The organism is Chryseobacterium sp. S90, from assembly GCF_047444895.1.
In the GTDB taxonomy this organism is placed as follows: Bacteria; Bacteroidota; Bacteroidia; order Flavobacteriales; family Weeksellaceae; genus Chryseobacterium.
The window spans coordinates 115,343-471,624 of the sequence record NZ_JBLGCX010000003.1; the positions used below are offsets into that span (position 1 = coordinate 115,343).

Below are 356,282 nucleotides of genomic sequence, written 5' to 3' on the forward strand. Positions count from 1 at the left end.
AGGAGAGGGTGACATCCTGAAGACTGATATAATCCGATTTAATCAGGTAAAGTGTTGAATTTCCGTTCTGGTTTGTAGCGGTGAGATCTACTCTCGGCAGCGCTGCAGTCGGGTTTTCAGGAGTCCATGTTTTATCCAGATCTGTTGAATAGTTAGACCCGTAGCTGTCAGAATGGAATAAACTTCTGTAAATATCATCATATCCATATCCTCCGAACTGGTACGCAAAATTCACTGCCAGATTGAATCTCTTATAGCTAAAATCTGTTCCGAATCCACCATACACCTTTGGAATCGCTGATTTGCCGGTGTTATAATCCGTAGCTTCCTTATAACTGTTGGTCACGGTTCTTTCCTCTTTCTGAGTGGCAGGATTGATGGTAGTGCGATACCATAAAGCATCCCCGTTTTCAGGATTTACTCCGGCAAACTCTTTCAGGAAATACGTATAGCGGTCTCCACCTTCAGTAAGGATAAACAATCCGGAAACCAGACCTGTATTCCTTTGCTCAGCCGGTAATTTTGTAATCTTATTCTTATAATGAGTAGCATTGGCGTAAAAGCTCCACTGGAATTCATCACCACGGAGAATATCCACACTTAGATTAGCCTGAACTCCTCTGTTGGTCATATCCCCGATATTTCCGTATTTCACATAAGAACCTGCATTGGAGGGAGGAAGAGGCAATGTATAGATCATATCCGATACCTTCCTTTCAAAATAATCTGCATTCAGGGTGATTCTGTTTTTCAAAAGTGAGAGTTCAAAACCGGCATTCAGGTTTTTGGAAGTCTCCCATTTTAAATCCTTATTTCCTTGTTTTTTAAGCGAAAGAACCGGTTTGTCATCCCCGAAATTATTAATTCCGTAGATATCCTGGTAAGCATAATAGTCTCTGTTGGAACCCCCTAAAAGAATGTTGTCATTTCCCTGCTGGCCATAAGAAGCTTTTAATTTTAAAGAATTGATCACGCTGTTGTCCTTAAGGAAATCTTCCTTAGCAATATTCCAGGCCAGTCCCAATCCATAGAAATTTCCCCATCTGCTTTCCGGAGAAAAGACAGAAGAACCATCTCTACGGATATTGGCATTGAAGAAATACTTCCCGTCATAATTATATAGTAACCTTGTGAAATATCCTTCTACAGCATATTCATATCCGCTTCCTGATAAATCAGTAATTTTCACAGCATTGTCAAAAGATTGAGAGTCGGGTAATAAAAGCTGTTGTTTTGATCCTGAAAAACCATCATCTTTTATCTTATTCAGTTCATGTCCTACAAGAAGATTAAAACTGTGATTTCCCAGTTTTTTCTGATAAGTAAGCAATTGCTGGTGGTTCAGGGTATATTTAAAATTTGAGCCTTGCGAAATAGTTCCCCCAACAGAAGATGAAGTTCCTCCTTCCGTATTTCCAAACTGAAGATTTCTTGTATTTTCAAGATAAGCACCGAAGTTATAGGTAAAATCCAATCCTTTGATAATTTCATAATTTAAACCAAGGTTGAGATTGGTGATATTACTTACGATCTGAGATTTATCTTTCTGAAGATTGCCTACAGGATTTTCAAAAACGGCATAAGATCTTGTGGCTCCGTTGGGTCCCTGTCCATCTCCATAGTCGTATAGAGCATTTCCATTGCTGTCATATAACCTCTGATAATTATTATCTCTTAAGAAAACAGGATAGAATGGAGCAATATTTCTGGCAAACTGGAAAGGGTTGGAAAAGCCTCCTGTTTCCCCAAAATCCTGCTTACTGTAGGTATAAGACAATGCACTGGTCAACTTCAGTTTTGATGTGATGGAATAATCTACATTCGATCTGATTCCGAACCTTTCAAAACCGGAAGATATTAAATACCCTTTATCATCCAGATAATTAAGGGAAGTATAAGATTTCACCTGATCCCCATTGGCATTGATTCCCACTGTGGCTTCTCTTCTCAAAGCAGGTCTGAAAAGCAATTTTTTCCAGTTATCCTGATACAATAACTGTGCATCCGGATTGAAAGACCCATCCTTTGAAATTAGCTGATTAAACGGAACATTATAAACATTATATCCTAATTTATTCAATGCTGAAAGTCCCACATCATGCGGACTGGCACCAGAAGGAACCGCTCCGGGTTGTTTCAGTCTTGCGATTTCACCAATTCTGGCTCTGTTATAATAAGCTGTATAATAATCCTGTGGAGAAGTGTAAACAGAATAGTCCTCAATAGATCTGAAATTGACACCGATTCTTACGTCGGCTTCAATACTTACTCCTTTACTTTTTCCTCTTTTTGTATTCACAATAATCACTCCATTGGCTCCTCTGGAACCGTATAAAGCATTGGAAGAAGCATCTTCAAGAAAAGAAATACTTTCAATATCCGATGCGGCAATACTGTTCAGATTTCCGCTGTAAGGGATACCATCCAGTACTATCAGTGGATCGCTGGAAGCATTAATTGAACCTATTCCTCTCATTCTGATGGTTGGCTGAGAACCAGGCTGGCCGGATGAGATCACCTGTACACCGGCTACTTTTCCTCCGATTCCCTGAAGAATATTTCCGTTCTGAAGATTAGACAGATCTTTTGCCTTCAATGACTGTACAGATCCTGTAATCTCCTCTTTTTTCTGCTTCCCGAAGGCTACCACAACCACTTCTTTTATTGAAGTTTCTTTGGAAAGACTGTCTTTAGTTTGGGCATAGCCATATTCCGCGAATAGGAGTAAAGCTAATACACCAAGTTTACATTGTTTCTTTTTCATTATATTAATCTAGGTTTAAAACTGAACTGTATATTACTGCTGATCTTCCGTAAAAATGTAGCTTTCCGCCTCCTTTTTCAGGGAGGTTTTCAATAGTGAAAGATTAAAGTTTACAGGAGATGTGCCCGGATGAAAGAAGCCTTGAATTTTTGGGCTTTAATTCCTACAGTAATGAATGTATCTCTTAGAAAGTTATGACATCATCATTGTGCACATCATATCAAAGCACATGTCTTGAGAAATACAGGTGTGCTGTGAAAGGCGGAACCCTGCAGAACACTGATGTTTTGAAGGAGCCCCGATAGTGCATAGGTAAGAATCAAAGTAGTTCTTATTCATGAGAATAAAGTTTTTGTTTTTTTTAACTGGGTCAAAATTATTTAATAATTGCTGAACACTGGTAAAAGGAGCGTATGAGATAAATCATATTAACCTACTAAATCAGTAGACTAATAGAAAAGTATATAATATTTTTGTTTTATCTGTTTGATATTTAATGATTTAATTAGTTTTTCAAAATGTTAAAAAATGATAAAAAAATAATATTTTAAGGTATGAATTAAAGTTAACACAATAAGTCTATTGTTTTTGTAGACTTTTTATTTATTTTATAACACACGCTCTATTTGATCTGGAAGATTGACGGGGAAAATTTTGTACAGGATTAGTTTTGGCTAAGGAGAAGATAGATCCGGTGAAATCTTATTTACATGCATTTCGGAATTTTACACCAACAAAAAATTAAAGAAATGAATATTGTTTTAACAGGTTCCATCGGGAACATCGGAAAGCCACTTACCAAAGGACTTGTACAAAAAGGACACTCGGTAACAGTGATTAGCAGTAATGAAGAAAGAATAGCTGCTATAGAAGCGTTGGGTGCAAAAGCTACTATAGGCAGTATGTTTGATGCAGACTTTCTCGCCAAAACATTTACAGGGGCAGACATTGTTTATTTAATGGAAACAATGGAAGCTGCAGGAGACATGTTTGATAAAAGCATAGATTTTATCGGAAAGATTATTGAAATCGGTCACCATTACAAAACCGCTGTGGAACGGTCTGGAGTGAAGAAAATTATCCATCTCAGCAGCGTTGGTGCCCATACAGATAAGGGGACAGGGATTATTGTCTTTCATCATCATGTGGAACAGATTCTAAAACAATTACCGGATGATATTGCGATTAAATTCATTCGTCCTGTTGGTATTTATTTCAATATGTTTTCGTTCATCCCTACGATAAAAAACAAAGGTGCAATTGTTTCCAATTGGGGAGGTGATAAGAAGGAGCCTTGGGTTTCTCCATTGGATATTGCAGATGCTGTAGCTGAAGAAATTGAAAAACCATTTGACGGGAGAACAACACGCTATGTAGCCAGTGATGAGGTTTCCCCTAATGAAATTGCAAAAGCTTTGGGAGAATCAATCGGTAAGGCAGATCTGGAATGGAAAGTGATTTCAGATGAAGAACTGTTGAATAACTGGCTTCACATCGGTTTCAATGAGAAGGTGGCCAAAGGTTTTGTAGAAACACAGGCGAGTCAGGGAAGCGGAATTCTGTATGAAGATTATTATCAGCATCAGCCTGTCCTGGGGAAAGTGAAACTGGCAGATTTTGCAAAGGAATTTGCTGTTGCTTACCACAATGAGGAAGTGTGAAATATTGAACCACAAAAGTCACAAAAGCTTTAAACACTTAAGTAACTTTAGAAAATATTCTTGCGTAGAGTGAGTATACATAAGTTTTAAAAACCTTCGATTTTTTATAGGTGTGCCACATTAAACGCAAACATCTGTGAAGATCTGTGAGATCTGCGGGTAAATAAACCACAAAAGTCAAACACTTAAGTAAAATTTAGAAGATATCCTTGCGCAGAAAAAGTATACATAATCTTTTTTAAATCTTCGATTTTTATAAGTGTACAATATTAACCGCAATATCCGTGAAAATCTGTGCCCTCTGTGGTTAAAAATAACTTGTAAACAATTTGTAAATTTATGGTATGGAAAGACGGGTTACAAAAAGAATAAAAACCATCACAGAATTTCACCGTTCAAGAGGATTACCGCCTCCTGAGCATCCGCTGATCAGTGTGATTGACTACAGCAATGTTAAACGTCCTGCGGATATCGGAGAAGTTAATTGGATGTTGGATTTTTACCAGATTTCTTTGAAAATAGGAATGAACGGAAAACTGAAATATGGCCAGCAGGAATATGATTTTGATGAAGGAACTTTGTTTTTCATTTCCCCAAATCAGGTTTTCAGAATTGAAGCAGATTCCGGTCTGAAGGAGAAACAATCCGGCTGGATGCTGTTGATTCATCCTGATTTTCTGTGGAACACTTCACTGGCAAAATCCATAAAGCAATATGATTTTTTCGACTATTCTGTGAATGAAGCTTTATTTCTTTCCAAAAAAGAGGAGCTTACCATCAATGGAATTATAGAAAATATTGAACAGGAATATCATGCGGTGATTGATAAATTCAGCCAGAATATTATCATCTCTCATATTGAAACATTGCTCAATTATTCCGAAAGATTTTATGAAAGGCAGTTTATCACCAGAAAAATAACCAATCATACCATCCTGAACCGTTTAGAAACTTTACTGGCTGATTATGTTAATGATAATGATCTGATATCAAAAGGTTTACCTACGGTACAGTTTACAGCAAAAGAGCTTGGAATTTCACCCAATTACCTTAGCCGGCTGTTAACCACTCTTACCGGGCAAAGTACCCAGCAGCTTATTCATGATAAGTTGATTGAAAAGGCAAAAGAAAAGCTTTCTACGACAGAGCTTTCAGTAAGTGAAATTGCTTATGAACTGGGGTTTGAGCATCCGCAGTCCTTTACAAAACTGTTTAAAAATAAAACCCGGCTTTCTCCGCTGGAGTTCAGAGCTTCTTTTCAGTAGAAAATAAAAAAATTCAGACAGCATTATTGTGATCAATGATGCTGTTTGGCTGTAATACCCGTTTTATTGTATTTGTTCCGGTATTCAATAGGAGATAAGCCCGTGATTCTTCGGAATATTTCCCGAAAGGCTTTCACATCAGAATATCCCGTTTCATACATCACTTCATTGATGGTTTTCCGGGAAACTTCCAGTTCTTTTTTCGCAGATTCTATCTTTACCCTTTGTTGATATTCAAGAGGCGTATTGCCGGTTGCTTTGATAAACCTGCGGTCAAAGCTTCGCCTACCGACCGTCAGTTTTCTGGATAACTCTTCCATGGATATTTTCTCAGAGAAATTCTTTTCAATATATTCCTGGGCCTGGATAATCATTTCATCACCATGCGATTTCTGTCCGTTAAAGATGATGAAATCCGACTGTGTTTCCCTGTCAATATCAATCTGAAATATCTTGGAACAATAAATAGCCGTTTGCCTGTCATAATATTTTTCAACCAGATAAAGAAGAAGGTTTAAGAAAGAATAGCCTCCGCCGTTCGTATAGATCCCATGTTCGTCCGTAATGATTTTTTCTGCCCTTACATTTACTTTGGGAAACAGCTTTTTGAAATTGGCCACCGTATTCCAGTGGATAGAACAGCTTTTTGAATCCAGAAGCCCTGTGGAAGCCAATATATAAGCTCCTGTGCACATGCTGGCTACATCTGCTCCGTTTTTATACTGGTCTGATATCCAATCGACAAGTGCTGTGTTTTGATCTTCTATTTTTATGAAGTTCGGGGCAATGGCAGGGATGACAATCAGATCGGTTTTCCGGATGGCTGCAATATTTTTTTGTGGGATTACGGTAAGCAAGCCATTTACAAAATCAGAATGCTCAGAAACTCCTGCCAGTTCGATGGTGAAAACCATATCTTTATTATTGTGGCTGTAATACCTGTTGGCTTCCGTAAAAATATGGTAAGTTCCTATAATGCAGGATAATGTATTGGGTGCTGTTTGTGCATCGGGAACTAATATGGTTAAATGTTTCATATCGCAAAATTTAAAGGTGAATAAATTGTGCCGGCTGTAACCTCATCTGTATCATACAAATATAAAAAAATAAGATGTCCGGATCAACCTCTTATAATGTCTATTTTACACCCCTTACAGGTCTTTCTATGTTCTTACCTTTGAATAAGTAAATAAGATAATACAATCTGAAAAAGATAGTAGAAAAGAAAAAATGAACACTAAAAAACAAAATAATATTATGAAATCACAGGATTTTACAACAAGTATTACCGTTGATGCTGCACCAAAACAGGTATTTGATGCCGTTAATAATGTCCGGGGCTGGTGGTCTGAAAATATTGAAGGATCTACCTCTGTGCTGAACAGCGAATTTGCCTATCATTATCGTGATGTTCACCGATGCAGGATAAAAATTACAGAAATGCAGCCCAATACCAGAGTGGTATGGCATGTTCTGGATAATGATTTTAATTTCATTGAAGATAAAACGGAATGGGTAAACACTCATATCATATTTGACATCCATGAAAAAGAGGGAAAAACAGAACTGACATTTACCCATCAGGGGCTGGTTCCTGAAGGTGAATGTTACGAGGTCTGCCATGACGCCTGGACGCATTATATCCAGGACAGTTTGAAATCCCTTATTACGACAGGACAGGGTAAAGCAACTCCCAAAGAAGATTTTACAGAATCCGATCATCAGAAAGAAAATACAGATACCAAAAGCATTTATCACAGATTGCTCATTACTGTCCCAGTGGAAAAAGTATATGAAGCCATTACTACCCGGGAAGGATTAGCCGGATGGTGGACCCCGGATACCGAGGCGAAAGCTGAGATAGGCAGTATCCTGAGATTTGGTTTTGGACCTGATTATTTTAAGAATATGGAAGTTGTCGATCTGAAACCTTATAGTCTGGTGAAATGGCGCTGTATCAAGGGGTTTGAGGACTGGGTAGGTACTACGCTTACTTTTGAGCTGGAACCGCATAAGAAAGGATGTATTTTATTATTCCACCATGACGGCTGGAAATCATACAATTCAGAATTTGCATCCTGCAGTTTTGACTGGGCTTTATTTTTCAGAAGCCTGAAATCTCTTTGCGAAACAGGGAAGGGCTTTCCCTATCCGGAATTTGATAAAATAAATTAATGTGGTACTTCACAACAATTCGATTCTGATATCTAAAAATAAATAACTCTTATAATTTTAATAAAAAAATAAAACAATAAGGCTGTTTCACAAAGAAGGCAGCCTTTTTCATGAGATTGTTTTTGTAACTCAGGGAATTGCATTTACAATTGACTTAGAAAAACTGTTTCTGAAATTAAAAAAATTGATATCTCTCATCATTCTTAATGGAATAGGTGTTCTTTTACAGGAAAATTAATTATATTTTTGATAATTATTTACCTGCACAATTCTTTATCCGGAGCGGTAAAGTATAACGATTGTAAAAAAACCACGACAATATTATGATGAAAAAATACCTTACCTATATAGCACTTTTGGGAGCACCTTTCTTTTGGGGACAAAATAAAGGGACCGAAGTATCTCCTTACCAGCAGAACTGGAAATCGGCAGAGAAGGAAAATCAGGACATGGCATTTGATGCTGATATAAAACTGTCTGATGCTGAAACTGCTTTGGATAAAAAGATCTTCCAAGCCCGTAAGCAGTTTTTGAGTGATACGGAATCCAAAAAAATATCTTTATACAACAGCTCTTTCTATGAAGTAAGACCATTAATAGAAGGCAGTAAGCTGTATGAAATATTACAGACCATGCCGAAAGGAGGTTTGCTGCACACCCACAGCGGAGGGATCACGGAGGTGGAATGGATCATTTCAGCTGCCAGAAAATACCAGGAATGCTATGTGTACGATCAGAAAGATAATGATCAGTTCATTTTCGGACAGCTGGCTTTTTTTGAGAAAGGAAAAGTGCCGGACGGATTTGTCAGCCTTGATAAAAAACTGAACTCAAACCCGGGTTTTGAAAAAGAACTGCAAGATCTTCTTACGCTGAAACGCAATAATTTATGTTCTTACACAGATTATTGGATTGAATTTGAAAAACGTTTCAAGCGTATCAATCTGCTGCTTCCTTATCGTCCTTTCTTTAAAGAATATTATTTGAAAGGATTCCAGGATTTGATTAAAGATCAGGTACAGCATGTAGAAATCAGATATATTTTTGATGAGCTTTATGATTTCAAGCACGGTAAATATCCTTTGAATACTTCCATCACAGATCTGCAGGACATTCTTAAAGAAATACATAAGACAAATCCGCAGTTTACTCTGAAGCTGATTTATTCAAGCTTTAAATTCCTGGATAATGAAAGTATTGGAAAACAGCTGGAAACGGCTTTTCAGATGAAGAAAGAATTTCCGGATATGATCTCAGGTTTTGATCTTGTAGCAGATGAAGCTGCAGGGCATAACATCAATTTTTTTGAGAAAAGCTGGACAAAGCTGAATGAGCTTAACAAAAAATATGGGGTGGAAATGCCTCTTTTCCTTCACGCCGGAGAAAGTAATTCCGCTCTCAATAAAAATGTTCTGGATGTGGCTTTATTAAACAACAAAAGAATTGGTCACGGACTGAATCTTATTTATTTTCCAAAAACAATGGAGCAGATCAGAAAACAGAATAAGCTGGTTGAGGTAAGCCCTATCAGCAATCAGGTTCTGGGGTATGTAAGTGACCTGAGAAATCACCCGGCCAGAGTATTATTAAGCAACGGAATACAGTGTTCCATCAGCAGTGATGATCCTTCCGTATACGGATATACAGGGCTTAGCTACGATTTCTGGGTAGCGCTGGTATATTGGGAACTGGATGTAAAAGCGTTGAAAAAACTGGTTTTTAATTCCATTAATTATTCTTCTTTGAATGACAGTGAGAAAAAGAAGTCAGTAGCTTATCTGACCCAGCAATGGAATGATTTTGTACAAAAAACAAATCAGAAATTAAACTAACCGAGGCGGGCTTTCCTGAAAAAATAAAATCGCATTATTGACTGAAATAATGCGATTTGTCTTTTAATTGATCATTAAAAGTTATTTTTTAAACTTTGATCTGGATAATTCCTTTTTGACCATAGCACCCAATTTTGGCGGACTTACTTTGGTCAGCACCAGCGATTCACAGCCATTAAAGACCGCAAAACGTTTTACGGTTTCTACAAAAGGTGTCAGCCAGACTTCAGGAGCTATAGTATGGTTTTCAATATGCAAATGGATAAGCTCAAACTTTTTTTCCTTTCTGTGCGCTTTACAATCTACTCTTCCGATAAACTGATCTTCAAATAGGATCGGCAGACAGAAGTAACCATACTGTCTTTTTTCTTTCGGGGTATAACATTCCAGCCGGAAATCAAAATCAAAAATCTGCTTGATACGGTCACGGTGAATAATAGAATTATCAAACGGTGACAGCAGCCATACATTGGAAGCGGTCAGGTCAAAACTTTTTTCCAGCAGATCATTCTGAACAAAAACAGAATTTCCTCCATCCACTTTGATTTTTGAGATTCTATCTTCTTCCAGCATATTCTGTAATGCTTCATTGACATTCTTTTTCAGGTCATTGCCGCTCCGAAGATGGGTAATCTGTTTTACCGTAGTAAATCCATAAGCACGCAGATTAGTTGTTACCAGATATTCTGCCAGCTCAAGTGGAGTAGGTTCTGTAGTATTAATGAAAGCGGGTAGAACCCTTTCAGCCAGATCATATGTTTTCTGCATGCCGGAACGTCCGCTGATCATCAGGTCTCCCTGCATGAAAAGTCTTTCAAGAGCTAGTTTGGCAGGTTTCCAATTCCACCAGGTTCCAGCTTTATGACTTTCGTTTTCAAAATCTCTTGCCCGCTTAGGCCCTTCGTTGCGAATGATGTCTGTGACATATTCCATCACTTTTGGATCTGCATTATAATAGCGGGATTCTCCCCGTTTGATCGTCAGCATTTGAGGTAAGACATACCGGAAATCCTTCATCGGAAGATATGAGGCAGCGTGAAACCAATATTCAAATACTTGACGTTCTTCTACCAATTCATCCAGATAATCTGCCTTAAAGTCCGGGATTCTCGTCCACAGTGTATGATGATGGGCACGTTCCACCATAGATAATGTATCAATCTGTATATAACCGAGATGTTCCAAAGCATGAAGAACGGCATCTTTTCCGGTCCCGAAAGGAGTATTTTGTGTTAATCCCTGACTATCTAATGTTGCAAGCTTTAGGTGCTCCAATGCCAACTTCTTTTCCATATCCGAAAAAAACAGGTTTGTGATGTTTTTTCAAATATAAGGATTTGACCGAAAAGCTTTGAGTAAGATATCATTTAAATATGCGGGTAACAGCTGGTAATATATGCTGATACTATAGAGGTAAAAAATCAGTTGTTCTGGCGGTTATCTCTTTTTAGTTCTCTTTCAATTTCATTTACATAGGGTAAAGGAAGATGAAAGCTTTCTTCAATATACTTTCTGATATTTTCATCAGTTTTGTTGTTTATCTTTCTGATAAAAAGCTGATTACCTGATTTTAAAGATTCAATATAAGTGAATGTACTCTGTGTGTTTTGAAAAATTGATTTCTCAAGTACAGCTCTCTTATCATCATTAATAATGATATCACTAAATGATGTGTTCATAAGAACAGTCTGAAAAAAAGATTCTGCAGGTAAAAAAGTATGAAGATAATAATCCTCAAAATTCATTACGGTTTTATTATTGGTCAAAAATACACAGGTTTCTCTTGTGAACATGAACCATTTTCCGCCAATAAAAGGGATTACTCCTTTCATAAATGCTCTTTTGTAGATAAAAGAGGAAATCACATAGGCAAATTCTGTAAAATAACTTTGTATTCTTTGCAGCGTATCTGGTCTGTAAAATTTCTGGTCGTAATAAAAAAGATAGTTTCTGTCTTTATGGGCAGAAAGAAACTGGCGGATGATATTTTGTGATTTCAAGGGATAGTCCTCTCCGCTCAGATTAATAAAATAATCCCATTCTTGGCTTACATTTAAGAGAAATTCCATAGCATTCAACTCAGCCTGAACCATATTGAAGCCTCCTGAAACAATATTCATGCTGTCCAGAATATAGACATTGGGAAATTGAACTACATATAGCTGTATTTCTTCAATGAAATCGGGCTTGGCTTTTCTGTCGATATGGATAAGATAAAACTGATCCCTTGTATAAATTTTCTTAAACATATCCTTAAATACTTCAGATTTATGATGTACCATAATAAAATAAGCAATTCTTACATGTGAGCCTGTAGGTGACTCTAGTGTTTTGGGATAAGGTTTCGTTATAGGATCAGAAGTCTGCATGATTTGGAGTTTAAAATCATCCGCGCCGGCAAACAATTTAATTAATTGCTAGAAGGTAAGAATAAATTTTTGATAATCAATTAATTAAATAAAATTGTGTTTGCTTTTTTTTATTGTAGGTTTGTAAAATATTTATAAAACAGGTCACTGCCTTTGCTATTCTGTCATAGTTTAAAATCACATTTTTTTCTTTCAGTTTTGCTTTTTCAGCTACCAGTTTATAGTCTTCATTCCCTGGCAGGAATCAGAGATTATAAAGTTCTATTGTAGAGAAGCGATACGTCATGGCTGGATAATCCCAAATATATTAAGGATATTATTGTAGCCAAAACAGGAAAAAGATGAGCAGAGAAAAACATTCTTTATTGTTTATCCTTACCATACACCAATTCAAATTCTGATCAACAGATTTGCTTACAAAATACCGGAAATCCGGAATTTATAATGAATTTTAAAAATTTAAATCTAATCAATCCAATTATCCGTGCAGTGACAGAAGCCGGATATTCCAGGCCTACTGAAATACAGTGCAAAGCAGTTCCGTCTATTTTAGCCGGAAGAGATGTTGTAGGATGTGCACAAACAGGTACAGGAAAAACAGCAGCATTTGTTATGCCTATTTTGCAGCTGCTGAAAAGACATACCCAGGAACATAAAGAAATACGAATTTTAATACTTACACCAACACGGGAGTTGGCTATGCAGCTGGAAGAAAATATTGGAACTTACAGTAAATATTTACCATTGTCTCAATTTTCCGTTTATGAAGGTATTCCCATTGGAAGCCAGCTTGCAGCACTCAGAAAAAGAGTGGATATTCTTGTGGCAACACCGGGAAGACTGCTTGCTTTAGAGAATCAGAGACATCTTGACCTTTCCAAAATTGAACTATTTGTTTTAGATAAAGCAGATAGGATGCTTGATATGGGATTCATGAATGAAGTGAAAAAAGTTTTAAAACTGCTTCCCCAGAAAAGACAAAACCTGTTTTTTTCTACAGCAATGCCCGGAAGCGTAAGACATTTTGCCGGAACAATTCTGAACAATCCTGTGGAGGTGATTGTCAGCCCGGTTTCTTCAGCAACAAAGATGGCTGAGCAGTCTGTTTGTTTTGTAGAAAAAGAAAAGAAAGAAGATTTGCAGACAGATACACTGCAGAAAAAAAATATAAAATCACTGGTTTTTGCACGCACTAAACATGTAGCCAATAAACTGGTCCGGCAGGGGTAGAATTTCCGGATATTCCTGAAACCTGTGTTCACAGGATCGGATGAACCGGAATAGAAAGAACTGCTATTTTTTTTAATAGAAGCTGTAGCGTTTACAGACTATAATACACAATTTTTAATAATAATTACAATGCAAGAAGGCACCGTAAAATTTTTCAATGAAGCAAAAGGCTTCGGTTTTATTACTCCAGCAGATGGAAGTAAAGATATATTTGTACATTCTTCAGGATTAACTACAAGAGCGATCCGTGAAAATGATAAAGTAGTTTTTGATGTACAAAAAAGTGATAAAGGCTTAAATGCTGTTAACGTGAAGTTGGCATAACTAAAGTCTTACTTTCAGGTATGTTACAATAACATGCCTTTCCATATTAAGTTTCATATTTTTTATATTTTTTACAGATTCAAAATCCATAGAGCTTAGTATCTGGATCTATTGTTTGAAAAAACTTGGATGTAATTTAGGTTACTTTTTATTTTCATTAGCCTCTTACTTTATGTGAGAGGTTTTCCGGGATTTGAAAATATAAGAATGATAATTGGATCAGATATTGATAGACTAAGATTGAATGTCTGAAAAATATAAAAATATGCAGACTTGGTATACAGTTATTGTAAAGTTGATGACAGCTGTAAATATTTTAATCCCTCAAAAGGTTCAGAAAATAATATGATTATTATTAATAATTTTAATGAATATAAGTCTCTTGAAGGACAGATGATAGGTGTTTCTGCTTGGCATACAATAGATCAGGATCAGATCAGCAGATTTGCAGATGCTACTTTAGACAATCAATGGATTCATACAGATAAAGAGAGGGCAGAAAAAGAAGGCCCTTTTAAATCAACCATTGCTCATGGTTATTTGACATTATCATTGATTCCTTATCTCTGGAAACAGATTGCAGATGTCCGGAATGTAAAAATGGAAATCAATTACGGAATAGAGAATCTTAAATTCGGAGATGCTGTTCCTGTAGATAGTGAGGTAAAGCTGCAGGCAACGGTAAAATCTGTAATCAATCTCAGGGGAACTGTAAAAGCAGTAGTTGAAGCCAAACTGCTCATTAAAGATCATATAAAACCTGCCTATACGGGCGATGTGGTTTTCCTTTATCATTTTAAAGATTGATTTCTTGTGAGTGTAAAAGTTGTTAATATTTAGTGTTTTATAAATAAAAAAGCACCATTGAGTTCAATGATACTTTTAAATTTTTGCTACCTGCTCAGTGTATTTATAAAACAGATGTCCATGTATTTTTTAATGGGTAGTTGTTATTTCATGACATTCAAACTATTGTGTAGATTTTACTGTTTGTCTTTGATTTCAGGAAGTTTAATTTCTTTGTTATAAAGGAGATTGACCACATTTTTTATGAAATCCTCCTTCTTAATCCGTTCTCCATTGGTATTATAAGCGATGGAGAGGTCTGCCTCCTTATTATAGATGAGAATGGCGTGTGATCCTAAGGTATCTCCGCCATGACCGTAAAATGTAATGCCGTCAAAATCCCAGATTGCCACTCCTCTTCCCCAGTTTTCTTTTCCCAATACAGGCTCCATCAGTTTCAGTGTTTCTTTTTTCAGAATGACATTATGGAATAAACTGTTGATGAAAATATTCAGATCATAAGGTGTTGAGGAGATATCACCCACGCCAATTACATTCAGAAAGTCTATTTCCTCTTTCAACATGCTCCAGGAATTGTTTTCATAACGATAAGGAAGAAATATATTTTTTTGATGGGCTTTGAAAGGCGTTAAATTTTTTAATTGGAGAGGTTTTATAATTTCTGATTGTACGATCCTGTAAAACGGTTTTTCATATTTTGTTTCGAGAATTTTCGTTAAAAGATAATAAGCAGAGTTAGAATAGGCTACCTTTTCACCCGGCTCAAAACTCTTCCCCTGTTTGATGATCAGATCCATGATCTCTTTGTCATTCACTTTTCCGGTAACCCATACTTCTCCATCTTTCACCACATAGCTTCCCAGCCCGCTGGTATGTTCTAATAGATTTTTAATGGTAATTTTATCAGAGTTGGGAACCTCCGGATAAAACTCTGAAAGCTGAGTATTGAGAGTCAGTTTATTTTCTTCAATTAATTTGAAAATTAAAACGGCAGTAATCATTTTGGTCACAGAGCCTACCTGATATTTAGTATCCTTATGATAAGTTAATTCCGGGATGTTTTTTTGTCCGAAATTTTTAGAATAAACCTCTTTGCCATTTTTAAAAATCGATAAACTGCCCACTCCCAGATTATTCTTTTCAATATAGCTGAAGTATTGATCTAATTTTTCCGGATTGATGGTCTGTGAAAAAAAATAACTGGAAATAAAAAGAAGTACTAATGTGATTTTAATGTTCATGATGAGTCTTTGTGGTTAGTCATTTTTAAAACAACCGGATGAGTAAGAATATTACATCGTATGGCGTTTCTATCCTCCAAAGCTCAATTAAGTTGTAGTTTTGCTTCAGCTTAAAGATCCTCAATTCGCCTACAAAGGTCTGCGATTAGACTACAATTTCAGGAGACAGGCTTTATAATTTTGTTTTATCAAAAAAACATTTTAAAATTATGATACAGCAAAATAGAATCTGGTTTATAACCGGAGCATCAAGAGGTTTCGGACGCATCTGGACTGAGGCAGCGTTGGAACGTGGTGACAAAGTGGTGGCCACCGCAAGAAAACTGGAAAGCATTGCCGATTTTAAGGAGAAATACGGTGATAACGTACTTACTTTAGCATTGGATGTTACCCAGCCTGAGCAGGTAAAAGAAGCCGTACATAAGGCTCACCAGCATTTCGGGAAGCTGGATATCGTACTGAATAACGCAGGATATTCGCTGGTAGGAACTATTGAAGAGGCAGGTGCAGATGAAATCCGTGCTTTATATGAAACCAATATTCTGGGTCCTGTAAGTGTCATTCAGGCGGTATTGCCAATCATGAGAGAACAGGGATACGGGCATATTCTGGGGACATCAAGCAATCTCGGACACGTTACATTGCCAGTGATTGGGTATTACAGTTCTTCCAAATGGGCTTTTGAAGCCATCCATGAGAGCCTTGCGGAAGAGATCAAACAATTCGGGATCAAAGTGACGATTATAGAACCGGGAGCGTATGCCACGGAATTTGGAAGTCAGGACTCACTGAAATTTTCTCAGAACATGGAGGTGTACAATGACTTTAAGACAGAATTTATAAAGACCATTCAGTCTTATGAGAAGGGAGATCCTAATGCGACGCCAGAAGCACTATTCAAAATGGTAGATGCTGAAAATCCGCCGTTGCGTTTTCATCTGGGAAGTCATAATCTTCCTTTGGTGAAGTCTGTATATGCAGACAGAATCAATCTCTGGGAAGCGTGGGACGAAGTTTCCAGCGCGGCGCAGGGATCATAATAAACAGTAACAGCCGGTTATAAAATTATAGCCGGTTTTTCGTACCTTTAAAATACCATTTATGAAAAAGACAGATCAAACTCCGTTCAAATTTGAATCGTTATCAGAGGCAAGCCGGTTTTTCGGACTGCCAACCCCCAAGCATCCTCTCATCAGCTTAATGAATGGGGCGCACAATCTGGTGGCAACAGATAAATTGTCTCAAAAACATGTGCTGAGTTTCTATAAAATATCCTATAAACCGAAACTGGACGGCAGAATAGAGTACGGACAAGGCTACTACGATTTTAATGAGGGCGGACTGCTCTTTGCAGCACCCGGCCAGGTGATAGGAGGGAACGGAAACAGTGATACCGTCTGTTCACAATATTCTCTGCTCATTCATCCTGACTTCTTTCTGGGATATCCCATCGCCAGGAAGATCAGACAATATGGTTTTTTCTCCTATTCTACGAAAGAAACCCTGCACCTTTCTGAGGAAGAGAAAAATACGGTACTTTCTATCTTTAATTTTATTGAGTCTGAACTCAACAGCCGTATTGACGACTTCAGCCATGATGTGATGATCTCTCAGATAGAGCTGCTTCTTAACTATGCCAACCGTTTTTATAAGCGCCAGTTTATTACGCGTAAAGCTACCAGCAGCAGCCTTCTGCAAAAATTTGAAGATTTGCTGGATGGATATTTTAAAGATGAAATGTCTCTTAATAAAGGAATACCTACGGTAAGTTATTTTGCAGAAAGCCTCCATCTTTCACCCAGCTATTTAAGTGATATGCTTCGTTCCTTAACGGGGCAGAGTACCCAGCAGCATATTCATGACAAACTGATCAGCCAGGCCAAAGAAATGCTTTCCACCACCAGCCTGTCTGTAAGTGAGGTGGCGTATGCACTGGGGTTTGAGCATTCCCAGTCGTTCAGTAATTTATTTAAAACAAAAACCAAGCTTTCTCCTTTGGAGTTCAGGAAGTCTTTCAATTAATCTTTGCGGTATATGGGCTGCATTAATGGTCAAGTCTGTAAATAAATTCCTCGATCTCCGTTTGTCTGGCATTGGCAAAGCCTTTATCTGTACCTACTTTTACAAAGCCACAGTTTTCCAGTACCTTCTGCGAACCCAGATTGTCAAAGGCTACCCGTCCGAAAATTGGCCTTGTGGTTTCAAGAGTGAGAAAATCTTTCAATGCTGTTGTGGCAACACCTTTTCCCCAGAAAGGCTTATCAATCCAATAGGTGATTTCCGCATCCCCTTCCATGATAAATTTGGCAATGCTTCCGGCGATCTCGTTACCTGCCATAATCGTCTGATTGTTGATGGTAGGATCAGCAAGCAATCTTGTAAATTTCGCCAGATAGGCTTCTTTATCGGTGGAATCTTTTGACATAAAGGCTGCCAGATGCCTGGCTTCAGGCTCAAGCTGAAATTCAAATAGAATATCCAGATCCGCTACTGTGGTTGGTCTGAGTTGTATTTCATAACTACTGTTTTTCATGTTAATGGATGTGTTGGTTGATCTTCAAATATAATTAAATATTGGAATCAAAAGCAATGGCCTAACGATGCAAAGTCTCATGACTTTGAGCTTATCGATAACAAGTTTCTAAACCAATTTATTATATTTTTAAAAAAATATATGAAGATTTTCTAATCTATCTATTTCTTTATTTAATTCATTAAGCAATTCAAATTGCTTGTTAATATACTCTTGGAAATTAATGGCTTTATCATCATGAAGTTTTTTATTTTCTAGATGAGCTTTTCTGATTTCTTTGTGTGTCATGGATTTTATAGTATTATTATTTTTTCAATAGAGCCATAGCTGCAATTAAATATGGTTGAAGTAAAAACAAGAATCCCAGCAATGCTGGGACTCTTGTTTATTTTGAATCTCCAGGCTTGTGCTTGTGAGGCTTTAACTCCGGATGCTTTGGTTTCGTTTCCGGTGTTACCCTTCTTCTTCTGTCTGGGGTTCCGTCAGATTTGTCAGGTTTTGGGCCTGGTTTAATTGCTTTTATTGTTTCCATAATAAATTTATTTAACAGATGAAATTTATCACGATTCAATGGTTTTACATTACGGTTTTCCGTTACGAATGTATAATTATCTCCTATATTTTTGTGCTAAAAAATTTTTATGTTACTAAATTTAATTACTATCTCATTTGGTGTTGGAGAGTTTTTTTCAACAGTATTCTTAATGTTAATTATTTTATCATTCTGTGCATATCTCTACAGAATTTCTAAAAAGTATCAGAAATCTAAATATGCAATTTCATCTTTTGCAATCATGTTGGCATTACATTTAGTCGTTTTCCCTTTCTTATATACTTTAATGCTTAAAAGTAACCCAAATAGTTTTGAATTTAAAACAGCTATTCATGATAATCGAAAACAGGTAGTGATGAATGAGTGGATTGATGATTCTAAAGATATTCCATCCCAAATAAAATATCTTGAAAATATCAAGTTGTCAAATTATACAATCTTAAACAAGTCGTTAAAAGAATTGGAGCAATTAACTTTTACAGAGGGCTATATATTACATTCAGATTTTGATTTTAATATTCCTGGAAAAGATTATATGGCAACAATTTATATATTTGATAAGAAGGGTGTTTTAAAAAAGAAATTTAGGAAGACTGGTGGTCAAAGCGAATTAGATTCTATGAAATTTGGAAGTGTAATCACTCATGATATTAATTATTTAAAAAATGAACTCCACTACTACAAAGTTAAAAAAGCCGAATTAGATAAAAACAATTTTTGGACTTATGCGACATTGCTTCCTTATAGTGCATCTTCTCTATTCACAGGAAATATGTCTCCATTGACACCAACAGCTAATATATTTTATACGATTCATTATATCATAATCTATTGTATTGGTATAGGTGTTTTTCTTCATTTTCTAATTAGAAATCTGGAATTGATTATTAGAAATCGAAAATCTTAACCTCAACTATAATGTTGAATAACTTTGCAGAAGGATAGCCACAAATAAGCTTTATCCCTTTACCCCCTTCGGAATCCCCTCGAGCCACTAATACAAGGGGCTAGACCCTCTTTGATAACGGTCTCTAGCCCCTTATGTAACACTCTTTACCCCCTTATACAACCCCCTATACCCTCTTACCCAAGGGGGTAGATCCCCTTACTTAAGAGGCTGGAGACACTTGCTCAAGGGGGTAGAGGCTGTTCAGAAGACCCTGGAGAGGGTATGATAAGTGGGTAGAGCTACTTAGATAACGGTCTGGAGGTAGTTTGTAGGTTTCAGGACACACTTATATCATTGTCGATATACACTTATCTAAGTGTCTGTAGACAGTTGTTTAAGTGGTAAGAGCGACCAGGGAAGAAGCTGAAGATATTTCTGTAAGTGGCTCCGGACACTTGGGTAAGTGTTGCAGATTATTTTTGAAGGGGGTGCAGACAGTTTGGAAAATACTTCCGGATACTTGTGGAAATGTCTGGAGGCTCTTTGAAAGTGCTTTCAGCCTTTGTGTTTGAATTCTATGTTTTTATGAAAGCACTGCAACCAGCGTGGTTAATAATATTCAAATACTCTTTCTGTTTTTTGTTGTATTGCTCCCTGATCATCTGCTAATTCTTCATAAATGGAGTTGGCTTGCGGATCGAGTTTTACATTTTTATAAATGAGCTTAGATTTTTTTTGCTTAATGGCATCTTCAAGAAGGGTTTTACTTCTCATTTCATTAATGTAGGTGTAAAAAATAGTGCTGTTAACCGGGGTTTCAAAGAAATTTCCGGTTTCTTCTGTTTTTATAAGACGGTTATTTTTGTCAAAATAAAACAGCTTGCTAAGGGATATATTGTGAGCAGAATCTTTTGAAACTCTTTTGTACAGAGAATCCGAAACTTTTTCAAAATAGCCTGTAGTTTCTATCTTCTTATTTCCAGGATTAAAGGCTTCAAAATAGCGTTTGGCTTTGTCCTTTGAATTATAAATGATGATCTTATTGATAGATCTTTCCTGAGAAGGTCCGCTTCCGATAGCATTGTAATATTCTACTTTTGTCAGAAAACCCTCTTTGTCATAATAGGAAATATTTTTATAGCTGTTTTCCGGTGAATAAGTGATGATCTCTGTGATGGTTTTGGGATGCCCGAAATAGTTAGAAAACTTAAGGTCATTAATGATAGATTTTTCCTGACCACTTACAAGAGCATATAACAGAATAAACAGATAGCTAAGTTTTGTTTTCATGTGGTAGTGTTCGGGTGTTCTATAATTTCGATAAGTCTCAAATATAGGCAACTCTCTTCAATTATAGATGCAACGGTGCAATTGATTATTTATAATGAAAAGGATTTTTAGATCATTTATTTTTTAGTATGTTATAATTTATAATACTACGGCTATATTAAAAAAAATCTTGCGGGATCGATGATTCGAAAAAAATTATCTAAAATTTTAAAACGGATTAGCAGATTTTTAGTTATTGCCATTTCAATTCTTAGTATATTTACGAACTTTTAATTAAGTAATTTATAAAATTTAATTTAAAAATGCACTTTTAAATTGTACGTTTGTAAATTCAATTACTATTCATTGATAAACCGTAATTGAAATATTGACTGTCTATCTCTGATAGACTTGCCTGCTGGGTTTATAAATTTTTATAAATCAAATCGGCAGGTGGTTTTGGAGTAATCCAAAACTGAATGTTAATGATGTTATTATTTTCGCTATATACTTTTAGCCTTATAGTCTCATTGACTTATATTTTTATTTAGATCCTTTTAGTTTTACATAAAGAAAGAATAAAAATTACGGTTTTCAATGAATTTAACTGATTGCAAAAAATGAAATTTAGTCAGGAACAAAAAAATGAAATTCGAACACTATTCTGTAAAATGAATAGTAAAAGTGATTTCCTTTCTTTATTAAATAAAGCAAAGATGTTTGAGTATGGAGATAAGGTAATTGATTTTGAAGAAAGACAACTTAATTATTATATTAATAAGGATTCTATATTTAAAACAGATGCTAACAGTACAATAAAATATATTGACAATCCATATTACAATTCTTTTTCAATAAAAAAGAAATCAGGTAAGGACAGAGTTATTTATTCTCCAATAGAAGGACTAAAAAATTTTCAGAAAGCCTTGAATATAATTTTGCAATGTGTTTTTGATCCTCATGAAGCTTCTACAGGATTTGTTATTGGTAAGTCTATTGTAGATAACGCTAAGGTACATGTAGGACAAACTTATGTCTATAATATTGATTTAAAAGATTTTTTTTCAAGTATTGACAAATCTAGAGTTTGGGGAAGATTGTTAGTACCTCCTTTTAATCTAAACACGACTCCAGAAAGAAGAAAAATTGCTAATATGATTGCAGGGTTATCTTGCACTTCGATTGAAGTTGAACGTTTTATCAACGGAGATTGGAAAAAGATATCAACGTCGGTATTACCACAAGGGTCACCAGTGTCACCTGTAATTAGTAATGCTATTTGTGAAAGATTAGATAGACAATTAACAGGTGTTTCTAAACGATTTGGACTAAATTACAGTCGATATGCTGATGATATTACTTTTAGTAGTAAACATAATCTTTATCAAAAAGGAGATGGTTCAATTGAGAGGATTTTTGCAGTAAATAGTACATTTGATTTAGAGGTTCGGCGTATTATTTCTAAAGAAAATTTTCATATTCAGGAAGATAAAATTCGTTTACAAAAAGAAGGTTATCGTCAAGAGGTAACGGGTTTGCTTGTAAATAATAAAATAAATGTTGCAAGAACATATATAAAACAATTGCGTCAATGGATTTATTATTTGGAAACCTATGGTTATGATAAATCATATTCACTTTTCTTGGATAAATATTTAAAAGAAAAATACTTATTGTCTTCACAGATGCCAAATATGTTGATGGTTATAAAAGGTAAATTATTATATCTTAAAATGGTGAAAGGTGATAATAATGAAACTTATTTGAAATTAAAGAATCGTTTTGACTCTATATTAATTTCTCATTCTCCCATTAATTTAATTCTCAATATTTGGGAAAATGAGGGAATTGAAAAAGCAATGGAAATTTATTATAGAAAAAGTTGAATAATAAATAAAAATTACCGGATCATATGTAGATCTTATTTAATTAATGACTTTAAAGATGGATAAGAAAATATCTTTTATAATAGAATTGTTAAATTCGAAAAAGATTAGCGTTTCTCAGAAGGAAAAAATTTTACTTCTATCAGTTAATGAGTTGAAGAGATTAAACATAAATGAAGATAAAATAATGAGTGAAATTCAGGCATTAAAATTACGAATAGATGCTATTGTAAACGCGAAAAAAAAATTATCATCACTCGATTCAGATTCTTTTCAAAATATAATTAAAGATGATTTAGGATTACAAAATCATACAATTAATTTAACGAAAAAGAAAAAACATTCTCCAAAAACTATGGTAAAGTTCCTGTATAATTTTAGTATAGGAGAAAAATTTAAATGGTTTACACATAATCCTGAAGGATTATCAGAGTTTGATTATGAATCATACGTTAATAGTGCAAATCAAGATTATAATTTGGTTACTGGATGGAATATTAATAATGTAACTTATCATAATGTGAAAAACTTCATTATTAATACAGGGGATAAACATAAAACTAATATTTATGGAAAAGGTAATATAAAATTGTCTTGGAGAGATGTTAAAAAATGGTGTAAAGAGCATCCAAATGAACATCCTTATAATGCAGAATTAGATGGAGATCTATTTAAAAAATATATTAATCAATTTAAACAAATAATTGAATTTAGGACTGATGAAGCAGATCTAACATTTAATATTAGAATAAAAAAACTAATAAGAAGTTTAGTAGGGGGTGATATTATAATTTCCTTTAGTGAATCTTTTAATGATATTGGGCAATCTGTTAAATTATTTTGTGATACTAATTTATTGTTTAATGCTATACAACAAATATCTGAATGGATTTTAGCAAATAAAGCAAAATCATCTGATGTAGAAGTAAATTTAAAAAACTGTGATGAGTTTTACATTCTTGAAATAATTCATAGAAATAGTTATTTGTCAATTCCTATTGATGATGTAAAATTACTAGGCTTGTCTGGCGATTTTGATAAGGTAAGAAAGATGCTTTTTAGCGTTGCAGATTGGGAAATAATTGCCCAATTAAAATATAATGAAAATATTCAGGCTTTAAAAATAATTTGTTTAGATGAGAATACTAAACTACAAGATAATTTGATGTCTTCAAATATTATAGAGACAAATAATGAGAATGTTAATTACGTAAAACATGTATTGAAACTTTATAAAACTCAAAATTTATGATTTACTTATTTGAAGATAGAGATGGAAGAATGAGATCTTATCTAAAAGAAAATCTTGATTCTTCTCTAATAGAAGTAGCAATTATTGACTGTCAGAAAAATGAGCTGGAAGATTATTTATCAACTAGATTTAAAAATTCTGAAGCTATCATTTTTCATTCATCTTATTCATTTAGTGATAATAAAATTACAAATGAAGATGTGAAAAAATATTTTATTAGCCAGGAAATACCTTTTGTTTATTTTAGTGGAGGGCTTAGTAATAATTTGGTGGTTGAAAATGCAATTATCAATGGCAACGTTAATAGTGGTGACATGTATAAAAATATAAGTTCTTTTTTAGAAGATTACAAAATAAACAAGAAGGTTAATATACCAATATTAGTATATGGAAAACAGTATTTGTTAAATTCGTTATTGGAGTTGCAGTATGTAATTGTATTATTTTTGTTTAATAAAGCAAATGATTATGAAATCACTACAAATGACCTTTATGAAATTACAGATTTAATTGATGCTAGATTAAAAGAAAGTGAACTGGAAGAGGCTAAAAGAAGCCTACGTGAATATCTAACCGCAGATCATTCAAAGCCCATATATAAACAAAATTTATTGTTGCAAATTCAAAAATTGATTGATAAATATTAAAATATGAATAGTATTTATTTTTTACCGTATTCTGGAGTTCAGAAAATTGATGAATTCAACGATAAGCTAAAAGAAAATTTATTAAATATTACTAATGTTGTACCAGTATATTTAAGAAAGCTTTCAGATTATTTTCCTGAAAATTGCATGATATGTCCAGATTTAGTTTTTATTCCATCAATTCTCGATAGTAGCAATCCAATGTCATATGATGGGATTGATTTGGCAATTCGTTGGTATATTCATGCTATTTCTTTAAATAAAACAAATTTTAGACTTGTAATCTTAGGAATAGAAGATAAGGCCTCTTTTTATCAACATTGTAATTATTCTAACTTGTTAAAATGTCCCAATGTTGATTATATTCAGAATAGTTTTGAGTATATTAAAAAAATAATTGATGAAAATATTTTAAAAGAATTTGATAGAAATGAAGCTTTAGAAAAAATAGATCTTATTGGTATTAAGCCTCCTACTAGTTACAAGTCTCATCATTCTATTTCAAATGAATGGTCAATTCTACGGTGGGCAAAAGCATTAAATATACAGGCAGAGTTTAATAATGAGCTTGAAAAAAACGAGAGTAATATTAATGCTTCTTTATTTTATAAATATTTAAGTATAAAGTATCCGATGTCTCCCATTGGACCACTTAATATAAAAGTACTTAAAAATAATGGTACTATTTTACTCATTGATGATGAAGTTGAAAAAGGATGGGGCTGTATTTTTCAAAGAATTTGCACAAATAAGAACTTCAGTTTTATAGGAGTAGATTTTAAAAAAATTAAAGAGCGTGATGAGATAGTTGAAAGAGCTTTTCAAAGTGCTATAGATGCCGAAGTAATAATTTTAGATTTACGATTACATGATGATGATTTTGATGAAAGAGATCCCAAAAAATTAACGGGCTATGCTTTGCTAAAAAAAATTAAAAACCATAATAAAGGTATTCAGGTTATTATTTTTTCTGCATCTAATAAGGTTTGGAATTTACAAGAACTTCAAGAAGTTGGTATTGATGGTTTTATTTTAAAAGAATCACCTGAAAATAGTATTGATCAAGAATTTACAAAACACTTAATTGAAAATATATATCAGACAATTGATAATTGTCTTGCTTATAGCTTTTTGAAAAAAAACTTTGAGAAATATAATTTTTTAAAGCAACAATTAGAACCAAGAAGAAATAGGAAAGAGTTGCCTAAAGCGTTTGTGAATGAATATTTAAAATGGTTAGAATTTGGAATATCTAATATTCTTAAATATAAATCTAACGAAGGAAATATTATGTCATTTTTGATTTTTTTTACTGTCTTAGAAAATATTGCAAATAGAGTAATTGATGTTGATAATCCAATAAATACCTCAGTTTATAATGAATATAAATATGAATACAGGCGTGATAATAAGTTTTTAAAATATTATACTTTAGTTCCTCATTCGGGGTTGTACATTGATTCTGGTAAGGATTTAATTGCTATTGGAAAAATAAATTGGACTCAAAAAGTGATAAATACACTAGCTGAATTATCATGCAATCTAACAGATATAACTTCTTTAATTAATAAAAGAAATGATATTATTCATTCAAACTCAACTACAGGTAATTCTATAAACATTTCTGAGGATGAATTAAAACATATCTTTGATATTATAACAAGTGATATTGAAAATATTCAATAATGTTGATTTATACAGATCCTTTGTAGAACTACTTTAATATATATTGCTTTGATATTAAAAAAATACATCTATTAATGCGTTGCAAATTGATAGTATTATTTAATTATTAGTAATTATTGATTTTGAAATCTTTACTGAAAATCTAGCTTTTCAAACGGTTAATAATTATAACGGTTATTAGTTCTCTATGTGTTGAGATTAAGAAATAAATCCCAACTCACGTCAGGATTTATTCATTATATTATTTTCGTAATCTATATTCCAACCATCTTAAAGAAGCTAGCCAGTGTTAAGTTCTTAGCATGGCAAATTCGCATGATTGTAAGAAGAGCAATTTGATAATTTTCATCATCTTTTATTCTTCGGACAGTCTTTTCATCGATATTATGATCTACTGCAAATTTGCTGTTATTGTTCAAAGGGATAACCCATTCATCCCTTATAAATTCAACAATCTTTCTATTTGCTTCTGTCATAGAAACAAATAAATTACTTATTCTTATAAAAATCTCGGACTCAAGTCCGAATGTTTGCAATTTTTTATTACATTTATAAAAAAATACAAACATGAAAAAGACAAGCACACATTTTGAACCTCAGCTTTGGAAAGGGGGTAAGAAGCGCTCCGGGTTACAGCTAATGGCGAATTTTTTCCAGTTCAATGATCTGGCAGCCTCTAAAGAGAAGTTAAACAGCATTATGAGTTACGCCGTAAAGCGAAATAGCTGGATCAATGAAGATCCGGCGGTAGTTTTTCAGTTTCATCAGGCGGTACGGTCGTTTGTGCGTGCGTGCTACCTCATCCATTTAGAAGGAAAGAAATGGGTTGCAGATCCTCCGCTGGAAAATCCTTCTCCATGGGTTCTCGGCTTGCTTTCGCAGAAAGAATACCAAAATCCAGTGTTGGTTTTTAAAAAAGCATTCAAAGAATACAGCGTCAAAGAGTTTGATTATTTTATGTCCGGGATTGTCTATTTCTCAATGGGTATGTATGAAAATCTGCCGGAAAGAAATATTGTCAATCCATACATTCATCTGATAAAAATGCTGGATGCGGGGCATCTTATGCTGGAAAGGAGAGGGAGGTAGGAGCTGGGAGTGGGAAGATGGAAGAAGGGAGGTTGTCTGAGCCGTAATGACGGGGGCTTGTAGAAACATCTGAATTTCAGTGCTGTCATTCTGAATGAAATGAAATGTAATGAAGAATCTCATATATTTTAAAGAGATTCTTCCTTCGTCAGAATGACAGTGCTGGGCTAAGGATTTAACGCAAAGGTTTACTACCATCATTATCTTATTATAAGGGAGCAAAGATAGAATCAATTGCATTGATTTTTCTAAGCGAACGCATAGCCATACAGCTTCATCCGCGACTTTATCACCCTCTTAGCTGCCTTAAATATAAAATGATTTGAACGTGATCTTTGTGTTTTAAAGAAATAAAAGGCTGGAAGATAGAAGTTATTTTAGACTGAATACAATGACGTTTTTTAACTGAAAAACAGAATACTCCTGAAGCAGAGCATACTATTGATAATATTCTTTGTATTTTTAGTACGGCAACAAAGGTGAAGAAAGTGTTGATCTTTCAATCCGAAATATTGTAAACAAATAGAAAAATGAACGGCAAAATAATACAATCCATCTTTGGTTTTTCTCTTACCATATTTCTTTTTTCCTATTCGGGAACAAAGCACGCTGTTGAGGTTGAAAAGGTGAAAAAGGATTCACTCTATACCGAAATTCAGCGGATCGGTTTGGAAGCAACCAGGAATAACAATGTTCCCGGGGTAGCCGTAGCCGTTATTCAGAATGGAAAGATAGTCTGGACACAATGTATAGGATTTGCTGATAAAGAAAGCCAAAAGCCGGTAACCACAGAAACCATTTTTAATGTGGGTTCTGTTTCAAAAATGGTATCTGCGTGGGGCTTCATGCAACTGACAGAAAAAGGACTTGTAAAACTGGATGACCCTGTAAATGAATACCTGACCCGCTGGAAATTACCTGCTTCCCAATATGATATTTCAAAAGTTACATTGAGACGTATTCTCAGCCATACGGCAGGACTTTCTGTACATGGTTACGGAGGTTCTGAACAGGGAACAAAACTGCTGAGTCTGGAAGAATCTCTTTCCGGAAAGACAAAAAGAAATGGAGAAAGTTTACGTTTAATCAATGAACCGGGAACACAATGGGAGTATTCAGGCGGTGGTTACACGCTGGCACAGCTGATGCTGGAAGAAAGAACAAAGGAAAAATTTGCAGATTATATGAAAAAGAATGTTTTCAACCCTTTAGGATTGAATCATACTACTTATGAATGGACGGAAGAAATGATGAAAAATTCTGCAACGGCTTATGATGCATCGGGCAAGCCTATCAAGAACAGAATATTTACAGAACAGGCTGCAGCAGGATTACAGACGACAGTGCTGGATCTGGCGCATTTCGCAGAACTGTCATTAACATATGAATCAAACAAGCTGCATAAAGTCTTGAAACCGGCAGCCATACAATTGATGGAAAAATCTGTTTCACCATTTTCCGATAAGGGAAAGAGTGGTCTTGGATATCGGTTCATGTATTATGAAGGGCTTGAAACGGTAGGGCATACCGGGGAGAATGAAGGCTGGAGCGCCGGCGTGTTTATGCATTTGCCCACAAAGAGCAGTATTGTAATTCTCTGCAATGGTTCCAACGGAGATCGTGTTTGGTATCCCATCTATCAGAGCTGGGCAAAAAGAATAAGAGCAAATTGAAATAGAATACCATAATAAAAAATCCAGAAAATTGTTTTCTGGATTTTTGTATGATGGCTTAGAAGATTTATTTCAGTACTTTGTCGTAGATCTCATTCAATAGGTTTTGTCTCATCTTAGAATTTCTTTGATTTAAAAGGATAATTATGCCCCATTTTTTTGCCCTGTTGTAGCAGATGATGGAAGATTGGCCCATAGAATCGCCGGACTTCAGATAAATGGTATTCTGATCATCTGTACTAATGGTAAGACCTAGTCCCATTTCTCTTTTTTCATTTTTATAGTAAAGCTTTTCTGTGAGCAGTGCGGCCTCAGATATTGGATTTCCGTTGGTAAGTACAGCTTTCAGATAGGTGATCATATCCGAGGCATTTGATTTTACCAATCCTGCCGATGCTGTAATGTTCCACTTGAAAAATTCCTGAACACCGCCATTGGGATTGTAGCCCGCTGTGATGTTTTTCACATTGAAATCTTTTGTCAATGTGTTAGTCATCTGCAGAGGAGTGATTATTTTTTCACGGATTATTTCATCGTAGCTTTTACCATACACTTTTTCCAGTATTTGTCCCAGCAGTGTATAGCCAATGGTAGAATAGCGGTATTTACCATAATCAATGAGTTCATTGCAGTTGTTGACAATGGAAGCCAGTGTTTTTTCTGTGACATTACTTACCGGCTGTTGCGGATTTAATTCTATCAGTTTGGCGAAATCTATATCCGGCAGACCAGACTGATGAGAGGCCAGATCTGAAATTCTGATTTTGTTTCTGAGGTTTTTCTGTAAAATATAACTTTTAGGCAGGTAATTGTCAATATAATCTTCCGGTTTTAGTTTATTTTCAATAACCGCCTGGGCAATTAAATTTGAAGTCAGAATTTTGGTAATAGATGCAATTTCAAATATGGAATTCTTGTTAATGTCAACAGAACTTTCTTTGCTAAGTTTTCCATAAGCAGTATAATATTCTTCATCATTACTGATCAACCCAACACTGATGGCAACATCCGGATTTTTCTGATAATTGTCTTTGATGATGGAATCTATTTTTTTGGAAATGTTCTGTCCAAAAGTAAAAGTACTGATCAATAATAGTACTGCTAAAAAGGTGAATGAAGTTTTCATTGTATCGTTATTTTAATAGTTAAAAATGATTTCGATACAAAGATGTGGAAGTACCTAGATCTACGCGACCGAATAAAAGTATTCGGCCTCATTAGTCTGAAAAAATACGTTCGGGTAATGTAAGATACGAGTACGAGTAATTACAAGGTGTTGTTTTGTAGCGAGTTGCGATACTCGGTGGGTGTGTTCCCTGTATGTTTTTTAAAAGCAGTATTGAAGGAAGATTTTGAATTGAAACCAACTTCATACAGGATTTCCAGGATGGTCACTTTATTTTTTGTGGTGTCTTTTAGAATATTCATTGCATGTTCAATACGATAGGTATTTACAAAATCGTAAAAATGCTGTCCCAATTGATGGTTGATAAGAACAGATAACTCACGAACGGGAATTTCGAGCTCTTTTGAAATATCCTGTATGGTTAAAGAAGGACTAAGAAACGGTTTTTCTTCTGTCATGAATTTCTTCAGTTTCAATAATTCTTTATTGTGTATATTTTCATTAACGGCTTCGGAATTATTATTTTTTTCCTCAGAAACAATATCGGAAACAAGCTTTAGTTTGGAATCAATATTTCTAAAAAGGCCTGGATTATTCAGTGCTTTATACAGATACCAGCACACAATAAAAAGCTGAAGGACCAATGCTCCTATTTTTATCCATTCTGAGATGTACGGATAATCCGAAAACTTGAAAATATTCTTCAATAAAGCAATGGAATATAAAATGGTAAGCACCACCGTAAACTGGAACAACCAGTTGTAGGAATTGACATGGGTGCCGGCATTATTTTCAAGGTAGAGCTTTTTAGCCTTTCTTAAAAGCAGGAATACAGCAGTAAAATAAACAATCACCTGAATATGGAACAGGATATGATTGAACTGAAGCTCTGCCATATGCTGACGATTGACAAGGAAGTCAACTTTAGAAGCGGTATCTACAGCGTAAAAACGGGGCAGCAAAACAGCATTCACAACTAAAAAGGGAAGAAGATGAATGAGGTATTTTGGTCTGAGTTTAAAATCAGAATAACAAACAGACAGCACATACAGATAGAAAACAGGAATCTGTAAAAACGCAAATGTATTTCTCAGCATTCCCAGGTTGGAAGGACCATCAGAAACTGAATTCAATAAAGGCTCACTCACATCTATGGCGGTGAGGATAAGGAAAAAAGCAAAAAGGCGATTACTGGTTTTGTGTTCTGTTTTGACAGTAAGTAAAAAAAATACAAGAAAGAATGAAACGAACAACGAGATGATTGTTACGATACTTAGTAAATTCATTTTATCCATTCATAATGCTTTATATTCTGTATTTAGACCCAGGTTTTACTTTCGTAAATATAATTATTTAAAAAACATAAGTAAGCAGGTTTCAAAAAAGGAACAGAATATTGTTTGTATTGATGCAATATAATGTGACGCAAAGATTTTATAATTCAAATATCAAACTCTAAGGGAGCAAAGATGGGATCAATTTCATTGATCTTTCTAAGCGAATGTATATCCATCTACCTTCATCTGCGACTATGTCACACTCTTAGCTCCCTTAAAGATAAACCGTTTTGAACGTGAAATGGAAGTGTAGAGGTTGGGAAGCTCAGAGAGGGAAGCTTGAAGTTTCTTTGAGGTGTATTGACGGATGATCTATGAGATTCTTCCTTCGTCATAATGACAATGCGCTGTCAGAAATCGGAATAGAAGATTGAACGTAACTAATGACAAAAATGAAAGTTATTATCCCTTAAAAAAGACAAACAGCTATTTTTATAACTATCATAACTCCCAGCCTCCAGCTTCCCGCTTCAAAACAAAAAAAGCCTCTCAAGATCATTGAAAGGCTTTTTTATTATTTTAAAATCTGCTGATCAAAAAGAAGATGGTCATCTTCATCAAAACTTATGATCTGTACTTTATATTGTTTGGCGCTGTCGTTATTGAAGAATTTAATTCTTGGCGGAACATAATCGCTGTCAAATAAATTCGGATTCCAGTAAAGGGTTTCTCTGGTATCGTTTTCAATTTTCTCCGGAGCGTCATCATCTATCATTTCAATAGGAAACTCTGAAGGCTTATCATATCCTTTGATGATGGCTGAGTTGTTCTTTGGGGCTTCTTTTTCATTAGTTTTAGATTTCATATTGCCTTTCATGGTGTAGATGGCTACGGCATCACCTATTAATCCTGATCCTTTGATAATTTTTACCATTGCGATATTATTTACAGGAAGGGATGAAATCATGGAGCCATCAGTAAGTACTTCATCTAAATACAGCTTCGCCTGCTGTCCCCGGATGTACGGTACATTTACTCCTGAATTATTTCTTTGAAGTGTTAAACCTGCTGCTTTTCCCTGCAGCCAGTCTAATATATTGCTTGATCCTGAGACATGCTGATCTTCATTCACAAAGTCAAATACAGTAGAATTTTCAGAACTGAACATTCCGCTGGAGAGCTGCTTATCTAATTCCTGTTTCGGATCTTTCTTTTTTCCTACTAATGCGACTTCCTGAATCTGGATATCATTACTCTCTTTCTTCTTAATGTTTTTTTGAGTATTGATGGCTCTGGCAATTGCAGGAGGAAGGGTCTTACTTTTAGCAGATTTTACCAATGTATATTTTGTAGTTGGGAAATTACCTTTAAATTCCGAAGGATTTACGAGCGGTTCCACGGTAACAAATAGATTATCAGTACTTGATTCTTTATTTTCTGAATTGACGAATAATGAAACATTCACAGGTTCATCATTGTTGAGATTATTTAAATAGACATACCCGTTTTGATCTGTTTTAAATTGATTAAAGGCAGGTTGATTTTTGCCTAACTGCAATACTAAATTTACAGTAGAGTTGATCAGCAGAGCGTTGTTTTTAATAGGTTTTACTCGGTAAGAAAGATATTGCTGAGATTGGGTTTTAATGATGGGAGAGGTTCCGCTGAGTACGGAATTCCAGTCGAATCTCTTCCAGTTTTCAGAAATAAGAAGTGCGTCCAGAGCTTCAGTATTGGCATTTTTAGAAAAATATTGTGCCGGGCTGTCTATTTTTGAAGTAAAATCCCCCGTTAACCAAAGCGCGCTCAGAATATTTTCTTCATCAGGAGTTTGGGTGCCGTCATCTTCACTTACCACAACAGTATAATTTTTGAAATAAGACTCCGGAGAAAGATCAATGCTGTTGAAAGATCTTGGAGTTTGTTTTAAACTCTGGCCTATAATTTCTGCTTTTTCAATCTTTAAATCGCCGGGTTTTATAAAGCAAAGTCTTTGGGCCACGGGATTGTCCTGCTCATCAAAAATTACCAGCTGTAAAACACCATTGGCTCCGTTGCTGATTTTTGTAGGAATAAGACTTGATGCTTCATTGGTTAAATGGTTGATGTTCGCTCTGTAAGCAAGGTGATTATTGATGAGTCCGACAATTTTATACCCTTGAAGCTGCTGTTTTAGGTTAACGCCTTTTAATGAATACTTAATTCCTTCCTTAGAACTGTGAACTTCTACATTCAGACCGCTGTCTGCAGCCTGTGGTAAATCTATTGTCTGGCTTTTTCCTGCATTATCCTGAATGACAGCCTGGTATTTTTTTCCTGATGCCGGAGTCATTGTAAAGGAAGCAACATTTTTATCAAAAGATTTAAATGTAGTGACGGGCGTTTTGGGATTTTGTATATCAATTACTTTTCCGGTCCAGTTTTCCGGTAAAGAAGAATTGCCGGATAATCTTACCGCAAATTTGGTAGGCATCCCGTTAATGAAAGTTCCGCCTTCCGGAAAGGCTTTTGCTGACCAATCGGAATTTTTAGAAATTACTAATGATTCTGTGGAATTTGGGTTGTAAACGGGAAGTGTTTTAACAATCTGAAAATCTTCATTAAAATTGGTCATATAAGGCGTATAAGCTCTTACAAAATATACCTGTTCAGGAAGGTCTTCTTTCAGCTGAAAATCTCCGCTGCCTTCGCCATTGGTAAGAAGTACCGTTTTCCAGTCTATTAATTTTTTATCAGAATTGTACAATTCTACAAATAGAGTCGTGGATAATGCAGAACGGTTATATCCGTCAAATACAAAGCTTTTGAACCAGATTTTATCACCGGCGGCATATTGTGATTTGTCGGTAAGCAGGTATACTTTCTCTTGTTCATAATTATCCTCAAGATTGGTAATTGCTTTTTCTAATTTGGTTTGTGCCAGCACAGGTGTTACCATTGAAATAAGCAAAACACAGAATATATTTTTCATAGAAATCTCAGCGCATTTTAATTCTGGGCTAATTTAGTCATTTAAAGACTTCGGAAAAGGTTAAAAACTTATAATTATCCAATTTAAAAAGCATTTCTTTCAGATTTTGATGTACAGTTTTTTAACAGCAATACTGGCGCAGTTTTCTCAGAAAAAGATTCCGTTAAAAGATTCTGATTTAAGAAAAGTATTCGTGAATAGTTCAGTATTTTACCAATAAAATAAGATGTGGTACATCAAAACCGTAAATAAATCCTATCTTTAATTAGATGAATTGGAGAAGCTTATAGATATTCGGAAAGTAATTCCGGTGTCGGCAAGATAGTTGTACTCAATGAACGACCAAAACAAAATGTAAACTATGAATGTACAGTTAAAACAGGATTGTCATTTTAAAGATGATGGTGCCGATAATTTCGGTTCGGACGTTTTAAAAGGCCTGTCCGCTCATCCGAAAAAATTATCTTCAAAATATTTTTATGACAAAACAGGCGACCGTCTTTTCCAGCAGATTATGGCTATGCCTGAATATTATCTTACCAATTGTGAGCTGGATATATTTCAGAATAAAACAGAGGAGCTTGCAAAAGCGATTTCCAATATCAATGAATCTTTTGATCTTATAGAATTAGGAGCAGGCGATGCGATGAAATCATCTTACCTTCTCAAAAATTTAGTAGAAAAAGGAACAGATTTTACCTATATGCCTATTGATATTTCAGGAAATATTCTTTCTGTTTTACAGGAAAATCTGAAGAAAAAACTGCCTGAACTTGAAATTTTACCGTTGGAAGGAGAGTATTTTGATATGCTTGACAAAGCCACAGGGATTTCAAAAAGGAAAAAAGTAGTCCTTTTCTTAGGTGGAAATATAGGAAATATGGAGAGTGAGGAAGCCAGACATTTCTGCAATGAAGTGAAAAGAAAACTGAATGCCGGAGATTTATTTCTCGTAGGTTTTGACCTGAAGAAAAACCCAAACACCATTCTTGCAGCTTATAATGATCCTGCGGGAATTACCGCTTCGTTCAATCTTAATCTTCTTACAAGAATCAACCGGGAACTGAAAGCTGATTTCAAGGTGGAAAATTTTCAGCATTATCAAAATTATGACCCTATTTCAGGAGCCTGCAGAAGTTTTCTGGTAAGTCTTTCTGATCAGGAAGTTTATGTGGGAAACCATTTGTTTCAATTTAAAAAAGATGAACTGATTGATATGGAGATTTCTCAGAAATTTTCTGAACAGGATATCAAAAAACTGGCTGGAGACTCAGGATTTCATATCCTTGTTGAGATTAAAGATACTAAAAACTGGTTCGTAGATTCTATCTGGATGGTATAATTTAAAAAGATTTTTTATGAAAAAAGATGCATTACTTGTAAAAGCAAAACCTCATAAAAACTGGACAAAAAAATACTCTGAAATCAGAAATCATTCCGTTGAGATTTGCAGTCCTCTGGAAATTGAAGACTATGTGGTTCAGCCTGTAGTGGATGTGAGTCCTCCGAAATGGCATCTGGGACACACCACCTGGTTCTTTGAAACCTTTATTTTACAGCCCAATTTTCCGGGTTATGAAGTTTTTGATCCTCAGTATAATTTTGTCTTCAACAGCTATTACGAAACCATCGGGGCCCGTGTTATCCGTACTGACAGAGGAAATTTGAGCCGTCCATCTGTTTCAGATGTTTTTAAATACCGGGAATATGTAGATCAGAAGATGGATGAATTTCTTCAGAACGGATATCTTACAGAATCGCTGGAATCTCTGCTGGAATTAGGCTTAAACCACGAACAGCAACACCAGGAATTATTATTGACAGATATCAAATACATTTTAGGTCATAATCCTTTATTTCCTCCTTACAAAAAGGAAAATATTTCAAAAAATGAAACTGTTGTAAACTCAGAAATGATAAGCTTTTCAGAAGGAATTTATGAAATAGGATTTAAAGGAGAAGGCTTTTGTTTTGATAATGAACTGGGAAGACACAAAGTATATCTGAATGATTTTAAAATTTGCAGTCAATTGGTGACCAATAAAGAATATTTAGAATTTGTTGAAGCAGGAGGCTATGAAGATTTCAGACACTGGCATGCCGAGGGTTGGGATTGGGTGAAGCAAAATAATGCAAAATCCCCCTTATACTGGCATTTCATTGATGGGAAATGGATGAATTATACTTTACATGGTTTAGAGGAAATCGACTTAGAAGAAGCCGTCTGCCATATCAGTTTTTTTGAAGCTTCCGCATTGGCTTCATGGAAAGGCAAACGCCTGCCCACCGAAGCTGAATGGGAAGCCGCATCAGAATATTTTGACTGGGGAAAACGCTGGGAATGGACCAATTCCGCTTATCTTCCTTATCCGGGATTTAAAAAAGAAGCAGGAGCTGTAGGAGAATATAACGGGAAATTTATGGTGAATCAAATGGTGCTTCGCGGTGCTTCAGTGGCCACTCCGCCCGGACATAGCAGAAATACTTACCGTAATTTTTTTCAGACTCATTTACAGTGGCAGTTTACAGGAATCAGACTTGCACAATAATTTTGCCTATGATTACAGTTGAATCGGTTTCAAAAAGTTTTAACGGGAAAAAAGCCGTGGATGCTATTTCTTTTCAGGCCAATGATAAAGAAATTCTGGTGCTTTTAGGAACAAGCGGCTGCGGAAAAACAACCATGCTGAAAATGATCAACCGCCTCATTGATATAGATTCCGGGACTATTTTGATTGACGGTAAAAATATTCAGTCACAAAAAGTGGAAGAGGTGCGTATGGGAATCGGATTTGTCATGCAGCATTCCGGATTATTTCCCCATTATACCATACAACAGAACATAGCAGTCATTCCTGAATTGCTGAAATGGGATAAAAAAAAGACAGTCAAAAGAACTCTTGAATTATTACATAAACTTCATCTTTCAGAAGAGATACTTACACGGTTTCCAAACGAATTAAGCGGCGGACAGCAGCAAAGAGTAGGAATTGCCAGGGCTCTGATTGCGGATTCACCTGTTTTGTTGATGGATGAACCGTTCGGAGCATTGGATAATATTACCAAAACCGATATTCATTCAGAATTTAAATCACTGGAAGAACTTAAAAATAAGACGATTATTCTGGTTACCCATGATGTTCAGGAAGCATTCGATTTAGGTCATAAAATCTGCCTGATGGATCAGGGGAAAATTATTCAGACAGGAACTCCGAAAGAAATGCTGTACCAGCCCAACAATGATTTCGTTAAAAATTTCTTTGCCAAAAACCGGCTTTTACTGGAATATAAAGTGGCCAGACTGAAAGATATGACTTCTCTGATTGAAGGAAGCCGCTTCTATGAAGAACTTCAGTTTTCAGAGAATTCAAGTGTATGGGATGTGTTGCAGCAGTTGAGCGCAGATACTTTGCTTTCCGAAGATTATGAAAATCTGGTGAAAGCTTTTAATGAATACCGAAAACTTCAGACTGTATGAGTGAGCAGAGTTTTTGGCAGTTTATCATAGAGGAGCATGAAAAACTGTTTACTCAGGTTGTGCAGCATCTGGGACTTACTTTTTTGTCTCTGTTTCTGGCGATCATGATTGGAGTGCCTTTAGGAATTCTCATTGCCCGAAAAACAAATTTGTCAGGTTCTGTTTTGGGAATTGCAGGAATTTTACAGACGATTCCCAGTATTGCTTTGCTCGGTTTTATGATTCCTGCTTTCGGGATTGGGGCAACTCCGGCCATTGTTGCATTGTTGATCTACGCGCTTTTACCTATCATCAGAAATACGTACACCGGAATTACGGAAGTAGATCCGGCAGTAACTGAAGCTGCAAAAGCAATGGGAATGAACAGAAGACAATTGCTTTTTAAAGTTCAGCTTCCTTTGGCAATGCCAGTCATTATTGCGGGAATCAGAACAGCGGCGGTTATTAATGTTGGAGTGGCAACTTTAGCTTCATTTGTGGCGGCAGGAGGTTTGGGTGAGTTTATTTTTGGCGGAATTTCCCTTAATAATACCAATATGATTCTGGCTGGTGCAATTCCGGCAGCGTTATTGGCTGTTCTTTTAGATCAGACGATCGCCGTTTTACAGAAATTAAGCTATCAGTCTGTAAAGAAATTAAAATATATTGTCCCGGTTGTATTGGTGATTATCGGGGCTATTTATCTTTTTGCTTCGGCTTCAAACCATAAGCTTAAGGCAGGCTTTACACCTGAATTTATGGGGCGGCAGGACGGTGATCTTGGACTTCGTTCGGTATATGGGCTTGATGCACAACCTCTGGTGGTAAGTGATGCTATTATGTACAAAGCAGCCTATGAAAAAGAATTGGACCTCATCAGTGGATATTCTACAGATGGCCGAATAAAAGCTTTTGACTTGTATGTTCTGGAGGATAATAAGAAGATTTTTCCGCCCTATTTTGCTGCTCCGGTGATCAAAACAAAAACCCTGGAAAAGTTTCCTGAACTGGAAAAAACTTTGAATCTTTTAGCAGGGAAATTCAATGATTCAATCATGACAGATTTGAATTATAAAGCCGATTACCTTAAACAGACTCCTGAAAAAATTGCTAAAGATTTTTTAGTAAGAACAAACTTGTATAAAGATCCACGCAAAGGAAATTCACAAACCATAAAAATCGGGTCAAAAATTTTTGGTGAACAGTATATTCTTGCCGAAATTTACAAAATGCTCATCGAAGGCTATACTGATTATAAAGTGGAAACAAAAACGGGGCTTGGCGGAACGAAAATCTGCTTTGATGCTCTGATGAATGATGCAATTGATTTGTATCCTGAATATACAGGAACCGGACTGCTTGTTTTATTGAAACCTTCGGCAAAAACGATAGAAGAAGTTTCTAAGAGTCCGGAAAAAACATTGGATTATGTCAATCTGGAATTTCAGAAACAGTATGGAATTGAATGGCTGAAACCACTCGGTTTTAATAATGCGTATGCTTTGATGATGCGAAGGAAACAGGCGAATGAGCTTAATATTAAAAATATTTCTGACCTGAAGAATTATCTGGATTCAAATTAATGATCTTACACATGAAGTACAATTTAGACGAAATCATAGAAAGAAGAGGAAGTCATTCTGTAAAATGGGACTGGGCAAAGGCAGATATCTTACCTATGTGGGTTGCTGATATGGATTTTAAAACCACTCCGGAAGTCATTCAGGCTATCTCTGAAAAGGTTTCTCATGGTGTTTTCGGATATGGAACTATTCCTGAGAATTTTCATCAGTCTGTCATTGATTGGTGGGAAACAAATCATCATTTTACGATAGAAAAAGAGTGGCTTTTGCCTGCAACAGGCGTTCTTCCGTCACTTTCGGCGATCATTCGTACTTTTGTGAAGCCTGATGAAAATATTATTTTGCAGACTCCTGTTTACAATCATTTTTTTACCATTTTAGAAAATTACGGCTGCCATGTTGTTTGTAATGATCTGAAATATGAAGCAGGAAATTACACCATCGATTTTGATGATCTTGAAAAGAAAGCTTCTGATCCGAAAACTAAACTTCTGTTGTTCTGTAATCCGCATAATCCGGTGGGGAAAGTCTGGACAAGAGAAGATCTGGAGAAAGTAGCTGACATTTGTTCACGGAACAACGTGATGGTGGTTTCTGATGAGATTCATTCTGATTTGATTTTTAATAACCGTCAACATATTCCTTTTGTTTCAATAGCTCAGGATTATGAGCTTCAGTCGGTCACGTGTGGTTCGCCGTGTAAGACTTTTAATTTTTCAGGGCTGCCGATATCGTATCTGATCTCCCGGAACAAAAATATATTGGAGCGGACCCGGAAAATGCTGGAACTTCAGGAAAACAGCTATCCTAATCCAATTGCTATGGAAGCTTTGATTGCAGCCTACACAAAAGGACATGAATGGATGGGTGAACTGAAAGACTATCTGTATCAGAATTTCATATTTCTGAAGAGTTTTTGCAGCGAACATCTGCCTGAAATCTATGTTGTCCCTTTGGAAGCAACTTATCTGGCCTGGCTGGATTGCCGTGTATTCGGTAAAACTTCTGATGAATTGTCGAAAATTCTTTTAATGGATGGTAAAGTCTGGCTTAATTCGGGGACGATGTACGGGCAAAATGGGGAAGGTTTTATGAGAATCAATATCGGTTGTCCAAGACAGCTCCTGATGGAAGGACTGGAACGATTGAAAAAAGCTTTGAAGGAATAATGCGGAAAGCCATGAAATGGTAACCGGAATTAATAATATTAAAAATAAGCGTCAATTTTCACGAATTGGCGCTTTATTGTATTTGGATCATCTTGTTATTTGTTTAATGGTGTAGAGCACGAGAATTGTGAGTTGCAGTAGATCATGAAGTGTTAAAAAATACATACAGTAAGTGTGAGTTAAATGAAAATGTGCTGTAAATTAAAATTTTAGACAGAAAAAAATAATCAATATTGAGTGAAAAAAGTGTGTTGAAAGAATATTTTTATTATTTTTATAAAATAAACTAATACATGTAAATAAATGAAAATTATTCACTTATAAATATTTATTTAAATATAATATCTTAAAAATACCCCTGTTTTGTTTTAATAATATAATAAATCTTATCCACTGTAAGATCGTCTTTCTATGCATTAAAGACAATGTATTATTAAAAATAGATACGGATAGAATTAAACTTTAACCATACACTTAAAACCAAATTATTCTCATGGAAAAACAACACAATCACACGCATGGCTGCACCCATTGCTCTTGCCACAATCCTGTTTTAGATGTTCTTAAAGAAGAACTTTTCAGTGCAGAAAATCTGACGAAGATCAATCCCGGTTCCGGAAAAGCGACCCACGAAAAACCACAAACACTGATGGTAAGTGGAGGTACTATTCTGCCAATGATTGGTGGATCCACCGGTACCATTGAAGCCATTGGATTTGCAGATGGAAAGGTCGTTGTAACAGGTACAGCAGCTCAGGTAGAATCTTATATGAATGAAAAGCATTCAGGATTTCAAAGAAAAGAATTAACCGGTACTCAAACCTTACTTCCCGGACTGATTGAGCCCCATGTTCATATGATTCCTACGGCAATGATGACCGGCTGGCTGGATTTGAGCCCTTTTGACGGGCAGAATTTAAAAGCGATATATGATTTGACTTCTGTTGGGGCTATCATCAACGGGCATATTCCTAAAATTCCGGGAGCGGTTATTTTAGGAAGAGGATTGGATCCGTCATTAATGCCTTTTAAGGAAACTGATGGGAAAAAGGAATTGATAACGATTGATAATGTCATCCTTGATACTATTAATCATGATACTCCTATGATGCTGTTAAGTGCCTCTATGCATACCCTTTATCTGAATACTAAAGCATTAGAGTATGTATTTGATCATAATCCGGATATAAAGAGCGAGTATAAAACTGTTGACAAGTATATCAGTGAAACGAAAGGCCAGCTGCAGGAAGGTTTGCAGATGACCCCGGCATTGAAGACTATAAAACTGCAGATCATTGCGATGAGCATAGAGATCAACCGTTATCTTACGGAACTTTTTCACACGGCCAATTCAAGAGGAGTTACTTTTATGTATGATGCCGGGCTGAATAAGGGTTCCGAAATACTTTTAACCAAATATTTTGAGACTCATCCTGAAGTGGTAAGAACGGGTGGGGCACATCTTTGCTCCAATCAGGAAGATGTAGATAAACTGGATCATTATAAAGAACCGGAACACTATAAACCTGTATATTATGGACATATTAAAGTGGTTTCGGATGGTTCAAATCAGGGATTAACGGGATATCAGAGTGTTCCATACCTGTGCAATCCTGCAGATAATACAGGAGTATTTAATTTTCCGCAGACAGGAATTCCGGCCCATACAATTCCGCCAAGTTATAATACACTGATCAATTCTGTGGTAGCGGTAAAAGGCTGGCCGTTGATGGTTCATGCCAATGGGGATCAGGCGGTAACATTTGCTATCAATGCGTATCAGCGTACTCTGGCTCAATATAAAGGTCCTGAACTTCGTAACCGTATAGAGCATTGTTCTCTTCTGACAGCGGATCAGATTACCAATATGCTCCAGATGGGAGTTTCACCAAGTTTCCTTATCGGCCACGTAGGGTATTGGGGATATGCTTTTAAGGAAGTGATATTCGGTGAAAAGGCACAAATGCTGGATCTTTGTGGTTCAACGCTTGCTGCCGGTATGAGAATTACCCTTCACAGTGATAATGAGGTGAGCCCGTTAGGTCCTTTGAGAATGATGGAACAATCGATTACCAGAATCATGGAAAAGAACCCAAAGGATATTGAAGTTTTAAACGGTGCGGAACGTATTACTCCCGAACAGGCCCTGATTGCCGTTACTTATGATGCTGCATGGCAATGCTACGCAGACAAATGGGTAGGATCGCTGGATAATGGGTACTTTGCTGATTTTGTTATATTGGAACAGAACCCTCTTTCCCTAAATACACCTTCATTGCAATATATGAAAATGCGGGATATTCCGGTATTGGAAACCTGGGTAGGCGGTGTTTGTGTATATACTTATGATGAGAATAGAAAGACAGTGACCGAAAAAGATATGATTTTTTCAGGCAAAGAAGAATAAGTTCTGAAAGAAATTAAATAGTTGCTAATCAAATATCAATCAGAGCAGATTATTTCTGCTCTGATTCCTTAACCCAATATAAATTTTATGCTTTGCTTTTAACTCTTTATAATATCTCTTAGCTAAGTATGGTGGCTTTGACTAGCAGCAGTTACAAAAAAATATATCAGGCAGTCAATTTCGGATAGAGATTTTTTACAGTAATGTTTTTAAGTAGATTAAGAGAGAATTTGCTAATTCTGTGTTCATTTTAGATGATATTATTTGTTGAAATTTTGGTTGTTCTTTTTGATACATTTCATATAAATTCTTATTATTTTGTATCAAACAAAACTCTACATTAGCTATTCTGTCAGCTAATTTTACAATGATACCAGCTTGATTGTGAATCAGTTTGTTATACATGCTGTTTTTTCTTTCTTCTCTATTTTTCCCCTCTCCATCGGTTAAAGAAAACACAATTTCAGTAATTTTCTTTCCAAATTTTTTCTCTAATTCTTCTATTGAAACTGTAGTATCTTCCAGTATATCATGAAGCCATGCGCTTATCAGGATATCAGTGTTTTCTTGATTTGTAGGAAGAATAGAAAATCTCATTAATATACTTACTACATTGCCTAAATGAATTTCATATGGGTATATTCCATAGTGCTGACCATTGTGTTTTTCTATTGCAAATTTTCTAGCATTATACAGCTGGTCTTTATAATTCATCTTACTTCTTTATCTATTATTTTCATGATCTCTTTTGCTCTGATTTCATCTACAAATTCTCCCGGTGTTGGATCCGGATAATAACTTAATGCCGCTTTTTCACTATGCCATTCTCCATTATAGTATTCTTCTCCCTGCAATCCTGTGTCTTTATACATTACCGCTCTTAGTAGTGAATAGTGTTCCTTATTATTGATCTTTTCTATTTCAAAGTGATAATATAAAATCTTATCTATTGTATCTTTTTTATTCATTTTCAAGTAAATTTATATTTTTTGGTGTTTTTATTTTTTTATATTCTGCAGCCTGTTTAGCGGTTTGTTTGAAATAAAACTCTCCGAAGTCGGGAGACTTCGGAGAGCTGGTTAGCTCATTTTTGAGCTAACCTTGATACAATTTATTGATAATATTAACAATAGAATAACTTGTTTGTACTACTATAATTAATCTATTTTTTGGGCATTACCCTTGATTATAACATTATTTTCTTTTTGATTTAGATACAAAACTTCCCTTATTACCCAACGTTTATTATCAAAGTTACTTTTCTGACTAAAATACACATTCAAAATTTGTGATATAAAAAAAGTATTCAGATAGCTCATTTTTTCTTTCATTCCAATTTTTGTGTCATTCAAAATATCTTCATAAGAAGGATATTCGGTAAGATTTTCAAATAATTCTAAGGCATAGTTTTCACCGGTTTGTTTATCATCTTCTATTAATTCATTCAACAATTCTTCATACTTGGGTTGCATTATTTTATTGAAAGTATCTAGCTCGATATTTATATCAAATTGATATATTTCTTTGTTTTCAATATATTTTTCATAGTAATGTTCATCATAGAATAAATGTTGAGAATTCGTTTCTTGATTATTAATGTATACTTGCATCTTATTTATCTTTAATTTAATTTAATATTTGTTTGGTTTCCATTTATATCTATTTTAAAAATATTTCCGTCTGGTTCAACTGTAATAGATCCTGATGGACCATATGCTTCACCTGCTTTTGCATCTTCTGCTGATCTGACACCAGATCTCTGAAAAAAATCTTCAGGAGTTGTAATTCTTTCAATACTTTTTGTTTCATTACCTGGAATTATTTTAGTCGTTTCCATTTTTAACCATCCTTCAATTTTTCCGGCATCAAAAATAGCATTATTTGATTTTATTATTTTTCCTGCTTGAGAGCTTGTCAATTGACCAAATCCAACATCTAAATCACTTGTTAGAGTATAATTACCTCTTATTCTACTACCACCAAATATAACAGAAGAGTTTCTAGAAAATGCCTGTTTTAAGATAAATGTTGCTTGATCTTTTGAGAGACCAGGTATTATTTGAGATAATTTATCTGATGCTTCAGTAATTATTTGTTCTGTTGTTTTAATTGAAGAGGGAATAGAAATATCTTCTTCCTCAATCTTGCTCTCTCTGGAATTTGTTTCCTTTTCTTTAGGTGATCTTGATTCATCTAAATTAGTATTTTTGACCGGTTTTTCACCTTTAATTTTTTCAGTTTCTTCTAGCAAACTTTTCACCTTTACAAGGTCATTATCTGCCATTGCTTTTTCAAGTTCAATAGCCAGCTTGTCATCTTTAGCTAAAGTTTTTGCCTTTTCAAAGGTATTTTTAACTACAAGCAATTGCTCAGGGGTTAATCCTGTATTACTTATGAGCTTGGTTAGCTTAAGTTCGGCTACAAAACTATCAAATGTAACAATTCCTTTCCGAATAGCAAATACTGCTCTGGCTAATAATTCGCCTGTTTGTGCCAAACCTGGTATTGTTGCATAAGTAAGTTGTTTTGCCTTTACAAAGCCAGACAGTATTTTTTGCTGTTGGGCTTGTATTTTAGCCTGTTTAATAATATTTTCCCTTATTTTTCTTTCAAGACCATCGATTTTAAGTAGATCACTTTCTAAAGTGGCTAATGCTTTTGTAGCATCGTCGGTATCATTAAATGCTTTGGCCGCTGCAGAAATAGGTTTAGCTGATCTCAGTATTTTTGCTAATGATCCTGCATCTAACGCAGCACCTGCAATGGCGAGTACCAGCCAAGCCAAACTTGGATCGTTACCTTGCAGCACCTGTCCGACTTGTATTGAGGCATCATATAGACTTTGGTTTAAGTTATAATCATGAATCTCCTGTTTTACATAATATGTACTAATCGCTAAAGTACCTCCGCTGGCTAAAATAGCTAATAAAAATGGAGTAGCTTGCCCTAAGGATACAATGGAAAGAATGATACCTCCGGCTATAAGAATAATATTTTTTATAAGTTCATATTTCGCTTCCTGCCGGACTTTATCCTGTATAATTTTTACAGCATTTTTATTGCTGGAAATACCCGCTTGTTGTATAGAAATAGGAATAAGTTCTCCTAAATCCCAAATGAAATCTATATCCTCATCTATTATATTTTCTTCAGCTTCATTTATTTTTTCCAACTGTGTTATAATACTGTTTTTTAAAGCAGTTATAATTTGTTCATCGGTTTTGAAATCAAAATTTTCCCAATCAGGAGCCCATTCTTGCTTTTCGGCTTTCAGTCCTTTATTGTTAAAATCATCACCTATTGATAAAATTGGAATAGCTCTGTAGATTTCATTTCTGGCAGAGTATTTTCTTTCAATTCCTGATGCTTTATTTATTTTTTGATCATGAATGTCTGTTGCATAAGGATCCCTGCCAACAGCATCGTAGGCTTCTTGATATAGCTTTTGCTGCTCTTTAAAACTAGGCAGACTAGCTTGTATGGCAGCCATTTGTTTTTTATAAGCTTCTATACCGGTTTTAAGTTCCTGTAATTTATTTTTATGTTCTCCATATGGCAACCAAATACCATGTCTCTCTGCTTCTGTTAGAATTAATTTCCTGTTAATTTGAAGCATATAAAGAGCCATTTCTTTTCCGAATTTTTCAAACTCCTCAATTAATATGTCTTGTGCTTCGCTATTTTTAGGAGTTTTCTCTAAAATCGCAGCTGCTTTTTTACCTTTTGGAGATAGTTCGGGTGCTTTTAATGATTTTAGTTTGTTTTTTAGTGCTATATATTCACTATCCTCTGTAATTTTACTGTATTCGTTGGTTAAAAATTTGTTGAGTTCTTCTCTGTTAATTTCCTTTTCATTTTTTTTATCTTTATTATTGTCTACAATTCCTAATAATTTCCGTTTTAAAGCTTCTCTGGCAGCTTCGTTTTTTGGTGCTTCAAAGAAAAGATTATCCAGATATTTCTCAAGAGGTACATTTACATTTGTTGGTGTTCCTGCTTTGATCTCTCCTGCAAAGTTTATTCTACCATCTTCGCCCCAGTGTTCAGCTACTTTTATCGCATTCTCTTTACTGCCACCATATACAGCCTGATAATAAATGGCGTATCCTTCAATTGTATTTCCTTTTGGGATTTTTGTAGTGGGAATGAAGCTGACAATTAAGCAATAATCATCTGCATGTTCAGGGTTACATTTTTTTAATTTTATAGGATCTTTGCCTGTTTGGAAAAATGATTGAAAAAGTTCTTGACTTTCAAGCTTAGATTCTAAACGAGATGCAGGTTCAGATATACCTTTATTTCTTTTGTCCGATTCTGTTTTTTTATTTGGTAATGCGGCTTTTCTGATAGTTTCCCCTTCCTCTGAATTTTTTGTTACCTCATTCATTTTCAACAAAGTTTCCTTATCAAAGATTCCAGAGCCTGTAATCCCATTCTGTTGTTGGAAATTGATGAGTGCAATCCTTGTTTTATCACCAAAATAGGTTTTGTTCTCGGATACTGTATGCCCTAATTTATCAAGTGCATTATTAAGTGCTGCTACATGCTGTCCTTTGTTAAACAATTGAATGACAGATCCGCTTTTTTCTACTTTACTGAATGCTCTGCTTCTGAAAGGGACGTATGTTATTTGGGTAACTTCTGTTTTTGCGAGAGATATTTTGCTGTCCTGATCGGTGATTTGCTCAGACTTTTCTTTATCCTCTTTATTATTGTTTTTTTGCTTATCGGACCTGCCGGACCTGGGCGCAAATGTTTTCTTAAGTCTGCTCATGGTATTGGTTATTAGATAAGTTCATTATAGTGTGCTAAGGGTTTATTCTGATTTTGGTACAAATGGGCTGAGACGGGATTGATTTTTTCCAAAAGCCTTTTCATTTTCTATCATTAGATAAGTGCTTATTAATGAATAGGTAATATAGGTTTCATTACGGTCATGTAATGCCATCGCTACATTTTTCATAATGTTTCGGATATTAGCACCGGTATAAGCGTACTCTTTGGTTAAATGTTGTAAAAGCTCCTCACTTTCAAAAGTTATATTTTGAGGTAAATAATGCTCCCAAAGGGCTTTTCTTGTAATTTCTGTCGGTCGTATTACATTGACAGAGATATCGATACGGCGCTTGAAAGCATCATCCATATTGTTTTCAAAATTGGAAGCAAGAATTGTTAATCCGTCAAATTTTTCAATTCGCTGCAATAAATACGAAACTTCCTGGTTGGCGTAGCGGTCATGAGCATCTTTTACATCAGAACGTTTTCCAAATAAAGCATCAGCTTCGTCAAAAAACAACATACAGTTTTTACCCTGCAGCCTGTTGAATAGCACTTCAAGATTTTTCTCAGTTTCACCAATATATTTGCTCACCACTTGTGAAAGATCTACGTGATACATATCAATCCCATATGCATTGGCAAGAATTCCGGCCAGCATTGTTTTTCCCGTTCCCGGTGTACCATAGAATAAAGCAATGAAACCTGGTTTAAAGCTATGTTCACTGGTTTTGAAAAAGCCGTTTTCCAATGCTTTTATATAATGTCCGATGGGCTTTATCTGTTCCCTCACATTATCTTCTAAAATAATATCATCCATGGTGAGATCAGATTTGTAAAGCCTGCCGGGAAAATAAGAACCATGATCTAGTTGTGGCTTTTGACCCGATAAAAAATAATTGAGATAAGCGGTATCCAATTCAATCTTCCCATGAATAAATTCTGTTGAAGAACGGTTGTAAATAATGTCATTTTTCAACAGGACACTGCCATTGATGAATTGTGCACCATATTCTGACCACAGTGATAGATCTTTACCTGCCAGCAAAAAAAGTGCGGTTTGAAAAGTGGGTTTAAAGCTGCGGCTAATTTTATCATACTCACCACCCGCTTCAATAGCAAATGCATTACTGCTTTCTTCTATCTGCACAAATGTTTTCAGGACGGACGGATAATGAGCCGAAGCAATCCCCAGTGCTAAGATTATTCTGTCTACAACGGTAAGCTGATGGATGTTTACTGTAACCGAATAAGGAGATTGATCGTCTGATTTTGGAGGTTCAGGTATTTCATAACCAATATTTAATTCTGTCTCATCTTCCAGAAATAATTCTTTGCATCGCTTTTCAATAAGGGATTGTAACCATTTCATTTCTTCATTTAAAGAATGATGATTTACAGTATTGGATTGAAATATTGGATTGACTATTTCTGCTTTTTCATTAATTTTTGTTTTTATTAATGATGGTTCTTCATGGTTAATAGGAGATTTCATAAGCTTATTTTGAATTAATAGGGTTGCAATGGGGGTATTGCTCATATAAAATCAGCAACTTTAGAGATTGGAAAGTTTCAGAATATTAGAAAATGTAACCTGTTATTACCAGTTTACAAATATGAATTTTTTATGCCACGGGAGCTTTACGAGACCAATTCCCCATGAGAGCTTTTCAAGAAGAATATCTTGTGTTTTTCGTTCTACAGTAAGCGTGTAATCAGCGTCAGTAATAACTAATTTCCCTGGCCGCTGGAAGAACTCGTTCTGTAATAATGCTGCAGATGATTTTTTCATGGGAGCCCAGTTATGCTGTACACTTTCTATAACATTTTTAGCCTGCGTTTTATGCTTACGTGAAAGCTTAATATGCCTGTTAATCGGTTGATGCATCGGAATATTACACAGGAATTTTTCAAAAATCATGTCGTATTCAGGAGCATTTGTTTTTCCGGTAGCGATATAATGCAATAGATGGGCACATAATTCAGGATCTGTGAGCTGCTGGGTTTTGGGATCAATAAGTTCACAATGTTCAAACAGGGTTCTGATAAATGGATGGATCAAAATAAGCCCTGCATTCTGAATATATTGTCCCTCATCCTGGATTACACTTTCCTGGATGGATTCTATTACAGTTTTCACATGTTCAGGTTGATCTGCTGTATTCGTTTTGAGACTTTCTGAAATTTCATTTTCTGAAATAAAAGGGAATATCTTAACTAGTGTTTTCCTGTTTTGATGATTGCTTTTTGTTGTTGATAAGCTAATCTGTTTTTTTGTTGAAATTTCTTGTAAAAGATACTCCCTGAGATGGTTATTAGATGTATTCAAACACTCCGATATTACATTGAATACCAAGCGCCATATTGCAATTCTATCCGTATGATTCAGTTTCGACAGATGACGTATTGTATCAGTCTCCAGGTTAATGTTCAACTCTTTGTTTTTCAAAATCGCCAGACACAACTGTGCAATGTGCTCATCGGAAAGCTGATTGATTATTCGATTTCGGACATTTTCTTTTGATAAAGCAGGCAAAATGCTTTTTTGAAAGCTTCCGGACGAAATAATGCGGTCAAAAACCGTTGATTCCAAAAAAGCCATGCTATTGCTCTGTGAATTCCACCAAGGCATAGTTCCTTTTTCTAAAAAATGGAGGAAAGCCTTGATGATCTTTTCCTGATCATCTATCAGATAGACTTTAGCATCATTTTCTGTTTCCTGAGAGGACGTTTCAAGGGGCTTGGTAATTTCTGCCAGTTCTTCTTTAAAAAGTTCAGCTATTTTATCTTTTAACTCAATATTTAATGCACTGCTTTTTACATCTACATTTAATTCTAAACGAGGAATCTGCAGGGTATGACCGGCTAATTTATATTCTAAAGCTTTGATATGATTTTCAATTTCCGGAAAAACATCAATAGACAAAAAGCTATTAATATCATCTTTTATACTCAATGCTTTTGCTTTGTTGTTTACGGTGATTTCAACAAAAATTTTCTGAATGATATGATCTTGCTTCACATTAAATAAGTTTACATTATAAAATATCGGGAATCGTCAAATGTTTTACTTTTGGTCGAATTCTCCACCCCAAAAACCTGCAGGGCAAAGACTAAATCTGGATCTCTGCTTAGCACTCAATCTGCATCCGCAGCCTCTGATAAATCCATCTTTTGGACCGTCTACAACTTCCAGTGTATCTGGATTAAGCCATTTCATCGCGTTGCAGTTGTTGCCGTTTTTTAAAGGACATGCATTACAGATTTCTTCTCTTAAAGAGAAAATAGCTTCTTCATTTTGATTGGCTGCACCCAGTTTTGAGCGTAGTTCGTTAAAATGGCCTTCAATGATTTCATTGCGCTTGCTGAAAAGATTTTTAATATTCATATGATTAAAGTTTTTAAAATTATTGGGTCAAAATTAGAAAGAAGAGATACTATTTTGCGAATGATAAGGCCGCTCTATTCTGTCTTTGCAGTAAAAGACAAAAATCATTTCCTGATGATGCAGGTTTGCAGTTTTTAGAAATTGCCAGTACAAAAAAACTTGGTACTTCTAATCAAAAAGCATATTGTTTTTTAGAGACTGATACTTTGGACAATCAATTTTAGTATTTGATTATTTACAATTCAGAAAATCTGGTATAACTAAAAATGGTCATTTAATGAATGGACAATTTTATGTTGAAATATGATAGTTTTTAAAAACAGAATGATACTCAATTGGCAGACGAAAATTAAGTCATAATTCGACAAGGGAAATCTAAGGACTAAAATTTAATTTTTCAATATTGTTTTTAATGTGCTTGTTTTCAGTTGTATATCTGTATTGTTTTTGATTTTTTTCTATAAGAATGAAAATCCTATTTACTGCAAAGACTGTATTGAGGCCTCAAAATATTTGTCTTTTGAGGGGGCGTGATTGTATGTTTGCACCATAATAATTAAGAACAGAAATTATGATTAATAAAGTATTAACAGTTTTAAAAAATCAGCTAAATGCTCCGGATGGTTTATGGGATCCTAACGTTCCTGGCGAAATCGAAATTGCTGTTGTTGATGACATCGCAAAACAGGATGAGAACGCTGAAGGAATTAATAACAAAGTAGTAATCAGTCTGCTCAATATTGAGGAAGAATCGACATTGAAAAACAGATCAAGGTATCAGCAGGTTGTGGTAGAAAACAATCCGGTCCGATACGATAAAGAAAGTACTCCGGCTTACTTAAACTTATATGTGATGATTGCCGCCAACAGAAGTACATACAGCAAATCTTTACTGAGTATTTCAAAAGTTATTGAGGTATTTCAGACAAAAAATGTTCTGGAATATGTGGATCTTAAACCGGAAAATAACTTCAGTTTCAGAATCGAACTGCACTCCATTCCCTTTGAACAGCTAAGTTACGTCTGGGGATTATTAGGCGGAAAAATAATGCCTTCTGCTTTATATAAAATCAGTGTGATAAAAATTGCGGCCAAGGATGTGGTTCCTGTTACATTAATTAATGATGTTAATATACAAAGTATTAAAGTTGATTAATCATAAAAGCAAAAACTAAAAACTAATAACCCTTTAAATTTTTAAACATGTTAAATCCAGCAACACCAGGTGTTTCTGTTGAAGAAATTACAAAACTTCCATACTCAGTTGCCTACATAGACACAGCTATGCCAGCGTTTATTGGGTATACTGAACTACTTCCTGCCGGGTATAATGAGCCCTTCAGAATCAGTTCTCTTTTAGAATATGAACAATATTTCGGAAAAGCAAAAAAGGAAAATATCCAGCTAAAAGATGTAGAAGGCCAGGGAGCAACTATTATAGCACCTCAGGTACAGTTTTTAATGTATTATTCACTGCAAATGTATTTTGCCAATGGCGGCGGACCGTGTTATATCATCTCCGTAGGGGATTATACCTCAGCAGAAGTACAATTATCCTCATTGGAAGCAGGACTCAATAAAATTGATCATAAAAATATTACAGAACCGATTCTTATTATTTTCCCTGATGCTATTTCGCTAACCAATGAATCTGAGTTTTATAACATTTATAATCAGGCCATTGATAAAGCAAAAGATGAGACGAAAAACAGATTTGTTATACTGGACACTTACTACGGTAATTCTGTCACCAAATCAAACAATCTTACCACTATTGAAGCTTTTAGAAATAATATAAGCACAACCAATCATGGAGCAGCTTACTTCCCTCACTTAAAAACTATTTTGAATTATACTTTTGATGAAACTCAAACTCCTATAATACATACTGGTTTACAAAAGCCAGGACAAGACAGTACTCTTTTTTATGCAGGTGAGACCGCTGCTTTAGATGAATTAAAAAGTCTGGCAAGTGCTGAAATCTCAACCGGATCTGCCGACGCTTACGTTCTTGCTGATTTATTAGATCAGGCTATTGCGATAGCAGAAGAAGTGAATGACAATGCTGATGCAGGTGACAAAAAGAATGCTTTAACAGTTGCCGTTTCTGAAGCAAAGATTGTGTTGGAAGCCATTTATGATGGAACAATAGATGATTTTATGATCCCTGATGATTCGGATGAAAATGCACCTGATTTCACTGGAGAGTTTACTGCATTAAAAACTGCAATTCTCGAAGTAAAAGATGAAAAAGGAGATGCAGACGGAATTACGCTTAAAAATTTGGAATTCTCTAATTCTGCATTATATAATCAGGTAAAAAAAGAAATACAGTCGTTAAAAGTTGTTTTACCGCCATCATCAGCTATAGCAGGGGCATACGGTAGAGTAGACAGTGTAAGAGGTGTGTGGAAAGCTCCGGCAAATGTGAATATCAGCAATGTGCTTGTTCCGACAGAAAAAATTTCCGATCAGGAACAGGCTGCTTTAAACATAGATCCATTCGGAAAATCAATCAATGCAATCAGAACTTTTACAGGAAAAGGAACTTTGATCTGGGGAGCCAGAACTCTTGAAGGGAAAGATAAAAATAGTGAAGGGAAAGATAATGAATGGAAGTATGTACATGTACGCCGCTATCATAATATGATCAGACAAGCGATAACAGAAGCACTCGACAGGTTTATTAATGAGCCTAATATTCCCCACACATGGCTACGTGCAAAAACAATGTTGGAAAACTTTCTTAATCAGCAATGGATGGAAGGTGCATTGGCAGGCAGCACTCCGAAAGAAGCTTACGAAGTAACAGTTAAGGGAGTAGAAGGCACTACTATTATGAATGTTGATCTTAAAATAGCATTAGTGCGTCCTGCAGAGTTTATTGTACTCAAGTTCTCACACAAATTGCAACAATTCTAAACCATACAATCAATAAATCAATCACGAATAAATACCCGAAGTTCTACTTCGAGGAATAATTAATATTAACGTAAAATTTTTTAAAAATGAATTACAAAACCCCTGGAGTTTACGTGGAGGAACAAGGAAAATTTCCGCCTTCCGTAGCGCAAGTTGAAACGGCTATCCCTGCTTTTATTGGATATACAGCGGATGGACCGAAAAATAAACCAACGAGAATTGCTTCGATGTTGGAGTATGAACAACTTTTTGGAAAAGCAAATCCGGAAATCTTCGCTGTAGCTTTCAAAGATGGTGCTGTCACAGCAATACAACCTAAAATAAGCGATTTTAAAATGTATTATGCTATGCAGATGTATTTTGCCAATGGTGGTGGGGCTTGCTATATTGTTTCGGTAGGAGGTTACAATGATCAGGTAACCGTTGGAACTTCTACAACAGAAGCCGGAACTTTATTATATGGTCTTGAATTACTAAAAAAAGAAGACGAACCTACTCTTATCGTTTTCCCGGATCTTCAAGGTTTGGTTGCCACTGCTGCTGAAGTTATTGCGGCAGACGATGCTTTTCAAGCTTCCATGGATAATAGGAATGTAGCTGTTGCTGCTGAAGCTGCTGCTAAAGCCGTTTCAAACGCTGTTGACGGTGCTAGTGTAGCTGCTGCTGTAGCTGCTGCGGTCGCTAAAGCTGCTGATTATGAAGTTACCAATCCTGGAAATCTTAGCGAAGTTGCTGCTGTTAAGGCTGCTCAGGATGTTGTAGCCGCTGCTAAAGCTGCTGCTGCTATTGCCAATGCTACTGTTGCTACTGTTAAAGCTGCTGCTAAAGTTGTTGCAGATGCTTATAATGAAGATCTTGCTACTATTAACATTATTTCTGGTTTTGCTTCTGAAAATGCTGATAATGTTTCTGATGCTAACATAGATTCTTTTATTACTGAGGCCTATTCTGCATACAATAGTGCTTTGAATCAGGCGGAATCTATGAAAGACAGATTCGTTATCATGGATGTTCTTGGAAATGATACTATTTTTAGAAAAGAAGTAAAAGCTAAGGGCTTAAATTATGGAGCAGCTTATTATCCAAAATTAAAAACGGTTTTGAGTTATGATTTTAATGAAGCTAATGTTTTAGTTACGGGCGCTGCTGGTATTAAAAATTTAGCAGAATTGAAATTAAAAAATTCAGAATTATATAATCAGGCTAAAACAGCAATTGAGTCTCAACAGGTAGTACTAGCTCCATCATCAGCAATGGCAGGAGTGTATGCCAAAGTAGACAGTACTTCCGGAGTATGGAAATCACCAGCTAATTTGGGACTTAGCCTGGTAGATGTACCGGCAGTAAAAATCTCCAATAAAGAACAGGAGCTTCTTAATGTAGATGCGGTAGCAGGAAAATCAATCAACGCGATCAGAACTTTTGCAGGAAAAGGAACATTAGTTTGGGGTGCAAGAACATTAGACGGAAACAGTAACGAATGGAGATATATATCTGTACGTCGTTTCTTCAACATGGTAGAAGAATCTGTGAAGAAAGCAACAGAACGTTTCGTTTTTGAACCGAATACTGCTAATACATGGACTCGTGTACAGGCAATGATCGAAAATTATCTTGACCAGCAGTGGAGAGACGGTGCATTAGCAGGGAGCAAGCCGGAAGAAGCTTATTATGTAAGCGTTGGTTTGCACAAAACAATGTCGGCTCAGGATATTTTAGAAGGAAGAATGAATATCGAGATCGGTATGGCTGCAGTACGTCCTGCTGAATTTATCGTACTCAATTTTTCACACAAATTACAGGAAGCATAAAATCAATTAAATAACAATAAAATTAAAATAAATTATGAGTACATATCCATTAGTAAAGTTTGCCTTTGAAGTAGATTGGGGCGGAACAAAAGTAGGTTTTCAGGAAGTCAGCGGATTAAATGTTGAAGCAGCTTTAATTGAGTACAGACACGGTGCAAGCCCTGATTTTAGTAAGATTAAAATGCCTGGAATGAAAAGTTTCAGTAACATCACTTTAAAAAGAGGAACTTTCAAAACAGATAATGAATATTTCGACTGGTTCCAGAGTATTCAGCTAAGTACAGTGGAGCGCAGATCTATTACCATCTCTCTTTTAGATGAAACAGGAGCGCCTGCAGTAACCTGGAAAGTGAAAAATGCATTCCCTCTTAAATTACAGTCAACAGATCTGAAAGCTGAAGGTAATGAGGTGGCTATCGAAACCTTAGAAATTGCACACGAAGGATTAACTATTGAAAATAACTAACATTAACTTTAAAATTTACAAAAAATGAATTACAAAACACCTGGAGTTTACGTAGAAGAAATTGCGAAATTCCCACCATCTGTAGCGCAAGTAGAAACAGCTATTCCTGCTTTTATCGGACATACAGATAAAGGACCAAGAAATGAACCGACAAGAATCTCTTCTATGTTGGAATACGAAACAATTTTCGGAGGAGCAAAAGATGAAAAAACAGCGTTCTCTGTTACGATTGAAGATACTGTTGTAACTGCAAAAGTAGACAACACCAAGCTAAGCCCTTATAAAATGCATTATGCTATGCAAATGTATTTTGCTAACGGTGGAGGACCTTGCTATATTGTGTCAGTAGATAACTATGAAAAGACTCCTGCCTTAGGAACAGAAACAGTTGCCGGCGGTTTATGGTTCGGATTAAAATCATTGGAAAAAGAAGATGAGCCAACACTTATTGTTTTCCCGGATGCGGAAGTTTTAGGAGCAGATGCTTACAAATTATACAATAAAGCTTTGGATCAGGCAGAAGATTTGAAAGACAGATTCGTTATTATGGATGTTTTTGCAGATGCTGCTGCTTTCAGAGCCGGAGTAGATGCTGCAGGATTAAAATATGGAGCTGCCTATTATCCAAAATTAGAAACAGTGTTAAGCTATAGCTTTGATGATAAAGATGTTAAAATCGAAAGCTATAAAGAATTAAATGCTGCGGGAGCGCTTGTAGATGTTACAATGCCTCAGAATGAAAACAACTTAGCATGGTTGAAATCAAAAAGTTCAGTGCTGTATAATCAAGCTAAAAAGGAGATTGAATCTAAAAGAGTAGTATTGACTCCATCATCATCTATTGCCGGAATTTATGCCAAAGTAGACAGCACTTCAGGAGTATGGAAAGCACCGGCTAACTTAGCAATCAGCAACGTACTGGCGCCTGTTGTAAAAATTTCCAATGAAGTGCAGGATGGTCTTAACGTAGATGCAGTAGCAGGAAAATCAATCAATGCGATCAGAACTTTTACAGGAAAAGGAACCTTAGTTTGGGGTGCAAGAACATTAGACGGAAACAGTAACGAATGGAGATATGTACCAGTACGTCGTTTCTTCAATATGGTAGAAGAATCTGTGAAGAAAGCAACAGAACGTTTCGTTTTTGAACCGAATACTGCCAATACATGGGTTCGTGTACAGGCCATGATCGAAAATTTCCTTGATCAGCAGTGGAGAGACGGTGCATTAGCAGGGAGCAAGCCGGAAGAAGCTTATTACGTAAGCGTTGGTTTACACAAAACAATGTCGGCTCAGGATATCTTAGAAGGAAGAATGATTATTGAAGTCGGTATGGCTGCAGTACGTCCTGCTGAATTTATCGTACTACGTTTTTCACACAAATTACAGGAAGCATAAGCTAAATTAAATAACAACTAAAAATAAATACATTATGAGTACATATCCATTAGTAAAGTTTGCCTTTGAAGTAGATTGGGGCGGAACAAAAGTAGGTTTTCAGGAAGTCAGCGGATTAAATGTTGAAGCAGCTTTAATTGAGTACAGACACGGTGCAAGCCCTGATTTTAGTAAGATTAAAATGCCTGGAATGAAAAGTTTCAGTAACATCACTTTAAAAAGAGGAACTTTCAAAACAGATAACGAATATTTCGACTGGTTCCAGAGTATTCAGCTAAGTACAGTAGAGCGCAGATCTATCACGATCTCCCTTTTAGATGAAACAGGAGCTCCTGCAGTAACCTGGAAAGTGAAAAATGCATTCCCTCTTAAATTACAGTCAACGGATCTGAAAGCTGAAGGTAATGAGGTGGCTATTGAAACGCTTGAAATTGCACACGAAGGATTAACTATTGAAAATAACTAATCATGGCAGTTTTATATCCTCCAACCAGTTTCTCTTTTATTGTTAACGGGATTTCAACAACAGAGGGTATTGACTCCAGATTTCAATCTATATCTGGTTTATCAACAGAAATTGGAACTGAAGAATATGCCGAAGGAGGCGAAAACAGGTTTACACACCAACTTCCTTTGAGGCCCAAATATCCTAATCTGGTTCTTAAACGTGGGTTAATCGTAAGTTCCGGATTGATAAGCTGGTGCAGAAATGCGATGGAAAACTTCCAGTTTGAACCCAGAGACCTGATCATTACTCTTTCAGGAGGAATTCAGTCTACAGCACCCTTAATGGTTTGGAATGTAGTTGGAGCATACCCCGTAAGATGGGAAGTATCAGAATTCAACGCAGAAGAAAGCAAACTTGCTATTGAAACAATAGAACTGAAATATAGATATTTCACAATACCCTCATCGTTAGCAAGCTTAGGCTTGTAATTTCTAAATCAAATCTAAGCACCTGAACGTGTGTTAGTTTAAAGATAAATTTTACCAAAATCTTTTTTCATAAAAAACAACAGATTGGTCTATAACAGAGACTGAACACACCCTTCATGTGCTTGGATTTTTAAAAATGAACATATTAAATCATTGGTTATTAGTGTTTTGAATATTAATGATCGATTAAAAAACAAACGAAATGCCAATAGAAATAAAAGAGCTTCACATTAAAATAAATGTGGACGAAAAAGCAGCAGCTGCAACGACTGCCGCATCGGTAGATGAGGCACTGCTTATGCGTGCAATCAGTGAAAGTGTAGAGCAGGCAGCAAAGATAGAACAACGTAAAAAAGAAAGATAATGAGAGGAGCAATTCAAAAACTGACTATCGGAACATACAAAGATTCTGATTATGAAAAAAGAATTCAGAATGGCGCTTTTAAAGCTTTTATTAATCCTACAGGGTATTCTGTAACCTATAAAACGGAACTTGAACCCGGTCAGGCACCAGGAACAGCTAAAACCGATTTAAAATATGTAGCGTCACCTTCAACTGATTTGCAATTAGAATTTCTATTTGATGGGACAGGAGTCACAGAAGCGAATTCCGGTATTAAGCTTATCAATAAAATTAAAGGTAAGGCTTTTAAAAAGACATCTGTAAAAGATCAGGTTGATGCTTTTTATAAGGCTACAGGCCAGGTTTCAGGTCCTATACATAAACCTTATAACGTTATTCTTAATTGGGGAGACTTTGAATTTAAAGGAGTACTGGCAGAATTTACTGTAGAATATAAGTTGTTTGACAATGAAGGACAGCCTTTAAGAGCTATAGGAAAAGCAAAATTCAGTGAATCAATAAGTCCCAAGTTAGAAGCAGCAGAAAAAAAACAGAGTTCTCCCGATCTTACCCATAAAAGAACAGTACAAGCAGGAGATACACTGACATTAATGACCGAAAGAATTTATGGAGACTCCAAATACTATCTGGAGGTAGCCAAAGTGAATAACCTTGTTAATTTCAGACAGCTAAAACCAGGACAGGAATTATTCTTTCCGCCATTAGAAAAAGTTTCATAATATGAATAATAGCGGATACATACAAACAGCAAAAAATCCAGATTTAGTCACCCATAAGGTGATGTCTGGAGGAACAGAACTGCCGGGGAAGTACGGGGTGAAAAGCATTGTCGTGGAAAAAGAAGTCAACAGAATTCCTTATGCCCGCATTGTTATTTTAGACGGAAGCGTACCGGAGCAGGATTTCAAGCTCAGTAATGAAGATCTGTTAATTCCCGGAAAAGAAATTGAGATTACCGCCGGATACCATTCCGAAGAGGAAACCATCTTTAAAGGAGTTGTGGTAAAGCACAACATAAAAATCAGAAACGGTTCTTCTTACCTCATCATAGAATGCAGAGATAAGGCTGTAAAAATGACCTTAGGAAGAAAAAGTAAGTACTTCTACGAAAGTACAGACAGTGATGTCATGGAAGAACTCATCAGTAATAACGGGCTTACTGCCGATGTGGAAGCTACTTCAAATTCACACAAGGAATTGGTGCAGTATCAGGCTTCTGATTGGGATTTTATGCTAACCAGAGCGCAGGCAAACGGTAAACTTTGTTTCGTTGAAGATGGAACTATTAAAATTACTAAACCTGATTTTAGTGGTGAAACTGTAGAAACAGTGGTTTATGGATCATCTGTACATGAATTTGATGGAGAAATTGATGCCAGAGACCAGTTCAGTAAAATTACTGCCAAAACATGGAGCTATACCGATCAGGAACTGACAGAAGTGGAAGCTAAAGATCCGGCGATTAACCTCAATGGAAACCTTTCATCAGGTGATTTGGCAGATGTCTTCGGAATTGAAGACCTGCAGCTTAAACATGGTGGAAATCTTACTCAAAGTGAGCTGCAGGAATGGAGTGATGCCAAAGCAACTTTCCAGCAACTGGCCAAAACAAGAGGAAGAGTACAATTTCAGGGAATCCCGGATGCCAAACCAGGAGTTTCGTTAACACTAGAAGGAGTAGGAAACCGATTCAACGGGAAAATATACGTAACCGGTGTCCGTCATGAAATCGCCGAAGGAAACTGGCTGGTGGATGCTCAATTCGGACTTTCTCCAACATGGTTCTCAGAAACCTATGATGTAAGCGAAAAGCCAGGCGCAGGAATTATGCCTGCCATAAGCGGATTGCATGTAGGAGTAGTATCACAACTGGAATCTGATCCTGACGGAGAAGACCGAATTCTGGTACAGATTCCTATCATTAATAGCGAGGAAGAAGGAATCTGGGCACGTATTGCTACCCTTGATGCCGGAGAAAACAGAGGATCATTCTTCAGACCGGAAATCGGAGATGAGGTGATCATCGGATTTATTAATGATGATCCTAATGATGCCGTTGTACTTGGAATGTTGAACAGCAGTGCAAAACCAGCTCCTATTGTAGCTTCAGATGATAATCACGAAAAAGGATTTGTTACCCGAAGCGAAATGAAAATGATTTTTAATGACGACAAAATTTCGTACACACTGGAAACACCAAAAGGTAAAAAAGTGATTGTAGACGAAGATGCCGATGTCATTACAATAAAAGATGAGCATTCTAATACTCTTACCCTTAATAAAGACGGTATCAGTATGGAAAGCGGAAAAGACATTAAAATCAAAGCAAAAGGAGACATTAATATGGAAGGAACCAATATCAATGTAAAAGCAAGTGCTCAATTCAAAGCAGAAGGCAGTTCCGGCTCAGAGCTTAAATCAGGAGCAGTAACAGTAGTAAAAGGATCTCAAGTTAAAATTAATTAATACTCATGAAACCGGCAGCAAGAATTACAGATATGCATACCTGTCCTATGGTAACGGGAAATGTTCCCCATGTAGGAGGGCCTATAATGCCGGCAGGAGAACCCACAGTGCTTATCGGCGGAATGCCTGCAGCAAGACAGGGAGACAAAGCAGTATGTACCGGGCCACCGGATACCATTGCGTCAGGATCTTCAAGTGTTTTGATAGGTGGGAAACCTGCCGCAAGAATGGGCGATTCTACCGCTCATGGAGGGGTGATAACCGCAGGGGAAGCTACTGTTTTAATAGGCGGATAATATTGAAGGCGGCTTTTAACACAATCATAAGCTCCCCTATAGATAAGCTCCGACTAAAAGTAAAAATGTAGAACATCAATAACAAAAACGGTTAGAATAACCAAAACTCTATGCTACAGATGCAGGATGTGAACATTCAATATAACAAATTAACGTATGAAAATAAATACAGATTTTTTAGGAACAGGCTGGAGTTTTCCGCCTGAGTTTAACGAAACTGAAGGAAAACTGGCCATGACCACAGATGTGGAAGACATCAATAACAGCCTTAAGATTTTATTGTCAACACGCCCTGGCGAACGTGTCATGTTCCCAAATTACGGGTGTGACTTGCAGGATATGCTCTTTAAACCTCTGGACTTAACGCTGATTACCCAAATGAAAGGAATCGTGGAGCGTGCTATTTTATATCATGAACCCAGAATCAATATTCTAAGTATCGAAATTGATACTCAGGAAGAGCTTCAGGGAGAAGTTTTGATACAGGTTGACTACGAAGTAAGAAATACTAATACAAGAAGCAATATGGTTTTCCCTTTTTACAAAGGAGAAGCTACCGAAATATAATGAATTACGGGATGTCTGTAGCCATTTTGAATACTACCAAACACTACAATAAGTATTGCATCTGACCATAGAAAGATAAATATAAACAAATGAAAAAAACAGATACATTTTCACATTATCGTGAAGGAAAATCACAAATGCAGCGCTTTTTAGCAGAATTAGATCCTGGGAATCTTGAGTTACACGATTTCGATTTGTTTGACTGGCTATTATTCGCAAACAATTTTGCAAGTCATGTAAACTATTTTGACAAAGATGATAATACGGCACCAAAAGGAAAATGGGGAAACTTCTTCCTGGGTGATGATGCCAACGCTATCCCACGTAGAGAAAGCGTTGAGTATAAAAGTATGAAAAAACAGGTTACAGATCTTATGTCCCAGTTTGAACAGGATAGCAGCCTTACCCCTCATCTGACATTATTTGTCTGCTTCTTAAAATTATTGGATTTCTCAAAAAAAGCTTTCAATAATCTGACGAAAAGACACCTGGATTTCTATTATAACGAAATTCTTCAAATTGAGAAAAATGATGCCAAATCAGACAAAGTCTATGTGATCTTTGAACTCGCCAAAAAAGCGATTCAGGAAAAAATTCCGGCCGGTACATTACTGGATGGGAATAAAGACACTGACGGAAAGAAACGAATCTACAAAACAGGTGATGAAATTATTGCCAATCAGGCAAAAGTAGTTGAGATCAAAAGTTTCTTAAATGATGCTGAAAAGAGAGAGCTGAAAATGGCTTCGGTGGCCAATTCTGCCGATGGTTTGGGAGATAAATTACCGGAAGACAGCAACTATTGGTGGCCGTTTGGATATAATTCTGATGAAACCGTTTCCAATAAATCGATTTATAAGGAACTTCCAAAAGCCAAACTAGGCTTTTCAATTGCTTCCTCATTATTTGATTTAAAAGAAGGAGAACGTACCATTACTCTTAAGATCGATTTTAATAAGAACTCAACTCAGAAATTACAGAGCCTTTCAAAAACAGAGATTAAAAATAATATCAAAGTGCTTTGCAGCGGGGAGAAAGAATGGTTATCAGGTGCTGATTTAATATGTATTAAAAACGAAGAAGAAAGATTAGAACTTTCTATTACATTACAAAAAGAGTTCCCGGCCGTTGTAAAATACAATAAAGAAGTGCTGGCAGAAACATTTCAAACCAGCTTTCCTGTGGTAAGATTGATGATTGAAGGAGAAAAATACTACGATATGTATGAAGCTCTTTCAGAAAAATTAATAAAGAACATAGAAATAGCAGTTGATGTAAAAGGAGTAAAATCTATTCAGCTAGAAAATGACAACGGGGCATTAAATTCAGAAAAGCCTTATTATCCTTTCACCGCACAACCTGTTAAAGGATCTAATTTTTATATCAGATGTCCTGAAATGTTTTCCAAAAAATGGCAGAATGCAGACATTACGATCAACTGGAAGAATGCTCCGGATTCTGTAAAAGATTTATACAGCGGATATGTTATTCAGCCAAATCAGAATATAAGTTTAACCGATTTTGAGGCCTTAAAAAGCTCCTCAATCGTAGGTTCTGACGCTTACTTTAAAGCAGATGTTGCCTTGCTGGATAAAGAAATCTGGTATGAAAAGGCTAATGATATTGATGTATTCAGTAAAGAAAAAGATGCGTATAAAATCCGGTTTTCTGTAAATAATGCAAGTAATAAAGCAGGAACAAGTGAGACGATCAGAGTAACACTGAACCAGTCGTCATTACAGGATGTATATCCTAAACTGTATACATTGGCATTATCAAGTAATCCGACCTTTAAAAAACTTATTCCCAATGAGCCATATATTCCTTTTGCGGAAGATATAGAGTTGAATTACAGCGCAAAAGAAAATGTATATTCTTATCTGGAAAAAGAATCTGCAGGAGAAGCTTCAAAAAATAAAGAAGTACAGCTGTACCACGAAGACGTATTCGGTCAATACGAAAAAGAAGTCGAAACCAACAGCATTGTACCGGTACACCAAAATGGAGGTGAACTGTACATCGGTCTGGAAGCAATGCCTCAGACCACAGTTTCACTATTAATTCAAATGCTGGAAGGAAGTGAAAACCCTCTGGTGGATACTTTCCTGGAAAAAGAATTTATAGAATGGCATATCCTTTCAAACAATTCATGGATGAGTTTGTCGGATTATATGCTGCAGAACGAGACCAGAAAATTCCTGGAATCAGGGATAATCAAGTTCAAAGTGCCTAAGGATGTTGATAAAAGCCACACAAGATTTACCGACGGATTAGTCTGGATCAGAGCCAAATCACAAAGAAGCTACGATGCAGTATGCAAAATCCAGGGAATTTATACTCAGGCTGTTTTAGCAACATTCCAGAATCAGGACAATGATCTGTCTCACCTCAATAACGGATTGGAGGCAAAAACCATTGCTAAGCTGATCTCCAGAGTTCCTCAGGTAAAATCTGTCAGCCAGCCTTATAACTCGTTTGACGGGAAATACAAAGAAACAGATACCGAGTTTTACAGACGTGTGAGTGAACGGTTAAGACACAAGCACAGAGCTATTACACAATGGGATTACGAACATCTGGTATTACAGGAATTTCCGGAAGTCTTTAAGGTAAAATGTTTAAATCATACTTCCGAAACGTCCTATATGGCTCCTGGTCATGTAACCCTGATGGTGGTTCCGAATATTAAAAATAAAAATGCTTTTGACATCTATCAGCCCAGAGTAAGCAGAGCCTCTTTGAATAAAATTCAAAACTATGTAAATGAATTAAATACAATGCATGTGACCGCTCAGGTGATTAATCCCAATTATAAAGAAGCAAAAGTAGAAACAAAGGTCAGGTTCTTTGAGCAGTATGACGAAACATTCTACATCAAACAGCTGGACGAAGATATTAAAAAATACATATCGCCATGGGCTTTTACAGACTCTGAAAATATTGATTTTAATGTAGAGTTAAATGTTAATCAATTGGTTAACTATCTGGAGCAGCTGCATTATGTAGATTACATTGATGATATTAAAATCCTGGTGAATAATATTCCGCAAAGGAAATCTTTAATCGAAGTAGATCCAAAATCAATTCTGGTATCTGCCAAGCAGCACAATGTCACTATTACAGAACAGGTATGTATTTAATAATAAATAAGAAGAAACATAATCATGTCAGAAAATAAACATATTAGTATATCAAAAAATATAGAAACCGGAGATCAGACAGATTTTCATTTTCTACGCAAAACAGGGATTGAATACATAGAAAAGTTAGGAGGAAAACTCTGGACCGATTATAACTCTCATGATCCCGGGATCACCACTTTGGAAGTTCTAAGCTATGCCATAACAGATCTTGGGATGAGGATGAACCTGAACATGGAAGATATCTTAGCATCTGATGATGTAAAAACAGACATTCATACTCAGTTTTTAAACGCTGCAGAAATTTTACCGTCAAGACCTTTAAACGAGCTGGATTACAGAAAGCTGTTCATAGATATCAACATGGCAGGAAGTCTTATAAGACCGATCCGTAACTGTTGGTTAGTTCCTAAAAATGAAAAACTATACGTTGATTGTAAAACCGGGGATTTAGACTTTAAACCTATCGGAGATAAAACAGAAAGCTTTACCGTAAAAGGATTGTATGACCTTTATGTAGATTATGCTGAAGATATTGATACAGATGGAATCGGGTGTGAAAAATCTAATGTTAATATCAAAATATTAGACAGTTACCACGCCAACAGAAGCCTTTGTGAAGATCTGGCAGAAATTAAAGAAGTTGAAATCCAGAAAGTGGCAGTATGTGCCCGCATTGGACTTGTCAGCAAAGCAGATGAAGAGCTGGTGCATGCCAAAGTAATCAGAGCTATCAATAATTATTTGTCTCCGGAAGTTCATTTTTATTCATTGAAGCAAATGCTTGATAAAGGTCTTACGACAGATCAGATCTTTGAAGGACCTCTTTTGGATAACGGATTTATTGATACCGAAGAGCTTAAAAACAGCCAGTTAAGAACAGAAGTTCGTCTTTCTGATATTATCAGTGAAATCATGAAGATTGAAGGGGTTAAAGAAATTCATGACGTTTCTATTGCAGGCTGTGATAATATCATCAAACAGAATAACGATTGGCTTATCTGTATTGAAAAGGGCAGAAAACCGGAACTGTGCGAGCTGAGTTCATTCAGTTACAGTAAAGGATCTCTTCCATTAAATATCAATGACAAAAAGGTTCAGGATTACTTAGAAACTCTTAAAAGAGAAGAAGAAGTACTTAGAGATGATGCAAGACAGAATAAAGAATTGGCTTTACCAAAGGGAACTTCATATGATATTGCGAACTATGCCACTATTCTGAATGAATTCCCGGATACCTATGGAGTAGGAGAATCAGGAATTATCGGAAATCAATCTCCGGAAAGAGAAGCCCTGGCCAAACAAATGAAAGGGTATTTACTGTTTTTTGATCAGATTCTTGCCGGATATTTCAAACACCTTGAAAAAATAAAAGAAGTATTGAGCATCAATGGTAAGTTAAAAAGAACCTTTTTTACACAGACTCTTAAAAATATTAAAGGCTTTGATGAACTGGTTTCTGACTATGATACAGAAAATGAAGATCAACTTACAGATTCATTGTATAAAGAGCTGGATAACAGTGTGGAACGCCGAAATGAAGTGTTGGACCATCTGATCTCCCGTTTTGCTGAAACATTCAGCGACTATACCTTCTTGATGAAATCACTGTATGGAAAATCTACCGATGAAATTGTTTTAGGCAATAAAGAAAACTTCTTAAAAGAGTATTCTTCATTAAGTAAGGACAGAGGATTAGGCTATAATTATACCCTAATCGGAGATTCAGATCTGTGGAATACCAGTAATATTTCCGGTGTTCAGAAAAGAATTGCCCGTTTGCTGGGAATTAAAGATTATACCCAGAGAAACTTATCCCAGTCGCCGGTATCCATCATTGAAACAATAGACAATGCAGGTAAAAAAACATATACCTGGAAAATAAAAGATATCGCTAACAATATTGTTTTATCCTCTGTAAACAGCTACACGACTGAGCATATTGCAATCAAAAATCTGAATGAAGCTATTTATCAAACCCTTCAGATTGATCAGGAAGATCTTGAAAATGCATTAGCCAGACTGGATGAGAAAAAGCCGGAAGAAACATTAGAAAAACTGAAAAATTGTGAAAAGGATTACTGTTTAATTGGGAATATAAAAATCCGTGTTTCATTAGGAGGTAACTATTATTTTGAGATTCTGGATGACCAGAAAAATGTTATTGCTGTTCACAAAAAAACCAATCCTTATTCAGAATTGAAAGACCTGAAAAAAGGAATTGAAGAGACGATCAATTATTTCAAATACGAATTTACAGAAGAAGGTATTTTCCTTGTTGAGCATTTATTATTAAAGCCAACTACTAAGGATTATAAACTTATGGGAGGTATTGGCTGTATGTCTGTTGGAGGTACTTTCAGAATCATGTATGATCTGGAAGAAGACAATCCGACAACAGATCCGATAGAATATTCGGAAGCCTTTATGTCTTCCTGTGAAGAAGGTTGTGAAACAGATGTGTTTGATCCTTATTCCTACAGAGTAAGTGTTGTCCTTCCCGGCTTTGCTTACCGTTTTCAGGATCCTGATTTCAGACGCTATGCAGAAACCGTTATCAGGCAGGAAATTCCGGCTCATATTTTAGCGAAAATCTGCTGGGTGGGAGATCGTTTGAGTGAAAAACAAACTGCTCAGAATGATTTGGCTGAATTTGAAGCAGCATTTAAAAAATACCTTTTAGATAAGTCAAGAAACAATATTCTGAATCTCGGAAACAGCATTACGGATTTATTGACCGCTCTTAGCCATTTGAATAATATCTATCGACCGGGAAGGCTTTTGGACTGCGATGCCAGTGATAGTGATATTCTGGACGGAAAAATCATATTAGGACAATCCAACTTATCAAAAAAAATTGAAAAATAATGAATACTAAATTAGACAATGTAACAACCCAATATAGAAAGTTCAACGACAATCAGGCGTTAACAGAAGGGCAATTAAACGAATTTATAGATTATTTTGAAGATCAGGACAGACTATCAAGAACCCGTCTGAGCGGCGTAGGAATTGTGTGTGGTTTTCAATCGAATTATGTGGAACTTGAAATCTCACCTACCTTAGCGGAAAAAACATCCAGACCCGGAGATAGAGATCTTGAGCTTCCCTTTGATACAATTGCAGTTACACAGGGAGCCGGTGTTACTACCGATGGAGACTTAATAACACTGCGCCAGGCAGGAAGCAAAAATTCAGAGGCTATCATTGACTTCAAGGCTAATAATTACAGATACTACAGAAATTATGTTGATGTTGTAGGATATGAGCATTTTCGTATCGGAGGCCAGCAAATTCCTCTTTTAGAATTATTTACAACACAAGAGTACAGAAAGCTGGTAGACGGAGGTGCTAATGCCGGAGATTTTAAGCCGGTACTGGATATAAGTCTTTCACTAAGTGATAAAGTTGTAATTCTGTATTTAGAAAGTTATTCCAATGATGAGAATCCATGTCAGGATGCTGATTGTGACAATAACGGAGCTGAGCAGGTTTCTAACCTTAAAGTGCTTCTTGCAGATACAGCATCTGTTTCAGAGCTTATTGCGAAAGGTGATGCAAAAGATACGATCTATAAACAACATAATTTTTATGAAAAGCTTTTTGACAGTTTACCGAACATAGAAGCTAAAAGAGTTATTCTGGATACACTTGTTAAAACAGCACCGCAGCTAAAAACAAAATTTCAGGGTGCCATCAGTACTGTTGCAGAATTAAGTGACGGCTTTACTTCCATTGCAGCAACTTTTAATGTAAACATGAATCTGGGAGGACAGACACTCTTTGACAAATTGAATCCTTTACTGTCAAACACTTCTCCAGGCTTAGAAGATTATCAGTACCGATATGATTTATTAAAGGATCTGATTGATACCTATAATGAAATAAAAGGATTGATTCTGCATCTCAATGCTGAATGCTGTCCGGATATTGCTTCATTCCCTAAACACCTTATGTTGGGAAATGTCGGAGCAAAGCAGGAATTAGGAGGATATACCCCTTTACGCCACGGTTTTTATAATTCACCGGTTACTACCAGTGATGACGAGAATTATGAAAGAGTGGTAATGCTTGCCAACCGTTTTGTGCAGAAAGTCAATGGATTTCAATCCTATATCGGACGCATTAAAATTACTCCTTCAAATCTCAATGTAAGATTGGGTAATAAAGCAATACCATACTACTATAATGTAGATAAAACCTTATTGACTCAATGGAACTTTGAAAAAACAAAAACAGATAGGGCAGCTTATAATTTAAGCTATCACACAGCCAATTTAGCAGGAGAAGACTTTATTCAGAATCCACTGAATTATAACATTGACAATAACGATTTTTATAGAATTGAAGGTCACCTGGGAATGCCTTATAAAACAGCATTGCAAAACATCAATGATCTTAAAACCCAATACGGATTAGCTTTTGATGTCATTGCATTGGTCCTGAATAAAGGTGAAAAACCTGGTGGGGAGCCGCCAATCAGAGAAAAAACAGTATCCATAGAAGAATTGAGAAAACAGTTGGTATCTATTTCCAGCGATGTCAGCAACAGAACACTCAATTCACAAAATACTTTACTGAACATCTCTAAACTGGATGAACAGCTAAGATTGCTGAACCAGGCTGAATTCTCAAAAGAAGGATCATCCGAAGGAATTACCGTTGTAAAACAAGATCCTAAAAAAGATGATGTTGTAAGTGAACTTTTAAGCGAGTTTTTAGAAAGGAAATCAGGTCTGGAACATATGGCAGGAGTAGAACCGGGCGGAACTTTTGCATTGATTTACTATTCGGAAGCTGAAAATCAGGTTCTTGCAGATTTTTCACTGCCTTACCTATGCTGTTCTAAAAAGGATCCTGCATTCTTATCATTACCGAAAAACAAACTGTGTCAGAAAGATGCTCCTATTGCAATGACCATTGTTCCGTTAGACGGACAGGTAAAAGCATTTGTGAATGGTACTCCAATTCCTGCAGTTACACAATCCGGAGGTCAAAGCTTCTTCGATCCTAGTCTGGTTAACGCAACTTATTTTGGACAAACGATTACGTTTACCGTGAATGATGATCCAGTGGAAGCACAGATGATCGTGTATGCGCAGCCAAACGTATCTGTTACTACAGGTACAGTGAGTTATGACGCTCCTACGATGGACGAAAATGCAAACAATCCGGATGCTACGGTTGAATTTAATGTTACCGGAGACTTTACAGGGGTTACATTTACCTGGAATTTTGATGATGGTACTCCAATCGTACATAATGAGGCTCCAACTAATAAAAAAGTTCATGTGTATAAGCTTGTTGCAGGACAGGAAAAAACTTTCAATCCAACACTTACAGTAACCAATGCTAATGGCTGTAGTAATGTGTACAGATTAGCTCCGCTAAAATTAAAAGGTCAGTCTACGATTGCATGTTTAAGTGGAATGAGAGTGGTTATTCAGTACAGAGACGATGTAGACCAGGGTCACGTTTGTAATGATGCTACCTTCAACTTAAAAGGAAATGATATTGTAATAGGAGGGGTCAATCCATACCCTGGCTTTATTGGAAATATCCATTTAAGTAATACAGGAGGTAATCAGGATAGAGGTAACCATAAACCAGGTACTCCTGCGCTGAGCAGATATAATGAAATTATCATTACTCAGGCTGAAGCTAAGCAAATGGCATCACAATCATTGGATGGTTTTGTAGAGTTTTCTCTTGAATGTGCTTTACCTGTTAATAACAGACCACCTACTGGTTGCCACCAGGATGTTGCTTATACAGAAATTTACTTAGCAAACGCTACAGTTCCTATTTATAAAGGATATCCAAACGGGAATTTCCTAAAAATAAACCCTTGTACAGGAGTGACAAAATAATAGTCAGATAATAACTTCATAGACAGTTTGAATTGTCTATGAAGTTTATTAAAAGACCTTAATAAATCATTAAAAATGAACAATAATGAATAATCAATTAAGTAATATAACCGTTCAATATCGAAAGTTCAGTAAAGGACAGTATCTGGAAGATCCTGATCAGTTCAATGAGTTTCTGGACTCTTTCGAAGATCAGGACCGTTTGTCCAGAGTATTGCTGCAAGGGGTAGGTGTTGTATGTGGGCTTAAGCCAAAACTTATTTATAAAAACAGACTTTTAGACAGCATAGAGCTTTCCCAGGGAGCCGCCATTACAACTGATGGAGATTTACTAACCCTGAGTAATACCAGCAAGACGAGTGAAGACTTGTACTTGAGTGATCTGAAGACAGTTGATCTGAAAAATAAAAACTTTACCCATTTTAAAGTATACGATAATTTTAAAGTAAAGTATCCGGCATTTTACGAAGGGAACGAGCAGATTGAACTATGGGAACTGGCAACAGCTCAGGAAGCAAAATCTGATTTTCAGCCTGTTAATAATCTTACAAATTTAGAAGACAAATACTTACTGCTGTATTTGGAGGATTATGAAAAAGAAGTGAAACCTTGTAGAGGCGTTGACTGTGATAACCATGGAATACAGCAGATTAGAAACCTTAAAGTATTAGTTACTACAGCAAGTGGTATCACTCACATTCTTGGAGAAGATGGTTTTTCTCTGCCTGATCCCGTAACAGGTGAGGTTAAGCCCAAAAGAAAAGATCACCTTCAGCCTCATCCTTTGTTTATAGAGGATATTTTGGAGCCTGTAAAGCAAAACCGGATTATTTTAGAGCGTTTTGTTTCAGAAAATAAGCTGAAAGTCTCTGATTTAAAAAATGTATATATCAAGGCGGTAGATAAAGCTGATTATGGGAAGAGTGTTTTTGAAAAAACAGCAGCAATCGCCAAAATTCTAGGTGTTTCAAGTGCTAGCTATGATGTGTTTAAAGCGTCAATAGACAGAGTTATTAATCAGGAAACAGGTTTTCAGTATACTTATGATGTGATAAAGGATTTGATGGATACCTATTCTGAAATTGTAGAATTGCTCCCTAAAGCATTTACTAAATGTTTCCCGGATTTTGCTTCTTTTCCTAAACATATCATGCTTGGAAAACTAATATCAGATATCCAATTGGACTCTTCAAGACATCAGTTTTATAATTCTCCTGCTTTAGATGATGAAAAAGCAACTCAAAAAGTTAAAACCTTAATTAATCGTTTTAATCAGCAAGTGGGAAGTTTTGATCCTGATACTATTATTAAAAATAAAGAACGGGTTAAAATTACCCCTTCGCAAAAATTAAATCCTCTGGGCAATAAGGCAGTTCCTTTTTACTATCATGTTACAGAAGAGTTTTTAAAAACATGGAATTTTGATAAAACAAACAATCGGTCATCCGGCAATAATCTGACATTTGATACGGATTGGGTGTTAATAGGAAATTCCGAACAAGTAAGTCCATTAAATCTCAATATAGATAACTATTCATTTTATAATATTGAAGGTCATCAGGGGATGGATTATCAAAAGGCTTTTGAACAGATAAAGGAAATCAAGGATAAGCAGCAGCTGGGATTTGATATCATGCTTTTGTCTTTAGAAGAAATAAAAGGAAATAAAGATCTGACAAAAGCTTATTTCAATGAATACGTAGAAAAGAACTCAGGATTAGAGCATAAACGAGGCGTTGAAAGAAAAGGTACTTTTATTATGGTGTATGATTCCATAAAAAATCCAAAAGTTATTGCAGACTTTTCACTTCCATACATCTGTTGTACTCCAAAAGCGATCATCAAATTAAGTTTGCCAACTTCTGTTATCTGTGCTGAATCCAGTCCTATACCTTTTACAGTATCCCCTATGAATGGAGTGATCAAAGCAAGTGTTGGTGATGGCGTGAAAATCATTAATGGGCAATATGTATTTGATCCAAAGGCCGTGGATGCTCAGTTCTATGGGCAGGAAATTACATTTACTGTCAATGGAAAAGCTACAGATTGCAGCATTAAAGTGATTTCAGAACCGGATATTAAAGTAGAAGTTGTAGAACCTGTCATTTATCCTGGAGGAGACTCAACAGCAACAATAGTAAACATTAAAGTTTCCGGAGCAAACTTTGCAGACTATACGTACAGCTGGGATTTCCTTGGAACTGACGTTTGGGTTCCGATAAAGCCGGATGCAAATGGATTTGTGAGTTACAAGTATTACAATCTGGATCTTAAAAATATTCCGGCAATAAGAGTAAAAGTAGATGGCAGCGGATGTACCCAGGACGTTACAATAAGAGACTGGCACGATGCTCCGGTTCGCTTAAGTTTAGCAACTGATATTATTTGTTCTGTATCAGATTCTATACCTTTTATTGATCTATTCCCTACGGATGGGATTGTGAAAGCCAGTGCTGGTGCTGAAGCTAGTGTTGTGTCCGGCAATGGTAGCTATTCCTTCAATCCAAATGCAGTGAATTCTGCTTTGTATGGTCAGTACATTACATTTACTGTAAACGATAAATCAACGAACTGCCGTATTAAAGTTATTCCGCCACCTAAAGTTAATATTAATTATACTGTTGATTATCCAGCTAACGGTTCAACAGAAACCACAATAAACATTGACGTTTCCGGACCCTACTTTACAGAATATATGTACGAATGGGATTTCCTGGGTAATGGACAGTTTACTCCTCCAAAACCTATAAATGGTAAGATAAGTTATAAATATTCTAATCTGGATCCGAAAAATATTCCGGTGATAGGGGTGAATGTGACTGGAGGAGGGTGCTCTCAATACACGACTATAAGAGGCTGGTATGATGCTCCGGTTCAATTAAGTTTGCCGGTGAGTTCTATTTGTTCTGAATCCGGGTCTATTCCTTTTAACGTAGTACCCGGTAATGGAGTTGTAGCAGCTAGTGCTGGTGCTGAAGCTAGTGTTGTATCCGGTGCCGGGGGGTATTCCTTCAATCCGAACCTGGTGAATCCTGCATTACATGGTCAGGTAATTACCTTTACTGTAAACGGAAAACAAACCAACTGCAGTATTAGGGTTATTTCAACACCGAAGGTTGGGATATCTGTTAAGTCTGTTGATTATCCGGCAGGTAATTCAAATGAAACAAAAGTAAATTTCGTTGTTTCAGGTCCAGGCTTTACAAACTATACTTACAGTGTAGATGGTAACCCGCTCTCTCAGCCGGATGCTAATGGAAATATGAGTTATACATTGATGAATGTAGATCCAAAAAATATCCCGGCGATCAATGTGAAGGTGAGTAACGGTGAATGTACTCAAACCATTACAATAAGAGATTGGTACGTTGCGATCAAAAAGATAGACTTATCAGATAGTGTAAACTGCTGTCCTGCCACTCTGCCGATTATTAAAGCTGATGCCGGAGCGAAAGACCTGAGGTTTTCTTTAGAGCTGGGGAGATTTGGACTAAAAGGATCTGGTGACGGAGCGCCGGTACTTCTATACTTCTGGAGCAAATTAGAAGGTCCGGATGTGAAGCTAATTACTGACCCTGCTAGCGGAGACCTGGTAGTTGAAGATTTAGTTGCCGGTAACTATAAGTTCCAGCTTCTGGTTAAAGATGCTAATAGTGATGCATTTAGTATTGATACAACAACTGTAACAGTGTATTGAGATTAAATCTAATCTAATATCATGGGGTGTTTTTTCTTTAAAATGATTTAAGCACCCCTTAGGTATTAATGAAAATATAATATTAACAATAAAAACATAATATAATGGCAGCAGCAAAATGTGATGTTTCATTCAAAATAGGATATGAATCTTCATTGCCACTAACAGCGGCGACTGTGACTTATTTAAATCCGCCGGGACCTACCCATGATATAAAGCAATTGGTTGCAACTGGTAATGCAATAAAGCTTAATGATATTCAAAATGATATTCAAACTCCAGGCACATACGAATTGGAAGTGAAACTGGCTGTAGGTGAAATTGTTACTAAGAGAGAGTTTTTCTTGAACGTTGGAAGATGCAACTCTTCTTCTACTTGCTATGTTCCTAAGATCTATGATATAAAAGTGCTGGATGATGGCCAGATCGTAATGAACTACTGGGTTGATGATACCACCAATCTTGCAACATTGGAATATCAGATAGCAAAAGACCCTGACTTTACAGACATTATTTATACAAAGGTGGGTTTCAGTGATACTGCGTATACCCAATTTGAAAATATTGATATGAAAAATGGAAAAATTCCTGATAATACTAAGTTATATATAAGAATAAGAAAGTATTGTAAACCAGAGGGAATTTCGGAATGGTCAGATGCTGTTCAGTTTGATTCTAAAGAATGGAGAGGTACAGTAGAAGCCTACTGCTTGTCTGGTATAGATGATCTGAATCCAGATCCTCTTTGCAACGGGACAGACCCCGCCTGGAAAACGAAAGTAATTTTGAAACCTTCTTTACCAGATATAGGAACATTGATTTACTTGACTAATGGTATGCTTGCAACACCTACAAACATAAAAGAATTTGAGCCAAATGCACCCGAAAGCTTCAAAAGAAGTGGGATCAGATGGATAAGATTTCTAAGTTCTAATTCAGGTTTTAACCCAAGGCTAATTTATAGGGTGGATCCTGAAAATGCTACAATAATAAGTATTGAAGACAAAGTGAGCTGTTAGAATATCTTATGGTGATGATCTGAAATGCCCCAATAAAATCCTCAAGAAATTGAGGATTTTATTCACTCAGGCAATTATCTTCTGTTGTTTTTACGTCTGGTACTTATAATATTGAACAGTTTCGCAACATCCTTCAGGTGGATCTCGAAATCTTCATAATATTCATTCAGAGAATGAAGAGTGATAAGGCCTTTCTCAACATCGTGGTTTACGATTCGTTTTACTAAAATTCCTTTCTCTTTGTGAACGATTACAAAATCCCACTTATCATAATGCAGTTTACTCATCCAGTAATCCTGTCTGATGTTTCTGCATAAGATAATGTCACCTTCCAGATAACTTTCATACGATCCGTTATCCATGCTGTCTCCTTTCACTTCAAAACACATGTATTCACCTCTGTGCTCTACATCATCCGTAAAAGGAATAGTCGGTAAGCTTTCTATATATTCTTCATCAGCAAAATTACTCAGATAACCGGCTTGTGCATATTGATTCGCCAATGGAACATGCATGATCTTTAAATCTGAAAAAACAACCGGAGACGCACTGTCATCATTGAGTTCCTGTTGCTTTAATAGTAAATTGGTTACAAAGTAAGCGGTTGTTTCCGGTATTTTTCGTTCGCCTTTTTCCCAATACTGCACGGCTCTGGTGCCTACTCCTATAGATTTTGCTATATCAGCCTGCTTCATGTTTAGTTTCTTTCTGATTTCTTTGAATTCTAAATAGTTCATTTTGATATGTTTATAGTTATTTGTAAAAAAAATGAATAAAATGTTCGTTTTTTATTTTGAAAAACGAACAATGTTCGTATATTTGTTTCATCGTTAAGATGGAACAGTACAAATGTACAAAATTATATTTAAAATTTAATATTTTTTTAATATTTTGAAATATTGTTTTTGTTTGTAATTACGTGTAATTAAGCAAGTTGAAAACTTATTTTATATATATTGTATTTAATAGATAGATATTTTTATTTTTTGCTTTATCCGGAGCAAGTTGGAATAAGGAAATTTTAAATAATCTATAAAGTGTAAAAATTGCGTTTTGAATATTGTTTTATTTGAATTTTGTTCGTTTTGTATTGTTTAATTAATGATAAAAATGCGTTTATTTTTTGATTGATATCTGAATAAAGCAATCATTTTGCTCTTTGTTTTTTCCTGAAAATAAAAAACAAGCCTAAAATGTAGAAAAACACTACTCTTCAACATATAAAATATCGATTAATTATAGTTGTCAGTAAAGTTGCTAATACATCCTGAGAAGGCAAATGAAATTTAAAATAAAGAAGTCAGGGTAAGATTTTTATTGGGAAATACCTGGTACCGGCTTCTAAAAAAAACAAAATTAATTGAATTAGACATCTTTTTAAGAGGCGGAATATTCGTCTTTAGGGATTCTTATGACTTTATGAAACGGTCAACAGGTAAGAGAAGGAAGCCTGTCTGATACAAAAAAAACTTTTAAACCAAAAAACTTTTAACCATAGAATATGAAACGTAGTAAAGAATTAGTCGAAAAAAGAAAAGATTTTGTCATTGATTATGTAAGACGTAATCAGGATAAACAGATGAAAGTGATTGTCAATGAGCTGATGGAAATGTTGTTTCTGTCTGAAAGAACAATATATAACATCATTCTTCAGCCATAACGTATGATCGCGGAAGAACGCTCAGTCCTTACCATTTAATGTTGTAATGTGAATATCAATAAGATAATGTTTGTAGATAGTGTGTATTCATAATTCATTTCTTGAAATTATTCATTCTAAAAAGATAAAAAAGGATTCAAAGTTATTGCTAGATCCTCAAGAGCCCATACATCAGATTAAAAGGCTGCTCTGATATCTTTCTCAAATTTAAATTACAGGTAAAATATTAAGGTGAAAAACGGTTTTTGCTTTTTAGTTCTGTTGTTTTAAATGAACCATGAATTGTAAAACGAAAACCGTTTAGCCTTAGTCGATTGGAAGAGAAATCAATTTTAAAAAAAAACTAAAAAATCATTCTAATAAATTCTAAAAGCCATGAAAAAAAAAGAAAAGAAAAAAAAGAAAAAGATAAGGAAAAATTGAAGAAACCAGGTAGAGATATCAGTGATATTATTGATGAACTGGCTTATGCGGATGAGAGTGAAAATATCCGGAAAATCAGAAAATTTTTAGATGATATGTACATCCTTTCTCAGGAATAAGTAAACACCTGGAAGTTGCTAAAAAATTAAAATTTTAATAAATAATATAATAGGAAAGAATGACTTTGGATAGTATAAAAGCCCTTTTGATCGGAACTGCAATAGCATTTTCAGGAGGATTGTTAAGGGTACTGGTCTCCATACAAAATAAAGAGAAAAAACAGCCGTGGGAGCATTTTATCACATTGGTGATAGTGGTGATAGTAGGTTTTACAATGAGCTATTTAATGAACAGAGCCGAGTTGCATGACAAATGGTATTCAACAGGGATATTATTTGTGCTTGGTTACGGTTATGATAAATTCTTGAAAATGATCACTACAAATCTCCCTAACTGGATTGATAAAGCAGTGAATCTTTTTATTGAAAACCGATATGGAGTGAAGACAGACAGACAGTCTGGTGAAGAAGAAGAAAAGAAAGGTGATATGAATTAAACTTATATCCATCAATGGACTTGTAGGTATGCTTAAATCATTGCAATAGAAAAGATGATAAAAAACTCTACCTGCCATTACAGAACTGATCACCCAAGAGAGTGATTGTAAGAACTTGAAAACCTGAAAATTCAAAAAACAAGAGAACAAACAAAGGAAATGGTTCAGTGTTGCCTGTTTCTCATCCATAAAGTCGAATGCCATTTCCATTTACTGACATTCTTAAAGAATCTACCCACACGGTACGATTTTTCAAACCCGGCAGGCACCCTATAAAGCATAACAGTTTGGTTGTGCTTTATAGGTCTTTTAAAATAATATGAAATAAAAAAACTAAGTCAATGAAAGCAGCAAAACCTGTAGAAATAGACAATAAAGCCCATAAAAACCAGAGCAAAAAGCAAAAGCCGAAAGATCGGGTGGTTGTACCTCTGTCTGAGGTGCAAGTGGCAAATGTACAGACACAAAAGGCCGGAGATTCATCCGTTAAAACTGGATCAGAAAGACCCAACGATAAATTGCTTAATCTCAATGGTACCGTTGCGGGTGTTCATGATTCACAAGATATTTATGGGCAGGGATCGGAAAAAAATTATGAAAAACTCCGGGAGAGTCTGGCAAAAACTGGTGATATCAATCATCCGGACACCAAGAAAATTGAAAAAGGCTATATGGCCACTTTGAATGTTAATCAGGTACAAGATTATCATAATATTAAATCGGGAAATAATGTACCAAAGACACCTGAGGAGCAGTCAGCAGTTCGTCAGATGGTTAAAAATCAGGAAACTTCTGCAAAAACGGCAAGAGAAGGCGAAAAAGGAGCATTAAAAAACATTAGCAGCAAATCTGAAGCGTTAAAACCAGTTATAGATCAGAAGCCAATTGGGAAAGCAGTTGAGATTAAAATACCTCCAGTTAAACCAATATCATCCGAAGTTAATAGCAATAGCTCAAAAAAGGTTGCGGATAAAAATGAAGTACCTCGTTCCGAAAGGGTTATGGATGACAAAAAATCTAATAATAGAAAATTAAATTCAAAAACTAAAGGAGAAAAAGAAACAAAAGTTGTCATTCCGGATGATATTCAATCCGTTGTTACACCGAGAATGGACAAGGCTGTTGATAGTGAGCAAGCCGAAATAGCTCCAGATGCACAAACGACAATCAACATAGTTGGGCTTGTTGTCGCTGCACAGGAGTTTAGGGACCAGGGAGTAGAAGCCAGAGATCAGGTGAAATCTCAAAACGAAGCAGCTAAAACACTCAAAAATAAGATTAAAGAAGTAGAAAAAGAAATTCAAAAATCAGACGCTGATTTAGAAAAATCAGAAGATAGTATAGAAACGAAAGAAGCTTTAATCAAAAAATTAGAAAAAGGACTTGAAACTTCAGTAAAAAGACAACAAAAGGTAGAGCAGGAAGTAGGAGTATATCAACAGGAATATAATAAAAATAAGACCAAAGCAAATGATTTCAATAACGAAGCAAAAAGTTTACTCGGAGGATCTCAAAAACATCAAGATCCAAAAAATGCTGATTCAGGAAACCTTACCAGAAAATTAAATGAATTAAGTACTAACGCCGGTACGATAAATCAAGCAGTATCTCAGGCAGGAAATACAACTCAAAAATTATCTCAGGAAGCTCAACAAGCTAAAGGTAAGAATGCAAAGATACAGAATGAAATAACGTCTTCCAGAGCGTCAATACGAAAATCAAAAGCTAAACTGGCCGCAGATACTAAAAAGAATATAGAAGCGAAAAAAGAGTTAGGAAAACTTACTCCAAAACTGAAACAGGTAGAATCGCAAAGTAAAAAATTGAACCAGGAAGCCGATGCTATGTTATTGGATTCTTACATTATCGAAAAAGAGGTTATCAAAACTCAACATGCTTACTATGCCAATATGGCAACAGTTGAGGGAAGAAATAGCTTACTACAAAAAGAAAAAGATAAAATCCAGCAAACCCCTAAAGAACTTAATGAGACAGAACGTTTGTTGGTAGATTTTGCACAATTAAAAGCAGAAGATGAGCAGATAGCTTTTCTAAGAAAATTAAGTCCGGATCAACAAAATTTATTAAAAGACAAATTAGAAGAAGTAAATGCTAATTATGATAGTGATCAGTCAGAACATCAAAGCTTAATTGACCAAAATGTTGAAAGCATCAGAAATTCTCAAATAGAAGTCTTTAATAACAAACGTAAAGATGCTTTACAAAAACCATTAAACTTAGTGACCAAAAATCTGAATAGAATTACTGGTTTAAAAAGATTATGGATGTCCATTTCTATTGCATTTTCAGACATTTGGAATGACGTTACATCCATTACCTGGACTGATGTAGGTAAATTTATTGAATCAATCTTTAGTCCTAAAGCATGGGTAGAGGCTATTTCAGGATCTATAAGTGGTATTTGGGACGATTTGACAAGTTGGAAAGGATTCTCAGAAGATCCGGTAGGAATGATTCTTCAAAAAGCCGCCGGGATAGCCAATAAAGTACTTATCATAGCCGGTGTCATTACAGGTATATTGGGTATATTAACACTAGCTGCCGCCGTAGGATCAATTTTCACTCTGGGTGGCCTGGCACCATTAGCTGCCTGGCTGGGAGGTGCTACCATAACAATGGGAACCATCACATTCTGGATTGGTGCGATAGCGTTAGGATTGAATATACTCAACGGAATTAAAAATATTTATGATGTACATACGGCAAAAACGGCTGATGTTTTATTTAAAAACTCTGGAGAGTTAAAAAGCGATATTGCCAATTCAGGCATGGCTATTTTGGCAATGATAGGGGGAAAAGCCTCGAAAAAAGGAGGAGCTTCAATAAAAGATCTGGCAAAAAGAAACCCAAAAACTTTTGGCAAGCGAATGTTCATTACCGCAAGAAATGGAATAAAAGCAAGTATTGTTTCTATCCCTAGAAAAATAACGTCTGTTTTCAAAAAAGATACATGGATTAAAGCGTCCCAACGTTTTAAAACAGCTTATAAAAAAGCACAGGAATGGGTTACTGAACCTTTCAAGAAAAAATCTACAACACCGCCAAGCCGAAACTTGAATCAACTTCCTTTTGAAGAGCAGACCGTTCCTGACAGAATGCATGAACAGCCTGTAAGAAATGAAAAAAGCACTGGGAAATCCAATGTTAAGAAAGAAGATGTGAAACCAGTTCAGGTGCAGGAAAATGTATATGAAGAAAGTATATTCAGACAAGATAACAGACCTTATTCTCCTGCAGGTTCAAAAGAAGGAAGGATAAAATCCCACATTAATGAAGAAGGAAATTTAACTCCCGCAGACAAAAACGGAAGTGCTACTGTTTCAGATCACGTAAGAGGAAGCGAGCCAATGAAAAGCAAAAGCCCTTATACTTCTTTCTCAGATGAAGGTCCTGGTATAGGTAAAACTTACGGAGACAATGTGATTGAAGTTGATATCAAAAGGCTCGAAGCTGATATTGCTGCAGGTAAAATAAGTGAGGTAGAGGTATTGAGACCTGAAAAGGTACAGGCGGAACTACAGGCTAAAATAGATCAGGCGATGAAAAGGCTTGAAGAAAGTCCAACGCCTAAAAATCAGAAAAGAGTAGATGATGCTGTAAGAGATCTTAACAACAGTGTCAGAGACAAAGAGATTTTAATTAAAGGCGAAATTCCTTCGGAGTATTTTAATGTGAAATCGACTAAAAATAAGATCCCTGAGGATATTTTACCTGAAAATAAGAGAAATGAAAAAGTTAGTGGTAAATCTAATATTAAGGAAGAGGATGTAAAACCAATTCAAACCGAGCATGGCAAATCCTATGGGCAGGCTAAAACTCATGAAGGGCATACGGTTACTATGACGGAAAAAGGGGAAATTTACGTATGTGCTTCTCCTTGTGAGCCTATTCGTGAAAAATATGTATTAGAATTAGAAGAAAATCCCGAAATTAGTCGTCAGATAAATGAGCTTGAGGCAGATGCCACACTTACCGATCAGGAAAAAGCAGATTGGATTGCGAAGGAAATAGAACCTAAACTTTCTAAAATAAAGAAAGAGAATAAGGTTAAAATAGGAGAAGATTTAGAGAATGCGTATAAATCAAAAAAATATGTAAAAGTTAAAAGGGGAGATATTAATGATTTGCTCGCAGGAAAGGATGTGACTGTAAATTCTATTTTGGAAGCTGATGCATTGTTAGAAAAAGCACTTCCTGATGCAATTAAAGCACCTGGAGCATCTCCTGACGGAGGAATACCAGATTGGACTAAATTTAAAGGGAAAAATGAAAATGGAATGTATCATAAAGACTACAATATTGATAATGAGACAGGAAGGATATATGGGCATGGACCGGAAAATAAGCATGCAAAGATGAAACATATAAATATAAAATTACCTAATGGAAAGAAAGTTACAATAAATATTATTCCTAATCAAAAGGCTAAAAGATTATTTAACATAAAATAAAGAAAATGAATAAAGAAAAATTTATATCCAAAATTCAATCTGGCCAGACATGCCACTATATTTACGATGAGAATGAACGAAATGAAAATACAGGCATAGTAAAGATATGGTTATATAATGATGAGATTATTTTAACTTGGGAAGAATGTCCCAAAGGCTTACAATATGATGAATCTTCATATTCAAAAGATGAAGTACATAATTTTAGTTCTTTTGAGGAGCTGGATAATTTTTTTAATGACAATAGTATTTTCTACATAAATTTCAAATCTTAATTTAAATTACTTTCACTTAATCAAAATGATTTTTTTATTTAATATGACCGTAATTAACAATTGTGATTTACAAACTAAAATATTTTATAGTAGTATCATAATTTGGCATTAATGGACTACAAATAATATTTTACATTAAATGATACTAAAATATTAAGTCGAATTTCTTGTATAGTAAACAAGTAACAAAAATTAATAAAATGAATAACCAAATAAACGAACTCCTTTATCACTATAATGAAGAAGGAAACGAAGGATATGATTTAAAAGAAGTACAGCTCCTTGAAAAAATAGATCCAGACAGAGTTGAACAATTAAAATTGCTTCTTCATAATGACAATCAATATATTGCTTATCAGGCCATGCTTATTTTATTGGCGTGGGCAATATCGGAAGGATTTGAACAACTTGATCGGTTCATTTCTGAAAAATGGGATGAAAAAGAAAGTTTTGAACCCCATAGACTCCATAGTGAAGATAATGTATATGATGTAATTACAAACGCCTTATATATTGCTACATTAAATGGAAAGACGGAACAAGAACTTTATCCATATATTACATACTTTTTGAATATTTATGGTGATAAATTTTTTGAATCCAATCTAAAAGATTTTCTTTTAAAGAAAAATTGCAGACCACTTTTAAAAGAAATAGAACAGGCAATACAGGCTGCCTTAGAAAATAAAAGATACTATCAGGCAAGCCAGCTGTTTCCGGTTATTGTGCATTATGACAAAGATTCTTTTAATAAATACAAAGATATTTTTAGTCCTTTAATAAGCGAAGATAGTAGAGTTGTATATAATATAGAAGAAGCCGAAAAAAGCATTTAATATACATACTACAATTTGATATAAATTTTAAAGAAAGTCTTCTTACTACCGCACGAATCCTTTCGTGCGGTTTTTATTTTCAATCATTTTTCTTTACAAGTTTTTATCTTTATAAAAGAATAATCAATACTTTTGAATACATCAAATCAACTAAAGTTAATAACTCATTAAAATATTGAATATGAAAAAAATATTATTCTTTTGTTCCCTTCTCTTCGGTCTTTCAGTAGGTGCCCAAACTATAGAATCAGGAAGTCACAGTACCACAGGATATATTAAAACTGACGGAACTATAGAAAACAGCAGCCACTCCACCGTGGGATACATTAAAAATGACGGGACTATCGAAAATAAAAGCCGAAGCACTATTGGTTACATCAAAAGTGACGGAACTATCGAAAACAAAAGCCATTCTACGGTAGGTTATGTAAAAAAAGACGGGACAGTAGAAAACAGCAGTCATTCCACTATTGGCTACATCAAAGACGATGGAACAGTTGAAAACAGCAGCCACGGTACTATTGGATATGCAAAAGGAGTCAAAAAAGAATGGGCTGCAGTAGTCTATTTCTTCTTTAAGCTGGATTGATCAGCAGTTCTGCAAAAAAGAAACTAACGGTAAACATATAAGTTAAAAAAAGGCTTGGATTTTATAATCTGAGCCTTTTTTATTATAGATATAGCCCAGGCTTTATTCAAAACAGACTTATTAATTATCCGGGAAAAAGGAGGTACTGCAACTACAGAATAGAGAGGCCGGAAAACTTTCACAGGAACAAAAAAAGTATCAATTTTGAGCATTGAAACTTAAGAAATCATCCATCTATTTCTTAAAACTAAATGGTACTGCAACTACACAGTAACAAGGTCAAAATCCTTTTCCAGGGATAAAAAAGTGAGCTCCGAATTTTAAAATATAACATAAAAAATCATTGAAACTAAAAAGTAATTGTGCTGACAAGCATAAATTGTAAATTATTATGGAAGAAAATAAATTAACCCCAAGAGAAGAATTAAAAACCTATTTTGAAACGGGCAAAGCTCCCACACAAAATCAGTTTTCTGATTTGATTGATTCTTTGAGACATAAAGAAGATGGTCTTACCAATAAGGAAATAATATATCTTGCCAATAGGTTGGAAGCTATTGATAACGGATCCATTGAATATGTCAATTTTAGTACTGAAGATGAACACTTTCCAATTGTGATAAGCTCACAGGATGAAGAAGATGAGGTAATTGATGTAGGTAAAGGTAATAACTTTGGAGCAAAGAGGTATTTTGTTGGTACTGCACCTTACACCATTAGTGCAAAAAAATTCTCAGCAGAAAATTTAAAGGGAACTGAATATTATGCTTTGCGTTACGAAGCAGATCCTACTTATACGTATAATAATATGATGGCGAGGCTGTTTGGGAATACGCTGCCTCCAATTCCTGATGGGTTTGACTTTGGACCTCTTAAAGGTAAAAGATTTTATTTTGAAATAAGCAAGCGTGATTATGGACAAATAATAAACATTGTAAACACCAATATTAAGTTTATTAATAAAACTGAAGCACTTATTGAGTATATGGTATATGGAGGAGGAGGAAGTCTTTGGGGACACGAATATACAAGTGGAGATATTGTTACTGATCATTATGATATAGGAGATTACTTGAACTTTTTTTATAGAGCAGACCTTAGAAAAATCAATAAGCCTATAGAATGCAGGGTCTATGATGGAGATACCGATCAGCTTTTAGCAACCAGTCACCTGACTGCCAACCAAAATAATATAAACATTCCAAGTAATGGGACGGCAGATAAAACCAGAAATGTTAGGATAGAATGTGATTATCAGAATCTTACCCTAGAGACAGAATAAAAAAAATCTCAAATCTGTTTTTTCAAAAGCGATAAATAAATTCTGTGAAAGTGGGGACAAATATTCATTACTGCAACTACGGAATAGAGAATCTAAAAACTTTCCCGGAAACATGAAAAAGATGAACTTCGGGCTTTGAACCAATTACTCATCCTCCGATTTTAAAAAAGATTATTACCATTACAGAATAGAGAAGCTCAAAAAAATTAAAGGAATAAGAAAAGTATAAGTCCCAAATTTTAAAAAACATAATATAAATAATCATTGAAACCCAAAGGTAATTATGCTAAGCATAAACCGTAAAAGAATAGTAGTACTATGGAAGAAAATAAACTAACCCCAAGAGATCAATTAAAAACCTATTTTGAAACAGGTAAACATCCTACACAAAACCAATTCTCGGATCTGATAGATTCTTTAAGACATAAAGAAGATGTACTAAACAAAAAAGAAATGTTAATCTTTGCTAATAGTTTGGCATCTATTGATAGTGCGTTTATTTACTATTTCGCAAATAACGTGGGAGATTTAGAAATCCAGATTTTTGTGATCTCACCGGATGAAGAAGATCAGGTGATCACAATAAGAGATTCTACCAAAGTAGGTGTAGTGAGACAATATTTATTTGGAAGTGCTCCTTATACCATTAAAATTAAAAAGATATCAGAAGGTAATTTAGCAGAAACCGAATACTATAGTTTTGGTTATCAATTAAGTGAGAGCTATTATATTCGTAGATTATTTGGAAACAATCTGCATACAATTCCTGATGGCTTTGACCTTGGAGAATTGAAGAACACCAGACTCCCCATCGAAATTACCAGGATAGATAATAATGTAAGAATAAATATTGTAAATACAAGTATTAAATTTCTTAACAAAACTGAAGTGCCTATCCAGTATAGAGCATATTCTCAATATTGGGGTAATGAATATGGAATAAAAGATACTGTTACAGATCATTATGATGCATGGGACCTTTTGTACATTTCTTATAATGCTGACCTTCAGGCTGTCAGCCAGAACATACAGTGCGATTTGTATGATGCTGATACTAATACTCTTGTAGCGACTGGGTATTTGTATGCCGGGCAAAGTCAAGAGAATTGGTGGGGAGGTCAGGTCAATGCAGTAAGAAATGTTAGGATCGAATGCAGCTATTCTGAAAATGTAAAATAAGGAAGCCTAAAAAATAAGTAACTGCAACTACAGGCAGGCAGGGACAAAAAACTTTTATAAGAACAATAAAGTGATTAATTTTGAACTGTCATCATAACATAAATAGTAATTGCTATTAGGTAACAAAAACAAGCCAGTATAAAAGATCTTGAGATCACAAGGCGGTAGAGAATTAATCCATTACATTCTCATTACTAAAAATACAACCACAATCGGGTAAGATACTCGGCGATGAAAGCTTTTCCATTGGAATTTCATCCGCAAAGCGAAACGATGGTTGTAAAATCTATTTTTTTGAACGCAACTCATAAATTCTGTGAAAACAGAAAGAGGAAATGTATTGCAGAAGATGAAGAAAAGTATAGGCTTAATGATTTGCTTATTAGTGATATATGAATTACTGCAACTACAGGATAGAGAGGTCGAAAAAGTTTTATAGGAACAAAAAAAGAATCAACTTTGAACCTTACATTACAACTGGTAATCAGCTCCGGAAAACAAGTATACTAAGAGCATAAAGCAAATAAAGAAAACTAAAATATCATGGAAGAAAATAATACATTAATCCCAAGAGAGGAGCTGAAAACCTACTTTGAAACCGGTAAATATCCTACAGAAAGCCAGTTTGGCAGATTCATAGATAATTATCTCCATTTAAATGAGCTTAATTTCGGGCTGGATGTAAAGGCATCAGCAGATTGGACTGCGAAATACTATCATTTCTATCGGGCTGGAAACATTGAAAAATCAGGACGTGGACATATTAACCTGGAAGCTGAATATGAAAGCGTACCGCCACAGATAGAAAATTATGTACATGCTTTCAGCAGAAATGTAAGTTATAAATATTTAAAGGTAAAATTATCAAACGACTTAGATATTGATAAATACAAACCCAAGATTATCATAAAACGTTACAAACAGAAAAAAAAGATCAAGGATGGATTCAAAGATGCAGGTTTTTATAAAGAACAGCTGCTCGATGCACAATCCTTAGGCAGAATGTCCGAATACCCTGTAACGTCTAAAGAAATGACCCTGGATATCAATCCTATTCATTATTTTAAACCAGGATCAGAGTTCAATGAATTCTATCCATCGGGGACACTTACAAGACCTGGCTCATTCAGACATACGGTTCATCACAGAAAACCATTTGCTCTTATTCAGATGCTTTTGGAAATTGAGATCAACGGAAGAAAATATACATCGCATCCCGTTAATATAAAAATTATTATGGGGCGGAACATGACTGATTTGGTTAATTACATTATTGATTAATCACAAACATACCTCAATCGGAGAGATTCTCATTGGCAGGACACCTCTTAGCGCCTGGAATCCCGGAATTTTCTGATGCACAAACATTAGAATCTCCTCCCGGAAGCAGAGTAATAGATCTTCGGATCTGCTGCACTCTTTCTGGCGTAGATGGAATCTTTAAAAAAGCAGGACTCCCATGATGGAGCAACTTTCCAAGGGCAGCTGCTTTGGCAGTTGTGGAGAGATACTCGAATGTGAGCAACTTTCCGGTTGAGATTTCTTTAAAAAAACTACCAAATACAATGTAACCATCCTTGAGATGTGTTGCATGTTATTTAAAAACATATAAAACATACCTTAATCGGAGAGATTCTCATTGGCAGGACACCTCTTAGCACCTGGAATCCCGGAATTTTCTGATGCACAAACATTAGAATCTCCTCCCGGAAGCAGGGCAATAGATTTTCGGATCCGTTGCACTCTTTCAGGCGTAGATGGAATCTTGAAAAAAGCAGGACTCCCATGATGGAGCAACTTTCCAAGGGCAGCTGCTGTAGCAGTTGTGGAGAGATACTCGAATGTGAGATACTTTCCGGTTGAGGTTTTTTGAAATAAATACAAGATAGGTGGAAGCATCTTAAAAGTAAAAAGAAGCAGTACACCAGATCCTAAAAAGCATAAAACCAATGGAGTCAGAACAATTACAAAAATTATTTACTCATTTAGAAAAGGTTATTACATGGCGTATAAACAATCCATCAGAGGATTTTAGTGTAGGAGCCCCTGAATTTAATACCAGTAACCATGAAAACTTTCAATTAGGAGATTATATTTCAGGGAAAGAGCTTGCCCATCAGGAAGTTGTGATTCTTTTAATGGCTTTATTACCACGATTGGATCCATCATTGCTGAAACGCATTTATTTGGATTTTCCGGGTAGTGCGCTGTTTGACTTCTGTTCAACCAATGATAACGGCAGGCTCTTTTATCCTACAATTCATGCTGCTCAATATATTTTAGGAGGAGAAAGTATTTCAGAACGATTGAAAGCACTGGATTATTTCGGTCCGAAGTCGATTTTGAGTAAAGAAGAACTCATTGTTTTTTCAGGCTCAGCTCATGAGCAGGCATCAATAAACGGTCAGATAAGTGTTCATGAAGAAGCCTTTAATAAGATCATTTTTGGCCTGGAATTATTACCGAAAATGAGCAATGATTTTCCGGCAGAACGAATACAAACCCATCGATCATGGACAGATTTAATACTTCCTCAAACTACACTGGATGAACTTAAGTGTATTGAGAACTGGTACAATAGCAGCCGGATTCTTATGGAAGACTGGGACATGCAGACAAAACTTAAACCAGGGTTCAGGGTATTGTTTCATGGAGAACCGGGAACGGGAAAAACTCTTGCCGCCAGTCTTTTAGGGAAATATACCCAACGCCCTGTTTTCAGAGTAGATGTTTCTATGCTGGTCTCAAAGTACATCGGAGAAACAGAAAAACAATTATCTAAACTGTTCGACAAAGCAGAAAATAAAAACTGGATTTTATTTTTTGATGAAGCAGATGCCATTTTCGGAAAACGAACTTCTGTAAAAGATGCTCATGACAAATACGCCAATCAGGAAGTTTCTTACTTACTGCAAAGGATAGAAACATTTTCAGGGCTTATTATTCTGGCATCCAACTTTAAAAATAATATGGATAAAGCCTTTACGCGACGCTTTCATAGCTGCATACAATTTAATAATCCAAAGCATGAAGAGCGTCTGCGTATCTGGCAGCAAAACTTACCCGAACAATTACAACTTGAAAATATTGATCTGGAACAAATTGCCCGACACTATGAATTAACCGGTTCTAATATTATGAATATCATACAGGATGTAAGTTTAAAAGCAATTGCATTAAAAGAACCTGGTTACAAAGTAAGTGTAGACATGTTATTAGACAGCATCAAAAAAGAATATGTAAAAGAAGATAAAATATTTATGTAAAAATTTGAATTTCAATCAGATTCATGGAGTTGAAATCAAAATTATAAACCTGTTCAATTTTTAAAAACTAAAACTAATGAAAGCAAAAATTCTGCTATTGATCATATTGAGCAGCTTTATATTGGGCTGCCGAACCAAACACAAAATTACAACCACCTATAAAGAGAATACAAAAGAAACAGAAAAAGTGAAAGTTGATTCTTCAAGCTTACACAACTTACAATCAACCGAAAGTAAATCAGCTGATGTAACCTTGAAGGAAGAGATAAATGAAATATCAGGAGATCTGTTGATTAAAGGAAAATCTGATGCATCTAATCCCTTTGTCTTTCATAATGTGATAGGACGTGATACCATTCAGAGTATTTCCATCATGGGAAATGCAGAATACTCCATCAATAACCATTATGCAAAGATCAACCATGAAAAAGCAGAGGTTAAAAAAGAAGAATCCATCCATGTTATTCAAGATTTGACCCGGAAAACCAGTTCAAAAGAAACCACCAGAGAAGTGGCTTCAAAAACCTCGGAAGAAACAAAAAATATTCAATCAAACGGATTTGAAATCGTAGCCTGGATTTTCATTATAATTCTTGGAATCACTTTAATACTCATCTTTTTCACCTATAAATATTTTAAGTTATGAAAACATCACAAAAAGGAATCAATCTGATTGTATCATTTGAAGGTTTTAGTTCAAAGCCTTATCTGGATTCTGCAGGAATTCCGACAATTGGTTACGGTAACACTTACTATACAGGAGGAAAGAAAGTAACCATGAAAGATCCTGCAATCAGCAAAGAAAAAGGGATAGAGTTATTTTCAGCTGTTTTACCGACTTATGAAAAAATCGTCAACAGTAAAATTAAAGTAATCCTTACTCAAAATCAATTTGATGCCCTGGTATCACATACTTACAATACCGGCGGATCAGATGGATTATTTTCTTTGATTAATAAAAAAGCAGAAGAGCAGGCAATCAGAAATTGGTTTACCACGAAATATATTACTGCTGCCGGAAAAACATTAAACGGACTTATCCGTAGAAGAAAGGCTGAAGCTGATCTGTTCTTTTCTAAATAAACAATTCCCACCTGTTAGTGGGATTTTAAGCCATATTATCATTGGAAATAAATCTCTAAATCAGATAAATGGTCTTTTCTCGTTTCCCTGTTTCGGCTTCTAACTGCTCATACAGCTTAAATTCACGAAGATTTTATAGACATCATTGTATTATTTTGAGATCGTAAAGGTGTAATCTGCTTCGTGGTTCCTCCAAGGGAATACATAACCATATCGTTTCACCAGCAACCATATTGCTTTCTTCGGCCCCTTTGACATGCCATGCCATGCAATAGAAATAACCTTTAGCCCTTCCCAAATTATCAATTTTATCAAAACTAATTATCAATTATCAAATGAGTACACCATTACATACAATTTTCAGTTGGTTTGAAACTGGAGATTTTCCAACAGAAACCCAGTTTAAAGACACGTTTTTATCTTTCTATCACAAAGATGACTTAATCCCTATGCAAGGTATTGAAGGGTTTGAAGAAATTTTTCAATTATTTGCCAGTGCGGAAGATTTTAAAAAACACTTAGCAGATCCAGCGGCTCATTCGGAATACCTGGCTTTACTGAATGCCGGTAATCTAACGCCAGCTCATGTTGACAGCTGGAAAAATAAGCTTGGAATTAAAAATGTTGCTACGGTTGATAGTTCTGAGCAGCTAGGGAATGTATATACTAAAATACAGATAGACGGCTTTGTTGATGAATTGAAAGATGCAGATAAAGACTTGGCATCCAATATAGAAAAGATTAAAAAGATATTGTTGTCTAACGACCTTTCTTTGGATGAACTTCAGGAAATAATCGATTTCATTAAAAAAAGTCGTGACGATATTGAAGCTTTAAAAGCTGTTTCAGGGCAGACAAGTGAAGATAAAGTAAAGCTGTTATTTGACTACAGCGGGGTAGGCAGCCCGAAAAATCAACAGGAATTTAATAAGCAGATCTATGATAAGGTTTTACTTATCTCGCAGACCCCTACAAGTGCAGTGGTGCAAGTCGCAGGAAATGCAGTATTTCCTAACACCCTTGAAACGGAAAATGTGATCATTCAGGCCCGGGATAGTGTCACGGGTAAAAAAATAAATGTTGACGATTATGCCACCAATCAAACCATAGAGGTTAAGATGATAGGCGTCCTCGTGAATCCTATTAATATTCTCATTTTAAAAGTTAAACCATAAAAAAATAAAAAAACTATGAATAATAACGCCGTAATAAGTAACAATGCAAATCAGGATAATTTTTTTGGTGAGCTGCAACGTACCCGATTTCATTACCATGATACATTACCTGATACGACTGGAGTTCCTGCAGGTTGGATAATCGATTATAAAGGGCAGCTGCATCAATGGAACGGAACCGGTTGGATTAACCTGGCCCAAAATTATGTACATCCGGATTATCCACTAACCAATAATCCATTTCAGACAGATCAGACAAGCGGGCTTTTATTGCTAAGTCAGATCCTGACCAATAGTTCAGGGCATGTTATTAAAGTAGCAGGCCGAAATCTTACCAATGCAGATATTGTCTCTATTTTCCTGAATGATGCTACTCAGTCAGGAACCTATACATGGTCATCCAATAAGATTAAAACATATATTGAAAACTTAGTAGGACAAAGTCTTACAGGAGCATTGATTTATCAGCCTGGAGGCTATATTCCTTCTACCGCTGAAGGCTCAATGACAACTCCATCACCTGTTACATCAGCTACCATTAAAACAGGGATGGTATGGGTGATTACAGCAAATGGCTGGGTGGGTAATGAGCCCGTTTCTGTCGGTGACCACCTTATTGCCAATACCGATGATGCCTCCAATGCGCCTAAAAATTATCAGATCATAGAAAAAGGGATTCCTGACATTGTAGATGCTACAGATGCGGTGAAAGGACTGATTCAGATTGCTACAGATGTTGAAGCTATTGCAGGAGTAGATCCTAATAAAGCAATGACTCCAAGATCCACGAAAGCAGTTCTGGATGCAAAAATTAAATCCAAAACATGGCAGATCGGAGATGGATCTTCCGTTACTTTCCCCATTACTCATGGCTGGAATACCCAGAATGTTGATTATATCTGTTATCGTAATACTGACAACAGAAAAATAAATGTAAGCTGTGTGACGACATCGCCAAATGAAGTACAAATAGATGTGCTGGCTCCCCTTACTCCGAATGAATATAGAATTACTTTAACTGCAAGACTAGACTAATGATTGCTCCTGAATATTTTAACAATCACATCGCTGTAGAAGGCGAAATAATTGTGAAAAGTGTTCCAAACGATGCAGGTTCTGTAATGGTTTGGAATTCTGTAACGAAAAAAATCAGCACAAGAACCCATGCGGAAATAGTTGCTGATTTAGATTTAATGACTTTAAGTACCAATCAATTTGTAAACGGTCAGAAATATTTTATAAGTTCTGGAATATCGGATGAATATTCCAATAGGCTTTGGGTAAGAAGTGATGATGGTGCAGAACCAGGGATCACATTCTCAAAAATTGGAGATATTTCATCTACACTTACTCTGAGAAATGATGGATTTCATTTTGGAGTAGCTTCTAAGAATCATTATGATTATGTAAAAGCAGAAGGATATAGGAAAAATGGTTCCTCTGATAACCACTTTTTAACAGGGGGTGGAAATGACTACGATTCCCGAAGAAAAGAAGATTCCTGGTATCATTCCGGAAGAAACTTTCCACAGGGGACATTCATTGAAACAGATATTGATTATTCAGTAACATATGGAGACCAGTTCCTTTTAGAAATGAAAGGGAATATGTACAGTAATGGTCAGTATTTACCTTTAGATTCTAAAATCCAGGGGTATATTTACAATGATACTATTATATCAGAAGGAGGCTATTCTACCTTAAATTATTTTAATTATGTAATATGCTTAAACTTCAATGGTAAACTGGCTATTTGGTTTCCAGGTATGGGATATTGGCAAGGGTTTGATGCGAAAATAACTGTAGGCTACGGAGGTTTGGACCAGGGAAGAAACAGAGTGACTTCAATTACAGACAGTGGGGATCCGGGAGGAACAAAAAGAGTTCAGATTAATCTTAAACATTTACTTACAAAAGAAGAGTTAGTTTCTGGTAATACATTCTGGGAGAAGAAAGATACAGGTGGTTATTGGGTATTAGATTCAGATAGACCTATAGCGGGTTTAAACGGTAATAGTTCTCAGGTTATTTTATCAGGTGGCTTACTGGCTTCTTCTGCTTATACTGATTCCCAGTTCATTCCTCCGTATGGAATACATTCAAGAGGCTTTGTTCAAACAGATGAAGGATTTCAAAACAGGTTCTACAAAGCAGATGAAAGAAATAGAATTTGGTCATTTGCTAATGCAGATACTTATGGACTTTCTTACTATCAGGGCAATGCCAATAGTTTGAATGAAGGGATTGGTTTTCATTTTGGAGATGCAAATAACCCTACCCATTTTCTCGGGCGGTCTGGTCAGATTTATTCTAAACAAGGTATTTATTCTACTTCATTTACTACAGGAAATAACCAAGTTTTAAATTATAGCGGCCCATCTACATTATATATAGGAAATCCTACTATTAATACTATTGTAGAATCTAATAATAGTGATATTATACACTATAAAAATGGAGTAAACGGAGTGGTTTGGGATGCTCATAATTTAGATCCGTCAACTTTTGTTAATGCATCAGCTTTAAATAATTATGTTCCTTATAATGGCGCAGCACAGGATGTGAATCTTGGGGCAAAGGATTTAGAATTTAATGGAGGTGGATCAATAAGTAAGCACCAAAATAATGTAAGAATATTTAATAAAGTTTATCAGGGCTATTATGATGTTGGAGGGCATACAGGTATTTTAGCGATTAAAATGCCGCAAGCTTCACCAGATCAGGCTATGTTCAGTATTGATATCAATATTTATGGATATGAAAGTCAATACTTAGGAAAAGTGAATGTGGCTTTCTATAAATATGTATCAGGAACTATGATCTCCAATGGTTCAAAAGCGATATGGGAAGTAACAGACAATTTTCCTACAACTACCGCCAGAATCGGAATTGGAACTGATGGATACGTAAGTATTTTATTAGGAGAGTCAGATACATTCTGGAATGGGTATTTTTCATTTGAAGTAGCTAAAGTAGAAGTTAAATATGGAAACTATAATCTGGATTGGAATCTGGGATGGTCTCATGCGATAGAACCTAACTTTGACTTATATCCGTCTAATATCATTACTTTACCTTCTGATGTAGTCGCTACAAGAAGTTGGTTAACTAATTTTGCAAATAGCAGCTATATCCCTAAGGCTGTTCAATATAATGATAACTTCAACAGTCTTGGAGGGTATTCCAATTCCGGAGTTTACAGAGCAAACAACAACGCAGGAGGGGTTCAGCATTTATATAGTCCTATGCTGCATATGGGTGCTCAGGACACTACAGCACAGTTGCAGATAAAATATAATGATGGTAATGCAGACGCAGGAGAATTAGTCTATAGAGGCGGACACAATGGCAATTGGACACTATGGAGAAGAGCCTGGGATAATGTAAATTTCAAACCGAGTGATTACCAGACAAGAAATACGGATGAAATTGTATCGGCCGCAAAAACTTATTATAACAGAATACCTTTCAAACTAAAAAACAGTTCATATAAATCCTGGTCTATTCAGAAACCTACCAATAACAATTTAATATTGGCACCTTCTGTTACAAATAATGCAGAAGACTGGGATTTAGGTAATGGTATAGAATTCACTGATGCTGGCCAGGTTTCATCAAAAGGATTCAATAAAATCGGGTATAATGATAACTATATTTTAACAGCAGGTGGAGGCCAGAGATTAGCCTCAGATTTTGTATCATCTTCAGACTTAGGGAACTATCTCAGAAAAGATGGCGGTACTATGACAGGTGCCTTTAATATAGAGACTCCTTCTATGTTAGGTAAGTGGAAAAGTACAGCACAGACAGGGAATTATCTGACCTGGCAAAAATATGATGGCTCTAAAGATATAGCTTATATCGGAGCTGATGGAAATTCTGCCTTATGGGGTGGGACAGGAGATAGTTTTGTAGTTCGTGCTGCAAATGGTGGTGATTTATTATTGAGTTCAGACAGTGGTGTTGTTAAAATTCAGGGAGGCATTCCGTGGACTACTAACAATTTAAATCCCGGAGAATACTTAACAAAAAGAGGTAATCATCAGGATGCAACCGCAGTAAAAACAGATTATCCTTTAAGCGTTACAGATTGGGCTTCAGGTACTGGATTCCCGTCTACTTATGGTAACTCTTTACACATTGCAGGAAGTAATACATGGTATCATAGAATAGATTTTCCTTTATTCAGCAATCACTTAGAGTATTGGCAGGCGATTAATACAACAACCATGACGAAAAAAGGGAATATTCCTTTGTTGTCAGATGGTGAAACGCTTTGGTCTAATAATAACTTTAATCCTGACGCTAAAGTTAATTCTGCAGAAAATGCTCAGACATTAGGATTCTCCAATGGTTTATCAGCAGGTGCACCTTACATATACCATAGAACAGATGGTTACGTGTTTTTAGCAACACACAATTGGGTCAACAGCAAGTTTGTTAATGTCGATGGCCAGCAGGATATTACCGGACTGAAGGTTATTAAAGGCAGAGCAAAAAACACAGGCACAGGCTGGGGCAATACCAGTACATCAGCCGAATATTCATTTTTAGTAGAAACTGAAAGTGGTTCAAATACTGATAATCAATACACCGCATCCATCGGATTTTCCTCTAATAGCGGAACACAAGCAGGTATATATGTAAGAAGTAATGACGGAAATGGTACATCTATGGCTTTTGCAACAACGAATTCGTTTGCAGCAGGACCTCAGATTGCGATGACTATTGATAATTATGGTGCCGTTAATCATGTAAGATCAAGACCAACATTTCAGGGAAATACAATTTGGGATGCCGGTAATCTTACCATTACGATGATAAGTAACTGGAACGATAAATTTAAAGATTTAAAGTATGTTGCTGATTTAAACTTAGTTTCTGAATCTGGAATTTACAGACAGGAAGCCCCGTCTTCAGGGTTTAATTATACCACTACTTTAAATCTGAACTCATCTGATGGCAGACAACAGTTGACCATTGATAGAGCAGGCGGTGGTATGAAATTCAGAGGGAGTTATGCAGGTTCTGGAGATACAGGATGGCAGCCTTGGAGGACTGTCTGGAGTGATTTGAATTTCTCACAAAGTAATATTGACGGTTGGAATTATATGTACAACAATGGTATTATTGTAAACCAACAATTTACTAATCAGACGGGTAATGGATTAATGGTTGTTGATAATTATAACGGTGGAGAATCCGGTATATATAATGAAAAAGATAAATTCTATTTAGCAGTATTAAAAGATGAATACTATAAATATTCAAGCAGTTATAAAGGCTGGGAAGGGATTAACTTCAATAGAGGAAACAAGAATATTGGTATAGGTACAAAAGCTAATGATTCACATAAAGTAAATATTGCAGGATCACTAAATGTTTCAGACTCTGTAAATGTTGGGGGCTCAGTACATGTTTCAGATTCAGTAGACGTTGCTGTTTCAGTATATGTTGGGGACTCAGTAAAGGCTATTAAAAACTTTAAATCCGAAAATGAAGATCCTAATACTTTATTTATTCCGGACGGAAGTTTATCACGTCTTGATGATGAGATTACCAATGAAAAATCCAGAATGAGATTATCTCATGGCATGATTGAACAGCAGCCGGGAACTCAATATTATGATTCTGATAATAGAATGCTGGTAATCAGATGTGTATATGGTGAGCATTTTATATTAGGAAAATGTTTCCGGGGTCAAAGAATATTGGTGTTAAATGCTAGTGATAATTGGCAAGGATTTGACATAGAAAGTGCAGGGTATTCATATAAAATACCACCTTATAGCTCTATCCAGTTATTTGTCTGGGATGAAAAGACCGTTTATAAATATGCGGAAAATAAGATGTATTAAAAATGATTAGTCATAACTAATATTAAATGACGTCACCTATCTTAAAAGTGGCGTCATTTGCCCGTTCGTAATCATGCCGGGATTATCTTCATACCCTTTTATAGGCAATGGAGTTCGTTTATACCTGATTAAAATGCAATTACTGTTATTTTCAAATGAAATTGTCTTTAAATTAGTGAACAAGCGCCCATATTAAAACACCGATTCCGGCATAAACAGTAACCGTAATGATATCGGCAATGGGTTGTGAAAAGCGTTTTTCTGCAATTTTTTCGCTGTTGATCTGGTTTTTATGAAATTTCAGAACTTTTTTAGGATTATAAACAGCGTGTGCAACCAGGCTGTCGCTTTCCCATCTGTCAACTATTATTTTATAGCTCTTTCCATCAACATCAATTTTAACATTTTTGTTAGGGGCAAGCTTCTCCTGAATATTAACCGGAGCAGGAGGTTGGGCGGCTACATTTTGTAGTTGCGTTGAAGTATTATTAGCTAAGTCGGGTTTCTTTTTTGGGCCTTGCTTATTATCTGTTGAGGTATCCGGCTGCTTTTTTACCTGATAAGTATAGCAGCTGGTGAGAGAAAATGATATGATGATGAGATAAAGATACTTTTGCATTAGCCAAATTTAAGAATTAAACGGAATATTTAGCATTTTCTTTTAAAAGATCCTGTTTTTATAAAAATTATCTCTGATAAATGATTGAGCACGTTTGAACTTGTTGAAAAGTAAGTTTACTGCAACTACAGAATGGAGAGGCCAAAAAACTTTCATAGGAGCTTTAAAAACAAGAATTTTGAACACTGTAATTACAAACAGCATTACTCTGTTTCAGAAAAATAAAGTTTACTGCAACTACAGAATAGGAAGGTCAAAAAACTTTTATAAGAGCAAAAGAAAAATGAAATTTGAACTCTGAAGAATGTGAAAGTCATTGAGTTCAAAAGATGTCAAATAAAGTGATAAACATTGACAAATGCATAGTTTTCTTAATGACAACATATAAGCAATGCGATAATTGACAATATGATAGAAGAGAGTGAATAAATAATCACTCAAAAAGTAGAATCTCATTCTAAGCAGTCAGTCTATAAGATAGTTTAGATTTCGCAACTGTCAATTTTATCAAAACTAATTTTCAATAATTAAAATGAGTACACCATTAAATATAATTTTCAGCTGGTTTGAAAAAGGTGATATTCCTACAGAATATCAGTTTAAGCAGACCTTTTCTTCATTCCGCCATTTAGATGAAAAAATCAAAATGGATGAGGTGGCAGGCTTATATGAAGCTTTTCAAAAAACACTGCCTGTCTCAACTTTTACCAATCATCTGGAAGATGAAAACGCACATATTTCAGTGCTGGCAAAGCGTAATGCATCCAATCTTACGGAGGCTAATGTAGAGGAATGGAAAGAAAAATTAAAAATCAGATTAGCCGCTACTATAGATGGTAGTGAAGAGACGGGAAATGTCTTTACCAAAGAGCAGATCAGAGAAATAGTCAATGCATTTCAGGCAAAAGATGATGAAATGCTTGAACATATCAGGAGAATTAATGAAATATTAGCCTCTGATGATACCAACCTTGATGAAATTCAGGAAATCGTAGACAATATCAAAGCCAACAGGGAACAGATAGAAATGCTTAAAGAGGCTGTTGCCAGAAGTATTTCAGATGATAAAATCAACCTTGCTGGTATGTATTCAAACTGGGGTGCCATTACTTATCAAAATCAGTTTAATGATTTGGTATACAGTAAAATTAAAAATATCGAAGACGCAGCCAGCGCCGAAAAAATTAAACACGAAGAGAGAGTTAGAGGGGACTCCAGGATAAAACATGATCTTGATACCCTAAGTTTTGTAATTGATGCTTACGACACAGTTACAATGTTTACAATACCTATTAAGGTAAGAAGAATAGACACCAATACTATAGAAGTGCTGTTTGATTCATTACCACCCAATATAATTCAGTTAACAATTAAAAAAATATAATTATGGACATTAAATACGCTTATTATCGAAGCTCTGTAGGATACAAAATAGAGGGGAAAACAGACAATGATATTTTAACCGCAGGCGGCGGAACAAGAGGAATCAATTCTTTTTGGCATGATGGAAACTTAAATCCGCTAGATTATGTACCAAAAACAAGAACTTTAACAATTAACGGTACAGCCTATGATTTGTCAGCAAACAGATCATTTACAACTCCGGATACCATTACCCGTATGAAAGGAGGGGCATCCGGTACTTTGGTTTCCGGAGATGTTACCCTTGCAGCAGGTGCTAATATGGCCGTTAACCAAACCGGAAATACAATCACATTAGTTTCTACAGACACTACCTACAGCGCAGGTAATGGTTTGACATTGTCAGGAACTTCATTTTCCTTACCGGTTACTACTTCTGGTACAGGAAATGTGGTTACGGGTATTAGTCAGACAACCAATGGCCTAACGGTAACTCTGGGTTCTATGCCTACTTCATCAGATTTAGCGAATTATATTCCGGTATCACAAAAAGGAGCCGCGAATGGGGTTGCTGCACTGGATGCATCAGGACTGGTGCCTGCATCTCAATTGCCATCTTATGTGGATGATGTTTTAGAGGGATATTATAAAACTGCTGACGGGAAATTTTACAAAGAAGCGGGTTATACTACCCTTATCACTGGTGAGACAGGTAAAATTTATGTATCTCTTGATACCAATAAAACATACCGATGGACTGGAACAACGTTCGTTTATATCACCTCAGGGGCTGTAGATTCTGTAAATGGATTAACGGGTGTTGTAGTCTTAAACAAATCTCATGTAGGTTTAGGGAATGTTGATAACACAGCAGATGCAGCAAAAAGCGTTCTTTCTGCTACAAAATGGACCACACCAAGAACGATTACGCTTTCCGGAGTTACTGCAACAGCGCAAACCATTGACGGTTCCGGAAATGTAGCAGTACCTGTTACTGCTGTTCCTGCGACATTATTAACTGGAACGGCTTCAATTAATACAACAGGATCAGCTGCAAAATTGACAACCCCAAGGACAATTTCTGCTTCAGGTGATGCTACATGGACCGCAACTTTTGACGGTTCTGCAAACGTTACCTCAGGGTTGACATTAGCTGCAACAGGAGTAACTGCCGGAACTTATGATGAGGTTACTGTTGATGCTAAAGGTAGAGTTACAGCCGGAAGTAATACTGTAAAATCTTACACTACGGCTATTTCCGGATCTTCAGGTGTAGTGCACAACTTAGGGACCAGAAATGTAGATGTAGCCATGTATGATACAGTAACCTTTTACAAAATAGATGGCAGAATAAAATTAACCGATCCGAATAAAATAGATGTTGAATTTGATTCTGCTTTACCTAATACTGTATCCATAACAGTAACGCGTAAAGATATTTAACATGGATGTAAAATACGCATATTATAACACTTCTAAAGGCTATAAAGTAACGGGTGGCACAGCTGCCCAGTTTTTAAAGGCAGATGGTTCTCTGGATAACAGTTCTTATGTTAATAAATCAGGAGACACGATGAGTGGTACCCTCACATTAAATCAGGCCGTAAGCAGTATGATAAGAAAAGATTTATCTACAATAACGACAGGAACCGGATTTGCAAGAGATATTTTACAGTTGGCAGGTTCTAATGGCGTAGTGGATACTGTTGGGTGGTTTGGCAATGTAGATGCAGAAGGTACTGTAAAAGTGACATATGGTTATTTAGGTACAACAGCTTACAATACTACTAAGGCACTCCTCTGGACATCTGATCAGAGAGTTGGAATCGGACTGGGAGGAGCTTCATTACCACTCGATGGATATAGGCTTCATGTTTCCGGGAATAGCTATACATCAGGCAATATAGGAGTTGCAGGAGTAATTAACAGTACTGCGGGTGAACTTCAGATTCAAAGGCAGGGAGTAAACAGAATTAAAACAGGTTCTGCATATACATTAATTTCAGGAGATGGAGCTTCGGGAATCGTTTATTTGAGACCCCAGGGAGAGTCAACAAGCGCAGGCCAGGTAGTTATCAATGCTAATAACACTCAGTTTGTAGATGCTTATAATTTGTTATTTGGCAACCAAACTACAGCGGGATCAACTATTTTCCATACTAATCTGGCTAATTCTACCCATGGCTATGGAATGTGGCTGGCCCATAATTTACAGTTTAATGGTACTGATTTCATCCAGCCAAGAGGATCATTAAACTCATTGGGACTTACTGTAAATAACCATAAAACTTTTTCATTTAATTATGGGAGTGCTACTGGTACAAATGGGGATATTCCGACACTAACCGAGGTTGTGAAAATTAGTAACACAGGTAAAATTACAACTTTAAATGATGGGACTTCTGCGGATTGGATATCAGCATACAATACAGGTTTTCTTTACAGAGGTGTTTTAGGTCCTACAGTAGATTTAAATAGTATTACTTCTACAGGATGGTGGGCTCAGACAGGAAATGCCAATGCAACTTCTGCAAATAATTATCCCGCAGGTTTAGCAGGTCAATTAAGGGTTTACTATACTTCAACACATATAGTTCAGGAATATACTACCTATGCTAATAATAATGATGTCTATAGGAGGTATTATTTCAGTGGAACCTGGTATCCCTGGACAAAAGATTGGGATTCAAATGATTTTTCTGCTACCAATATAAACAACTGGAATACCGCATTCAATTGGGGAAATCATGCTAATGCAGGATATCTTTCCAATGCCGTATTATCTAATTACTACACAAAAAGTGAGGCTTTAAATGCATTCGTTGGTAAAAATGGAGTTGAAACAATAAGCGATACCAAGACATTTACCCATAGCCCTGTTATTCCGGCAGGAACTTTAGAGACTCATGCAGTCAACATAAAACAGCTAAATACAAAAGCTAATGGTCAGGAAAATGCTATGGCTGTGGGATTTTCGTCCGGAAATATACCTACTTCAGATGGAAATGCATTTCCGTATATGTATCATAGTTCAGGATTATATGTAGCATTGGCAACACAGTCTTATGTACAGACAAACTTTTTAAGTACCCCGAATGGTACATCCGTTATCATTTCAGGTTCAAATCTGAATAATTACCTTAAAACAGGCTTTTACAGGGGAGTGGGATTAGCCAATGCGCCTTTAAATAATAACGGCTGGTGGTATGTGACTATTGAAACCCACGATGGTACCTGGGTAAAGCAGACTGCAACTTCATTTGGGTCAAGTAATACGGGCAATATAACCTACCAAAGGACTATGAGTGGAGGCAGCTGGTCTAATTGGGCGCAAATCTGGACTACTCAGGATTTTAGCATAGGGAGTATTCAGCAATGGAATTATATGGCACAGTACGGGTTGCAGCTCAACTCGGAGTTTACAGTAAATACAGGATCAGGTTTAGTGATCTCAGATAACCATCTGAATAGTACTGAATCAGGTATTGTAGATATCCATCAGAAAAGACTGTTAGCTGCGAAACGAAACGAATATTATTCTTATGGTTCTGAGTATAATGGGTTTGGAGGTTTAAATCTTCATACGGAGTTGAGTCACTTCGGAATGGGAAGAGAGGCGAATCCGGGTGATAAATTAACTGTAGAAGGATCTGTAAAAGCCAGTGAAAACTTTAAATCTGAAGATGAAAACCCAGATACAATGTTTATTCCTAGCGGTAGAACAGCTACTCTTAAAGATGAAATTGTTAATGATCAGTCTGATCCTAAGGATTATGCCGTTAGATTAGATCCACACGAATATGAGTTCTTTTCCAGCAATCTTAGCATAGATGATAGAAACAGGCTTATTCATGTTATTGGAGAACAGATTAAAATGGTGGTCAATTTCAAAGAAATCTATCCGAAACAGCAGATCGTTATTTATAACTTTGACAGTGGAGGTACCATGGGAGTTGATGTATATGGCAAAAGAATATATAATATTAGCCCAAACTGTTTCCTTAGACTGTATGTAACAAAATCACGAAGAATAATTGCAGAACAGGAACAAGTCTGTAAGTTTATCTGGTAAGAAATAGAATAGTTATCACGTAATATAAATTAAAAACTTCTTACGATACTGTAAGATAAAACCCACAGTCAGAGGATGAAAGTCTTCTGATTGTGGGTTTTGTATTGGTATATGTTCTGAACACTATTGGTTTTATAATCAATCTGGTTTATTGTATAAGAAGTAGAATTAACATTTTTATAAAATAGAATCCACACATCCAGATAGGTCGTGCCGTAATTTTTTCTATATTTAGAATAACTATATCATTATAAATATAATATAAAAAAGACAATGCCGATAAACCCAATACCTCCGGACGGAGGCCTGTTGTATAAAGAAACAGATATGGCTCACTTTTTCCCTGAGCCCTTAAATGCAATCACTGCCGTATTATTTTTAGCCATAGCCATTTTCTGGACCCTTAAAATGAAGGGTAATTTTAAAAAATATCCTTTTTTAACCTACTGCCTGGTGTTATTATATATTGGTGCCATAGGAGGAACGGTTTACCATTCATTCAGGCAATGGCCGGTATTTATTATGATGGATTGGCTGCCCATTATGGTATTGTGCCTGTCTGCAGGATTTTATTTTATAACTCAGAGTACCAGATGGTATTATGCTGCTGTAATGGTTCTGGGATATGCACTCCTTATGTTCGCTTTGAGAAACTGGATTTTGGCAGATAATCCTTCTCTTTTTATCAACGTCAATTATGCAATCATGGCCTCATTTGTAGTTTTCTCGGTACTAAGGTATTTGATGTATACCCAATGGAAAGCCGGCAAATGGGTAGGCTTTGCCGTATTGTCGTTTGTTTTTGCATTGACCTTCCGTATCGCTGATAAATGGGAATGGTTCAGCTTCGGAACCCACTTTCTATGGCATACTTTCGGGGCAATAGCGACGTTTTGTATGTTTAATTATATCTATCTTACAAGAAATATAATTAGAAAAACATAAATAGTTAAAAAAATAAGAAAATAACATTATGAAAAATATTCTTTTTTTATTTTTTCCTGCTGTTATGTGTAATTGTCAAACAAATAATATTAAGATCAGTTCAGAGTCAATTAATATTACAAGGAAAATAATTTCTGTTAAACAAGATAAAATGGTAAGTGTCTTAATAGCTGATAACAAAGATATTATAGAAATATTCAAACCGAATACCAATAATGTTTGTACTAAAATTAAATTAGGAAAAAAATATTCATTTAAAGTAACATGTGTAAGTTGTTTAATACAACAAGGTGTTGACTCTCCTAAAATATATACTTTAGATGATTCGACTATGATAATGTATAACAACTATTATACAGCAGAAGAAGATCAAAATATTTGTATAAAATAATTTTTTTAATAGAAATTCTTTGCTGGGCAAAGTCTCCTGACTTTGAGCTAGTAAAGAAGATTATTACCTTTAGATTTACTCCAAAGTCAAGAGGCTTCGGAGAGCGAGGGAGTAAAAAGGTATGTTACAATTTAAATGGCTCTATATCAAATTTGCTAACTCAATAGCTTTGCCATATTCTTAACAGCTTAAAAAATCTTAATGGTTCAAACATATTCAATCATTTTTGAAACTGTTGACTTGATTTTAAGAGAGCAAAGAATAGCATAACAATGACCTTTGCGCCATAGCACTCAACCAGCAAATATTTTGTTTTCAAAGTATTTAAACTTAAAAAATAAGCGTTTAAAAATCTTTTACGTCTTTTGTTGTTTGATGAAAAATTTAAACAGTTTCTTGTGAAATTCACAGTCTGATTCTTTAATTTTGAAAGAAAGATGATTTACTTATATTTGCTCTGCAAAGTAAAATTAAATGTTTAAAAAAGTAAGTACTGTATTTATCCTTGGATTTTATACGGTTTTTTGTTCGGCCCAGCAGGTCCGGCCTTCAAAATCATCTGAAATTTACCGTGAACTCAAAACCCTTAAACATCTGCCTAAAGTTTTATACCTTGCGGCTCATCCCGATGATGAAAATACGGGATTACTCTCCTGGTTAATCAACGATCAAAATGTAGAAACGGGCTATCTGTCTTTAACCAGAGGTGACGGCGGTCAGAATTTATTAGGTATAGAGCAAGGCGCAGCATTGGGTTTAATCAGAACGCATGAGCTTTTAGAGGCAAGAAAGTTAGACGGTGCCCAACAGTTTTTTACCCGTGCAATTGATTTCGGGTTCTCTAAAAATACTACTGATACCTTTAAACAATGGGATGCCGACAGCATTACTGCGGATGTGGTTTGGGTAATCCGTCAATTCCGTCCCGATATTATCATTTGCCGTTTTCCACCTACTGCTGCGGCAGGCCACGGACAACATGCAGCTTCGGCTGTGGTTGCGGAAAAAGCTTTTAAGCTGGCAGGCGATAAAACGGCTTTCCCGGATCAACTAAAATATGTGAATACATGGCAGCCAAAACGCGTATTGTGGAATACTTTCCGGTTTGGCGGAGTTAATACCACAGCTGAAAATCAACTGAAAGTTACCGTTGGGCAATATGATGCGCAATTGGGAATGGGCTATGGTGAACTGGCTGGATTAAGCAGAAGCTTACATAAAAGCCAAGGTGCAGGAACACAGTCGGTAGCCGGCATCAGAACTGAATATTTTTCACACGTTATTGGCGATCCTGCAAAAACAACACTTTTTGACGGAGTCACTAAAACCTGGACTTCACAGGGAAATGCTGATATTGACCAATCATTAGATAAAATTATTTCCGCTTTCAATTTCAATAATCCGGATCGGAGCTTGCCTGAGTTGCTTGCTTTGCGCAAAAAGGTCATGACGCTCAATGATTCAGACCTGAAAAAGGATAAAATTAAATCTCTTGACAATATCATTTTAAGCTGTGCCGGATTTATGGGCGAGGTCGTAGCCAATCAGGCTGAAGCGGTAGCCGGGGATCATTACAATTTCAGGTTAAATTTGATTTCAAGAGTTGCAAATCCTGTCATTTTAGAAAATGTAAAATGGTTGAGCCAATCAGAAAGCTTCAATAGAAAACTATCAAAGGATTCTTTAATCACCATTCAGCATGACATTCAGATTCCTGCAGATGCTGCACTCACAGAACCGTACTGGCTGGCAAAACCTCCCGCGAACTCAGCTACTTTCTCGGTTCCAAATGATACTTTAATTGGTTTGCCTGAAGCAGAATCACCACTCAATGTATTGCTTGATTTAAAAATCGTTTCAGAAAAATTTCAGGTTAAACTTCCATTATCTTTCAAGAAATTAGATCCGGTGCGTGGTGATGTGGTTGAAGCTTTACGTATTGTTCCTGCATTGGAACTGAAATTCACACAACCACTTTATTGGGTCAAAGAAAATGAAGATTTACATTTGAGTTTAAATATTAAGGTTAATTCTAACAAACAGTTCAGTAAAGGTAACCTAAACCTTATGTATAACGGAGAACGGTTAGGTGGCGCTGATGTAAATTCGTTTAATGGAAAAGATTTTACCGTCGATTACGTTATTCCAAAAACTAAGCTTGCCTCAATAAACTCCTCTCATTTGCAAGTGGATGCCAATTTCCTTGCAGACGGAATTACTTACAATAAAAAACAGGTATTAATTCAATATCCGCATTTGCCTTCCTTACAATATTTTGCACCTGCAACGGTAACTGTAATGAAAGGAGATATTCAGGCAAAGGTTAAAAAAGTAGGGTATATAGAAGGTGCAGGCGATTTCATTCCTGAGTTCCTGCGCATTGCTGGTGTTCAGGTAGATGTGTTGAAAGACCAAGATTTTTATGGCAGCACAGATGAACCTGGCGGAAACGGTAGTCAGAATAAGCTGTCGCAATATGATGCCATTGTACTTGGTGTTCGTGCCAATAACACAGAGAAAAAGCTGGGCCGCTGGATGCCTTTTTTATGGTCTTATGCAAAAGCTGGAGGCAATTTGGTGATGCAGTACAACACTAACCAGGATACAACCGTTGGCCAATTGGGGATGTATAATTTCAGTATTGCCAATAAGCGTGTTACCGAAGAAAATGCTGAGGTTAAGTTTTTAAATCCAAATCATAAATTACTGAATTTCCCGAATAAAATTACTGCTGATGATTTTAAAGGCTGGGTACAGGAACGTGGTGCCTATTTCCCTGCTCAATGGGATGCAGCGTATGAGCCGCTTTTTGAAATGCACGATACAGATGAAGAATCTCTTCAGGGGTCCACTTTATATGCCAAATACGGAAAAGGAAATTTTATTTATACACCGCTGGCATTTTTCAGACAGCTGCCTGCAGGGAATGTTGGTGCAGCACGTTTATTTTTTAACTTTTTATCTGCACAGAAAAACTAATGAACAAACCACTTAAAAATTGGAATATCTGGTACATACTATTAGCGGTTGCGTTAGTATTGCAGATCGCATTTTATTATTGGTTTACTAAATTTTGGGCATGAGTACTATAGATTGGACAGTTCTTATTTTTACACTTGTTGTAGTGGTGGTTTACGGCGTATTCATTGGTCGTGGCCAAAAAAGCAACGAATCCTACCTGAAAGCAGATAATAAAATGCCCTGGTATATTGTGCTTATTGGTATTATGGCGACGCAGGCAAGTGCCATTACCTTTCTTTCAGCACCGGGCCAGGCTTATACAGACGGGATGCGTTTCGTACAGTATTACTTTGGTCTGCCTTTGGCGATGATTGTAATCTGTATTACTTTTATCCCGATTTTTCAGCGTTTAAATGTCTATACCGCCTATGAATATTTAGAAAACCGTTTTGATAAAAAAACAAGAGTGCTTACTTCACTGCTTTTTCTTTTTTCCAGAGGTTTATCAACCGGAATCAGTATTTATGCTCCGAGTATCATCTTATCAAGCGTTTTAAACTGGAATATTTATTTAACCAATATTTTAACAGGTGGTATTCTGTTGATTTATACCTATGTTGGAGGGGCAAAAGCGATCGCTCACACCCAAAAATTACAGTTTCTTATTATTCTGGGAACAATGGCGTTTGCAGGTTTTCTACTCATTCAGAATATGCCGAATGGAATTGGGTTTAAAGATGCACTATATCTGGCGGGGAAATCCGGAAAGCTCAATGTAATCACCACAGAATTTGATTGGAAAGACAAGTACAACATTTGGAGCGGGTTGATTGGCGGTTTTTTTCTGGCACTTTCTTACTTCGGGACGGACCAGAGCCAGGTTGGCAGATATATTACTGCAAAAGACAATACCAATGCTAAAATGGGCTTACTGTTGAATGGATTGGTTAAAATCCCGATGCAGTTTTCTATTCTCCTGATCGGTGCTTTGCTTTTCGCATTCTTTTCTCTGAAACCGGCTCCCATTTATTTTAACGAACGCTCTTATCAATATTTAAAGGATACAAAACCTGAACAGGCTGCGGTTTTTGAAAAAGAACATCAGGATTTACAACTAAAATTTAATGCAGAATCAAAAGAAATTCTAAAGCTGAAAGAAACCGATTCTCCCGAACTCAAAAAAACAATTCAGGATTTTAAAGATACACAAACGCAGGTAAAAGCACTGCATGGCAGGGTAGAGGAAGCGATCAATAAGTCAAACTATAATGCGGAGAAAACAGATACCAACTACATTTTCCTGTATTTCGTAAAAAATACTTTGCCTGTAGGGATGATCGGTTTACTCTTTGCCGTCATTTTTCTAGCCAGCTGGGGTTCCATTTCTGCAGCGCTGAATTCCCTCGCCGCCTGCTCATTAAAAGATGTTCATTTAATATTCAGCAAAGAAATTCCTGATGAAAAAACAGAGTTGAAGTATAGCCGCCTGCATACATTAGCCTGGGGGATTTTCTCAATCGGTGTAGCTATGTTTGCCACACAAATGGGTTCCCTTATTGAAGCGGTTAACGTGCTGGGTTCTCTTTTCTACGGTCCGATATTAGGGATTTTTCTTGTCGCGTTTTACTATAAAAAAATCAACGGTGCGAATGTATTTATTGCTGCAATTTTATCAGAAATTACGGTGATTGCCGTGTATCAGTTCGATATTGTTTCTTTCCTTTGGCTTAATGTAATCGGTGCAGCGGCGGTCATTATATTTTCAGCAATCGGATTGCTGTTTTATAAACAGAAAATAGTAAATTCGTAAACGTACAATAACAAAAACAAACAAATAAAATATTATGAAAACGATTCTTAAATCTGCAACTGTACTTGTTGCTACCATGACGCTTTCACTGAATGCCTTTGCACAGGACACTAAAAAACCTGCCAGCCCTCCGGCTACGGCTACGGGAAAAATTAAAGATGCAAACATTACCATAGCTTACAGCAGTCCTTCTGTAAAGGGACGTACAATCTGGGGTGGTTTAGAAGCTTATAATAAAGTTTGGCGTGCGGGAGCCAATGAAGCAACTACTTTTGAAACAGATAAAGACATTACTGTTCAGGGTAAAAAACTGGCTGCTGGTAAATACAGCTTTTTCTTAATTCCTAAAGAAAGCGGAACCTGGACTGCAATCTTTAACAAGGAGCCAAAGCAATGGGGTGCTTATAAATACGAAGAATCAAAAGATGCTTTACGTGTTGATGTAAAAACAAAGGCTTTACCGGCAACACAGGAAACTTTGGTTTATAAAATAAACAACAACGGATTCACAATGGATTGGGATAAAATCTCAGTTCCTGTAGAAGTAAAATAAATTTGAATATAAGAAATTAAAATCCCGTTAATGCGGGATTTTTTTGTTTAAAACGCCCTAAGAATTTATGCCCTGATGCTAAATAAAGGTAAAATTTGTGGAAGTTTTGATATAAAATAACAAGCTTTCTTAGTTTAAAATTATGAAGTTTTTTATAATTGAATTATTTCTCTTTCGATTTTTCCGAACCCATTTCAGCTTTCACTTTCTCCCGATGCTGAATTCCCCATCGTGTCATTGCACCAACCAGTTCTTCTAATGTTTGGCTGTAAGGAAGTAGCTCATATTCAATCGTTACGGGATAAACATTTTCTACTTTCTTAACTATAAATCCATTCAGTTCCAGGTCTTTCAATTCGCTGGAAAGTACACGTGCCGAGATTCCGATGACTTGTTTCTGAATTTCTGTAAATCGCTTGTTTCCTCGTGCCATTGCAATAATTATCATCAGCTTCCATTTTCCGCCGATAACATATAAAGCATCTGAAACCGCTGTTAAAACGGTATGGCATTCTTCCGTGAATGCTTTGTTATCTGTTTGATTTTCTGTTGGTTTTTTCATAATTGTTGCGATTGTTAGTTGGTAACCTTTAAGTAACAACTAATAAAATGTAACCAAATATAATATAATTTTGTCCAGGAATAATTACAGAAAGTAATTTTAAAATTTAATTTAAACAACAAAATTATGACATTAGAAGTTTTAAAAAACAAGCAGGATTTAAGAGACTTAATTGACAATTATGCTTACCTGGGTGATGAGTGGAAAATCTCAGAAGTTATGGATTTATTTACTCCGGACGTTATTTATAAAGTTTACATGAATGGGGCTTTGGTTGCAAACGTTTCGGGCAGAGAAAGTATGGAGAGTGATTTTAATTTGCACGCTTCACAAGTAAAAACCTATTTCACATTAAACGGTCAGCATTCTACAAAAATCGATGGCAAAATGGCAACTGGAATTTCATTTTCTCAGATTAAAATGATTCGGGAAAATGAAGGCAATGATGTATTAACGGATTATAGCGTGAAGTATGAAGACAAATATGTTTTCCAAAATGAGAAATGGCTGATTAAAGAAAGAATCGGGTATTTCGTAATCATTGAATCGAGAACTATTTCATAATACGAAATTGTAAAGTATTAGGCCTTTAAAGCCTTTTTAAGCGATAGAATTTTTTGTTTCGACAGGGAATTCTATTGGCGTTTTACTTCTGCAATCATTTTACAACTGATTAGTTTGATTTTCTTAACTTTGAAAAATGAAAGAAAAGGTAAAAAGAGTTGTTTCGGAGTTTAATAGTGAATTAAAACTAAAAGGTTTCCGTGCATTCCAGATTGAGCAGGATGGAAGCGAAACCCGTGTATACAGCAGAAAGGAATTCTATAAAATCTGCCTTACGACAGGGAAAAGTAAAATTCATTATTCTGATAAAAGCTTTGAGCAGGAAGGAACAGTACTTTTTTTCGGAAACCCGCATATTCCTTATTCATGGGAAACCATTTCAACAACTTATAAAGGGTATACCATTCTTTTTTCAGAGGATTTTTTTAAAAATTCTGAACGCTCAGAAAGCTTGCAGCAGTCTTCTTTCTTTAAAATCGGTGGAACTCCTGTTCTGAAAATTACTGAAGAACAGAGACTCTTTCTCAATACTATTTTCCAAAAGATGATTGCAGAGCAGGAAAGTGATTATGTTTATAAAGATGAACTGATACGCAATTACATCAGTCTGATAATCCACGAATCCCTGAAGCTGGAACCTGCAGAAGATTTTGACCAGAACAAGAATGCTGCATCAAGATTATCATCCGTTTTTCTGGAACTGTTGGAAAGACAATTTCCCATCGAAACTACAGACCAATCTCTTCAACTGAAATCAGCCCAGGATTTTGCAAAAAACCTGAATGTTCATGTTAATTATCTCAATCGTGCCGTAAAAGAAGTTACCGGAAAATCAACAACGGCTCATATCACGGAAAGAATTCTCACAGAAGCAAAAGCATTACTGCAGCACACTGACTGGAATATCTCCGAAATAGCTTTCGCATTGGGATTCGATTATCCAACGTATTTTAATAATTTCTTTAAAAAACAAACCGGAACTAATCCAAAAGCATTTCGTTCGGCAGAGGTTTGAATTTCTTAATTTTTGGTTTGATTATCATTAACTGTTAGCACTTCGTTGTTTCTAATTTTGTATCAGTAATTTTTAAACAAAATTCAGATATGAAAATAGTAACAACAATGATGATTTCGTCCCTTCTTTTCATTGGGCAGGCATTTGCGCAGAATAAAAAATCAAATCCAGGAAATATGAATGTAACAGAACAAAACGAACATTATACTTTCCAACTCAGTGATAAAGTAACCCGAAAATCGGTTATCTTCAAAAACCGTTACGGAATAACCCTTTCCGGAGATTTATACCTTCCAAAAAACACAGGAAACGAAAAACTGGCAGCGTTGGCAATCAGTGGACCGTTTGGTGCGGTGAAAGAACAGTCTTCCGGTTTATATGCCAATCAAATGGCGGAAAGAGGTTTTGCGGTTATTGCTTTTGATCCTTCTTACACGGGCGAAAGTGGAGGCGAACCGAGAGATATTGCTTCACCCGACATCAATACCGAAGATTTCAGTGCGGCAGTTGATTTCTTAGGGCTTCAGAACAATATAGACCGAAACAAAATCGGAATCATCGGAATCTGTGGTTTTGCAACTTTTGCGTTGAATGCAACCATTGCCGACAAACGAGTGAAAGCAGTGGCAACGACCAGTGCTTATGATATTTCAAGAGTGAGCGCAAAAGGCTATTACGATAAAATGACTCAGGAAGAACGTACAAAAGCTTTCGAAACAATGAGTCAGCAACGTTGGGTTGATGCTGAAAACGGAAAACCTGAATACCCGAGAACTCATTTACCAGAAAAATTAAATGGTGATGAACCTCAGTTTATAAAAGATTATTTTGATTATTACAAAACGCCGAGAGGATATCACAAACGTTCTTTAAACTCCAACAAAGGATGGACGAAAACTAATTCTATGTCTTTTGCCAACTCAGTAATGTTGAGTTATGTTAAAGAAATTTCGCCTAGGCCGATGCTTTTGATTGCCGGGGAAAATGCACATTCCAGATATATGAGTGAGGATATTTACAAAATGGCTGCAGAACCGAAAGAGTTAATGATAATTCCGAATGCAGTTCACGTAGATTTATACGACAAAGTGGATGTAATTCCTTTTGAAAAACTGGATAATTTCTTTAGAACGAATCTGAAATAATTGAAAATTGTGAATATAGATCCGCTGAGTCAAAGGCGGATTTATGTTCTTATTTAAAATATCTATGCACACCAGTGAAAATATTTTCGCCAGACTTAAAAATGGTGAAACAATAATGCCAGATGATCCTGAAATTCACAAATTGCTGGAAGCTTCTTATGAGGTTAAGAAACAATTGATTCAATTGAACAATTCCACAGAACCAGATGAGATTTTAAAAATATTAAGTGAGATTGTTGATAAAAAGCTTGAGAATGTTGCTGTATTTACACCTATTTACATCAACTACGGAAAGAACCTTACTATTGGTAAGAATGTCTTCATCAATTTCGACTGTACTTTTCTGACTTTAGGCGGAATTACCATTGAAGATGAGGTATTGATCGGTCCGAAAGTTAGTCTGATAACTGAAAATCATCCGTTAGAACCTCAATATAGAAAAGGGCTGATAGGTAAATCTATTCTCCTCAAACGAAATGCATGGATTGGGGCCAATGCAACCATTCTTCCGGGAGTTACAATTGGTGAAAACGCTGTTGTTGCAGCCGGAGCTGTGGTTTCAAAAGATGTTCCGGACAATGCTGTGGTGGGTGGGATTCCTGCAAAAATCATCAAAACAATTGAATCATAAATATTTAATCATCATTCTTTTAGCGTTCAGTCAATCTGTAATCGCACAAAATAAAGTAAATTCAAACAAAATAAAATCAAACAAAATGAATCCAAATATCCCTGAAATAAGTGATTTTCCGACAGGTGAAGAAAACACTGCTTTTGCGCAATATTTTATTGGTAAATCATATCTTGCTCCTCTTACAAGCAATAAAGATTTAAATGTTCCTGTTTCCAATGTTACATTTGAACCGGGTTGTCGTAACAATTGGCACAGCCATACAGGCGGACAGCTTTTGATTGTTGTAGGTGGCGAAGGGTTATATCAGGAAAGAGGAAAACCCGCCCGTCGTTTAAAATCTGGTGATATTGTGGAAATTGCTCCGAATGTTGAGCATTGGCACGGTGCGGCTGCCGAAAGCTGGTTTTCGCATTTGGCAACGAATGGTAATCCGCAAACCAATCAGAATATTTGGTTAGAAGCTGTCTCAGATGAAGAATATGCTGAAGCCAACAAAAGCTAATTTTCTACGATGAGCGAAAACAAGTGTCTCCAATGGATAATTGCAGTATATGGCCATCTTTTTTGCACACTTAATTTTGGAAATTTAATTAAAGACTTTGGAGGAATTAATATAAGAAAATAAAAATAGCGCCAACTGTATTGAGTTGGCCGTGACCAAGACGAGTGTATCTTCAAACATTTTTATTGATGATTTGCTTTTGTTTACCTTTTCTTACATGAAGATTATGATTATTTCCAATCAATCAGTTATTATAACATATGATGAAACTCTAAGTTTATGGTCTCCATATTGAAAATATTTTCTATTTTTGGTGAAACTGTAGACCTCTATCTATGAATAAAATAAGTTTTATATTAATTTGCGCAATCGATTGCATTTTTTCGTGTTTTTTATATGCTCAAAGATCTGTAAGAGTTGTTAATTCTTTGGATTTTTCCAGAAATGAAGTAGTGGCAATTCCCAGAACTATGCTGCGGTCATTTTTACATGAAAACAGCGAGGAAGAGCTTAGAATAAAAGATGCAAAAGGAACATGGCTGCCTATTCAATGGATAGATTATGATGCTGATGGGAAAAATGAAGAATTGCTTTTTCTGGTAAATATTGACGGAGGAAAGACCAATATATACACTATTGTTGCGGATGGGAGCGTTCAAATCCCGGAAAGAGGGATTTCTACCTATTCGAGATTAGTCCCGGAAAGAGTAGATGATTATGCCTGGGAAAATGATAAAATTGCTTTCAGGGTCTACGGTCCGAAAGGCCAGCAGGAAGCTTTAAAGGGTATTAAAAGCAGTACGCTTTCAAGTGGTGTTGACATCTGGCTGAAAAGAACAGATCAGCCTGTTATCAATACGTGGTACAAAGGTTATCTTACAGATCCTATGTATTATCATAAAGATACAAGAGGGGAAGGCTATGATCCTTACCATGTGGGAAACAGCAGAGGAACAGGCGGGATAGGAATCTGGAAAAATGAAAAGCTTCAGGTTTCCCAAAACTTTGTTGCCTCCAGAACAATTGCTGAAGGTCCTTTAAGGACAGTTTTTGAACTGACTTATCAGCCATGGAGTGAATTTGGAGTAAAAGAAACAAAAAGAATTTCTCTGGATCTGGCTTCCAACTTTTCAAAGTTTGAATCTGTTTTTGAATCAGAAAAACCTGTTCCGAATTATACTATCGGAATTACACTGCATAAAAATGAAGGAAAAACCCAATTGAATGATCAAAACGGATATTATCTTCATTGGGAGAAAATAGATGATGCTTTTGTGGGAGAAGGAATTGTTGTGAATCCGCAAATCGTTGAAAAATCAATCGCTTTTACCTCAGATGTTCCCGATGAAAGTAATCTATATGTTATTACAAAGCCTTATAAAACCTTAACATATTATGCAGGATTTGCCTGGCAGAAAAGCGGACAGGTGCAAACACAGAAAGACTGGGAGAATATGCTTCAGAAGCAGGCTCAGATCATTGCAAAACCATTGGTGGTGAAAGTAGGACAGTAATGAAGTGGTAATTTTTAAATAATAAAAAATGAATCTGAAAATATACACATTTACATTAGGATTACTGACGGTAAATTATTCTGCTCAGTTGAAAGATACACTGGCAGAGAAAATGCTTGTCTATCAGCTTCCCAATGGCGGTTGGGGAAAACAGCTGGAAGATAAGTCAGTGGTAAACTATAATCTGCCTGTTGATAAAAATCTTTTGAGAAAGATAAAGTCTACGGGGGATGATCATGCAACGATTGATAATAATGCAACTTCCAGAGAGATCAATGGATTGATTAAAGCGTATTCAACTACAAAAAATCCTGAGTATTTAAAAGCTGCAGAAAAAGGAATCAGTTATCTTCTTCTTATGCAGTATGATAACGGAGGTTTTCCACAATATTATCCCAATACAGGGCTTTACAGAAAGCAGGTGACTTATAATGATAATGCGATGATTAATGCCTTGACAGTTCTGTATAATGCAGCGGAAGGAAAGAATGGTTTTGATGTGGTTTCTTCTTCCCTAAAAGAAAAATCAAAAATTGCAGTTCAGAAGGGCATCGGATGTATTTTAAAAACTCAGGTTCTTCAGAAGGGAACCCCTTCTATCTGGGCCGATCAGTATCATGAAATTACTTTGCAGCCGGATAAGGCAAGAGCTTTTGAGCCTGTTTCATTAGCTACGGGAGAATCGGTAGGAATTATCAGGTTTATGATGCAGCAGCCAGTGACTCCTGAAATAGAAAAGTCGATAAAAGCCGCTGTAGAGTGGTTTAAGCAGAATAAAATTGAAGGGTACAGTTATAATGTAGCAAAACAGAACGGGAAAGCGGTGAGAATACTGGCAGAAGATAAAAATTCTGTGATCTGGGCGAGATTCTATGATATTCATACCAACAAACCTCTGTTTGGAGACCGGGATGGCAGTGTAAAGTATAATTATACTGAAGTTTCGGAAGAAAGGAGAAATGGATATAGCTGGTTTGGAGATTTTGCCGAAAAACTGCTTGCTAAGGAATATCCGAAATGGCTTGAAAAAAATAAAATAACAGAATAGCAACAGATATTAATAAGAGCGGGCTTTAGTCCGCTTTTTATATCAAAAAACCTTAGGCTTTATCTAATCTTTATAGAATACTGAAAGGCCGGAATACAAAAGAGAGCACCTCATTGCTGGGGCACCCTCCTTGTACTACTACTGTTATTTATGATTTAAAATGCGTCACAAACATTTCCTCCTAAAGTAGCACCTGCATTAGCCGTGACATCTGCTTTTACATCTGCAACATTTAGTTTTCCGATATTGTATGGCGGTGTGAATGCTGTTCCGCTTCCGTTAATATTTCCTGTAACATTAATGAAACTACTTCCCGTTTGCGTTACTGCTGTAAAGCCACTCATTAAATTAATAGGCTCTTTTACGTTTTCAAAGACATTTCTTTCTACGAGAATATTGGCCTGTACTCCTGCTGCAATACATTTATTACTTACAGAACTATTGAAATAACTGTTCAGGATATGGATTTTGCCAAATCTTACTCTAGGCATACGCTCTCTGCATCCCGGTGCCCACCAGCAACGGACAAAGGTTACATTCAGCTTCCCGGCGTCAGCAGTAGCACCGTCACTGGATCCGATAAGGTTAGAGAACCTGTGGTCATCCGTTCCGCCTGAACCACCCGGTTTTGGAGCTTTCAGATAATGGAATTTGGTGTAGGAAACTGTGATATAGTCAGATTTGTTTTTAATGTCGAAATTTCCGTCTACACCGTCTCTGAATTCGCAGTGGTCTATCCATACATTTCGGCAGTCATCAAGAATGGCATTATCCCAGCCGTCAGTATCGTAAGCTCCGGGACCTTCAAAAATAAGGTTTCTGATAATGATGTTATTACACCTTTTAATATTGATAATTCCTGAGCCGTCCTTCGTCTGGTTTGTAGATACCAGCTTAGCTCCGGTTGCACCGTAAATTGTTTTTCCGGTCTGATCCTGGAGAGACAAGCGTGTAGTGATGGTAATGGTTCCGGTTACTTTAATCACTTTTACAGCAGTATTTTCAATAGCAGCCTTTAACTGGGCATACGTGGAAACAGTAGTCTCTGCAGCCGTTCCTCCTCCGGTAGTACCTCCGTTTTCAGAAGCCCATCCGGGAGCCACACAATTGGCCAGAGGAACAATCTTTTGTGTAAGACTGTTTTTAATATTGATTTCGCTTTCTGCCAGGTCATTATTGATTTCTTCGTTACCACATCCGGTAAGGGCAAAAGCTGAACTTAGAGCTGCTGTAAAGAAGACAGCTTTGAACTTTGTTTTCATAGTTTATATTTTGTGATTTGTTCTGAAGTAAAATTATGAAGTTAATATTTAATTATTTTATATTTTGATATATTAATATTTGTATAATTATAATGTTAAATATTTTATTTGGTTAATCGGTTGCATTTTGTTATTTACTTAAATTAATAAATGAAATTGATTAAATGTTAAAAATAAAGCAGTAATAATTGGAATATAGAGCTCAAATCTAATGAAGAATAGATATGCTTTTTCTGTTGAATATTCGGAAAGGCGCAAAGGTTTAAAAGTACCTGCATATTAAATTTCATTATTATCTTCCTTTTCCAGCCTCCTAAATAAGAAAATCCTCCCTTAGAGGGGTGAAAGCATCAATCAGTTTTCCCTCCTCAAGGCATTTTACCCCATGGAAAACATTAGGCTGTGCAAAAAAGCCATCACCTTCCTGCAGAATTTTTGTTTCATTGTCCACAGTAACTTCAAACTTCCCGGATGCAACATATGTAATCTGAGAATGAAAATGCTGGTGTAAAGCTCCGGTTGCTCCTTTCTCAAATTTTACAATCACCATCATTACCTGAGCATTATATCCCACAAACTGTCTTGAAACACCATTTCCCAGATCTTCCCATTCAGAGTCTCCGTTAAAGAAAGGTTCTTTTTTTAAATTCATTTTTATCTTTTTTGAATTGAAATTTTGTAAGCATGTGCAGAGAATTATTTGTGTTCTCTCTGCCATTCTGAAAGAATCTAAACTCTTATTTTATCATCATGTATTACTAATAAAAGTCTTTACTGTATGGATTCCTTCGGAATGACAAACTGTATGGATAGTCTAAACGAGTAGTTTATATCACTGTATTAATTCCGGAACAAATTAATATCTATATAGACTTACATAAGTATGCATCTTAACATTCTGAAAGAATCTAAACTGTTATTTTATCATCATGTATTACCAATAAAAGTCTTTACTGTATGGATTCCTTTGGAATGACAAACTGTATGGATAGTCTAAACGAGTAGTTTGTATCACTGTATTAATTCCGGAACAAATTAATATCTATATAGACTTACATAAGTATGCATCTTAACATTCTGAAAGACTCTAAACTCTTATTTTATCATCATGTATTACTCGATAAAAAATATTGCTGTCTGAATTAGTGTATAATAACAAACCGCGCAGATCGTAAAACTTTTTATTTAATATATTTCTCTAATCCTGTTTTCAGACTTTTCAAAGAAGCCGCTGCCAGTTTTGCAACGGATTCAGCTCCCAGCTTTGACAAATGAGTATCATCATCTTTTCCTTCCGGATAATAATTTTCATCCCCTTTTTTATAATGCAGATGCAGTTTTTTTGAATTTTCCGGACCATAAGAAATTTCCAGTTGCTCTGACAATAATTGTAAATCCACAAAAGGAACTTTAAGATCATTAGCAACCATTCTTACTACCAAAGAATATTCTTTATGTGTATCCACTAAAACACCATTCTCATTAAAGTTTCTTCTGACAATAGACGTCATCAGAATGGGAATAGCACCTTTAGATCTCGCTTCGTTCACATATCTTTCAAGGTTGGCTCTGTATTGAGTATATGGATTGGTAAACCGTGCCGAGTCATTGATTTTCTGATCGTTGTGCCCAAACTGAATAATGACAAAATCTCCCTTCTTAAGCTGATTCATCACTTTATCCCATCTTCCTTCCGTTCTGAAGCTTTTTGAACTTCTCCCGTTAGTTGCGTGATTCTGAACGGATATTCCGGAAGTCAACAGAGAGGGAAGGATCTGTCCCCAGCCATGTTCCGGGTTTTTATCCGGATTTTCTTTATTGGCCATTGTTGAATCGCCAATCAGAAATAGAGTTGGTTGTTGTGCCAATGTCATGATTGATAGGAAGAAAAGGAGTAGGGTAAGCTTTTTATTCATAGTTGTTTTTTATAATTTTTTTGTCTTGTCATAATTGATTCCATATCATCAGACAAATAAGTTGGAAAAACGCAAAGGAGCTAATGAAGTTAAAAGACAATGCTTCAGGGCGCAATGATTTTATCTTCGATAAATTTTAAACCATACAAATTGCTGGAAATTTTTGATTTTATTGCGCCTTAACAGGATAGTAATTTTAAATCTTTTCGTCTGTGCATTTGTCCGGCAATTCAATAATTAAGGGCTCCAGCCATCAAATATTTTTTCCAGAATGTAATTTTTCAGATCTTTTTTGGTTAGCTGATGAGACCAGTTTATACGTTTTGAAGTGTTTCCACCTTCTCCTTTACTTCCGGATTCTGCATAGTAGGCCGTTTTTTCTTTATCAGGGAACATTTTGTCGCCTTTCCATGGATCCCAGCCCTGGGGAAGAATATGTTTTCCCATTTCCGTATTGATAAAAACTGTTTTGGCGTAGGGCCTCCACGGTCTTCCCAGATACACTTTGGAAATGCCATCTTTTGCAATTAGTTGACAGTCAAAAAATATAAAACCATATTTCCTGTCAATTTCGGTGGCGGCTGCAGTGATATAAGAATCAGCGAGACTTTTAATCGTACAGTTCTTAAATACGGCAGTAGCCTGTCCGAAAATAAAATCTGTAGTTCCTTCTATATAACAGTTTTCAAAATATTGCCTGCTGTGATTGGTCGCAGAATATAAAGTATCCTGACATCCTAAAATAGCAGCGTTTATCATGATAAAACGATCACCTTCTACATGAAGAGCAACAGCCTGGCCTTCGTTGCATGAGCTGTTTTGAATGGTAAGATTAGTAATTTTAACATCATCCGACATTACCAATACCGTATATGAATTGAATGTCGTCATCTTTTCATTGAACGCATCCTGCTTTCCGGAGAAGTCGTTATGGGTAATGATCGTATTTTCTTTGTTTTCGCCTTCCAGAGTGATTTTATGTTTAGAAGAGGGAATCTTTATCTTTTCATGATAGATTCCCGGTTTTATTTTGATTAATGCCTCAGCAGGTCCCAGATCTCTTATAGAATTGATGGCTTTTTGAATGGAGGTAAAGTCTCCGTTTCCTTTCTGATCAACTGTAATCGTAATGTATGGTTCGCCTGCCCATAGCAGTTGAGCTGCTGTTATGAATAGAATTAAAAGTAATTTTTTCATACCATTTATTTGATCCGTTTGAAATTAAAAGCTATTTTAAAACCTTATTTAAAAAATCTACAGTATAGTTCAGAGTTTCTGTAAACCACGGTTCTGCCGACCAGAATGAATGCGGAGAATCTTTGATCTCATGGAATTCAGTAGGGATGTTATAAGACTGCAGTTTCTTCATCATATCATCTCTTCCTGCACGGAATCTGGGCTGCGAACTGTTGATGAAAAGAGTAGGCGGCGTATGTTGATTTACATATTCCAACGGTGAGGCTTCCGTCCAGTTTTTGAGATTGATATCCCTGTCACCAGCCAGCCAGTAGGAGGCATACGTACTTTCTTCAGCTTCAGGATGGATGAACGAAACAATTCCGTCAACATTGATGATTGCCTTTATTTTGTTTTTGGCTTTTACGCCTACCAGGGTTGCCATCTGTGCACCGGCAGATTCACCTAAAACCGCCATTTTATTTTTATCTAAAGCATATCGTCTGTGATTTTTCCTGATCCATTGAATAGCGGTTTCAACATCTTCAATGCCCGCAGGATATTTGGCAATATCAGCAAGGCGATAACCAACAGCAATGACTACAAAACCTTTTGATGCCAACTCCATTGCCATGTATTTTTCATTTTCCTTACTTCCGGAAATCCAGCCTCCACCATGTACCATAGTGATTCCTGCATGTTTTTTTGACGAATCAGCAGGGTAGTAAACATCTGCTTTTAAAGAAACTCCATGAACAGAACTGTATTCAATATCTTTATCAATTCTGATATTTTGGGGTGTTGAACGGTCAATAGGGGTAATAAAGCTGTGTTTCTTTTTAAGCTTTTCAAAAGTCCCCTCATTGGTGTAAGGAGAAGCATTCGGCCTCATCTGCCCGAATGCCATCGTCCCTACGAATAAAATAGAAATAGAAATATAAGTATGTCTTTTGTTAAAAATCATGAGCCGGATTCTTACAAATTATATTATTTTACTGCATTCTTAGGTACTTCTGTTCCTATAGAAAGCAAATTTTTGTTGGATCGTATTTCTTTTGGCAAAATAACAGCTCCCGTTTTGTTTCCTAAAATTTTGATATAAGGTTTGATTGGGGATTCAAATTTTACATCAGCAAGGTTGATATTTTTACTGTTGTAAACCGTTGCTCCTGTACCTTCAGAGTATTTCAACGTTACATTTTTTAATTGAATTCCGTCTGCATCAACAATAGTCAGTGCTTTTTTGGTATCAAATTTTGAATCTTCAATCACAATATTTTTAAGGTTCATTTCTGCCAGACCAAATAGAGTGATGGCTTCATAAGAATTAACGGCATTGATGTTTTTAAAGAAAATATTTCTGAAAACCGGAGTTTCATCTGTTACAGGATATACTTTTTCCGGAGTCTTGTTTCCTTCCTGTTTTTGTCCGTCTTCTAAAACCGGGGAAGATCCTTCATAAAACATATTGAAACCAATTGTTTGGGTAGGAATATTAATCATATCAATATTTTTAATATAAATATTTTCTACAATTCCGCCTCTTCCACGGGTTGTTTTAAAACGAAGCCCGATATCTGTTCCGATGAAAGTACAATCAGATACATGAATGTTTCTTGCTCCGCCGGACATTTCACTTCCCACGACAAATCCTCCATGGCCATGATACACTACGTTATTTTTGATAATTACATTTTCTGTAGGCATTCCTCTTTTTCTGCCATCCTCATTTTTCCCGGATTTGATACAGATAGCATCATCACCCACATCAAATGTATTGTCATAGATCAGAACATTTTTGCAGGATTCCAGATCTACACCATCGCCATTTTGTGAAAACCATGGATTTCTTACGGTAAGATTTCTTAGGATCAGATTGGAGCACATCAGCGGATGAAGGTTCCACGCCGGGGAATTCTGAAAAGTAGGACCATCTAACAATACTTTGTCGCAACCCACCAGACTTACCATCACCGGACGCAGAAAATCTTTTACGGTGGCCAGTTCGTCTTTGGATATTTTATCAGGAACATTAAAGCTTGAGCTGCTTTCAAATCCTTTTTTATAGCTTTCTGAAGGGTACCATGTTTTGCCGTCGGAAGATAGAATTCCACCCGATTTTAAGATTTCTTTCCATTCAGATTCTGCGACTTTACTTTTTTTGATAGCCCTCCAAGCGTCACCGCTTCCATCAATGACTCCTTTTCCTGTAATGGCAATATTCGTAGCATTTTTTGCTGAGATAGGAGACTGGCAACGGATGGTATTTAATCCTTCAAAACTTACATCTACCAAAGGATAATCATTTTTATCTTTACTGAAAATAATAAATGCGCCTTCTTCTACATGAAGATTGATATTGCTTTTCAGTTCAATAGGACCTGTTAACCACATTCCTCTTGGTACCACCAGTTTTCCACCTCCTTTTTTACTAAGGTCTTCAATGGCTTTTTTGAAAGCTGCCGTATTTTTTACATTTCCACCTGAGATTCCGCCAAATTGTGTGATGGAAACTGTTTGGGCAGGAAAATTGGTTTCTGCAACCTGAGGCATTGTAAACTCAATGTTTTTATAAATATTCAGGTTCTGAGCAAAAACTTGCCCCGAAAACATCATTGCTGTGGCTAAACCGATCATTGTAAGTGACTTCTTCATGTTATTTTTTTTGAGTTTTAATTATTTTTTTAAATTCCTGATAGACTAAAGAAGCGACTGCTTTTGCTCCCTCAGGCTGAAAATGAGTATTGTCTTTCTGTCCTTTTGGGTAGGCTTCATAGACGTTCTCCGTAAGGTTCATAAAATAATGAGTTGTTGTGAAATCTTCTCCTTTTTTCGTAAAATAATCCATCGATAATCTATTGAGGTCGATGTAGGGAACATTCATTTCCTTTGCAATATCAATCGGGGCCTGCCAGTAATCTCCATGTACATTTTCCAGTTTTCCGTCTTTCCATGGATAATTTCTGGCGACTGGAGTTACAATAACGGGATTTCCTCCTTTCTGTCTCGTCTGAGAAACGAATAAACGTAAAAATTCTTTATATCCCTGAATATTCACATAGCGTTCAGGATGTTTTTCAGAACCATCGTTATGCCCGAACTGCATGACTACATAATCACCAGCCTGAAGATGTTCATAGACATACCGCCATCTTCCTTCCTGGAAAAATGTTCGTGTGCTCCTTCCACCATGAGCCCTGTCAATAACCGCTACAGAATCTGTTGTGATCCCAGGTTTCAGAGATTGTATACTGTCTTTTACAAAAAATGGCTGAAAAACCTGTCCCCAGCCTGTGATGGGATACCGGACTTTCATATAGTCTTTTCCTGGATCATAATCTCCGGTATAATCAGCCATCGTTGAATCTCCGATGAGGTAAATATAGGTTACTTTTCTATCTGTTTTTACTGCTGTTTTTTGTGCTTTATCCTGTAACTGACATGCTGACAGGAATAGGATACTTAATGAAAGTAAAACGGGTTTATATATTCTTTTTTTCATGACTTTTTTGTTGGGTAATTGCAAAAGTGGGAGGTTTTTTATTCTCTGATTTAAGGCGTAGAAATGTCCAGAAACAGTCCTTTTTGCTATCATTAGCGTCTTAGCATTTACCAGTATTTTTTACTTCTTAGTAATTCTGAACCAATCAAAATCAGCATATCCTCCTCGTGGTGCTTTTGCCATACTGATGCTATAAAGCCCTACTTTTGCTCCAATCCATTTTCCCGGTTTTGCCTGGAAAACATCACCCGTTTTGATGAAGTCTTTCCCATTTTCGCTATAACTGAACTGGCATAATCCGTTGGGTTCGGTTACATTTACTTTTAAATAAGCCTCATTGCTTTTTAACTGAGTTTCCCAGAGTATTTTTTCCTCACCGCCTTTGTCTGCTTTTTCAGCTTTCCTTAGTTGTAGGTAATAGCCGTCATGTTTGTTGGTGATAACCAGTGATGTATGGTCTAATCCCATAACCAGTAACCCTGCAGTTTTTCCATCCCTAGCTTCTTCGGGAACTAATTTTACCTTTGTTGTGGCAGTAAAATTCGGAGCCGGGAATTTTTGGGTTAACAGATTCGGAACATTCCACAGGTTTTTTTCACCTTCAGGAACTTTTATCGAGAATAATCTTAAAAATTGCTGTCCGGGAAGTTTGGAAGACCATACAATATTTTCATTCGCGCTCCATTGCCATTGTAATCCTAATTTTTTCCCATCAAATTCATCGGTCTCAGCAGGGGTTACAACAGGATATAATTGTCCAACATCAGGTTTTTTATAGCTTACAACAGGCTCTCCGATTCCGTTTTTATTATAGTCTGTTCCTATTACAGGCCAGTCTTTATCCCATTTCATAGGCTGGAGATGAACAATTCTTCCGCCCGCATCCACGTCTTGAAAATGATAGAACCAGTTTTCTCCGGAAGGGGTATCTACCCATGCTCCCTGATGAGGTCCGTTGATGTTTGTTGAACCCTGCTCCAAAACAATTTTTTCTTCGTAAGGGCCATAGATATTTTTTGATCTCAGCGCAAGCTGCCAACCTGTTGCAACACCACCTGCGGGAGCAAAAATATAATAATAGCCGTTTCTTTTATACATTTTAGGCCCTTCAACGGTAGGATGAGCATCATGACCATCAAAAATATGAATTCCTTTGTCGAGTACTTTTGTTCCTTCCGGATTCATCTTATTGAGGGTTAACATACTTTTTACTCCGGCACGGCTTCCGGCCCAGCCATGAATCAGATAGGCATTGCCATTTTCATCCCAGAAAGGGCAGGAATCAATCAAACCTTTGCCTTCCATCACCAAAACCGGTTTCTCCCAGATTCCCAGAGGGTCTTTAGTTTTTACCATATAAATTCCGAAATCAGGATCTCCCCAGTAAATGTAAAATTCTCCTTTATGAAATCTGATACTGGGTGCCCAAACGCCGTCCCCTCTTTTGGGTGTTGAAAAATGTTCGAGTGGCAAGAGATCCTGGATTGCATAATTAACCAGTTTCCAGTTGATCATATCTTTGGAATGAAGAACAGGCAGTCCGGGCGCTTCGTTGAAACTGGAGGCCGTCATATAATAATCATTCCCTACCCGGATAACGTCCGGATCAGAATAATCTGCATATAAAACGGGATTTCTGTAGTTTTCCCCCTGATCAGCAATCCATACTTCGGAAGCATATTTTTTCTCCTGTGCCTGAAGATAGGTAGAAGCTACTGAACATGCGGTGATGGCAATGATATTTATAATACTTTTTGTCTTCATAGAATCAATTATACTTTTCCTGACTTACCAATCCTTGTCAAGGTTTTAAACCTTGATAAGGATGATGATTTCCTAATCTTTTTTTACTTTTCAAATTCTAAACTTGCCAGGATAAAAGGGCCTGTTCCTTTCGGATCATTGGAGCGTACTTCTTCATTCACATAATATTCATAAGAACCGCTTCTGTAAGGTGTTCCGCCCAAGCCTGCCACGGCACAGCATTTATTTAAGCTGACAACACCGTTTTGATCTACTGTTATCAGGTTTTTGATAATGCCATCGTATCCTTTTTTCGCATATGTTTTATATGATTTGGGCAGATACCCTTTGTTGACAGACTTTATCATGGTGTACACAAACATAGATGAACCTGTTGCTTCCAGATAGTTTCCTTTTTCTCCTCCTTTATCCAATACCTGGTACCAAAGTCCTGTCCTGGAATCCTGAACTTTGATAACAGCATCACAGTAAGATTTCAGATAGGTAAGTAATTTTACTCTTCCCGGATGGTTTTGAGGCAGATAATCCAGTACATCTACGATAGCCATTCCGTACCAGCCCATTGCTCTTGACCAGAAATTTGGTGAAAGTCCGGTTTCTTTATTTGCCCATTGCTGTTCTCTGCTTTCATCCCAGGCATGATAGAGCAGTCCCGTTTTTTTATCTAAAAGATGTTTCTGAATCAGTACAAACTGATTGATGATATCATTGTAAGCTTTTTCAGCTTCTTCTCCTTTTGAAAAATCATGGGTATAATGGGCATAAAATGGCTCTCCCATGTATAATCCGTCCAGCCACATCTGGTTAGGATAAATTTTCTTGTGCCAGAAACCGCCTTCTGAAGTTCTTGGCTGTCCGTCAATTTGAGTGCGCAGGGTTTGCAGGGCTTTTAAGTATTTGTTTTTTTTCTCTTGCTGATAGAGGTAAAGAAGTACATTTCCGCAATTCAGCATGTCAATATTGTATTTTGAAAGCTCGTAAGAAACAATACTTCCGTTTTCTTTCACCATGGTATCACCAAAGGTTGTGATATACCTGTAATATTCTTTGTTTCCCGTTTTTTCAAACAATCTTTCAGCACCTTCCAGAACGATGGCTGTAGGATAGCTCCATTTGGGAGCTTTGTTATAATCCAGCATCCATGCCTGAGGAAAGCGTTGTATTTCAGAAAGAAGCATTCTTTCCGACCATGGAAGTTTGGCTGAAATTTTTCCGTTTACTTTTGATTGTATTTCGGATGAAGAATTTTGCAGTGGCTTTTGTGCACAGGAAAAAAAGAAGCCTGAGCATACTGCTGCCAATGCATAGATTGTAATAGAATTATTAATAAAGTTCATAATTTTAAACTTTAAAGTTGTTGAGTTTTATCCAGAATATCCAGTTTTTTATCTAAATCCTGGTAGAAAGCGTCTTCAGTGGTTAAGCCGTTGGGTTCCTGTGACCAGGCTCCTAAAAAGTAATAAGAGATATTCTTTGTTTTTTTGAAAATGATCGTATGGGTAGATTTTGTCTTTACATATTGATCTAGGCTTTCAATAGGATAGAAGACTGCCATTCCCAGATTGTCTTCTTTTTTGGCTAAAGTTTGCTGCCCATAAGTCGCAATATAGCCCCATTTTTTATTTTTACTGATTCCCTGTTTCAAAGGAATGTCTTTAAAAGCAACGATTCCCGTACACAAACCTGAAAGGCTATTGCTTAGGGTAAGGTCTACTTTTACGAAACGGTCTTTGGGTAAAATCGTCAGTTTTGACTGCAGATCTACCGGATTACCCCAGGTTTTCCATCCTTTGTAATTGATAATGGCATAAGACTGGTCTTTTTCATTGACTACTTTTGCGGTGGTATTTTTTACGATTTTAAAAGTTTCAACATAATCGTTCTGTTCATCATATCTTCCATAAGACCCGATTCCGATGGTACGGCCGGACTTCAGAATATCCTGTCCCCACGGCGCATCATGATGATAGGATTCAAAACCATCCTGACCGACTTCCGGTAATACCAGAGTGTTTACCTTTTTACCAAAAATATCTGTAGCATTTCTCCAGTCCAGATAGAGCCTGTAGCCAATCTGATTGTTTTCCAGACCAATTCCTTCATATCTGATATACGAGGAGTGATCCGTATGGGCTTCCGGCAGGGTAAGTCCCTGAATGTTTTTAAAAGTTCCGCCGATGTATTGATTGCCTTCCCATTTGCCACCTTCTTTTACAGAAAGTTCAGCGTAGGAAAATGGTGCTTTAGGGTTTTTCTTACTGTTTTCAATCACAGAAGTCTGTGCTGGAAGAGTTGAACTGATAAAAGCTCCCGCAATACATATTGTAAATAAGCTGAATTTCATACTTTTTCTTATTAGTTTACCGATTTGTAACAAAGAGTTTTCGTGGTTATTAACGTTGTTCATCGGTTATTTTACTGACGATATCGCTGAAATAAACCTCAATATTGTCATAATTTTTATCCAGATCTCTACCATTGGCATTGGCGGATTTTGGGTCTAAATGATGTTTGATTTCCCACTCATCAGGCATTCCATCATTATCTGAATCAGGGAGTGGTTTTTCCTGTCTCAAATTTGGAAATCCACCAACATCCTCCTGAGAGTCGATGATTCCATTTGTGCTTCCTTTTGATCCTTTATAAGTAAAGTTTCCGGTTTTGATATCTTTTATAATATGTAGATCAACAGCGTCACGTACCAGACTTGCTCCTCCATATTGTAAAGTTTTTTCATAGGCTTCCTGGGCGGTATGGGTGATGGTATTATTTTTAATATCGTGAGGCTGATTAATCCTGATGGAATTTTTATCTTTTTCCGTTAGGTTATACGAGGATTTCATCTGATTAAAAACACCTTCTTTCCAATTGTCTTTGGTGGTTTCAGTATTTCCCTCCATGACATTTCCATGGATATAGTATTTTCCCCAGGTATTGTAGACTTCCGTTTTCGGATTTTCATTTTTATCTATGGCAGCAATCCGTTGTCTGGTGATGGTTGCAGGTCCGGGTTTGTAATAATTATTGATGATATTGACGTTCATTCCTTCACCGCCGTATATGCTGTTGTGTCCCCAGTTATACATCACATTATTTCTGAAATCAGTAAGGTCGGTGAGAGCAAATTTACTTCCTGCATATTCTCCCAATCGTGGATTCCTACTATCGTGATGAGCATATATATTGTGATGAAATGATGCCAGTTTACCTCCGGCAATTCCTCCGTAACCATGAGCTCCTTTCTGATGGAAGCTGTTTCTGAGGCTTTCCGCAATAATACACCACTGCAAGGTTGTATTTTCGTTGGCGTAAATGGAAACAGTTTCGTCTGTGGACCAGCTCATAGAGCAATGATCTACTATTAGATTTTTGATGAATCTTGCACCCAAGGCATCGCCTTCAAATTTTTTCTGATCTCCCATTCTGAATCTCAGATAGCGGATAATAACGTTGTCAGCCGCTACAAATGTTTCGTAATTGGCAACGGTAATGCCGTCTCCGGGAGCGGTTTGTCCGGCAATGGTGACATTACCTTCTTTTATTTTTAAAGGAGATTCAAGATAGATGGTTCCGCTGGTTTTAAAAACGATATATCTTGGTCCTTTCTGGTTCAGGGCATATCTTAATGTTCCTTCAGAATGATCGTCTTTCAGATTGGTAACAAAATATACTTTTCCGCCACGACCTCCCGTTGTGAATCTTCCAAAACCTTCAGCACCCGGAAAGCTCAATACTTCCTGTGCATTGATCAGCGGGGAAATACTGCATAAAATTCCGGTGGCGAATAGTCTGATGAAACTCTTTGTCATGATTGAAAAATTCTCTTTGAAGGGTTGAATTATTTTAAACTCTTTTTCACATTCCAGTTATCCTTGCCTTTCAGGATATTGTCTGTCGTATATTTTTTTCTTTCCTGTTGGGTTAACTGATGTGACCATGAAACTCTCTGCATGACATTTGCTCCCGGCCCTTTTGAGTAGCTTTCTGCGTAAAATGTTGTCTTTTCAGCATCAGGTTTGCTCCAGTTGTGCCATCCTTCAGATTTTATTGTGGAATTGAGTTCACAATCGATATAAACAGTTTTAGCAAATGGCCTCCACGGTCTTCCCAGATACACCGAATGTTCTTTTGCATTACCAATAATTTTAGAATTGATAAACGCAAAACCAAACTCATTTTCCTGTGGAGTAGAAGCTGCGGTAACATAACTTGCCGTTTCTTTGGAATAAATGATACAGTTTTCAAAAACAGCGGTTCCTGCACCGAAAATATAATCAGTAGTACCTTCTACATAACAGTTTTTAAAATAATTTCTTGATGGTTTTGTCTTATCCTGAAGATCCTGAACTCCTTTCAGATATAAAGTATCCTGATTTCCTAAAAACCTGCAGTTTTCAAAAGCGATCCTGTCACCTGAAGTCAATACTGCAACGGCCTGTCCAACTTTCCCTGAACTGTTTTCAAATGAAATATTTTTAGCACTAAAATCATTGGAGTAAATAAATAGAGTAGATGAGCCTGTAGTTCCGATTTCTTTTCCGTCTGCATTTTTTTTAGAAGCAAAATCATCATAAGTAATGATTGTTTTTTCAGAATTTTCACCTTCCAGAAAAAGGGGGCCTTTCGATTCAGGAATAACAATTTTTTCTTTATAAATTCCAGCTTTAATAATAATTTTTGTCCTCAGATAAGAATTGTTTTCAACTGCATCTATTGCTTGCTGAACGGTTGTAAAGTCACCTTTTCCGTCTTTCGAAACCACGAGGGTTTTCTCCCTGGTCCGGAAAGAAAGAAGGCTGAATACAGCAATCAAAAAAGCAGAAAACAGCGTACAGTTTTTAAAAAGGATGGAATATCTCATAAAGCAATTTTGGTTTAAAATACAGGCTGTGTTCTTCAAGAGATCAGCCTGTATTTTTGATATGAATGTAAACTTAAACTGTCTAGTATCCGTAATCCTGAGTAAGATTATAATTTGAATTGATTACGTCCAGGGCTATAGGAAGAAGTTCCTTTTTATTAGGCTGGAAATAATAAGCATAGCTTTTCACAGGATCTCCGTTGATGTAAGGCTGTGTCATGGCAAGTCTCCAGTTGATTTTTGTATATCCTGAAGGCGTGGCAACACTTTGGTTAGGATTGTAGAAAACATCAGCTTTGCTGATTCCGTTGACATAAATATCCATGTCCAGTACATTTTGCTGTGCTGTTTTTGTAGGAACATAATTGACAACGGTTGATGCCGGTTTTTTATAAAAAATATATTCAGGAACGTTGGCATAAGCTCCGGTACCATTCATGAAATCTGTTAATTTCTGTCTGGTTTCATTGATTTTTGTTTCCAGAAGGTTCCAACGGATCAGATCATATTTTCTTAATCCCTCGCCTCCGAATTCCAGCAGTCTTTCCTGTACAATATACTGGAAAAACTGATTTTTGGAAGTTGGGATCGTTCCCACCTGGTCTGGATTTCCGGCATAAGCTCTTTGTCTGACAGCCATTACGGCATCTATAGCTTCCTGAGAAGGCGCACTGTGAAGTTGGTTATCTGCTTCTGCAAACATTAATAAAATATCTGCGTATCTCAAAAGCGGCCAGTCAATTCCTAAATTCTGTGAAGTTCCTGTAATGCTTGTCCATGATTTTCTGAATTTTCCATCATTCCAGTTGATAGAAGTCTGAAGATCTTCCTGTTTACTTGTACTTACTCTAAAAATAGCAATATTAACATCTCTTCTCAAATCATTTTTACCGAATTCATAGAAATAAGTAGGAATAGCACTGATTCCTCCTGCTGATTTCCAGTCTGAATCATCATGTCTTAACCCATTATAATATCCGATTTTAGAATCTGTTCGTGAGTTTCCTCCAAACGCTCCAACAGCGAAAATAATTTCATTCGTTGTATCCGGACTGTTGGTATGCAGTGATCTGAAAAGACCTTCATAGCTTGGATTTAGCTTATGCTGCCCGGAATTGATGATTTCTTTACACTCATCATAAGCGATCTGGTAATATTTCTGAGGATTGGTGCCTTGTACCATTAATTGGGGACTTCTTCTCAGAGAATATCCTGCTCTTGCCAGGGCGATTCTTGCTCTTAATCCTTTTACTGCAGCTTTTGAAAGTCTTTGTGCCGTAGTTCCTCCTTCAGATTTCCATGGAACTAAGGTTGAAGCTTTAGCAAGATCTTCCAGTATCTGATCATAAATGATGTCACGGTCTGTTTTAGGTAAATATACCGAAGGAAGATCTGCTGAAGGTTTGTCCTGAAACGGAACATCACCCCAGTTTTTAATAAGATCATAGTAGAACATTGCTCTTAATGTCAAAGCTTCTCCGAGATAGCGGTCCATCAGTTTTTTATCAGCTGCGGATCCGGTTTGATACACCGGAGAAAGTGGAATGTTTTTAATAACAAGATTGGCTCTTTCGATACCTGTGTAAGTATCCAGGAAAGGTCTTAATAATTCTGTATTGGTAGGAACTGCTCCAAAACAGCTGACTCCTCTTCTGTCATTGGCATTGTAATCTCCTGATGTCCTGAAGTCGTCTCCTGACTGAGAGAGAATAAGATTCATTCTCTGTCCATAGGTATTGTCACCCATAGCACTGTTATAAACTCCCACAAGAGCAGCAAAAGTATCCGGCGCTGAGTCAAACTGCTGTTTTTCTGCGGTGTTGGAAAGGTTTTCTACCTCTAAATATTCGCTGCATGAATTCAGGGTCACCACAAAGGCAAGAGATAAAAAAAGGCTTGAAAATTTATTTTTGTTCATAGCGTTCGTTTTAGAAAGTGATATCTACTCCTGATAAGATAAATCGGCTTCTTGGATAAGCTGAATAATCAACTCCAGGAGTTAATGGATTTCTTCTTGTATTGGCTTCCGGATCGAATCCTGAATAGCCGGTAATTGTAAATAAATTATTCACGGTGGCATACAGTCTCAGGTTTTTCACTCCGATGGCTTCCAGAGATCCTTTTGGCAGACTATATCCTATGGTAAGGTTATTCAGTCTTAAGAATGAACCGTCTTCAATGGCATACGAATGCAGGAAGTAAGCCCCTGCAGGCGGAGTCCACATAGTTGTATTGGCGTTAAGGGCTGCAAGAGCCGTTGGGTCTGTTACCTTATTTCCTGCGTTGTCAAACCATCTCCAGCGGTCTGCTACTTCTGCAAGCATATTATTATCTTTGTACAGATATTGGGTTGTATACTCTACTTTGTTGGCATTATATACCTTGTTTCCTATTGAAAAATTGAAAAGAAGGCTCATATCCCAGTTCTTATATCGGAAGGTCTGGGTAAAACCACCGTAGAATTTAGGCTGAGCGCTACCAAGATCAGTCATATCTTTGCTGTCAATGACACCGTCGCCATTAAGATCCTGAAGTTTAAGATCTCCCGGCTGTATAGCTTTGGCACCGTTGGCTACTGCAGCAGAATTTGGAATTCCTGTTTTTAGTGTATAAATTTGAGTGGCTGAGTCATAATTAAAATCACTCACTTCATACCTTCCTGCCGTTACATATCCCCAATAAGTTCCTACCGGTTTGCCTACCTGTACCAGGAAGTCAAACAAGTTATTCTGCCATCCGGAAGGGTAGTAGTAAGAATTTGAACTTGCTGAGGCGTTGTTTCCTAAGCTTTTGATCGTATTTCTGTTGGATGAGATATTGGCATCAATCTTCCATGAAAAATTTTCTTTACTGATGATGGTACTTCCCATTGATAATTCGATCCCTTTATTTTCACTGCTTCCTGAATTTTGATATTGAAATTCATATCCGGAGGTCTGTGGTATTTTAGCCAGTAATAAAAGGTCTTTCGTATGAGTCTTATAGACATCAAGGGTACCATAAAGTCTTCCCTTGAATAAACCAAAGTCTATCCCAGCATTATAAGAAGTTGCAGTTTCCCATTTCACGTTAGGATTTGCCATGATATTTCCTGTTGTGGCACCAGGTGTAACACTGGTTCCAAAAGCATATCCATAATCTGAAGAAGAGGTGAAGAAGGTATCATATAAAAAGGCTCCGATTCTGTTGTTTCCCGATTTTCCGTATCCTAAACGAAGCTTCAGTTCATTGACAAAATTGCTCTGTTTTAAGAAATTTTCTTCTTTGATCTTCCATGCTAAAGATGCCGCTGGGAAATATCCCCACTGGTTAGGGCCTGGTTTGAAAACACTTGAGCCGTCAGCTCTCATGGATACCGTTGCGATATATTTATTATTATAGATGTAATTTACTCTTCCAAAGAAAGAAGCCAGGCGGTCTACTTCTCTTGCAGTTTTAGGGGCATCCTGAATCATTCCTGACGGAGGAGAAGCCAGCTGTGAATTGGCAAATGCTTCCTGTGCTGAAGAAGATTTCGGGAACCATTTGATATTAATAGACGTCGATTCTCCGTCTGTTCTTACTGTTTCCTGACCTGCTAGCAAATCCAGTTTATGATTTCCAAAGGTTCTTCTATAATTCAGGGTATTGGTATTCGTAATTCTTCTGGTTTGAGCGTTGCTTAAAAATACTACAGGCTGATCATTATTTTGTCTTGCAAGGTTGGTTACCGGACCGGAAAACTGGTTGACAACCTGATCTCTCTGTACATATCCGATTACACTTCGGAAAGAGAAGTCTTTACTGATTTTATAATCAAGCGTTGCATTAAGCAATAAATCGTTTCTTCCGCTTTCTTTTACTTCATCATTGGCCAATAGAATTGGATTGACAAGATTGGTCTGATCTGCGAATAACGGATCAAATTCATCAACATCTACTGTAGAACCTCCTTCAAAAGGCTGATATCTTATAGCATTTCTCAATCTGTTGGTCGTTTGCGAACCGGAAGCGGAAGTTCCCGCACCATAAATCATTTGGCGGCTGTAACGGGCATTAAGACCAATGCTTAGTTTTTTTGAAATATCATAATCATATCTGAAGTTGGCCATATTTCTTTTAAATCCGGAACCAATCATAATTCCGTCTTCTTCAACATTATTCAGAGTTAAAGAGAATGCCGAATTTTCATTTCCTCCGGATAGAGATACATTATGGGTAAAGTTGAAGGCTTCTCTTCCGAAAAGTTTATCCTGCCAGTTTACATTCTTGACAGATTTATATTTATCCAGCTGATCAAATGTTCCGTAGCGGTTGTTAAAAGTTTCAATATCTTTCAGGTCTCCATTCTTATAATATTGTTCATACTGATAGAGTACATACTCATAAGGATCCAGTACATTAAGCTTATTCTGAATACTTCTTACTCCTACAAAACCATTATAATTGATTGTTGTTTTTCCCTTTTTACGGCCTCCTTTTGTCGTGATCAGAACGACACCATTGGCTCCTCTTGAACCGAATATAGAGGTTGATGAAGCATCTTTTAATACCTCTATTGATTCTATTTCCTTTGGCGATAAGATCGTCAGGGCATTATCCATCTGCACACCATCTACAATATAGAGCGGGGCATTGCTTTGAGTGATGGAGTTTCCGCCGCGGATGACAATATCCACATCAGCTCCGGGAGATCCCTCACTCAGGGAAACCTGCACTCCGGCCAGTCTTCCCTGGATAGCTTCAGCAGCATTGGTAGACGGCATATCTTTAAGCGCTTCGCCTTTCACCGAAGAAACAGCGTTGGTAACATCTTTTTTAGAAACCTTTGTATATCCCACTAAAACCACATCATCCAGTTTGGTTTCTTTATCTTTTTTTGTTTCTTTTTCTTGAGCCATTGCAAGGACAGGAAGCAGAAAAACAGTTAAATATAACCACTTTATTGATTGTACTCTTTTATCCATTTTGTATCCTTATAGTTTTAATTCTTGGTTGAAAGTTTTTTCAATCGTTCTTGTTTAGGACTGTTAAGTATTATTCTGCGGACTTTAGTGGTCATGAAGCTTTTTAATATTTTATTACGCTTTAGTGCAATCGATTGCGTAATTTTTTATAAAACATTATTCTGGCTCCTAAACTAATATTATTTTTCAATATGCAAAGAAAAAAATGTTATTTTTTTATTAATTTGATGGTTTAAATAAAAATATTCTATCCAACTATAGAGATTTTTTATTGTATAACATATTGTAAATGAAGTTAATATTGGTTTTTACTAAATGTTGTACAATTAGGTGGAAATTTTTCATTTTTTTAATGCTTAAGATTTAGAAAACTTAAAAATAACTTAATATTCATATGTTTTTTGCATCCCATAAATCCCTGAATTATTATCTTGGAATTAAATTTTGTAATATTTTCTGATTTTTGTCATCTTTTTTTATGGTATTTTGAATCTCTATTTTGTTGTTTTTAATAATATATCATAATATATATAGTATATTTTATAAAAGTGTTTAATTTTTATCAATTTTACATATTGTAAATCCCTTTTTATTTTGGCATGATTTTATATTTTTGAAGGTTCCCGGTTCTGTTTTTGGTTAATTTTTTTTAAATGAAAAGTTTTTATTTCAATAAAAATTAGCGTAATTTTCAATTATATATATCTGAAAATCAGATTATTTAAAATTTAAATTAATTTTTTGTTAACTAATTGAAGAATAATTCTATATTTATCCCACAAGTATTTCTGCCAATTTTAGTGTAATTTTATGCAATCGATTACATGTAATTTAACTGGTTTGAGAAAACCGCAAAAAAAGAAAAGTAAAAATAGGAGTATGATACAGTCAGAATTTCGCTACGCCCATCATCCGGAAGATGTTAAAAATTATACCACAGAAGATCTTAGGAGGGAGTTTCTGATCAATGATTTATTCAATGAGGATAAGATAAAATTAGTCTATTCTATGTATGACAGACTTATTGTAGGAGGGATAATGCCTTCTTCCAAAGCTTTGAAGCTGGAACCTACAGATGATCTTAAAGCTGAAAATTTTCTTGACAGAAGAGAGCTGGGAATTATCAACGTAGGTGGTGCCGGAAAAGTAACGGTAGATGGAACGGTATACAACCTTGGGAATAAAGAAGCTTTATACGTGGGAAAAGGAGCTAAAGAAGTCTTTTTTGAAAAAGATGGTGAAGAGCAAACCTATTTCTACATCAATTCAGCGCCGGCACATCATTCATATCCCACAAAGAAAATCACGAAAAATGAAGCGGAAATTGTGGTATTGGGTGAAGAAAAGTACGCCAACAAACGTACAATCAATAAACTGATTGTGAATTCTGTAGTTGAAACATGTCAGCTTCAGATGGGAATGACGGAACTGCACCCCGGAAGTGTATGGAATACAATGCCCGCCCATACCCATGCCAGAAGAATGGAAGCGTATTTTTATTTTGATCTGGAAGAAGGGCAGACGGTAAGTCATTTTATGGGACAGCCTCATGAAACCCGTCATTTGTTTATGATCAACAGACAAGCTGTACTGTCTCCGGAATGGTCTATTCATTCAGGAGTAGGAACAACTCATTATACTTTTATCTGGGGTATGGCCGGAGAAAATATGGACTACGGTGATATGGACGGTATCAAAACAAACGAACTAAAGTAATTTTTCTAATGAATTTATTTGATTTATCCGGTAAAGTAGCTGTTGTAACAGGTGGTACTCACGGATTAGGAATGGCAATGGCAGAAGGGCTGGCTGCTGCTGGTGCTGAACTGGCAATTACCAGCACAACGCCATCAAAATTAGAGGAAGCTTTGAATTACTACCACGAAAAAGGGTATAAAGCAACCGGATATATTTTTGATGTAACCGATGAACTGGAAGCAGCTCAGAAAGTAGCTTTGATGGAAGCTACCCATGGAAAAATAGACATCCTTGTCAACAATGCAGGAATCATCAGGCGTATTCCAGCTATTGATATGGAGGTGGACGACTTTAGAAAAGTAATCGATGTGGATCTTACCGGACCTTTTATCATGTCGAAATTAATCGGGAAATATATGATTAAAAGAAAATCCGGGAAAATTATCAATATCTGCTCGATGATGAGTGAGCTGGGACGTGATAATGTAGTGGCATATGCTTCTGCAAAAGGAGGTCTTAAAATGCTTACTAAAAACCTGGCAACAGAATGGGCAAAACATAATATTCAGGTGAACGGAATCGGACCAGGATATTTTGCAACTTCTCAGACAGAACCCATCCGTGTGGATGGAAATCCTTTCAACGATTTTATCATCAGCAGAACTCCGGAAGGAAGATGGGGAAATCCGGAAGACCTTGCAGGAACAGCTATTTTCCTTGCTTCTGATGCAAGCAGATTCATCAACGGGCAGATTATTTACGTTGACGGAGGAATTCTCGCCACCATTGGAAAACCTGCTAATGAATAACTACAGATTAGACTAGAATGAAACCTTTTATAACAGATCAATTTTTATTACAAAATAAATACGCTGAAGAACTTTACTTCAGATTTGCAGAAAAACAACCTATCATTGATTATCATAATCATCTGATCCCTAAAGATATTGCAGAAGACACTGTTTTTGAAAATATCTCTAAAGTATGGATTGCCGGTGACCATTACAAATGGAGAGCCATGCGTACCATGGGAGTGAATGAAAAATTCATCACAGGTGATTCTACTGACAAAGAGAAATTTGAAGCATGGGCAAAAACGGTCCCTTATACATTGAGAAATCCATTATATCACTGGACTCATCTGGAATTAAAGAGATACTTCGGAATTGATGAATTATTAAGTGAAGATAATGCATCGGAGATCTATGAGGATATCACCGCTCAGCTTCAGACACCGCAAAAATCAACCAGAGGTTTGTTGAAAATGATGAATGTAGAATCTTTATGTACTACAGAAGATCCTACAGATATTTTAAATTACCATCAGGACCTTGCGAAAAGCGATTTTAGCATCAAGGTAAGCACGGCATTCCGTCCGGATAAAGCAATTTTGATTGAAAATCACAATTTTGCAGATTATATGGTAAAGCTGGGAGCATCGGCAGGTATTGAGATTACTTCCTACCAGACTTTATGTGATGCTTTGCTTAAAAGAATTGAATATTTTCATGAAAATGGCTGCAGATTGTGTGACCACGGTTTAAACAATATTTCTTTTGAAGAAGCTTCAGAAGCGGAAGTGAATGCTATTTTTAATGATAAACTGGCAGGAAAAGTGATTGCCGAAAAGCAGGTTAATCAATTTAAAACAGCAATTTTATTATTCCTTGGTGAGACTTATCATAAATACGGATGGGTACAGCAGTTCCACCTGGGAGCTTTGAGAAATAACAACGAAAGAATGCATAGGATTCTTGGACCGGACACAGGTTGGGATTCTATCGGAGATTTTGTTCAGGCAGAAACGTTATCTAAATTCTTAAATACTTTAGACGGAAAGGATCAGCTGACAAAAACCATTTTATATAATCTGAATCCTGCTGATAATGAGATTTTCGCTACGATGATCGGAAATTTCAATGATGGAAGCATCAAAGGAAAAGTACAATTCGGCTCAGGATGGTGGTTTCTGGATCAAAAAGACGGGATGATCAAACAGATGAATGCCCTTTCCAATATGGGATTAATCAGCTGCTTCGTAGGAATGCTGACAGATTCCAGGAGTTTTCTTTCTTATCCAAGACATGAATATTTCAGAAGGGTATTGTGTAATCTTTTCGGAGAAGAAATGAAGAATGGTGAACTGCCGGATGACATTGAACTGATTGGGAAAACCATTTCAGATATCTGTTATCATAATGCGAAAAACTATTTTGATTTTTAATTGAGTACCATGAGCAAAATAGTCACATTCGGTGAAGTCATTATGAGGCTTTCTCCACCCGGAAACAGAACCATGAAACAAAGTCATGAAATGGAGTTCTTTTTTGGAGGAACAGAGCTGAATGTCGCTGCTTCATTGGCAACAATGGGTTGCGAAGTACAGCATATCAGCTGTGTATCCGATGATTTTGTCGGAGAATCTGCGGTTTCTTTCATTCAGGGTTTTGGCATTGATACCATCTTTATCGACAAGAATGAATATCCTCTGGGATTGTATTTTCTTGAAGTAGGATCATCAGTTCGTGCCAGCAGAATTGCTTATAACAGGCTGAATGGTTCTTTTGCGAACATCCGGCCTGAAAAAATAGACTGGGATAAAGCGCTTGAAGGATGCGGATACTTTCACTGGACAGGAATCAGTCCCGGTATTTCGGAATCTGCCTATGAAGCTTTAAAAGAGGGGTTGAAAACCGCTCAACACATGGGGATTGAAGTTACAACCGATCCTGCTTACCGTTCAAACCTGTGGAAATATGGTAAAAACGGAAGTGAAGCGCTTAAAGAACTGGTTTCTTATTCCACCGTATTTATCGGTGGAGTAAATGAAATTAACGAAATTCTCGGAACCCATTTTTCTTCAGATAAAGAAGGTTTCATGGAAGCCTGCAAAGAATTAAAACAACAGATTCCTTCCGTTTATAAGATTTTTGATAAAATAAGAATAGGGGTTACCGCAAGTTCCCAGCAGACACAGGGAAGAGCATGGGTAAACGAAAATTACTTTGAAACAGACCTTCTGGAAATCAATCCTGTCGTTGACAGAATCGGTACGGGAGACGCTTTTGCCGCAGGATTAATCTATGGTTTAAAGAATTTTGATGATGAAAAAGCATTGAATTTTGCAAACGCAGCCTGTGCGATCAAACATACTATTCCGGGAGATATTAACTATTCAAGTGTAGAAGACATCCTGGAAGTGATGAACGGAAATTCAGGAGGAAGAATAAAAAGATAATTATGGCAAGATTTAATCGTATAGAAGTAGCCTTAAAAGCTAAGCAAACCGGTATTGTTCCTGTATTTTATCATGCAGATGCTGAAGTTTGCAAAAAAATTATAAAAGTTTGTTTTGATGGTGGTGCCCGCGTTTTTGAGTTTACCAACAGGGGAGATTTCGCCCACGAGGTTTTTGCCGATCTGGTAAAATATGCGGCCATAGAAATTCCTGAAATGATATTGGGGATAGGTTCTGTCATTGATCCGGCAACAGCTTCTTTATACATTCAGAATGGAGCGAACTTTATTGTGGCACCCTCTTTAAACCCGGAAGTCGCTAAAATTTGCAATCGAAGAAAAATTGCATGGATGCCTGGCTGTGGTTCAGTTTCTGAAATTTCTTATGCCGAAGAATTAGGCGCTGAAATTGTGAAAATATTCCCGGCAACACAGGTAGGAGGCCCGGAATTTATCAAGGCAGTAAAAGGCCCGATGCCATGGTCAAACATCATGCCTACAGGCGGAGTAATGCCTGCAAAAGAAAATATTACCGAATGGATTTCTGCAGGAGCCTATTGTGTAGGATTGGGTTCCCAGTTGTTTGTAAAAAATGAGGAAGGAGAATATGATTATGAAAAGATTACAGAAGCAGTAGCCTATTCGATTCAGGTTATTAATGAATTAAGATAGCGATCCTTACATTTTGTTTTAAGCCAGTAAAAAAATTAAAAACTGAGTAAAAACTTTGATGAGGTAATCATTGAAACTCAACTTAATTGTTTTCAATTCTTTAATTAAATAACAATGGTTTAAAAAATTAATAGATTCTGTGCTGAAATAGCATGGAAAGGATGGTTTTTGTCTTGTTATGTTGTTAAAATCAATAAAAATCAATACTATTAACGATTGATATGAAAAAAGAAATATCTCCGAAACCAAGTAACTTCAGATGGACGATCTGCGTGCTACTTTTTATTGCAACGACCATCAATTATATGGATCGGCAGGTGCTGTCTCTCACCTGGAAAGATTTCATCGCTCCGGAATTTCACTGGAACAATAATGATTACGGAAATATCACTGCATTATTTTCTATTTTCTACGCAATAAGTATGCTTTTTGCCGGAAAGTTTGTAGACTGGATGGATACCAAAAAAGGATTTCTCTGGGCGATCGGAATCTGGTCAATAGGAGCTGTACTCCATGCTTTCTGCGGAATTGCTACTTCAGGAGCTCTGACCGGAAGCTGGTGGGTAGGTTTTGAAGAATCCAAAGAGATTATCGGAAGAGTAGATAATGTTGGAGCTATCATCAGTACCAGTGTCACACTGTTCATTTTTGCCCGTTTCGTTCTGGCAGTTGGGGAAGCAGGGAATTTTCCTGCTGCGATAAAGACTACTGCAGAGTATTTCCCAAAGAAAGACAGAGCGTTAGCAACCAGTATCTTTAATGCTGGAGCAACGGTTGGAGCATTAGCTGCGCCGGTTACCATTCCTTTTATCGCAAAATCGATGGGCTGGGAATGGGCATTTATCATTATCGGAGCACTAGGTTTTGTATGGATGGGCCTTTGGGTATTCTATTACAAAAAGCCACATGAACATCACAAGGTTAATGAGCATGAGCTTATCTATATTCAGCAGGATCAGGATGATTTTCCAGCAGAAGATGCGTCGCTGCCGGAAAAGAAATTTTCTTTCAGGGAATGTTTCAGTCACAGACAAACCTGGGCTTTTGCCTTTGGAAAGTTTATGACAGATGGAATCTGGTGGTTTTTCCTGTTCTGGACGCCGGCTTATTTAAGCTCCGTTTACAAAATGGATTCTACACAGAGTGCATTTCCTTTATTTGTTCTTTATATGATCACTTTATTGTCGATTATCGGAGGATGGCTTCCTAAATATTTTGTGGAGAAAAAAGGGATAGATGCTTATACAGGAAGGATGAAGGCGATGCTGATCTTCGCATTTTTCCCATTGCTGGCTCTGTTAGCCCAGCCTTTGGGTTCTGTTTCATATTGGATTCCGGTACTGATTATCGGAATTGCCGGAGCAGCACACCAGGCATGGTCTGCCAATATATTCTCTACGGTAGGTGATATGTTTCCTAAAAAAGCAATCGCAACCATTACGGGAATCGGAGGAATGGCAGGAGGAATCGGATCATTTTTAATCAATAAATCTTCAGGAGTCCTGTTTGATCATGCTCATAAAGAATGGACTACTGTGGACGGAATACCTTTACTGGAAAAATATCCCCAATATATCCATGAGCGTCTGCCTGAAAATTTTGTTCATGATCTGGAAAAATCCGGAGCTATTATTTCAGATGGAATCGATAAAGGCTATATGATCATTTTCTCAGTATGTGCAGTGGCTTACCTGATTGCCTGGAGTGTAATGAAGACTTTGGTTCCGAAATATAAAGTGATTAAATAAAAACAAAAGCTATCAGATTCTAAGATAGTTTCATTCAAATTAGAAAAAATGGAAAATCAGATAAAACAAAAATTAAATCGTGAATTCAATGGTTCTCACGAAAAGCTTCCGATTAAAATCGTACAGTTTGGAGGAGGAAATTTCATGAGAGGATTCACTGATTATGTGATTGATCAATTGAATAAAAAAGCTGGCTTCAATGCCGGAATTGTCAATGTTCAGCCAACGCAGGGTGGTTCTGTTCATAAGCTTGAAGAGCAGGACAATCTATATACTCTCTTTACAAGAGGAATTAAAAAAGGTGAAATTATTGATGAAAAGATGGTCATTTCTGCAATTCAGAAATCAATTAATCCCTATACAAACTATGATGAATTCCTTGCATTGGCAAAAGAAGAAGAACTGGAATTTATTTTCTCCAATACTACAGAAACGGGAATAGCGTATGATGAAACTGAAGATCAATATTCCGGCCCGCACAAAAACTTTCCGGCAAAAGTGACGGTTTTATTATATGAAAGATTTAAACATTTCAAAGGATTATCAGATAAAGGATTGAGAATGATCCCTTGTGAGTTGATTGAAGATAATGCTTTTGTTTTAAGGGAGATTATTATTCAATATGCCAGATTATGGAATTTAAAAGAGGATTTTGTGCAATGGATTGAACAGTGTAATTATTTCCACAATACATTGGTTGACAGGATTGTTCCGGGATATCCTAAAGATGATGCAGAATCCTACGAAGAACAGTTGGATTATGAAGACCAGATGATGGTTGTTTCTGAAGTATTTTTACTTTTTGTAATTCAGGATGCTAAAAATCTGAATGAGAGAATCCCTTTTGATCAGATCAATGAGCAGATTTTAGTAGTGGATGATATTCAGCCTTACCGTCTTAGAAAAGTAAGAATTTTGAACGGTGGCCATACTTTAATGCTGGCTCCTGCATTATTATCAGGAAAAGAAACGGTAAAAGAATCTCTTGAGAATTCATTTATCGGACAGTTTTTAAGAGATTCAATTTTTAATGAAGTAAACCCCACTTTAGGCCTGGATGAAAATGAGCTGAAGGAGTTTGCAGAAGAAGTATTTGACAGGTTCAGAAATCCTTTTATTAAACATTATCTGGCAAGCATCGCTTTGTATTTTGTTTCTAAATTTAAAGTAAGAATTCTGCCCAGTCTGTTGAGATATGTAGAAATTAATCAGAAATTACCACTTAATTTAACTTTCTCTTTGGCAAGTTTAATCAGATTCTACCAGGGAAGTTTTGATGAGAGAGCCCTTCCGTTGAACGATGAAGAGGCAATAATCAACCGATTCAAAGAAATCTGGACAGCAAACGATTATCAAAAGGTTGCAGAACTGGCATTATGTGAAACTTCTTTCTGGGATACAGATCTTACCAACGTTGAAGGCTTGAAAGAGGCAGTGGCAAAAGCATTGTGGGAAATTGACCATCATGATGTGGAAACAGCGTATCAAAACTTTGTTCAATCTTACTCTTAAATATCATGCAAAAAAAAGTACTCAAGATAAATCCTGATGATAATGTAGCAGTTGCGCTAGTTGATCTTACACAGGGTGAAAATGTTACGTTGGGTGATTTTACCTATGAGATTGTAAAAGATACAAAAGCCAAACATAAATTTGTCACAGAAAATCTTTCGGTAGGAGATTCCATTATCATGTATGGTGTTTTGGTGGGAAAAGCAAGCCAGCCCATCCAAAAAGGAGAAGTGATTACCACCGGAAATGTAAAACATCAAAGTGCAAAAGTAGAAGGCAAAACAGAAACGATTTCCTGGACAGCTCCGGATGTGGAGGAATGGAAGGATAGAACTTTTATGGGCTATCATAGGGAAGACGGACAGGTGGGAACAGAAAATGTATGGCTGTTTTTTCCTTTAGTCTTTTGTGAAAACAGAAATGTAGAGATTTTAAAAGAAGTTTTCGAAAAAGAACTTCTATTTGAAAAAGCAACAAAGCATCAACTATTACTAAGATCTCTGATTAATAACTCAGAGGAAGAAATTATCACTGAAGAAGATCAGGATTCCAGAGTTTTTAAAAATATTGACGTTAAATTCATTACCCATCAGGGAGGTTGTGGCGGTATTCGTCAGGATGCTGAAGCATTGGGCCGTTTATTGGCAGGATATGTTAATAACCCGAATGTTGCAGGAGCAACCGTTTTGAGCCTTGGATGTCAGAATTTACAGGTTGATATTTTTAAAGATGCCCTTGAAAAGATCAGTCCCAACCATAAAAAACCGATTATCATATATGAACAGCAGAAATCGGGAACAGTGGATGAAATGCTGAGCGGGATCATCAAAGATTCTTATGAAGCCATTAAAAAAGCGAATGAAATTCAAAGAAAGCCTGCATCTATTTCAAAGCTGGTAGTAGGATTGGAATGTGGAGGTTCAGATGGTTTTTCAGGAATTTCTGCCAATCCGGTTTTAGGTCGGTTATCAGATGTAATGGCAGGAGTAGGAGGAGCTACTATTCTTTCGGAATTCCCCGAATTATGCGGAGTAGAGCAGGAGCTGGTGAACCGTTGTGTAAATGAAAAAGATGCGGAAAGATTTTTACAGTTAATGAAAGACTTTGAAAAATCAGTCGTTGCTGCAGGATCTGGTTTTGATATGAATCCGTCACCGGGGAATATTAAAGATGGATTGATCACTGATGCCATGAAATCTGCAGGAGCGGCTAAAAAAGGAGGTTCATCTCCCATCAATGATGTCCTTGATTTTACCGAATACATTCAGAAACCCGGGCTGAATTTACTCTGTACACCTGGAAATGATGTAGAATGTACCACTGCTTTGGTGGGCTCAGGTTCCAATGTGGTATTGTTTACAACGGGGCTTGGAACTCCGACAGGAAATCCCGTAGTTCCAGTGGTAAAAATATCGTCCAATACTTCTCTTTCCGAGAGAATGCCGGATATTATTGATTTTAATACAGGCGATGTCATCACCGGGGAAAAAACGATTGATGAAAAGGCAGAAGAACTGTTGGAGTTTATCATCAAAATAGCCAGTGGAGAAGTGAAAACCAAAGCTGCTGTTTTAAACCAAAATGATTTTATCCCCTGGAGAAGGGGGGTGAGCTTATAAAAATGTTTTTTTTATTATAAATACTAATTAGGATTGAAATGCTTTCTGCGTAGTGTAGAAGGCATTTTCTTTTTTTATTTATTTAGAAAAGTGAAAATTTCTTATTAGCAAAAGTATCAATAAAAAACTGCAAAAGTTTGCTTCAATAGGAACGGGCTTTAGCCCGTTTAATAAAAAGATGTATCATAGGCTTTAGCCAAAACTTAGCTGTAGAATATAATTTAGATTCTTCCTTCGTCAGAATGACATACAGACTTTAATAATTTAGGTAATCTATTAATCTAAAGAGTGATGTTATTTTTTCTTAGAAGACTTCCTGATATGAAGCTGAGGGGTAAGTACCACTTTTTTCTCAATAGAAACGCCAGATCCGTTTTCTTTTACGTTCTCTAAAAATACCTGTCCTGCCATTTTCCCCATCAACACTGGAGTCTGATCCACTGAACTGATCGGAAGCTCCATAAACTGAGTAAACGGTTCATTGGAAAAACCGATAATGGCAACTTCCTGAGGAATTTTTATTTTTCTCTTTTTTAATTCCTGACAGGCACCTAAAGCAGCAAAGTCACTGGAAGAGAATATAGCGTCAGGAACAGATTTTTTACTCCAAAGTTTTTTAATAGCTTCCGTTCCTTCATCAATAGAACTGCCTGTAAGAATGATATTATCTTCTTTTATAGGAAGATTGTGATCAATTAGGGCTTGTTTATAGCCATTAAGACGGTTCTGGTAAATTTCAAGATTAAGGTCTCCTGCAAAATGACAGATATTCTTATAACCCTCTTTGATGAGGTGTTCTGTAGCCATATATCCTCCCCGATAATCATCAATCGTTACGGTGCTGATGCCAGCGATATCTTTTTTTCTGTCAAAAAAGATAATCGGAGTATTGGACGTATCCAGAATGTTTCTGATGTGATTAATATCGGTTGTTGTTTTGGATACAGACATGAAAATACCATCTACCTGAGCATTTAGCAAAGTGTTAAGCTGTCTTTTTTCAATATTGACATCTTCGTGACTCTGGCAGATGATGACATGATAACCAAGTGGAGAGAGTTCTTCCTCAATTCCCCGTATTACTGAGGAAAAAAAATTGGTATTGATGTAGGGAACAATAATCCCTACATTTTTGGTTTCACCACTTTTTAAGGCTTTAGCAAGGTTATTTTGCTTATAGTTCATTTCCTTGGCCGTTTTGCGGACCAGCTCTTTAGTTGCTACGCTTATTCTTGGGTGGTCATTCAATGCTCTCGAAACAGTGGCAACACTTACGTTGAGCTTATTGGAAATGTCATATATCGTTGCACTTTTCTTGTTCATAGAAGTTTTTTCGGGTGTTTTTATAATGCATAAATTCTACGCATTGTTGATGTAAATTTAATCAAATTATGGCTATTTAAAAGGAAAATGGCTGAGTTTTATATCATCTGCGTATATATTAACAGAATAGTCTGTTTAGATTGCCCTAAATGATTGTTTTTATACAGATTACATCTTTTGAAACATACAAAAAACTTTGAATTAGAAAATAGTAATGAGGCTATCTCCTATCATTTTACATAAAATGTTGAACAATTAATATCAGATTGAATATCTGTAAACTTTATGATGACAATATATAACCAATGATGAAAAAGGCTTTGGTAATGTCAGATAATGTTATTAGATTTATAATGAGTTCTGAATGACAATATTATTACACCACACTAAATTTATTAATCATGAAAAAGCAAATCTTTATCGTTGCGCTGTCTCTGGGAGCAATGGCCTTAGGAACCCACCGGGTTATGGCACAAAATTCAGAGCAGGTGAGTACATCAGTAAATATTATTTTATCGGACGTTATTGCAATGGATATTGGCTCTGTTGCTTCAGAAGGTGCTGTAGATTTTAATTATGGGAGCACAAAAGACTATAATTCTTCAAAAAATGTGACCGTTCCCAATAGTTTAGTCATTATTTCCTCCAAAAATTTTGATGTAAAAGTAAAATCTGAAGGTGCACACTTTGTAAGTGGCGCAAACGTAATTCCTGTAGATATATTACGGGTAAAAGCGATACCGGGCGGAAGTTTGGTAGGAACCCTGAATGAGGTCACTTTATCTACAACTGATCAGGTGCTGGTGAGTAATGCAAGTTTAGGTACCAAACAGTCTTTAAATATTGCCTACTCTATTTCGGCGGAAAATGCATCCAAGGTACTTCTAGGTAAACCACAGGGAACGTATACACAAAAAATAACTTATACTGCCACTGCATTGTAACTAAATACCAATTTTTAAACAGAAAAAGCCCTCAATACTACAAAAGTGTTGAGGGCTTTTTTATTTATCATGCGGATAACCCGTGTAGTGATTTTACTACATGAACTTCCTTTTTTCACTACAAAGAAACTTTTATCGCCGCTGTAGATTTGCAGTATACAAAAGAGAACAATTAAATAAAAATAAAAATTAAATATTACTATCATGACAAAACAAATTGTAATCACAGCCTTAACTTTTGGAGCAATCATATTAGGAACTAATAATGTTCAAGCTCAAAATACTACTGCAACTACAACCGTAAACATTACCCTGAACGATGTAATCTCTATAGACGCAGGAAGTACTGCAATTGGTAATACAGTTGACTTTAATTATGCTACTGCAGCAGACTACAACTCTGATCAGACGATTACTAAAGCTAACTCTTTAAAAGTTACTTCCACAAAGAACTTTAATGTTAAAGTAAAAGCAGGGGGTGCTAATTTTATGAATGGAACGAACTTAATCCCTGTAAATGTTTTGACTATCAAAGCAGCTACAGCTGCCGGAACTATGGGGGGAACAAAAAGCGCTGTAGTTTTATCTGCAACGGACCAAACTTTAGTATCAAACGCTCCTCTTGGAAGTGCATTAACACTGAATCTGGACTACACAATTCCAGCGGCAAAATCATCATCTTCTGATATTTTAGGTAAGCCGGCCGGAACTTATACACAAACGGTAACTTATACCGCGACTGCTTTATAATAAAAAAACACATCAATTATATATGCCCTCAGCACTTTACAGGTATTGAGGGTTTTTCTATTTAAACCAAATGAGTAATCCTGTAGTGATTTTACTACGCGAACTTCCTTTTTCCACTACAAAGAAACTTTTATTGCAGCTGTAGATTTGTAGTGTTCAAAAGAGAACAATTAAACAAGAATAAAAATTAAATATTACTATCATGAAAAAACAAATCGTAATCGCAGCCTTAACTTTTGGAGCCATCATATTGGGAACTAATAATGTTCAAGCTCAAAATACAACGGCAACTACAACCGTAAACATTACCCTGAACGATGTAATTTCTATCGATGCAGGAAGTACTGCAATTGGTAATACAGTTGACTTTAACTATGTTACTGCAGCAGACTATAACTCTGATCAGACGATTACTAAAGCTAACTCTTTAAAAGTTACTTCCACAAAGAACTTTAATGTTAAAGTAAAAGCAGGGGGTGCTAATTTTATGAATGGAACGAACTTAATCCCTGTAAATGTTTTGACTATCAAAGCAGCTACAGCTGCCGGAACTATGGGTGGAACAAAAAGCGCTGTAGTTTTATCTGCAACGGATCAAACTTTAGTATTAAATGCTCCTCTTGGAAGTGCCTTAACACTGAATCTGGACTACACTATTCCAGCGGCAAAATCATCATCTTCTGATATTTTAGGTAAACCAGCGGGAACTTATACACAAACAGTAACTTATACCGCGACTGCTTTATAATTAAATTTTTAGTTTGCAAAGGTTCCTTTTGCTATGTTTTCAGTAGTTTTGGGAATCTTTTATTATTAAACTATTTACACCATGCACAAGTTTATTCACCTTTTCATTTTCTTTATCCTTACAGGGTCTTCTTCACTTCTGGCACAAAGCATCTCTATGTCACCTACACGCTTGTTTTTCACAGGTAATCCAGGAGAAAAAGTAACAAAGACAGTCACGCTTCAAAACAGCTCAGACAAGGATTATGTCTTTAATCTCAACTATAAAGATTGGGTTAGAGAAGAAGACGGAAATAAAGTTTATCTTGAAGCAGGCAGTTCAAAAACTTCCAATGCCTCCTGGATGTCTACCTTAGAAAACGCTGTAACAGTTCCTGCGAAAAGTACAAAGGAGATTGTAGTAACCATGCAGATCCCGGCAAATGCATCACAGTCTGCAGTTACGAACAGCATGTTGTTTTTCACTCAACTTCCTCAGCAGGCAGATAAGGCACGTATTCAGAATGGTATTGGTATTATCACCTTGTTTGAGGTGGGACTTCACATCTTTTATACTCCACCGGGAAACCATGTAAAAAGTTTGGATATTACCAATATTTCAGAGGTGAGTAATGAGAATTCAGCGAACAGAAAAGTCGCAGTAAGCATCCATAATGATGGTAACACTATCAATGATGCCACCGTTGAGTTTGAACTAACCAATACAGACAGTGGTAAGGAAATAAAGTTGCCCGCAATTTCCATCTCCATGCTTCCGGATACCAATCAGGTTGTTCAATTTTCTTTACCAGAGAATATTTCAGGGAACTTCCTTGGCGTGGCTATTATCAAAATGGCAGAATCCAATGATTTACGTGTAGGAGAAAAAAACTTTAAATTTTAAAATTAAGCTTTGAAACCACAAAATGGAATATCAATATCAGTGCTAAGAAAAACAATCTTATTTTTTGTATTTGTTCTTCTGCACTTTTCGTTGGCCTTTGCGCAGGAAAAGAAGGATATTCAAATCCATTTTGAAAATGACAGTGTAGCTGTTGAGAAGGGTTCTACTTTTACTAATTTCCTGGTCATTGAGAATAAAAGTTCTGAAGAGATTATCATTCAGAATATCATACCTCAGGAAAAATATCCGGGATTGCTTTTCTATCCCAAAAATGATTTTACCTTAGGTGCGGGTCAGTCTAAAAATCTTCCTGTGAAACTGATCGCCAACGTGGATTTTATGAAACTGAGATCCAATGAGATCCAATTCCAGGTTTCGTATACCAGCTCAACGGTTACCAGAGCTGAAATCGCCTCTTTCTTCGTTGATAAAGAAGAGAACAAAAACATTGCAATTTATACCGCCACCTACGAAAATTTCATTAACCCTGCTTTGCCCCAATCTTCAATTCTGTTGACTGTAGAAAACCAAGGTTATAGTAAACGAACTGTTAGAATTGATTTGCAATCTATTCCTGACGGTTTGGAAATAATGCCAAAACAACAAACCATATCTCTGGAAGGTCTGGAAAAACAAACGGTTGAGATCAAAATTGCGGTCAGAAAACAGAATACACTTTATCCGGAATTTAATATTAATGCAATTGTCACAGACCTGCTTGATAATAAAATCGTGGGAAGCAACACACTTTACTTAGTCATTTTGTCGCACAACAGACAACTTGCCCGCGGAAACGAAGCGGTGAGCGGAAGTAATTTTGCGGAAATCAGCTATAATGAAAACAGTTCAGGTTTCAATTATCTTCAATTGAGGGGAAATACAGCATTTCGGGTAACTGACAATTTAAAATCTCGCTTCAATATCGGTGCAGATTACTATGTTGAAGATGGCCGTTATAACCTGTATGATACCTGGCTGGAACTGGAGAGAAAGAATACGGTATTACGGGTGGGAAATGTTAATAGCAGTGATTACGATTACCCGGTTTTCGGAAGAGGTGGGAAAGTTTCTACCAAATTTGGTGAAAATAATCAGATTGAAATTCTTGCGCTGGAAAATAATTATAATCTGTATGGTACTTATTTCCAACAAACAGAAGGATCTACCATTGTGGGTGCAAAGTATGCTTTTGGGAATGCTAAATCTTTCAATGGGAAAGTGTCTTATATATTCGATCATGATCCGCGCTTTAACATAGATACGCAGGTAGCGAACGCGGTAACATCATTTTTAATTAACGATAAAAATACAATTCGCACGGAGGTTGGTCTGAGCCACGAAAAAGGCCTTTTGAACAAAGATGAAAACGCAGGAGCTTCAATGGGAGCCAATTACGATGGGAAAATAGGGAACTGGGATATACAATCTGTCAATTCCTTTGCTACAAAAAGTTATGCAGGAATCAAAAGAGGATCCTTTTTCTCAAATCAAAGGATTGGTCGCCAATTTTCTGCTGCTCAGCGCGCTTTTATACAATATCAGAATTCACAGATAGAGCCCGAGTTCCTGAGTTTTCAGGGTGAATCAACTCAACCTGGGAATACCTCTAATTTACGTTATTATTTCAACAGTACAGAAGCTTTGGGATTAGGCTATCAGTTTTCTTTAAAGAAGTGGAATTTTCTATTTTCTCCAAAGGTTGAAAAGCAAAAAACAGCTAATTTTTACACATCTCAGGAGCTTTTTTCATACCGGTTGGAAGCCAATATCAGTACTACATTAGGAGCTCATGGATTGAACCTGACAGCGGAATATTCTTATTCAAAAGAGAATGATAAAGCGGACTGGTTCAACAGTTTGAAAACAACTCTATCTTACAGATATAAATCATTCTCCCTCAACGGAACAGCCCAATGGAACGCAACCAGTGTCTTTGATTTAAATTCTTATTATGATGTAAGCCGTAATTTCGCCAACTATAATGTTTACGCCTCGTATAATTTCCAGATGCTTAATCATAATCTGACTGGATCTTTTTCAGCCGGAGCCTTCTATTCAGAACTTTATAAAAATTTAAACAGCAATATCACCGGTAATCTGGAATATAAGATTTCGCCTTCATGGTCTACCACAGGTTATTTTAATCTTTCCGGTTATAAATCTACGGCTGAATATGCAACCAGTGGCAGTTATTACCAATACCGAGTGGGAATTAAAAAATATTTTACCACAGCTACAGCTCTCGGAAATCATAAGGTGACGTTCCAGTTCTTTGAAGATAAAAATTTCAATGGACTTCTTGAATCCGGCGAATCGGTACTTGCTAATGAAATTGTAAAGCTGGACAATTATGTAGCGATGACGGATAAGAATGGAAAAGTAGTTTTTCAGAATGTGCCTGAAGGTACTTACACGCTGAAGGTGAACGAAAGTGCGGGTGCCCGATTGATGATGGATCCTGTCATTATGGTACATAGCAATATTAACCGCAAAGTGGGCTTGGTAAAAAACATCAGGGTAAGTGGGAAATTAACGGAGATTAAGCAAGCCTACGATGTTTTGGAAACGGATGTAACCGGAATAGTGGTGTATGCAAAAAGTGAAGATGGCATAATCTATACTGCCGTGGTTAATCAAAAAAATGAGTTTGAGTTTTTCCTGAAAGATGGAAAATACAACCTCTATATTGAAAATGACAAATACAGCTATACACAACCCACCCAAACTATTCAGGTGACAAAAGAAGGTTACTCAAAAACTGTAGTTTTTGAATATAAGAAGAAAGACACCACCATTAAGGTGAAAAAGTTTTAAATTTAAAAGTATGAAAAAGATGAGGGCTTTTTTAATAGGAGTTTTTACCGTGTTCTGCGGATCTACAGTGGCAAAAGCTCAGGATATATACCTGTCAATTCCGGAAAATAATATTTTTAACAGAAGCGAATTTACCTCAGTACCTACAAGGGTAATGACGAACGCCAACAGAACAAACTGGGATTATGCCTTTTTGGGATTACTCCCAACAGCTCCTACATTTACCTCTGTTTCCGGACCAACTTTTACTCACTCTTCTTCCTCATCTACTTTACCCAGTTCCACTCTTCTGTGGCAGTTAGAAAGTATGGGCGGGCAGCTGCCATATACCGGACTAACAGGTTATTTACCAGGTTTTCAGTCGTTCAGTACAAGTGCTATAAGATGGTTTGAACCGCCATCACTCAGTATCGGGGGAGGATTCAACCGGGGAAATATCAATTTTACATTTAAAATTCCTGCCTCACAATTTACTGCCAATGCCTTCCGGGCCGGGAATTACTCCATGGATATAACTCAGAATTATAATGATTTCACACCGCATAATTTTAAAACAATCTTAGTCATTCCTCCATCTATGCGATGGGTTGCAAACTCTTTAACAAAATACATAGAAATATCTTCTTTGAATGACTACCGTAATACTAGCACGCGGGTGTGGGATTTGGGGAATACGGAAATCGCGCATACGGTTGATTTTAATTTTTGGGCGAAAGCTGCCTCCACAAACATTCAGTTCACTTCTTCTAAAGGTGTTCCGGGAACCAGAAATATAGCAAGCATTAAATTGGGTAGTAATGGATCTGCACTTACCACCAAAGCCTTATCTGCCGATTTTCAGAATTTTTCCGCTGCTAATTTCAGTGTTGTAGCGGGAAACAGAAACAACTTTATTCCGGAGCTTTCAGTGTCTGCGGATGATTTTAAAAACCTTTTTTTTGAAGCCGGAACTTATACGTTTGAATTGAACTTCAATGCCAGAAGTACAGATAACTCAATTAACAGTTTGCAAAATACGGCTGTTCAGCTAAAGGTGCTTCCTCTGTCGGAGATCACCATCCCAAGTTCCGGGCGCAATGTAAATTTTAATTTTAATACCGCTGCCCATTACACCGACGGTCAGTCACAAATGATTCCCAACCAAATTATGTTGTCTAATAATGAAAATTTTGAACTCTATGTAAAATCGGATGAAAATTATTTCAAGAAAGGCGGTTTGCAGACCAACATCAATTCAAATATTTTACAAATTGGCGTAGATGGAAGTTCTGTAAATGCTCCCTTATCCAAAACGCCTCAAAAAATACTCTTTAACGGAGCTCCGGTTTTGGATCGGGGACTGAACGTAAGATATACCATATCACCTGCGGGTGCCCAAAGTTTGGTAGGTAAGGAAAATACCACTTACTCTATCAATGTTTACTATAGCTTTACGGCAATTTAACAGTACTTTCTGAAATAGTTCCTTATGAACCACTTTAATAGCAATAATCAATTGCCAATCAGTACGATATTGATAAATTAACGGCATTAGAAAATTCAGAAGCTGTTTGAATTAAATTTTATTAGTTTGCAATGACAATATAAGTATTGGCATTTTCTGTTTTTCTTTCATAGTCTTAGAAATACCATCTGGTATTAAGAGTCCAGAAGATGATTTTCTCAACAATTTAGCGCTTTTCATGAATTTAAACTTTGCCTTTTGTGCATCTGGATTTTAGTAAGATAAAATAGGGGATTTACTTGAAATGGTAAATCCCATTTGATTTTTTTCCTACTAATATGATATTTTTTATAACTTGCCAGCTTCTGGAGAAAGGCTTGAACTGGATGTTTTATTCATGTTTAAACAATAAACCCTTTCTGCCTTTTTTCAAAAAAATAATTCAAAAAGCTTCTAAAACCTTTGATACTGAATTTATGACTGATTTTATCAACGAACTCCAATTAAAAATCGAAAGACTGGAAGACGAAATCAATTTCAAGAACGGACTGATCTCGATATTGTCTCATGACTCAAAAGAACTGTTTGGAACTTTTCTGTGGCTTATAGAAGAGCTGGAGCAAAAGACTTTAAGTGAGGAAGATTTTTTTAAGTTGTTGCCGCAGGTAAAACGTGATGCCCAGAAGAATCTGCAAACTACCCAGGATAGCATTGCCTGGCTAAAAACACAATATGGGGAATTTAAGATTAAACCCGTTAAAATCATGGTGATGGATCTTTTTCACTATTTAGAAGAAAAATACGCTGCTAAATTAAACGAAAAAAACATTAAATTTTATTTTAAAGGAGATCACAATGCATTTCTTACAAGCGATCGCATGTTGCTCGAATATGTTTTAGACAAAATTTTTAACAATGCGGTAAAATACACTTTTCCGGGGCAAGATATTTATTTACAATCGATTACAGAGGATGATGAGGTTATACTTTCTGTGATTGATTTCGGAACAGGAATACATGAGAAGTATTTACCTACGATCTACAATCATGGTAATCCCATATTCCTGGGAACTGCAGGCGAGAAAGGAGTTGGATTAAGTTTGAAAATTGTAAAAAATTTTATATCCTTGCTTAACGGAAACATCCAAATCATTTCCACTGAAAATAAAGGCACTAGGGTTTCCCTTTTTTTACATAAATTTATAGAATGATGGGTTTAAAAGCAAACATTCGCATTGTTGTAGCAGATGATCATGGTATTGTCCGGATGGGTTTGATACAAACAATCAAACGATTCAAGCCAGACGCCATAATTTCAGAAGTAGAGGATTATAAATCGCTGTACAATTTAATTCTGAAAGAAGAATTTGATCTGGCAATTATGGACGTTAATATGCCTAATGGTACTGTTCAGGAAGCAATAGATTATATAAAAATTCACCAACCTGCATTAAAAACTCTGATATTTTCTTCACAGGATGAAGAGTTGTATGGGATGCGTTATCTGAAAATGGGTGCTGGTGGCTATCTCAGTAAGCTAAGTTCCACTGAAGTCATTGAAACTGCTTTAACGGCAATGCTTAGTAAGGGACGATATATCAGTGATAATATAAAAGAAGCAATTCTTTTAGAATCATTAAATGGCACGGCCAAAAGTTCTCCCTTTGAAGCGTTATCAGACCGCGAATTGCAAATTGCCAATAAGCTTGCAGAAGGTCTTCCCCTCAAAGAAATTTCTAATCAGCTGAATCTCCATTCATCGACGATCAGCACTTACAAAATCAGGTTGTTTGAGAAACTGAAAATACGATCTATACCCGAATTGGTGGAGATTCTCAGGCTGTATAATCAGTAAATATTTTATTATAAAATTTTGGTTATCATTCAATGAAATTCTTGCAGCAAGGAAAATTGTAATATCTAATGCCAAAACATCTGGCTTATTTTGTAATCAAGAATAAAATAAACGGCGTCAACTAGAAAAGTTGCGCCGTTTGGCTTTTGGTGACCAAGACGAGCGTATCTTAAAACACTTTTATAGATGATTTACTTCATTTAAGCCAAATTAAAAACGACTTACAAATCACGTTTTTATCAAATAATTTTTTTTGAAATCGTAAAATTATTTTATTGAAATTTATCATTTACATATTTAAAGCAAATAACCTTGGATGGTTTCGTCGTTAAATGACATTGTTTATCTTTTGTACCAACTAATGGTGACAACGTTAAATAATTTCATTTTTTTATTTAATATATGAAAGCATACATTGTTGATGCTGACATTAACAAATAAACACAGTATTATTTATAGAAAATTATCGACCCATTTGTTCTATATAATTTGCCCGAGCATTATTAAGTTCATTGCTGTGACGGGCAATCCATAGCCAAAGCGGAGTAACTTGAAGCAATAAACCTCGGCCTAAAGATGTTAATTCATATTCCACCTTCGGTGGCACTTCTGGATAAACTGTTCTTAAAATGAGACCATCTCTTTCCAATTCGCGGAGACATTTCGTCAACATTTTTTGACTGATTCCGTTAATGTGCTTCTCCAAATTTGAAAATCGCATTTTCCCATCTATTCCAAGAGCATGAATTACGAAAAGTGACCATTTATTGCCAACATGATTCAGTATGTCATGTTTAAGCTCATCCTGATCTTTATTCAGTACTTTACAAATATCATCCCAGGCTTTTACTATTTCAGCATCTGTCATTAATCTGTCCATATTTATAATTTATGTGCTTATTGCTTATTTAAAGATAAATCTTTCTAAGTAAAAAACTCATTTTAAACAATAAATTTTAAGGTTACTGATCTCAGAAAATTTTTTTTGAACTTTATTGAAAATAATTTAATTAGAAATCAAAAAACTAACCTATAGGTAAGTGGCTAACAGCCAGGTGTCTTATTGCTTTGATAATCTGAACGCAATAACTTTGCTCAAGGAAATGAACAAATCTCTACAATGTTGGGATTCAAATACATTAAATTATTTTAAAATGGAAAATAAGTCAATTTTAATTTTAGGAGCAGGTGAATTAGGGATGCTTGTCATCCGCAATATCGCAAAAAAAGCTAAAAACTATATCAACGTAAGAGTGACTGTTTTACTGAGAGAAGCAACAATTCACTCTGAAGATGAGAATAAGAAAAAGAATATTACAGAGATCAAGGAATTAGGTGTGGAACTGCTCGCAGGGGATCTGTCCGCTCCGTCTCTGGAACTTATTGCTATTTTCAAAAACTATGATGCTGTTGTTTCATGTACGGGCTATGGAACCGGTGCAGGAGGTTTTCAGCTGAAGTTGGCCAATGCTGTGCTTGATGCTGGCGTTAAAAGATATTTTCCTTGGCAGTTCGGAGTTGATTTTGAGCTGATAGGACGAGGCAGTGCCCAGGATCTGTTTGATGAACAGCTTGATGTAAGAAAACTTCTTAGATCACAAAATACTACAAAGTGGATCATTATTTCCACGGGTATGTTTACCAGCTATCTATTTGAACCATTTTTTGGTATTTTAGATTTAGAGAAAAAATCGATCAATGCCATTGGCGGATGGGATACTGCGGTTACCCTAACGACACCTGATGATATTGGAAGACTTACCGCTGAGATATTCTTCACAGAACCAGAGATTGAAAATGAGATCGTCTATATTGCAGGTGATACCATCACCTACGGAGATTTGGCTGACATTGCAGAATCATTGTCAGGACAAAAGTATAAGCGTAGACTTTCAGACATCAATGAAATAACCAATGATCTTAAAAATGATCCCACCAATTTCGTTAAAAAATACCGTTCCATATTTGGAGCAGGAAGAGGTGTTTCCTGGTCATTAGAAAAGACATTTAATGGCAAAAACAGAATTCCGACAACCTCTGCCAAGCAATGGGCAAAAGATAATATTGACTGGGAATCTTATCAATAGTAAATAACTTAACATTACTTAAAAGTATTTTATAAACCCTGCAAGTATAATGCTATTAAGAATATACAGATAAAAAATGGCGCTACTTGTCATAAAGTGGCGCCATTTGGCTGTTTGTGACCTCGACAGGATTCAAACCTGTAACCTTCTGAGCCGTAATCAGATGCGCTATTCAGTTGCGCCACGAGGCCTTGTGTTACCTTGTTGTTTAAAGGTTTGCAAATATAGCACTTTTTTCCGTTCTTTGAAAGATGAAACAAAGAATTTTACTTTTATTTACGGTTTTTGCGCTAACAGCTTGTAAAAGAGAATCAAAAATTTCGTCCTCAGATTGGACCAATATATCTGCCCGTACCCAATTTAAGGAACATGATGGTACCTTGGAGCTAAAATCGGGGAATTTTACTTATAATTTTAAGCAAAATCAAACTCCATTCAAGAAAATTATCCTGTTGAATTCGAGTATGGCAGGGTATATTTCAGAGCTTGGAGCAGAAAATTTAATCATTGGGGTATCAAGTCCGGAGTATATCTATTCAGATAAAATTCAGAATCTGCTTAAAGAAGGGAAAATCCAGAACGTAGGAAGCGAGCAGAAATATGATATAGAGAAGATTATCTCTATGAAGCCGGATGCTATTTTTACGAATCACATTGCCAGCTTTGACAATACTTATGAGCTTTTGAAAAACAATGGCATTCAGGTAATATTTCTGGATGAATATATGGAGCAGAAGCCTTTAGAAAAAACGGCCTATATTAAACTTTTCGGAGAGTTTTTAGGGAAAGAAAAAGAAGCGGAAGCAAAATACCAGGAAGTAGAAAAAAATTATAGTGAACTTAAAAAATTGGCGACAAGTGCCAAAGAAAAACCAGTTGTTCTTGCCAATGAGATGTACGGGGATGTATGGTATCTTCCAGGTGGAAATACTTCTGTTGCTCATTATATTTCAGATGCCAATGCCAATTATGTCATGAAGGACAACAAGGATGAAAAAGCATTGACGATGAGCTTTGAAGAAGTATATGCCAAAGCAGGAGGTGTTCAGTATTGGGTGAACGCAGGAAGCCATACTTCAAAAAAAGAAATGCTGGGCATGAATCCTTTCTATGAAAAACTGGATGTATTCAATAAAGGAAAAATTTACACCATAGCAGGAAAAGAAAAACTAAAAGCCAATGATTTCTTCGAAAGTGGAGTGGTAAGAGCAGATTTGATCCTTAAAGATTACATTAAGATCTTCCATCCTGAACTTTTACCGGATTATCAGCTTACTTACATGAAAGAATTGCAGTAACTCGTACTATTTGCTTATTTTTGCCTTTCCTTTTTATAAAGTTATGTGGAAAAAAATTAAACAGCTTATCTTCATCATTCTTGTTCTGAATGTAGTTTTTATTATCTGGGGCAGATTCTTTAATCCGCCAATTACCCTTACCCAGATAGGAGGCCTTTTTGAATACGGCAAACTGCACAGGGATTATATTTCCTATGACGAAATGGGAAGCAATGTGAAAAAAGCCGTAATCGCGTCTGAAGACCAGAAATTCTTTGATCATGACGGTTTCGATTATACAGCCATCGAAAAAGCGATGAAATATAATGAGAAAGGCAAAAAAATAAGAGGAGGAAGTACCATTTCCCAGCAGACAGCAAAAAATATATTTCTTTGGCAGGGAAGAAGTTGGGTGAGAAAAGGATTGGAAGCGGTCTACACTTTCATTATTGAAAAAGTGTGGAGCAAAGATATTATTCTTGAAAGATACCTGAATTCTATTGAAATGGGACAAGGCGTATTTGGAGTGGAAGCTGCGGCTCAGTATTATTTTGGAAAATCATCCAAGGACTTAAGTGCTTCAGATGCAGCCTGGATTGCTGCAGTATTGCCTAATCCGAAAAAATATGACCCTAAAAATCCATCTCCTTATTTAAGGAAGAAACATAATTGGATCATGAGACAGATGAGGAATGTGAGTTTGAAATAGTATCTTTGTACTAATGAAATTCTTTAATTCCAGCACAAACTTTGAGTCAGTTCTTAAAAAATATTTTTCTTTTAAGAACGAAACCCTTTCTTTAGAGCCCTTTGCAGAGTTTTTAGAGACTATCAAAGAGGCAGACTTTACAGATGTGCTCAATTTTTTCAGGAGCAATCCTAATTTTGCTGAGAACTTTAAACACTATATCCACAATATTTTCAGAGGAAGACCTTTCAATCTTTCGTTGACGGAGGCTAATATTCTTTCAGAAAATGCCTTCTTTCCGGAGCTTAAAAAAAGAATCCTGAACAAGGTTTTACCACCTGTTGAAAACGAAAAGACGGTGTGGTTTATGATTGACAATGTGAGTCTTAGACCTAAGAAAGATCTGAGATATCTGCATAATCTTCCTGAAAACGAGATTGACGAATTTTTAAACATGCTGGGTGCTTCAGATTTTATCCTGAAACCCAATGTGAAAAAAGAACTCATTTTCTCTATGAATATTCTTTCCTGGAGGGTTACGGGGATGGCTATGGAAGTGGAAGTGGTGAGAATGGCTCCGCAGTACAGAAATCTGGACAATCCGTTTCTTGCCCTTCAGAATGAGCTGGAAACATTAGCAGATGATCTGGAAAAAGACCCTGAACTTCAGCTTCATTCCAAAGACAGCAGATATAAACAGATTAAAATCTATGCAGAACAATGCCAGGAATTTGTAAATATTGCTTTTAAAAATTCTGCCAAATATGGTATTTCCGGAAAAATTAACCAATCCCTGCTTAAGATCCGTCAGCAAACCGAACGAATTTATGATATCGTGCAGTTATTGGTCATTGATACTGAAGAAGATGTTCTGATAAAATCTAAACAGCTGATCTTTAATATTCTGAGCTACAAATCTCATAAAAATAATATTTCCGATCTGATCAACGATAGTACAAGGCTGATTTCCCACCTTATTACCAATCATACCGCAGAAGCCGGGGCTCATTACATCACCTCTACCCGGAAAGAGTATATGACGATGTTCTACAAAGCGAGTGGTGGTGGAATCATTGTAGGAGCACTTTGTGTTTTGAAAATGCTGTACGGGTATATCCCGGGAAGTGATTTTTCACACGCTTTTCTATACTCTATGAACTATGCAATGGGATTTGTGATGATCTATCTGATGGGTTTTACCCTTGCTACAAAACAGCCGGCAATGACAGCTGCTACCATGACAAAAGTATTGTCTGAGGAAGGAAAGACCCAAAGAAACAATACAGAATTTGCCCATTTGGTATCCAAATTATTCCGAAGTCAGTTTATTGCCTTTGTAGGAAATGTGCTGCTTGCTTTTCCGGTGGCGCTTGCCATTATTTACGGACTGGATGTGTTTTTCTCACAAAATCTGGCAGTAGACAGATCAGATAAATTATTAAAAGACCTTGACCCTTTTAAATCAAAAGCGATTCTCCATGCAAGTATAGCCGGTTTTTATCTTTTTATTTCAGGGATTATTTCAGGGAATATCGGGAACAATTCCGTGTTTTACCAGATTCCGGAAAGAATTGCCAAAAACCTTTCAATCAGAAGTTTTTTCGGAAAGAAATTTGCAAAAGGACTTTCAAAATATTACGCTAAAAACTGGCCTGGAATTGTTTCTAACTTTTGGTTCGGGGTGTTCCTTGGAGCAACAGCTCCGGTAGGGATGTTTTTCGGCCTCGATTTAGATATCAGACACATTACTTTTGCTGCCGGTAACTTTGCATTGGGACTTTATGGAAAAGATTTTTCAGTAGACTCCTATACTTTCTGGATGTCTTTTGTAACGGTTTTCCTGATTGGTTTTTTCAACTTCCTGGTAAGTTTTAGTCTATCCATGTTCCTGGCATTCCGATCCCGAAAGATGAATTTCGGACAAGTAAGTGAGATTTATAAAGAGATTTTCAGATATTTTACGAAACATCCCCTGAAATTCTTCCTTCCATTAAGCTCACGACTGGATAAAAAGGCAGATGATCTTATGAGCAGTACCATTTCCAATAAATCTGAAGAACATTAATTAAAATAAAAAATGCTACCCGAGGGTAGCATTTTTCTATAGATATACATTTTTGTCTTTATAGTATCTGAAGGTCATGAAATTTCTCTTCTCCGAATTTATCCTGAAACTTTTTCAGATAAAAGCTTTTCCGCATTTTAAAATCATGTTTCAGTAAGGGAGAATCAATCTTAATAATAATAATTTGGTTTTCTATATTCACACTTCTTATTTCGTTGAAAAGACTTTCATCAAGATAATCCTCGAGGAAATCTTTAATGTCAAAAGCAATAAGTTTATGTTCAAAACCATAAATCCTGGCAAAAGATTTTACCAGTTCGGAGGATTGATATTCACGTTTTTTCTTCTTCATAGCTGAGGTTCGGGTTTCGGGTTGCGTGATTCGGGGTTATGGAATTCAGGTCTTGGGTTTCGAGTTTTTTCTATTTTTTATTGTATATTGTTTTTATTCCAATTTTCTATGACCCATTTTTTATAAATATTAAGTTTTCCACCTAGTGTATTATATGAATTTCTTAATGTTTCAAATTCTGAAGAAGAATTGGGGTATAAGATGATAATTTTTTCTAAATGATTAATTGTTTCATCATTACTTGCATGGCTATAAATCAGGAAGCGAATGTAGTCATTTCTGTAAGATGATCTTCCATAACCTTCTACAATATTCGTAATCACTGAATCGGAAGATCTTCTCAGCTGGCTGCCTAATTCAAAAAGTTCATATTTAGGGAGAAGAAGTGATGCTTTATGCGTTTTTAAAAATAATTCAAAAGCTAATTTGTAAATTTCCAAGTTTCTATAACTCATATTATTTGTGTTTTTAGGATATTAAGTTAAGATAAAAAGCATTTCGATGATAAATAAATTTTTATCGTAACAGATAAAGCTCGCAACTTTAACCTTGTATTTATAAACCTCGTATTTATAAACCTCGCATCCCGTACCTCGTATCCGCGCTACACCTCAAAAATAATACTTTCCTCGTTGATTTTCTTTACTACACTTTCAGTTCTTTCTCTGTGGGTATCAGTAATGAATATCTGTCCGAAACTTTCACGATTAACAAGTTCAATTAACTGTGAAACTCTCGTGTCATCAAGCTTATCAAAAATATCATCCAGTAAAAGAATAGGTGTTTTTTTGGTAAGTTCTTTCACAAGACTCATCTGAGCCAGTTTTAAAGAAATCAGAAATGACTTTTGCTGACCCTGAGATCCTATTTTTTTGATTAAAACATGGTCCATTTCAAAAAGAAGATCATCCTTATGGATTCCTTTTGAGGTATAGGTGAGCATACGGTCTCTTTCAATGCTTTCTTTTAAAAGATTTTCAAAAGAATCTTCCAATAAATGAGATTCATAAATAACAGACACGGTTTCTTTCCCACCGGAAATAATCTGATAGAAATTCTGAACGATAGGGTTGAGCTGCTCTACAAACTCTTTTCTTTTCTTAAAAATTTTAGTCCCGAATCGGGTAATCGGGTCATCATAGATTTCCAGTGAATCCTTATCCCATGTTCTGTTCTTGGCAAAATATTTCAATAAAGCATTTCGCTGCTGAATTGTTTTCTGATATTGGATGAGGTCAAAAAGATATTCTGAATCCGTTTGAGAGATCATAGAATCCAGAAACTTTCGTCGGCTTTCTCCGGAATCTGAAATAAGATTGGAGTCATACGGAGAAATCATAACACTCGGAAGGTATCCGATATGGTCTGCAAGCCTGTCATAGCTCTTATCATTCTTTTTGATCACCTTTTTAGCTTCTTTGGGCTGGGTAATTCTGATGATATCTTCGCTGTCCTCATTCTGAATTTCAGCATCAAGCGTAAAGAAATCTTCTTCTCTTTTAATATTATTCGCATCTGTATTTCCCAGAAAACTTTTTCCTACAGATAAATAATGCAGGGCATCAAGTATATTGGTCTTTCCCACACCGTTATTACCCACAAAGCAATTGATTTGTGGTGAAAATTCAAATTTTTTTTCAGAGTGGTTTTTGAAATTGTAGAGGGAAAGCTTCTTGATTATCATTCGTCAAAAATACTCCATTATTAGTAAAAATAAAAAGGGAAGTGCTGAACAAGTTTCCACCCCGAATGAATAATAAGTGTCATCTCTTTTATTTTCAGAGAAATAGACGAAAATATAAGTTATGATGCTTGACATAAAAAAAGCTAGAGCATATGCTAATTCAAGATAGAAAATAGAGATCATACTGCTGATGAAAACTAGTGCATAAGCAATGTATTTGGTATTCTGAACCCCTATCAGCATAGGAAAGGTCTTTACGGTGTCACTATTCATATCCCGGATATCAAAAGGAAGCACAAGAGCGGTGATAAAGAAAAAGCTGATCAGAAAAATAGGAATACTGAACTCCGGAAGAGTGAGCCAGCAGTTGACCAGCGCCCAAACTAAGCCGACATAAAAAACTTTCAGCAGTGGGATTTTCCGGATATAAACATCGAGAAAAAAGCTATTATAAAGCAGTCCCAATACTACAATAATGAACCACTTCAAAAGCCTTATTTCATTATGGTTGTGAATGATTAAAAAGGCACAGATAATTCCTGCAACAGCATTGAGGACCACTATTTTGAAAAAGTGCTTGGTGTATTGGTATTTAGTATACAGATAACCACTGAAATAAGTGATGAAAATTAATGCAAAGGTAGGGAAACGGAATGTGTTTTGCTCTTTCATAAAAAATACTGCAAAAAGAGTTCCCATAAGAGAGACATAAAGTTGGCTGTCTATGACAGTTTTTTTCAGTATTTTTAAAATGTTCATTTATCAAAATTAATATATATGAAAAGATTTTCCAAGATTTTTATGCTTTTGCTTATAATGCTCAGCTTTTCAAAGGTATCCGCACAGAAATATTATGATACCCAGTGGAAAAAAGTGGCTGAAAACAGTACGAAAGGAGCTTATAAATCTAATCTTCCCATTATTTTAGACATACAAAAACAAGCCATGAAAGAAAATAATGCATTCGAGCTGATCCGTTCTCTGAAAGCGGAGTTCAGTATTGTAAACCAAACGGTGGACGATGACCAGAACGATTCCGCTTCCCAATTTTTTAAAAAGCTTAAAGATGCAGAAGGTAAATTAAGTGGAGAAGGCAAATTGGTATACAAAGTTTTGCTGAATGGCTTTTTCATGGATCATTACAATCAGAATTCATGGAAAATAAACGGAAGAACCAATATCAATTCTCAGGATGTTGCACAGATTGAGACCTGGAGCAAGCTTGATTTTAAAAATTATTTGACAAAAAGCTTCCAGGAACTTGATCAGGAAAAACCTGAAATGAAAAAGATTTCTCTGGAAAAATATAAGGATATATTTTCCGGAACGGGTGATATCGCGTATTTCCCAACATTGTCTGATTGGTATGCCATAAAGAAAGTAGAGTTTTTATCTGAAAACAATATTTTCACAAAAAATGAACTGACAGCAAACCGTACTGCAATCAATGCAACTTATGATGAACTAATTGCTCAGAATAAGGGAAATGCAAAGCTGTACTTCATAAAAGAAAAGATTACAGAGAATTGTAACTTCAATCACTGTAAAGATAAACTTGAGCAGCTTCAGAATCTTTTAAAATCTAATGTAGAAGGAGATTATAAAGTGATGATCATGGGAGAGATCATGGATGAGCTCGTTGGCAAAAAGAAACCTAAAGAAGCTATTGCACTGGCGGCTCAGGCTAAAAATGAATATCCGAAATCTCCATTTATTGAGAATGTCAAAAGTAAAGAAGCTCAGATTGTAAATCCATATCTGACTTTAAAATATGAAGCTCAGACCCAGAATAACCTTCCGATTCATTTTGTTGCACAATATCAGAACGTGTCAGAATTTACCCTGAATATTTATGAAGTAAAAGATGATTTTACATCACTGCTTCAATATGTTCAGAACTCTTATTCCAATACTTTTGGAAAGCTGAAAAAGAATCTGGTAAGGAAAGAAGTATTCCAGCTTCCTGATCCTAAAGATTATCAGAATCATAAAACTTCACTGGAAGTGAAACCGCTTCCTTCAGGAGTATATGTAGCAGAATTCACGGTTGCCGGAGCTGACATGAAAGATTCAGACTCCAGACAGAATTTTTACTTCCTGGTATCCGGAAACAGAATTATTTATCAGTCTAAAACAGACAGAAATCCTCTTTCTGATGAGTTAAAGTTGGTGAATAGTGAAAACGGAAAACCACTGACGAATGAAGGACTTCGTTTTTATGAATTTGTTTCCAATAAAACATTAAATAAAATTGAGGGTAAAACCAATGAAAATGGAGTATTTAAATTCCCTTCTACTGAAAGTAAAGAGTACTACCGGACTTTCCTGATCCAGCAGCCTAAAACCAATGATTTCCAGATCATGCAGGTGTATGGAAACAGAGGGTCTGCTGAAGACTATAATCCTAACAAACAAACCCGTTCAACGGCTCAGATTTTTATAGACAGAGGAATTTACCGTCCCGGACAGACGGTTTATTTCAAAGTTATCAATACGAATATCAATAAAGAAGTTGAATCTGTTCTTTCAGGATTAAAACAAAAAATAACTTTATTAAATACCAATAGTGAAGAGGTTTCTTCGCAGGAATTTACCACCAATGAGTTTGGCTCATATCATGGAAGTTTCATTCTTCCGAAAGGAAAACTGAATGGTAATTTTTACCTGAGAATAGATGGAGAAAGCCAGGGATATAAAAATTTCAGAGTAGAAGAATACAAAAGACCGAAGTTTGAAGTTACTTTTGATCCGGTAAAAGAGGAATACAAATATGGACAGACCATAGAACTGAAAGGAAAAGCAGTAATGTTCTCCGGTGTTCCGCTGAATAATACCACAGTCAACTATGAAATTAAAAAACAGAATATCAGATGGAGATATTTCAGCTGGTATCCACAGGACAATGATAATGAAAACTCAATTCTGGGCGAAGCAAAGACTAATGAAAAAGGAGAATTTATTATCCGTCTGGAGCTTAAAAAAGATGAGAAACTGGAAGGAATACAAATTGATAACTATGCCATCAATGCATCCGTTACAGACATTAATGGGGAAACACAGACTGCAAATACTCAATTGAAAGTAGCATCCGTTTCTCATTACATTCAGGCAGAAAATATTGCCAATACTTTTACTGGTGAAAATGTAAAAGTAAAGGTGGAAACCAAGAACTATAACGATCAGAATCTTAAAAAATCATATCAGGTTAAGTTATCAAAAATGACCGCTCCTGACCGAATTTTCAGAGATAATTTCAAATCTGACGTGCAGAATCTTCCGAAATATTCAAAAGAAGAGTTCATCAGCAAATTTCCGCATGATCTTTTTGATGAAAATGATGAAATTAAGAACTGGAAAACAGAAAAAGTATTGGTTGAAAAACAACAGCAGCCATCTGCAGATAATGCTCAGCTAACAACAAATCTTGATTTAGGAAAACTGGAAGCTGGAGATTATCAGCTGGAACTTTTCAATATCGAAGGGAAAGACACTATAAAAGCAGCTCAGAATTTCAGTATCTGGGATAAAACCTCTTTAAAACCAGCTCAAAAAACATTCCTTACAGTGATTGCTCCGAAAGAAGAATTATCAAGAGGAGAAAAGGCCAAAGTGTATGTGTTCTCAGCAATTCCTGATGCATTAGTGAATGTTTTTGTTCAGGATGGATCCGGAAAAACGGTTTCAGAAGTTCATCAGATCAAAAAAGGAATATTAGAATATACTGCTGAAATTCCTAAAGATAAAAGTGTGTCAGATCTGAACCTTCAGTTTCAGTTGGTAGCATTCAATGATGTGAATACAGAATCTGTTTATTTAAAAATAAAAGACACAGAAAAACCTTTAAAAATTGAAACGGTAACCTTCAGAGATAAACTGGAACCGAATTCTAAGGAAAAATGGACGGTAAAAGTAACCGGAAATGATAATGAAAAAATCAATGCTGAGGTATTGGCTAATATGTACGATATGTCTCTGGATCAGTTTGCCGAAAATAGCTATAGCTGGAGAAAATTGTACACACCATTTGTAATTGTTACTTCTTATGGGATCAACAATTACCTGCAGCAGCAAAACTATCAGAAAAGGCTGAGATATTTTGAAGACAAGTATATACAGGTTCCGCAATTCAACTGGTTTGATGGTGACTTTGCTCACTATGGATTAAAAGGAAGAGTTTCAGGAGTAATGGTTAACAATGCAGTAATGCCGGCTCCTGCTACTGTTGCAAAAGAAGCAGCAATTGAAGAAGTGGTTGTGACTGGATACGCAAAAAAATCTAATAAGCACTATGATGAAGCCTCAGCTACAAGAGTAAGAGCACAGGACGCTAATGGAGGTGAAGATTCAGATGGAGAGGATCTTGAAAAAATTCCTGTACGTCAGAATCTGAACGAAACAGCCTTCTTCTATCCGGATCTGAAAACCGATGCCGAAGGAAATGTAAACTTCGAGTTCACTTCTCCGGAAGCATTGACAAAATGGAAACTGATGTTCCTTGCCCACACAAAGGATGCAAGAGCAGCCACATTGGAAAAAGAAGTGGTAACACAGAAAGAATTCTCTGTAACGCCCAACTATCCGAGGTTCCTGAGAGAAGGTGATGAACTGAATCTTCAGTCAAAACTTTCAAATCTTACCGATAAAAAACTGAACGGTTCTGCCGAGTTACAAATCCTGGATGCCTTTACCAATGAAAATATTTCTTCAAAATTCGGAATGAGTTCAGGAGTACAAAACTTTAATTTAATTGAAAACGGAAGCAGTGCATTAACATGGAAATTGAAAGTTCCAGACAATGTTTCCTCTGTTATTTTCAAAGTAGTTGCTAAAGCTGGTCAGTATTCTGACGGTGAGCAGCAGGCTATTGCTGTATTGCCAAACAGAATGCTGGTGACGGATGCCGTTCCTGTTTTTGTAAAAGAAGGAGAAACCAAAACATTTGTACTGGATAACCTTAAAAATAATACATCTACAACTGCTACTAATGTTTCCAATACATTAGAACTGACAACCAATCCGATCTGGGAGATTATGTTTGCCCTTCCAAGTCTGAAAAATGATCAGAATAACTCAGCAGATGTGATCTTCAATAAATGGTTTGCAGATGTGTTAGCTTCAGAAATATTCAAAGCTAATCCGAAAATGAAAACGGTTTTTGAAGAATATCAGAACAAAGGATTATTACATTCAAATCTTGAAAAAAATCAGGAGCTGAAACAGTTGCTGCTGGAAGAAACCCCTTGGGTACTGGAAAGCAAAAATGAAACGGAGCAGATGCAGAAACTGGCATTATTATTCGATGTCAATACGATGAAAAATTCGATTAATCAGGATTGGGACGATTTCAAAAAACTGCAAAACCCTGATGGTGGATTCTCATGGTATCCTGGTTATCCAAGTTCTTACGGTACTTCATTGTATATCCTTAAAAACTTAGGGAAAATCAACTCTTGGTTAAAAGATAATGTGAAAGACTATCAAAGTGCCGATCAGAATGCTATTACAGCTAAATTGATTCAGTATGTAGACAATGAGGTAAATAAATATTTTGACGTGAAAAAAGGCAATGTCTGGAACAACTGGGCTATGGATTATCTTGATAGCAGAAACTATTGGGAAAAACAATATCCTTTAAAAGGAAAAGGAGCTACTCTGAAAGCGTTGGTAAAACAAAAAGCAAAAACAGCAAAGATCACAGATTTCACATTCTTCGGACTTCACCGTGCGGCATTATTGATGAATGATTACGGTCTGAAAGAGGTATCTGATAAATTGATGACTTACCTTAAAGAAACGTCTACAGATACAAAAACACAAGGGATTTACTGGAAGCAAAACCTGAACGACTGGGGATGGTTTGGTTCCAAAGTGGTGAACCATGCAGGAGCATTGGAAACATTCAATAAGTTAAGATCTAATGACCAAAGCTTTATTGAGGATATGAAAATCTGGCTGGTAACTCAGAAGGAAGTCAACTCATGGGGAAGCTCAAGAGGGACAGCCGAAGTGATCTTTACTATTCTGAATTCAGGAAAATCATGGACCGGAGCAGAAAGTGATAAAGCTACTATCGTTTGGGGAGGAAAAGAATTGGTTCCTCAGACCCAGGCAACAGGCTATGTAAAATCAACAGTGAAAACAGACGCCGTAGATAAAAACTTAGCCACTGTAACCGTTACAAAACCTGGTCCCGGAATTGTTCAGGGTGGATTGTTCTGGCAGTATTACGAAGATCTTGATAAAATCAAATCTTCTGAAAATTATATTTCCGTAACAAAAGAATTGTACAAAAAAGTGAAAACAGTAAATGGAGAAGAACTTCAGAAGATCTCTTCTGAAACCCCGTTGAAAGTAGGAGATAAGGTAACGGTAAGAATGATTCTGAATACAGACAGAGCCATGGAATTTATCCATATTAAAGATATGCGTGCAGCAGGATTCGAACCTGTGGATGTATTATCCGGATATCAGTGGAAAAATAATCTTGGGTATTATCAGTCGACCAAAGATGCTTCTACCAATTTCTATATTCAGTACATGCCGAAAGGAAAATATGTTTTTGAATACGATGTAGTAGCCAATGCATCAGGAAAATTCTCCAACGGAATTACGACGATGCAGAATTATTATGCACCACAGATGAACGCCCACACAAAAGGAAGCAATGTAACAATATCAGAATAATGTATAAGAAGACTGCAGTATAAACTACTGCAGTTTTTGTTGAAAGATTTCAAATGAAAATAGAATTAAATCAAAAAAATCAAACAATTGTTTAATTTTGGAATGGTTTTTGAAATTAGGTTAGTACAAATTAAAAAAATTATAAAGATGAAATTTTCTAAAACTTTAATTACTGGATTGGTATTGATGGCTGGAGTAAATGCTTTCGCGCAAAAGAAAGCAGAAAAGTTTGAAAAACTACAGATCGAGATGTTCCCAAAAGCTAAAGAAGGATATAAACAGGTATATATTCAGCTTCCAGTAGCAAAAAACGAAAACGACTTAAAAGTTGAACTTTTTGTAGGTGCTGAAAAAATGTTAGACTGTAACAACTATTTCCTGATGGGAGAAATGAAAACTCAGGATCTTCAGGGATGGGGCTACAACTATTATGAAGTAGAGTCTAAAGGAGAAACTGCCGGAACCCTGATGGGCTGCATGGATAAAAAACTGACTAAAAAATTCGTTACGCTAAAGCCTGAAACAGTAAGATACAACAGTAAACTTCCATTGGTATTCTATGTACCGAAAGACATCGAAGTACGTTACAGAATTTTACGTCCCGATGCTGGCTTGAAAAAAGCAGTTCAAAGATAAATCAGCTTATTATAATTATACAGAAAACTCCTCACAGTAATGTGGGGAGTTTTCGTTTTTTTATATAGTATCAATTTGGAATTAATTGAACGTATCGTTTGTCATTCCGCAGGAATCCAGGCTCTAAAATTCAGAATCACCTTATTCGCTGAGTGAAATGCCGTTGCGAACGAATTTAAAACAATTTATAATGCTTTTGCGAACATCACGTTATATTATAGGTTTTGGCTAAAGCCGTTTGAAATTTTAACCTTTTATCAAACGGGCTAAAGCCCATTCCTATTGAATAATCATTCTTGCAAATTTTACTGATTATTATTCCCCAAGTCTATCCACGCACTTTGTCATTCCGCAGGAATCCATGCTCTAAAATTCAGAATTACCTTATTGGCTGAGTGAAACGCCCTTACGAACGAATTTAAAAGACTTCATAATGCTTTTGCGAACATCGCGTTATATTATAGGTTTTGGCTAAAGCCGTTTGAATTTTAACCTTTTATCAAACGGGCTAAAGCCCATTCCTATTGAATAATATTCTTGCAAATTTTGCTGATTATTATTCCCGAAGTCTATCCACTCAGTTTGTCATTCCGCAGGAATCCATGCTCTAAAATTCAGAATTACCTTATTGGCTGAGTGAAACGCCCTTACGAACGAATTTAAAAGACTTCATAATGCTTTTGCGAACATCGCGTTATATTATAGGTTTTGGCTAAAGCCGTTTGAATTTTAACCTTTTATCAAACGGGCTAAAGCCCATTCCTATTGAATAATCATTCTTGCAAATTTTGCTGATTATTATTCCCGAAGTCTATCCACTCAATTTGTCATTCCGAAGGAATCTAAATTTCAAATCTCAGAATAGAATACTAAAGCTTGTTTTTCCGGTCTGGTACTTTTAAATCCTTTTATTTCCTGACAAAATTGCTTCAGAATTATTGTAAAAAAAGTAGAGTTAAATATTTTTTCAAAATTTTTTAGTTTTTAATTAACATTTAAACGCATCAGGCAAAACTTTATTTTGTAAGGTTTTAAACTTAAACAGATTTTAAACTTACTTTAAATTCACAGTATTGTAGAATTATCTTGAAGGATTTTACTTTTTTTTGCATTATATTTGTTGTAAACATAAACCATGAAAAACAATTTATTGATTTTTACGTTTAGTTTTTTTGCGTTCCCCGCTTTTGGCTGGGCACAGTCTGCGCCGGATTTTAAAGAACTTCTGGATAGTGCTATGGTTCGGGATTCGAACCTCAAAATGCAGGTGACCCAAAACAAACTTACCGATCTTGACGAACATAAACTGAAAGATATCTTTCTTCCTACCTTGGAATTGAGTGGTAAAGCCGGCTATCTCAACGGAACAGCAAGACTTACGTCACCGGAACTCAATCTCGCTCCCTTTATTAATATTCCTGAAGGGACTTTCAACAATAATTTCAATGTATCAGGATTTTCAGGTATTGCCAAGGCAGATGCCAAAATGCTTCTGTATTCCGGAGGGAAGGTCAAATACATGAAAAAAGCGGTTGAAGAAAAGAAAAAATCTGAAGATATCCTTTTGGAAAAGACAAAAGATGAGGTAATTGCTACGATTTCTAAAGCGTACGATCAGCTGGCTCTCATTCATCAGTCTAAAAAAGTACTGGATGAAAGTAAAAGACGGCTTGATATCAACAGAAAAACAGCCGATAAAGCACTTGGTTACGGCTTGATTACTCCTTATGACCATAAGAAAATCGAACTCGCTCAGGCTACCTTAGATGCGAAAATGGTAGAATATGAAGGAAAAAAAGAATTACTTCTTACCCAACTTTATATTTTAACAGGAATCAACAGAGAAAGGCTCCGAATGATAGATCCGGTATTATCTCCTGTAGAACTGCTTGCAGCAGAAAAAGGAATAGAACAGAGAGCAGAAATTCGAGCACTGGAACATGGTATAAGTGCTGCAGATTATAAAATAAAAGCCGAAAGAACCTGGATGATTCCTAAAGTCCAGCTGATGGCTTCCGCCTATTATATTGGTTTGTATGGGAACAGGATCAAATCTTCAGAAAATATAATTCCGGCAGTTCCGATACTTGGATACGAAGGGAAAAAGCTGGACTGGAGACCTAACAATATCAACGTATTCCCTTTGATTACGGCAGGAGTAGGTTTTAAATGGGAGATTTTTGACGGTAAAGAAGGAAAACATGCTGAAGAAACAGCCAAAGTCGGAAAAGAAGTATTGCAGAACCAGAAAGAAGATGCCCTGAAAAAACTGACACTGAACTTGGCAAATAATCAGACCAATTACGATATTGCTTCCGCTCAGATTACTTTAAAAGCCAAGGAAAAAGAACTGGCAAAAAATGCACTCGTACAGGCAGAAAAAGAATTCCGATATGGAATGAGTAAATCTTCTCAGCTTATTGATGCGGAAAACGATCTTGAAGCTTCCGAGCTGGAATATCAGAATGCCATTTTCAACCAGAGAAGAGCGGGAATAGAACTGATGAGGTCTACCCAGGAACTGGATATCACCAAATTTTATTTAATCCCTTAAAAATTTAAATGATGCATAAAAATATATCTATACTCTTCACTGCTCTGTTTTTGTTGGGGAGCTGTGACAAAAAAAATGAAAAGATCAAAGAACCTGAAGGAAAAACTAAAAAGGATGTCATCTCTTTTGCCCCAAAAGTTACCGGAAGGATCTTAAAAATATATGTTTCCGAAGGTCAAACGGTGAAAAAAGGAGATACTTTGGCTCAGCTTGATGTCCCTGAAGTTTCTGCAAAAATCGCGCAGGCACAGGGCGCAGTAAACGCCGCTTCAGCTCAGGAGCAAATGGCAAAAAACGGAGCTACATCCGATCAGTTGAAACAGCTTCAGGCCAAATATAAAGGTTTGAAAGAACAATACGAATTTGCCCAGAAATCGTATAAAAGAGCAAACAATATGTTCCGTGACAGTTTAATGTCTCCGCAGGCTCATGACGAAATTTATGCAAAACTGCAGGGCGCAAAAGCACAATATGATGCTGTAGTGGCAGAGCTGGATGACGTAAACAGAGGAACCCGTTTTGAAAAAATAGAAATGGCGGCAGGACAGGCATCACAGGCCAAAGGAGCTTTGCAGGAAGCCAATGTAGCCTATTCCGAAAGATACATCATTGCTACCAATGATATGGAAATAGAAACTATCAGTTTAAACACAGGAGAACTTGCAACAGCTGGTTTTGCCCTATTCAACGGATATATCCCTGAAAGTACTTATTTCAGATTTACCATTCCGGAAAGTGCTATTTCAAAATATAAAAAAGGGCAGGAAGTGACCATGCAGGTGGTTTATAACAAAGAAAACCTGACAGGAGATATCGTATACATCAAGCAGTTGACAAAGTACGCGGATATTACAACAGCTTACCCTGATTACCAGCTGCAGGATGCGATCTATGAGATCAAAGTAAAACCCAAAGACATGAACAAGGCTAAAAGTATTCTAGTAAATGCTAACGTAATTCTGAAATAAATGAAAAGAACGGATGAAGCTTCTATTGAATTTCATTCTCAAAATATAAAAATATACAGATGAAAGAATTTTTCCGTCTTTTGAAACGTGAGTTCAAACTTTTTATTGGCAATTCTACCTTAAGGACAGTGTTCTTTTTGGCACCGGTCTTCTATGCAACCTTGCTGGGGTTTGTCTACAAAAGCGGAAAAGTTGAAAATACTCCTGTATTGGTGGTAGACAGAGATAATACTCCTTTATCTAATCAACTGACGGAAATGCTGGATGATAATAAAAGCATTAAAATAATCAGATATCTTCAGGAACCGCTGAGCATCAAAGATGAGGTCATCAGGCATGAAGCAGCAGCTGTAGTGATTATTCCTTCAAGGTTTGAAGGAGATATGCTTCAGAAAAAATATCCTGAACTGAATGTCTATATCAATACCGGAAACGTCTTAACTGCAAATTTTGCCTCCAAAGCCCTTCAGTTAACCATAGGAACCTTCTCTGCCGGAGCTTCCATCAAGGCTCTTCAAAAAGCAGGAATGCCTGCAGCAAAGGCGGTGACACAATATGAACCTTTCAAAGCCAATTATATTACCCTCTTCAATACTACCGGAAACTACCTGATCTTCATGTGGCCCGCTATGCTGGCAGTAGTATTACAGCAGGTGATTCTATTAGCTATGGCTGTAAGTTTTGCAGCTGAATTTGAAAGAGGTTCTTTTGTCAAAGAATATCTCAGAATGAAAAAATGGGCCTTCCCAACCATGCTGATAAAAGTAATTCCTATCTGGGTATTTTCTATTCTCATTGTAGGTATTTACTACTTTATGCACATGATTTTCCATGTTCCTATGCCGGAAGGAATATTCAATTTTATTTTGCTGACGGCCGTTTTTGTAGGATCAGTTTCGTTTTTAGGCGTATTTATCAGTATCCTGATTCCTGATGCATTGAAGGCTACACAAATCCTTATGGTTATTGCTTCACCGGCTTTCATTATCAGTGGTTTTACATGGCCTTTAAGCGCGATGCCTGCCTTCGTTCAGTTTATCGCTAATATTATTCCATTGACCCCTTTTTTACAGGCTTTCAAAATATTATTAATTCAAAAAGGTTCGGTAGAACTTACATTCCCTTACCTGAAACATTTGAGTATCCTTTTAGTGGTATACGCTGTGATAGGCTGGATTGCTTTAAAGATCAAACTTTGGTTTATTTTCAGAAAAGCTGCTCCACAGGAAATTGCGGTTGAGAATGCTTCTGAGGAGATTGAGTAGTTTAGTGCTGGTTTCTGATTTCTGGTTTCTGGTTAATTTGTTGCTGGTTTTTAGTTGCTGGTTTCTAGTTTTTAGTTGATTGGGTATATTGGTTATGGCTTGTAATAGTTCTGTGGTTATTAGTCTTTACATTAAACAATCCAAAATAATAACATCAAGAAATAAGTCAAAAAACAAAACAATCCACATCACCCAAACTCCAGATTCTAACACCCCGAAATCCCATACCCTTAAAACTAGCATCCCATAACCCCGCACCTCGTAACTTCCCCATGTAACACCCTCAACCTTTATCCCTACACTTAATCACAAACCAGCAACCAGCAACGGACCAACTATCAACTCACAACCTCACAACCGGAATCCAACAACCAACAACCCTCAATTTTTTCATCCAACAATAAAATCAAACAAAAAAACTGATATATTTGTCTGTAGTAAAATAGAAATTATATGGAAAATGTATTTGATGCAAAAGATGCTCAAAATTATATTGATAGGATAAATAAGTTGGTGGAAGATACGCATGGTTTATGGGGGAAAATGACCGTAGACCAGATGCTTGCACACTGTTGTATCACTTATGAAATGATTTATGAGCCGGAAAAACATAAAAAACCGGGATCTATTGCAAAATTTATATTAAAAACCTTTGTGAAACCTAAAGTAGTAGGAGAGAAAGCATATCCAAGAGATTCTCCTACGGCTCCACAGTTTTTGGTAACTACCAGAAAAAACTTTCACGAAGAAAAAACAAGACTGATTGGTTTTATTCAGAAAACACAGCAATTGGGGGCAGATGCTTTTGATGGAAAAGAATCTTTTTCTTTCGGAAAATTAAAGGCTCAGGAGTGGAATAATATGTTTGCTAAACATCTGAACCACCATCTGTCACAATTTGGCGTTTAAAACTCACTGCATGAAAAAAACTTTATTACTCTTCCTTCTGGCGGCCAATTTTGTATTGGGGCAGATGCCGGATATTTCAAATACATGGCTGAACAACAGTAAACCTTATCTGGGAACTATCGGAAACAAAGGTCAGGAGCTGAAACTGAAGATCAATATTTCTGAACAGAATAAAAAGAATGATCAGGAATATTTTGTTTCAGGATATTCCCTTGTGGATACCAACTACACAAAGTTTGAAGGTAAGATTACCATTTCAAAATATAAAGATTCCAGAAAGCAGGGAACCGTGTTTGGGGAATATGAACTGGCAGAAGAGAATAAAGGAAAACATTCAGGGCTTTTTAAGGGAAGATTTGTCTATAATTTTAAGTGGAATAAGAAAACAGAAAAAATTGAAGGGCAATATATTGAACTGATAGGAGACTGGAAAAGTTATGATGGAACGATAGCGTTTAAAACCCATTTAAAAAACCAATAACCATGCTGAGAAGAATATTAGCCGTGGTGGTGGGACTTATTGTTGGTTCCATTTGTATTACAGTCGTAGAAAAAATAGGCCATTATCTGTATCCTCCTCCCGCAGAAGCTTCCGCCGGAGATATGGAGGCACTGAAAGTGTATATTAATGAAGCTCCTTTTATGGCTTTATTCATTATTATTCTGGCGTATGTCTTGGCAGCAGTTATTTCCGGATTTACAGCCTCAAAAATTTCTAATAACGGAAAACCTGCGGCGGCCATAATCTGTGGAATTATTTTTTTACTGATGACCATTTACATGATGGTGTCTTTACCTACTCCAATCTGGTTCTGGATTTTAGGAATCCTCGTTTGGGGACTGGTTTTCCTAGGACATAAACTCGCTTTAAAAACAAAAAAAATATGAAATTAGGAGCATTTTCAATCAGCTTAAGTGTAAAAGATCTTCAGAAATCCAAGGACTTTTATGAGAAGCTGGGCTTTACAACAATGGCAGGAACTACAGAAAGTAATTATCTGATCATGAAAAACGGTTCTACATTGATAGGGCTTTTTCAGGCTATGTTTGACGGAAATATGCTTACTTTCAATCCGGGATGGGACGAAAATGCACAGAATCTTGACTCTTTTGACGATGTGCGTGAAATTCAGAAAAGATTAAAAGAAAGTGGAATTGAGATCGGAAAAGAAGCTGATGAAACAACTTCAGGACCTGAACATATTTACCTGAAAGATCCCGATGGAAATATGATTCTTATAGATCAGCACAGGTAATTATCTGGAAAACGGTACAAAAACAACTTAAAAAAACTTAACTAATAAAAAACAACTATGGCAACAGTAAACGTTTATTTAACATTCAATGGAAATTGCAAAGAAGCATTTGATTTCTATAAATCTGTTTTCGGAGGAGAGTATCCTTACATTGGAACATTTGGAGAAATGCCTCCAATGGAAGGGAAAGAAACTCCCGAGGAAGACAAAGACAAAATCATGCATGTTTCACTTCCAATCTCTAAAGAAACCATATTGATGGGAAGCGATACAGGAGGAGAATGGTCTTCCAATTTCAAAGCCGGGAACAATTTCTCTATTTCTATCAATGCAGAATCTAAAGAAGAAGCTGATAAATTATTCGGAGGTCTTTCTGCAGGTGGACAGGTAACAATGCCAATGGCAGATACTTTCTGGGGAGCTTATTTCGGAATGTTTAGCGATAAATTCGGAATCAACTGGATGGTAAACTATGATGATCCTGCTAAAATGCAGCAGCATCCATAAAATTAATATTTTGTATTTGAAATATAGTTAGAACTTACCGGCAGTTACATTGCCGGTTTTTTATTTGCTCTATATTTGCATCCCTAAATTTTTTAAATTTGATAAAAAAGTACATCAGAGGTAATAAAATGATGGAAGATTTTTACTTAATCACCTAAAAAACATAAAAAAATGAAATTTACAATTGAAGACATTAAAACCGAGCATCAAAAAGTGAAAAGCGGAGCCGATTTCCCTGCCTATATTCAGGCCGTAAAAAAATTAGGGGTTTCTCATTATATAACCTATGTCTCTGATGGAAATACAGAATATTTTGATCAGGAAAATCAATCTGTGCAGACGGGAAGCAAGTACGACCCACTTACTGTTTCAGAAAACTTAAACCTTGAAAATTTTAAACTGAGGCTCAAGCTTCACCAACAGGGAGAAACAGATTATATGACTTTCTGTAATGACTGTGCAGAAAACGGAATCAAAGGATGGAAAATGGATTTTCATGGAATGACCTGTGCTTATTTTGGCCAAAATGAAGCTGATGTACTGACAGAACAGGTTCCAGGGTAATGTTTTAGAGAAAGCCAGGTGAAAATTATTGTATCCGGTTTTCTTTCAATCATGTTGTAAAATAGTATTTGCTATTATTGATTTAAAATATTAATTTTGTTAAAAACGATAGATAATAGTAATTAGCAGGCATGAGAAAGGTTTTTACGAAGTTGGCATTCACAGTATTAGGTTTGGGCTCCATTTTGACATTTGCTCAAAAAAGTGATCTGGGAGCATGGTATATGTATTTTGGAAATAACAAAATCAGTAAGAAACTGAACTGGCATAATGAGATTCAGTATCGTAATTTTGATGCGGTCGGAGATCTGGAGCAGTTACTGATCCGTACAGGGATTGGATATGATCTTACGGAAAATAATAACAATGTTTTATTGGGATATGGTTTCATTCTGAGCCAGCCTTATGTAAACGGTGAGAAAAAAGAAAATATTGAACACCGAATTTTCCAGCAGTATATTACCAAACAGAAGTTCGGACGTTTTTACCTTCAGCATCGTTACCGTTTGGAAGAACGTTTTCTGGAAGATGATTTCAGGATGAGGTTCCGATACATGTTGGGAGTCAATATTCCGATTACCCAAAAAGAAATGCTGCCGAAAACCCTTTATGCATCAATATACAATGAGATTTTTCTGCACTTCAATAATCCGGTTTTTGACAGAAACAGAGTCTATGGTGCTTTAGGATATGTCATCAATAAAAACATGAGGATTGAAGCAGGTTATATGAATCAGATTCAGGAAAACAGAAATCGTGGCCAGATTCAGATTGGTTTCTATAATAATATTCCATTTACCAAAAACTGATTGTAACCGCTGCTGAATGCTTGATGAAGACCATTATTTGAAAATAAAAAATAATAAACACAAAAAATAAACACCTATGCATTCAGGAAAAAGATTTGGAGCCCGTGAGTTCATTATCTGGACCAGACGGAGTATTTATGCTCTTGTCGTATTATCAGCCATTCCTACTGTTCTGTACTTTTTAGGATGGAAATTCCTTTCCGTTCCGTGGCAGCCAATTGCCATCATGGGAACTGCAGTTGCTTTTATTGTTGGTTTTAAAAACAATGCCAGCTACAGCAGACTCTGGGAAGCAAGACAGATCTATGGAGCTATTATCAATGACAGCCGTAGTTTCGGATATATTCTGAGAGACGCTCTTCTTTCCAAAGATGCAGGTAAAGTAAAAGAAATGTTTCTCCGCCATTATGCATGGCTTACCGCACTGAGATTTCAGCTTCGTGAGCCGAGAGCATGGGAAAACATGGGCACAGACCAGTTTGATGAATATGCTAAAAAGTATGACATTCCGGAGAGGCTTTCCAAACTGGATGAAGAATTGAAAAAATACCTTTCGGAAAGCGAGCTTCAGTATATTTTAAGCAAAAAAAACAGGGCTACACAACTAATGGCAAAGCAGAGTAGAGCGCTGTCTGAAGCCTATGAAAAAGGAGAACTCAACGATTTTCAATGGACACAGATCAATCAGCAATTGGTGAAGTTTACAGATAACCAGGGAAAAGCTGAAAGAATTAAAAACTTTCCGTATCCAAGAAACTTTTCTTCAATCACTACTTATCTTTTGCTGTTGTTCATTGTTTTTGTGCCTTTCGGATTGCTGAAAGAACTTGATAAATTAGGAGACGGAACAATAGTGGAGGGCTGGACATTATGGTTTAATATTCCGTTTTCTTTATTGGTAACGTGGTGTTTTCATACCTTGGATAGTGTTGGAGAAGCTTCCGTAAATCCATTTGAAGGAAGTCCTAACGATGTGCCGATCACCCAGATCAGCCGTACCATAGAAATCGATATGAGAGATATGCTGGATGAGTCTGATCTTCCGCCGGCAATCACACCAAAGAACAACATCGTACTCTAACTGAAAATTAAAAGATTAAGATATTTTCCTGTAAAAAGCAGGAAGTTTATTAATCAAAACAAAAAATAACACTTAAAAAAACAACTTAAAATGATTCACAGCTATGTTATAATATCCATTGCAGTACTGCTGTCTGTGATGATATTGGTAATGATCGGCCAGAAATTAAAAGTCGCTTACCCGATTTTTCTTGTGATTGCAGGATTGCTCATAAGCTTTGTGCCGGGAATGCCGCGTATAGAAATAGAACCTGATCTTGTTTTCCTTATTTTCCTGCCCCCTATTTTGTTTGAAGCAGCCTGGTTTACCTCATGGCAGGACTTTCATAAATGGAGAAAACAAATATTTTCAATGGCTTTCGGATTGGTGTTTTTAACATCCATCGTTGTGGCGTATCTCTCTTCTTCAATTATTCCGGGGCTTACGGTAGCAATGGGGTTCTTGTTGGGAGGTGTAAATTCCCCACCCGATGCGGTAGCGGCTACTTCGGTGCTGAAACATATGAAAATTCCTAAAAAAATAACCAATATTCTGGAAGGAGAGAGCCTTATTAATGATGCATCCAGCTTAATTGTATTTAAATTTGCCCTTGCAGCCGTTATTTCAGGACAGTTTATCTGGAGAGATGCCGTTCAGGATTTTTTTACGATGGCGATCGGAGGAATTGCGGTGGGAGTGGCAACAGGCTTTTTATTTGGGGCTTTACTTAGAATTATTCCTACCAATTCTAATATTGATACTATTATTACCCTTATTGTGCCGTACATTATGTATGTGGGGGCAGAGCATTTCCATTTTTCGGGAGTACTGGCAGTAGTGGCCGGGGGATTATTGATGTCTTATAATTCGCATTGTTATTTGAGTCACACCTCAAGAATACAGTCCGGGAATGTGTGGAGTGTATTGATATTCCTTATGAATACGATCATTTTTATCCTGATTGGCCTTGAACTTCCCATTGTAGTGGAGGGAATGAAAGAATATACCATTTCTGAGGGTATTTTCTACAGTGTGGTGATTGGTGGTGCAATCATCGGAACAAGAATTCTGTACAGTTATGCATTGATGTATTTCCCAAGAGTGTGTTCCAAAGAATTAAGATTAAAAGTTCCGAAACCGGATTGGAGAGAACCATTTATTATCAGTTTTGCAGCGATGAGAGGAGTAGTTTCACTAGCTGCAGCACTATCTATTCCTGCTTTTTTACCAAACGGAGATGCATTTCCGCACAGAAATATTATTTTATTTGTAACTTTCGTTATTATATTGATTACCCTTGTAGGGCAAGGATTATTGTTGAGTCCGATCCTGAAATTATTGAATATTCAGGATGCCGGAAGTGAATTGCCGGAAGAAAAACAGGAAGTGATCCTGATGCGTAAGCTGAAAGAAACAGCATTGCACAAGCTGGATAATGACTTTTCTGAGTTGGCAGTCACAAACAGCTTAGTCCGTCATCAGAAGCATAAACTGGAAAATGAAATGATGCTGATGGCAGATAAAGCCCAATGTATGGCCTCCACAGGAGACTATGTATCCGCAATCAATGAAAATAAAGATGTTTTGCGACAGATCATTCAGGCACAAAGAAATGAACTGCACAGAATGAAAAGAGAAAAGATATTTGACGATCATGTGATGAGGACCATTGAAATGCAGCTGGATTTTGATGAAGCGAAGATCACTGGTTTTTCACATACATAACTCAAAAAAAATTAATCACAAAAGTCACAAAGGGTTTAGATCAGAATAAGTTTAAGTGTACTTTTTCATTATTTGAAATTTAACTTCAAACAACTTCAGGTTAAAACTTTTATGACTTTTGTGGTTAAATAGTATAGACAAAATGTTTAATTTTAGACATATTAAATCTATAATATGAGCACACCCATCACTGTTCAATACAAAATAAATGCTCCGGCTGAAAAAGTCTGGAAAGCATTAACCGATAAAAATGAAATGAAATCCTGGTATTTTGATATCCAGGATTTTGCATTAGAAATAGGAAAAGAATTTAATTTCTTCGAACCCGGAGGTGAAAATAAATACCATCATCAGGGAGAAATTTTAGAAATAATACCTAATCAGAAACTGAAACATACATGGTCATATCCTGATTTTTCAGCATTAAAAACTATTGTGACCTGGGAATTACTTCCGGAGGACGGACAAACTCTAGTAAAACTTACCCATGAAAATATTGAAAATTTCAAAGACTTCGGAGATGGTTTTTCAAGAGATAATTTTACACAAGGCTGGAACACTATTTTGGGACAGAGTTTAAAAGAATATTTAGAAAAGTAGATAATGATTATACTACAGCCCTTTACAATTCACGATGCACCGCTGCTGATTTCAAAGATAGAAGATGAAAGAATGCTTCTTCAGTTTGCCGGGCCCGTATACCGTTTCCCGCTTACAGCAGAACAGCTGGAGACCGATTTGTCCGATAAAAACAGAACCTTGTTTACCATTGCAGATCATACAGGAACAACTATTGGCCACGCTCAGATTTTTTTAAAAGAAAAGACATTTCTGCTGGGCAGAATTCTAATCTGGGATGAAAACAACAGAGGAAAAGGATATGGTAAAAAAGTAATGCAGGAACTTCTTAAATATGGTTTCAGTCATTTTGATAAAGAAACTGCAGAGCTTAATGTTTACGACTGGAATACCGGAGCTATTGAATGTTATCGGAAAGTAGGTTTTGCTTTTGACCCTGAAGTTAGAAGCGAAGCGAAGATTGATACAGAAACCTGGATTTCCCTGAATATGAAAATCCATAAAAATACTTTTGAATTACAGAAATCATGACACAGTTTACTGCACTTCGTCCTGTTCTCTGGACAGAAAATCTTGATGAGACCATAGGATTTTATATGCGTGTTCTCGGTTTTACCCTGATGGGGAGAAATGATGATTGGCAATGGGCTTCCCTTCGTAAAGATGAAATATACATCATGCTTTCTCAGCCAAACCAACATGAAAAAAATACTTCAATCGGTTTTTCCGGCTCATTTTATTTCAATGTAAATAAAGTGGATGAGCTTTGGGAAGAGCTTAAAACAAAGGCAAAAGTCTGCTATGAGATTGAATCTTTTGAGTGGGGAATGAGGGAGTTTGCGATCTATGACAACAATGGTTATATCCTACAATTTGGTGAACCCATAGATAATATTGGCAATACGGAATAAAATTTGCTATTTTTGGGGAAATATTTAGAAATTCAATGAAAAAAAATATAATAGCGGGTTTCGCAGCGATTTTATTACTGGCATCTTGTAACAAGAATAAAGAAATTCTTGATACACTGAATACTTATAATAATTCAATGGAGGCGAAAGGATACCACTTCGGAGATAAGCTTGAGCTTCCGAAAGAGGTAACGGAAAATGCAGAAAGTGTAACCATCAGCTTTGGAGATAAAGAAACAACAGATTTAACGGTTGATCCTAAATTTTTCACATTAGGTGATAATGCTGTTACCTTCAACGTTAAAACAAAAGGAGGAGAAGTATTGAATCAGGATGCAACTATTAATGTATTTGCAAAAAATCCTGAAAAAAATATTCCTTACCAGATTGTAGCAGAATATCCTCACGATCCTAAAAACTTTGTACAAGGTTTCCAGGTGGAAGGAAATACCATTTATGAAAGTGACGGACAGAACGGAGCTTCCCAGATTTTAAAATATACATTAGGAACTACAACGCCCCTTGCTTCTACCAAACAGGCTCAGGAAGACTTTTCTGAAGGAAGTACCATTGTAGGAGATAAAGTATATCAGCTGACATGGCAGAGCAAAAAAGGGTATATCTATGATAAGAGCTCTTTAAAACTACTTTCGGAATTTGCTTATCCAAATGTATTGGGTGAAGGTTGGGGACTGACGTATGACGGAAAAAACCTGATTGCTTCTGACGGAAGTAAACTTTTATATTTCCTTGATGTCAATAACCCTTCAAAACTTATTAAATATATTGCTGTTGCAGGTAGTTCTCAAGCTTACGATCAATTAAACGAGCTGGAATACCACAACGGATTTATCTACGCCAATGTATGGCAGAAACCAATTATTTTAAAAATTAATCCGGCCAACGGTGAAGTCGTAGGAACTTTTGATTTCACAGAAATTGCCAAACAGAACACCAAAGGAAGTGATGACGTATTGAACGGAATTGCTTTCAAAGGCGATAATATGTTGGTAACAGGGAAGAACTGGCCGAAGATTTATGAAGTTCAAATCAAGTAATTTGATTTTATTGATAAAAATGAAAATAGCGCCCCTTTGGGGCGCTATTTTCATTTTTAAGGATTAAATTTTAGTATTTTTGGCAAATGATTGACAACTTTATTAAGCGAAATATCAATGCTGGTTTTTTAGCCGCTCTTTTCCTTGTTTCTTGTAATAGCAACGAAAAAATGCTCGATTCTTTGGCTGACTATAATAACTCAAAAGAAGAGAAAGGTTATCATTTCGGAGATAAAATTAAATTGCCGGAAGACATTACAGAAAATGCAGAAAGTATAGCAGTCAGTTTTAGAGATAAGGAAACAACAGATTTAACAATTGATCCAAAGTTTTTTACTTTGGGAGATAATAAAGTAATTTTTATCATCAAAACAAAAAAAGGTGAAGTGCTTAATCAGGATGCTACCATTAATGTATTCTCAAAAATTCCAGAAAAGAATATTCTTTACAAAATAATAGCCGATTATCCTCATGATCCTAAAAATTTCATCGAAGGTTTTGTAGTGGAAGGAAATACAGTGTATGAAAGTGATGGAATGAAGGGGGAATCACAACTTATAAAGTATACTCTAGGATCATCCGTTCCCAGTATTGTTGCAAAGCAACCTGCTGATATTTTTTCTGAAGGATGCGCAATTATTGGAGATAAAATATATCAGCTGACTTACCAAAATAAAATTGGTTTTGTTTATGATAAAAATACTTTGAAAAAAATATCCGAATTTCCTTTACCCAATATCATCGGAGAAGGGTGGGGGCTGACGTATGACGGGAAAAATCTGATTGCTACAGATGGTTCTAAAAATCTTTATTTTCTGGATATTAATAATCCATCAAAAGTAATTAAAATTGTTTATGTTGCCGGAAATAGTACAATCTATGATCAACTCAATGAGCTTGAATATCACGATGGCTTTATATATGCGAATGTGTGGCACAAACCGGTTGTTTTAAAGATCAATCCGGCTACCGGAGATGTTGTAGGAAATTTTGATTTTACTAAGTTGACCAAAGAAAACGATCAGGGAAACAGTGAAAATGTCCTGAACGGAATTGCTTTTAAAGGCTATAATATGTTGGTGACAGGAAAGAATTGGGAGAAAATTTATGAAGTTGCCTTTAAATAAAAGTAATTTTTATATAGAAAGCAGGTCTTTTTTTAGTAATAATATGGTCTCAATTTTGCTAAATATCAGAAAGGATTCTAGTAGATTTGTCTTCTTTTAGATGAAATTATTTTTCAGTAAATTCACCCCATTAAAAAAACAGAGTGAAGTTTTTAAACATACTATTTTTTTTCCTTTTCTGTACGGCTTCAGCGCAGAATATTCTCCCTTTAGATACTTTAAAATTAAAGGAAGCTAAAGATATGCTTGCCGATGACTACGGAAGTTTGTATATCTATAAAAACAAAGATTTTAGTTTTACCAAATACGATTCTTTAGGAAAGCAGATTGGAAAAATGATGCTTACCGTTCCTTACAAAGTGCAGAATGTACAAAATCCGCTGAATGTGCCTTTATTTTCTGAAAATGCCCAGGAAATGAAATTTGTGGATCAGAATATGAATGAAATTCAAAGGCTTGATTTTAAGCAGAAATTTGGATTCATCAGAATGGCTTATGCCGAAGATCTGCAGCAGCTGTGGCTTTTGGATGACAGTACAAAACGCTTGATACAGTACAATTTCAGGAATGATACTACGATCAATTCCTATCCGTTTGATATCAGTTTTGAAGATCTGATGGATATGCTGGTCTACGAAAATAAAGTCTATATTTTAACAAGAAAACATATCAGGATTTACAGCCTGAAATTTGAAAAACTTTTTGAAGCCCCTTTAGAAAACGGAAAACGCTTTAGAAGAGAAAATGATGCAATTCTGGTTGTGGCCAGTAATTTTATTTCACAATACGTTCCTGAAAAAGGAATGGTGACGGTTTTTGAAGATCCGGACGCACAAATTGTGGATAAAAACATCCTTTCTTATTTTGAAATCAAGGGGAACAAACTCTATCTTTACAGCCTTGAAAAAGTAAAGAAAGCCAAACAGCAAAAACTACTTGACGCTCAGCCGGAATCTCTACAGCAATCTACAGAAAAGCCCGTAGAAAAAACTGAAGAAAAACCCGTTGAGAATAAAGAGGAGAAGCCTTCAGACAATACACTGCAGAAATTGCTTGAAGACACTTCCAAAGTTCAGACTGAGGGAATCGAAAAGCTTATCAATTAATCAGTAAATACAAGGAAAAAGAATATGCATATTGCGGTTACAGGAAACATTGGAGCAGGAAAAACAACTTTGACGACAATGCTTTCCAAGCATTACGGATGGGATGCACAATTTGAAGACGTAGATCATAATCCTTATCTGGAGGATTTTTATTCAGATATGAGCAAGTGGAGTTTCGCACTGCAGGTTTATTTTCTGGGAAGCAGATTCCGTCAGATAAAGGAGATCAGAGAAAGCGGTAAAAATATCATTCAGGATCGTACCATTTATGAAGATGCTCATATTTTTGCAGAAAACTTAAATGATATGAATCTTCTTTCGGACAGGGATTTCAATAATTATTCATCGGTTTTTGATCTGATGAAGTCTTTTGTATCGGCTCCGGACTTACTGATCTACCTGAAATCAGATGTCCCCAATCTGGTTAAAAAAATCTATAAAAGAGGTCGTGAATACGAAGCTTCTATCAGTATTGAATACCTTTCAAAACTGAATCAGAAATATGAAAAATGGATCTCCAACTATACCGAAGGAAAACTTCTGATCGTAGAAGTGGATGATCTTGATTTTGTTGAAAAACCGGAAGATTTCGGGTTTATTCTGGAGAAAATTGAAGCAGAACTTCACGGATTGTTTTAACATACTTTTATTAGAATATTAAGATATATTCAGTGAGATTCTTCCTAAATTTGGTAAAGAGAATTTAATTTTTTTGAATAATTATATCATGGTAGTTAAAGTTTTACATAATGGAAACTGTTCAAAGTCAAATGCCGTACTGGAGTATCTTGACGAGAACGGAGTGCCTTTTGAGATCATTAATATCATTGAAGATCCGCTAAGCATTCTTGAAATCAGAACTGTATTGAAAAAGCTTAACCAAAGTGTTTTTCATATTATCCGTAAAACAGATAAACTGTATATTGAGAATTATGCAGATAAAAATTATTCAGAAGAAGAATGGCTGAAAATTCTTTCTGAAAACCCTTCTCTGATACAAAGGCCAATTCTGGTAAAAGGCTCAGTGGCCATGTTGGGAAGACCAATTGAAAATGTAAAATTCTTTATTGAAAAATAATAAATACATCATAAAAAATCCGTTCTGTAAAAGAGCGGATTTTTTTATTTTATTTCGTTTTCTCAGTTCCGTTGATCGCATTGTATAATGCTTCCAGTTCTTTTGGGGGATGGCCGGCATCAAAACTTGAAGAAGTATATTCTTTCCCATTGGAAGTAATAATAATGGAAGCAGCCATAGCACGGTCGGAATGTCTGCCTGTCGTAGGAGATTGAAGATCTGATATCTTAGATAAATCAAGATTTTCAGCCAGTTTTGAAACTGCTTGCCATTCAGCAGGAGATATCTTAGTATTAACGATATCTTCGTTGTTATTTGTTGTTTTTAATGAAGGTGTAAAAACAATACTTTTACTAAACCCTCTTGTTCTTTCCGCTAACTGGATTTGTTCAATCTTTTGCTGCTGTACTGCAGTGGTGACTGTCGTACTGTTTTCACTGTTGGTTTTGTGAACACAGCTTGTTGCGGATGTGATTAAAAGGATATTAAATAGGATCAATTGGATGTTCATAGTGTTTTTTTATGTTTTTAAATAGTAAAAAACCGCTTCATTACTATGAAACGGTTTCTGCTTTTTTACAATAGAATAACGCCTTCTATTTTTGCTACTTCTTTATAAATATTCACAACCTGATCTGCATCCAAAACAAATGCATTGATATTGCAGGCCGTGTATTTTCCATTTTTACTTTCGCGGTTTCCCAGTGTAAATTTAATGCCGTCAAAAACTCTGTATATTTCAGTAAGCTTTGACTGGTCTGTAGGAATAATAAATTTAAATAAATAATCTTCCGGAAAATCATGATGATCCTCCAGTTTATCCTTTAAAGACTTGTAAAAATCTTCAGGATTTGCGTGTTGATTTCCTTGTAATATATCCATCTGCAATTATTAATATAATATAAATATAACGAAATTTCTCCTATTTTCCAAATGGTCCCAGGAGAGATTTAGAGTTCTGATGCTCATAATCTTCAATGATATTGAATAACCCATTCACCAGTTGTTCAGAGGCCAGCTGACTCAATCCACCTGAATTGACCGTGTTTTTATTTCCTCCTAAAAGACTACCCAAGAAATTGCTTCCTGATAACGCTGTATTGATAGTTTTTACAATTCCATATTCATTCAGTTTCTCATCAACTTTGGGAGCGATTGCTGCAATAAGCTGTTGGGATGTTTTCTCTTTCAGAACCTGTGTTGCAGTGGTTCCCTGCATGATTCTCGTTACATCCTGAGCGTTCAGACTATTAACGGCACCTTCCAGAATAGGTTTTGAAGTATTTACCGTATAAGCTGCAGCCTGTGCAATAAAATCTCTTTCTTTAGCAACCAATGACGGAGATATCTTTTCCAGCGTAGAATTGATGTCTCTCAGCTCTTTTGGAAGTGCTTTGTCTACCATATTATTCTGCAGAAAGGCTTCCTTGTTTCCGTAGATGCCCATTCCTTTATCTATACCATTAAGCAGAATTTTTTTAATAATAGAAAGCCCCAGGTCTGATGTGGCCAATGTTGTACATGATTGCACACTGGTTGTAATAACAGCACCGGTTCCTATAATAAGAGCGGCTGCAATGATATATTTTTTCATTGATTTTTATAATTTATTCCTAAATGCTTTTTTGTCAAAAACTGCACCAAAGGTAATTACTATTCTCTATTTAACAAAATATTAAATTAAGTGCATGATTTGGTGATTTTTTGTATTAAAAATGTTAATTTATAATTAATGAAATGTTAGATAATTGATAATATTTTTAGGTATAAAATTGTAAAATTTAAACATTTATTAATTTTTGCGTAACAAAATACTGTAATTTTTAAATATTTAAGATAGTTTAACATTGTTCAATATTTTTTCTATTTTTGGCTAATGTCTTTTTTTGAGATTTTAAATAACTCCACTATTTAGAGACAGGTACAAATTTGAATTTATTTGAATAAAATTGAAACTATATGAAACAAAGTAATTTAAAGTACTCATGTCTCATTGCTGCTTTGTACTTCGGTATGAACGTCAATGCTCAGACTACTCCAAAAGATACTACTGCCAAAGAGCAGAAGATCGAGGAGGTAGTTTTGATCGGGTATGGGGCTCAGAAAAAAGAAAACGTTACCGGAAGTATCGGAATGGTTTCTGCAAAAGACCTTGCCGATAAACCTAACGCTAACCCGATAAGCTCAATACAAGGTAAATTATCTGGTGTACAGGTTCTGAATTCTGGTACGCCGGGAAGTTCCCCGAGAGTAGATATCAGAGGGGTAGGTTCCTTGACTGGTAAAACAGTATTCATCGTTGATGGAATGATCACTGATGACATCTCTTTCCTTGGTCCTCAGGATATCGAATCTATGAGTGTACTGAAAGACCCTTCCAGTTTAGCAATCTTCGGAGCAAGAGCCGCTAATGGAGCTGTAATTATTAAAACAAAAACAGGGAGAGGGAAACCGATATTCAATTTCAATTCTTACTTAGGAATCAAGAAAGTTACCAATGTTCCTAAAATGACTAATTCTGATCAGTATATTGAGCTTTATAACGAAAAGCTGATGAATGATAACGGGAATCTTAATGGTGCAATTTCCAGAGCTAATTTCCCTGCTGATACAGATTGGTTTAATGAGATTTTCAGAACAAGTATCATTAACTCTAATGATTTCTCTGCTTCAGGAAGCTTAGGAAAGCTTAATTATTATGCAAGCATAGGAAATCTACAGGATGAAGGAAATATTGCTGCGGGACAGGGTATTAATTCAGGTTCAGGATTTAACAGACTTAATACAAAATTAAATCTTAGTTATAAGATTACGGATAACCTTACTATCGGGAATAATTTTACATTCTCTAAAATGCGTACCGATCAGGCAAAAAACCCTTTACTGAACGCTTATAATGCACCTCCTATTTTCTCTGTGATGAATCCGGGGACAGGAGACTACCAGTTCTTTAACGGGTATTCTATTCCAAACCCTCGTGCTGTTTTAGATCTATATCGCTCTCAAAACAGACAGGAGAGGTTATTGAACAATGTATGGGCTGAATATAAATTCTTGCAGGATTTTACTTTAAGAGTAAGCTATACAACGGACAATTATAATACAAATCTTTACGAATATACTCCTACATTTAATTATGTTCCTGTTTCTGATCAGAAGCCTAATAAGCTGATTACAAGAGATTCAAGAAACAGAAATTATATTTGGGACAATACATTAAGCTGGAAAAAATCATTAGGAGATCATAACCTTGAGATTCTTGCCGGTTTTTCCAGAACAAGAAATTCTTATTCCCAAACGTATTTAGAAGCACTTAATGTTAATTATGACGGAACCAATGCGTCGATGAATATTTTTAACGGGACCAATATTATTATGATTGACAAGGACGTAGAAGGCTATGATGTTGTACCTTATCAGGATAGAATTGAGTCTATGTTTGCCAGAGTAAACTATGATTATAAAGGAAAATATCTGATTAACGGATCGGTTCGTAGAGACGGTACTTCAAAATATTCTTCAGGAGACAGACACAGAGTATTTCCAGCGGTGAGTGCCGGATGGGTAATTTCCAAGGAGAACTTTATGAGCAATCAGAATGTATTCAGCCTTTTGAAGTTAAGAGCAAGCTGGGGTAAATTGGGTAATCCCGATGTAACCAGAGCTTATACTTTAAGAACAACAATTCTTAAAGAAGGTGCTTATTATGGAAATTCAGGAGCGCCTGCACAGACCATTGACAGAGTGATTGATCCAAATATTGGCTGGGAAACTACAACGGGTAGAGATATCGGTTTAGAAATGGGATTGTTCAATAACAAATTGAAAATTGATGCAACCTATTTTGATAAAGATACTAAGGATGTAGTATACGGTGTTACACAAGGAACGGTTTCGGGGGCAAGTAACTGGAAAAATTTTATTACCAATGCCTATTCATTTAATAACAGAGGTTTTGAAGTTTCAGTAAATTATGATACGAAAATTTCTGAAAAAGTGAAATTAGGAGTATATGGTAACCTTACTACTCTTAAAAATAAAATTACATCTGTATACCAAGGTTCATACCTTGAAACAGGAGCAAGTTTATTTGGAAACTCTATTGTAAGACTACAAAACGGACAGTCTGTAGGATCATATTATGGATATGAAGTAACAGGGGTATTCCAGACTGATGCAGAAGCTGCTGCTTCCGGTCAAACCGGAGCAAAAGCGGGATGGTTAAAATTTGCTGATATAGACGGAAACGGAGTAATTGACACCAGGGATAAAACATTCTTAGGAAGCCCGATTCCAAAAGGAACTTATGGATTCGGAGTTAATTTAAGTGTTCATGATTTTGATATTGCTGTAGACTTCCAAGGGGTATTCGGTAACAAAATTTATAACTATAACCGTGAACAGCGTTATGGAAATGAAAACTGGGATCTTGATTTCTACAACAACAGATGGCATGGTGCAGGAACTTCCAATGCATATCCAATGACTACCAATAACCAATCGGTTATTCTTCCAAGCAGTTTCTTTGTGGAAGATGGAAGCTATTTCAGAATCAGAAATATTACAGTAGGATATAACCTGCCTAAAGACTTTGCAAAATCTTTATTGCTTACTAAATTTAGATTGTATTTAAGCGCTCAGAACCCTTGGACAAGCTTTAAATATAATGGATTCTCTCCAGAGATTGTGAATACGGACAGAGTGCAAATGGGGGTTGATAATAATATTTATCCAATTTCAGCCATTTATACAATCGGTATGAACTTAACATTTTAATTAGAAGAACATGAAAAAAATATTTTTATCAATCGCTTTATTTTCACTTGTAATAAGTTGTAAAGACGATTATCTGGATATAAAACAGGAAGGAGTAACAGAAGCAGATTCCTTTTTCAAAACTCAGGATGATGCTATGCAGGCTACAAATGCAATTTATGTGTTTTTAAGAAGCTGGGAAAATTCTGCATTTCCTTATCAGTTTGTATTTGGTGTACCGGCAGATGATGTGGTAAAAGGATCTAATCCTGGAGACGCTTCTTTTATTAATGCGTATGACCAATTTACTTATACCGTAAGTGATGATGGAGTTAGAGGATATTGGATCGGACAATGGCAGGCGGTGAACAGATGTAATCAGGTGATTACAAATGTTCCTAAAATTGATATGGATGCCACTTTAAAAACAAGATTGATTGCAGAAGCAAAAATGCTGAGAGCTTATTTTTATTTTAACTTACTGAGAATCTACGGTGGTGTTCCAATCTTTGACGGAATTCCTTCTACTTATACCGTTCCTAGAAACTCTGCGGAAGAAGTGTATAACTTTATTATTTCGGATCTTACCAGTGCAGCAGAGATTCTTCCTCAGACTTATGCTGCTGCTGATCTTGGAAGAGTTACCAAGGGAGCTGCCTTAGGATTGCTTTCGAAGGTTTATCTTTATAAAAAAGACTGGCAAAAGGCTTATGATACTTCTAATCAGGTGATGTCTATGGGATATGATTTAGATCCTGACTTCAATCACTTATTCAGAATTGCAGGAGAGTTTGGAAAAGAATCTGTATTTGAAGTGAACTGTGATTGTTCCACTCAGTTCGGAGGAAGCCAATATGCAGAAGTGCAGGGCGTAAGAAACCAATTTGGATGGGGATTCTTTACACCTTCCCAAGCATTGGAAAATGCATTTGAGTCTGGTGATATAAGAAAAGAGCTTACTATTCTTAGAAATGGAGAAACTACTCCGGAAGGAGATCTTATTGCAATGGGGGATCCAAACTCTGTAACAACTTTTAATCAAAAAGTATATGTTCCTAAAGCTCTGAATAACAGTGCTTGTGCTTACGGATCAAAACAGAATATCAGAATTTTAAGATTTGCGGAAATCCTTCTAATTAATGCAGAGGCAGCTAACGAGTTGGGTAATACTGCTACAGCAATTGCTAATCTCAACAAAGTAAGAACCAGAGCTCAGTTGGGAGGTACAACAGCATCAACACAAGCCGCTCTAAGAACTGCAATCTGGCATGAAAGACGAGTGGAACTTGCTATGGAAGGTGACCGTTTCGTAGACCTTGTAAGAACGGGGCAGGCAGCTACTGTACTTTCTTCTTATGGATTCAAAGCAGGGAAAAATGAATTATTCCCGATTCCACTGGATGCAATGAATGCAAGTTTAGGATTGTTTACACAGAACCCTGGCTATTAAAATAAACCATAAACATTAGAGGAGAATGAAAGTTCTCCTCTTCTTTTAGTTAGAAACCCTATAAAAAGAGATCTCATGAAAAGGAACGTATTATCATTGGCTATCACCTCTTTATTTTTTGTGTATTCCTGTAAAAATTCTCCTGTGGCAAAACAGGAAGTTGGAAAAATCGAAGCTGTAAAAAGTACTATTACTGATGAACAGCTGATGGATAGAGTACAGAAAGATGCCCTGAAGTATTTCTGGGATTATGCAGAACCTAATTCAATGTTAGGAAGAGAGCGTTATCACGAAGATAATATTTATCCGGATAATGATAAACATGTTATCACTACAGGAGGTTCAGGTTTTGGGCTGGCAACTATTCTTGTGGGTACAGAAAGAGGATTTGTTCCGAGAAAAGAAGCCGTAAAAAGACTTACTCATATTATGGATTTCCTGGTTAAGGCAGATCGCCATAAAGGTGCCTGGTCACACTGGATCAATGGAGAAACCGGAAAGACTGTTCCTTTTGGCAAAAAAGATAATGGCGGGGATCTTGTGGAAACTGCATTCCTTACTTCGGGAATACTGATGGTCCGTGAATACTTTAAAAACGGAAACGAAGAAGAAAAAGCCCTTGCCGCAAAATGTGATGAGCTATGGAAAGGAATTCAGTGGAACTGGTATACAAAAGGAGGCGAGAAAGTTCTCTATTGGCACTGGTCACCGGAATACCAATGGGAAATGAACTTTCCTCTGGAAGGATATAATGAATGTCTTATTACCTATATTCTGGCTGCATCTTCACCTACCTATTCCATTGATGCTGAAACTTATTATAAAGGCTGGACGAGAAACGGAACTTACCTTACAGACAAAACAAAATATGGATTACCTCTGTATGTAAAACATAATTACGCTGAAGAATACGGCGGACCGCTTTTCTGGTCACAATATTCATACATCGGACTAGACCCTACAGGATTGTCTGATAAGCTTGTCAAAAACTATTTTGATATCAATAAAAATCAAACCCTTATCGACTACAAATATTGTGTTGAAAACCCAAAACAATGGAAAGGTTACGGACCCAACTATTGGGGATTGACAGCCGGTTATACCAGAAATGAGGACGGAAGCACAGGATATACGGCTCACATGCCTACGAATGATAACGGAGTGATAACTCCTACAGCTGCATTGAGCAGTTTCCCTTATACCCCGAAAGAATCAATGGCTTTCCTGAGATTTATTTATACTCAAAAACCTGAATTTATAGGATCCGCAGGCCCTTATGATGCTACCTCTATCAATTATAACAATTGGTTTACCCCAAGATATCTGGCGATAGATCAGGGAACAATAGCACCAATGATCGAAAACTACAGATCAGGATTCCTTTGGAAATTGTTTATGAATGCTCCTGAAATTCAACAGGGATTAAAAAAATTAAGCTTCCAGTCAGCCAAATATGGGATAAAGTAAATTCAATAGAATCGGGCTTTAGCCCGTTTAAAAATAAAAAGATTCAAATCCATGGCTTTAGCCAAAACCTAATAATATGAAATTAAAACTGAAACATCTCCCACTTTTACTGCTCCCACTTTCATTACAGGTGAATGCACAGGAGATAAAAGCAGAACTCAATAAAGAAATTAAAAGACAGGAAAAAATATCCTATATTCTGGATTATCCTCATAATACAAAAGGAAATGTACCATTAATAGTCTTTCTTCACGGTTCAGGAGAACGCGGAACTAATCTTGATTTAGTCAAAGCTCACAGTCCATTTACCTACAAAAACCTGATCAAAGAACCGGTAGCTATTCTCGCGCCTCAATGTCCGGAAGGAACATGGTGGGACACGGTTACCGTGTATAATCTGATCAAAGAAATTCAGAAGAAATATAAAATTGATGCTTCCCGTATTTATCTTACCGGACTTTCTATGGGAGGATGGGGAACATTAAAACTGGCAATGGAGCATCCTGAAATGTTTGCAGCAGTAGCTTCAGTTTGTGCTCCTACAGACCAGGTAATGACCGCTAATATTCATAAATTTAAGGATTTGAATATGAAAATATTTCATGGTGGAATGGACGATATTGTATTACCTACTAATGCATTTAATTTTTATCAAAAGCTGCATCCGGTAAATCCGACCGCAGAATTGGTTATTTTCCCGAATGACAATCACAATTCTTGGGATTCGGCCTATTCAAACCCACAGCTCTATGAATGGATGCTGTCTAAAAAGAAAGAAAAATAATCTGACACGCAATGATCGAAAGAAACCCATCGAATTAAAGCAAAAAAATATAAACAATAATTTAAGAAGATAGATTTATGAAAAAGTTAATTGTAATCGCCACCCTAGCATTGGCACCTGTATTTTCCGCGCAGGAAATGGTAACGAAGCCCGTTCAGTCTTATCAGACGGCTCAATATCAGGCTAAAAAGAAAGCTTTTGTAGACAATCTTTTATCTAAAATGACATTAGACGAAAAAATTGGTCAGATGAACCTGCCGACTTCCGGAGATTTTACTACAGGACAGGCACAAAGTTCTGATATCGGAAAGAAAGTAGAGCAGGGACTGGTAGGAGGTCTATTTAATATAAAAGGAGCAGATAAAATAAAAGCTGTTCAGAAAGTAGCTGTAGAAAAAAGCCGTCTGAAAATTCCTATGATTTTCGGAATGGATGTTATTCACGGTTATGAAACGACTTTCCCTATTCCTTTAGGATTAGCTGCTTCATGGGATATGAATCTTGTACAACAGTCTGCCAAAGTAGCCGCCAAAGAAGCTGCTTCAGACGGAATCAACTGGACTTTCTCTCCAATGGTAGATATTTCCCGTGAACCAAGATGGGGTAGAGTATCGGAAGGTTCCGGTGAAGATCCGTATTTAGGAAGTGAAATTTCTAAAAATATGGTATACGGTTACCAGGGGAAAGACCTTGCCAATGGAACCAATATCTTAGCATGTGTAAAACACTTTGCATTATATGGAGCAGGAGAATCCGGAAGAGATTATAATACAGTTGATATGAGCCATGTAAGAATGTTCAACGAATATTTTCCTCCTTACAAAGCTGCAGTAGACGCAGGAGTAGCTTCTGTTATGGCTTCTTTCAATGAGGTGGATGGCGTTCCTGCAACAGGAAACAGATGGCTTCAGACTGAAGTGTTAAGAAATCTATGGAAGTTTAAAGGCTTTGTAGTAACAGACTATACCGGTATCAATGAAATGGTAGATCATGGTATGGGAGATCTTCAGCAGGTTTCCGCTTTAGCTTTAAAAGCAGGCGTTGACATGGATATGGTTGGAGAAGGTTTTTTAACAACATTAAAAAAATCTCTGGCAGAAGGAAAAGTTACACAGGCTGAAATTGATATGGCGGCAAGAAGAATTCTTGAAGCAAAATATGACCTTGGTTTATTTGATAATCCATACAAACATGGAGATGCCAAATTAGCAGCAAAAGAAGTTTATAATATGGAAAACCGTAATATAGCAAGAAGTGCTGCTGCCCAATCAATGGTGTTATTGAAAAATGAAAATCAGGTATTACCTTTAAAAAAATCAGGAACGGTAGCGGTAATCGGGCCATTGGTTAATAATTCTATGAATATGGCCGGAACCTGGAGTGTTGCTACAAAACATGCTTCTTCAGTTTCTTTAATGCAGGGATTACAATCAAACTACGGAAAAGAAGTTAAGTTTTTATCGGCAAAAGGAGCAAACATAGATTATGATGCTAAATTAGAAGAAATCTATGCAGCTCACGGGAAGAAAACAGACAGAGACAACCGTTCCAAAGAAGAACTTTTAAAAGAAGCTGTGGACGTTGCGAGCAAAGCTGACGTTATTGTTCTGGCAATTGGAGAATCTGCAGAAATGAGCGGAGAATCTTCTTCAAGAACAGAAATTACCATTCCTCAGTCTCAGGTTGATTTATTAAATGAACTAAAGAAAACCGGAAAACCTATTGCAATGGTTCTTTTCACAGGTCGTCCATTAGCTTTAACTAATGTAAAAGATACTCCGGATTCTATTTTGAATGCATGGTTTGCAGGATCTGAAGCAGGAAATGCAATTGCAGATGTTCTGTTCGGAAAAGTAAATCCATCAGGAAAACTTCCGATGACCTTCCCAAGAAGTCTTGGTCAGGTTCCCATTTATTATAACGCTAAAAATACGGGCCGCCCATTGAGCCAGGATAAAGTAGATAAATGTACTTACGAAAGATTCCGTTCCAACTATATGGATGAGTGTAATACACCGTTGTATTCTTTTGGTTATGGATTAAGTTATACAAAGTTCAATTACTCTGATATTACAGTATCCAATACCAATCCGAAAGGAGATCAGGCGATTCAGGCATCCGTTACAGTAACCAATAATGGAAATTATGATGGTGCTGAGGTGGTTCAGCTATATATTAGAGATATGGTAGGAAGTATTACAAGACCTGTAAAAGAATTGAAAGGCTTCCAGAAAGTATTTTTGAAAAAAGGAGAATCCAGAAAAGTAACTTTTGATATCACTCCTGAAAATTTGAAGTTCTACAACGGAGACTTGAAATATGACTGGGAATCAGGCGAGTTTGATATTATGATCGGAACCAGCTCTGCTGAGGTGAAACACTCAAAAATCAATTGGACGAAATAATAAAGGAAAAAGTTTTCACAGAAATGTGTATTATGTCTTTTTTGGCATGATTTTTAATAATACCTCGATAATTACTATTATATGCAAATCGACATGAAAAAAACAATTTTATTAAGTACAATGTTTCTGGGCTCTTTAGCACTCGCGCAAACAACTCAAATAAAAGGTGGTGACAGGGATGCACACGGTTGTATTGGTTCGGCAGGGTATACTTACTCTCAAATCAAGAAAGACTGTGTAAGAACTTTTGAACAGAAAATTAAACTGACTGAGGTAGCCCCAAAAGAAAGTTATACTTCAATAGCTGCCGTTATTTTCAGTAAAGACATGAAAAAAGCTGAGGTTTTCATTAAAGATGCTGATACAGGAAGTATTATTCTTACCAGAGCAGGCGGTAAAGCCAAAGCATGGAAAAAGGATGGATATGTATTGGTTCCTTACAAAAAAAGCGGATATCAGCTTAAAAAGGATAATATTGTAATCTATCAATAAGATCAGATTTCAAAAAATGAAAAACCACTCGGAAGAGTGGTTTTTTTTGTACCTTAGAGGAATGAACTAATACCCTGTTTCGGGATTTAGTTCTACCAGCCAGAAAACAAAAATTTTACATATGAAAAAAACAATTTTATTCAGCGCAATGTTCCTTGGATCCTTAATTTTTGCACAAAAACAAGCTCCTGTTTTAGGAGGTGACAGAGATGTTCACGGTTGTATTGGTTCTGCAGGATACACCTATTCACAATTAAAAAATAATTGTATACAAACTTTCAATCAAAAAATAAAGCTGAAAGAAGTAAACTCAGATAAAAGTTATACCTCAATGACAGCAATAATTTTTACTAAAGACATGAAAAAAGCTGAGGTTTTTATTCCGGATGGAGCTGCGAAAAGCATTATCCTGAATAAAGAGGGAAAAGGGAAGATCTGGAAAAGCGGAACTTATATTAAAGACAGCTATGTTTTGACTCCTTATAAAAAAAGCTACCAGATTAAGAAAAATGATGAAATAATCTATCAGTAAAATAAAATTCACCAAAAATAAGAAGCCACCCGGAAGGGTGGTTTTTTCGTATAATATCAATTGATACGTTTGAAGTAGAGTTATTTTATTTTCAAAATTTAATTTTTCTGATAAATATATTTTTAACGCGACACGTATTGTCGTTGTGTGTAGATAATTTTGCATCTAATAAGACAAATATTAATATAAATAAAAGAGGATTTAATAATAAATAGTATGATTTACAGCATACCACACTAAAGTTATTTTAGTGTCTTAAAAAGTGTTAAATTTGCGAAGTTTTAACAAACTAATTACTAACTCAAAAAACAGCAAAGTGTGAGAAAACTTTATCTCAGTGCATTTTCTTTATGCACAATTTTGGGCGTATCTGCTCAGGAAGTGGTGTGGCAGAAAGATATCAAATCCTCTACCCAGGATTTTCTTAGCCAGGTTACCACAACAATCGATCAGCAGTATCTTATCACGGGAAGTTCTATACAGTCGGGAAGTGGTAAGCTGGAGGCTGGAAATAAACAAAACAACGGCTATGATTTTCACCTTGTAAAATTGAATCAGCAGGGTGAAGAAGTCTGGGAGAAATATTTCTCAGGACAAAACCATGATTACTTATCAACTACTGTAACCACACAAGATGGAGGTTTTCTATTGGCCGGGACTTCCTATTCTGGAAAAGGACTGGATAAAAAAGAGGATTCTAAAGGAGGATCAGATATCTGGCTGATCAGAATCAATGAATTTGGAGATGAATTATGGCAGAAAACCTTAGGAGGTTCTTCTGATGAAGAAGCAAAATCAGTGATCCAGACTACTGATTTAGGATTTTTTGTTGCCGGAAATGTACAGAATGCTGCAAAGGGTTATGGCTCAAAAGATGTCTGGATTACCAGAATCGATAAAAACGGAAAAGAACTCTCACAGTTAATTTTAGGCGGAAAAGGTCTTGATGAAGTTGAAAAAATGATTCCAACAAAAGATGGTGGAGCGTTATTGGGAATTTATTCAAGGAGTTCCGAGGTTCGTGTTTCTGGATCTGAAAAGGAGTCCGGGATGCAAGATGCGGGTTCCGTGTCAAACGGTCAAAATTCGAATCCCGTATCCCGAAATTCGAAACAAACTGAAAACTTTGGTGAAGGCGACTACTGGATCGTCAAGTTAGACAAAAACGGAAAAGTAGAATGGGAAAAGAACTTTGGAGGGAAGGGAGATGATCATATCAGAACACTGGCTTTAACTTCAAATGGATTCATCGTTGGAGGAGAATCAAGATCAGAAAGATCAGGAAACAAAACGGTTGGAATTGAAGAAGGAACAGATCTTTGGCTGATTTCTTTGAATGAAAGAGGTGATGAGCAGTGGCAGAAATCCTACAATTTCAAAAACAGAGATATCCTGATGGGAATGAGTGTCCTTCATTCAGCAGATGACAAATCTTCCAAAGGAATTTTATTAGGAGGCTATACTCAGGCAGAAGGAAGAATACAAACCGACGATGAAACCTTCTGGATGCTTTACCTTGACCAGAACGGAAATGAGCAGTGGAGAAAACATGTGAAAGGAGAATCCAGACAAAAAGAAGAAAGACTTTCAGATTTAAAGCTGAACAGAGACGGTTCTATTGTTCTGGCAGGAACAAGTGCAGAAGAATTAGGCAAAGAAAATTGGAAGATTGTAAAGCTGGGAGACAAGCAGGTTGATCAGTTGATTGAAAAATATGCCATCAAAATCTATCCAAATCCTGTATCAGATTATGCTTATGTAGAAATCGGCTTTGATTTCAAAGAAGCTGATATTCTGCTATATGATATAAGTGGAAGACAGCTTCAGAGTATTAAAACAAAAAATAGAGTGACTAAGATTATTACTCAGGCACTCATTCAGGGAGCTTATCTAATCACCATAAAAACCGATACTAACAAAACAGCGAATGCTAAATTAATTAAGAAATAAACACGATGAAGAAAAGACAATTAAGTATAAAAAATAGAGTAGTAACATCTGTATTTGCAACATTAACGGCTTCCATTTATTTTGGTCAAAGTAATATACCTGTCATAAAATCTCCTCAAACTTATAGTATTGAAAAGTTTGGAAATATTCCTGTCAGTTTAAATACTGGTAGCGTTGCTTATGATGTCAATCTTTTTAGTTATGGTGATCTTTACAATGGAAATACTTATGATATAGGGCTAAGATACTATGGAACTGGATTTGTCCCATCTAAAAAATCCAATTATGTTGGATTAGACTGGTCATTAGATATAGGAGGATCAATCAGTAGAGAAGTGAGAGGATTACCTGATGATTTTTTTAGTGACTGGCCACAATCTTCAAATAGTTTGTATGGGTATTTAGAAGGTGTTAAAACATCTGGTAAAATAAATTATGATATTTATAATCAAAATTATAATATGCTTACTAGTGGAAATGGAGGAATAGGTATTAAAACAGGAACCTACAGTTTTGAAATTGAACCCGACAAATTCAGCTTCAATTTTATGGGAAATAGTGGATATTTTTTTATTGGAAATGACATGAAGCCTATTATAGTTTCAGATAATAAAAATCTGAAAATTGATGTTTCACAATTATCGTCCAAGCAGCCTCTTAATTCCCAGTTAACAAATGGTTCAAAATGTCTGACAAAACCTACCACTATGATCATTACAGATGAAAAAGGTATAAAATATTATTTTGGGGGAAATTATGAAAATTTAGAAATTTCTTATAATCTTTTACCACAACAGTCTTCAGAAAATAGATTTACTATTACAGCATGGAATCTTTATAAAATTGAGTATCCTAATTCTAATATTCTGGAAATAAAGTATAGAGTAGAAAATGCTAAAATTGCTGATAGAAATTTCTGCATGGACAGAGATATTATTACTTGGGCACAGGAACCATTCTTATTAATGTTTGATCATAATATGATTTCTAAACAGGAAATCACTGCGACCAATGATAATTATAATACAAGTAGTGGAAACTTATTATTTGATGGTACTATCTATTGGGGAAATACAAGTACATATGCCAACGGTGTAACAAATACATACTCTGCTACAAAAAAAAGCTTTCCCAGTTCAATTACATTGAATGGGAAAAATTTAGTAACATTTAATTTTGAAAGATTTGAGAAAGCTGCTACTTATAACATTCCATCTTTAAAGCTCAGAAACATATTGTTCTATGATATTACTGGAACTAATATTGTGAAAGAAGTTGGATTAGACTATTACCGATACAAAGATTATTTCTTTCTTGAAAAAGTAAAGATGTTTAAAAAAGATCCTCAATTACAGGATTTTTTGCAAGAATATAATTTTGATTATTATAATAAAAGTACACTTCCCGATGAAACTTCAGTATTAGTTGATTATTGGGGATATTTCAATAATAAGCCCAGAATGAATATGATTCCAAATTTCACAATAAATAAGAATACTGGAGACTATACCATAACGGATAATACAAGAGAAGCTGATTCTTCATTATGTTCAATATCACTTCTTAAAACCATTACTTACCCTACTAGAGGAAAGAGTGAATTTATTTATGAACCACATCAATATAGTGAAAAAATTGATAGAAATTCCTCCTCTCAATTTAAAAATACATTGATTCAATCACAAGGAATTGTAAGTGGTGGACGTATTAATAAAATTATTAACTATTCAAATGATGGAACTAAAATAGGAACTAAAGAATATAAATATATAAGTAATTATTCGCCTACTGGAGTTAATACTAATTCAAGTGGAATTCTCTCCAGTTTTTACCGGAATGTAATTTATGGAAAGGCAGAACTTCCAACCGGTACTTATGAGGAACTGAATGCATATTCAGATAACTTTATTGAAACAGCTATGAATTCATTCCCTGTTCAATACTCTGAAGTTACGGAAATTGAGAACAATAAAGGATTCGTAAAGTATTATTTTACAGACTATAAGATGTACCCGGATAGTCCAGCATATAAAAGTGTTGATAATAATCTAGGTATATTGGATATAAACTATTTTCCACCCAATATGGCTAATATCAATTTACCTTATCGGTCAAACAATTACAAAAGAGGAAAACTATATAAACAGGAAGTATATGATCAGAATTTTATGAAGCTTAAATCTTCAAATACCGAATTTATGGATGTTTCTGAAATTTTGGCTGGTAATTTTGCCACTTATGTAGCAGATAGATTAAGAACAAAATATTTTTTTAAACTATTCGGAGGTTCGTTCTCACTGAATCAAACTATTTCTGATGATATTGTTAATAATAAAATATTAACCTCTAGGTCAGAATATTTTTATAATGGTATTAATAAGGTAAACTTATCTAAGGTAAAAAATACCGATATTAATGGTAAGATTACTGAAACATATTATCAGTATGCACATGATAAAGGAAACCAGAAGTTAATCGATGCTAATATTGTAGATACCTCTCTAGAAACATCAGTATTGGAGAAACAGAATATCAATGTTGCGGGGAAAATTATATCAAAAATTGAAACGAAATACGATAATCCAGCAAATATTTATCCCAGTTCATCTGTATCTTATGATCTTCAAACCCTGAGTTCAGCAACTACAGAAATTACTTACGATCAATATGACAGTAAGGGTAATATTCAGCAATACACCACCAAGGACGGTCTTTCAACAGTAATTATCTGGGGTTATAACCAAACCCAGCCCATTGCAAAAATAGAGGGTGCAAAACTATCTGATATCCAACAATCATTTATTGACAGTATTGTTAATGCTTCTGACACTGATGCTTTAGCAGGGCGTAATAATGATGAATCTGCTGTATTGTCGGTATTGAATTCATTCAGAAATAGTTTGCCAAACTATCAGATCACTACATACACCTATGATCCATTAATCGGAGTTCGAAGTATCACTCCACCATCAGGTATCAGAGAAGTATATCTCTATGACTCAGCGAACAGGCTTAAAGAAATCAGAGAAAACAGCCAGACAGGAAACTTATTAAAAGAATTTAAATATAACTACAAACAATAAAAAAACTTAAATTATGAAAAAAATACTATTCATTGCAGGAATTTTAGCAACTCAATTATCTTTTGCCCAACAAGGAGTATTCTCTGATGTAACTATTCAGAGTCCTTCTCCTATCCTATATTTAAAAAGAAGTACCAATGATGGAGGATTTATCCGTGGGATTCAAACCCAATATTTTAATGGAACTAATGGGTGGTTTTTTGGTGATTTGCATGGCAGCCAGTGGATTGTATCCAAAGGAGATTATACCAATCCAAAACTTGTCATCAATGACAGTAACGGATATGTTGGAATAGGAACGGTGACCCCCTTAAGTCAGCTTCATGTAGCAGGCACTATTATGGCAGGAGCTGGTGATTCTGTGACCGGAATTAATGCTTTTTCTATCCCTTACGCCAGTGGTTCGATGAATAACTGGGGAGCATTACGAAGCACAGGCTCCTCTTATATGAGTTATGGCGTAAAAGCCAATGGTACAAATGTAGGATGGCTTTCAAGCAGTGGGGAAGGGAACTTTGTAAAAACAGCCCTTACGCTTGATAATGAAGGTTTCAGATTATTGGCATCTTCTTCCCAACAAGTAGCCATAGATTCACCTGTTTCGATGCCAGAAATCATGAGAATTTCTTCTACCGGAAATGCCTTACTACAAGGTAAGCTGGAAGCCAAAGAAATCAAAGTAACGCTCACTCCAACCGCAGACTTCGTATTTGAAGAAAACTACAACCTTCCCAATCTGGAAGAAGTAGCTAAACATATTAAAGAGAAAAAGCACCTTCCCGAAATAGCTTCTGCCAGGGTAATGGAAAAAGAAGGCGTAAATGTTGGCGAATTTCAGATCAAATTATTACAGAAAATCGAAGAGCTTACCCTGTATGCCATTAAACAAGAGAGACAGTTGAAAGACCAGCAGGAAAAAATACAGAAATTAGAAGGAGAAAATTCAGAACTGAAAAACGTTGTTTCAGAAATTAAAGAATTGAAAGAACAGTTTCTTATGATGAAGTCCCATACAACCCCATTAAAATAGTACAATGTATAGAAAAATATATATAAGCATTGGGTTGCTATGGAGTCTTCATCACTTTGGACAGGTGGTTTTAACCGCTCCTCCTGCTCCGAATACTGAAGTAGTAGACCCTCAGAGTATACGGATGCTTCCAGGGTTTAAGTTCAGTTCCGCCAATGGAACTTTCCGGGCTTATATTGGAGGATCATCATCTGGCAATGGGGAAACTTATACTCCCATTACAGTCAATTATTCGTCCAATATTCCCACGACTGAAAACTATATTTATACCAGACAGTATTTAGTACCGACTGCGGTTTCAGACGGATCTCTTCAACAAATACAAAGTGTTCAGTTTTTTGATGGGTTGGGAAGGCCGAAACAATCTGTGAGTATTAAATCTACTCCTACCGGAAAAGATCTGGTAACCCCTATTCCTTATGATAATTTTGGAAGGCAGGTTGATAGCTGGCTGCCAGTTCCTATGAACACATTGAGTGGAAATATCCAGACCAATGTAGAAGGCAGTGCAAACAGCTACTATCAGTCCAATGGTATCAATGATTCTTTTCCTTTTAGCCACAAAACCCTTGAAAATTCTCCACTAGATAGAATTTTAAATCAGAAAAATCCGGGAACTGACTGGCAGAACAAACCGGTTGTTTTTGGATATGAAACCAACACGACGGGTGAGGTTAAAAAATTTACCACTGTTACCACATGGGTTGATGGAGCCACTTCTTCTCAGCTTGTATTATCCGGAAGCTATGGGGACGCACAGCTGTATAAAAATACGGTAACCGATGAAGACAATAATAAAACCATAGAATTTAAAAATGGTCAGGGGCAAACCCTGTTGGTAAGAAAAGTCATCAGTTCCTCAGAAAATGCAGATACCTATTATGTTTATAATGAATATGACCAGCTGGCATTTGTTATTCCCCCTTTAGCTTCTGCCGGTGCAAGCGTTTCAGGTTCAGCACTGGAACATCTGTGCTATCAGTATAAATATGATGGTAAAAAAAGACTGGTAGAAAAGAAACTTCCCGGAAAAGGCTGGGAGCAAATGGTATACAACAAAAAAGATCAGATTATCCTGTATCGTGATATTGCCCTCAAAAATGGAATTGCAAACTTTTCAGCTGACCAGTCATGGATCTTTACGAAATATGATCGTTTCGGAAGAGTAGTGTATACAGGAATTTCAAGAGATACCAACTCAAGAAATACAATACAGAATACTATTGATAATCAATCTACTGATACTTATGAAACCCGCGGAGGAAGTCTTACCCTGAACGGAATCAGTATTGAATATGGTAGTGCTTCGTATCCTACAACTATTGATAAGCTTCTTACAGTAAATTATTATGATACCTATCCTCAGGGAGCACCAGCAGTAAGTACAGTCATAGGGCAGGAAGTATTGCCTCAGACTACACAGAATTCAGATGTAAGTACTAAAAGTCTACCAACAGCATCTTATACTAAAAATGTTGAAAATGACGGTTGGACAAAAGTCTATACATATTATGATAAGAAAGGAAGGCCAATTGCAACGCACTCTTTGAGCCACCTTGGAGGATATACGAAGACCGAAAGCTTACTGAAGTTTTCAGGAGTACCGGAGTACAGCCTTGTTGAACATAAAAGATCTGCAAACGAGACAAAAATAAACATCAAAGAAACCTTTGAATATGATCACCAGGAAAGATTAGTCAGACATTGGAATCAGGTGAACGGAGGTTCTCAGGAATTGTTGGCAGAAAATCTGTATAATGATCTGGGGCAATTGCGGACTAAAAATGTAGGAAATACCACAGGCAGTCCACTACAGAGTGTCAAATATGCCTACAACATTAGAGGCTGGATGACAAAAGTGAATGATCCTGCCAATTTGCAAAATAAACTTTTTGCTTATGAACTTCGTTATAATAACCCTAGCAGTCAGTTTTCAGGTTCTGCCAGATATAATGGAAATATTTCTCAGATGTCATGGATTACACAGAATGATGCGGTACTGAGAAATTACTCCTATGAATATGACGCTCTTAACCGACTTAAAGAAGGACGTTTCTGGGATGCCATGAATTTAGAAAGAGGAGAATACCACGAGCAGCTGACCTATGACCTTAACGGAAATATAAAAAGTCTTTTAAGAAGAGGAAAACAGCTTCCGGGATACACAGCCCCTGAAGTAATGGATAATCTTGAATATCACTATGAAAATGGGGAGCAAAGTAATAAGTTATCTTACTTAAAAGAAATCGGAACAGGAAATGCCATCAGTGGATATCCTTTAGCCTCAGGAAGTACAGGAAATACCATTACTTACGATGTAAATGGTAATATGACCACTCAATTGGATAAAGGAATTTCTTCCATCCAATATAATTATCTAAATTTACCAGGAAAGATTACCCAAAACTCCAAAGTAACAGATTATATTTACCGAGCAGATGGAGTGAAGGTAAGAAAGGTTTTCGGAACAGAAACAACTGATTATCTGGATGGTTTTCAATATACTAATTCCATATTGAAATTCTTCCCTACAGCAGAAGGGTATTTTAATGTTGAGACCGGAAAGTATGTATACAATTATACAGACCACCTTGGAAATACCAGATTGAGCTACGCTAAGAATGGAGCAGGAACAGAGATCATTGAGGAGGGTAATTATTATCCTTTTGGATTAAAGCATGAGGGATATAACGGATTAACAGGAAATCCAGCATATAAGTACAAGTACAACGGAAAAGAACTCCAAGAAACAGGGATGTATGATTATGGAGCTAGGATGTATATGCCGGATTTGGGAAGGTGGGGTATTGTTGATCCGTTGGCGGAGAAAACAAGAAGATGGACACCTTATGTTTATGCAGGAGATAATCCTATGAGATTTATTGATCCTGATGGTAGAACTTGGGGAGAGCCAAAAGACCAAGAAAGATTAACAAAAAATGTTAATAATAGAATTGATAAGCTAAACAAAAGCAATGCTGATATTCAGGCAAAAATTGATAAAGGAGGATTAAGCGATAAAAAACTTACAAAATTAAATGCTGAATTAGCTGAAAATAATAAAATGCTTGGAAACATGAATCAGTCCCTTAAAGACATTCAGACTATTGCAAATGCCAAAGAAGTATTTTATCTGACTGGTCCTAGCCAGTCTGATGGAACACATGGCGTGATAAAAACGACAGATAAAGATGGTAAAGAGAGAATAAATATAGAAGGAACTGCAACAGGATTGCATTTACATGAAATACGTCACGTTGGACAAGGTTATGAAGCAGGAGGTATGAAATTTAATAGTAAAGGACAATTGCTAAATCCAGCAAAATTAACTAATGGAAAAATAGATAAAGCTCAAGGGAGAGGTTTTGAAGTTGAAGCTTACAAAACGGGATATTCTTTTGATACAAGTAGCTATCCTTTACCTGCAAAATCTTTAGATGATATTAATGATAAATCTTTAATGGATATAAAGACTAGTGACGGAACAGTTGTATATGAAAAATTAGACAGTAAATAATATGAAAAATATAATTAAATTTTTATTAATATTTGTAATATCTTGTAAATCATTAACTACTGTATCCGAAAAAGAAAACGTTACAGGAATATATAAATTAGAAAATCAAGTTTTGTATCAAGCATTATCTGACAATAATAATTATGGTCATTTAATATTAAAATCAGATAATACATACATATTATCACACGCGCCTGCTAATTTTAGTCCTACCATTGAACAGTGTGATTATGCCTCAAAAGGGCAATGGAAACAGATAAGTAATGATATTGTTGATATAACCAGTGAAAACTATTATTTAAAGCAAGATGGATTTAAATATGAACTGAAAAAAGAAAAAAAATCATCAAATGATAGTATTTATCTTAAAATAATTTTTCCAGAAGATTATCATCCAGTCAAATTTACTTATCGTTTCAATGATGGGAAGTGGTATACAACAAATAAAAAAGAGATTGTTTTGTCTAAAGATAAGTATTTATTAATGAACCCTGCAAATATAAATCGGATTGGTCTTAGATTAGATGTTGATGATGTTTCAGGAGTTACTCTTTACAGGAGCAGAACAATGTTTGAAATACTTAGAGAGGATATAGATACAGATAAGTATAATTATATCACAATTAATTTGCCACATTTTAATCAGTGCTTTTTTGATTTTGAGCCGTATTATCATAATTACATTTTTATAAAAAATAAAAATACTTTAATGTGGAAAGGGGAAAAATGGATAAGACAATAAATAAAAACTTATTATTTGAGTTTCGTTTTACTGTAAACGTGTTTATGTAACCTACAAGAATTACAAAGTATATGGCACTCATGGGGTTTTAAAAACAACTGGTGAAGATGGTAAGGAAAGAATCAATATTGAAGGATCTAATACCTCATTGCATTTGCATGAATCTCGTCACGTAGGTCGTAGGTCAAGGGTATGAAGCTGGAGGTTTAAGATTTAACAAGAGCGGTCAATTGCTTAATCCTGCCATAACTAAAGATAAGCAAGATTATGCAAAAGGAAGAGCATTAGAAGTTGAAGCTTATAAAGTAGGTTTCTCATATGATGAAAGTAGCTATCCTGTATCAGCAAATTCTTTAAATGATATTAATGAAACAACATTAATGCAGATTGGTGATGGTACAACATATAAAGCATTAGAAAATCCTAAAAAGAAATAAAATGAATAAAATTGTTATAAGCGCGATTGTGATTTTGACTATACAAATTTTTAATGCTCAAAAATTTAAAGACGATTTTAAAACCGGAGTTTATATTAAAAAAAGATCGAACAGATAAAATAGAGTTTAAGAATAATGGCTTATATATTCTTTACAATACGCAGAATTTGGGACATTTAGCTTTAGATCAATGTGATATTTTATCTACTGAACAGTGGAAAAAAATAAGTAATGATGTTTTAGACTTGACTAGTGAAAATTACTATAAAGAGCAGCCAGGATATAAATACGAATTAAAAAAGGTAATAAAGGCTCTCAAGATAGTATTTATATAGATATTCAATTATCAAAAGACTTTGAAACATCAATACCAACACCAGAGTTTAATATTTTGTTTAATTATTATACATCTAAACAAATTGAAACTAAAAACAATAAAATTGTAATCTCAAAGAATGAATATTCCCTTTTTGGTATGAATAATCAATTTTCCTTGGCTTTAATTTTTAAACCTAGTGGGAAAACATTCTATTACAATCGATTAAGATACAGTATTTTACCAGATTATATTTTAGATGTAGGCAATAGCAATTATTTTATAATAAATTTACCTTATTTTGATCAGTGTTTTTATGAATTTGAACCTTATTATCATAGTAATGTATATATAAAAAATAAAAATATTATAATATGGCAAGGAGAAGAATGGATAAATTTATAATAATAAAAATCCCTATCTCACCCGCTGGCACGAGCGTCTCGCTCATATCCACAAGTAAAACAAAAACACTGTTACCACAGTGTTTTTTTAGTATCTTGGTCAACAAAAAAAGGAAAAATGATAAAATACCTGTTCATTCTTTTTCTATGTACAGTTGTTTCTGTTCAAGGGCAGCAGACTACTTCTACAATTGCTAAAACTCCGGATAATTCTTATGATATCGAGGATAGTGTGATGATAAAAACCAGAGATGGAGCGATGATTTCGGCGATGATTGTAAAGAAGAAAGGGGAGAAAGAACCTCTTCCAGTGATTTTTCAGTTTACCATTTATGTTCGCGATACAGGGCGGGATCTTCAAAGTTTGAAGAATGCTGCTGATAAAGGGTATATAGGGGTTATGACTTATGCCCGTGGTAAAAGACTGAGCCCGGATGATATAAATCCTTATGAATTTGAAGCCAATGATACGTATGATGTGATAGATTGGATCAGTCAGCAGAAATGGTGTAATGGAAGTATAGGAATGTATGGAGGCAGTTACAATGGTTTCAGCCAGTGGGCAGCTTGCAAAACACTTCATCCGGCATTGAAAACGATTGTTCCTTATGTAGCAAACCGTCCTGGAATGGGACTTCCTATGGAAAATAACATTTTCATTAATCCCAATTATGAATGGGCGTTTTATGTAGGAAACAACAAGTATCTGGACAATGAAACAGGAAATGATAGAAAGCGTTTCAGAGCAATGATGTTTAACTGGTGGGATAAAGGAGAAGCATATCATAAAATGGACAGTATTGATGGTACTCCAAACAGATGGTTTCAACGATGGATAAGCCATCCGGATTTTGATGAATACTGGCAAAAAATGGCTCCCTATAAAGAAGATTTCAAACAAATCAATATTCCGGTTCTGGCTTTTGATGGCTATTATAATGATTCCCAGAATTCCAGTATTTATTATCTTAAAGAATTGCAGAAGTATAGCCCAAATACTCCATTTTATCTGATTATTGGCCCATATGGACATTTTGGAACCCAACAAGGAGGCGAAAAAGAAGTGAACGAATACAAAGTGGATGATGTCGCTCTCTTTGATATTAATAAAATCACCTACGAATGGTTTGAACATATCCTGAAAAATGGACCGAAACCATCAGCTCTTAAAAATAAAATCAATTATGAAGTAATGGGAGCCAATGAATGGCGCAGTGCTCCCTCCTTTGAAAAAATGAACAATGATGTTCTGAAATTTTATCTTTCTAATCAAAAAAAGGATGGAACGTATTTTCTGGATTCGAAAACTTTCAATAAAAATACATTCCTTTCACAAACAGTTGACTTTAAAGATCGAAAATTAAGCGGCAATAGCGATTATTATCCATCTCCAATAGAGAAAAATGAGCTGGATAAAAGTTCAGGTTTCATTTTTACCAGCAATCCGGTAGAAAAACCAGTGATTGTGAACGGCTCTTTTTTAGGAGGGCTTCATATTTCTATTAATAAAAAAGATGTGGATGTGGGAGTGACTTTATATGAATTGACTCCCGAAGGAAAATATTTTCATTTGTCATATTATATTGGAAGAGCCAGCTATGCAAAAGATATTACCAAAAGAAATCTTCTGAAGCCTGGAGATAAAACCTGGATAGAATTCACCAATAGCCATTTTGTAAGCAAAAAACTTCAGAAAGGAAGTAGAATTGTAGTGAAAATTGATGTTAATAAAAACCCGTTTTCACAGTTGAATTACGGAACAGGAAAAGACGTCAGTACAGAAACCATAAAAGATGCTTCCGTTCCTTTGAAAATCAAATGGTACAATGATAGTTATGTTAAAATACCGGTGTTAAATGAAGAGTAAAAATAGTATTACCGCAATTATATATTTATTGAAATTTTGTGGAATTATCATAGTAATTGATATTATATATAATATTATAGTTTCTCATCAATTAAAATCAGCTAACATAATATTTGATGTTATTTTTGGTTTTCTATATTGGATATTATTTATTTTTTCTGGGAGACTTCAAAAGTAATATTTTGAGCCCTCGTTTCTCTTTATGTTCATAGATAAAATAAGGTCATTGCACTGCAATAGTTTTTATTGTTACCCTAAGAAAAATTTCCCAAACTGTTGTTTCAATGGTCTGTAGCCATTTTGAATACATTTATCTTTATCAGTAAAGCAGAAGTGTAAAATTTTATATTTTTGAACCCAATTTTAAATCCATTTAATTAAACTAATAATCACATAAACTAATGATATCATTCAACCTACATCTTATTCTAAAACTGATGAGTCGGTTTTTGTTTCATACATTAATAATTTTCAGCATAAATCTTTTATATTTTTTAATAGTATATTATAATGTTTTTAAACTGGACAGACTTATAAATGTGTCTAAAGTTAAAGATAGTGTTACCGCAATGGAGAATATGATGATTATTGTATATCTTGTTCCAGTTTTGCTTTCATATATGTATTATGTTATTTTTATTTATCGGAAGGAGAATTTATTTTTTAAAATTAGTTTTTTTATTTTGGCATTTGCATTATCCCAACAGTCCTATTCTTACTGGATAAAAAATGTATTAGACTAAATATAATGACTGGGAAAATAAAAATAATATTGAAAATATTACAATGGATAAGTATTCTTTGCTTTCTGTTTCTTGTACTGTATTTATTAATGACACTTGGTAGTAGCCACACTATTCCCTTTCAAACTTATTTTACATTAGGAATTTCAATAGTGTTGTCAATTGGTCTCTATTTTTTTATTGGATTTATTAGAAGAAGAAACTGAACTTCCTGTCTATTTAATAATGGCAGTTTATGATTGTTTTTTAGAAATTACTAAAATGTAAGTCGTATAAAATTAATTTGTTATGTTTTTTTGTCCAAAAAATCTGTATATTGGAACTACCAAATTAAAGCGTAATCCGAAAAGCATATAGAGTAGGAAAAAAATCAAAAAATGTTATCATGAAAAATCTAAGAAAACTTTCAAAAAGAGAATTGAAAATTGTTCAGGGAGGTATCCCAATGTGTCTGCCGGGATATTTTTGGTGTTCATTTGTAAAAAAATGTATTCCTGTAGGATCATCATGCGGGCTTATTGATTAATTTGATTCATGAAAATAATGTAAAAAACAGGCTGTCTCAGAAATGGGATAGCCTATTTTATGTTCTATTCATTAATTAACTTAGGAATCAGGAGCGTTAAGAAAATTTAAATGAAATCCGTTAAAAAATTCCACTGTCTGAGCATGGACGAAATTTAGAGCCGAAGAAGAAGCATGTGATCCATGCGAGTTTGGAAATTTTAGGAGTACATTTAAATTTTAGCAGATGATTCCAGCCTTGAACTTTTGCATACTTTTCCTTTAAGGCAAAAGTTTAAATGAAAATCTTTTATTTGATTCGGAATATGGTTGAAAAATCATAAAAGCAGGATTTTTATCTCTCACTGAAAAACCGTATTTTTGTACATCTAAAAAGTAAAAGAACGAATGAATTCCTACAAAAATCCATTGGAAGAGCGCTACTCCAGTGAAGAAATGTTATTTAACTTCTCACACAATAACAAATTCCAGAATTGGAGAAAGCTTTGGATAGCTCTTGCTGAAATCGAAAAAGACCTTGGACTTGAAATTACAGACGAGCAGATCGCTGAGTTAAAAGCTAATGCTGAAAACATCGATTACGTAAAAGCTGCAGAGTACGAAAAAAAATTCCGTCATGATGTAATGGCTCACGTTCATGCCTATGGTGATGTGGCGCCTTCAGCAAAAGGAATTATTCACCTGGGAGCTACTTCGGCTTTTGTAGGAGACAATACAGACTTAATTCAAATCCGTGACGGACTTTTAATCTTAAAGAAAAAGTTGGTGAACGTGATGAAAAATCTTTCGGATTTTGCAATTCAGTACAAAGACCTTCCAACTTTAGGATTTACACACTTCCAGCCAGCTCAGTTGACGACAGTTGGGAAAAGAGCTACCCTTTGGTTACAGAGTTTGGTTCTTGACATCGAAGAATTGGATTTCTTCCTTGAAACCCTACGTTTCAGAGGAGTAAAAGGAACTACAGGAACAGCTGCAAGTTTCCTTGAATTGTTCAACGGTGATTATTCTAAAGTAAAACACTTAGATAAAGAACTTTCAAAAAGATTCGGCTTCGAAAAAGTGTTCGGAGTTTCCGGACAGACTTACGATAGAAAAATTGATGCGAAAGTAGTTGCCTTATTAGGAAATATTGCACAATCTGCACATAAATTCACAAACGATTTACGTTTACTTCAGAACCTTAAGGAAATTGAAGAACCATTCGAGAAAAACCAGATCGGCTCTTCTGCAATGGCTTACAAACGTAACCCAATGAGAAGTGAAAGAATCGGAGCATTGGCAAAATATGTAATGTCTCTGACAACAAGTTCTGCAATGGTAGCTTCTACACAATGGTTTGAAAGAACATTGGATGACTCTGCGAACAAGAGATTAACAATTCCTCAGGCGTTTTTAGCTGTTGATGCAATTCTATTAATCTGGAATAACATCATGAACGGAATCGTTGTTTACCCAAACAGAATCAACAAGCACATTATGGAGGAACTTCCTTTCATGGCGACAGAATACATCATCATGGAAGAAGTAAAAGCCGGTGGTGACCGTCAGGAAATCCACGAGGTAATCAGAGTTCACTCTATGGAAGCTTCCAAGAAAGTGAAAGAAGAAGGAAAAGAAAACGACCTTATTGAAAGAATCTTAAACGATGATTCTTTAAAACTAGACAAATCAAAACTGAAAGAAGTTTTAGATCCTAAAAACTTTATTGGTTTCGCACCGATCCAGACGGAGGAATTCATTAAAAATGAAGTGCAGCCGATTATAGACCAAAACAAAGACTTAATAGGATTGGAAGCTGATCTTAAAGTATAAAACAATATGCAGTCTTTTGGGCTGCATATTTTATTTCCCACTCCAATTAATATGAAAAAACTACTATTAACCATTCTATTAACACCAGTCATTTCTTTTTCCCAGAGTAAAGAGGATTTACATTACTTTAAATCCAAAGATTCTTTAGTTGGAGTAAAAGATAAAGCAGGAAAAATAATTGTTCCTGCACAGTTCAAAATATTTTCCTTCCTAAAAGATGGAGATCCTGTAGAAGGAGAAACCATCCTTTTTGATGGCAGTAAAGAAGGCGAAAAATCAGAGAAAAATGCATGGGGATATGTGTACGACAGAAAAGGTAAATTTCTGTATCAGCCATTCCTTTATGACAATGGAGCAGATTATTTCTCTGAAGGACTGAGAAGATTGGTTAAAAATGGTAAAGTAGGATTCGCAAACCGAAACGGGAATACTGTTATTGAAGCTGAGCATGACTTTGCATTTCCGTTTAATTACGGATACGCCACCTTTTGTGACGGCTGTGATTGGGAAAAGACCAATGATGAACACAGAGCAATTGTAGGGGGAAAATGGGGTGTGATGAACGTCAAAGGACAAACTGTTCAGCCATTGGCAAAACCAACAGAAAAGGATGTTGAAATAGACGGGAAATACTACCCGAATCCGTTTCAATACAATGAAGAAGAGAAGAATATTCTTCAGTTCTTCGAAAAACAGAAGAAAAAGCTTTCAGATCTTTATTATGTAAACTTTTACAATAAACTGTCTGAAAAGGAAAAGAATCTGTTTTTTGAAATTGTAGAAAAACCAAAAGAAAACTTTCCTTATTATCAGGTGAATACTTATAATCATAGGAAGAAGGACTTGGATATGCTTTATCGTTTCAAATTTCTGGTTTCAGAAGATGGTAAAATATTTTATGCTATCGAGGATTTTAATGAAAAGAATATTCCTTTTGAAAACTGGCTGAAAGAAGAAATAAAAAATGCAGAAGACTTTCAGAAAGAACATAAGGACAATCCGAATAAATTTATCAACAAATAAAGATAAAATTGGAAATTCTACCGTTCAAATTTGAAAAAGATATGACTTATTCCTTTAAATTTGTACAGAGTAATGAGTGGAGGGGAAATCTCTTCAAAAATTTCCAATATAGATGGGTTTAAAGAAAGAAACTTTAACTCATAATAGTAAAAAGAAAAAATAAATCTAATATTAAAAATCTGACATCTAATGTCTAATAACAAAAGAATTTTCGTAGAAAAAAGAGGAATTTTCGATGTTGAAAGTCCAAAAATTTTTGATGAAGTAAAAGCGGTTGTTCCGGCAGTTCAAAGTGTGAAAGTATACAATGTATATGATATTTTCAACTTGAATGACGGAGAATTTGAAAAAGTGGTGAATAACACTTTCGTAGACCCTGTTACTGATATTTTACATACAGAAAACCCTGCAAAAGCTATTCATTTCGGAATGGAATTTTTGCCTGGTCAGTATGATCAGAGAGCAGATTCTGCGCAGCAGTGTATCGCGTTGCTTACAGAAAATGAAAAATCAAAAGTAAGAAGTGGAAAGTTGATCGAATTTGAAGGAGTTTCTGAAGCAGATTTAGTTAAAATCAAAGACCTTCTGATCAACAAAGTGGAATCTCAGGAAAAAGACTTGTCAATTCTTGATATTCCTGCAGATGAGACACCATCAAAAGTAATTATCCACGAAAACTTCATCAATTTCAATGATGGAGAGCTTGAAAACTTCTACAACAATCATGGTTTTGCTTTAGGATTGGATGACTTGAAATTTATTCAGGAATATTTCAAAACTGAAGAAAGAAATCCTACGGAAACAGAATTAAAAGTATTAGACACATATTGGAGCGACCACTGTCGTCACACGACTTTTGAAACACAGTTGTCAGACATTCAGTTTGAAGGCCAGTTCAAACACACATTGGAAACCATTTTCAATGATTATATCGAAAAAAGAAAATTCTTAGGCCGCGAATTGAAGCCAATTTCCCTAATGGATCTTGCAACAGTATGTGGTAAATATTTCCATAAAACAGGAAACCTGGATAATCTTGTTATTTCAGACGAGATCAATGCGTGTACGATCCAGATCGAAGCAGAATACGACGGTAAAAAAGAACCTTGGTATTTATTATTCAAAAACGAAACACACAATCACCCTACGGAAATTGAACCGTTTGGTGGGGCTTCAACTTGTTTAGGAGGTGCGATCAGAGACCCGTTATCCGGAAGATCTTTCGTTTTCCAGGCAATGAGATTAACAGGTGCTGCAGACGTTTTGGAACCAGTTGATAAAACATTACCAGGAAAATTACCTCAGAAAACCATTACAAAACAGGCTGCCAACGGATATTCATCTTACGGTAACCAGATTGGTCTTGCTACAACAATGGTTTCTGAAATCTATGACGAAGGTTATAAAGCCAAGAGAATGGAAGTAGGTTTCGTTACCGGAGCTGTTCCTGTAGACTGGGTAAGACGTGAGAAACCTGAAAACGGGGATTCAATCATTATCTTAGGAGGAGCAACAGGTCGAGACGGAGTAGGAGGAGCAAGCGGAAGTTCAAAAGAACAGGACGAGACTTCTATCCACACCATGAGTTCAGAAGTTCAGAAAGGAAATGCTGTAGAAGAACGTAAAATTCAGAGATTATTCAGAAATCCTGAAGTAACGAAGCTGATTAAAAAATCAAATGACTTCGGAGCAGGAGGTGTTTCTGTGGCAATTGGTGAGATTGCAGACTCTTTAGAAGTAAACCTGGATGTATTACCATTAAAATATGAAGGATTAAACGGAACCGAACTGGCTATTTCTGAATCTCAGGAAAGAATGGCGGTAGTTGTAGATCCTCAGGATAAAGAAAAATTCATCAAATTCTGTGAAGCTGAAAACATTGTTGCGGTAGAAGTAGCAAAAGTGACAGATTCCGGAAGAATGCAGATGTTCTGGAAAGGAGATAAAATTGTAGACCTTTCAAGAGCTTTCTTAGATACCAACGGATGTTCAAAATCTCAGGAAGTGAAAATCACTCACCTTGAAGAAGTAAAAGAAGAAACCAAAGCTTTCACAGCAGAAAACTTCCTGAATATCTTAAAAGACAAAAACGTAGCTTCACAAAAAGGATTGCTTGAAATGTTCGACTCTTCAATTGGAGCCACAACAGTAGCAATGCCTTTAGGTGGAAAATATCAGCAGACTCTGATGGAAGGAAGTGTGCAGGCACTCCCTATTTTAGGAGCAAAAGATATTAAAACAGTTTCTTTGGCAAGCTGGGGATTTGATGCTGAAATATCAAAACAAAACTCATTGCTAGGATCATCTTATGCTGTAGTAGAGAGTGTGGCGAAGATTGCAGCAATGGGAGGCGATTATAAAAACATCAGACTAAGCTTCCAGGAATACTTCGAAAAACTAGGACAAAATCCGGAAAAATGGGGTAAACCTTTAGCTTCACTTTTAGGAGCTTATGATGCTCAGATCAATTTAGGTCTTGCAGCTATCGGAGGTAAAGATTCCATGAGTGGAACGTATCAGGATCTGAATGTTCCACCGACCTTGATTTCTTTTGCATGTGCCAACGGAGATAAAGAAAATATCATCTCTCCTGAGCTGAAAAATGCAGGAAACAAACTGTATTTCTTCAATCATATTGCTCAGGAAAGCGGACTTCCAAACTATGATGCTTTAAAAGAAGTTTTTGAATTCATTTTCGAAAATATTAAAGCAGGAAAAATTGTTTCTGTGAAAACAGTAAAAGAAGGAGGTCTTGCAGTAGCTTTAGCGAAAATGAGCTTCGGAAACAGATTGGGCGCTGAAGTTAATGCTGATGAAAATGTTTTATTGGCTAAAAATATCGGTAGCTTAATCATTGAAGCGAAAGAAGAATTAAGCTCGTCTGTTCTTCACCTTATCGGAGAAGTAAAAGATTCAGGTATTGTAAAAATTAACGGACTTGAATCCAATATCGTGGACCTTGTATCTGCTAACACAAATACATTCGAAAACCTTTTCCCAACAGTAGAAAAAGAAAAGATCACGATTGAAATTGATGAAAAATCAAACTCAATCCACCCAAGAAATATCATTATTAAAAAACACGGAATTGCTCAGCCAAAAGTATTCGCTCCGGTATTCCCGGGAACCAACTGTGAGTATGACACGCTGAATGCATTCCAGAAAGAAGGTGCTGTAGTGAGCAGCCTGCCTTTGATCAATATCAACCACCAATTATTGGAGGAAAGCATTGATGCGTGGGTAGAAGAAATCAGAACATCTCAGATTCTTGCATTCTCCGGAGGATTCTCCGCAGGTGACGAGCCGGATGGTTCTGCAAAATTCATTGTAAACGTTCTGAAAAACGAGAAAATGAAAAATGCAGTTCATGAATTATTAGATAGAGATGGTATGATTATCGGTATCTGTAACGGATTCCAGGCGCTTGTAAAGTCAGGATTATTACCTTACGGAAGAATCAAAGATCTGGATGAAAACTCTCCTACGTTAGCTCACAATGCGATCAGAAGACACATCTCTCAGATGGTGACGGTAAAAGTGGTGAATGATGAAAGCCCATGGTTAAAAGGAATGAAAGATCAGACTTTCACTATTCCGATTTCCCACGGAGAAGGACGTTTCATGGCTTCAGAAGAAGAAATCAAAAAGCTGTATGAAAACGGACAAATCGCTACTCAATACATAGACTTTGATGGAAATATCGCTCACGGGATGCCGTTCAACCCGAATAACTCATTATTCGGAATCGAAGGAGTTACCAGCCCATGCGGAAAGATCTACGGAAGAATGGGACACCCGGAACGATTTGCTGAAGGTCTCATGAAAAATATACCAACCGCGAATTATCACAACATATTCAAAAACGGTGTTGAATACTTCAAATAACAATACAAGAAAAATGATCGTCATCCATGGCGGTCATTTTTCGTCTTTAGCAGGCTTTTACGAAGAAGTTTCAAGTGTTCTGATGAAAGATGCAGATTGGAAAGTCGGAACGCTTGATGGCTTTGATGATATTCTCTACGGAGGCTTCGGAGTAATAGAAGGCAAAGAAGAAATTGAAATGATCTGGAAAGAATCAGAGAAATCAAAACAAGACCTTGGTTTTGATGCCACTCGTGAATTCTACAACAATAAAATCAGACAGGGAAAACCATTCAACATAGAATTGATTCAGCAGAAATTAGATGATTTGATCGAAGGAAAAGGGCAGACTCTTTTTGAAATTCTGGTGGAAATTATACAGTCACATAGCAATATTGCATTGAAGCTGGAATGATAAGTAATGAGCAATGAGTAATTAGAATCTTAAACCATTATGAATAATAAAGATTTTAAGGAAATTTAAGATTCATTAACGATGAATAAAGCAGTCTGCTTAATAATAGCTTCAACTATTACATTCATAATTCTTCACCTCTTCACAAATCAGAATGGTTCAAATCACTTCGTGCAACAAGGGTAAAAATACGTCTATTGCTGAGTGAAACGCCTTTGCGAACGAAAACATAAGAATTAAATATAAATACTTAGCGCCTTTTGCGTTAAAAACTACGCAAGTTGAAAGATATTAATAATTTTTCTCACTATTTTTACTTTAACAAAAAGGAAACAATAAGAATTGAATGAAGAAAATTATTTATGGGCTGTTCTTCGGTGACAGCATTACTTATGGAGAATATGATGGCATTTTTGGAGGCTGGGTAGATATTTTGAAAAGATATGCCTTGCAGCAATTTCACGAAGGAAATGGAGATGAACTGATCTTATTCAATTTGGGAATCGGAGGAGAGACTACAGAAGGATTACTGAAAAGAATTCCCCACGAACTCAGTGCCAGAAATTCTACTGATGGAAACATCGTTTTTTTAAGCTATGGAGCCAATGATCTTGCCATAAAAGAAGGAGTACAGATCGTAGATCCTGAAAAATTTAAAAACAACATGACTACTGCCATCGCGCATGCCAAAGAATTTTCCAACGAAATTTATCTTGTGAGCATTCTCCCTTTTTCTCAAAAAATAGATGGAGTAGTGGTAAGCTCAGGCAAATTAAGAACAAATGGGGAAGTTGTTATCTATAACCAGATCCTTAAAGATCTTGCCTCAGAACATTCACTGGGGTATATTGATTTTTATTCTGCTTTCCTTGAAGATAAAGAGATTCTATTATCTGCAGACGGAGTGCACCCCAACGAAAAAGGCTATGGAATGATGGCTGAGGTAGCTATACCAATTATCGAAAAATATTTATAATGCCAAATCTATTTTCTTACGGAACCCTACAGAAAGAGCAGGTTCAAATGGAAACCTTTGGAAGACTTTTACAAGGTGAAAAAGATATCTTATCAGAATACAAATTAAGAATGCTTGAAATTACAGATCCTGAAGTACTGCGAAAAAGTGGTCAGAAATACCATCCCGTACTTGAATTTTCTGGGAATGATGATGATCAGATAGAAGGAGTGCTTTTTGAAGTAACAGAAGCAGAAATCCTTCAGGCTGACGAATATGAAGTAGATGACTATAAAAGAATTGAAACCGTTTTTAAATCCGGGAAGAAAGGATTTATTTACGTCGGAAAATAGTCATTGCGAGCAAAGCGAAGCAATCTCACTATCTCAGATAAAATTCCAACGAAACCTTTGTCATTCCAAGCAAGACAAGGAATTTATACAATAATTGATTTATAAAATATATTGAGACTCCTACGGAGAGACAAAATTGGAATAGGCTATGCCAAAAGAAAATAGCTGCAGAAATTCAATTCAATTCAATAGGAACGGGCTTTAGCCCGTTTATGTAAAAATCTTAACCTTCAAAATGGCTTTAGCCAAAACTTAAAAACAATATCCTATTCAATCAATTTAAAAAACTCCTGACAGCCCCTTGTCACAACCTTCTCTTACCTTTGCTCTATCATAAAGAATTAATAATGAATAACGTAAAAATAAAACCTTTTAAGGTAATCGGAATCTCAGTAAGAACAACCAATGAAAATGGGCAGGCAGCAAAAGATATTCCTATGTTATGGGAGAAAATGATAAACGAAGATATTGTCAATTCAATACCAAATAGAAAAGATAATACCCTTTATTCTATTTATACGGATTACGAAAAAGACCATACAAAGCCCTATACAACAGTTCTTGGGTGTAAAGTGGAAAACCTTGACAATATTCCTGAAGGAATGACAGGTTATTCTTTTGAAGGTGGAGATTATGTGAAATTTACCACAAAAGGAGACCTTTCAAAAGGCCTGGTGATCAATGAATGGTTGAAAATCTGGGAAATGGATCTCGGAAGAATATTTACTGCCGATTTTGAAATCTATGGAGAAAAAGCTCAGGATCCTTCAGATGCCGAAGTGGATATTTTAATTGCTGTTAAATAAGAGAAAAAAGTAAAAAGCTTTTTGCCTTCACAACTTTTGAAATGGAGACGTGAAATTCCCCTCATTTGGAGGGGTGGCAAAAATTCAAAGAATTTTTGACGGGGTGGTTAAGCATGTAACTTAAATATTTGTCAGCAATATTTCAGATTTCTTTACCTGAAAATATATTTTCCATACACCAAAACCCCAACAATCACCGATGCAATGGATGTCAAAACAACAGCACCAGCCGCAATATCTTTAATAAAGCCAATTCTTTTGTCGAAATCAGGTTGGATGATATCACAGATCTTTTCAATAGCTGTATTGAAAATTTCGGCACTTAAAACAGCAAACGAAGCGATGAAAACCAACGCTGCATCTGTATTGCTCAGTCTGAAATAAAAAATAAGAAAGAGATTTACGAAGAATGCCAGAAGCTCAATCTGGAAATTCCTTTCCGTCTTTATTATCATGAAAACACCCCGGAAAGCATTGAGAAAACTTTTATGAATGGGTGGTTTTTGCATAATTCTGAACTTTTCACACAAAGATAGGCTTTGTATTTTGATTGGTATGGATTATCTTTTATATTCGAAATGGGGTTTTATGCAAGAAAATGAGCAATATTTATCCTTTTTTACTTCCAATACTCATGTTTTAATGCGCTTTGAAGAAAAAAAGTACAAATAGAAATCCGATTAAAGTGAATATTTTGAAGAAAATTATAAGATCAAAAGAAATTTAAGCATAATATCAAGGCTCAAAACAGATTAAGGATATTTGTGAAAAACTCCTCCATATTATTCTTTTCTTTATTGTATCTATTTATTATATTTGTAGAAACTTATTTTATAAATCTATGAAATTTATTATTTCAAGTGGTGAACTGCAGAAGGCGTTGCAAACTGTAAGTGGCGTAATATCAAGCTCTCAATCGAGACCGATTTTAGAAAACTATCTTTTTGAATTAGACGGAAATAATGTTACCATTACAGCATCTGACGGCGAGACAACTCTTGTTACTTCTCTGGAAGTAAAGTCTGATGATACAGGTAAATTTGCTGTTCCTGCTAAAATTTTTCAGGATTTTATCAAGACCTATGGTGAACAGCCTCTGACATTTGTTGTAAAAGACAATGCCGAAGGTACAGGAAGCCAGCTTGAGATTTTAGATGAAAAAGATAATTTCGCAGTAGCATTAGACAATGCTGATGACTATCCTGAATTACCGGAATTTGACGCTTCACAAAGTGTTACAATGCCGGCTGGAGTTTTGTCTGAAGCTTTGACAAACACCCTATTCGCTACAAGTAATGATTCTCTTCGTCCGGTAATGACAGGAGTGCTTTTCCAGTTTGGAGAAAACGAAACCAATTTCGTATCTACAGACTCCCACAGATTGGTGGTATACAAAAGATCAGACCTTATGAATGCTGAGCCGATGGAGTTTATCATGCCTAAAAAACCTCTGAACATTTTCAAAAATATTCTGGCAAGTTCCAATGAAGACGTTACGATCGACTTCAATGAGAATATGGCCAAGTTTACTTTTGGTAAGCATATCTGGATCTGTAGACTTATTGATGGTAAATATCCAAATTATACAGCGGTAATTCCAAAAGAAAATCCAAATGTATTGACAATCAACAGAAATCTCTTGTTGGGAGCTATAAAAAGAGCATCTATCATGTCTAACAAATCTACCAACCAGGTAAGATTCAAGCTTTCCGGAAATATTCTTCACCTTCATGCAGAAGATACTGAATATGCCAACAAAGCAGACATGCAGATTCCTTGCGACTATAACGGAGAAGACATCAATATCGGATTCAGTTCTAAATTTTTAACTGAAATGCTGACTATTTTAGGATCTGACGATATCACGATGAAAATGTCTCAACCTAACAGACCAGGAATCATTGAACCTCTTGATGGTCTTGAAGAAAACGAAAATATCTTAATGTTATCAATGCCGGTAATCGGATTGTAACATTAACCATATAAAGAAAAGAAAGCTGGAATTTTTCCGGCTTTTTTTGTAATCCTGCATTCCGGTTTATAGTTGTAATGATGTGGAATCGACTTAGGAATTAGTAGAATCATCCATGCGAGTTTAGAGGTGCATTCAAATTTTTAGCGGATAATTCCAGTCTTGAACTTTTGCATACTTTTGTTTGACTACGTCGAAACTTCGATTTAAGGCAAAATTATAGGAAGAAAAAAAATAATAAACATGAAAAAAATAACAATTCTCGGATCACTTATCTGCTCTCTATGGGCTTTCTCTCAGAAGAGTGCAAAAATGTATTATGAACATACGAAAGATATTATCACTTACTATGCTGATAATATTGAAATCTATCCCATTTCAATAACATTCTCCGAACAGCCGGAAACAGAAAACCTTAAGAGTCCCGAAGCATTTAAAATGATCAGAGTGCTGCCTCCTAAATCAATAAAAAACAAAATTGCTTATTTTGTTGTCAACGATAGTAGAAAAGGTTGGAAAATCAAGAAAATGCCGGCTTACTATACATTGGCTGGAGATGCAACGATAAAGACCTATGATGCTGACTATACATATGATCTTCCTTTTCAAAAAGGGAAATCCTTTAATGTTTATCAGGGTTACAATGGAATATTTTCTCACCAGAATGAAAACTCTTTAGATTTCGTAATGCCTGAAGGAACCGAAATTACAGCGGCAAGAGAAGGTAAAGTGATTGATGCAGTTCAGAATAATAATACAGGATGTCCTACATCAAGTTGTGCTAATCAGGCTAATTATATTTCAATTTTACATTCGGATGGAACCATTGCACAGTATTTTCACCTGAAACAAAATGGGGTTAAGGTTAAAATAGGAGATGAGGTTAAAAAAGGGGATTTAATAGGATTGAGCGGCAATACAGGCTGGACAAATGGTCCGCATTTACATTTTCAATGTTTTCTTCCCGATCCTTCAAAGCCTAAACAAAAGAATACACTCAAAACCCTTTTCAGAACCGGTAATGGAACTAAAACCGAGTATTTGACAGAAAAGAAAACCTATTCAAAAGAATATTAAACAGTGTCAAGTCGTGTCATTTGTGAATCATTAGAGTTATTAGTGTTTAAAAGATACTAATCATGAAAATAAAAATACAGTCTTATCACACCTCAGATTTTCCATCAGAATTTACCACTGAAAATTACAGTGTGGTTCTATGGAAGGGGTCCGGTGTTTTTTCAGTAGATGACATAAACTATTTTTATAACGGATATAATATTCTGTTTCTTTCCCCTTTTCAAAAACTGAAACTGGCTTCGGAATCGGAGGAAAACATCCATGTGCTTTTCTTCCATGGTGACTATTACTGTATAGAATATCACAAAGAAGAAGTGGCCTGCAACGGACTTCTTTTTAATAATATTTATCTGAATCCTGGTGTTGAGTTGTCAGAAGAAAACTATAACTATATTCTCGAACTTTTCAGTCACATTAAAAAAGAAGAATCCGAAAAGCATCAGTTTTCAGAATCTATTATCAAAACTTATATACAGCTTATCCTTGCCATTGGCAGTAAACAGAAAAGCAGTATTGAGAATAGTATATTTTCTCATGATAAACTACCCAATAAGTATGCTGCAGAATTTCAGAAACTGTTGGAGACTCATTTTAAAAGTGAAAAGGAGCTGTCATTTTACAGTGACAAACTGAGTATAACCAATAATACATTAAGCAAGGCTGTAAAGAAAGAATTTGCGAAAACACCCACTCAGCTTATCAATGAGAGAATCATTCTGGAATCCAAAAAATTACTGCATTTAACCTATAGATCCGTAAAGGAAATTGCTTCAGAACTGGGATTTGCCGATGAATTTTACTTCAGCAGGTATTTCAAAAAATCGGTAGGATGTTCCCCGAAAAAATATAGAGAACAGGTAGGAATCTCTGTGGTGGCGAAAATGTCCATGTAATGTCCTCAAATATCTATGTCGGCGACATAGGCATGTGAATACCTTTGTTAAAAAAAATCACATGCAAGACAACAGACTTTACCACCGTTTATTACAATTGGATACCTGGTTTTTCAATTTTCTCAGAATTTCAATTTTTATCGTTATGGCCTGGATTGGAGGCTTGAAGGCGTTTCATTACGAAGCTGAAGGAATTGTACCCTTTGTCGCCAATAGCCCCTTCATGAGTTTCTTCTACCAAAATGCGGGGAATAAAGTTTTTAATGAGGACAAAAAGCCTGTTGCAGAATATACCCTATATAAAAATCAGGAAGGAAAGGTTATCCAGAAAAATATTGATTGGCATAAAGAAAACGGAACATACACATTTTCTTATGGTTTGGGGACAATGATCATAATAATCGGCGTTTTGGTATTGTTGGGGATCTGGTTTCCTAAAATCGGAGCAATAGGAGGGGCTTTAACGTTTTTAATGTCATTGGTTACCCTTTCATTTTTAGGAACTACTCCCGAAGTATACGTGCCGAATCTGGGTGGAGATTATCCTACTCCACAGTTTGGATTTCCCTATCTGTCCGGAGCAGGGCGTTTGGTCCTGAAAGATATTATCATGACGGCCGGAGGATTGGTATTATTTTCTGATAGCCTGAAGAAAGTAGTGAGACCATCTGGCCAACAGATTCCTTAATAAGAGGCAGAACTATTAATGAAAATTAATTATCTTAAAATCGCTTCTAAATTTCTCTATTTCTCAAAAAAACACGACATTTGTAGCTCGAAAAATCACACTTGAATAAGGCGTGGAATTTCAAATAAAAATTTCAAAATAGTGCAGATGAAACTGAAAGGCTCATTTGACGAATTAAATAAGTAGATAGATTAACAAATGAAAATATCAAACAACTGGCTGAAGGACTTTGTAAAAACGGAATCAAAAACTGAAAGAATCGGTGAATTCCTTACAGATATAGGTCTTGAGGTTGAAGGGATAGATAAATTTGAAAGCGTAAGAGGCAGCCTGGAAGGAATTGTTGTAGGTAAAGTATTAACCTGCGAAAAGCATCCGAATGCTGACAAACTGAAGAAGACAACAGTAGACGTAGGAAACGGAAAAATATTGAATATTGTTTGCGGAGCTCCTAACGTAGAAGCAGGACAGACTGTTCCTGTAGCCGTTGTCGGAACAAAAATCTATGACAAAACAGGAAACTTTTTTGAAATTAAAGAAGCAAAAATCAGAGGTGAGGTTTCTCAGGGAATGATCTGCGCAGAAGATGAATTAGGTCTTAGCGAAGATCACGGAGGAATCATGGTGCTGGATGAAACCAAATATGAAGTTGGGAAAAACTTTGCAGACTATTTTGAACTGACTAATGATGAGGTGTTTGAAATCGGATTAACACCGAACAGAACAGATGCAATGTCTCATTATGGGGTTGCAAGAGATTTACATGCCTATCTTTCTACAAATCAGCTTAAATCTCAATTTAATAAAGTAGCTTCCGAAGCTTTGAATAATGAGGGAACTCATGATTTCACTCTGGAAATCGAAGATGCAGAATTGTGTCCAAGATATATCGGAGCCGTTATTGAAGACGTAAAAGTTGCAGAATCTCCATCCTGGTTAAAAGACAGACTAAAAGCAATCGGACTAAGTCCGATTAACAACGTTGTAGATATTACCAACTATATTCTTCACGGATACGGACAGCCGCTTCACGCATTTGATGCAGATAAAATTGCAGATAAGAAAGTAAAAGTAGGAGTTGTAAAACCGGGAACAAAATTTACCACATTAGACGGAGTTGAAAGAACATTGAATGGTTCTGAAATCATCATCAAAGACGGTAAAGATAATCCAATGTGTATTGCCGGAGTATTCGGTGGTGCGAATTCCGGAGTATCAGAAACTACAAAAACGATATTCCTTGAAAGTGCTTATTTCAATCCCATTGCGGTAAGAAAAGGAGCAAAAGCTCACAGCCTGAATACGGATGCTTCTTTCAGATTTGAAAGAGGAGTAGACCCGAATCTGACAAGAACGGCAATCACTCACGCTATTAAAATGATTCAGGAAATTGCTGAAGGAAAATTAGTAGGAGATCTATTGGAAGAATATCCTAAGAAAATTGAAGACAGCTATGTGATTCTGAGATTCTCTAAAATTGAGCAGATTTTAGGAACAAAAATCCACAGAGAAAAAGTAAAGGAAATCTTAAAAGCATTGGAAATTCAGGTTTTAAATGAAATTCCAAATGGTTTTGAAATCTCTGTTCCTGCTTACAGAGCAGATGTAACAAGAGAAATTGATGTAATTGAAGAGATCTTAAGAATCTACGGATATAATAAAATTGATGCTCCACAGAAAATTTCGTTTACCCCTGTTAAGCTTAGTGCTAACGATCAGGATGAATTGGAAAACAGCTGGGCAAGGGCTTTACAGAGCATTGGCTTCAACGAAGTAATGAATAACTCATTGACTTCGGTAAAAGACGAAACTGATGCCGTAAAACTGTTAAATCCTTTAAGCGGAGATTTAGCATTCATGAGAAAATCTTTATTGGAAGGACTTCTTCAGAATGCCGTATATAACATTAACAGAAAGAATCAGGATATTAAATTCTTCGAATTAGGAAAAATTTACCACAAAAAAGAAAAATACGAAGAAAGAAAACAATTGGCTTTGTTGGTTTCCGGAAGAGATGTTGCGGAAAACTGGCTTCAGCCTAAGTCTGCTGTAAGTTTCTATAATCTTAAAGCTTATGTAAAAGTTTTATTGGAAAGACTTGCTGTTGATTATAAAGAAGCAGCTCTGTCCGATGAAAGATTCTCCGATGCATTGGTATATGAAGTTGACGGTAAAGCGTTGGTAAGAATCGGAAAAGTAGCTCCTGCTTTATTAAAAGATTTCGATATTGATCAGGATTGTTTCTATGCAGAAATTGAACTGGAATATGCTCAGGAACTACGTTCTAAAAATGAATTGAAATTTAAAGACATTCCGAAATTCAACAAAATCAGAAGAGACTTAGCTTTATTGATTGATAAAAATGTAAATTATCAGGATTTATATCAGACTGCTAAAAAGAATAAATCTCCATTCATTAAGAGTGTTAACCTATTCGACGTGTATGAAGGTAAAAATCTTCCTGAAGGTAAGAAGTCTTATGCAATGAGCTTCGAGCTGTTAAACGAAGAAAAAACATTGGAAGAAAAAGAGATTACAGAAGTAATGGATTCTCTGATCAAAGCTTTCCAGAAAGAATTCAACGCTGAGTTGAGATCTTAATACTTGAAAATATATATTTCAATATAACAGAAACGGACTTTTAAAGTCCGTTTTTTTTGTTTCTTATCTTTAAAAATGTATTCATATTAATAGGTTTTGGCGAAAGCCATTTGAATATTGATTTTTAAGTAAACTGACTTCCTTCGTCCCCGCTCAGGATTACAGCCCGTTCCTATTGAATGGTACTTTATTGTATATTTTCTTATGATTTGGTAGTTGGTCTATCCACAATCTTTGTCACTCCGTAGGAGTCTCAGAACTCTTTATAAGCTAATTCTAATAGAGATTCCTTCAGAATGAGAAAGACAGAAGTATCAATTTTATCGTAGATAAAATCTTTGCGCCCTAAAAACTGTGCCTTGTAAAGCATTTGCGTCTTTGCGATTTCCAACTCTTCATCATTAAAAATAAGCCTAAAATTATTCAAAATACAAGATGTTAAAGAATAATAAAATTCATCGCAGCCCGTTTAAATAATATAATTTCCGTAAATTTGGATTAATTCAAAAAGAAAAAAATGAAAAATCTTTTTTTAAGCATATGTACAGCTGCAGTATTGGCTTCATGTGGATCTATGACAAGCCCGTCTGCTTCTAAAGTAGGAAAAGCTCAGCCTGCTCTTGCCAACACAAAATGGACACTGGCTGAAACGGTAAAAGGAAAAGTTCCGACATTGAATATTGAGGGAGAGAAAATCACAGGAAATGCAGGATGTAATAACTATTTCGGAACGGCTACAATAGATCCGTCTACAGGAGGATTTACAGCAGGACAAATGGGATCTACAAAAATGATGTGTAACAACATCGGAGTAGAGCAGAACTTTATGGATATGATGGGAAAAGCAAATAAATATGTGATTTCCGGAACTACATTAGAATTGTATAAAGACAATCTTCTACTATTGAAATTCACTAAATCAGAATAAAAAAACAAAAGGAACTCAATTGAGTTCCTTTTTTATGTTTTAGAGTGTTATTAATCTTCCTCTTCTTCGTCGTACTTAGCCAACTCTTCGTCGCACCATTTAAACGCTGCTTCTACTACCTTAGTAGCTTCGTCTGCCATAGTTTCTTCATCATCACCTTCAAGATCATCTAACCATTCAACTTCTTCTTCCTCAACGTTTAAGATAAATCTTGGATATTCTGTATGAACTACGAATAGATCTTCTGGAAACTCCGAATTATCTGCTAATAAAAACTTTGGTAATTTCATTTTTTTAATGTTTTAACTTTCTCAAAGATAAATAAAATTATTGACTTTAAAATTACTTCAAAAACATTTTTGAAACTTTTTCAGCTTTTTTGCTTTCAGAATAATCGTAGAATCCTTCCCCTGATTTTACACCAAGTTTCCCTGCTGTTACCATATTTACAAGCAATGGGTTAGGTGCATACTTTGGATTTTTGAAACCGTCATACATTACATTCAGAATTGCAAGACATACATCAAGACCAATAAAGTCTGCCAGCTGAAGCGGGCCCATTGGATGTGCCATTCCCAATTTCATTACCGTATCAATTTCTTCTACACCAGCCACTCCATTATAAAGCGTTTCAATAGATTCATTGATCATTGGCATCAAAATTCTGTTAGCCACGAAACCTGGATAGTCATTCACCTCTACAGGAACTTTACCTAAGGTTTTGCTCATTTTATAGATTGCATCAAAAGTTTCTTTAGAAGTAGAATAGCCTTTGATGATTTCTACCAGCTTCATAATTGGAACCGGGTTCATGAAGTGCATTCCGATTACTTTATCAGCTCTTTTGGTAGCTGCAGCAATTTTTGTAATAGATATAGATGAAGTATTGGTGGCAAGGATGCAGCCTTCAGGAGCCAGTTCATCCATTTGGCCAAAGATCTTCAGTTTAAGATCCATATTTTCTGTAGCAGCCTCTACAATAAGGTCTGCAGCGCCTGCTGCATCATTCAGTGCTGTGAAGGTAGTGATATTCCCCAGTGTTTCAGCTTTTTGTTCCTCTGTAAGATTTCCTTTTGCAATGATTCTGTCAAGATTGGTAGTAATGGTTTTCAAACCTCTGTCCAGAGCTTCCTGAGATACATCTACAAGATTTACTTTAAAACCGCTTTGTGCGAAAGTATGTGCAATACCATTTCCCATGGTTCCCGCTCCGATAACGACAATGTTTTTGATCATTTTTCCTTTATTTTTTATAGATAGTTAAATTTTTTACGTCAGTAAGATCCGATTGAGAAACAACCGTTGCCGAATCAAAGAAAACGGTTCCTGTACTTTGGTTTTTCTTACTGTTGTTCTGATTGGAAACAGTAGCCGTTAATCCTCTTATAAGACGGCTTTTCTGATTTTTTGTAAGATAGTCAGTACCAACATATAATGTGAATTCACCTTCTCTGCCTCTTCCTTTTTGTTGTAGAATTTCCAGGCTTTTTACCCGGCTTTTATTCTTAAATTCCTTCAGAAAGCTAAGGACGGGTTTGTCTGAAGGCGGGCCGCAGCATACACTTCCATAGCTGATCTCTAAATAATTCTGATTCTTTTGTGAGTAAAAGAATGTGAAAGCCAGCAGAGCCGTTGTTACTATTATTTTTTTCATGTTAAAAATCGCTTAAAAATAAGCTTAAAATTTTATTTATTAAAATATTCCCAAACCTCCTTGGAAATATCAGAAATCATCCTGCAGTTTACCGCATCCGTTTCCATTGAATTACTGACAAATACAGCTAATGCATAATGTTTTCCATTGGGTAAAGTAACAATGCCGATTTCATTTTCTGCCCCTGTTAAACCTGCCTTATTTTTTCCGGAAGCTCCCGTTTTTCTGGCCACAGGAGTGTTTTTTGGAAGTTGCTCTACCATTTTGTTTAATCCTGTTGAAGTAGATAACATGACCTGCATCAGATAATCTGTTGATTTTTTGGATAATAATTTTCCGTCATAAAACTTTTTCAGGACATTAACTGCAGATTTTGTGGTGCTGTAATTTTCATACTGAACTTTCCAGTCTTTATGCATTGACTCTTCATTATATTTGATCTGAAAACCCTTCACTCCTTTGGAATCCATGAATCTTTGAACAGGCTGAGTTCCGCCCAATAGCCTGAGAAGAATATCACAGCCATTATTATCACTTTTAGCAACAGTATATTCAATAACTTCACTTAACGGAATTTCAACGTTTCCTCCCGGATATTGATCGCGTAGCGGGGACCATGTATTTTCAAGTAAATTTGATTTATTCAGTGCAATTTTCTGATCCAATGAAAGCTTTCCCTGATCTACAGCATTCAGAACTACAGCGGCAATATGGAATTTGAAGACACTTTGCATCGGTAGCTTTTTGTCTGCATTTTTATCATATTTAAAACTGTTCTCAAAGCCTGAGACAGAAACACCAACAGTTGCTTTTTTGTTTTTAAGAATTGAGTTTATTTTTTGTTCCAACAAAGAAGTCTGGGCAAAGGTAAATGCCGAAATCAGAAGAAAAAAGAATGCTGTTTTTTTCATAATACCGAAATTAAAAAGCTCTCCTTTGAACACCAAAAGAGAGCTGCAATTTAAGATAATTATTACTATTTTACTTCAAAATAATTCAGATTGACACCTTCATTTTCAAAGAATATTCTGATGCTGTTTTCTCCTTTCTGAAGACTGATATTTTTTACAGAAACCGTTTTCCAGTTTTCATTTCCTCCACTGGAAGCTAACGGTACCGTCGCCAACACTTTTCCGGAAGCCGTTTCAATCCTTATTTTTGAATCAGTGCCTGATGCATACCGGATATCAAACGCATAATTTTTGTCTCCTTTTGACTGAACAGTATACTGGAGCCATTCGCCGGATTCTGTTTTTCCCACATAATACTGATTGGTAATCTTATCATTACACTTATAAATATCTACACCATCATTTCTCATCTGCTGTCCGGAGTTCCATTCTGATCTTTTTGCAGGATCACTTACCCATAGATTGATGAAATCTTTATCCAGATAAGCAGAACCCATTCTTCCCAGATCATATTCCGAAGCAAATATCCTTCCCGGCACCTGATGATTTTTAAATGGCTTTGTTGAAGCATCCTTTGTCTGCCTGAACATCGCATCAATGACATCTTTTTTGATTTCCGTATTGCTCAGTTTATAGTTGTCAGCAATCTGCATCAAAGCTTTTTTTGCATAATCTTTTGAAGGTTTTTCACCTCCGTTTTTCCAGTAATCCAATAGCTTTTCATATTCAGGCGTGATCTTGACATTGGTGATTCCTGCAATATTATCAATCTTTTTCATCGGCCAGAATGCATACCCGATATTATGTTGATCCAAAAGCTGAATAAGCTCAGTAAACCATACATTGGAATTTTCTCCTGTCTCACCAAGCCAGATCGGCATATTATGCTTTTTTCTCAGATCCAGTGCAAACTGAAGGGTTTGGTCATCATTGTAATTCCAGTATTTATGAAAGCTGAAAGCCATATTGTTGTCCCAGATAGCCGGCAGTCCGTTATAATTATTTCCCCAGCCGTTTCCTTCAATGAAAATAATATGCTTCTTATCAACCTCTCTGATAGCAGCAGTGATATCCTTCTGAAGTTTCCAAAGCGGAGCATTAGACATTTCATCAGTACCGTTCGGGTTTTTACCTGTGAAATTGATATTAGGCTCATTGATCAGGTCGTAACCGCCAATCCATGGACTGTCTTTATATCGTTCAGCCAGTTTTTTCCAAAATGCTATAGTTTTTCTCTGATTCTCTTCATTGGCCCAAAGCGAAGGTTTTGACTTGTCATTATCAGAAATATTGACATCATTTCCCTGCCCGCCCGGTGCAGCGTGAAGGTCAAGGATGAGGTAAATTTTATTATCGGCACACCATTGAAGCAGGTCATCGGTCATTTTAAAGCCTTCTTCCAGCCATGTATCTTTTCCTTTTACAGGTTCTTTTTCAATAGGAAGTGTGTAAAGATTGTAATGCATGGGAAGCCGTATCGAGTTGAATCCTGATTTCGCAAGAAAATCTATATCCTGTTTGGTGATTCCGTTTTTAAGATAAGCCTTGTAAAACTCATTCATGCCATCTTCACCAATTAATTCAGCAATTTTCTCCTTGATTTTATACTGAGGACCGGCAAAGTCAGCTGTTTTCAGCATATATCCTTCCTGGAGCATCCAGCCACCCGGACCCAAACCTCTCAATTGGATATTTTCACCTTTATCATTAACGATTTTTTGTCCGGAAGTCTTTAATAATTGTGATGTCCCAAATTGAGACAATAAAAGTGCGGATATTACAATGGCTCTTTTCATAATGGTTTCAATGGTTTAAAATAGTAGGAAAATTAAAGATTATAATGAATGATGACAGGATAAGATGATGCTGTATTCACATCATTTATTGCGTCAGATATCCATATATGTAAAACAAAATCTTTCAATACTTTATTGAATTGTTCTCCAAATATATTGTTTTTTTGTTTTGAAAAGGATTTTTAATTGATAAATCAGTAATTTTTAACGAAAAGTTTTTATTGAATGTAAAGATCCTGATATCTGGAATAACATATTGGAAACTAAAAAATGCTACCTTATAATCATTCTTCGATTATAAGATAGCATTGTATGCATGGCTGTCATAAAAAACAGCATATTTTTATTTTTAGCTGATCAGCCTCATGATTTCCAAAGCAACTTTCAATGCTTCAGTCCCGTCTTCAAGAGAAACCTCTACATTTTTGTCACCTGTGATGGCATCAGCAAAAGAATTCAATTCATCCAAAATAGCATTGTTGGACTGAATATTCGGGTATTCAAACAGGATCTGATTCTTTTCTCCATCCGCATTTTCAATAATCATATCAAATGGAGTAGGGTTTTCAGGAGCATCTTTCATTCTGATCACTTCAGCCTTTTTCTCAAGGAAATCCACAGAAATATAAGCATCTTTTTGGAAGAATCTGCTTTTTCTCATGGCTTTCATAGAAATTCTGGAAGTGGTAAGGTTAGCTACGCATCCGTTTTCAAACTCTATTCTCGCATTGGCAATATCTGGAGTTTTGCTTACCACACAAACACCGCTTGCATGGATGTTTTTAACCTTAGATTTAGCCATACTCAACAGAATATCCAAATCATGGATCATAAGGTCCAATACTACAGAAACATCTGTCCCGCGGGGATTAAACTCTGCCAGCCTGTGGATTTCAATGAACATAGGATTACTGATATATTCCTTAGTGGCAATAAAAGCCGGATTGTATCTCTCAACGTGTCCTACCTGTGCTTTGATTCCTTTTTCCTGGCATAAACGTAAAATTTCTTCTGCCTGCTCAAGAGTCTGGGTTACCGGTTTTTCAATAAAGAAATGAAGACCTTTTTCAATGGCTTTTAAAGCATAATCGTAATGATAAACTGTAGGAGTGACAATATCAAGCATGTCAATCTGTTCAAGCAATTCATCAAAATTTTCAAAATATTTATATCCGAATTCGGCTTCTAATTTCTTTCCGTTTTCAACATCTTTATCATGGAAACCTACAAATTCATATCTATCTGATTGATTAAGAAGTTTTAAATGTATTTTTCCCAAGTGTCCGGCACCTACCAAACCTGCTTTTAACATAGCTGTATTAAATTTTTGTAAATATAGTGAATGTACATTTATAAAATACATGACTTTTCACTTGGAGATATTTAAGAATGAACGCATGCGTTCATTAAAGAAATTACAGTAAATTCACGGTCAGAAAAATAACGATGAAAAGAATAGTTTCGATATTACTCATCTTAGGATTATGTACTGCCGGATGTATAGGAGATAGTTCATATGACCCGCAGGCTAAATGTGGAACTCCGGAAAATTTGATATTTGAAAAAGGAAGTAACCAGCTTTCCTGGAATATGATTAGCCATGGCGAAGGATATTATGAAATACAGTATGGGGAGCAAGGTTTTACTTTAGGAAATGGAACAACAGTTGTAACCTATAAGAATTCCTATAGTCTTCCATTATATAAGAATAATAAATATGATCTTTACGTAAGAAAAAATTGCGGAATAGACAATGGCCGGAGCAACTGGGCGGGACCTGTTACCGTTTTGGCCAGTAATACAACAACCTGTATAAAACCGGGATATGCAACGTATTCAAAGACTACTTCTTCCGTGTATTCCTCCACTTTTGATGCTACAGTAACCTGGGAAAATGATGGCATTTCTGCATATGAAACTGTTTTGACAACCAGCTCTGCACCACCTGCGAATGGAGAATTAGTGATTTCAGGTCAAAAAGCTATTTACACAGGATTAACTAAAACAGTGAACTATAACTTTTTTGTGAGAAAAAGATGTGCTGATAATACCTTCAGCGATTTTTATGGACCTTATCCAATAAAATGGGATTGAGAAATAAGAAGAAAGCAGTCATTTTTTGATTGCTTTCTTTTTGTGGATAATTCTTTGCTCCAATTTCTGAAATCTAATTTCTAATTTCTTACTTTTGTCAAATGCAGGATTCGTTTGTACATAAAGGAAAAAGAAAGATTTTAGTAGATTACCTTCGATACAGAATTGGAATTTCGGACGAAAATGTACTTTCGGCAATGAGTGAAGTTCCAAGACACCTTTTTATCGAAAGTATTTTTGAAGATTTTGCCTATGAAGACAGGGCATTTCCCATCTTGGCGCATCAGACTATCTCCCATCCTTCAACGGTAGCAGAACAGTCTGAACTGCTGCAGGTAAAACCAGGCGAAAAAGTCCTGGAGATTGGCACCGGATGCGGATATCAGACAGCGGTCTTAATAGCAATGAAAGCTCATGTATACACGGTTGAAAGACAGAAAGACCTTTTTGATTTTTCCAAAAAAAAACTCAGAGAACTTCACCTGTTTCCAAAATTCCAGAGCTTTGGAGATGGCTTTGCCGGGCTTCCTACTTTTGCTCCTTTTGATAAAATTATAGTAACCTGTGGTGCTTCTACTTTACCAACAGAGCTTTTAAAACAATTAAACGTCGGAGGAATTATGGTGATTCCATTAGGACCTACTGATGAGCAGGTTTTATACAGGTTTACCAAAATAGGGCCTACAGAATTTGAAAAAGAGGAATTCGGGGCGTATAAATTTGTTCCTATGCTTGGCAATACCAATCAATAATTTTTATCCATCAGAAACGGAAGTGGTAGAAGAACTGGTCTCAAACACCAGTTCTGTTGAATACCAATTTGATCAATAAGTACGGATTTTAGTCCGTTTTTTTATCAACGTACATTCTATCGGCTTTAGCTAAAATTTAAAATATTTTAACTCATTTCGGAATGAAAATTGGATTCGTAAGAGAACCCAATCACTAAATCTATTATTATGGACACGAACAGATTCAAAGCGTCACATGATTTTAGTAATCTTCAGAAAAACCTGAATAATAATCCGGGATATAGCGTAGAAAGTTATTCCCAGCAGGTAAAAGATTACATTCATGACATGAAAAGCAGGAATCAGGAAGCAACCAAACAGGAATTTATGACACAAGCTCAGAAATCCGCGAAAGAAGTTTGGGCCGAGATTCAGGAAATTGCTTCTGAAGCCTGGGAGAAGAACAAAGACCATTCAGATGAAAAGAAATAATTTTTAATATTAAAGTTCAGGAACCTTACTTTTTGCGAGTGAGGTTTTTTTATTTATAATCATTAATCCATAACAATGAAAGTCTTTATCAATAAAAGAATTCCCGAAACAGGAATTAAAATGCTGGAAGAAGCAGGACTGGAAATTACAATTCCGGAAAAAGAAAACCTTTCTTATGAAGAATGGCTGAATTACTGTAAAAATACCGATACTATTTTAAGTATTGGAGCAGAATTTAAATATGACAAAAACTTCTTTGATGCCTGCCCGAACGTGAAAGCCATTGCATTATATTCTGTTGGGTTTGATCATGTGGATATCAAAGAAGCTACCCAAAGGAACATTCCGGTGGGTAATACTCCTGATGTTTTAAGCAGGGCAACTTCAGATGTTGCTTTTTTACTCATGCAGTCGGTGGCAAGAAGGGCAAGCTTCAACTTCAGGAAAGTAAAAGACGGAAGCTGGGGCGCATTTGATCCTTTGCATGCTTTAGGACAGGAACTTTATGGAAAAACCCTCGGTATTTTCGGACTCGGGCGTATCGGTTATGAAATGGCTGAAAAATCAAAGAAAGCTTTTGGAATGAATATCATTTATCACAACCGCCATCATAATGAAGAAGCTGAACAGGAATTGGGAGCAACGTATGTTTCTTTTGAAGAGTTGATCAAAAACTCAGATGTATTGAGTGTTCATGCCAATTTTACCCCTGACCAAAAAGAATTGTTCAATGAGCCCATCTTTGAACAGATGAAACCAAATGCTATTTTCATCAATACTGCCAGAGGTGGATTTCACAATCAAAAAGATTTGTATCAGGCGTTGGTTGATCAAAAAATATGGGGTGCGGGTCTTGATGTCACCAACCCGGAACCTATGTCAGCAGATGATCCTATTCTTGAACTTTCAAGTGTGTGTATCTTACCACATATTGGTTCTGCTACTATTGAAGCCAGAAACGGGATGGCAAGACTGGCAGCAGGAAATATCATCGCTTTTTCAAAAAATGAGAAAATGCCGAATTGTGCAAATCCTGACGTTTATTCTAACCATTCATCATAACTTGGAATTATTTTTGTTTTGATTATATAAACCTAAAATCTTAAATATCATGGCACCAGAGAAAAATATTAATCAACAAAACAAGAGGTTAGAACAGATGGATTATAACCCTAACGAGGATATATTTAAGAGAGAAAAACACATTTCGCTCGATGGAGACGGGAATCCTATTTTAGATGAAGATTTTGATGAGGATAAAATAGATAAAGGCTTAGATATTCCAGGAGCCGATGACGATGATGAAATGGAAGAAATAGGAGAAGAAGATGAAGAGAACAACTACTGGAGTCTCAGCGATAATGAAGATGACCATGAAGAAGAAAACGATGATGTTCTGACTTAAACTTTGACGATAATAAACATGCCTTGCTGTATTTCAGTAAGGCTTTTTCATGTTGAATAACAACTAATATTAGTAAGGGCAATTCCCCTCCCTCGGAGGGGTGGATTCAAAAAATCAAAGAATTTTTGAAGACGGGGTGGTCCCATAATGCAACACAATAAAATCCTCCAGTTCCCTTATCACCACACTCAGATTATTCCTCACATCAAAATCACTTATTCTGAAAACTAACAGTCCTAAAGATTCCAGATACTCTTCTCTTATCCCATCATAAACCTGTTTGTCATCATGGCTTGAACCATCTATTTCTATAATTAATCCCAAAGTTTTCACATAAAAATCAACAATATAATTTCCAATAATCCTTTGCCTGTCAAAATCAATCTTATGAAAATTTTTTGCCCGAACTTTCTTCCAGAAGATCACTTCACCCAGAATTCGGGCTTTGCGTTTTTCTTTTAATAAAATTTTTAAATGGGGATTGTAAGGAAGATTTTCTACGAAGTTCCTGCGGATAGGAATTCCGTTGATGAGGGTAAGGATTTCTTTCATTGTTGTGTTTTTAACCACCCCGTCTTCCAAAGTTGATAACTTTGGAATCCACCCCGTCCAGAGGAGGGGAATTGAGTTGTGTATATTCAAATATAGTATTAATATCAAATTGTGAGATATCCGGATTCAATAATTTTGCTTAAACCTTAAACCTTAAACCTTAAACCTTAAACCTTAAACCTTAAACCCAAAGCCATTTTCATCCTTTCACTTGCCTATATTTCCTATTTTGAATATCTTTAAAACTTCAAACATTGTTTCAACATAGACCTTTAAATAGCAATATGACATTTCAAGAACAGATACAGCAGGGGATTCCTAATCAGCTGCCACAACCAAAACCATACGAGACCAATATCAACCATGCTCCGAAGCGTAAAGAAATTTTAGGAGAAGAAGAGAAAAAACTGGCATTGAAGAATGCATTACGTTATTTTGATCCTCAGTTTCACGCAGAACTGATTCCTGAATTTAAGCAGGAACTGGAAGATTACGGAAGGATTTATATGTACCGTTTCCGTCCGGATTACGAAATGAAGGCGAGGCCTATTACAGACTATCCGGGACAATCTGAGCAGGCGAAAGCTATTATGCTGATGATTCAGAATAACCTGGATTATGCAGTAGCTCAGCATCCTCATGAATTGATTACCTATGGTGGAAACGGAGCTGTATTCTCCAATTGGGCTCAGTATCTGCTGACGATGAAATATCTGTCGGAAATGAGCAATGAGCAGACATTGGTAATGTATTCAGGACATCCGATGGGATTGTTCCCGTCTCATAAAGATGCACCAAGAGTTGTTGTAACCAATGGAATGATGATCCCAAACTATTCAAAACCGGATGATTGGGAGAAGTTCAATGCATTAGGTGTTACACAATATGGGCAGATGACGGCTGGAAGTTATATGTATATTGGTCCGCAGGGAATTGTTCACGGAACAACCATTACAGCATTAAATGCTTTCAGAAAAATAAAAAAAGAACCGAAAGGAGGACTTTTCGTGACTTCAGGATTAGGAGGAATGAGTGGAGCTCAGCCAAAAGCCGGTAATATTGCTGGCTGCGTTACTGTATGTGCAGAAGTAAATCCGAAGATTACAAAGATCCGTCACGATCAGAAGTGGGTAAATGAGATCTATGAAAACCTTGACGAACTGGTAAAAAGAGTAAGAGAGGCACAGGCTAACAAAGAAACTGTTTCTTTAGCTTACCTTGGAAACATTGTTGATGTCTGGGAGAAGTTTGATCAGGAGGACTTAAGAATTGATATCGGTTCAGATCAGACTTCACTTCACAATCCTTGGGCTGGTGGTTACTATCCGGTAGGACAGACGTTTGAAGAATCTAATACAATGATGGCTGAAAATCCTGAGTTATTCAAAGAAAAAGTTCAGGAAACATTAAGAAGACATGCTGCAGCCATCAACAAACATACAGCAAAAGGAACTTATTTCTTTGATTACGGGAATGCCTTTTTATTGGAAGCTTCCAGAGCCGGAGCTGATGTGATGGCAGAAAATCCGACATTAGGAAGAGAATTCAAATATCCGAGTTATGTACAGGATATTATGGGACCTATGTGTTTTGATTACGGTTTCGGGCCGTTCCGTTGGGTATGTTCCAGCGGAAATCCGGAAGATCTGCAGAAAACCGATGATATTGCATGTGCTGTATTAGAAGAAATGGTGAAAAACTCTCCTGAAGAGATTCAGCAGCAGATGAAAGACAATATCCAATGGATCAAAGGAGCACAGGAAAATAAACTGGTGGTAGGTTCTAAGGCCAGAATCCTTTATGCAGATGCAGAAGGAAGAATGAAAATTGCAGAAGCCTTCAATAAAGCCATTAAAAACGGAGAAATCGGGCCTGTAGTATTGGGAAGAGATCATCATGATGTTTCGGGGACAGATTCTCCTTACAGAGAGACTTCCAATATCTATGACGGATCAAGATTTACTGCGGATATGGCCATTCACAATGTGATTGGTGATAGTTTCCGAGGAGCTACCTGGGTTTCGATTCACAATGGTGGTGGAGTAGGCTGGGGCGAAGTGATCAACGGTGGTTTCGGAATGCTGTTGGACGGAAGCAATGATGCCGACAGAAGATTGAAGTCTATGCTTTTCTGGGACGTAAACAACGGAATCTCAAGAAGAAGCTGGGCAAGAAACGAAGGCGCTGTTTTCGCTATTAAAAGAGCAATGGAAGCAGAACCTAATCTGAAAGTAACCCTTCCAAACCTTGTAGACGAAAATTTACTGTAAAATATAATATTCAGCATTGGCAAAGATCAACAAAAAATTGTTTTCACATCTGAACGTAGAGGATTGTGATCCTGTATGGGAGAAATTTGCTGAGGTTGAATTTTCAAAAAAAACTCTGTTTACGAATAATAAAGCCTATCTTTTAGAAGATGGGCTTGTTCGTAAATATTACATCAGCAGCACAACTGATATCGATTCTGAAATCTGTGCAGAATTTTACTTTCCCGGAGATATTTTTACCGTTGACGAAAAAGAATCCGATGCTGTTTATGAATCTATTAACAGCGGACTGGCATGGGAAATAACCCTTGATGAGGTGAAAGATATGTTTGTTTTAAATCCGCACTGCCGTTTCGTTCAGAATTATTATCTCAGCAGAAAGCTTAATGCTGCTATGAAAAGGGAAATGCTCCTGTTGAAAAATACACCTCAGGATTTGTATGAATATCTTCTGAAGAACAAACCTCATTACATCCAGAATATTCCTTTAAAATATCTCGCCTCTTACATTGGCATTACGCCTATCTCTTTAAGCAGAATCAGAAAGCGTATTCATTAGCATTGTTTTTTAACGCAATGTTCACAAAGATTTTAATTTTATTTTTATGTCCGCAAAGGCGCTATCGCTTAGCAATGGTTATATTCTTTGCTGAATGAAATGCCCTTGCGAGCGAAAAAATATTTTCATTATTAAATTCTTAGTGCCCCTGCGTTTTGACTTCCACACACGGGCATTAATTATCTTTTGTTTATTGACTGGCCCTCAGGAAGTCTTTTCCTTTGCTGAAAAAAAGAATATGGAAATACAAAAACTAAACTGGGCAGGCATTCAGCTCACTTCACACAACAAAACTATCTTAATAGACGCTGTAGAAGATTACTCTTATTATAAACCCGTTTTGGGAGATGCTGTAGAGAATCTTATAGAATTTTCAGACCATGTAAAGGCTGATTATATCCTGTTTACCCATATGCACCTTGACCATTTTGATAAAGGAGTCATCAGAAAATGCCTAAAGGAAGACGGAAAACTGATAGTATATAAAGGGCTTGAAGCCGTGGTAAGAAAAATTGTAATTGACGCAGAGATCGTTATTCTTGACCTGAATGAAACCTTTACAGAAAACAACATCACCTTCAAACCCGTATTTGCTATGGATGGATTGGGAGAAATACAGTCTTCGTGGATTGTGGATGACGGAAAAACAAAGATATTTCATGGTGGAGATACCATCTGGCACAACCAGTTCTGGAAGCTCGGAAAAGAAAATCCCAATATAGATTACGCATTTTTACCCGTAAACGGAGTAGTTGTTAACTTTGAAATCATCGGATTAGAATATAGCCCTGTTCCCGCCTCTCTCAGTCTGAAAGAAGCCTTTGCCGCAGCCCATCTTTTACATGCTAAAAAACTGGTGCCCATCCACTACGGATTGTTTGCTCATGAGAAATTTTACATCCCTCAGGTGTTTGATGACAATGATATGAAGCGTATTTCAGAGGAAGTAGGACAGGAGTATATGATTTTGAAAGATGGAGCAGTGTTGTTAAAATCTTAAATGGTATTCATAAGGAAAACTGTCATTCTGAATGAAATGAAATGTAGTGAAGAATCTCAACATCAATAGGAACGGGCGTTAGCCCGTTTTCTTTTGTGCGTAGTATGATTGGCTTTAGCCAAAACTTAAAATTAAGTTGAGGCTGTCTCAAAAGGTAAACCAACGCCTGTGAGAATTTCTTAAATGACAAAAGTTGTCAGACAGGAGTCGGAAAGAGGGGGGACTTTTGAGATAGCCTCTTATATTTATATTTTTATATCGGGCTAAAGCCCGATGCCATTGATGATTTCATTTGATTTCTGAATTATTGTCATTCAAGAATTTAAAAGTTATCAGAAGATTATATATTCCACGCTTCACTTTGTTCCACTCTGAATGACAAACTTTGTGCATATTTATATTTTTCTCAGATAGCGTGGAGCTTTCTAACAAATACTGAATTTCAGAAGTTTGTTTATCTGTAAGTTTTGTTTTTAATTTATACTTATCCCACTCGTTTTCGAATGAAGGTAAAAATTTTATTTAAAATGGGAAATCATCATCTATTTCAATAAATGGGTGTTTACGTAAATTATTTTCATCAATAAAATCTCTAAGCTTTCGATATGATTCTAAATAGGATGGTCTATTTCCCCAATTATTGCCTTCATCCATGACGTCTGGATTTAAAAAGTTACCTCTATCATTTACAAAATGTTTTAAATTACCATTTTCAATACAGGATTTTGTATGTTCCCAGTCCCATTCAAAAATAGCTTCTGTTGTGCTTATAAAATTAGAAACGAGATTTTCAAATATTTCTATATTGTATTTTTTTATTAAATTTTGATTTTTGACATTGGTTGTAGTTCTTTTTGCGGTAATTCTTGATAATGCCAATATTTCTTCTAATAGCTCTCGGTCATCACGTAATGCCTCGTTTACAACCTTATTTTCTTCTAGGATTTTAGTAACCTTTACCTCTAATTTAGGCCACCACATTTCAAAAACATCATCAAAAACTTTGTCTTCTAGTTTGTTTTCTGATAAGCTATTATTGATGGTTTTAACTAATTTTTTAAAATCAACCTTATTGAACTGAGATGTTTGAAATTGTGTTAAAGGACCTTTAAAGTCTGAATTATCTAATCCAAATAAGATTGGGCAAACTTTTGAATTGTCTAATGTTTTACTAATTGCGCCAGCTTCAAATAGCATCCATTGACTATCCAAATTATCTTTTGTGTAAATAAAAATACCTAGTCTGCTATGTTCTAATTCTTTAGAAATGTCAGCATTCCAACGACTCCCTTTTTCTATATCTTTTGGTGTGAAATATGGTTTTACATTTTGTAAAACAGCAGGGAGCCAATCTTTTATTGCTTCACCAATTTGTCTGCTAACTTCTCCAGACCAACTAATAAAAACTTTCATTTATATTTGATTTTTTTTTTGTAATTATATCTAATATTTTAGATTTATGTAATTGATTTTTTTTATAGTGATTTTGGATATTGTTGCTAGTAATTAAAATTCTTTACTATAAGCCTAATTCCATTGATTTCAAATTAAATAAATTAATCTGACCTATTTTTTTCTCATGTATGACAATTGTTAATTTTGCAGGATATGCAAATTTCATTTCACTCAATCTAAACGTCCAAAGCATTATTTTTAATAAATCTTCATCACCAATATTTTTATGTTCTTTTATACGAGTAATACCAGAACCAAAAATTGGAACGGATACATTTTTTTGAGCGTAAACACGATTAACCCTATCCCAAAAATTAATCAAAAACTCAATATATTCAGGCATCGTTAAGGTTGCTCTATTGTGTTCATCAAATTTTGAAAATGCAGTAATTATAAAGTCTTGATAAACAAAAATTGTACTTAATTTAAATTTTACATTTTTTCCTCCGCTTGCTCTACGATATTGGCTATCAACGATGTCCGAATTATCTGAGTTATTAATAAGAAAATTATCGAGATCAGCTATTTTATTTTGAAAAAAACGATTTATAAAAATTCCATTAAGTGAGCTGTTAGATATAATTTTATCATCTACTATTGTATCGAAGAATTCATTAAATGGAATAGTTTTAAGACCAGGTTCTGAAAATAAATCACCACATTTAATATTTACAGTACTTCCGTCTATATCTATATTTATATCAGTAAGTTTATTTGCTTTACACCAAATTATTAGATATATTAATATCAAGACAACAAATAATATATATCCAGAATATCTTAAATAATCTTTGTATTCATCAGGAACTATATTAAAAAGCAATATGAATGATAAAATACCTGAAATTACTGAAAAATAAATCCAGAATTTATTTCTAATATTTTTGTCTAAGAAATTTACTTTCATTGTATGAATTATAATTTATAAAAATAATCACCATTTTTTATTTTTGACCCTACCCTTAAATCAGTGTCATTTAAAGCCTTTCTAATGATTTCTTTATTTAAAGGAATATGTAATGCAGGTATTTTAAATTTTGAATCTCTAAAAATTGGTAATTTATCCCATAAAGAAATTACTGTAGAATTCAGTTCTGTTTTGGAATAATTTAGTACATCTTCTTTATTTTTAAAATCAGGATATATTACAATAATGGGTAATTCTAAGTTGTTAATTCCATAATCTATTTCTTCCCTTAATGCTCTAGAATTAATAGTGTTATTACTTAAATATAAGATAATGTTTTTAGAATTTCTTAATCTTTCACGAAGCCTTGGTTTTAATGTTGATTCCCAATCACTATTATCGCGAACATTATATGTTGTATCATGAGCATTATTGAATGGAAATGTATTGTCAGCCCCTTTCCATGCTTTCAACATATTGTAATAACAAAAATCTTTAGTTGCGTGAGCTCCAAGTGATGATTCATTAAATGGTTCACTAACATAAAATGCACAATAATTATTTGTTTTACTCATAACTTTGTTTAAGATTATTAATATTGTTTAGATTTTATTATAAAAACTCCTTATAAAACTTCATTATTAAAAACTTAACTGAAGTAGCCAAATTTAAAAAACCGAATCCATATTAGTTACAGTGTTTTTACGAAAACTAGTGTCAAATATAAACTACATTTCTTGCAAAATCTTACGGTTTTCCATAATCCCAAAAATCTCCCCCCACTTCAAAACAACCCTGTTTGCAACTACCCGGCACCTCCGGTAGTCTAAAACAATAGCAAAACAAACCTCCCGAGTCCTCGGATTGTTAAAAACAAGTATGTTTGTGACTTCCCGAGATGTCGGGTAGTCTCCTGCAAGTTGTGGGAAGCTTTCCGAGGTCTCGGGAGGTTTGTTTTAAGTATGTTTGTAACCAAACAACTTTTTTATATATTTGAGTGTTAATTTATTAAAACCAAAAACACAAGTATGAAAATTGCACTCACAGAGTTGAGTACTAAAGATCTTGCGACTTTAGCTCAAAGAGTTATTTCCAATGCCACATCCGGCAAATACATCGTTATTATCAATCATCCTTTTATAGGTTTTTTACAGTCTGCGTATACAGATTATGATAAAGTCTATACAAAGCAGATCTACAGTGGAAAAGGAGTAGATGTAGCAACAGCAGATCAGGAAAGGGACAGGGCGTACAGAAACCTGAAAGCTTTCCTGAACGGCTACAGAAAACTACCCTCCGCCAGTAATTATCAAACTGCAGAAGAACTGTATCAGGTATTTAAGAAATTTGGGCTGAATCTCGACAGGCTGAGCTACTCTTCTCAAACCGCCCAAATGAAAAGGCTGATAGAAGAACTGGAAGCTCCCGAAAATATACAGAAACTATCTGTTCTTTCTCTCGATAGGGCATTTGCAGATATGAAAACGAAACATCGGGATTTTGAAACGCTTTTTTCTGAACAGGCAGATGCCAATGCAGAACTTCGTCTGATGACAAGTGCTACTGCCATCCGTAAAGGCTTGGAAAAAACTTTGAAATCTTATTTCAGTCTGATTACAGCAATGAAGGATGTTCCCGGCTGGGAGTTTTTCTATAGTGATACCAATGAGCTGGTGAAAGCGGCTAAAAATTCTTCGCTAGGGAAGAAAGAAGGTGGTGATACAGCACCGCAGATATAAGTATTTGTTTTGTTGGAAAAACGTGAAGGAGCAAGGTTTTTTTTAAAATATGCAATGTTCAATTTTATCGGAGATAAAATCTTTGCGCCTTAAAGCAGGTGTTTTTAATATCCTTTTGTGCCTTTGCGTTTACCAACAAAATATGTTTTTTGACGCAAAGTTTTTAATTATTATTCTTTTTAAAATAAGGAAGCAAAGGGATGTGGCTGCGCCACTGATGAAGCGGGATGTAAAACGGTAGCTTCATAAAATCAATCTTGATTGATTCTTCTTTGCTCGCTTGAGTATAGTATTTTTTTAATTTGATCTTTGCGTTTTCGATTACGGTACAAAAAAACTCAGCTATTTGCTGAGTTTTATTTTTTTTTGAACCATTAAGGATTTTTAAGTAGTGAAGGCTGGTTAAGGGAAACATCAAAGATGTTTTTTAAGCCGTGCGCATCATCTTAATCCTTTCAATCTTCTTAATGGATTATTTATTTTGAAGAGCTTTTATTTCTTCCTGCAACCTTTGGTTTTCTTTTTTCAGGTGTTCTATATAATCTCTTTGGTTTTCCAGAAGGAATTCAGGTACATTACAATAAAGATTACCATTTACATTATTTCCAAAACCACTACTTCCTGTAATGTTATCAAAATTAAAGATTGGCTTGGGATCTTCTTCTTCATAGATATCTTCTACAGGAACTTCCAGGTAACGGGCAATTTTTTCCCATTCTTCCTTTCTGATGGCTACATCTCCGCTTTCTTTTCTGCTGTAGTTGGATACATCTGTGGCGATGATGTCAGCAATCTGTTGTTGTGTGATGCCTTTTCTTTTTCTTACGTTGCGTAGTTTTTCTTTTTGCATGACCCGTATTTTCTACAAATATGCAAAATTTTTGTTGGAGAATCGCAAAGACGCAAGTTTTTTATGCCTGATGTGTTATTTTAAGGCGCAAGAAAATCATAGATTTTCAGCAAGTGAAGCGTCATCAATTTTATCAGAGATAAAATCTTTGCGCCTTAAGACAGTTTATTTTAATAACAATTTGCGCCTCTGCGTTTTTCCAACAAAATATATTTTTTTGACGCAAAGTTTTCAATTATCCTATTTTTTAGAAAGGAAGCAAAGTTTTGTGGCTGCGCCACTGATGAAGCGGGATGTAAAATGTTAGCTTCATAAAATCAATCTTAATTGATTCTTTCTTTGCTCGCTTGAGTATAGCATTTTTAATTAGATCTTTGCGTTTTCAAAAGCGTTACAAAAAACTCGGCAAATCGGCGGGCTTTTTACGTTCTTATTGTCATTTCGCAGGAATTTATGCAGTAAAAGCTTTTGGATTGATGGAAAAAATAAGAGTTTAGATTCCTCCGGAATGACAAGGTAAACGCGTAGGAAGACTATGTAAACATTTATTTGTCCAGATCTTAATAGAAACTACCCGCTTAGATTATCCATACAGTCTGTCATTCCGCAGGAATTTATGCAGTAAAAGCTTTTTAGATTGATGGAAAAAATAAGAGTTTAGATTCCTGCGGAATGACAAGGTGGACGCGTAGGAAGTCTAATGTGGACATTATTTGTCAAGATCTTAATAGAAACTACCCGCTTAGATTATCCATACAGTCTATCATTTCGCAGGAATCTAAACGGAATCAGGTGCTTTAAAAAAACATTGCATTTTTTATATAATTAATGAAAAAACTCCGGCGATCGAAGATCGCCGGAGTTTATGTTTATTTTAAAGTAAAAGCTTATTATTTCACCGCTGCAATCGCTGCTTCGTAATTCGGTTCGTGAGAAATATCTGCAACCTGCTCTTCATAGATGATCTTTCCTGACGGATCTATTACCACTACAGCTCTGCTCAGAAGGCCTTTCATTGCAGAATCTACCAGTTCCACCCCATAGTTCCATCCAAAGTCTGAACGGAAATCTGAAAGCATTACTACATTTTTGATTCCCTCTGCACCACAGAATCTTTTCTGTGCAAACGGAAGATCTTTGGAAATACAAAGTACTACCGTATTGGGAAGGTTTCCTGCCTCTTCATTGAAATGGTGTACAGAAGCTGAACACACGCCTGTATCTACACTAGGAAAGATATTTAAGATCACATTCTTCCCTCTGTAAGATTCCAGCGTCTGATCATTCATATTTACATCTGTAAGGGTAAATTTGGGGGCTGGCTTATTCAGCGCCGGTAATTTTGCATAGGTATGTACTTCTTTTCCTCCCATTAAAACCGTGTTGGTTGCTTTAGATTTTTGTGCAAAGCCCATTGCGGAAAAGAATAATAGTGTACTGAAAACTAATTTTGAAAACATGAAATTTATTTTTAAGCTAAATTATTCTTTTTTCAGGAGCTGAGATTAATTTTAATTCAAATAGATCAAATCTATTGTCAGATTGTTTTTTTCAAAATATTTTACTTCTACCTTTATATTATTAAATGAGGCTGTCTCAAAAGTCAAATAGTTTGGCTTTTGTCATTCTGACGAAGGAAGAATCGTATTGATGTCTGGATATCAGAACTACGTTCGCAGACCTTAGTCTGGGTTCAGAATGACATTTTTGAGATAGTCTCAGTCTTATCACATAAAAAAATAGAAAGATTTATGAGTTCAGAAAACACTGCATCATTCCATCACATTTTTAAGAGTGAAAATGAAATTCCGGAAGAATATAAAGTTCCGGTCATCCACCAGAGAACTTATCTCCTGAACGGCGAACTGGTAGAGTGGGACGGAGATGTTACCGAAATCTATTCCCCGGTGTGCATTCCTACAGAAAACGGGTTAGAAAGAAAACTGTTGGGAAGTATCCCGAATATTGGCCCGAAGGAAGCTATGGAAGTCCTTGAAGCCTGTGTAAAAGCCTATGATAATGGTCTTGGTGAATGGCCTACGATGTCTGTGGAAGGACGCATTAAATGCATGCAGAAATTCGTCTACCTGATGATCCAGCAAAGAGATCTGATCATTAAATTACTGATGTGGGAAATTGGAAAAACGCTTGCTGACTCCACCAAAGAATTTGACCGTACCGTAGATTATATCAACCAGACCATTGATGCCCTGAAGGATCTGGACAGAGAATCTTCCCGCTTTCAACAGGCTGAGGGAACAATTGCACAGATCAGAAGGGCTCCGCTTGGAGTGGTGTTAAGTATGGGACCATTCAACTATCCTCTGAATGAAATTTTTACCACATTGATTCCTGCCTTGATCATGGGAAATACCATTCTGTTTAAACTCCCGAAACATGGTGTACTGGCTCATTATCCTTTATTAAATGCTTTTAAAGAAGCATTCCCGAAAGGAACTGTGAATACATTATACGGAAAAGGATCAGAAATCATCACTCCAATTATGGAAAGCGGAAAAGTGAATGTTCTGGCCTTCATCGGTTCCAGTAAAGTAGCTAACGGCTTGAAAAAATTGCATCCGAAAGTAAATCGTTTAAGAGCTATTCTGAGTCTGGATGCTAAGAATGCAGCCATCGTGACTAAAAATGCGAATCTGGATGTAGCGGTGAGCGAATGTATTTTAGGTGCACTTTCTTTCAACGGACAAAGATGTACAGCACTGAAGCTTATATTTGTTCAGAAAGAGATTGCTTTGGAGTTTACAGAAAAACTAAGTGCAGCGGTTTCTGCTCTGAAACCAGGATTACCGTGGGAAAAAGACGTAAAAGTAACTCCGCTTCCGGAAGTGAACAAACCTCCTTATTTGAAAGAATGCATTGATGATGCCTTACAGAAAGGAGCAGCCGTTTTGAATAAAGACGGAGGTTATACGAATGAGTCATTTGTTTTTCCGGCGGTTGTTTATCCGGTAAATAGCGAGATGAAATTATATCACGAAGAACAGTTTGGCCCTGTGATTCCTGTTGTTCCGTTTGAAGATATCGAAGAACCTATAGAGTATCAGGTGAATGCTTCGCATGGGATGCAGGTGAGTATTTTTAGTGAAGATCCTCAGGAAGTTGCAAAGCTGATTGACCCGTTTGTAAATCTTGTAAGCCGTGTCAATATCAATTGCCAGGCACAAAGAGGTCCGGATGTATTTCCGTTTACCGGAAGAAAAGACAGTGCGGAAGGTACGCTTTCTGTATTTGATGCACTCCGTTCATTCTCAATAAGATCTCTGGTAGCAGCGAAACTTACAGATTCCAATAAAGAATTACTCAATACCATTGTCAGAGAACATGATTCGAATTTTTTAAGTACAGATTATATTTTCTGATCCTATTGTATTTAACATAATTAAAAATCCTCAATAAACTTCTTCGTTTATTGAGGATTTTTTTAACTTAATGCCGGAAATTAGAGTTTTGTGTTATAATAAGATAATGTTTCAATAAATATTATCTAAGGATCAGTGTGTAAATCATGTCTTCACCGGAAAAAGAATTTTTAGAGAAAATTGAAAAGCACAAAGGTGTTGTTTTCAAGATCTCTAAAATGTATATGGATAATAAGGACGATCAGAATGACCTCTATCAGGAGATCATCTACCAGGCCTGGAAATCATACGGTGATTTTCAAAAGAGAAGTGATTTCTCCACATGGCTGTACAGAACTGCGCTAAACACAGCAATTGTTTTCCTGCGAAGTGAAAAAAAACGTAGTTTTATACAGAATCAGAATGTAGATGGGCTGGGTGCCCGGCAGGAACCTTATAATGATACGGATGATGTGAATATGAAGCTGATGTATGAAGCAATTCATCAGTTGAGTCCTATTGATAAAGCGCTTATATTTTTCTTCTTAGAGGGCTTTTCCGGAAAAGAAATAGCCGTTCAGCTGGGAATTACTGAAGTGAATACAAGGGTAAAGCTGAAAAGGGCAAAAGAGAAGCTGAAAGAGATCATTACCAAACAGGGAACAGGTTCTTATTAAAAGATAAAAGGATGGAACTAGACAATTTTAAAGAACTATGGAATAAAGATACAGGGAAGGAATCTCCTGAAATTTCTCTTGAAAAACAGAAGGAAATACACTCCCCGTTACAGATGCTGAAAGTAAATATGGAAACAGAGTTCTGGCTGATGATTGTAACGCTGCCTTTACTTTTAACCAATTTTCCGTTTGCTTCTGCTGATTCTAATATCAAAATCATATCCGCATTTGTCACCATCCTGACCATTGTTATTATCGTCTATTTTTATTCCCGTTTTCTGAAGTTGTACAAGCTGCTTCAAAAGAATAGTATTAATACAAATTATGATTTGTTTAATCTGAAAACCCAGCTTCTTATATCAAAAGAAATTTATATAGCCTATTATGTGTCTTATATTCCTCTTGGATTTCTCCTCTCTCTGATCAGAATTAATTTCCATTTTGAAATGGAATATAATCTGGCGATCTTCGGTTGCAGCCTTCTGATCACTTTGCTCCTGATTGCTTTTATTATAAGATACTGGATCTATTATATGTACGGAAGGTATATTGATGATGTGGTACGTTTGGTGGATGAACTTAACGAAATTGAAGTAAGCCCCAGACCGCAAAAGAAAAAGACATGGTTTGAGCGGTCACAGAAATTTTTCATGAATAAAATGGGAATCAAAGGAAATATTCTGAATACCGTTATATGGTTTGTTTCAATGTATATTTTTATCATTTTATTTCTGACACTCGTTTTTTTGATTGTCATAATAGCCGGTGCCAAGCTGAACCTTCTTGATATAGGATCCCTGCAAAGAGCTTTAAATAAGCTGAACTAGAAATTTTATTTAAATACAGAAGAACCTGACAGATTACCTGTCAGGTTTTTTTTATATAAAAATGTAACATTTCTTATTTTATTCTACTAACTGTGAAAAAATATCAAATACTATGAGAAAAAAGACTACTATTACTAAGGTTTTGGCCTTGGCGTTAGCAATTTCGATTGTTCCGGTTTCTGTTGCCAAAGCTCAAAACAGAGACAATACGGAGATTTCAGTTAAAAACCTTCCTGCAATTTCAATTTCGTCAGGAATGGGAATTTTTAGTGCAGATTTTAGCGGACAGAATATTTCATCAGATTTCCTGATTGGACATTTGGGTGAATGGTTGGGTACAAACGGAGATCATTCTTATAAACTTGTAAAAGAGAATAAAGATGACCTTGGAATCAGACATCTTGTGTATGAACATTACTATAAAAATATAAAAGTAATGGATGATATGATCCTGATTCATGAGAAAGGTGGAAAAGTTACCCATGTAAATGGAGAAATCATTACTGATATTGACTTTTCTACGAGCCAGCAGAAGCTTAATCCGCAAAAAATCAAATCTATTATTATTGCTGATCTTAATCCACAGGGAAAAATAAAGGTCTCTGATACAGAAGTAGTCATTACGAAAGTAAATAAAGGGAGAAAAACTGCTATGTATTACACTTCCAAAGTAGAGGGACTTTCTTTTAGACCCCTGAAGGCGTTTACTTATTATATAGATAATGCAACAGGAACGGTTGTTAAGAAGAATTCAAGGATGCATGATACAGATACCCCATCTACAAGTACAACATATTATAAAGGCAATCAGTCTATTACTGTAGACTCTTATAATGGGCAATTCCGTTTGAAAGATAATGCGAGAAATATCCATACCCTAAACGGAACGAATCTGGATATAGATACGGTAAGCGGAGGAATCATCAATGTAGAAGAATATATAAATCCGGTAGCTAACTATACCGCGGCTGATACAAAGCCTGCTGTAGAAGTACACTGGGCAATGAAAAATGCCTATGATTATTATATGACAAGGCATAACAGAAACAGTTATGACGGGAATGGTGCAAAGATTGACAACTATTATAACTTTGATTTTGGAGGCCTTACAGGAGGAGCAAATGCAGCCGCTTTAGATACTCCTTTATATGGAGGAATAGTATGCATGCTTTATGGAAATGGAAAAATTTTTGGAGGTTTGTTAACATTTATGAACCCTGTTGTTGGGTTAGATGTTGCCGGACATGAATATTCACACCTGATTATCGGAAGAAACGGACTGGGAGGTTTGAATTATGAAGCAGAATCAGGAGCTATTAATGAATCTATTGCAGATATGTTGGGAACAGCCATTGAATTCTATTCAGGTGCTAACCCGAACTGGACAATAGGTGAGGGGATTCCGACAGCAAGTTTCCTTAATCCTACCCCAAGTCCCTATATGAGAAATATGTCTGACCCGAATAATGTAAGTCCCACCCCTCAGCCTGATACTTACCTGGGAACAAATTGGGTGAATACGGCAGATACGAGTGATACAAACGATCACGGCGGAGTTCATACAAACAGTGGAGTTGGGAACTATTGGTTTTATCTGTTATCACAAGGCGGTTCAGGAACTAATGATATTGGAAATGCCTATAATGTGTCTGGAATTACAATTGAAAAAGCAGAAAAAATTATCTATAGAGCTCTGATGAATTATATGACTCCTAATACAACATATCTGGATGCTTATAACGCAACAAAACAGGCTGTGACGGATTTGTATGGTGCTGCAAGTAATGAGCAGCAGCAGAATGTAAATGCATGGTATGCTGTGGGAATAGGAAACGGTGTATTATCAACAAAGGAATCTGTACGTAAAGAGAATGATCAGTTGAAAATATATCCAAACCCAGTTAAAGATGGCATATTTACCATTGAAAATAATAAAGATAATACTTCTGTTGAGATATTTGACGCTGCAGGAAGATTGATTAAACCTGCACAGAAATTAGATAAAGGAGTGAACAAAATTTACATAGAGAATACGCAAAAAGGAATCTACCTTCTGAAAATTACTTCGAACGGAACAATCATTTCCACTAAGAAAATAATTGTTGAATAAAATAGTATTCTGAGAAAATAATAAACTTATAAAAACACACAATGAGAGCCTGGCAGTATTTTTACTGTCGGGTTTTTTTATTTCTTTTGTAAAAATACTGTAACAATTTTTTTAAACGAAAACTAACTCTATAGAGTAACAAATCATGACCTCATTAGAACAAGAGTTTATAAGTCAAATTGAACAGCATAAAGGAATCCTATTTAAGATTTCTAAAATGTATATGACTGAAAAGGATGACCGGGATGATCTTTTTCAGGAGATTACCTATCAGCTCTGGAAAGCATTTCCTGGTTTCAGAGGTGAAAGCGAATTTTCAACTTGGCTGTACAGGATCGCTTTGAATACGGCCATTATCTTCCTTAAGTCGGAAAAAAGAAGAAGCTTTATTGCTAATGAAGATTTTTCCAATCATATCATTGTACAGGAAGACTATGATTATCGCAAAGAAGAACGCATGACCGAAATGTATAAGGCCATTCATCAACTCAACCCCATTGATAAAGCTTTTATATTCTACTATCTGGAAGATTTTTCAGGAAGGCAGATTGCAGAGCAGATGGGAATTTCTGAAGGAAATGTAAGAGTGAAAATGAACCGCGCAAAAAACAAACTTAAAGATATCTTAAGCCAAATAAAAACAAACAAACATTAAAATCAGTAATCCAATGAATATCGATGAATTGAAAAATACCTGGAACGAAGATATTATGGAGGAAACTCCTGAAATAAGTATAGAACAAAGAAATAAACTGAATCTTCCCCTTGAAAAAATACGTAAAAACATGCGTGTGGAATTCTGGTGGGTGATAGGGATTTTTGTTTTTGCATTTTTGGTTTGCTCAGTCTGCAGGCCATTTAAATTGCAATTATATATAACGGTTTTAATTGCTTCCATGCTTATTGTTACCGTTTTCTTTTTCAGCAAGTTCTTTAAACTGTATAACGAAATCAGTAATCCCGCGCCCAAAACCTACGATTCCCTGAAAGATCTGGTGATGCAGCTGAATCTGAATAAACAATATTATCTATCATACTATATAAGTTTTGCACCTTTTCTGGTATGTGAGATCCTTATTGTTCTGGAATTTATCCCATGGCCCAAACCTTTAAGTGAACTGAAAATTGCACTAATATTAATAGGTTCCGTGATTGGAGGATTGTTTTTGCTTTATCTGGCCGGAAAATTCTGGTTTCATCGTTATTACGGAAGATATATGCAGCATATTGAAAACCTCTTAGAAGAGTTGAAAAGTTAGAAAAGATTTCGGCGGGCTGAAAGCCCGCCGAAACTTTAAATTATTGTCCTTTATTGTCTTTTTCCTTAGCGATTTCATTTTTTATCCAATCCAGTTGCGGGTCTTTTTTGTCAATGATATCCTGCATACTTTCCGTAACCACTACATCAGGAACAACACCTTTCCGTGAGTCTGAAAATTTGATATTAGGCTGTACCAGAAGTAATCCGATAGGAAACCTGATTTCAGAATTTGGAAGTTTCTGATAAGAATAGAAACCTGCAACAGTACCATCGTTAGCGCCACCGGTTTCTTCACCTACCAGAGTTGCCCTTTTATCATTTTTAAGCTTAGCAGTAATAATAGAAGATGCTGAGAAGCTACCTCCATTGATCAATACAAAAACTTTTCCGTGGAAAGCTTGCTTATTGGGTTTTGTAGGTTTATCAGCTTTCATTTTATAGAAAACCTTTCCGTCTTTTTTATAGGTACTGAAAGCCTGTGCAAAGAAATAGCTCGGATAGGCAATACTTTTAAGAGCATATTCTAACGGATTGCTTTTTCTGAAGTAATTGGTACGCAGTGGAGTATCCCTTGACGTTACCTGAGAAGGTTTGATCAGGGTAAAAGGAGCTTCCGCCAAATAGGAATACAGGTTATTAATCTCATAGAGAGAACCTCCATAGTTATTTCGGACATCTATGATGAGGTAAGGAGCCTTGGCATCATTGATCTTGGCAAAGGTATTTTTATAAAACTTATCAGAATAATCTCTGGAGAAACTCTGTACCTTTATATAAGCGATAGTGCTGTCCTTGTCCAGAAATTTAAAACTTCTGTTATAAGAATTACTTGAAGCTACATAATCGTTCAGTTTCTTTTCCAGTGTCTTTTTCTGCATTTCTTTATCTTTCTCAAGATCAGAATCGGATTTTGTTTCTCTGTTTAAAGTATAGGTCCGTTTTTCTCCCTTATAAAGTGTTTCAAGAGTTGCTTTACTTCCCAAGCCGTTCTCTGCAGTGTAAAAATTAAAGAAAAGATCTTTTAAAAAATAGGGATGGAAGGTCGTATTGTCACCATCGCTGCTGATGAGAGTTCTGTATTTCTTTATATAATCTGAAACAGGAACATGGTTTATAGATAAAATCTCAGTCCCGGGTTGTATATGCTCAATGGAATCTCTGTTTTGAATAATATACATTTGATCGCCTGATATATAATATTCAAATCGGCTGAACATTCCTTTCTGATGTTCCAGTCTTTTAAACTCTCTTTTGGTAAATTTCTTTCTGGGAATTCTCAATGAAAGATGCCCTTCACGGATTCCTGCAATGACAGGCTGAAGTTTAAAATAAAACTGAAGAGGAGTAAGAGATTCTGTGATGGTCTGTTTAAGACTGTCAAATTTATGTTCCAATTCCTTCTTGGGAATATACCAATATAATTGAGGATGCATTTGCTGTAATTTTGAATAAGCAAAGTCCACATCCTCTTTGAGTTGCTCCGGTGGAATACATGAAGCCCGCTGTTCGTTGTGTTTTCTTATAGAGGCACAAGACGAAAGTATTGCGAGAAGAAATATTACCGAATAATTTTTCAATATATCTGAGTTTTTTAGGGTGCTAAAATAGAAAGTTTAAAATTAATCATGACTTAAATGAATAATAAATTTTCCAAAATACATGATAAATTTAGTTAAAAAATGTACTAAAACGGAATAAATTTTCATGTAAAGGCAAAAGTCAATACATTTGATATTTATTTTCTACAGATGATTTATTGGATTATTACGACAGTAGCTGTTCTTACGGTTACCTTTTTTATAGTGATCAATATGAAGGCGTTTGGCGGAGTGCCAAAAGGAAAGAGGCTGAAGCGGATCAGGCATTCAAAACTCTATAAAAAAAGACAGTTTCAGAATATCAGCCCTACACCATCTATTACCGAGGGTTACAAAATGTCGAAAGTGACTTACGATTTCTTTTTAGGGAAAAAAGATCCGCTCTTGAAACCTTTAAAAGAAATACCATCCCTTCATACCGATTTAAAAAACATAGACAAAAATCAGGATGTATTTATCTGGCTGGGACATTCATCTTATTATCTGCAGACAAACGGTATTTCTTTCCTGATTGATCCTGTATTGAGTTTATATGGCTCTCCTTTTAAATATTTTAATAAGGCGTTCAAAGGATCAGATATCTTTAAACCTGAAGATATTCCTGATATTGATTATCTGGTAATCACCCACGACCATTTTGACCATTTGGATTATCCGACTGTAGAATCAATCAAAGACAGAACGGGAATGGCTATTTTACCTTTGGGAGTAGGAGCACATTTAGAGAGATGGGGATATGCTGAAAATTCCCTTATTGAAGAAGAATGGGGAACTGAAGTGAATCTGAAGAACAATATAAAAATTGTTTTTACCCCTGCCAGACATTTTTCAGGCAGGAGAATCAGGCAGAATGATACCCTATGGAGTTCCTATGTTTTGATAACGCCAACAAAGAAAATTTTCTTGGGCGGAGACAGTGGTTATGACAGCCATTTTAAAACAATCGGTGAGCAATATGGCCCTTTCGATTATGCCATTCTTGAGAACGGACAATATGGAGAAGCATGGAGGTATATTCATACACTGCCGGAAGATGTTATCCAGGCTGGTATTGATCTCAAAGCGGATCGTATCATCCCTGTTCATGCAGCCAAATTTGCACTCGCTCTTCACCCATGGAATGAACCTTTACAAAAGATAACTGCTCTTGGAAAAGAAAAAGGATTGGATATCCTCACTCCAATGATTGGAGAGGTAGTAGATCTGAATCAGCATGAACAGCAATTTACAGACTGGTGGGAAAACTGATCAGGCATGCCATATGTCTTTATATCGTACAGGATGATTTTCAAACTGTTGTCGTACAAAATCACATTCCGGGTCTACAAGCAAATCTTTCTCTTCTGCGTAGCGTACAAGCTCATCCAGTAATAGTTTGGCGTATCCTTTTCCTTCACGCTCTTCATCAAGTTTCGTATAATACACAATAAGCAGTCTTCCGTCAACCTCTATGGACATATAACCTGCCTTTTTCCCATCAATAAGGAGCTGCAATTCATCCTGATATGGCGATACCTGAAACTTTATATTTTCCATGATAATGTAAGATTTGGTTGATAAAAAATAATTTCGAGAACTTTCCGAAAAACATTCTCTCCACTAAAATTACGAAATTAAATAATATGAAATAATAGTTTTCAGGAATCTTAACGAAATTTATAACATAATGATAAAAAGATAAAAGATAAAAGATAAAAGATAAAAGATAAAAGATAAAAGATAAAAGATCTTGTTGTTAAAATTCAATAGAGGTGGGTTTTAACCCACCTGACAATAAATTACCTATTCATTGGCTTTAGCCAAAACGTACAATATTTACTCCTTAAACCCCAAATTTAATTCCAATTTGCTGATTGTCATTGCTGATTGGAAATTTATGTTTAATAAAATTAAATTGTATTCTGATTATAATTTAAGATCAATAACATGTAATAATTTCATTAAAATGCATGAAATATTTCAAAGATAATCAGTTGTTTATGGTTTTCTTAACAAATATTAGTATTTGTAATTAAAACTTGGCACTTTAATTGAGTATGCCATCATGTTTAATTTTAAAGGGGAATGAAATGAAAAAGTTATTATTAACAGTATTTTTGGTTGGGACATTCAGTTTGAGTTATGCCCAGTCAGATTATTATAACGATTACAGAAGAAGTATTTCGGATGTTAACTGGCAAAGAGTTGTTGCCGATCTGTTGCTGTCTACCACACAGGCCAATCAGATTTATGTACTCAATGACCGATATCGTGATTATGATAAATGGAATAGAGTATATGTTGTAGAGCCGGGAAGATGGAGAAACGACCGGTATTCAGAGCTGGAAAGAATCATGGGCAGAGAAAAGTATATCATCTTTAAAAAGAGATATTACAGAGGCCAAAACCCAGTGATTGTTTACGGTAGAAATAAAAACGATTATAAAAAATACCGTAAAGAACAAGAGAAGTATTATAAAAATCAAGAAAAATACTATAAAAAACAATCTAAACACCATGGCCGTGGTCATGGTCACGACGACGATTGGGATTAGATCACTATCAACTATATATTCACTTTTAAATGGCTGGCATCTTTTTGTCAGCCATTTTATTTTTTCCAATCTTGAATATTATTTTTATTTAGTTTGTTTGAATTTTATAACTTTGATTTATGGAATCACATGAATCACTTAAGGGTTTTTATGAAAGGAATGCCCCCAATCTGGCATCACAATGTATTGGAGTCAGCAGGATGGGGCACTTTAATGTATTTTCACGGGAATACTGTTCTCCGTTGACTCCCTACAGCAGGAGAGATTATTATAAGATTTCATTGATTATAGGAAAAGGAAAACTGCATTATGCTGATAAATGGATTAAAGTAGACCGGCCAGCTTTATTGTTTTCAAATCCTATTATTCCTTATTCCTGGGAGGCAGATGATGAAGATCAGAAAGGCTGGTTTTGTCTGTTTACCGATCAGTTTCTGCATAACGGAAGCCGCATGGGAAACCTTCAGGATTCTCCGCTTTTCAAGATTGGAGGGACACCTGTTTTCTTTGTAGATGAAGAACAGCAGAGGATACTTTCTGATATTTATACGAAAATGATGACGGAGATTCAGTCGGATTATATTCACAAATATGATATGCTGAGAGCTTACCTTCACCTGATGATTCATGAAACCATGAGAATGCAGCCTGCAGAAAGTTTTGAGCCTTATCAGAATGCTTCACAAAGAGTTGCTTCCTTATTTATGGAACTTCTGGAAAGACAATTTCCCATTGACAGTCCTGAGGCTTTTTTAAAATTAAAAACGCCCAACGATTATGCTCAGAGTCTTTCCATCCATGTGAATTCTTTAAACCGTTCCGTAAAAGAGATCACAGGGAAAACTACCAGTCAGCAGATTACCGGAAGGATTATTCAGGAAGCCAATGCTTTATTGAAACATACAGATTGGAATGTAGCTGAAATTGCTTACGGATTGGGCTTCGAAGAACCCGCTTATTTTACCAATTACTTTAAAAAACAAACCGGAATTACTCCTAATGCCTTAAGAATGGACATTGTTTGAATTTTATAATTCTTGGTTTGAATTCTATATCGGAATTGGTTTCTTCATGTTCTAATTTTGTCTTGTAAAATTAAATCATACCTATCATGAAATTTAAAAAATTAGGAAACACAGACGAACAGTTATCGGCAATTGGTTTAGGATGTATGGGAATGAGCTTTGCTTATGGTCCTACAGATGAACAGGAAAGTATCAGTACTTTGCACAGAGCTTTGGATTTAGGCGTTAACTTCTGGGATACTGCGGATATGTATGCCAATGGAGAAAACGAAAAACTGATTTCTAAAGTTTTGGTTCCGAACAGGGATAAAATTTTTATTGCGACCAAATTCGGATTCAGATTTAAAGATGGTAAAGCAAGCCACAGCGGAGCTCCGGGAACGTATTTTGACGGTTCTCCTGAATGGATCAGAAAAGCAGTAGATTTAAGTCTTCAAAGATTAAAAATAGATACTATTGACCTGTACTATGCTCACAGAGTGGATCCCAATGTTCCGGTAGAGGAAACAGTAGGTGCAATGGCAGAGCTTGTGAAAGCAGGAAAAGTAAAATATATCGGATTATCTGAAGCTTCGGCAGAATCTATCAGAAAAGCCAACAAGATCCACCCAATCGCAGCTTTACAATCAGAATATTCTATCCTTACAAAGGATGTTGAAAAAGAGATTTTGCCAACCATCAGAGAACTGGGAATTTCTTTAGTCCCTTATTCACCGCTGGCAAGAGGTCTTTTTACCAATATTTATGATGTACAGAATCTTGGTGATGATGATTTCAGAAAATCACTACCGCGTTATCAGCAGGAATACCTTGAAAATAATACCAAACTGGCTAACGAAATTAATGAATTTGCAGCTTCCAAAGGGGTAAAAGGAACACAGCTGGCATTAGCTTGGGTATTGAATCAGGGAGACGACATTATCCCGATTCCGGGTACCAAACGAATTAAATATCTGGAAGAAAATATTGCAGCCGTCAACATAGACCTTTCGCAATCAGATCTGGATACTATTGATGCCATTCTGAAAAAATACCCGAATGTAGGGGAAAGATACACCGAAGGCTCAATGAAACTGGTGAACAACTAAAGATTACGATACAAAAACTGAGTTCCTGCTTATGATGGGAGCTCAGTTTTTTTGTTATTATTCTCACTGAGAATGTATAATTAATGAAAAAAACTAAATTATGAACAGAAGAGAACTATTAAAGAATGGTTTATTGGCAGGAACATTAAGCATGATTCCTTTTTCCAGTATATTGGCAGAAACTCCAAAAATCACTGAACAAACAGGTGATGATCTTTCCGGTTTTAAAAAGTTAAAGCTTGGAGAACTGGAACTTTTTGTTCTTACAGACGGATATATTCATGAAGAAAATCTTAATGCATTTGCTCCCAGAGGGACTGTTTCTGAGCTGAAATCAATTCTTAAAAATAATTTCAGACCGGAGAATTACATTGATATGGCCATGAATATTCTGTTGGTTAAAACAAAGAATAAACTCATTCTGTTAGATACCGGAATGGGTATTTTTGCTGATGAAAGAACCGGATTCTTATTAAAAAGTCTCCAAAAAGCAGGTTTTTCACCAAAAGATATTACAGATGTTTTTATCTCCCATGCCCATCCTGATCATATTGGCGGCGTAATTGATAAAAAGCAGAATCTGGTTTTTCCGAACGCCGGTATTTTCATTTCAGAAACTGAACATGACTTTTGGATGAATGCTACTATCAAAGATTTTAATAATAGTGGTTTGAAAAAGCAGCCTGAATTACTCAATCAGATTATTCCTGCTGTTCAAAATATTCTTAAAACCATTCAGCCAAAACTTAAGTTTTATGACCTTAATAATCCACTTTATGACAATTTTGGTTTTCAGCTGGCTCCCGGCCATACTCCGGGTTTAACGGTGACAACCATTTCTTCAGGAAATGAAAAACTGATCTACATTGCAGATTTGATTCATTCCGATGTAATTCTTTTCCAACATCCTGAATGGGGTTACTTCGGTGATACTGATCTTGATCTTGCGACCGCTTCAAGGAAAGATCTTCTGAAACAATTGGCAGATACTAAAACCAGAGCATTTGCCTATCATTTACCCTGGCCGGGTCTTGGATTTACAAAAACAAAATCCGGAGCATTTGAATGGTTCCCAGAAAGTTTTATGAATTAGGTAGTAGGCTGCAGGTGAGAGGTAATAGGTAGTAGGGATTAGGGATTCGCTGACTAGGATTAATAAATACGCACTCAATATTCCCCTCCCTTGGAGGGGTGGCAAAAATTCAAAGAATTTTTGACGGGGTGGTTAATTAAACGAAATAATTACCACACGCATAACACAATCAATAGAAGCGGACTTTAGTCCGCTTTCATAACAAGGCTCATTCATAGGGCTTTAGCCCAAACTTATAAAACAACCGATCCTCCCATGCAATAGGAGGATCGGTTTCAACATAAGAAAAAATTAGAGTTTTATAGTCATCAGGCTTCTCCAAAAACCAGCTCAGGAGAATATAGCTTTCTGAACATCAGATAAGTCATCGTAAGTACAGAGAAAGCGACTATTGCATCTATTGTAGCTGGAAAACCCAGTACCGCAATTTTTGAGAATAAAGCAAAAATAATATCGAAAAACATTCCTGCAAATACCCATTCTTTCAATCTCATTAATCTGTTGGGAAGGAGGAGAACAAGAACGCCTGAAATTTTAAAGACACCCAGTATATAAATAAAATGCGGCGGATAGCCAAGTTGTTGAGTAATGTCCCATACCACAGGATTTTTTGTAAGTTCAAAGAAACCGCTGGCTCCGAACCATAATGACATAAAAATAGCTCCCGCCCAATAGATGATTTTTGTTGTTTTTGTTTTCATTGTAGTATTATTTTTAGTTGTTATTATTAATATATTGTGTGAAAATTATTTGAAAATTGTTTTTGCTGATCCTGATATTTCTCCCGTTTTTGGATTTTGAATAAAAGCTATAGCTTCCCAGTTTTCAAGAGAAAAACCTTCCGGAAGTTTAAATGTGGTTGTTCCTTCCAGCTGTTTATTCAATGAGATCTGATTTTGCTTATGAACAATCTGCCAATGATGCAGATGACGGCCTTCATTTTCACCTTTTCCTACCTGAGTAGAAGAATGTTTTTCAACAAGATTAACAAGAAGTATATTCTTAGGGTCGGTTGCAGAGGCTTTATACTGTACATTGATTTCCTTCTGAGAAATGTTTGCTGATAGTGCTACATTTGTTTTTTTAGAGGAGAATAAGACTTCACGGATTGTATTTTTGATATTGGTTTCATCTGACCCTACAAATTCTGTTTTTCCATTGACAACCAACTGTGGTGTATAAACCTGTGAATTTAAAATACGGCTGTATTGCTGTTGTCGCTGCGAGTTCTCAGCACTACTGAACCGGTCTTTCCATCCAAGTCTATTCCAGTAATCAACATGGTAGGAGAGAAGGTAAACAGGCTCATCTTTATATTCCTTTTCAATTTTCCCCATCAGTTCATCAGCGGGAGGACAGCTGGAGCAGCCTTCTGAAGTGAAAAGTTCCAAAACTGCAAAACCATTTTCTGTAGTTGATTGTTGTGCTGTTTTTTCTACTTTATCTTGATGAATAAATGCTGAAGTAGCAAATAATAACGCGGTGAAAGCGCTTACTGTGATTAAGTTTTTTAGTATCATGTCTTTTAATTTGATTCAAAAGTAGATACTCTGGAAAGGCGGAAGAATACAAAAATGGTTCAACCGGACAAATCAAAAGGTGAATACGGAAATTGCGAAGGGGGAAGGATTTTAAGGCTGGAAGCTGGAAGCTGGAAGTGGGAGGCTGGAAGTTTTTGGAGTGTGAAAAGGAATAGCGTTTTATTTTTTTAGATATAAGAAGGAAGAAGCTTAAGAAATTGATACAATCAAATAAGGAATAAAAAAGAAAACCCTAATCATATCAATCAGGGTTATAATTTATTTAAAAAGTTCTGAATATTAGAATGACTTCAAGTACTTCCAGCTTCCTTACTCTTTATCTGTCTTCCAGCCAGGTAAAGAAACTATGGGTTTTCTCTTTATTAATAAGAAGTTTTTCGGGAGTTTCAACAGTGAGTTTTACCAATATTTTACGCTGAAAATAATGTTCCATTTCCTTAATCGCTTTGAAATTCACGAGATATTGCCTGTTAACCCTGAAGAATTGTTTATCAGAGACCTGTTCCGCGACTTGCCCCAAAGGCTGGCTAAGAGAAAACTGCTCTTTGCCGAATGTTACCAGATGAGTCATTTCATTATGGATATAAAAATAGGCAATGTCTTCTGTAGGAATTGTAGTGTATTTTTGATTTTTAAAAACCAGAAAATTACTCTTACCGGTAGAAGCAGGCTGGTTAATTTTTTGGATCAACAATTCCAGGTCAGGAAGGTCATTTTTCTGAAAAAATTTTTTCAGTTCGTCAACCTTTCTCAAAGCTTCAGCAATATCTTCTTTGGAAAATGGTTTTAAAACATAATCAACGCCCTTGCTCTTAAAAGCATCCAGCATATACTGATCAAATGCCGTACAGAAAACCACCGGGCATGTAATGTCCACCGATTTGAAAATCTCGAATGAAAGTCCGTCCGATAGCTGGATATCCATAAAAATAAGATCGGGTTTCACGTCTTTCAAGCCTTCAATACTTGTTTCGATACTGTCGTAAACACCCAGTATCTTAGAATCCGGTTTTAAATCTGAAATTAAATTCTGAAGGGATTTTGCAGCCCTGAATTCGTCTTCAATAATGATGATATTCATGAATTAATGGTAGTTTTATCTGAAAATTGTTTTCGTCTGAGTTAATAGTGATTTCCTTTTCCAGTAAGTGTTTGTAACGCATTTTAATATTGTCAAGTCCCACTCCCAGAGAGTCTTCGGTGTTCATCTTTCGCTGTATAGGATTTTCAATCACAATTTGAGAATCAACGGTGTATATTTTAATGTGCAGAGGCTTACTTTGTGAAACAATATTGTGTTTGATACAGTTTTCCACCAAAAGCTGAAGCGTAAAAGGAGGAATAAGGGTTTGATCCGTTTCTTTTCCGAGATCGTTGGTAAACTTAATTCCTTCACCGAAGCGTGCCTTCTGAAGAAAAAGATAAGCATCTACTATTTTCATTTCTTCCTGAACACTGATCAGGTCGAGTTTTCGGCTTTCAAGTGTAAACCGGTAGAAATCTGAGAGTTTTACAATGAAATCAACCGTTTCTTCGTCATGCGTTTCTGCCATTAATTTCAATGTATTCAAACTGTTAAAGAGAAAATGCGGGTTGATCTGTTGCTTCAGTAATTCGTACTGAGCCCCTAAATTATCACTTTTTACCTTCTCCAGTTCAAGCTGTATCTGCTGGCCCGTATAATTATTCTGAAGAAGTGTCAAGAACATATAACAAACCAGATTGATTAAAATTCCTCTTACTTCAACCATCAGCATTACCGGACCGAAATTGATATGAGATAAAATCAGCTGCTGAATCCAGGCAAGTCCAAACATAATTACCATTCCGAAAGCCAGTACTACTATCAATCTTGAGTAGGAGATATGCTGTCTTCGTTTTGCGGTACGATTTAACATATAAATATTGACATACCACATGATGATGGAAAATGCTGCTGTAATGGCTGAGTTGACTATCGCTTCTTTCCAGTTGAATTCATGAGAAGCAAGCTGAGGAACAGAAGATAAAATACCCAGAAAAATGGAGCTTATCCAGATAATGGCTTGTGAAATTTTTATTTTTTGCTGTTGCATGAAATATGCTGATTTGAAAAAGTTAAATTAATGTTTTTTATTGAAAATATTATGATAAATAATGAAAGAAGAGTTTTATTTTCATTCCCTGTTCGCCGGACTTATCAGATTAAACATTTATAAAATAGTCCTGAGTTTACCTTTTATGGTCTGCTGACAGGACGGTAACTCATGAAATATTGGATTCTTTCTTCTTTGTTGGGAGAAGTGGTTTTTGCAAGATCACTTTTAACATCATAAGAAATATTTCCGGCATTATCAGACTGTACCGTTTCGATACTTAGCAATTCTCCGGTAATAGTTCCGCCAATATATTGAGGGTTCTCATGATATTTCCAGGTAACCAGCTTCATAATAGTACCTGCTTCCGGTGTCTGATTTTCCTTTGATAAAGATTCCAGCGCTTTTTCGTTTCCATATAAAGCGGACATTGTTTCTTTCTTGGGATTTAAAGAATTGGAAATGAATTTAAGCTGGCCAGGATCAAAAACAACTCTCTTAAGTCCATTATCTGTATCGTTATTTTCTTTGCTGCAAGCGGTAAGAGCAATAAGGCTTACCAGTAAAATCAGGATTGTATTTTTCATTTTTTCTGTAAATTTTGGATTAATCTTTGAGTATTTACTTTCATTGGAACATCAAAAAGATATCCTGTTTTTTCTGCGAGCTGTCTATGGCAGGCGATGCATGATTCTTTGGCAAAAGATGCGGTTTTTCCTGTAGGATGAAGGTCATCTCCGGAGAACTTTGCAAATCCCCAGCCTTCAGTATCTTTATACTGTTTAGAATCTTTTACCATGAACTGAGCATTGATGAATTTTCCTGGTCTGATTTCTCCGCTGGGAAACTCTTCCTGTTTCCATACAGATTTTACGACAATACTTCCGTCTGGCCATGGATGAAAGTTTTCTGTTTCCACAGCTTTTACTGCAATATCATTTCCATAGATGACACGGATAGAGTTGTCAAAAAGAGTACTCATACTGATCACTTTCCAGTTTTTAAAATCAGGCGCATACTGAACGCCATTGGGAGAAACCGGAAACTTTGCTGGAGTTGCAGCAGGTGTACTGGAAGCCGGATGAGGTTCATTTTTATGTTGTGCTGCCGGATTTACTGAAGATAATGAAAGAGTGTATTTTTTGATGATTTCAATATCTTTTTCTGTAATCTTAGCTGAAGGATGCAGAAGAGTGTATTCATGAAGAGGCATTTTCCCGCTCTGCATCATATTGAGGATAGCATACATTTTTCCCTGATGTTCAGCTGGGGAGAGCTTTTCCCATTCTGAGAAATTCAGAACTTCTCTGGCTCTTTTGATGTCTTTATTTACGGCCCACGAAACAGGAGCGATTTTATCATACCAACTTAAATTTTGCTGGTTGGAATGGCAGTTGAAACATGAGTTTTCAAGAATACTGATCACTTCCCTTGGCGCTTCAATCTTTCCTGTAACCGGTTTTCCTTCCAATGGTTTGCTGAATAGCTGCAACCCTCCGAAGGTTCCTGATATCACCAGAAATGCTATGGCAACGAAGTTTCTTTTTTTCTTTACGGTATCCATAATGAGTATTGTTTTTATTTCTGGATCAAAAGTAGATGGATAGTCTATGTTGTGAAACGAAAAACAAGCTTAACCGGACAAATCAAAAGGTGAATCCGGAATTTTGGGGCCCGAAAATACACAAGAAAAATCCCGGTAATTGTGTTACCGGGATCTGATTAAATCTATTGCTTATAAAGTAATACCGCCGTCTATGATAATTTCGGTTCCGGTGACATAGCTTGAAATCTGGTCATCTGACAAATAGCTAACCAGTTTGGCAACTTCTTCAGCTGTTCCCATTTTTTTCAATGGAATCTGATCTACGAGATGGGTTTGAATATTTTTCAATGTCTCTTCATCAAGTCCGGCCTTATTCATAATCTCAGTTTTTATCGGACCGGGACTGATCATATTCACTCTGATTTTTCTTGGCGCTAATTCTGCCGCCGCTGTTTTTGCAATTGAGTTCAACGCAGCTTTGCTTGCCTGATAAGCAGAACTGTTTGGTTTATAGGTAGAAGCCACAATAGAAGATAAAAAGATGACAGACGCACCATCATTTAATAATGGAATGAATTTGCTTAATGTAAAATATGCACCTCTGAAATTGATGTTCATCACCTGGTCAAAATTTTCTACATCCATATTCTCAATGGAGGTCAGGGTTCCTGTAATTCCTGCATTGATAAACAGGATATCTATTTTTCCAAACTGTTTCTCTACTTCTTCTTTTAAAAGATCAATCTCATTAAGGTTTGCCTGGTCTGCGGTGAACGGGATTGCTCCAAGCTCCTGAGCTGCTTTTTCTACAGCTTCTTTTCGTCTTCCGGTGATGATAACCGTTGCGCCTTCTGAAATAAGTTCTTTTGCTGCAGCGAATCCTATTCCGCTGTTTCCTCCTGTCACGATAGCCAGTTTGTTACTGAATTTTTTCATTGTAAAATTTTTGACAAAGTTATTTCAAAATGGTATACTTTTGTAACCAGTATCACAGAGTATATCAGTATCATTCGTGATATCACTTAACTTTGCAATTATGGAAAGAGATCAGACAGAAGAACTTAGAGCTTTACAGGATACCCTTTACTTTGTCGGAGGGAAATGGCGAATTCCTGTGATCAATTCTCTTTGTAACGGGAACAGACGTTTCAGGGAAATTGAACGGAGTATTCCCGGAATTACCACCAGAATGCTTTCAAAAGAACTGAAAGATATGGAACTTAATAAACTGCTAAAACGCACCGTTTACCCCGAAACTCCTGTTTTAATAGAATATGAACCCACGGAATATTGTCGCACCTTTGGAAATATTATCCAAGAAATGATCAACTGGGGGAGAGAGCATAGGAGAGTAATTGTGGAGAATAGGTGATAGGTTGTAGATGTTAGGTGGCAGGGATTAGGGAGATGCTGACCTAGATGAGTAAATATGTCCTCAATATTCCACTCCTTTGGAGGGGTGGCAAAAATTCAAAGAATTTTTGACGGGGTGGTCTTATCGCTATATTTTAACGGGGTGGTTCTACAAAAAAAGCCCCTTAAAAAAGGAGCTTTCATTTATATCAAAACAAACAATTAAATTCCGTCAATGATTTCATTTAAAACAGTGCTAGGTCTCATCGCTGCATATGTTTTATACGTATCAGTTTTGTAGTATCCTTCAATGTTTTGAGGTTTACCCTGAGCACCAATTAATTCTGCATTGATTACTTCTTCATTTTCCTGCATTGCCTGTGCAATCGGCGCAAATTGTTTAGCCAACTCAGCATCAGCAGTTTGGTTAGCCAGTGCTTCAGCCCAGTACATTGCTAAATAGAAGTGAGAACCTCTGTTATCGATCTGTCCTACTTTTCTTGCAGGAGATTTATCTGTAGCTAAGAATTTAGCGTTAGCTTCATCCAATGCATCAGCTAAAATCTGAGATTTTGTATTCCCCTGAGTTTGTGCCAAGTGCTCTAAAGAAGCCTGAAGTGCCAAGAATTCACCTAGAGAATCCCATCTTAAATATCCTTCTTCTAAGAACTGCTCAACGTGTTTAGGAGCAGAACCTCCGGCACCTGTTTCAAATAAACCACCACCGTTCATCAATGGAACAATAGAAAGCATTTTTGCAGAAGTACCAAGCTCAAGGATTGGGAAAAGGTCAGTTAAATAATCTCTCAATACGTTTCCGGAAACAGAGATCGTGTCTTTACCTTCTCTAGCTCTTTTCAGAGTTTCAGTCATAGCATCTTTTACATCAAGGATTCTGATGTCAAGACCCGTTGTATCGTGGTCAGCAAGATATTTCTCTACTTTTTTGATGATTTCTCTGTCGTGAGCTCTTCCTTTGTCTAACCAGAAGATGGCAGGAGTATCAGATAATCTTGATCTGTTTACCGCTAATTTTACCCAGTCCTGAATAGGAGCATCTTTTGTCTGACACATTCTGAAGATATCATCTTTTTCTACTTTCTGAGAAAGAAGGATATTTCCAGCCTCGTCCTGAACTTCTACAGTTCCGTCAGCTGCTAATTGGAAAGTTTTATCATGAGAACCATATTCTTCAGCTTTCTGGGCCATCAAACCTACGTTTGGAACAGATCCCATTGTTGTAGGGTCTAATTTTCCGTGCGCTTTCATATCGTCAATTACAGACTGATAGAAACCTGCGTAAGAACGGTCCGGGATGATACAAACAGCATCTTCTTCGTTTCCGTCTTTGTTCCACATTTTACCTCCGCCTCTTACAAGAGCAGCCATAGATGCATCAACGATGATATCAGAAGGTACGTGGAAGTTAGTAATTCCTTTGTCAGAATTTACCATTGCCACTCTAGGTCCGTTTGCCAAAGCAGCTTCAATGTCAGCCTTGATGTCAGCTTCCTGAGCATTTCCTTTGATTTTTTCAAAAAGATCAGCAAGACCGTTATTTGGATTGATGTCTAAAGATTTGAAAGTCTCAGCATATTTAGTAAATACTTCTTTGAAGAAAGTCTCAACAATAGCCCCGAAAATAATTGGGTCAGAGATTTTCATCATCGTAGCTTTAAGGTGAGCAGAAAGAAGTACATTTCTGTTCTTAGCTTCCTCAATTGCTTCCTGAACAAATGCTTTCAATGCATTTAAGTTCATTACGGAAGAATCAATTACTTCACCAGCCTGAAGACCTGCGAAGTCTTTTAATACAGATTCAGAACCGTCGTTTCCTTTGAATACGATTCTGTATTTTGTAGCATTTTCTAATGTTGTAGAAGTTTCTGTACCGTAGAAATCACCATTGTTCATGTGTGCTACGTCAGTTTTGCTGTCAGAAGCCCAGTTACCCATTCTGTGTGGGTTTGCTTTTGCATAGTTTTTAACAGCTTTTGGAGCACGTCTGTCAGAGTTTCCTTCTCTTAATACAGGGTTTACAGCACTTCCTAATACTTTAGCGTACTTAGCTTTGATGGCTTTTTCGTCATCATTCTTAGGCTCTGCAGGATAATTTGGAACTGCGAAACCTTTACCTTGTAATTCAGCGATTGCTGCATCCAACTGAGGTACAGAAGCAGAAATGTTTGGTAACTTAATGATATTAGCGTCAGGTTGAGTAGCCAGTTGGCCAAGTTCTGATAAAGCATCGCTTATTTTCTGGTCGTCTTTTAAAAACTCAGGAAAATTTGCAAGAATTCTTCCTGACAAAGAAATATCCGGAACCGCGATTTCGATATTTGCTGATTTTGTGAAAGCTTTTACAATAGGTAAAAACGAGTGAGTAGCCAGCATTGGAGCTTCATCAGTAAGAGTGTAATAGATTTTTGATTTTTCTGACATTATACTGTTATTTTTTATTTGAAATTTTAAGTCCCACAAATTTAGTAAATATCATTGTTTTATTTGAGATATTTCCATAAAAAAGTGGCTTTTGTATCTTTAATTTTATATCGTTGTAATTGTATTGCTTCCGGATATGCTGTCATTAATTCTAAAAAATAATTGGATAATTTCAGATATTGAACTTTTGCTGTCTAAAGCTTGTTTTTTTTAAGTCATGGGCATGCAGGTAATTTTGTTTGAAAAACTGATGAGCAGGTGAAAACGTTTTATTTTCACTTTAAGATTAATTTAACCATAATAAGTCGGGAAAATTTTCTTTTTTGATTAAATTTGAAAAACTAAAAAATAAAATTATGTCCACGACAATCACTTTAAAAGGAAACGAAGTACACACAATAGGAGCATTACCATCTGTAGGGACTACTGTAAAAGATTTTGCATTGGTAGATTCAGGATTAAATGTGAAAACACTTGAAACTTTTGACGGAAAGAAAAAAGTATTCAATATCTTCCCAAGTATTGATACTCCAACTTGTGCTGCTTCTTCCAGAAAATTCAATGAAGAAGCTTCAAAACTTGACAATACAGTAATCATCAATGTTTCAAAAGACCTTCCGTTTGCTCTGGGAAGATTCTGTGCCGCTGAAGGATTGAATAATGTGGAAACACTTTCAGATTTCAGAAGCAGCTTCGGAGACGATTACGAAGTGACAATCGCAGATTCACCTTTAAAAGGTTTATTGAGCCGTGCCGTGATCGTTACAGACGAAAACAACAAAGTAATTTATACTGAGCAGGTTCCTGAAATAGCAAACGAACCTAATTACGATGCCGCTCTTGCCGCATTGAAATAATAAAAATAATTTTTGTAGAAAAGCCTTGTGAATGTAATTTTTGCAAGGCTTTTTTTGAATATAAAATCTAATCAAATCACACCAAATGATGTCAAATAATTATAAGAAATACGGAGAACTTTTTCAGGTAGACGCAGAACACTTTGATGAATTTTATGCGCTTCTGAATGATACGGTACTTTTAAAATCTGATTTTTTTCTGAAGCAGGGAGAAAAATGCAAATACCTTGGCTTTATTAAAAAAGGGACTATCAGATGTTTTTATATCAATGACCAAGGTCGCGAAATCAATTTTGGGTTCTACTTTGAAAATGAATTTTTTACCGACTATGAAAGCATACTTTGTGATACCGTTTCCAACATGAACATTCAGGCTCTGGAAAACTGTGAGATTTTACTGCTGAGTAAAGACCATCTGCGGGCTTTATACAAAAAAGAGGCTTACTGGCAGCAGTTCGGAAGAGTGATGAGTGAAAAAATTTATCTGGATGCAAAAAAAAGGATTGACGACCTGCTGTGCCATTCCCCTGAAAACCGATATCTCAATCTTGTCAAAAAACAACCCGCACTCTTTCAGAAAATAGCTCAGAAACATATTGCCAGTTATTTGGGCGTAACAGAACAGTCACTCAGCCGAATAAGAAGCCGGATTGTTAATTAACTTAAGTTAACGTCTGCAGATAATTTTATACCGTAGCTTTACCATTATCAAATTTTAACACAATCATTATGGAACAAAAAGATTTAACCATTATTTTGGTACACGGAGCATGGGGAGACGGGTCACACTGGCAGTACGTTATCCCTTCATTGACAAAAGCAGGATATAAAGTAAGAAGTGTTCAGAACCCATTAACTTCGCTGCAGGATGATATTAATAAGACAAAAGATCTTATTGATGCACAGGATGGGAAAGTACTTTTAGTAGGGCATTCCTATGGAGGTGCCGTTATTTCAGGAGCCGGAAATCATGATAAAGTAGCCGGACTCGTTTATATTGCTGCATTTGCGCCTGATGCGGGAGATAGTCTTGGATCTCTGTTAGGAAGAAGAGAATCTCCGGGTGGAGCAAGTATTTATCCTGATAGCAAAGGCTTTTTATGGATCAAATATGATGAATTTAAATCTGCTTTCTGTCAGGATTTGGATGATGAAAAAGCATTGGTAATGTCATTGTCACAAAAACCTATTCACGGTCAGTGTTTTGGTGACGTAGCGGGTGAACCGGCATGGAAAAAACTCCCAAGTTGGTATCAGATCTCATTGCAGGACCGCATGATCCCTGCAGAAACAGAAAAAGAAATGGCAGAACGTCTTGAGCCTAAGAAAATAATCTCTTTAGACGCGGGACACGCTTCATTAGCGTCACATTCTGAAGAAGTTACTCAGCTGATTTTAGAAGCTGCAGCCTCCGTTTAATACAAGATAGAACACAATATTTATTAAGCCTTGTGAAATTTTATGTAATTTCACAAGGCTTTTTTAATGAAAAAATTACTGCAAAATGGTAAAAAGAATTGTGGCCAATATCAAAACGGATGATCTTTCCAAAGCCAATCAGTTTTATCAGGACATTCTGGAACTGGATGTTTTGATGGATCATGGCTGGATTAAAACATTGGGGAATGATGAAGAAGCAAAAATTCAGATCAGTTTTGCCGAACAGGGAGGAAATGATACTGAAGTTCCGGACCTTTCCATTGAAGTAGATAATGTAGATGAAATTTATGAGAAAATGAAAAATGCAGGCTTTGAAATCACTTATGATTTGACCAATGAAGAATGGGGAGTCCGCAGATTTTTTGTTAAAGATCCATTTCAAAAGCTGATCAATATACTGTCTCACCAATAAACTATCTTACAATGAAAGCAGAACGTATTATTCCCATTTTAAGAATCTTTGATTATCAGAAAACAAAAGAATTCTATGTAGACTGGCTGGGATTTGAGATTGTATGGGAACATTATTTTGATGAAAATACTCCTGTTTATATGGAAGTGAAAAGAGAAAATATCATTTTTCATTTAAGCGAACACCATGGAGACGGAACACCTGGAACAAGAGTTGCTGTCTGGGGAGAAGGCGTTCCTCAATATCATAAAGAATTGATTGACAAAAAATACAAATACAATCGTCCAGGACTTGAAAAAACGTTTTACGGTGCTGTATCTTTTACCGTAATTGATCCTTTCGGGAATAAGATTACATTTGAAGAAGAATATAATGAAGAAAAACATAAAGATCTTGAATTCTATTCCCACGATTAATCCTACACAAACTGCATAGCTTATTGTCATGTTTTCAAATATACATCAGGAGTTTGAGGTTCCGGAAGAACTTAAAGATACCATAAAATGTTTTTGGTATAACAAAAGAAACTATGGTGAACAACAGTCCGGATTTACGATGATGCCGGATGGCTATGCTGAAATTATTTTCCATTTTGGAAGTGGCTGCAGTATCTCTCATCACGGAAATTTACAGGCTTTGCCTTCCCCGTTTATCATGGGGTTGCTCAATCAGCCTGCTCTTTTTTATGCTCAAAATCAATTGGAAATTATTGGAATAAGATGTTTCCCATGGGCTGTTTTTGATTTGCTGGGATTATCATCAGAAAAAACTGAAAACGGAGTTCATACTTTTAAACATCCCGTTGCAAAGCTTCAAACTGTATTGAATAATCTCATTACACAAGGGAAAATAGAAGCAGCAGTTTCTGAAGTAGAACAATATTTTCTGAAATTACATTCACTTATTACAGCAGACAGTCTCCTTTTCAAAGCCGGAGCTGCCATGAGAAAAAATAATGGAACTATTCCTGTCAATCAGGTGGCTGATTCAGCTCATACAACTGTCCGGACATTAGAAAGGAAGTTTAAACAGTCCTCTGGCCACACCGTAAAAGATGTATCCGGAGTGATGCGTTTTGAACAGATAAGAAATCGTCTGTGGCATGCTCCTGAAACTTCTATTGCAGCCCTCGCACAGGAATTCGGATATACAGATCAATCTCATTTAAGCAGAGAATTTAAACGGTACAGCGGCACAACACCTGCTGTTTTCGCAAGAGAAGCCAAAAAAAGGAAACAAGTCTTAAGCAATGATTTTGTCGCATTTGTACAAGCATGATACAATAGCATTCCGGAATTTTGTACCATAATAAATACATTAAAAATTATGGTATTGAAACATAAAAAAGTAGCCATCATTGGTGCAGGCCCGGTTGGATTAACAATGGCAATTTTACTACAGCAGAAAGGCGTTGAAGTAAATGTTTATGAAAGAGATAAGAATGCACAGACAAGAGTTTGGGGCGGAACTTTAGATCTTCATCGGGAATCAGGACAGAAAGCTATGAAAAAGGCTGGATTGTTAGATAAATATTACGAAATTGCCTTACCTATGGGAATCAAAATTGCTGATGAACATGGCAATGTACTTTTTACGAAAGAAATCACTCCTGAAAATCAATATGACAACCCGGAAATCAACAGGAATAATTTAAGAGAAATGTTGTTGGGTAGTCTGGCAGATAATACGGTAGTTTGGGATATGAACTTTGCCGATATGGAAGAAAATGACGGGAAATGGCTGCTTCATTTTAAGGACAAGTCTGATATAACTGCAGATCTGGTCATAGGCGCTAATGGCGGAATGTCTAAAGTAAGAAGATATGTAACAGATGCTGAAGTAGAAGATACAGGGACTTTTATCATTCAGGGAGATATTCCACAGCCTGAGAAAGCGTGTCCCGAATTTTTTGAATGGTGCGACGGAAAAAGACCAATGGCCGCTTTTGAAGGTAATCTATTGGTCGCCAATCCTTATAATAACGGAGCTTTGACGTATGGAGTCATATTCAAAAAGCCTGATGAATGGAAAGATGGCCCTGGTTTGGATTTTCAAAATACAGAACAGGTCCGTCAGTTTCTTGTCCGAAGATTTTCTGCATGGAACGATTTGTATCAGCAGTTATTCCTATCAACTTCCTTTTTTGTAGGATTGCCAACAAGGATAATTCCATTAGACAAACCCTGGAAAAACAACCATTCTTTACCTGTAACACTTATTGGAGATGCCGCTCATCTGATGCCGCCTTTTGCAGGACAGGGAGTCAATAGCGGGCTGATGGATGCTTTAATTTTATCAGAAAATCTGACAGAAGAAAAATATCAAAGCATAAATGAATCGATTGATGCCTATGAACAGAAAATGTTTATCTACGCCAAAGAAGCACAACTGGAATCCGGTAAAAATGAATTGGAAATGCGTGATCCCGGTTTCTCTTTTACAAACCTTATCCGATAACCGTAATAATAGAATTAATGATCGGGATCATTAAATAGTAAGAGTAATAAAACTTAACTTTACATTTTTAAAACAATGAAACGTTCAGGAACAGCAGATTTACCCCTTCACTATGGCAAAGTACCACCATGGCTGTATGAACGTATGTCTGTGCTTGGACTTTCCATTATTGAAGTAATTCTCATGGATTATGGTAAAGATGAGGTATTGCGCCGATTGGCAGATCCGTTCTGGTTTCAGAGTTTTGGAGCTGTAATGGGAATGGACTGGCACTCTTCAGGAATTACCACTTCTGTGATGGGAGCACTGAAACGTTCCATTAATCCCAATTCACAATCTCTGGGGCTTTATATCTGTGGTGGTAAAGGAAAGTTTTGCCGTGAAACTCCATCAGAATTAATAAAAATAGCTGATAAAACAGGTCTCAACGGAACAGATTTGGTGAGAGCCAGCAAGCTTTCGGCAAAAGTGGATAATACGGCAATTCAGGATGGTTACCAGCTGTATTTGCACAATTTTATTCTTTCAGATAACGGAAACTGGAGCGTTATTCAGCAGGGGATGCATGAATCGGATGGAACAGCAAGGCGGTATCACTGGCATTCCGAAAATATCAAATCATTTGTAGAGCAGCCTCATACGGGAATCAACGGAATTTCAAGAGGAAAAATACTTAACCTTACCGATGCCGAAGCTTCAGAGAACAGAAAGGGAATTTTAGATATTTCCCATACCGATTCAGCAGAAGTAATGAAGGATTTTGCAACATTGATTCTTCCTGCCCATCATGACGTTCAGGCTTCCGATGTAGATCTGAAGCGTTTGGGTGCACTTCTGTATGTTACCAGAGAGCAGCAGCCTCAGAATTTTGAAGATTTACTGATGCTGGAAGGAGTAGGACCAAGAACCATGCAGTCATTGGCTTTGGTAAGTGAAGTCATTCACGGAGCGCCATCGAGATTTGCCGATCCGGCAAGATTTTCCTTTGCTCATGGAGGTAAAGACGGACATCCATTTCCTGTTCCTGTTAATACATATGATGAAAGTATCAGCATTCTCAGAAAAGGGATTGAAAAGTCCAGACTGGGAAATTCTGATAAACTGAATTCTTTAAACAAGCTTCATCAGATCGTTGCCAATGCCGAAAAAGACTTTACTCCGGATTTTGATATTCAGCAGGTGATTGAAGAAGAAAGACAAAATTCCTGGCGTTTTGGTGGCAAGACCGTCTTTGGTGATGCCCAGAAACCCGGTACTCCGAAATCAATACAACTTTCCCTGTTTTAAAAAAATATTTCCTGCAAAAGCTTACAATTACTATCATCGGCAGATAGTCATTCCCATCCTTCGGAGGGGTGGCAAAAATTCAAAGAATTTTTGACGGGGTGGTTATAGATAGTATGTTTCAAATAACTGTTTAAAATTAATAAGCTTTGAAATATCTTTAATTTCAATAGAATATGTGCTTTTGATGAAAACATTCAATTCTTTGTTTAATATTTTTTGCTCTTAATTCAATTAAAAATTTTATTTTTAAAGACTAAAAAAATTGACACCAATGACCAATCAAGCTTTAGAAATCTGCTATGATTTTCCTTTCTTTTTTCCCGAAGAGCTTGCTGAGATATTTCAGGCTCATGAGAAAACATCTTTTCAGAAAGGTGATTTCATCCTTGAGGAAGGAAAAACGGCCAATGAATATTATATTCTTGAAAGCGGATTGGCGCGTTCCTATGTCAATGATTTTAACGGAAATGAAGTAACCACTCACTTTTTCGTAGAAAATGAAGTCATTATTGAGGTTTTGTCAATGTTTCAGCGGGTACCCTCTCAGGAAAATATTGTTTGTATTACAGACTGTGAATGCTGGAGGATGGATTATGATACGTTTCAGGAATTATTCCATAAAATCCCAAACCTCAGAGAATGGGGAAGATCGTGGATGTCTCAGGAACTTTTTGCCTACAAACAGAGATCTGTAGAAATGTTCACCCTTTCAGCAACCAGAAGATATCTTAATCTGCTTGAGCAGAAAGCTAAAGTCATACAATTTGCACCATTGAAACAAATTGCTTCCTATCTGGGAGTTACAGACACTTCTTTGAGCCGTATCCGTAAGGAAATTGTCTCACATCCTAAGAAAATTTAAATCTTGCCCTATGACAAGTTGATTTTCATTGCACCTTGGTAATTTTGGATAACAGATTAACACTAAAATTACAAAAATGAAAGTCAATCAAATTTATGTAAACCTTCCGGTAAAAGATGTACAGAAAACAAAAGAATTCTGGACCAAGGTTGGTTTTTCGATTAATGAACAGTTCTCAGATGATAAAGCAGCCTGCGTTGTTTTGAATGATACCATCTACGTCATGTTTCTGCAGGAAGATTACTTTATGACCTTTACCAATAAGCCTGTTGCCAAGGAAAATACCAGTCAGGTTCTTGTAGCAGTAGGTTTGGACAGCCGTGAAGACGTAGATACAATAGTGAATACCGCTGTAAAAAACGGCGCATCGCAGCATGAAGAACCTCAGGATTACGGATGGATGTATCAGAACTCTTTCTGGGATCTGGATGGACACGGCTGGAATATCACTTTTGCCGATATGTCTCAAATGCCGACCGAATAATTTAAATCCAAATAAAAATTAAATCTTGTCCTATGACAAGCACATTCTTACCATACCTTGGTAATTTTGGATAAAATTCACCACTAAAATTTACAAAATGAATATTACTGATATTTACGTCAATTTACCCGTAAAAGACGTACAAAAAACCAGAGAATTCTGGACAGAGTTAGGCTTTTCTATCAATGAACAGTTTTCAAACGATAAGGCAATATGTGTGGTCATGAAGGAAAATCATATTTACACCATGTTCCTAAAAGAAGAGTTCTTCCAAACCTTTACAAACAGGCCTTTTGCTAAAGGAGATACCACACAGGTACTTCTTGCCATTGGGGCAAACAGCCGCGAAGAAGTAGATCAGATGGTAAAAACAGCCATCGGAAACGGAGGTTCAAAATATGCTGACCCTGTAGATTACGGATGGATGTATCAAAGCAGTTTTGCTGATATCAATGGCCATCAGTGGGAAGTGATGCATGGAGATGTATCCCAGATGCCTGCAGAATAAAGTATTATCATTCACTTATTAAATACTTATCCAATGGAAGCAACATCAAACGATATAGAATTAATAAAGAATCAGGTTGTCAGCAACTATCAGGTGATTTCTTTGAATATTGACGGTATTACCCATGAAGAATCAATGATTTTTCCTAATGGTGAAGCTAACTGTATGAATTGGATTCTTGGACACTTAATCCATATCAGGAATCCCTTTCTGAATATTTTAGGCGAAGAATCCGTGTGGGACAGTGAAAAGTTTTCCTGCTACAACAGAGGTGAAATTCCTTTGAACCGGAAAGATGAATTAGTCAACTTTGAAGATTTAAAATCCTATTTGAAACAATCTCAGGACGGGCTGGAAGCGAAACTTAATACCATAAACAGTTTTAAACCTGAAATGGTTAAAGATATTTCAACACTAAGTCTTCATGAAATTTACCACAGCGGACAGCTGGGCTATCTCCGCAGAATTTTAGGGAAACCGGGTGCTATAAAATAATGACGGTTTTTAACACAATTTTGCAGATCATATAACATAATCAGGCGCAAAATCTAAGAGAATTATCTCTAATATAAAAGTTTAGATTCCGTGCTTTGCTCGGAATGACAAACTAGCTGTTGAAATCTTCCATATTATTTTTAAAAGAGTACAATTTTATCGAAGATAAAATCCTTGCGCCTTAAAAACATAAAGTTTGTAAAATACTTAGCGACTTTGCGTTTTTTCCAACATTCTAACTTCTAATCTCTAATTAAAAATGGACACACCAAAATCAAAAAAAATGGAACTCGTTATTCCGGCTTACAGAATGCATTCCCAAAGCTTTATGAATGTTTTGGAAGGCATTTCGGAAGAAGATGCATTGAAAAGAATTGAAAATAAAACCAACCATATCGTATGGATGGCAGGGAATTTTGTCAACATGCGCTACGGCTTGGGCTGGGTGCTTGGGGTACAGGAAGAAGACCCTTACAGTGACTTATTTTTCCAGGGAAAAGCATTGGATGAAGGCTTTAAATATCCAACTTTAGCTGAATTAAAAGAGAACTTTCATAAAATTTCCTCTAAAGTATTCCAAAGACTTCATGAAGTAACTGATGAAGAACTGGATGAGATATTTGAGATAGGAATGAATATTCCTTTTATTAAAGAAACGAAACTCAATTTTGTCGGAATGTGTATCGGCCGTGAAGACTATCTCTGCGGGCAGATAGGCTTGATGCGCAGAATCCTGGATTATCCCGGAATGAAGTATGATGTAGACGAAAATCTTAAATACTAATCATGAATCCGGTAGAAAAAGGCTATAAGAAAGTCAACGGAATCCAATTGTATTATGAGATCTATGGATCCGGAAAACCTCTGGTTTTAATTCATGGAGGAGGTTCTTCCATTCTGTACGATTTTAAAGAAGTCATTGCCAGGCTGGAAGACAAGTTCCAGCTCATAGGAATCGATCTGCAAAACCACGGACGTAGTGAACATCGTGATATTCCTGAAACATTTGAGCAGGATGCTGATGATGTTGCCGGACTTTTAGCAGAACTAAACATTGGAAAAGCTTCCTTTTGGGGATTCAGCAATGGTGGAAGTACGGTAATGCAAATTGGCCACCGTCATCCTGGAATCGTAGAAAAACTGGTTGTTGCCTCAGCATTTTATAAAAGAAGCGGAATGATAGACGGCTTTTTTGAAGGAATGCAGGACGCCACTTTTGAATCGATGCCGGAACCTTTCAAAATTAATTTTTTAAATCTCAATCCGGATTTTTCAAAACTGGAAAACCTTTTTGAGAAAGACTGCAAAAGAATGCAGATGTTTGAAGACTGGGATGATGAGGTGCTGACATCTATACAATCACCTACATTATTCATCAGTGGTGATCAGGATGTGATGAAACCGGAGCACGCTGCAGCGATGTGGCGCCTGGTGAAAGGTTCCCGGTTAATGATACTTCCCGCAACTCATGGTGTTTATATGATGCCTGACTTTGATGGAAGTATTGATGTAAACTTAATAGACTTTACCGTCAGAGAAGTAGAAAAATTTATAAACCATTAAGAACTTTGAAAAATAGTGAGTCAAGCCAAGTGAATTGTAATGATTCAAAACAGAGCTGTATTTACTATTCATACTAAATTAATTATTCCTTAATGGATCAACGATAGAACCTTATATTTTATAATAATAACTTTAAAATTAAAAATCATGGCTAAATTAAATCCATACCTAAATTTCGATGGAACAGCTGAAGAAGCGTTCAACTTTTACAAAACTGTTTTCGGTGGTGAATTCGTAGGAGGAATTCATAAAATGGGAAATGCTCCCGGTACAGAAAACCTTTCAGAAGAAGAAAAAAACAGGGTAATGCACATTGCTTTGCCTATTGGAGGTGACCTTTTAATGGCATCAGATATTGTACCTGGTTTTGGGCAGACGCTTACCGTAGGAAATAATAATTATGTTTCTATTTTCCCTGATTCAAGAAATGAAGCCGACAGAATCTTTAAAGAACTTTCTGATGGCGGAAATGTGGAGATGCCGATTGAAGATCAGTTTTGGGGAGACTATTTCGGATGCTTTCAGGATAAATATGGTGTTCATTGGATGGTGAACTATAATGACGAATACGCAAAATAATCCTATATTTAACTAATCATAAAAAGAGATGCCCATTTTTTGGGCAGCTCTTTATTCAAACTGTAAAAAAATTAGAACTATGGATTCAATTAAAATAGACATTACAATTTTAGCGCCCGTTGAGAAAGTTTGGAATTATTTCAATGAGCCAAAACATATCACAAAATGGAATTTTGCCCACGAAAGCTGGCAGTGCCCTAGTTCTGAAAATGACCTGAAGGTAGGAGGCAGATTCAAAAACAGAATGGAAGCTAAAGACAAAAGTTTCGGATTTGATTTTGAAGGAGTTTATGACGAAATTATTCCCCATCAGATTATCAAATATCATATGGAAGACGGGCGGAAAGTAGAAGTTGTTTTCGATAAAATAGATGAAAACACAACGAAAGTTATTGAAATTTTCGATCCTGAAAAACAAAATTCAGTGGAAATGCAGCGAGATGGCTGGTATGCTATTCTTAATAATTTCCACAAGTATGTTGAGAATCATTAACAATATTTTTTGTAGCCATGATCAATTTAGTTATCATGTCCAAGAGTTTAAATTCCATTTATGCTTTTAATTATGACTCTAAAGAAGAATTCCTTCATGGAGTTATTGCAATACCTGCAAGAAAAGCCTTAGAAAAAGAAAAAATAAATTCTTTGGAAAAACTTTCAGATTATTCCGAGAAAGAAATTATGCAGCTTCATGGTTTCGGAAAAAATACGATGGTGAAACTGAAGAACTATATGAAAGAAAATCAGGTGTGCTTTAAAGAAGTATAAAAAGTGTAACCAGACATTTCTACGGTGTCATTGCAGATAAAGCGAAACAATCTTCTTTAAATGCAAAGACATAAGATTTCTTTTGCTGTAAAATTAATCAGCAGATAAATACTATTCCCAAGAAAAAAGTAAAACAAGATAAATCAATCCATTTAAATATAAAATTATGAATAACGATATTTTCCCATGTCTCTGGTATGACGGAGATGCCAAGCAGTCTGCAGAATTTTATTGTGAAGTTTTTGGAGGCGAGATCACGGCTGATACTCCTGTGGTGATGAATATTGATTTGTTTGGACAAAGATTGATGCTTCTGAATGGAGGCCCGCAATTCAAAAAAAATCCTTCCATCTCTTTCATGGTGATTTGTGAAACAGAAGATGAAGTTCAAAAATACTGGGATCAGTTACTTGTTGGCGGGATGGCTTTGATGGAGCTGGGATCTTACTCATGGAGCCCAAAATACGGATGGGTTCAGGATAAATATGGGGTAACATGGCAGTTGTTTTTAGGTGAAAAAGCAAGCGAACAGAAAATAATTCCTACTTTGATGTTCATTCATGGAAACAATGGAAAAGCAAAAGAAGCTATGGAACTTTACACTAAAACGTTCCCTAACTCAAGCATAGGAAACATATTGACCTATGGAGCAGGCAGTGAAGGGCATGATATCCCGGAACCGGCAGAAAATGTTCAGCATGCTCATTTTGTAATAGACAATTACAGTGTATTCTGTATGGATAATTCTTATGATCACCAGTTTGATTTCAATGAAGGAATATCATTGGTGGTAATGACGGACGACCAGCAGCAGACTGATAAATACTGGAACACGCTGACAGCAGACGGCGGCAGAGAAAGCATGTGCGGCTGGCTGAAAGATAAATATGGGCTGAGCTGGCAGATTGTGCCTAAAAGACTTATTCAGTTAATGAATGATTCCAATCAGGAAAAAGCCTATAAAGTAGTTCAGGCTATGATGAAAATGCAGAAAATTATCATCCGGGATTTGGAGGATGCTTATCATTCTTAATCTATTTCGGCGTATTGTTTGATATGATTTAGAGAAAAGATTTGCATATGAAGACACAGAACAAATCACAATCTAAGTCAGAAGTCCCTAAAGAAGGGCTGTTTCCGGAAATTATCCGGAACGATTATCAGGGAAGCCGGAAGCTGAAAGGTAAAAAAGCAGTTATTTCCGGAGGAGACAGTGGCATAGGACAGGCTGTAGCCGTTCATTTTGCCAGAGAAGGAGCAGATGTTGCTATCATCTACAAAGAAAGTGACGATGATGCCAAAGAGACTAAAAAACTGGTTGAAAAAGAAGGACAGGAATGTATCCTCATCAAAGGCGATCTTACCCGGAAAACATTCAGGACAAAGTGTGCAGAAAAGATTAAAAAAGAGTGGAAGAAACTTGATATTCTCGTGAATAATGCAGGAATTCATACTTCCAAAAGCAGTCTGGAAAAAATCTCTGATGAACAGATTCAGGAAACATTTGATACCAATATTATTTCTATGATTTCTTTAACCAGAAATTTTCTTCCGCTGATCGGAAAAGGAGGAAGAATTATATGCACGACCTCTGTCACAGCGTACCGCGGAAGCGATCATTTACTTGACTATGCTGCTACAAAAGGAGCTGTATTGTCTTTTATTCGCTCACTGGCAGATAATCTTGCCGAAAAAGGAATTCTGGTGAATGGCATTGCACCCGGGCCTATATGGACTCCCTTGGTGAAAGAAGCTTTTGATGATCTTTCCAAATTTGGAAAAGATACTCCGCTGAAGCGTGCTGGGCAACCATCGGAAGTAGCTCCGGCCTATGTTTTTCTTGCTTCTAAAGATGCAAGCTATATTACAGGAGAAATTATCCACATTAACGGAGGTGATTTCGTCGGAGGGTAGAATGAAATGCTGGAAGCAGGAAACAAGAAGTTAGAAAATCACAGATCAATACACTCTTATTCTAAGACTCTCAAACCCTCAGACACAATCACCTGTAACTTATTAACCACCACCTAAAACCTTAAAATATATGGAACGATTATCATACGAAATAGAAATCAATGCCGAACCTGAAAAAGTATGGAGTGTCCTGTGGGCAGATATTACGTACAGGCAATGGACAACGGCATTTACAGAAGGTTCTTTCTATGAAGGAACACTCGAAGAGAACAATATTGTTAAATTTCTTGACCCCAAAAACAACGGAATGTACAGCAGGGTAGAAAAGGTTATTCCTAATGAAGAAATAAGATTTCTGCACTTGGGAGAAATTTATGATGGTATTGAAGTTCCTCAGGACTGGGGAGAAGCAACAGAAGCTTATTTCCTTGAAGAAAATGAAGAAGGAACACTGCTGAAAACAGAAATACAGACTCCTGCAGAGTTTAAAGACTTTTTTGAAGAGAAATTTCCAAAAGCGATGACCATCGTTAAGCACCTTTCAGAAAATCAGTTGTAAATATCTCAGGTTAAATTACACCTGAGATTGAAAGTAATTCAATAGCCAAATCACTGTAAAAAATATAAAAATGGAAACCTTATCATACGAAACAGTAATTGATGCCCCTTTACAGAAAGTATGGGACATTCTTTGGAACCCTGAAACATATAGTGAATGGACCCGGTTTTTCGGTCCGGGATCTATCATGAAATCCGATTGGAAGATAGGCGGAAAAACCTATTTTCTTAATGCTGAGGGAGAAGGAATGGTTTCAACCATAGACAGTTTGGAAGAACCCAATCAGATTGTTTTTAAACATCTGGGAATGGTAGATAAACATGGAGTAGAAGACACCCAAAGCAAAGAAGTAATGGAATGGAACGGAAGCTTTGAAAAATATTTCCTGATCGACTTTGGAGGGAAAACAAAACTTCATGCCGAAGTTCAGGTTGAAAAACAATGGGAAGATCACATGAACACAGGCTTTACAAAAGGTCTGATGGTCGTGAAAAGTCTCGCAGAAGGAGTAAGCCTTGATTCTGTGTAAAGCAGTTCAAAGTTTAAAATTTCAAGTTCAAGGTCTCTAATCCCTGCCACCTATCATCTGCTACCTATTACCTATTACCTACCACCTAAAATATGAAACTACTCGTAATACTTTTCGCAACATTTATTCTGGCTTTGCTGGGAACTTTTTTAGTTCAGGGAAAGCCGGATTTTATATTTTCAGGAAACCTGGGAATGGCTGTATTTATCATATTTACAGGTTTTGCCCATTTTAAATTTCAGAAAGGAATGGCCATGATGATTCCCGAGTTTATTCCCGCGAGAATGTTTTGGGTATACTTTACAGGAGTTTTAGAAATTGCTGCAGGAATCGGACTGATGATTCCGGCTGTTCGTGAGATTACTGCAGTGTTGCTGATTATTTTTTATGTATTGGTTTTTATTGCCAATATCAATTCTTCCAGGAAAAGAATTAATATTTTTAAAGCAGATTATACCGGTCCGGGAATGAAATACCTTTACATGCAAAGGATTCCCATGCAGATTATTTTGATAGTCTGGACCTGGTATTTCGGAATATATTTACACTAAATAAAAAAGACAGTCATGGAGGCTGTCTTTTTCATATAATTGCTGTTTTTTTAAATTAATTGATAATATCGTGTAACGTTTTATAGGGATCGTGTGTCTTATTGTATAAATGCATTTATTTTTTATTGTTTTGAAAATAAGTGTGTTCTATAACTTTAACCTTAAAAACAGAAGTTATGAATCTAAATCACAAAATTTTCGGTACAGCCATTATTGTACTATCCTCTATGATGATCAACGCACAAAGTTCTACTGCAAAACTGCCGGGAGATCCTACTTTGCCATCTTCCAAGGCTAATCTTGAGAAACTTATTTCTTATGACAAAGGAAACTTCAAATACAAAGTTGAAGATTACTTTGCAAGACCAAAAGCTTCCGTATTTAAAATCTCTCCTGACGGAAAATACCTTTCCTACAAAGAAAAAGATCAGGATAAAAAAAATCACGTATATGTTAAAGACTTGAGTACAGGAAAGATCACTAAGGCCATCGTTGAAAAAGATGATCTGATCAAAGCTTACGGCTGGCTGAACAAAAAACGTCTTTTCTATACGCAGGATAGAGGAGGGAATGAAAATATCCACCTTTATGCTACAGATACAGATGGAAGCAATCAAAAGGATCTAACGCCATTTGACGGTGTAAAAGTACAGGCTATTATTCCTATAAAAGACACTGATTTCGTTGTGGTTACCATGAATAAAAACAATAAGCAGATCTTTGAACCTTTTAAAATCAATTTCGTTACAGGGGAAATGACCCAGCTGTACGAAAATAAAGATGTCAACAGTCCTATCGACGACTATCTTTTTGATAAAGATGGAAATCTGAGAGGGTATAGCGTTCTTGAAAACGGATTAACAACAAAAACATATTATAAAGATCTGCAGACAGGAAAATTCAACCTGATCAAATCCGCAGACTGGTCTGATACTTTCAGTATTATAGAGTTTAATGAAAATTCTAAAAATAAAGACGAAGCGTATGTAGTAACGAATCTTGATAGTGATAAAGCGAGAATTGTACTCTACGATCTGAAAAAAAATACTGTGATTAAAGAAATTTATTCCAATCCTGTATATGATGTAAGTTCAATAAGCACAGCGGGTAAAAATAGAAATTATGAACTTGATTTTATTAGCTATGAAGGGACAAAAGGAGAAACAGTTCCGGTAAGTAAATTTTATAAAGAAATACATGATAAACTAAAATCTCAGTTTGGAGACAAGGAATTCGGAATTGCTTCTTCTGATGATAATAATGATAAACTTCTCGTTGTGGTAGGAAGTGATAAGCTCTACGGAACTTATTATGAATACGATACCAAAACCAAGCAGACCAAACTTCTGTACAACCTGATGCCTCAGCTGAAGGAAGAAGATATGGCTGAAATGAGGCCTATCGAATTTAAAAGCAGAGATGGAATGACCATTCATGGATATATCACATTGCCTAAAGCAGCGCTGGAAGGTAAAAAAGTTCCAATGATTGTGAATCCTCACGGTGGCCCACAGGGAATCAGAGACAGCTGGGGATTCAATCCTGAAGCGCAGCTGTTTGCAAGCAGAGGATATGCCACACTTCAGGTCAACTTCAGAATTTCCGGAGGCTATGGAAAATCATTTCAGAAAGCAGGCTACAAACAGATCGGAAGAAAAGCAATGGATGATGTGGAAGACGGTGTAAAATATGCCATCAGTCAGGGATGGGTAGATCAGGATAAAGTAGCCATTTACGGAGGCAGCCATGGTGGATATGCCACGTTAATGGGCTTGATTAAAACTCCTGACCTGTATACTTGTGGGGTAGATTATGTAGGAGTATCGAATATCTTTACCTTCTTTGATTCATTCCCTGAATACTGGAAGCCTTATAAAGAAATGGTAAAACAAATCTGGTATGATCTGGATAATCCTGAAGAAGCAAAGATTGCTAAGGAAGTTTCACCGGTATATCAGATTGATAAGATTAAAAAACCACTATTTGTAGTTCAGGGAGCCAATGACCCAAGGGTAAACATCAATGAATCTGATCAGATTGTAAAAGCAATGCGTGCCAAAGGTTTTGAAGTTCCTTACCTGGTAAAATATGATGAAGGACATGGATTTGGAAAAGAACCGAACAGAATTGAGCTTTACAAATCAATGTTAGGATTCTTTGCTGAAAATTTTAATAAATAACTAATAATTTTATAATGTGGAAACGGAAGGCTTATGTCTTCCGTTTCTTTTTTATCATGGGTAAATTCATTGCGAGCAAAGCGAAGCAATCTCATAAGAAATTAGAAGCAGTGGAAGAGTTGGAAACGCAAAGGCGCTAAGGTTTTACAAGTGATGTACTTTAAGGCGCAAGGATTTTATCTTCGATAAAATTAGTATAGCTTAAGGGTTTACGGATATTTTCACGGTACATTTGTCATTCCGGGCGAAGCGAGGAATCCAGGCTCCGGTAATAGTCACTCTTATTAATTATGCAAATACTGATAAAAAACTGTTTTAATAACCTTTGATCTATATTGATCTACAAGAAAATAAAAAGAATATCACTTGCCGAAAATCTTTGATTTTCTTGCGCCTTACAATTATACATAATAATGATAAAAACTTTGCGTTCTTGCGATTGCCAACAAAACTCATCTTATAATCATCTATCATTTATTGCTTATCATCCTAGCCCCGATAGCAGCGGTTACCCCGGAACATGAATGGAGCGTTGGAGGATAAGGTTGGGGGATAGTCTGGCGTGAGGAGTATGAGCGGATAGCGGGAATAAGCTCCTAAAAAAATAAATAATGAGTAATAAGCAATGAGTAATCTGATAAAATAAGAAGATAAAAATATTGATGAATAAAAGAAAAATTGAATTGTAAGAAAAATATTTTAAATTTATTAAAGTAAAACCAAAAGGCTGGCCGTCATAGCAATATGGAGGTTGTCGAAAAAATAACAATGCCACAGAAGGAGAAAGAAAGCATCATCTCACAGACCGTTTCCAACTACGGAGGGAAGCTGATGTCCTATATTCGTCCGAAAGTGAAAAACACGGAGGATGCGGAAGATATTCTGCAGGAGGTGTGGTATCAGTTCAGTAGCCTTACGAATATTTCGGAGATCGTAAATGTTGGTGGATGGCTGTATAGGGTAACGGCAAATAAAATTACAGACCGTTACCGTAAAAAGAAAACAGAAAATCTTGAAGATTTCGTATATGAGGATGAAGACGGTAGTTTTTCTATCAAGGATATCTTGTTGATGGATGACAGTGCCGGTCCTGAGGTGAAGATGTTTCAGGATGAGATCTGGAAAAAACTGTTTGAAGCACTGGACGAACTTCCCGAAAAACAAAGACTGGTCTACGTAGAAAATGAACTGAACGACAAAACCCTCCAGGAGATTGCTGATGAACAGGGAGAAAACATCAAAACCATCATCAGTAGAAAAAACTATGCTGTGAAGCATTTGAGAAACAGATTGAGAAAACTGTACGAAGATTTAAAAAGTTAGAAAAAGAAATTATGAATCATAAACACAAAAAGGGTTGGATTTTTTTATTGTTATGTCCGCCATTAATTTTAGCCGCTGTTACATGGATTGTAATGCTGCTTTGGAATTGCCTTCTCCCGGAGATTTTAGGAGTAAAAGCCATTACATTCTGGCAGGCAATGGGAATACTGATCCTAAGTAAAATTCTTTTCGGAGGTTTCCATTTCGGGAAAGGAATGAAAGACTTCAAGGAAAGAAAAATGAGAGAAAAAATGGAAGGCTGGTCCCCTGAAGAAAGGGAAAAATTCAAAGAAGTTTGGAGAAATAAATGTTCAGGCGGATTCTTCAACAGAAACAACGAATAATTTGAAAATTTTAAAGAAGTAGTAAAGTAAAATTAAAATTCATTCGTCTCTATAAAAAACAAGAAGTAGTAAAATTTAAAATTTTGAAAAAATGAAAAATTCAGCATTAAAAGGAGCTCTGGGAGCATTAGCCGTTGTAGGTGTAGCCTTAATCGCTAAAAAAGCAATACAAAGAAAAAGATTTATCAAAGGTATTTTTGATGAGTATGGAATCAAAGAAAAATCACCTTTCGGACTGGCAGATAAGATCAGAGAAATGAATGACGAAGACTATCAGGAACTGAAAGGGAAATTCAAAAAAGAATTCCATTCAAGATGCTGCAAAAAAAAGGATAATACCTGCGAAGCATAATACGCAAAGACTAAATTGAAATTGTTTAATTCCGGCGCGGGAAGCTCTGCTTCCCGCGCCGGAATTTTTATTTAAAATACATCCTGTAAAGGCTTTTAATACTATATTTGTTATTACTAAATATTATTTCCGGCTATGATGAAGTGTAAGAATATTTTCTTTGTGGCATTTTCGTTTTTCTCAATCATTATATTGGGTCAAAAGTCACAACCAAAACAGTATATTTTCTTCTTACATAATAAATTTTTAGAAGGGCATTCTTTAGAGGAGAAACATCCAAAATATGGAGTTGCAGAATATGAAGAAATACTTAATAAACTAAAGGATAAAAATACGGTTGTGATTTCTGAGAAAAGAAAAGCAGATACTGATCCAGTAGCTTATGCAGGAAAGGTGAGAAAGCAGATTGACAGTCTCATGAAAAAAGGAATTCCGGCTGGGAGGATAACCGTGATAGGAACTTCTCAGGGAGGTTATATTGCACAATATGTGTCTTATTATGAAAAGAATCCGCAATTGAAATTTGTGATCATTGGAGCGAGTTTTAAAGATGATTCTCTGGAAAAAGATAAGAACTTTAAGCTGTATGGAAGAATTCTTTCCATTACGGAGAAATCAGATGATGGACATGTACTGTTGTCGAAGGAGCAGAGGTTGATCAGATCCGGTATTAAGGATTTTAAAGAAATAGAGCTTAATACAGGACTTAATCATGGTTTCCTTTTCAAAGCTCTCAATGATTGGCTCACTCCCACTAAGGATTGGATTTCCCGCAAATAGATATTGGTTGAGCTATTACCGTTTAGTTCTTATGGTTGAGTTGCTGCAAAATGATCTGCGTAATCGGTGAAATCTGCGGGCAGAAATTAAAGTTGAGATTCCTCGTTATGCTCGGAATGACAAAAGGGTTGTTGAGCTCATTCAATTCGCAGCATTTGTTGAGAAGTACAATTTTATCGGAGATAAAATCTTTGCGCCTTAAAATATGCAGTTTGAAAAAGAACTAGCGTCTTTGCGTTTTCCAACCTTAAAATAATAAATGATATTGAGATTGCTTCATCTTCGATTCGCAATGACTTTTTTGAGCTCCGTTTTCCAGCTAAATTTTTGTAATAAATATCAGACGCAAAGAAAAATAAATCCTTATTTTTGTATTTCTCAATGAAAGATTACTACTATTTTCTCGGTATATCACAGGATGCTTCAGAAGAAGACGTCAAAAAAGCCTATCGAAAATTGTCTTTAAAATATCATCCCGATAAAAATGATAATGACGACTTTTTTGCTGACCGTTTTCGTGAAATTCAGGAAGCTTATGAGACGTTGAGTGATTCTGTCAGAAGGCGCGCTTATGATCAGAATTTAGAAAATCATCAGAAAAGTTTCAGGTATAATATTCCACCTGCGATCAAAACTTTTACCGCGAATAAAATTCATGCAAAAAAAGGGGAGGAGATTATCATCAACTGGCAGACGAGTAATGCCGATGTGGTGAAAGTATTGCCTTTCGGGTTAGAAAAGCCTTATGGAGAGAGAATCTTTAAGATCACAGAATTTAAAGATGGAAAATTCCAGCTTCTGCTTCATGCAACGAATTCTCTTTTGCACAAAACCGTAGTTCAGGGAATTACCATTACGGAAGTTTTTGAAAATGATACTGAGAAATTCAAAAATTCAGTAGAAGAAATGTTTAAGCCACAACCCAGAACGGTAATGAACAGGTATGGACAGCCTAAAATTATAATGCTGTTTTGGGGAATTATCGTACTGGCAATTGCCTTATACTTTTTGATAAAAACGTTGGCCTAACCTAAGCCATTTTCTTTCTTCCCGGGCATTTTTTACATCTTTTTCCTTTCTTGAACTTTTTACAACACGATTTCTTTTCACAGAACATCTCTTCGTTATTGAATGAGTAAGGTGCCAAAGGCGGAACTTTAAAAGGGACAATCATATTCATGCTGCAAATATATTAATTTAGAATAAATATAATTAATAAAATTTCATAAAATTCTTTAAACCTGATGTATAGCAGATATTGCCTGCTTTCTAATGGATTGTCAGACGTAAAATCTATGCCTGGATCGTTCTTAAATTCTCCTTGAATTAGGTTTAAGTTTACATTTTGAATAAAACTAATAATAGTAGAATGTTTTAAAGATAAGTTTAACCCGTAAGATGAGACCAGTGAATAATTCACATTATTTCAAATAACATTTCAGTATTTTGTTGAGTGTGATTTGATAGTTTTGTTGCATATTATGTATAGAATAAGGGATGTGTTTGTCAGAATTGCTATAAACCTTGTTAAAAGTTTATTAAAAATAAAGTGTGATAAAAATCACAAATATTTTTGTGAATTATCACCCCGGATATGCTCTTGTACAATCATTCAAAAAATTGTAATTTTACCCATCTTTTTACAAACAAAATCTAATAAATAAAAATGAATACAGAACAGTTTGTGAGCCGTCACATTTCCCTTAATGAAGCCGATAAACAGGCGATGTTGGAGAAACTTGGCGTTTCTAGTATTGAAGAGTTAATTTCTCAGACCATTCCATCTTCTATCCGTTTAGAGAAAGATCTTGAGATCTCGGAACCACTTTCTGAATACGAAATGTTGAACCACTCAAAAGAATTGGCATCTAAAAATACAGATTATACGAGTTACATCGGATTTGGATACCACAATACACTTTTGCCTTCAGCAATCCAGAGAAATATTTTTGAAAACCCTAGCTGGTATACAGCCTATACTCCATATCAGGCAGAAATTGCACAGGGAAGACTAGAAGCTCTTCTTAATTTCCAGACTGTAGTATGTGATCTTACAGGTTTTGCATTGGCTAATGCATCTTTGCTGGATGAATCTACTGCTGCAGCTGAAGCAATGCATATGTTCTTCAACAACAGAACGAAAGACCAGAAAAAAGCAGGAGCTAATAAGTTCTTTATTTCTGACCTTGTTCTTCCTCAAACAGTTTCTGTATTAAAAACAAAAGCTGAAGGATTAGAAATAGAAATCGTAGTAGGAGATCATAAAACACACCAGTTTGATGGTTCTTATTATGGAGTTTTATTACAATATCCTGGTAAAAACGGAATCGTTTTAGATTATACAGAAGATATCGTAGAATACAAAAAACTTGACCTTCAGGTAGCTGTTGCTTGTGATCCTATGGCTTTGGTAAAACTAAAGTCTCCGGCAGAAATGGGAGCTGACTGTGCGGTAGGAACTACACAGAGATTTGGTATTCCATTAGGGTACGGAGGTCCTCACGCAGCTTTCTTTGCTTGTAGAGAAGATTACAAGAGAGATATCCCAGGAAGAATCATTGGGGTTTCTCAGGATATGTACGGAAGACGTGCATTAAGAATGGCGTTACAGACAAGAGAGCAGCACATCAAAAGAGAGAAAGCTACTTCAAACATCTGTACAGCTCAGGTTCTTTTGGCAGTAATGGCAGGGATGTATGCTGTTTATCACGGTCCGAAAGGATTAAATTATATCGCTGATCAGATCCACTTTAAAGCCAATGCTTTGAAAAATGGTCTTAAAGCATTAGGTTATCAGGTAGTAGAAGAGCCAATCTTCGATACAGTGAAAATCACAATGGCTGAAGATGAAAAAGGAAGATTAGTAAGATTGATGCTTGATCACAAACTTAACCTTAACTATTTCACAGAAGGTGTAGTAAGTATTGCAATCAACGAAAGTACAACATTAGAGAAATTAAACTATCTGATGGCTTCTTTCGCTCAGTTTAAAGACAAGCAGACTTTCAAATTAGAAATAAAAGAAGGATACAGCATTCCGGAAGAAAACTTAAGAAAAGACGAAATTCTTACAGAATCAGTATTCAACAAATACCATACGGAAACAGAATTGATGCGTTACATCAAGCGTCTTGAGAGAAAAGACTTATCATTGACTCATTCAATGATTTCTTTAGGATCTTGTACGATGAAACTGAACGCAGCAACTCAGATGTTACCGCTTTCATGGGAAAACTGGGGTGCAGTTCACCCATTTGTACCTGTAAATCAGGCGGAAGGTTACCAGGAAATGATCCGTGAACTGGAGAAAGACTTAGCTGAAATTACAGGTTTTGCAGGAACTTCTCTTCAGCCAAACTCCGGAGCTCAGGGTGAATATGCAGGATTAATGGTAATCAGAGAGTATCACATTTCAAGAGGAGACCACCACAGAAATGTAGTATTGATCCCTCAGTCTGCACACGGAACCAACCCGGCTTCTGCTGCTATGGCAGGAATGAAAATCGTTGTCGTGAAAAACCTTGAGAACGGTGAAATCGACTTCGAAGATCTTAAAGCTAAAACAGAACTTCATTCAGCAAACTTATCAGCTGTAATGATCACTTATCCTTCAACTTACGGATTCTTTGATGCTAACATTAAAGAAATTACCAACCTTATCCACGAGCACGGAGGACAAGTATATATGGATGGTGCAAACATGAACGCTCAGGTAGGATTTACAAGTCCTGGAAACATCGGAGCTGACGTTTGTCACCTTAACCTTCACAAAACTTTTGCCATTCCTCACGGAGGTGGAGGTCCTGGAGTAGGTCCAATCTGTGTTGCTAAACACTTAGTACCTTTCCTTCCTTCTAACGCGAATATCAGAATCGGGTCTAAAGAAGCTATTGAAGGTATTTCTGCTGCACCTTACGGTTCAGGATTGATTCTTAATATCTCTTATTCTTACATCAAGATGTTGGGAACTGAAGGTCTTAAAAAGGCTACAGGTCACGCTATAATGAACGCTAACTACCTGAAAGAAATTTTAGCAGAGCATTTCCCGATTTTATATTCAAACGAAAACGGAAGAGTAGCTCACGAATGTATCGTAGATTTCCGTCAGTTTAAATCTTTAGGAATTGAAGTGGCTGATGTGGCGAAGAGATTGATGGATTATGGTTTCCATGCTCCTACTGTTTCTTTCCCGGTTGCAGGTACTTTGATGATTGAGCCTACAGAATCTGAAAGCAAATCTGAAATTGACCGTTTTGCAGAAGCATTGATCTCTATTAAAAAAGAAATTGATGAAATTGCTAATGGTGAAGCAGATGCAACAAACAACGTGTTGAAAAACGCTCCTCACACAGAACAATTGGTAATCTCTGATTCTTGGGATAAACCATACAGCAGAGAAAAGGCAGCTTATCCGTTAGAATGGGTAAGAGACCACAAATTCTTCGCTTCTGTATCAAGAGTAGATGAAGCTTACGGAGACAGAAACTTGGTATGTACTTGTGAGCCGATTGAAGCTTATATGTAATCTCAGTTTTTTAACTATAAAAAAATCCCTTTCAGTAATGAGAGGGATTTTTGTTTTTTATTGTCATTGCGAGCGAAGCAATCTCTAGGTTGGTACAATCAATTATGTTCTTGTTTTTAAAACAAAACCACCTCCCAAAACTGAGAGGTGTTCTATTGTTTTCTGTCATATTCCTTTACCTTCTTTTAAAGCTATAGGCCAGCAAAATAGCTACGCCCATAGTAACGCAGGTTATAATTGAAATAGTTTCAATGGAGATTCCACTTTTCATCTGTGTGTTTTCTTTTTCACATGAAAAAAAGAATAATACTGCTATAAATAGACAGCCCGAGAGTAATTTTTTTGTCATACATGTATTTGTTTGGTTCTTAAAGTTTTATAGCAAAAAGTATACCGAATTTGTAGACAATGTAATGGACTGTTTACTGTTTAATTTTCGTTTAAATTTTTGGATATTTTATCAATTACTTTAAGGTGATAGGAATAGTTCAGAATTGTGTTAAGAATGAAAAATAGAGTTGAAAAAATGATTTCAATAACTATATGATGGATCAGGAAATGTAAGATCAGAAAAAATATAACAGAATAAATTAGGAAAAATAGAAGAGAATAAAATGCTTCAATTTTATAGGTGAGAATTTTTGTATTTTCATTATAATTGAAGAACTCTTTACGAGGAGAAAATACCAATGGAGATCTACTTGAAAAATCTTGTTTAAAGAGTTTTTCTTTGCCTACAATAGTATTGTCATCAAAGCTGGAATTATCCATTTCTCTTTCCATAAATGAATAGCATATTTCATCAGTGACATTTTTTAATGTATTACTATTCTTTATTTCTCTTTCAAAAGTATAAGTAAATGGGAACATATAATTTTATGCTTTTTTATTCGATTTACCCTCGTTCCAATAATAACTGTCCGGATAGATTCTCGCCCCAAAAACTGCAGTTCCCACCCGTACAATGGTGGCTCCTTCTTCAATGGCTGTTTCCAGATCTCCGCTCATTCCCATGGAAAGTTCTTTCATTTCCACATTCGGAATATGTTCATGGATGATTTCCTGTTGAAGATTTTTAAGGATTTTAAAACATGCTCTTACTTTCTCGGTTTCAGCACTGAATAAGCCAATCGTCATCAAACCTTTTATTTTCAAAGTAGAGTAATGGGAAATCTTTCGGGTGAGTTCAACTGCTTCATTGGGATCAACTCCGAATTTGCTCTCTTCATTGGAGGTATTCACCTGAATTAAAACATCCATTGTTTTATTTTCGGCTAAAAGTCTTTGGTGAAGTTTTTCTGCCAGTTCCAGACGATCCAGAGACTGAACACAGGTAACATCATATTTCAGAATATCTTTAATTTTATTGGTCTGAAGATGTCCTATAAAATGATTGTCATGAGGTAGATCTTTTAAATCATCGTACTTCTCCTTCAATTCCTGCACCTTGTTTTCTGCAATTAAGATTTGCCCATGTTTCAGCGCAACTTTAATTCGTTCTGCGGAAACTGTTTTAGTGGCCAGTAATAATTTAACTTCATCAATATTTCTTCCGGATTGTTCACAGGCATTTTTTATCCGGTTATTGATGATGGTGAGATTGTGGAGAATGTCTTCTTTCATGATGGAATGGTTTCTTTGGCTTCCAGTTTTTTAATCAAAGCAGCTTTCACCGATGTTAAAGCATAATCCTTAGCTTCAGCAAAAGAAACTGAGTATTTTCTTTCAACGGTTCTTATGTCTTCAGGGAATTGACCCAGCAATTGGTCGTAGTAGGTATCCAGGATCTCATCGGAAGGCATTTCGTAATTGATCTTTAGCTGGAAACGTCTTAGCAAAGCCGTATCAATGATCTCTGGATGATTGGTCGCACAAAGCAAAAGTGAATGTTCAGGATAATAATCAATTAATTGGATCAATGTATTCACCAGTCTTCTCATTTCTCCTACATCTTTATCATCACTGCCTCTCGCTTTGCCAATCTGATCCAGTTCATCAAGAAAAAGTACAGATCTTTCTCTTGCTGCTTTATCAAAGATCATTTTAATATTCTGGGATGTTTCGCCGATACGGGATGAAACAATGTTACTCAGATTAAGGATCATAATGTTTTTTCCTAAAGCATTCGCAACAGCCTTTGCAGTCATTGTTTTTCCACATCCCGAACTTCCCTGAAGCAAAATCTTATTATTAACCGGAAGACCGTATTCCTGCAGCTCTTTTATATAATTATGTTCCTTGATAAGCTGAACCAGGTGCTCCTTATTGTTTTTATCGAGAAATACTTCGTTAAGGTTTACTTGTTCTTTATCCTGGATAATAAGATTGTACAGACTCATGATGATAATAAAATGATTATTGAATAAACAAAGATAAAGCTTTATTAAATGCCTGAGGAAATCCTGAATAATAATAAACAGCTAGGCCAGTATGATAAAAATAATAAGCTGTGAATGAAAAAAACACCGGTAAATAATTGTAGAATTCGTGATCAAGACAATTTAATGCTCATTTGATAATTCTTAAAACAAAAAGAAGAGCCGGACTTACGAACGACTCTTCTCATTTGGATATTAAAATTTGTTATGAAACTAAGATTTTGTGGTTTATGTTTTTGGGCCCTTTTACCCGATGAGTAAAAGAGCAATCCGATCTCTCAGACTAAAAACATAAAACAATATAATTAGTATAGATATTTCTATAGGCTTGCTTTATTTAAAATTAGTTTCTTTCTCTTCTTACTGTCATGAAATATGAAGTGATTACGACTAAACCTGTTACGATACCGATATAAGTTACCATTTTGTATTATTTTTAATTATTTGACTTTTTTTTATCAATCTTTCAATTGCAATATTACTACTTTCAAATCACGTGCCAAAGTAAATACTTATGATGTATATCAGTGTTTTACGGTGGTTGGTGTTCATTTATTAGTGAATTTTTGTTTACATTAAATTAATGCATTATTGAGAATTTATTAATACTTTTGTTGTTCTCTCTGTAAAATTATGTGAAAACGTTAATCGTTTCTCGACTTCTATATTGGAGTTGATAAAACAAATAATAAATAATGTGTAGCATAATATTGTTTTAAACCACTTTTTTTGAATGTAAATTTTTCACGCGAAAAGGATTTTCATGTTAAGAAAATTTATTTTTAGCCTCGTTTTTCATTCGGAATTTTTGTCATGTGTCACATTTCATGACATGGAGAAATAATTTTTTTGTGCCAGATCGGAAAAAAATGGCATACTTTTCCAAAACCTTTAAAATATTGAATGGAGCTAAAAATAAGGCACTTAAGTTGAATTAAGTGCCTGCGATAAGTATTGTTGTTGGATTGATAGTTTAAAAAATAGAATTTTTTATACCTTAATAAAGTCATAGAAACACTTGCCGTGTTTGAATAACAGAGAGTTTCCCCATTATTTCTTTTTTGGAATTACCGGAGTGCTTTTGTTACTTTTGTACAAAGAATAAATTTATGGGACGCAGTTATATTTTTCTTGCCTTAGCTATTGTATTTGAGATCATCGCTACGAGTTTTCTGAAAAAATCTGAGGAATTTTCCAAACTATGGCCATCCGTAGTGACCGTCATAGGATATGCCTGTGCTTTTTATTTTCTCAGTCTCACGCTTCGGCAGATTCCTGTTGGAATTACCTATGCCATCTGGTCCGGAGTAGGAATTGTCTTTATAACGATGATCGGTGTTATTGCCTTCAAACAGATTCCGGATCTTCCTGCTATTATCGGCATTGCTCTGATTGTTATCGGGGTGATTATTATTAATGTATTTTCAAAAATGGGAACGCATTAAAAAATAATCTCCTCATGCTTTTGCATCTGTTTCCAATGTTTGGATCTTGTTTTGTATAAGAAAAATTTTCCCAGTTTATATTTGAACTTTAAATACCCGCGGAACTCAATACCGTCAAATAAAGTAAAGGGAATAGTCGGATTTTCTTCTAGTGACTGTCTGATTCCATTACTGAATACAGTAGGTCCTGTAGTAGAATGTATATCATGTGGATAGCGGTGAGTGTTTATATTATCCATCATCAATTCCAGTGTTTTCTTTAGGAAAGGATGATTTTTATTGAAAATAAGGGCCCATTGAACATACAGATTTTCATGTCTTTCTACACTGATTACAGCTTCATCATTATTTTTTATCAACTTTTTGAATGGCTTGATAATACTGCTGTCTACATCCAGATATACACCTCCTTTCTTATATAAAACAGCATATCTGAAAAAGTCAGCTTTTGCAGCACCGATTCTTAATTTGCGATACGTTTCAATATATTGTGGAGGGAATTCTTTTTCAAGAAAATTTTCTATATCCTGATCATCATAAAAATAATACTTATATTCCGGATTCTTTCTTTTCATATTCCAGATATGATAACGCGTAATCAGAGGAAGTTTTTTAGTTATGAAAGTCTGAAATATTTGTTTGGGTACAGGCATATTCTTTTTTTGGTAAATTCTTATATTTAAAATCCCGAAATCATTTTCACAAGTCATTTGCATAGGAGGCAATAAGATTTTTCATGAAAGAGAATCTCCGAACGTGTATTTTTTCTGTAGTTTTGATTGTAATTTGTAAGAATGGTTAAACGCTGAAGGAAGAAAATTTTAATTTTTTTTTAATCTCCTTGATTAGGGAACTTCAGCAATCTATTCGGATATTGTAAAAATCAAAATCCTGTGTTTACAGGAACGGCTTTTCGGTGTTATTTTGTCCTTTTTCTTTCAAATGGATTATAAGAAATTCCGACATTGAAATAGAATGAAGGTTTATAAGTTCCTTTCCATATATAATCATTAAATGAATCCTGCTTATTAAAAGCCCTGGAGTTGATATTTGTTCTGAGCCCTGTTTTAAAAGTTCCGATAAAGTTTCCTCCAAGATTATGCTCATACATTGCCCCGGAATTGAGAGCAACCTGCCGGAATTCATAAGTATTGTTATTACGGTAGGTATAAAATGATGTATTGTCCATTTCCGTTCCCAGAGAGAGCCTTCCGTTGGAAGAAATATCTTTTCGGATCAATACTTTCTTCGGAAGCAGAATATCCAATACCCATCCGTTATTGAATCTGTTTTCATAAGTGAAGATAGGAAGTACAGGTATTTGTGAACTCGGATCGATAATACCAGCCAGTCCAAGGGTCATTTTTGTTTTTGGAGTTGCTTTTAAAATCAATGAGGCCGTTACCAATCCTCTGATCCGTTCAAAATGCTGATCACTACCATCAGCAGAAATGCTGGCAGAATATATCGCCGTTTTTTTGAATAACCTTGAAAAATAGCTCAGATTAATCGCTTCCGAATGATAGTGAAAGTTCTCTTCGGATTCAATTCCCGGAACTACAGGGTTTTCGTTGCTGATTGAAGTGTAGCGGTAGTTCAGCGTAGTACTCAAAAGCCAGTTTCTTTTCTTGATAAAATAAATATTGGCATCTGCTTTCATCTGCTGAAAGCTTTTTACCTTATTGTCCGGCAGATCCTGACCCTGGAGCTGCGAAGAGAAAGAGGATGGGGTGACAAAAGTGTATTCGACATTGAAGTTTCGTGCCTGCGGAATTTTATCGGCAAAAAAAGCACGCACTTTCAAAGGAATACTATCCCTTTTCTGGGCATAGGTGATGTTCTTTAAAGGGAGTATTGCCAGTGGGACAAGTACTCTTCTCAATGTTTTCATGGGCAGTTTATTTTAAAGGGTGAATAATAGACTGAAAGAAATTAAAGCTGAAAATCCTCTCATAGAAGATATCCAGACTGTTTTCAATAATTGCATCTGCATATCCGGCTGTATCCGGAATATAAGTTTCCTCTACAAAGACAAACCAGAGTTCAGAAAGCTTATATCTCCTTCTGAATTCTTCCGAAGCATTGCTGTCAGGCACTGCAGAATGTTTCAGGTCACAAAACAGGATTCCTATTGTATTTCCCTGATGGTCTATAATATTAATAGGATGGTGGAGATAGCTGAGAATTTTAATCTTCGGATCAAAACATTCTACAAAATGGTGCAAATCAATAAGCTGTATTACTTTTTCTTCCTGTTGAGATTCTGTCATAAAGAAACATTCCAATGATATTTCCTGAGTCAATTCGTGAAAAGCTGTTAATTCCATATGTGTTCATTTTACAGGCACAAAGGAATAGAGAAAAATACAGTGTGAATTTGTTTTTATACAAAATGGCCGGGATTTTATACAAAAACCGAGGGTGTAATAATTGGTATAATAAAATACAGGTTTCGTATAATAAAATAGTTGTAAATTCCGTTATTGTCTATTTTTGTTAATGATAAAATGAGCCTATCGTATGAAATATAGTCCGCAGAAATTTGAAGAAACCTTTGTAATGGATTTTTTGGTGGAAGCGAAATATGGATTCCGAAGGCATCTGCTGTTTCTCATCTTCTTTTTCTTTCTGCTGTACAGTGCGAGATTCTGGCATTGGTATTCCGGCATATATCAATACTATGTTTTATTCTTTGTGTATATTATTCTGATCGCAATGGTTTACATTAATATATATGTATTGGTTCCCCGGTTTTTCTTTAAAACAAAATACCTTACCTACCTTGTATTGCTTGTTCTGATGGGGGTTGTAGGGCTTAATTTTATTGGATATAGTTTCAGACATCTTTTTGAAGATTTCAGAACACAATATATTCCGAAGGATAATGAAAGAGGAGGGATCTATGAAGGCGTTCTGATGTGTATTCCGATTATTCTCACGACTACAACTATAAAACTTCTGCAGAAATGGATCAGTGATAATAAAAGGATCAGTGAACTGAGTACCCTTACCCTGAATATGGAACTGAATGAACTGAGAAATCAGATCAATCCCCATTTTCTGTTTAATATGCTGAATAATGTAAAAGCATTAATAAGAACAGATCCCGCAAAAGCTTCAGTAGTGATTGTAAAACTTTCCGAATTTCTCAGATATCAGCTGTACGAAAACAGTGAAGAAAAAACGTTACTGGCTTCAGAGATTGATTTTCTGTCCAATTTTTTAAACCTTGAAAAAATAAGACGTGATAATTTCTCTTTTGAGATTCATACAGATGTTGATAAAAGAATCATTAGCAGTACATTTATTCCACCGAATTTGTTTACTACTTTCGTTGAAAATGCCGTCAAACACAGTGTTGATCTCGGTGGAGGAGAGTCTTATGTGAAAATTGAGATCAATATTGAGAATAAGGAGCTTCATTTTATGTGTGTCAATTCAAGGAGTGCCGGTTATATTGTTTCGGATAAAAAAAACAGCGGACTTGGGCTTGCCAATATCATCAGAAGGCTGGAACTTCTCTATAACGACACTTTTGACCTGCAAATAGAATCAGATGAAAAAGAATATACTGTAAATTTAAAAATTCCCGTGTGATGAATTGTATTATCGTTGATGATGAGCCTTTGGCAAGGTCCGAAATGAGATCGCTGATTACTGAAATTTCCAATATTGATATCCTTGGTGAATTTTCCAATGCGCCATCTGCTCTTGATTTTCTTAAAGATAATGATGTAGATCTTATTTTTCTCGATATAGAAATGCCTATGGTAACAGGTCTTGAGTTTGCAGAAATGCTTCCCAAAAAATCACTGATTATCTTTACAACAGCCTATTCTCAATATGCGTTGAAGAGCTATGAATTGGAAGCGGTAGATTATCTGCTGAAGCCTATTGACCCCCAGAGACTGGAGAAGGCTGTGGAGAAAGCCATACTTTATACCGAACTTTTGTCTAAAGACACCGTGAAAAATACGGTAGAATCCAATACTGCAGATTTTTTATTTATCAAAGCAGAGCGAAGGTTCTATAAAATCAGTTTTTCAGATATTAAATTCATAGAAGGGCTTAAAGATTATGTAGTCATTCATATAAAGCAGCAAAAGCTTATTACTGCAATGAATTTAAAAACTATTCATCAGAAAATTTCCGGCGAAACCTTCATCAGAGTAAGCAAGTCCTACGTGGTGAATATGAACTATATAGACTCATTTGATAATCATAATATATACATTGAAGACTCCGAAATTCCTCTTGGAGAAGTCTACCGCGCTGAATTCTTTACAAGATTTGCAGGAGGACTCCTGAATTCTGATTAGAATATAAGTAATAGGTAATGAGCAATGAGTAATAATAATCAGGCTCAAGAAATATCTCATCATTTATGATAATCTGTGTTATCTGTGGGGAAAGTTATTCAATAGAAACGGGCTAAAGCCCGTTCAGATAAATAAACCCTTCAACGGCTTTAGCCGAAACTTAAAACAGTATTGATCTAATAAAGCTTCTGATCTTTTTCACAATAGAAGCTTCTCCTTTTTCCCGCACCCGTTTGTTTTTTGATCAATTTCTGTCCACAAACCGGACATATAGATTTCGTATGAACAAGCCAATGCTTTTTCAATACAAATTCTCTTTTCCATTTCAGAAAATCAAAACTGTAATTCCTGGCTTCTGCAATAAGCTCTTTTCTTTTTTTGGCGGGAAGATTCTCCAACAAACTTTCCGGCTGCACTCCGATTCTGAAAAGCACTTCGTTTTTAATGATATTGCCGACACCAGAAAAAATATCCTGATTCATCAATGCATCACAGACCATCATTTTTGGATTCGATTTCAGTTTTTTCTCTGCTTTTTTGGGATTCCACTGATCACTCATTACATCGGCTTCCCAATCAATTGTGGAGAGAAATTCAAGGTCTACGGACTTTACAGAACAGGTGTAAAAATAGATACTTCCGGTAGAGAAAAACAAAGCTAAACGTAAACTTTTATCCGGCTTGGTCTGTTCATCAATGCTGTAAGAACCAAACATTAATAAATGAATCCGGATCGCTGCTTTTTCAAAAACCAGATAAGTTTGTTTTCCAAAAGTTCGGATTTCCAAAAGGGATTGGCCAATGAAACTTTCTTTCTCGAATTTGGCATTTCCTGAAACTTCTGTCACTTGCTGACCTGCAAATGGCTGCAGGTTTTCTTTCATTAATATGATGGATGGACCTTCAGGCATACGTTTGTTTTGGGATAAAGATTCAAATAATATTCCATAGCTATATAAAATCTTAATTTTTTATCCCAAAACAAACCTGTTTTAAATATTTTTAGACCAATTTCTGTCCTACAAAACGAATTACAGAGCCCGTTCCATTATGAAACAACCCCTCATTGAGCTCGATTTCTGTTTCTGCTAATTCAATACTATCATAATCAGGAAAGTCAGCCTTGATTTCTTCAATAGAGAATAGAGATTCAATATCTTTTGGGCCGCCTACCTTTTCATTCTTTGCAATATATTCAAGATGATTTTTACTGAAAGCTTCAAAAATAATAAAGCCGCCTTTACGCAGATATCGATTCAGCATTTGATGGATGGAAGATTTGATATCTCCCGGAAAATGAGCGTAAATAAGAGCAATAGCATCAAACTGTTGTTCCTGATAATTCAGTGTTGAAAGTTCACCAACCTGATAATCAATCGTAGTTCCCAGTTGCTCTGCAAGCTGTAAGGCTTTATTTCTGCCATTGGCACTAATATCAAAAGCTGAAACCTGCCATCCTTGTGTTGCTGCGAAAACCGCATTCCGGCCTTCTCCTTCTGCAGGAAACAGTATTTTCCCTGGTTGTAATTTACTAAGCTGTTCTCTCAGATAATTGTTGGGTTCAGTTCCATATGCAAACTCTTCGCTGCTATACCTTTCGTCCCATCTGTTGAGCCATGTGTTGTCCGTCATTGTAAAAGAATTTTAAAATTTGGATAAAGAAGAATGATAAGCATTCTTCGGTTGTATTAGTTGCGTCAAATGTAGAATATTTCTTTAATCTTTCCGATCCCTAAAAAACGTTTACTATAATAGATTTTTTGAATGACAGATCTGTTTAATAAAAATCTAAATACTATTCCGTACAATTAAAATTTGGAGTAATTTTGAAAAATGATGAATTTAAACCAGATTTTCACCAATCAACGTACAGGAAACAATCCACAGACCAAAGCTTCACGAACTGATTTTCAAAGGGATTTCGACAGAATTATCTTCTCTTCTGCTTTCAGAAGACTGCAGAATAAAACGCAGGTTTTTCCTCTTCCCGGAAGTGTTTTTGTACACAACAGGCTTACCCATTCTCTGGAAGTATCATCTGTAGGAAGAAGTTTAGGAAGTATTATCGGTGAATTCATTGCTGAAGATTTTAAAAGTGAGCTTACTGAAGATTCAAAGAATTTTTATCTCTATAATTTAGGAAACGTAATTGCTGCAGCATGTTTGTGTCATGATGTAGGAAACCCGGCTTTCGGACATTCCGGAGAAGATGCCATTGCAAGCTATTTTGAAAGGAATGAAAAAGACCTGAAGTCAAAATTCAATGAAAAGGAGTGGGCGGATCTGGTTAACTTTGAAGGAAATGCCAATGCGATCAGAGTACTGGCACAGCAGCAGCAAGGGAAAGATGCAGGAGGTATTCAGCTTACTTTCTCCACTTTGGCAAGTATTGCAAAATATCCGTGTGAGGCAGTCGCTAAGAAAAAAGGAATTATTCACAGGAAGAAATTCGGTTTTTTCCAGAATGAAAAAGATATTTTCCTGGAAATTGCCAAAGGAACCCAGCTTATTTCTGAAAGCGAAGAACCTCATATTTTTAAAAGACATCCGTTTGTATGGCTGGTAGAAGCAGCAGACGATATCTGCTATAATATCATTGATATGGAAGATGCCCACAGATTGGGAATTGTTTCAACTGCGGACTGCAAAAACTTATTTTTTGAACTGGTAAAATCTGAGACAGATGATGTTCAGAGAATTGAAACGAAGCTAAATTCTATCTCCAACGAAAACGAACAGATTTCTTACTTAAGAGCAAAAGTAATCAATGCTTTAATTAATAAATCGCTTGAGATGTACAAATACAACTTTGAGACAATTCTTGAAGGAAATCTTGGTAACGGTTTACTTGATATCTATAAAAAAGAAAATAAAGCATTACAGGATATTGCGAGTTTCTCTGTAGAAAAAATTTATAATCACAAAGCGGTTGTAGAAATTGAAAATGCAGGATATAATGTAATGTATGAATTGCTGGATCATTTTATTCCTTCCATTCTGAAACCTGAAGATAAGAGAAAATCCTATGATGAAAAAGCTTTGAAATTAATTCCAAAGCAATTTATTTACAATGACGGTACCGATTACCAGAAAGTTCTCGGAGTCATTGATTTCGTTTCAGGGATGACGGATAATTATGCTACCGATTTATATAGAAAAATTAAAGGAATAGACATCGGAATGACGGTGTAAATTCTATTTATTCAATAATTCAGAAGCCTCTTCTATTAATGATTTCATTAAAGTGGAGGCTTTTTTATGCTTTAAAAGCGGAGCAATCTGTCCTGCCCAGAAAAATACCAGATCATTCTTTTTCTTTTCTAAAGCTGCCTTTCTCAGTGCACCCATAAAATGAGTCTGCAACGGAAATGGTAATGTTTTGTCGGTGGCAGCCAATACATCTCGTGATATTGTTGTGGTAATTCCGCGCCCTAATCTTCCGGTATACGCTCTGGTAAGCGTGGTAGATCTGGCAGCATCGGAAAATAAAAACGCTCTGTGTATCGGTAAAGTTCCGGATTCTTCAGTAGCCAGAAATGCTGTTCCAATCTGTACTGCTTCTGCACCCAGTTGAAAAGCTCCGGCAATTCCACGGCCGTTGGCAATACCTCCCGCAGCAACTACAGGAATTTTTACATGATCCTTTATCAGTTGAATCAAAGCAAAAGTTCCCGTTGTAGAAAGTTCAGCCTGATCCAGAAACGAAGGTCGGTGGCCGCCACTTTCAAAGCCGGAAGCGACAATGATATCCACTCCGGTTTTTTCCAGCGCAATCGCTTCATTCAAAGTTGTTGCATTTCCTAAAACAATAGTTCCCTGCTGATGAAGATCTTCAATGATATTTTCATCCATCAATCCAAACATAAAGCTGAAAACTTTAGGCTTAATATCAAAAATAACATTCAGCTGATTCTGGAATCTAGATTCAAAAGAGGGTGGAAGTGAAGGAATATCTGTGTCTAAAAGATCAAAATAAGGTTTGTAAATTTCGGTCGCATTCTGATATTGTTTTTTTGTATGCTCTTCATCAATAATATCATGGTCGTTGACCCAGAGATTAAGGTTATAAGGTTTATCCGTTTTCGTTTGTATTTCTTTATGAATGTTATAGATTTCCTGCGGTGACAAAGTATAAGCCCCGAATCCGCCTAATCCTCCAAGATTACTCACTGTTGTGGTCAGTTCAACCGTAGAAAGACCTCCGCCAAAAGGACCTTGCAGAATAGGATATTCAATACCCAGTAATTCCGTAATTCTATTTTTATTCCACATGATTTTGTTGATTTTTAATTAAAATTTGAATTAAGGGTGTACGTTGGTCAATGTCTTGTTCACGATGAGCCATTCTCCGTCGATGCTATTGAAAGTTATGAAATTATAGTAATTAAAATCATACATTCTTACATTTAATTTCGCTGTAGCAATCGAGTTAATGATATCAACAGAAATAATCACTGCTTTAAAATCTTTTCCGGATTTCTCGGGACTTACACGTTTTCCAACTCCTTCAATATATTGATCTGCCGTTTTGAAATAGGGAACTCCATCTACATCTCCGAAAAGTAAAGCTCCTTTATAAAAAGCTTTTTTAAGAAGTTCTGTATTTCCTTCATAAATTCCTTTGAAATAATAATTTTCAATGACATTTCTTATTTCAGTCTCTGATGTTGGGCTGGTTTTCATATCCTTTTTATTTTGTGCATGACCGTTCAATGGAAAACTGAACAGCCATGCAAAGATTAATAATAGTTTCATGATAAAGAATGTCCGGCACCCATTCCGCCGTCAACATTGATGATGGCTCCGGAAATTAATTTATTTTTAGCAACAGCATGAATCATCTGAGCAACCTCTTCAGGCTCCCCGATACGATTGATGAGGTGTATTCCTGCATTGTTATCAAGACCGGCACCATGCATTGGAGTTCTGATCAATCCCGGGGCAATCGTATTGACTCTGATATTATCTTTTCCAAACTCAGCAGCCAGTTGCAATGTCAGAGCATGGATAGCTCCTTTGCTTGAAATAGGTGCTGTAGAAGGAGATTGCGCAATAGCATGATACACCAATGGTGTTCCTACATTAATTACCACACCGTCATTTTGTTTGATCATTTGAGGGATCACCGCCTGGGTCGTAAAGAATGTTCCTTTTAAATTCGTTGTTAAAAAACGGTCAAGGTAATCTTCGGTAACATCCAGAAACGGTTTGTTCTCGTAAATTCCGGCATTGTTGACCAGAACGTCAATTGACCCGAACCTTTCAAGTGCTGTCTTTACCAAAGCTTCTCCCGTTGCTTTCTCTGATACATTTCCGGGAACCATCGCCAGATTTTCACCAGCTCCCAGTTCATTATAAACTTCTTCTAATTTAGAGGCTGTTTGTGAATTGATGATGACATTATCACCTCTGTCTAAGAAATAGCGTGCTGTTTCCAATCCTATTCCCGAAGAGGCTCCTGTTACAATTACGGTTTGCTTTTTCATTGTATGTTATTTTTTTTCTGTTGAAAATCCCTGTTCTTTTAACACTGAAACCTGTTCTCCGGCATATCCCCAATTGTCATCTTCAATTTCGTTGATTACAATATGGGTCAAATGAGGATCCTTATTCAAAACTGAAGTTACAGCTTCACTTATTTTTCTGATTAATTGTTGTTTTTTTTCGCGGTTAAGATCTTCGCGAAGCACATCTACTTTTATGAATGGCATGATGGTAAATTTTTAAGGTTAACTGATCTTTGAGTTCCGTTAGTTTGCTTCTGCAACAAGATGAATATTTAAATCAAAATTGTTGTAGATCAACGTATCACCAAGATTAGTGAAGAAATTGGAAGATCTGAATTTGATATTGAATTTCGTTCTGTCAACTACAATTTTAGCCTCTAAAACAGCTGTATTGTCCGTTGTTACAATCTGCAGACTTGTGTTGATAGAATGAGTAATACCTTTTATGGTAAGATCTCCGGTTACATAATACAGATTCTGATCACCTGGCTCAGCATGAGTGATTTCGAAAACAGCTTCAGGAAACTGATCAGAATTAAAGAAATCGTCTGAGGTAAGATGGCCTGCAAACTGAGCATTGGTTTCAGCATCCTCAATATCAAGGATTTTGATGGCGCGGGTATCAATGATGAATTTTCCGGATACTGGTTTTCCGTCTTCAAATCTGAAGCTTCCTTCTTTTACACCGATTGTTCCGTTGTGAGCTCCGGTTACTTTTCTTCCGATCCAGTCGATCGTACTTTTTTCATTATTGACTTTAAAATTTTTTGTGTCCATTTTATTGGGTTTAATTAATGACACAAAGTTCAGCCGATCAAAAGAAAAAGTTACGTGATGTACCTCACAAAATAGGAGTAAGGTAAACGGTGATAAGATGTTGGTTATTGATGAAGTCTGCTCAGGGTTTCCCGGGTTACTCCAAGATAAGAAGCGATGAGGTGTTTCGGAACCAGATTGTACAATTGGGGATACATGGCTAAGAGTTCCTCATACCGGAATTTAGCATCATTATTCATGAAAGAAAGCAGACGTTTCTGTGTCGCTACATAGCCTTTGTTGGTTCTCCATCTGAAAAAATGTTCAACTTCATGAATTTCATTGCAGAGTTTTTCCCTGTCTTCATTGGAAATAGAAAGAATTGTAGCATTTGTAATGCAGTCTACATTAATGGTAGCCCTTGTTTTACTGTAAAGTGCATCAAAATCTGTTACCCACCAGGTAGGCATTGCAAACTGAAGGATAAACATTTTCATGCTGTCATTAAGATAAAAAGCTTTCAGACAGCCTTCCAGAACGAAATATTCATGATTTACGAAATCACCTTCCGAAATCAGACTTTGTCCTTTCCTTAAAGTAATCAGGTTAAAGTGTCCAAAAACATAATCAAACTGCTCTTCTGTAAGAGTAGTAAATTTTGAGATATGATCCTTTAATATTTCTTTGGAATCAGCCATGATGTATAATGAATATTCAAAAGTAAGTCTTTTTCGGAATAATTTTAATTTAAAAATGATTCATTCATAACTTTCATTATTAGATGGTCATGTGTCAAATCTTACATTTATTTTTCATATATTTAAGCAGATACCAATAAAAATGTTTTAACAAAACATGATTTATTACGACTTATTAAAAAATTAAAAACTATGGGAATATATTTAGCGCCCGTTATTTTCTTCGGGCTAATCATTTTATTCGCTTCGTTCTTTGTCGTTAAACAGGAAACCGCAGCGATTATTGAACGTTTTGGAAAATTCCGGGCTGTGAAACATTCCGGGCTTCATCTTAAACTGCCAATCATAGATCAGATTGCTAAAAGACTGAATCTTAGAATTCAACAGCTGGATGTAATGATTGATACCAAAACATTAGACAACGTTTTCATTAAAATGAAAATTTCAGTTCAGTATCAGGTCATCAGAAATCAGGTTTCAGATGCTTACTATCGTTTGGAAAATCCTGAAAATCAAATTACTTCATTTGTTTTTGATGTGGTAAGAGCTGAGGTTCCAAAACTGAAACTGGATGATGTTTTTGTAAGAAAAGATGATGTGGCGATTGCTGTAAAAAGTGAGCTTCAGGAGGCTATGAACAGCTATGGGTATGATATTATCAAAGCTTTGGTTACCGATATTGATCCGGATGAACAGGTAAAACATGCAATGAACCGAATTAACGCGGCGGAAAGAGAAAAAACCGCAGCAGAATATGAATCAGAAGCACAAAGAATCAGAATTGTAGCCGTTGCCAAAGCGGAAGCTGAGTCTAAAAAACTGCAGGGGCAGGGGATCGCCGATCAGAGAAGAGAAATTGCAAAAGGACTTGAAGAGTCTGTAAGAATGCTGAATAATGTAGAGATCAATTCACACGAAGCATCAGCACTTATCGTTGTGACACAGCATTATGATACATTACATTCCATAGGGGCAAGTAATAGAAGCAACCTGGTTCTTCTTCCCAATTCACCAACGGCAGCCAGCAGTATGCTGAATGATCTTGTAGTAGCTATGACAACTGCAAATACGGTAGGAGAGGCCAGTAAAGGTAAATATCCGGATCCTCCTCAAAAAGAAGCCGGATTTTAAAATAAGGGAAAGGTTATGAATACTGAAAAGATGAATCATTGAAGAATTTTCTTTGATTGTCAAAGATAACTTCAGACTTCATTCCTCCGGCTTTCTGCATAACAAAAAAGCTTCTGAAATTTTCAGAAGCTTTTTTTGTTATTTTTTCGTTTTAGAAACCTGTTCTATCAATGTATATTTGATGGAAGAAGCGTCAGCCGGAGGATTGGCAATTTTTTCTGTTTTTACTTTTAAAACATATTCGTAACCCGGTTCATAGGTGAAACCTTCGATGTTGCTGTAGAAATTGGTCCAGCTTTCAGAAGCACTTTCTTTTACCTGCATACACTTCATTCGCCCTGCTCCTGCAGAACAGTCTACCGTTTGTGGTCCTACGATAAGTGTTTTTTCATTGGCTGCCATTTCTTTCTTTTTTGTTTTAGAAACCTGCTTTACCAAGGTGTATTTTATGGATGATCCGTCAGCGGGTGGATTGGCAATTTTTTCTGTTTTTACTTTTAAAACATATTCATATCCGGGTTCATAGGTAAACCCTTCAATATTGCTGTAGAAATTGGTCCAGTCTCCGGAAGCGTTTTCTTTTACCTGCAGACATTTCATAGGAGCTACGCCTGTACAGTCTGCTGTTTGTGGTCCTACGATGAAAGTTGTTTCATCTCCTGCCGATGCACTTGCTGCTGTTGTACATTGCGTCATTGCGAATAATGCTAATGCGGGTGCTGCCCCTTTTAGAATTGTTGCGATACTTTTCATAAACTTGATTTTTTCCCCATACCTCGCAATTACCATGCCGAACTGGCTTTCCTGAATTTGTAGTACTTCTGCTATTGCTTTTTATTTTTTTAATCATTTAATTTGAAGTTCTTAAACACTAACCACAAAACATAATTCTTACAATAAATATGGAAAATCAAATGCAAGTTGAAAATTACAGGATTCAAAAACCTGAAATGTGGGCAGGAAATATCGGGGATGAGGAAATAAAAAACAGAATCAAAGACTCCGGATTTGCCAAAAAACAAATTGATGAAGGCCGGGATTACTGCTACTTTTTAGACAAAAAATACTATACCAGCAATACGGAAAACAGTGAATATGTCTGTATGGCTTATACGCTGAACGAGCCGGGAAATCTGGAGAGAGCTTCCGTGTCTGACGTCATTGTGGAAGAAAATGAAGTCTATCAGATTCACAGAATCAGTGTTTTGAGAGATGGGGTACTGATAGATAAAATTCCGGATACAAATATCAAAGTTCTTGACAGTGAAAACCAGAGCAGCGGAGGTGTTTTGAGCAGTAATAAAAAGATCAATATTACCATCAAAGATCTTAGGCTGTATGATGTACTGATTTTAGAAGATTCAAGGATTAAAGAATTTACAGACCGGGATTTCCTGAGAAAGGAATTCTCAAAATATGTATGGGTAAGTCCGGATAATTACTGGGCGTATGGTAATTTTAAATTCACTTTTATCAATGAACGTGAACAGACAATTGCCTATAAAAAGACATTCTTCAGAGACGAGCAGGGAAATGTTCTTGAACCGGAAACGAATCATCTGAAAAAAGGAGAAAGGTTTGTAATAGAAGAGCAGAATTATATTAACCCTGTAGATTCCGGAAGAGAAATTTTCCCTTATGTAGACTTTGCTACAGAAAGCAGCTGGAAAGATCTTTCCAATTATATTGTGCCTCTTTATGATGAGGTTTTTAATAGCTCTTCATTGAAGGATTTTGCTCCGAACCTGATTGAAAAGCTGGATGCTATTACTGATCAGGGTGAAAAGCTTCAGTTTGCCATAGAGTATGTTCAGAACCACATCTATTATATCTTCAATGCGGATGAAATGAATGGGCACAAGCCTCAGGCGCCGTCTGTAACTTATGAAAACAAGCAGGGAGACTGTAAAGCAAAATCAGTTTTATTAAAAGTGATCCTTGATTATATTGGTGTGGATGCTTCTGTTGTACTGGTGAATTTCAACACAGATTATTATATCAAGTATTACCTTCCGTCACTGTTAAGCTTCAATCATGTTGTTGTAAAAGTGAATTATAACGGTCAGGAATACTTTATAGATGCTACGATCCGTGATGAATTCGGATTGATTGAAAACAGAGGATTCATGTATTTTATGCATTATCTGGAAGTGAAAAAAGATCAGGAGCTTCAGGTAAGAAAACCTTATCGATTCCCTTATTTCTGTATTGATGAAAAAGTAGATTTTAATGTACAGGGAAATGTTGGTAGATTTACCTTGTCAACAACCTACAAAGGAAGCAGGGCCAACGCCATGAGAAGGTATTTTAAAAGCACCAACAAAAGAGAAATTATCGACAGCTGGAATAATTTCCTTTTCTATGCCCTGAATTACTCAGGTGACAGAAATGGTACAGATGTACGGAATGTGTTCAAAGATGCAGCAATTGATGTGATAAGCGATGATAAAAGACTGAATGATGTGAAGATTCAATATACTGCTATCATTGAGAATCCTTACTATGTAGATCCACAGAACAACCGTTTCCTTATGTATTTTGACAGAAATGTTATAAAGGCAAGTGCAAGGGATTTTATGCATAAAGATTTATCGTTCTGGCATAATTTCGATAGCGAAAAGTATGAGATTAATCTCTATACGGATCAGAAAATTGACACCGAAGAAAAATATACGGTTCAGGAATGCACCATTGCCAATCCGTATTTTGATTATAAAAGCCGTAAAAAAGTAAGCAGGAATGGAGCAAGTGTATACATCGAATACAATCCTCTGATTAATCTTGAGATTCCTCAAAGTGAATTTGAAAAGTTCAGAACAGACCATCATACCGTTGCAGACAGTAATTTCGGAATTGGAATTGACATCATAGAACCCGGGCTAATGAACAGGCTTAAATTTAGTTTTAAGAAGAAATTTAAATAGCAGCTGAGTTCAAGGTTCAAGGTTTAGAGTTTAGGGTTTAGATTTTCAGCGGGCGGCGGAGCCGCCCGCTGAAAATCTTTGCTTTATTCTAATTATTGTATATTCGTTTAAAATCATATAAAAAACACACAAATTTATTTATGCAGAAGATATTTTCTCTTGCTTTTCTTATAGCAGTTTCTTGTATTAATGCCCAGAAATTAAAGAAAGAAGATGTTACAGGGTTTTGGAAACTGAAGGAAGCCGGGTTTTATGAAAATAAAAAGAAAGTGGTAAAAGAATTTGATAACTGCCGTCTGATGAGAAATTATGCAATCAGGGAAGACGGATATGCCATTTATAATTATGTAGAAGGGAAAACAGGGGACTGCAGTCCATCTGAGCCAAGACTTTCTTTTTGGAGAATCATAGAAAACAGAATTCAGTTTTATGTAGATGACCAGAATATTCTCGAAGAAGTGGAAGTGACCCTGAATAAAGATAACACCATGACTTTTTCAAGTTATATTTCCAATCCAATTAAAGTAAAAGGAGATGCTCTCGCAGAAAAGGTTGTAAATACGATCCACTATGATATCCTTGAGAAAAAATACTAACGGCCAATAGTAAAACTTGATGTATGAATTATGTAACGGTAATCTATCTTCTTAATATTGTTCTCTATGCGATGTATTTCTTTGGAAGAACTGGTGGTGAGACAGATCTTTCCGGTATAGATTTTTTTGTTTCAGGAATTTTATCTTTACTTCTGATCTTTGCCGGATATCTGAATGCAAAAAAGAAAATGATTTACAGAACGGTTCTGTGGGTATTTTTTGTGAATGTGTTCTTATTCGTTTGTTCCGGTGTATTCGATCAGTTTGGAAGTGATTTCAATATTCTTTCTACAGGAAATAGTGACAGCTTTCTTTTCACACTGGCACTCATTGTTTACAATGGATATCTTTTTCCTCTAACGATTATTCTTGAGGGTTCCGGTCTGTCATTGCTATTCCCGGTGGTAATGTCTTTTATTCTACCCTCATTGGGATATCTTATAGGGAAGAAGCTTTACCCAAATAAATAAAATCCCATAGAATTATAGTCTTTGCGAACCGAAGGTGAAGCAATCTCAACATAGAAGGTTGGAAAACGCAAAGCCGCTAAGATTCTTACAAACATGTGCATGTAAGACGCAAGGATTTTATCTTCGATAAAATTGATCTCGTATAATTTTGCTGAAAATCTAATATTGAGCGAAGTCGAAATGTTCTTGCTCCTTAAAATATACGCAACACATAGACTCTTGCGCCTTTGCGTTTTCCAAAATTCATACTTTTAGACTAAAAAGAAAAAGAAAATGCTTAAGGTTATTCCTGATTCTGAGGTTTATTATCAGGCATTATGAATTTCTGCTTACCAATCAGCAGTTCAAAAAATAGTCTGAAATCTGAAATTAAAGACCATAAAGGATACTTGAAAGTGGCAGGTTTGTTTTTCTCAATCACTGCATGACTGAACCAGGCAAATCCATATCCAAAAATAGGAATATACCACAGAAACCTTTCCTTTCCGGAACTGATGACATATCCTATAACGAAAAATACGAGCAGTGTTCCGATAAAATGAAAAATCCGGGTTCCTGTTTTACTGTGTTCGGTAAGATAAAACTGATAAAATTCTCTGTAGGTTTTAATTCTTTCAGCCATGGTAGGTTAGTTTATTGATTCTATTGGACTTAAAGCAATAATTCGGCCGATTTTTTTAGAGTGTAAAAACAAAAAAGCAAAATCGCAAATCAGTCTGTTTAAATGTTCGACTTTTTTGCCATTTTGCCTTTTCGCGGTTTGCTAATATTTTTTTTAGCTATTCTTTAATTCTTTTCCAAGTTTACTGTTTTTGTATCCGTAGCAGAAATAAATAACCATCCCGATCAGGAACCACATTCCGAACCAGAACCAGTTTTCATGGCTCATTCCCGTAAGAAGATACAGACATGAGCTTAATCCAACCAATGGAATCAATGATAAGTTCTTGATAAAAGCGACTATACATAAGATCAGGTTAATGATGATAAAGAAGAAAATAGACGCTCTGAATTCTCCTTCGCTAGGATCTGACCAGTTCATCAGATTATCAAAAAATTCCGGCTGCCATTTGTAGAAGGCTAGTAAACCTCCAATGAAAACAACAGGGAAAATAATTTTACCATTCACATACGGAAGGTGAAACCTGCCTTTGATTTTCTCTTTCGCCGGAAGCATAAGCACTCCCGCACATACCAATACGAATGCGAAAATAGTTCCGATACTTGTAAAATCAAGGATAAATGTTTTATCTGTGAATAGGATAGGAATTCCTACTACAATTCCGGTAACGATAGTTGCGTAAGAAGGGGTTTTATATTTTGGATGTACCTTCTGGAATCTCTGAGGCATTAGTCCGTCACGGCTCATTGCGTACCAGATTCTAGGCTGTCCCATCTGGAAAACCAATAATACTGTGGTAATGGCAACAATGGCAACGAAGGAAACAACAAGTTCCATCCAGGCTACATTAGCATTTGTTTTTTCAAATATGAATGAAAGCGGATCTCCCACGCCGTCAAACTTTTTATAATCTACCATTCCTGTAAGTACAAGCGTTAATGCAATATAAATTACGGTACATAATACAAGAGAGATGATCATCCCTTTTGGTAAGGTCTTTTGTGGATCTTTAGTTTCTTCGGAAAGTACACTTAAGGCATCAAATCCAATATAAGCGAAGAATACTCCGGATACTGCACTCATTACCCCGGCAAAACCGTTCGGCATAAATGAAGGTGTTCCGGTAGCTGGACTTATTGGGGTCCAGTTTTCAGTGTTTACATAGGCACAGCCTACAAGAATTACCAATATGATCACTGCCAGTTTTAAAATAACCAGAGAGTTGTTGAAGTTTTTACTTTCTTTTACTCCTACATAACAAAGCCATGTGATTAAACCATTGATTACCAATGCGGGAATGTCTACAATAAATTTTAAGCTTCCTATCAATGGAGCTGTTTTCCAGGCGTTTAAAAGTTCTTTGTTTTCTGAACCATATTGAACCGCTTTCCTTGCTTCAGTATAGCTGCAGGTCAGGTAATCAGGGATATGCATTCCGAGACGGCCTAAGAAACTGGTAAAATAATCTGACCAGGAAAATGCTACATAGATATTTCCGAAAGAATATTCCATGATCAGAGCCCAGCCGATTATCCAGGCAATCAGCTCACCAAAACTGGCGTAGGCATAAGTGTAGGCAGAACCTGCGGTAGGAATTCTGCTGGCAAATTCTGCATAGCATAAAGCAGTAAACCCACAGGCAAAACCACAAATCAAATATAAAAGGATAACACCGGGACCACCTCTGAAAACGGCCTCTCCCAAACTGCTGAAACTTCCAGCTCCGATTATAGCCGCAATACCAAAAAATACAATGTCCCATACTCCCAAGACTCTTAAAAGCCCCGTTGAAGTATCTGTATCTGAATAGATTTTTCTTCTAAAAAGTTGACTCATTCAATAACTATATTTGATTTGAAAAAAAGCAAATGTAATGATTTTTTATTTTGATGTTAACAGTTGTTAAGAACATTTAGGTAAAAATGCTCAAACAAAAGGCTTTAGTCTTTATAAACAGGTATTTCCACATAGCTGTCGTTGTACCATTTTACTTCCAGAGGTTCATTAGCATCCTTTATTGTTTCATCACTTACATCTTTCCCAGAACCATAGTTGACCTGCCAGCTTTTATTTTTATTAACTCCAACCAATAATACGAGTTTGCTTCCCTTTTCTATTTTTTTGCTCATGAACAATGAGTTTTTGATCGGGATCAGCTCCTTTTTGCCGGGCTTAAGAAGCTGACGTTTGGAATTATCTTTTGAATAGCTAGCCCTTGTAAGGTGTGTAGATAATAAAAATGTCTTCCCATCCGGTGTCACCTGATATAATAAGGTATTGGGATCAAAATCTTTCTTACTAATAGAAACATTAAATACTCCGGATAAATTTCCGCTTAGTATAATATCTCTGTCCAAAGTTTCACTTTCAAAATAAACGGAATTCGTTACATAGACACTGTCCTGTTTACTTACTTTATGGTAAAGATATTTCGGATTTCTGTCTTTAAAGTCAATGGTCTGTTTGGTAAATTGCTCGCTTGTGGGTTTCTCAAAAACTGAAGAACCGTTTTTACGATCCTGAAGATAAAATTTAAAAGTAGAAGAGTGCATTTTATCAAGAGTAGGAACATGCTTCCATGTATTGCTGTTCATAATCTGGAAATTGACCTTATCCTTTAGAAGTTCCGGTTTTTTTCCATCTTTCAGAATATAATCGAACCATGAAAAAGCAAGTTCATCAATACTTATTCTGGCTATAGGATCTATGAGGGTACTCCCGGTACCATAAACATAATTGTATCCATAGCTTTGAGCTCCTGCATGATCATAAGGACCTATCACTAAATAATGGTTAGGGTTTTTATTGTATATGTGGTGCTGTTTATAATAATACAGAGCTCCGATCTGGTCAGCATCATAATAGCCAGTGGTTGTCAAAACAGGAATGTTTATTTTAGCAAAATCCTTTTTATAAGGAACCATTTTCTGCCAGTATTTATCATAACCTGGATGATCCAGCCATCTTTGGAAAATTTTATTGGGCTTCCCGCTGATGGAATCCAGAGCTCTGAATGACCTGCCACTTTTATACCATGCTGTATTGATAGAATCCCATTTTGGATAATTGGTGAAGGTTGCTTCGTCGGTCAGCTTATTATTAGTCACATAGCGGATCCATTGCATCATATAGCTCATGAATACATTGTTTTGAGCAGGATAATCAATTCCGATTCCTACCGCAACCTGAGGTACAATTGTTTTCAAAGCCGGATGCAGTTTTTTGGCAGCTGCCCATTGGCTGAATCCTAAATAGCTCCCGCCTATCATTCCTACTTTACCATTGCTCCATGGTTGTTTGCTTACCCAGTCTATGACTTCATAAAGATCCTGTGCTTCATCTTCAAACGGATTATTAGGGTCATTACTGCCTCTTTTTCCACGTGTATTAACTACAGCTCCTACATAATTGTAAACCGCTGCTCTTTTTCCCATCCCTGCATCTACAAGTTCTCCGGCATAAATATTATTGGTAAGAATAACGGGAAGGGGAGATGTATTTTCTTTTTTTCGTACAATAGTAATCGTAAGTGTTGTTCCGTTTTTTAAGGTCAGGTTCTTGCTCTCGATGATGAATTTTTCCTGCTCCTTTACTTTCAGCAGCTGCATTACCTGAGGCTTGATGCTGGAATAGGTCTTAAAATTTACATAATTTTTACATAAAGCCAGAGCAGAAGCATAATCTATACTGTCCTTATCTTTTTGCTTGTCAAGTGCAACTTTCAGAGATTTTTTATATTCCTTTACATCACCATCCAGAATGGTCCCGATCTTGGCAATCAGTGGATCAGGATAACTTTCATATTTTGTAGTAAATGCAGTTTGAAGAGCACTGGAAAAAGCAGTTTTTTTATCCTTTTTCGCCAGTTTGGCCATGCTGTAGATTTCATAAGCTAGAGATTTGTTCCCTGCCATATTATGATCTGCATATTCTTTACGATAATCCGCTAAACTTGTAATAGAATTTTTATAATCTTTTGCAGCGAGCTGTAAACGAAATAGGTTGTCTAAAAATGTGACGGTAGATTTCGGTTTGTTTTTAGGAGACTGATGTTCCGTAATAACCTTTAATGCTAGTTCCGGAATTTGTTTTTCCAAAATTACAGAATCTGTTGTTGCCGTTTTCGGAAAGTAAAATTTCTGAGCCTGCATTAGGTTAACAAAAACTAATGCTACGAGTATTTTAAATTTCATTAATGATGTGTTTTTGAGCTGCTGATGAAAAAGTACCACATCAAAATATGATCCTGATCATTGAGTGCCCATTGGTTATTTTTTAGCCGACTAAATTAAGAATTTTTATCATTAAAGAATGAAATAATCTCATTGCTTTTTTTATAGTATAAAGTCTTCCGTAACTCGTTTAAATAAAAAGTTTTAGTCTTTATAAACAGGTATTTCCACATAGCTGTCATTATACCATTTTACCTCAAGGGGTTCCCCGGAATCTTTTATCGTTTCATCACTTACATCCTTGCCTGTCCCGTAATTGATCTGCCAGTTAGGATTTTTATTAACGCCCACCAACAGCAGAAGCTTGCTCCCTTTCTCTATTTTTCTACTCATAACATAAGAATTGTTAATCGGGATTTGTTCCATTTTATTGGGTTCAAGAAGCTGTCTTACTTCATTGTTCTTTGCATAGCTGGCTCTTACAATATGAGTGGACAGTAGAGAGGATTTCCCATCTGGCTGAATCTGGTACAGATAAGTATCCGTATCAAAATCTTTTTTGTTGATGGAAACATTGAAAACCCCTGAGAGATTTCCACTCATGATCATATCTTTATCCAGTATTTCGCTTTCAAAAGCAACAGAATTGGTCATTTTTATGCTGTCTTTTTTGCTGACTTTATAGTAGGTGTCCTTCTGATCTCTGTTTTTAAAATCAACAATTTGTTTTGTGAAGCTTTGGGTTTCCGGCTTATTAAACACTGAAGCTGTGTTTTTCTTGTCCTGAAGGTAGAATTTTACAGTTGAGGTATGCATTTTATCAAGATCAGCAACATGTTTCCAGGTATTGGTGTTCATCACCTGAAAATTAATTCTGTCTTTTAAAATTTCCGGCTTTTTGCCTCCTTTAAGAATATAATCAAACCACGAAAAAGCAAGATCGTCAATGCTTATTCTGGCCACCGGATCAATAGGACTGCCGTTCACGTAAGTGAAGCCGAAACTCTGTGCTCCTCCGTGATTGTAAGGACCTATTACCAGATAATGGTCCGCATTTTTATTGTATAGGTGGTGTTGCTTAAAATAATATAACGCTCCGATTTGATCATCATCATAATATCCGGTTGTCGTCAGAATAGGAATGTTTATTTTAGAAAAATCCTCTTTGTAAGGAACCATTTTCTGCCAGTACTCATCATATGCCGGATGATCCAGCCATCGTTGAAAGATTTTGCTGGTTTTTCCGCTTATTGTGTCCAAAGCCCTGAATGATTTTCCGCTTTTATACCATTCTGTATTGATTAAATTCCATTTTGCGAAATTACCAAAGTCTACTTCATCCGTAAGTTTGTTGTTGGTGACATACTGTATCCACTGCAGCATATAGCTCATAAAAATATTATTCTGAGCAGGATAATCGATCCCGATTCCTACAGCAACCTGCGGAACGATTGTCTTTAATGCAGGATGCAGTTTTTTGACAGCTGCCCATTGGCTGAAACCTAGATAACTTCCGCCAATCATTCCTACTTTCCCGTTGCACCATGGCTGTTTGCTTATCCAGTCTATCACTTCATAGATATCTTCTGATTCGTGCTCAAAAGGATCATTTACATTATTACTGTTTCTTTTGCCGCGGGTATTGACAACAGCTCCTACATAATTATACGTAGCAGCTCTTTTTCCAAAGAATTCATCAAATAGTCCTGCATAGATATTATTGGTAAGAATAACAGGAAGTGGGGAAGTATTTCCTTTTTTTCGGACAATGGTAATCGTCAGGATATTCCCGTTTTTTATCTTAAGATCTTTGGTTTCAATAATGAATTGTTCTTTGTCTTTTGATGCCAGCAGCTGCACTACCTGAGGTTTGATGCTTGAATACGTTTTATAGCTGAGATAACTTTTACATAATGATAGAGCGGTTTTATAATCAATACTGTCTTTGTTTTTTTGTTTGTCCAGTATTTCTTTCATTTGTTTTCTGGATTCTCTTACATTGCCGTCAACCGCAAGAGGCAGTCTGGGAATCAGTTTTTTCGGAAGACTTTCATATTTTTGGTTAAATACTTTCTCAAGGGCATTGGGAAAAGAGATATTGCTTTCCTTTTGCGCCAGTTTAGCCATGCTGTACAATTCAAACCCGATATATCTATAATCTCCCATATGGTGATCGGCAAAGAGATTGCGGTTTTCCGACAGAGAAGCCAACGAATTCTTATAATCCTGAGCTACCATTTGTAAACGGAAAAGATTGTCCAGAAGGTCAACCCTGTTTTCCGGTTTATTTTTTTCGGACTGAAGTTGGGGGATCACTTGTTGTGCAAGTCCCGGCATCTGTTTTTCCAGTATAAGAGAGTCTGTTACAGCGGTCTTCGGAAAGTAAAATTTTTGTGCCTGCATCAGGTTGACAAAAATTAATGCTAAAAGTATCTTAAATTTCATGAGATCGTGTGTTTATGGTATGTTTTTAGCTGCTGTTGAAAAAGTATCAAATTAAAATATGTTTTTGATAACTTATTATTAAAATTGTTTACATTTTATCAGACGAAAGTAGTAAATTTTATCATTGAATGGTGAGAAAATTTTCATCGTTGTTAATTTGCTATTTAAGCCTAATAAATCTGTTAAAACTTGCTTAAACAATAAGTTTTTAATATTTTCGTTAACTTATTTAGACTAATTTTCTTATACCAAGAAGAATGAAATCAAAAAAAATACTTTTAGCGGCTGCGGTCATTTATTTCGGAATCTCCGATGCTCAACAGTCCCAATATTTTACCCAGAAAGAAAATTACAGGTTTAATCTAGCCGAAAATCTTTATCAGACCAAAATATACAACGCTTCTCAATATGAATATGCAAGACAATATTTCTACAATCAGAATTTGTCCCGTTCAAAAAAGGAAGCTGCGCAGTTTTTTGATAATGTGATTGGCGTGATTCTTCAGAAAAATCATGCTGAAGAAGGGTTAACAGCTTTCATGAAAGAATATCCGAATTCTGCTTATTTTGCGCAGGCTAATCTTCCATTGGCAGATTATTACTTAGCCAAAAAAGATTTTGATAAAGCTTTGGAGACATTGAAAAAAGTAAACCAGTATCAGCTTTCAAAAGAAGAGAATACACAGTATATTCTGAAGCTTGGATATGCAAAATTCATGATGGGTGATTCTAAAGGAGCTACCGATGCTCTGGAAGAAGCCTACAAAACAGCGGATCAGTCCCAAAAAGGAGATATCGCTTACATGTTGGGGCATTTATATTACAGTAACAGACAAAATGATAAAGCTTTCCAGTATTTTGATTCTATAAAAGATCAGGATAAGTTCTCAAAGCTGGTACGTCCTTATTATGTACAGATGTATTACAATGATAAGAACTACGATCAGGCAATTACAGAAGGAACTGCTCTATTGAGCGAAAATATTTCAGATTCTTATAAGGCGGAAGTTCATAAGATCATCGGGGAGAGTTACTTCATGAAGAATGATTATACCTCGGCCTATCCGCATTTGAAAGACTATCTGAGCGTTCAGCAGAATCCTTCTGAAAACGATTTGTATGAGATGGGATTTGTGGCGGCACAGCTGAAAAAATATGATGAAGCGGTTTCTTATTACAACCAGCTTCTGAACAGCAATTCTGCTTTAGCACAAAATGCTTACTACCAGTTAGGAAATGCTTACCTGGCGGTAGACAAAAAACAGGAAGCTCTTTCTGCATTCCGTTCTTCTTATCAGATGGACTATGATGCGAAAGTGAAAAAACTGGCACACGAACAGTATGCTAAACTAAGTTACGATATCGGAAACCCGTTTGAAAGCCCTTCAGCGGTTATTCAAAGTTATATTAACGAAAATCAGAATGGTGCCAATGCCACAGAAATGAGGTCACTATTGGTAAAATCATATCTGTATTCCGGAAACTATAAAGAAACTCTGAACGCTATTGACAGATTGCAGAGTTCCACTCCTGAGATCAACAAAGTAGACCAGGAGGTTTCTTATTTATTGGGAACTGAAGAGTTCAACAAAGGAAATTATGATGAAGCTGAGAAATATTTCTTAAGAAGTCTTGGTTTCAATATCAATAAAGAATTTAACAGCAGAGCTTTATATTGGCTTGCACAGGTATATTACCAGAAAGGAAATTACCCGTCTGCCATCGCCCGTTATGAAAAGCTTCTTACTGAAAACTTCCCTGAAAAGCAGCAGCTGCCATATGATTTAGGATATGCTTATTTTAAATCCAAGAAATTTGATCAGGCTGCTACTTATTTCAAACAATATCTTACCAATCCGAAACCGGAGTTTAAAAATGATGCAGAACTTCGTCTTGCAGATATTCATTATGCCAATAATGACCTGAACGAAGCGATTGCCATCTATGATAAAAACGAAGATGCAACGGATTATACTTTGTACCAGAAAGCAATGGCTTTAGGATTCAAAGGAGATACTCAGGCGAAGATTACCAACCTTAAAAACCTTTTATCAAAATATCCGGATTCTGAATATTACGATGATGCTCAATACGAAATAGGAACAGCCTATGCAGCTCAGGATGATTTTACGAACTCCAATGATTATTTCGGAAAAGTGATTAAAGGATCTGCTGATAAAGATTTAATTGCTAATGCATCAATTTACAGAGCACAGAACTACATCGACCAGAACCAGAATGACAAAGCGCTTTCTGAACTTAAAGCTCTGGGTGAGCAGTATAAAAATACAGCCTATGCTCAGAAAGTTGTTCAGGCTGCAAAACCTATCTTCACGAAAAACGGAGATGTTTCAGGATATGAAACTTTCGCAAGAAATATTGGGGTGAATGTGGATGCTGCAGAAATTGATGAGATCAATCTGTCAACAGGTAAACAATTGTTTGCAAAGAAGGATTATAAAAACGCAATTTCTTACTACGAAAAGTATCTGACACAGAACCCAACAGGGGAAGGATTGTACCAGGCGAAGTATGAATTGGGAGAAAGTTATTATCAAACCAATAATTCAACTAAAGCTTTACTTGTTCTTCAGGAAGTTGCTGGAATTCAGAACGATTACCAGGATGATGCACAAACTCGTTTAGCTCAAATCTTTATTGCACAAGGGAATACAGCAGAAGCTAAAAAGTATCTTGAAGGCATTAAAAACTCTTCCAATATCAGCATTAAAAATTATGCAAATGTTGAATTGATGAAGCTGTATGCAGAAGAAAATAACTTCTCCGAAGCTGAAAAATTAGCAAATGCAGTAATCGCCAATTCTAAAAACTCAGCAGCTGTTATTGAAACCGCGAAAGTGATCAAAGCAAGAAGTCTGATGAACTCGGGAAAAGATAAAGAGGCACAGTCTGCCTATGTTTCTCTTGAAAAATCATCCAACACTTCTGTAGCTGCGGAAGCTTTATATGCAAAAGCATACTATCAGAACAAAGGGAAAGCATTCAAGTCTTCTAATGAGACGATCTTTAAGCTTGCCAATAACTATGCATCGGAAGAATTCTGGGGTGCAAAAGCGTTGGTGCTGATGGCGAAAAACTATATCGGCCTGAAGGATAATTACCAGGCAAGTTATACCTGTGATCAGATCATTGCAAACTATAAGGATTTCCCTGAAATTGTTGCAGAAGCAAAAGAAGTTAAAAAACAGATTAAGAAATAGTACATGAAGGGTTTTAAAATTGCTATCTATTCTTTCTTAATTTCGGCTTCACTCTGGAGCTGCATTCCATCGTACACTGCATATCCTAAAGAGTATAACCGCGCAAAAGCTGATTTTCCTAAGCAAAAGGCTTTTGTAGTGAATAAAGACCTTAAGAAGGAATTTGAGATTTTAAAACATTCTGATATTTATGAAATCGTGGAAGACAGTACCCATGCAGCTAAAATAACACTGCATCCGATGCTGACCCGTACACCTCCTTGTGGTAACCCTATGATAGGAAGTATGCTTACAGTGGGGTTATTGCCTTCAGGATTTCCGTATGATATTTCTTACAGTTATGATGTAGCGGAGAACAGTACAACGAAAAATTATCAATACAAATTACAAGTTTATCAAAGCCTTTGGCTGTTTAATATATTCAGACTAGGAAGAACTTTTTCAAAACAGTCAGGGAAAGCTTTATTAGGCAATTATATTGCTTCCAATAAATAAAACCCGGTATATATTTTTTTCAAATAAAGAAAATATGAACAAGAAAATTCAAATATTATCCATATTATTTTTAGGAATTTCGTCAGTGGCGTTTTCCCAGATCAAGGAGGAAAAACTGGTTCTTAACAAAAAGAGAGAGCCGGAGGTGAAGAAGATCGAGAAGAAGAAGACTTCTGTGGAAACCATTAAAAACTATCCGCCGGAAGAGAAATCGCAGACGCCTGTGAAATATACCATCACGGATGTTCCGGCAGTTTCTGATTTCAAAACTTCAACGATTCAGGGGGAAGATGTTGCTCCGAAATTTGACGGAACGGCTCAGAATAATTACTTCCAGATCGGAATGGGTAATTATGGTAAAGTCTTAGTAGATGGAAACATATCCAAGACCCTTGAAAATAAGTTTGAAGTAGGAGCGGATGTTCATGTGCTTTCTACCAATGGTCTTAAAAAAGAGTACGACTGGAAATCCGGGCAGACTTCGGCTAATATTGGTGCTTTCCTGAACTCTTACGGAGAAAAGGGAAAATTCAATATCAACGCTGAATATGGCTTGGATAACTATAATTATTATGGGATCTATGCGATGCAGCCGACTGGTGAACTTGATCTGAAACAAAAGGTTAATCAGTTTAAAGTAAACGGATACTATGATTTTTATTCCAATGAAATCTTAAATGATGTAAGGGTGAAATCATCATTCCTGAAAGATCATTTTGATGCTTCGGAAAACCAGGTTTCAATCCTTGCAAACTTCTCTAAACATGCGGTTGAATTAGGGAAATCAGGAATCAATCTGAATGCTGATCTGGGTGTAGGATTGGATGCTGTGAAGACAGATTTTGCCATCAGAGATAAAAACTCTTCCAATTTCTTCAATACCAGCCTGACTCCGAAAGTGACGTTCAGAAAAGGAGATTCTTATTTAACATTAGGTTCTTCATTCTCTTTCCTGAATGCTAAAAACTCCAATGATCAATTAGAACAGCAAAAAAATAACAAAACCTACTGGTTCCCGCAGGCAGAATTTCAGTTTGCTGCAGCCAAAGAATTCAAATTCTATGGTGGGGTAGACGGCGGTCTGAAACTGAATACGTACGGAGATATGCTGCAGACGAATCCATTCATCCTTTCTGACCAGTTTTTAAAGCCTACAGAGACGAAATATCATTTTTATGTAGGATTGAGAGGAGACATTGACGAAACGCTGAAATACGACTTCTCTGCAGGTTACGGAAAGATGAGAGATATTATGTTCTTTAAGGCTAACGGTCTTTTTGATAATACCTCTGTTAATCGCTCTGCCTACAATTTTGCCAATACATTCTCTGCAGTATATGACGATGGAAATGTAAGCGATATCAAAGGTAGCGTACAGTATTTCCCGTTAGCAAACCTGATTTTAGATGCAGAATTAAGGTTCATGAAGTATGATCTTAAGAATTATGACAATATTTATAACGTTCCATTGTTCAATGCGAGCATCGGAGCAAAATATACAATGCTTGACAAAAAGCTATTGTTAGGATTTAAAGGAATCTTCGCAAGTGACAGAACAACAAACTCTTATGCCATCGAAGGAGTAGGAGCTCCGAATGTCATCTTCCAGTCTACGGAGAATACAAACGACAAAGTTGGTGGTTACGCTGATTTAAATCTTTCTGCAGAGTATAAAATTCACAAAAATTTCAGTATTTTCGCACTCGGAAATAATCTTCTGAGCTCAAAATACCAGACGTACAAAGGATATAAAGTCCTGGGTGCACAGATTCTGGGAGGAGTGAAAATTACTTTCTAGTATAAATAATGAGTAATTAATAATAAACTATATTTGTATACTTATTATTAATTACTCATCAAAATGGCTTCGTAGTTCAACTGGATAGAATATCGGATTTCGGCTCCGAGGGTTGGGGGTTCGAACCCCTCCGAAGTCACAAGGCTTAAACCAATCTTATAGAGGGTTTAAGCCTTTTTTATTTGTTAATCAGTAACAAAAACAGTAACACAACTAATACATATGAAAAAAAATTTCAGAGGAACTCCAGAACTTTCTTCATCTAGTTCCCAAACTTCTTAACATGCACCCTCTTCTCTGAAACCTTGATGACAAACGGTTCAAGATGTATTATTTTCCCCGCCTGAACTGTAAATTCCTGGTTTGTTTTCTCAGAATAGGTGTTGGCAGGTAATGAACTTTCTACAAGCTCAATTCTGTAATTTCCAGATCCAAGGAAAGTGCCGATTTCGCCATTATCATCGGTAACTACATGCTGTAAAAACTTATCCTTATCATAGATATTGAAAATAATTCCTGCTGTTTTAGGATCAAATTCCAATGCTTTTTTAGGATCAAATTCATACGTGATTTTTCCCAGCATGGTTCCGTTTTGATGGAGTGGGACCTGAAGAGAATAACTGCTTTTTTTCACTTCAAACTCCAGTTCATTATAATACCATCCCTGCTGGATCACCTGCTTGAGCATATAGTTGCCATACGGAATTGCTTTGTACACAATTTTACCACTCTGATTGGTTTTGAAAGAGACATTATTGATCATAATGATATAATTTTCAGCGCTTTGGTCGCCATCATCATATACATTATTGTTGTTGTTATCATAAAATACAAATGCCGTTATTTCTCCTTTTTTACTGGCAATAAGTCTGTTAGGCTGCAGGTTCAGTGTGACGCCTGCTTCAATAGTGAAAAAATTATTGCTGAAATTGTTGGAAGAATAATTGAACCAGGAAGAATTCAGGAACACTCCATACCTTTCTTTTGTATATTTCAGGTTGACAAATCCTGAAGGAGACTTCCCATATAAAACATCATCCGTATACGATAATCCCGAAGTAATATTGAGCTTTTCGCTTAACAGGTTTTTGTTAACAAAGGCGGATACTGAAAATTTCTTATACAGGACATTTCCATTGAAATTTCTTGATGAAGCAAATTCAGAGAGATAATAGCTTCCATGCTGATATATTCCGTTGATGTTGAACCATTTATAACCATAATTTCCGATGATCTTCATCTGGTATTCTGCATTGTGGCCATCCGGATAATTAACTGCTCCTGCTTCCACTGCAAGTAATGTAGAGTGTTTTCTGTTATTACTGATCCATGTTGTATTCTGGCTGATCCTAAAGGCTTTCAGTGTTTGTAATTCCTGGTTTCCCGAAGTATCAAAAAAGTTGTTGTAACTGTTAGAACTTTCTTCCTGATATTGTGTACCCACAGCAAATCCGAAATTTTTCCTTTTCGCGAAGTTGATTCCAATATCTCCTCTTATCGTATTGGATTTGAAATCATTGATATAAGAGTAAAATTTTGGTGAAAAGTTAGAGACCATCACATTCGCATATAAGTAATGGTTTTCAAAAATGGGGGTTGAAAAATTCTGTTGTATTTGCAGCATTCCTCTTCTGTTCCCGGGATAATAGTCACTGCTGTAGAAGTAGTTTCCATTCAGATTGACTTTTTTGATTGTTCCTGAATACTGTGTTTCCAAAGACAGGGAAGGTTTGGTAAGGTGTGTATTTTCATAATAACTCAGACCGCTGTATACTTTGGAATTCACTTTCCAATCCTTATTGAAAGAATACTGAATATCCGTACCGAATACATGATGATTCGCTTTTTCATAAGGATCATTTTTAAAAATATAGGTTGCTGAGAAATTTTTTGAGGCATTTTGAGCGCCCATTATACCCCTTGCATAAAACCCGTATCCGTATTTCAAAAAAGAATTCCTTTCAATAAGGCTGAAACTCTGATCTACAAAACCTACTTCTATTTTCTTGTCTTTATCCGGAGAAGTGTATGCATATTCTGCACCTCTTCCAAATAATGAAACTTCCATAATTTTACTGATATTCCCTAAGGTGAACTCATTTTGTTCCCTATGATAAGACACATAGGTATTGCTCACAACAGGATCACTTTGATTGTTCAGCGTATAAATATTACCACGGATAAACATGTAACCTGAAGGAAGATTAAAGCCGCCTGATCCTATCAGCTGATACATATCTGTGTTGTTGCCGACCCGCCTGTAACTGGCAGTAATGGTATTTTTACTGTAATTTGAAAACAGATCGAACTCCATATCCTGATAACGCTGGGTAGAAGATACATTTTGTACTGATATAGAGGTATTACCGAAAATTTCCTTGTCCGGTTCTCTGAAACCTGCAATATTAACCGTAAACTGAGAGCTCTTAAGCAGATTTCCGGAAGGCAGGAAGCGAAAAACAAATACAGAATCTTTCTGCACATCGATAGTTCCCTTTTTTTCGATAAACAGGTTCTTTTGAGTAGCTTCCGGAATTTTAAATACAATGGTAACATGCTGCCTTTTGTTTCCTAAATTAGAAACCCTTGCCCGGACTTCCAGGGAATCTTTAGAGGTTCCCATGTAGACAACAGGATTTTCAGCTGTTATCTTCATATTGTTATTTTCCGTTACCACATAGGAGAGACTCTTTTTTACAACCTGTTGATTTTTTTCATCAGTAATGGTAAATATGAGATCTGCTTTACCGGAAACGATAGTGTTGCTGGTCAGTATTTTGATGGGAATAAACAGATTCTGGCCGGGATTCAGTTCGATCTCAGCATTATTGTCAGAAATTGTTCTGAAACCTTTGGGAGTCTTAACTTCAACTTTGCCTTTAAAATGTCTGTTTTCATTGTTTTTCAGAACAAGCAGAATTTCTACAATATTAGGATTAGCCCGATTGGGCTCATTACGGATCTCCATGCTTATAGCTGCACCAGTTTGAGCCGAAATCCAAACGGAAAACGGGATCAGAATAAAAAACATTATTTTCCTGAACAGCCTGTTATGAAGCATTATAAATTATTGAGGCGTAATCTCGAATTGAAGCGTTGTTGTATAATCCTCTGCTTTGGCATTGATAAATCTTTCATCATTAGGTTTGGTAGAATACTTCATGTCATAATAAACATCAGTATTCTGTGTAGAATTACCGGCAGCGACAAGCTGTGGCACCGTACTTAGTAAAACAGTATACGCCGTTCCCATATTGCCTGAAATAGGAATCAGATTAAGTTGTACCGCATCAAGGGGTAGAAAATTACCGGAAGATGAACTGAACTGAGTCTGAAGGGATTTTAATTTGATTTGATACTTCGTATTGCTTTTTACAATAAGTGCATTAGAATAAGTTACACTGGCTCCATTTGCGTAATCCTGCATGTTTTTAAATTCCAGGTTACCGTTCATTGCTGCTGCTCCAAACTTCATGGACATCTCCGTAATATCCGTAGGAGTTCCCGAAAGCGTACCGATCTGAAACTGGAAATTATGATCTACAGTACCGATAATATTGTTGTACTGATCATAGGCTGTAAACTGTAATGGAGCTGTAAAAGTAATCCAGGCTGGATAGGCTCCAAGATAGGTTCCTCCAGCCAGATTCATGCTGTATTTAATCTGAAGGCTATAATAACCATTCGGTTGTGCTGGCTGATTATATAATGCAGCATTTGACTGAGGAATTAAGAAAACCTCCTGACTTTCTTTTAAAATCACATTAAGCGGCATCCCAATTTGCGGGATAGACGGAACCGGGTTAGGATAGGCCTTTCCTGATGATGAAACCGGCTGAAAAGAAATTTTATTCGCAGGTAAAATATAATTTCCCTGATTGGACACAATAGGCTGCTTCAATCTTACCGAAACTCTCCAATAAGGCATATTGATATTCCCGTTACCCGCTAAAGTAAGCGTGTATGCATCCGGATTTGTATTGCCGTTATAAGAATTAATCTGCAAATAACTGTTTACCCATGAGCTGTATGAAATTTGTGAAAAGCAGCTTACGGAGATCAATAGCAGGATAAGACACAGTTTTTTATTCATGTGTAAAATTCAGTTCTGCTAACTCCAGATTATTGTTGTCCCCATAATCAATCATTACTGATGCAGTATATTTTCCTTTTAACAGTGTTGCAGGAAGAGGGATGTTCAATTCTCTCTTGTTTCCAGGCATGGTATAGAAAATAATCTGATCAAGCGATACTTTATTGCCGTTTTCTGTATTCACAAGTTCCGTTTGTATTTTTCCATCAGTCCATATATTCCCTTGATTTTCAAATAAGATGGTAAGATCTTTTTTGGATGGAGCCAGAGTAAGATTATGAATCTCAATTTTTTTACTGGCTTTGGCAGTTAACTTATGAAAGAGTTTAATTCCTGAACGGATACTTACTTTTATACTGGCTCCTTTGTTGTCTACATCATTCACAGGGTTCATCTGACTCACATACAATACACCGGTATGAGCTAACATCTGATCTGATAATTTAGCGGGAGGAGTGATAGTGACATCAATATCTTTTCGTTCCCCCGGAGCTAATGTAAAATAGGTATCTTCATTTTTTATTGATATCCAGCTGGCGCAGGATGTCGGCAGCGTATTGGCAGGAGACATTTTGTTTTCTCCTGTTTCGTTATATTCCCAGTCGCCTAAACTGACAGCCATGTCCAGAGAGTTTTTTGCACTTACATTGGTTACAGTTACCTTTTGGGTAGTGCTTTTTCCTGCATCGGATTCAAAATAAAGTCTGGGAGGAGATACAGATACACCTGTCTGAGCATTGATTTGAGAACAGAAAAGGAGTAAAGAGAATAAAATGAAGATATAAGATCGGTTCATTATTATACTTTGCTGTTAAATTACAGATAAAGTGCTACAATTTGTAACACTTTATCTGCAGTAGTTTATATAATATTTAAATACCTATTGAGAAATAATAGTATACGTTAACTCTGTTGTATAAACGGTAGGATCCTGACCTGCAATATAATTGTCAAGATAAGCATTAGCTCCTGCTCCTTTATATTCAATATTAATTTTTTTGTCTACACCACCGTTTGCAGAGGTTACTAATATTGCATCGTTAGCAGAAAGTTGTACATTCTGTGCATACTGAGCTCCGTTAAGAACTTCAGTTCCTGCACTGGCTTTAATTTGAATGGTATTAGCCTGGATATTTTTTGCCCCACTTTGCAATGCTCCATTGGCACCTTTTACTTTCACCTGGAAACCTCCTGTGCTATAGATGCTTAAATGGTCAGCATTCACAGAGGATACTCCGTTGGCATAGTCATCTTTAGTTTTATAGTCTAAGTTGACAACCTTTTGAGCAGGATTAACGATAAGAGTTTGGATAGGTTTTAATCTAACATTTAGAGTTACATTTTGCTGAGCCTGTAGAGCAACAAAACCAAATAGCGACATTGAGGCTACAATATATTTCTTCATAAAATAACGGGAGTTTTAATAGTATATTACTTCTTGTTTTTTTCAGGTGCAAATTTAGAAAGAGGGACAGGTACTTATTTTGTGAAAAAGTACTAAAGATTTGTAAATTTGGTTTTGGAAATAATCTTGCTGAAAAATAGTATTTTATGAAGGAAAATAAACTTTTAAGTTAATTAAAAATTAGAAATATTGTTAATATTGTTAAATCAATGTTATATTATTATCAATTTACCAAAAACAAAAGGCTGAAAATTTAAAAAAATAATATAAAATGCATAGTAAATAAGCTTCAGACCAGCTTATTGAGAGATTAAAGTTAACATCATAAAAGTAGACTTATCTTTAAACTGTTTTATAATTTTATCTATTTTTTGATTTATCATGAATTTTTTTTCGATAACTCCATCATGACTTTTAATAAGATTATACTCGTCCTTATCATCCTGTTGAATTCCTAACTGAAAGCCTGATGGACTTGAAATGATAACAGAGTTTATTTCCGGCTGGATACTTTCATCTGTATCATCAGCCATTTCGCTGTCACCTCCAACCGCCAGCATTTGGGTAGGATAAAGTCTTACATTCACCTGAACATCATCTGTCTGCGCATAGATACTCATGGAAACGAAAAGAAAAATTACTGAAAAAATATATCTTTTTAACATATATTAATTTTTCACTGATCTGTTATTTATCCAAAAATACAATATTATTTTTACATTATTTCATTTCTGAGGGATTTTTTCCTGTATGTTTTTTAATAAAATTACTAAAATTTCCTTCATTACTGAATCCCAGATCATAAGCAATTTCAGAAATATTGTTGCCTGAGAAACTAAGGGATTTTTTGCATTCATTAATCAGTTTTTCAATGATAATATGCTTGGCGGTTTTTCCCAAAACATACTCGGTCATCTCAGTTAATTTTCTGGGTGTGATATTCAGCTCATTGGCATAGTGGGAAACCTTTTTAGCCTTTTTATAGTCTCTCTGCAAAAGAACTTTAAATCGATTGACGTAGTGGAGGTAATCAAATTTGATGTCTTTTTTCAGTGTTTCGGCCGGGATGTGTAAAAATGCATCCAGAATCAATCTCTCAATAGCGTTATGGGCAGCAGAAACGTACAGGCTTTCATCCTTATGCTGAAAGTTGTGCATTCTTCCCATAAAAACAATGTTCATTTCCTTAATATTTTCAAAAGGTGCTATAAAAACATCAGAATCATAATTAAAAAAAAGCCTTGAATTGATGAACATGCTGTCTTTTCCGGATCTTTCATAAAAACTTGATGAAAATGCAATGATATAAACCTCTCCCCGTTTGGTTTCCCCAAATACAATTTGTTTTTGCGGGCCTACAAATGCGATATGACCGCCTTTTATGGGATGTGGAATATTTTCGACTTCCAGGGTTATATCTTCTATAATGATGTAGATACAGAAATACTCAAGGGTATTAAAACTTCTTTTATTATTATTTCTCTGTATGATATTATTTAATGTGTTGATGCTGAATCCTAAATTCTTCAATTGGTCTGTGATAACGTACATATTAATAAGCTTCAATAAAATGATAAAGTTGTCCTATAGTGGCGGATTATACAGCTAAAATGAGCCTAAAGATCAAACTATATGATATAATTAGGATATTTAGGTACTTATTTTGAAGCCTGATTTGACTAATATAAATGTATATAAAAATAACTATGTTTTTGTCATTAATTTTACGTTATTATACTGTTTTATTTTCTTTCATAATCCTTATATGAAAGTTATCTTATAATTTTCATTACATTTATTACTATCTAATCGTAACAGCGCTGAATGCGTAATTCTATTGATTATGATTTTTTATCTTTTCTGCCAATGAGTAAATCCTGCAAAATCATTGATTTGCAGGATTAGGATTTATAAAAATAAGCCAAAAGGTTGTGGCAAATTGTTTTTCCCTTTATTTCTAAATAGGCTGGGGAATCTCAAGATCGTCGCAGTTGATTGCTTTTGGGATGCATCTTTTTGCTTTTTCACACCATTGATGAGTGTATATGCAAACTGACGGAAATGGGCCGCCAATTGGTCCTGCCCCTGTTACGGTTTTCAATTCGTTTCTTGAAAGTTTTTTAAGATTTTTCATAATACAAAATGTTTTTATTTTCCTACTCTTTTAGGGAAAGCTTTTCGGATACCGCTTATTTACCATTCAAAAATGAGGTATCAGACATTTAAAACAAAGCATGATTTAATAAGTGGTGGTACTTTCTATATAAGTGAAACAGTTTAAAGGCTTACTGTATAGGATGGCATAGAAAATCTGATACTCCGGCAGCTGAAATATTACACAAAAGTGCCATAGGCAAGGATCTGATTTACATGTAATTTTACCATAAAATCAATCAATATCTCTGGAACTTCAGGTTTACCTTCAATCTTAAAATATAAAATCATGAAAAAAACTTTACTCGTAATTGTATTGACCGCTGTTTTTTCAGGCAGTCTTTTTGGGCAAAGAAATTTTGAAATAGTTATTGAAAGAAAGCTATCATCAGCGGCCTGTACCTTAGGGTATCTCATTGCAGATAAAAAAGTCATCTGCCATACGTTGGAGCTGCCATGGGAAAATAATACAAAAAACATCAGTTGTATTCCTCCCGGATCTTATAACGGTATTTTGAGATATGATAAAAATGACGGATGGAGAATACAGCTTGAAAACGTACCGGACAGAGATGGAGTACAAATTCATATGGGAAACTATACAAAGCAGATCAAAGGATGTGTTTTGGTGGGGATGGAAACAGATATTGAAAATTGTAATGTAAGGAACAGTAAACTGGCGTACAGTAAATTGAAAGACGCATTTTACGGGACTTCAAATCCTAACAGTACTCCTGATAAAAACATTATAGTAACCTTTAAATAAACTAATCATGAAAAACTTTTATGTAACCATTGTATTGCTGCTTGCCAATACCGGAGTTATCTGGTCGCAAGTGACGCCAAATTCTAACAAATTTTCAGTCGAGAATTATGTAGCCATAGATAGTAAAGGGAAATATGCACTTTACAATACCCACGGCTTTTATGAAAATGTTGCTAAGGGTACTGTTGCCAGGGTGTTTATATTGCCTATTCTTAAGTTTGACATCAATAATATTAAATATATAGATAGTAAAGGAAATGAAACCTATAAGAGCTCAGATCAAATCCGGACATTGATTATTCCGGTAACACAGGAGCTGGCATTACCCAATGAAAGCCAGAAAGCATCAATTTGTGCTGCAATAAAAAGCACGACAATAGCAGCATTTTATCCTCCGATTCTAAAAAATACAAATGGTCAGCCCGTTTTAACGCCTTACCTGGTTACCAATGCTGCATTAACCAACCATTTCTTTTCCCTTGCCCAACAGTATGAAATTACGATGCTGGCTCCTCAGGAGCAGTTTATTAAAAATTATAATACAGAGTTCCAAAGTCAGATCATTTCACCTACCGAGGTAGAATTCATTGTAGAAGCAGGAGGGGAGACAGTTTACAGCAAACGCATTCCAGGAACACTGGTTGGAAATAAAAGCTTTAAAAATATAAGTATTGAAAATCCTACGGAATATGTTAAAAATCTGCTGGCCAACGGAAATGGTGAGATATCGGTCAGCTATAAATTTAAAAATTCTAAAAACAGTTATATTAATGCACATATAGACGGCAGTACTATTGTTAATCAATTTTTGAGTGATGCTCAAAAGAGCAGTGTCAGTCAGAAATCAAGCGGGTGGGCATTTCTTGGGTTGGGAAGCAGCCGGAAATCAATGAAGTCCTCATTCAATCAGCAGATTGAGAATCAGTATACTGCTGAAAAAATTAATAATACAAGAATCGAAATGTATGATGCAGATGACGATATGATTTATCAGTTTGAAGAAAAATTCTTTCCTGATATCTCTCAGGAGGAAGCCCTTAAAAATCACCTGCAGGCAGCCGAAAAAGCAAAAGCAGAAGGAAATGATAAATTGCAGAATTTACATTTACAGTTTGCAGAATCATTACAAAAAAATGATCCTAATCTAACTCCTAATATTGAGGCTGCTGTAGCGGCTCTTGGTAGAAAAGATTATATCGGATTTATAGCCAATGGAGTAAGATGGGGGAATAATGGAGCGAAAGGTAACACTTCCTTTAAAAAGGTGCTGAACAGTACTGAAATGACGAAGATGGTGGAAGATTACAGCCATACGAAAACAATATCAGTGCAGCATGCGGTTACTCAACCTGTCATTGCCAAGGAAGATGTGAAGTTTAGAGCTTCTGTAGGAGTGATAGATGTTATTCCATGGGATGTGCAGCTCTATGTTTTTAATGGATATAATACTGTTCTTCAGAATGTAAAAGGAGTATTAATAGGCCCGACGACTGTAGGCGGAGCTTTACATCTCAATAATATCCTGGCTGGTACTCTGGTTAAAAAAGTAGGTGCTTATTCCGTATATGATGCTCAGACTTTTACAGATGCTTTAAAAAACTATGAGCCTGGGGAAAGAACTGATTTAACTTTAGTCGTACCTAATGCAATGAATTCCAATATCTATCAGGAAAAAACCGTGCAATTTACATTGGGATCTCTTCCGGTTATTGATTAAAATTTACGATGAATATCCAATGAGAATAGTAAAAGGCTCCTGTAGATTTTTCAACAGGAGTTCTTTTTATGGAGTATACCCATTGAAGTTTTGCTTTTCCCAATGGTATTACTAAAAATACATCTTTGTAGATGCTTGAATTCTCCACCCGTCGGCACTTTCATTTCTGAAATTTTGCTTTTTTCCATAATTACCCTCTATTCCAAATCTGACCTTTTTGTAGGGATGATAAATAATATTGCATGAAATATTTTGGAATCTTCTGGTCATATCTTTTGGGATAAAATCATAAAAACCAATATTAGAGTAGCTGAAAAAAAATACGGAACTCCATTTAGATGCCCACCAATGTTCATAAGCACCAATGATGTTAAACAGTTGTAAGGTTTCTAATAAATTTTTGTTATAAAGATTAGGAACTGCATCATAGCTCTCTTCTCTCAGATTCGTATTGTAAGTTGAAAATCCTTTCCCGAATGAGCTTTGAAGGCTAAATGTATTTTTTGTGTCTAATCGTATTTTGCCAGAAATCATTCCACCCCAGCCTATAATAGTATTGGTTTTATAATCCTCTTTAGAGGTATATTTCATATCATAACTTATAGGAGATAAAACAATCCCAGCCTTGATATAGTTCTTTTCATTTCCATAGCGATATAACGTTGAAAATGCTGGGATTATAGCCCTTTTTTGCCAGTTTAATGAGTCGGTCGGTAGTCTTATGCTTGGAGTATTAGGATCTTCCAGAGAGAAGGAAAGGCTGCCTTTTGTGGAAATTGGGGTAGTATAACGTAATTGTATTCTTCTTGTCAGAAATAATCCATCAGGAGGTACAAAGTCAAAAATCATGGGAAGAATTTCTATGTCAGAAAAATTGCTCCATGTTTGCCCTGCAAGCCATTTGTTCCATTGTAAATATCCATGTCTGAATCTTGGAGCTGTCGTACCGTTTGGTCCGGAAAAATCAATTTCTGCGTAAACAGATAAAGTCTTGTTATCATTTGTGTTTTTTTGTTTGAAACCTATTCCAAGTGTGGTTTGTTTTACACTGAAATTACTATTTATAGCATTCTTTTGTGGTATTTCTATCGAATAAGAAGAAAAACCATCTTTCGATTTCATATTCTGGAAGCTTACCATATAATCAGCCTGAACAAATCCTTTTATATAAAGTTCCCGGTCATTCTGATCATCAGATTTAATGGTAGCAAGGGTAATCTGTGCCGGAATTTTACCACAAAATATTATGGTAAAGATTATAATTTTTATAATCTCTACAGAAGTTTTTTTCATCATGTAATGTGTTGTTAAAATTTAAAGTCAACCATATCTGATCAATATTTTGATTGTGTTTTTTATTTATATAAAGTTTTCAGGTATCTGTTTTTAGCGTTTTGGGAACTCCCTATATAAATATTGACAGGTTAGGAAACTTTAATGAAAGTCATCTTTAAAAAAGCTTCTGCAAATGTATTGCATTGTGTTTTTTTTAATAGCATAGTGGGAATGTTGAAATGTGTCAGAAGTTGCACATTATGATTGATTGCAAATGTCAATACTTGTCAATAACTGTCAATTGGAGGTTTGGTATGAATAAGATAGAATAGCATTCATATATTTAAAAAAAATTATTGGAAAATAAGATTGTCAACCGAGTGTTAGAATTAAACTATATATATGAAAAGACAGAATAAACTTTTTATAGCAATTATCATTGCCCTTCTTGTTGGAGTAGGAATTGGAGGTATTGTACACGTGAAATATCCTGAGAATGCAGAACCTTTTGCTAAAAACATAAAACTGCTGGGAACGGTTTTCATCAGATTGGTACAAATGATTATTGCTCCTTTGGTGTTTACGACTTTGGTGGTGGGTATTGCCAAAATGAGTGATATTAAAATGATCGGAAGGGTAGGGACAAAAGCGATGCTTTGGTTTATTTCCGCATCTCTGATTTCCCTTTTTATCGGGTTGATCCTCGTTAACTGGCTGGAGCCGGGACATGTCACAAAACTACCGATTCAGGACGTATCTTCTGCTGATGAGCTTCTTAAAAGCAGTAAAAGTTTCTCCATGGAAGACTTTGTAAAGCATATGATTCCTAAAAGTTTATTTGAAGCTTTTGCAACCAATGAAGTATTGCAGATCGTGATATTTGCAGTGATGTTTGGAGTTGCCCTTGCGAATTTAGGAGAAGAATATTCTAAGCCTGTGGTGAAGCTTTTTGATATCATCGCTCACGCAATCCTTAAAATGGTAGGGTATATTATGTGGTTTGCTCCGCTGGGAGTATTGGGAGCTATTGCAGCAGTAGTAGCGACCAATGGTTTTGAAATCTTTAAAGTATATGCTATTTATTTAAGAGACTTCTTCTTTGCTATAGGAGTTCTTTGGCTGGTACTTTTACTGGTAGGTTATTTTATCTTAGGAAGCCGTCTTTTTGACCTTTTAAAAAGAATAAAAGAACCTTTACTGATTGCTTTCTCTACCACGAGTTCAGAAGCTGTATTCCCGAAACTGGTTGAAGAATTGGAGAAATTCGGGTGCAACAGCAGGGTAGTATCCTTTATTTTACCTTTAGGATATTCATTCAACCTTGATGGAAGTATGATGTACATGACCTTTGCATCCATCTTTATTGCACAGATTTATGGTATCGAAATGAGCCTTGGACAGCAGATCACCATGCTATTGGTATTAATGCTTACCTCAAAAGGAATTGCCGGTGTTCCGAGAGCTTCTTTGGTAATTATTGTAGCAACGTGTTCCATGTTTGGTATTCCGCCGGAAGGAATTGCTTTGATTTTACCAATTGACCATTTCTGTGATATGGGAAGAAGTATGACCAACGTGTTAGGAAATGCTCTGGCAACTTCTGCAGTTTCCAAATGGGAAGGGCAGCTTGGAAAATTATCAGAAATTGTATAATCATCAAAACAATATAGTCTCTTTTCAGAGAACTATATTGTTTATAATATATGAAGAAAAGTTATTTTACGATAATTTTCTTAGGCCCATTTTTAGTGATAGAATTCTGTAAAAAGTTAAAATGCTGAAAGATTAAGAAATATAATACAATTTGATTGATAGCTGCTATATAATAGTTTTCACTGTAAAAGTTAATCAGTAATTTTAATAATGTAGGTAAAATAACTAAATAACTTTTGTTTTTTTTATGTTAAGTTGCTGATAATCTGTGGTGTAAATTTGAATTATTGTTGAAGATTAGCTGTATGTTGTTGATTTTCAAATAATTAAATTTTATTAAATCATATGGCAAAATTCCATATGATTTAATAAAATTAATTTGTACATTTATTTCATTGTTCATGAATGTATCTTATTGGTATTTAGTGTGATATGTTTTTAAAATATGACTACTTTCTTTATAAAGTACCATTATTTAAATAAACTATTGTGCTGTAAAAGGTAAAACCATTAAAACATATAATCATGAGTAATGAAAATTTTAACCCTCTTGAACTGCTTCGTACAAAGTTCAGGTATCCGTTCCCAACCTTAAAAAATCCCCATGCAGATCAATTGCAGGACATCACCGAAAATCAATGGATTGATGGTGAATATATGTGGCTGTATCAGAATAATCCTGATCTGCGTAAAAAGTACAAGAAAACCAAAACGGCCCACATTGCTGCCCAATGGTTTCCTACTGCTTCTGCCGAACGTTTCCGGCCTATCTGCAGGCTGATGCTCTGGACTCTTTACAATGATGATCTGTATGAAGAAAGTAAACCTGATGATATTGATGAGGTACATGTTCAATCCATTGCTATATTGAATGGTGAAATTTCTGTTTCTCAGTCTACAATACCTTTGGCCTCTATGCTTTTCTCATTAAGACAGGAATTGCTTCAGTTTATTCCGAAAGAATCGATGCATCGTTTCACACAGATGATCAGCAGGTATTTTAGCGGGCTTAAAAAAGAACAGGAATACAAAGAGAATAAGATCTTTCCTACAACGGCAGAATGCATTGTCTTAAGGGAAGATTCAATCTGTCTGTATCCTTTCCTGCAGCTCACTGAGGTTGAGACCGGTATTACCCTGCCGCCGGAAATTCATGATCATCCGGTGATCCGCCGTCTCCAGGCACTTGCCTGTCATTTGGTAACTTTTTTCAATGAAGTTCAATCTGTCGTAAAAGATGAAGCTACGGGAAGTATCTATTATAATATTGTAAAGGTAATTCAGAATGAACGCAGGGTTTCGTTAGAGGAAGCCTGTCTGGAAGATCTGCGCCTCCATAATGAAGATCTTAAGGAATTTGTAGCTCTGCAGACCTCACTTCCTGATTTTGGTATATGGCACGAGGATGTGGTCAATTGGGTACACTATATGAGTATGGTATTGAGCGGCTGGAAAAATATATCCACTAAGCTTGACCGCTATAACAAAACAGAATTTCCAAGTGTTTCCGAATTAAAAGAAACATTGGGACACAACCAGTTTTAATAAAATTGAACAAGTACTATGGCATTTCATTAAACAGATGATGTTTATTTAAGTACAATAATTTTAAAATACAGATAAAATGACACCAGAACAATTTAATAGCGCAGATTACTTACCACGGGGATGCTACCCATGGCCCGATCTTATAAATCCACATGCTGAACAAATGGGGAAAGATATGGATGGCTGGATTGATAATGATTATACTTTTCTAACAGAAAAACAACGGAAAATTTATAAAAAAATGGAACTTCATATGTGTACAGCACGCATGTGGCCGCATTTGACCTATGAGCAGGCCATTCCATGCAATAGATTCATGCTTCAATATGTTGCTCTCGATGACCAGGTGGAGCATTCGTCTCTTGAAGAGATTCAGGAGTTAAGGATCCGTTGTACAGATATTCTCAGAGGCGCTCAGGCTATGCCGGAGGAAAATGCTCTCTATCATCATATGGCCATGATCCGGGATGAATTTCGTGCTTTCATGCCAGATCTGTGGTTTGATCGGTTCGTGTACTATTTTTATCAATCTTTCAGATACGGAATCGAATTAGAGTATCCATATAAAATAGCCCACCGTCCACCATCACTCAATCTTTACAAAACCATTAGAGAATATTCTGTTCTCATGCGTCCTTATCTGATCTTTGGTGAGATTGAATCAGGTCTTGTTCTGCCGGAGCATATCTTTGAGCATATCGTAGTGCAAAAGATAATTTCCCATATGACCCTGGTCGTTGCGTGGCAAAATGACCTTCACTCCCTGCCAAAAGAGATGGCGAAGGGGACAGAGGTTTTTAATCTGGTTTTTGTATTGCAGCAGGAGTATCATCTTTCCTTGGAAGATGCTTGTGCAGAGGCTTTACGTATTCATAATGAAGAGCTGGCCAGTTTGAATGGTTTACATGAAGAATATCGGGAATTCGGTGAATATCAGGAATACGTCGACAAATTTGTTTATTATGCCGGTGTCGGGCTTCAGGGAGTTAACACTTTTTATCTCGAAACAAACAGATATAAGCATGGAGGAGTTGGTTTTGCATGGCCTGAAGATCATACTGCAAATAAAAGTCTGTAAATAAGATTAGTTTAAAATAACTTTTAAATTTTAAAGATGAAACAACAAGACGTTCCGGTTTTACAATATCCCTGGCCCTATGAAATAGGTCCGTTTTCACAATCTTTTTATGAAGAACAGAATAATTGGATTGATACGGATTACCAATTTATGTCTGAAGCTACAAGAACTAAATACAAGAAGCATGGTCTTGTAGAGGCTGCGTCATATATGTTTCCGGCGGCTAGCACCAAAGATCAGATCCGGCCTATAGCAAGATTTATGGTTTGGCTGACTCTATTGGATGATTATTACGAATTGTGCCCGGTTGATCGATTTGCAGATATCAGAGACCATATTATGGATATCATGATGGGAGAACAACCTAAAGCAGATGACATCGGACTGGTAAAGCAGGTGGCTTTAAGCAGGCAGGAATTTATTCCTTACGTAAATGATGATTGGTTGGCACGCTGGACTAAAAACTTTTATAATTATACTACTTATGGACTTATGGAAGAAACACCCTACAAGTTAAAAAAAGAATTTCCAAGTCTTAGTAACCTTCTGCTTATCCGTGAGTATTCGATTTCTATGTACCCCTATGGAGATCCGGTAGAGCCTTCTATTAATTATATTGTTCCGGGATATATTTCTGAACATCCTATTATAAAAAGGTTAAAAATGTTAATGTGCAGAATAATAGCCATTCAGAATGATTTTGCTTCCATAGAAAAGGAGATGGGGATTGATACAGAAATTCTGAATATTATATTGGTTATCAGGAACCAGCATAAAGTTTCATTGGAAGAAGCTATTGCTGAAGCAATGCATATCCACGATTCATATGTTCAGGAATTTGTTGAACTTCAGAATAATTTACCTGATTTCGGTCTTCAGCAAAAGAATGTTGTACGGTTTATACATAATATGGCACTCATGATCTCAGGATTGGGAGCATGGTATCATAAAGGCAATTCCACCAGATACAAAATTCCCGGCGAATTTCCTAAGCCTGAATACGGGATAACTGTGCAGTAACCTTAATGGAATCACAGATAGCATCAATTCTGCTCACCTGTATTCAATCACAGTTTGAACTTTACTTCTGTAATCTTTCTTAGAGTAGAGGTTGTCTCCAACATTTGATAGGGGACAACCTCTTTTTGTTCATATAACCTTTGTATTCTAATTTAAATCTGAAGATTTTGTAGAGCGGAAACAAAAGTTAAATAATTCGTGATAATTCCGGTTTATTTCTTTGGAGTTAAAGATAGATTATCCATATAAACAGCCTGATGTACTCCATTCAGTAAAACTTTCAGTCCCAGATGTGAGTCTTTTTTCAAAGAAATGGTATATGTTTTTTTCTCTCCTGTTATCTTTGAAGGTTTAGTGATTGAAACATAAGATTTTGCATCAGAAGGGCTGTTTACGGAGAAAAGCTCTAATGTTGTTTCTCCTCCGTTATCCGAAAGATCAAGAGAAAGGGTATAGGTTCCGGCTTTTATTTCCGGAGTTACCAGATACATATTTTCTCTTGGGTTGCTCATTGAATAAAAAACAATTCTTTTATCACTCGCATACAGCATGGCTTTCCCTGGCTGAGCAGTCCAACATTTATTGATATCTTTCCAGGTGTCAAAATTTTCTGCAAGGGTCGATACCGGTTTACACTGTGCACTTACAATTAGAAATCCTCCAATAACAGCTATTCCCGAGAATATAACTTTTCTCATATCTTATTTTTATTTATAATTAGTAAAAATAACAAAAAAATCGTATTGAAATACTTTTGTTTTCATGATTTAAGTTAGCTCTTTTAAGTTTCATACGGCTGAATGTGCTTTTCAGTCAGCTTTTCATTGTGACCAATAGTATCTGCTTGGGAGTTGTGTTCTAAGAATTATCTCATAAAATAAGCCTTCCAATTACAGAAAAGCTTATCCGATTTCAAGTAAGATGCAATTATAAACAAGACTCAAGAATAGGATTAAATATAATCATATACTTATATGTGAGATCATATTGAACCTTTTGTAAAGGTGTTGAAAACTGTCCTGTAAGATTATTTTCAGCACCTCTATTGATTCTTTTTTTCATTTTCTTTTTTCAGATCACGTTTTGTAGGAAAAAATCATCAAAAATAATAAGAGTTAAGTGAATTTTTGAATGAGGAACGATTCAATGGCAAGTATAAAATCAATTCTTTTTTGATTTCTTCAGCCATAAGGGATTGCCAAATGCATTAACATCGGAATCGACATCTAAATACTCTGATCTTTTACAATGCTTGCATTCTCTTTCAGTATTGCTAGTGTATTTCCATTGGTGGATATTTAAAAAGCAAAGTATTTTTTTCATCATATATTTTCTGCAAACAAAATCAATTTATCCATGAGATAATTACGGGATTCCGTAATCAGACAAAAAAATAGAAAAACAAGACCGTTGAAAATGTAGACTTACTACAGAGGTATTAAAAAGCGGTAGTGTATTTAAAAAAAAATCTGTTTAGATCCTTGTATTCGGAAAGATCTTTCACTATTATATCTAAAAATGTTTTTTCTTTATATTGTAAGCTTATTGGCGTATAAATTGATACAACAAACTGAACTGAATTTTGATGACTAATGACTAGACTCGCTGTAACTCTGATTTTCTTTTTAACTGGTTTTTTCTTTCTACATGCACAGGAGAAGAAAGACTCGCTGTATTACAAAATAGAAGAATTTTCGGACAAGAGAAAGGTTACCAAATTCATTCACCGCTTTATATTTCGTAGAGAGCCGGATTCTACTTCTGTGAAGTCCAGAACAGAAAAACTGTCGCAGGAGGCTTATAATAAAAAGTACATCAGAAAAATCAGGATCGAAACCATTGATCCTTTTGGATACGGCTCTAAAGATACTAAAGAAAAGGCCAGATGGTATGATTGGGTAGCAGATCATCTTCATGCCAATACAAGAAACTCTACGGTTAATAATTATTTGCTTTTTGAAGAAGGTGAAGAGTATAACGCCCAGAAACTTTATGAATCTGAGCGTTTACTTAGAGCAATGCCATTTGTCAACAGGGTGAATATCAGTGTTTCCGACAGTACTTCCAGTAAAGATTCTATTGATGTTGTGGTAAAAGTTCTGGATTCCTGGAGCCTGAAGCCGAGAATCAGCTATTCCGGAAGTAAAATCGGTTTAGGAGCTACTGAGGAAAATGTATTGGGATTAGGCCACACTCTTGATTTCCTTTACAGAAATGATTCCAAAGAAAAGCAGGATTATCTTTTGGGAAGCTATACAACGTATAATCTTTTAGGGACTTATATCAATGCCCAGCTTCTTGGGGAAAGAGATTTTTCAAAAAATGAAAGAATTAATTTCAGTTTAAGAAGAGACTTTTTCTCGCCTTTGACGAGATGGGCAGGTGGTTTTACATTTGAATATTTTAAGCGGAAGGTTTTACTTCCCACAGAAACCGATACAGCTTTTCCGGAAGTTCAGATCAAAGTGTACAGCCAGGATTTATGGGGTGGTTATCAGATTCCCGTTTCATTGGATCCTAACGAAAAAGTATCCAGCAATATTGCGATAATAGGAAGATTTCAGAATTATCAGTATAAAGACAGTCCGGGAATAGACCAGTATAAATATTTTAGTTCGTACAACAGTTTTCTCATGTCTGTTGGGTTTATCCACAGAAACTTTTCGGTTCAGAGAAATATCTTTCAATATGACTTGCCTGAAGATGTTGCGTATGGTAATTCTGTGAACATTATTGCAGGAGGTTTATCAAGAAATAAAGAAGTGAACCC

Annotated in this window: 309 protein-coding genes and 2 tRNA genes (1 of these 311 cut by a window edge); 210 read left to right on the forward strand and 101 right to left on the reverse strand. The window is 36.0% G+C overall.

Annotation, left to right across the window (positions count from 1 at the left end):
* Positions 1-2,764, reverse strand: partial view of a SusC/RagA family TonB-linked outer membrane protein gene (locus tag ACLMCG_RS10490; protein ID WP_413959498.1) — the 5' portion only. It extends 191 nt beyond the left edge of the window; only the first 2,764 of its 2,955 coding nucleotides appear in the window; it begins with the start codon at positions 2,762-2,764; its stop codon lies off the left edge, out of view.
* 749 nt (positions 2,765-3,513) lie between these two features.
* Here ACLMCG_RS10490 and ACLMCG_RS10495 point away from each other — a divergent pair.
* On the forward strand, positions 3,514-4,425 hold the full coding sequence (locus ACLMCG_RS10495) for an SDR family oxidoreductase (protein ID WP_413959499.1): 912 nt from the start codon (positions 3,514-3,516) through the stop codon (positions 4,423-4,425).
* Positions 4,426-4,769: 344 nt separating this feature from the next.
* Positions 4,770-5,690 (forward strand): AraC family transcriptional regulator, encoded by a 921-nt coding sequence (locus ACLMCG_RS10500; protein WP_413959500.1) that lies wholly within the window; start codon positions 4,770-4,772, stop codon positions 5,688-5,690.
* A 32-nt stretch (positions 5,691-5,722) separates the two neighbouring features.
* Here the strand turns inward: ACLMCG_RS10500 and ACLMCG_RS10505 are convergent, their stop codons facing one another.
* Complete coding sequence (locus tag ACLMCG_RS10505) at positions 5,723-6,727, reverse strand: GlxA family transcriptional regulator (protein ID WP_413959501.1); 1,005 nt, start codon at positions 6,725-6,727, stop codon at positions 5,723-5,725.
* Positions 6,728-6,920: 193 nt separating this feature from the next.
* On the opposite strand from ACLMCG_RS10505, the gene ACLMCG_RS10510 reads away from it, so the two are divergent.
* Together ACLMCG_RS10510 and ACLMCG_RS10515 are read left to right on the forward strand one after the other, a co-directional pair.
* Positions 6,921-7,865, forward strand: a complete 945-nt coding sequence (locus ACLMCG_RS10510; RefSeq protein ID WP_413959502.1) for an SRPBCC family protein — start codon at positions 6,921-6,923, stop codon at positions 7,863-7,865.
* A 323-nt stretch (positions 7,866-8,188) separates the two neighbouring features.
* A complete protein-coding gene (locus ACLMCG_RS10515; RefSeq protein WP_413959503.1) occupies positions 8,189-9,697 on the forward strand; it encodes an adenosine kinase in 1,509 nt (502 codons plus the stop codon).
* Positions 9,698-9,778: 81 nt separating this feature from the next.
* On the opposite strand, the gene ACLMCG_RS10520 is transcribed toward ACLMCG_RS10515, so the two are convergent.
* Together ACLMCG_RS10520 and ACLMCG_RS10525 are read right to left on the reverse strand one after the other, a co-directional pair.
* Positions 9,779-10,990, reverse strand: coding sequence for a winged helix-turn-helix domain-containing protein (locus tag ACLMCG_RS10520; protein ID WP_413959504.1), 1,212 nt, complete (start codon positions 10,988-10,990; stop codon positions 9,779-9,781).
* Positions 10,991-11,118: 128 nt separating this feature from the next.
* Positions 11,119-12,066: a beta-1,6-N-acetylglucosaminyltransferase gene (locus tag ACLMCG_RS10525; protein WP_223599543.1), complete on the reverse strand. Its 948-nt coding sequence runs from the start codon at positions 12,064-12,066 to the stop codon at positions 11,119-11,121.
* Between the two features lie 444 nt (positions 12,067-12,510).
* On the opposite strand from ACLMCG_RS10525, the gene ACLMCG_RS10530 reads away from it, so the two are divergent.
* From ACLMCG_RS10530 to ACLMCG_RS10540, 3 genes are all read left to right on the forward strand, one after another.
* Positions 12,511-13,296 carry a DEAD/DEAH box helicase gene (locus ACLMCG_RS10530; RefSeq protein WP_413959505.1) on the forward strand — a complete coding sequence of 262 codons (786 nt, stop codon included), beginning with the start codon at positions 12,511-12,513 and terminating at the stop codon, positions 13,294-13,296.
* 129 nt (positions 13,297-13,425) lie between these two features.
* The gene (locus ACLMCG_RS10535; RefSeq protein WP_309874697.1) at positions 13,426-13,620 is read left to right on the forward strand and encodes a cold-shock protein; all 195 of its coding nucleotides are present in this window, start codon (positions 13,426-13,428) and stop codon (positions 13,618-13,620) included.
* A gap of 345 nt (positions 13,621-13,965) precedes the next feature.
* Positions 13,966-14,427, forward strand: a complete 462-nt coding sequence (locus ACLMCG_RS10540; RefSeq protein WP_223599546.1) for a MaoC family dehydratase — start codon at positions 13,966-13,968, stop codon at positions 14,425-14,427.
* Between the two features lie 176 nt (positions 14,428-14,603).
* Here the strand turns inward: ACLMCG_RS10540 and ACLMCG_RS10545 are convergent, their stop codons facing one another.
* Positions 14,604-15,668, reverse strand: coding sequence for a serine hydrolase domain-containing protein (locus tag ACLMCG_RS10545; protein ID WP_413959506.1), 1,065 nt, complete (start codon positions 15,666-15,668; stop codon positions 14,604-14,606).
* A gap of 209 nt (positions 15,669-15,877) precedes the next feature.
* Here ACLMCG_RS10545 and ACLMCG_RS10550 point away from each other — a divergent pair, with 209 nt between their 5' ends.
* A complete protein-coding gene (locus ACLMCG_RS10550) occupies positions 15,878-16,708 on the forward strand; it encodes an SDR family NAD(P)-dependent oxidoreductase (protein WP_413959507.1) in 831 nt (276 codons plus the stop codon).
* A gap of 61 nt (positions 16,709-16,769) precedes the next feature.
* Entirely contained in the window at positions 16,770-17,690 is a 921-nt protein-coding gene (locus ACLMCG_RS10555; protein WP_413959508.1) for a helix-turn-helix domain-containing protein, read from the forward strand.
* 22 nt (positions 17,691-17,712) lie between these two features.
* Here ACLMCG_RS10555 and ACLMCG_RS10560 read toward each other — a convergent pair whose 3' ends face one another.
* The 3 genes from ACLMCG_RS10560 to ACLMCG_RS10570 form a co-directional block, all read right to left on the reverse strand.
* The gene (locus ACLMCG_RS10560; protein ID WP_413959509.1) at positions 17,713-18,201 is read right to left on the reverse strand and encodes a GNAT family N-acetyltransferase; all 489 of its coding nucleotides are present in this window, start codon (positions 18,199-18,201) and stop codon (positions 17,713-17,715) included.
* Positions 18,202-18,330: 129 nt separating this feature from the next.
* On the reverse strand, positions 18,331-18,489 hold the full coding sequence (locus ACLMCG_RS10565) for a hypothetical protein (RefSeq protein ID WP_413959510.1): 159 nt from the start codon (positions 18,487-18,489) through the stop codon (positions 18,331-18,333).
* Positions 18,490-18,586: 97 nt separating this feature from the next.
* Positions 18,587-18,733 carry a hypothetical protein gene (locus tag ACLMCG_RS10570; protein ID WP_223599557.1) on the reverse strand — a complete coding sequence of 49 codons (147 nt, stop codon included), beginning with the start codon at positions 18,731-18,733 and terminating at the stop codon, positions 18,587-18,589.
* 109 nt (positions 18,734-18,842) lie between these two features.
* Here ACLMCG_RS10570 and ACLMCG_RS10575 point away from each other — a divergent pair, with 109 nt between their 5' ends.
* Positions 18,843-19,661 (forward strand): hypothetical protein, encoded by an 819-nt coding sequence (locus tag ACLMCG_RS10575; RefSeq protein WP_413959511.1) that lies wholly within the window; start codon positions 18,843-18,845, stop codon positions 19,659-19,661.
* A 591-nt stretch (positions 19,662-20,252) separates the two neighbouring features.
* Here ACLMCG_RS10575 and ACLMCG_RS10580 read toward each other — a convergent pair.
* Positions 20,253-20,933: a hypothetical protein gene (locus tag ACLMCG_RS10580; protein ID WP_413959512.1), complete on the reverse strand. Its 681-nt coding sequence runs from the start codon at positions 20,931-20,933 to the stop codon at positions 20,253-20,255.
* 599 nt (positions 20,934-21,532) lie between these two features.
* On the opposite strand from ACLMCG_RS10580, the gene ACLMCG_RS10585 reads away from it, so the two are divergent.
* Genes ACLMCG_RS10585 through ACLMCG_RS10600 form a run of 4 tightly spaced genes read left to right on the forward strand, consistent with a single transcriptional unit; the run spans position 21,533 to position 26,383 of the window.
* Positions 21,533-22,798, forward strand: coding sequence for a reverse transcriptase family protein (locus tag ACLMCG_RS10585; protein WP_413959513.1), 1,266 nt, complete (start codon positions 21,533-21,535; stop codon positions 22,796-22,798).
* 58 nt (positions 22,799-22,856) lie between these two features.
* The gene (locus ACLMCG_RS10590) at positions 22,857-24,050 is read left to right on the forward strand and encodes a hypothetical protein (protein ID WP_413959514.1); all 1,194 of its coding nucleotides are present in this window, start codon (positions 22,857-22,859) and stop codon (positions 24,048-24,050) included.
* Complete coding sequence (locus tag ACLMCG_RS10595) at positions 24,047-24,697, forward strand: hypothetical protein (protein WP_413959515.1); 651 nt, start codon at positions 24,047-24,049, stop codon at positions 24,695-24,697. The genes ACLMCG_RS10590 and ACLMCG_RS10595 overlap by 4 nt, the downstream gene beginning before the upstream one ends.
* Before the next feature lie 3 nt (positions 24,698-24,700).
* Positions 24,701-26,383 carry a response regulator gene (locus ACLMCG_RS10600; RefSeq protein ID WP_413959516.1) on the forward strand — a complete coding sequence of 561 codons (1,683 nt, stop codon included), beginning with the start codon at positions 24,701-24,703 and terminating at the stop codon, positions 26,381-26,383.
* A 254-nt stretch (positions 26,384-26,637) separates the two neighbouring features.
* On the opposite strand, the gene ACLMCG_RS10605 is transcribed toward ACLMCG_RS10600, so the two are convergent.
* Positions 26,638-26,859 (reverse strand): hypothetical protein, encoded by a 222-nt coding sequence (locus ACLMCG_RS10605; protein ID WP_047421839.1) that lies wholly within the window; start codon positions 26,857-26,859, stop codon positions 26,638-26,640.
* Between the two features lie 91 nt (positions 26,860-26,950).
* On the opposite strand from ACLMCG_RS10605, the gene ACLMCG_RS10610 reads away from it, so the two are divergent.
* On the forward strand, positions 26,951-27,472 hold the full coding sequence (locus ACLMCG_RS10610; RefSeq protein WP_413959517.1) for a hypothetical protein: 522 nt from the start codon (positions 26,951-26,953) through the stop codon (positions 27,470-27,472).
* Between the two features lie 530 nt (positions 27,473-28,002).
* The gene (locus tag ACLMCG_RS10615) at positions 28,003-29,145 is read left to right on the forward strand and encodes a serine hydrolase domain-containing protein (RefSeq protein ID WP_413959518.1); all 1,143 of its coding nucleotides are present in this window, start codon (positions 28,003-28,005) and stop codon (positions 29,143-29,145) included.
* A gap of 67 nt (positions 29,146-29,212) precedes the next feature.
* Here ACLMCG_RS10615 and ACLMCG_RS10620 read toward each other — a convergent pair whose 3' ends face one another.
* The 3 genes from ACLMCG_RS10620 to ACLMCG_RS10630 form a co-directional block, all read right to left on the reverse strand.
* Positions 29,213-30,271, reverse strand: a complete 1,059-nt coding sequence (locus ACLMCG_RS10620; protein ID WP_413959519.1) for a serine hydrolase domain-containing protein — start codon at positions 30,269-30,271, stop codon at positions 29,213-29,215.
* Between the two features lie 140 nt (positions 30,272-30,411).
* Entirely contained in the window at positions 30,412-31,557 is a 1,146-nt protein-coding gene (locus tag ACLMCG_RS10625) for a helix-turn-helix domain-containing protein (protein WP_414136881.1), read from the reverse strand.
* Between the two features lie 565 nt (positions 31,558-32,122).
* Entirely contained in the window at positions 32,123-34,519 is a 2,397-nt protein-coding gene (locus ACLMCG_RS10630) for a hypothetical protein (protein WP_413959521.1), read from the reverse strand.
* 361 nt (positions 34,520-34,880) lie between these two features.
* Between ACLMCG_RS10630 and egtD the strand changes: the two genes are divergently transcribed.
* The 6 genes from egtD to ACLMCG_RS10660 all read left to right on the forward strand — a co-directional run bounded on the left by egtD (position 34,881) and on the right by ACLMCG_RS10660 (position 43,135).
* Positions 34,881-35,861, forward strand: a complete 981-nt coding sequence (gene egtD / locus ACLMCG_RS10635) for an L-histidine N(alpha)-methyltransferase (protein ID WP_413959522.1) — start codon at positions 34,881-34,883, stop codon at positions 35,859-35,861.
* Between the two features lie 16 nt (positions 35,862-35,877).
* Positions 35,878-37,068 carry an ergothioneine biosynthesis protein EgtB gene (gene egtB, locus ACLMCG_RS10640; RefSeq protein WP_413959523.1) on the forward strand — a complete coding sequence of 397 codons (1,191 nt, stop codon included), beginning with the start codon at positions 35,878-35,880 and terminating at the stop codon, positions 37,066-37,068.
* 8 nt (positions 37,069-37,076) lie between these two features.
* Complete coding sequence (locus tag ACLMCG_RS10645) at positions 37,077-37,997, forward strand: ABC transporter ATP-binding protein (RefSeq protein ID WP_413959524.1); 921 nt, start codon at positions 37,077-37,079, stop codon at positions 37,995-37,997.
* Positions 37,994-39,559, forward strand: a complete 1,566-nt coding sequence (locus ACLMCG_RS10650) for an ABC transporter permease/substrate-binding protein (protein WP_413959525.1) — start codon at positions 37,994-37,996, stop codon at positions 39,557-39,559. The genes ACLMCG_RS10645 and ACLMCG_RS10650 overlap by 4 nt, the downstream gene beginning before the upstream one ends.
* A gap of 11 nt (positions 39,560-39,570) precedes the next feature.
* Positions 39,571-40,728: a MalY/PatB family protein gene (locus tag ACLMCG_RS10655; protein ID WP_413959526.1), complete on the forward strand. Its 1,158-nt coding sequence runs from the start codon at positions 39,571-39,573 to the stop codon at positions 40,726-40,728.
* Between the two features lie 493 nt (positions 40,729-41,221).
* Positions 41,222-43,135, forward strand: a complete 1,914-nt coding sequence (locus ACLMCG_RS10660; protein WP_413959527.1) for an amidohydrolase — start codon at positions 41,222-41,224, stop codon at positions 43,133-43,135.
* A 195-nt stretch (positions 43,136-43,330) separates the two neighbouring features.
* On the opposite strand, the gene ACLMCG_RS10665 is transcribed toward ACLMCG_RS10660, so the two are convergent.
* From ACLMCG_RS10665 to ACLMCG_RS10695, 7 genes are all read right to left on the reverse strand, one after another.
* Positions 43,331-43,849 (reverse strand): HD domain-containing protein, encoded by a 519-nt coding sequence (locus ACLMCG_RS10665; RefSeq protein ID WP_047378147.1) that lies wholly within the window; start codon positions 43,847-43,849, stop codon positions 43,331-43,333.
* The gene (locus ACLMCG_RS10670) at positions 43,846-44,103 is read right to left on the reverse strand and encodes a hypothetical protein (protein WP_413959528.1); all 258 of its coding nucleotides are present in this window, start codon (positions 44,101-44,103) and stop codon (positions 43,846-43,848) included. Before ACLMCG_RS10670 ends, ACLMCG_RS10665 begins: the two co-directional genes overlap by 4 nt.
* A gap of 189 nt (positions 44,104-44,292) precedes the next feature.
* Positions 44,293-44,745, reverse strand: a complete 453-nt coding sequence (locus ACLMCG_RS10675; protein ID WP_223599577.1) for a hypothetical protein — start codon at positions 44,743-44,745, stop codon at positions 44,293-44,295.
* An 11-nt stretch (positions 44,746-44,756) separates the two neighbouring features.
* Positions 44,757-47,909, reverse strand: a complete 3,153-nt coding sequence (locus tag ACLMCG_RS10680) for a peptidoglycan-binding domain-containing protein (protein WP_413959529.1) — start codon at positions 47,907-47,909, stop codon at positions 44,757-44,759.
* Positions 47,910-47,951: 42 nt separating this feature from the next.
* Positions 47,952-49,406, reverse strand: coding sequence for an ATP-binding protein (locus ACLMCG_RS10685; RefSeq protein ID WP_413959530.1), 1,455 nt, complete (start codon positions 49,404-49,406; stop codon positions 47,952-47,954).
* A gap of 105 nt (positions 49,407-49,511) precedes the next feature.
* Positions 49,512-50,933, reverse strand: coding sequence for a contractile injection system tape measure protein (locus tag ACLMCG_RS10690; RefSeq protein WP_413959531.1), 1,422 nt, complete (start codon positions 50,931-50,933; stop codon positions 49,512-49,514).
* A 45-nt stretch (positions 50,934-50,978) separates the two neighbouring features.
* Complete coding sequence (locus ACLMCG_RS10695) at positions 50,979-51,299, reverse strand: hypothetical protein (RefSeq protein WP_047421505.1); 321 nt, start codon at positions 51,297-51,299, stop codon at positions 50,979-50,981.
* A 571-nt stretch (positions 51,300-51,870) separates the two neighbouring features.
* On the opposite strand from ACLMCG_RS10695, the gene ACLMCG_RS10700 reads away from it, so the two are divergent.
* The 17 genes from ACLMCG_RS10700 (at position 51,871) to ACLMCG_RS10780 (ending at position 76,251) form a co-directional block, all read left to right on the forward strand.
* Positions 51,871-52,455, forward strand: a complete 585-nt coding sequence (locus ACLMCG_RS10700) for a DUF4255 domain-containing protein (RefSeq protein WP_413959532.1) — start codon at positions 51,871-51,873, stop codon at positions 52,453-52,455.
* Between the two features lie 47 nt (positions 52,456-52,502).
* The gene (locus ACLMCG_RS10705) at positions 52,503-54,221 is read left to right on the forward strand and encodes a phage tail sheath family protein (RefSeq protein WP_413959533.1); all 1,719 of its coding nucleotides are present in this window, start codon (positions 52,503-52,505) and stop codon (positions 54,219-54,221) included.
* An 86-nt stretch (positions 54,222-54,307) separates the two neighbouring features.
* On the forward strand, positions 54,308-56,032 hold the full coding sequence (locus ACLMCG_RS10710) for a phage tail sheath family protein (protein ID WP_413959534.1): 1,725 nt from the start codon (positions 54,308-54,310) through the stop codon (positions 56,030-56,032).
* Between the two features lie 34 nt (positions 56,033-56,066).
* Complete coding sequence (locus ACLMCG_RS10715) at positions 56,067-56,498, forward strand: phage tail protein (RefSeq protein ID WP_047378138.1); 432 nt, start codon at positions 56,067-56,069, stop codon at positions 56,496-56,498.
* A gap of 24 nt (positions 56,499-56,522) precedes the next feature.
* Positions 56,523-57,896, forward strand: a complete 1,374-nt coding sequence (locus tag ACLMCG_RS10720) for a phage tail sheath family protein (RefSeq protein WP_413959535.1) — start codon at positions 56,523-56,525, stop codon at positions 57,894-57,896.
* Between the two features lie 34 nt (positions 57,897-57,930).
* Positions 57,931-58,362: a phage tail protein gene (locus ACLMCG_RS10725; protein ID WP_047378138.1), complete on the forward strand. Its 432-nt coding sequence runs from the start codon at positions 57,931-57,933 to the stop codon at positions 58,360-58,362.
* 2 nt (positions 58,363-58,364) lie between these two features.
* Positions 58,365-58,832 carry a phage tail protein gene (locus ACLMCG_RS10730; protein ID WP_047388278.1) on the forward strand — a complete coding sequence of 156 codons (468 nt, stop codon included), beginning with the start codon at positions 58,365-58,367 and terminating at the stop codon, positions 58,830-58,832.
* Between the two features lie 202 nt (positions 58,833-59,034).
* Positions 59,035-59,196 carry a DUF5908 family protein gene (locus tag ACLMCG_RS10735; RefSeq protein ID WP_223599585.1) on the forward strand — a complete coding sequence of 54 codons (162 nt, stop codon included), beginning with the start codon at positions 59,035-59,037 and terminating at the stop codon, positions 59,194-59,196.
* Positions 59,196-59,915 (forward strand): CIS tube protein, encoded by a 720-nt coding sequence (locus ACLMCG_RS10740; RefSeq protein ID WP_413959536.1) that lies wholly within the window; start codon positions 59,196-59,198, stop codon positions 59,913-59,915. The genes ACLMCG_RS10735 and ACLMCG_RS10740 overlap by 1 nt, the downstream gene beginning before the upstream one ends.
* A gap of 1 nt (position 59,916) precedes the next feature.
* Complete coding sequence (gene vgrG, locus ACLMCG_RS10745; protein ID WP_223599587.1) at positions 59,917-61,662, forward strand: type VI secretion system tip protein VgrG; 1,746 nt, start codon at positions 59,917-59,919, stop codon at positions 61,660-61,662.
* Positions 61,663-61,667: 5 nt separating this feature from the next.
* Positions 61,668-61,958, forward strand: coding sequence for a PAAR domain-containing protein (locus tag ACLMCG_RS10750; protein WP_047421512.1), 291 nt, complete (start codon positions 61,668-61,670; stop codon positions 61,956-61,958).
* 156 nt (positions 61,959-62,114) lie between these two features.
* Positions 62,115-62,525 (forward strand): GPW/gp25 family protein, encoded by a 411-nt coding sequence (locus ACLMCG_RS10755; protein ID WP_047421513.1) that lies wholly within the window; start codon positions 62,115-62,117, stop codon positions 62,523-62,525.
* 89 nt (positions 62,526-62,614) lie between these two features.
* Positions 62,615-65,665, forward strand: a complete 3,051-nt coding sequence (locus ACLMCG_RS10760; RefSeq protein WP_413959537.1) for a baseplate J/gp47 family protein — start codon at positions 62,615-62,617, stop codon at positions 65,663-65,665.
* 24 nt (positions 65,666-65,689) lie between these two features.
* Positions 65,690-68,533: a hypothetical protein gene (locus ACLMCG_RS10765; RefSeq protein WP_413959538.1), complete on the forward strand. Its 2,844-nt coding sequence runs from the start codon at positions 65,690-65,692 to the stop codon at positions 68,531-68,533.
* Complete coding sequence (locus tag ACLMCG_RS10770) at positions 68,533-71,535, forward strand: PKD domain-containing protein (RefSeq protein WP_413959539.1); 3,003 nt, start codon at positions 68,533-68,535, stop codon at positions 71,533-71,535. The genes ACLMCG_RS10765 and ACLMCG_RS10770 overlap by 1 nt, the downstream gene beginning before the upstream one ends.
* A gap of 85 nt (positions 71,536-71,620) precedes the next feature.
* On the forward strand, positions 71,621-75,232 hold the full coding sequence (locus tag ACLMCG_RS10775; protein ID WP_413959540.1) for a PKD domain-containing protein: 3,612 nt from the start codon (positions 71,621-71,623) through the stop codon (positions 75,230-75,232).
* Between the two features lie 104 nt (positions 75,233-75,336).
* A complete protein-coding gene (locus tag ACLMCG_RS10780; protein ID WP_413959541.1) occupies positions 75,337-76,251 on the forward strand; it encodes a hypothetical protein in 915 nt (304 codons plus the stop codon).
* Between the two features lie 74 nt (positions 76,252-76,325).
* Here the strand turns inward: ACLMCG_RS10780 and ACLMCG_RS10785 are convergent, their stop codons facing one another.
* Positions 76,326-76,988, reverse strand: coding sequence for a S24 family peptidase (locus tag ACLMCG_RS10785; RefSeq protein ID WP_047421519.1), 663 nt, complete (start codon positions 76,986-76,988; stop codon positions 76,326-76,328).
* A gap of 764 nt (positions 76,989-77,752) precedes the next feature.
* Here ACLMCG_RS10785 and ACLMCG_RS10790 point away from each other — a divergent pair.
* From ACLMCG_RS10790 to ACLMCG_RS10835, 10 genes are all read left to right on the forward strand, one after another.
* A complete protein-coding gene (locus ACLMCG_RS10790) occupies positions 77,753-77,911 on the forward strand; it encodes a hypothetical protein (protein WP_156118456.1) in 159 nt (52 codons plus the stop codon).
* A gap of 419 nt (positions 77,912-78,330) precedes the next feature.
* On the forward strand, positions 78,331-78,453 hold the full coding sequence (locus ACLMCG_RS10795) for a hypothetical protein (protein ID WP_413959542.1): 123 nt from the start codon (positions 78,331-78,333) through the stop codon (positions 78,451-78,453).
* Positions 78,454-78,512: 59 nt separating this feature from the next.
* On the forward strand, positions 78,513-78,890 hold the full coding sequence (locus ACLMCG_RS10800; RefSeq protein WP_223599593.1) for a hypothetical protein: 378 nt from the start codon (positions 78,513-78,515) through the stop codon (positions 78,888-78,890).
* A gap of 341 nt (positions 78,891-79,231) precedes the next feature.
* A complete protein-coding gene (locus ACLMCG_RS10805) occupies positions 79,232-83,362 on the forward strand; it encodes a hypothetical protein (protein ID WP_413959543.1) in 4,131 nt (1,376 codons plus the stop codon).
* A 5-nt stretch (positions 83,363-83,367) separates the two neighbouring features.
* On the forward strand, positions 83,368-83,637 hold the full coding sequence (locus tag ACLMCG_RS10810) for a hypothetical protein (RefSeq protein ID WP_413959544.1): 270 nt from the start codon (positions 83,368-83,370) through the stop codon (positions 83,635-83,637).
* A 200-nt stretch (positions 83,638-83,837) separates the two neighbouring features.
* Positions 83,838-84,473, forward strand: a complete 636-nt coding sequence (locus ACLMCG_RS10815) for a hypothetical protein (RefSeq protein ID WP_413959545.1) — start codon at positions 83,838-83,840, stop codon at positions 84,471-84,473.
* Positions 84,474-84,654: 181 nt separating this feature from the next.
* On the forward strand, positions 84,655-85,062 hold the full coding sequence (locus ACLMCG_RS10820) for a 5-fold beta-flower protein (RefSeq protein WP_413959546.1): 408 nt from the start codon (positions 84,655-84,657) through the stop codon (positions 85,060-85,062).
* A gap of 391 nt (positions 85,063-85,453) precedes the next feature.
* Positions 85,454-86,344, forward strand: coding sequence for a hypothetical protein (locus ACLMCG_RS10825; protein ID WP_413959547.1), 891 nt, complete (start codon positions 85,454-85,456; stop codon positions 86,342-86,344).
* A gap of 318 nt (positions 86,345-86,662) precedes the next feature.
* Positions 86,663-87,523 (forward strand): hypothetical protein, encoded by an 861-nt coding sequence (locus ACLMCG_RS10830; RefSeq protein WP_223599600.1) that lies wholly within the window; start codon positions 86,663-86,665, stop codon positions 87,521-87,523.
* Positions 87,524-88,066: 543 nt separating this feature from the next.
* On the forward strand, positions 88,067-88,804 hold the full coding sequence (locus tag ACLMCG_RS10835) for a hypothetical protein (protein ID WP_413959548.1): 738 nt from the start codon (positions 88,067-88,069) through the stop codon (positions 88,802-88,804).
* 13 nt (positions 88,805-88,817) lie between these two features.
* Here ACLMCG_RS10835 and ACLMCG_RS10840 read toward each other — a convergent pair whose 3' ends face one another.
* Both ACLMCG_RS10840 and ACLMCG_RS10845 read right to left on the reverse strand, forming a co-directional pair.
* On the reverse strand, positions 88,818-89,048 hold the full coding sequence (locus tag ACLMCG_RS10840) for a hypothetical protein (protein WP_413959549.1): 231 nt from the start codon (positions 89,046-89,048) through the stop codon (positions 88,818-88,820).
* Between the two features lie 95 nt (positions 89,049-89,143).
* Entirely contained in the window at positions 89,144-89,422 is a 279-nt protein-coding gene (locus tag ACLMCG_RS10845; protein WP_413959550.1) for a hypothetical protein, read from the reverse strand.
* A 50-nt stretch (positions 89,423-89,472) separates the two neighbouring features.
* Here ACLMCG_RS10845 and ACLMCG_RS10850 point away from each other — a divergent pair, with 50 nt between their 5' ends.
* The 6 genes from ACLMCG_RS10850 to ACLMCG_RS10875 all read left to right on the forward strand — a co-directional run bounded on the left by ACLMCG_RS10850 (position 89,473) and on the right by ACLMCG_RS10875 (position 98,905).
* Entirely contained in the window at positions 89,473-90,789 is a 1,317-nt protein-coding gene (locus ACLMCG_RS10850; RefSeq protein ID WP_413959551.1) for an ATP-binding protein, read from the forward strand.
* 76 nt (positions 90,790-90,865) lie between these two features.
* Complete coding sequence (locus ACLMCG_RS10855; protein WP_413959552.1) at positions 90,866-91,435, forward strand: hypothetical protein; 570 nt, start codon at positions 90,866-90,868, stop codon at positions 91,433-91,435.
* Positions 91,432-91,872: a lysozyme gene (locus ACLMCG_RS10860; RefSeq protein ID WP_413959553.1), complete on the forward strand. Its 441-nt coding sequence runs from the start codon at positions 91,432-91,434 to the stop codon at positions 91,870-91,872. Before ACLMCG_RS10855 ends, ACLMCG_RS10860 begins: the two co-directional genes overlap by 4 nt.
* 335 nt (positions 91,873-92,207) lie before the next feature.
* Positions 92,208-93,047, forward strand: coding sequence for a hypothetical protein (locus ACLMCG_RS10865; RefSeq protein WP_223599607.1), 840 nt, complete (start codon positions 92,208-92,210; stop codon positions 93,045-93,047).
* 15 nt (positions 93,048-93,062) lie between these two features.
* Positions 93,063-94,082 carry a hypothetical protein gene (locus ACLMCG_RS10870; RefSeq protein ID WP_223599608.1) on the forward strand — a complete coding sequence of 340 codons (1,020 nt, stop codon included), beginning with the start codon at positions 93,063-93,065 and terminating at the stop codon, positions 94,080-94,082.
* Complete coding sequence (locus ACLMCG_RS10875) at positions 94,082-98,905, forward strand: hypothetical protein (protein ID WP_413959554.1); 4,824 nt, start codon at positions 94,082-94,084, stop codon at positions 98,903-98,905. Before ACLMCG_RS10870 ends, ACLMCG_RS10875 begins: the two co-directional genes overlap by 1 nt.
* Positions 98,906-99,077: 172 nt before the next feature.
* Here the strand turns inward: ACLMCG_RS10875 and ACLMCG_RS10880 are convergent, their stop codons facing one another.
* Entirely contained in the window at positions 99,078-99,524 is a 447-nt protein-coding gene (locus ACLMCG_RS10880; protein ID WP_413959555.1) for a hypothetical protein, read from the reverse strand.
* Between the two features lie 532 nt (positions 99,525-100,056).
* On the opposite strand from ACLMCG_RS10880, the gene ACLMCG_RS10885 reads away from it, so the two are divergent.
* The 8 genes from ACLMCG_RS10885 (at position 100,057) to ACLMCG_RS10920 (ending at position 111,618) form a co-directional block, all read left to right on the forward strand.
* On the forward strand, positions 100,057-100,908 hold the full coding sequence (locus ACLMCG_RS10885) for a hypothetical protein (RefSeq protein WP_413959556.1): 852 nt from the start codon (positions 100,057-100,059) through the stop codon (positions 100,906-100,908).
* Positions 100,909-100,910: 2 nt separating this feature from the next.
* Positions 100,911-102,329: a hypothetical protein gene (locus ACLMCG_RS10890; RefSeq protein ID WP_223599612.1), complete on the forward strand. Its 1,419-nt coding sequence runs from the start codon at positions 100,911-100,913 to the stop codon at positions 102,327-102,329.
* Between the two features lies 1 nt (position 102,330).
* Positions 102,331-104,958, forward strand: a complete 2,628-nt coding sequence (locus ACLMCG_RS10895; protein WP_413959557.1) for a pyocin knob domain-containing protein — start codon at positions 102,331-102,333, stop codon at positions 104,956-104,958.
* A gap of 273 nt (positions 104,959-105,231) precedes the next feature.
* Complete coding sequence (locus ACLMCG_RS10900) at positions 105,232-105,903, forward strand: hypothetical protein (protein ID WP_413959558.1); 672 nt, start codon at positions 105,232-105,234, stop codon at positions 105,901-105,903.
* Between the two features lie 28 nt (positions 105,904-105,931).
* Positions 105,932-106,294 (forward strand): hypothetical protein, encoded by a 363-nt coding sequence (locus tag ACLMCG_RS10905; RefSeq protein WP_413959559.1) that lies wholly within the window; start codon positions 105,932-105,934, stop codon positions 106,292-106,294.
* A gap of 474 nt (positions 106,295-106,768) precedes the next feature.
* On the forward strand, positions 106,769-109,273 hold the full coding sequence (locus tag ACLMCG_RS10910; protein ID WP_413959560.1) for a PIG-L family deacetylase: 2,505 nt from the start codon (positions 106,769-106,771) through the stop codon (positions 109,271-109,273).
* Positions 109,274-109,373: 100 nt separating this feature from the next.
* Entirely contained in the window at positions 109,374-111,065 is a 1,692-nt protein-coding gene (locus ACLMCG_RS10915; protein ID WP_413959561.1) for a sodium:solute symporter, read from the forward strand.
* 34 nt (positions 111,066-111,099) lie between these two features.
* Entirely contained in the window at positions 111,100-111,618 is a 519-nt protein-coding gene (locus ACLMCG_RS10920) for a DUF2911 domain-containing protein (protein WP_223599621.1), read from the forward strand.
* Positions 111,619-111,781: 163 nt separating this feature from the next.
* Here ACLMCG_RS10920 and ACLMCG_RS10925 read toward each other — a convergent pair whose 3' ends face one another.
* Complete coding sequence (locus ACLMCG_RS10925; protein ID WP_223599622.1) at positions 111,782-112,180, reverse strand: winged helix-turn-helix transcriptional regulator; 399 nt, start codon at positions 112,178-112,180, stop codon at positions 111,782-111,784.
* Between the two features lie 126 nt (positions 112,181-112,306).
* Here ACLMCG_RS10925 and ACLMCG_RS10930 point away from each other — a divergent pair, with 126 nt between their 5' ends.
* The 7 genes from ACLMCG_RS10930 (at position 112,307) to pelA (ending at position 118,602) form a co-directional block, all read left to right on the forward strand.
* The gene (locus tag ACLMCG_RS10930) at positions 112,307-112,744 is read left to right on the forward strand and encodes a nuclear transport factor 2 family protein (protein WP_413959562.1); all 438 of its coding nucleotides are present in this window, start codon (positions 112,307-112,309) and stop codon (positions 112,742-112,744) included.
* Between the two features lie 136 nt (positions 112,745-112,880).
* Positions 112,881-113,759 (forward strand): helix-turn-helix domain-containing protein, encoded by an 879-nt coding sequence (locus ACLMCG_RS10935; protein ID WP_413959563.1) that lies wholly within the window; start codon positions 112,881-112,883, stop codon positions 113,757-113,759.
* 89 nt (positions 113,760-113,848) lie between these two features.
* Positions 113,849-114,904: an alpha/beta hydrolase gene (locus ACLMCG_RS10940; RefSeq protein WP_413959564.1), complete on the forward strand. Its 1,056-nt coding sequence runs from the start codon at positions 113,849-113,851 to the stop codon at positions 114,902-114,904.
* Positions 114,905-114,968: 64 nt separating this feature from the next.
* Positions 114,969-115,535 carry a DapH/DapD/GlmU-related protein gene (locus ACLMCG_RS10945; protein WP_413959565.1) on the forward strand — a complete coding sequence of 189 codons (567 nt, stop codon included), beginning with the start codon at positions 114,969-114,971 and terminating at the stop codon, positions 115,533-115,535.
* A gap of 85 nt (positions 115,536-115,620) precedes the next feature.
* Positions 115,621-116,040: a cupin domain-containing protein gene (locus tag ACLMCG_RS10950; RefSeq protein ID WP_413959566.1), complete on the forward strand. Its 420-nt coding sequence runs from the start codon at positions 115,621-115,623 to the stop codon at positions 116,038-116,040.
* A 428-nt stretch (positions 116,041-116,468) separates the two neighbouring features.
* Positions 116,469-117,554, forward strand: a complete 1,086-nt coding sequence (locus ACLMCG_RS10955) for a DUF4861 family protein (RefSeq protein WP_413959567.1) — start codon at positions 116,469-116,471, stop codon at positions 117,552-117,554.
* 28 nt (positions 117,555-117,582) lie between these two features.
* Positions 117,583-118,602, forward strand: a complete 1,020-nt coding sequence (gene pelA, locus ACLMCG_RS10960) for a pectate lyase (protein WP_413959568.1) — start codon at positions 117,583-117,585, stop codon at positions 118,600-118,602.
* A gap of 155 nt (positions 118,603-118,757) precedes the next feature.
* Here pelA and ACLMCG_RS10965 read toward each other — a convergent pair whose 3' ends face one another.
* The 14 genes from ACLMCG_RS10965 to ACLMCG_RS11030 all read right to left on the reverse strand — a co-directional run bounded on the left by ACLMCG_RS10965 (position 118,758) and on the right by ACLMCG_RS11030 (position 138,029).
* Complete coding sequence (locus ACLMCG_RS10965) at positions 118,758-119,864, reverse strand: pectate lyase family protein (RefSeq protein WP_413959569.1); 1,107 nt, start codon at positions 119,862-119,864, stop codon at positions 118,758-118,760.
* Between the two features lie 313 nt (positions 119,865-120,177).
* On the reverse strand, positions 120,178-120,516 hold the full coding sequence (locus ACLMCG_RS10970) for a cupin domain-containing protein (RefSeq protein WP_413959570.1): 339 nt from the start codon (positions 120,514-120,516) through the stop codon (positions 120,178-120,180).
* A 529-nt stretch (positions 120,517-121,045) separates the two neighbouring features.
* On the reverse strand, positions 121,046-121,780 hold the full coding sequence (locus tag ACLMCG_RS10975; protein ID WP_413959571.1) for a rhamnogalacturonan acetylesterase: 735 nt from the start codon (positions 121,778-121,780) through the stop codon (positions 121,046-121,048).
* Positions 121,781-122,017: 237 nt separating this feature from the next.
* On the reverse strand, positions 122,018-122,977 hold the full coding sequence (locus tag ACLMCG_RS10980) for a pectinesterase family protein (protein ID WP_413959572.1): 960 nt from the start codon (positions 122,975-122,977) through the stop codon (positions 122,018-122,020).
* Positions 122,978-123,008: 31 nt separating this feature from the next.
* The gene (locus ACLMCG_RS10985) at positions 123,009-123,920 is read right to left on the reverse strand and encodes an alpha/beta hydrolase (protein WP_413959573.1); all 912 of its coding nucleotides are present in this window, start codon (positions 123,918-123,920) and stop codon (positions 123,009-123,011) included.
* Positions 123,921-123,943: 23 nt separating this feature from the next.
* Entirely contained in the window at positions 123,944-125,611 is a 1,668-nt protein-coding gene (locus ACLMCG_RS10990) for a glycoside hydrolase family 28 protein (RefSeq protein ID WP_413959574.1), read from the reverse strand.
* Position 125,612: 1 nt separating this feature from the next.
* Positions 125,613-126,458 carry a rhamnogalacturonan acetylesterase gene (locus tag ACLMCG_RS10995; RefSeq protein ID WP_413959575.1) on the reverse strand — a complete coding sequence of 282 codons (846 nt, stop codon included), beginning with the start codon at positions 126,456-126,458 and terminating at the stop codon, positions 125,613-125,615.
* 120 nt (positions 126,459-126,578) lie between these two features.
* Positions 126,579-128,222, reverse strand: a complete 1,644-nt coding sequence (locus ACLMCG_RS11000; RefSeq protein ID WP_413959576.1) for a glycoside hydrolase 43 family protein — start codon at positions 128,220-128,222, stop codon at positions 126,579-126,581.
* Positions 128,223-128,305: 83 nt separating this feature from the next.
* Positions 128,306-129,559, reverse strand: a complete 1,254-nt coding sequence (locus ACLMCG_RS11005; RefSeq protein WP_413959577.1) for a glycoside hydrolase family 88/105 protein — start codon at positions 129,557-129,559, stop codon at positions 128,306-128,308.
* Positions 129,560-129,570: 11 nt separating this feature from the next.
* Positions 129,571-130,566, reverse strand: coding sequence for a DUF4861 family protein (locus ACLMCG_RS11010; RefSeq protein ID WP_413959578.1), 996 nt, complete (start codon positions 130,564-130,566; stop codon positions 129,571-129,573).
* Positions 130,567-130,615: 49 nt separating this feature from the next.
* Positions 130,616-132,031, reverse strand: coding sequence for a pectate lyase (locus tag ACLMCG_RS11015; RefSeq protein WP_413959579.1), 1,416 nt, complete (start codon positions 132,029-132,031; stop codon positions 130,616-130,618).
* Between the two features lie 29 nt (positions 132,032-132,060).
* Positions 132,061-133,083 (reverse strand): pectinesterase family protein, encoded by a 1,023-nt coding sequence (locus ACLMCG_RS11020; RefSeq protein ID WP_413959580.1) that lies wholly within the window; start codon positions 133,081-133,083, stop codon positions 132,061-132,063.
* A gap of 82 nt (positions 133,084-133,165) precedes the next feature.
* Entirely contained in the window at positions 133,166-135,001 is a 1,836-nt protein-coding gene (locus tag ACLMCG_RS11025; RefSeq protein WP_413959581.1) for a RagB/SusD family nutrient uptake outer membrane protein, read from the reverse strand.
* Positions 135,002-135,011: 10 nt separating this feature from the next.
* Positions 135,012-138,029 (reverse strand): SusC/RagA family TonB-linked outer membrane protein, encoded by a 3,018-nt coding sequence (locus tag ACLMCG_RS11030; RefSeq protein ID WP_413959582.1) that lies wholly within the window; start codon positions 138,027-138,029, stop codon positions 135,012-135,014.
* Positions 138,030-138,908: 879 nt separating this feature from the next.
* Between ACLMCG_RS11030 and kduI the strand changes: the two genes are divergently transcribed.
* From kduI to ACLMCG_RS11070, 8 genes are all read left to right on the forward strand, one after another.
* Positions 138,909-139,745: a 5-dehydro-4-deoxy-D-glucuronate isomerase gene (gene kduI / locus ACLMCG_RS11035; RefSeq protein WP_413959583.1), complete on the forward strand. Its 837-nt coding sequence runs from the start codon at positions 138,909-138,911 to the stop codon at positions 139,743-139,745.
* An 8-nt stretch (positions 139,746-139,753) separates the two neighbouring features.
* Positions 139,754-140,536, forward strand: coding sequence for a gluconate 5-dehydrogenase (locus tag ACLMCG_RS11040; RefSeq protein WP_413959584.1), 783 nt, complete (start codon positions 139,754-139,756; stop codon positions 140,534-140,536).
* A gap of 17 nt (positions 140,537-140,553) precedes the next feature.
* Positions 140,554-141,951 (forward strand): glucuronate isomerase, encoded by a 1,398-nt coding sequence (uxaC, locus tag ACLMCG_RS11045; protein WP_413959585.1) that lies wholly within the window; start codon positions 140,554-140,556, stop codon positions 141,949-141,951.
* Between the two features lie 9 nt (positions 141,952-141,960).
* The gene (locus ACLMCG_RS11050; RefSeq protein WP_413959586.1) at positions 141,961-142,965 is read left to right on the forward strand and encodes a sugar kinase; all 1,005 of its coding nucleotides are present in this window, start codon (positions 141,961-141,963) and stop codon (positions 142,963-142,965) included.
* 2 nt (positions 142,966-142,967) lie between these two features.
* The gene (locus ACLMCG_RS11055; RefSeq protein ID WP_413959587.1) at positions 142,968-143,636 is read left to right on the forward strand and encodes a bifunctional 4-hydroxy-2-oxoglutarate aldolase/2-dehydro-3-deoxy-phosphogluconate aldolase; all 669 of its coding nucleotides are present in this window, start codon (positions 142,968-142,970) and stop codon (positions 143,634-143,636) included.
* A 221-nt stretch (positions 143,637-143,857) separates the two neighbouring features.
* Entirely contained in the window at positions 143,858-145,384 is a 1,527-nt protein-coding gene (locus ACLMCG_RS11060) for an MFS transporter (RefSeq protein WP_413959588.1), read from the forward strand.
* A 48-nt stretch (positions 145,385-145,432) separates the two neighbouring features.
* Complete coding sequence (locus ACLMCG_RS11065; protein WP_413959589.1) at positions 145,433-146,896, forward strand: tagaturonate reductase; 1,464 nt, start codon at positions 145,433-145,435, stop codon at positions 146,894-146,896.
* Between the two features lie 5 nt (positions 146,897-146,901).
* Complete coding sequence (locus ACLMCG_RS11070) at positions 146,902-148,515, forward strand: UxaA family hydrolase (RefSeq protein WP_413959590.1); 1,614 nt, start codon at positions 146,902-146,904, stop codon at positions 148,513-148,515.
* A 294-nt stretch (positions 148,516-148,809) separates the two neighbouring features.
* Here ACLMCG_RS11070 and ACLMCG_RS11075 read toward each other — a convergent pair whose 3' ends face one another.
* Positions 148,810-149,838: a LacI family DNA-binding transcriptional regulator gene (locus tag ACLMCG_RS11075; protein ID WP_047433242.1), complete on the reverse strand. Its 1,029-nt coding sequence runs from the start codon at positions 149,836-149,838 to the stop codon at positions 148,810-148,812.
* Positions 149,839-150,239: 401 nt separating this feature from the next.
* Here ACLMCG_RS11075 and ACLMCG_RS11080 point away from each other — a divergent pair, with 401 nt between their 5' ends.
* The 8 genes from ACLMCG_RS11080 to ACLMCG_RS11115 all read left to right on the forward strand — a co-directional run bounded on the left by ACLMCG_RS11080 (position 150,240) and on the right by ACLMCG_RS11115 (position 159,275).
* Positions 150,240-150,782: a peptidoglycan-binding protein LysM gene (locus tag ACLMCG_RS11080; protein WP_413959591.1), complete on the forward strand. Its 543-nt coding sequence runs from the start codon at positions 150,240-150,242 to the stop codon at positions 150,780-150,782.
* Positions 150,783-150,986: 204 nt separating this feature from the next.
* Positions 150,987-151,532, forward strand: coding sequence for a peptidoglycan-binding protein LysM (locus tag ACLMCG_RS11085; protein ID WP_223599653.1), 546 nt, complete (start codon positions 150,987-150,989; stop codon positions 151,530-151,532).
* A gap of 202 nt (positions 151,533-151,734) precedes the next feature.
* Positions 151,735-152,280: a peptidoglycan-binding protein LysM gene (locus ACLMCG_RS11090; RefSeq protein WP_413959592.1), complete on the forward strand. Its 546-nt coding sequence runs from the start codon at positions 151,735-151,737 to the stop codon at positions 152,278-152,280.
* Between the two features lie 81 nt (positions 152,281-152,361).
* Complete coding sequence (locus ACLMCG_RS11095) at positions 152,362-153,162, forward strand: hypothetical protein (protein WP_413959593.1); 801 nt, start codon at positions 152,362-152,364, stop codon at positions 153,160-153,162.
* 9 nt (positions 153,163-153,171) lie between these two features.
* Positions 153,172-155,976 carry a hypothetical protein gene (locus ACLMCG_RS11100; RefSeq protein WP_413959594.1) on the forward strand — a complete coding sequence of 935 codons (2,805 nt, stop codon included), beginning with the start codon at positions 153,172-153,174 and terminating at the stop codon, positions 155,974-155,976.
* 10 nt (positions 155,977-155,986) lie between these two features.
* Entirely contained in the window at positions 155,987-157,420 is a 1,434-nt protein-coding gene (locus ACLMCG_RS11105; protein ID WP_413959595.1) for a hypothetical protein, read from the forward strand.
* A 476-nt stretch (positions 157,421-157,896) separates the two neighbouring features.
* The gene (locus tag ACLMCG_RS11110; RefSeq protein WP_413959596.1) at positions 157,897-158,631 is read left to right on the forward strand and encodes a sensor histidine kinase; all 735 of its coding nucleotides are present in this window, start codon (positions 157,897-157,899) and stop codon (positions 158,629-158,631) included.
* Positions 158,628-159,275 (forward strand): response regulator transcription factor, encoded by a 648-nt coding sequence (locus tag ACLMCG_RS11115; protein ID WP_223599659.1) that lies wholly within the window; start codon positions 158,628-158,630, stop codon positions 159,273-159,275. Before ACLMCG_RS11110 ends, ACLMCG_RS11115 begins: the two co-directional genes overlap by 4 nt.
* A 463-nt stretch (positions 159,276-159,738) precedes the next feature.
* Here ACLMCG_RS11115 and ACLMCG_RS11120 read toward each other — a convergent pair whose 3' ends face one another.
* The gene (locus tag ACLMCG_RS11120; protein ID WP_223599660.1) at positions 159,739-160,155 is read right to left on the reverse strand and encodes a winged helix-turn-helix transcriptional regulator; all 417 of its coding nucleotides are present in this window, start codon (positions 160,153-160,155) and stop codon (positions 159,739-159,741) included.
* A 274-nt stretch (positions 160,156-160,429) separates the two neighbouring features.
* Between ACLMCG_RS11120 and ACLMCG_RS11125 the strand changes: the two genes are divergently transcribed.
* Complete coding sequence (locus tag ACLMCG_RS11125) at positions 160,430-161,362, forward strand: aromatic alcohol reductase (RefSeq protein WP_413959597.1); 933 nt, start codon at positions 160,430-160,432, stop codon at positions 161,360-161,362.
* 117 nt (positions 161,363-161,479) lie between these two features.
* Here ACLMCG_RS11125 and ACLMCG_RS11130 read toward each other — a convergent pair.
* A tRNA-Arg gene (locus ACLMCG_RS11130) sits at positions 161,480-161,553 on the reverse strand.
* Between the two features lie 60 nt (positions 161,554-161,613).
* Between ACLMCG_RS11130 and ACLMCG_RS11135 the strand changes: the two genes are divergently transcribed.
* From ACLMCG_RS11135 to ACLMCG_RS11145, 3 genes are read left to right on the forward strand one after another with little or no spacing between them, the layout of a single operon-like run.
* Positions 161,614-162,660, forward strand: a complete 1,047-nt coding sequence (locus ACLMCG_RS11135) for an ABC transporter substrate-binding protein (RefSeq protein ID WP_413959598.1) — start codon at positions 161,614-161,616, stop codon at positions 162,658-162,660.
* A 43-nt stretch (positions 162,661-162,703) separates the two neighbouring features.
* Positions 162,704-163,348 (forward strand): monofunctional biosynthetic peptidoglycan transglycosylase, encoded by a 645-nt coding sequence (mtgA, locus tag ACLMCG_RS11140; protein WP_047378078.1) that lies wholly within the window; start codon positions 162,704-162,706, stop codon positions 163,346-163,348.
* A gap of 13 nt (positions 163,349-163,361) precedes the next feature.
* Positions 163,362-165,392 carry a site-specific recombinase gene (locus tag ACLMCG_RS11145; RefSeq protein ID WP_223599663.1) on the forward strand — a complete coding sequence of 677 codons (2,031 nt, stop codon included), beginning with the start codon at positions 163,362-163,364 and terminating at the stop codon, positions 165,390-165,392.
* Positions 165,393-165,450: 58 nt separating this feature from the next.
* Here the strand turns inward: ACLMCG_RS11145 and ACLMCG_RS11150 are convergent, their stop codons facing one another.
* From ACLMCG_RS11150 to ACLMCG_RS11165, 4 genes are all read right to left on the reverse strand, one after another.
* The gene (locus ACLMCG_RS11150; RefSeq protein ID WP_413959599.1) at positions 165,451-165,744 is read right to left on the reverse strand and encodes a hypothetical protein; all 294 of its coding nucleotides are present in this window, start codon (positions 165,742-165,744) and stop codon (positions 165,451-165,453) included.
* A gap of 77 nt (positions 165,745-165,821) precedes the next feature.
* Positions 165,822-166,199 carry a four helix bundle protein gene (locus tag ACLMCG_RS11155; RefSeq protein ID WP_413959600.1) on the reverse strand — a complete coding sequence of 126 codons (378 nt, stop codon included), beginning with the start codon at positions 166,197-166,199 and terminating at the stop codon, positions 165,822-165,824.
* A gap of 149 nt (positions 166,200-166,348) precedes the next feature.
* On the reverse strand, positions 166,349-167,428 hold the full coding sequence (gene recF, locus ACLMCG_RS11160) for a DNA replication/repair protein RecF (RefSeq protein WP_223599666.1): 1,080 nt from the start codon (positions 167,426-167,428) through the stop codon (positions 166,349-166,351).
* 3 nt (positions 167,429-167,431) lie between these two features.
* A complete protein-coding gene (locus ACLMCG_RS11165) occupies positions 167,432-168,187 on the reverse strand; it encodes a hypothetical protein (protein WP_223599667.1) in 756 nt (251 codons plus the stop codon).
* Between the two features lie 18 nt (positions 168,188-168,205).
* Between ACLMCG_RS11165 and ACLMCG_RS11170 the strand changes: the two genes are divergently transcribed.
* From ACLMCG_RS11170 to ACLMCG_RS11275, 22 genes are all read left to right on the forward strand, one after another.
* Positions 168,206-174,112: an alpha-2-macroglobulin family protein gene (locus ACLMCG_RS11170; RefSeq protein ID WP_413959601.1), complete on the forward strand. Its 5,907-nt coding sequence runs from the start codon at positions 168,206-168,208 to the stop codon at positions 174,110-174,112.
* Between the two features lie 147 nt (positions 174,113-174,259).
* Positions 174,260-174,748 carry an ecotin gene (locus tag ACLMCG_RS11175; protein WP_047378072.1) on the forward strand — a complete coding sequence of 163 codons (489 nt, stop codon included), beginning with the start codon at positions 174,260-174,262 and terminating at the stop codon, positions 174,746-174,748.
* A 1,135-nt stretch (positions 174,749-175,883) separates the two neighbouring features.
* On the forward strand, positions 175,884-177,302 hold the full coding sequence (locus ACLMCG_RS11180; RefSeq protein WP_223599669.1) for a TolC family protein: 1,419 nt from the start codon (positions 175,884-175,886) through the stop codon (positions 177,300-177,302).
* An 11-nt stretch (positions 177,303-177,313) separates the two neighbouring features.
* Positions 177,314-178,270, forward strand: a complete 957-nt coding sequence (locus tag ACLMCG_RS11185) for an HlyD family secretion protein (RefSeq protein WP_413959602.1) — start codon at positions 177,314-177,316, stop codon at positions 178,268-178,270.
* A 59-nt stretch (positions 178,271-178,329) separates the two neighbouring features.
* Positions 178,330-179,535, forward strand: coding sequence for an ABC transporter permease (locus ACLMCG_RS11190; RefSeq protein ID WP_223599671.1), 1,206 nt, complete (start codon positions 178,330-178,332; stop codon positions 179,533-179,535).
* Between the two features lie 453 nt (positions 179,536-179,988).
* A complete protein-coding gene (locus ACLMCG_RS11195; RefSeq protein WP_149832696.1) occupies positions 179,989-180,444 on the forward strand; it encodes a DUF1569 domain-containing protein in 456 nt (151 codons plus the stop codon).
* Positions 180,445-180,454: 10 nt separating this feature from the next.
* A complete protein-coding gene (locus tag ACLMCG_RS11200) occupies positions 180,455-180,925 on the forward strand; it encodes a hypothetical protein (RefSeq protein ID WP_223599672.1) in 471 nt (156 codons plus the stop codon).
* Between the two features lie 2 nt (positions 180,926-180,927).
* The gene (locus tag ACLMCG_RS11205) at positions 180,928-181,332 is read left to right on the forward strand and encodes a hypothetical protein (protein WP_413959603.1); all 405 of its coding nucleotides are present in this window, start codon (positions 180,928-180,930) and stop codon (positions 181,330-181,332) included.
* Complete coding sequence (locus tag ACLMCG_RS11210; RefSeq protein ID WP_223599674.1) at positions 181,329-181,700, forward strand: VOC family protein; 372 nt, start codon at positions 181,329-181,331, stop codon at positions 181,698-181,700. Before ACLMCG_RS11205 ends, ACLMCG_RS11210 begins: the two co-directional genes overlap by 4 nt.
* Positions 181,701-181,757: 57 nt before the next feature.
* A complete protein-coding gene (locus ACLMCG_RS11215; protein ID WP_309874834.1) occupies positions 181,758-182,207 on the forward strand; it encodes a VOC family protein in 450 nt (149 codons plus the stop codon).
* A 171-nt stretch (positions 182,208-182,378) separates the two neighbouring features.
* Positions 182,379-182,771, forward strand: coding sequence for a DUF1398 domain-containing protein (locus ACLMCG_RS11220; protein WP_413959604.1), 393 nt, complete (start codon positions 182,379-182,381; stop codon positions 182,769-182,771).
* A 131-nt stretch (positions 182,772-182,902) separates the two neighbouring features.
* Positions 182,903-183,580, forward strand: a complete 678-nt coding sequence (locus ACLMCG_RS11225) for a DUF2490 domain-containing protein (protein WP_413959605.1) — start codon at positions 182,903-182,905, stop codon at positions 183,578-183,580.
* Between the two features lie 76 nt (positions 183,581-183,656).
* Positions 183,657-184,661 carry a bestrophin family protein gene (locus ACLMCG_RS11230; RefSeq protein ID WP_413959606.1) on the forward strand — a complete coding sequence of 335 codons (1,005 nt, stop codon included), beginning with the start codon at positions 183,657-183,659 and terminating at the stop codon, positions 184,659-184,661.
* A gap of 90 nt (positions 184,662-184,751) precedes the next feature.
* Positions 184,752-186,365: a Na+/H+ antiporter gene (locus tag ACLMCG_RS11235; RefSeq protein ID WP_413959607.1), complete on the forward strand. Its 1,614-nt coding sequence runs from the start codon at positions 184,752-184,754 to the stop codon at positions 186,363-186,365.
* A 174-nt stretch (positions 186,366-186,539) separates the two neighbouring features.
* Positions 186,540-186,965: an SRPBCC family protein gene (locus ACLMCG_RS11240; RefSeq protein ID WP_413959608.1), complete on the forward strand. Its 426-nt coding sequence runs from the start codon at positions 186,540-186,542 to the stop codon at positions 186,963-186,965.
* 3 nt (positions 186,966-186,968) lie between these two features.
* Positions 186,969-187,475: a GNAT family N-acetyltransferase gene (locus ACLMCG_RS11245; RefSeq protein ID WP_413959609.1), complete on the forward strand. Its 507-nt coding sequence runs from the start codon at positions 186,969-186,971 to the stop codon at positions 187,473-187,475.
* On the forward strand, positions 187,472-187,855 hold the full coding sequence (locus tag ACLMCG_RS11250; protein ID WP_413959610.1) for a VOC family protein: 384 nt from the start codon (positions 187,472-187,474) through the stop codon (positions 187,853-187,855). The genes ACLMCG_RS11245 and ACLMCG_RS11250 overlap by 4 nt, the downstream gene beginning before the upstream one ends.
* Before the next feature lie 35 nt (positions 187,856-187,890).
* Positions 187,891-188,913 carry a glutaminyl-peptide cyclotransferase gene (locus ACLMCG_RS11255; RefSeq protein WP_413959611.1) on the forward strand — a complete coding sequence of 341 codons (1,023 nt, stop codon included), beginning with the start codon at positions 187,891-187,893 and terminating at the stop codon, positions 188,911-188,913.
* A 101-nt stretch (positions 188,914-189,014) separates the two neighbouring features.
* The gene (locus ACLMCG_RS11260) at positions 189,015-190,040 is read left to right on the forward strand and encodes a glutaminyl-peptide cyclotransferase (RefSeq protein ID WP_413959727.1); all 1,026 of its coding nucleotides are present in this window, start codon (positions 189,015-189,017) and stop codon (positions 190,038-190,040) included.
* 143 nt (positions 190,041-190,183) lie between these two features.
* Positions 190,184-191,146 carry a hypothetical protein gene (locus ACLMCG_RS11265; RefSeq protein ID WP_413959612.1) on the forward strand — a complete coding sequence of 321 codons (963 nt, stop codon included), beginning with the start codon at positions 190,184-190,186 and terminating at the stop codon, positions 191,144-191,146.
* Positions 191,147-191,170: 24 nt separating this feature from the next.
* Complete coding sequence (locus tag ACLMCG_RS11270) at positions 191,171-191,785, forward strand: deoxynucleoside kinase (RefSeq protein ID WP_413959613.1); 615 nt, start codon at positions 191,171-191,173, stop codon at positions 191,783-191,785.
* An 88-nt stretch (positions 191,786-191,873) separates the two neighbouring features.
* Complete coding sequence (locus ACLMCG_RS11275) at positions 191,874-192,224, forward strand: ArsC/Spx/MgsR family protein (protein WP_047378056.1); 351 nt, start codon at positions 191,874-191,876, stop codon at positions 192,222-192,224.
* Between the two features lie 49 nt (positions 192,225-192,273).
* Here ACLMCG_RS11275 and ACLMCG_RS11280 read toward each other — a convergent pair whose 3' ends face one another.
* The 3 genes from ACLMCG_RS11280 to ACLMCG_RS11290 form a co-directional block, all read right to left on the reverse strand.
* Positions 192,274-192,735 carry a hypothetical protein gene (locus ACLMCG_RS11280; RefSeq protein WP_413959614.1) on the reverse strand — a complete coding sequence of 154 codons (462 nt, stop codon included), beginning with the start codon at positions 192,733-192,735 and terminating at the stop codon, positions 192,274-192,276.
* Positions 192,736-192,800: 65 nt separating this feature from the next.
* The gene (locus ACLMCG_RS11285) at positions 192,801-193,106 is read right to left on the reverse strand and encodes a DUF493 family protein (protein WP_047421595.1); all 306 of its coding nucleotides are present in this window, start codon (positions 193,104-193,106) and stop codon (positions 192,801-192,803) included.
* A 40-nt stretch (positions 193,107-193,146) separates the two neighbouring features.
* On the reverse strand, positions 193,147-193,818 hold the full coding sequence (locus tag ACLMCG_RS11290; protein ID WP_223599688.1) for a DUF4197 family protein: 672 nt from the start codon (positions 193,816-193,818) through the stop codon (positions 193,147-193,149).
* A gap of 365 nt (positions 193,819-194,183) precedes the next feature.
* Between ACLMCG_RS11290 and ACLMCG_RS11295 the strand changes: the two genes are divergently transcribed.
* The 23 genes from ACLMCG_RS11295 (at position 194,184) to ACLMCG_RS11405 (ending at position 227,954) form a co-directional block, all read left to right on the forward strand.
* Positions 194,184-197,000, forward strand: a complete 2,817-nt coding sequence (locus tag ACLMCG_RS11295) for a SusC/RagA family TonB-linked outer membrane protein (protein WP_413959615.1) — start codon at positions 194,184-194,186, stop codon at positions 196,998-197,000.
* 10 nt (positions 197,001-197,010) lie between these two features.
* A complete protein-coding gene (locus ACLMCG_RS11300) occupies positions 197,011-198,429 on the forward strand; it encodes a RagB/SusD family nutrient uptake outer membrane protein (protein ID WP_142719823.1) in 1,419 nt (472 codons plus the stop codon).
* Positions 198,430-198,504: 75 nt separating this feature from the next.
* Positions 198,505-199,896, forward strand: coding sequence for a glucoamylase family protein (locus ACLMCG_RS11305; RefSeq protein ID WP_413959616.1), 1,392 nt, complete (start codon positions 198,505-198,507; stop codon positions 199,894-199,896).
* A 76-nt stretch (positions 199,897-199,972) separates the two neighbouring features.
* Positions 199,973-200,680: a prolyl oligopeptidase family serine peptidase gene (locus ACLMCG_RS11310; protein WP_413959617.1), complete on the forward strand. Its 708-nt coding sequence runs from the start codon at positions 199,973-199,975 to the stop codon at positions 200,678-200,680.
* A 77-nt stretch (positions 200,681-200,757) separates the two neighbouring features.
* A complete protein-coding gene (gene bglX, locus ACLMCG_RS11315) occupies positions 200,758-203,085 on the forward strand; it encodes a beta-glucosidase BglX (RefSeq protein WP_413959618.1) in 2,328 nt (775 codons plus the stop codon).
* 93 nt (positions 203,086-203,178) lie between these two features.
* Positions 203,179-203,577 (forward strand): hypothetical protein, encoded by a 399-nt coding sequence (locus ACLMCG_RS11320; RefSeq protein WP_413959619.1) that lies wholly within the window; start codon positions 203,179-203,181, stop codon positions 203,575-203,577.
* A gap of 121 nt (positions 203,578-203,698) precedes the next feature.
* Entirely contained in the window at positions 203,699-204,109 is a 411-nt protein-coding gene (locus tag ACLMCG_RS11325) for a hypothetical protein (protein ID WP_413959620.1), read from the forward strand.
* A gap of 318 nt (positions 204,110-204,427) precedes the next feature.
* On the forward strand, positions 204,428-206,059 hold the full coding sequence (locus tag ACLMCG_RS11330) for a T9SS type A sorting domain-containing protein (protein WP_413959621.1): 1,632 nt from the start codon (positions 204,428-204,430) through the stop codon (positions 206,057-206,059).
* A 5-nt stretch (positions 206,060-206,064) separates the two neighbouring features.
* Entirely contained in the window at positions 206,065-209,142 is a 3,078-nt protein-coding gene (locus ACLMCG_RS11335) for a hypothetical protein (protein ID WP_413959622.1), read from the forward strand.
* 13 nt (positions 209,143-209,155) lie between these two features.
* Positions 209,156-210,172, forward strand: coding sequence for a hypothetical protein (locus ACLMCG_RS11340; RefSeq protein ID WP_413959623.1), 1,017 nt, complete (start codon positions 209,156-209,158; stop codon positions 210,170-210,172).
* A 4-nt stretch (positions 210,173-210,176) separates the two neighbouring features.
* Complete coding sequence (locus ACLMCG_RS11345) at positions 210,177-213,689, forward strand: DUF6443 domain-containing protein (protein ID WP_413959624.1); 3,513 nt, start codon at positions 210,177-210,179, stop codon at positions 213,687-213,689.
* Position 213,690: 1 nt separating this feature from the next.
* On the forward strand, positions 213,691-214,431 hold the full coding sequence (locus ACLMCG_RS11350) for a hypothetical protein (RefSeq protein WP_413959625.1): 741 nt from the start codon (positions 213,691-213,693) through the stop codon (positions 214,429-214,431).
* 230 nt (positions 214,432-214,661) lie between these two features.
* Positions 214,662-214,868 carry a hypothetical protein gene (locus ACLMCG_RS11355; RefSeq protein WP_413959626.1) on the forward strand — a complete coding sequence of 69 codons (207 nt, stop codon included), beginning with the start codon at positions 214,662-214,664 and terminating at the stop codon, positions 214,866-214,868.
* 53 nt (positions 214,869-214,921) lie between these two features.
* Positions 214,922-215,203: a hypothetical protein gene (locus ACLMCG_RS11360; protein ID WP_413959627.1), complete on the forward strand. Its 282-nt coding sequence runs from the start codon at positions 214,922-214,924 to the stop codon at positions 215,201-215,203.
* Between the two features lie 503 nt (positions 215,204-215,706).
* The gene (locus ACLMCG_RS11365) at positions 215,707-217,455 is read left to right on the forward strand and encodes a CocE/NonD family hydrolase (RefSeq protein WP_413959628.1); all 1,749 of its coding nucleotides are present in this window, start codon (positions 215,707-215,709) and stop codon (positions 217,453-217,455) included.
* 1,128 nt (positions 217,456-218,583) lie between these two features.
* On the forward strand, positions 218,584-218,724 hold the full coding sequence (locus ACLMCG_RS11370) for a bacteriocin-like protein (protein WP_413959629.1): 141 nt from the start codon (positions 218,584-218,586) through the stop codon (positions 218,722-218,724).
* A gap of 386 nt (positions 218,725-219,110) precedes the next feature.
* Positions 219,111-220,538, forward strand: coding sequence for an adenylosuccinate lyase (gene purB, locus ACLMCG_RS11375; RefSeq protein ID WP_034699682.1), 1,428 nt, complete (start codon positions 219,111-219,113; stop codon positions 220,536-220,538).
* 51 nt (positions 220,539-220,589) lie between these two features.
* Positions 220,590-221,561 carry a WG repeat-containing protein gene (locus tag ACLMCG_RS11380; RefSeq protein ID WP_413959630.1) on the forward strand — a complete coding sequence of 324 codons (972 nt, stop codon included), beginning with the start codon at positions 220,590-220,592 and terminating at the stop codon, positions 221,559-221,561.
* A 189-nt stretch (positions 221,562-221,750) separates the two neighbouring features.
* Complete coding sequence (locus ACLMCG_RS11385; protein ID WP_413959631.1) at positions 221,751-225,446, forward strand: phosphoribosylformylglycinamidine synthase; 3,696 nt, start codon at positions 221,751-221,753, stop codon at positions 225,444-225,446.
* Positions 225,427-225,840 (forward strand): ribonuclease inhibitor, encoded by a 414-nt coding sequence (locus ACLMCG_RS11390; protein ID WP_413959632.1) that lies wholly within the window; start codon positions 225,427-225,429, stop codon positions 225,838-225,840. The genes ACLMCG_RS11385 and ACLMCG_RS11390 overlap by 20 nt, the downstream gene beginning before the upstream one ends.
* 346 nt (positions 225,841-226,186) lie before the next feature.
* Positions 226,187-226,816 (forward strand): SGNH/GDSL hydrolase family protein, encoded by a 630-nt coding sequence (locus ACLMCG_RS11395; protein ID WP_413959633.1) that lies wholly within the window; start codon positions 226,187-226,189, stop codon positions 226,814-226,816.
* Positions 226,816-227,148: a gamma-glutamylcyclotransferase family protein gene (locus ACLMCG_RS11400; protein WP_413959634.1), complete on the forward strand. Its 333-nt coding sequence runs from the start codon at positions 226,816-226,818 to the stop codon at positions 227,146-227,148. The genes ACLMCG_RS11395 and ACLMCG_RS11400 overlap by 1 nt, the downstream gene beginning before the upstream one ends.
* A gap of 347 nt (positions 227,149-227,495) precedes the next feature.
* Entirely contained in the window at positions 227,496-227,954 is a 459-nt protein-coding gene (locus ACLMCG_RS11405; RefSeq protein WP_413959635.1) for a GyrI-like domain-containing protein, read from the forward strand.
* A gap of 152 nt (positions 227,955-228,106) precedes the next feature.
* Here the strand turns inward: ACLMCG_RS11405 and ACLMCG_RS11410 are convergent, their stop codons facing one another.
* Positions 228,107-228,463 (reverse strand): diacylglycerol kinase family protein, encoded by a 357-nt coding sequence (locus ACLMCG_RS11410; RefSeq protein WP_413959636.1) that lies wholly within the window; start codon positions 228,461-228,463, stop codon positions 228,107-228,109.
* Between the two features lie 332 nt (positions 228,464-228,795).
* Here ACLMCG_RS11410 and dnaN point away from each other — a divergent pair, with 332 nt between their 5' ends.
* The 6 genes from dnaN (at position 228,796) to ACLMCG_RS11440 (ending at position 236,113) form a co-directional block, all read left to right on the forward strand.
* Positions 228,796-229,926: a DNA polymerase III subunit beta gene (gene dnaN / locus ACLMCG_RS11415; RefSeq protein WP_413959637.1), complete on the forward strand. Its 1,131-nt coding sequence runs from the start codon at positions 228,796-228,798 to the stop codon at positions 229,924-229,926.
* A 243-nt stretch (positions 229,927-230,169) separates the two neighbouring features.
* Positions 230,170-231,003, forward strand: a complete 834-nt coding sequence (locus ACLMCG_RS11420) for a M23 family metallopeptidase (protein WP_413959638.1) — start codon at positions 230,170-230,172, stop codon at positions 231,001-231,003.
* 62 nt (positions 231,004-231,065) lie between these two features.
* Positions 231,066-231,896, forward strand: a complete 831-nt coding sequence (locus ACLMCG_RS11425; protein ID WP_413959639.1) for a helix-turn-helix domain-containing protein — start codon at positions 231,066-231,068, stop codon at positions 231,894-231,896.
* Between the two features lie 61 nt (positions 231,897-231,957).
* Positions 231,958-232,584, forward strand: coding sequence for a DUF417 family protein (locus ACLMCG_RS11430; protein WP_413959640.1), 627 nt, complete (start codon positions 231,958-231,960; stop codon positions 232,582-232,584).
* 198 nt (positions 232,585-232,782) lie between these two features.
* A complete protein-coding gene (gene pheT / locus ACLMCG_RS11435; RefSeq protein WP_413959641.1) occupies positions 232,783-235,185 on the forward strand; it encodes a phenylalanine--tRNA ligase subunit beta in 2,403 nt (800 codons plus the stop codon).
* Between the two features lie 517 nt (positions 235,186-235,702).
* A complete protein-coding gene (locus tag ACLMCG_RS11440; RefSeq protein WP_223601683.1) occupies positions 235,703-236,113 on the forward strand; it encodes an META domain-containing protein in 411 nt (136 codons plus the stop codon).
* 50 nt (positions 236,114-236,163) lie between these two features.
* On the opposite strand, the gene ACLMCG_RS11445 is transcribed toward ACLMCG_RS11440, so the two are convergent.
* The 6 genes from ACLMCG_RS11445 to ACLMCG_RS11470 all read right to left on the reverse strand — a co-directional run bounded on the left by ACLMCG_RS11445 (position 236,164) and on the right by ACLMCG_RS11470 (position 241,786).
* Positions 236,164-236,403 (reverse strand): hypothetical protein, encoded by a 240-nt coding sequence (locus tag ACLMCG_RS11445; protein ID WP_002977986.1) that lies wholly within the window; start codon positions 236,401-236,403, stop codon positions 236,164-236,166.
* Positions 236,404-236,455: 52 nt separating this feature from the next.
* Positions 236,456-237,346, reverse strand: a complete 891-nt coding sequence (locus ACLMCG_RS11450; protein WP_413959728.1) for a 3-hydroxybutyryl-CoA dehydrogenase — start codon at positions 237,344-237,346, stop codon at positions 236,456-236,458.
* A gap of 10 nt (positions 237,347-237,356) precedes the next feature.
* Positions 237,357-237,767: a hypothetical protein gene (locus tag ACLMCG_RS11455; protein WP_223601682.1), complete on the reverse strand. Its 411-nt coding sequence runs from the start codon at positions 237,765-237,767 to the stop codon at positions 237,357-237,359.
* A 32-nt stretch (positions 237,768-237,799) separates the two neighbouring features.
* Complete coding sequence (gene bla-A, locus ACLMCG_RS11460) at positions 237,800-238,678, reverse strand: CGA/CIA family class A beta-lactamase (protein ID WP_413959642.1); 879 nt, start codon at positions 238,676-238,678, stop codon at positions 237,800-237,802.
* Between the two features lie 65 nt (positions 238,679-238,743).
* The gene (locus ACLMCG_RS11465) at positions 238,744-240,474 is read right to left on the reverse strand and encodes a cellulase family glycosylhydrolase (RefSeq protein ID WP_413959643.1); all 1,731 of its coding nucleotides are present in this window, start codon (positions 240,472-240,474) and stop codon (positions 238,744-238,746) included.
* A 349-nt stretch (positions 240,475-240,823) separates the two neighbouring features.
* Entirely contained in the window at positions 240,824-241,786 is a 963-nt protein-coding gene (locus ACLMCG_RS11470; RefSeq protein ID WP_149832655.1) for a Gfo/Idh/MocA family protein, read from the reverse strand.
* 134 nt (positions 241,787-241,920) lie between these two features.
* Here ACLMCG_RS11470 and ACLMCG_RS11475 point away from each other — a divergent pair, with 134 nt between their 5' ends.
* The 5 genes from ACLMCG_RS11475 to ACLMCG_RS11495 all read left to right on the forward strand — a co-directional run bounded on the left by ACLMCG_RS11475 (position 241,921) and on the right by ACLMCG_RS11495 (position 245,196).
* The gene (locus ACLMCG_RS11475; protein WP_413959644.1) at positions 241,921-242,568 is read left to right on the forward strand and encodes a hypothetical protein; all 648 of its coding nucleotides are present in this window, start codon (positions 241,921-241,923) and stop codon (positions 242,566-242,568) included.
* A 101-nt stretch (positions 242,569-242,669) separates the two neighbouring features.
* Positions 242,670-243,320: a protein-L-isoaspartate(D-aspartate) O-methyltransferase gene (locus ACLMCG_RS11480; protein ID WP_047421621.1), complete on the forward strand. Its 651-nt coding sequence runs from the start codon at positions 242,670-242,672 to the stop codon at positions 243,318-243,320.
* Positions 243,321-243,527: 207 nt separating this feature from the next.
* The gene (locus ACLMCG_RS11485) at positions 243,528-243,791 is read left to right on the forward strand and encodes a prevent-host-death protein (RefSeq protein ID WP_413959645.1); all 264 of its coding nucleotides are present in this window, start codon (positions 243,528-243,530) and stop codon (positions 243,789-243,791) included.
* 75 nt (positions 243,792-243,866) lie between these two features.
* On the forward strand, positions 243,867-244,853 hold the full coding sequence (locus ACLMCG_RS11490; RefSeq protein ID WP_413959646.1) for a 2-hydroxyacid dehydrogenase: 987 nt from the start codon (positions 243,867-243,869) through the stop codon (positions 244,851-244,853).
* Positions 244,854-244,902: 49 nt separating this feature from the next.
* The gene (locus ACLMCG_RS11495; RefSeq protein ID WP_077416437.1) at positions 244,903-245,196 is read left to right on the forward strand and encodes a hypothetical protein; all 294 of its coding nucleotides are present in this window, start codon (positions 244,903-244,905) and stop codon (positions 245,194-245,196) included.
* 114 nt (positions 245,197-245,310) lie between these two features.
* Here the strand turns inward: ACLMCG_RS11495 and ACLMCG_RS11500 are convergent, their stop codons facing one another.
* Positions 245,311-245,748: an endonuclease domain-containing protein gene (locus ACLMCG_RS11500; protein WP_413959647.1), complete on the reverse strand. Its 438-nt coding sequence runs from the start codon at positions 245,746-245,748 to the stop codon at positions 245,311-245,313.
* 284 nt (positions 245,749-246,032) lie between these two features.
* Here ACLMCG_RS11500 and ACLMCG_RS11505 point away from each other — a divergent pair, with 284 nt between their 5' ends.
* The 3 genes from ACLMCG_RS11505 to ACLMCG_RS11515 all read left to right on the forward strand — a co-directional run bounded on the left by ACLMCG_RS11505 (position 246,033) and on the right by ACLMCG_RS11515 (position 249,577).
* Entirely contained in the window at positions 246,033-248,018 is a 1,986-nt protein-coding gene (locus ACLMCG_RS11505) for a urocanate hydratase (protein WP_413959648.1), read from the forward strand.
* A 16-nt stretch (positions 248,019-248,034) separates the two neighbouring features.
* Complete coding sequence (locus ACLMCG_RS11510; RefSeq protein ID WP_413959649.1) at positions 248,035-248,577, forward strand: Crp/Fnr family transcriptional regulator; 543 nt, start codon at positions 248,035-248,037, stop codon at positions 248,575-248,577.
* 238 nt (positions 248,578-248,815) lie between these two features.
* Positions 248,816-249,577: an MBL fold metallo-hydrolase gene (locus ACLMCG_RS11515; protein ID WP_413959650.1), complete on the forward strand. Its 762-nt coding sequence runs from the start codon at positions 248,816-248,818 to the stop codon at positions 249,575-249,577.
* A 522-nt stretch (positions 249,578-250,099) separates the two neighbouring features.
* Here ACLMCG_RS11515 and ACLMCG_RS11520 read toward each other — a convergent pair.
* The 3 genes from ACLMCG_RS11520 to ACLMCG_RS11530 form a co-directional block, all read right to left on the reverse strand.
* Entirely contained in the window at positions 250,100-250,990 is an 891-nt protein-coding gene (locus ACLMCG_RS11520; protein WP_413959651.1) for a toll/interleukin-1 receptor domain-containing protein, read from the reverse strand.
* 106 nt (positions 250,991-251,096) lie between these two features.
* Complete coding sequence (locus ACLMCG_RS11525; RefSeq protein ID WP_413959652.1) at positions 251,097-251,939, reverse strand: macro domain-containing protein; 843 nt, start codon at positions 251,937-251,939, stop codon at positions 251,097-251,099.
* 8 nt (positions 251,940-251,947) lie between these two features.
* Positions 251,948-252,514 carry a TIR domain-containing protein gene (locus ACLMCG_RS11530; RefSeq protein ID WP_413959653.1) on the reverse strand — a complete coding sequence of 189 codons (567 nt, stop codon included), beginning with the start codon at positions 252,512-252,514 and terminating at the stop codon, positions 251,948-251,950.
* 453 nt (positions 252,515-252,967) lie between these two features.
* On the opposite strand from ACLMCG_RS11530, the gene ACLMCG_RS11535 reads away from it, so the two are divergent.
* The gene (locus tag ACLMCG_RS11535; protein WP_413959654.1) at positions 252,968-253,678 is read left to right on the forward strand and encodes a DUF6261 family protein; all 711 of its coding nucleotides are present in this window, start codon (positions 252,968-252,970) and stop codon (positions 253,676-253,678) included.
* Positions 253,679-254,150: 472 nt separating this feature from the next.
* Here the strand turns inward: ACLMCG_RS11535 and ACLMCG_RS11540 are convergent, their stop codons facing one another.
* A complete protein-coding gene (locus tag ACLMCG_RS11540; protein ID WP_413959655.1) occupies positions 254,151-254,528 on the reverse strand; it encodes a helix-turn-helix domain-containing protein in 378 nt (125 codons plus the stop codon).
* A gap of 890 nt (positions 254,529-255,418) precedes the next feature.
* Complete coding sequence (gene tpx, locus ACLMCG_RS11545) at positions 255,419-255,988, reverse strand: thiol peroxidase (protein WP_185114221.1); 570 nt, start codon at positions 255,986-255,988, stop codon at positions 255,419-255,421.
* A 291-nt stretch (positions 255,989-256,279) separates the two neighbouring features.
* Here tpx (ACLMCG_RS11545) and ACLMCG_RS11550 point away from each other — a divergent pair, with 291 nt between their 5' ends.
* The 6 genes from ACLMCG_RS11550 (at position 256,280) to ACLMCG_RS11575 (ending at position 262,760) form a co-directional block, all read left to right on the forward strand.
* The gene (locus tag ACLMCG_RS11550) at positions 256,280-257,908 is read left to right on the forward strand and encodes an NADP-dependent glyceraldehyde-3-phosphate dehydrogenase (protein ID WP_413959656.1); all 1,629 of its coding nucleotides are present in this window, start codon (positions 256,280-256,282) and stop codon (positions 257,906-257,908) included.
* A 146-nt stretch (positions 257,909-258,054) separates the two neighbouring features.
* On the forward strand, positions 258,055-258,564 hold the full coding sequence (locus ACLMCG_RS11555; RefSeq protein WP_223601666.1) for an RNA polymerase sigma factor: 510 nt from the start codon (positions 258,055-258,057) through the stop codon (positions 258,562-258,564).
* An 11-nt stretch (positions 258,565-258,575) separates the two neighbouring features.
* Positions 258,576-259,391 (forward strand): hypothetical protein, encoded by an 816-nt coding sequence (locus ACLMCG_RS11560; protein ID WP_413959657.1) that lies wholly within the window; start codon positions 258,576-258,578, stop codon positions 259,389-259,391.
* A 112-nt stretch (positions 259,392-259,503) separates the two neighbouring features.
* Positions 259,504-261,501 (forward strand): M4 family metallopeptidase, encoded by a 1,998-nt coding sequence (locus ACLMCG_RS11565; protein WP_413959658.1) that lies wholly within the window; start codon positions 259,504-259,506, stop codon positions 261,499-261,501.
* A 145-nt stretch (positions 261,502-261,646) separates the two neighbouring features.
* A complete protein-coding gene (locus ACLMCG_RS11570; RefSeq protein WP_413959659.1) occupies positions 261,647-262,156 on the forward strand; it encodes an RNA polymerase sigma factor in 510 nt (169 codons plus the stop codon).
* Between the two features lie 13 nt (positions 262,157-262,169).
* A complete protein-coding gene (locus tag ACLMCG_RS11575) occupies positions 262,170-262,760 on the forward strand; it encodes a hypothetical protein (RefSeq protein ID WP_223601662.1) in 591 nt (196 codons plus the stop codon).
* A gap of 40 nt (positions 262,761-262,800) precedes the next feature.
* Here the strand turns inward: ACLMCG_RS11575 and ACLMCG_RS11580 are convergent, their stop codons facing one another.
* Positions 262,801-264,195, reverse strand: a complete 1,395-nt coding sequence (locus tag ACLMCG_RS11580; RefSeq protein ID WP_223601661.1) for a S41 family peptidase — start codon at positions 264,193-264,195, stop codon at positions 262,801-262,803.
* A 315-nt stretch (positions 264,196-264,510) separates the two neighbouring features.
* Here ACLMCG_RS11580 and ACLMCG_RS11585 point away from each other — a divergent pair, with 315 nt between their 5' ends.
* The gene (locus tag ACLMCG_RS11585; RefSeq protein WP_413959660.1) at positions 264,511-265,608 is read left to right on the forward strand and encodes an MBL fold metallo-hydrolase; all 1,098 of its coding nucleotides are present in this window, start codon (positions 264,511-264,513) and stop codon (positions 265,606-265,608) included.
* Here ACLMCG_RS11585 and ACLMCG_RS11590 read toward each other — a convergent pair whose 3' ends face one another.
* Positions 265,609-265,896 carry a GNAT family N-acetyltransferase gene (locus ACLMCG_RS11590; RefSeq protein ID WP_047385514.1) on the reverse strand — a complete coding sequence of 96 codons (288 nt, stop codon included), beginning with the start codon at positions 265,894-265,896 and terminating at the stop codon, positions 265,609-265,611. It lies immediately after the preceding gene.
* 533 nt (positions 265,897-266,429) lie between these two features.
* Here ACLMCG_RS11590 and ACLMCG_RS11595 point away from each other — a divergent pair.
* From ACLMCG_RS11595 to ACLMCG_RS11610, 4 genes are all read left to right on the forward strand, one after another.
* Complete coding sequence (locus ACLMCG_RS11595) at positions 266,430-266,894, forward strand: hypothetical protein (protein ID WP_223601659.1); 465 nt, start codon at positions 266,430-266,432, stop codon at positions 266,892-266,894.
* 119 nt (positions 266,895-267,013) lie between these two features.
* Positions 267,014-267,919, forward strand: a complete 906-nt coding sequence (locus tag ACLMCG_RS11600; RefSeq protein WP_047377614.1) for a helix-turn-helix domain-containing protein — start codon at positions 267,014-267,016, stop codon at positions 267,917-267,919.
* Positions 267,920-268,005: 86 nt separating this feature from the next.
* Positions 268,006-269,007 (forward strand): aldo/keto reductase, encoded by a 1,002-nt coding sequence (locus ACLMCG_RS11605; RefSeq protein WP_223601658.1) that lies wholly within the window; start codon positions 268,006-268,008, stop codon positions 269,005-269,007.
* 100 nt (positions 269,008-269,107) lie between these two features.
* Positions 269,108-270,100 carry an MBL fold metallo-hydrolase gene (locus tag ACLMCG_RS11610; RefSeq protein WP_413959661.1) on the forward strand — a complete coding sequence of 331 codons (993 nt, stop codon included), beginning with the start codon at positions 269,108-269,110 and terminating at the stop codon, positions 270,098-270,100.
* Positions 270,101-270,408: 308 nt separating this feature from the next.
* Here ACLMCG_RS11610 and ACLMCG_RS11615 read toward each other — a convergent pair whose 3' ends face one another.
* From ACLMCG_RS11615 to ACLMCG_RS11645, 7 genes are all read right to left on the reverse strand, one after another.
* Entirely contained in the window at positions 270,409-270,801 is a 393-nt protein-coding gene (locus tag ACLMCG_RS11615; protein WP_413959662.1) for a DoxX family protein, read from the reverse strand.
* A 45-nt stretch (positions 270,802-270,846) separates the two neighbouring features.
* Entirely contained in the window at positions 270,847-271,620 is a 774-nt protein-coding gene (locus ACLMCG_RS11620; protein WP_413959663.1) for a DUF1223 domain-containing protein, read from the reverse strand.
* A 337-nt stretch (positions 271,621-271,957) separates the two neighbouring features.
* The gene (locus ACLMCG_RS11625; protein ID WP_413959664.1) at positions 271,958-272,722 is read right to left on the reverse strand and encodes a LytR/AlgR family response regulator transcription factor; all 765 of its coding nucleotides are present in this window, start codon (positions 272,720-272,722) and stop codon (positions 271,958-271,960) included.
* Entirely contained in the window at positions 272,703-273,716 is a 1,014-nt protein-coding gene (locus tag ACLMCG_RS11630; RefSeq protein WP_413959665.1) for a sensor histidine kinase, read from the reverse strand. Before ACLMCG_RS11630 ends, ACLMCG_RS11625 begins: the two co-directional genes overlap by 20 nt.
* A 143-nt stretch (positions 273,717-273,859) precedes the next feature.
* On the reverse strand, positions 273,860-274,303 hold the full coding sequence (locus tag ACLMCG_RS11635) for a hypothetical protein (protein ID WP_413959666.1): 444 nt from the start codon (positions 274,301-274,303) through the stop codon (positions 273,860-273,862).
* Positions 274,300-275,280, reverse strand: coding sequence for a heme-binding domain-containing protein (locus ACLMCG_RS11640; protein WP_413959667.1), 981 nt, complete (start codon positions 275,278-275,280; stop codon positions 274,300-274,302). Before ACLMCG_RS11640 ends, ACLMCG_RS11635 begins: the two co-directional genes overlap by 4 nt.
* Positions 275,281-275,451: 171 nt before the next feature.
* Positions 275,452-276,198: an SDR family oxidoreductase gene (locus ACLMCG_RS11645; RefSeq protein WP_413959668.1), complete on the reverse strand. Its 747-nt coding sequence runs from the start codon at positions 276,196-276,198 to the stop codon at positions 275,452-275,454.
* 100 nt (positions 276,199-276,298) lie between these two features.
* On the opposite strand from ACLMCG_RS11645, the gene ACLMCG_RS11650 reads away from it, so the two are divergent.
* Positions 276,299-276,634 carry a winged helix-turn-helix transcriptional regulator gene (locus ACLMCG_RS11650; RefSeq protein ID WP_223601649.1) on the forward strand — a complete coding sequence of 112 codons (336 nt, stop codon included), beginning with the start codon at positions 276,299-276,301 and terminating at the stop codon, positions 276,632-276,634.
* 203 nt (positions 276,635-276,837) lie between these two features.
* Here ACLMCG_RS11650 and ACLMCG_RS11655 read toward each other — a convergent pair whose 3' ends face one another.
* A complete protein-coding gene (locus ACLMCG_RS11655) occupies positions 276,838-279,057 on the reverse strand; it encodes an NADP-dependent isocitrate dehydrogenase (protein ID WP_413959669.1) in 2,220 nt (739 codons plus the stop codon).
* A gap of 356 nt (positions 279,058-279,413) precedes the next feature.
* On the opposite strand from ACLMCG_RS11655, the gene tpx (ACLMCG_RS11660) reads away from it, so the two are divergent.
* The 28 genes from tpx (ACLMCG_RS11660) to ACLMCG_RS11795 all read left to right on the forward strand — a co-directional run bounded on the left by tpx (ACLMCG_RS11660) (position 279,414) and on the right by ACLMCG_RS11795 (position 300,330).
* The gene (gene tpx, locus ACLMCG_RS11660) at positions 279,414-279,914 is read left to right on the forward strand and encodes a thiol peroxidase (RefSeq protein WP_223601647.1); all 501 of its coding nucleotides are present in this window, start codon (positions 279,414-279,416) and stop codon (positions 279,912-279,914) included.
* A gap of 85 nt (positions 279,915-279,999) precedes the next feature.
* Complete coding sequence (locus ACLMCG_RS11665; RefSeq protein WP_413959670.1) at positions 280,000-280,575, forward strand: Crp/Fnr family transcriptional regulator; 576 nt, start codon at positions 280,000-280,002, stop codon at positions 280,573-280,575.
* Between the two features lie 68 nt (positions 280,576-280,643).
* On the forward strand, positions 280,644-281,333 hold the full coding sequence (locus ACLMCG_RS11670; RefSeq protein WP_413959671.1) for an alpha/beta hydrolase: 690 nt from the start codon (positions 280,644-280,646) through the stop codon (positions 281,331-281,333).
* An 85-nt stretch (positions 281,334-281,418) separates the two neighbouring features.
* Complete coding sequence (locus ACLMCG_RS11675) at positions 281,419-281,766, forward strand: VOC family protein (protein ID WP_413959672.1); 348 nt, start codon at positions 281,419-281,421, stop codon at positions 281,764-281,766.
* 11 nt (positions 281,767-281,777) lie between these two features.
* Positions 281,778-282,182, forward strand: coding sequence for a glyoxalase superfamily protein (locus ACLMCG_RS11680; protein ID WP_413959673.1), 405 nt, complete (start codon positions 281,778-281,780; stop codon positions 282,180-282,182).
* Positions 282,183-282,210: 28 nt separating this feature from the next.
* Complete coding sequence (locus ACLMCG_RS11685) at positions 282,211-283,044, forward strand: helix-turn-helix domain-containing protein (protein WP_413959674.1); 834 nt, start codon at positions 282,211-282,213, stop codon at positions 283,042-283,044.
* Positions 283,045-283,092: 48 nt separating this feature from the next.
* Positions 283,093-284,223, forward strand: a complete 1,131-nt coding sequence (locus ACLMCG_RS11690) for an FAD-dependent oxidoreductase (RefSeq protein WP_413959675.1) — start codon at positions 283,093-283,095, stop codon at positions 284,221-284,223.
* Positions 284,224-284,298: 75 nt separating this feature from the next.
* The gene (locus ACLMCG_RS11695) at positions 284,299-285,510 is read left to right on the forward strand and encodes a DUF763 domain-containing protein (protein WP_413959676.1); all 1,212 of its coding nucleotides are present in this window, start codon (positions 284,299-284,301) and stop codon (positions 285,508-285,510) included.
* A 271-nt stretch (positions 285,511-285,781) separates the two neighbouring features.
* Positions 285,782-286,372 (forward strand): Crp/Fnr family transcriptional regulator, encoded by a 591-nt coding sequence (locus ACLMCG_RS11700; protein ID WP_052187084.1) that lies wholly within the window; start codon positions 285,782-285,784, stop codon positions 286,370-286,372.
* A 76-nt stretch (positions 286,373-286,448) separates the two neighbouring features.
* Entirely contained in the window at positions 286,449-286,856 is a 408-nt protein-coding gene (locus ACLMCG_RS11705; protein ID WP_413959677.1) for a VOC family protein, read from the forward strand.
* 97 nt (positions 286,857-286,953) lie between these two features.
* A complete protein-coding gene (locus ACLMCG_RS11710; protein ID WP_413959678.1) occupies positions 286,954-287,364 on the forward strand; it encodes a VOC family protein in 411 nt (136 codons plus the stop codon).
* Positions 287,365-287,397: 33 nt separating this feature from the next.
* Positions 287,398-287,859 carry a hypothetical protein gene (locus tag ACLMCG_RS11715; protein WP_413959679.1) on the forward strand — a complete coding sequence of 154 codons (462 nt, stop codon included), beginning with the start codon at positions 287,398-287,400 and terminating at the stop codon, positions 287,857-287,859.
* A gap of 283 nt (positions 287,860-288,142) precedes the next feature.
* On the forward strand, positions 288,143-288,643 hold the full coding sequence (locus ACLMCG_RS11720; protein ID WP_413959680.1) for a DinB family protein: 501 nt from the start codon (positions 288,143-288,145) through the stop codon (positions 288,641-288,643).
* 2 nt (positions 288,644-288,645) lie between these two features.
* Complete coding sequence (locus tag ACLMCG_RS11725; RefSeq protein WP_413959681.1) at positions 288,646-289,422, forward strand: alpha/beta fold hydrolase; 777 nt, start codon at positions 288,646-288,648, stop codon at positions 289,420-289,422.
* Between the two features lie 147 nt (positions 289,423-289,569).
* On the forward strand, positions 289,570-290,001 hold the full coding sequence (locus ACLMCG_RS11730; protein WP_047377588.1) for a VOC family protein: 432 nt from the start codon (positions 289,570-289,572) through the stop codon (positions 289,999-290,001).
* A gap of 79 nt (positions 290,002-290,080) precedes the next feature.
* Entirely contained in the window at positions 290,081-290,494 is a 414-nt protein-coding gene (locus ACLMCG_RS11735; protein WP_413959682.1) for an SRPBCC family protein, read from the forward strand.
* Between the two features lie 35 nt (positions 290,495-290,529).
* Positions 290,530-290,769 carry a hypothetical protein gene (locus ACLMCG_RS11740; protein ID WP_228451547.1) on the forward strand — a complete coding sequence of 80 codons (240 nt, stop codon included), beginning with the start codon at positions 290,530-290,532 and terminating at the stop codon, positions 290,767-290,769.
* A gap of 166 nt (positions 290,770-290,935) precedes the next feature.
* Complete coding sequence (locus tag ACLMCG_RS11745) at positions 290,936-291,802, forward strand: VOC family protein (protein ID WP_413959683.1); 867 nt, start codon at positions 290,936-290,938, stop codon at positions 291,800-291,802.
* 47 nt (positions 291,803-291,849) lie between these two features.
* Positions 291,850-292,683, forward strand: a complete 834-nt coding sequence (locus ACLMCG_RS11750; RefSeq protein ID WP_413959684.1) for an SDR family oxidoreductase — start codon at positions 291,850-291,852, stop codon at positions 292,681-292,683.
* A gap of 130 nt (positions 292,684-292,813) precedes the next feature.
* Positions 292,814-293,242, forward strand: coding sequence for an SRPBCC domain-containing protein (locus ACLMCG_RS11755; protein WP_223601631.1), 429 nt, complete (start codon positions 292,814-292,816; stop codon positions 293,240-293,242).
* 70 nt (positions 293,243-293,312) lie between these two features.
* Positions 293,313-293,771, forward strand: coding sequence for an SRPBCC family protein (locus tag ACLMCG_RS11760; protein WP_413959685.1), 459 nt, complete (start codon positions 293,313-293,315; stop codon positions 293,769-293,771).
* Positions 293,772-293,863: 92 nt separating this feature from the next.
* A complete protein-coding gene (locus ACLMCG_RS11765; RefSeq protein WP_223601629.1) occupies positions 293,864-294,322 on the forward strand; it encodes a DoxX family protein in 459 nt (152 codons plus the stop codon).
* A gap of 176 nt (positions 294,323-294,498) precedes the next feature.
* Positions 294,499-296,502 (forward strand): prolyl oligopeptidase family serine peptidase, encoded by a 2,004-nt coding sequence (locus ACLMCG_RS11770; protein ID WP_413959686.1) that lies wholly within the window; start codon positions 294,499-294,501, stop codon positions 296,500-296,502.
* A gap of 768 nt (positions 296,503-297,270) precedes the next feature.
* Positions 297,271-297,825 (forward strand): RNA polymerase sigma factor, encoded by a 555-nt coding sequence (locus tag ACLMCG_RS11775; protein ID WP_223601627.1) that lies wholly within the window; start codon positions 297,271-297,273, stop codon positions 297,823-297,825.
* Positions 297,826-297,836: 11 nt separating this feature from the next.
* Positions 297,837-298,169 (forward strand): hypothetical protein, encoded by a 333-nt coding sequence (locus ACLMCG_RS11780; RefSeq protein ID WP_047421668.1) that lies wholly within the window; start codon positions 297,837-297,839, stop codon positions 298,167-298,169.
* 91 nt (positions 298,170-298,260) lie between these two features.
* Positions 298,261-298,521: a hypothetical protein gene (locus tag ACLMCG_RS11785; RefSeq protein ID WP_413959687.1), complete on the forward strand. Its 261-nt coding sequence runs from the start codon at positions 298,261-298,263 to the stop codon at positions 298,519-298,521.
* 135 nt (positions 298,522-298,656) lie between these two features.
* Positions 298,657-299,301, forward strand: a complete 645-nt coding sequence (locus ACLMCG_RS11790) for an alpha/beta hydrolase (RefSeq protein ID WP_413959688.1) — start codon at positions 298,657-298,659, stop codon at positions 299,299-299,301.
* A 381-nt stretch (positions 299,302-299,682) separates the two neighbouring features.
* Complete coding sequence (locus ACLMCG_RS11795) at positions 299,683-300,330, forward strand: J domain-containing protein (RefSeq protein WP_213279850.1); 648 nt, start codon at positions 299,683-299,685, stop codon at positions 300,328-300,330.
* A gap of 1 nt (position 300,331) precedes the next feature.
* Here ACLMCG_RS11795 and ACLMCG_RS11800 read toward each other — a convergent pair whose 3' ends face one another.
* A complete protein-coding gene (locus tag ACLMCG_RS11800) occupies positions 300,332-300,481 on the reverse strand; it encodes a hypothetical protein (protein WP_164723264.1) in 150 nt (49 codons plus the stop codon).
* Between the two features lie 486 nt (positions 300,482-300,967).
* Between ACLMCG_RS11800 and gcvP the strand changes: the two genes are divergently transcribed.
* The gene (gcvP, locus tag ACLMCG_RS11805) at positions 300,968-303,826 is read left to right on the forward strand and encodes an aminomethyl-transferring glycine dehydrogenase (protein WP_047421672.1); all 2,859 of its coding nucleotides are present in this window, start codon (positions 300,968-300,970) and stop codon (positions 303,824-303,826) included.
* A gap of 429 nt (positions 303,827-304,255) precedes the next feature.
* Here the strand turns inward: gcvP and ACLMCG_RS11810 are convergent, their stop codons facing one another.
* Genes ACLMCG_RS11810 through ACLMCG_RS11820 form a run of 3 tightly spaced genes read right to left on the reverse strand, consistent with a single transcriptional unit; the run spans position 304,256 to position 306,165 of the window.
* Positions 304,256-304,696, reverse strand: coding sequence for a hypothetical protein (locus ACLMCG_RS11810; protein WP_413959689.1), 441 nt, complete (start codon positions 304,694-304,696; stop codon positions 304,256-304,258).
* Between the two features lie 6 nt (positions 304,697-304,702).
* A complete protein-coding gene (locus ACLMCG_RS11815) occupies positions 304,703-305,449 on the reverse strand; it encodes a YggS family pyridoxal phosphate-dependent enzyme (protein WP_413959690.1) in 747 nt (248 codons plus the stop codon).
* On the reverse strand, positions 305,446-306,165 hold the full coding sequence (locus tag ACLMCG_RS11820) for an AAA family ATPase (RefSeq protein ID WP_413959691.1): 720 nt from the start codon (positions 306,163-306,165) through the stop codon (positions 305,446-305,448). Before ACLMCG_RS11820 ends, ACLMCG_RS11815 begins: the two co-directional genes overlap by 4 nt.
* Before the next feature lie 1,148 nt (positions 306,166-307,313).
* Here ACLMCG_RS11820 and ACLMCG_RS11825 point away from each other — a divergent pair.
* Positions 307,314-307,649 carry a DMT family transporter gene (locus tag ACLMCG_RS11825; RefSeq protein WP_047385461.1) on the forward strand — a complete coding sequence of 112 codons (336 nt, stop codon included), beginning with the start codon at positions 307,314-307,316 and terminating at the stop codon, positions 307,647-307,649.
* Here ACLMCG_RS11825 and ACLMCG_RS11830 read toward each other — a convergent pair.
* The 3 genes from ACLMCG_RS11830 to ACLMCG_RS11840 form a co-directional block, all read right to left on the reverse strand.
* Positions 307,646-308,302: a glycosyltransferase family 32 protein gene (locus ACLMCG_RS11830; protein WP_413959692.1), complete on the reverse strand. Its 657-nt coding sequence runs from the start codon at positions 308,300-308,302 to the stop codon at positions 307,646-307,648. The genes ACLMCG_RS11825 and ACLMCG_RS11830 overlap by 4 nt on opposite strands.
* Positions 308,303-308,568: 266 nt before the next feature.
* Entirely contained in the window at positions 308,569-309,540 is a 972-nt protein-coding gene (locus ACLMCG_RS11835) for a DUF6268 family outer membrane beta-barrel protein (protein ID WP_413959693.1), read from the reverse strand.
* A 7-nt stretch (positions 309,541-309,547) separates the two neighbouring features.
* Positions 309,548-309,976 carry a hypothetical protein gene (locus ACLMCG_RS11840; RefSeq protein ID WP_413959694.1) on the reverse strand — a complete coding sequence of 143 codons (429 nt, stop codon included), beginning with the start codon at positions 309,974-309,976 and terminating at the stop codon, positions 309,548-309,550.
* 193 nt (positions 309,977-310,169) lie between these two features.
* On the opposite strand from ACLMCG_RS11840, the gene ACLMCG_RS11845 reads away from it, so the two are divergent.
* Positions 310,170-311,246, forward strand: a complete 1,077-nt coding sequence (locus ACLMCG_RS11845; protein ID WP_413959695.1) for a sensor histidine kinase — start codon at positions 310,170-310,172, stop codon at positions 311,244-311,246.
* A complete protein-coding gene (locus ACLMCG_RS11850) occupies positions 311,246-311,968 on the forward strand; it encodes a LytR/AlgR family response regulator transcription factor (RefSeq protein WP_413959696.1) in 723 nt (240 codons plus the stop codon). Before ACLMCG_RS11845 ends, ACLMCG_RS11850 begins: the two co-directional genes overlap by 1 nt.
* A 176-nt stretch (positions 311,969-312,144) precedes the next feature.
* On the opposite strand, the gene ACLMCG_RS11855 is transcribed toward ACLMCG_RS11850, so the two are convergent.
* Together ACLMCG_RS11855 and ACLMCG_RS11860 are read right to left on the reverse strand one after the other, a co-directional pair.
* On the reverse strand, positions 312,145-312,879 hold the full coding sequence (locus ACLMCG_RS11855) for a DNA-formamidopyrimidine glycosylase family protein (RefSeq protein ID WP_413959697.1): 735 nt from the start codon (positions 312,877-312,879) through the stop codon (positions 312,145-312,147).
* A 91-nt stretch (positions 312,880-312,970) separates the two neighbouring features.
* A complete protein-coding gene (locus ACLMCG_RS11860) occupies positions 312,971-313,600 on the reverse strand; it encodes a class I SAM-dependent methyltransferase (RefSeq protein WP_413959698.1) in 630 nt (209 codons plus the stop codon).
* Between the two features lie 204 nt (positions 313,601-313,804).
* Between ACLMCG_RS11860 and ACLMCG_RS11865 the strand changes: the two genes are divergently transcribed.
* Positions 313,805-315,160 carry a deoxyguanosinetriphosphate triphosphohydrolase gene (locus tag ACLMCG_RS11865; protein ID WP_413959729.1) on the forward strand — a complete coding sequence of 452 codons (1,356 nt, stop codon included), beginning with the start codon at positions 313,805-313,807 and terminating at the stop codon, positions 315,158-315,160.
* A 3-nt stretch (positions 315,161-315,163) separates the two neighbouring features.
* On the opposite strand, the gene ACLMCG_RS11870 is transcribed toward ACLMCG_RS11865, so the two are convergent.
* From ACLMCG_RS11870 to ACLMCG_RS11895, 6 genes are all read right to left on the reverse strand, one after another.
* On the reverse strand, positions 315,164-316,240 hold the full coding sequence (locus ACLMCG_RS11870) for an NAD(P)H-dependent flavin oxidoreductase (protein ID WP_413959699.1): 1,077 nt from the start codon (positions 316,238-316,240) through the stop codon (positions 315,164-315,166).
* 30 nt (positions 316,241-316,270) lie between these two features.
* Positions 316,271-316,723, reverse strand: coding sequence for a nuclear transport factor 2 family protein (locus ACLMCG_RS11875; protein ID WP_413959700.1), 453 nt, complete (start codon positions 316,721-316,723; stop codon positions 316,271-316,273).
* Complete coding sequence (locus tag ACLMCG_RS11880) at positions 316,720-317,454, reverse strand: SDR family NAD(P)-dependent oxidoreductase (protein WP_413959701.1); 735 nt, start codon at positions 317,452-317,454, stop codon at positions 316,720-316,722. The genes ACLMCG_RS11875 and ACLMCG_RS11880 overlap by 4 nt, the downstream gene beginning before the upstream one ends.
* A gap of 6 nt (positions 317,455-317,460) precedes the next feature.
* Positions 317,461-317,679: a tautomerase family protein gene (locus ACLMCG_RS11885; protein ID WP_047421685.1), complete on the reverse strand. Its 219-nt coding sequence runs from the start codon at positions 317,677-317,679 to the stop codon at positions 317,461-317,463.
* Between the two features lie 39 nt (positions 317,680-317,718).
* Entirely contained in the window at positions 317,719-318,252 is a 534-nt protein-coding gene (locus ACLMCG_RS11890) for a YceI family protein (RefSeq protein ID WP_223601608.1), read from the reverse strand.
* 104 nt (positions 318,253-318,356) lie between these two features.
* Complete coding sequence (locus ACLMCG_RS11895; protein WP_413959702.1) at positions 318,357-318,929, reverse strand: Crp/Fnr family transcriptional regulator; 573 nt, start codon at positions 318,927-318,929, stop codon at positions 318,357-318,359.
* Between the two features lie 192 nt (positions 318,930-319,121).
* On the opposite strand from ACLMCG_RS11895, the gene ACLMCG_RS11900 reads away from it, so the two are divergent.
* On the forward strand, positions 319,122-320,060 hold the full coding sequence (locus ACLMCG_RS11900) for an SPFH domain-containing protein (RefSeq protein ID WP_223601606.1): 939 nt from the start codon (positions 319,122-319,124) through the stop codon (positions 320,058-320,060).
* Positions 320,061-320,198: 138 nt separating this feature from the next.
* Here ACLMCG_RS11900 and ACLMCG_RS11905 read toward each other — a convergent pair whose 3' ends face one another.
* Positions 320,199-320,813, reverse strand: a complete 615-nt coding sequence (locus ACLMCG_RS11905) for a DUF4377 domain-containing protein (RefSeq protein ID WP_223601605.1) — start codon at positions 320,811-320,813, stop codon at positions 320,199-320,201.
* A 149-nt stretch (positions 320,814-320,962) separates the two neighbouring features.
* Between ACLMCG_RS11905 and ACLMCG_RS11910 the strand changes: the two genes are divergently transcribed.
* The 3 genes from ACLMCG_RS11910 (at position 320,963) to ACLMCG_RS11920 (ending at position 324,050) form a co-directional block, all read left to right on the forward strand.
* Positions 320,963-322,984: a hypothetical protein gene (locus ACLMCG_RS11910; protein ID WP_413959703.1), complete on the forward strand. Its 2,022-nt coding sequence runs from the start codon at positions 320,963-320,965 to the stop codon at positions 322,982-322,984.
* Positions 322,985-323,124: 140 nt separating this feature from the next.
* Complete coding sequence (locus tag ACLMCG_RS11915; protein WP_413959704.1) at positions 323,125-323,580, forward strand: lipocalin family protein; 456 nt, start codon at positions 323,125-323,127, stop codon at positions 323,578-323,580.
* A gap of 23 nt (positions 323,581-323,603) precedes the next feature.
* A complete protein-coding gene (locus ACLMCG_RS11920) occupies positions 323,604-324,050 on the forward strand; it encodes a hypothetical protein (protein WP_413959705.1) in 447 nt (148 codons plus the stop codon).
* Between the two features lie 283 nt (positions 324,051-324,333).
* On the opposite strand, the gene ACLMCG_RS11925 is transcribed toward ACLMCG_RS11920, so the two are convergent.
* The 4 genes from ACLMCG_RS11925 to ACLMCG_RS11940 form a co-directional block, all read right to left on the reverse strand.
* Positions 324,334-324,672, reverse strand: coding sequence for a DUF962 domain-containing protein (locus ACLMCG_RS11925; RefSeq protein WP_223601601.1), 339 nt, complete (start codon positions 324,670-324,672; stop codon positions 324,334-324,336).
* Between the two features lie 153 nt (positions 324,673-324,825).
* On the reverse strand, positions 324,826-326,508 hold the full coding sequence (locus ACLMCG_RS11930; RefSeq protein ID WP_223601600.1) for an APC family permease: 1,683 nt from the start codon (positions 326,506-326,508) through the stop codon (positions 324,826-324,828).
* A 104-nt stretch (positions 326,509-326,612) separates the two neighbouring features.
* Positions 326,613-328,865, reverse strand: a complete 2,253-nt coding sequence (locus ACLMCG_RS11935; protein ID WP_413959706.1) for a CocE/NonD family hydrolase — start codon at positions 328,863-328,865, stop codon at positions 326,613-326,615.
* A gap of 183 nt (positions 328,866-329,048) precedes the next feature.
* Positions 329,049-331,289 carry a CocE/NonD family hydrolase gene (locus tag ACLMCG_RS11940; RefSeq protein ID WP_413959707.1) on the reverse strand — a complete coding sequence of 747 codons (2,241 nt, stop codon included), beginning with the start codon at positions 331,287-331,289 and terminating at the stop codon, positions 329,049-329,051.
* Positions 331,290-331,546: 257 nt separating this feature from the next.
* Here ACLMCG_RS11940 and ACLMCG_RS11945 point away from each other — a divergent pair, with 257 nt between their 5' ends.
* The 4 genes from ACLMCG_RS11945 to ACLMCG_RS11960 all read left to right on the forward strand — a co-directional run bounded on the left by ACLMCG_RS11945 (position 331,547) and on the right by ACLMCG_RS11960 (position 336,942).
* Complete coding sequence (locus ACLMCG_RS11945; RefSeq protein ID WP_413959708.1) at positions 331,547-334,510, forward strand: tetratricopeptide repeat protein; 2,964 nt, start codon at positions 331,547-331,549, stop codon at positions 334,508-334,510.
* A 3-nt stretch (positions 334,511-334,513) separates the two neighbouring features.
* Positions 334,514-335,005, forward strand: a complete 492-nt coding sequence (locus ACLMCG_RS11950) for a hypothetical protein (RefSeq protein WP_413959709.1) — start codon at positions 334,514-334,516, stop codon at positions 335,003-335,005.
* Between the two features lie 34 nt (positions 335,006-335,039).
* Positions 335,040-336,803, forward strand: a complete 1,764-nt coding sequence (locus ACLMCG_RS11955) for a TonB-dependent receptor (RefSeq protein WP_413959710.1) — start codon at positions 335,040-335,042, stop codon at positions 336,801-336,803.
* A gap of 65 nt (positions 336,804-336,868) precedes the next feature.
* Positions 336,869-336,942, forward strand: a tRNA-Arg gene (locus tag ACLMCG_RS11960).
* A 123-nt stretch (positions 336,943-337,065) separates the two neighbouring features.
* Here the strand turns inward: ACLMCG_RS11960 and ACLMCG_RS11965 are convergent.
* The 7 genes from ACLMCG_RS11965 to ACLMCG_RS11995 form a co-directional block, all read right to left on the reverse strand.
* Positions 337,066-339,864, reverse strand: coding sequence for a hypothetical protein (locus tag ACLMCG_RS11965; protein WP_414136882.1), 2,799 nt, complete (start codon positions 339,862-339,864; stop codon positions 337,066-337,068).
* A gap of 6 nt (positions 339,865-339,870) precedes the next feature.
* Positions 339,871-340,896 carry a hypothetical protein gene (locus tag ACLMCG_RS11970; protein ID WP_413959712.1) on the reverse strand — a complete coding sequence of 342 codons (1,026 nt, stop codon included), beginning with the start codon at positions 340,894-340,896 and terminating at the stop codon, positions 339,871-339,873.
* Entirely contained in the window at positions 340,889-341,692 is an 804-nt protein-coding gene (locus ACLMCG_RS11975; protein WP_413959713.1) for a molecular chaperone, read from the reverse strand. The genes ACLMCG_RS11970 and ACLMCG_RS11975 overlap by 8 nt, the downstream gene beginning before the upstream one ends.
* Positions 341,693-341,776: 84 nt before the next feature.
* Complete coding sequence (locus ACLMCG_RS11980; protein WP_223601591.1) at positions 341,777-342,301, reverse strand: hypothetical protein; 525 nt, start codon at positions 342,299-342,301, stop codon at positions 341,777-341,779.
* A 299-nt stretch (positions 342,302-342,600) separates the two neighbouring features.
* Complete coding sequence (locus ACLMCG_RS11985) at positions 342,601-342,966, reverse strand: hypothetical protein (RefSeq protein ID WP_223601590.1); 366 nt, start codon at positions 342,964-342,966, stop codon at positions 342,601-342,603.
* Between the two features lie 55 nt (positions 342,967-343,021).
* The gene (locus tag ACLMCG_RS11990) at positions 343,022-343,852 is read right to left on the reverse strand and encodes a helix-turn-helix domain-containing protein (RefSeq protein WP_413959714.1); all 831 of its coding nucleotides are present in this window, start codon (positions 343,850-343,852) and stop codon (positions 343,022-343,024) included.
* A 406-nt stretch (positions 343,853-344,258) separates the two neighbouring features.
* Entirely contained in the window at positions 344,259-344,435 is a 177-nt protein-coding gene (locus tag ACLMCG_RS11995; RefSeq protein ID WP_413959715.1) for a bacteriocin-like protein, read from the reverse strand.
* 309 nt (positions 344,436-344,744) lie between these two features.
* Here ACLMCG_RS11995 and ACLMCG_RS12000 point away from each other — a divergent pair, with 309 nt between their 5' ends.
* Together ACLMCG_RS12000 and ACLMCG_RS12005 are read left to right on the forward strand one after the other, a co-directional pair.
* On the forward strand, positions 344,745-345,221 hold the full coding sequence (locus ACLMCG_RS12000; protein ID WP_413959716.1) for a DUF5675 family protein: 477 nt from the start codon (positions 344,745-344,747) through the stop codon (positions 345,219-345,221).
* A 7-nt stretch (positions 345,222-345,228) separates the two neighbouring features.
* The gene (locus ACLMCG_RS12005; protein ID WP_413959717.1) at positions 345,229-346,938 is read left to right on the forward strand and encodes a hypothetical protein; all 1,710 of its coding nucleotides are present in this window, start codon (positions 345,229-345,231) and stop codon (positions 346,936-346,938) included.
* Between the two features lie 111 nt (positions 346,939-347,049).
* Here the strand turns inward: ACLMCG_RS12005 and ACLMCG_RS12010 are convergent, their stop codons facing one another.
* The gene (locus ACLMCG_RS12010) at positions 347,050-348,234 is read right to left on the reverse strand and encodes a DcaP family trimeric outer membrane transporter (protein WP_413959718.1); all 1,185 of its coding nucleotides are present in this window, start codon (positions 348,232-348,234) and stop codon (positions 347,050-347,052) included.
* A 381-nt stretch (positions 348,235-348,615) separates the two neighbouring features.
* Between ACLMCG_RS12010 and ACLMCG_RS12015 the strand changes: the two genes are divergently transcribed.
* From ACLMCG_RS12015 to ACLMCG_RS12030, 4 genes are all read left to right on the forward strand, one after another.
* Positions 348,616-349,866: a dicarboxylate/amino acid:cation symporter gene (locus tag ACLMCG_RS12015; RefSeq protein WP_413959719.1), complete on the forward strand. Its 1,251-nt coding sequence runs from the start codon at positions 348,616-348,618 to the stop codon at positions 349,864-349,866.
* Between the two features lie 525 nt (positions 349,867-350,391).
* Entirely contained in the window at positions 350,392-351,411 is a 1,020-nt protein-coding gene (locus ACLMCG_RS12020) for a terpene synthase family protein (RefSeq protein ID WP_413959720.1), read from the forward strand.
* 79 nt (positions 351,412-351,490) lie between these two features.
* On the forward strand, positions 351,491-352,492 hold the full coding sequence (locus ACLMCG_RS12025) for a terpene synthase family protein (RefSeq protein WP_413959721.1): 1,002 nt from the start codon (positions 351,491-351,493) through the stop codon (positions 352,490-352,492).
* Between the two features lie 36 nt (positions 352,493-352,528).
* Positions 352,529-353,512, forward strand: a complete 984-nt coding sequence (locus ACLMCG_RS12030; RefSeq protein WP_413959722.1) for a terpene synthase family protein — start codon at positions 352,529-352,531, stop codon at positions 353,510-353,512.
* Positions 353,513-353,724: 212 nt separating this feature from the next.
* Here ACLMCG_RS12030 and ACLMCG_RS12035 read toward each other — a convergent pair whose 3' ends face one another.
* Entirely contained in the window at positions 353,725-354,210 is a 486-nt protein-coding gene (locus ACLMCG_RS12035; protein WP_413959723.1) for a hypothetical protein, read from the reverse strand.
* A gap of 894 nt (positions 354,211-355,104) precedes the next feature.
* Here ACLMCG_RS12035 and ACLMCG_RS12040 point away from each other — a divergent pair.
* On the forward strand, positions 355,105-356,282 hold a 1,178-nt coding region (locus ACLMCG_RS12040; protein WP_413959724.1), incomplete at its 3' end, for a hypothetical protein.

Coding starts and splice junctions, on each gene's coding strand:
- ACLMCG_RS10495 (WP_413959499.1), top strand. CDS start 3,514: ATGAATATTGTTTTAACAGGTTCCATCGGGAACATCGGAAAGCCACTT.
- ACLMCG_RS10500 (WP_413959500.1), top strand. CDS start 4,770: ATGGAAAGACGGGTTACAAAAAGAATAAAAACCATCACAGAATTTCAC.
- ACLMCG_RS10505 (WP_413959501.1), bottom strand. CDS start 6,727: ATGAAACATTTAACCATATTAGTTCCCGATGCACAAACAGCACCCAAT.
- ACLMCG_RS10510 (WP_413959502.1), top strand. CDS start 6,921: ATGAACACTAAAAAACAAAATAATATTATGAAATCACAGGATTTTACA.
- ACLMCG_RS10515 (WP_413959503.1), top strand. CDS start 8,189: ATGATGAAAAAATACCTTACCTATATAGCACTTTTGGGAGCACCTTTC.
- ACLMCG_RS10520 (WP_413959504.1), bottom strand. CDS start 10,990: ATGGAAAAGAAGTTGGCATTGGAGCACCTAAAGCTTGCAACATTAGAT.
- ACLMCG_RS10525 (WP_223599543.1), bottom strand. CDS start 12,066: ATGCAGACTTCTGATCCTATAACGAAACCTTATCCCAAAACACTAGAG.
- ACLMCG_RS10530 (WP_413959505.1), top strand. CDS start 12,511: ATGAATTTTAAAAATTTAAATCTAATCAATCCAATTATCCGTGCAGTG.
- ACLMCG_RS10535 (WP_309874697.1), top strand. CDS start 13,426: ATGCAAGAAGGCACCGTAAAATTTTTCAATGAAGCAAAAGGCTTCGGT.
- ACLMCG_RS10540 (WP_223599546.1), top strand. CDS start 13,966: ATGATTATTATTAATAATTTTAATGAATATAAGTCTCTTGAAGGACAG.
- ACLMCG_RS10545 (WP_413959506.1), bottom strand. CDS start 15,668: ATGAACATTAAAATCACATTAGTACTTCTTTTTATTTCCAGTTATTTT.
- ACLMCG_RS10550 (WP_413959507.1), top strand. CDS start 15,878: ATGATACAGCAAAATAGAATCTGGTTTATAACCGGAGCATCAAGAGGT.
- ACLMCG_RS10555 (WP_413959508.1), top strand. CDS start 16,770: ATGAAAAAGACAGATCAAACTCCGTTCAAATTTGAATCGTTATCAGAG.
- ACLMCG_RS10560 (WP_413959509.1), bottom strand. CDS start 18,201: ATGAAAAACAGTAGTTATGAAATACAACTCAGACCAACCACAGTAGCG.
- ACLMCG_RS10565 (WP_413959510.1), bottom strand. CDS start 18,489: ATGACACACAAAGAAATCAGAAAAGCTCATCTAGAAAATAAAAAACTT.
- ACLMCG_RS10570 (WP_223599557.1), bottom strand. CDS start 18,733: ATGGAAACAATAAAAGCAATTAAACCAGGCCCAAAACCTGACAAATCT.
- ACLMCG_RS10575 (WP_413959511.1), top strand. CDS start 18,843: ATGTTACTAAATTTAATTACTATCTCATTTGGTGTTGGAGAGTTTTTT.
- ACLMCG_RS10580 (WP_413959512.1), bottom strand. CDS start 20,933: ATGAAAACAAAACTTAGCTATCTGTTTATTCTGTTATATGCTCTTGTA.
- ACLMCG_RS10585 (WP_413959513.1), top strand. CDS start 21,533: ATGAAATTTAGTCAGGAACAAAAAAATGAAATTCGAACACTATTCTGT.
- ACLMCG_RS10590 (WP_413959514.1), top strand. CDS start 22,857: ATGGATAAGAAAATATCTTTTATAATAGAATTGTTAAATTCGAAAAAG.
- ACLMCG_RS10595 (WP_413959515.1), top strand. CDS start 24,047: ATGATTTACTTATTTGAAGATAGAGATGGAAGAATGAGATCTTATCTA.
- ACLMCG_RS10600 (WP_413959516.1), top strand. CDS start 24,701: ATGAATAGTATTTATTTTTTACCGTATTCTGGAGTTCAGAAAATTGAT.
- ACLMCG_RS10605 (WP_047421839.1), bottom strand. CDS start 26,859: ATGACAGAAGCAAATAGAAAGATTGTTGAATTTATAAGGGATGAATGG.
- ACLMCG_RS10610 (WP_413959517.1), top strand. CDS start 26,951: ATGAAAAAGACAAGCACACATTTTGAACCTCAGCTTTGGAAAGGGGGT.
- ACLMCG_RS10615 (WP_413959518.1), top strand. CDS start 28,003: ATGAACGGCAAAATAATACAATCCATCTTTGGTTTTTCTCTTACCATA.
- ACLMCG_RS10620 (WP_413959519.1), bottom strand. CDS start 30,271: ATGAAAACTTCATTCACCTTTTTAGCAGTACTATTATTGATCAGTACT.
- ACLMCG_RS10625 (WP_414136881.1), bottom strand. CDS start 31,557: ATGAATTTACTAAGTATCGTAACAATCATCTCGTTGTTCGTTTCATTC.
- ACLMCG_RS10630 (WP_413959521.1), bottom strand. CDS start 34,519: ATGAAAAATATATTCTGTGTTTTGCTTATTTCAATGGTAACACCTGTG.
- egtD (WP_413959522.1), top strand. CDS start 34,881: ATGAATGTACAGTTAAAACAGGATTGTCATTTTAAAGATGATGGTGCC.
- egtB (WP_413959523.1), top strand. CDS start 35,878: ATGAAAAAAGATGCATTACTTGTAAAAGCAAAACCTCATAAAAACTGG.
- ACLMCG_RS10645 (WP_413959524.1), top strand. CDS start 37,077: ATGATTACAGTTGAATCGGTTTCAAAAAGTTTTAACGGGAAAAAAGCC.
- ACLMCG_RS10650 (WP_413959525.1), top strand. CDS start 37,994: ATGAGTGAGCAGAGTTTTTGGCAGTTTATCATAGAGGAGCATGAAAAA.
- ACLMCG_RS10655 (WP_413959526.1), top strand. CDS start 39,571: ATGAAGTACAATTTAGACGAAATCATAGAAAGAAGAGGAAGTCATTCT.
- ACLMCG_RS10660 (WP_413959527.1), top strand. CDS start 41,222: ATGGAAAAACAACACAATCACACGCATGGCTGCACCCATTGCTCTTGC.
- ACLMCG_RS10665 (WP_047378147.1), bottom strand. CDS start 43,849: ATGAATTATAAAGACCAGCTGTATAATGCTAGAAAATTTGCAATAGAA.
- ACLMCG_RS10670 (WP_413959528.1), bottom strand. CDS start 44,103: ATGAATAAAAAAGATACAATAGATAAGATTTTATATTATCACTTTGAA.
- ACLMCG_RS10675 (WP_223599577.1), bottom strand. CDS start 44,745: ATGCAAGTATACATTAATAATCAAGAAACGAATTCTCAACATTTATTC.
- ACLMCG_RS10680 (WP_413959529.1), bottom strand. CDS start 47,909: ATGAGCAGACTTAAGAAAACATTTGCGCCCAGGTCCGGCAGGTCCGAT.
- ACLMCG_RS10685 (WP_413959530.1), bottom strand. CDS start 49,406: ATGAAATCTCCTATTAACCATGAAGAACCATCATTAATAAAAACAAAA.
- ACLMCG_RS10695 (WP_047421505.1), bottom strand. CDS start 51,299: ATGAATATTAAAAATCTTTTCAGCAAGCGCAATGAAATCATTGAAGGC.
- ACLMCG_RS10700 (WP_413959532.1), top strand. CDS start 51,871: ATGATTAATAAAGTATTAACAGTTTTAAAAAATCAGCTAAATGCTCCG.
- ACLMCG_RS10705 (WP_413959533.1), top strand. CDS start 52,503: ATGTTAAATCCAGCAACACCAGGTGTTTCTGTTGAAGAAATTACAAAA.
- ACLMCG_RS10710 (WP_413959534.1), top strand. CDS start 54,308: ATGAATTACAAAACCCCTGGAGTTTACGTGGAGGAACAAGGAAAATTT.
- ACLMCG_RS10715 (WP_047378138.1), top strand. CDS start 56,067: ATGAGTACATATCCATTAGTAAAGTTTGCCTTTGAAGTAGATTGGGGC.
- ACLMCG_RS10720 (WP_413959535.1), top strand. CDS start 56,523: ATGAATTACAAAACACCTGGAGTTTACGTAGAAGAAATTGCGAAATTC.
- ACLMCG_RS10725 (WP_047378138.1), top strand. CDS start 57,931: ATGAGTACATATCCATTAGTAAAGTTTGCCTTTGAAGTAGATTGGGGC.
- ACLMCG_RS10730 (WP_047388278.1), top strand. CDS start 58,365: ATGGCAGTTTTATATCCTCCAACCAGTTTCTCTTTTATTGTTAACGGG.
- ACLMCG_RS10735 (WP_223599585.1), top strand. CDS start 59,035: ATGCCAATAGAAATAAAAGAGCTTCACATTAAAATAAATGTGGACGAA.
- ACLMCG_RS10740 (WP_413959536.1), top strand. CDS start 59,196: ATGAGAGGAGCAATTCAAAAACTGACTATCGGAACATACAAAGATTCT.
- vgrG (WP_223599587.1), top strand. CDS start 59,917: ATGAATAATAGCGGATACATACAAACAGCAAAAAATCCAGATTTAGTC.
- ACLMCG_RS10750 (WP_047421512.1), top strand. CDS start 61,668: ATGAAACCGGCAGCAAGAATTACAGATATGCATACCTGTCCTATGGTA.
- ACLMCG_RS10755 (WP_047421513.1), top strand. CDS start 62,115: ATGAAAATAAATACAGATTTTTTAGGAACAGGCTGGAGTTTTCCGCCT.
- ACLMCG_RS10760 (WP_413959537.1), top strand. CDS start 62,615: ATGAAAAAAACAGATACATTTTCACATTATCGTGAAGGAAAATCACAA.
- ACLMCG_RS10765 (WP_413959538.1), top strand. CDS start 65,690: ATGTCAGAAAATAAACATATTAGTATATCAAAAAATATAGAAACCGGA.
- ACLMCG_RS10770 (WP_413959539.1), top strand. CDS start 68,533: ATGAATACTAAATTAGACAATGTAACAACCCAATATAGAAAGTTCAAC.
- ACLMCG_RS10775 (WP_413959540.1), top strand. CDS start 71,621: ATGAATAATCAATTAAGTAATATAACCGTTCAATATCGAAAGTTCAGT.
- ACLMCG_RS10780 (WP_413959541.1), top strand. CDS start 75,337: ATGGCAGCAGCAAAATGTGATGTTTCATTCAAAATAGGATATGAATCT.
- ACLMCG_RS10785 (WP_047421519.1), bottom strand. CDS start 76,988: ATGAACTATTTAGAATTCAAAGAAATCAGAAAGAAACTAAACATGAAG.
- ACLMCG_RS10790 (WP_156118456.1), top strand. CDS start 77,753: ATGAAACGTAGTAAAGAATTAGTCGAAAAAAGAAAAGATTTTGTCATT.
- ACLMCG_RS10800 (WP_223599593.1), top strand. CDS start 78,513: ATGACTTTGGATAGTATAAAAGCCCTTTTGATCGGAACTGCAATAGCA.
- ACLMCG_RS10805 (WP_413959543.1), top strand. CDS start 79,232: ATGAAAGCAGCAAAACCTGTAGAAATAGACAATAAAGCCCATAAAAAC.
- ACLMCG_RS10810 (WP_413959544.1), top strand. CDS start 83,368: ATGAATAAAGAAAAATTTATATCCAAAATTCAATCTGGCCAGACATGC.
- ACLMCG_RS10815 (WP_413959545.1), top strand. CDS start 83,838: ATGAATAACCAAATAAACGAACTCCTTTATCACTATAATGAAGAAGGA.
- ACLMCG_RS10820 (WP_413959546.1), top strand. CDS start 84,655: ATGAAAAAAATATTATTCTTTTGTTCCCTTCTCTTCGGTCTTTCAGTA.
- ACLMCG_RS10825 (WP_413959547.1), top strand. CDS start 85,454: ATGGAAGAAAATAAATTAACCCCAAGAGAAGAATTAAAAACCTATTTT.
- ACLMCG_RS10830 (WP_223599600.1), top strand. CDS start 86,663: ATGGAAGAAAATAAACTAACCCCAAGAGATCAATTAAAAACCTATTTT.
- ACLMCG_RS10835 (WP_413959548.1), top strand. CDS start 88,067: ATGGAAGAAAATAATACATTAATCCCAAGAGAGGAGCTGAAAACCTAC.
- ACLMCG_RS10845 (WP_413959550.1), bottom strand. CDS start 89,422: ATGCTTCCACCTATCTTGTATTTATTTCAAAAAACCTCAACCGGAAAG.
- ACLMCG_RS10850 (WP_413959551.1), top strand. CDS start 89,473: ATGGAGTCAGAACAATTACAAAAATTATTTACTCATTTAGAAAAGGTT.
- ACLMCG_RS10855 (WP_413959552.1), top strand. CDS start 90,866: ATGAAAGCAAAAATTCTGCTATTGATCATATTGAGCAGCTTTATATTG.
- ACLMCG_RS10860 (WP_413959553.1), top strand. CDS start 91,432: ATGAAAACATCACAAAAAGGAATCAATCTGATTGTATCATTTGAAGGT.
- ACLMCG_RS10865 (WP_223599607.1), top strand. CDS start 92,208: ATGAGTACACCATTACATACAATTTTCAGTTGGTTTGAAACTGGAGAT.
- ACLMCG_RS10870 (WP_223599608.1), top strand. CDS start 93,063: ATGAATAATAACGCCGTAATAAGTAACAATGCAAATCAGGATAATTTT.
- ACLMCG_RS10875 (WP_413959554.1), top strand. CDS start 94,082: ATGATTGCTCCTGAATATTTTAACAATCACATCGCTGTAGAAGGCGAA.
- ACLMCG_RS10880 (WP_413959555.1), bottom strand. CDS start 99,524: ATGCAAAAGTATCTTTATCTCATCATCATATCATTTTCTCTCACCAGC.
- ACLMCG_RS10885 (WP_413959556.1), top strand. CDS start 100,057: ATGAGTACACCATTAAATATAATTTTCAGCTGGTTTGAAAAAGGTGAT.
- ACLMCG_RS10890 (WP_223599612.1), top strand. CDS start 100,911: ATGGACATTAAATACGCTTATTATCGAAGCTCTGTAGGATACAAAATA.
- ACLMCG_RS10895 (WP_413959557.1), top strand. CDS start 102,331: ATGGATGTAAAATACGCATATTATAACACTTCTAAAGGCTATAAAGTA.
- ACLMCG_RS10900 (WP_413959558.1), top strand. CDS start 105,232: ATGCCGATAAACCCAATACCTCCGGACGGAGGCCTGTTGTATAAAGAA.
- ACLMCG_RS10905 (WP_413959559.1), top strand. CDS start 105,932: ATGAAAAATATTCTTTTTTTATTTTTTCCTGCTGTTATGTGTAATTGT.
- ACLMCG_RS10910 (WP_413959560.1), top strand. CDS start 106,769: ATGTTTAAAAAAGTAAGTACTGTATTTATCCTTGGATTTTATACGGTT.
- ACLMCG_RS10915 (WP_413959561.1), top strand. CDS start 109,374: ATGAGTACTATAGATTGGACAGTTCTTATTTTTACACTTGTTGTAGTG.
- ACLMCG_RS10920 (WP_223599621.1), top strand. CDS start 111,100: ATGAAAACGATTCTTAAATCTGCAACTGTACTTGTTGCTACCATGACG.
- ACLMCG_RS10925 (WP_223599622.1), bottom strand. CDS start 112,180: ATGAAAAAACCAACAGAAAATCAAACAGATAACAAAGCATTCACGGAA.
- ACLMCG_RS10930 (WP_413959562.1), top strand. CDS start 112,307: ATGACATTAGAAGTTTTAAAAAACAAGCAGGATTTAAGAGACTTAATT.
- ACLMCG_RS10935 (WP_413959563.1), top strand. CDS start 112,881: ATGAAAGAAAAGGTAAAAAGAGTTGTTTCGGAGTTTAATAGTGAATTA.
- ACLMCG_RS10940 (WP_413959564.1), top strand. CDS start 113,849: ATGAAAATAGTAACAACAATGATGATTTCGTCCCTTCTTTTCATTGGG.
- ACLMCG_RS10945 (WP_413959565.1), top strand. CDS start 114,969: ATGCACACCAGTGAAAATATTTTCGCCAGACTTAAAAATGGTGAAACA.
- ACLMCG_RS10950 (WP_413959566.1), top strand. CDS start 115,621: ATGAATCCAAATATCCCTGAAATAAGTGATTTTCCGACAGGTGAAGAA.
- pelA (WP_413959568.1), top strand. CDS start 117,583: ATGAATCTGAAAATATACACATTTACATTAGGATTACTGACGGTAAAT.
- ACLMCG_RS10965 (WP_413959569.1), bottom strand. CDS start 119,864: ATGAAAACAAAGTTCAAAGCTGTCTTCTTTACAGCAGCTCTAAGTTCA.
- ACLMCG_RS10970 (WP_413959570.1), bottom strand. CDS start 120,516: ATGAATTTAAAAAAAGAACCTTTCTTTAACGGAGACTCTGAATGGGAA.
- ACLMCG_RS10975 (WP_413959571.1), bottom strand. CDS start 121,780: ATGAATAAAAAGCTTACCCTACTCCTTTTCTTCCTATCAATCATGACA.
- ACLMCG_RS10980 (WP_413959572.1), bottom strand. CDS start 122,977: ATGAAAAAATTACTTTTAATTCTATTCATAACAGCAGCTCAACTGCTA.
- ACLMCG_RS10985 (WP_413959573.1), bottom strand. CDS start 123,920: ATGATTTTTAACAAAAGACATACTTATATTTCTATTTCTATTTTATTC.
- ACLMCG_RS10990 (WP_413959574.1), bottom strand. CDS start 125,611: ATGAAGAAGTCACTTACAATGATCGGTTTAGCCACAGCAATGATGTTT.
- ACLMCG_RS10995 (WP_413959575.1), bottom strand. CDS start 126,458: ATGAAAAAAAGAATATATAAACCCGTTTTACTTTCATTAAGTATCCTA.
- ACLMCG_RS11000 (WP_413959576.1), bottom strand. CDS start 128,222: ATGAAGACAAAAAGTATTATAAATATCATTGCCATCACCGCATGTTCA.
- ACLMCG_RS11005 (WP_413959577.1), bottom strand. CDS start 129,559: ATGAACTTTATTAATAATTCTATTACAATCTATGCATTGGCAGCAGTA.
- ACLMCG_RS11010 (WP_413959578.1), bottom strand. CDS start 130,566: ATGAAATTCAGCTTATTTACAATATGTATTGCGGGAGCTTTTATCAGT.
- ACLMCG_RS11015 (WP_413959579.1), bottom strand. CDS start 132,031: ATGACAAAGAGTTTCATCAGACTATTCGCCACCGGAATTTTATGCAGT.
- ACLMCG_RS11020 (WP_413959580.1), bottom strand. CDS start 133,083: ATGAGATATTCCATCCTTTTTAAAAACTGTACGCTGTTTTCTGCTTTT.
- ACLMCG_RS11025 (WP_413959581.1), bottom strand. CDS start 135,001: ATGAACAAAAATAAATTTTCAAGCCTTTTTTTATCTCTTGCCTTTGTG.
- ACLMCG_RS11030 (WP_413959582.1), bottom strand. CDS start 138,029: ATGGATAAAAGAGTACAATCAATAAAGTGGTTATATTTAACTGTTTTT.
- kduI (WP_413959583.1), top strand. CDS start 138,909: ATGATACAGTCAGAATTTCGCTACGCCCATCATCCGGAAGATGTTAAA.
- ACLMCG_RS11040 (WP_413959584.1), top strand. CDS start 139,754: ATGAATTTATTTGATTTATCCGGTAAAGTAGCTGTTGTAACAGGTGGT.
- uxaC (WP_413959585.1), top strand. CDS start 140,554: ATGAAACCTTTTATAACAGATCAATTTTTATTACAAAATAAATACGCT.
- ACLMCG_RS11050 (WP_413959586.1), top strand. CDS start 141,961: ATGAGCAAAATAGTCACATTCGGTGAAGTCATTATGAGGCTTTCTCCA.
- ACLMCG_RS11055 (WP_413959587.1), top strand. CDS start 142,968: ATGGCAAGATTTAATCGTATAGAAGTAGCCTTAAAAGCTAAGCAAACC.
- ACLMCG_RS11060 (WP_413959588.1), top strand. CDS start 143,858: ATGAAAAAAGAAATATCTCCGAAACCAAGTAACTTCAGATGGACGATC.
- ACLMCG_RS11065 (WP_413959589.1), top strand. CDS start 145,433: ATGGAAAATCAGATAAAACAAAAATTAAATCGTGAATTCAATGGTTCT.
- ACLMCG_RS11070 (WP_413959590.1), top strand. CDS start 146,902: ATGCAAAAAAAAGTACTCAAGATAAATCCTGATGATAATGTAGCAGTT.
- ACLMCG_RS11075 (WP_047433242.1), bottom strand. CDS start 149,838: ATGAACAAGAAAAGTGCAACGATATATGACATTTCCAATAAGCTCAAC.
- ACLMCG_RS11080 (WP_413959591.1), top strand. CDS start 150,240: ATGAAAAAGCAAATCTTTATCGTTGCGCTGTCTCTGGGAGCAATGGCC.
- ACLMCG_RS11085 (WP_223599653.1), top strand. CDS start 150,987: ATGACAAAACAAATTGTAATCACAGCCTTAACTTTTGGAGCAATCATA.
- ACLMCG_RS11090 (WP_413959592.1), top strand. CDS start 151,735: ATGAAAAAACAAATCGTAATCGCAGCCTTAACTTTTGGAGCCATCATA.
- ACLMCG_RS11095 (WP_413959593.1), top strand. CDS start 152,362: ATGCACAAGTTTATTCACCTTTTCATTTTCTTTATCCTTACAGGGTCT.
- ACLMCG_RS11105 (WP_413959595.1), top strand. CDS start 155,987: ATGAAAAAGATGAGGGCTTTTTTAATAGGAGTTTTTACCGTGTTCTGC.
- ACLMCG_RS11110 (WP_413959596.1), top strand. CDS start 157,897: ATGACTGATTTTATCAACGAACTCCAATTAAAAATCGAAAGACTGGAA.
- ACLMCG_RS11115 (WP_223599659.1), top strand. CDS start 158,628: ATGATGGGTTTAAAAGCAAACATTCGCATTGTTGTAGCAGATGATCAT.
- ACLMCG_RS11120 (WP_223599660.1), bottom strand. CDS start 160,155: ATGGACAGATTAATGACAGATGCTGAAATAGTAAAAGCCTGGGATGAT.
- ACLMCG_RS11125 (WP_413959597.1), top strand. CDS start 160,430: ATGGAAAATAAGTCAATTTTAATTTTAGGAGCAGGTGAATTAGGGATG.
- ACLMCG_RS11135 (WP_413959598.1), top strand. CDS start 161,614: ATGAAACAAAGAATTTTACTTTTATTTACGGTTTTTGCGCTAACAGCT.
- mtgA (WP_047378078.1), top strand. CDS start 162,704: ATGTGGAAAAAAATTAAACAGCTTATCTTCATCATTCTTGTTCTGAAT.
- ACLMCG_RS11145 (WP_223599663.1), top strand. CDS start 163,362: ATGAAATTCTTTAATTCCAGCACAAACTTTGAGTCAGTTCTTAAAAAA.
- ACLMCG_RS11150 (WP_413959599.1), bottom strand. CDS start 165,744: ATGAAGAAGAAAAAACGTGAATATCAATCCTCCGAACTGGTAAAATCT.
- ACLMCG_RS11155 (WP_413959600.1), bottom strand. CDS start 166,199: ATGAGTTATAGAAACTTGGAAATTTACAAATTAGCTTTTGAATTATTT.
- recF (WP_223599666.1), bottom strand. CDS start 167,428: ATGATAATCAAGAAGCTTTCCCTCTACAATTTCAAAAACCACTCTGAA.
- ACLMCG_RS11165 (WP_223599667.1), bottom strand. CDS start 168,187: ATGAACATTTTAAAAATACTGAAAAAAACTGTCATAGACAGCCAACTT.
- ACLMCG_RS11170 (WP_413959601.1), top strand. CDS start 168,206: ATGAAAAGATTTTCCAAGATTTTTATGCTTTTGCTTATAATGCTCAGC.
- ACLMCG_RS11175 (WP_047378072.1), top strand. CDS start 174,260: ATGAAATTTTCTAAAACTTTAATTACTGGATTGGTATTGATGGCTGGA.
- ACLMCG_RS11180 (WP_223599669.1), top strand. CDS start 175,884: ATGAAAAACAATTTATTGATTTTTACGTTTAGTTTTTTTGCGTTCCCC.
- ACLMCG_RS11185 (WP_413959602.1), top strand. CDS start 177,314: ATGCATAAAAATATATCTATACTCTTCACTGCTCTGTTTTTGTTGGGG.
- ACLMCG_RS11190 (WP_223599671.1), top strand. CDS start 178,330: ATGAAAGAATTTTTCCGTCTTTTGAAACGTGAGTTCAAACTTTTTATT.
- ACLMCG_RS11195 (WP_149832696.1), top strand. CDS start 179,989: ATGGAAAATGTATTTGATGCAAAAGATGCTCAAAATTATATTGATAGG.
- ACLMCG_RS11200 (WP_223599672.1), top strand. CDS start 180,455: ATGAAAAAAACTTTATTACTCTTCCTTCTGGCGGCCAATTTTGTATTG.
- ACLMCG_RS11205 (WP_413959603.1), top strand. CDS start 180,928: ATGCTGAGAAGAATATTAGCCGTGGTGGTGGGACTTATTGTTGGTTCC.
- ACLMCG_RS11210 (WP_223599674.1), top strand. CDS start 181,329: ATGAAATTAGGAGCATTTTCAATCAGCTTAAGTGTAAAAGATCTTCAG.
- ACLMCG_RS11215 (WP_309874834.1), top strand. CDS start 181,758: ATGGCAACAGTAAACGTTTATTTAACATTCAATGGAAATTGCAAAGAA.
- ACLMCG_RS11220 (WP_413959604.1), top strand. CDS start 182,379: ATGAAATTTACAATTGAAGACATTAAAACCGAGCATCAAAAAGTGAAA.
- ACLMCG_RS11225 (WP_413959605.1), top strand. CDS start 182,903: ATGAGAAAGGTTTTTACGAAGTTGGCATTCACAGTATTAGGTTTGGGC.
- ACLMCG_RS11230 (WP_413959606.1), top strand. CDS start 183,657: ATGCATTCAGGAAAAAGATTTGGAGCCCGTGAGTTCATTATCTGGACC.
- ACLMCG_RS11235 (WP_413959607.1), top strand. CDS start 184,752: ATGATTCACAGCTATGTTATAATATCCATTGCAGTACTGCTGTCTGTG.
- ACLMCG_RS11240 (WP_413959608.1), top strand. CDS start 186,540: ATGAGCACACCCATCACTGTTCAATACAAAATAAATGCTCCGGCTGAA.
- ACLMCG_RS11245 (WP_413959609.1), top strand. CDS start 186,969: ATGATTATACTACAGCCCTTTACAATTCACGATGCACCGCTGCTGATT.
- ACLMCG_RS11250 (WP_413959610.1), top strand. CDS start 187,472: ATGACACAGTTTACTGCACTTCGTCCTGTTCTCTGGACAGAAAATCTT.
- ACLMCG_RS11255 (WP_413959611.1), top strand. CDS start 187,891: ATGAAAAAAAATATAATAGCGGGTTTCGCAGCGATTTTATTACTGGCA.
- ACLMCG_RS11270 (WP_413959613.1), top strand. CDS start 191,171: ATGCATATTGCGGTTACAGGAAACATTGGAGCAGGAAAAACAACTTTG.
- ACLMCG_RS11275 (WP_047378056.1), top strand. CDS start 191,874: ATGGTAGTTAAAGTTTTACATAATGGAAACTGTTCAAAGTCAAATGCC.
- ACLMCG_RS11280 (WP_413959614.1), bottom strand. CDS start 192,735: ATGAACATCCAATTGATCCTATTTAATATCCTTTTAATCACATCCGCA.
- ACLMCG_RS11285 (WP_047421595.1), bottom strand. CDS start 193,106: ATGGATATATTACAAGGAAATCAACACGCAAATCCTGAAGATTTTTAC.
- ACLMCG_RS11290 (WP_223599688.1), bottom strand. CDS start 193,818: ATGAAAAAATATATCATTGCAGCCGCTCTTATTATAGGAACCGGTGCT.
- ACLMCG_RS11295 (WP_413959615.1), top strand. CDS start 194,184: ATGAAACAAAGTAATTTAAAGTACTCATGTCTCATTGCTGCTTTGTAC.
- ACLMCG_RS11300 (WP_142719823.1), top strand. CDS start 197,011: ATGAAAAAAATATTTTTATCAATCGCTTTATTTTCACTTGTAATAAGT.
- ACLMCG_RS11305 (WP_413959616.1), top strand. CDS start 198,505: ATGAAAAGGAACGTATTATCATTGGCTATCACCTCTTTATTTTTTGTG.
- ACLMCG_RS11310 (WP_413959617.1), top strand. CDS start 199,973: ATGAAATTAAAACTGAAACATCTCCCACTTTTACTGCTCCCACTTTCA.
- bglX (WP_413959618.1), top strand. CDS start 200,758: ATGAAAAAGTTAATTGTAATCGCCACCCTAGCATTGGCACCTGTATTT.
- ACLMCG_RS11320 (WP_413959619.1), top strand. CDS start 203,179: ATGAAAAAAACAATTTTATTAAGTACAATGTTTCTGGGCTCTTTAGCA.
- ACLMCG_RS11325 (WP_413959620.1), top strand. CDS start 203,699: ATGAAAAAAACAATTTTATTCAGCGCAATGTTCCTTGGATCCTTAATT.
- ACLMCG_RS11335 (WP_413959622.1), top strand. CDS start 206,065: ATGAAGAAAAGACAATTAAGTATAAAAAATAGAGTAGTAACATCTGTA.
- ACLMCG_RS11340 (WP_413959623.1), top strand. CDS start 209,156: ATGAAAAAAATACTATTCATTGCAGGAATTTTAGCAACTCAATTATCT.
- ACLMCG_RS11345 (WP_413959624.1), top strand. CDS start 210,177: ATGTATAGAAAAATATATATAAGCATTGGGTTGCTATGGAGTCTTCAT.
- ACLMCG_RS11350 (WP_413959625.1), top strand. CDS start 213,691: ATGAAAAATATAATTAAATTTTTATTAATATTTGTAATATCTTGTAAA.
- ACLMCG_RS11360 (WP_413959627.1), top strand. CDS start 214,922: ATGCTCAAAAATTTAAAGACGATTTTAAAACCGGAGTTTATATTAAAA.
- ACLMCG_RS11365 (WP_413959628.1), top strand. CDS start 215,707: ATGATAAAATACCTGTTCATTCTTTTTCTATGTACAGTTGTTTCTGTT.
- ACLMCG_RS11370 (WP_413959629.1), top strand. CDS start 218,584: ATGAAAAATCTAAGAAAACTTTCAAAAAGAGAATTGAAAATTGTTCAG.
- purB (WP_034699682.1), top strand. CDS start 219,111: ATGAATTCCTACAAAAATCCATTGGAAGAGCGCTACTCCAGTGAAGAA.
- ACLMCG_RS11380 (WP_413959630.1), top strand. CDS start 220,590: ATGAAAAAACTACTATTAACCATTCTATTAACACCAGTCATTTCTTTT.
- ACLMCG_RS11385 (WP_413959631.1), top strand. CDS start 221,751: ATGTCTAATAACAAAAGAATTTTCGTAGAAAAAAGAGGAATTTTCGAT.
- ACLMCG_RS11395 (WP_413959633.1), top strand. CDS start 226,187: ATGAAGAAAATTATTTATGGGCTGTTCTTCGGTGACAGCATTACTTAT.
- ACLMCG_RS11400 (WP_413959634.1), top strand. CDS start 226,816: ATGCCAAATCTATTTTCTTACGGAACCCTACAGAAAGAGCAGGTTCAA.
- ACLMCG_RS11405 (WP_413959635.1), top strand. CDS start 227,496: ATGAATAACGTAAAAATAAAACCTTTTAAGGTAATCGGAATCTCAGTA.
- ACLMCG_RS11410 (WP_413959636.1), bottom strand. CDS start 228,463: ATGCAAAAACCACCCATTCATAAAAGTTTTCTCAATGCTTTCCGGGGT.
- dnaN (WP_413959637.1), top strand. CDS start 228,796: ATGAAATTTATTATTTCAAGTGGTGAACTGCAGAAGGCGTTGCAAACT.
- ACLMCG_RS11420 (WP_413959638.1), top strand. CDS start 230,170: ATGAAAAAAATAACAATTCTCGGATCACTTATCTGCTCTCTATGGGCT.
- ACLMCG_RS11425 (WP_413959639.1), top strand. CDS start 231,066: ATGAAAATAAAAATACAGTCTTATCACACCTCAGATTTTCCATCAGAA.
- ACLMCG_RS11430 (WP_413959640.1), top strand. CDS start 231,958: ATGCAAGACAACAGACTTTACCACCGTTTATTACAATTGGATACCTGG.
- pheT (WP_413959641.1), top strand. CDS start 232,783: ATGAAAATATCAAACAACTGGCTGAAGGACTTTGTAAAAACGGAATCA.
- ACLMCG_RS11440 (WP_223601683.1), top strand. CDS start 235,703: ATGAAAAATCTTTTTTTAAGCATATGTACAGCTGCAGTATTGGCTTCA.
- ACLMCG_RS11445 (WP_002977986.1), bottom strand. CDS start 236,403: ATGAAATTACCAAAGTTTTTATTAGCAGATAATTCGGAGTTTCCAGAA.
- ACLMCG_RS11455 (WP_223601682.1), bottom strand. CDS start 237,767: ATGAAAAAAATAATAGTAACAACGGCTCTGCTGGCTTTCACATTCTTT.
- bla-A (WP_413959642.1), bottom strand. CDS start 238,678: ATGAAAAAAACAGCATTCTTTTTTCTTCTGATTTCGGCATTTACCTTT.
- ACLMCG_RS11465 (WP_413959643.1), bottom strand. CDS start 240,474: ATGAAAAGAGCCATTGTAATATCCGCACTTTTATTGTCTCAATTTGGG.
- ACLMCG_RS11470 (WP_149832655.1), bottom strand. CDS start 241,786: ATGTTAAAAGCAGGTTTGGTAGGTGCCGGACACTTGGGAAAAATACAT.
- ACLMCG_RS11475 (WP_413959644.1), top strand. CDS start 241,921: ATGAAAAGAATAGTTTCGATATTACTCATCTTAGGATTATGTACTGCC.
- ACLMCG_RS11480 (WP_047421621.1), top strand. CDS start 242,670: ATGCAGGATTCGTTTGTACATAAAGGAAAAAGAAAGATTTTAGTAGAT.
- ACLMCG_RS11485 (WP_413959645.1), top strand. CDS start 243,528: ATGGACACGAACAGATTCAAAGCGTCACATGATTTTAGTAATCTTCAG.
- ACLMCG_RS11490 (WP_413959646.1), top strand. CDS start 243,867: ATGAAAGTCTTTATCAATAAAAGAATTCCCGAAACAGGAATTAAAATG.
- ACLMCG_RS11495 (WP_077416437.1), top strand. CDS start 244,903: ATGGCACCAGAGAAAAATATTAATCAACAAAACAAGAGGTTAGAACAG.
- ACLMCG_RS11500 (WP_413959647.1), bottom strand. CDS start 245,748: ATGAAAGAAATCCTTACCCTCATCAACGGAATTCCTATCCGCAGGAAC.
- ACLMCG_RS11505 (WP_413959648.1), top strand. CDS start 246,033: ATGACATTTCAAGAACAGATACAGCAGGGGATTCCTAATCAGCTGCCA.
- ACLMCG_RS11515 (WP_413959650.1), top strand. CDS start 248,816: ATGGAAATACAAAAACTAAACTGGGCAGGCATTCAGCTCACTTCACAC.
- ACLMCG_RS11520 (WP_413959651.1), bottom strand. CDS start 250,990: ATGAAAGTTTTTATTAGTTGGTCTGGAGAAGTTAGCAGACAAATTGGT.
- ACLMCG_RS11525 (WP_413959652.1), bottom strand. CDS start 251,939: ATGAAAGTAAATTTCTTAGACAAAAATATTAGAAATAAATTCTGGATT.
- ACLMCG_RS11530 (WP_413959653.1), bottom strand. CDS start 252,514: ATGAGTAAAACAAATAATTATTGTGCATTTTATGTTAGTGAACCATTT.
- ACLMCG_RS11535 (WP_413959654.1), top strand. CDS start 252,968: ATGAAAATTGCACTCACAGAGTTGAGTACTAAAGATCTTGCGACTTTA.
- ACLMCG_RS11540 (WP_413959655.1), bottom strand. CDS start 254,528: ATGCAAAAAGAAAAACTACGCAACGTAAGAAAAAGAAAAGGCATCACA.
- tpx (WP_185114221.1), bottom strand. CDS start 255,988: ATGTTTTCAAAATTAGTTTTCAGTACACTATTATTCTTTTCCGCAATG.
- ACLMCG_RS11550 (WP_413959656.1), top strand. CDS start 256,280: ATGAGTTCAGAAAACACTGCATCATTCCATCACATTTTTAAGAGTGAA.
- ACLMCG_RS11555 (WP_223601666.1), top strand. CDS start 258,055: ATGTCTTCACCGGAAAAAGAATTTTTAGAGAAAATTGAAAAGCACAAA.
- ACLMCG_RS11560 (WP_413959657.1), top strand. CDS start 258,576: ATGGAACTAGACAATTTTAAAGAACTATGGAATAAAGATACAGGGAAG.
- ACLMCG_RS11565 (WP_413959658.1), top strand. CDS start 259,504: ATGAGAAAAAAGACTACTATTACTAAGGTTTTGGCCTTGGCGTTAGCA.
- ACLMCG_RS11570 (WP_413959659.1), top strand. CDS start 261,647: ATGACCTCATTAGAACAAGAGTTTATAAGTCAAATTGAACAGCATAAA.
- ACLMCG_RS11575 (WP_223601662.1), top strand. CDS start 262,170: ATGAATATCGATGAATTGAAAAATACCTGGAACGAAGATATTATGGAG.
- ACLMCG_RS11580 (WP_223601661.1), bottom strand. CDS start 264,195: ATGCATCCTCAATTATATTGGTATATTCCCAAGAAGGAATTGGAACAT.
- ACLMCG_RS11585 (WP_413959660.1), top strand. CDS start 264,511: ATGATTTATTGGATTATTACGACAGTAGCTGTTCTTACGGTTACCTTT.
- ACLMCG_RS11590 (WP_047385514.1), bottom strand. CDS start 265,896: ATGGAAAATATAAAGTTTCAGGTATCGCCATATCAGGATGAATTGCAG.
- ACLMCG_RS11595 (WP_223601659.1), top strand. CDS start 266,430: ATGAAAAAGTTATTATTAACAGTATTTTTGGTTGGGACATTCAGTTTG.
- ACLMCG_RS11600 (WP_047377614.1), top strand. CDS start 267,014: ATGGAATCACATGAATCACTTAAGGGTTTTTATGAAAGGAATGCCCCC.
- ACLMCG_RS11605 (WP_223601658.1), top strand. CDS start 268,006: ATGAAATTTAAAAAATTAGGAAACACAGACGAACAGTTATCGGCAATT.
- ACLMCG_RS11610 (WP_413959661.1), top strand. CDS start 269,108: ATGAACAGAAGAGAACTATTAAAGAATGGTTTATTGGCAGGAACATTA.
- ACLMCG_RS11615 (WP_413959662.1), bottom strand. CDS start 270,801: ATGAAAACAAAAACAACAAAAATCATCTATTGGGCGGGAGCTATTTTT.
- ACLMCG_RS11620 (WP_413959663.1), bottom strand. CDS start 271,620: ATGATACTAAAAAACTTAATCACAGTAAGCGCTTTCACCGCGTTATTA.
- ACLMCG_RS11625 (WP_413959664.1), bottom strand. CDS start 272,722: ATGAATATCATCATTATTGAAGACGAATTCAGGGCTGCAAAATCCCTT.
- ACLMCG_RS11630 (WP_413959665.1), bottom strand. CDS start 273,716: ATGCAACAGCAAAAAATAAAAATTTCACAAGCCATTATCTGGATAAGC.
- ACLMCG_RS11635 (WP_413959666.1), bottom strand. CDS start 274,303: ATGAAAAATACAATCCTGATTTTACTGGTAAGCCTTATTGCTCTTACC.
- ACLMCG_RS11640 (WP_413959667.1), bottom strand. CDS start 275,280: ATGGATACCGTAAAGAAAAAAAGAAACTTCGTTGCCATAGCATTTCTG.
- ACLMCG_RS11645 (WP_413959668.1), bottom strand. CDS start 276,198: ATGAAAAAATTCAGTAACAAACTGGCTATCGTGACAGGAGGAAACAGC.
- ACLMCG_RS11650 (WP_223601649.1), top strand. CDS start 276,299: ATGGAAAGAGATCAGACAGAAGAACTTAGAGCTTTACAGGATACCCTT.
- ACLMCG_RS11655 (WP_413959669.1), bottom strand. CDS start 279,057: ATGTCAGAAAAATCAAAAATCTATTACACTCTTACTGATGAAGCTCCA.
- tpx (WP_223601647.1), top strand. CDS start 279,414: ATGTCCACGACAATCACTTTAAAAGGAAACGAAGTACACACAATAGGA.
- ACLMCG_RS11665 (WP_413959670.1), top strand. CDS start 280,000: ATGATGTCAAATAATTATAAGAAATACGGAGAACTTTTTCAGGTAGAC.
- ACLMCG_RS11670 (WP_413959671.1), top strand. CDS start 280,644: ATGGAACAAAAAGATTTAACCATTATTTTGGTACACGGAGCATGGGGA.
- ACLMCG_RS11675 (WP_413959672.1), top strand. CDS start 281,419: ATGGTAAAAAGAATTGTGGCCAATATCAAAACGGATGATCTTTCCAAA.
- ACLMCG_RS11680 (WP_413959673.1), top strand. CDS start 281,778: ATGAAAGCAGAACGTATTATTCCCATTTTAAGAATCTTTGATTATCAG.
- ACLMCG_RS11685 (WP_413959674.1), top strand. CDS start 282,211: ATGTTTTCAAATATACATCAGGAGTTTGAGGTTCCGGAAGAACTTAAA.
- ACLMCG_RS11690 (WP_413959675.1), top strand. CDS start 283,093: ATGGTATTGAAACATAAAAAAGTAGCCATCATTGGTGCAGGCCCGGTT.
- ACLMCG_RS11695 (WP_413959676.1), top strand. CDS start 284,299: ATGAAACGTTCAGGAACAGCAGATTTACCCCTTCACTATGGCAAAGTA.
- ACLMCG_RS11700 (WP_052187084.1), top strand. CDS start 285,782: ATGACCAATCAAGCTTTAGAAATCTGCTATGATTTTCCTTTCTTTTTT.
- ACLMCG_RS11705 (WP_413959677.1), top strand. CDS start 286,449: ATGAAAGTCAATCAAATTTATGTAAACCTTCCGGTAAAAGATGTACAG.
- ACLMCG_RS11710 (WP_413959678.1), top strand. CDS start 286,954: ATGAATATTACTGATATTTACGTCAATTTACCCGTAAAAGACGTACAA.
- ACLMCG_RS11715 (WP_413959679.1), top strand. CDS start 287,398: ATGGAAGCAACATCAAACGATATAGAATTAATAAAGAATCAGGTTGTC.
- ACLMCG_RS11720 (WP_413959680.1), top strand. CDS start 288,143: ATGGAACTCGTTATTCCGGCTTACAGAATGCATTCCCAAAGCTTTATG.
- ACLMCG_RS11725 (WP_413959681.1), top strand. CDS start 288,646: ATGAATCCGGTAGAAAAAGGCTATAAGAAAGTCAACGGAATCCAATTG.
- ACLMCG_RS11730 (WP_047377588.1), top strand. CDS start 289,570: ATGGCTAAATTAAATCCATACCTAAATTTCGATGGAACAGCTGAAGAA.
- ACLMCG_RS11735 (WP_413959682.1), top strand. CDS start 290,081: ATGGATTCAATTAAAATAGACATTACAATTTTAGCGCCCGTTGAGAAA.
- ACLMCG_RS11740 (WP_228451547.1), top strand. CDS start 290,530: ATGTCCAAGAGTTTAAATTCCATTTATGCTTTTAATTATGACTCTAAA.
- ACLMCG_RS11745 (WP_413959683.1), top strand. CDS start 290,936: ATGAATAACGATATTTTCCCATGTCTCTGGTATGACGGAGATGCCAAG.
- ACLMCG_RS11750 (WP_413959684.1), top strand. CDS start 291,850: ATGAAGACACAGAACAAATCACAATCTAAGTCAGAAGTCCCTAAAGAA.
- ACLMCG_RS11755 (WP_223601631.1), top strand. CDS start 292,814: ATGGAACGATTATCATACGAAATAGAAATCAATGCCGAACCTGAAAAA.
- ACLMCG_RS11760 (WP_413959685.1), top strand. CDS start 293,313: ATGGAAACCTTATCATACGAAACAGTAATTGATGCCCCTTTACAGAAA.
- ACLMCG_RS11765 (WP_223601629.1), top strand. CDS start 293,864: ATGAAACTACTCGTAATACTTTTCGCAACATTTATTCTGGCTTTGCTG.
- ACLMCG_RS11770 (WP_413959686.1), top strand. CDS start 294,499: ATGAATCTAAATCACAAAATTTTCGGTACAGCCATTATTGTACTATCC.
- ACLMCG_RS11775 (WP_223601627.1), top strand. CDS start 297,271: ATGCCACAGAAGGAGAAAGAAAGCATCATCTCACAGACCGTTTCCAAC.
- ACLMCG_RS11780 (WP_047421668.1), top strand. CDS start 297,837: ATGAATCATAAACACAAAAAGGGTTGGATTTTTTTATTGTTATGTCCG.
- ACLMCG_RS11785 (WP_413959687.1), top strand. CDS start 298,261: ATGAAAAATTCAGCATTAAAAGGAGCTCTGGGAGCATTAGCCGTTGTA.
- ACLMCG_RS11790 (WP_413959688.1), top strand. CDS start 298,657: ATGATGAAGTGTAAGAATATTTTCTTTGTGGCATTTTCGTTTTTCTCA.
- ACLMCG_RS11795 (WP_213279850.1), top strand. CDS start 299,683: ATGAAAGATTACTACTATTTTCTCGGTATATCACAGGATGCTTCAGAA.
- ACLMCG_RS11800 (WP_164723264.1), bottom strand. CDS start 300,481: ATGAATATGATTGTCCCTTTTAAAGTTCCGCCTTTGGCACCTTACTCA.
- gcvP (WP_047421672.1), top strand. CDS start 300,968: ATGAATACAGAACAGTTTGTGAGCCGTCACATTTCCCTTAATGAAGCC.
- ACLMCG_RS11810 (WP_413959689.1), bottom strand. CDS start 304,696: ATGTTCCCATTTACTTATACTTTTGAAAGAGAAATAAAGAATAGTAAT.
- ACLMCG_RS11815 (WP_413959690.1), bottom strand. CDS start 305,449: ATGAAAGAAGACATTCTCCACAATCTCACCATCATCAATAACCGGATA.
- ACLMCG_RS11820 (WP_413959691.1), bottom strand. CDS start 306,165: ATGAGTCTGTACAATCTTATTATCCAGGATAAAGAACAAGTAAACCTT.
- ACLMCG_RS11825 (WP_047385461.1), top strand. CDS start 307,314: ATGGGACGCAGTTATATTTTTCTTGCCTTAGCTATTGTATTTGAGATC.
- ACLMCG_RS11830 (WP_413959692.1), bottom strand. CDS start 308,302: ATGCCTGTACCCAAACAAATATTTCAGACTTTCATAACTAAAAAACTT.
- ACLMCG_RS11835 (WP_413959693.1), bottom strand. CDS start 309,540: ATGAAAACATTGAGAAGAGTACTTGTCCCACTGGCAATACTCCCTTTA.
- ACLMCG_RS11840 (WP_413959694.1), bottom strand. CDS start 309,976: ATGGAATTAACAGCTTTTCACGAATTGACTCAGGAAATATCATTGGAA.
- ACLMCG_RS11845 (WP_413959695.1), top strand. CDS start 310,170: ATGAAATATAGTCCGCAGAAATTTGAAGAAACCTTTGTAATGGATTTT.
- ACLMCG_RS11850 (WP_413959696.1), top strand. CDS start 311,246: ATGAATTGTATTATCGTTGATGATGAGCCTTTGGCAAGGTCCGAAATG.
- ACLMCG_RS11855 (WP_413959697.1), bottom strand. CDS start 312,879: ATGCCTGAAGGTCCATCCATCATATTAATGAAAGAAAACCTGCAGCCA.
- ACLMCG_RS11860 (WP_413959698.1), bottom strand. CDS start 313,600: ATGACGGACAACACATGGCTCAACAGATGGGACGAAAGGTATAGCAGC.
- ACLMCG_RS11865 (WP_413959729.1), top strand. CDS start 313,805: ATGAATTTAAACCAGATTTTCACCAATCAACGTACAGGAAACAATCCA.
- ACLMCG_RS11870 (WP_413959699.1), bottom strand. CDS start 316,240: ATGTGGAATAAAAATAGAATTACGGAATTACTGGGTATTGAATATCCT.
- ACLMCG_RS11875 (WP_413959700.1), bottom strand. CDS start 316,723: ATGAAACTATTATTAATCTTTGCATGGCTGTTCAGTTTTCCATTGAAC.
- ACLMCG_RS11880 (WP_413959701.1), bottom strand. CDS start 317,454: ATGAAAAAGCAAACCGTAATTGTAACAGGAGCCTCTTCGGGAATAGGA.
- ACLMCG_RS11885 (WP_047421685.1), bottom strand. CDS start 317,679: ATGCCATTCATAAAAGTAGATGTGCTTCGCGAAGATCTTAACCGCGAA.
- ACLMCG_RS11890 (WP_223601608.1), bottom strand. CDS start 318,252: ATGGACACAAAAAATTTTAAAGTCAATAATGAAAAAAGTACGATCGAC.
- ACLMCG_RS11895 (WP_413959702.1), bottom strand. CDS start 318,929: ATGGCTGATTCCAAAGAAATATTAAAGGATCATATCTCAAAATTTACT.
- ACLMCG_RS11900 (WP_223601606.1), top strand. CDS start 319,122: ATGGGAATATATTTAGCGCCCGTTATTTTCTTCGGGCTAATCATTTTA.
- ACLMCG_RS11905 (WP_223601605.1), bottom strand. CDS start 320,813: ATGAAAAGTATCGCAACAATTCTAAAAGGGGCAGCACCCGCATTAGCA.
- ACLMCG_RS11910 (WP_413959703.1), top strand. CDS start 320,963: ATGGAAAATCAAATGCAAGTTGAAAATTACAGGATTCAAAAACCTGAA.
- ACLMCG_RS11915 (WP_413959704.1), top strand. CDS start 323,125: ATGCAGAAGATATTTTCTCTTGCTTTTCTTATAGCAGTTTCTTGTATT.
- ACLMCG_RS11920 (WP_413959705.1), top strand. CDS start 323,604: ATGAATTATGTAACGGTAATCTATCTTCTTAATATTGTTCTCTATGCG.
- ACLMCG_RS11925 (WP_223601601.1), bottom strand. CDS start 324,672: ATGGCTGAAAGAATTAAAACCTACAGAGAATTTTATCAGTTTTATCTT.
- ACLMCG_RS11930 (WP_223601600.1), bottom strand. CDS start 326,508: ATGAGTCAACTTTTTAGAAGAAAAATCTATTCAGATACAGATACTTCA.
- ACLMCG_RS11935 (WP_413959706.1), bottom strand. CDS start 328,865: ATGAAATTTAAAATACTCGTAGCATTAGTTTTTGTTAACCTAATGCAG.
- ACLMCG_RS11940 (WP_413959707.1), bottom strand. CDS start 331,289: ATGAAATTTAAGATACTTTTAGCATTAATTTTTGTCAACCTGATGCAG.
- ACLMCG_RS11945 (WP_413959708.1), top strand. CDS start 331,547: ATGAAATCAAAAAAAATACTTTTAGCGGCTGCGGTCATTTATTTCGGA.
- ACLMCG_RS11950 (WP_413959709.1), top strand. CDS start 334,514: ATGAAGGGTTTTAAAATTGCTATCTATTCTTTCTTAATTTCGGCTTCA.
- ACLMCG_RS11955 (WP_413959710.1), top strand. CDS start 335,040: ATGAACAAGAAAATTCAAATATTATCCATATTATTTTTAGGAATTTCG.
- ACLMCG_RS11965 (WP_414136882.1), bottom strand. CDS start 339,864: ATGCTTCATAACAGGCTGTTCAGGAAAATAATGTTTTTTATTCTGATC.
- ACLMCG_RS11970 (WP_413959712.1), bottom strand. CDS start 340,896: ATGAATAAAAAACTGTGTCTTATCCTGCTATTGATCTCCGTAAGCTGC.
- ACLMCG_RS11975 (WP_413959713.1), bottom strand. CDS start 341,692: ATGAACCGATCTTATATCTTCATTTTATTCTCTTTACTCCTTTTCTGT.
- ACLMCG_RS11980 (WP_223601591.1), bottom strand. CDS start 342,301: ATGAAGAAATATATTGTAGCCTCAATGTCGCTATTTGGTTTTGTTGCT.
- ACLMCG_RS11985 (WP_223601590.1), bottom strand. CDS start 342,966: ATGTTAAAAAGATATATTTTTTCAGTAATTTTTCTTTTCGTTTCCATG.
- ACLMCG_RS11990 (WP_413959714.1), bottom strand. CDS start 343,852: ATGTACGTTATCACAGACCAATTGAAGAATTTAGGATTCAGCATCAAC.
- ACLMCG_RS11995 (WP_413959715.1), bottom strand. CDS start 344,435: ATGAAAAATCTTAAAAAACTTTCAAGAAACGAATTGAAAACCGTAACA.
- ACLMCG_RS12000 (WP_413959716.1), top strand. CDS start 344,745: ATGAAAAAAACTTTACTCGTAATTGTATTGACCGCTGTTTTTTCAGGC.
- ACLMCG_RS12005 (WP_413959717.1), top strand. CDS start 345,229: ATGAAAAACTTTTATGTAACCATTGTATTGCTGCTTGCCAATACCGGA.
- ACLMCG_RS12010 (WP_413959718.1), bottom strand. CDS start 348,234: ATGATGAAAAAAACTTCTGTAGAGATTATAAAAATTATAATCTTTACC.
- ACLMCG_RS12015 (WP_413959719.1), top strand. CDS start 348,616: ATGAAAAGACAGAATAAACTTTTTATAGCAATTATCATTGCCCTTCTT.
- ACLMCG_RS12020 (WP_413959720.1), top strand. CDS start 350,392: ATGAGTAATGAAAATTTTAACCCTCTTGAACTGCTTCGTACAAAGTTC.
- ACLMCG_RS12025 (WP_413959721.1), top strand. CDS start 351,491: ATGACACCAGAACAATTTAATAGCGCAGATTACTTACCACGGGGATGC.
- ACLMCG_RS12030 (WP_413959722.1), top strand. CDS start 352,529: ATGAAACAACAAGACGTTCCGGTTTTACAATATCCCTGGCCCTATGAA.
- ACLMCG_RS12035 (WP_413959723.1), bottom strand. CDS start 354,210: ATGAGAAAAGTTATATTCTCGGGAATAGCTGTTATTGGAGGATTTCTA.